The sequence below is a fragment of the Pedobacter sp. Bi27 genome (assembly GCF_918698255.1).
Classification (GTDB): Bacteria; Bacteroidota; Bacteroidia; order Sphingobacteriales; family Sphingobacteriaceae; genus Pedobacter.
The window spans coordinates 1-461,373 of the sequence record NZ_CAKKMW010000004.1; the positions used below are offsets into that span (position 1 = coordinate 1).

Annotated in this window: 376 protein-coding genes, 3 tRNA genes, 1 other RNA gene and 2 riboswitches; of the genes, 216 read left to right on the forward strand and 164 right to left on the reverse strand. The window is 38.4% G+C overall.

Annotated features, from left to right (window positions below):
* The first annotated feature begins 419 nt into the window (after nt 1-419).
* The 6 genes from LQ227_RS13930 (at nt 420) to LQ227_RS13955 (ending at nt 3,561) form a co-directional block, all read left to right on the forward strand.
* Nucleotides 420-1,145: a 1-acyl-sn-glycerol-3-phosphate acyltransferase gene (locus tag LQ227_RS13930; protein ID WP_230149692.1), complete on the forward strand. Its 726-nt coding sequence runs from the start codon at nt 420-422 to the stop codon at nt 1,143-1,145.
* Nucleotide 1,146: 1 nt separating this feature from the next.
* Nucleotides 1,147-1,437: an Asp-tRNA(Asn)/Glu-tRNA(Gln) amidotransferase subunit GatC gene (gene gatC / locus LQ227_RS13935; protein WP_116250954.1), complete on the forward strand. Its 291-nt coding sequence runs from the start codon at nt 1,147-1,149 to the stop codon at nt 1,435-1,437.
* Nucleotides 1,438-1,550: 113 nt separating this feature from the next.
* Nucleotides 1,551-2,309 carry an ABC transporter ATP-binding protein gene (locus tag LQ227_RS13940; protein ID WP_057934548.1) on the forward strand — a complete coding sequence of 253 codons (759 nt, stop codon included), beginning with the start codon at nt 1,551-1,553 and terminating at the stop codon, nt 2,307-2,309.
* Nucleotides 2,310-2,381: 72 nt separating this feature from the next.
* Nucleotides 2,382-2,930: a cob(I)yrinic acid a,c-diamide adenosyltransferase gene (locus LQ227_RS13945; protein ID WP_230140438.1), complete on the forward strand. Its 549-nt coding sequence runs from the start codon at nt 2,382-2,384 to the stop codon at nt 2,928-2,930.
* Nucleotides 2,931-3,015: 85 nt separating this feature from the next.
* Nucleotides 3,016-3,237: a DUF2795 domain-containing protein gene (locus LQ227_RS13950; RefSeq protein WP_010603503.1), complete on the forward strand. Its 222-nt coding sequence runs from the start codon at nt 3,016-3,018 to the stop codon at nt 3,235-3,237.
* 165 nt (nt 3,238-3,402) lie between these two features.
* On the forward strand, nt 3,403-3,561 hold the full coding sequence (locus LQ227_RS13955; RefSeq protein WP_109924584.1) for a lmo0937 family membrane protein: 159 nt from the start codon (nt 3,403-3,405) through the stop codon (nt 3,559-3,561).
* A gap of 101 nt (nt 3,562-3,662) precedes the next feature.
* On the opposite strand, the gene LQ227_RS13960 is transcribed toward LQ227_RS13955, so the two are convergent.
* Both LQ227_RS13960 and queA read right to left on the reverse strand, forming a co-directional pair.
* On the reverse strand, nt 3,663-4,328 hold the full coding sequence (locus LQ227_RS13960; RefSeq protein ID WP_230140440.1) for a 2-C-methyl-D-erythritol 4-phosphate cytidylyltransferase: 666 nt from the start codon (nt 4,326-4,328) through the stop codon (nt 3,663-3,665).
* Between the two features lie 58 nt (nt 4,329-4,386).
* Nucleotides 4,387-5,436, reverse strand: coding sequence for a tRNA preQ1(34) S-adenosylmethionine ribosyltransferase-isomerase QueA (gene queA / locus LQ227_RS13965; protein WP_029278727.1), 1,050 nt, complete (start codon nt 5,434-5,436; stop codon nt 4,387-4,389).
* A 200-nt stretch (nt 5,437-5,636) separates the two neighbouring features.
* Between queA and LQ227_RS13970 the strand changes: the two genes are divergently transcribed.
* Complete coding sequence (locus LQ227_RS13970; RefSeq protein WP_230149694.1) at nt 5,637-6,881, forward strand: ABC transporter permease; 1,245 nt, start codon at nt 5,637-5,639, stop codon at nt 6,879-6,881.
* A 379-nt stretch (nt 6,882-7,260) separates the two neighbouring features.
* Here LQ227_RS13970 and LQ227_RS13975 read toward each other — a convergent pair whose 3' ends face one another.
* Complete coding sequence (locus LQ227_RS13975) at nt 7,261-8,457, reverse strand: pyridoxal phosphate-dependent aminotransferase (RefSeq protein ID WP_209435043.1); 1,197 nt, start codon at nt 8,455-8,457, stop codon at nt 7,261-7,263.
* A gap of 113 nt (nt 8,458-8,570) precedes the next feature.
* Between LQ227_RS13975 and LQ227_RS13980 the strand changes: the two genes are divergently transcribed.
* From LQ227_RS13980 to bioA, 3 genes are read left to right on the forward strand one after another with little or no spacing between them, the layout of a single operon-like run.
* Complete coding sequence (locus LQ227_RS13980) at nt 8,571-9,557, forward strand: cation diffusion facilitator family transporter (RefSeq protein WP_131031170.1); 987 nt, start codon at nt 8,571-8,573, stop codon at nt 9,555-9,557.
* Nucleotides 9,544-9,996 (forward strand): NUDIX domain-containing protein, encoded by a 453-nt coding sequence (locus LQ227_RS13985; RefSeq protein ID WP_230140442.1) that lies wholly within the window; start codon nt 9,544-9,546, stop codon nt 9,994-9,996. The genes LQ227_RS13980 and LQ227_RS13985 overlap by 14 nt, the downstream gene beginning before the upstream one ends.
* A gap of 2 nt (nt 9,997-9,998) precedes the next feature.
* Nucleotides 9,999-11,303, forward strand: a complete 1,305-nt coding sequence (gene bioA / locus LQ227_RS13990; RefSeq protein ID WP_230149696.1) for an adenosylmethionine--8-amino-7-oxononanoate transaminase — start codon at nt 9,999-10,001, stop codon at nt 11,301-11,303.
* A 473-nt stretch (nt 11,304-11,776) separates the two neighbouring features.
* Here bioA and LQ227_RS13995 read toward each other — a convergent pair whose 3' ends face one another.
* The 10 genes from LQ227_RS13995 to LQ227_RS14040 form a co-directional block, all read right to left on the reverse strand.
* Nucleotides 11,777-12,211, reverse strand: a complete 435-nt coding sequence (locus LQ227_RS13995; RefSeq protein WP_230149698.1) for an SRPBCC domain-containing protein — start codon at nt 12,209-12,211, stop codon at nt 11,777-11,779.
* Between the two features lie 2 nt (nt 12,212-12,213).
* Nucleotides 12,214-12,531 (reverse strand): helix-turn-helix transcriptional regulator, encoded by a 318-nt coding sequence (locus tag LQ227_RS14000; RefSeq protein ID WP_029278720.1) that lies wholly within the window; start codon nt 12,529-12,531, stop codon nt 12,214-12,216.
* Nucleotides 12,532-12,614: 83 nt separating this feature from the next.
* A complete protein-coding gene (locus LQ227_RS14005; RefSeq protein WP_230140454.1) occupies nt 12,615-13,031 on the reverse strand; it encodes a VOC family protein in 417 nt (138 codons plus the stop codon).
* A gap of 265 nt (nt 13,032-13,296) precedes the next feature.
* A complete protein-coding gene (locus tag LQ227_RS14010) occupies nt 13,297-13,632 on the reverse strand; it encodes an MmcQ/YjbR family DNA-binding protein (RefSeq protein ID WP_230149701.1) in 336 nt (111 codons plus the stop codon).
* Between the two features lie 16 nt (nt 13,633-13,648).
* On the reverse strand, nt 13,649-15,022 hold the full coding sequence (locus LQ227_RS14015; RefSeq protein WP_230149703.1) for an exonuclease domain-containing protein: 1,374 nt from the start codon (nt 15,020-15,022) through the stop codon (nt 13,649-13,651).
* A gap of 126 nt (nt 15,023-15,148) precedes the next feature.
* A complete protein-coding gene (locus LQ227_RS14020; RefSeq protein ID WP_230149705.1) occupies nt 15,149-15,775 on the reverse strand; it encodes a hypothetical protein in 627 nt (208 codons plus the stop codon).
* Between the two features lie 10 nt (nt 15,776-15,785).
* On the reverse strand, nt 15,786-16,139 hold the full coding sequence (locus tag LQ227_RS14025; RefSeq protein WP_230141996.1) for a two-component system response regulator: 354 nt from the start codon (nt 16,137-16,139) through the stop codon (nt 15,786-15,788).
* Between the two features lie 121 nt (nt 16,140-16,260).
* A complete protein-coding gene (locus tag LQ227_RS14030; RefSeq protein ID WP_230140469.1) occupies nt 16,261-17,019 on the reverse strand; it encodes a LytTR family DNA-binding domain-containing protein in 759 nt (252 codons plus the stop codon).
* 163 nt (nt 17,020-17,182) lie between these two features.
* A complete protein-coding gene (locus tag LQ227_RS14035) occupies nt 17,183-18,265 on the reverse strand; it encodes a sensor histidine kinase (protein WP_230149707.1) in 1,083 nt (360 codons plus the stop codon).
* A 91-nt stretch (nt 18,266-18,356) separates the two neighbouring features.
* A complete protein-coding gene (locus tag LQ227_RS14040) occupies nt 18,357-19,097 on the reverse strand; it encodes a LytTR family DNA-binding domain-containing protein (protein WP_230140473.1) in 741 nt (246 codons plus the stop codon).
* A gap of 288 nt (nt 19,098-19,385) precedes the next feature.
* Between LQ227_RS14040 and LQ227_RS14045 the strand changes: the two genes are divergently transcribed.
* The 4 genes from LQ227_RS14045 to idi all read left to right on the forward strand — a co-directional run bounded on the left by LQ227_RS14045 (nt 19,386) and on the right by idi (nt 22,102).
* Nucleotides 19,386-19,661 carry a hypothetical protein gene (locus LQ227_RS14045; protein WP_230140474.1) on the forward strand — a complete coding sequence of 92 codons (276 nt, stop codon included), beginning with the start codon at nt 19,386-19,388 and terminating at the stop codon, nt 19,659-19,661.
* Nucleotides 19,662-19,836: 175 nt separating this feature from the next.
* A complete protein-coding gene (locus LQ227_RS14050) occupies nt 19,837-20,739 on the forward strand; it encodes a MerR family transcriptional regulator (RefSeq protein WP_230140476.1) in 903 nt (300 codons plus the stop codon).
* Nucleotides 20,723-21,559 carry a phytoene/squalene synthase family protein gene (locus LQ227_RS14055; protein ID WP_230140478.1) on the forward strand — a complete coding sequence of 279 codons (837 nt, stop codon included), beginning with the start codon at nt 20,723-20,725 and terminating at the stop codon, nt 21,557-21,559. Before LQ227_RS14050 ends, LQ227_RS14055 begins: the two co-directional genes overlap by 17 nt.
* A complete protein-coding gene (gene idi, locus LQ227_RS14060) occupies nt 21,560-22,102 on the forward strand; it encodes an isopentenyl-diphosphate Delta-isomerase (protein ID WP_230140479.1) in 543 nt (180 codons plus the stop codon).
* Between the two features lie 194 nt (nt 22,103-22,296).
* Here the strand turns inward: idi and LQ227_RS14065 are convergent, their stop codons facing one another.
* Genes LQ227_RS14065 through LQ227_RS14075 form a run of 3 tightly spaced genes read right to left on the reverse strand, consistent with a single transcriptional unit; the run spans nt 22,297 to nt 23,664 of the window.
* Complete coding sequence (locus tag LQ227_RS14065) at nt 22,297-23,034, reverse strand: DNA-formamidopyrimidine glycosylase family protein (protein ID WP_230149710.1); 738 nt, start codon at nt 23,032-23,034, stop codon at nt 22,297-22,299.
* A 1-nt stretch (nt 23,035) separates the two neighbouring features.
* Nucleotides 23,036-23,239, reverse strand: coding sequence for a KTSC domain-containing protein (locus LQ227_RS14070; protein ID WP_230140483.1), 204 nt, complete (start codon nt 23,237-23,239; stop codon nt 23,036-23,038).
* Nucleotides 23,240-23,283: 44 nt separating this feature from the next.
* Complete coding sequence (locus LQ227_RS14075; RefSeq protein ID WP_230149712.1) at nt 23,284-23,664, reverse strand: hypothetical protein; 381 nt, start codon at nt 23,662-23,664, stop codon at nt 23,284-23,286.
* A 111-nt stretch (nt 23,665-23,775) separates the two neighbouring features.
* On the opposite strand from LQ227_RS14075, the gene LQ227_RS14080 reads away from it, so the two are divergent.
* The 4 genes from LQ227_RS14080 (at nt 23,776) to LQ227_RS14095 (ending at nt 27,743) form a co-directional block, all read left to right on the forward strand.
* On the forward strand, nt 23,776-23,964 hold the full coding sequence (locus LQ227_RS14080) for a hypothetical protein (RefSeq protein WP_029277933.1): 189 nt from the start codon (nt 23,776-23,778) through the stop codon (nt 23,962-23,964).
* Nucleotides 23,965-24,478: 514 nt separating this feature from the next.
* Entirely contained in the window at nt 24,479-25,270 is a 792-nt protein-coding gene (locus tag LQ227_RS14085; protein WP_230149713.1) for a HipA family kinase, read from the forward strand.
* On the forward strand, nt 25,248-25,631 hold the full coding sequence (locus LQ227_RS14090; RefSeq protein ID WP_230149715.1) for a DUF3037 domain-containing protein: 384 nt from the start codon (nt 25,248-25,250) through the stop codon (nt 25,629-25,631). Before LQ227_RS14085 ends, LQ227_RS14090 begins: the two co-directional genes overlap by 23 nt.
* Nucleotides 25,632-25,829: 198 nt before the next feature.
* Nucleotides 25,830-27,743, forward strand: coding sequence for an AAA domain-containing protein (locus tag LQ227_RS14095; RefSeq protein ID WP_230149717.1), 1,914 nt, complete (start codon nt 25,830-25,832; stop codon nt 27,741-27,743).
* Between the two features lie 54 nt (nt 27,744-27,797).
* Here LQ227_RS14095 and LQ227_RS14100 read toward each other — a convergent pair whose 3' ends face one another.
* The gene (locus LQ227_RS14100; RefSeq protein ID WP_230149719.1) at nt 27,798-29,651 is read right to left on the reverse strand and encodes a DNA topoisomerase 3; all 1,854 of its coding nucleotides are present in this window, start codon (nt 29,649-29,651) and stop codon (nt 27,798-27,800) included.
* A gap of 202 nt (nt 29,652-29,853) precedes the next feature.
* Here LQ227_RS14100 and LQ227_RS14105 point away from each other — a divergent pair, with 202 nt between their 5' ends.
* Entirely contained in the window at nt 29,854-30,297 is a 444-nt protein-coding gene (locus tag LQ227_RS14105) for a hypothetical protein (protein WP_230149721.1), read from the forward strand.
* Here LQ227_RS14105 and LQ227_RS14110 read toward each other — a convergent pair.
* Nucleotides 30,294-31,079 (reverse strand): murein L,D-transpeptidase catalytic domain family protein, encoded by a 786-nt coding sequence (locus LQ227_RS14110; RefSeq protein WP_230140503.1) that lies wholly within the window; start codon nt 31,077-31,079, stop codon nt 30,294-30,296. The genes LQ227_RS14105 and LQ227_RS14110 overlap by 4 nt on opposite strands.
* Nucleotides 31,080-31,415: 336 nt before the next feature.
* On the opposite strand from LQ227_RS14110, the gene LQ227_RS25585 reads away from it, so the two are divergent.
* Nucleotides 31,416-31,538, forward strand: coding sequence for a hypothetical protein (locus LQ227_RS25585; protein WP_255512125.1), 123 nt, complete (start codon nt 31,416-31,418; stop codon nt 31,536-31,538).
* Here LQ227_RS25585 and LQ227_RS14115 read toward each other — a convergent pair.
* Nucleotides 31,522-33,429 (reverse strand): DUF3857 domain-containing transglutaminase family protein, encoded by a 1,908-nt coding sequence (locus tag LQ227_RS14115; protein ID WP_230140504.1) that lies wholly within the window; start codon nt 33,427-33,429, stop codon nt 31,522-31,524. The genes LQ227_RS25585 and LQ227_RS14115 overlap by 17 nt on opposite strands.
* Complete coding sequence (locus LQ227_RS14120; RefSeq protein WP_230140506.1) at nt 33,430-35,403, reverse strand: DUF3857 domain-containing protein; 1,974 nt, start codon at nt 35,401-35,403, stop codon at nt 33,430-33,432.
* 184 nt (nt 35,404-35,587) lie between these two features.
* Here LQ227_RS14120 and LQ227_RS14125 point away from each other — a divergent pair, with 184 nt between their 5' ends.
* Together LQ227_RS14125 and LQ227_RS14130 are read left to right on the forward strand one after the other, a co-directional pair.
* The gene (locus LQ227_RS14125) at nt 35,588-36,541 is read left to right on the forward strand and encodes a 3'-5' exonuclease (RefSeq protein WP_230140508.1); all 954 of its coding nucleotides are present in this window, start codon (nt 35,588-35,590) and stop codon (nt 36,539-36,541) included.
* Between the two features lie 103 nt (nt 36,542-36,644).
* Nucleotides 36,645-38,504, forward strand: coding sequence for a M1 family metallopeptidase (locus LQ227_RS14130; protein WP_230140509.1), 1,860 nt, complete (start codon nt 36,645-36,647; stop codon nt 38,502-38,504).
* 249 nt (nt 38,505-38,753) lie between these two features.
* On the opposite strand, the gene queG is transcribed toward LQ227_RS14130, so the two are convergent.
* Nucleotides 38,754-39,689, reverse strand: a complete 936-nt coding sequence (gene queG / locus LQ227_RS14135; protein WP_230141998.1) for a tRNA epoxyqueuosine(34) reductase QueG — start codon at nt 39,687-39,689, stop codon at nt 38,754-38,756.
* Nucleotides 39,690-39,827: 138 nt separating this feature from the next.
* On the opposite strand from queG, the gene LQ227_RS14140 reads away from it, so the two are divergent.
* On the forward strand, nt 39,828-40,034 hold the full coding sequence (locus tag LQ227_RS14140) for a hypothetical protein (RefSeq protein ID WP_131031142.1): 207 nt from the start codon (nt 39,828-39,830) through the stop codon (nt 40,032-40,034).
* 62 nt (nt 40,035-40,096) lie between these two features.
* Here the strand turns inward: LQ227_RS14140 and LQ227_RS14145 are convergent, their stop codons facing one another.
* The 4 genes from LQ227_RS14145 to pdxH form a co-directional block, all read right to left on the reverse strand.
* Nucleotides 40,097-41,605 carry a bifunctional GNAT family N-acetyltransferase/carbon-nitrogen hydrolase family protein gene (locus LQ227_RS14145; protein ID WP_230140511.1) on the reverse strand — a complete coding sequence of 503 codons (1,509 nt, stop codon included), beginning with the start codon at nt 41,603-41,605 and terminating at the stop codon, nt 40,097-40,099.
* 266 nt (nt 41,606-41,871) lie between these two features.
* On the reverse strand, nt 41,872-42,894 hold the full coding sequence (gene ruvB / locus LQ227_RS14150; protein WP_029277907.1) for a Holliday junction branch migration DNA helicase RuvB: 1,023 nt from the start codon (nt 42,892-42,894) through the stop codon (nt 41,872-41,874).
* A gap of 31 nt (nt 42,895-42,925) precedes the next feature.
* Nucleotides 42,926-43,819 carry a 3-hydroxyacyl-CoA dehydrogenase family protein gene (locus tag LQ227_RS14155; protein WP_230149723.1) on the reverse strand — a complete coding sequence of 298 codons (894 nt, stop codon included), beginning with the start codon at nt 43,817-43,819 and terminating at the stop codon, nt 42,926-42,928.
* Nucleotides 43,820-43,911: 92 nt separating this feature from the next.
* Nucleotides 43,912-44,562: a pyridoxamine 5'-phosphate oxidase gene (gene pdxH / locus LQ227_RS14160; RefSeq protein WP_230140514.1), complete on the reverse strand. Its 651-nt coding sequence runs from the start codon at nt 44,560-44,562 to the stop codon at nt 43,912-43,914.
* A 46-nt stretch (nt 44,563-44,608) separates the two neighbouring features.
* On the opposite strand from pdxH, the gene LQ227_RS14165 reads away from it, so the two are divergent.
* Nucleotides 44,609-45,172: a YqgE/AlgH family protein gene (locus LQ227_RS14165; protein ID WP_230140516.1), complete on the forward strand. Its 564-nt coding sequence runs from the start codon at nt 44,609-44,611 to the stop codon at nt 45,170-45,172.
* Nucleotides 45,173-45,335: 163 nt separating this feature from the next.
* On the opposite strand, the gene purE is transcribed toward LQ227_RS14165, so the two are convergent.
* Together purE and LQ227_RS14175 are read right to left on the reverse strand one after the other, a co-directional pair.
* On the reverse strand, nt 45,336-45,842 hold the full coding sequence (gene purE / locus LQ227_RS14170) for a 5-(carboxyamino)imidazole ribonucleotide mutase (protein ID WP_230149725.1): 507 nt from the start codon (nt 45,840-45,842) through the stop codon (nt 45,336-45,338).
* 84 nt (nt 45,843-45,926) lie between these two features.
* The gene (locus LQ227_RS14175) at nt 45,927-47,066 is read right to left on the reverse strand and encodes a 5-(carboxyamino)imidazole ribonucleotide synthase (RefSeq protein ID WP_230149727.1); all 1,140 of its coding nucleotides are present in this window, start codon (nt 47,064-47,066) and stop codon (nt 45,927-45,929) included.
* Between the two features lie 54 nt (nt 47,067-47,120).
* Here LQ227_RS14175 and LQ227_RS14180 point away from each other — a divergent pair, with 54 nt between their 5' ends.
* Nucleotides 47,121-48,311, forward strand: coding sequence for an NAD(P)/FAD-dependent oxidoreductase (locus tag LQ227_RS14180; protein ID WP_230140528.1), 1,191 nt, complete (start codon nt 47,121-47,123; stop codon nt 48,309-48,311).
* A gap of 248 nt (nt 48,312-48,559) precedes the next feature.
* Here the strand turns inward: LQ227_RS14180 and LQ227_RS14185 are convergent, their stop codons facing one another.
* Entirely contained in the window at nt 48,560-49,276 is a 717-nt protein-coding gene (locus LQ227_RS14185; RefSeq protein WP_230140530.1) for a hypothetical protein, read from the reverse strand.
* Between the two features lie 203 nt (nt 49,277-49,479).
* Between LQ227_RS14185 and LQ227_RS14190 the strand changes: the two genes are divergently transcribed.
* Nucleotides 49,480-51,696, forward strand: coding sequence for a radical SAM protein (locus LQ227_RS14190; protein ID WP_230149729.1), 2,217 nt, complete (start codon nt 49,480-49,482; stop codon nt 51,694-51,696).
* 100 nt (nt 51,697-51,796) lie between these two features.
* On the opposite strand, the gene LQ227_RS14195 is transcribed toward LQ227_RS14190, so the two are convergent.
* The 3 genes from LQ227_RS14195 to LQ227_RS14205 all read right to left on the reverse strand — a co-directional run bounded on the left by LQ227_RS14195 (nt 51,797) and on the right by LQ227_RS14205 (nt 56,336).
* Nucleotides 51,797-52,060: a hypothetical protein gene (locus LQ227_RS14195; RefSeq protein WP_230140534.1), complete on the reverse strand. Its 264-nt coding sequence runs from the start codon at nt 52,058-52,060 to the stop codon at nt 51,797-51,799.
* A 65-nt stretch (nt 52,061-52,125) separates the two neighbouring features.
* Nucleotides 52,126-55,353: an amidohydrolase family protein gene (locus LQ227_RS14200; RefSeq protein ID WP_230149731.1), complete on the reverse strand. Its 3,228-nt coding sequence runs from the start codon at nt 55,351-55,353 to the stop codon at nt 52,126-52,128.
* Nucleotides 55,354-55,367: 14 nt separating this feature from the next.
* Nucleotides 55,368-56,336: a YhcG family protein gene (locus tag LQ227_RS14205; protein WP_230140543.1), complete on the reverse strand. Its 969-nt coding sequence runs from the start codon at nt 56,334-56,336 to the stop codon at nt 55,368-55,370.
* Between the two features lie 115 nt (nt 56,337-56,451).
* Here LQ227_RS14205 and LQ227_RS14210 point away from each other — a divergent pair, with 115 nt between their 5' ends.
* The 9 genes from LQ227_RS14210 (at nt 56,452) to rplT (ending at nt 66,677) form a co-directional block, all read left to right on the forward strand.
* Complete coding sequence (locus tag LQ227_RS14210) at nt 56,452-58,344, forward strand: ATP-dependent DNA helicase RecQ (protein ID WP_230140545.1); 1,893 nt, start codon at nt 56,452-56,454, stop codon at nt 58,342-58,344.
* A gap of 173 nt (nt 58,345-58,517) precedes the next feature.
* Nucleotides 58,518-59,825: an MFS transporter gene (locus LQ227_RS14215; RefSeq protein ID WP_230140547.1), complete on the forward strand. Its 1,308-nt coding sequence runs from the start codon at nt 58,518-58,520 to the stop codon at nt 59,823-59,825.
* A 22-nt stretch (nt 59,826-59,847) separates the two neighbouring features.
* Complete coding sequence (locus LQ227_RS14220; protein ID WP_029279118.1) at nt 59,848-60,585, forward strand: (Fe-S)-binding protein; 738 nt, start codon at nt 59,848-59,850, stop codon at nt 60,583-60,585.
* A gap of 476 nt (nt 60,586-61,061) precedes the next feature.
* A complete protein-coding gene (locus tag LQ227_RS14225; RefSeq protein ID WP_230140548.1) occupies nt 61,062-61,958 on the forward strand; it encodes a hypothetical protein in 897 nt (298 codons plus the stop codon).
* Between the two features lie 190 nt (nt 61,959-62,148).
* On the forward strand, nt 62,149-63,234 hold the full coding sequence (locus tag LQ227_RS14230) for an acyltransferase (RefSeq protein WP_230140550.1): 1,086 nt from the start codon (nt 62,149-62,151) through the stop codon (nt 63,232-63,234).
* A 281-nt stretch (nt 63,235-63,515) separates the two neighbouring features.
* Entirely contained in the window at nt 63,516-65,441 is a 1,926-nt protein-coding gene (gene thrS, locus LQ227_RS14235) for a threonine--tRNA ligase (protein ID WP_057934170.1), read from the forward strand.
* A gap of 16 nt (nt 65,442-65,457) precedes the next feature.
* Complete coding sequence (gene infC, locus LQ227_RS14240) at nt 65,458-66,027, forward strand: translation initiation factor IF-3 (RefSeq protein ID WP_051691975.1); 570 nt, start codon at nt 65,458-65,460, stop codon at nt 66,025-66,027.
* Between the two features lie 29 nt (nt 66,028-66,056).
* The gene (gene rpmI, locus LQ227_RS14245; RefSeq protein ID WP_029279105.1) at nt 66,057-66,257 is read left to right on the forward strand and encodes a 50S ribosomal protein L35; all 201 of its coding nucleotides are present in this window, start codon (nt 66,057-66,059) and stop codon (nt 66,255-66,257) included.
* 75 nt (nt 66,258-66,332) lie between these two features.
* Nucleotides 66,333-66,677, forward strand: a complete 345-nt coding sequence (gene rplT, locus LQ227_RS14250; RefSeq protein WP_025144714.1) for a 50S ribosomal protein L20 — start codon at nt 66,333-66,335, stop codon at nt 66,675-66,677.
* 86 nt (nt 66,678-66,763) lie between these two features.
* Here rplT and LQ227_RS14255 read toward each other — a convergent pair whose 3' ends face one another.
* The 4 genes from LQ227_RS14255 to LQ227_RS14270 form a co-directional block, all read right to left on the reverse strand.
* Complete coding sequence (locus LQ227_RS14255; RefSeq protein WP_230140567.1) at nt 66,764-68,377, reverse strand: discoidin domain-containing protein; 1,614 nt, start codon at nt 68,375-68,377, stop codon at nt 66,764-66,766.
* Nucleotides 68,378-68,955: 578 nt separating this feature from the next.
* Complete coding sequence (locus tag LQ227_RS14260) at nt 68,956-69,285, reverse strand: YegP family protein (RefSeq protein ID WP_230140575.1); 330 nt, start codon at nt 69,283-69,285, stop codon at nt 68,956-68,958.
* A 122-nt stretch (nt 69,286-69,407) separates the two neighbouring features.
* Nucleotides 69,408-70,859 (reverse strand): DUF294 nucleotidyltransferase-like domain-containing protein, encoded by a 1,452-nt coding sequence (locus tag LQ227_RS14265; protein WP_230140578.1) that lies wholly within the window; start codon nt 70,857-70,859, stop codon nt 69,408-69,410.
* Nucleotides 70,849-71,526, reverse strand: coding sequence for a 3'-5' exonuclease (locus LQ227_RS14270; RefSeq protein WP_230140580.1), 678 nt, complete (start codon nt 71,524-71,526; stop codon nt 70,849-70,851). Before LQ227_RS14270 ends, LQ227_RS14265 begins: the two co-directional genes overlap by 11 nt.
* Before the next feature lie 245 nt (nt 71,527-71,771).
* Here LQ227_RS14270 and LQ227_RS14275 point away from each other — a divergent pair, with 245 nt between their 5' ends.
* Both LQ227_RS14275 and LQ227_RS14280 read left to right on the forward strand, forming a co-directional pair.
* Nucleotides 71,772-73,061: a pitrilysin family protein gene (locus tag LQ227_RS14275; protein WP_230146615.1), complete on the forward strand. Its 1,290-nt coding sequence runs from the start codon at nt 71,772-71,774 to the stop codon at nt 73,059-73,061.
* A gap of 11 nt (nt 73,062-73,072) precedes the next feature.
* Nucleotides 73,073-74,356: a pitrilysin family protein gene (locus LQ227_RS14280; protein ID WP_230140584.1), complete on the forward strand. Its 1,284-nt coding sequence runs from the start codon at nt 73,073-73,075 to the stop codon at nt 74,354-74,356.
* A 157-nt stretch (nt 74,357-74,513) separates the two neighbouring features.
* Here the strand turns inward: LQ227_RS14280 and LQ227_RS14285 are convergent, their stop codons facing one another.
* The 3 genes from LQ227_RS14285 to LQ227_RS14295 are packed head-to-tail and all read right to left on the reverse strand — an operon-like array spanning nt 74,514 to nt 78,383.
* Complete coding sequence (locus tag LQ227_RS14285; RefSeq protein ID WP_230140586.1) at nt 74,514-75,251, reverse strand: MIP/aquaporin family protein; 738 nt, start codon at nt 75,249-75,251, stop codon at nt 74,514-74,516.
* 34 nt (nt 75,252-75,285) lie between these two features.
* Nucleotides 75,286-76,776, reverse strand: coding sequence for a glycerol kinase GlpK (gene glpK, locus LQ227_RS14290; RefSeq protein ID WP_230140595.1), 1,491 nt, complete (start codon nt 76,774-76,776; stop codon nt 75,286-75,288).
* 14 nt (nt 76,777-76,790) lie between these two features.
* Nucleotides 76,791-78,383, reverse strand: a complete 1,593-nt coding sequence (locus LQ227_RS14295; RefSeq protein WP_230149734.1) for a glycerol-3-phosphate dehydrogenase/oxidase — start codon at nt 78,381-78,383, stop codon at nt 76,791-76,793.
* Between the two features lie 158 nt (nt 78,384-78,541).
* Between LQ227_RS14295 and LQ227_RS14300 the strand changes: the two genes are divergently transcribed.
* Nucleotides 78,542-79,306: a DeoR/GlpR family DNA-binding transcription regulator gene (locus LQ227_RS14300; RefSeq protein ID WP_131029794.1), complete on the forward strand. Its 765-nt coding sequence runs from the start codon at nt 78,542-78,544 to the stop codon at nt 79,304-79,306.
* Nucleotides 79,307-79,350: 44 nt separating this feature from the next.
* On the forward strand, nt 79,351-79,740 hold the full coding sequence (locus LQ227_RS14305; RefSeq protein ID WP_215127449.1) for a response regulator transcription factor: 390 nt from the start codon (nt 79,351-79,353) through the stop codon (nt 79,738-79,740).
* 62 nt (nt 79,741-79,802) lie between these two features.
* Here LQ227_RS14305 and LQ227_RS14310 read toward each other — a convergent pair whose 3' ends face one another.
* Nucleotides 79,803-80,480, reverse strand: coding sequence for an acetyltransferase (locus LQ227_RS14310; RefSeq protein ID WP_230149736.1), 678 nt, complete (start codon nt 80,478-80,480; stop codon nt 79,803-79,805).
* Nucleotides 80,481-81,196: 716 nt separating this feature from the next.
* Here LQ227_RS14310 and LQ227_RS14315 point away from each other — a divergent pair.
* The 27 genes from LQ227_RS14315 to LQ227_RS14445 all read left to right on the forward strand — a co-directional run bounded on the left by LQ227_RS14315 (nt 81,197) and on the right by LQ227_RS14445 (nt 111,209).
* Nucleotides 81,197-81,955, forward strand: coding sequence for a polysaccharide biosynthesis/export family protein (locus LQ227_RS14315; RefSeq protein WP_230140601.1), 759 nt, complete (start codon nt 81,197-81,199; stop codon nt 81,953-81,955).
* A 22-nt stretch (nt 81,956-81,977) separates the two neighbouring features.
* A complete protein-coding gene (locus tag LQ227_RS14320; protein ID WP_230140603.1) occupies nt 81,978-84,266 on the forward strand; it encodes a polysaccharide biosynthesis tyrosine autokinase in 2,289 nt (762 codons plus the stop codon).
* Between the two features lie 338 nt (nt 84,267-84,604).
* On the forward strand, nt 84,605-85,153 hold the full coding sequence (locus LQ227_RS14325) for a UpxY family transcription antiterminator (RefSeq protein ID WP_230140605.1): 549 nt from the start codon (nt 84,605-84,607) through the stop codon (nt 85,151-85,153).
* Nucleotides 85,146-86,444, forward strand: coding sequence for a nucleotide sugar dehydrogenase (locus LQ227_RS14330; RefSeq protein WP_230149737.1), 1,299 nt, complete (start codon nt 85,146-85,148; stop codon nt 86,442-86,444). Before LQ227_RS14325 ends, LQ227_RS14330 begins: the two co-directional genes overlap by 8 nt.
* Nucleotides 86,445-86,448: 4 nt before the next feature.
* Nucleotides 86,449-87,891: a lipopolysaccharide biosynthesis protein gene (locus LQ227_RS14335; protein ID WP_230149738.1), complete on the forward strand. Its 1,443-nt coding sequence runs from the start codon at nt 86,449-86,451 to the stop codon at nt 87,889-87,891.
* On the forward strand, nt 87,888-89,045 hold the full coding sequence (locus LQ227_RS14340; RefSeq protein ID WP_230149739.1) for a DegT/DnrJ/EryC1/StrS aminotransferase family protein: 1,158 nt from the start codon (nt 87,888-87,890) through the stop codon (nt 89,043-89,045). Before LQ227_RS14335 ends, LQ227_RS14340 begins: the two co-directional genes overlap by 4 nt.
* A gap of 14 nt (nt 89,046-89,059) precedes the next feature.
* Nucleotides 89,060-89,929, forward strand: a complete 870-nt coding sequence (locus LQ227_RS14345; RefSeq protein WP_230149740.1) for a glycosyltransferase — start codon at nt 89,060-89,062, stop codon at nt 89,927-89,929.
* A 6-nt stretch (nt 89,930-89,935) separates the two neighbouring features.
* Complete coding sequence (locus LQ227_RS14350) at nt 89,936-91,030, forward strand: glycosyltransferase family 4 protein (protein WP_230149741.1); 1,095 nt, start codon at nt 89,936-89,938, stop codon at nt 91,028-91,030.
* Nucleotides 91,027-92,244, forward strand: a complete 1,218-nt coding sequence (locus tag LQ227_RS14355) for an O-antigen ligase family protein (RefSeq protein WP_230146616.1) — start codon at nt 91,027-91,029, stop codon at nt 92,242-92,244. Before LQ227_RS14350 ends, LQ227_RS14355 begins: the two co-directional genes overlap by 4 nt.
* Before the next feature lie 19 nt (nt 92,245-92,263).
* Nucleotides 92,264-93,538, forward strand: a complete 1,275-nt coding sequence (locus LQ227_RS14360; protein ID WP_230149743.1) for a DegT/DnrJ/EryC1/StrS aminotransferase family protein — start codon at nt 92,264-92,266, stop codon at nt 93,536-93,538.
* On the forward strand, nt 93,535-94,137 hold the full coding sequence (locus LQ227_RS14365; RefSeq protein WP_230140627.1) for a sugar transferase: 603 nt from the start codon (nt 93,535-93,537) through the stop codon (nt 94,135-94,137). The genes LQ227_RS14360 and LQ227_RS14365 overlap by 4 nt, the downstream gene beginning before the upstream one ends.
* Nucleotides 94,138-94,143: 6 nt before the next feature.
* A complete protein-coding gene (locus LQ227_RS14370) occupies nt 94,144-95,244 on the forward strand; it encodes a glycosyltransferase (protein WP_230149745.1) in 1,101 nt (366 codons plus the stop codon).
* Nucleotides 95,245-95,264: 20 nt separating this feature from the next.
* Nucleotides 95,265-97,106, forward strand: coding sequence for an asparagine synthase (glutamine-hydrolyzing) (gene asnB / locus LQ227_RS14375; protein ID WP_230149747.1), 1,842 nt, complete (start codon nt 95,265-95,267; stop codon nt 97,104-97,106).
* Between the two features lie 4 nt (nt 97,107-97,110).
* Nucleotides 97,111-98,004, forward strand: a complete 894-nt coding sequence (locus LQ227_RS14380; protein ID WP_230140640.1) for a hypothetical protein — start codon at nt 97,111-97,113, stop codon at nt 98,002-98,004.
* Between the two features lie 13 nt (nt 98,005-98,017).
* Nucleotides 98,018-99,100, forward strand: a complete 1,083-nt coding sequence (locus LQ227_RS14385) for a glycosyltransferase (RefSeq protein WP_230149750.1) — start codon at nt 98,018-98,020, stop codon at nt 99,098-99,100.
* Nucleotides 99,101-99,220: 120 nt separating this feature from the next.
* A complete protein-coding gene (locus LQ227_RS14390) occupies nt 99,221-100,312 on the forward strand; it encodes an NAD-dependent epimerase (protein ID WP_230149752.1) in 1,092 nt (363 codons plus the stop codon).
* A gap of 211 nt (nt 100,313-100,523) precedes the next feature.
* On the forward strand, nt 100,524-101,924 hold the full coding sequence (locus LQ227_RS14395; RefSeq protein WP_230149754.1) for a polysaccharide lyase family 1 protein: 1,401 nt from the start codon (nt 100,524-100,526) through the stop codon (nt 101,922-101,924).
* Between the two features lie 78 nt (nt 101,925-102,002).
* The gene (locus LQ227_RS14400) at nt 102,003-103,157 is read left to right on the forward strand and encodes a glycosyltransferase family 4 protein (protein ID WP_230140648.1); all 1,155 of its coding nucleotides are present in this window, start codon (nt 102,003-102,005) and stop codon (nt 103,155-103,157) included.
* A gap of 53 nt (nt 103,158-103,210) precedes the next feature.
* Nucleotides 103,211-104,014 (forward strand): phytanoyl-CoA dioxygenase family protein, encoded by an 804-nt coding sequence (locus tag LQ227_RS14405; protein ID WP_230140653.1) that lies wholly within the window; start codon nt 103,211-103,213, stop codon nt 104,012-104,014.
* 11 nt (nt 104,015-104,025) lie between these two features.
* Nucleotides 104,026-104,997, forward strand: coding sequence for a hypothetical protein (locus tag LQ227_RS14410; RefSeq protein ID WP_230140655.1), 972 nt, complete (start codon nt 104,026-104,028; stop codon nt 104,995-104,997).
* Nucleotides 104,994-105,482 (forward strand): GNAT family N-acetyltransferase, encoded by a 489-nt coding sequence (locus LQ227_RS14415; RefSeq protein ID WP_230140656.1) that lies wholly within the window; start codon nt 104,994-104,996, stop codon nt 105,480-105,482. Before LQ227_RS14410 ends, LQ227_RS14415 begins: the two co-directional genes overlap by 4 nt.
* A gap of 46 nt (nt 105,483-105,528) precedes the next feature.
* Nucleotides 105,529-106,566 (forward strand): GNAT family N-acetyltransferase, encoded by a 1,038-nt coding sequence (locus LQ227_RS14420; protein WP_230140658.1) that lies wholly within the window; start codon nt 105,529-105,531, stop codon nt 106,564-106,566.
* Between the two features lie 30 nt (nt 106,567-106,596).
* Nucleotides 106,597-107,655, forward strand: coding sequence for a GNAT family N-acetyltransferase (locus tag LQ227_RS14425; RefSeq protein WP_230140660.1), 1,059 nt, complete (start codon nt 106,597-106,599; stop codon nt 107,653-107,655).
* A gap of 31 nt (nt 107,656-107,686) precedes the next feature.
* Entirely contained in the window at nt 107,687-109,615 is a 1,929-nt protein-coding gene (locus LQ227_RS14430; RefSeq protein ID WP_230140662.1) for a nucleoside-diphosphate sugar epimerase/dehydratase, read from the forward strand.
* A 134-nt stretch (nt 109,616-109,749) separates the two neighbouring features.
* Nucleotides 109,750-110,166: a helix-turn-helix domain-containing protein gene (locus LQ227_RS14435; protein WP_230140664.1), complete on the forward strand. Its 417-nt coding sequence runs from the start codon at nt 109,750-109,752 to the stop codon at nt 110,164-110,166.
* A gap of 144 nt (nt 110,167-110,310) precedes the next feature.
* Nucleotides 110,311-110,868, forward strand: a complete 558-nt coding sequence (locus tag LQ227_RS14440; protein ID WP_230149756.1) for a hypothetical protein — start codon at nt 110,311-110,313, stop codon at nt 110,866-110,868.
* A gap of 41 nt (nt 110,869-110,909) precedes the next feature.
* Nucleotides 110,910-111,209: a hypothetical protein gene (locus LQ227_RS14445; protein ID WP_029276618.1), complete on the forward strand. Its 300-nt coding sequence runs from the start codon at nt 110,910-110,912 to the stop codon at nt 111,207-111,209.
* Between the two features lie 459 nt (nt 111,210-111,668).
* Here LQ227_RS14445 and LQ227_RS14450 read toward each other — a convergent pair whose 3' ends face one another.
* Nucleotides 111,669-112,682: a zinc-binding alcohol dehydrogenase family protein gene (locus LQ227_RS14450; protein ID WP_230149758.1), complete on the reverse strand. Its 1,014-nt coding sequence runs from the start codon at nt 112,680-112,682 to the stop codon at nt 111,669-111,671.
* A 122-nt stretch (nt 112,683-112,804) separates the two neighbouring features.
* Here LQ227_RS14450 and LQ227_RS14455 point away from each other — a divergent pair, with 122 nt between their 5' ends.
* Nucleotides 112,805-113,644: an AraC family transcriptional regulator gene (locus LQ227_RS14455; RefSeq protein ID WP_230149761.1), complete on the forward strand. Its 840-nt coding sequence runs from the start codon at nt 112,805-112,807 to the stop codon at nt 113,642-113,644.
* 132 nt (nt 113,645-113,776) lie between these two features.
* Nucleotides 113,777-114,691 carry a pentapeptide repeat-containing protein gene (locus LQ227_RS14460; protein ID WP_230149763.1) on the forward strand — a complete coding sequence of 305 codons (915 nt, stop codon included), beginning with the start codon at nt 113,777-113,779 and terminating at the stop codon, nt 114,689-114,691.
* Nucleotides 114,692-115,344: 653 nt separating this feature from the next.
* On the opposite strand, the gene LQ227_RS14465 is transcribed toward LQ227_RS14460, so the two are convergent.
* Nucleotides 115,345-115,659, reverse strand: coding sequence for a helix-turn-helix domain-containing protein (locus LQ227_RS14465; protein WP_230140682.1), 315 nt, complete (start codon nt 115,657-115,659; stop codon nt 115,345-115,347).
* A gap of 124 nt (nt 115,660-115,783) precedes the next feature.
* Here LQ227_RS14465 and LQ227_RS14470 point away from each other — a divergent pair, with 124 nt between their 5' ends.
* The 5 genes from LQ227_RS14470 (at nt 115,784) to LQ227_RS14490 (ending at nt 120,156) form a co-directional block, all read left to right on the forward strand.
* Nucleotides 115,784-116,653, forward strand: a complete 870-nt coding sequence (locus LQ227_RS14470) for an SDR family oxidoreductase (RefSeq protein ID WP_230140684.1) — start codon at nt 115,784-115,786, stop codon at nt 116,651-116,653.
* Between the two features lie 111 nt (nt 116,654-116,764).
* Nucleotides 116,765-117,286, forward strand: a complete 522-nt coding sequence (locus tag LQ227_RS14475; RefSeq protein WP_230140686.1) for a Crp/Fnr family transcriptional regulator — start codon at nt 116,765-116,767, stop codon at nt 117,284-117,286.
* A gap of 82 nt (nt 117,287-117,368) precedes the next feature.
* Entirely contained in the window at nt 117,369-117,959 is a 591-nt protein-coding gene (locus LQ227_RS14480; protein WP_230140689.1) for an NAD(P)H-dependent oxidoreductase, read from the forward strand.
* Nucleotides 117,960-118,648: 689 nt separating this feature from the next.
* Nucleotides 118,649-119,218, forward strand: coding sequence for a Crp/Fnr family transcriptional regulator (locus tag LQ227_RS14485; RefSeq protein ID WP_230140690.1), 570 nt, complete (start codon nt 118,649-118,651; stop codon nt 119,216-119,218).
* A gap of 77 nt (nt 119,219-119,295) precedes the next feature.
* Nucleotides 119,296-120,156: an SDR family oxidoreductase gene (locus tag LQ227_RS14490; RefSeq protein ID WP_230149765.1), complete on the forward strand. Its 861-nt coding sequence runs from the start codon at nt 119,296-119,298 to the stop codon at nt 120,154-120,156.
* 705 nt (nt 120,157-120,861) lie between these two features.
* Here LQ227_RS14490 and LQ227_RS14495 read toward each other — a convergent pair.
* From LQ227_RS14495 to LQ227_RS14515, 5 genes are all read right to left on the reverse strand, one after another.
* A tRNA-Ser gene (locus LQ227_RS14495) sits at nt 120,862-120,946 on the reverse strand.
* Nucleotides 120,947-121,041: 95 nt separating this feature from the next.
* Nucleotides 121,042-122,031 carry a YihY/virulence factor BrkB family protein gene (locus LQ227_RS14500; RefSeq protein WP_131029826.1) on the reverse strand — a complete coding sequence of 330 codons (990 nt, stop codon included), beginning with the start codon at nt 122,029-122,031 and terminating at the stop codon, nt 121,042-121,044.
* Nucleotides 122,032-122,038: 7 nt separating this feature from the next.
* Entirely contained in the window at nt 122,039-122,446 is a 408-nt protein-coding gene (locus tag LQ227_RS14505; RefSeq protein ID WP_230149767.1) for a thioesterase family protein, read from the reverse strand.
* Entirely contained in the window at nt 122,446-123,501 is a 1,056-nt protein-coding gene (mltG, locus tag LQ227_RS14510; RefSeq protein ID WP_230149768.1) for an endolytic transglycosylase MltG, read from the reverse strand. The genes LQ227_RS14505 and mltG overlap by 1 nt, the downstream gene beginning before the upstream one ends.
* Nucleotides 123,502-123,520: 19 nt before the next feature.
* Entirely contained in the window at nt 123,521-124,291 is a 771-nt protein-coding gene (locus LQ227_RS14515; protein ID WP_230140703.1) for a PASTA domain-containing protein, read from the reverse strand.
* Between the two features lie 188 nt (nt 124,292-124,479).
* Between LQ227_RS14515 and LQ227_RS14520 the strand changes: the two genes are divergently transcribed.
* From LQ227_RS14520 to LQ227_RS14530, 3 genes are all read left to right on the forward strand, one after another.
* Nucleotides 124,480-125,466: a D-alanine--D-alanine ligase gene (locus LQ227_RS14520; protein WP_230140704.1), complete on the forward strand. Its 987-nt coding sequence runs from the start codon at nt 124,480-124,482 to the stop codon at nt 125,464-125,466.
* A 218-nt stretch (nt 125,467-125,684) separates the two neighbouring features.
* Nucleotides 125,685-126,269: a Crp/Fnr family transcriptional regulator gene (locus LQ227_RS14525; protein ID WP_230149770.1), complete on the forward strand. Its 585-nt coding sequence runs from the start codon at nt 125,685-125,687 to the stop codon at nt 126,267-126,269.
* A 145-nt stretch (nt 126,270-126,414) separates the two neighbouring features.
* Nucleotides 126,415-126,810, forward strand: coding sequence for a DUF983 domain-containing protein (locus LQ227_RS14530; RefSeq protein ID WP_230149772.1), 396 nt, complete (start codon nt 126,415-126,417; stop codon nt 126,808-126,810).
* Between the two features lie 578 nt (nt 126,811-127,388).
* On the opposite strand, the gene LQ227_RS14535 is transcribed toward LQ227_RS14530, so the two are convergent.
* The 6 genes from LQ227_RS14535 to LQ227_RS14560 form a co-directional block, all read right to left on the reverse strand.
* A complete protein-coding gene (locus LQ227_RS14535; protein WP_230149774.1) occupies nt 127,389-127,916 on the reverse strand; it encodes a hypothetical protein in 528 nt (175 codons plus the stop codon).
* 524 nt (nt 127,917-128,440) lie between these two features.
* A complete protein-coding gene (locus LQ227_RS14540) occupies nt 128,441-129,202 on the reverse strand; it encodes a copper homeostasis protein CutC (RefSeq protein ID WP_230140713.1) in 762 nt (253 codons plus the stop codon).
* A 23-nt stretch (nt 129,203-129,225) separates the two neighbouring features.
* Entirely contained in the window at nt 129,226-130,104 is an 879-nt protein-coding gene (locus LQ227_RS14545; protein WP_230149776.1) for a YegJ family protein, read from the reverse strand.
* A gap of 43 nt (nt 130,105-130,147) precedes the next feature.
* A complete protein-coding gene (locus LQ227_RS14550) occupies nt 130,148-131,182 on the reverse strand; it encodes a N(4)-(beta-N-acetylglucosaminyl)-L-asparaginase (RefSeq protein ID WP_230140716.1) in 1,035 nt (344 codons plus the stop codon).
* A gap of 147 nt (nt 131,183-131,329) precedes the next feature.
* Entirely contained in the window at nt 131,330-132,133 is an 804-nt protein-coding gene (locus LQ227_RS14555) for a nitrilase family protein (RefSeq protein ID WP_230140720.1), read from the reverse strand.
* Nucleotides 132,134-132,153: 20 nt separating this feature from the next.
* A complete protein-coding gene (locus tag LQ227_RS14560) occupies nt 132,154-133,299 on the reverse strand; it encodes a methionine aminotransferase (protein ID WP_230149778.1) in 1,146 nt (381 codons plus the stop codon).
* A 281-nt stretch (nt 133,300-133,580) separates the two neighbouring features.
* Here LQ227_RS14560 and LQ227_RS14565 point away from each other — a divergent pair, with 281 nt between their 5' ends.
* Nucleotides 133,581-135,113, forward strand: a complete 1,533-nt coding sequence (locus tag LQ227_RS14565; protein WP_230149780.1) for a DUF2271 domain-containing protein — start codon at nt 133,581-133,583, stop codon at nt 135,111-135,113.
* Nucleotides 135,079-135,768, forward strand: a complete 690-nt coding sequence (locus LQ227_RS14570) for a PepSY-associated TM helix domain-containing protein (protein ID WP_230140727.1) — start codon at nt 135,079-135,081, stop codon at nt 135,766-135,768. The genes LQ227_RS14565 and LQ227_RS14570 overlap by 35 nt, the downstream gene beginning before the upstream one ends.
* A gap of 72 nt (nt 135,769-135,840) precedes the next feature.
* Here the strand turns inward: LQ227_RS14570 and LQ227_RS14575 are convergent, their stop codons facing one another.
* The gene (locus LQ227_RS14575) at nt 135,841-137,067 is read right to left on the reverse strand and encodes a multidrug effflux MFS transporter (protein ID WP_230140729.1); all 1,227 of its coding nucleotides are present in this window, start codon (nt 137,065-137,067) and stop codon (nt 135,841-135,843) included.
* A 197-nt stretch (nt 137,068-137,264) separates the two neighbouring features.
* Here LQ227_RS14575 and LQ227_RS14580 point away from each other — a divergent pair, with 197 nt between their 5' ends.
* Both LQ227_RS14580 and LQ227_RS14585 read left to right on the forward strand, forming a co-directional pair.
* Nucleotides 137,265-138,035 carry a queuosine precursor transporter gene (locus LQ227_RS14580; protein WP_230140731.1) on the forward strand — a complete coding sequence of 257 codons (771 nt, stop codon included), beginning with the start codon at nt 137,265-137,267 and terminating at the stop codon, nt 138,033-138,035.
* Nucleotides 138,036-138,076: 41 nt separating this feature from the next.
* A complete protein-coding gene (locus LQ227_RS14585) occupies nt 138,077-138,526 on the forward strand; it encodes a hypothetical protein (RefSeq protein ID WP_230140733.1) in 450 nt (149 codons plus the stop codon).
* 78 nt (nt 138,527-138,604) lie between these two features.
* On the opposite strand, the gene LQ227_RS14590 is transcribed toward LQ227_RS14585, so the two are convergent.
* The 3 genes from LQ227_RS14590 to LQ227_RS14600 form a co-directional block, all read right to left on the reverse strand.
* Nucleotides 138,605-139,849, reverse strand: a complete 1,245-nt coding sequence (locus tag LQ227_RS14590; protein ID WP_230149782.1) for a homoserine dehydrogenase — start codon at nt 139,847-139,849, stop codon at nt 138,605-138,607.
* A 131-nt stretch (nt 139,850-139,980) separates the two neighbouring features.
* Nucleotides 139,981-141,078: a homoserine O-acetyltransferase gene (gene metX / locus LQ227_RS14595; RefSeq protein ID WP_230140737.1), complete on the reverse strand. Its 1,098-nt coding sequence runs from the start codon at nt 141,076-141,078 to the stop codon at nt 139,981-139,983.
* Between the two features lie 38 nt (nt 141,079-141,116).
* Nucleotides 141,117-142,448, reverse strand: coding sequence for an O-acetylhomoserine aminocarboxypropyltransferase/cysteine synthase family protein (locus LQ227_RS14600; RefSeq protein WP_230149784.1), 1,332 nt, complete (start codon nt 142,446-142,448; stop codon nt 141,117-141,119).
* Between the two features lie 261 nt (nt 142,449-142,709).
* Nucleotides 142,710-142,820: riboswitch (SAM riboswitch) on the reverse strand.
* 211 nt (nt 142,821-143,031) lie between these two features.
* Here LQ227_RS14600 and LQ227_RS14605 point away from each other — a divergent pair.
* A complete protein-coding gene (locus LQ227_RS14605) occupies nt 143,032-144,045 on the forward strand; it encodes a hypothetical protein (protein ID WP_230140748.1) in 1,014 nt (337 codons plus the stop codon).
* Between the two features lie 124 nt (nt 144,046-144,169).
* On the opposite strand, the gene LQ227_RS14610 is transcribed toward LQ227_RS14605, so the two are convergent.
* Nucleotides 144,170-145,285 carry a PLP-dependent aspartate aminotransferase family protein gene (locus LQ227_RS14610; RefSeq protein WP_230140751.1) on the reverse strand — a complete coding sequence of 372 codons (1,116 nt, stop codon included), beginning with the start codon at nt 145,283-145,285 and terminating at the stop codon, nt 144,170-144,172.
* 122 nt (nt 145,286-145,407) lie between these two features.
* Here LQ227_RS14610 and LQ227_RS14615 point away from each other — a divergent pair, with 122 nt between their 5' ends.
* The 4 genes from LQ227_RS14615 (at nt 145,408) to LQ227_RS14630 (ending at nt 149,064) form a co-directional block, all read left to right on the forward strand.
* Nucleotides 145,408-145,902, forward strand: coding sequence for a hypothetical protein (locus LQ227_RS14615; RefSeq protein WP_055907819.1), 495 nt, complete (start codon nt 145,408-145,410; stop codon nt 145,900-145,902).
* A 438-nt stretch (nt 145,903-146,340) separates the two neighbouring features.
* Complete coding sequence (gene mqnE / locus LQ227_RS14620) at nt 146,341-147,534, forward strand: aminofutalosine synthase MqnE (RefSeq protein ID WP_230140753.1); 1,194 nt, start codon at nt 146,341-146,343, stop codon at nt 147,532-147,534.
* Between the two features lie 126 nt (nt 147,535-147,660).
* On the forward strand, nt 147,661-148,284 hold the full coding sequence (locus LQ227_RS14625) for a histidine phosphatase family protein (RefSeq protein WP_230140755.1): 624 nt from the start codon (nt 147,661-147,663) through the stop codon (nt 148,282-148,284).
* A 39-nt stretch (nt 148,285-148,323) separates the two neighbouring features.
* Complete coding sequence (locus LQ227_RS14630) at nt 148,324-149,064, forward strand: menaquinone biosynthetic enzyme MqnA/MqnD family protein (protein ID WP_230140756.1); 741 nt, start codon at nt 148,324-148,326, stop codon at nt 149,062-149,064.
* Between the two features lie 124 nt (nt 149,065-149,188).
* Here LQ227_RS14630 and LQ227_RS14635 read toward each other — a convergent pair whose 3' ends face one another.
* Entirely contained in the window at nt 149,189-149,503 is a 315-nt protein-coding gene (locus LQ227_RS14635; protein ID WP_057935301.1) for an HPF/RaiA family ribosome-associated protein, read from the reverse strand.
* Between the two features lie 580 nt (nt 149,504-150,083).
* Between LQ227_RS14635 and mutS the strand changes: the two genes are divergently transcribed.
* From mutS to LQ227_RS14655, 4 genes are all read left to right on the forward strand, one after another.
* Nucleotides 150,084-152,696, forward strand: a complete 2,613-nt coding sequence (mutS, locus tag LQ227_RS14640; RefSeq protein ID WP_230149786.1) for a DNA mismatch repair protein MutS — start codon at nt 150,084-150,086, stop codon at nt 152,694-152,696.
* An 86-nt stretch (nt 152,697-152,782) separates the two neighbouring features.
* Entirely contained in the window at nt 152,783-153,280 is a 498-nt protein-coding gene (locus LQ227_RS14645) for a C40 family peptidase (RefSeq protein ID WP_230140760.1), read from the forward strand.
* Nucleotides 153,281-153,403: 123 nt separating this feature from the next.
* Nucleotides 153,404-153,871 (forward strand): TlpA disulfide reductase family protein, encoded by a 468-nt coding sequence (locus LQ227_RS14650; protein ID WP_230140762.1) that lies wholly within the window; start codon nt 153,404-153,406, stop codon nt 153,869-153,871.
* A 6-nt stretch (nt 153,872-153,877) separates the two neighbouring features.
* A complete protein-coding gene (locus LQ227_RS14655; protein WP_230140764.1) occupies nt 153,878-154,483 on the forward strand; it encodes a thioredoxin family protein in 606 nt (201 codons plus the stop codon).
* An 865-nt stretch (nt 154,484-155,348) separates the two neighbouring features.
* On the opposite strand, the gene LQ227_RS14660 is transcribed toward LQ227_RS14655, so the two are convergent.
* Complete coding sequence (locus tag LQ227_RS14660; protein WP_230149787.1) at nt 155,349-156,536, reverse strand: DUF1624 domain-containing protein; 1,188 nt, start codon at nt 156,534-156,536, stop codon at nt 155,349-155,351.
* Between the two features lie 288 nt (nt 156,537-156,824).
* On the opposite strand from LQ227_RS14660, the gene LQ227_RS14665 reads away from it, so the two are divergent.
* Both LQ227_RS14665 and LQ227_RS14670 read left to right on the forward strand, forming a co-directional pair.
* The gene (locus LQ227_RS14665) at nt 156,825-158,249 is read left to right on the forward strand and encodes a glycoside hydrolase family 125 protein (protein WP_230140767.1); all 1,425 of its coding nucleotides are present in this window, start codon (nt 156,825-156,827) and stop codon (nt 158,247-158,249) included.
* 184 nt (nt 158,250-158,433) lie between these two features.
* Nucleotides 158,434-158,628: a hypothetical protein gene (locus LQ227_RS14670; RefSeq protein ID WP_230140769.1), complete on the forward strand. Its 195-nt coding sequence runs from the start codon at nt 158,434-158,436 to the stop codon at nt 158,626-158,628.
* On the opposite strand, the gene LQ227_RS14675 is transcribed toward LQ227_RS14670, so the two are convergent.
* On the reverse strand, nt 158,629-158,982 hold the full coding sequence (locus LQ227_RS14675) for a nuclear transport factor 2 family protein (RefSeq protein WP_230140771.1): 354 nt from the start codon (nt 158,980-158,982) through the stop codon (nt 158,629-158,631).
* Nucleotides 158,983-159,129: 147 nt separating this feature from the next.
* A complete protein-coding gene (locus LQ227_RS14680) occupies nt 159,130-161,397 on the reverse strand; it encodes a glycoside hydrolase N-terminal domain-containing protein (RefSeq protein WP_230149788.1) in 2,268 nt (755 codons plus the stop codon).
* 223 nt (nt 161,398-161,620) lie between these two features.
* On the opposite strand from LQ227_RS14680, the gene LQ227_RS14685 reads away from it, so the two are divergent.
* On the forward strand, nt 161,621-163,774 hold the full coding sequence (locus LQ227_RS14685; protein WP_230149789.1) for a GH92 family glycosyl hydrolase: 2,154 nt from the start codon (nt 161,621-161,623) through the stop codon (nt 163,772-163,774).
* 617 nt (nt 163,775-164,391) lie between these two features.
* Here the strand turns inward: LQ227_RS14685 and LQ227_RS14690 are convergent.
* Complete coding sequence (locus LQ227_RS14690; RefSeq protein ID WP_057935120.1) at nt 164,392-164,745, reverse strand: helix-turn-helix domain-containing protein; 354 nt, start codon at nt 164,743-164,745, stop codon at nt 164,392-164,394.
* Between the two features lie 98 nt (nt 164,746-164,843).
* Between LQ227_RS14690 and LQ227_RS14695 the strand changes: the two genes are divergently transcribed.
* Nucleotides 164,844-165,734, forward strand: coding sequence for a PhzF family phenazine biosynthesis protein (locus LQ227_RS14695; RefSeq protein WP_230149790.1), 891 nt, complete (start codon nt 164,844-164,846; stop codon nt 165,732-165,734).
* A 117-nt stretch (nt 165,735-165,851) separates the two neighbouring features.
* Here LQ227_RS14695 and LQ227_RS14700 read toward each other — a convergent pair.
* The 3 genes from LQ227_RS14700 to LQ227_RS14710 all read right to left on the reverse strand — a co-directional run bounded on the left by LQ227_RS14700 (nt 165,852) and on the right by LQ227_RS14710 (nt 167,487).
* Nucleotides 165,852-165,924: transfer RNA gene (locus tag LQ227_RS14700), tRNA-Lys, on the reverse strand.
* A gap of 191 nt (nt 165,925-166,115) precedes the next feature.
* Nucleotides 166,116-166,814: an NUDIX domain-containing protein gene (locus LQ227_RS14705; RefSeq protein ID WP_131029862.1), complete on the reverse strand. Its 699-nt coding sequence runs from the start codon at nt 166,812-166,814 to the stop codon at nt 166,116-166,118.
* A 1-nt stretch (nt 166,815) separates the two neighbouring features.
* The gene (locus LQ227_RS14710; protein ID WP_230149791.1) at nt 166,816-167,487 is read right to left on the reverse strand and encodes an HAD family phosphatase; all 672 of its coding nucleotides are present in this window, start codon (nt 167,485-167,487) and stop codon (nt 166,816-166,818) included.
* 188 nt (nt 167,488-167,675) lie between these two features.
* Between LQ227_RS14710 and LQ227_RS14715 the strand changes: the two genes are divergently transcribed.
* Nucleotides 167,676-168,827: an aldose epimerase family protein gene (locus LQ227_RS14715; protein WP_230140789.1), complete on the forward strand. Its 1,152-nt coding sequence runs from the start codon at nt 167,676-167,678 to the stop codon at nt 168,825-168,827.
* 102 nt (nt 168,828-168,929) lie between these two features.
* Here the strand turns inward: LQ227_RS14715 and LQ227_RS14720 are convergent, their stop codons facing one another.
* The 5 genes from LQ227_RS14720 to LQ227_RS14740 form a co-directional block, all read right to left on the reverse strand.
* Nucleotides 168,930-170,099: an alpha-hydroxy acid oxidase gene (locus LQ227_RS14720; protein WP_230149792.1), complete on the reverse strand. Its 1,170-nt coding sequence runs from the start codon at nt 170,097-170,099 to the stop codon at nt 168,930-168,932.
* A gap of 223 nt (nt 170,100-170,322) precedes the next feature.
* Nucleotides 170,323-171,144 (reverse strand): amidohydrolase, encoded by an 822-nt coding sequence (locus tag LQ227_RS14725; protein WP_230149793.1) that lies wholly within the window; start codon nt 171,142-171,144, stop codon nt 170,323-170,325.
* 10 nt (nt 171,145-171,154) lie between these two features.
* Nucleotides 171,155-171,484 (reverse strand): L-rhamnose mutarotase, encoded by a 330-nt coding sequence (locus tag LQ227_RS14730; RefSeq protein ID WP_230149795.1) that lies wholly within the window; start codon nt 171,482-171,484, stop codon nt 171,155-171,157.
* 1 nt (nt 171,485) lies between these two features.
* On the reverse strand, nt 171,486-172,340 hold the full coding sequence (locus tag LQ227_RS14735; RefSeq protein WP_230140798.1) for a fumarylacetoacetate hydrolase family protein: 855 nt from the start codon (nt 172,338-172,340) through the stop codon (nt 171,486-171,488).
* Nucleotides 172,341-172,373: 33 nt separating this feature from the next.
* On the reverse strand, nt 172,374-173,138 hold the full coding sequence (locus LQ227_RS14740; protein ID WP_230140800.1) for an SDR family NAD(P)-dependent oxidoreductase: 765 nt from the start codon (nt 173,136-173,138) through the stop codon (nt 172,374-172,376).
* Nucleotides 173,139-173,409: 271 nt separating this feature from the next.
* Here LQ227_RS14740 and LQ227_RS14745 point away from each other — a divergent pair, with 271 nt between their 5' ends.
* From LQ227_RS14745 to LQ227_RS14775, 7 genes are all read left to right on the forward strand, one after another.
* Nucleotides 173,410-176,145: a hypothetical protein gene (locus tag LQ227_RS14745; RefSeq protein WP_230149796.1), complete on the forward strand. Its 2,736-nt coding sequence runs from the start codon at nt 173,410-173,412 to the stop codon at nt 176,143-176,145.
* Nucleotides 176,145-177,698, forward strand: coding sequence for a glycosyl hydrolase family 65 protein (locus tag LQ227_RS14750; protein ID WP_230140803.1), 1,554 nt, complete (start codon nt 176,145-176,147; stop codon nt 177,696-177,698). The genes LQ227_RS14745 and LQ227_RS14750 overlap by 1 nt, the downstream gene beginning before the upstream one ends.
* Nucleotides 177,699-177,871: 173 nt before the next feature.
* Nucleotides 177,872-179,458, forward strand: coding sequence for a glycoside hydrolase family 28 protein (locus LQ227_RS14755; protein WP_230149798.1), 1,587 nt, complete (start codon nt 177,872-177,874; stop codon nt 179,456-179,458).
* Between the two features lies 1 nt (nt 179,459).
* Complete coding sequence (locus tag LQ227_RS14760; protein WP_230149800.1) at nt 179,460-182,276, forward strand: glycoside hydrolase N-terminal domain-containing protein; 2,817 nt, start codon at nt 179,460-179,462, stop codon at nt 182,274-182,276.
* Between the two features lie 197 nt (nt 182,277-182,473).
* Entirely contained in the window at nt 182,474-185,935 is a 3,462-nt protein-coding gene (locus LQ227_RS14765; protein ID WP_230149801.1) for a malectin domain-containing carbohydrate-binding protein, read from the forward strand.
* A gap of 98 nt (nt 185,936-186,033) precedes the next feature.
* The gene (locus LQ227_RS14770; RefSeq protein WP_230140812.1) at nt 186,034-187,602 is read left to right on the forward strand and encodes a sodium:solute symporter; all 1,569 of its coding nucleotides are present in this window, start codon (nt 186,034-186,036) and stop codon (nt 187,600-187,602) included.
* Between the two features lie 57 nt (nt 187,603-187,659).
* Nucleotides 187,660-188,592, forward strand: coding sequence for a dihydrodipicolinate synthase family protein (locus tag LQ227_RS14775; RefSeq protein WP_230140815.1), 933 nt, complete (start codon nt 187,660-187,662; stop codon nt 188,590-188,592).
* Between the two features lie 274 nt (nt 188,593-188,866).
* Here LQ227_RS14775 and LQ227_RS14780 read toward each other — a convergent pair whose 3' ends face one another.
* Entirely contained in the window at nt 188,867-189,736 is an 870-nt protein-coding gene (locus LQ227_RS14780) for an AraC family transcriptional regulator (RefSeq protein ID WP_230140817.1), read from the reverse strand.
* Between the two features lie 224 nt (nt 189,737-189,960).
* Here LQ227_RS14780 and LQ227_RS14785 point away from each other — a divergent pair, with 224 nt between their 5' ends.
* From LQ227_RS14785 to LQ227_RS14900, 24 genes are all read left to right on the forward strand, one after another.
* Nucleotides 189,961-191,595, forward strand: a complete 1,635-nt coding sequence (locus LQ227_RS14785) for a fucose isomerase (protein ID WP_230140819.1) — start codon at nt 189,961-189,963, stop codon at nt 191,593-191,595.
* A gap of 10 nt (nt 191,596-191,605) precedes the next feature.
* Nucleotides 191,606-192,274 (forward strand): DUF3826 domain-containing protein, encoded by a 669-nt coding sequence (locus LQ227_RS14790; protein ID WP_230140821.1) that lies wholly within the window; start codon nt 191,606-191,608, stop codon nt 192,272-192,274.
* Between the two features lie 506 nt (nt 192,275-192,780).
* A complete protein-coding gene (locus LQ227_RS14795) occupies nt 192,781-195,918 on the forward strand; it encodes a TonB-dependent receptor (RefSeq protein ID WP_230140823.1) in 3,138 nt (1,045 codons plus the stop codon).
* 24 nt (nt 195,919-195,942) lie between these two features.
* Nucleotides 195,943-197,781 carry a RagB/SusD family nutrient uptake outer membrane protein gene (locus LQ227_RS14800; RefSeq protein ID WP_230149802.1) on the forward strand — a complete coding sequence of 613 codons (1,839 nt, stop codon included), beginning with the start codon at nt 195,943-195,945 and terminating at the stop codon, nt 197,779-197,781.
* Between the two features lie 23 nt (nt 197,782-197,804).
* Nucleotides 197,805-198,734 carry a hypothetical protein gene (locus LQ227_RS14805; protein WP_230140834.1) on the forward strand — a complete coding sequence of 310 codons (930 nt, stop codon included), beginning with the start codon at nt 197,805-197,807 and terminating at the stop codon, nt 198,732-198,734.
* A 548-nt stretch (nt 198,735-199,282) separates the two neighbouring features.
* Nucleotides 199,283-202,519: a TonB-dependent receptor gene (locus LQ227_RS14810; protein WP_230140836.1), complete on the forward strand. Its 3,237-nt coding sequence runs from the start codon at nt 199,283-199,285 to the stop codon at nt 202,517-202,519.
* A gap of 37 nt (nt 202,520-202,556) precedes the next feature.
* Complete coding sequence (locus LQ227_RS14815; RefSeq protein ID WP_230140837.1) at nt 202,557-204,572, forward strand: RagB/SusD family nutrient uptake outer membrane protein; 2,016 nt, start codon at nt 202,557-202,559, stop codon at nt 204,570-204,572.
* Between the two features lie 395 nt (nt 204,573-204,967).
* On the forward strand, nt 204,968-206,623 hold the full coding sequence (locus tag LQ227_RS14820; RefSeq protein WP_230140838.1) for a polysaccharide lyase family 1 protein: 1,656 nt from the start codon (nt 204,968-204,970) through the stop codon (nt 206,621-206,623).
* 1 nt (nt 206,624) lies between these two features.
* Nucleotides 206,625-208,256, forward strand: coding sequence for a polysaccharide lyase family 1 protein (locus tag LQ227_RS14825; RefSeq protein ID WP_230140840.1), 1,632 nt, complete (start codon nt 206,625-206,627; stop codon nt 208,254-208,256).
* Between the two features lie 188 nt (nt 208,257-208,444).
* Entirely contained in the window at nt 208,445-211,606 is a 3,162-nt protein-coding gene (locus LQ227_RS14830; protein ID WP_230149803.1) for a DUF6298 domain-containing protein, read from the forward strand.
* A 1-nt stretch (nt 211,607) separates the two neighbouring features.
* Nucleotides 211,608-213,008 (forward strand): glycoside hydrolase family 140 protein, encoded by a 1,401-nt coding sequence (locus tag LQ227_RS14835; RefSeq protein WP_230140845.1) that lies wholly within the window; start codon nt 211,608-211,610, stop codon nt 213,006-213,008.
* Between the two features lie 265 nt (nt 213,009-213,273).
* Complete coding sequence (locus tag LQ227_RS14840; RefSeq protein WP_230149804.1) at nt 213,274-214,200, forward strand: glycoside hydrolase family 43 protein; 927 nt, start codon at nt 213,274-213,276, stop codon at nt 214,198-214,200.
* A 100-nt stretch (nt 214,201-214,300) separates the two neighbouring features.
* Nucleotides 214,301-216,133, forward strand: coding sequence for an exo-alpha-sialidase (locus LQ227_RS14845; protein ID WP_230149805.1), 1,833 nt, complete (start codon nt 214,301-214,303; stop codon nt 216,131-216,133).
* 194 nt (nt 216,134-216,327) lie between these two features.
* Nucleotides 216,328-217,662 carry a sialate O-acetylesterase gene (locus LQ227_RS14850; RefSeq protein ID WP_230149806.1) on the forward strand — a complete coding sequence of 445 codons (1,335 nt, stop codon included), beginning with the start codon at nt 216,328-216,330 and terminating at the stop codon, nt 217,660-217,662.
* Nucleotides 217,662-220,436, forward strand: a complete 2,775-nt coding sequence (locus LQ227_RS14855; RefSeq protein ID WP_230149808.1) for a glycoside hydrolase family 2 TIM barrel-domain containing protein — start codon at nt 217,662-217,664, stop codon at nt 220,434-220,436. Before LQ227_RS14850 ends, LQ227_RS14855 begins: the two co-directional genes overlap by 1 nt.
* A 230-nt stretch (nt 220,437-220,666) precedes the next feature.
* Nucleotides 220,667-223,405, forward strand: coding sequence for an alpha-L-rhamnosidase (locus LQ227_RS14860; protein ID WP_230149810.1), 2,739 nt, complete (start codon nt 220,667-220,669; stop codon nt 223,403-223,405).
* A gap of 101 nt (nt 223,406-223,506) precedes the next feature.
* Nucleotides 223,507-224,172 carry a DUF3826 domain-containing protein gene (locus LQ227_RS14865; RefSeq protein ID WP_230140858.1) on the forward strand — a complete coding sequence of 222 codons (666 nt, stop codon included), beginning with the start codon at nt 223,507-223,509 and terminating at the stop codon, nt 224,170-224,172.
* Nucleotides 224,173-224,267: 95 nt separating this feature from the next.
* Nucleotides 224,268-225,404, forward strand: coding sequence for an exo-alpha-sialidase (locus tag LQ227_RS14870; RefSeq protein WP_230149812.1), 1,137 nt, complete (start codon nt 224,268-224,270; stop codon nt 225,402-225,404).
* 235 nt (nt 225,405-225,639) lie between these two features.
* Nucleotides 225,640-226,932 (forward strand): acetylxylan esterase, encoded by a 1,293-nt coding sequence (locus LQ227_RS14875; RefSeq protein WP_230149814.1) that lies wholly within the window; start codon nt 225,640-225,642, stop codon nt 226,930-226,932.
* Between the two features lie 5 nt (nt 226,933-226,937).
* Nucleotides 226,938-227,867, forward strand: coding sequence for a sugar phosphate isomerase/epimerase (locus LQ227_RS14880; protein WP_230140870.1), 930 nt, complete (start codon nt 226,938-226,940; stop codon nt 227,865-227,867).
* A gap of 117 nt (nt 227,868-227,984) precedes the next feature.
* Nucleotides 227,985-230,453, forward strand: coding sequence for an L-rhamnose mutarotase (locus tag LQ227_RS14885; RefSeq protein WP_230149816.1), 2,469 nt, complete (start codon nt 227,985-227,987; stop codon nt 230,451-230,453).
* 66 nt (nt 230,454-230,519) lie between these two features.
* Nucleotides 230,520-231,605 carry a Gfo/Idh/MocA family protein gene (locus tag LQ227_RS14890; RefSeq protein WP_230149818.1) on the forward strand — a complete coding sequence of 362 codons (1,086 nt, stop codon included), beginning with the start codon at nt 230,520-230,522 and terminating at the stop codon, nt 231,603-231,605.
* 147 nt (nt 231,606-231,752) lie between these two features.
* On the forward strand, nt 231,753-233,339 hold the full coding sequence (locus LQ227_RS14895) for a sodium/solute symporter (protein ID WP_230149820.1): 1,587 nt from the start codon (nt 231,753-231,755) through the stop codon (nt 233,337-233,339).
* A gap of 120 nt (nt 233,340-233,459) precedes the next feature.
* Entirely contained in the window at nt 233,460-235,625 is a 2,166-nt protein-coding gene (locus tag LQ227_RS14900) for an amylo-alpha-1,6-glucosidase (protein ID WP_230149822.1), read from the forward strand.
* Nucleotides 235,626-236,462: 837 nt separating this feature from the next.
* Here the strand turns inward: LQ227_RS14900 and LQ227_RS14905 are convergent.
* Nucleotides 236,463-237,236, reverse strand: a complete 774-nt coding sequence (locus LQ227_RS14905; RefSeq protein ID WP_230140880.1) for an IclR family transcriptional regulator — start codon at nt 237,234-237,236, stop codon at nt 236,463-236,465.
* Between the two features lie 275 nt (nt 237,237-237,511).
* Between LQ227_RS14905 and LQ227_RS14910 the strand changes: the two genes are divergently transcribed.
* The 17 genes from LQ227_RS14910 to LQ227_RS14990 all read left to right on the forward strand — a co-directional run bounded on the left by LQ227_RS14910 (nt 237,512) and on the right by LQ227_RS14990 (nt 264,677).
* Nucleotides 237,512-240,271, forward strand: a complete 2,760-nt coding sequence (locus LQ227_RS14910; protein WP_230149824.1) for a family 78 glycoside hydrolase catalytic domain — start codon at nt 237,512-237,514, stop codon at nt 240,269-240,271.
* Complete coding sequence (locus tag LQ227_RS14915) at nt 240,268-241,380, forward strand: glycosylase (protein WP_230149825.1); 1,113 nt, start codon at nt 240,268-240,270, stop codon at nt 241,378-241,380. The genes LQ227_RS14910 and LQ227_RS14915 overlap by 4 nt, the downstream gene beginning before the upstream one ends.
* Before the next feature lies 1 nt (nt 241,381).
* Nucleotides 241,382-243,943 (forward strand): glycoside hydrolase family 2 TIM barrel-domain containing protein, encoded by a 2,562-nt coding sequence (locus LQ227_RS14920; RefSeq protein WP_230149827.1) that lies wholly within the window; start codon nt 241,382-241,384, stop codon nt 243,941-243,943.
* A 252-nt stretch (nt 243,944-244,195) separates the two neighbouring features.
* Nucleotides 244,196-245,356: an ABC transporter substrate-binding protein gene (locus LQ227_RS14925; protein WP_230149829.1), complete on the forward strand. Its 1,161-nt coding sequence runs from the start codon at nt 244,196-244,198 to the stop codon at nt 245,354-245,356.
* Complete coding sequence (locus tag LQ227_RS14930; protein ID WP_230149830.1) at nt 245,353-246,504, forward strand: CaiB/BaiF CoA-transferase family protein; 1,152 nt, start codon at nt 245,353-245,355, stop codon at nt 246,502-246,504. The genes LQ227_RS14925 and LQ227_RS14930 overlap by 4 nt, the downstream gene beginning before the upstream one ends.
* Nucleotides 246,505-246,662: 158 nt before the next feature.
* Nucleotides 246,663-247,826 (forward strand): CaiB/BaiF CoA-transferase family protein, encoded by a 1,164-nt coding sequence (locus LQ227_RS14935; RefSeq protein WP_230140921.1) that lies wholly within the window; start codon nt 246,663-246,665, stop codon nt 247,824-247,826.
* Nucleotides 247,819-249,057: an extracellular solute-binding protein gene (locus LQ227_RS14940; RefSeq protein ID WP_230149831.1), complete on the forward strand. Its 1,239-nt coding sequence runs from the start codon at nt 247,819-247,821 to the stop codon at nt 249,055-249,057. The genes LQ227_RS14935 and LQ227_RS14940 overlap by 8 nt, the downstream gene beginning before the upstream one ends.
* Nucleotides 249,054-250,136 (forward strand): Gfo/Idh/MocA family protein, encoded by a 1,083-nt coding sequence (locus tag LQ227_RS14945; protein ID WP_230149832.1) that lies wholly within the window; start codon nt 249,054-249,056, stop codon nt 250,134-250,136. Before LQ227_RS14940 ends, LQ227_RS14945 begins: the two co-directional genes overlap by 4 nt.
* Before the next feature lie 124 nt (nt 250,137-250,260).
* Complete coding sequence (locus LQ227_RS14950) at nt 250,261-250,704, forward strand: MaoC/PaaZ C-terminal domain-containing protein (RefSeq protein ID WP_230140927.1); 444 nt, start codon at nt 250,261-250,263, stop codon at nt 250,702-250,704.
* Between the two features lie 156 nt (nt 250,705-250,860).
* Nucleotides 250,861-252,162 carry an L-fucose:H+ symporter permease gene (gene fucP, locus LQ227_RS14955; protein ID WP_230149833.1) on the forward strand — a complete coding sequence of 434 codons (1,302 nt, stop codon included), beginning with the start codon at nt 250,861-250,863 and terminating at the stop codon, nt 252,160-252,162.
* Between the two features lie 120 nt (nt 252,163-252,282).
* On the forward strand, nt 252,283-255,702 hold the full coding sequence (locus LQ227_RS14960; RefSeq protein ID WP_230149834.1) for a glycosyl hydrolase: 3,420 nt from the start codon (nt 252,283-252,285) through the stop codon (nt 255,700-255,702).
* A 25-nt stretch (nt 255,703-255,727) separates the two neighbouring features.
* Nucleotides 255,728-256,318 (forward strand): hypothetical protein, encoded by a 591-nt coding sequence (locus tag LQ227_RS14965; protein ID WP_230149835.1) that lies wholly within the window; start codon nt 255,728-255,730, stop codon nt 256,316-256,318.
* 46 nt (nt 256,319-256,364) lie between these two features.
* Nucleotides 256,365-258,428 (forward strand): glycoside hydrolase family 127 protein, encoded by a 2,064-nt coding sequence (locus LQ227_RS14970; RefSeq protein ID WP_230149837.1) that lies wholly within the window; start codon nt 256,365-256,367, stop codon nt 258,426-258,428.
* A gap of 146 nt (nt 258,429-258,574) precedes the next feature.
* The gene (locus LQ227_RS14975) at nt 258,575-260,002 is read left to right on the forward strand and encodes a sialate O-acetylesterase (RefSeq protein ID WP_230140939.1); all 1,428 of its coding nucleotides are present in this window, start codon (nt 258,575-258,577) and stop codon (nt 260,000-260,002) included.
* A gap of 400 nt (nt 260,003-260,402) precedes the next feature.
* The gene (locus LQ227_RS14980) at nt 260,403-262,655 is read left to right on the forward strand and encodes a DUF5703 domain-containing protein (protein ID WP_230149839.1); all 2,253 of its coding nucleotides are present in this window, start codon (nt 260,403-260,405) and stop codon (nt 262,653-262,655) included.
* A gap of 93 nt (nt 262,656-262,748) precedes the next feature.
* Nucleotides 262,749-263,537, forward strand: coding sequence for an SDR family oxidoreductase (locus tag LQ227_RS14985; RefSeq protein ID WP_230149842.1), 789 nt, complete (start codon nt 262,749-262,751; stop codon nt 263,535-263,537).
* Nucleotides 263,538-263,657: 120 nt separating this feature from the next.
* Nucleotides 263,658-264,677: a zinc-binding alcohol dehydrogenase family protein gene (locus LQ227_RS14990; protein WP_230140947.1), complete on the forward strand. Its 1,020-nt coding sequence runs from the start codon at nt 263,658-263,660 to the stop codon at nt 264,675-264,677.
* 390 nt (nt 264,678-265,067) lie between these two features.
* On the opposite strand, the gene araA is transcribed toward LQ227_RS14990, so the two are convergent.
* The 5 genes from araA to LQ227_RS15015 form a co-directional block, all read right to left on the reverse strand.
* A complete protein-coding gene (gene araA / locus LQ227_RS14995; protein ID WP_230140955.1) occupies nt 265,068-266,558 on the reverse strand; it encodes an L-arabinose isomerase in 1,491 nt (496 codons plus the stop codon).
* A 411-nt stretch (nt 266,559-266,969) separates the two neighbouring features.
* Nucleotides 266,970-267,671, reverse strand: a complete 702-nt coding sequence (locus LQ227_RS15000) for an L-ribulose-5-phosphate 4-epimerase (protein WP_230140964.1) — start codon at nt 267,669-267,671, stop codon at nt 266,970-266,972.
* Nucleotides 267,668-269,368 (reverse strand): ribulokinase, encoded by a 1,701-nt coding sequence (locus LQ227_RS15005; RefSeq protein ID WP_230140966.1) that lies wholly within the window; start codon nt 269,366-269,368, stop codon nt 267,668-267,670. Before LQ227_RS15005 ends, LQ227_RS15000 begins: the two co-directional genes overlap by 4 nt.
* Nucleotides 269,369-269,517: 149 nt before the next feature.
* Nucleotides 269,518-270,390 (reverse strand): alpha/beta hydrolase, encoded by an 873-nt coding sequence (locus LQ227_RS15010; protein WP_230140969.1) that lies wholly within the window; start codon nt 270,388-270,390, stop codon nt 269,518-269,520.
* A gap of 212 nt (nt 270,391-270,602) precedes the next feature.
* Nucleotides 270,603-270,986 carry a helix-turn-helix domain-containing protein gene (locus LQ227_RS15015; RefSeq protein WP_230140970.1) on the reverse strand — a complete coding sequence of 128 codons (384 nt, stop codon included), beginning with the start codon at nt 270,984-270,986 and terminating at the stop codon, nt 270,603-270,605.
* Between the two features lie 82 nt (nt 270,987-271,068).
* Between LQ227_RS15015 and LQ227_RS15020 the strand changes: the two genes are divergently transcribed.
* Both LQ227_RS15020 and LQ227_RS15025 read left to right on the forward strand, forming a co-directional pair.
* Entirely contained in the window at nt 271,069-271,815 is a 747-nt protein-coding gene (locus tag LQ227_RS15020; protein ID WP_230140972.1) for an SDR family oxidoreductase, read from the forward strand.
* Between the two features lie 128 nt (nt 271,816-271,943).
* Nucleotides 271,944-272,300, forward strand: coding sequence for a VOC family protein (locus LQ227_RS15025; protein WP_230140980.1), 357 nt, complete (start codon nt 271,944-271,946; stop codon nt 272,298-272,300).
* A 52-nt stretch (nt 272,301-272,352) separates the two neighbouring features.
* Here LQ227_RS15025 and LQ227_RS15030 read toward each other — a convergent pair whose 3' ends face one another.
* Nucleotides 272,353-272,805, reverse strand: a complete 453-nt coding sequence (locus LQ227_RS15030; RefSeq protein ID WP_230140982.1) for a VOC family protein — start codon at nt 272,803-272,805, stop codon at nt 272,353-272,355.
* A 205-nt stretch (nt 272,806-273,010) separates the two neighbouring features.
* On the opposite strand from LQ227_RS15030, the gene LQ227_RS15035 reads away from it, so the two are divergent.
* On the forward strand, nt 273,011-273,361 hold the full coding sequence (locus tag LQ227_RS15035; protein ID WP_230140984.1) for a cupin domain-containing protein: 351 nt from the start codon (nt 273,011-273,013) through the stop codon (nt 273,359-273,361).
* 398 nt (nt 273,362-273,759) lie between these two features.
* Here LQ227_RS15035 and LQ227_RS15040 read toward each other — a convergent pair whose 3' ends face one another.
* Both LQ227_RS15040 and LQ227_RS15045 read right to left on the reverse strand, forming a co-directional pair.
* Nucleotides 273,760-276,882, reverse strand: a complete 3,123-nt coding sequence (locus LQ227_RS15040; protein ID WP_230149844.1) for a TIR domain-containing protein — start codon at nt 276,880-276,882, stop codon at nt 273,760-273,762.
* Nucleotides 276,883-276,991: 109 nt separating this feature from the next.
* Nucleotides 276,992-278,968, reverse strand: a complete 1,977-nt coding sequence (locus LQ227_RS15045) for an HNH endonuclease (RefSeq protein ID WP_230149847.1) — start codon at nt 278,966-278,968, stop codon at nt 276,992-276,994.
* Between the two features lie 585 nt (nt 278,969-279,553).
* Between LQ227_RS15045 and LQ227_RS15050 the strand changes: the two genes are divergently transcribed.
* The 3 genes from LQ227_RS15050 to LQ227_RS15060 all read left to right on the forward strand — a co-directional run bounded on the left by LQ227_RS15050 (nt 279,554) and on the right by LQ227_RS15060 (nt 288,469).
* Nucleotides 279,554-281,140, forward strand: coding sequence for a hypothetical protein (locus LQ227_RS15050; protein WP_230149848.1), 1,587 nt, complete (start codon nt 279,554-279,556; stop codon nt 281,138-281,140).
* Complete coding sequence (locus LQ227_RS15055; RefSeq protein WP_230140994.1) at nt 281,130-283,742, forward strand: hypothetical protein; 2,613 nt, start codon at nt 281,130-281,132, stop codon at nt 283,740-283,742. Before LQ227_RS15050 ends, LQ227_RS15055 begins: the two co-directional genes overlap by 11 nt.
* A 170-nt stretch (nt 283,743-283,912) precedes the next feature.
* Nucleotides 283,913-288,469 (forward strand): DUF3883 domain-containing protein, encoded by a 4,557-nt coding sequence (locus tag LQ227_RS15060; RefSeq protein WP_230149850.1) that lies wholly within the window; start codon nt 283,913-283,915, stop codon nt 288,467-288,469.
* Between the two features lie 122 nt (nt 288,470-288,591).
* On the opposite strand, the gene LQ227_RS15065 is transcribed toward LQ227_RS15060, so the two are convergent.
* The 5 genes from LQ227_RS15065 to LQ227_RS15085 form a co-directional block, all read right to left on the reverse strand.
* On the reverse strand, nt 288,592-289,752 hold the full coding sequence (locus tag LQ227_RS15065; protein WP_230149852.1) for a hypothetical protein: 1,161 nt from the start codon (nt 289,750-289,752) through the stop codon (nt 288,592-288,594).
* Entirely contained in the window at nt 289,749-291,338 is a 1,590-nt protein-coding gene (locus LQ227_RS15070) for a hypothetical protein (protein WP_230141000.1), read from the reverse strand. The genes LQ227_RS15065 and LQ227_RS15070 overlap by 4 nt, the downstream gene beginning before the upstream one ends.
* A gap of 836 nt (nt 291,339-292,174) precedes the next feature.
* Nucleotides 292,175-293,761: an ATP-binding protein gene (locus LQ227_RS15075; protein WP_230141008.1), complete on the reverse strand. Its 1,587-nt coding sequence runs from the start codon at nt 293,759-293,761 to the stop codon at nt 292,175-292,177.
* Between the two features lie 12 nt (nt 293,762-293,773).
* Complete coding sequence (locus tag LQ227_RS15080) at nt 293,774-294,220, reverse strand: response regulator (RefSeq protein WP_230141009.1); 447 nt, start codon at nt 294,218-294,220, stop codon at nt 293,774-293,776.
* Nucleotides 294,221-294,228: 8 nt separating this feature from the next.
* Nucleotides 294,229-295,479 (reverse strand): ATP-binding protein, encoded by a 1,251-nt coding sequence (locus LQ227_RS15085; RefSeq protein WP_230141011.1) that lies wholly within the window; start codon nt 295,477-295,479, stop codon nt 294,229-294,231.
* Between the two features lie 615 nt (nt 295,480-296,094).
* Here LQ227_RS15085 and LQ227_RS15090 point away from each other — a divergent pair.
* From LQ227_RS15090 to LQ227_RS15105, 4 genes are read left to right on the forward strand one after another with little or no spacing between them, the layout of a single operon-like run.
* A complete protein-coding gene (locus tag LQ227_RS15090) occupies nt 296,095-297,411 on the forward strand; it encodes a gluconate:H+ symporter (protein ID WP_230141014.1) in 1,317 nt (438 codons plus the stop codon).
* Between the two features lie 17 nt (nt 297,412-297,428).
* Complete coding sequence (locus tag LQ227_RS15095; RefSeq protein ID WP_230141016.1) at nt 297,429-297,899, forward strand: RidA family protein; 471 nt, start codon at nt 297,429-297,431, stop codon at nt 297,897-297,899.
* The gene (locus LQ227_RS15100; protein ID WP_230149853.1) at nt 297,899-299,002 is read left to right on the forward strand and encodes a D-TA family PLP-dependent enzyme; all 1,104 of its coding nucleotides are present in this window, start codon (nt 297,899-297,901) and stop codon (nt 299,000-299,002) included. Before LQ227_RS15095 ends, LQ227_RS15100 begins: the two co-directional genes overlap by 1 nt.
* 8 nt (nt 299,003-299,010) lie before the next feature.
* A complete protein-coding gene (locus tag LQ227_RS15105; protein ID WP_230141021.1) occupies nt 299,011-300,081 on the forward strand; it encodes a dipeptidase in 1,071 nt (356 codons plus the stop codon).
* Between the two features lie 678 nt (nt 300,082-300,759).
* Here LQ227_RS15105 and LQ227_RS15110 read toward each other — a convergent pair.
* A complete protein-coding gene (locus LQ227_RS15110) occupies nt 300,760-301,662 on the reverse strand; it encodes an AraC family transcriptional regulator (RefSeq protein ID WP_230149854.1) in 903 nt (300 codons plus the stop codon).
* 21 nt (nt 301,663-301,683) lie between these two features.
* Nucleotides 301,684-302,613: an alpha/beta fold hydrolase gene (locus tag LQ227_RS15115; RefSeq protein ID WP_230149855.1), complete on the reverse strand. Its 930-nt coding sequence runs from the start codon at nt 302,611-302,613 to the stop codon at nt 301,684-301,686.
* 388 nt (nt 302,614-303,001) lie between these two features.
* Here LQ227_RS15115 and LQ227_RS25645 point away from each other — a divergent pair, with 388 nt between their 5' ends.
* The 6 genes from LQ227_RS25645 to LQ227_RS15140 all read left to right on the forward strand — a co-directional run bounded on the left by LQ227_RS25645 (nt 303,002) and on the right by LQ227_RS15140 (nt 306,263).
* Nucleotides 303,002-303,190, forward strand: coding sequence for a helix-turn-helix domain-containing protein (locus LQ227_RS25645; RefSeq protein ID WP_371823043.1), 189 nt, complete (start codon nt 303,002-303,004; stop codon nt 303,188-303,190).
* Nucleotides 303,190-303,657, forward strand: coding sequence for a macro domain-containing protein (locus LQ227_RS15120; RefSeq protein WP_230149856.1), 468 nt, complete (start codon nt 303,190-303,192; stop codon nt 303,655-303,657). Before LQ227_RS25645 ends, LQ227_RS15120 begins: the two co-directional genes overlap by 1 nt.
* Nucleotide 303,658: 1 nt before the next feature.
* A complete protein-coding gene (locus LQ227_RS15125) occupies nt 303,659-303,994 on the forward strand; it encodes a hypothetical protein (RefSeq protein ID WP_230149857.1) in 336 nt (111 codons plus the stop codon).
* A gap of 22 nt (nt 303,995-304,016) precedes the next feature.
* Nucleotides 304,017-304,505 (forward strand): DUF695 domain-containing protein, encoded by a 489-nt coding sequence (locus LQ227_RS15130; RefSeq protein ID WP_230141030.1) that lies wholly within the window; start codon nt 304,017-304,019, stop codon nt 304,503-304,505.
* A 126-nt stretch (nt 304,506-304,631) separates the two neighbouring features.
* The gene (locus tag LQ227_RS15135; protein WP_230141032.1) at nt 304,632-305,342 is read left to right on the forward strand and encodes a hypothetical protein; all 711 of its coding nucleotides are present in this window, start codon (nt 304,632-304,634) and stop codon (nt 305,340-305,342) included.
* Nucleotides 305,343-305,537: 195 nt separating this feature from the next.
* A complete protein-coding gene (locus LQ227_RS15140; protein ID WP_230141034.1) occupies nt 305,538-306,263 on the forward strand; it encodes a hypothetical protein in 726 nt (241 codons plus the stop codon).
* A 137-nt stretch (nt 306,264-306,400) separates the two neighbouring features.
* On the opposite strand, the gene LQ227_RS15145 is transcribed toward LQ227_RS15140, so the two are convergent.
* The 3 genes from LQ227_RS15145 to LQ227_RS15155 all read right to left on the reverse strand — a co-directional run bounded on the left by LQ227_RS15145 (nt 306,401) and on the right by LQ227_RS15155 (nt 312,579).
* Nucleotides 306,401-307,732 (reverse strand): Gfo/Idh/MocA family protein, encoded by a 1,332-nt coding sequence (locus LQ227_RS15145; RefSeq protein ID WP_230149858.1) that lies wholly within the window; start codon nt 307,730-307,732, stop codon nt 306,401-306,403.
* A 112-nt stretch (nt 307,733-307,844) separates the two neighbouring features.
* Complete coding sequence (locus LQ227_RS15150; protein ID WP_230149861.1) at nt 307,845-309,395, reverse strand: SusD/RagB family nutrient-binding outer membrane lipoprotein; 1,551 nt, start codon at nt 309,393-309,395, stop codon at nt 307,845-307,847.
* Between the two features lie 13 nt (nt 309,396-309,408).
* Nucleotides 309,409-312,579, reverse strand: a complete 3,171-nt coding sequence (locus LQ227_RS15155; protein WP_230149862.1) for a SusC/RagA family TonB-linked outer membrane protein — start codon at nt 312,577-312,579, stop codon at nt 309,409-309,411.
* Between the two features lie 548 nt (nt 312,580-313,127).
* On the opposite strand from LQ227_RS15155, the gene LQ227_RS15160 reads away from it, so the two are divergent.
* From LQ227_RS15160 to LQ227_RS15185, 6 genes are all read left to right on the forward strand, one after another.
* The gene (locus tag LQ227_RS15160) at nt 313,128-314,015 is read left to right on the forward strand and encodes an AraC family transcriptional regulator (protein ID WP_230141043.1); all 888 of its coding nucleotides are present in this window, start codon (nt 313,128-313,130) and stop codon (nt 314,013-314,015) included.
* A 984-nt stretch (nt 314,016-314,999) separates the two neighbouring features.
* Nucleotides 315,000-315,836 (forward strand): fumarylacetoacetate hydrolase family protein, encoded by an 837-nt coding sequence (locus tag LQ227_RS15165; RefSeq protein ID WP_230149864.1) that lies wholly within the window; start codon nt 315,000-315,002, stop codon nt 315,834-315,836.
* 135 nt (nt 315,837-315,971) lie between these two features.
* On the forward strand, nt 315,972-317,687 hold the full coding sequence (locus LQ227_RS15170; RefSeq protein ID WP_230141055.1) for an IlvD/Edd family dehydratase: 1,716 nt from the start codon (nt 315,972-315,974) through the stop codon (nt 317,685-317,687).
* A gap of 9 nt (nt 317,688-317,696) precedes the next feature.
* Nucleotides 317,697-319,016, forward strand: coding sequence for a gluconate:H+ symporter (locus tag LQ227_RS15175; RefSeq protein WP_230149866.1), 1,320 nt, complete (start codon nt 317,697-317,699; stop codon nt 319,014-319,016).
* Nucleotides 319,017-319,359: 343 nt separating this feature from the next.
* On the forward strand, nt 319,360-320,094 hold the full coding sequence (locus tag LQ227_RS15180) for a helix-turn-helix transcriptional regulator (protein ID WP_230149868.1): 735 nt from the start codon (nt 319,360-319,362) through the stop codon (nt 320,092-320,094).
* A 72-nt stretch (nt 320,095-320,166) separates the two neighbouring features.
* A complete protein-coding gene (locus LQ227_RS15185; protein ID WP_230141060.1) occupies nt 320,167-320,700 on the forward strand; it encodes a dihydrofolate reductase family protein in 534 nt (177 codons plus the stop codon).
* A gap of 384 nt (nt 320,701-321,084) precedes the next feature.
* Here the strand turns inward: LQ227_RS15185 and LQ227_RS15190 are convergent, their stop codons facing one another.
* The 4 genes from LQ227_RS15190 to LQ227_RS15205 form a co-directional block, all read right to left on the reverse strand.
* A complete protein-coding gene (locus tag LQ227_RS15190) occupies nt 321,085-323,307 on the reverse strand; it encodes a S41 family peptidase (protein ID WP_230149870.1) in 2,223 nt (740 codons plus the stop codon).
* A gap of 817 nt (nt 323,308-324,124) precedes the next feature.
* Nucleotides 324,125-324,493, reverse strand: coding sequence for a DoxX family protein (locus tag LQ227_RS15195; protein WP_230141072.1), 369 nt, complete (start codon nt 324,491-324,493; stop codon nt 324,125-324,127).
* A 14-nt stretch (nt 324,494-324,507) separates the two neighbouring features.
* On the reverse strand, nt 324,508-324,948 hold the full coding sequence (locus LQ227_RS15200; RefSeq protein ID WP_230141074.1) for a nuclear transport factor 2 family protein: 441 nt from the start codon (nt 324,946-324,948) through the stop codon (nt 324,508-324,510).
* A gap of 68 nt (nt 324,949-325,016) precedes the next feature.
* Nucleotides 325,017-325,517: a hypothetical protein gene (locus LQ227_RS15205; protein WP_230149872.1), complete on the reverse strand. Its 501-nt coding sequence runs from the start codon at nt 325,515-325,517 to the stop codon at nt 325,017-325,019.
* Nucleotides 325,518-325,628: 111 nt separating this feature from the next.
* Here LQ227_RS15205 and LQ227_RS15210 point away from each other — a divergent pair, with 111 nt between their 5' ends.
* The gene (locus LQ227_RS15210) at nt 325,629-326,045 is read left to right on the forward strand and encodes a helix-turn-helix domain-containing protein (RefSeq protein ID WP_230149874.1); all 417 of its coding nucleotides are present in this window, start codon (nt 325,629-325,631) and stop codon (nt 326,043-326,045) included.
* 571 nt (nt 326,046-326,616) lie between these two features.
* Here LQ227_RS15210 and LQ227_RS15215 read toward each other — a convergent pair.
* Nucleotides 326,617-327,609: an NADP-dependent oxidoreductase gene (locus LQ227_RS15215; RefSeq protein ID WP_230149876.1), complete on the reverse strand. Its 993-nt coding sequence runs from the start codon at nt 327,607-327,609 to the stop codon at nt 326,617-326,619.
* Between the two features lie 255 nt (nt 327,610-327,864).
* Between LQ227_RS15215 and LQ227_RS15220 the strand changes: the two genes are divergently transcribed.
* Nucleotides 327,865-328,236: a hypothetical protein gene (locus LQ227_RS15220; protein ID WP_230141082.1), complete on the forward strand. Its 372-nt coding sequence runs from the start codon at nt 327,865-327,867 to the stop codon at nt 328,234-328,236.
* Nucleotides 328,237-328,380: 144 nt separating this feature from the next.
* Here LQ227_RS15220 and LQ227_RS15225 read toward each other — a convergent pair whose 3' ends face one another.
* From LQ227_RS15225 to LQ227_RS15265, 9 genes are all read right to left on the reverse strand, one after another.
* Nucleotides 328,381-329,196, reverse strand: coding sequence for an AraC family transcriptional regulator (locus LQ227_RS15225; RefSeq protein ID WP_230141084.1), 816 nt, complete (start codon nt 329,194-329,196; stop codon nt 328,381-328,383).
* A gap of 59 nt (nt 329,197-329,255) precedes the next feature.
* Nucleotides 329,256-330,260, reverse strand: a complete 1,005-nt coding sequence (locus tag LQ227_RS15230) for a hypothetical protein (protein ID WP_230149878.1) — start codon at nt 330,258-330,260, stop codon at nt 329,256-329,258.
* A gap of 113 nt (nt 330,261-330,373) precedes the next feature.
* Nucleotides 330,374-331,348 (reverse strand): NADP-dependent oxidoreductase, encoded by a 975-nt coding sequence (locus LQ227_RS15235; RefSeq protein WP_230149880.1) that lies wholly within the window; start codon nt 331,346-331,348, stop codon nt 330,374-330,376.
* 503 nt (nt 331,349-331,851) lie between these two features.
* On the reverse strand, nt 331,852-332,919 hold the full coding sequence (locus LQ227_RS15240; protein WP_230149882.1) for an alpha/beta hydrolase: 1,068 nt from the start codon (nt 332,917-332,919) through the stop codon (nt 331,852-331,854).
* A complete protein-coding gene (locus LQ227_RS15245) occupies nt 332,916-333,395 on the reverse strand; it encodes a cupin domain-containing protein (protein ID WP_230149884.1) in 480 nt (159 codons plus the stop codon). The genes LQ227_RS15240 and LQ227_RS15245 overlap by 4 nt, the downstream gene beginning before the upstream one ends.
* A gap of 36 nt (nt 333,396-333,431) precedes the next feature.
* A complete protein-coding gene (locus LQ227_RS15250; RefSeq protein WP_230149885.1) occupies nt 333,432-334,619 on the reverse strand; it encodes an MFS transporter in 1,188 nt (395 codons plus the stop codon).
* A gap of 80 nt (nt 334,620-334,699) precedes the next feature.
* A complete protein-coding gene (locus tag LQ227_RS15255; protein WP_230149886.1) occupies nt 334,700-335,578 on the reverse strand; it encodes an AraC family transcriptional regulator in 879 nt (292 codons plus the stop codon).
* Nucleotides 335,579-336,365: 787 nt separating this feature from the next.
* Entirely contained in the window at nt 336,366-336,755 is a 390-nt protein-coding gene (locus tag LQ227_RS15260; RefSeq protein WP_230149887.1) for an Arm DNA-binding domain-containing protein, read from the reverse strand.
* Nucleotides 336,756-336,983: 228 nt separating this feature from the next.
* Nucleotides 336,984-337,056, reverse strand: a tRNA-Lys gene (locus LQ227_RS15265).
* Between the two features lie 182 nt (nt 337,057-337,238).
* On the opposite strand from LQ227_RS15265, the gene LQ227_RS15270 reads away from it, so the two are divergent.
* From LQ227_RS15270 to LQ227_RS15280, 3 genes are all read left to right on the forward strand, one after another.
* Nucleotides 337,239-338,360 (forward strand): formylglycine-generating enzyme family protein, encoded by a 1,122-nt coding sequence (locus LQ227_RS15270; RefSeq protein WP_230149888.1) that lies wholly within the window; start codon nt 337,239-337,241, stop codon nt 338,358-338,360.
* A 104-nt stretch (nt 338,361-338,464) separates the two neighbouring features.
* On the forward strand, nt 338,465-339,751 hold the full coding sequence (locus LQ227_RS15275) for a sugar MFS transporter (protein WP_230149889.1): 1,287 nt from the start codon (nt 338,465-338,467) through the stop codon (nt 339,749-339,751).
* Nucleotides 339,752-339,899: 148 nt separating this feature from the next.
* Complete coding sequence (locus LQ227_RS15280; RefSeq protein WP_029274403.1) at nt 339,900-340,406, forward strand: HAD-IIIA family hydrolase; 507 nt, start codon at nt 339,900-339,902, stop codon at nt 340,404-340,406.
* A gap of 645 nt (nt 340,407-341,051) precedes the next feature.
* On the opposite strand, the gene fsa is transcribed toward LQ227_RS15280, so the two are convergent.
* Together fsa and ffs are read right to left on the reverse strand one after the other, a co-directional pair.
* On the reverse strand, nt 341,052-341,711 hold the full coding sequence (gene fsa / locus LQ227_RS15285) for a fructose-6-phosphate aldolase (RefSeq protein WP_131032427.1): 660 nt from the start codon (nt 341,709-341,711) through the stop codon (nt 341,052-341,054).
* An 87-nt stretch (nt 341,712-341,798) separates the two neighbouring features.
* Nucleotides 341,799-341,898: signal recognition particle sRNA small type (ffs, locus tag LQ227_RS15290), an RNA gene on the reverse strand.
* Nucleotides 341,899-342,319: 421 nt separating this feature from the next.
* On the opposite strand from ffs, the gene gltB reads away from it, so the two are divergent.
* Both gltB and LQ227_RS15300 read left to right on the forward strand, forming a co-directional pair.
* On the forward strand, nt 342,320-346,819 hold the full coding sequence (gltB, locus tag LQ227_RS15295) for a glutamate synthase large subunit (protein WP_230141102.1): 4,500 nt from the start codon (nt 342,320-342,322) through the stop codon (nt 346,817-346,819).
* Nucleotides 346,820-346,822: 3 nt separating this feature from the next.
* Nucleotides 346,823-348,289 carry a glutamate synthase subunit beta gene (locus LQ227_RS15300; RefSeq protein WP_230141104.1) on the forward strand — a complete coding sequence of 489 codons (1,467 nt, stop codon included), beginning with the start codon at nt 346,823-346,825 and terminating at the stop codon, nt 348,287-348,289.
* A gap of 432 nt (nt 348,290-348,721) precedes the next feature.
* Here the strand turns inward: LQ227_RS15300 and LQ227_RS15305 are convergent, their stop codons facing one another.
* The 4 genes from LQ227_RS15305 to LQ227_RS15320 form a co-directional block, all read right to left on the reverse strand.
* Entirely contained in the window at nt 348,722-349,999 is a 1,278-nt protein-coding gene (locus LQ227_RS15305; protein ID WP_230141106.1) for an OmpA family protein, read from the reverse strand.
* Nucleotides 350,000-350,236: 237 nt separating this feature from the next.
* On the reverse strand, nt 350,237-350,899 hold the full coding sequence (locus LQ227_RS15310; RefSeq protein WP_230141108.1) for a YdeI/OmpD-associated family protein: 663 nt from the start codon (nt 350,897-350,899) through the stop codon (nt 350,237-350,239).
* 73 nt (nt 350,900-350,972) lie between these two features.
* A complete protein-coding gene (locus tag LQ227_RS15315; protein ID WP_230149891.1) occupies nt 350,973-351,503 on the reverse strand; it encodes an RNA methyltransferase in 531 nt (176 codons plus the stop codon).
* A 63-nt stretch (nt 351,504-351,566) separates the two neighbouring features.
* Nucleotides 351,567-352,733, reverse strand: a complete 1,167-nt coding sequence (locus LQ227_RS15320) for a galactokinase (RefSeq protein ID WP_230141112.1) — start codon at nt 352,731-352,733, stop codon at nt 351,567-351,569.
* A gap of 76 nt (nt 352,734-352,809) precedes the next feature.
* Between LQ227_RS15320 and LQ227_RS15325 the strand changes: the two genes are divergently transcribed.
* On the forward strand, nt 352,810-353,859 hold the full coding sequence (locus tag LQ227_RS15325; RefSeq protein ID WP_230141114.1) for an aldose epimerase family protein: 1,050 nt from the start codon (nt 352,810-352,812) through the stop codon (nt 353,857-353,859).
* 2 nt (nt 353,860-353,861) lie between these two features.
* Nucleotides 353,862-354,257, forward strand: a complete 396-nt coding sequence (locus LQ227_RS15330) for a DUF1398 domain-containing protein (protein WP_230141116.1) — start codon at nt 353,862-353,864, stop codon at nt 354,255-354,257.
* A 188-nt stretch (nt 354,258-354,445) separates the two neighbouring features.
* Here the strand turns inward: LQ227_RS15330 and LQ227_RS15335 are convergent, their stop codons facing one another.
* The 4 genes from LQ227_RS15335 to ribD all read right to left on the reverse strand — a co-directional run bounded on the left by LQ227_RS15335 (nt 354,446) and on the right by ribD (nt 357,906).
* Nucleotides 354,446-355,306 (reverse strand): nucleoside phosphorylase, encoded by an 861-nt coding sequence (locus tag LQ227_RS15335; RefSeq protein WP_230141118.1) that lies wholly within the window; start codon nt 355,304-355,306, stop codon nt 354,446-354,448.
* 76 nt (nt 355,307-355,382) lie between these two features.
* Nucleotides 355,383-355,997: a YigZ family protein gene (locus LQ227_RS15340; protein WP_230141119.1), complete on the reverse strand. Its 615-nt coding sequence runs from the start codon at nt 355,995-355,997 to the stop codon at nt 355,383-355,385.
* Nucleotides 355,984-356,853 carry a DMT family transporter gene (locus LQ227_RS15345; RefSeq protein WP_230149893.1) on the reverse strand — a complete coding sequence of 290 codons (870 nt, stop codon included), beginning with the start codon at nt 356,851-356,853 and terminating at the stop codon, nt 355,984-355,986. Before LQ227_RS15345 ends, LQ227_RS15340 begins: the two co-directional genes overlap by 14 nt.
* Nucleotides 356,854-357,906, reverse strand: coding sequence for a bifunctional diaminohydroxyphosphoribosylaminopyrimidine deaminase/5-amino-6-(5-phosphoribosylamino)uracil reductase RibD (ribD, locus tag LQ227_RS15350; RefSeq protein WP_230149895.1), 1,053 nt, complete (start codon nt 357,904-357,906; stop codon nt 356,854-356,856).
* An 80-nt stretch (nt 357,907-357,986) separates the two neighbouring features.
* On the opposite strand from ribD, the gene prmC reads away from it, so the two are divergent.
* Complete coding sequence (prmC, locus tag LQ227_RS15355) at nt 357,987-358,847, forward strand: peptide chain release factor N(5)-glutamine methyltransferase (protein ID WP_230149897.1); 861 nt, start codon at nt 357,987-357,989, stop codon at nt 358,845-358,847.
* Between the two features lie 127 nt (nt 358,848-358,974).
* On the opposite strand, the gene xerD is transcribed toward prmC, so the two are convergent.
* Nucleotides 358,975-359,874, reverse strand: coding sequence for a site-specific tyrosine recombinase XerD (gene xerD, locus LQ227_RS15360; RefSeq protein ID WP_230149898.1), 900 nt, complete (start codon nt 359,872-359,874; stop codon nt 358,975-358,977).
* Nucleotides 359,875-359,923: 49 nt separating this feature from the next.
* On the opposite strand from xerD, the gene aroQ reads away from it, so the two are divergent.
* On the forward strand, nt 359,924-360,340 hold the full coding sequence (gene aroQ, locus LQ227_RS15365; RefSeq protein WP_230149900.1) for a type II 3-dehydroquinate dehydratase: 417 nt from the start codon (nt 359,924-359,926) through the stop codon (nt 360,338-360,340).
* A 196-nt stretch (nt 360,341-360,536) separates the two neighbouring features.
* On the opposite strand, the gene LQ227_RS15370 is transcribed toward aroQ, so the two are convergent.
* Together LQ227_RS15370 and LQ227_RS15375 are read right to left on the reverse strand one after the other, a co-directional pair.
* On the reverse strand, nt 360,537-361,550 hold the full coding sequence (locus LQ227_RS15370; RefSeq protein WP_230149902.1) for a glycosyltransferase family 2 protein: 1,014 nt from the start codon (nt 361,548-361,550) through the stop codon (nt 360,537-360,539).
* Between the two features lie 5 nt (nt 361,551-361,555).
* Nucleotides 361,556-362,428, reverse strand: coding sequence for a lysophospholipid acyltransferase family protein (locus LQ227_RS15375; protein ID WP_230141139.1), 873 nt, complete (start codon nt 362,426-362,428; stop codon nt 361,556-361,558).
* A gap of 39 nt (nt 362,429-362,467) precedes the next feature.
* Here LQ227_RS15375 and LQ227_RS15380 point away from each other — a divergent pair, with 39 nt between their 5' ends.
* The 5 genes from LQ227_RS15380 (at nt 362,468) to bioB (ending at nt 367,284) form a co-directional block, all read left to right on the forward strand.
* A complete protein-coding gene (locus LQ227_RS15380; RefSeq protein ID WP_230141140.1) occupies nt 362,468-363,079 on the forward strand; it encodes a WbqC family protein in 612 nt (203 codons plus the stop codon).
* Nucleotides 363,080-363,082: 3 nt separating this feature from the next.
* Nucleotides 363,083-364,204 (forward strand): magnesium/cobalt transporter CorA, encoded by a 1,122-nt coding sequence (corA, locus tag LQ227_RS15385; protein WP_230149904.1) that lies wholly within the window; start codon nt 363,083-363,085, stop codon nt 364,202-364,204.
* Between the two features lie 268 nt (nt 364,205-364,472).
* Nucleotides 364,473-364,727, forward strand: coding sequence for a type II toxin-antitoxin system ParD family antitoxin (locus LQ227_RS15390; protein WP_230149906.1), 255 nt, complete (start codon nt 364,473-364,475; stop codon nt 364,725-364,727).
* A 94-nt stretch (nt 364,728-364,821) separates the two neighbouring features.
* A complete protein-coding gene (gene mgtE / locus LQ227_RS15395) occupies nt 364,822-366,171 on the forward strand; it encodes a magnesium transporter (RefSeq protein WP_230141146.1) in 1,350 nt (449 codons plus the stop codon).
* Nucleotides 366,172-366,282: 111 nt separating this feature from the next.
* Nucleotides 366,283-367,284: a biotin synthase BioB gene (gene bioB, locus LQ227_RS15400; protein ID WP_230149908.1), complete on the forward strand. Its 1,002-nt coding sequence runs from the start codon at nt 366,283-366,285 to the stop codon at nt 367,282-367,284.
* Between the two features lie 246 nt (nt 367,285-367,530).
* On the opposite strand, the gene LQ227_RS15405 is transcribed toward bioB, so the two are convergent.
* Together LQ227_RS15405 and LQ227_RS15410 are read right to left on the reverse strand one after the other, a co-directional pair.
* A complete protein-coding gene (locus LQ227_RS15405) occupies nt 367,531-367,941 on the reverse strand; it encodes an organic hydroperoxide resistance protein (RefSeq protein ID WP_230141155.1) in 411 nt (136 codons plus the stop codon).
* A 119-nt stretch (nt 367,942-368,060) separates the two neighbouring features.
* Nucleotides 368,061-370,220 carry an FUSC family membrane protein gene (locus LQ227_RS15410; protein ID WP_230149910.1) on the reverse strand — a complete coding sequence of 720 codons (2,160 nt, stop codon included), beginning with the start codon at nt 370,218-370,220 and terminating at the stop codon, nt 368,061-368,063.
* 753 nt (nt 370,221-370,973) lie between these two features.
* On the opposite strand from LQ227_RS15410, the gene LQ227_RS15415 reads away from it, so the two are divergent.
* Complete coding sequence (locus tag LQ227_RS15415) at nt 370,974-372,326, forward strand: PhoH family protein (protein WP_230149912.1); 1,353 nt, start codon at nt 370,974-370,976, stop codon at nt 372,324-372,326.
* 5 nt (nt 372,327-372,331) lie between these two features.
* Here the strand turns inward: LQ227_RS15415 and LQ227_RS15420 are convergent, their stop codons facing one another.
* The gene (locus LQ227_RS15420; protein WP_230149915.1) at nt 372,332-373,543 is read right to left on the reverse strand and encodes a TCR/Tet family MFS transporter; all 1,212 of its coding nucleotides are present in this window, start codon (nt 373,541-373,543) and stop codon (nt 372,332-372,334) included.
* Between the two features lie 446 nt (nt 373,544-373,989).
* Between LQ227_RS15420 and gyrA the strand changes: the two genes are divergently transcribed.
* The 5 genes from gyrA (at nt 373,990) to LQ227_RS25650 (ending at nt 380,007) form a co-directional block, all read left to right on the forward strand.
* The gene (gyrA, locus tag LQ227_RS15425; RefSeq protein WP_230141169.1) at nt 373,990-376,569 is read left to right on the forward strand and encodes a DNA gyrase subunit A; all 2,580 of its coding nucleotides are present in this window, start codon (nt 373,990-373,992) and stop codon (nt 376,567-376,569) included.
* A 26-nt stretch (nt 376,570-376,595) separates the two neighbouring features.
* Nucleotides 376,596-377,684: a tetratricopeptide repeat protein gene (locus LQ227_RS15430; protein ID WP_230141171.1), complete on the forward strand. Its 1,089-nt coding sequence runs from the start codon at nt 376,596-376,598 to the stop codon at nt 377,682-377,684.
* Nucleotides 377,685-377,783: 99 nt separating this feature from the next.
* Nucleotides 377,784-378,929 (forward strand): lipopolysaccharide assembly protein LapB, encoded by a 1,146-nt coding sequence (locus LQ227_RS15435; protein ID WP_230141173.1) that lies wholly within the window; start codon nt 377,784-377,786, stop codon nt 378,927-378,929.
* 158 nt (nt 378,930-379,087) lie between these two features.
* On the forward strand, nt 379,088-379,789 hold the full coding sequence (locus LQ227_RS15440) for an endonuclease V (RefSeq protein WP_230141175.1): 702 nt from the start codon (nt 379,088-379,090) through the stop codon (nt 379,787-379,789).
* Between the two features lie 62 nt (nt 379,790-379,851).
* Nucleotides 379,852-380,007: a PLD nuclease N-terminal domain-containing protein gene (locus LQ227_RS25650; protein ID WP_167343635.1), complete on the forward strand. Its 156-nt coding sequence runs from the start codon at nt 379,852-379,854 to the stop codon at nt 380,005-380,007.
* A 7-nt stretch (nt 380,008-380,014) separates the two neighbouring features.
* On the opposite strand, the gene LQ227_RS15445 is transcribed toward LQ227_RS25650, so the two are convergent.
* The 5 genes from LQ227_RS15445 to LQ227_RS15465 all read right to left on the reverse strand — a co-directional run bounded on the left by LQ227_RS15445 (nt 380,015) and on the right by LQ227_RS15465 (nt 383,197).
* A complete protein-coding gene (locus LQ227_RS15445) occupies nt 380,015-380,359 on the reverse strand; it encodes a hypothetical protein (protein ID WP_230141178.1) in 345 nt (114 codons plus the stop codon).
* Nucleotides 380,360-381,253, reverse strand: coding sequence for an oxygen-dependent coproporphyrinogen oxidase (gene hemF / locus LQ227_RS15450; protein ID WP_230141180.1), 894 nt, complete (start codon nt 381,251-381,253; stop codon nt 380,360-380,362).
* 113 nt (nt 381,254-381,366) lie between these two features.
* Nucleotides 381,367-382,599 (reverse strand): MFS transporter, encoded by a 1,233-nt coding sequence (locus LQ227_RS15455; RefSeq protein WP_230141182.1) that lies wholly within the window; start codon nt 382,597-382,599, stop codon nt 381,367-381,369.
* A gap of 102 nt (nt 382,600-382,701) precedes the next feature.
* Nucleotides 382,702-382,923 carry a coproporphyrinogen III oxidase gene (locus LQ227_RS15460; protein WP_215128697.1) on the reverse strand — a complete coding sequence of 74 codons (222 nt, stop codon included), beginning with the start codon at nt 382,921-382,923 and terminating at the stop codon, nt 382,702-382,704.
* 127 nt (nt 382,924-383,050) lie between these two features.
* Entirely contained in the window at nt 383,051-383,197 is a 147-nt protein-coding gene (locus LQ227_RS15465) for a hypothetical protein (RefSeq protein WP_230149918.1), read from the reverse strand.
* A gap of 112 nt (nt 383,198-383,309) precedes the next feature.
* On the opposite strand from LQ227_RS15465, the gene LQ227_RS15470 reads away from it, so the two are divergent.
* From LQ227_RS15470 to LQ227_RS15480, 3 genes are all read left to right on the forward strand, one after another.
* Nucleotides 383,310-383,795 carry a DUF4442 domain-containing protein gene (locus LQ227_RS15470; RefSeq protein WP_230141186.1) on the forward strand — a complete coding sequence of 162 codons (486 nt, stop codon included), beginning with the start codon at nt 383,310-383,312 and terminating at the stop codon, nt 383,793-383,795.
* A gap of 11 nt (nt 383,796-383,806) precedes the next feature.
* Nucleotides 383,807-384,436, forward strand: a complete 630-nt coding sequence (locus LQ227_RS15475; RefSeq protein WP_230141197.1) for a helix-turn-helix domain-containing protein — start codon at nt 383,807-383,809, stop codon at nt 384,434-384,436.
* A 237-nt stretch (nt 384,437-384,673) separates the two neighbouring features.
* On the forward strand, nt 384,674-386,044 hold the full coding sequence (locus tag LQ227_RS15480; RefSeq protein WP_230149921.1) for an MATE family efflux transporter: 1,371 nt from the start codon (nt 384,674-384,676) through the stop codon (nt 386,042-386,044).
* Nucleotides 386,045-386,191: 147 nt separating this feature from the next.
* Here the strand turns inward: LQ227_RS15480 and LQ227_RS15485 are convergent, their stop codons facing one another.
* From LQ227_RS15485 to LQ227_RS15515, 7 genes are all read right to left on the reverse strand, one after another.
* Nucleotides 386,192-386,926 carry a hypothetical protein gene (locus tag LQ227_RS15485; protein WP_057934679.1) on the reverse strand — a complete coding sequence of 245 codons (735 nt, stop codon included), beginning with the start codon at nt 386,924-386,926 and terminating at the stop codon, nt 386,192-386,194.
* A 38-nt stretch (nt 386,927-386,964) separates the two neighbouring features.
* Nucleotides 386,965-387,648, reverse strand: a complete 684-nt coding sequence (locus LQ227_RS15490; RefSeq protein ID WP_230149922.1) for a pseudouridine synthase — start codon at nt 387,646-387,648, stop codon at nt 386,965-386,967.
* 41 nt (nt 387,649-387,689) lie between these two features.
* The gene (locus LQ227_RS15495) at nt 387,690-388,592 is read right to left on the reverse strand and encodes a histone deacetylase (protein ID WP_230149924.1); all 903 of its coding nucleotides are present in this window, start codon (nt 388,590-388,592) and stop codon (nt 387,690-387,692) included.
* Entirely contained in the window at nt 388,592-389,452 is an 861-nt protein-coding gene (locus tag LQ227_RS15500) for a bestrophin family protein (RefSeq protein WP_230141205.1), read from the reverse strand. The genes LQ227_RS15495 and LQ227_RS15500 overlap by 1 nt, the downstream gene beginning before the upstream one ends.
* A 37-nt stretch (nt 389,453-389,489) precedes the next feature.
* The gene (kynU, locus tag LQ227_RS15505; RefSeq protein ID WP_230149926.1) at nt 389,490-390,779 is read right to left on the reverse strand and encodes a kynureninase; all 1,290 of its coding nucleotides are present in this window, start codon (nt 390,777-390,779) and stop codon (nt 389,490-389,492) included.
* A gap of 65 nt (nt 390,780-390,844) precedes the next feature.
* On the reverse strand, nt 390,845-391,450 hold the full coding sequence (locus LQ227_RS15510) for a DNA-3-methyladenine glycosylase (protein WP_230141209.1): 606 nt from the start codon (nt 391,448-391,450) through the stop codon (nt 390,845-390,847).
* 12 nt (nt 391,451-391,462) lie between these two features.
* The gene (locus LQ227_RS15515; RefSeq protein WP_230141212.1) at nt 391,463-391,942 is read right to left on the reverse strand and encodes a GAF domain-containing protein; all 480 of its coding nucleotides are present in this window, start codon (nt 391,940-391,942) and stop codon (nt 391,463-391,465) included.
* Nucleotides 391,943-392,073: 131 nt separating this feature from the next.
* On the opposite strand from LQ227_RS15515, the gene LQ227_RS15520 reads away from it, so the two are divergent.
* Entirely contained in the window at nt 392,074-392,763 is a 690-nt protein-coding gene (locus LQ227_RS15520; protein ID WP_230149928.1) for a DUF3291 domain-containing protein, read from the forward strand.
* A gap of 17 nt (nt 392,764-392,780) precedes the next feature.
* Nucleotides 392,781-393,032 (forward strand): hypothetical protein, encoded by a 252-nt coding sequence (locus tag LQ227_RS15525; protein ID WP_230141216.1) that lies wholly within the window; start codon nt 392,781-392,783, stop codon nt 393,030-393,032.
* Nucleotides 393,033-393,543: 511 nt separating this feature from the next.
* Here the strand turns inward: LQ227_RS15525 and LQ227_RS15530 are convergent.
* The 7 genes from LQ227_RS15530 to LQ227_RS15560 all read right to left on the reverse strand — a co-directional run bounded on the left by LQ227_RS15530 (nt 393,544) and on the right by LQ227_RS15560 (nt 399,567).
* Nucleotides 393,544-393,909, reverse strand: coding sequence for a Dabb family protein (locus tag LQ227_RS15530; RefSeq protein WP_230146626.1), 366 nt, complete (start codon nt 393,907-393,909; stop codon nt 393,544-393,546).
* A gap of 63 nt (nt 393,910-393,972) precedes the next feature.
* Complete coding sequence (locus LQ227_RS15535; protein WP_230149930.1) at nt 393,973-394,467, reverse strand: YMGG-like glycine zipper-containing protein; 495 nt, start codon at nt 394,465-394,467, stop codon at nt 393,973-393,975.
* Nucleotides 394,468-394,595: 128 nt separating this feature from the next.
* On the reverse strand, nt 394,596-395,321 hold the full coding sequence (locus tag LQ227_RS15540; RefSeq protein WP_230141228.1) for a diphthine--ammonia ligase: 726 nt from the start codon (nt 395,319-395,321) through the stop codon (nt 394,596-394,598).
* A complete protein-coding gene (locus tag LQ227_RS15545) occupies nt 395,311-395,997 on the reverse strand; it encodes a Sir2 family NAD-dependent protein deacetylase (RefSeq protein ID WP_230149932.1) in 687 nt (228 codons plus the stop codon). Before LQ227_RS15545 ends, LQ227_RS15540 begins: the two co-directional genes overlap by 11 nt.
* Nucleotides 395,998-396,003: 6 nt before the next feature.
* Nucleotides 396,004-396,945, reverse strand: a complete 942-nt coding sequence (locus tag LQ227_RS15550; protein WP_230149933.1) for an ABC transporter substrate-binding protein — start codon at nt 396,943-396,945, stop codon at nt 396,004-396,006.
* Nucleotides 396,946-397,071: 126 nt separating this feature from the next.
* Nucleotides 397,072-397,659 (reverse strand): DUF6580 family putative transport protein, encoded by a 588-nt coding sequence (locus LQ227_RS15555; protein WP_230149935.1) that lies wholly within the window; start codon nt 397,657-397,659, stop codon nt 397,072-397,074.
* Between the two features lie 39 nt (nt 397,660-397,698).
* Entirely contained in the window at nt 397,699-399,567 is a 1,869-nt protein-coding gene (locus LQ227_RS15560; protein ID WP_230149937.1) for a TonB-dependent siderophore receptor, read from the reverse strand.
* Nucleotides 399,568-399,663: 96 nt separating this feature from the next.
* Nucleotides 399,664-399,859, reverse strand: a riboswitch (cobalamin riboswitch).
* An 84-nt stretch (nt 399,860-399,943) separates the two neighbouring features.
* On the opposite strand from LQ227_RS15560, the gene LQ227_RS15565 reads away from it, so the two are divergent.
* Nucleotides 399,944-401,191 (forward strand): serine hydrolase, encoded by a 1,248-nt coding sequence (locus LQ227_RS15565; protein WP_230141239.1) that lies wholly within the window; start codon nt 399,944-399,946, stop codon nt 401,189-401,191.
* Nucleotides 401,192-401,297: 106 nt separating this feature from the next.
* The gene (locus tag LQ227_RS15570) at nt 401,298-402,701 is read left to right on the forward strand and encodes a sigma-54 dependent transcriptional regulator (RefSeq protein WP_230141241.1); all 1,404 of its coding nucleotides are present in this window, start codon (nt 401,298-401,300) and stop codon (nt 402,699-402,701) included.
* A gap of 162 nt (nt 402,702-402,863) precedes the next feature.
* Here the strand turns inward: LQ227_RS15570 and LQ227_RS15575 are convergent, their stop codons facing one another.
* The 5 genes from LQ227_RS15575 to gatB all read right to left on the reverse strand — a co-directional run bounded on the left by LQ227_RS15575 (nt 402,864) and on the right by gatB (nt 409,043).
* Nucleotides 402,864-404,654, reverse strand: a complete 1,791-nt coding sequence (locus tag LQ227_RS15575; protein ID WP_230141243.1) for a chloride channel protein — start codon at nt 404,652-404,654, stop codon at nt 402,864-402,866.
* 74 nt (nt 404,655-404,728) lie between these two features.
* Nucleotides 404,729-405,451, reverse strand: a complete 723-nt coding sequence (locus LQ227_RS15580; RefSeq protein WP_230141245.1) for an RluA family pseudouridine synthase — start codon at nt 405,449-405,451, stop codon at nt 404,729-404,731.
* A 229-nt stretch (nt 405,452-405,680) separates the two neighbouring features.
* Nucleotides 405,681-406,370 carry a response regulator transcription factor gene (locus LQ227_RS15585; protein ID WP_029274338.1) on the reverse strand — a complete coding sequence of 230 codons (690 nt, stop codon included), beginning with the start codon at nt 406,368-406,370 and terminating at the stop codon, nt 405,681-405,683.
* A 103-nt stretch (nt 406,371-406,473) separates the two neighbouring features.
* Nucleotides 406,474-407,586, reverse strand: coding sequence for a TlpA disulfide reductase family protein (locus tag LQ227_RS15590; protein WP_230141247.1), 1,113 nt, complete (start codon nt 407,584-407,586; stop codon nt 406,474-406,476).
* Nucleotides 407,586-409,043, reverse strand: a complete 1,458-nt coding sequence (gatB, locus tag LQ227_RS15595) for an Asp-tRNA(Asn)/Glu-tRNA(Gln) amidotransferase subunit GatB (protein ID WP_230141249.1) — start codon at nt 409,041-409,043, stop codon at nt 407,586-407,588. The genes LQ227_RS15590 and gatB overlap by 1 nt, the downstream gene beginning before the upstream one ends.
* 141 nt (nt 409,044-409,184) lie before the next feature.
* On the opposite strand from gatB, the gene LQ227_RS15600 reads away from it, so the two are divergent.
* From LQ227_RS15600 to LQ227_RS15610, 3 genes are all read left to right on the forward strand, one after another.
* The gene (locus LQ227_RS15600; protein WP_230141250.1) at nt 409,185-409,787 is read left to right on the forward strand and encodes a hypothetical protein; all 603 of its coding nucleotides are present in this window, start codon (nt 409,185-409,187) and stop codon (nt 409,785-409,787) included.
* 110 nt (nt 409,788-409,897) lie between these two features.
* Nucleotides 409,898-410,404 carry a hypothetical protein gene (locus LQ227_RS15605; RefSeq protein ID WP_230141253.1) on the forward strand — a complete coding sequence of 169 codons (507 nt, stop codon included), beginning with the start codon at nt 409,898-409,900 and terminating at the stop codon, nt 410,402-410,404.
* Between the two features lie 125 nt (nt 410,405-410,529).
* Nucleotides 410,530-411,033 carry a hypothetical protein gene (locus tag LQ227_RS15610; protein ID WP_230141255.1) on the forward strand — a complete coding sequence of 168 codons (504 nt, stop codon included), beginning with the start codon at nt 410,530-410,532 and terminating at the stop codon, nt 411,031-411,033.
* 84 nt (nt 411,034-411,117) lie between these two features.
* On the opposite strand, the gene alaS is transcribed toward LQ227_RS15610, so the two are convergent.
* A complete protein-coding gene (gene alaS, locus LQ227_RS15615) occupies nt 411,118-413,736 on the reverse strand; it encodes an alanine--tRNA ligase (protein WP_230141257.1) in 2,619 nt (872 codons plus the stop codon).
* 116 nt (nt 413,737-413,852) lie between these two features.
* Here alaS and LQ227_RS15620 point away from each other — a divergent pair, with 116 nt between their 5' ends.
* From LQ227_RS15620 to LQ227_RS15645, 6 genes are all read left to right on the forward strand, one after another.
* Nucleotides 413,853-414,188: a MerR family transcriptional regulator gene (locus LQ227_RS15620; protein ID WP_029274329.1), complete on the forward strand. Its 336-nt coding sequence runs from the start codon at nt 413,853-413,855 to the stop codon at nt 414,186-414,188.
* 329 nt (nt 414,189-414,517) lie between these two features.
* Nucleotides 414,518-416,548, forward strand: a complete 2,031-nt coding sequence (locus LQ227_RS15625; protein ID WP_230141259.1) for a helix-hairpin-helix domain-containing protein — start codon at nt 414,518-414,520, stop codon at nt 416,546-416,548.
* Nucleotides 416,549-416,551: 3 nt separating this feature from the next.
* Entirely contained in the window at nt 416,552-418,639 is a 2,088-nt protein-coding gene (locus LQ227_RS15630; RefSeq protein WP_230141260.1) for a ComEC/Rec2 family competence protein, read from the forward strand.
* 1 nt (nt 418,640) lies between these two features.
* A complete protein-coding gene (locus tag LQ227_RS15635; RefSeq protein ID WP_230141262.1) occupies nt 418,641-419,417 on the forward strand; it encodes an enoyl-CoA hydratase/isomerase family protein in 777 nt (258 codons plus the stop codon).
* A 22-nt stretch (nt 419,418-419,439) separates the two neighbouring features.
* Nucleotides 419,440-420,087 (forward strand): DUF4412 domain-containing protein, encoded by a 648-nt coding sequence (locus LQ227_RS15640; RefSeq protein ID WP_215128762.1) that lies wholly within the window; start codon nt 419,440-419,442, stop codon nt 420,085-420,087.
* Between the two features lie 98 nt (nt 420,088-420,185).
* A complete protein-coding gene (locus LQ227_RS15645) occupies nt 420,186-422,354 on the forward strand; it encodes a S9 family peptidase (protein ID WP_230141263.1) in 2,169 nt (722 codons plus the stop codon).
* 33 nt (nt 422,355-422,387) lie between these two features.
* Here LQ227_RS15645 and LQ227_RS15650 read toward each other — a convergent pair whose 3' ends face one another.
* On the reverse strand, nt 422,388-423,098 hold the full coding sequence (locus LQ227_RS15650) for a DUF3307 domain-containing protein (protein ID WP_230141264.1): 711 nt from the start codon (nt 423,096-423,098) through the stop codon (nt 422,388-422,390).
* A complete protein-coding gene (locus LQ227_RS15655; protein WP_230141265.1) occupies nt 423,098-423,709 on the reverse strand; it encodes a SatD family protein in 612 nt (203 codons plus the stop codon). Before LQ227_RS15655 ends, LQ227_RS15650 begins: the two co-directional genes overlap by 1 nt.
* Before the next feature lie 183 nt (nt 423,710-423,892).
* On the opposite strand from LQ227_RS15655, the gene LQ227_RS15660 reads away from it, so the two are divergent.
* From LQ227_RS15660 to pdeM, 4 genes are all read left to right on the forward strand, one after another.
* On the forward strand, nt 423,893-424,921 hold the full coding sequence (locus tag LQ227_RS15660; protein ID WP_230141266.1) for a ligase-associated DNA damage response exonuclease: 1,029 nt from the start codon (nt 423,893-423,895) through the stop codon (nt 424,919-424,921).
* Between the two features lie 2 nt (nt 424,922-424,923).
* Nucleotides 424,924-426,513 (forward strand): ATP-dependent DNA ligase, encoded by a 1,590-nt coding sequence (locus tag LQ227_RS15665; RefSeq protein ID WP_230149939.1) that lies wholly within the window; start codon nt 424,924-424,926, stop codon nt 426,511-426,513.
* A 279-nt stretch (nt 426,514-426,792) separates the two neighbouring features.
* On the forward strand, nt 426,793-429,270 hold the full coding sequence (locus LQ227_RS15670; protein WP_230150113.1) for a ligase-associated DNA damage response DEXH box helicase: 2,478 nt from the start codon (nt 426,793-426,795) through the stop codon (nt 429,268-429,270).
* Nucleotides 429,271-429,340: 70 nt separating this feature from the next.
* Entirely contained in the window at nt 429,341-429,979 is a 639-nt protein-coding gene (gene pdeM, locus LQ227_RS15675) for a ligase-associated DNA damage response endonuclease PdeM (RefSeq protein ID WP_230149941.1), read from the forward strand.
* Here pdeM and trxA read toward each other — a convergent pair.
* The 5 genes from trxA to LQ227_RS15700 all read right to left on the reverse strand — a co-directional run bounded on the left by trxA (nt 429,976) and on the right by LQ227_RS15700 (nt 436,296).
* Nucleotides 429,976-430,272 (reverse strand): thioredoxin, encoded by a 297-nt coding sequence (gene trxA, locus LQ227_RS15680; protein WP_230141269.1) that lies wholly within the window; start codon nt 430,270-430,272, stop codon nt 429,976-429,978. The two genes, pdeM and trxA, sit on opposite strands and share 4 nt — an antisense overlap.
* A gap of 113 nt (nt 430,273-430,385) precedes the next feature.
* Complete coding sequence (locus LQ227_RS15685) at nt 430,386-431,000, reverse strand: hypothetical protein (protein WP_029280147.1); 615 nt, start codon at nt 430,998-431,000, stop codon at nt 430,386-430,388.
* 71 nt (nt 431,001-431,071) lie between these two features.
* Nucleotides 431,072-432,421 (reverse strand): dihydrolipoamide acetyltransferase family protein, encoded by a 1,350-nt coding sequence (locus tag LQ227_RS15690; RefSeq protein ID WP_230141272.1) that lies wholly within the window; start codon nt 432,419-432,421, stop codon nt 431,072-431,074.
* A gap of 56 nt (nt 432,422-432,477) precedes the next feature.
* Nucleotides 432,478-433,722 (reverse strand): competence/damage-inducible protein A, encoded by a 1,245-nt coding sequence (locus LQ227_RS15695; RefSeq protein ID WP_230149944.1) that lies wholly within the window; start codon nt 433,720-433,722, stop codon nt 432,478-432,480.
* Nucleotides 433,723-433,725: 3 nt separating this feature from the next.
* Entirely contained in the window at nt 433,726-436,296 is a 2,571-nt protein-coding gene (locus LQ227_RS15700; protein WP_230141275.1) for a putative LPS assembly protein LptD, read from the reverse strand.
* A 164-nt stretch (nt 436,297-436,460) separates the two neighbouring features.
* Here LQ227_RS15700 and LQ227_RS15705 point away from each other — a divergent pair, with 164 nt between their 5' ends.
* The 3 genes from LQ227_RS15705 to LQ227_RS15715 all read left to right on the forward strand — a co-directional run bounded on the left by LQ227_RS15705 (nt 436,461) and on the right by LQ227_RS15715 (nt 439,235).
* Nucleotides 436,461-437,324, forward strand: coding sequence for an N-acetylmuramoyl-L-alanine amidase (locus LQ227_RS15705; protein ID WP_230142000.1), 864 nt, complete (start codon nt 436,461-436,463; stop codon nt 437,322-437,324).
* A gap of 12 nt (nt 437,325-437,336) precedes the next feature.
* Nucleotides 437,337-438,113: an N-acetylmuramoyl-L-alanine amidase gene (locus tag LQ227_RS15710; RefSeq protein WP_230141276.1), complete on the forward strand. Its 777-nt coding sequence runs from the start codon at nt 437,337-437,339 to the stop codon at nt 438,111-438,113.
* Nucleotides 438,114-438,281: 168 nt separating this feature from the next.
* Entirely contained in the window at nt 438,282-439,235 is a 954-nt protein-coding gene (locus tag LQ227_RS15715; RefSeq protein ID WP_230141278.1) for an MlaD family protein, read from the forward strand.
* 700 nt (nt 439,236-439,935) lie between these two features.
* Here LQ227_RS15715 and LQ227_RS15720 read toward each other — a convergent pair.
* From LQ227_RS15720 to LQ227_RS15735, 4 genes are all read right to left on the reverse strand, one after another.
* A complete protein-coding gene (locus tag LQ227_RS15720; RefSeq protein ID WP_230141280.1) occupies nt 439,936-440,841 on the reverse strand; it encodes a ribonuclease Z in 906 nt (301 codons plus the stop codon).
* A gap of 69 nt (nt 440,842-440,910) precedes the next feature.
* Entirely contained in the window at nt 440,911-441,288 is a 378-nt protein-coding gene (locus tag LQ227_RS15725) for an STAS domain-containing protein (protein WP_131031946.1), read from the reverse strand.
* A 43-nt stretch (nt 441,289-441,331) separates the two neighbouring features.
* The gene (locus tag LQ227_RS15730) at nt 441,332-442,276 is read right to left on the reverse strand and encodes a phosphoribosylaminoimidazolesuccinocarboxamide synthase (RefSeq protein ID WP_230141282.1); all 945 of its coding nucleotides are present in this window, start codon (nt 442,274-442,276) and stop codon (nt 441,332-441,334) included.
* Between the two features lie 104 nt (nt 442,277-442,380).
* Nucleotides 442,381-443,340: a PhoH family protein gene (locus LQ227_RS15735; RefSeq protein ID WP_029275135.1), complete on the reverse strand. Its 960-nt coding sequence runs from the start codon at nt 443,338-443,340 to the stop codon at nt 442,381-442,383.
* Between the two features lie 103 nt (nt 443,341-443,443).
* On the opposite strand from LQ227_RS15735, the gene LQ227_RS15740 reads away from it, so the two are divergent.
* The 3 genes from LQ227_RS15740 (at nt 443,444) to LQ227_RS15750 (ending at nt 445,132) form a co-directional block, all read left to right on the forward strand.
* Nucleotides 443,444-444,223, forward strand: coding sequence for an S-adenosyl-l-methionine hydroxide adenosyltransferase family protein (locus tag LQ227_RS15740; RefSeq protein WP_230149947.1), 780 nt, complete (start codon nt 443,444-443,446; stop codon nt 444,221-444,223).
* A 184-nt stretch (nt 444,224-444,407) separates the two neighbouring features.
* Nucleotides 444,408-444,932, forward strand: a complete 525-nt coding sequence (locus LQ227_RS15745; protein WP_230141284.1) for a hypothetical protein — start codon at nt 444,408-444,410, stop codon at nt 444,930-444,932.
* A 53-nt stretch (nt 444,933-444,985) separates the two neighbouring features.
* A complete protein-coding gene (locus LQ227_RS15750; RefSeq protein ID WP_215128796.1) occupies nt 444,986-445,132 on the forward strand; it encodes a hypothetical protein in 147 nt (48 codons plus the stop codon).
* A gap of 45 nt (nt 445,133-445,177) precedes the next feature.
* On the opposite strand, the gene LQ227_RS15755 is transcribed toward LQ227_RS15750, so the two are convergent.
* From LQ227_RS15755 to rpsO, 6 genes are all read right to left on the reverse strand, one after another.
* On the reverse strand, nt 445,178-446,128 hold the full coding sequence (locus LQ227_RS15755) for a D-2-hydroxyacid dehydrogenase (RefSeq protein ID WP_230141288.1): 951 nt from the start codon (nt 446,126-446,128) through the stop codon (nt 445,178-445,180).
* A gap of 78 nt (nt 446,129-446,206) precedes the next feature.
* A complete protein-coding gene (gene serC / locus LQ227_RS15760) occupies nt 446,207-447,280 on the reverse strand; it encodes a 3-phosphoserine/phosphohydroxythreonine transaminase (protein WP_230149948.1) in 1,074 nt (357 codons plus the stop codon).
* A 184-nt stretch (nt 447,281-447,464) separates the two neighbouring features.
* The gene (locus LQ227_RS15765; protein ID WP_230149949.1) at nt 447,465-449,891 is read right to left on the reverse strand and encodes a TonB-dependent receptor; all 2,427 of its coding nucleotides are present in this window, start codon (nt 449,889-449,891) and stop codon (nt 447,465-447,467) included.
* 83 nt (nt 449,892-449,974) lie between these two features.
* A complete protein-coding gene (rpe, locus tag LQ227_RS15770; RefSeq protein ID WP_230149950.1) occupies nt 449,975-450,646 on the reverse strand; it encodes a ribulose-phosphate 3-epimerase in 672 nt (223 codons plus the stop codon).
* A gap of 294 nt (nt 450,647-450,940) precedes the next feature.
* Entirely contained in the window at nt 450,941-453,076 is a 2,136-nt protein-coding gene (gene pnp / locus LQ227_RS15775) for a polyribonucleotide nucleotidyltransferase (protein WP_029275142.1), read from the reverse strand.
* Nucleotides 453,077-453,253: 177 nt separating this feature from the next.
* Nucleotides 453,254-453,538: a 30S ribosomal protein S15 gene (gene rpsO, locus LQ227_RS15780; protein WP_029275143.1), complete on the reverse strand. Its 285-nt coding sequence runs from the start codon at nt 453,536-453,538 to the stop codon at nt 453,254-453,256.
* Between the two features lie 651 nt (nt 453,539-454,189).
* Here rpsO and LQ227_RS15785 point away from each other — a divergent pair.
* Together LQ227_RS15785 and LQ227_RS15790 are read left to right on the forward strand one after the other, a co-directional pair.
* Entirely contained in the window at nt 454,190-454,609 is a 420-nt protein-coding gene (locus tag LQ227_RS15785) for a thioesterase family protein (RefSeq protein ID WP_230141295.1), read from the forward strand.
* A gap of 330 nt (nt 454,610-454,939) precedes the next feature.
* Nucleotides 454,940-456,364, forward strand: coding sequence for an MATE family efflux transporter (locus LQ227_RS15790; protein WP_230141297.1), 1,425 nt, complete (start codon nt 454,940-454,942; stop codon nt 456,362-456,364).
* Between the two features lie 92 nt (nt 456,365-456,456).
* Here LQ227_RS15790 and LQ227_RS15795 read toward each other — a convergent pair whose 3' ends face one another.
* Both LQ227_RS15795 and LQ227_RS15800 read right to left on the reverse strand, forming a co-directional pair.
* A complete protein-coding gene (locus LQ227_RS15795) occupies nt 456,457-457,554 on the reverse strand; it encodes a hypothetical protein (RefSeq protein ID WP_230141300.1) in 1,098 nt (365 codons plus the stop codon).
* Nucleotides 457,554-458,180: an ABC transporter ATP-binding protein gene (locus tag LQ227_RS15800; protein WP_230141302.1), complete on the reverse strand. Its 627-nt coding sequence runs from the start codon at nt 458,178-458,180 to the stop codon at nt 457,554-457,556. The genes LQ227_RS15795 and LQ227_RS15800 overlap by 1 nt, the downstream gene beginning before the upstream one ends.
* Nucleotides 458,181-458,440: 260 nt before the next feature.
* Between LQ227_RS15800 and lepA the strand changes: the two genes are divergently transcribed.
* Together lepA and LQ227_RS15810 are read left to right on the forward strand one after the other, a co-directional pair.
* Nucleotides 458,441-460,228: a translation elongation factor 4 gene (lepA, locus tag LQ227_RS15805; protein ID WP_230149951.1), complete on the forward strand. Its 1,788-nt coding sequence runs from the start codon at nt 458,441-458,443 to the stop codon at nt 460,226-460,228.
* A 115-nt stretch (nt 460,229-460,343) separates the two neighbouring features.
* Nucleotides 460,344-461,225, forward strand: a complete 882-nt coding sequence (locus LQ227_RS15810; protein WP_230149952.1) for a bifunctional 5,10-methylenetetrahydrofolate dehydrogenase/5,10-methenyltetrahydrofolate cyclohydrolase — start codon at nt 460,344-460,346, stop codon at nt 461,223-461,225.
* Nucleotides 461,226-461,373: the final 148 nt, after the last annotated feature.

Sequence of the window (461,373 nt, forward strand, 5' to 3'; positions counted from 1 at the left end):
AAAGTATATTGTATATTATAACTGGGAAAGACCACACCAAGGAATTAATGGTAAAAAGCCTGTGGAAATGGTCAATATAAATAACAAAAAATAAACTAGTTCATTACCGAATTACTAAACCTTTACAGCAACGACCACAGAACAATATAACCATAATTGGAAATGAATTCAGCATTTCACAGGAGGCCTAGTCTTTTTTCCGTTATATCCCTTGCTGCGCTGTGAGGCTTTCAATCAATAAGGTTTATAAACAGCGGTTTTTGCAACCGTGGAGAAGTGCTTTTCCGATCGTTATCTCAACTGTATTGGAGGGATCTTTTGACCGGGTTTCGCCAGTGATTGGTATAATGCAACCATAATCTTAGCCCAATGCAATCAGTTGTTTGAAATATCAAACTATTTTATATTTTTGGTTATCTATGATTTATCTTCTAAGACAAGTACACCGGATATGGTTTCTATTCTGGATACTGTTTTTTTTCGCTCTGTTCTACCCAATATATTACATTACCTCACGTAATGAGAAGTATTATAGTACGCTCAATTTTTTCAGAAAAGCCAACAGTTTTTTGTGCAGTCTATTTTCAGGTGTTTTTTTTCGTTATCAGTATGAAGAAAAGCTAAATCCGAAACAAACTTACATCTATTGCGCAAACCACACCTCTAACCTGGATATTATGATTTTTTGTATCCTGGGACATGGTAAATTCCACTTTATGGGAAAGGACGAACTGTTGAATAATCCCGTATTGGGCATTTTTTTTAAAACCATCGATATTTCTGTGAACCGCGACAGTAAGATTTCGGCTTTTAAAGCATTTAAAAAGGCTGGCGAAAACCTAGAAAAGGGGATGAGCCTGATTATTTTTCCGGAAGGTAAAATAGACGACCATTACCCACCAAAGTTGGGTGAGTTTAAAAATGGTCCGTTTCGATTGGCTATCGATAAAAATATACCGCTTGTACCTGTGAGTATTACCAATGTTTGGAAAATTAATTGGGATGATGGAGCAAAGTATGGAAGTAAGCCAGGAATTTGCGATATTTACGTCCACAAACCCATTAATACATCAACTTTGGCAGATGTTGATTCTGATGTATTGAAAGAAAAGGTTTACAGATTGATTGATAGTAAGTTAGTATAATATGAATTTAGACGCAAAAACCATCCATAAAATAGCCGATCTGGCCAGAATTCATATTGATGAAAAACAGGTGGATACACTGATTCCTGAAATGAACAAAATTTTGTCATTCATGGAAAAGTTAAATGAACTGGATACTTCAAACGTGAAACCATTGGTTTATATGAACGAATCGGTTAATGTTTGGAGGGAAGATGTGGTTAAGCAGGAAATAACTACAGCTGATGGTTTGAAAAATGCAGCAAAACATACCGACCAATTTTTTATGGTACCAAAAATTATTGAAAAATAATGGTGTAATCGTCATGCTGATTAATTCGGCAGCTTTAAGATTAACATTTGTGCAGTAATTTTTATCCCTCTTGTAACATCTTACCCTTTACGCTTGTCTAAAAAAGAAAAAACATGGAGAAACCACTCATCACTATAAAAGAAATTGGCCGTAAATATGTTATTGGATCTGAAGTGATTCACGCTTTAAAATCAGTTTCTTTAGATATTAATAAAGGCGAATTCGTAGCATTGATGGGCCCGTCTGGTTCCGGTAAATCAACCCTGATGAATATTTTAGGCTGTTTGGATACACCGTCAAGCGGAACCTATGTTTTAAATGGAACCAATGTGAGTCACATGAGTGATGATGCCCTGGCAGAAGTGCGCAACCAGGAAATCGGTTTCGTGTTTCAAACCTTTAATTTATTGCCGCGTTCAACATCTTTAGACAATGTTGCCTTACCTTTAATTTACGCGGGAACAAGTAAAAAGGATAGAGATGCAAGAGCAGCTAAAGCGTTAGAAAATGTAGGTTTGGGCAATCGTATGGATCACAAGCCAAATGAGCTATCGGGCGGTCAACGTCAACGTGTGGCCGTAGCCAGGGCTTTGATCAATAATCCATCTATTATTTTGGCCGATGAGCCAACGGGTAACTTAGATACCAAAACATCAATTGAAATAATGGGCCTGCTTGAAGAAATCCACAGTAAAGGAAACACCATTATTCTGGTTACGCACGAGGAAGATATTGCGCAGCATGCTCACCGTATTGTACGTATGCGTGATGGTTTGATTGAAAACGATTATTTAAATACAGATATAAAAAATGTATCTCCACGTTTGCAGGCTTTGAAAGATACGGGCAGCGATTGGGAGAAAATTAATTAAGGCGTACTGTATAGGGTTTAAGGCGTAAGGTTTTACCCTAAACCTTCTATCTTCTACCTTCAACCTTTCTAAATGAAAATCTACACTAAAACTGGCGATAAGGGCCAAACATCACTTATTGGTGGTACCCGAGTACCTAAATATCATTTACGTATCGAAACCTATGGAACTGTTGACGAGTTAAATTCGTACATAGGTTTAATTATGTGCCAGGATATTGAGGCGCACGAACAGAAACTATTAAAAGAAATTCAGGATAGGTTATTTACTGTTGGTTCATCGCTCGCGGCAGACCCAGAAGCATCTAAGATGAAGATCCCCGATCTGCACGATACTGATATTACCTTGTTGGAAAATGAGATGGATCTGATGAACGAAAAACTGCCTGCTTTAAAACATTTTGTTTTACCTGGCGGAAATACTGTCGTTTCTTACTGCCATATTGCTAGATGTGTTTGTAGAAGGGCAGAACGACTCACAGTTGAACTTGCAGAAAATAGCTTTGTAGATGAGCGTGTAACAGTTTATTTGAATCGTTTAAGCGATTATTTATTCGTTTTGGCACGAAAACTGACCGTGTATTTTAAGACGGAAGAAAACATTTGGATTCCGCGGGTTTAATAGTGGAAAAATAAGTTTGTTTTGCTCAAAAAATTTAATATACTTTGCGCAATAATAAGAACAAGAATTTAATTGAATTGACGATATGTATTGGACATTAGAATTAGCATCGCACTTGGAAGACGCACCATGGCCTGCAACTAAAGACGAATTAATTGATTATGGTATCCGCTCTGGTGCCCCAGTAGAAGTAATTGAAAACTTACAGGCATTAGAAGATGACGGCGAACCTTATGAAACCATTGAGGAAATTTGGCCAGATTACCCAACTAAAGAAGATTTTTTCTTTAATGAGGACGAATACTAAACATTAGAAACTATAAAAACCTTCCAGCTAAACTGGGAGGTTTTTTTTTGATTTCATTTCCGAGATTATTCGTCATAACAATAAAATAATTACATTTTTTAAACAAAAGTGAAAAGCCGAATGTTAATACATCAATAATTATAACATTGCTAAAAAATTAACACTATGGGAAATTTATTGTATTTAGTCGCAGTAGTATTGGTAATACTATGGGTAATAGGATTTGTATTTCACGGCTTCGGAGACGTTGGCGGTATAATCCACGTTTTATTGGTAATCGCAGTTATTGCAATTCTGCTTAAAGTAATTGGCCGGGCAGCGTAAAAAAATATATCGCACCGATATCCATTGGTTTAGAAGTAGGGAACACTTTGAAATGGATGGATTAAAAAAGGAGTTTCAAAAATGAAACTCCTTTTTATGTTTTAATTTTTTAACAACAATTCGGCAAGCTCAAGATCGATTGGATAAGTGATTTTAATATTCCCTCTTTCTCCTTCAATGATATTAATCTCATAACCGATAGATTCTACCACGCTTGCGTCATCTGTAAAATGAGTATTGAATTCTTGGTTGTAAGCTTCTTTAAGAATGTTAAGGCTAAAAGTTTGCGGCGTTTGTACTAAATAGATCTCATCGCGTTTTAATGCCGTTGTTTTACCGTCTCTAAGCGAGCGTACGCTATCGCTTGATTGTACGGCTGCAATAACGTTTCCCTGTAGCTCAGCTTCATTAAAACAGTTGTCGATAAGAGATTTGGAAACGAGCGGACGAACGGCATCGTGAATGGCAACATAACTTTCTTCTTCGATAGCATGGATTGCATTTTTCACAGAGTGAAAACGCTCCGTGCCGCCATCGATAACCTGGTGTGGTACATGAAAATTAAATTCCTCACATAACCGGGTCCAGTAAGCTTGTTGATCTTTGTTTAGAACCAGTAAAATTTTTGGTTGGGTATCACTTTGTGCAAAAGCTTTTATGGTATGCATCAAAACCGGAAGGTTTTTGAGCAGTAGAAATTGTTTTGGGGTTTCCGTTTGCATCCGATTGCCAGAACCGCCTGCTACAATTATAGCGTAGTATTTCATAGTTGAGCGTTTAGGGCGTGGCGTTTAGCGCTAAACCGCCAAACGCCAACCGCAAAACTTATATAATTAGCATGGCATCGCCATAGCTGTAAAATTTATACTTTTCTTTTACCGCAACTTCGTAAGCATTCATTACGTTCTCATATCCGCCAAATGCACTTACCATCATCAATAAAGTAGATTCTGGCGTGTGGAAATTGGTAATCATTGAGTTTGCAATACTGAAATCGTAGGGAGGGAAGATAAACTTACTGGTCCAATCGTTGGCCGATTTTAATGTTCTGTTAGCAGAAACAGCCGATTCGATAGCACGCATTGAAGTAGTACCTACCGCGCAGATTTTTCTTTTTTCCTCTAAAGCTTTGTTTACAATGTTTGCATCTTTTTGCTCGATAATAAATTGCTCAGAGTCCATTTTGTGTTTGGTTAAGTCTTCAACCTCAACAGTTCTGAAAGTTCCTAAACCAACGTGTAACGTTACTTCTGCAAATTCTATACCTTTAAGCTCAAGACGTTTCATCAACTCACGACTAAAGTGTAAACCTGCAGTTGGAGCAGCTACGGCACCTTCGTGCTTAGCAAAAATGGTTTGATAACGTTCTTTATCTTCAGCAGTGGCTTTACGTTTAATATATTTAGGAAGTGGAGTTTCACCTAAAATTTCAACGTTTTTTCTAAATTCTTCGTCAGTACCTTCAAACAGGAAACGGATGGTACGGCCACGTGATGTGGTGTTATCCACAACCTCAGCAACCAATAAATCGTCGTCGCCAAAATATAATTTATTACCTACGCGGATTTTACGTGCCGGATCTACCAAAACATCCCATAAACGTAATTCCTTGTTTAATTCACGTAGTAAGAAAACCTCGATGGTTGCACCGGTTTTCTCTTTATTGCCATATAAACGGGCAGGGAAAACCTTAGTGTTATTTAATATCATTACGTCTTTGTCATCGAAATAACCTAAAACGTCTTTAAAAATTTTATGTTCAATTTTACCGCTGTCTTTGTGTAAAACCATTAGGCGAGCTTCGTCGCGTTGTTCTGCCGGATTGTTGGCTACTAATGATTCTGGTAAGTTGAATTTGAATTGTGATAATTTCATTCTTGATGAATTTTTTGAGGTGCAAAAATACGAATTTAATTTTTCTTTTCCGTATTTTATCAAACGCAATTTATGTATATTATGTTTTAATCAATTTAAATCAAATAATACAGGGCGATTAATGCATTGTAGACATAAAATTAATTAGTTTTGAAGATAAGCTGTAACCTTTTGAAAAGCTTTGCATCTAACCTTTAATTATGATAATCTTTAGGCTAATAGGCGAGAGTTTCCGTTTTGCATTTGATGCATTGCGCCAGAATAAATTACGCACCATGTTATCGCTTTTGGCTATAACAATCGGTATTTTTACCATTATTGCTGTATTTTCTGCAGTAGATACCTTTCGCGGTAAATTGCAGTCCAGTGTAGATAAACTGGGTTCCAATACTATTTATATTCAAAAATGGCCTTGGAGTTTTGGCGATAATTACCCTTGGTGGAAATATATGAACCGCCCTCAGCCTTCATTGCGCGATTTTGAAGCCCTCCGCGAAAGAATTGAAAATGCACAAGGCGTTACATTCGAAATATCGACTAACGATAGGACGATCAAATACAGAAGTAACTCAGTAGAAGGGATTTCGGTATGGGCAGCATCGCATGATTTTAATAAAACCTGGAATTTCGAGCTTCAGGACGGCCGGTATTTTACCGAAAATGAGAGTAAAAACGGCTCACCTGTTTGTATTTTAGGTTCTGATATAGCCGACGGACTTTTTGATGGCGGTGCGCCAGTGGGTAAACAGGTCCAGATTTTAGGAAGAAGATTAACTGTTGTTGGTGTTTTCAAAAAAGAAGGAGAAGATATGTTGGGTACCTCTCTTGATAAAAACGTAAATATTCCGATTGCTTTTGCAAAAGGTGTTTTAGACATCCAAAGTGAGCGTTATGGTCCACAGATCACAGTTCGTGGTAAGGATAATGTGAATTTAGAAGAGGTAGAAAGCGAATTGAAAGGTTTAATGCGCTCCATCCACAGAATCAGACCTGGCCAGGAAGAAGATTTTGCACTAAATAAAACCACCATTATTTCTAACCAGTTAGATTCGATGTTTAAAATGGTAAATATTGCTGGTTGGGTAATTGGTGGGTTTTCGATCCTGGTTGGTGGTTTCAGTATTGCCAATATCATGTTCGTATCGGTTAAGGAACGGACCAATATTATCGGCATCCAAAAATCGTTGGGGGCAAAAAACTATTTTATCCTGCTTCAATTCATATTCGAATCAATTTCGCTTTGTATTTTAGGTGGTTTGCTGGGTTTATTACTGGTCTTTCTGCTCACCTTGGGCATTGGTGCGGCCACAGATTTTCATATTATACTGGGCTTGAACAATATTGCCTTAGGTATCGGCATATCAATAATCATCGGCACTATCTCTGGTTTTTGGCCAGCATATTCAGCATCAAGATTGGATCCGGTAGAGGCCATTAGAAGTTAATTTGCAGTTAACGGTTTCTGGTTTTCAGTTGCAATGCCCTTAGTTGATAAACCTTATTGCAGTGGAAAACCCACAGCGTAGCGAGGATTTGTAACGGAAAGAAGGACTGGATTCTCCGATGAAATGCTTGCTTTCATTTTCTGAAAAAATAGAAGACTACATAACTCACTATATCGTCATTTCGAGCGGAGTGAAACGGAGTCGAGAAATCTGTTGCAATAGATCTCTCTCCCGAAAATTCGGGACTGGGCTTCAGTCGAGAAGACGAACCTTTTTCTTGAGATAACGGTGATATAAATAAAAAAAAACCATGTTAAACTTAATTAACATGGGTTTTTATGATGATGTTGCTAACTGCAAGCGGTTGACTTCAAACTAACTAAGCTAATTTACCTAAAGCTTCTTTAATTCTTCTTAATGCTTCAACCAAACTCTCGTCAGATGCTGCGTACGATAAACGGATGTAGTTGTTGTTACCAAACGAATCGCCACCAACGGTTGCTACGTGACCAACGTTTAATAAATATAAAGCCAGGTCTGAAGAATCTTTAATTACATTTCCGTCAGCATCTTTTTTACCGAAGAACGAACTGATTTCTGGGAAAAAGTAGAAGGCACCATCAGGAAGATTTGTTTTTACACCAGGGATTTCGTTTAATAAATTGTAAACCAATTCTCTACGGCGTAAAAATGCTTCTTTCATTTCTAAAACACTGGCTAAACCTTGCTCGTAAGCAACAATTCCTGCTCTTTGTGCAATAGAACAGGTTCCTGAAGTAGTTTGTCCCTGTAATTTATCGTTAGCTGCTGCAATTTCTTTATTAGCGGCAATATAACCTAATCTCCAGCCTGTCATGGCGAAAGCCTTAGAGAAACCGTTAACAATGATTACACGGTCTTTAATACTATCGAATTGAGCAATAGACTCATGTTTATCAACAAAGTTAATATGCTCATAAATCTCATCAGATAAGATGTAGATATTAGGGTGTTTTTCGAAAACAGCAACCAGCGCTGCTAATTCTTCTTTGCTGTAAACCGAACCTGTTGGGTTACATGGCGAAGAAAACATAAATAATTTCGATTTCGGCGTAATGGCTGCTTCTAACTGTGCAGGAGTGATTTTGAAATCACTTTCTATGTCGGTATCAATAAAAACAGATTTTCCTTCTGCAAGGGTTACCATTTCTGAATAAGAAACCCAGTAAGGCGTTGGGATGATTACCTCATCATCCGGATCAATCAAAGTTAAAATAACATTCGATAAAGATTGTTTTGCACCTGTTGAAACCACGATCTGAGAAATATCATAATCCAGGTTGTTTTCTGTTTTTAGCTTGTTTACGATGGCCTGGCGCAGGTCCGGATAGCCCGGTACCGGCGAATAACGTGTGTAATTTTCGTCTAATGCCTTTTTAGCTGCGTTTTTTACGTGATCGGGTGTATTGAAATCGGGTTCACCAACGCTTAAACTAATGATGTTAATACCCTTAGACGCTAATTCGCGGCCAAGTTTGGTCATTTTAAGGGTTGCAGATTCAGATAGACTGTTGATTCTTTTGGATAAGGTGCTCATGGTTAATTACTTTGAGCGCAAATATATAAACCAAATATTATTCTGCACTAAAAAAGACATAGTTTTTCTCATTTAATTTATTCGATAAGCGTATTTTTGAAAAAAATATCCTGGTGTCGGTAAAAAAGAAAGCTATAATAATTTCTCTGGTGGTGAGTGTGGTGCTGATGTTGGCCAAGTTTGTTGCGTATTTTATTACGGGATCGAATGCCATCTTAACAGATGCAGCAGAGAGTATTGTAAATGTAATAGCAGGGAGTTTTGCCTTTTATAGCATTTACCTAAGCACACAACCCCGCGACGAAAATCATCCTTATGGACATGGAAAAGTTGAGTTTTTCTCGGCTTTTGTTGAAGGGATATTGATTCTGATTGCAGGAGTTGTTATCATTTTCAAATCTTCGTACAACCTTATTTATCCTCATTTGGTAGGAGAACTATTGACAGGAACGCTGATTATTGGTATCACGGGCTTGATTAATCTGATTGTGGGCCTATACCTCATCAATGTAGGTAAAGATGAACATTCTGTTACATTGCAGGCTGATGGTAAACATTTATTAACTGATACGTACACCAGTGCGGCGATTGTTGTCGGCTTAATCTTAATTCAGCTAACAAATATTATTTGGCTAGATAGCTTGCTTTCTTTTTTGGTAGGCTTTTATATTGTTTATTCTGGTTATAAACTTACCCGTGGTTCGGTGGGTGGATTAATGGATGAAAGTGACTTTACACTTGTTGAAGAAGTGGTAGATGTTTTACAAAAGAACAGGCACAACCCGTGGATTGATGTGCACAACCTGCGTACCCAGCAATATGGTCCTGAATTTCATATCGATTGCCATGTAACATTGCCATATTATTTTGACTTAAATAAAGTTCACCGCGAAATCTCACAGATTGATGAACTGATCAATAAAAACGGCTTCCGCAAAGCAGAACTCTTCATTCATGCAGATCCATGCTTGCCTGAGTGTTGCCATTATTGCCATATGAGTGAATGCCCGGTGAGGGCAGAGGCCTTTAAAAAGGAAATTGTATGGACACCAGAAATAGTAATTAAAAATAAAAAGCATTTCGAAAATGAGCTACTTTAATGTTAGGGTCTATGGATTGTTAATTAACCAAAATAATGAGGTTTTGGTAAGTGATGAGGAAGAATATGGCTTTCGTTTCAGTAAGTTTCCAGGTGGCGGTTTAGAACTTGGCGAAGGATTAATCGATGGATTAAAACGTGAGTTTGTGGAAGAGTGCGATGCTGAAATTGAAGTATTATCTCATTTTTATACTACAGATTTTTTTGAAAAATCATCATTTAACGATAGCCAGGTAATTAGTGTGTATTATATCGTTAAAGAAAAAGCGCCTTTGCACCTGGCCTTTAAAGATGTTATTTACGATTTCGATGGAGAAGGTGAAATTCTTCAGGTTTTCAGGTGGGTGAAAATTGAAGATTTAAATATTGATGATATTACCTTTAAAACAGATAAAACCGTAGGCCAGCTTTTAAAAAATCAATATTCAGTTAAATTATAATCATGATGCCCGATTCGCCCAAACGCCATACTCCAGATTCCCAGCTCAATTTAACTGAACGCGATCAAAAGGTAATCTGGCATCCCTATACCCAAATGAAGAATGCACTGCCCCACATCCCGATTGTTAAGGGAGAAGGGGTGTACGTTTTTGATGAGGGTGGTAAACGGTATATCGATGCGGTTTCATCCTGGTGGGTAAATATTCATGGTCATTCGCACCCTTATATTGCACAAAAAGTAGCAGAACAGCTCAATGTGCTTGAACACGTGATTTTTGCAGGTTTTACGCACGAGCCCGCTGTACTACTTGCAGAAAGGCTTTTGCCCATATTGCCTGGCAAACAGGATAAAGTTTTTTATACCGATAACGGATCAACTGCAGTAGAGGTAGCCTTAAAAATGTGCCTGCAGTACTGGGACAATAAGGCCACACCAAAAACGAAGATTTTAGCCTTTAAAAATGCCTATCATGGCGATACTTTTGGCGCCATGTCTGTTAGCGGCCGCAGTATTTTTACCGATGCTTTTAACAGTCTACTGTTCGATGTCGAATTTATCGATCTACCAAATGAGGGTAATATCTCACATCTCGCATCTCATATCTCGAATCTTAAAGATACCGCTTGTTTTATCTTCGAACCACTCATTCTAGGATCGGGCGGGATGTTAATGTACGAATCTAAATATTTGGATCAACTTTTATCTGCCTGTAAAGACGCCGCAATTTTAACCATTGCTGATGAAGTGATGACGGGTTTCGGTAGAACAGGAACTTACTTCGCTTGCGAGAAATTAACTAACAAGCCTGATATTATTTGTTTAAGCAAAGGTTTAACTGGTGGAACAATGCCATTAGGGGTAACGACCTGTACAAAAGAGATTTTTGAAGCATTCTTAAGCGACGATAAATTAAAAACACTTTACCACGGACACTCTTTTACAGCGAATCCGATTGCTTGTGTGGCTTCTTTAGCGAGTTTGGATATTCTGTTAAAAAGTGAAACACTTCTTAATATTAAGCGGGTAGAGGCCAAACATGCTGTTTTTCTTGAAGAAATTAAAACGCATCCTAAAGTTAAAGCAATTAGGCAAACGGGAACAATTATTGCAATAGAGTGGGAGACTGGCAATGAAACCTCTTATTTAAGTAATCTGCGTAATTTATTGTATGCGTACTTTTTAGAGAAGGGAATTATATTAAGGCCATTAGGCAATATTATCTATATCCTCCCGCCGTATGTAATCAGCGATGAAGATCTCGATTATATTTATGCAGCCATAAAATCGGCTTTAGAAGAGGTATAGGTGCTTTTGTGGTGGCAGGAGGCTACAGCCAGTAATTATAACATAGCTTAAAACGCTTGTCAGTCTGAGCGGAGTCGAAGACCTTTATAAGTTAAAAATCAAAAAAGATTGTCCTTCGACTACGCTACCATTGACGTTATTCTATAAACAACTATTAATCAATATTTTAGTCACCATCGAATTTCCATCCAGCTAGGCCATAGCACGGTATCCCCGTTCTACTTAAATCCGGCCTAACAAATTTTTCGGGCTCCACCGACCCAGCCTACCCACTAGCTTTGAAAGAAAAATTTTCAGCCGGTGTTTTTTGTTTCTTTTTGACAGCAAAAAGAAAGAGCCCCATCGGCGGCGGCGAGCCGAGGCAAGGATGAGCCTCTGGGCAAAAAAAAGATATGCGTCATTCATATTGATTTTTATACAATAAATTATCCCTCAGGATGACAATCTTTTTTGATTCATCGAAGAACTTAATGTTAAGATTTAGGCTCTAAATAATTTTTAAGCGCATCATTAACAAAATAAGTCCAGCCGCCATTGAAACTTGTTTTGGCAAAGTCAGGGCCGTTCTCAGCAAAGCTTTCTATACCACTATGTGTTAATTTCAGCCTTGTTTGCTCGCCTTGCTCAAATAACTCCCAACTTACCACCGAATCGCCTGGATAACCATCATATCGCCAGGTGTAGGCTAGTTTCCTGCCCTCAACAATTTCTGTTATTTCGCAGAGATGTAAATATTGAGGACCATCATCCGGTCCACCAGAAAACTCAAACTTAAAGCCTACTTCAGGTTTAAAGTTTTCCAATTGAAAATACCACTGTTTAATTTCATTGTTGTCGGTTAAAGCTTTCCAAACTTTTTCGATAGGCGCATTATACACCCGTTCTACAATAACTGGTTCGTTTTTCATCTTTATTTTGATTTAGTGTCTTTTGATAAGTGTATTTCTAAAGCATCTAATTTGCTTGTCCAAAAAATACGGTATTGTTCTACCCATTTAGATACTTCTGCTAATTTTTGAAATTGTATGTTACAGTACCGGTCACGGCCTTGTTGGGTAATTTCTACTAAACCGCATTCTGTTAAAACTTTAATGTGCTGTGAAATGGCAGGCCGGCTCATGTCGAAATTTTCGGCAATTGCATTTAGATTTAAGGTGTTATGCGCAATCAGATTAATGATTTCTCTTCGGGTAGGATCGGCAATGGCTTGAAATACATCTCTTCTCATAAAATTAATTGCGTAAGTAATTGCTTACAAATATAAGCGTAATTAATCGCTTACGCAAATTTTAGTTTATTTTTAATGAGGAATTAACCCAAGGGCATTTTATTCATATCCATGTAAAGAATACTCCATCTTTGGCCATCCAGGTCAACAAAACCACAGCCATACATCCAGCCATCTTTGTAGCCTGGCTCGCCATAAAGTGTACCACCGGCAGCTACTACTTTTTGAGCCAGATCATCTACTTCTTCTGGACTTTCTGCGTCAAAGGAGAATAATACTTCGCCGCCATTGCGTTTATCGGCAATACTGGTTCCTGCAAAACCTTCGTACAAAGTTTCTTCAAAAAGCATAATCGCTAAATTACTTTCTCCCACTAAAAAGCACGCGGAATCTTCGCGGGTGCCATACTGAAGATTAAGCGTAAAACCGAGCTGCGAGAAGAATGTTTTTGACTTGTTAATGTCCTTTACCGGAAGGTTTATCCAAAGTGATTTTATCATAACGTTTTATATTTGATGTAAGTAAAGATAGGTAAGCAGCTATAGAGTTGCCCTTGCTAAAAAAGAAAATTAACAGGGCTGTTTGAGACAATTTAGGTTATCGTGATTAGCTTATATTTTCTTTTATTCGTTATATGGTTAAAGCATTGCGGCAATATTGCGTCTTGTAAAGCATAGTACTTTATTAGTCTACGTTTTATAATCTTTTAGGCTTAACTGGTTGGCGAAGTTATTGTGCTAATTATTACCATGTTAGGGATTGTCTTTAAGTTTTGTACTTTTCTGAAAGCTTCTTTGAGGCTACATTGCAATAAGAAAGTGTAAGTGCATCGATAAGCATTTCGTCTGTTAATGCTGTTAGGTCAAAAATTGTCCAGCCTTGTTTGCCCCAGGCTCCGGTAGCCGGCCATATGCTGTTGCGATCAAAATCACAGAAAACAGACTGATCAATTGCCGATAATTTAAATGTTGCCTCCCTTTTCTGAATATTTAGCGTAGCAAAGATCTTTTTATTTACCCGGAAGGAAGTTTTTTCGAAATGTGGCAATTCAATAACTTCATCAAAAGATAGGCAATGAGCTATAAATATTGATGAATCCATGGCGTGTAGTTAAACGTTACAATTTATACAATTTCTGTGGGTGTTGTTCTGCGTAATTCAGAATTAAATTTAAGATATAACTGTTGGACTGATAGATAGAAAGATCATTTTTGATTGGCGCCAGACCATCAGCAAGATAGTTCTTATCGGTGAAGTAGCCCATTCCATAAAATTTTCCATTCTCTACAACCAAACAGCTAAACTCATTGTCTTTTCTGCCTTCATCCACCAGTGCGAAACTTGGTTGTTGTTTCTGGATATCGGCCAATGCCGTATTTAATTTTTTATTATAAACACTAACAGTTTCTATTCCGCTACATGCGCCAAAACACTGCCCATTTTCATGTGCATAACATTTAGTGGCCGTTTTTTGCAGGTAACAGAGCTTTGCACAAAGCTGGTATTTATCAACCAGTTGGTTTAAGAAATTATAACCTTCCAATAAACTGTTAAAACTCTGGAAGGAGTTGTTGTTTTTTTTATGTTTATCTATCGCTAAGCGCAAATAGCCGTTTTGATCTTCGAAAATATATAAATCATATTTATGCTCATAACGCTTCATTGCCCGGTTGTTTTCAGGCCAAAGGCGTTTTATTTCATTGGCTTCTAAAATGAGCGCCATTAATTCGGTACCACAAATTACATGGTCTACATCATGAATCGTGCGTAAAAAATCCTGGCGTTGCCGGTTAGGTGTATTGCCTGTAAAGTGACTGGTTACGCGTTTCTTAAGGTCTTTAGCTTTTCCAACATAAATAATCTTGCCCTTACTATCTTTAAAATAATATACACCTGGTTGATGAGGTAACCTCAGGATAGAAGCTTTATCTAAGTGCGGCGGTAAAACCTGCTCTTTTGATGTTTTCTTCAGCATTTCCGCAATTATGCCTTCCTGATCGTATTCTAGCAATAAATTGAATAGGATACTGGTCGCATCTGCATCTCCCGCTGCCCGGTGTCGGTTTTGAATCGGGATCTGCAAGGCTGTACAAAGTTTTCCTAAACTATAGGAAGATTTGCCAGGAATTAGTTTTCTGCTCAATCTTACCGTACACAGCTTTTTGCATTGTAAATCATATCCCGCAGCTGCCAAATGATGCTTCAAAAAGGAATAATCGAAGTTTACATTGTGCGCCACAAAAATCTTATCGTTTAATAACTGATAAATCTGTAAAGCAACATCATCAAAGGTTGGGGCATCCAATAACATGTTATCATCAATACCTGTGAGCGCCGTAATGTAGACGGGTATAGGCTGTTTCGGATTAATTAGGGTAGTGTAAGATTCAACTATTTCATTGCCATCATGGATGTTAATGGCAACCTCGGTAATACCATTTGCTGAGGCATGACCGCCAGTGGTTTCGATATCTACAACTGCGTATAACATTAAATTAATTTGAAATACAAATCTATGCTAAAATAATTAGTATGAAAATAATTTTGATTATTTCTTTAGCATAAAAAAAGCGGTTATGTATTTAACGTAACCGCCCTGGTATTTTGTATGTAAATATTAAAGTTTACTTAACAGCTTGCTTAAATTAGGTTTAATGCCTATAGAAATTGGTACAGTGTTAAAAGCCCTGTTCTGGATTTTACTAAAGCCATACATGTAACTGACCTCTACAAATAAATTGGCACCTCCAATATTATATTCAATACCTGCCCCACCTTCGGCAATACCCAAACCATTGGATTTATTATCTTGGGTAACCTGCAGGGTTGTGGTATTCACGCTAGCCCGAGGCGTAAGAATAAAACCACCACCAGCACCTGCAAAACCATAAAAAGCCCATTTGTTTACAATTTTACGGTACCCTAAAGCAACATTTAGCAAATAAGTGGTTGCCCTGCCTTTTTGTAAGGTATAGGTGTAGCCCGCATCTGGCGTTATCTGGTTAAAAGTAAAAGCATGTAAACTTGCTTTTGGGTATAAGAACAAACCGCCTTTGCCCAAACCCAGGTTTAAACCTAATGATGTTGAAAATTTTGGCTTAAAATAATCCGAAGTTTCGCCCATTGGGAACGCAAAGCCAATTCCACTCATGGAATAGAGTTTATCTGGTCTGCTTTGTGCTTTTACTTTGATTGATACTGTTGCGCATAACAACAGAAGAGATAGTAGTAATTTTAATTTCATATCTGATTTTTTAATTTTCGGTTAAAGCACTTACTTTTTGGAGCAAATCTGCCATATTAAAGGGTTTTTCTAAATAATCGTCGGGATGGTATTGTTGCGATGTAATATAATTTTCATCGTACCTGGCCGATGCCATAATAATAGGGATGCTCGCTGTTTCAGGATTTAACCTTAACTTTTTAAACACAGCACGCCCATCCATCCCATTTAACATAATGTCTAGAATAATCAGATCGGGACTGAAATCTCTTATTGTTTTAAAAATATGCCGTGGCGATAGTAGTGGATAAACTTTATAATGTTCGGTTTCTAATACATCCTGGAAAACTTCTAATACATCTGGATCATCATCCACGACCAACACTCTTTTCAAAACAGATAAATCAATTAATAATAAAATAGATTATCCTAATACAAAGTTTTTGACTTAATGTTTTGATTATGCCTTAAAAATTGATCCGATGCTGATGTTCGAGTATTAAAGACTACATTATGGTGCCAGGACGGGGTTTTTCCTGAAGCAAATTGTTCTTGATAAAATTTGCAAAAAGCTCTATGTATGTGCCCGAAACAGTAAATGATGTTTCGCCAGAAAGCAGTATTTTATTGCCGAGTACACTTTTGATATGCTGTTTTGCAATAACAACAGAAGGGTTAATCTGGATAAATGCTGAATGCTTTTTTAACATTTTCAAAGTCTTGGTAAAATTAGATTTTGAACTTAGAAAAGCATTTTTTGTAGTTTTAAATTGAATATCTTCCCCCATTTCTTCTATGGCAATCAATTCATTCAGCTCTATTCTTACCAAATCAGCATTTTCTCCTTGTAAGGGGATGTAAAAAAAATGATCGTCGAAAATGGAAAAAGGATGTTGTGCTTTTTTTCCAGTCGGATAGAGGTTGTTTATTGTTTTCGTAAAATGTAAAATAGAATAGGGTTTAAGCAAATAAGCATCCGCATCAACTTTAAAAGCATCAATGGCATACCGTGGGTGCGCCGTAGTGAAAACCAGGTGTTTTGTTTTTTGCCTTAATAGGGTTGCCAGTTCGATTCCGGAAAGTGAAGGCATTTCGACATCCATAAAAATAATATCGACAGGATTAGATACCGATATTTCTGCCAGGGCTTGGAGCGGTTCAGTAAAAGTTTGGATAAGCTTTAAATCAGGCAGTTTCTCCATATATGCTATTAAACTCTCTAGGGAATGAGGGTCGTCATCAATAGCGATACAACTTATTGACATTTTTTATAGGTTTAGTTGATGCAAATTACAATTTCAACCATTAAAATGAAAAAAAAACACATTCGAAACGGATTTTTATGTATTCGGCAAGGAAAATCAGCTTTTCTTTTGAGATTATTGTGTAATTTGAAATTTTAAACTAAAGTTATTAAAGCAGGTTTTCTTATTTGATTTTAATAACCAGCATTACTTTGAAAAACTGGTCTGAATCAGTAAAGTAGCTGAATTCAGCATTTTTGCCATAACTGTAAGCTAAGCGCTTCTTTATGTTTTCCAATCCAGAACTTAAGCCTGAGTTATCTTTAATTGCTTTTATTAAGTTTGAAGTTTCTATTATAAGTCGATGATCTTTGATGCTCAAACTCACTTTGGCAGGATGTAATGGCGTAAGCAGTTCGCCATGTTTAAACATGTTTTCTACCAAAGTGGTTAATACTAAAGGAATGATTTTAGTATTACGTATCTCGTCATCATACCAGAAACGGAGCTGTACCTGGTGATCTTTACGGAGCTGGTGCAGGTTGATGAGGTTTTCTACCTGGTTAATCTCCTCATCAAGCAAAATAAATTCTTTATCCTGATTGCTGTCAACCGAATAGCGCATCATCTCTGCAAGAGAATGAATAGCTTCTGCGGCAACCGGAGAAGAATCTTTCGCGTTCTGATAAATAAAATCTAAAGTATTAAATAACAGATGAGGCTGTATCTGTGCCTTTAAAAAGGCATTTTCCGATTTAGCTATCTGGATAATGTTATTTAACCGTTGTTTTTCCAGGTCTTCAATCTTTTTCCGTTCTTCGAGAAAATTAAGGAGAAAATAATAACTGGTAGCGAAGCACATAAAGTATATGGCCCGGTAAATCGGCGCAGCAAAAAAAGCTGCATTAAATATCAGTTTAATAGGACCATTATAATCTGTATAATTAATTACGATATAATCTAAACAAACCGTTAGTATTAAATAAGCACCTAGTTCGAGTAAAGTAAACAGAGGTAATTTCCACCATCTTTCATTAATCTTTTTCAGGGCCGAAGCCAAAACTACATGCGCGTGGAAATAAAATGTAGCGATGTTTAAGCTATAAAAAATAACATAAGTGCTCAGTGTAGAGAATCTGCCAACAAAGATGCCAATGATTATGGCCTCGTAAAATATGAATATGGTCCAACCTAAAATATGAAGTTTTTTGTCAGAAAACCAGGCTGAAATTTTGTGTAATTTGTTTTTTTTAGCGATAAGCGTCATTGGCTAGTTGATTGAGGAACGGCTATATATGCTAAACAATAAAACCATAAGCGTTTAATTGTTTAGATAACGAAAATACTAAAAAATTAGTTTAAGAGCGGTTAGTTTTAATCGTTTTCTCTTTTATGTAATCCTGTATGTTCTCCCGGTAACTATTTCCAATGTTGATGGTTAAATCATTAATCATTTTTAGTGTACCGCCCTCTACTTTCTCAATGTAGTTTTTAGCAATAATAAATGAGCGGTGTGCCTGGGCAAAATTCTGATAGTCTTTTAAAATAATCTTAATCTCTGATAGTGCAATGTATGACACAATGGTTTCGTTTAGGGTGAAAATCCTGACATAGTTTTGCAGGCTTTCTATCGCAACGATATCCGTATACCTTACCTTAATCAAATTGTTCTTCTCATTTTTATTTCTTACAAAGAAATAATCATCCTCTTTTTTAATACCAACATTCGGTAAGCTGGGGCTAAGGGGAAATAATCTGTTTATGGTCTCCGCAAAACGGGCAAAGGTATATGGTTTTAATAAATAAGCGCTTGCATTCATTTCAAAAGCTTCATAGGCATATTTAGAATGCGAAGTGGTAAAAATTAACTTGTCTGTTTTATGCCTAATTGCTTTTGATAATTCTAATCCAGAGATCATAGGCATATCAACATCTATAAAAATAATGTCAACCTGATCTCCTGCGGTAATTTCGTTTAATGCCTGTAATGGATCTGTATACGAGTTTATTAAATGAATGTTTGCGAGATGACTGATATATGATTTTATACCGTTGACGGCGTGAATGTCGTCATCAATTACGATACATGTTAATTTCATTAGGTATGTTTTAAGGTTAAACGAAATTATAGGTTGCTTTTTAAATAAAGAAATTATTTTAGGTCTGCAACGATGTTTAGTTGGTTTTTGTAGTAAATATGATACGTATATGTTTTTTTATGCAAGAAACATGATCAGCGAAAACCGACGATGAAAGGCTTTTATAAAAAGAATAAAACAATTTTATTTAATTACTTGTATAACAATATATTGCATTTTGAATCGTAGTTATTAATAGATATATTTAATAACCCAATAATCATCCCTAATTACCTAAAACAATATCCCATGAAAAATAGAACCCGCACCGCCAATAGATTAAACGTGTCTATTACCAAAAAGGTTATTGAACTGCAGGAGCAAGGTTACGACTGTGATTTTCTGCTACTGGCTAATGGTAGTTTACATTGCATGCAAACCAACTTAAGCTATCCGCTAAGTACGGTTGCTATTAAACAAAGGGAACATGGCTACGATTTCTTTAGCCATTCTTATAAAAATGTGCATACCATCGAAACAGGTAACGGCGAAAGAGGTGTATTGCTTACCGAAAAGGTGTTTTAACCGGTTACTTTATGCCTTTAATCAGTAGTTAAAATTTACTGCGTTTAGCAGGTATTTCATGCGAACTTAATGATTACGATGCATACAATATCAGACGATATATTTAGGGCATTTTAGTAAAAACTTTTTTTTCTTCTTTTTGTTTAAATTTTATTGAATATATTTAAACAAAATAATGACTTATTCTATTTCAGATCTTGAACAGCTTTCGGGCATCCATTCTCATACCATCAGGATCTGGGAACAGCGGTACAATGCACTGAGTCCGATGCGATCTCAAGGGAATACGCGTTTATATGATGATAAGCAGCTCCGAAGACTATTAAACATCGTAAGCTTAAATAAAAGCGGTTTAAAAATTTCTAAAATCTGCAGCCTTTCTGATGAAGCGATTGATAAATTGCTCGACCAACAGTTCTCATATCCTACTGATGATGAGCAGGCAGATTATGTTTCGCAACTTATTAGGCATGGTTTGGCTTTTGATGAGCACTCATTTAATCATTTAATTGATCAAAGCATTGATCAGTTGGGACTTTCAGATTGCTACCGGAAAATAATGTATCCATTGTTGGTCCGTTTGGGCTTAATGTGGCGAAAAGACGATATTTGCCCTGCACACGAGCATTTTTTATCAAACATTATCCGTCAAAAAATATTTACTCATATCAATAATCTTCCTTTAACAAGGCATGCTGGCGAAAGCTGGCTTCTTTTTTTACCGGAAGACGAGGATCATGATATTGGGCTGCTTTTTGCCAGTTATATGCTGAGGATGCACCATCATCAAGTTATTTTCTTAGGAAGCAAAGTTCCGTTGGATTCAATTAAGCGGATATTTTCCACATTAAATGTAGGCCATGTTTTGCTTTTTATGATAAAGTCAAGATCAGAACCTAGCGCGCAAAAATACGTAGATGAATTGTCTGAAATATGCTCATCCGCTAAGATCCATCTTGCCGGAAATAGTGAGGTAATCAGTAAACTAAACAATATCGAGCACATCAACTGGTTTAAAACGCTCGATGAATTTGAAAAAACAATACAATACCCTGTTTTACATGAAAGAAATTTTTGATCAACTATCTGCCAATTGTAGCCGGCTTACCACTAAGTTGTATAGTACCAGCTTTTCTTATGGTATTTATTTTCTTGGTAAAGAACTGCGTCAACCCATACACTCCATTTATGGCTTTGTACGTTTAGCAGATGAAATTGTAGATAGTTTCCATCAGTATGACAAGAATTTTTTATTAGAAAAATTTAAGAACGATACTTTCGAAGCCATTAGCCTGGGTATTAGTTTAAACCCCATTTTAAATTCATTCCAAAGGGTTGTAAATCAATATCAGATAGATCAGGAGCTGATTGTTCTTTTTCTGAGGAGTATGGAGATGGATCTTTCTACGCAAGAATATACACCAGAACTTTACAACGAATATATTTTAGGCTCCGCAGAAGTGGTGGGTTTGATGTGTTTAAAGGTTTTTACCAATGGCAATATTGCAGATTACGAACAATTGAAACCTTACGCCATGAAATTGGGCTCTGCATTTCAGAAGGTTAATTTTTTGAGGGATGTGAAAGCTGATCATCAAACACTTAGTCGAAATTATTTTCCCAATGTTAATTTAGCCCTATTCTGCGATCGTCAAAAAAAAGAAATCGAAGAAGAAATTGAAGCCGAATTTGCAATGGCCTTAACTGGTATTAAGCAGTTGCCTACAGCATCCAGAAATGGCGTATATTTGTCCTATATCTATTACAAAAAGTTATTTGCTAAGATAAAGCGCTTAAGTGCTGAAAAAGTCATGACTGAAAGGATAAGAATTTCGAACACGCGTAAAGTTGGTTTGATGTTTGGTTCTATTATCCGTAATAAGTTAAATGTAATTTAAATGGAAGAACAAGTTATTCTGGTTGATGAGGAGGATGTGCCAAAAGGACAGATGGATAAAATGGAAGCGCACGAGAAAGGTGTATTGCACCGTGCCTTTTCTGTTTTTATTTTTAATTCTAAACGCGAATTATTACTGCAGCAGAGAGCAATAAGCAAATATCATTCTGCAGGTTTATGGACAAATACCTGTTGCAGTCATCCTCGGATTGGAGAAAGTAATATCCATGCTGCAAAAAGGAGATTGATGGAAGAAATGGGGATGGACTGTGAATTGAACTATCTATTTAAATTTACCTACAAGGCAATATTTGAAGATGGATTAACGGAACACGAGGTTGATCATGTTTTTTTTGGCATGAGTGATGAACTACCGGTTATAAATCCCGATGAAGTAGAAGCCTTTAAGTATATGGATTTGCATACGCTAACACAGGATATTGTGGTTAATCCGAGTGCCTATACGCCGTGGTTAAGAATCTGCTTGGATAAAGTTGTAGCGCACGTATCAACGGCTAAAACAAAAAACGGGCATACAGCCTAAGCCATATACCCGTATCTAAATTAACGCTCTCGAGGACAAATATAGGACTAGTTTAGAAAATTCCTAAAAGATTAACATTTCTTTTACTTTAAGATTATAGTTTGTTGTTTTGATAAAAGATGTGCAATAATTTAAATGCTTAACATTTAGTGGTTTATATTTCTGAGTGGAAATTTTAAGCCGAAAAAATATTTCTAGCTAGCGTATAGTTTTTGGCATTTTTTACAGAAATAAGTTTGCCGGTGTGTTTTTCCGATTTCCTTTTTCTCGATTTTATGTTTAAGTGGGCACTCTTTCTTACTATATACTTCCCAATGCTTACCTAATGTATTTTCCTTTTTCCACTTTAAAAAATCAAAACTATAATTTCTGGCTTCCTTAACCAGTGCCTTTAATTTTGCAGGTGGCAAATTTTCAATTTTGGTTAAGGGATGTATACGGGTACGGTATAAGACCTCGTTTTTAATAATATTACCCACTCCACTAAAAATCTGCTGATCCAGCAATACATCGCAAACCAATGCCTGGGGTTTTTCTTTTAACTTTTTAATAGCTGCATTGCTGTCCCACTCATCAGCCATTACGTCGTTTTCCCAGTGGTAATGTTTTTTAACGTTTCCTTCCAGGAGGTCAACTTTGCAGGTATAAAAGTTTAACTCATCTTTTTTAAAGATGAGTCCCAATTTTAATGGCGCTTTTTTACGCTCATTAATTAAATAACTTCCAAATAACATAAAATGAATACGGATTGTGAAATCGTTAAAACAGATCAGGAAATGTTTACCCCAACTCTTAAAATCCTGGATCTTTTCATGAAGCAATCTATCCTTGTCGAAATTTGCATTGCCTGCTACTTCCAGTACCTCCGGTTTACCCAAATGGAGCGCTTTGATTAAATCTTTTAGTATTACTATTGATGGACCTTCGGGCATATCATTCTTCTTCTAGTTTCTGGAATTTAAATTTATCCTTAATGTGACGGTTAAAATATCTTCCTTTCGATCCGGAAGCCTTTAACATCTTGTAAATTTTTTCTGGGACCTCTTTATATTGATAAATCATATCGGTTACAAAGATGATTTTCAATGTTTCTGTAGCTGCATCATAACTAAAATATTTGATTACTGATGATGGCATAATATTAAATTATACCTTAAAAACAGCTACTGTTACAAATGGTTTCAATCGTTTTTGAGTGCTGATTCTTCCCGTTGAGCTTTAATCTTTTCCTTTTTCAGATCGATACGGATAATATTATATAAACTCATATAAACATTTGCTACCCATATTATCGAAAAGAAAGAAATAAGGTAACCACGCCAATCAGGGTAAAGTAAGGTGAATTTGGTAATAAAAAGCAGTATCGCGGTTACATAATGACTGAAGCAATATTCGCAGGTAAAAACATAAAAAAACTTTCTTTTTGCCAGTTGATCGCAGTTTTTAGAACGGTTTACACAGAACTCACGCGCTTCTTTGAAAATTTCTTCTTTTGTAACCGTCCAGGCGATGCAAGCTACAGGTAAAGCCATAATGAAGAGATAATAGATGTGTGCTTCCATAGTAATTAAATCAGGGTATAAATACAACCTTAAACTCTTGAAAATGTTTATTAAGCGATAAACATTTTGATTATATTTATGTTAATTAAAATATATCTAATTATTTGTTTTATGGAAAGATCAGAAATCATATCTCTACTTGAGGTAATCAATCAGCAGGTTAGTTCTTCGGTTTTAGGTGGGATGGAAGAAGAATATGAAGAATTAGAAAGCATGGGCCTGATTAAAATTAACCGCGATTCGGTACAATGGTCGTCTGCTATGACGCCTGCAGGAAATGCATATTTAGGACACGATTAGTTGGGTTAGCGTTGACACAGGAAATGGCTAAGTTCTCATGACTTGGAAAGCAGTTGGAGTGGTTCTTCGTTTATGTAGTCCCGCCCCCGTTTCTGCCCCGATGAAGAATCTTGGCATTCACTATGGTCGGGTTTAGCTTACTTTGGTCCCTGCTCATAGCTTCGTTTTTCCTGCTGTAGCCAATTTACTTAACACTCCTGACTTTGAACTAAAATACTGTTTAAGCCATATAGCCCTGATGGAAATGGAAATCCCTTTTGGGCCTCGTTGAATTGTTTATATCGGTTTTTAACCAAAAGGATTGGAATGGACAGCAGGACTGAACCCTCCCTAATGGCTACTGGCCTTGCGCTTCAAAAAAAATAACTGTTTATTTTTAACGATTGATCAGCAGACTTCCCATCAGGATCTTTACGACTAAACTTTGACCAATTTATTGTTGGAATTCTGCTAAATTTGCAGCAAGTTTAGAATTGTGCCCTAAATAAAATAAAAGGCCATTCTATCTGCAGATATGAACGATTTACAACTTAGAACGGTAAATGTAACCAGATACGTTACGCCTTTGCGCGAGGGTGGCTCTATGCCTGCCATTGCGGAAGCTGATGATAACTTTTTATATGTACTTAAATTTAGGGGGGCAGGACAGGGCACCCGGGCTTTAATTGCCGAACTAATTGGTGGCGAAATAGCCCGCTATTTAGGTTTGCGTGTACCGGAATTGGTTTTTGCCAATTTAGATGAGGCTTTTGGGAGAACAGAACCCGACGAAGAAATACAGGATCTGCTAAAAGCCAGCGTGGGTTTAAATTTGGCACTACACTATTTATCTGGCGCAATAACATTCGACCCGACTGTAACTACTGTTGATGCTAAACTTGCTTCACAGATTGTATGGCTAGATTGTTTTTTAACCAACATGGACCGTACCTGCAGAAACACCAATATGTTGCTGTGGCATAAGGAGCTTTGGCTAATCGACCATGGTGCTGCATTATATTTTCATCATTCTTGGCAGAATTGGGAAGAGCAGGCTATTAAACCTTTCTTTTTGGTAAAAGACCACGTATTGTTGCCATGGGCTACTGAACTGGAGAGTGTAAATGACGAATTTAGTAAACTACTTAGCCCTGAAAAGATAGAATCTGTTATTAATTTAATTCCTGATGATTGGTTGGAAGGCGAAACGAACTTCGAAAGCAAAGCAGCGCACCGTAATGCCTATACGCATTTCCTTACTACCAGGTTAACCCATTCAACTATATTTTTAAAAGAAGCACAGCATGCAAGGGAAATTCTTATTTGAGTATGCTGTGATTCGCGTAATGCCAAGGGTAGAACGTGAAGAATTTATTAATGTGGGCATTATTTTGTTTTGTGCCAAGCAAAAATTTCTAAAAAGTGTTTTTTCCCTGGATGAGAAAAGAGTAAAGGCTTTTTCTGCAGAGATAGATTTAGAAGAGCTAAAAGAGAACTTATGTGCTTTTGAAAGAATAAGTACATCTGCAAAAGGATCAGGTCCAATTGGTCAATATGACCAGGCTTCTCGTTTTAGGTGGCTCACGGCAACCAGAAGTACCGTAGTGCAGTGCTCAAAAGTGCACCCTGGTTTTTGCGATGATGCTGAAGAGACTTTGTTAAGGCTGCATAACGAGCTTGTTTTATAGCGCTATGTGCATGGCGCTTGGCGTTAAGCGTTTGATTTACCTTTAAGAACAAATATTTTCAGCTCTTGAACAGTACATCAAGCTAACAATCAGGTAATTAAGCGATTATTTGGTTTGCGATTGGCAGTTTTTAGTTGACAATCAAGCAATCTAACAATTAAGCAATACAACAATTTATACAGTTAACCACCCTTTCCCTTGCCAAAAGAATATTTCAAAAAACTCCAGGATCTGCTCGATACCGAACGCAACGAAGATTTACAATCGTATTTAAAACTTACTGAAAATACTTCGGCCGCCGATAGGAGGGCCTTGGGTTTAACCTGGTACCCTATTGCAATCAGGAATACCGAAATAGGCCGTGGCGATTATTTAACTGTAGAGTTGGAACGGACTACCCATCAGGATTTTTCTCATCAGTTCCGTTTTGGTTCGTCGGTGGTATTATTTTCTAATCACGATGCCAAAGAAGACCGGATAGAGGGGATTATAAATCACCAAAGTGGCAGCAGGATGAAAATCAGCTTCCGTGTTGATGAATTACCAGACTGGACCAGAGATGGCAAACTCGGTGTAGACTTACTTTTTGATAATAACAGTTACGACGAAATGCAGGGTGCCCTTAAACAGGCTACGCATTTGGCAGAAAATGAATCGGAAAATAAACTGATCCGTATTTTAACGAAAGGAGAAAAACCTTCATTTCGGGGCGAAGAGAAATTTATCATTCCAAATACGTTAAACGACTCGCAGCAATTAGCGGTGAATAAAATTATTGCAGCCGATCATTTGGCTGTGGTTCATGGTCCACCAGGCACTGGAAAAACGACAACACTTGTGCACGCTATAAAATCGTTGGTTAAACACAGCGATCAAAAAATTTTGGTGGTAGCACCAAGTAATACTGCTGTTGATTTACTTACTGAAAAATTAGCGGCTGAGGGGCTAAAAGTAATCCGTGTAGGGAATCCGGCAAGGGTTTCAGAAAGATTGCTTGCGGCTACGCTTGATCATCAAATGGCCGATCACGCGGAGATGAAAACGATTAAGGCTTTAAAAAAGCAAGCCAGTGAGTATAAAAACATGGCCCATAAATATAAGCGGAGCTTCGGCAAAGCAGAACGGGAGCAACGTAAGGCCTTGTTTGATGAAGCGCATAAAATTGGAAAGGAAGTGGAAAAAACGGAGCAGTACATTATGGATAATCTGTTTACTAAAGCACAGATTATTACCGCTACCCTGGTGGGAGCCAACCATTATACTGTTCGGAATTTAAAGTATAATACCATTGTAATTGATGAGGCTGGCCAGGCTTTGGAACCTGCTTGTTGGATACCGATTTTAAAAGCACAGAAAGTAATATTAGCTGGTGATCATTTTCAGCTTTCTCCAACTATAAAATCAAATGAAGCAGCCAGAAACGGTTTAAGTAATACTTTACTCGAAAAAGCAGTAAACCTTCATCCAGAGTCGGTTGTGTTGTTAAAAGAACAATACAGAATGAACAAAGATATTATGGGTTATTCATCTCAGGTATTTTACAAAAATGAGTTGATAGCGCATCAATCTGTTGCCGATCATTTATTGTTTACCGGCGATCAAGCGATTCAATTTATCGATACTGCAGGCTGTAGTTTTGACGAAAAATTAGATGGAACAAGTACAACCAATCCTGATGAAGCTGCATTTTTGGTCAAACATTTAACGAATTTGGTTGCTAGTTTGACAGATAAAACCTTAACTGATAGTTTTCCGTCTGTTGCCATTGTTTCGCCTTATAAACAGCAGGTTCAGATTTTAAATGCATTGGTTCAGGAAAATGAAATTTTAAATCCATATCGCAATAAAATTGCAGTTAACACCATTGATAGCTTTCAGGGGCAGGAACGTGATGTGGTTTATATTAGCCTTACCAGGAGTAATGGCGATGGAAGCATTGGGTTTTTATCAGATACCAGGAGAATGAATGTTGCCATGACAAGGGCAAGGAAAAAGCTGGTTGTTATTGGCGATAGTTCTACTTTATCGAAATCTAATTTTTATGCTGAATTTATCCAGTATGTTGAGCAATTGAACGCATACCACAGCGCCTGGGAATTTATGGAGCTATAACCGTAAAATTGTTGCTTTTTGCAACTGCTTCGCATGATGTGACGCAAGTTGATGCTAAGCCTTTTCCAGTTTCTTTTCTTCTGCGAGTTTGGCCGATATACTGGCCCCTGCAATTAACAGTTCGTGCGTAATGGTTTTGGTATATTCTGTGATTTCTGATTTAAAATCTTTTACTGATGAGCCTGAACGTATTTCTTCCAATCTTTTTTCCCACTGTCCGGTAAGTTCAGCCTGCGCTATCTGTTTATCTTTAACCACTTCGTAAACAGCGAGACCTTTATTGGTAGGTACAAGATTTCGCTTTTCCCTGGTAATATATTCTCTGGTGATTAACGTTTCGATAATGGATGCACGCGTTGCCGGCGTACCTAAACCACTATCTTTCATGGCATAACGTAATTCTTCATCTTCAATCTCCTTGCCGCATGTTTCGAGCGCTTTTAATAACGAAGCCTCGTTGTACATTGGCTTTGGTTTAGTCTGCTTTTCTAAAAGAGATTTTTCTGTTATAGGCAATAGTTCTCCAACAGCAACCTTTGGTAAAGCTGCATTGTCTTCATCTTTTTTATCATCTTCAGGGTCATTAAAAACAGCTCGCCAGCCCGCAGAGCGGATTACCGTTCCATTGGCCACAAAAGTAACTCCTGATTGAATGGTTATTTTGGTTAATTCTTTAAGACATTCCTGGTGAAAAGCCTCAATCATACGACCAACAACCATATCGTATACAGCTTGTTTATCTGCACTTAGTCCATAAGCCTGCTCGCCTGTTGGTAAAACAGCATGGTGATCGGTTACTTTTTTAGCGTTAACACTTCGCTTATTTAAAGTAATGGTTTGCAAAAATTGTGCTTGTTTTCCAAAATCAGCATGATCGGTAAATTTTGCAATCAAATCTGGAACGCCTGCAAAAACGTCATCACCAATGTAGCGCGATCCGGTACGGGGGTAGGAAACCAATTTGCTCTCGTACAGGTTTTGCAAAATATTAAGTGTTTGATCAGCAGTATATCCCTTTTTCTTATTGGCTTCTTGCTGTAAACTACTTAAGTCGTGCAATAACGGAGGTGGTTCTTTTCTTGGCTTTGCTTCTACAGCCGTAATGTTTCCTCCTGCAGGAAAGCCAGAAGCCACATCCTCTACAAGCGCAAATAACTTTTCTACTTCTTCCTTTTCCTTATAATTCGAAGTTGATATAGCCTTAAATGTCTGCTCATCCTTGGTCAGCAAAATACTGATCTGATAATAGGTTTGAGGAACGAAATTTTTAATCTCCAAAAAACGAGCACAGATCATGGCCAGGGTAGGCGTTTGTACCCGCCCCAATGAAAGAACTGTTCTGTTACCTGCCGAAATACTTAGCGCCTGTGTGGCGTTCATTCCCACCAGCCAGTCTGATTCTGAGCGGCAATGAGCCGAATTAAACAGGGTATCGTAATCGGTTCCCGGTTTTAAGTTTCTGAATCCATCTTTTATTGCTTCATCTGTTTGCGAAGAGATCCAAAGGCGTTTGAAAGGTTTTTTGCATTTCAGGTAATAATAAATGTACCTGAAAATTAATTCACCCTCACGCCCCGCATCCGTTGCCACAATAATTTCACTCGCCTCATCAAAAAGTTTTTTTATGGTGTCTAATTGTTTTCGCACTGCCGGATCTTCTACAAAACCATCTTTTGTTTTAATCTTTCTAATGGCAAGTTTAAACTTTTGCGGAAGCATAGGTAAATGTTGCTTCCTCCAGCCAATAAAACCATAATCTTGAGGGGGAGCCAATTGTAACAAATGCCCGAATGCCCAGGTAAAAGAATATCCTTTACCTTCAATGTATCCATCTTTTCTGGTGGTTGCTCCGAAAACTTTAGCAAGTTCACGACCAACAGAGGGCTTTTCTGCAATTACAATCTTCATGAATGGGCTTATCTTTTCAACCCCAAAGATGATTAAAATATTGGCAACCGATTAAAAAAATTACTCACAATGCTAATAACATTCCTTTGGGCAAACAATTATCAGATAACTTTGTCCATCATTAGTGTCAGAATTTTTTATATCGGATTGATTAACAATTTGGTAATATCGTTATCTAACAGCTACAATTGATTTTTAATGAATGGATAAAATTTATGAACTGGCAGACAATAAAATTAAAGTAGGGCTCGAACCGCAATTAATCCGCGTGTATAGTAATGCTCAACTTTGGGCTTATCTTGATGGAAAAGCAGATTCAAGGTTTGAACTTTTGATAAAAACAATTAAAGCCGATTATGAACAGCATTTCGGTAAAGCACTGGCTATTTCTAACGCTTCGCTTATTGTAGAAATCCTGGTACATGTGTATTGCGATTATCTGGGATTGTCTTTTAACCGCATAGTACGGATAAAATGGATGCAGGCTTTAGTTAAAAAACTGCTCAAACGTGCTGAAGTTGTAGACTGCGGCGAAAAGGAGGTAGACAGTAACCGTTGGGTTTGGGATTTATTGGCCAGCAGCAAATCTATCTTTACCTGGATCTTGCCTAAAAACCTGAACGCCAAAAATATTAAACAATATTAATCCATTTGGGCTGCTAAAATCTGTTCCTGATTTAATACAACACTTGCTGCCAGTGTTTCATTTAAAAATGATGAATTGTATTGTTGTTCTGAATTATTGATAAACAGTACCGTTCGGTCTGAAATGGTATTGATCACCTGATCGGCCAACTTAGCCGGGACAGCAGGACAACCCTGACTTCTGCCCAGTCTGCCTAATTGATCGATGCTTTTTTGACTTACATAACTGGCACCATGAACCACAATAGACCTCTCTCTCGCATTGCTGTTAAAACCTTGGTCCATGCCATCCAGTTTAAGCGAACGGCCATGTTTTCCGTAGTAGACTTCACCGGTTAAATAAAAACCTAAGCTACTCTGGTTCGAATTGATATTGTTGGAAAAATAGGCTGGCTTATCGCCACCACTGTTTTGCCCATGGGCTACCCAAGTATTTAATACTAATTTTTTGCTCGCAAGATCGATAATATACAGGCGTTTTTTAGAACTTTCCTGATCAAAATCGGCAATGGTTAAAACAGATTTGGTATGTAAAAGGCCAGAATGTTTTAAGTTATAAAAACCGGTTAGCGCTTTTTCAAAAACCTGTTCACTTAATCCGGCAGAATCTAAATGAACCTGATGGTAAATATTTGAGATATATTGATTGTATAAGCTATCTGTAGCTATGTGCTTAACAACTTCTTGTTGTGTATGGGGAAGCTCCGCTGCTTTCCAACTTGTTCCGACAATGCTCATACCCATCAAAAAAATCGTAGCAATGTCCAGGATGTATTTCTTCATTCAGTATGGTTTAGTTTGATATTGAGCTATTTATACGGTTGTTTTGCTCAAATGTTGCCCAAATCAATTCTGTAGCGTTTCAAATACAAATGGTTTTACATTTTCGTGACTTAAAACGGAATAATATAGCTTTTAGGAATGTGAAGCAGCAAGCTATATTAGATCTATTGTTCCCGTTGAATTGCAGAGGACGCAGATTTGAGTGGCTTATCATTCCCAATGGAAATGATCCTTTCTAATTAAATTATTATCTGTGTTAATCGCCATAATCTGGGGAGAAACTTAGTAATTTTTCTTTAAATCTATTTTCCTATTTTTGCTGCATAAAAATGTAAAATGCCAAACGAAGAAAATGATTACTCTTTCTGGACCAAATACAAAAGATTTGCTTCAACAGAAATTTTAATGTACCTGATCATGATTATTGGTATTGGCCTCGGGATTATTTTTTTAAGCTAAGTGCTAATTTTAAATAATCTGCAGCATTTACATCATTAATGAATTTCGAAAACTCATTATACTGCGCTGCAGGAAATGTACCATCGTTTAGTATAAATTTCCGGTAATAGGTTAGTTTGTTGCCTACTAAGCTGGCCTTACATACATATTCCCCGAAAGGGCTTTTAAAAGCTTTATCTTGTCCAATAATCAATTCTGTAATTACATTATCTGGCAAGGTATAAACAATGCTATCTTCGTCTGTATATCCGCGGTTAATGTAAACAGGAAGTGTTCTGTTCTTTATTTCAGGAATCGACCGCCTCAGGTTAAAGGCATTGAGCTGTAAAAACATTTTGTTTCCATTAACAGGCGCATAATTTCTGATATTAATGCTTACTTCTTCCGTTAATTTGGGCGATATATCTTTTTTCTGCGCAAAGGAAACTGCTTCGAAATCAATATTGTCAATGTTATAAGCTTCTTTTAGTAGTTTATGCTGTTCGGTTATTGATTTACCGATCAGCGATTCCTGATTTTCGTATTGTGAGCCAGCATAAACGGTATTCATTTTTCCAGATACACTACCATCTAACTGAACAGTTAAGTTGGCTTTACGTATCTGCAAGTTCTCAGCAGTGGTTAGTTTTGGCGTATGCAATAGTTTGCCTCCCTCGGTAGTACAGGCAAGCACCAATCTATCATCCGTAAAATCGCTTAAAAAGCCGAAGGGGATTTTTTGGCTGGTGCATTCTAACCAGGTTGTGTCACCCTTTAAGGGCATACATAGAATAATATGATTGCCTTGTACCATACTGGCATAGTTCGGGTCCATACTTTTCTTTTCAGAACCAGCCGATACTACGCAGTAATAAGAATCAATATTTACTGCACTGAGCAGGCTTTGCATATAATTTACCAAAGCTTTACAATCACCATAGCCTAACCGGTCTACTTCACTGGCAGCAATCGGCTGAAAACCACCAATACCAATCTGTACGCTAATGTACCTTGTTTTGTCTTGTAAATACTGATAAATTTTACGTGCCTTATCTTTGTCTGTTTTTTCGTTTTTTACAAGGTCTTTTACCATTTCAATGGTGGCAGGTGGCAGGACTTTGCGTGCTGCTAACAAATCGTCATAAATCCATTTGCCTAGCTCTTTCCAGTTGGTATAGCTGCCTTTATGGTTGTAATAATAAAACGCTTGAGGGGCAATCTGGATGTTGGTTACATAAGTTTCGTGTGCCGGGCTATAGGGTTCAGTTCTAACCGCCAGGATATTATTTGCCTTCCAAATTGTTTTTTTCTGCTTCTCATCAGTTAGTACTTCTGGTGTTCCGTTATAATTCTGGGTTTTTATTCTTATCTCATCTGTTGGCTTACAAATAAACGTGTAAGTGCTTTTCTCTACTGAAACATCATCTGCTGGTTTCGGGCTCCAATCGGGTATAATCAGATTTTGCTTATTTCTAATTTCATAATTGTAAACCAGGGTGTAAGGATATTGGTTTACCGATGGTAGATAGTGTTTTACGCGGCTATCAACAAATAAGGAGAATCCATCGGCCGCGCTCATATCGGCAAAATCGTTTTGAGAAAACTTGTTGGTGAGCTTGCCAACGCTGTTGTAAACTTCTCCTTTTATCCCTTTAATTGAAATGTTTTTATCGTAATAGAGTACCAAGCGTGCTTCGTCCTCTCCATTTTGGTTAAATACCGTAATGGCCTTTTTTACATTGAGCATTACGTTATCAGGCGAGCGCATATCGATGGTTGTTTCTTCATTCCTGATACAGGCATTGGCCCGGTTGCGCAGGTTAGCGGGAATTAAATCAACATCATAATTGTCTTGCGCAAAGCCAATAACAGAAACTAAAAGCAAGGAAAATACGGTAAATAAGAATCTCATTTAATTTGCCTTTTTTAATAAAAATTCTGTTTTCTGGTTCTGGATGATCTTGCTATAGAATTCTTTTAAGAAAAGATATTCTTCTGGCTGATAAATAGCATTGTTAAACTGTAAAATCTGACTCATTGAAATGGTGTTTCCATCTAAAGCCGTTTGCAATAAATACTTTCCACCAGCATTGGGTAAAGCTATTGCCATATCTTTCGGTTTTTCTATCAATTGGTATTTTTCTGGTAAAAGCACACTGATGATAATGCGCTCGTCAGAAGCTGCACCCAAATCAACTGGGTAGGTGCGTTCGTTTAAATTAAATGGATTTTTCGAAATGGTATTGATAAAAAATGGGCTAAAATAGAACTGATCTTTATTGGTGCCATCGTTTATGGTAAACTCTACTTCGTATTTTTCGATTAAAGAATTTTCCACACTATCCAGGTTCGAAATTTGATGATCCAGTATCTTAATTCTGGTTAAACGTTCATCAAGCTTCTCGACATATTCATCCGGCGAATTGTATCGTAGAATATCTTTACGTTTGTTATATGCCGCGTAACCAATGGTATGGGTAGTTAAGGTGCCAATAATTTTTCCTTCAGTAGTCATTTTTCCCGTTAGGATATAACTGGTAGTTGTTTTCTGGCTGGCCTTTAAATCTATCCAGTAAGATGGTTTCTTTAAATTGATTACCCTGCCCTGGTCGTTAATACACCGAAGTGGTAACAATCCGAAGGGTAGAAGTGGTTCTGTAGCATCCAGTAAATAACTTTTATCGGCAAGATTTACTTTAGCAACCAGGTAATTAAAATCGCTCATTACCGGATAAAGTTTGTTTACAGTTCCATTATCACGGGTAGAAAGGATAACAGCCTCTGCATCTAAACCAGCTGCAGAAAGTGCCGCAATTAGGCTCAGGTTAATATCTGCTACATTGCCCGATCTGTTTTCTAGTACTTTTTTAATGTTATCTTCCGCGTATTTTCCGTAGTAATTATTCCACTTGATCTGTTTTTTGATGTAATTATAAACGGCTTTTGCTTTATCTAAATCAGTAGTACTTCCTTTTGTAATTTCTGGAATGAGGTCTTTAAAAACATCTTTCCTTTTCATCTGATCGCCCAGGGTTTTATATGATGACAGTTCATAATCAACATCTTTCCAAGTTTTAGTATAGGAAGTTTTTGCTCCATTCAAATTCTGTACATCCGAAAGCTCAAAATAAATAGCCGATTTAAAGTTACTGGGCGCGGTCATGTTATCTTCTTCAATAAATGCCGGAATGTTTTTCATCATGTAGTTGATTTTTGAGCAATCGATAGCTACGCCTGAAAGCCTTAAACATTCTTTGCTCAACTCTACTTTTTGATCCGTCAGTTTTTGAAATCCGCGTAAGGAAACATTGTAGTTGTAAATGCCTGGGATGTAAACCAAATATTCGCTAATCACCTTTGGAATGTTGCTTTGAAATTCCCATGTTTTGAAATTAAATAAGTTGGGCGATTTTAACCTATAACTATATTCAATTATAGCGCCTTCTTTGAGGTTTGGAAGCGTAAACTTGGTTAGTCTGGTGTATTTTGACCGGTTTTCAGTGAAAACAGCCTTTCTGTCCATTACGGTTTCTACAAAATTATTATTTACATAATTAAAAGTAGAGGCTTTTAAATCACTGATCGTTTCTTCGCGAGATTCGTCTTTATAGGTCGGAATAACAATATTAGCTTCCTTAAAGCCTTCTTTATTGTAGATTTTGATTTTTACATGGTGCTCAAAAATCAGTTCTAAACTGCCAGTATTATCATCCCGTTGGATAGATGCTGTACCAAACTCTTTTAAAACAATAGCGTTGGCATTACTGTCTAATTTTTTTCTGTCGAATTCGTAATCGTCATAGGTGATTGCACCAAAGTTAAAGTTTTGAGCATGAGTAGTTAATGATAAAAATAGGAGGGATAGTATGGCTAATGTCTTATTCATTTGAGCGTATATAAATTGTCGCAATTTAATCCTACAAACTAACATTCTGAAATAATTTGACAATTAAATTTATAAATTAATAAAGCTGTTTTACAGAACTAATGAAACCTTTTTAGCACTTTTGAAAAAAAAGAATTTGACATTCCGATTCAAATCTAATGTCGCCAATCTCACATCATAAGAAATGAAATTAAATTTAAAGCGCCCTTTAGCATTTTTTGATTTAGAAGCTACTGGAATTAATGTTGGAGCTGACAGAATCGTTGAAATAGCGATTTTAAAAGCCATGCCAGATGGTTCTGAACTGGTTAAAACCTGGCGTGTAAATCCAGAAATGCCGATTCCTTTGCAAACCTCGTTAATACATGGTATTTATGATGAAGACATTGCAAACGAGCCTACCTTTAAAACTTTGGCAGCCGAAATTGCCGAATTCATTGGCGAAAGTGACCTGGCAGGATACAATTCGAATAAATTTGATATCCCGATGCTTTTAGAAGAATTTTTAAGAGCTGAAGTGGATTTTGATATGAACAACCGCAAGTTTGTTGATGTACAGAATATATTCCACCAAATGGAGCAGCGTACTTTAAAAGCAGCTTATAAATTCTATTGTCAGGAAGATTTAATTAATGCACACGCTGCAGAAGCGGATGTTATTGCCACTTACAAGGTTTTACTCGGCCAGTTAGAAATGTACAAGGAAACCGAGTTTGAAAGCAAACAAGGTGTAAAAAGCATTCCCGTTGTAAATGATGTAGATGCATTGCATATTTTTACCAATATTAATAAACCTGTAGATTTTGCTGGCCGTTTGGTTTACAATGATGACAATGAGGTATGCTTTAACTTTGGTAAACATAAAGGTAAAACTACTGCTCAGGTATTTTCGGTAGAGCCTAGCTATTATGCCTGGATGAAGAATGGCGATTTCCCTTTGTACACAAAGAAGAAATTAGATGAGGAGTGGGCAAAATTCAATGCCAAGAAAAATGAAAACAAGGCAGCAAGACCTCAAAATAATACACCAACAAATAAGCCTCAATATCAACAAAAGCCTCAGCCTAAGCAAGAAAAACCGGCACAACCAATTAATACAGATATGTTGGAGCAGTTGAAAATGAAGTTTGGTAAGTAGATTTTGGTTAATCGGTTAATTGTGTAAACTTGGTAATCTGTTAACTGGTTATTAAAAGATAACATTACGCTATGCGCAAAGCGCTTTGCCCTAAACTCAAAAAATGAAATCTATAAAAATATTTAGCCTTTTATTGTGTACAACATTTTACGCTAACGCGCAGACTACTTTACCAATAGCGCCTGAATTTCAAAAAACCTATCAAAAGGAAACCAGAAATGCGAATGGGAAACCCGGTAAGAATTATTGGCAAAATACTTCCAAATACGATTTGAATGTAGATTTTAATCCTACTAGCAGGTTATTAAAGGGAAAAGTTCAGGTAATTTATACCAATAACAGTCCTGATACGCTGAAGGAAATCTGGTTTAAAATTTATCCAAATCTGTACAAAAAAGGAACACCAAGAAAATCAAAATTGGCAGAGTCTGACCTGGGTAATGGGGTTGCTATTGAAAAACTGGCAGCAAACGGAAAGTCAATCACTGATTTTAAAATTGATGGAACCAATATGACTGTTAGTGTTCCTGCGGTTGTTCCTGGCAAAACGATTAGCTTTTCTATTGATTATAGCTATACTTTAAATAAGGGATCGCATATGCGTACAGGTCAGGTAGATGAGGGATCTCATTTCGTGGCTTACTTTTTTCCGCGTATTGCGGTTTATGATGATGTAGACGGATGGAATAAATTCCCTTACACAGGAGCTGAGGAGTTTTATAATGACTTTGACCAATTCAATGCTTCAATTACTGTTCCAGGTGGTTATGGAGTTTGGGCAACCGGCGACCTGAGAAACCCTTCAGAAGTTTTCCAGAAAGATATCGTTTCCAGAATGTTATTTGCCGAAAAAAATGATGCCGTAATTGATGTGATTACCGACAAAGATTTAGCTGATAAAAAAGTAACGCAACCGAATGCTTTTAATACCTTTAAATTCGAGGCTAAAAACGTTACTGATTTTGTATTTGCGCTAAGCGATCATTACCTGTGGAAATCGAGCAGTTTAGTCGTTGATCCTAAAACAAAAAGAAGAACCCGTGTAGATGCTGTTTTTAATCCAAAACATAAAGATTATTACGAAGTGATTGATTTTGCCCGTAAAACGGTTGAAGCCATGAGTTATACTTTTCCTAAATGGCCTTTTCCATACAATCATGAAACGATATTCGATGGTTTAGACCAAATGGAATACCCAATGATGGTGAACGATAACCCGGTTGATAACCGCACAGATGCCATTACCCTAACTGACCATGAAATTTTTCATACGATGTTTCCTTTTTACATGGGCATAAATGAGACAAAATATGGTTGGATGGACGAAGGTTGGGCCACAATAGGTGAGTGGTTGATTTCTCCGATGATTGATTCTACAATTGTTGATGAATACGGCGTACAACCTACGGCTTCCTCATCTGGTGGTAAAGATGATACTCCAATAATGACTTTAACCCCAGATTTAAAAGGATCAGGATCTTTTACCAATTCGTACCCTAAACCAGGTTTGGCTTATTTGTTTGTTAAAGATTACCTTGGAGATGAACTGTTTACCAAAGCTTTGCATACTTATATTAAAAACTGGAATGGTAAACACCCGATGCCACACGATTTCTTTAATAGCATGAATGAGGGAAGCGGTAAAAATTTAAACTGGTTCTGGAAAGCCTGGTTTTTTGAAGATGGCGTTACCGATATGGCTATAAAGGCTGTAGACAAAACATCAAGTGGATATACGATTACCATTGAGAACAAAAGCGTTAAGCCTTTACCAATCGATTTATCTCTGACTTATGACGATGGCTCTGTTGAAAATAACCATAGCACCATTGGTGTTTGGGAAAAAGGGGATAAGCAAGTGAAAGTAACAATCAAAACAAGCAAGAAATTATCAAAAGTGGTGATGGGAAACCCGCATACGCCTGATAAAGTGAAAAGTGACAACAGTTTTTCGTTGAATTAGATGAATACGGAGGATTCAGGTTTTTCTGGGCGATCTGTTTAGTTAAACTTGATCTTGCTAATAAATTTGCCTGATATATAGTTATCGCTCTGAATCGTCATCTCGACTGGAGCGAAGCGGAATGGAGAGATCTTTAAACGGTATTAGGGTCTTCGAATCCGCTCAGACTGACATATTGATATAGATTTAGTTTCGCTGAGCCTTCGGGTTCTCGACTCCGTTGCGCTTCGCTCGAAATGAAGATAAACATTATTCAGGTTTCAGAAAATCGATATTCCTTTTCAGTCCGGAAAATTTAGTGCGTTTAACGGCCGACCCTTTAAAAACCTTTTTAAAAACATCATCTGTAATTTCAGTCAGGTCTTTTGCGTTCAAATCCAGTAGGCCGTTCTCTGGCTTAAAAGCTTCTTCATTGTGTGCTTTAGAGAAACGGTTCCATGGGCAAACATCCTGACAGATATCACAACCGAACATCCAGTTGTTCATTTTATCTTTAAACTCATTGGGAATTTCATTTTTCAGCTCAATAGTGAGGTAGGAGATGCATTTGGTTCCATCTACAACCTGTGGTGCAATAATGGCATCAGTTGGGCAGGCGTCTAAACAACGTGTACAGCTTCCGCAATAATCAGCTTGATATGGGTGATCGTAATCTAGCTCTAGATCAACAATCAATTCTGCAAGAAAGAAAAAGGAACCATCAGTTTTACTGATCAGGTTAGAATTTTTACCAATCCAGCCAATGCCCGATTTTTTTGCCCAGGCACGATCTAAAACCGGAGCAGAATCTACAAACGCTCTTCCCGAAACTTCGCCAATATTTTCTTCAATAAAATGAGTTAGTTCTTTTAATTTATCTTTTATTACGGTATGGTAATCTTGTCCGTACGCATACTTGGAAATTTTTGGCGCATCAGGATCTGATTGTTTTTCTTCTGTGTAATAGTTTAAGGATAAGGAAATTACTGATTTTGCGTCCTCTACTAAAAGCCTGGGGTCGAGGCGTTTATCGAAATAATTTTCCATATATTTCATTTCACCATGGCGGTTTTGATTCAGCCATTTTTCTAACCTTGGGGCCTCTTCTTCAAGAAATTCAGCTTTTGAAATGCCACAGGCCATAAAACCCAAACGCAGGGCTTCATCTTTGATGAGTTGGCTATATTTTGCAGAATTGTTGTACACCGATCTGCAAAGATAAGGCTTAGGATTTAAAACATTTTCATTAATCACTTGTTCTAAATACAGAAACTAAATTAATTAATTATGGTTCATCCTGATTGAAATCACACTAGGAAAGGAAGAACTTTTAGAGTATTAGCTATGGAAAATATAGATCCACAACATACGGAATCAGGAGCAGCTCCTAAACCGATCGAAAAAGATTACGAAAGTCATAAAGAAGATCCGGGGCCAGCAAAGCCAGCGGTAACGGAGAAAGATGAAAACGGAGCAGGGCAAGCCTTGAAATGGGTGCTACCTCTGGCTGTGATTATTGGTCTGATTATATGGTTTGTGATGAGAAAATAATTAGCTTTAGATTATAATGAAAATGCCGGCTCATTTATTTGACCGGCATTTTTTATGGATTATTATTTCAAAAGTTTAACCTGATAAAGGTCTTTTCTTCTGTCTTTTAGTACTTTTACTGTTCCATAGTGGTGCAGTTCGTCTAGTAAATGTAGGTCAACATCGACTACTAAAACCATCTCTGTATTTGGTGTAGCTTCTGCTTTTATGGCATTGGTTGGGAAAGCGAAATCAGAAGGTGTAAAAACCGCCGATTGCGCGAACTGGATGTCCATGTTGTTTACCTTCGGTAAATTGCCCACGCAGCCTGCAATGGCCACATAACATTCGTTTTCTATCGCCCGTGCCTGAGCACAATGCCGAACGCGTGTATAACCATTCTGTGTATCCGTTAAGAATGGCACAAACAAAATCTGCATGCCCTGATCGGCGTAAATACGGCTCAATTCAGGAAATTCTACATCGTAACAGATCAAAATGCCTACTTTACCGCAATCAGTATCAAAAACCTGTACTTTATCACCGCCAATCATACCATAATATTTCTGCTCATTTGGTGTAATGTGGATTTTTCTATACTCATCTATTTTACCGGTACGGTGACAAAGGTAAGTGGCATTATAGAGTTTACCATCCTCAATAAGTGGCATACTGCCTGTAATGATGTTAGTATTGTAGCTCAACGAGTACTCGTGCATTCTTTGTACAATCTCTTCCGTTTTTTCGGCGAGTTTGCGCATGGCCTCAATTTCTGGCAAATGATTATAAGGTTGCAGTAAGGGCGTGTTAAATAGTTCAGGAAACATCACGAAATCTGATTTGTAACCACTTAACGCATCAACAAAAAATTCTACCTGCTCATAAAATGCGTCCATATTGGGGAATAAACGCATTTCCCATTGCACCAAACCCAAACGGATGGTCATTGCCGAACGGGCTGAAGCATCAATGCCCTGGTAATAAATGTTATTCCACTCAATTAAGGTGGCATATTCTTTTGATTCTTTATCGCCCGGCAAGTAATTCTTTAATACTTTTCTTACGTGAAAATCATTAGAGATCTGGAAAGTAAGCGTAGGATCGTAAATTTCTTTTGCTTTTACCTTGTCAATATACTGCCTTGGGCTAAGCTGTTCAGCATATTGATGATAACCCGGAATTCTGCCACCTGCAATAATACTTTTTAGGTTTAGGCTTTCACAGAGTTCTTTACGTGCCTCATATAACCTTCTTCCCAAGCGCAAACCACGGAAGTCAGGGTGCACGAAAATTTCGATTCCGTATAGCGTGTCGCCGTTTGGATCGTGTGTTGTAAAAGAATAATCGCCAGTAATCAACTTGTAGGTATGCCGATCGCCATATTCGTCGTACTCTACAATAATGGCTAATGAGCAGGCTACAACCTTATCATCAACAGCGATACAGAGCTGCCCCTCGGGGAAAATATTTAAAAGTTTTGCAATACTTGATTTTGGCCAGATGGAACCGCCCATACTGTCGTAGGCCTGGAGCATCGATTCTTTAAGATCTTCGTAATCTTCGAGCGTTAGTTTACGTAATTCAATATTCATAATGTTTGATTTCTATTTTATGAACACCAAAAGGGCTTAAATGTTCAGATGGATTGTATATTTCTATTAAGATTCCGAAACAAGTTTAGGAGGACGAACAAAAAGATTGCTTCGTTCCTCGCAATGACGGAAATAAGTGTGTCATCTCGACCGCAGTGTTCCTAAGGAGCTCCTTTGGAGGAGAGATCTTTAATACTACGATACCAGATTTCTCCGTTCCGCTTTGCTCCAGTCGAAATGACGACCGACTATGGAGTGTGGCGATATTAAAACAACTTTCCGGTTTGGCCGGGATAATTTTTCTTTAAGTGCTTGTAAGCCGCTTCGGTAACTTCTCTACCCCGTGAAGTACGCATAATATAACCCTCTTGAATCAAAAATGGCTCATAAACCTCCTCAATAGTGCCTTCATCTTCTCCAACAGCTGTTGCAATGGTTTTTAAACCTACCGGACCGCCTTTAAATTTATCGATGATGGTAACCAGGATCCTGTTGTCCATTTCATCCAAGCCATGTTCATCTACATTTAATGCATTGAGGGCATAGCGGGCAATTTCAGTATCGATATTTCCGTTTCCTTTAATCTGCGCAAAATCTCTTGTTCTCCGTAAAAGTGCATTGGCGATACGGGGTGTGCCGCGACTACGGCGGGCAATTTCGTAGGCACCTTCATCACTGATCGGTGTTTTTAATATATCAGAAGAGCGTAGCACAATTGTGGTTAGCAATTTAGCATCGTAGTAAGCCAGGCGGGCATTGATGCCAAAGCGTGCCCTTAACGGAGCAGTCAGCAATCCGGAACGGGTGGTAGCACCTACTAAAGTAAAAGGATTAAGCGATATCTGTACAGAACGGGCATTCGGGCCAGTTTCGAGCATAATATCAATTTTAAAATCCTCCATGGCAGAGTATAGGTATTCTTCTACAAGGGGAGATAAACGATGGATCTCATCAATAAAAAGAATATCGCCTTCATCTAAGCCGGTTAATAAACCAGCTAAATCACCAGGTTTGTCTAATACTGGACCAGAGGTTACCTTAATGCCAGTAGCCATTTCATTGGCAATGATATGAGAAAGTGTGGTTTTGCCTAATCCGGGAGGACCATGCAAAAGAACATGATCTAAAGCCTCACCGCGGAGTTTCGCCGCCTGAACAAAAATCTTTAGATTTTCCATCACTTTTTCCTGCCCAGTAAAATCTTCAAAAGCCTGTGGCCTTAAGACCCTTTCAATATCGCGATCGGTAGGGCTTAGGTTGCTTGCTTCAGGATCCAGATTCTCATTCATACAGCAAATATAAAATTAAATGCTAAAAAAATTAGGATTTTTTAAATTTATCAGAAACGACAAGATCTTTTGATCCGGCAGTATACTTATAAAAACCTTCGCCAGTTTTAATACCTTTTTTACCTGCAGCAACCATATTTACTAATAAAGGGCAAGGCGCATATTTAGGATTTCCAAATCCATCGTTCAATACTTTTAATATCGCCAAACAAACATCCAGACCAATAAAATCTGCTAATTGCAAGGGCCCCATCGGGTGCGCCATTCCAAGTTTCATTACCGTATCGATTTCGTAAACACCTGCTACGCCTTCATATAGGGTATAAATGGCCTCGTTAATCATTGGCATTAAAATGCGGTTAGCCACAAAACCCGGATAATCATTTACCTCAACAGGAACTTTCTCCAAACTTTGCGATAGCGACATAATAGTACTGGTTGTTTCATCACTTGTGGCATAACCTCTTATTACTTCTACTAACTTCATTACCGGAACAGGGTTCATAAAGTGCATCCCGATCACCTTATCACCTCTACCGGTTACGGCAGCAATCTGCGTAATGGAAATAGAAGACGTATTAGAAGCCAGAATAGCATGTGCAGGTGCGTACTCATCTAAATCCTTAAAGATCTTCAGTTTTAAGTCCACATTTTCGGTAGCGGCTTCTACAATTAAATCGGAGCTTTGAACGCCATCCTTTGTTGAGGTATATGTGGTGATGTTATTAAGAGTTGCCGCTTTCTGATCTTCTGTTAATGTGCCTTTGGCAAGCTGTCTGTCTAAATTTTTGGTAATGGTTTGTATGGCCCTATCCAATGCAGCTTGATTAATATCAATCAGGTTGACTTGATAATTGAATTGTGCAAAGGTATGAGCGATGCCATTTCCCATCGTGCCGGATCCTATAACTGCGATTTGTTTCATCTTTAAGAGATTAAAAAAAGAGAATTTAATAGTAAACGATTAGTTAAATAGAGATCTTGCCGGATAGCCCGATCTCTATTTATTATATTAGGTTATGGTGCCAATCTTGTTTTAGTCCAGATTCCCTTAACCTTTTCGAAATTTATCCTGTCATGCAGCCTGCTGCTTCTTCCTTGCCAAAACTCTATCCTTGTAGGTTTTACAATATAACCGCCCCAGTGCGCAGGTTTTGCAATACCTTTATCGGTACTTTTAGCCTTTAATTCTTCAAATTTTTCTTCTAAAAATGCCCTATTTGGAATAACCTGGCTCTGTGGAGAGGCTACTGCTCCAATCTGACTGCCAATTGGCCTGGTATTGAAATATTCTTCGGAAGTTTCCTTATCTAGTTTTTCTACCGTTCCTTCGATCCTCACTTGTCTTTCCAATTCAGGCCAGAAAAATACTAAAGCCGCATATGGATTACGTTTAAGCTCTTTTCCTTTGGCACTTAGGTAATTTGTAAAGAATCTAAATCCATCTGTATCAACGCCTTTAAGTAAAACAATACGGGCATCGGGTCTGCCAGCTTTATCGGCTGTAGCCAAAGTCATTACATTGGGTTCGTATATCTGGGCATCAACAGCATGTTGAAACCATTTTTTAAACTGAATAATTGGGTCTTGATCAACGTCAGATTCATCCAGCGAAGCGCTTTTGTAATCTTGGCGCAGGTTTTGTAGAAATTCATTTGTAACTTGCATTTAACAAAAATAGACATCTTTTACGGTGTAACAAATGATTATCATCATGCTGAACAATATAAAACCTAAAACAGGCCGCTTGCTTATCTCAGAGCCATTTATGGCCGATCCTAATTTTAAAAGATCTGTTGTGCTATTAACAGAGCATGGTGATGATGGCACCGTGGGTTATATCCTGAACCAGGTAGGGAATCTGATGTTGAACGATGTGATCCAGGATTTGTGGGATGCAAAAAACTACATTTATTTTGGCGGACCAGTTGCAGCAGATACCTTACATTTCATTCATCGTAGTTATGATAAACTACAGAGTGGTGAGCCTATTGGGAATGGACTGTATTGGGGTGGAAATTTTGAAACACTTAAAATCCTTTTAAATACCAATGCCATAAGCGCTGAGGAAATAAAATTTTTTATGGGCTACTCTGGCTGGGGCCATGGACAGCTCGATCGCGAAATAGAGCAGAATGCCTGGATGGTGAGTGATACCTTTAATCCTGATCTCATTTTTAGTAACGATGACGAAAAACTTTGGCGGGATGTGATCGTAAACTTAGGACCAAAATATGCCCATATCAGTAATTTTCCGGTAGACCCGAGTTTAAATTAGGGAGTTTTTTTGAGAAGTTTTTATAAAGTAGTCGTCATCTCGACTGAAGCACAGCGGAATGGAGAGATCTATAGAGATAGATTTAGCTTCGCTGAGCCTTCGGGTTCTCGGCTGCGTTGCACTCCGCTCGAAATGACGATACCTTGCAGTCAGTCACCGCTACTTAAGACTCAAGACTATCAGCGCTTTCTTCAACCTTTCTTCTCAGTTCATCTTTGTAAGCTTGCATTTTAACTGTTAAAGAATCATCAGCTGTAGCTAAAATCTGAGTGGCCAATAAACCTGCATTTTTAGCCGCGTTTAATGCTACTGTAGCCACTGGGATACCATTTGGCATTTGTAAAATAGATAAAATACTATCCCAGCCATCGATAGAGTTTGATGATTTAACCGGAACACCGATTACTGGCAATGTGGTAATAGAAGCCACCATTCCAGGTAAGTGGGCAGCACCACCAGCACCGGCAATAATCACTTTTAAACCACGGCCTTGCGCTTCTTTAGCATAATTAAACATCCGTTCCGGTGTTCTGTGGGCAGATACAACGGTAATTTCATAGTTTATTCCAAATTCTTTTAATACATCAGCGGCATCTTGCATAACAGGTAAATCTGATTTGCTACCCATAATAATTCCAACTAATGCCGAATTTGAATTTCCTTGACTCATATCTATTTTATTTCTTTTTTAATTTCTTTTAAACTTTTTGTATTTCCACCTGGTTTTTAGTTTCCTTTTAGGGACCGAGGGTGTTTATGCCACTACTTTTAGTGTTTTTTGTACAAAGCGTGCTTTTTCGATGGCTTTTTCTCTATCGATATCTACAATGGTTACATGGCCCATCTTGCGGAAAGGTTTTGTGTATTTCTTACCATATAGGTGAACAAAAACACCGTCAATCGCTAATATTTTTTCCAGATTTTCATATTTAGCTACACCTTCGAAGCCTTTTTCGCCAAGTAGATTAATCATAATGGCATTGGTAATACTTGTGGTATCGCCAAGTGGCAAATTATAAATAGAACGTAAATGTTGTTCGAACTGAGAAACATAATTGCCTTCAATAGTTTGGTGACCGCTATTATGCGGACGAGGGGCCACCTCGTTAACCAGCAACTCTCCATCTTTGCAAATAAACATTTCTACCGCTAAAATCCCGGTGATGTTCATTGCTGAGGCAATATTTTTAGCAATGTTTTCTGCTTTTTGTTGTAAGCTTTCGGCAAAAGTAGATGGAGAAATTAAAAACTCAACCAAATTGGCCTCTGGATTAAATTCCATTTCTACCATCGGGAAAGTTTTCATATCGCCATTGGCATTACGGGCAACAATTACGGCAACTTCTTTTTCAAAATCGACCAGTTTTTCAATAATACAAGGTGCATCGAAAGCTTTGGCCAGATCGGCTGCACTATTGATTTTCATCACACCTTTGCCATCATAACCATCTTTACGCAGTTTTAAAATATATGGAAAAGGGATAGCACTATTCTCTATATCTTCCTTCGTATTTACAATCTGGAAAGGAGAGGTTGGGATATCATTTTCTTTAAAAAACTGTTTTTGTACACCTTTATCTTGAATTAAACGGATCACCCTCGATTGTGGAAAAACCTTTTTGCCTTCTTTTTCAAGCTGCTCAAGGGCGTCGATATTTACTTTTTCAATTTCAATGGTAATGATATCGGCTTTCTTTCCAAAAGCGTAAACGGTGTCAAAATCGGTAATTGAGCCATTTTCGAAGTAATTAGAGATGTGCTTACAAGGGGCATCAGGATCTGGGTCTAAAACTAATGTGGTTACATTGTAATTGATTGCTTGTTGAATGAGCATTCTGCCCAATTGTCCGCCACCTAAAATACCTAATTTTAATTCGCTAATCTGTTTTGCCATGCGCTTGAAAATAATGCTACTTTTGTGCAAAAGTAACCATAATAAATTTTATTGATGAATGCTGATGCAATAATTATTGGTGCAGGTGCCTGCGGATTGATGTGTGCGGTGCAGGCAGGCTATCTGGGTAAAAAAGTGATTGTGCTCGAAAAAAATGAAAAACCCGGTGCCAAAATTTTAATTTCAGGTGGTGGTCGCTGTAATTATACGAATCAATTTGCATCAGCTGAGCAGTTTATATCAGCAAACCCACATTTTATCAAATCTGCTTTCACGCAGTGGACGGTTGACGATACCATTGGCTTTTTTGAAACTTATGGTATAACAGGTAAAGAAAAAACTTTAGGCCAATTATTTCCTGATGATAAAAATGCGAAAGATGTTGTTGAGGTTTTTACATCCATTTGCAAAGATTTCGGGCAAGAAATTAGGTGTAACGCAGATGTAAAGGATATTGAAATATTGCCAGAAGGCTTTAAAGTAAGTTATGAGAAAAATGGTAAAACGGTAGTTTTAACTGCGGACAAGCTAGTGATTACCACCGGAGGTTTACCCATCCCAAAAATGGGTGCTACCGATTTTGCCTTACGCTTTGCGAGAAAACATGACTTAAAAATTATTGAAACGGCTCCTGCTTTGGTTCCATTAACCATTACTGGTAAGGATGAAGAATGGTTTGCGCAGCTTTCGGGAAATTCTGTTTTTTGCGAAGTAAGCAATGATGAGATTTCGTTCGAAGAAAATATCCTTTTTACCCATTGGGGATTAAGCGGGCCTGCCATTTTGCAGATTTCTTCTTTTTGGAGAAGAGGTGAAACAGTTAACCTGAATCTGTTGCCTCATCAGGATATCGTAGCATTATTGGATGAAGAAAGAAAAACGAATGGCAAAACTTTATTGTCGACGCTTTTAAACCGGATTTATACCAGGAAGTTTACCGATGCATTAGGTAAGTTTTTACCTTTAAGCAAACCTGTTGCGGCATTAACAAAATCAGAAATCGATTTAATTGAACAAACCATTCATCACTTTAAGGTTAAACCCGCGGGTGATAAAGGCTATGACAAAGCCGAAGTAATGCGTGGTGGAATCGATACCAACGAAATATCTTCTAAAACTCTGGAATGTAAAAAGATCCCGAACTTGTTTTTTGGTGGCGAATGTTTAGATGTTACAGGTTGGCTGGGCGGCTATAATTTTCAATGGGCATGGGCAAGCGGTTTTGTTATTGCGCAACATATTTAAGATTATAAGCCTGTAAGGTTATACTACCTGCTACTTAAATGTGCTCAGGTGACTAAGGTGGTCAATATTATCCTGAAAATGAGCGGCTGTAATACTTCGGAAGGTGCAGCCCTGCTATCCCTCCAAGTCCTCACTCATGCTTCGCTCCGGGCTTTTCGTTCTATCAGGTTTATTTAACCTAAAACAGCGGTTCTTAGGGGGCAAGCTAAATAAACCTACCAGGTTTCTAAAACCTGATAGGTTTGGATCTACAAATAAACATTTGGCATAATCTCCCATGCCCATGGCTTTTTAAAGGTTTTGAACGTTCTGAGCTGCGAAAAATATAAAACCTCACTTGTTTTTCGGTTTGCAATATCCCTTCGGTGTAGATTACCAACAGTAGTAAATAATTCGCGGGTTTTAAAATCGTAAACCCTTTCGGTCATATCGCCACTGTTCTGGTTAAAATAAAGATTTATCGCACTGGTTAAAAACCAGTCTTTATTCTCAAATTTAAAGGTATAACCCAGTTCCCAGCGCCATTCCGAGCCACCCTGGAAGCGGAGATAGAGTTGTTGATCTTTAATCGCAATCTGTTGTAACGGATCACCCAGTTTACCACCTTCTTCGGAACGTAGAATGAAATCATTATTTTGGGTTGATAAGCTAAAAGCCCCAGTTGATTTATCTTTAAAAAAGATAGCCAATATTCTTGGTTTCTGGGTTTCTTTAATGATATCTGTATTGTTGTCTCCATAAACACGGGTTTCATCAATCGATCTGTTAAACTCAAAAACTACCGCCAGATCGTCTGAGGCATCGTTGTTTAAGTCGCCATAAACATGATCGATAACGGTCCAGTTGGGTGGAGTAATTTGCTCAATGGAAGATCCTTGTGTTTTAATTTTAGGAAATACAAATGCTTTTTGTGCAAAGCTGATTTGCACACTGAGCATCAGGATGTAGAAACAAAAAACTTTCATTTAGGTAGAAAACGTGTTGATGTAGGGGTAAAACGTGTAAATTGGTGTTTTAGTTTAAATTAATTGCATATCCAGGTATATTCGTCATGCTGTCCCGAATTTTCGAGATCAGCAGCTTATAGGCCCTGACCCCGATGTAAAATCGGGACAGGGTAACGACGCTATTAAAAAATCCCGTACTTTTGCAGAAAAAACAATTCCCTTTGAAAACCGAAATATTTGCCATTACGCCGCCATTTACCCAACTGAATACCCCATATCCAGCAACGGCGTATATAAAAGGTTTTCTGAACACTAAAAATATCAGCGCTACACAGGCCGATCTAGGCATTGAGGTGATTTTGGAATTGTTCTCTAAAAAAGGATTGCAAGATCTGTTCAATCACACTGAGCGAAGTTTTTGCATTGATAGTGAAAATCCAAGAAGCGATAATGCTAAACGTATTTTCGCTTTAAAAGATGAATATTTAAAAACCATCGATGCGGTAATTGCATTTTTACAAGGCAAAAATCCAACTTTGGCATTGCAGATCTGTAGTGATGATTTTCTGCCCCAAGCTTCGCGTTTTGCAGCTTTAGAAGAGTTGGATTGGGCTTTTGGGGCAATGGGTACGCAAGATAAAGCGAAACATTTGGCTACACTTTTTCTTGAAGACATATCGGATTACATAGTAGAGTGTGTTGATGAAAATTTTGGTTTTAGCCGTTATGCAGAACGTTTAGGCAGAAGTGCTAATTCCTTTGATGAACTGTACGATGCTTTGCATAAAGAACCAACCTACATAGATGAGATCCTGATTTCGGTTTTAAAAGAGAAAATTGAAACTGTTCAGCCTAAATTGTTCCTGATTTCTGTTCCTTTTCCGGGCAATTTGTATAGTGCTTTCCGTTGTGCACAATGGGTCAAGGCCAATTACCCAGAAATCAAAATTTCTATGGGCGGTGGTTTCCCGAATACAGAATTAAGATCATTATCGGATGCAAGGGTTTTTGAATTCTTCGATTACATTACCTTAGATGACGGCGAATTACCAATTGAACTCTTACATCAAAATATTACACATCCTATTCCAGCTGAAGCCCATTTTTATAAAAGGACTTTCCTGCTAGAAAAGGGCAAGGTGGTTTACCGTAACGATGCCTTCAGAAATGATTATAAGCAGGCTGATGTAGGTACGCCAGATTATACAGGGTTATTATTGGATAAATATATTTCGGTAATTGAAATCGTAAACCCCATGCACCGCATGTGGAGTGATGGGCGATGGAACAAACTCACCATGGCCCACGGTTGTTACTGGGGCAAATGTACGTTCTGCGATATTTCGCTCGATTATATCAAAGTTTACGAACCGGTTGCCGCCAAATTGATTGTGGATCGGATTGAGGATCTATATGAAAAGACCGGGCAAAATGGCTTTCACTTTGTTGATGAGGCTGCACCACCGGCTTTAATGCGAGAGGTTGCCTTAGAAATCATCAGAAGGAAATTAGCGGTTACTTGGTGGACAAACATCCGTTTTGAAAAAAGCTTTACTCAAGATTTATGTTTATTGTTAAAGGCTTCGGGTTGTATTGCCGTTTCGGGTGGACTGGAAGTTGCCTCAGATCGTTTGTTAAAGCTGATCGATAAAGGCGTAACGGTAGAACAAGTGGCTAAGGTTACCCGTAATTTTACCGAAGCTGGAATCATGGTTCATGCTTATTTGATGTATGGCTACCCCACACAAACAGTACAGGAAACGATCGACAGTTTGGAGATGGTACGCCAGTTGTTTGAAGTTGGGATATTACAATCAGGCTTTTGGCACCAATTTGCCATGACGGCACATAGTCCGGTAGGCATGTACCCGGAAAAATTTGGGGTGGTAAAAGACACTGAAGTGATCGGGACTTTTGCCAATAACGATATCAATTATACCGATAAAACGGGCATCGACCATAATAAATTCAGTTTCGGGTTGAAAAAATCACTTTTCAATTTTATGCATGGCATTTGTTTTGATTATGAACTGCAGGATTGGTTTGATTTTAAAATTCCTAGGACGAAAATCCCTTCAGATTTTATTGAAAAGGCTTTAAATGATGAGGATTATTTTAATACAAAACCTACCGCAAAAGTAGTTTGGATAGGAGGAAAGCCTTCTGCCGAGTATTTTACCAAATCGAAAAAGGGTAATACTTGGGAAATGGCATCATTAACTTTTCACGATAAAAAAGAGACTTTTACTGTGCAAACCAATAAAAAGGAAGGAGTCTGGCTGAACAGTATTTTAAATAAAATCTCGATCTCCAATGAAAAAGTCTTCACTTTTCAGGAGGTTAAAACCGATTTTGAACAAGAAATGGAAAACTTTGAGCTGTTCTGGTATTCTAAACCGATCAATACGCTTAGGGAATACGGTTTGTTGGTTTTGTAAATTTTGCTTAGGCTCGTTTCCAACGAACGTAAAATATTTAGACGATTAAATCGTCATTCTATCGCTGCACTCGTTAGAAACGAGCGCAAACATTATTTTACTACATCTTCATTTTAAAATGCGTCAGGAAATAGATGATGCAGATTAATATAATCGAATTTAAGATCAGTAATAACCAAGAAATAATAGATTTCCGGTCTTTCATTACTGCTATAAAAGATGTGATGTAAGCCATTGCAATTAACGCCAGGAATAAGTTTACAGTCTGGATACCCAAAATATAATATCCGTCGTATGAAAAAACGAGTGCACTGAGTGCTAAGAATACAACTGAGGCGGTAGTGTAGCGTTTATTCGGTTTCATGTTGATTTAATTTACCATGTAAAGAGCATTCAATCGCACCCTTTACATGGCTCAAAATTTATAGTTTAATCACAATGCGGAACAGTAAAAGTCCAGGTTTCTGATTCTCCGTTTGGAATAATATAGCCATTTCCTCTGATATTCTCGAACCATAATTTACCTCTAAGTTTTTCTCTGGTTCCTACTTCATTTAAGGTCGCACTATCATAAAGTCTGCCGTTAATCATCACATATTTAATTTTTTCCGAATTGCGGATATCATCTAATGGATTGGCATCCATAATCACCATATCAGCTAGTTTCCCAACTTCTAGTGAACCGATTTCTTTGTTCATCCCTAAATAACTTGCGCCGTTTAACGTTGCGGCCCTGATGGCTTGCATTGGCGTAAAGCCACCCTGAACAAACATCCAAAGTTCCCAATGTGCACCTAAACCCTGGATTTGTCCATGGGCACCAAGATTAATCTTTGTACCACCGTCAGCAATTTGTTTAGCAGCTTTGGCAATGTCGATATGGTTATAGTCGCTGTACTCAGAAGTTGTTCTCCGTCTGGCTCTCGCATCAATAATCGAACGCGGCGTATAGGTCATTAATTTTTCGTTCTCCCAAACATTGGTTCTGTCGTACCAGTAATTTTCGCCCCATTGTCCCCCGTAAGCCACAATTAAAGTAGGTGTATAAGCTACATCGGTATTGTTCCAAAGCGTGGTAACATCTTTATAAACCGGTATAACAGGAATACTATGTTCTATTCCGGTATGCCCATCGGCAACCATATTCATGTTGGTGAAAAAAGTAGAGCCACCTTCAGGTACAACCTCCATATTTAACTGTCGTGCTGCTTCTAAAATCTGTTGACGCTGCTCTCTACGCGGTTGATTATACGACTTTACTGAAAATGCGCCAACTGCCTTTAGCCTGCGCAGATTAGCCAAGGCATCATCTAAGCTATTAATCACCACTTTAAAATCGCCATCAGCACCATATAAAATAGATCCTGTTGAATAAACCCTCGGGCCAACCATTCTGCCTGCTTTAAGCATTTCGCTCTGGCTAAAAACCATTTCGGTATTGCTTGACGGATCGTGCGAAGTGGTTACACCAAAAGCCAGATTGGCCATATAACTCCAATCGCTCTGTGGTGTTATTCCATCAGGACTGGTGCGCAAGTGCGCGTGAACATCAACAATGCCTGGCATAATGGTTTTGCCATTAACATCAATTACTTTGGCGTTGGCCGGAATGCTTACTTCATCTGTTTTTCCTATCGCAGTAATTTTATTTCCATCGGTAATAATGGTACCATTTTCAATAACTTCGTCACCTTTCATCGAGATAATCCTTGCGCCTTTCAACGCCACTATTCCGGTAGGGATATCAGATTTTAAAACCAAATTGATGTCTATAGAAGATGCTTCGGTTTTGGGGGTAGCTCCATCAAAGTTGAAAGCATTATTTACATCAACGGTAAAATATTTAGGACCCAACGTCCAATGCAGACTTTTACTATCGGCGCTCCATTGAATATATGTTCCGCCATCGGTAGTCACTTTTGTAACCGGAATGGCTTTATTGCCTGCTGATGCATCCTGTGCCGTACCAATATTGATCATTGGTGTGATGTAAACGTTAAACAATTCGTTAAATGCCACCCATTTATTATCCGGACTGATAACAAACTGATTTGCATATTGAGAAGTAAAGTGTGTTCTTTCGTTCGCTCCGTTTAAATCGATACTTTTTAATGCTTTTTTGCCATCAGCATAACTCTGGAAATAAATGCGGGTATCGGTATTGTTAAACTGTGGACGGATTCCATTATCTAAAATCAAAGTTTTAGCACCACCATTGGCTGGCATCATAAAAATACCTGTTCCGCGACCATAGTTATAGCCTAAAACATCGTTGCCACTTCCTTTTCTAAAAACGATTTTATCGCCTTTTGTTGAGTATTGAGGGGAATAATAAAAACCTTTTTCATCAGTTAGCATAATGGTTTTTCCTGACTTTACATCTGTACGCTTTATTGCGCCACGTAATTCATCGCTCCAGGTGGTATAAACAACATATTTTCCATCGGGACTAAAAGCAGGTTCAAATTCGAAATCCAATCCATTGGTTAACCTTTCTGGTGTTCCTGCTGGTAATTCTTGTTTGTATAAGTATCCTGCAGCATTAAAGACAATTATTTTTCCATCAGGCGAAGTGGTTAATTGTCTTAACATTTTGGCTGAAAATTCATTGCTGAAAACCTGCTGTTCAAAATGTAATGCTTTTTGTACGGTTTGAATCGTATTCGCCTGAAAAGGAATAGTACTGTTGATCAATGTACCAATTTCTGTTTTTCTGATTTTTCCTTTTGCATAGAAAACAATGCTTTTGCTATCTGGAGTCCAGGCAAAATTTGGATAAACGCCAAAAATAGCCCAGGTTTCCTGCTGATCATGAGATAAATCTTCGTTAACCGGCCATTCTTCGCCAGTCTTCAGATTCTGGACATATAAAGTAGATTTTAACCTTACGCGTTTTACAAAAGCTATTAAATTTCCATCCGGAGAAACTTGCGGGCGACAGGCACCACCTTGTTCATTAATCAAAGTGGTTAATTTTCCTGTCGTTAAATCCAGTTGACGGATGGCATAAATAGTCCCGTTAGGATCTTTACTATATTCAAAATTAGGGCCCGGACTTACATCTTCACTAAAGTAAACATATTTGCCATCTGGCGAAACGTTAGGTTCACCTGCATCCTGTTGATCGTTTTTACGTTTGGTTAACTGTACACCGTCGCCACCGTTTATGCTATACATCCACATTTCGCCAGCGCCTAACGATCGGCTTGCGGTAAAGTGTTTTCTGGCCACTAGGTATTCGCTATTTGGCATCCAGGTGGCATTATTCAATAACCTGAAACTCTCTTTGGTAACCTGTTTTTTGCCAGAACCATCACGGTTCATAATCCATATGTTATCTCCACCGCTTTTATCGCTGGTGTAAGAAATGTATTTTCCGTTAGGGCTAAAGCGCGGCTGAACATCCCAGGCAATGCCACCACTAATTAGTTTTGCAACTCCTCCGCTAATTGGCATCACGTAAATGTCGCCAAGTAAATCAAAGGCAATTTCCTGTCCATCAGCACTTACATCAAGGTTCATCCAGGTACCTTCATCTGTATTTAAAGTGAAGTTTTTTGTGGTGCCCTGGTATTTTTCGATATCCCATTTTTTCTCTTGGGCGTTCGAACTGAAAAATAATAGGGAAAGAGCGGATAGAAAATAGAGGTGTTTCATTATATTTTGGATGGTTATTTAAATAATTCATGTATTTTTCTCTGGAGTAATTTTTTGTCAGGTAACTGGGTTTTATACTCAGCTACCAAAGTAGGAGAAAGGCTTCTGCTTAATGCATATTCTACTACTTCGTTATCTTTATCTTTGCAAAGCAGAATGCCAATACTTGGATTTTCGTTTGATTTTTTAACATCCCTATCTAAAGCTTCTAAATAGAAGTTTAATTGGCCTAAATGTTCGGGCTTGAATTTGTCTACTTTTAATTCAAATGCGACTAAACATTGTAAGCCACGGTGATAAAAAAGCAAATCGATATAAAAATCGCTGTTACCGACCTGTATTTTGTATTCTTCACTGATAAACAAAAAGTCTTTTCCCAGTTCAAGGATGAAACTTCGCATTTCTTGAACTAAACTTTTTTGTAAATCACTTTCGGTGTGAGGTTCTGAGAGATTAAGAAATTCAAATACGTAGCTATCTTTAAAACTGTTTTCTAGGTCGTCGTGTAATTCTCTCAACACCGTTGAGAGTTTTGCGTTGCCAATAATCGATCTTTCAAAAAAGCCAGCCGAGATTTGACGATCGAGTTCTCTAAAAGAATAATTTTCTTTTTTTGATAATTTAAGATAAAATTCACGTGCTTCAGGATTACTGCATCGAGAAAAGATAGCCAAATTGTGCGACCAGCTTATTTCTCTCACCAGTGGTGAGAGTTTTGGATATTCGCAGTAGCTCTCGTAAAACTGTTTCATCCGCCAAAGATTTTTATCCGAAAAACCTTTCAAACCAGGTTCGTTTTTTGATAAAAATTCGGCTAATTGTTTTACAACCGATTGTCCCCATTCGGCTTTTTTAACCTTGTTATGGATATACTCGCCGATATTCCAATACAGATTAATTAGTGTAGAATTTACAGTCTTTAACGCAGCCGTTCGGGCATTTTTAATTAAGCTAATAATATCTGCAAACTGCGTTTCTATCATGTAATCTGTCTTAATGAGCAAAGTTAATAATCTTTTCTAAAGATGATTTTTTGAATTTCTATCAATAATAAGTAGTGATTTTAGATTAAATGTATAGTTTTGATACCGCCGATTTATGACAGCAATAGAGATTTTACAAAAATATTGGGGACATCAAGCTTTTAGGCCTTTACAGGAAGATATTATTTCTTCGGTTCTGGAAGGAAAGGATAGTTTAGCATTATTGCCTACAGGTGGGGGTAAATCGATCTGTTTTCAGGTTCCTGCTTTGGTTAAAGAGGGGATTTGCATTGTAGTTTCGCCTTTAATTGCCTTGATGAAAGATCAGGTAGAGAACCTGAAATCTAAAGGGATTGAAGCCATTGCCATTTATGCTGGCATGGGTAAACGAGAAATCGATATCTTGCTGGATAACTGTATTTACGGAAAAATCAAATTCCTTTATTTATCTCCTGAACGTTTATTGTCTGATTTAGTACGGGTTCGCATTTCGTACATGAATGTAAATTTAATTGCTGTAGATGAAGCACATTGCATTTCGCAGTGGGGTTATGATTTTCGTCCGCCATACCAAAAGATCGCCAAACTCCGCGAAATCCTTCCTAATGTGCCTGTTTTGGCACTTACCGCGACTGCTACTGAGTTTGTGCGGAAAGATATTGTAGAGAAGCTTGAAATGAAAGACCCACAGGTTTTTGTTAAAAGTTTTGCCAGAGATAACTTAAGCTACGTGGTTTTCGGCCAAGAAGATAAGTATAAAAAACTAATTGATATTTGCCAAAAAGTAAAAGGTACAGGTTTGGTTTATGTACGTAACCGCAGGGAAACCGCCGAGGTTGCTAATTTTATCAATAGGAATCAGATTAAGGCCGATTTTTACCATGCCGGATTAGAGCGTGATGTACGTTTTTTAAAACAAGAAGAATGGAAAAATAACAAAACCCGGATTATGGTGGCTACAAATGCTTTCGGGATGGGAATTGATAAGGCAGATGTTCGTTTTGTGGTGCATTTAGATTTACCAGAAAGTTTAGAAGCCTATTACCAGGAAGCTGGTAGGGCAGGGCGCGACGAAAAACGAAGCTACGCTGTTCTGTTAGCTAATCAATCCGATGTTGTGGGCTTAGAATCCAGGTATTTAGATAGTTTTCCTACTCCAGATGAGATCAGAAAAACCTATCACTACCTCGGTAATTATTTTCAATTGGCATTTGGTGCAGGCGAAGGTTTAACTTTTACTTTTGATGTAGCTGATTTCTGTAAAAGATTTAATATTAGTGTTTTAAAAACAATTTCTGCTTTGAAGTTTTTAGAACACGATGGCTACATCACCTTATCTGAAAGTGTTTTTCTACCATCAAGAATGATGTTTATTGCCAGTCATGAAGACATTTACCGTTTTCAGATTGAAAATAAAGCTTACGATGGCATTATAAAAACCATTCTGCGTTCGCACGGTGGTGCTTTCGACGGTTTTGTTAAGATTAATGAAGCCGATTTAGCCAAGAAAACAGGATTGTCGTATAAAGAAATTATCGCATTGCTTAATAAATTGCAGGCCATCGAGTTACTTACTTATACGCAGCAAACCGATCAGCCGCAATTGCAATACATTAGGCCGAGAGTAGATATGGACCATTTCGATCTCGACGTGAAATACCTCGAACTGAGAAAGGAAATCCTACATAAACAGATTAACGCAGTGGTAGCTTACGCTTCATCAAATTTGTGCAGGAGTATTCAGCTGCTTCATTATTTCGACGAAGATCATGCTGCAAAATGTGGGGTATGCGATGTTTGCCTGGCTGAGAAAAGAGCCGAAAATCAGAGCCAGATGGGAGAGGAAATTGAATTTGAGATTGTTTCTTTACTGCAACAACAACCTTTAAGTCTTGACGATCTGGTTACAAGTATTAAAAATGGTGCCGAAGCTGAAAGGATCGATACCATTAGAGAATTATTAGATGCAGGTAAGATAAAAACTGATGGGAAGAAGTATTATCTTTAGATGTGAGATGTGAGATGTGAGATGTGAGATGTGAGATGTGAGATGTGAGATGTGAGATGTGAGATGTGAGAAAAATGCCAATCAAGTTACCAATAAAATATTAGTTTTGTAATGAACTATTTAATCTGTATAATCAAACAATCAGTATAATCTTCCGCGAAGCGAAAAAACAAATGATAACAAAAAACAATAAGAAAACCATCCGTTCGTGGGCATTCTTCGATTGGGCAAACTCTGCCTATAACTTAGTCATCACTTCTACTATTTTTCCGGCTTATTATACCATTATTACCACCACTAAAGAACATGGTGATAAAGTGGAGTTCTTTGGCCGGACCTTTGTAAATACCTCGCTTTCCAATTATGCCTTGTCGTTTGCTTATTTGATTATGGCTTTTGCTTTGCCAATACTTTCATCCATTGCCGATAGAAGAGGGAATAAAAAGTCATTTATGAAATTCTTTACCTATGTGGGTGGAGCCGCCTGTATCGGTTTATATTTCTTTAAACTGGATACGCTCGAAATGAGCATCATTTTGTTTGCAATAGCTGCAATGGGATATATTGGAGGGGTATTATTCAGCAACTCTTATTTGCCTGAAATTGCAACCGAAGAACATCAGGATCGTGTGAGTGCACAAGGTTTTTCGTATGGTTACATCGGCTCAGTTTTACTTCAACTGATTTGTTTCCTATTTGTGTTAAAGCCAGGATGGTTTGGTATTACAGATCTCTCATTTCCACCAAGGTTATCATTTTTATTAGTTGGTATATGGTGGATCGGTTTCTCTCAGATTCCTTTTTCAGCACTTCCGAACGGAACACCTCAGCACGATAAAGTAAAAACGAATATCCTTAAAGATGGCTTTAGCGAATTATCGAAAGTTTGGGCGCAGGTTAAACAAATGAGGGTTTTAAAAGGATTTTTAGTTTCTTTCTTTTTCTACTCTATGGGTGTACAAACCATTATGCTTGCTGCTGCTGGTTTTGCTGAAAAAACATTAAAATTAGGAACGGCAAAATTGATTGCAGTAATATTGATCATTCAACTTGTTGCCATCCCCGGTGCCATGCTCATGTCGTATTTAGCTAAAAAAATAGGGAATATAAATGTGTTAATTATGGTAGTTGTAGTATGGATAGGCTGTTGTGTTTTTGGTTATTACATCACTGGCGAGTATCAATTTTACTCATTGGCCGCAATTGTAGGCTTAATTATGGGCGGAATCCAATCTTTATCGCGCTCTACCTATTCTAAATATTTACCGGTTGATACAAAAGATAGCACTTCATTCTTCAGCTTTTACGATGTAACGGAGAAATTGGCGATTGTAATTGGCCTTTTCAGTTTTGCTTACATTGAAGATTTAACCGGAAATATTCGCTACTCAATTATCGCTTTGGCATCATTTTTTATTGTTGGATTAGTTCTTTTAGTACTTCTAAGAAAAAACGAACATAAAGAATCGCTAAAATTGTAAGTTTGCAGTCGTTAAGAATATTATGAAAGTAGAATTATTTGTGCCTTGTTTTGTAGATCAGCTCTATCCTGAAACCGCTTTTAATACTTTAAGGTTATTAGAAAAATCGGGGTGTGATGTAACCTACAATTCAAAACAAACCTGTTGTGGGCAACCTGCATACAATGCGGGTTATTGGGATGAGGCTAAAGAAGTGGGTACAAAATTCTTAAACGATTTTACCGAAAATACCTATGTCGTAGCGCCGTCAGCATCGTGTGTAGGCATGGTGAAAGGTGGATTTAACGATCTGTTTACCAATACCATTGTACACAACAAATGCCGGAGTTTGCAATCGAATATATGGGAGCTTTCTGATTTTCTGGTAAACGTAGCCAAAAGAGATTATTTCGGTGCTGAATTGGAAGGAAAAGCCGTTTACCATGATTCGTGCAGCGCATTGCGTGAGTGCAAAATCAAAGATGAACCCCGCCAGTTGCTTTCTAAAGTACACGGTTTAGAAATGATCGAAATGGAAGATACCGATATGTGCTGTGGTTTCGGCGGAACATTTGCGGTTAAATTCGATGCCATTTCATCTGCAATGGCCGAGCAGAAAGTTAATCATGCGCTCGCACAGCAGGCAGATTACATCATTTCGACCGATTTATCTTGCCTTTTACATCTTCAGGGGTATATTGAGAAAAATAATCTTGCGATTAAAACCATGCACATTGCCGATGTATTGTGTAATGGCTGGCTGGAAAGTACAGAATACTAGCCACCAAGCTTTAGCTTTTGTGGAAGTAACGCTGAAGATGATTAAATCTCTAATTTATTTTGGAAAGCAGTTGCAGAAGCCAATGGGATAGAGCAGTCCCGCTCTCGCTTCTGCTCCGATGAAAAATCGGGAGCATCTCGCTTTGATCGGGTTTAGTTGGCGTAAATAGTACTGTTATCAAGAGTAAAATAAACCCGACCGACAGCGTTATCCCGATTTAGGATCAATTTAATTTAAGATAATTTCAATCGGGATTAAGCAAAGGGCGGGACTATCGGTACAGAAGCACTACAGGTACTGCTTTTCTAATAAAGGATTAGGCATTGTAATATTTAAATTACTTTCAGCCTAAATCTATCCTTAAACGATCTAAACGTAATCTTTAACACAATTTAACACGTTTTATATTACAAACTACAATACCTTTGTTAAACCTTTTTAAGGCTTTTGTATCTAACAAACAAAACAAAATCGTAATGAAAAAAATAATCTTCGCTTTACTGGGCGTTTTATCAATTGCATCAATTGCAGATGCGCAGCAGAAAAAAACTTCAGGAGCCATACAATTTGAAAATATTATCGATCCGGCAGCTATGGCCTCGGCGAGCGGTATCCAGCTAACCGATCAGATGAAAGCCAGAATGCCCTCATCAAGCAAAAGCAACTTCGAGTTGTTGTTTACGGCTACAAATGCCAGTTATATGCCAGTTGAAGAAACTGAGGATAGTAATGGAGCAGGTGGTGGCGGTGGCGGCATGGGCCGTATGATGATGCGTTTTGGTGGTGGCGGTGGTAACAGAGAATACTATTATACCTTTGCAGATAAAGGACTTACAGAGGTTTTTGATCTGAACGATACCACATATTACATGCCGAGTAAATTAACTTTATCTACTTCTGGTCCGATTGGCTCAATGAGAATGGGCGGTAGAAATCCTAATGATACCACTGCAGCAAAACCAGCTCCGGCACCAACCATAGAAGTGATTAAAACAGATTCTACTAAACAGATTATCGGTTTTACCTGTCACCAGGCGATTATAAGATCTACAAGGGCGATAAAAATCCTGGATATGGATAAAAACGTAGTAGAAGAAACCAAAATCTGGTACACAAAAGATTTAGGCTTCGACTTTTCTCCGAACCCAAATATGTGGACTGAAGGTGCAGTTTTAGCGATCGAAGGCAGAGGTAACAGCTCAATTGCCAAAAGCATCGAATATAGAAATGTAAGTACAAAAGATGTAACCGCACCTAAAAAAGCAAAATTGATCACTGCTGAAGAGTATAAAACTAAAATGGAGAACATGATGAAACGTTTTAGACAGAACAGACCAGGTGGTGGCCAGGTAAGATCATTTGGTATGAATTAATTCATTCTGCGAGACTTCCGAAGTTTGTGCTTTAGGCCAGCCACAGGCGAACTTCTGAAGTCTTATAATAAAGCCCTGAAGGTATAAGCTTTCAGGGCTTTTTTTGTATCATTTTTGAAAGGGTTGGCTTTAGTTTTTGCATCTAAACTGAGAATAACTATTATTGGAGTTGAATATAACCTAGCCAAAAGTGATTACAGCCGAGAACAAAACAAATTTATTAGCAACCAAGCAGCATTTCGAAATTTTAGATGGATTAAGGGGCGTAGCGGCCATTGTGGTGGTTATTTATCACTTTATGGAAATCGCTATTACCAATTATAACAAGAATTTTCTTTCGCATGGTTTCCTCGCTGTCGATTTCTTTTTCTGTTTATCCGGTTTTGTAATTGCCTATGCTTACGATAGCCGTGCACCACATATGGGGATTACACAGTTCTTTAAATTAAGGCTTATCCGTTTGCACCCGCTGGTGGTTATTGGTTCCGTTTTAGGACTGATTACTTTTCTGATCGACCCATACAGCGATCTTTATGAGGTTTATGGATTCGGGAAAACCTTTCTTTTATTTTTATCCTCAGCTTTTTTAATCCCTTATCCGGCCATGCCCGAGCGTTATACCAACTTATTCTGCTTAAATGCACCAGCCTGGTCGTTATTCTGGGAATATATTGCCAATATCTTTTACATTTTTATACTTTACCGCCTGGGTAAAAAAACACTGCTCGTTTTGGTTGTTATAGGAGCGGTATGCCTTTGTTATGTAGCTGTTCGCGCTACTAACGTAGGTGGCGGCTGGGGAGGGCAGAATTTCTGGGACGGTGGGGCACGCGTGCTGTATTCTTTTACAGCCGGTATGCTGGTTTACCGTTTAAATTGGGTGATCAAAAATAAACTTGGCTTTTTAGGCATGATCGTGCCTTTGCTCGCAGCCTTTTTAGTTCCTTTTAATGATAAATACAATTGGATTACCGAGCCGATACTTGTGCTGTTTTATTTTCCACTTTTAGTGGCACTAGGAGCAGGTACAGTATTAAATCCATCGCTTAAAAAGATCTGTAATCTTTCAGGCGAAATATCATATCCGCTTTATATGGTACATTATCCATTTGTCTGGATATTTTTAACCTATGTAGCCGAAGTTCAGCCACCAGCATCCTTACTTTGGGTGGTGATACCGGTTTCTGTACTGCTTTTAACCGTTTTCGCTTATGTGGTAATGAAATTCGTCGATATTCCATTGCGTAAATATTTGAAGGTTAAATTTTTAAGCTAATCGAGTGTGGTTAGTGGAGACACGAACCATGGCTTCACATAAGATCTTAATTTATTAACGGAATTGATTAGTAAAGGAGATAAACACAAAGAAAGATTCGTCATTGCAAACTGAAGCCATGGTAATTGCGTTGGAGTGAAGCAATCTTTCTAATTTAATCCCACTGGTTTTATGCTTTACCTTGCTTTTTAGCCGAAAAATGCATACATTTGCACAAAATAAAATCACATTGTAAGTGATCTTTAAAACTTTTTTATTTAAAAATTAAATCATAGTTGTAGATGATTAACATTACTTTACCTGACGGTTCTGTCCGTCAGTATGAAAAGGGCACTTCTGCCCACCAAATTGCATTGTCAATTTCTGAGGGTTTAGCCCGTAACGTATTAGCCGCTGAGGTTAATGGCGAAGTTTGGGATTCAACAAGGCCGATCGAATCTGATTCATCAGTAAAATTATTGACCTGGAATGATACTGCCGGAAAATCGACTTTTTGGCATTCATCAGCTCACTTAATGGCTGAGGCTTTAGAAGCACTTTATCCGGGTACTAAATTCGGTATCGGCCCGGCTATCGAAACTGGTTTTTATTATGATGTAGACTTTGGTGACCGTGAATTTTCTTCGGACGATTTCAAGGCCATCGAAACCAAAATGATCGAACTGGCTAAGCAAAAGGAAACTTTTGTACGCGAAAGTGTAAGCAAAGCTGATGCGGTAAAATATTTTACCGAAAAAGGCGATGAGTATAAACTGGATTTAATTGACGGCCTGGAAGATGGTAAAATTACTTTCTATACCCAAGGTTCATTTACCGATTTATGTCGTGGTCCACATATTCCGAATACTGGTTTTGTGAAAGCAGTAAAACTGATGAATGTAGCTGGTGCTTACTGGCGTGGCGACGAAACCAAAAAACAGTTAACCCGTATTTATGGGGTAACTTTTCCTAAGGCGAGCGAGCTTACTGAATATCTTTTAATGATTGAGGAGGCAAAAAAACGCGATCACCGTAAACTAGGGAAAGAACTGGAGCTGTTTGCTTTCTCAGAAAAAGTAGGCATGGGCTTGCCTTTATGGCTGCCTAAAGGAACTGCTTTGCGCGAGCGTTTGGTGAACTTTTTAACTAAAGCACAAGCTAAAGCAGGTTACGAGCAAGTAGTAACACCGCATATCGGACACAAAAATTTATATGTAACCTCAGGTCACTGGGAGAAATACGGTAAAGATTCGTTCCAACCAATTAAAACACCACAAGAAGGAGAGGAGTTTTTCTTAAAACCGATGAACTGCCCTCACCACTGTGAGATTTACAAAACAAAACCACGTTCTTATAAAGATCTTCCGGTTCGTTTTGCCGAGTTTGGTACGGTTTACCGTTACGAACAAAGTGGCGAATTACATGGGTTAACCCGTGTACGTGGCTTTACTCAAGATGATGCACACTTATTCTGCATGCCAGAACAGGTGAAAGAAGAGTTTAAAAAAGTAATCGACTTGGTGCTTTATGTATTTAAATCATTAGGTTTTGATAACTATACTGCTCAAGTTTCATTAAGAGACCCGGAGAACAAATCGAAATATATTGGTTCTGACGAGAATTGGAGACTATCTGAAAATGCCATTATCGAAGCAGCTGCAGAAAAAGGCTTAAATACTGTCGTAGAATATGGCGAAGCCGCCTTCTATGGCCCTAAGCTCGATTTTATGGTGAAAGATGCTTTAGGTAGAAAATGGCAGTTAGGTACTATCCAGGTTGATTATAATCTACCAGAGCGTTTCGAATTGGAATACACCGGTAGCGATAACCAGAAGCACAGACCAGTAATGATTCACCGTGCACCATTCGGTTCATTAGAAAGATTTATTGCTGTTTTGATTGAGCATTGTGCCGGAAACTTCCCGTTATGGTTAAGTCCGGAGCAATTTATTGTTCTTCCTATTTCAGAAAAATATGAAGAATATGCAAAAAAAGTTTTAGATGAACTAAATAATTCCGATATTCGCGGGCTGATTGACTTTCGTGATGAGAAAATCGGTCGCAAAATACGCGATTCGGAAGTTAAAAAGATCCCATACATGCTCATTATCGGTGATAAGGAAATGGCAGAAGGAAAAGTTTCTGTCCGCAAACATGGTGAGGGAGATTTAGGTGAAATGACGTTGGAAGAGTTCAACAATTTATTAAGAAAAGAAATAACAGTTTAAATTAAATAGTACAAATTTGGCATTAGGAAGACCAGGATTTAACAGGGGACCACGTCCACCTTTTAAGAAAAAAGAAGCAGAGCATAACATTAATCAGTATATTAAATCGCCCGAAGTGCGTTTAGCTGGCGATAATGTTGAACCGGGGATTTATCCTTTGGCAAAAGCTTTGGCACTTGCTGATGAACTGGAATTGGATTTGGTAGAAATATCTCCAAATGCCGTACCACCAGTTTGTAGAATTATTGATTACAGTAAATTTGTTTATGAGCAAAAGAAAAAGCAGAAAGAAATTAAAGCTAATGCGAAACAAACTGTAATTAAGGAGATCCGTTTTGGTCCTAATACCAACGATCACGATTTCCAGTTTAAATTGAAGCATGCAGTAAGCTTTTTAGAGAACGGTGAGAAAGTTAGAGCTTATGTGCATTTTAAAGGTAGAGCAATTGTTTACAAAGAGCAGGGAGAAATTTTATTGTTAAAATTCGCTCAGGCTTTAGAAGATGTAGGAAAAGTAGAGTTGTTACCTAAGTTAGAAGGTAAACGTATGTTCCTAACAGTTGCGCCTAAAGTAGCAAAAAAATAAAAATAGGTTTATAAATTAAAAAACAGGTTATGCCAAAAATGAAAACCAATTCCAGTGCTAAAAAGCGTTTTTCGCTTACTGGAACAGGTAAAATCAAAAGAAACAACGCATACAAAAGTCACATCTTAACAAAGATGAGCACTAAACGTAAACGTGCCTTAGGTCAAGCAAGTATCGTATCTGATGCTGATATGGGTAACGTTAAACGTATGCTTTGTATCGGAAAGTAATTTATTAATTCACCAGGTATCAGGCTTTAAGTTTCCGGTTAAACGGAACGCCGCTTGCCAAAAAACAACAACAACATGCCACGTTCGGTAAACGCAGTAGCTTCGAGAAGAAGAAGAAAAAAAATCCTTAATCTAGCCAAAGGCTATTGGGGAGCAAGAAGTAAGGTTTATACTGTTGCTAAAAACACAGTAGAAAAAGGTTTGCAATATGCATACCGTGACCGTAAAGTTAAGAAAAGAGAATTCCGCGGATTATGGATCCAACGTATTAATGCAGGTGCTCGTCAGCACGGTATTTCTTACTCTCAATTAATTGGTAAACTAGCTTCTAAAGAAATCGGTTTAAACCGTAAAGTATTGGCTGATTTAGCAATGAATCACCCAGAAGCTTTCAAAGCTGTAATTGATGCAGTAAAATAGAAATTTTCGCTTAGGCGATAATCATATTTAAAAAGGTCCCGATGTAAATCGGGACCTTTTTTGTTGTTTGGTTTGGTTCTGAAAATCTAATATAATCCCAATTCTGCAAGACTGGCAAACTGTAGACCATCCTGTGCTGAATTTAAAATAACTTTAAAATACTGGAATGTTTTGGCGCTTCCAAAATCAAAGTACTGCGCACCATTTACATTTTGGGCCACATAGTTATTAACTGAAGTAAAGTTTATGCCATCTGTGCTGGTGAGCAGTTCAAAGTTTTTTACAGCCCTGCTCAAACCACTTCTTTGTGTTAAACTTAAACCATTTGCCGTTTTTGAAGCGCCCAAATTGATCACTATAGTATGTGGATAGCTTGTTGCCGAGCTGCTCCATCTCGAATGCCAGTAAGTACTTGCACTATTATCAATCAACCTTGCCGCTCTACCATTTGTAGCACCTTCTCCACTGGTTTCTTCCGAACTAAACGAAGCAATACTCCAGCCTGTTTTGCTTAACTCATTTTTCGTTGAGAAATTTAATACTGGTAAGCCTCCTGAAAAAGTATAAGCATAAATCTGCTCGGTTACGGTTCCATTGTCGTGTACCAGTTTAACTTTTAGTTCATATGGAATACCATCAGCTTTTTCCTGCAAATCCGCAATTGGCATTACAACTCTAAAACTATCTGTACCTATCTTTTTCGATTCCCACGTAATGGCGTTATAATCCTTATTTACACCAGTACCCTCATTGCTTACATTAGGGTCGTTGTAATACAGAATACTGGTTACGTTGCCAGTAGATGTAAATTTTCCAGATACCACTATGGAAGCCAAAGTGCTGGAGTAGCTGGCGTATATTTTATTAATACTGCTGGTTACCGAACCGTAATAGGTGCTAGCGTTATTATTGAAAACCTGATTGGCATTTAAAATAGCCGCGTCTGCAGCGGTTAAAAATGTAGGGCTTTTTCCTAAGGTTCCATTACCGCCCCACATTAATGCCATGCCCAGAGTTGAGTTCTCAGAAACTTTCTGTCTGTTGTGCGGTAAATTTAATCCATGACCAAGTTCATGTACCATACCTCCAAACCAAACACTGAAGCGATTGCCAACGGTAGTGCTTAAGCCCAGATTTGCAATGTCCATTTCTTCATAATCCAGCGCATAACACCATCTGCCGGTACCATAAAACGGACCCCCGCTTGGTGTTCCATTCGAACCGATAGAATACCTTGGAATAATGATCAAGGTATGATCGCTGGTTTTATCTGCCGGGTGCGCAGCAAAATAAGCGTTTACTTCGCTTGCAACTGCACCGCTACCTCCAGAGTATGGGTAACTCGCTTTTGGCAATGTTCCTCTAATGGTTAGGATTTTTACATTTCCTGCGCCATCATCAGCAAGGCCAAATGTTTTATTGCCATAACCATTGCGGTTCATTTCTTGTTTGTACCAATCTTGTGTCCATAATAAAAGATCGCTCAATCTTTTTCTATAACCCGCAAGGGTATCGAGGTCGTTAGGTACAAAATACACAATATTTACATTGCGGCTTTGGGTAATAATGTTGGTTGTAGCCAGTTTTTTGTTAATAGAGAAGGTTTTTTCCTCTTGTTGTAATACTTCGGTCTTTTTACAAGATAGGGCGAACAAGCAGGTACAGAATAGCCCTGTTAAAAGTAAACTGTTTTTTTTCATACGATAATTTTAGGTTTAGGTTGATAATATTTGGAATTGGTTGTTGTTGCTTTTTTATATGCTGCACTCAGCCCCTTTACCTAATCTTGTCGATTTCAATACCAAGATTATACCACCATAATTTGCCAGTCTTGGCCACTGTTCCAAACCTTAAAAAGAGCGTATCGTAAATAGATTTTTACCTTATCTGGATTTAAGTTACAAACAAACTTATACAGTAGGCTGAATTAAAACAGCGCAAACGTTTGTGTGGGATGAAATGTAATAAGCTTGAATGATGTAGTAGAATTGCCGTTTGAGCAGGTTCTAAGGCTATTTGATTAGTTATTAAAATGACCTTAAAATTTATTACGCGCAAACGTTTGATCGGCTTGTATTGAGCAACAGATGCTTGAGTAAGTTTAGGTTTACAGCTGGCAAATATGAGGGATAGCTTTAAGAGTAGATCAGCTGTAGCCAATTACTGTAGATTAATGTAAGTCTTATAGAACAATTTTTAATCTAAGCTGTAGAGGGGGAGTGTATGGAGGGTATGAAAAGCGACCTGATGTGAAATCTCGAGTCGCTTTATGTTTTTTTTAACTTTGGTCATCAGTTTCTGCGTCTGGTGCATTCTTTTTAACCGATTCGATACCATTATCTCTGGCCGAGGTACTTTCGTACATTTCGCTGGAGCCAATAATCTGGCCATTTGTAGCCTTTAAACTGAAATGGTATTTGCCGTTAGACGATGTCTTTTTCTCAAATTTTGAATCATCCTGTGCATTTTTTTTAACAGATTCGATTCCATTCTCGCAGCTTGATTTGGCCGAATAGCCTTCGCTGGTTAAAATGGTTTGGCCATTGCTCGCTTTAAGATTAAACTGAAATTCTCCGTTCGATCTTTTGGTAATTACAAATTTTCCCATGGGTCTGATTTTGGATTATTTACTTTGGTTAGTATTTTACCTTATTAATAAGTAGACGGTATTCCTAAAGTTACTAAAGTTTGATTCAATTACAATGAGCAAACAAGAGAATTAATGATAATTTAACCCAGGCTATTGGTAAACTTCATGCGGATGCCGCTCTGAAAGTTCTGGATAATTTTAAAAATTTCGATCAAGGTTACTTTTTCGATTTTGGTTAAACTATCAATTTCGATAAAGTTATTGGGTGCCGCCAGGTCATTGATAATCAGATTGGCCTGATGTTTCAATCTCAGGCCCATCAAATAATAATAAGACTGCGAAAGTTCGTTAAACTGCTCTTCACTAAAAACACCAAGTTCTCTTAAGGCCTTTAAACGTTCGCCTGTATTTTCTTTTTGGAAAATCCTGTTCTGTAAGGCATAAACCCTTGCCAGATCTACAATAGGAGTCATGGCTGTTTTAATATCGAATACTTCTTTTTTATGGATTTTTTGCGTTCTTATATTCCTAAAATAGGTGAGCGGTGGCTCATAGAGTAAGGCATTTTTGGCCAGGTATACGTAGAATTTTTCGATGGGTTTCTGCAGCTCTTCATCAACAAAAGCACGTAAGCTTTCCATAATGGTTAAATCGCCGTAAATGGCCCTGCAATCAAAAAATGCAGCAAATTTTACGGCAGCTTCGGGTAAAGCTTCTTCTATCCAGTTTTTATAATTGTATTTCCAGTGTGATAGCGAATGCGTCCAGTTTGGGTTAGTGGCCATATAATCGCCATCGCAGTATACAAAACCAACAAAATTTAATTTATCCGAAACCTGGGTAGCCATGTCCAGAAAATAAGAACGTACAGCCGCTCTTTTATCTTCTCCGGTATCTTCATAAATAATGGCATTGTCCTGATCGGTTTTTAAGCTAAGCTCTTTTCTGCCTTCGCTACCCAAAACCATAAATACAAATTTTGCAGGTGGCGGACCAAGTTTAGCAATCACCTCTTCAATAATTTTAAAGGAAATGGTATCGGCAATAGTAGTTACCACCTCATTTACAATTTTCGAATGTACACCTCTAGCCAGTAACTGAGACACAATGCCTGGCACTTTTTGCCATTTTAATTTTAGATCGCTTGTATTTACAGCAGATTTTACTGATTGGATAAAAACCAATGGAGATTCGGCCTGCTCGCTTAAAAGGCGGTTTCTGCTTAAAAAGCCAACGTAATTACCATTGTCGTTTACCAATAAATAGCGCGACTTCTTACTGAACATCATCAATATCGCCTCATATACATAAGCATCTGGAGTTATGGTAACAATATGGGTATCCATAACTTCGTCAATCGGCAAATTTGAATTTAGTTGTTTGGCAATTACATTATCCCTTAAAGTAATATCGGTTACGAAGCCCAGATAAACATCCTGATCATTTTTAATAAAGAGGCAACTGGTTTTCTGTTCTGACATTTTAATTGCAGCTTCAAAAATAGGTGTGCCCGGGCTGCAACTTACTATCTTTTTAAAAGTAATGTCTCCAATACGAGCGGTATAAATTTGATCGGCTAGTTTATCTTCCATTAAAAAATCCCTGTAAAATTCTCTTAAACGAAAAATCTTTTGTCTTTTTCTTTTCCAGGTTAAAAGTATGTTCCTGATGGTAGGCTGAAGTTAAGCTAATTTTACCTGTTTTTAAAAGATGAAAGAAAATCTTTGCCGTGTTTAGTGTATCAGATAAAGCATTGTGCGTATTTTCGGGTGCTTCATTAAATAAAATGGTATAAAATTTATCCAGCTTTAAATGACTGATTACTGTATTGGTGATGTAAGGTGCGCTTGCCTTCATCGTACAAAAAAAAGCCAGGTTTTTAAAAATGTTTTCCTTTCCGATTCGGTATAATTCAACATTCACCATATGATAATCGAGCTCAATAAAATGACCGATAACCAAAGGCTGATATTTTTCGATGTCTTCGGAAAACTGCAACATCACTTTTTCTTTGTTTTCGCCATGTGTATGCAGATATTCAGGGGTAATTTTGTGGATTTTTAATGCAGCATTATCAATAGTGAAATCGGTATTTTTGATATAATGATTTTCCCGCTTAATTTCCTGATAAGATTGATCATAAATAATCCAGGCAATTTGGACAATATGAGGCCAGTTCTTTTCTTTAGAATAAGGCGCCGTCCAATTTTTAGGCAGACCTGAAGTTTCGGTATCAACAACGAGGAAGTATTCTTGCAATTTTAAAGTGGTTAGAAGATTGAACTATTCAAAGGTAATTATTTAACAATATAAACTGTAATTATTCATATATCCTTTAATAAAGACGATTGTTAAATAAAGCGTTTTTTTATTTGTTAAAGTGAAAGATTAACGCTTAATTGGTGTTCAAATTTAATTAAAATATGCGCTCTCTATTATTTAGCTCCTTAGCCTGTTTATTGTGCCTTGGCTCTGCTTTTGCTCAGGAAAAGCTCGGAGAAAACATGCATTTCAAAAAACTTGATAACGGTTTAGAAGTGCTGGTTGTTGTAGACCGGACGGTGCCACTGGTTACCATCGAAATGGCCTGCAGAAATGGTTCTTTTACTGAAACCGACGAATTTAACGGCTTAAGTCATCTTTACGAGCATTTATTCTTTAAGGCGAACAAAGATTATCCCGATTTCGAACGTTTAAATTCGAGAATGAACGATCTGGATATCAATTCGAATGCCACTACGCGGGAAGAAGTGGTAAATTATTTTTTTACGCTTCCTGCTGCTAATTTAAAACCCGGATTAAGCTTGATGAATTCATCCATCCGTTATCCAAAATTCATAAAAGAAGATATGGCTTTGGAAAATGAAGTGGTAAATGCCGAATTTACAAGGCACGAATCTAGTCCGATATTTGCTTTGATAGAGGCCAATTCGCGGCATATGTGGGGAGCAAATTATTCCCGTAAAAATGTAATCGGTAGCCATGAGGTAATTTTATCAGCTACTCCATCAAAAATGGATTCCATTAAAAATAAATATTACTGGCCAAATAATTCAGTTCTGGTAATTGCCGGTGATGTTAAAGTTGATGAAGCTTTTAGTTATGTAAGTTCTGTTTTTGGAAACTGGAAACGATCGCCGGTTGATCCTTTTGTGAAATGGCCAATCCCTGAGTTTAAACCGCTTCAAAAAAACGATTATTATTTTGTAGAATCGAATAAAAGCCCTGTTCCGTTTATGCTTTTTAGCTGGCATGGTCCAGATACCAGAAACGATATTCCGGCCACTTACGCAGCTGATGTTTTTTCTTTCATCGTGAATCAAAACGGTTCTAAAATGAAACAGGCGCTTATTAATTCAGGATTAGCCCAACAGGCTGATGTGAATTATTATACGCAAAAATATACCGGGCCAATTAGTTTGATGGTGAGTCCTAATCCGGCAAAAATAAATGAATGTTACCAGGAGGTGCTGAAGCAAATTTCGCTTTGGGCCAATGAAGATTATTTATCTGATCTGCAGATTGAAAGAGCCAAAAGACTATTATCTATAGAACAGGTAGAAAGGAGAGAGGTTACTTCCGATTATGCACATTTACTTTCCTTCTGGTGGGCTTCAGCATCGATTGATTATTATACCCATTATGAAGAAAATGTAAATAAAGTAACAAGAAAGGATTTACTCGATTATGTACGCAAGTATATTAAAGATAAACCTTATTGCGCTGGCCTGATGATGGATAAAGCAGGTATGAATGAAGTGAAGCCGGAAACATTTTTTAAATCACCCAAATAACCTAACGCTCGATGAAAATATTCATATTTTTTATAAACTTTATCTTAGTTTTTCATATTGCCAACGCACAAACCAAAGCCATTTCATTTGATGTAAACGGTTTAAAGGTGATTTTAAAACCTACCCAGAAAGAAACAGTTAGTATGAGCATGTTTTTTAAAGGTGGTGTAATGAATTATGATGCCGAAAGGGCAGGAATTGAAAATCTGGCTTTGGCATCTGCGGCAACCTGTGGCACTAAAAATTACAGCGTTGTCGATTATCAGGAGTTGGCTGATGAATATGGTATTGATATTTCTGGTTCATCTACAACTGATTATGGTACCATTAGTATGGATTGCATTTCTAAGTATCTTGACCAAGGTTGGAAGCTTTTTTCGGATGCTGTAATTAATCCTGCTTTTGATAAAACAGAGTTTCAAACCACTAAAGAACGGATGATTACGGGTATTTATCATAGTCAATCTGATCCTGAAACAAGGATTGAGCAGTTGAGCATGGAAAGCATGTTTAAAGATTCGCCTTATAGCACTAATCCTTTGGGCACAAGCAAAACTGTTGGAGGTTTTACTGCCGAAATGGTTAGTAATTATTACCATAACGAATTGTTGAATAAGAATAAAATGTTTTTGGTGGTAGCTGGGAACATCACAAAAGAAGAACTTGAAAAGAAAATTCAAGCTTCTTTCAGCGCGCTCAAAGGAAAAGTTTACACGCCACCAGTTTACGATCGTAAAACTTTAACAGGGGAGCATCTGGTAATCGAACAAAGAGATATTGCCACGAATTACATGAGTTGTATTATGAATGCCCCAACCATGACAAATGCTGATTATTATGCTTTTGTATTAACCATTAACGCATTAAGTGGTAGTATGAATTATGAATTGAGAACTAAACTTGGGTTATCGTATGCGCCAGGAGCAACCGTTAAATTACAACAGATTCCATATACCTCTATGTTTGTAAGTACCACTCAACCTAAAAAAGCTTTTAAAGCGATGATTACGGTATACAATAACATTAAAGAAGGAAAGTACGGTGAACGTTATCTTGAGGCATTAAAAAAAGAACATCGGGATAGATACTACAGGCACCAGGAAAGTGCAAGTTCGATTGTGAAAGATTTGGGTGAAGCTGAAGTGCTTGGCGATTATAGTATTACCGAGAATATGGTAGCCAATTTTAACAAGGTAAGCCTGCAGGACATGAAAGATTCTTTCGGAAAATATTTAAAAGGTGCCATTTGGATATACCTAGGCGATGAACAGGTAGGCAGAGCAGCTTTTCAGTAACTCTTCAGGGGCGTCATTTCGAGCGAAGAGCAACGCAGTCGAGAAATCTTTCTATATAGATCTCTCCATTTCGCTGCGCTTCAGTCGAGATGACGTTTTCCTATTTTATTGTACTAGTACTTGCGATGTCTTTAATGTCGTATCGAGAGACAATTCATTACTTACCAATCAATAAAAAGGCCACAGCAGCTAATACCGAGCCGATTATGGGGCCAACAATAGGTACCCAGGCATAACTCCAGTCGCTACTTCCTTTTCCTTTCATTGGGATTAAAAAGTGAATAATCCGCGGGCCCAAATCTCTTGCCGGATTAATAGCATATCCGGTTGTTCCACCTAAAGCCAAACCAATTACCCACACCAAAAACGCTACCGGGATTGCACCCATTGAGCCTAATCCAATAGGGGTAACCGTTTCTTTAGTGCCCATACTCGCATCAGTAAAATAAAAGATTACAAATATTAAAACGAAAGTGCCTATAATTTCTGATACCAAATTAGACGACATATTTCTGATGGCTGGCGCGGTTGCAAAAGGAGCAGCCTTTAAACCTTGGTCATCTGTAGCATCGAAATGATCTTTGTAAATAAGCCAAACCAGGAAAGACCCTGTCATGGCACCAGCCAGTTGTGCAATAATATAAAATGGCACCAATGCCCAGCTGAAGCCTTTTCCGATGGCAAGTCCGAGGGTTACAATCGGATTTAAGTGCGCCCCACTGTACGGGCCGGCAACAACAACCCCTACAAATACGGCAAGTGCCCAGGCGGTTGTAATTACAATCCAACCACTATCGTTGCCTTTAGTACCTTTAAGTACTACGTTAGCCACTACACCATTTCCTAAAAGAATCATTAGTGCAGTACCAATAAATTCTGCGAGATATACATTCATATAATTAAATTCTTATCCGATTAAAATTGTTCAATTAGTCTTCTGCATTTACCCTGGCTGCTTTTATTGCTCTGTTCCAGCCCTTTATTCTTTCCGTATTATCAATTCCTTCCTCAGCAACAAAAGTTCTGTTGATTTTCCATTGCGAGCGGATCTGATCTATACTTTTCCAGAAACCAGTGGCTAATCCGGCCAGGTATGCAGCACCAATAGCAGTAACTTCGGTTACATCGGGTCTGATTACTTTACAGTTTAACAGATCGGCCTGAAACTGCATCAATAAATCGTTAGCTGTAGCACCACCATCTACCCTTAATTCGGCAATATTTACGCCTGCATCTGCTTCCATAGCTTTCAAAACATCCATGGTTTGGTAGGCAATACTTTCTAAGGCTGCCCTTGCAATATGCGATTTGTTTGTACCGCGGGTTAATCCTGTTATGGTACCACGGGCATGTTGGTCCCAGTGTGGAGCACCTAAGCCTGCAAAAGCAGGAACAACATAAACCCCATCGGTATCTTTTACTTTTTTAGCTAATGTTTCTACATCTGCCGATTTAGAAATGAGCCCCATTTCATCGCGAAGCCACTGTACCACCGCACCACCAATAAAAATACTCCCTTCTAAAGCGTAAATTACCTCACCATTAATTTGCCAGGCAATAGTGGTTAATAGATTATTGGCTGATATTTTTGGCTTCGACCCAATATTCATCAGCATAAAACAGCCAGTACCATAAGTGTTTTTTACCATCCCTATTTCGGTGCACATTTGCCCGAACAAAGCAGATTGCTGATCGCCGGCTATCCCTGCAATAGGAATTTTTGCAGCCAATATGCGTCCTGCGGTTTCACCATAAACTTCACTTGATGATTTTACTTCGGGGAGCATCGCTCTTGGTATCGAAAAAAGCTCAAGCAATTCGTCGTCCCAGCTTAAAGTGTGGATGTTGTAAAGCATCGTTCGTGATGCATTACTGACATCGGTTACATGTTTTTCGCCTGCTGTTAATTTCCAGATTAACCAGGTATCTATGGTTCCGAAAGCAAGTTTTCCAGCTTCAGCTTTCTCTCTTGCGCCGACAACATTTTCTAAGATCCACCTGGCCTTAGTAGCCGAGAAATAAGAATCTATGATCAGGCCTGTTTTTTCCTGTATTTTACTGGCCAGTCCTTGTGCTTTAATTTCATCACAATAGGCAGAAGTACGCCTGTCTTGCCAAACAATGGCATTGTAAATTGGTTGTCCGGTTTCTTTATCCCAAACCACAGTGGTTTCGCGCTGATTGGTAATGCCAATAGAATCGATATCGCCTACGGTTAAACCTGCTTTAACGATCACTTCTGTTACAACCGCCAACTGTGTCGACCAAATTTCCATTGGATCGTGCTCTACCCAACCGGCTTTGGGATAAATCTGTGTGAATTCTCGTTGTGCAATGGCAACAATTTCGCCATTGTGATTAAAAATAATTGCTCTCGAACTTGTGGTTCCCTGATCGATAGACAAGATGTATTTACTCATAATTAGGAATTTGGTTAATTGGCTAAAGCCGATTCGGTTATTTTAGGTGTTGAATGATAAATATAACCATCGGCTAATTTATTAAAAGTTTCGATTTGCTTAGTTTCCCAGTTTTTATCAGCAGATAATTCTTTGGCCAGGAGCGAAGCTACTCTAGGTGCCATATCTTTGGCTGCTTGTGCATTAATAAACAGTATTCTTAATCTCCTGCTTAAAATATCCTCTACGGTTTCGGCCATTTCGTTTCGTGCAGACCAAAGCACTTCGGCTTCTGTATAAGGGAATGCAGGATGTAATTTATTGCCGAAACCTGGATCTTGCGCAATTAATGCTTCAATTTTACTGCGATCCGATCCATAGATAGCCAAATGACTATCTGTGGTAGTGGTTAAGCTACCATGTATGCTTAAATTTTGGGTTACGCATGCTTTCGATTCTAAACCAGCATGAGTAATGGCTAAATCAACCGTTTCTTCTGCCATTCGGCGATAGGTGGTCCATTTACCACCAGTAATGGTAATTAATCCCTTTGCAGAAACAATAAGTTTATGGTCTCTGCTAATTTCTTTTGTACTATTTCCATCTCCGTTTGTAGGAGCAGCCAGTGGGCGCAGACCTGAGAATACGCTTAATATATCTTTTTCCATGGGCTTGCGGTTAAAATAACTCGCCGCTGTACTCATAATAAAATCTACCTCCTCTTTTAATGCCCTGGGTTCTAAACTATGGTCGTTTAAAGGGGTGTCTGTTGTACCCACCAGTAAATGTTCATGCCATGGAACGGCAAATAGAACACGCCCATCAGAGGTTTTTGGTATCATTAACGCCGATTCACTGTTTAAAAAACTTTTGTCTAGCACCACATGTACACCTTGGCTAGGGCGTACCATTTTTTTTGAATTCGGGTTATTCATTTGCAGGATGTCATCCACAAACACGCCTGTTGCATTAATTACTATTTTGCCGATATACTTAGCTGTTATGCCAGTTATAGTGTCTTCTGTTTCAATGCCTGTAACCACATCGCCACTTTTTAACAGGCCGGTTACCTTTGTATAGTTCAATAATGAAGCGCCGTTTTCAACAGCGGTTTGTGCAATGTTTATCGCTAAACGGGCATCATCAAACTTTCCATCGTAATACCTGATGCTTCCTTTTAATCCCTTTTCCTTAATGCCTGGCATTATGGTTAAGGTTTCTTTTTTAGAGAAAAACTTAGATTTGCCGAAGCTATATTTGCCTGCTAACCAATCGTAAAGTGTAAGTCCGGTTAAATATTTTACAACAGAGAACCAATCGTAACAGGGGATCAGAAATTCTTCTTTATTTACCAGGTGCTTTGCGTTTTGTTGCAATAAACCACGTTCTTTTAAGGCATGTTTAACTAAACCGATATCGCCCTGTGCAAGATAGCGAACACCACCATGTACCAGCTTAGTACTCCGGCTGGATGTTCCTTTTGCAAAATCAGATTGTTCTACCAATAAAGTTTTAAAGCCCCTGCTCGCAGCATCCAATGCAGTACCCAAACCTGTGGCACCTCCGCCAATAATAATGAAGTCCCAATTTATGTTTTCTGTTAGGTGATGCGGGTGTAATCTTTCCATTTAGATTTATAAAAATAATAAAACGAAACAATACGCAATTATAAGAAATCATAATCGAAATAATATAATATGTGTGTTAAAAATTTATTAAATATTTGTGCAAAATATTTTAAAGAATGTTTTTATTGCTAATTTGCAGCACGCTAATTAAATATACTATGATGAATTTGGCTGAGAGGCACCAGTTTATATTAAGTCGCCTGCAACGTGATCAATACATAAATGTAGTCGATTTATGTAAGGAGTTGAAAGTTTCGTCTGTAACAATAAGAAAGGACTTAAAACTACTTGAAGATAAGAGCCTATTGTTTAGGACTCATGGTGGGGCTACTGTAAACAATCCATATACGGTAGACCGTCCGGTTAATGAGAAAGAGAAAATACAATCTACAGAAAAGAACAAAATAGGTATTGCGGCTGCTGCATTGTTAAATGACAATGATTCTATCGTTATTGCATCAGGCACTACAGTGCTTTATTTTGCCAAGAATATTGCGCCAGCAACAAATTTAACCGTTGTAACTTCGGCATTAAATGTAGCGCTCGAATTAATGCGCGAACCTAGTATTGAAGTGATACAATTAGGTGGATTGCTTAGGAAAAGTTCTTCATCGGTAATGGGTGCTTATGCGGAACAGGTTTTGCAGGATTTTTATTTTAATAAGCTATTTCTAGGTGTTGATGGGATTGATCTTGATTTTGGAATAACCACTACAAACGCCATGGAAGCACATTTAAACCGCAAAATGATTGGTGCGTCACAAAAAACGATTGTTCTTGCCGATTCTACTAAATTTGGGAAAAGAGGCTTTGGAAAGATATGTGGATTAGAAGAAATTGATCATATTATTACCGATAAAGGAATTTCTGAACAAATTGTTAAACATTTAGAGAGTTTAGGTGTTACTGTTACTATCGTATAGCGCATTCCACGCGAACGGTATAATCCAAACATTATAATTTGAACATGGAAAGAAAACGAATACACATTTTAGAGGATGATCAGGAGATCAGAAACGTTATTGAAATTCTATTAAAAGATGAGGGTTTCGAATTGCAGCTTTCATCATCATTTGCTGAGTTAAAGAAAAATATCCAGGATGCAATGCCTGATCTTTTTTTACTTGATGTAATGTTACCAGATGGAAACGGAGCAGAAATTTGTGAAGATTTAAAAACCGATATTTTTACCAAACACATCCCAATTATCGTAATGTCTGCACAGAATAATAGCGAACAGAAAGCTATTGATGCATTTGCTGATGATTATATCAGTAAACCTTTTGATATTTATGATGTTTTGGAGCGTATTAATGCGCAGCTGAAACGAAGCGCTGAAAATAAAACAAAAGTTTAATTAAAAATTAAGCATAAAAAAGGGAAACATTAGCGTTTCCCTTTTTTTATGGATAGCGTTTATTAGGTCTGTTTTACATCTTGTGCTTTGTTAAACATTACAAAACGTTTAGAATCGCCGACGCGTTGAGGTACTGTTGCATTTGAAACAATGGCGTAATCTTCAGTATTCTTGTTTATAAAAACGCCTGCGCCAATAATGTTGTGGGTACCAATGGTTATATCTTCTTTGACTGCAGAATTTATGCCTAAAAAAGAGTTGCGGCCAATAGTTACATTACCAGCTAGTATATTACCAGACAATAAAACATTGTTTTCTATCGTAGAGTGATGACCAATCCGTGCGCCAATAAGCATGCAATTATTACCAATGCTTACAAAAGGTTGTATATCGCAACACTGATCTATAAAAGTATTGTGTCCGAATACCAAATCGGGCCACACGTTGGCTTTAGATGAAATATAATTTGCAAAACTATAGCCAGATTCGCTTACCCTGTTGTACACGCTTTCCCTGGCGCTGTTTCTACCAATGGCAATGTGCATTTTATGGCTTTCTGGGGGGAAATCTTTAATCACCTGGGTGAGACTTAAAATGGGAAATCCTAATAGCATACTTCCTGCAGGAGGTACATACGCATCATCAACACAAAAGGCAACAACATTATAGTCACTGTCATTCATAAAGGAGTAACAGATAAACTCAGCCATTTTTCCAGTTCCATAAATAATAACTTTCATATTTAATTCTTGTTTTTAGGTTTCTAACGAATTTATGCATAAAACAGGCTTTTAAACCTTTTTAAAGCATACTGTACATATTTTGCTAATTCCTGTTTACAGCTTTCACAGTTGCGCATTTTTTTTCTTTTTGCGCTGCTTTAAAGGGATATTGCTTTTATGTTAATCGTTTTATCTGATTTGATCGCCAATAACATACCGCTATTAAGGAAAACTCAATTGTGTTGAGCAGAATGTATTTTTTAATAATTAGATACGTGTTGTAAAACAGCATGCACAGAATATGCGAGGTATGGCTTGATCATGGCCTGGTTAGAAAAAAATAATCAGTTGAGCAGTAAATCCACCCTTGGTAATTGGCAGCTTTTCTTTAAAATTTTATAAAAATCATTTTATACCCCTAATAAATTGTAGTATTAAATAGCTTTTTTAAATGTTAAAACATTTTCTGATGTTTTTTGAGCTTTACCGATTAAGATCTCACTAAAAAACAGACTTTTTTGAGCAAAAATATAGGCCGGATATTATACAAGTTACGCGTTGTAAAATTTACAAATGATGTGCAATTTATGAGCACAGTATTTAAAATGCTGTGCATGCTGGTCATATTTTATACAATTTAAATACAACCCCAGTCTACCTATAAAACATTGACGCTTAATTGCATAGCTTAGTTCTCAATAAATCGAAACAAAAAACTAAACATTACTTAAGCTATGAAGAAAGTAATCTTATTTATCGCAATATATACAAGCATTATCACCGGATGCGCTCCCAGAAGAGATCTTGTATACTTTAGTAACCTGGCCAAACAAACCAGCGAAGTTAAGCTTCAAGGTCAGGAAGTTAAAATTCAGCAAAACGACCTTTTAAGCGTAAGCATAAACAGCTTAAATCAGGAGTCGAACGTTTTATTTGCTGTTAATACCAAAAATGCAGGCGCTGAAAACAATTATAAAGTAGAAGGTTACCGGGTAAGTAAGGATGGAATGATTAACCTGCCCGTTGTAGGTAACGTTCGCCTGGAAGGTTTAACCATTGAGCAGGCACAAGCTGCCATATCGAAAGAATTGGATAAATATGTTAAAAAACCGGTAGTTGACGTTCAGTTGGTCAATTTTAAAGTAACAGTAATTGGCGAAGTAAACCGACCATCAACCTTTACTGTACAGGGAGATAATATTAACCTCTTAGAAGCATTAGGAATGGCGGGCGATATGACCGTTTATGGCAAAAGGGAAAATATTTTAGTGATCAGACAACAGGATGGTCAAAGGGTGATGAAAAGACTTAACCTGAACAATCAGGATGTGATGGATTCTCCATTCTTTTACCTGAAACAAAATGATGTGGTATATGTGGAGCCTGATAAATCAAAAGCGATTGAATACAGTCCCAATACACGTATTATGCCAGTGGTAATTGCTTCTATATCAGCAGTTGCAGTATTAATCACAGCTGTTCTTCGTCGATAAACGTCTCTTAAAACATTATATCATGCTTAAACAAAGTACAAATAGTGGCGCAAAAGATTTTGCAGAAACTATGACAAGATTTGCCAGAAACTGGCACTATTTCTTAATCAGTATCATTATTTCTATAGCTGCTGTATATGCTTTTCTATACATTACTCCACCAAAATATAAAGTGAGCAGTACACTTTTAATCTCTGATGATAAAAATGGTGCAGCAATGTCTAATAGTACCGCTTTTAGTGATCTTAATATGTTTCAAACGGTTAAAACGGTTGATAATGAAATTGAGATCTTAAGGTCGAGAGATCTGATTTTTAAAGTATTGAAAAAACTAAATCTAGAAACGGCTTACTTTAAAAAAGAGGGGATTAGAGAAAAAGAGCTTTATGGCAAAACGTCCCCACTTGTAGTTACTGCTATCAGTTTAAAAAATGGTGCTTACGCAAGAAAAATTAACATTTCTTATCTGGATGAAATCTCTTACATCATTCAGGATAGCCTAAAAACAAATATTGTAAAGTATGGCGATACCATTAATACTAAAAACTACGCAATTAAAATAGATAAGGGACCAGCATATAAAACCGAATTTGGTAAAATTAGACTTCAGTTTAAAAACTTATATAAAATGACCGAGGCTTATAACCTGGTTTCATTAAAAATAGTTCCGGTTGTTAAAGATGCCAATACCATTACCATTAGTTTGAACGATGTGGTTCCTCAGCGGGGAATTGATATTCTTAACGATCTGATCGAAACTTACAACATCAATAACGTCAACAATAAAAATACCATTGCCCGTAATACCATTAAATTTATCGATAACCGCCTAAAATACCTGGTTGCAGATCTAACAGGTACTGAAGAGGACGTAGAAAACTACAAGCAACAAAACCGTGTTACCGATGTTAATATGGATGCGCAGATGAATGCTGCACGTTCAGGAGAGTATAATCAGTTACTTGAAACATCATCAGTGCAGCTAAGGATATTACGGTCAATCGAAAATTATTTCAGAGGCAAACAAAGTCAATATAACCTTGCTCCAAGTGCAATGGGCTTAAAAGACCCGATTCTGAATTCATTGATTTCAAAATTTAACGATCTTCAATTGGAAAGAAATAGGATGTTACGTACCGCTAATGCAGAAAATCCTTTGGTGCTAAACCTTAATGAGCAGATAGCAACCTTAAAAACCAATATCTTAGAAAACTTATCTAGTATTAAACAAGGTTTCGTTATTGAAAGAAACAACCTGAGCGCCAACTACTCTCAATTCGATAATAAAATTAAATCTGTACCTACTATAGAGCGGGGTTTATTAGAAAGAAGCCGTGAACAAAGTGTAAAATCGGGTTTATATAAATATTTACTGCAAAAAAGAGAGGAAACTGCATTATCACTTTCTGCAACCGTTCCAACTTCACAGGTGGTAGATAAACCGGCTTACAATACTATTCCTAATAGCCCTAAACAACCACTTTTATATCTGTGTGGATTCATTTTTGGTTTTTTTGTTCCAGCTGGAGTAATTTACGCCAAAGGATTTTTCAATAACAAGGTACAGGATGCCAGTACTATTGAGTTAACCGGTGCCAAAATGCTTGGTGAACTTTCTCATAACCTGGATAAAAGCACCATCGTTTTTCAAAAAGACAACCGTTCTACCATATCAGAGTTGTTTAGGTACATCAGAATGAATTTAGGACTGATGTCTAACAATATCGAGAATAAGGTAATGTTGGTTACCTCGAGTATGAAAGGAGAGGGTAAAACATTCTTTAGCGTAAATCTGGCTACTACATTAGGCATGCTTGATAAAAAAGTTGTTGTACTGGAGTTCGATCTAAGAAAACCTGACCTCTTGAATAAAGTTGGTTTAAAGCAAACTAACGGGTTAACCGATTATTTAATTGGCGAGTCTGTATTAGATGATATTATTAAACCTACCAGTGTTTCAGATAATATATGGGTTATTGGATGCGGTCAATCGCCTGAAAATCCTGCCGAAGTAATGATGAGCCCTAAAATGGATTTATTGTTTGATGAACTGAAAGAAAGGTTCGATTACATCATTATCGATACTTCGCCCGTTGGCCAGGTGGCTGATGCCTTTAGTTTGGCCGAATATGCCGATGTAAGCATTTACCTGGTGCGGTATAATTATACCAATAAATACCAGCTCGCCATATTGAAAGATATTTGCGAAAACAATAAGCTTAAAAATCCAATGGTTGTTTTTAACGATGCCAAAAGGGAGAAAAGCCAGAAATACAGCTACGGTGGTTATGGATATGCCATGGCAAACTAAAGCTACCTTGTTTTAAAAGAGAATACCTTACCCTTTACCAAATAAACGTCCCCAAACGATTTAATTCTGTTTACAAACAATAAGGCCGCGATGCTTAAACTGCGCATCGATTAAAGTCATTAGCTGTTTGCAAACAACTCTTAATTAGATTACCTATTTGCCCCAAAAAGCAAAATAAGATTTAAAAATAAAAATTGTCATGTAAGTGATATAGCGAAGCTGTATCCGGCCGACTGAATAAAGCCTTTAGCTGAAAAAAACAGATACCTATCATGTAAGTGATATAGCGAAGCTGTATCAAATTGCCTAAAAAATAAAACTATAACCTCATCAAAAAAATGGAATCTACAATTAACATCAAGCCCTCGTTCGCAAAAAAATGGTTTGTGATCTATACACGCCCGCGTTGGGAGAAAAAAGTTGACCGTTTGCTGCAAGAGCAAGGTTTCGAATCTTTTTGCCCTGTTCGTCATGTAGAAAATCAATGGGCCGATAGAAAGAAAATAGTTAGCCTTCCGCTTTTTACAGGATATGTTTTTGTGAAAATTGATGAGCGTGAAGGTTACAAAATCAGGTATACACTCGGTGTTTTAAACTTTATTAATTACATGGGTAAACCTGCAGTAGTTCGGGATAGTGAGATTGAAAAGTTGAAACACATTATGGATACCTACAATGATGTAGATGTAGTGAGCTTAACCGGTGTTTCCAAAGGAGACCGTGTTCGGATCAGTAATGGTCTCTTTCATAATCAGGAAGGAGAGGTGATCCAGATTCAAGGTAAGCATGTTTTAATGTCATTCGATCATTTAGATTGTGCTTTAGTTACCAGAGTGCCAATAAGCAACTTAACATTAACCGTAAATACGCAACAACATTATGTATAACGCTGAAGATAATCTGAAAATGACGGTAATTGGCCTTGGCTACGTTGGCTTACCGTTGGCAGTAGAATTTGCAAAAAAATACAAGGTATTTGGCTTTGATATTAACCAGAGCAGAATAGCAGAGTTAAAAGCTGGATACGACAATACACTAGAAGTTAATGAATCAGAATTGAATGAGGTTTTAACCTTCGAATGCACAACTTTAAAAGGCCTGTACTGTACCAATGAAATCGAAAAATTACGCAGCTCATCGGTTTACATTGTTACAGTGCCAACGCCTGTTGATAAAAATAACAGGCCAGATTTAACACCTTTAATTAAAGCGAGCTTAGTTGTGGCTAAGGTTTTAAAGAAGGGAGACATAGTGGTTTACGAATCAACCGTATATCCCGGTGTAACTGAAGACGAATGTGTACCCGTTTTAGAAAAAGGATCTGGTTTGGTTTTTAATAAAGATTTTTTTGCTGGTTATTCTCCAGAACGCATTAATCCTGGAGATAAACAACACACTGTTGCCAACATCTTAAAAATCACTTCAGGTTCTACTCCCGAAGCTGCAGAAAAAATAGATGCGCTGTACCGTTCGGTAATTACTGCCGGAACTTATAAAGCTTCGTCTATTAAAGTAGCGGAAGCAGCAAAAGTTATTGAAAACGCCCAGCGCGATATCAATATTGCTTTTGTAAATGAACTAGCCATGATTTTTAACCAGATCGGTATCGATACTTCAGAGGTTTTAGCGGCAGCCGGAACCAAATGGAATTTCCTGAATTTTAAGCCGGGTTTGGTTGGTGGACATTGTATTGGCGTAGATCCATATTATTTGGCTCAAAAAGCACAGGAAGCTGGCTATCACCCTGAAATTATTTTAGCCGGGCGACGTGTAAACGACGGAATGGGTAAATATGTGGCTGATCAGATCATCAAAAAAATGATCGCTAAAAACATCCATATTGTGGGAGCAGAAGTGCTGGTGTTGGGTTTTACCTTTAAAGAAAACTGTCCTGATGTACGCAATACCAAAGTAATTGATATTGTAAGGCGGTTGGAAGAATATAAAGTTAAAGTAACCATTCACGATCCCTGGGCAAATGCCGATCAGGCCAAGCATAACTACGGTATTATTTGCGAAAATGGTTCATCAAAAACCAGAAAATACGATGGGATTATACTGGCAGTAGCGCACGAAGCTTTTAACAATTTAAATATCAAGGCATTGCGTAAACCGGAATGTGTGGTGTACGATATAAAAGCAGTATTGCCACAATCATTAGAAACGGTTCGATTGTAAGGCCATGAATTTAACATATAAAGCGCGATCGGGCATTATATGGTCGATTGGACAGCAGTTTAGTGTTAAATTCATAAACCTGTTCGTTACCGTCATATTGGCCCGCTTATTAAGTCCTGCAGAATTTGGCTTAATCGCAATGCTCTCTATTTTTATCGCTGTCGGTAATTCCTTAATGGATAGTGGCTTAACATCGTCACTGATCCGCACAAGGATGGCAGGACAAAAGGATTTTTCTACTATATTTTTTTTTAACCTGTTTGGAAGCATCATTGTATATGGGGTTTTGTTCTTTGCAGCACCGCTAATAGCTGGTTTTTACAGGCAGCCAACACTTACCGATATTGTTCGGGTTTATGGATTAACCTTTTTAATCAATGCCTTTTTTAGTATTCAGAGTACTTTATTAACTAAGGAAATGAAATTTAAACTGCAAACGGTAATTCAAATACCTGCAGTGGTACTAGGCGGCTGTTTAGGTATTTACCTGGCAAAAAATGGTTATGGAACCTGGAGTTTAGTTTGGATGAGTTTATTGAGTGCGAGTGTTTCTACTGTTTTACATTGGTTTTATTCAGACTGGCGACCACGACTGATTTTTAATAAAAAAAGCTTCAGAAAGCACTTTCATTTTGGTTACAAAATGACACTTTCCGGCCTGTTGGACACCATTTATCAAAATTTATACACCGTTATTATAGGTCGCTTTTACGCGGCAGCCCAATTGGGCTTTTATGCCAGGGCAGATAGTTTAAGTCAGTTGCCGATTGGGATTATTTCTACGGCAATTGGTAAAGTAACCTATCCTATGTTTTCGAACATCAGCGATGACGATGTAAAGCTTAAAATGGTTTACCGCAGGTTAATGCAGCAGGTGTTATTCTGGAATGCACCCATCCTGATTTTTTTAGCACTTATTGCTCAACCTTTAATCTCTTTGCTTTTAACCGATAAATGGCTGCCATCTGTACCTTATTTTCAGATTTTATGTATTGCGGGTATTCTATATCCAGTACACGCATATAACCTGAATATTTTAAAAGTTAAAGGGCATAGCGGGCAGTTCTTGAAATTAGAAATTATAAAAAAGGTGCTAAGTGTAATCGGAATTATCTGTGTAATTCCATTTGGCATCATGGGGCTTCTATATTTTCAGCTCTTCTTTACTGTTTTCGCCTATTATATCAATTCAACATATAGTGGCAAATTAATCAATTACCCAATTAAAGAACAGCTTCATGATATAGTCCCTATTTTAATGTTATCCAGCCTGTTAGGTGTTGCTTGTTATTGTCTCGATACCTGGTGTTTAACACATTATCACATCAACAATATTTTGCGCATTGCTGGCTTAAGCATCATTTATGGCAGTTTTTACCTCGGCATAAGTAGCAGCATCAAACTCGCTGCGCTCCTTGATTTTAAACAATTAATCCTCAAACAATGATACCTGTAACTAAACCCTTTTTGCCAAAACAGGCAGATTTTAAAAGCTATGTAAGTAGCATTTGGGCCAGACAGTGGCTCACGAATAATGGTCCGTTAGTAAATGAATTGGAGTTGAAGTTGCAACAATACTTAGAACTACCTCATTTATTATACGTAACCAATGGTACTATCGCATTACAGCTGGCCATACAGGCATTAGAAGTAAAAGGTGAAATTATTACCACACCGTTTTCTTTTGTTGCTACCACCAGCAGTATTGTTTGGCAAGGTTGCAAACCTGTTTTTGTTGATATAGATGAAGATACCCTTAACATAGATCCCAATAAAATTGAAGCGGCCATTACGCCTAATACCTCGGCTATTTTGGCTACACATGTTTTTGGAAATCCTTGTGATATTGAAGCGATAGACCGCATTGCAAAAAAACATGGACTAAAGGTAATTTATGATGCCGCCCATTGTTTTGGCACAAAATATAAAGGTAAATCGATCTTCGCTTATGGCGATGTAAGTACAACCAGCTTCCATGCAACTAAACTGTTTCATACCATTGAAGGTGGGGCTGTTTTTACTCAAAATCCTGATATTTTAAAGAGAATGGCGCTGATGCGTAATTTCGGTTATAGTGGGGTAGATACCTTTTCAGAGATCGGAACCAATGCTAAAAACTCCGAATTTCATGCTGCAATGGGGCTTTGTAACCTAAAACATATTGATCAGATTTTAAGTAAACGCAAAGAGCTGTCACAGCATTACGAAATGCGCCTGAATAAAATTGAAGCGCAGTTTCAGGTTATTCAAGCCGATACGGAATTTAATTACGCATATTATCCCGTAATATTCCGATCGGAAGAAGTTATGCTCGATTGCATGAAACAGTTAGAACTGGTTCAGGTGTATTGTAGGCGGTACTTTTACCCATCGTTATCGGCCTTACCATACATTGCTAAGGTAAATATGCCGATCTGTGATTCTATTTCCAAACGCATTATGTGTTTGCCACTTTACCATACGTTAACCAGTGCCGATCAGGATTTAGTAGTCAGGATTATTTTGAGAACTCAGAATTACCGCAAAAAACAAGTGCTTAAACTCGCCGATTACAACACATTGGTTAATGGCAGTATTGGCATGGCGGTTAACGGCAATTAATAGCAGCTTCTATTATGAAACAAGACGATACAGGTGTAATGGTTAGCATTTTTTGCATCACTTATAACCACAGTAAATTTATTGCGAAAGCACTGGATGGATTTCTGATGCAGAAATGCAATTTTAATACAGAAATTATTATTGGCGACGATTGTTCTACAGATGGAACCACAGAGATTATTGATGAATATGTTGCCAAACATCCTGATAAAATTAAGCGTTTAAAAGCACCAAAGAATATCGGTGCTACCCAAAACGTAATTCGGGTTGCGCTAGAAACTAAAGGTAAATACGTAGCCACATGTGATGGTGATGATTATTGGTTAGACCAATATAAACTGCAGAAGCAGGTAGATTTTTTAGAAAATAACCCTGAATATGTAATGTGCTGCCATTATACACGCGAAATAAATTTTGATGATACTGAGCTGTTTTACATGGATTTTAACCCTGTCCCATTACAGTATAGCTTTAGTGATCTGATTGTAAACAGGCAAGTAGAAACCTGTACTGCATCTATTGTTTACCGCAACATTGAAGCCATTAGAAATCTTTATAAAAACGATTGGTTTTTAAAATGCAATGCCTGTGATAAACTGTTGAAACTCTATTGTACCTGGGTAACGGGTAAAAAAATATACGTTTTACCTGAAGTAATGAGTTGTTACAGGCGTCACCCGGGAGGTATTTGGAGCCCGGTTGCTTATATTCCATTAAAGAAGATGCAACTGAGTGATTTTTATATCATCATTAAAATCTTCACCTATACCGGCTTACAGAAAGTTAAACTTTTGAACTTTTACCTCAGAAAATACTTCCTCTTTGAAGTGAAATATAAAACCTTTGGAAACGCTTTCCAGACCATTAAAACAATTGTAAATTAATTCGTAATGACTACTAAATTATGCTTCGTAATCAACAGTTTGGAAGGTGGCGGAGCTGAAAGGGTAATTAGCAACCTTGCTAATCATTTTAGTGACAAAAATTGCAGTGTTACAATGATTTGCCTTAATACAGCTCAAGTTAAATATCAGATAAATAAACAGGTTAAAATTGTAAATCTTGTAGAAAGAAAAGAAAGTGAAAATCTCTTAAACAGGATTAGATATGCTTACTTAACTTTTTACAGATTACTGTCTCTATTAAAGAAAGAAAAACCAGATTGTACCATTTGTTTTATGACATCGGCGAACATTTGGGCAGGTTTGTGTTGTATGATCTTAGGTTTGCCTTATCTGGTTTCGGAAAGAACGGCCCTAAATAGCACCATACAACAATACAACAAATTACTGCAGTGGTTTATATTTCATATTTATAGAAAATCAAAAGCCATTGTGCTACCAGCTTTTGGAATGTTTAAGGGATTTAAAAGGATTAAGCAATTCGAAAAACTGAATAATTTTGAGACCATCCACAATCCAATCAATCAGTTTGTAAAACCAAATAAAGATACCGTAAACGATAAAGCATTTATACTTTCCGTTGGAAGATTATGTCGCGAAAAAGGCTTCGATCTGCTTATTGATGCTTATAGCCGCTTGCAGCTATCCGATGTTGATCTTTTAATCTCTGGTGAAGGGCCTGAAAGAGGAAACCTCGAAAAGCAGATTACGGATTTAAGTTTAACAGATAAAGTTAAATTGATCGGCTTTAAATCGAACCTGCAGGATTATTATGCGCAGGCAGAGGTTTTTGTGCTCTCTTCCAGGAATGAGGGCTATCCAAATGTACTGGTAGAAGCGATGGGAATGGGCTGTGCCTGTGTAGCAATGGACTGCGAGTTTGGCCCTTCAGAGATTATCGAACATGGAATTAACGGACTTCTGGTTGCTAAAGAAGATATAGTAGGACTTTCATTGTCTATTGATAAGATACTTAATAACAGTAGTTTAAGAAATAAATTTTCAGCAAAAGCAAAATCGATCAACAAAACAAATTCTATCGAACTCATTTCTGCCAACTGGGAGCAACTCATCATGTCATGATTAAAAAAATAATGTTTCTCTTTTTGTTGTTTGTCTATGTTTATGCAACAACATTCAATATCTTCATGACTGGGGTTTTTAGAATTCCGGCACCAATAGTTTTCCTGGCGCCGTTAATTTATTTCTACCGGACAGAAGAAACAGGGTTTCTATATGGCAAAGAATTATTTATTTTCTTTATTGCCGCCCTGTTTTTTTATCTCATAGGTCAGGCAGATGTTACTGGTTTTTTTGCCTTATTAATTGTTGCTGCGTGCTTTGCCTTGTTGTTCAACTATGTTATCGGTACGAATTTAAAACGGATGAACATCGCAGTCGGATTTTTCTTCGGTGTATTGCTGCTTTCCGGAATCATCATGTTTATCGATCACCAGTACAATATGGCAGCTATCCGTTCGCTTTTGGTGCAGGAAGACGTATTGCAGGCACCAGCAGGTATATCGACCACTATTTTTACTTTCGGCTACCAGATGGCTGCTTTAACGCCATTTTTAGTTATTAATGCTATACTGTTTAAACGAAGCTGGCTAATTAACCTTCTCTTGTTTGGGTTATCGCTCTCTCTTATTTTCTTCGGTATGCAACGGTCGGTTTTGGTCGCTTTTGCAGTTGTAACCGGATTATTTTTTTTAAGCTATTATAAAGCCAAATCCATTTTAATATTCGGTGTGTTTTGCGCCATATTTTTTATCGCGCAAAGTTCAATTGAACAATTTTCTGAGGGGAAAAAACAACAGAATATTTTAAATAAAAGTGCCGAAAATGCGAAAGGTAAAGAAGAGCGCGGCGATTTAATGGGAGAGAACATCCAAATTATAACGGAATATCCTTTTGGGCTATTGTTTTATGGAAAAACCTGGAACGATGTAGTGCAACACAATTTTGTTTATAAAAAAGGGCCTATCGTAATTACATCCCATAATGCCTATTTAATGTTTATTACTTATTTGGGGCCTTTGCTGGGCTTTATTTTACTCATTTTATTATATCGAAAAGTAGGGAAGATCATTTTTTATGCTTTTCTGCACATCAAAGATAAGAAAAATGCGCTCCTGGTCTGTTTGAGTTGTTCTTTTTTGGCAATATCCATCAACTCATTTTTTCATAACGAATGGCTTCTGGCAACGAGCGGACCAACATTGTTCCTATACTTTGCCATTCTACAACTCTCCAAAATCAAAATGGAAGATCCCATTTTGGTTGAATACAATTAACACAATTAAATTGACGAATATGAATATCCCATTCTCTCCGCCCTTTATCGATCAAACTGTGGTTGATCAGGTATTGGAAACCCTTAACGATAAATGGATTACCACAGGGCCAAAAGTAAAAGCCCTTGAATATGAAATTAAATCGATGACTGGAACTGATGAGGTGATCTGTGTAAACTCCTGGACATCGGGTGCCATTTTAATGTTAAAGTGGTTTGGCGTTAAAGCTGGCGACGAAGTAATTGTACCGGCATATACCTATAGTGCCACAGCATTAGCTGTGCTTCATTGCGGTGCAACTCCGGTTATGGTTGATGTGCTTGATGATTTTAATGTAGATCCAGAAAAGGTTCAGGCGGCAATTACCTCAAAAACCAAAGCTATAATTGCAGTAGATATTGCCGGTTGGCCGTGTGATTATACTACTCTAAAAGAATTGATTAACCATATTGATATTAAGAAAAAATTTAAATGTCAGTCGGATAAACAATCCGTGCTTAAAAGGATATTACTGATTTCGGATGCTGCACATTCAATAGGCAGTTTATATTACGATAAACCAGCTGCACAGATGTGCGATGTAACAATATTTTCGTTTCATGCCGTTAAAAATATTACCACAGCCGAAGGAGGCGCGATCTGTTTAAATCTCCCATCTGCATTTGATCCTCAGGAAGAATACAACTACTTAAAAATGTACACGCTTAATGGTCAGAACAAAGATGCGCTTTCTAAATCAAGAGGTGCTGGCTGGCGGTACGATATCCTGTTTCAGGGACTAAAGATCAATATGCCTGATATCTGCGCTGCAATTGGTTTAGCACAGATCAGGAAATATAATCTAGATCTTTTACCTCAGCGTAAGAAAATTGCGCAGCATTACTGTGATGGCTTTCAGCACGAAGATTGGTTTATTGCGCCACCTTTAGTGAGTACGCAACGAGAATCCTGTTACCATCTTTTCCCCTTGAGGGTTAAAGGTTTAACCGAGATACAGCGAGATCAGATCATTGATGACCTGGCATCTTTGGGGATTGCGAGCAATGTGCATTTTATCCCGATGCCAATGCTTACGCTCTTTAAAAACCTGGGTTATAAAATTGAAGATTATCCAATGGCCTATCAGAATTATGCCTGTGAGATCTCTCTACCCATTTATCCGCAATTAACAGATACAGAAGTAGAATTTATCATCACTTCGGTAATCAGCTGTGTGCATATTCAATTAAATAGCCATTCAGAAATTGAAGAAAGTGGCTTTTCAGGACATAAACAAATGGCAGTAGCATCATGAAAATAAATAAGAAAAGAATATTCGATGTGGTTTTTGCAATCCTGTGTTTAGTGTTGTTCAGTCCGCTTTTAATCTTGATTGCCATCCTAATCAAGCTCGACTCAAAAGGTCCTGTTATTTTTAAACAGATCAGGGTTGGACGGAATATGAAAGATTTTCATTTGGCAAAGTTTCGAACCATGTATGTGATACAGGGCAACAATAGTTTACTCACTATCGGGAACAGAGATAACCGCATTACAAGGATAGGCTACTGGTTGCGGAAATACAAGTTAGATGAATTGCCCCAGCTATTGAATGTTTTAAAAGGGCAGATGAGTTTTGTTGGACCAAGACCAGAAGTTAGAAAATACGTGAATCTTTACAATGAAGAACAACGTTACGTTTTATCCGTTAAACCGGGTATTACTGATTGGGCATCGGTTGAGTTCTGCAATGAAAATGAGCTGCTAAAACATGCCGAAGATCCTGAGACTTATTACATCGAAAGGATTATCCCCGCAAAAATTAAACAGAACATGAGGTATATCAAACACAATGATATCCTAACCGATTTTAAAATTATTTGGTTAACGATTAATAGGATTGTCATCAACTAAAATGATATGTACGCTCCACAAAAAACTATTAAAGAAGAAGTTAAGCTTAAAAAGAAAGTATTCTTTGTACTCAGTTCATTAACTTCGGGCGGCTCAGAACGGGTGTTCTGGAATTTGGCCCAGGGATTTAACAAAGATAAGTTTGACGTGACCATTGTGATTTTAGATTCGACCGTGAATTGTTTTTCGATGGATCTGGAAGGTGTCCGTTTTATCGATTTAAAAACCAAAAAAGCATCTAAATCTTTTTTTGCGCTTTATAACTTGCTAAAGAAAGAAGAACCTTATGCGGTTTTTTCCACTACCGATCACATCAATATTTTAGTCTCACTCGTTGGTCGGTTTTTAAAAATTCCGATGCTTATTGCCAGGGCTTCTAATATTCCGCACGAACAAAGATTATTTGAAGGATTTAAGTCGAGGTTTTACGAGCTTTTTGCCAGCGCAAGTTATCGGGGTTACAAACAGATCGTTTGCCAATCAGAAGAAATGAAGCAATCATTGATTGAAACTTACAATGTCAATCAGGAGCTGATCAGGGTAATTGCCAATCCAGTATTGAAAACTAATAAGTTAAAGGAAGCAAAAACACCTGATAAAATTTATAAATTATTAGTTGTGGCCCGTTTTGCACTGGAAAAAGGCTTAGAACGGCTGGTTGATATTATGGCGCATTTGCCCGAAAATTATCATCTCGATTTCGTGGGAACAGGCATATTAAAAGATCAGATTGACACCAAAATTAAGGACCTGCAGCTCGATCACAGACTTAAAATTTTAGGAGAGATTAAAAATATCCACGAGGTAATGGTTCAGCACGATTTAATGGTGCTGAGTTCTTATACAGAAGGTTTCCCGAATGTGGTTTTAGAAGCGCTTACCGTAGGCCTACCAGTAGTAACCTTCAGAGTAAGCGGCATTCCAGGATTAATTATCGATGGCTTTAACGGTTTTGTTTTAGAACAGGATGATCTGGCAGGCTTTAGGCGGCGAATTATCCAGGCCTGCACTCAGGGCCAATGGAACCCAGCTGAGATTAGGAGAAATGTATATCAGAAATGTGCGCTTGATAAAATCAGCGCTCAATATGAAGAATTAATTAGTTAACAATCTAAAATATTATCACTATGTGTGGAATATACGGCACAACCATACCTTACTCAAACGGAACTATCCGTGAGAAAATGGCAAGAATCAGTTTTCGGGGTCCGGATTATACAGGGGTCCAACGTTACGATCAGGTTATTTTTGCACACAATAGATTGGCCATCATCGATCTTGATGCCCGCTCCAATCAACCCTTTTCGTATATGCATCTCCATATTGTTTTTAACGGAGAAATATACAACTACAAAGACATTAGAAGAGATCTGGAACAGAAAAACTATCAGTTTAACACCAGTTCCGATACCGAAGTAATATGCGCAGCTTATTTAGAATATGGAGCCGATTGCTTAAACCGCTTTAACGGGATGTTTGCTTTTGTGATTTATGATACCCATAAAAACGAACTGTTTGGTGCCAGAGACCGTTTTGGCAAAAAACCTTTTTATTATGCACACGATCACCGGTCGTTCGAATTTGCAAGTCAACCCTCACAAATCAATATAGACAGGAATCTAAGTGTTAACGAAGAAGCCATTAATCAATATTTAATTTGGGGTTATGTGCCAGAGCCTCAGTCTATTTATGCAGAGGTGAAACAGTTGCCTGCAGCCAACTATTTTAAATACGATCTTAAATCGCATAAGCTTAAAATTACAGAATACTGGACTTTGGATTATGGCTGGAAGAACAAATTTGAGGGAAGTTATGAAGAAGCTAAAGAAGCTTTAGCGCATATTTTGGCCGATGCGGTTAAAATCAGGATGAATGCTGATGTACCATTGGGTGTGTTTTTATCTGGCGGTATAGATTCATCACTAATTGCAGCTATGGCCACAAAAGAAATCGACCATGTTAAAACATTTTCTATAAAATTTAATGAAAAAGGTTTCGATGAAAGTGCTTATGCCAATCAGGTTGCTAAACACCTTGGCACCGACCATTATACCATTGAGTGTAATTATAATGATGGCATTGACTTAATTGAAAACTTTAACCGTTTTTATGACGAGCCTTTTGCCGATTCGAGTGCTATACCTACCATGTTGCTCAGTAAAAATACCAGGAAGCATGTAACCGTTGCCTTAAGTGGTGATGCTGGCGATGAAGCTTTTTTAGGCTACCATCGCTATAAATGGATAAAACAGGTTAACAGCCTGTTTTATGCGCCACACAGCATTAGAAAAGCATTGGCAGGCTTAATTAGCCAATTGCCGAGCTACCGCCATAAATTAATTGCCATGGGCATTTCTATGGAAGATATAGAAAAACTGTATGTAAAAATGTTTGGCAATATGGAAAATTCGTGGGTAAAACAACCCGATCTGGCCAAGTATAACCCATTGATGCATATTTTAACCAATCCATCTAAACCTTTGTTAGAACGGATTTCTGATTTTGATATTAAAACCTATTTAAACGGAGATATCAACACCAAAGTAGATCGTGCTTCAATGGCCTTTTCGCTTGAATCGCGATCTCCTTTAATGGATTACAGAGTGATAGAGTTTTCTAGAAGCCTACCCACAGCATTTAAATACACCAATGGAAACCAGAAACGGATATTAAAAGATTTATTGTTCGATCGTGTTCCTGCACATATGTTCGATAGGCCAAAGGCTGGCTTTACCATGCCGTTCCAGCATTGGTTCAGAAATGAATTAAAAGATTATGTGATGGATAATTTATCAGTCGATAATTTGAAGAACATTCCAGGCATTCATTTGAAAAGAACCCAAGAAATTATCAATGAGCATATGACCGGGAAGTGGAACAGATATCCGCAGATCTGGAAATTGCTGGTACTCTCTCAATGGTTAATTAAAAATAAATCAACCGCAGATAAAGTTTCTTTAGTAGCATAATAAGATGAATGCAACTGTTAACCTCTTTAATAAAATATTCGCAGCTGATAAATGGAACATTGGTTTTATTTATCAAACACCTGAAGAGCTGATCAGCACAAAAAAGCTGAATGCGGGGATAAACTGGCTGCAAGAAGATAGCATCGATTATGCCGCTGATCCTTTTGTGGTGAGTGTAAATAATGCACCAAGGATTTATTACGAAGAACTGGATTTTTGGAAAGGGAAGGGCGAGATTATGATGATTGATGGATTCGACTTCAAAAACAAGAAGAAAGTGCAGGGCATCAAACCAGATGCGATCCATTTATCTTATCCCTATCTGATAGAAGAAAATGGTTGTTTATACTGCATTCCCGAAACGTCAGAAGCGAAAGAAATAGCACTCTATCAGGTTGATCAGGAGAATCCTAGCCAGTTAACCAAAATAAAAGTGCTGGTTAGTGGAAAAGCTTTTGTAGATAGCTCGATTATTTATCATGAAAATAAATATTGGCTTTTTACCAGTGTATCCGGAGATCATCATCACCTGTACATTTATCATTCTAAAACTTTAAACGGTCAGTACACAGGGCATTATCAGAACCCAATTCCAGTAGAAAAAGAATTTTGCAGGGCTGCAGGGAGTTTGTTTAAAGTTGGCAAATCGCTGTACCGCCCAACGCAAAACCCAATTAACCGTTACGGCGGTTCAATTATCATTAACGAAATTGAAATACTGAGCGAAGAAGCGTTTTCAACCATCAATAAATTCGAAATATTACCAGATAAACCTTATAACAAAGGGCTCCATAACATCAGTTTCGCCAACAACATTATTGTAATAGACGGCAAGCGGAAAGTAATGAGTTTGATGATGCCGTTCAAAAAAATTGTTCGAAACCTTAAAAGGAAATAAATCGCCATTCGAAATGACAACACCAGAAAAAAGAATGATTTTTATTTCGTTAACCGATGCCCCCAATGGTGCTGAAAATGTGTTGTTGATGATGGCTACCGCTGTTAACGGCGAAATGTACTTTTTAAAGCAACATGCTTTTACAGGGCTTAAAATTTCTGAAGGTGTTTCCAAAAGATACTTATCTAAAAAAACAATTTTTTGGGGTTTTGTAAAACTGATACCAATACTCCGAAAATATAAAAAGGATGATGTGTTAATGAGCACACATCCATATTTAAATGCTTTTTTAGGCTTTTTAAAACGTATAGGTTATCTCAGGTCCAAATTAATTGTACGCGAATGCACTTCTGTTTTTACCCGTTTCACCGGAATTAAAAAACGCATTTATCAAATCATTTACCGCATGGGTTATCCGGCTGTAGATTTAGTAGTTTGCCAAACTACATTAATGAAAATGCAACTGCTTGATCATAATAGCTTTTTATCGAAGCACAAAATATTGGTTCAACCCAATCCCATCGATTTTAATAAAATCATTGCTAAATCTGATCAGCCTTTAATTAATGGCGATGCTAAACTTGATTTTATCTGCTCTGCAGGAAGGTTGATCCCCGAAAAAGGATTTCCGATTTTGATCAAAGCTTTTAAACTGATTCAACAGGAGCACCCTAAACTTAAATTACTCGTACTGGGAGAGGGAAAAGAAAGAGCATCATTAATCAATATTATTCAGGAGAATAACTTAAGCGATTCGGTTTTTTTAAAAGGACAGATCGATAATCCGGCTCCTTATTTTAAACAGGCAAAACTTTGTGTGGTAGCTTCCATAAAAGAAGGTTTTCCGAATGTACTGTTAGAAATGATGTCGGTAAACAGCGCAGTCGTATCTACACTTTGTGCAGGAGGCATCAGCGAAATTCCTGCTATTGCCAAAGTTGAAGTAAACAATGTGGAAGCCCTCGCCAAAGCGATGGCCGAAAAATTGAAACATAACCAAAATCCGGATGCTGAAACGGCGTTGCAGTATTTGTACGGCCGTAGACCAGAAATATTTGCTCAATCTATTTTAAACGCATTGCAGCAACATAACTAAATCCAAAATATTAAACTAACCATTACCGCATTTTCTGATGGGATGCTTTGCTGTATCCTAAAAACTAATAATTAAGCCTTCTGTGAGGCCATTCTTAACTGTTTCTCAAACTTAAATTTTATGAAAATTCTAATTACCGGTACAGCCGGATTTATTGGCTTCCATTTGGCAAAACGCTTATTGGAAAGAGGGGACGTTGTTGTGGGCATTGATAACATCAACGATTATTATGATGTAAACCTTAAACATGCCCGCTTGGCTCAAACTGGTATTAACCATACCGATTTGGTTTATGGTATTCCTCAGGTGAGTGATAGATACGAAAATTATACTTTCATAAAGTTGGATATCTGCGATAAAGAAAGTTTAGAAAATTGTTTTAAAACCTATCAGTTCGATGCGGTTTGTAATTTGGCCGCCCAGGCAGGTGTACGGTATAGTTTAACCAATCCGGATGCTTACATAGAAGCCAATATTAAAGGTTTTTTAAATATCCTGGAGTGTAGCCGTCATTTTAAAATTGGCCATTTATTGTACGCCAGCTCTTCAAGTGTTTATGGATTAAATAAAAAAATGCCATTTTCTGCTCATGATAATGTTGATCACCCGGTTTCATTATACGCAGCTTCTAAAAAAAGCAACGAATTAATGGCACATGCTTATAGCCACTTATTTAATCTACCAACCACTGGTTTACGTTTCTTTACAGTTTACGGTCCTTGGGGCCGCCCGGATATGGCTTTGTTCTTGTTTACAAAAGCAATTTTGGAAGGAAAGCCCATCGAAGTTTTCAATAACGGGGAAATGAAAAGAGATTTTACTTATGTGGATGATATTATTGAAGGCATTGTGAGGGTTTTTGATCAACCGGCACAGGCAAATCCAAACTGGAACAACCAAAACCCTGATCCAGCTACATCAGCAGCGCCTTTTGCCGTATTTAATATTGGGCGGGGGGCACCGGTTAACTTATTGGATTTTGTTGAAGAAATTGAAAAAGAGACCGGATTAACCGCACAAAAAATATTTATGCCCATGCAAGATGGCGATGTGGCAGAAACATCAGCAGATATTGATGATTTAAGAAAATTATTAAATTATGAACCATCTGTTTCTGTGCACAAAGGTGTAAAGAATTTTGTGAACTGGTTTACAACTTTTTATCACCCAAATTTACAGTTGGAACCTAAAACAAGCGTTGTTGTAATTTAGTTTGTCATGACTGTGTAAACTAGATGTATAATAAATTTTATAAAACTGAATTATTAAACTGTCATTTTACTATCTGTAAGCAATTGGTTTACAGTATAAGTAATGCCGAATATTAAGCCTATTATTTAATTATCAGCGTTTTAACTGCATTTTATTAAATGTACTCATTTATCGCATATAGCGTTAAGTTGTAAATTTAAAAAAATAAAAAATGCAGAGAAAGACAAAATTGTTTAAAAAAGTGAGTTTAATTGGTTTAATGTTAACGACAATTATCTTCTTTAGTAATTGTAAAAAAAGTGTGAATGCCGATGATAAATTGGCCGACAGTACAGAATTGTTTTCAAGCGATTCATCATCAGTATTAGCCGCTATTAGTGGTAGTACAGGTAAATTAAGCCTTATAGGAGTAAAGTCTGAAGGAGGTTATGCATATAAAATTTCACAATCCATTTCAGGAGGCGACAATGCTACTTCAAAAGAACAATCAATTTTAAGGTTATTTGAAAACGGAGTAGAACTTGGTCCTGCCCATAGTATACACGATGACATTAGGAATTTAGGTAAAGGAAGGTTTAGCCATTGGGGTACTACAGTAATATTTTCAGCCTCTGACAATACCGATCCAAGAACTAACGGCCGTTCTTATACTTATGTAATGGGTGCTACAAGTGCTCTTTTACCTCCAACAGAAACGGTAACTCCGCCTGCAAATACAACTATAAATGCAGCGTTAGTAGGTTATGCTTTGGTAAATGGTAAAACAACAGGTGGCCAGGGTGGTGTGGAAACTACGGTAACCACACTTGATCAATTAAAAGCAGCTGTTGGTGATAACATTACACGTACTATTTATGTAAGTGGCACCATTAAAGGCGCTGGTAAGGATATTGTTTATGTAAAATCAAACAAATCTATTATTGGTAGATCTGGAGCTGTTATTGAGGGTGTGAATCTGTTTATTTATACAGTAAGTAACATTATAATTCAGAACATCACTTTTAAAAATTACGTAGAACAGGCAGCAGTACAAATTAAAGAGGCTGCTCACCATGTTTGGGTAGATCATTGCGATTTCTCTACAGATCGTACTCATGGCTGGGAATATTGGGGTAAAGACATTACCATTACTAGGGAATCTGATTATGTAACGGTTTCCTGGAGTAAATTCCATGATACCAACCTATCAGTACTAATTAGTGGCGGTATCGAAGGCCACGAAGCAGATAGAGGTAAATTGCACGTAACTATGCACCACAACATGTGGTATAATGTTACCGAAAGGGAGCCATCAATGAACTATGGCAGTGTACACATGTTTAACAACTATCACCTTAACAACTCAGGTTACTCAATTGGTACAAGAGCAGGTGGTATAGTAAGAACAGATAATGAGTATTTCTCAAATTGTGCTAAACCATTAACTACAAAAGTGGCAAGTGATCCGGAAGGATATTTTAGCGGTATTACCACCAATATTTACGATAAATGTGGTGCAAACAATATAACGACGGCAGTTTCTACCTGGGTTCCAGAGTATGAGTACAAATCATTCCTTAACGATGCGGCGAGTGTGCCTGCAATCGTAACGGCGAATGCTGGTGCCAAGTAGGTAAAGCAAAACCTTCATATTTTTTCTGCAATAAGCCACCTGGATAGGTGGCTTTGCAGTTTAAATTAAAATTTTGACATGATGAATATAACTAGTAAGAAGATTTTTATCGTTTGCGACTCTTCCAGATCCCTGCTCGATTTTAGAGGGAAGCTGATCGAAAAAATGCAGCAACATAACCAGGTTTTTGTGTTTACACCAAAAATTGAACAAGAATCTGTTCGGAGTAAACTGAAAGCACTGAATGTAATTACCTACGAGAGTAAATTAGATGGTAGTAATGTTTCTATCCTATCCGATTTAAGGTTTATCTTTTCGCTATATAAACTCATCAGGCAAATAAAGCCTGATATTTTTTTTCCTTACACCTTTAAACCTGTCATTTACGGCTCTTTTTTAGCTAAAATATGCAAGGTTAAACTAATTGCCCCCATGCTTACTGGCTTGGGTTATAACTTTACCGATAATTCTTCCGGTAATAAACTAATTGTTAAAATAACAAGGTTATTACTAAAACTAAGTCTGAAACCCAATCCACGTTTAAATATTATTTTTCAGAACAAAGACGATTCTCAACGCTTAATCGATCTCAAGATCCTAAATAAAAAACACCAGGTTTATGTAGTTAACGGATCGGGGGTAGATTTAAGTCATTATCACTATTCTAAACCAAGCACCTCGCCCATAACCTTTTTAATGGTATCTCGGCTCATTAATGCAAAAGGCATTAAAGAATATTACGATGCCGCTAAATTAGTTAAGCAACGGTTTCCGCAAGCCGTTTTTAAATTGATTGGACCATACGATCCGAATATTGACGCCATTGCACCCGAGCTGTACCAAAAAATTGCGAGTGGAGATACGATTCAATACATCGGACAGGTTGATGATGTGCGCCCAGATATTGAGCGTTCTTCGGTAATGGTGCACCCTTCTTATTATGGGGAAGGCGTTCCACGCTGTGTGCTCGAAGGAATGGCAATAGGTAGGGCAGTAATTACCTGCGACTCTGTAGGGTGCCGTGAAACCGTTAATAACGACCTTAAGCAGGCCAATGGATTTCTTATCCCGATTAAAGACGCCAGTGCGCTAGCCAATAAAATGGAATATTTTATTAATAACAGTAATGATATTATTGCTTTTGGGAACAAAGGACATGAATTTGCAAAAACAAAATTTGATGTGAATATCGTTAATGCACAACTCTTTAAGATTATGCATTTACAGGCTTAACCAACCTTTTACACATTAATAACTAACCAAATAAATAAACTAAACCTAAAATTGTGAACAATACATTTATTTACAAACGAGCCACTTTAGCCGACTTTAGGGAAGCTATTGATGAGTATGGATGGGTTGTATATGAAAAGGCAATCAATCAGAAATTAATTTCAGAAATAACAACAGGTTTCGAAACTTCTTATCTCTTAAGGAGAGAAATACAGGTTTTAAATGGAATTGAAGAAAATATGGAGGGAACACTACATCATTTGCTTGAGAAAGATAATTTCGCTATTGAGCTTTTGAGTAAATTGTTCTGCCACAGAGAAATCCGTGATTTTTTGGGCGGAAACTACATTCTTAATGGGATAAATGGAGTAATTAACACCAAAAAGAGCAAATCCTATATCCAAAATATCCACCGTGATGTACGTACATTTTCGTCTGAATCTAAGTTTATGATCCAGATGATTATTGTGCTCGATGATTTTACCATATTTAATGGCGCTACGCACTTTTTGTCGGGTTCTCATAAATTAGATATTAAACCTGAAGAAAAACACTTTAAAGCTTTCGCTAAACAAGCTATTGCCAAGAAAGGAAGCATTATATTATTCGATTCTAATATCTGGCATGCAGGGGGGATCAATTTCACTCGCAAACAGCGTAGAGCTTTAACCTTGGGTTTTACCAAACCTTACATTAAACAGCAATTCGATTATCCCAGATTTTTGGGATATGAATTTGGCGAAAAAATAGATAGCGATTTAAGGCAGATTATTGGTTACAATGCAAGGGTACCCGCCAGTTTACAGGAATATTACAGACCAGTAGAGAGCAGAATGTACAAAGCAGACCAAGGGTAGAGGATAAAACAATGGAAACAGAAACGCACTCACCCAAAACAATTGGTGGCTACATCCCGTTGGAATTATCAAAAGGGGAGCTTTATTATCCTGATTTAATTGCACTTAATACAGGCAGAAATGCACTGGAGTATGTGTTAAGGACAAGAAAATACTCCACCATATATCTTCCATACTATACCTGCGAGGTTTTGCTAGAACCGCTACAAAAGCTAAATGTACAGTATCACTTTTATCATATAGACGAAGATTTAGATCCGGTAATAGATTTTGAAATAGGCGAACATTGTTGCTTCCTTTACACCAATTACTTCGGACTTAAAACGGAAACCGTTAAAATGCTAGCTAAAAAAATCAAGAACCTGATTATAGACAATGCCCAGGCATTTTTTTCTAAGCCGGTAAACAATTGCGATACCTTCTACTCATGCCGCAAGTTTTTCGGTGTACCCGATGGTGCCTATCTTAATATCTCTAAAACATTGGGTTTAAATTTAAAACAAGATCAATCAACAGACCGGTTTGCTCACCTGATTAAAAGTATCGATATCAATATTGAAGAAGGGTATGCCGATTATATAGAAAACAACAAGCAGCTGTGCAATAACGAAATCAAAAAGATGTCGGTATTAACAAAAACCATTCTTTCCAGCATCGATTACGATAAGTGTGCCGATATCAGAAGAAAGAACTTTGCTTATCTGGATGAGCACCTGGGAAAGGAAAATATTTTGAGGCTAAATTTTTCTGAAGAGGATGTGCCGATGGTTTACCCACTTCTGGGAGAAAATCCCTCTATTAAACAGCAGCTCATCAATCAAAAAATATTTGTAGCCACCTATTGGCCAAATGTTTATGAATGGGCACATGTTGATAGTTATGAATACTTTTTGGCTAAACATCTTATTTCGTTACCAATTGATCACCGCTACAGCATAGCGGATATGAAAGTCATTGTTAAAGCTTTAAAACCGCTCATATGAACACTCAGATTTACTTAAGGCCATTAGCGTTAAAAGATGCTGACGTGTCGTACAAGTGGAGAAACGATCCTGAAGTGTGGTCGTACACCAAATTTGTGTTAAAAGATCCAATTAGTGCCGAAGTTGAAAAACAATGGCTATTAAATAAACTAAATCTGACCAACGAAAAACGTTTTGCCATCTGTGTAAAAAATACAAATGAATACATTGGCAATATTCAGTTGCTCGATATCGAAAACGATAGTGCAGAATTTCACCTATTTATCGGCGAAAAGAAATACTGGGGGAAGGGCATAGGTTATAACGCCTCTTTAATGTTGTTAAAATATGCCTTTTATAACCTTAACCTTAAATACATTTTCTTAGAAGTACATTCAGATAACCTGGCTGCTTATTCTATTTATAAAAAAGTAGGCTTTCAACCTGTTTCACAGCAGGAAGATTTCATAAAAATGGTAATTAATTCTTCTGTTTTACTTGCTTAAAACTGAACTATTTACTTTAAATCTACCCTAATTTAATAGCTCAAAAATGAGAAAGATTATTACAATTGATGATAAACAAGAATGGTCTGCATATGTAAAGCGTGCTTTGCATTACGATTTTTATCACACCTGGTATTATCACTCTTTAGATAAAAGTGGTTTACCTATACTGTTTGTGTATGAGGAAGGCGAAAATTACATTGCCTTCCCACTTTTGAAGAGAAACATCCCTGGTTCCGATTTTTTTGATTTTACATCGGTTTATGGATATACAGGGCCTATTTCAAACATGGACTTCAATACTTTGAACGATGATTTTATGGAACGCTTTAAAAATACATTCATAGCGTATCTCGAAACTGGTCAAAATGTAACCGTTTTTTCCAGATTGCACCCGTTTTTTAATCAGGAAAGGTTAATGGAGAAGTTTTCTGGCGTATATGCCAATGGAAAAACAGTGGCGATCGATTTAACCACAACCATTGAAAGTCAACGGGCGGGTTATCGAAAAAGCGTAAAAGAAAAAATCAGACGATTGCGAAAGCGCGATTATGAAGTCAGAATTTCTACCGATATTAATGATGCGGGTATATTTTCTGAAATATATACCGAAAATATGATTCGAATAGGTGCAAAAGATCATTACCTTTTTAATAATGCCTATTTCGTTGCACTACTTTCTTCTGATGAATTTGATAGCAAGCTTTTTTTGGTGTATAAAGATGGGATAGCCATATCAGGCGCCATTGTAGTTTGTACCAAAGAAATTATGCAGGTGCACCTTTTGGCTACCAGAACCGCTTACCTGTTCGAATCGCCAGCTAAATTATTAACTGACGAAATTACCGTAATTGGCAGGCAATTGGGTTATAAATATTTTAACCTGGGAGGCGGTGTTAATTTTAAAGAAGACAACCTTTTTGGTTGGAAGATGGGTTTCTCTAATTTATGTTTCGAATTTAATAGTTGGCGGTATATTGCCAATAATGAATTATACAATACACTTTTAAACGAAAGATCCCTTGATCCTTTTTCGACTGTTGATTTTTTTCCACTCTACCGTAGTCCTGTAGTTGCTTCGTAATTAATTATTATTTCTTTTAATAAAATGGATATGCTGATTGAAAATAATGCTACGGGCACTACTTTGCAATTAACTTTAGCACAAAAAGACGATTGGGTAAAGTATATTAGCTTGGCTGCCGATTATGATTTTTATCATACCTGGCACTACCATGCTATGGCAACCAACGGAAGACCCATTTTATTTGTGTATTGCGAAGCCAATAGTTTTATCGCTATGCCTTTATTGGAACGTGCAATACAGGATACACCATATTACGATCTGCATTGCGTTTACGGATATTCAGGCCCTGTTTCTAACCTGAAATTTACCGATATGAGCGATGTTTTGAAAGGAAATTTTTTAAATGCTTTTTCAGCATTCTTATGTAAAGGCAGCTACGTTTCTGTTTTCTCCAGGCTTCACCCTTTTTTTGATCAAAATATACTGTTACAAAAAACGGATAGCATATATGAAAATGGAAAAACAGTTGCCATTAACTTACAACAAAGTACAGAAGAGCAACGCAAACAGTATAGGCAAACAACAAGAGATAGCATTAAAAAATGTAGAAGGTTTGGTTATGTTGCTGTAGAGGCTACTACTCAGGAAGATATCGCTGCTTTCACAAAACTCTATCAATCTAATATGAACCGTATTAATGCTGCTGATTTTTATCTTTTTACTGAAGAATACTTTACCAAACTTGTTCAGGCTAAAGAATTCGACTGTAAGTTAATCCTGGTTTATGCAAACGATGATTTAGTTTGTGGCAGTATAATTATGTGTACCAAAGGCATTATAGAGGGCCACTTAATTGCCACAAATGTTAATTATCTTAAAAATTCTCCTGCTAAATTTTTGGTCGATGAAATTAGTGAGTTAGGCCGTAAGTGGAAGATGAAATACTACCATTTAGGTGGCGGACTTGGTTATAAAGAAGATTCGCTCTTTGAATGGAAACTGGGTTTTTCAAATATGGTTTTAGATTATTGCAGTTGGCGTTTTATTGCCAATAAAGCTGTTTATAATCAACTAGTAGAAAAATCGGGTAACCAGATACATACAGATGTAGACTTTTTCCCCCTCTATAGAATGATACCTCAATAAATTTTAAACAAATATTTAATGATTCTCAATTATGAAAAATTTCTTCTTTCCAGACAGAGCACACTCAAGGTGGTTAATTTTATTGATTGATCAGATGATCGTTGTATGGACATTATTTATATCCATTGTATTAACCAATACATTAAGCTACACCGACGTTTTTAACTCAGGCAACGCTGTTTATGTGGCACTTTATTGTTCCATCGCTGCAGGTGTTTTCATTTCACTAAGAATACACACCGGTATTATCCGTTATTCCAATACCGAAGATATTTTGAGGGTTTTTCTTGCGGTTTTTGTAACCAGTTTACTCTTTGTTTGTGTAAATAAAATACTTTCGCAACGTTTTCAATTGCTTTGGCATCAAATGGATAAGGCATTGATATTGAACTTTTTTATCTCCTCATCGCTGCTTATTCTCATGCGTATTTTGGTAAAAGGAGTGTTTTTATTTTTCAAAGAACTCAAATCAGAAACCAAAGAGAATATTCTGATTTATGGATCGGAAAAAAAAGCGATCCTCATCAAAAAAGCAATAGAACAGAACGGAGATTCTAACCTGAACATCATTGGCTTTGTTGATGATAACAGAGATCGGGTTGATAAATATCTCGAGCAGAAAAAGGTATACCACTCTTGTTCAGTAGCATTATTAAAAGAAAAACACAATATAAAAAAGATACTTTTTGCAGAAGATGCATTAAATACTTTAAACAAAAAGAAAATTATCGATATCTGTGTTAACGAGGGTATGAAAGTAATTATGGTGCCACCATCAGATAAATGGTTGTATGGCAAGTTGGATTCGCACCAATTACGCGACCTGAAAATTGAAGATCTGCTGGAACGTGAACCGATTAAGCTCAATAAAAAGAATATTCTGAAAGATTTAAGCGGTAAATGTATTTTAGTTACAGGCGCTGCGGGTTCTATCGGATCGGAGATTGTTCGGCAGGCCTTACAGTACAATCCTAAATCTGTAATTCTCTGCGACCAGGCAGAAACACCGCTTCACGATTTAAAACTCGAACTGGAAGATAACTTCCAGGAGGCGAACGTGAAGATATTTATGGCCAATGTGCAGAATTTAAACCGGATCAGAACATTGTTCGAACTCTACAAACCTGAAATTGTTTTCCATGCTGCGGCTTATAAACATGTTCCCATGATGGAAAATAATCCGGCCGAGGCCATTTTAACCAATGTACTGGGCACTAAAAACATGGCCGATATATCAATGGAATTTGGCGTAGAGAAGTTTGTAATGATTTCTACCGATAAAGCCGTTAAGCCTACTAATGTAATGGGGGCATCTAAACGTTTGGCCGAAATTTATATTCAGTCACTAAACAGTCCTGAGATTATTTCAACTGGCGAAATTACCACACAAGCTTCGCGCACCCGCTTTGTAACTACCCGTTTCGGAAATGTTTTGGGCTCAAATGGCTCTGTTATTCCAAGGTTTAAAAGCCAGATAGAAAAAAGAGGCCCTATAACGGTAACCGATCCGGAAATTACCCGCTACTTTATGACAATTCCGGAAGCCGTTCAATTGGTAATGGAAGCTGGAGCAATGGGTAAAGGAGGAGAGATATACCTTTTCGATATGGGTAAGCCAGTTAAGATTGTCGATTTGGCTGTAAATATGATCAAATTAGCGGGCTTAACACCTTATGTGGATGTCGATATCGTGTTTACAGGCTTAAGGCCGGGAGAGAAGCTCTATGAAGAGCTTTTGCTTATTGATGAAGAAATTATACCTACCCATCATCCGAAAATTAAAATATCACAGAAAGTAGCTTACAATTATTTGTACGTTAATCAGATTATTAAAGATCTGATCGTGCTGAATAACGATGGCAACGATTTGAATATGGTGAAGAAAATGAAAGAAATTATACCCGATTACATCAGTAATAATTCAAGATTTGAAGAATTAGACCTGTTGGTAGCCAATTGATTACCGTAAAAATACCCTAATGTAATTATTTTACTTTTGTTCATGAAATAATTATTAAATTGCACTAAATAGTAATAGTCGTCCCAGATTGTTGATAGAATTTAAATGTTTTATTTTAAATTAAATTAACTGCTATGAGTTTAAATGTAGGCCAAGTTCTTGAGCGTGTTGTACGCAGAGATAGAATGGGGATAAGTGAATTATCCCGGAAATTAAATGTAAGTAGAAGAACTATTTATAATTGGTTTGATCAGAAAAGTCTAAACCCTGAAATTATTTGGAAAGTGGGTACCGTAATCGGTCATGATTTTTCTGTTGAGCTACCCGAAACTTTTGCTAAAAACAGTAACTATATCCATGAAGCTTTTGATACACATACAGGGGATCAAACCAAAGGTGATGCGAATTCTGTATACTTCTGGATGAATAAATACATCAAGTTACTTGAAAAATACAACGAAATATTAAGCAATAACAACATAGATAAGGGTGTTTCAGAAACGGTTGCACATCATACTATGCCAAGAAATAACAATCGATCTATTTCTTAAGCCATCGTTGGTATTTTAAACCCATATCTTCTTAGGGTTTACCATTCCCGGTGAACTCTCCCTTTTTTTATAGTATCTCTCTAAATAATTCACCATAAGCACGCTTTATGGTGATGGATTTCTATTCACTAAAATTTCGAAATCATGAAAAAAATTAACGCACTAACTCTACTGTTATCATTGTTTGCTTTTCAAGGCGCCAAAGCACAATCGCAGGTTTATGGTGGTACAGGTATCCGGTATTCTGTTGGTATTGAAACAGGTTTGGCTACTGGCTATTTGGCCAAAAAGTACGAGGCACCGCTTGGCGTTTCCGTTCAGGCAGAATTTCCCATTACCGAAAGCATTTTATATGCCTCGGTAAATACCGGATTCAATAACATTTTTGTATCGGGCAATTATTCCCGTCTGGTAGATGATTTACAGCTTGTACCAGTTAAAGCAGGCTTAAAATATTTCTACAGAAGTAATCTTTATCTGCAGTCGGAAATAGGTTTTTCCTTCCTTTTAAATAAAACAAATTGTGTTGAGGGCAAAAAAGCAGCATTTATATATGCGCCACAGGCAGGAATGATATTTTATCTGCACAACAATAATTATATCGATGCCGGATTACGCTATGAAAGCAATGGCAAATTCTATCACTGCGACCATACGAACAACTTTGTAGGCTTCAGAATCGCCTGGGGCTTCAGTTTATAAAACGGGTATTCCTTAGTAATCATCTTTAATAAGCTTCATAAATGAAAGCAAGTATACAATACAATACGATGAACGGATTGTGGATCCTTTTTATTGATTGCAAATATGAGGATTCTCCGAAATACATCAGGATGATTACGAAAATTATAATCAAAATGTTATCAGGAACAGTCATTCCCGGCAATAGGCGAAGGGTTAGATCTGGCAGGCATTACCTGATCCATGAGCATGTGATAGAATTGCACACAGACGAATGGTTTCCATTGGTGCTGGCAAGCGAGAGCAAAGAGCTTTTGGAAGGGATCAAATCCATCTTTATGGATATGAGTGGGAAAAAATAACCCGCCCAATTTATTTTATCGATCAAAAATACGGGAAGGTTGCTCCGAAAGGAGTAGCCTTTTCTTGTTTCCATGCTATCGTAAGCAATAAAGACAGTAACATAATTTAAAATCTGTCCGAATCAGTCACGATGAGCCTTCCGATGAAAATCCTATCGTGTGGAACGATTAATTAAGTATTTAAATTGTCTTTCTACAAGCTACCATAAACAGATTCTGAAAATCGGTCGTCTTTCCCGCGCAGGCGGGAATCTTAATGCAACCGACAAGGCCCTGCCAAGGCATTATGATTATTCATAAGCTTTCTTCTCTTCAAAGGCATTCATGAGCACTACGTGGCTCCCAATCAAGTTGGGAATGACGATACCCGTATCCTATATCGTCAATCCATTGTTTTCTAAAAACTGATTTATCAGAATTACAATCCGATAGTTATGGTACCGCCTATATCTTTAATTCCTAATATTCGATTACAACCTTACCAATTGTTTTTCCGCTTTCCAATAAGCAATGAGCTTCTTTTAGATTTTGTACTGTAAATCCTTTCATTGTGGTGTTTAAAGTGGTTTTAAGCGTGCCATTGTCAAAAAGTTCGGCAAGTTTGTTTAAAATATGGTGTTGCTCTTCCATATCGCCGGTTTGATACATCGAACGGGTGTACATCAATTCCCATGAAAAAGTAACACTTTTGTTTTTTAACTTATTCAGCGCAATAGGAGTGGCTGAACCGGTAATGGAAACAATGTGTCCCTGAGGTTTGATCAATTCTACTATGGCATCCCAATAGCTATTTAAATCAACAAAATCTAGTACAAAGTCTACTTCTTGGTAACCTGCTGCATGTATTTCTTCAACCAGGTTTTTATGGTCTACCACCAAATCGGCTCCCATAGCCAGGCACCATTCTTTCGTTTCTGTACGGGAAGCTGTGGTGATTACCTTTAGTCCGCTTATTTTTTTTGCGAACTGTATGGCAATTGAACCTACACCACCGGCGCCTCCAATAATGAGTATACTTTTTCCTTTATCTTTTTGTTCGCTGATGCGGATACGATCGTATAACGATTCCCATGCGGTAAGCGCAGTTAGGGGCATGGCAGCAGCCTCGGCATTGCTGAGTGTACTTGGCTTTAAACCCACAATCCGTTCATCTATCAATTGATATTCTGCATTACTGCCACTTCGTGTAAGGTCGCCTGCATAATAAACCGCATCGCCAGGCTTAAAAAAAGTAACCGCTTCTCCAACAGCTTCTACCGTTCCGGTAGCATCCCAGCCAATCACCTTCGGCGTTTCCAGTACAGTATCTTTAGCACTGTTCTGGCGTATCTTATAATCTACCGGATTTACACTGATTGCATTTATCTTAACCAGTATATCGCGTCCGCTGGGATGTGGAACAGCTGTTTCAAATTCGATAAAACTTTCTTCTGCCGAAATGGGTAGTGAGGTTTTAAATCCTATAGCTTTCATGGTGTCTTTATATTAATATCAATTTTTATGATTTCTGTAAGGCAAATATAAACTGATATTGCGTTATAATTCAGTAAAAATTAGCTTTTAATTGGTAAATTTGCGCTATGGTTTAATACAAAATGAACAAAGAAACCCTATACGAACCTTTTGAAATCGTTTATAAAAAGCTTGATGAATGTCCGAAAGAAGGACATAAACATTTATTTTTCGAACTGGTATACATTTTATCAGGTACGGGAAAACAATGTATCAATAACAATAAATTTGATTACTCTGCCGGCCATATGTTTCTCATTACGCCAGAAGATTGCCATTCGTTTGATATAGAAACCACTACCGAATTTTTCTTTCTCCGTTTTGGAAATGTATATATCCGATCGAAGGATTTTCGTACCGATGATGTACAGCGGATGGAATATATTCTGCAGAATGCCAGTCATCAACCAGGCTGTATCTTAAAAAACTTCTCAGATAAACCTTTTATTCGGTCGCTTATTGATGCAATGATGGCTGAATATGTAAACCGCGATCTGTATAACAAAGAGTTAATTGCGAAAATGGTAGATACGATGATTGTTGTGGTAGCCCGGAATATTGCCAAATACCTGCCTGCTGCCATTAAAGAAGATGCCGAAGAGAAAACCTTGGCCTTACTAAACTATATTCAGGCTAATATTTATAATCCAGAGAAATTAAGGGCCGAAAAACTGAGTACCCAGTTTGGTATTTCTGAGAATTATTTTGGTAAATATTTCAAGAAACATACCAACGAAACACTTCAGCAATATATTGCCAATTTAAGGATTAAACTGGTTGAGGCACGCTTGCGTTTCAGTAACATGCGGATCAATGAAATTGCATATGAGTTGGGGTTTACGGACGAAAGCCATTTGAATAAATTCTTCAAATCACAAAGGGGATTAAGCCTTAAGGCTTTTAGAAACTCACTTGTAGCCTAAATACAACTTACAGTTGCTAAAAAGCAACGAAAAGTAGCATAATTACAACTATAATGATCGGTTGATTTGCTGAATCTGGCTAACAGGCCGGCTACATTTGCAATGTCGAAAGATTAAAAAAAGACAGTACATATGGATGCAAAAATGATCGGCAACAAAATTGCCGGAGCACGAAAAAAAATAAACATGTCTCAGGCCGGACTTGCCGGACATGTATTTGTAAGCCCACAGGCCGTTGGAAAATGGGAGCGGGGAGAATCAATGCCAGATATTATTACCTTAAACCAACTCACCAAGATTCTTGATGTAGACCTCAATTATTTTTCAGAAAACCACTCTTCTGCAAATGCCATCAGTGCGGTTGAAGAGACAATACCAGTGGTAAGCAGTTTAACAGATTTACATCAGCCTCAGCTATTGACCAATTTTAGCGGGAACGATCTGGCCATGACCGATTTTGCTGGTGTTATTGCACATAAGCTGAAATTTAACGGGAGTAATTTACGCGGCTCAGATTTCACTGGTGCTGACCTGACTGGGAGTTCGTTTCTGGGTAGTGATGCACGTGAGGCCAATTTTCAAGCTGCAAACCTCACCGATTGCAGCTTGTCGGCTACTGATCTAACAGCCACTAATTTTGATCAGGCCATTTTGGTGCGTACAAAATTCTATGCTTTAGAACTGGCTGGGGCGAAAATCAGTAATACCAAACTCATTGAGGTAAAACTGAGCAAGACCGATTTAAGGAAAACGGTTTTTGAAAACTGTTTGTTTGAGGGGGTAGACTTTGACTATTCCGATCTGCGTGGACTGCGTTTGGATGGGCAGACTTTTATAGGGGTGCTGTTTCACAACGCAGCACTTAACGAAACTACATTTAAAGGTGCAACCCTTAAAAATGTCTCTTTCCGCTCTACATTCGCCCTGACGAACAAATATTACAAAGCCATTAAAACGATCTGCTTCGAAGGGGCAACGATGGATAAGCTAACCTATGCTTCACTCAAAGGTTTAGGTGCCGATTTATCGAAGGTTAACCTGATGTAATATAGGCATATCTATGCCTCTTAAAAAAGGAGGTGAGCTGATCAGTATAGATGGATCGTCATTGCGAGGCCGATTTTTTATCGGATGAAGCAATTTTATCGCACCAGGAAAGGTTGCTTCCCCGAAAGCCGGGATAGGCTTTTGTTCCTCACCGCATTGGCGCCCCATTTTCTAAGCTGCCAATCATAAACGAATTAACCTTCAGGTATTTCTGGCTCTACCAATTTAATCAGTTTTTCTAACGATTCCTGCCAACTTTGATTTGGAAATCCATAAGAGATAATTTATTATATAATTCTGTTTAGCGTGATGTATTATTGGTAATTCCCATCATTCATTATTGGCTGCATAAAAAAGGTTGGTTAGCTCAGATATCAAGCACACATTAGCCGATAAAATACTTTTTTTGCATCATGGATTGCAGTGGCATCCGCCCAATCTGGGAGATACAGCGGAAAGCCCGGCCGATAGGGATGCCATAAATTTATCTCAAAAAGATCACCTGAAAGTTTTTCAATGCACCTGAAGCAGTCTCGAACCTACAAGGGAAAGGTTTTCTTCCTCCTAGACAATCTCAATAGTAAAAAATCTGATCACTGAAACCGCTGTTGTGCATTTAATCTAAGATTGCTATAGAAGACCCAGCTATCATCTTAAACTTTTTCATTGTTCCATGCCGATATATAGGCTAACAATGGACAAAGGCTTTCTCCATATGCTGTGAGTGCGTACTCTACCCTCGGTGGAAGTTCTTTGTATTCTTTCCTGCTGATCAAGCCATCGGTTTCAAGTTCTCTCAATTGTTCAGTTAATACTTTTCTTGATATAGCGGGTATCCGAACATTAATTTCCCCAAAACGCCTGGCACCTTTGGAAAGCACATGCAAAATAATGACTTTCCAACGTCCTCCGAGCAGTGCTATCGTCTCTATAGCAGGACAGTAAGCATGATTTAAGTTGTTTTCCATTTGTTACGTTAAGGTTACCACTTTTTATTCTGTTAACGACGAGGTAGGGTGGTTTATCGTATCGATTTCAGTTTCTTTGCCTGGACAAAAGTAATTGATTCTTATTTATCTTAAAACAAAAACTATGATTTTAGTAACAGGTGCAACTGGTAATTTAGGCAAGGCCACCATTAATTCTTTATTAAATAAAGGCATATCCAAAGACAATATTGCCGCATTGGTAAGGGACGAATCCAAATCGGCAGATTTTAAGTCAAAAGGCATCCAAGTAAGGATTGGTGACTATCAGGATTTTGACTCTTTGAAAAGTGCCTTCCGGGATGTGGACAAATTACTGTTGATATCATCTTCATCGGAAATAGCTCAAAGGTTTGAACAGCATAAAAACGTAATTAATGCTGCAAAGGAAACTGGGGTTAGTCATATTATCTATACCAGTTTTGATATGAAAGATCTGCGTCAAAGTATAATGGCTGGAGATGTTCAGTACCATGCAGACACCAGTGATTATCTAAAACAGGCAGCCGTACCCTATACTTTGATGGATAATACACTTTATGCTGACCTGATCCCCATTATTTCCGGAAATAATATATTGGATGAAGGTATTTCCATCCCTGCCGGAAAGGGAAAGACACCTTTTTTGCCGATACCAGAAATGGCTGAAGCTATAGCTGTGGTACTGACTACCTCTGGGCATGAGAACAAAGAATATGTGCTCGCTGCAGAGACCGCTTTTTCCTTCGCTGAAATTGCTGATCTAATATCAGAAATCACAGAGACAAGGATAGCTTATAACCAAACTGATATACCGTCATATATCGCCCAGCTTAGGCAGCAGGGGGTTCCTGAAGATGATGCAGCGTATCTGTCAAGGTTCGCTGGCGCGATAGCCAAAGGAGAGTTCGAAACCAACAAAAGTGATGTCGAACAATTACTAGGCAGAAGTCCGATTTCTTTAAAAGATTTTTTAATGAGCATATACGGTAAATAAATCAAAGCAGCTTAGATGCCCAAATATGGTTTCTAGGCTTCTTAAACGTAAATTTTGTAATTTGTAACATTTATAAACAAATTAGTAGCAATCCTAAATCAACTGTACACAATGACAAACGAGTGGGACACTTTCAAACATTTTTTTAAACGGCAGGAAGTCCCTGCCAAAACGATTCTTTTACGTGAGGGACAAATTTCCAGGACAATGTTCTTTATTGAAAAAGGCTGTCTTCGGACCTGGGTCAATAATGACGGCAGAGAAATTACTACTCAGTTTTTCTTTGAGGGCGGCAAGATTTCTTCCATTGAAAGTTTCATGGCAAATCAGCCAAGCTTGTATAGCATTGAAAGCATAGAGCCTTGTATCTTACAGACGATTACACAACAAGAATTTCTAAACACTTTGGAAAATTCGCCTCAATTGAAAGAGAAAATGCAGGAGCATTTATTCAAACGCCTTTTGCAATCTCAGAAAACTTTCTATTCCTATCTTAAAAATAACCCCCAGCAACGCTACAAAGAGCTTGCTGAAGAACACCCCCATATTATCCAGCGCATCCCACAACATTATATCGCATCCTATTTAGGCATTACTTCTGTTTCATTAAGTAGGATACGAAACAGACGATAAAATACTGATTTCTTTACAATTGTTATCGTTCAGGTATTTACTACTTCTCAATTTTGCAGTATAAAAATAAGCAAAGCAGAGAATGAAAGTAGTAATAGTATTTAACCATCCCTATGAGGGTAGCTTTGGTAATGCAATTTTAAATGCTGTAACCAGCGGTCTTAAAGATGCAAATCATGAAGTTGACCTGATGCATCTTGATAATGATAGATTTAATCCGGTAATGTCAAAGGCAGATTTAAAGGCCTTTGTGGAACACAAGCCTGTTGACCCACAGGTAATAGCCTATAACGAACGTTTGGAAAAGGCAGACCACCTGATTTTCATTTTCCCGATCTGGTGGGATTTGATGCCTGCAATGACTAAAGGATTCGTTGACAGGGTACTCACCCCCGGAGTTGTCTATGACCATCATCCCAGAGGTTTTGGATTAATACCACTTTTAAAAAATCTTAAAGGTGTAACTGTCATCACTACGATGAACAAGCCCAAAATCATGTATTCCTTAATCATTGGAAATTTAATTAAGAAAGCAATGATAAAAAGTGTCTTCAAAACTATGGGTTACAAAAATCTTAAATGGATAAGCTATAATATGGTAAAAGCAGTCAGTCAGGAAAAAAGAGTGAAATGGATAACAGATATTGAAAACAGGTTTTCAAAATTTAGCTAGATAAAACTTGATATTATGAAATCGAAAAACCGTAGCGCAAGCCAAACTTTATTGATAATAGCTAATAAATATAACTTACCAACTGTCACGATACGGGTATACAATAACAGAAATCACTTACTTTTTCCGGTTACAGATATAGCGCAATCGCAGCCGTAGGTTAATATTATTTAGGCAAGTGTGCTATCAACTCAACTTCCAATTTTGCCTTTGCCATATACAATCTCTGTATCTGCAACCAGGTAGCAGCAGGAAAGTCATTATAATAAAACTTTTTCCTGACATAGTTGAGCTTTTTCATTTCTTCAATATCAGTTGTTACGGCGCCCGAAATATATAGGACATTATCTACTTTTAGAACCTGACAATAACCTGCAATTGTATCTTGTTTTATTTTGTTGTTATTCCAATGCCACTTTTCTTTTTTAATATGTTTCTCTTGCGAAAAAAAAGTAGTAGAAGTGGGAGATGATAATATATTTCATTTTATATGTTTTAGCTTAATTACTGCAAAAACTCTAATCCAAAATAACGAAATATTTTCAAAGAGATTTTGCTTGAAAAGCCCAAACTGTCAATCAGGCGGTGCAGGAAAACCTGCTCTAATGACTTATTCGATTTGACCGGCCCATCTCATTTTTTTACCAAATGGTAATTTACTGCTTTACGCTATACACTATCTTTACATCATGGAAGCGATGATTAATCTTATCCTGCAATTTGGTGACCTGAACAAACAGCAGATCGAATTTTTGCTGAGCAAGGTTGAAATGCTGGAATTCAAAAAACACGAATACCTGTCGGAAGCCGGAAAAATCCCCCGTTATGTGGCCTTTGTGGTGGAAGGTGTGTTCCGCTTTTGTTATTATAACAACAAGAGCGAAGAGATCACCAATTATTTTGTGGACGAAGGCAATTTTGTAGTCGATAACGAAAAGTTCGAATCGCAGATGGCGGCCTCGGAATATGTACAGGCTGTTACCGACTGCAAAGTGCTTGTTTTTAATAAAAAGGATTGGGATGAGATATCCAATACCATTGTGGGATGGGAAATGATGAAGGCAAAGATGGTGAAAAAATGCCTTACGCTGGCCATGGAGCGGCGCAGTCCGCTGATATCAGAAGACGCTACTACGCGTTACCTATCCTTCATTAAAGCTTTCCCGAACCTCATTAACCGCATTCCGCTTTCCTATGTGGCCTCTTACCTGGGCGTTACCCAGCAATCGTTAAGCCGTATACGCCGTAGTATCCATTAAAGGCATTTTTTACCATTTGGTAAATGTTTTTGTGTTACTGTTTTCAATATTTGCATAGTCATTAAATAATAATAAAGATGAGCAAAAAAATTGTACTGATAACTGGAACAAATACTGGTTTTGGCTGGCTTACCGCCCACAGCGTAGCTGCTTTAGGATACAAGGTATACGCCACGATGCGCGATACCCAAGGCCGTAATGCCGATAAAGCGGCTGCACTTGCGGCCGTAGAGAATTTAACCGTTTTAGATGTTACCTTAACTGACGACCAGAGCGTGAAGCAGGCCGTTGACACCATTCTAGCCAAAGAAGGCACTATTGATGTGCTGGTGAACAACGCCGGTTACAGCATGAATGGTGTAGCCGAGAGCTTTACTACGGCCGACGTGCACACTACATTTGATATCAACGTTTATGCCCCCTGGCGACTGATCAAACAGGTGCTGCCCGCCATGCGTAAGCAGGCCGACGGACTGATCATTAATGTGACCAGCGGTTTTGGACGGGTGTCGTTCCCGTTTGCTACCATGTATGCAGCCTCGAAATTTGCACTAGAGGGAATAAGTGAAGGCCTCCACTACGAGGTCAAGCGTTTAGGCATTGATGTGGCTATTGTTGAGCCGGGCGCTTTTCCTACCGAAATGCAGCAAAAGAACAACCCCGCATCTGACCAGGGTGTATTTGAAGGGTACGGCGACATTGCCGATATTCCCAACAAAATGGTAGCCACACTGGGCGGAGAGATGCAAGCGAAGACCCCTAACCCGCAGGACGTTGCTGACGCCATCGTAAAACTGATCGGTACTCCGAAAGGCACCCGGCCATTACGTACGGTCGTCGACCCCATCACAGGCCAGTATATTGAAGCCGCTAATCAGGCTGTAGCCGAACAGTTTGCCAAAGGATTGACGGTCTTCGGAATGGGTGATTTATTGTAAGCAGAATTGAATTAATAGCGGCGGCAGTGGTGTAATGCTACTGCCGTTTTTGTTTGTAGTTATGACAATGATGAATTTCTTGAACCAGCAATCAACAAAGTCGATGAGCTTTTCAAAAAGTATTGAATAAGATTAATCAGTAGTTATCCATAAAATTTATTACATTTTAATCTTGTTGTAGTTGATGCGGCCGCTTGTTTTTTACTTCAACTTCAAGGCGTGTGGTTGTAAACATCCGCTTCAGGATATCTCTTACTTTAGAAGACAAAAGGAATTCCGTAGGACTGTCGACTATTTTATGCTCAATTATCAGTAGCATTTCGCCTGGTAAAAATTTATATACCTGTTTTTCATTGTGTTTTGTGACTTATACGCGGTAAAAATCAGAATCATTATCAATTTCCAGCACTTGCCCTAACTTGATAAGATAATTTCCAGCCTTAAGGTCTTTAGTTGTAATCTATTTTTGAATCTTCAGTCATGGTTATAATTCTTAGTTACTACCATTGTAGGCTTTATAAGCTTTTCCGCACTAAGAAGAGATCTTCTTTTTTGTTTTTGCAGAGAGGAAGGGAATCGAACCCAATCTTCCATTATGCTTTAAAGCCTGCTTTTATGTCTCTCGACATTAAAATAGCCATGAATTAGCCATTTTTTTTGGACATAAAAAAAATGGGCCTTAATAAGACCCATTTTTCTTTTCGGCGGAAAGCGAGGGATTCGAACCCCCGGACCTGTTACAGTCAACAGTTTTCAAGACTGCCGCATTCGACCACTCTGCCAGCTTTCCGGAGGCAAAAGTACGAACTCCGGTTAAATCTGCAAACTATGAATGCTTTTTTTTTATATAAACTTGATAATTACTTAACACAGAGGGAGAAAAAATTATTTCTTCTGTATATTTTCTTCAATTGGCTCCGATTTTTTGAACAAATTAAAGGTTGGACGGATGATCTTCACACTTCTTTTGCTTACATCAACACTCGCATTCAGTTCAAAACCGATCAATAAAATCAAAGAATTAAGGTAAAGCCAGATCATGACTACGATTAATGTTCCGATAGAGCCATAGACTTTGTTGTATGAAGCAAAATGGTTAATGTAGAAAGAAAAACCCCAAATGGTAAGGAAAGCTAAAATGGTAGCCAGCCAAGAACCTGCACTAAAGAAACGCCATTTTTTAGAATGTGCTGGCCCGTATCGATATAAGATAGATACCGTTAAAAAATATAAAATAGCCAGTAGTGCCCACTGGGTAAACTGTACGGCAAAGGCCAGGAAACTACCTTTGATGTGGAGTTCGTTTGTGATCTTATTCAGTAAAACTTCTCCCAGAGTCATGGCGCTGATGCAGATGATAATGGAAAAACAAATAATCGTAGTTAATACCAGTGCAATTAAGCGTTGTTTTAACCAACCCCTGGTTTCGATAATCAATGATGATTTATTAAAAGCCTTCATTAAGTTTTTAACTCCATTGGTGGCAAAAAATATGGCCGATAAAAAACCGAAAGATAATAAGCCCCTGTTCTGGTTTTTTATGATGTCTTTCAATGTGGTTTCAAAAGCATCAAAAGCATTGTGTGGGAGTACAAGCTGTATTAAGTTTAACAGCTGATCCTGGAAGCCTTTAATCGGTATAAAAGGAATTAACGTAAATAAGAAGATAATGCCTGGGAAGATAGCCAGCATGAAACTATAAGCTAATGATGATGATTTGTTTACCAAAGCATCTTTGCCAATTTCACGAAAGAAAAATGTAGCTACAGTATACAATGGAAGTGGGCTAAAACCAGGCAAAACACATCCCTTAGTCCATTCGATAAATCTAGAATAGAGTTTAAGATGTAATAATTGCCTATGTAACCATTCCATTGTATTATTAATTAAAAAACACCGATAGTTTTTTCATAAAATTTTCGGGTGGATTTGTAGGTTTATTTTTCTTCATATCAACGAAAACCAGCGTAGTGGCCCCAATGTTGATCAGCTCTTCTTTTTCGTTATACAACTCGTACTCGAAAAAGATCCTGATGCCCGGTAAGGTTTTGATGATTGTTTTTACCGTAATTTCCTGATCATATAGGGCAGGTTTAATATATTTGCATTTTAACTCCAAAACAGGCATCATAATCCCATCAGCTTCCATCGAGCTATAGCTCATGCCCAAACTGCGTAACATTTCTACCCTGCCTACTTCGTAGTACTGTGCATAATTGCCGTAATACATATAACCCATCTGATCGGTTTCGCCATATCGAACCCTGATTTTTGTACTGTGGCTATACATTATTTAAAAATGTTTCTTTTGTTTAAAGCTTCACGATATTTCTTTGCATTGATTTCGTGCTGTGCTTTATTTTCAGCAAAGTTGTGGTAGCCGGAAAAATCTTCTTTGGCACACATGTAAATGTAATTGTTGTTATCGCGGTTTAGTACAGCATCAATTGCATTAATACTTGGCATCATAATGGGGCCTGGAGGCAAGCCAGCATATTTATAAGTATTGTAAAGCGATTGTACCTGTAATAATTTTCCGGTTACTCTTTTAACGGTAAAGTCGTTGTTTGCAAAAATCACCGTTGGATCGGCCTGTAACAATATGCCTTTGTTTAAACGGTTTAAGTACAAGCCTGCTATAATGGGCATTTCTTTATCGTAAAGCGCCTCTGCATCCACTATAGAAGCCAGGGTATATACCTGTACCGGAGTCAGGTTTAAACTTGCTGCTTTTTGCTTGCGGTCGGCTGTCCAGAATTTATCATATTCCTTATGCATGCGCTCAAAAAAATCAACCGGCGAAATATTCCAGTACATTTCGTAAGTGTTCGGAATAAACATGGCATACACATTATCCTGGTTAAAACCATATTTGCTAATCAGCGCCGTAGAATCTAAAACATTGATAAAGCTTAACGAATCGGCTTCCAGATTGCTGGCCAGATATGCAGCGAAGTTTTCTTTCTTGCGGATATTATGGAATTTCAATTTAACCGGATCTTGATTTCCGGCTTTAATTAAGTTAATTAAACTGCGGTTGGTCATTCCTTTGGTTAAACGGTAACGTCCGGGTTTAACGCTTGTAGCTAAATTCATTTTTCCGGCAGCTGCAGTAAAAGATGAGATACTCTTTACCAGATCTTTCTTTTTAATTTCTGCGATCAGATCATCGTAGCTGCTTCCGGTTTTGATGTATAGATATTTTTGATTTTCGGTAACGTTGGGGGCAAAGTAAAGCCTGTAAATATTTAATGCAAAGTAACCAGCAATTAAAATAACAACAAGCGCAATCACGATTGCCACTTTTTTGCCTGTACTCATGTTCTTTTTTTCTACTTCAGTCATCTGTAAATATGATACGTGTTTATTGTTGTTTGTTAGATAGGGTAATGTTAATCTTTGTGCCTATAGCCACTTTGGTTAACGAATCAACCAACATAGGATCCTGTTTAATAATAATGGCAGCAGCACTATCGGTAATAGGGCCATCGTAAATAATAGTACCTAAACTCAGGTTCGAACCTCTCAGGCTAAATTTCGCTTCATCCATCGTTAATCCCATGAGTTGTGGAATATCTACTTCTTCGTTTCCACGTCCATCGCCCAATACCAGGTTAATCCTGGAGCCAACAGGCACAACCTGTCCGACTGCTATTGGCTGGCCGCCAAATGAAGCTTCTAAAACCACATCGCGGCTTACATCTGGCTTATAGGTTGTATCGCCGAGTTTTAATCTCGAGCTTTCAATTATAGCCTGTGCTTCTCTTAAGGTCTTAAACGCTATATCAGGGAATTTTGTATTCGGTGTTTTACCTGCGTTAATGGTTAAGTATATGGTACGGTTATCTTTTACAAAAGTATTGGGATCAGGATCCTGATCAATTACAATTCCTGCAGGTTGATCCATAATAAAAACAGAATCTACTTCATATTTTAATCCGGCATCTTCGAGTTTCTTAACTGCCTGTTCAAAAGATAAGCCTTTTACCATGGGTACATTTAAGCCCTGTCCGTGTTTGGTATAATATCTTAAACTAAAAAAAGCAACCAGTAGAAGCACAACAACAGTTATTATTGCAGCTAAAATATTGTTTCTAAACGATTTGGTTTTTAAATAATCTATAAATTTAGACATGAATCTTAATTTGGGTTATGCGTACAAGCTCAAATGTAACTATTTTAATGATTGATTGAATTATAGAATCCATTTCCTCATTCAATCATTCAATAAATTCTCTCCTTCATTGTTACTAAAGCACAAAGATATTTATATTTTTGAGGATATATTTATATTCAATTTCTATTTATAAAAGGATTTTTAACATGAAGAAAACGATAGCATTGTTAACAGGCGGTACCACAGGCGAATGGGTTGTTTCGGTGAAAAGCGCAGCCACTATTGCTCAAAATATCGACCCCGATTTATACGATGTGTATAAGATTATGCTGAACGAAAAGGGCTGGTTTTATGAGCCTGCTGATTCTGTTAAAATTGAAATTGATAAAAATGATTTTTCCTTAACGCTTGAAGGAAGAAAAATTAAGTTCGACGGCGTTTTTATTGCTATTCATGGTTCGCCTGGCGAGGATGGGAAATTACAGGGCTATTTTGATATGTTAGGTATCCGATACACGGCCTGCGATGCACTAACTTCGTCAATTACGATGAATAAAGGTTATACCAAAGCGGTTGTAGAAGGCATTGATAACCTGTACACCGCAAAATCTGTTCAGATATTTAAAGGTGGCAACTATAATTTAAATCAAATTAAGCAAGATCTAAGATTGCCTTATTTTGTTAAACCAAATAGTGGGGGCAGTAGCATTGGTATGAGTAAGGTAAAACATGCCGATGACTTGGAAAGTGCTTTAGAAAAGGCTTTTAAAGAAGATGATCAGATTTTAATTGAGGAGTTTGTTAGTGGTAGAGAGTTTTCGATAGGCATTTTTGGCGCTGAAGGAAAAATTATTGTTTTGCCAACCACAGAAGTGATTCCGGCAAATGAATTTTTTGATTTCGAAGCCAAATACACGCCAGGTGCAACTGAAGAAATTACACCAGGAAGAATGAATGAAGAAGAGGTAAGTCGCGTACAACAGGTGGTAAAGGATGTATATAAGAAATTAAATTGCAGGGGAGTGGTACGTGTTGATTATTTCCTGGAAGAAGGAACTGGTAAATTTTATTTTATCGAAATCAATACCATTCCTGGGCAAACAGCAACCAGTTTTATCCCACAACAGGTAGCGGCAATGGGTATTACACTGAAAGAGTTTTACACCCGTTTAATGAAGGAGACTTTAGGGTAGTCTTCGTCAATTTTGTCATTCTGAATGCAATGAAGAATCTGTAAGATATTAAAGATGCTTTTATGATCTATTGACTTTGTTAGCTAGGTAACTTTAGGTTAGGTGTTTTATTGGCTAGGATTCTTCACTTCGTTCAGAATGACAAGTGACATATAATTATATCGAAAATAATCTTTAAGATCTTTACAGACCTCCTTAAGTACTTATTGGCCTAGGTTATGATGAACTTCCAAAAACTGATTGATAAAGGTTTAAAACTCAAAAGCTACCCGGAAGATTCGGTTGTTTACGAGCCCGGTATGCATCCACGCTATGTGTATTTTATCAAATCAGGTGAGGTAAGAATGGTTACCGTTAGCGATGAAGGAAAGGAATTTATTCAAGGGGTTTTTAAATCAGGGCAGTATTTTGGCGAACCTGCATTATTGATCGACCGGCCTTATTTAGCTTTTACCATCACCAATAAAGATTCGCAGATTATTGCTGTAAATAAAGAAGATTTCTTTGATTTGATCAAAAACGAACCCGATTTTAGCATGGACCTGATCCGTACGTTAAGTAACCGCCTTTTTTATAAATCGATGATGCTGGAAGAATTGGCGAGCGAAAAAGCAGAGCATCGATTGTTAACGATTATCAATTACCTTCTCGGCGATATTGCTGTGGGTGAAAATTTAAAGGTAACGCGGCAAGAATTAGCCGATATGACTGGTTTAAGGGTAGAAACAGTTATTCGTGGCACTAAAATACTAGCCGAAAAAAGCCTGATCAAAACCATTAAAGGGAAAATAGTAAAGGTTTAGAATTATTAAGAAAGCATTAATGAGCAAGGTGCAGTGACCAATGAACAAATGACTAATGAACTAACAAACCAATCGTCAAACATGATGTAGATCATAATTAGTATTTAATTTTGGACTTATCTTTGTGGTGTTAAATTAGAAGATTATGGCTGAGTTATCCAAATTTCAAGCTTTTGTACAGTGTAAGTGCCCACGTTGCCGCAAAGGAGATATCTTTACGGGGAGCGCTTATTCTTTCAGATTACAAAAAACGAATATTAACTGTCCGCATTGCAACTTAAAATTTGAGCGCGAGCCGGGCTTTTTCTATGTGGCAATGTTTGTAAGTTATGCTATGAACGTTGCAGAAATCATTACCATTGGTGTAGCATCTTATGTCTTGGGTCTAGCCTTGATTTACGAAAACCTGTGGTATTATGTAGGTTTAATCTTAACAGGTGTTTTATTATTATCTCCAATTAATTACCGCTATTCGAGGGTTATTTTGCTTCATTACCTTACACCAGGTTTGCATTATGTTCCTGGAAGTGGGGATAAATAAGCTATAGAGAAAAAGCGGTGGTATCATAAAAGTAATTTTTCTTCAGGTTGTCTTATGTTGAGCTTCCCGATGAATTGGGCAAGTAGTCGAAACACCCTGCCAAGGCTATTTAATCTAGTCTTTCGACTGGCTACCATTGACAGATTCCAAAAATGCCGTCATTGCGAGGAGGAACGACGAAGCAATCTTTCATGCTATTGATCCTGCCATAAAGACTGCTTCGTCGGCTGAAAGAGCCTTCTCGCAATGACGATAGCCCGAGGTTATTCATTCTCTTAAAACCGTCTCAATTATATTGATTCTTTTGCAATAAATTATCCCTACAAATGACAGGTTCCAAAGAATGGTCGTCATCCCGACTGTAGCGCAGCGAAATGGGGAGATCTTTGTACCAAGTTATTGAAATGAAATTTAAAAGATTTCTCCTCCGAAGGAGTTCCTTTGGAACACTGCGGTCAAATGACGATACTTTAAACCATACACCTACTTTATCCGTCTGTCATTTATATTGATTCTTTTGCAACAAACTATCCTTCAGGATGATAATCAATATTTATGATAAAGCTTCTTTTTTTAAGCTACTTCTTCATTGGATGCTGAACATATTCAGACAGTCTTACCACCTTTCCGTTTTTCAATTTAATATCATTAAATAAAGCTACTGTATCGGTTTTACCTTCTTTCGTTGTAGAAACCTGGTTGTACCACAGGCTTACCCATTCTTCGCTTTTATCTTTATTAACAACCGATTCCATGTCTTGCATGTCGATTTTAAAGCCTTTCATTTTGTCGAATTCGCCCTGTAATTCTTTCATGAGCTGGGTTTTTGTCCCTTTAAATTTGTAACCATCCAGATCTAAGGCCACACTGTCGGCAAGCACCTTGCTCATACTGGCTGTATCTAAACTTTCGAATGTTTTAATAAGGGTCATTGCGGTTACGGCATTTTTTGTATCTGGGTTCATTTCCCAGTTTTGCACCTGCTTAATCGTATACGGATACTTGGTACTATCTGCTGCTACTGCCATATCAGTAGTTTTAGCTTTCTTATTTTCACATGCTGCAAAAAGTAAGGTCGCCATAATCAGGGATGATAATTTTTTCATGATAATTAGTTTATTGGTTTGATTAAATATAAACTAATTACTTGAATATTAATGGAATGTATACAGTTTTTGTTCCTGGGTTTACATACTGAAATACGAACAACTAGATAAAATGGATAATAAAATGTAAACGCAGTTCAAAGTATTGAATGGTACATAAGTATTTTACGATTAGGTTTTTTTAGAAAATGAGTGTTCAGTAATGCTTCGGGAACAGCAGTCCCGTTATTCGCTATAGCTCCGATAAAGGATCGGAGGCTGCCGCTTTTACCGGGTTTATGGAACAGAGGCTTGTATAAAGCCACTTGCAGTCTCCGTTATAAATAAAGACGCTATTAAGTTTAAAAATTGGGCGTCATTGCGAGGAGGAACGACGAAGCAATCTTATCGCAGCAAGAAAGATTGCTTCATCCGATGAAAAATCGGCTTCGCAATGACGATACCTCGCAGCCTGTAATTTCAGGTATTTCGCTACTGATATGAAATCAGTACAGCTTGTGCTTTAAATAGACGATGGTTTGAAATTAATGATTTATAAAACTATTTATACCATCTACCAAAGCCCTTACTTTTATTTCGGAAGTGAGTTCGTATCGATATTCGTCCTCAATACTGCCCATTTTGGTTTCCGTATTTCTGTATTCCATTTTACTTGGCACAAATTCCTTTGCTGAAGCATGAAATTGCGTGGCACCTGTTTGATTAATCAGGTTTTTGATATTGTTTTCATTTATACCTGCACCAGGCATGATGGTAATCCGGCCATTGGCATTTTCTACAAGCTGTGCCAGTTTTTCTGCCCCCAGAATTGCAGAAGAAGCACCTCCAGAGGTAAGTACCCTTTTTATTTTGAGTGCGATTAAATCTTCCAATGCCTGATCCATATCGTTGCTCATATCAAATGCCCTGTGGAAAGCTACCTCCATAGGTTTGGCCAACTCAATCAGTTCAGCGCATCTTTCTTTATCGATAGTGCCATCTGCTTTAAGTATTCCGGTAACTATACCTTCACAATTTAATGATCTGCAGATTTTTATATCTTCTTTCATTAACTCAAATTCAATTTCGGAATATAGAAAATCGCCTCCGCGCGGACGGATAATTGGCCAAACTTCGATGGATAGGTTTTTCTTAGCCAGGGCAATTTGAGCATAACTTGGTGTGGTACCACCTTCTGCCAGGTTATCACAAAGCTCCACTCTTTTTGCTCCACCATTTTGCGCAGCCAATGCCGATTGATAGGAATTAGCACATACTTCTAAGCAACCAATTGCCACTTCACTCATGATATTAGATTTATTAATTTAAATTATTCCTGTGGCCCTGCTGGCCCTAAAACCACCCATCCCTTTGGCGATTTGTAGGTGTTAAGTAACTGCACTGATTTTCCGCCATCCGGATACCAGCATACCTCTGTAATTACCCAGTGGGTTTCGTCAACTTTTTTACGTTCCGGAAAAGCATTTTGGATCGTGGAAAAATCAGGAAAACCATGTTCTTCTATATTGTTGATAAAAGATAGTTTAAGCACCTCGGCTGTTTCGTTGATGATATTCTGATCAATCTCCATTGTCATCACAGAAAGTAAGGATTTAGCTTCTTCAAAAAAATCTTTACAGGCTATGGCAGCATCAATATCTTTATTGTTGTAGGCTTTTTCAATAGCCAGAATCGCACCTTCCGGTGTTTCGAGATTGGCTTTAAAATGATCAACGCCCTCATCAATATATAAACCTATGCTATTGTCAAATGCTGCTTTCTCTTTTTCTGCAACGCCATCCCTAATGGCCCGTATGGTATAACCGCCAATTAACCTCCCGTTTTCAATAATCATCCAATCAGAGATTAAATCGCGCTTTATGCCGATTTTTTGATTAAATTTTACGGAACGAATATTTACCGGTTCGTTTCCAACGGTACCAAATAAGTTTCCTTCATCGTCAAAATTTGGGTCTGTTAACCAAATATGTTCGCCTTCATCACCATCGGTAATGAGCACTTTAATAGAAAAATAGTTTTGGTAAGGTTGTTTGTTTTTTAAACTTTCTTCGAAATAGCAAAGGGTTAAATTGGCTTTTTCGATCGCCCAGTTCATGCGTTCATCTTCGCTCGGCACATAAACCATATCTGGCTCACCCTCGCGCTCGGCAACATTTTTCTTTCCGAAAATTTTAGATAATAATCCCATTTACCGTTTCATTTTTGTTAATCGTTTGGGAAAATTCAACATATTAATAATAGCTTTTGCCTTTGATTAAAAGATCTTGTTTTTCTGCATTGCAAACGGCATAGCTAAAACCTTTTTGGATGGCATAAGCACCATACTCGCCTTTTTTGTTGATCGCTAAAAACCCTACCTGTATGTTTTTGGCAGTTTCAGGTTTCTTTTTAATGATACGCATTACCGCTTCTTTACAGGCGGCTTCGGGAGCATAGCCCTGACGCATTAATTCTACCACCAAGAAAGATCCAACGTTTCTGACCACCTCTTCACCTACACCTGTTGAAGTTGCACCACCAACTTCATTGTCTACGTAAAGGCCGGCGCCTATAATCGGACTATCACCAATTCTTCCATGTAATTTATAGGCCATGCCACTGGTTGTACAGGCACCAGAAATGTTTCCTTTAGCATCAATGGCGAGCATGCCAATGGTATCATGATTATATTGGTTTCCCGGAAGTTTTTGCGGGGCAGCTTTCTGGTAGAGCTTATTTTCGATGTTCATTACAGGTGCATATTTCGCCGTTTTTAACCATTCTTTCCAGGCTTTTTCGCTGGCAGGAGTAAGTAAGTTTTCTTTTTTAAAACCCTGTTCCAAGGCAAACTGCAAAGCACCATCGCCAGCCAACATTACGTGCGGCGTTTTTTCCATCACTTTACGCGCAACCGAGATAGGGTGTTTAATATGTTCGAGTGCTAAAACGGCGCCACAGTTACCGAGTTCATCCATAATACAGGCATCGAGGGTAACATGTCCATCGCGATCTGGCAAACCACCATAGCCAACAGATTGGTTGTTCTCATCAGCCTCGGGTACCCAAACGCCTTGCTCTACAGCATCTAAGGCACGTCCACCGGTTGATAATACCTTCCATGCATCAGCATTAGCCGCAATTCCAAAATCCCAGGTAGAAATTACAATCGGGAAATTTTCTGCTTTTGTTTCTTTATGCGGAATTACATTAGCAATACTACTTTTATCAATGGCCAGCAATCCAGCCGACAGGGCAGATGCTTTTATAAATTTGCGGCGGTTAAACATGTGTGTGGTTATTGTTTGTGATGGTTAATTGTTTAAATCGTTTAGATGTATCGATCACTATTTGTCAATTGCTACATTGTTGTGACTGCTAAATTGTTGAACCGATCGCTCCAGTTTGATTATTGTATTGGAATATTTATTCTTGATTTAACTAATGGTAAACCGATCTGCATCCTTTAAAAATGGAAATTGCCTTCTAATTTTAACCAGTTCTTCGTAATTGATACTGAATGTATATAAATCTTCGTCTTCCGGCTTATAATAAACGGTATTACCATAAGGATCTAAGCACATGGATAATCCACTGTGGTAAATCTGATTTCCATCATGCCCAACGCGGTTTACGGCAATAACATAACTTTGGTTTTCTATTGCCCTGGCCGGAATTAATGCTTTCCAATGTGCCGATCGTTTATCAGGCCAGTTGGCAACTAAGAGTAAGATATCGTATTCCTGATCTACATTGCGTAACCAAACCGGAAAACGCAAATCGTAACAAATGGCTAATCTGATTTTCCATCCTTTAAGTTCGACAATAAGTTTTTCTTTACCCGGACTAAAGTGGTGATCTTCATCACCCATGCCAAACAAATGGCGCTTATCGTAATGCTGGTTTTTGCCATCTGGTTCCATCCAGATCAAGCGGTTAAAATATTGATTGTTTTCTTTTATAATGATGCTTCCTGTAACTACGCAGTTGTACTGATATGCCATTTTTTGCATCCACTGCATTGTTTTCCCACCCATTTCTTCGGCTAAGGCTTCAGAATTCATGCTAAAACCTGTGTTAAACATTTCGGGTAAAATAATAATATCGGTTTTCTCCCTTACACCCATCGATAATCTAAGTGCCAGATTCAAAAGGTTTTTCTCAATGTTTTCCCAAAAAAGATAGGCCTGAAAGACAGTTACTTTCAGATTTTCTATTTGAGTGTACACAGGTGTTTCCATTGTATATAGGTTTAGTCTGGTTAAACGTTTTTTAATTTCTCTGCCGCTAAGGCAAGTGTTGCGTTTTCTTTAGCGAAGCAAAACCTGATAATTTTATGATCGGTTGCTTTTTGGTAAAATGCAGAAACCGGAATGGTGGCCACGCCAAATTCCTTGATCAGCCTCATGCTAAAATCGGTGTCTTTTTCATCGCTGATACCGCTGTAGCTTGCGCATTGAAAATACGAACCGTTGCAAGGTAAAAGCTTAAAACGGCTTTCAGCTAAAAGACTTCTGAAATAATCTCTTTTTTGTTGAAAGAATGTACCTATTTCAGTATAATTTTTTGGTTCTTTAATATAATCGGCAATAGCTTGCTGCATGGGACTATTAACGCTGAAAACATTAAATTGGTGTACCTTCCTAAATTCTTTGGTTAGTTTCTCTGGTGCCAAACAGTAACCCAGTTTCCAGCCAGTAGCATGTAAGAGCTTACCAAAGGAGGCTACAATAAAACTTCTTTGCTTTAATTCAGGATAAAGCATTACACTTTGGTGTTTTTGTTCATCGTAAATTAGATGTTCATAAACTTCGTCACTCAAGATTAAAATATCGGTTCCTGTAATCAGTTTAATAAGCGATTTCATATCATCTGAAGATAAAATACTACCCGTTGGGTTTTGTGGTGTATTTAAGATGATCATTCTGGTTTTGGCCGTAAACAATTTCTTAACCATATCCCAGTCAATGGCATAACTCGGCGGGGCAAGCTCGTAGGTTTTAACCAGGCCTCCTAAAAGTTTAATGGTAGGTGCATAACTATCATAGGCTGGCTCGAAAATGATAACTTCATCACCCGCATTGATAATGGCGGCCAATGCTGTAAAAATAGCTTGCGTTCCACCTGCTGTAACCGTAATTTCCGTTTCAGGATTATATTTTATGTTATATAGTTTTTCTACTTTTTCTGCTATGGTTTCTTTTAAAAAAGTAGAACCAGGCATCGGAGCATATTGATTATAACCATCTTGCATGGCTTTGTTTACCAATTCAACTAGTTTTGGATCGCAGGCATAGTCAGGAAATCCCTGAGAAAGATTAATGGCATTGTGTTCTGCGGCAAGTTTACTCATCACCGAAAAAATGGTGGTACTTACGCCAGGAAGTTTAGATTGTATATTAAGCATCTTATAAGCGAAAATAGGAAAAAAAAGCTTAAAGCGTAAAACCCCATGCCAAAAGCCCCGCTACTTGATTGTGCGATTGCAATTCTGCGTAAAGAGAAAATTTTAAGAATCATTAAACCCTAGTGTTAAATTAACGTCAATAACCAGCGTATTAAACAGACGGTTGTCGATGAATTTTAGTCCCGAAATTTTGTATTATTTCAAATATATTTCTGCTTATTTAAAATTAATCCAGATAAACCCCTTTCTTTGCATCTTAAAATCTCAATTATTCATTAAATATGAAGTTTAAACACTTAACCGCTGCCTTTTTACTGCTAATAAGTGCATCTGCATTTGTTAGCCCGAAAAAAGCTTTAAGAACTTTTGTTTCCAACTACGAAAATGTATTGGGCACATCGTTAGAATTAAAATTTAAAACAACCAATCAGGCCGATGCAGATTTAGCCGAAGCGCGTGCATTAAACGAAATAGATAGGTTAGATGATATTTTAAGTGCTTATAAAGCTGACAGCGAGTTTAGTAAATGGAGGAACAACGGTAAACAAACCACCAAAGTTTCGGCAGATTTGTTCGAAGTTTTAAAACAGTTTGAAAATTATAAAGTATTAACCAATGGCGCGCTTGATGCATCAGCTAAACTAATAGGTGATGTTTGGAAAAAAGCAGCTGCCGAAGATCGTTTACCATCGGCTGAAGCATTGGCGCATGCAGTTACTTTGGTTAAACAAAAACACTACATTTTAAACGAACAGGATAAAACGGTTACCCGTTTAGATGATGCACCATTGGCATTAAATTCTTTTGCAAAAAGTTATATCATTAATAAAGCTGCTGAGAAAGCGCTTCAAAGCCCGGGAATTGAAAACGTGGTTGTGAATATCGGTGGCGATATGGTAATTAAAGGAAATCAGCCAGAAGCTATCGAAATAGCAAACCCTAAAGCTGATGCCGAAAACGATGCCGCACTAACAACAATTAAAGTATCTAATATGGCCGTGGCAACCAGTGGTAATTACCGCAGGGGTTTTAATGTAAATGGAAAATGGTATTCGCATATTGTTGATCCACGTACTGGAAAACCTGCTTCAGAAATAATCAGTGCAACGGTTATTGGCCCTGATGCGAGTGAAGCAGGTGCTTTGGCTACTTCTTTTAATGTGCTTTCTATTGCTGAGATTGAGGCATTGACTGCGACTAGGAATGACATCGCCTACTTGTTAATCACTAAAGATGGCAAAGAAATTAGAAGCAAAGAATGGGCTAATTACGAACTTGCTTTAAATAAGCCGGCTATTGTTTTAGATAAAGCAAGTAAAGCGGATAAACTTTGGAATACTAAATATGAATTAGTAGTAAACTTAGAAATTGCCAATATAGAATCTACAGATGGTAAACGTGTCCGTCGCCCATTTGTAGCAATATGGATTGAAGATGCAGCTAAAACACCTGTACGTAATCTGGCTATTTGGTATAACAAACCACGTTGGTTGCCAGATTTAAAATCGTGGAGCCGTGCCAATGGCGATGAGTTTAAAAAAGGAGCAGAAGGAAAATTGAGTTCAACAAGCTCTGCAACACGCGGACCAGGTAAATACAGCTTATCATGGGATGGAAAAGACAATACTGGTAAATTGGTAAAAGCAGGAACTTACACCGTTTTTATTGAAGTAGCCCGTGAACATGGAACTTATCAGGTGATTGCAAAAGAAATGAAATTTACCGGCTCAGCAAAAAAAATAGAATTAACGCCAAATACAGAACTAACATCAGCATCTCTTGACTACAGAAAAATCGGAACCGCAAAAAAATAAGATAACGGTTGCACCTAGCGGCCTGGGCAAAAAACAGGTTAAAAAAGATAACGGAAAAGGTAAGGGTAAAAAGCGTTTAGCCGGTTTATCACGCTGGTTGCATATTTATTTATCGATGGTGAGTTTTACGATTCTGCTATTCTTTGCTGTATCGGGTTTAACCTTAAATCATGCTGATTGGTTTACTTCCGGTAAGGAAGTGGTTACTAAAGATTCTGGATCAGTAAGTTTAAAATGGGTAAACCAACCAGATACCAATAAGATCAACAAGTTACAAATTGTTGAGTTTTTTAGAGGTAAACATGAGGTTAAAGGCGCATTGAGCGATTTTAGAATCGATGATAGAGAACTGAGCTTAACCTTTAACGGCCCAGGCTACCTGGCCGATTCCTTTATAGACCGTGAAACCGGAAAATATGAATTAACCACTACCAGATTTGGTGCTGTGGCTGTGATTAACGACTTGCACAAAGGAAGAGATTCTGGTAAGGCCTGGTCGTGGATTATCGACATTTCTGCCGTGCTGATGACGTTGGTATCTATTTCAGGAATTATCTTAATCTGTTTTATTAAAAAGAAACGATTAAGCGGCTTCATCATCGCGGCAGTAGGTACAGTTATTTGCTATTTGATTTACAAGTTATTTGTACCATAAGTTAACCACAAAGACACTAAGGCCATTGAGATTATCTCTTTGTGTTCTTGGTGTCTTTGTGGTATAATGATATTAATGCGCTGCAACAGCCGCATCAGGCGATGCCTCCACTTCAGTGGTGATAAACCTTCTACCGATTAACAAACAGCCTAAAGCAATAAATGCAGCTGCTGTCATTACCAAAGGCATAGGCACAACCGAGTGTTCGCTAAATAAACTTACCATTACCGAGGCCAGCGCGCCCAATCCCATTTGTAAGGCACCCATTAAGGCCGATGCACTACCTGCATTCTTGGTAAATGGAGCGAGCGACAAGGCAGCTGCATTTGGGTTAATTAAACCTAAGCAGGCCAAAAATAAGGCGATAAAGCCAATGGTAGAATATAAATTTAACCAGTTATTTAAGGCGAAAACCAAAAAGATTAAACTAAAAATACATTGTGCAATAAGTGCGTAGGTTACAATATTTTTGCTGGTAAACCATTTTAGTATCAAGCTGTTCACTTGGCTCGATCCAATAAATGATACGGAAAGCAGTGCAAAGATCCAGCCGTAGCCTGTTTTACTTACCTCATATATTTTCATAAATACCTGCGGCGACGAAGATACATAGGCGAATAATCCCGAAAAAGTAATCGAGCTGATCAGCGCATAGGTGTAAAATTGAGGCTCTTTTAAAACGGTAAAGAAATTGGTTAAAATAGGCTTTGGTTTTAAAGAGTAATTCGGATCGGGTTTATAACTCTCCGGTAGCTTGAAAATTGAAGCCAGGAGCATTAAAACGGCCATCAATCCTAAAAATACAAACACATATTTCCAGCCCAGGGCAGAAATTAAGTAGCCGCCCGCGGTTGGGGCAAGCATAGGCGAAACCGCGATCACCAACATTAAGGAAGCAAATACTTTTGGGCTTTCTTCCACCGAAAAAAGATCCCGTACCATGGCAACAGACGCTACAGCAGTGGCACAACTTCCAATGGCCTGCACAAAACGTAAAACAATTAATTGGTTAACATCAGTTACAGCCAAACAAAGAAAAGAGGCAAGGATATAAAGCGCTAGGCCAAAATATAACGGTTTCTTTCTCCCAAATTTATCTAAGAGTGGACCATACAATAACTGACCGGCAGAAATCCCGATAAAAAAGCTTGATAATGATAGGGCTACAGTTGATTCATTACTTCTTAGATCTTTTGCAATATCAACAAAACCAGGTAGGTACATATCAATAGAGAAGGGACCAAGTGCCGCCAACGAACCTAAAATAAGTATGAGATAGAAGTGTTGTTTTTTAGCCATGAAGATTACCAGATTTTGTTAGCGCAAAGATTGGGAGATTTAATTTGTTAACCTATTTTTACCGTCGAACGATTGTAAAAATCATATTTTATTATTGAACGATTAAAGCGGGTGGCTGCGTAATCTTTGTGTTATCTCAGTTAAAAATACGATGATTGTTATACTAAATCTGCTATTTATTTCTAGATTTATAGTCTATGACTTTTAAGACAAAAGAAAGCCGTTTACTGCTCATTCTGGGTAGCTTTTTTGTAGCAAACGCTATATTATCAGAGTTTATTGGAGTTAAATTGTTCAGTGTTGAAGAAACGCTGGGCTTTAAAAAGTTCGATATAAATTTATTGGGTGTTCCGCATCTGTCCTTTGTAATGTCGGCAGGAGTATTAACCTGGCCGATTATTTTCATCATGACGGATATTATAAATGAATATTTTGGTGTTAAACAAGTTCGGTTCTTGTCTATTCTTACCGCCATATTAATTGCATTTGCCTTTCTGGTGGTTTGGGGATCGATGCATTTAACTGCCGCTGATTTCTGGGTGCATCAAAATATAAACGGAGAAGACCTCAATATGAATAATGCATTTGCAGGGATATTCGGGCAAGGGATGTGGATCATTGTAGGTTCGATCACGGCCTTTATTATCGGGCAAATGGTTGATGTATTGATCTTCCATAAGATAAAAAAAATAACAGGAGAGCGGGCACTTTGGTTACGCGCTACAGGTTCTACTTTAGTCTCTCAGTTTATTGATAGTTTTGTGGTGATTTTTATTGCATTTTATATAAATCCTCAATACCATTATAGCTGGCAACAAGTTTTTGCCATTGGCTTAGTAGGATATACCTATAAATTTATTGTGGCTATTTTAATGACCCCGATTTTATATATCGTACATGCCATAATTGATGGTTACTTAGGGAAAGACCTCGCACACAAGCTGATCAAAATGGCTGGCAGGGGATAAATATTTAAAACAAATAATAACCAAATTAATACATCCCATTTATGAGAAACATTTTAATGCTATTGGCAGTATTTTCATTATTTTCTTGTGTTAACAAAGATGCAGGCAAAAAAGGTTCAGACCTTGATATTCAGGGTACCTGGCAATTATTATCGGCTACAACCATCGAAAATGGAACTAGCCAAACAACGGATTATTCCGGCAAGCTGAAAATGATCAAGATGTTTAACGATACACATTTTGCATTTTTAAAACATAGCCTTAATCCTAAAGATACCAGCAGTTTTGATGCTGGTGGAGGAAGTTATGTATTGGATAAAGATGATTATACCGAGCATTTAGAATACTATAAAAACAAAGACTGGGAAGGCAAAACTTTTAAGTTTAAACTCGCTATCCATAAAGATACTTTGATTCAGAAAGGCATTGAGAAGGTAGAAAAAGCAGGGGTAGACCGGGTGATTATCGAAAAATACATTAAGGTAAAGTAATTAACGCAAAAGGTCGGACTCGCTCCGACCTTTGTGCTTAACAACAAAACAAATAAAAAAATTAACCTTAAAAATAAATTATAGGCTTGCCAATTCCTGGGCAAATACATTTTCACTCAATTGCTCCTGTTTGTATATCTGTCTGCCTGTGTAAGCCACAAAAACAGATTCATCCAAAAGCAAGTCGCGGTTCTTAATTAAACTTTCTAGCTTAACTGTTCCAACCACATATTTATAGCTGTTTGCAGCATAACGTTCGCTGATGTTGTCAAATTCCAACAGTGTAATCAGATCTTCATCTGCATAACGCAGGTAAATCTCCAATAAAATTTCTTCCGTATGTTTTACACCATTTTCTGAGTGGTATTTTTTGTACTCGTAACGGTAATCGTAACGCAAGGCCGCAATATCAGAAAGTACAGCAGCACCCGTAGGGTGGCCTCCAGCACCTTTACCATAGAAAAACTGTTTATCAGCAAAAGCCGCCTGAACTGCAACTGCATTGTATTCATTTTCTACGTTGTAAAGGAAATCATCTTTAGCTACCAGTTTTGGCAGTACATAAGTTACAATATCTTTTGTATTCACTTTACGTGCCGTAGGAACCAATTTAATTTTAAAGTTTTTCTCACGCGCATATTTAATGTCGTGCTTAGAAAGGTTCTGTATGCCAATGTTTAAAATGGCATCTGGATTTACAAATAAACCATATGCGTGTGCTGTAGCAATAGCCAGTTTATATTTTGGATCGTAGCCTCCCACATCCAAAATCGGGTCGGTTTCTGCGAAACCTAAATCTTGTGCTTCTTTTAAAGCCGAGTCGTAACTTTGGTTCTCATTAAATATTTTCGACAAAATGTAATTAGATGAGCCATTAAAAATTCCACTCAAAGCATGGAATAATTCATTGTCGTAATACTCTTCCAGGTTACGGATAATTGGAATACTGCCGCAAACGGCTCCTTCGTACAATAAAGAAGTACCATGTTCTTGTTGTAAATCTACCAGCTCTTTTAAGTGCGTGGCGATCATTTTTTTATTGGCAGATACTACATTTTTACCGTTTTTTAATGCAGTGGTTACAATTTCGTAAGCAGCATCAGCATCATTAATTAATTCTACAATTGTATTGATCTCTGTATTGTTCAGTATTTCGTTGCGATCAGTGGTAAACAGATCTTTATTAAGGGTACGCTTCTTTCTTGGGTCTTTTATTGCAATTTTAATGATCTCCAGATTCAGGTTCTGGCTTTGGATAATATCCAATAAACCTTGTCCTACAACACCGAAACCAAATAAACCGATTTTTAAATTCTTACTCATTTTTTTTAAGTGATTACACAGATAAATGGATTACACCGATATAGCTGTTCTTATTTTGTGATTTATTTTAAATTTTATTATGGTATCCGGTTTTTCACCTTCAACCTTTACACCCTCTACCTTCTACCTTTCTAAGCGGTATGCTGTAGTTTGATTATTTTTTTATTCCGGCTTTCCTTGATGAAGTTTCCAATTACCTTAGTCAAGGCATCTGTTTCGATTAAAAATCCATCGTGACCATAATCTGAGTGTAAGGCACTAAATTCCGCGCCTAGGATATGATCGGCCAGGTATTTTTGCTCCGATAAAGGAAACAAAACGTCATTTTCTATCCCGATTACCAAAGTATTTGCCGTAATTAATTTTAGTGCATCAGAAATGCTTTTGCGGTTACGGCCAACATTGTGGCTGTCCATGGCTTTGGTTAAATAATAATAACTGTAAGCGTTAAAGCGATTAATCAGTTTTTCTCCCTGATAGTTCTGATAAGAAGAGGATCTGAAATTGTCGGTTTTATCGTTTACGCTTTCTACCTGTGTACTGCCGTAAGCACTATAGGTTCTATAACTTAAAAGTGCAATGCTACGGGCTGTTTTTAAACCTTTGCTGCCACCGTTGGGCTGGTTGGCATAAAAAGTTCTATCGGTAGTAATGGCCAAACGCTGACTTTCGTTAAATGCAATTCCCCATGGAGAATGTGTTGCATTAGTGGCAATCAGGATCAGGTTTTCGATTTTATTCGGCTCCGAAATGCTCCACTCAACAGCCTGTTGTCCGCCTAAAGAACCTCCAATTAATAATTTAATATAATCAATGCCTAAATGCGAAGCCAATAATTGGTGTGCTGATACTAAATCGCGGATGGTAAACTGTGGAAACGAAAGGTAATAAGGTAAGCCTGTTACGGGGTTAGTACTTAATGGGTTTGTGCTACCGTAATGCGAGCCTAAAACATTAGCGCAAACGATATAATGCTCTTCAGGATTGAACAAAGCATTTTCACCGAACAAACCTTCCCACCATTCAAAAACATCAGCATTGGCGGTAAGTGCATGACAAACCCAAATCACATTATCTTTATTCGCATTTAATTTGCCATAAGTTTGATAAGCAACTTGCAGGTTACGGATCTTTTTTCCGCTCTCTAATTTAAACTGTTTGTTATAACTATATGTTGATGCAAAATTCCCTGAAGTGGATTTTACATTATCGTTTTTACTGTTATGCATTTTGTAATGTTGTTGTTGTTAAAAAGCCCCTAAGGGGTTTAGGCTTGTAAATTCTCTGCCGGAACTGTAGCATTAATGGTTGCAAATGCCTGTTCGAAATCGGCTTTGATATCATCAATATGCTCAATGCCTACTGAAACCCTCAGCGCGTTCGGTTTAACACCGGCAGCTAATTGTTCTGTTTCGCTCAATTGCTGGTGTGTTGTGGCAGAAGGCTGAATGATCAGCGTTTTTGCATCACCCACATTGGCCAGGTGCGATACCAGTTTTAAGTTATCAATTACCTGTGTTGCGTTTTCTTTGCTTCCAGCCAATTCGAAAGATAAAACCGCACCAAAACCATTGCTTAAATATTTTTTAGCCAGGTTGTTATATTTACTGCTGGCTAAGCCAGGGTACTGAACTTCTTTAACTAATGGATGGTTTTCTAACCAGGTTGCTAATTCTAGAGCATTATCTACATGGCGTTGAACGCGGAGTGATAAAGTTTCCAATCCTTGTAATAATAGAAAAGAATTGAAAGGCGATAGGGCAGGTCCCAGATCTCTTAATCCTTCTACACGGGCACGGATAATAAACTGGATATTGCCAAATGGTCCGCCGATACCAAAAACATCGCTGAAAACCAAACCATGATAACCTTCTGAAGGCTCAGAGAATTGAGGGAATTTCCCATTGCCCCAGTTGTAATTTCCACCGTCAACGATAACGCCCCCAATACTTGTGCCATGGCCACCGATCCATTTCGTTGCAGATTCTACAACAATGTTAGCGCCATGCTCCAATGGTTTAAACAAATAACCCCCAGCGCCAAAAGTATTGTCGACCACTAAAGGTAGATCGTATTTTTTTGCAATTGCGGCAATTTTTTCGAAATCAGGCACACTAAATGCAGGATTACCGATGGTTTCCAAAAAGATTGCTTTGGTTTTATCGGTAATTTTGCTTTCAAATTCTTCAGGTATATCTGGATTGGCAAAATCGACATGAATACCCAAGCGCTTAAAAGCTACTTTGAATTGATTATAGGTTCCTCCGTAAATGTGAGATGAAGAAACGATGCTATCACCAGCCTCCAATATGTTATTTAACGCTATAAATTGAGCGGCTTGCCCCGATGCGACTGCCAAAGCAGCTACACCACCTTCTAAAGCGGCAATACGTTTTTCGAAAACATCGTTGGTAGGATTCATGATCCTGGTGTAGATATTGCCAAACTCTTTTAATGCAAATAAGTTAGCCCCATGTTCGGCATTTTTAAATCCATAAGAAGTGGTTTGGTAAATGGGAACAGCCCTTGAGCCTGTTGTTGGATCTATTTCCTGACCAGCGTGTAATTGTAAAGTTTCAAATTTATATGATGTTGACATAATTTCTATTTTTTAGTTGATGTGATTAGATAACAGAATTAGGATCATCCTAAAACCTAGCAGGGCGTATCCCGGTTTCCCGGGACCTTCCAATTTGAAAGAAACAAAAAAGGAAGATTTTTAAATTACTGTATGCAACAGCACATACAAGTAAACGCACGCATATCACAACTAATAAAAAAAATAGAAGTTTGTTCTACCTTTTTAAGGTTTGCACTGGGCTCGCTTAGCGATTGAAGATTTAATGTTTTCATCAGTTCTAATTTATATCTCCAAATAACACCATGTTATCCGGTCAGGAATTGGCACCTTCTCTTTCTGAGGGTTGCCAGTGGGTCATCGAGCCAGTCTCTCGCCACTTCTTTATAAATCAACCCGTGAAGATTGACTTTTATTTAGCTATCTGCCAAATAATATTCCAAATGTCTGAATTTAATTTTAATCCACAAAATAAAATTTTGAAATTACATTAACTCGCTGAAAATGAATTGCGTATTTTTATGATGCAATGACAATCTGAAACTTTAATACTGAATTAACGCTTAAAATTCTAAGTTTGTGGTACCTATCTAAATTAATTATGATGAAAAATACAAAATCCCTATGTTTAGGCCTGTTGTTTACTATCGCAGGTTTAAATAATGTAAACGCTCAATTTGGAGGCTTAAAAGATAAATTATTAAAAGTGGGCACTGCCCAGGGCGCGAAAGCTTTAGGCGTAGACAAATTTTTAAAACAACCTGCTGCTATTACCACTAATTTTGAAGACGTAAATAGAGAGGGCGAAAAGCTGCCTGATTTTATTAATTCATTAAATTTAAAAGCCCAGCCCTTGTATTTACTGCCTAAAAATCCAGATGGTGGTTTTGTGCTTTGCGAGGGGCTTTATGAAATGACCAATAAAAGTTATTGTCTAAAAGCCGGAACTTTCGCCCCATCAAAGGGTGATGGTTACATGTTTGCACCCGTTTTAGGCCCTAAAGAAGAAATTGTGGTTGCTATACTGAAAAGCGCTGAGAAACATCCTGATGTAGATCAACACGATATTCAGGCATTATTATGGACTATTATTGCAAGAACAAAATTTGCTGATTTTAATGGACAGGTTAAAGTAACTGCCATTAAATTGTTAACGCCAAAACAACTTACACAATTAGAAGGTGGTGCTTTAGGTGTTTTGCCTTTCGATGTAATGGAGAAGGCTAAAGACCAGCTGCCGTCAGGGGTGAGAGCTGTTTTTGAAGCAGAAAATAATATCCGTCAACTGGTGTCGTCTGGAAATTATACTTATGCCGATATGGAAAAATATGCAATTATAGCGGGTATGGCGCCACCAAGAAGCGATGTGCCAAGTGGTATCTGGACCAAACACCCTGATGGTTATTATGTGCGTTATTTTCCTTCTGGTTATTCGATTACAAAGGTACAGGTTTATGTACCTAAAGAATTATTAGCCGGTGGTACAAAATTAATATATGATGCTGCTGGTGACATTGCCTGCCCGGCTAATACAGGTTCGCAACGTCTGGCACAAACAAATGAGCCATTAGAAGCAAATTATTCACTTAAATTGACTACGATTTGTAATCCGAAATAGATTTCAAAACAAATATTCGTCATTGCGAGAAGGAACGACGAAGCAATCTTAAAGCGCACGATAGTAGCGATCGTTGTAAGATTGCTTCGTCGGCTGAAAAAGCCTTCTCGCAATGACGATTTTTTTAACCCAGTGCCTGCGCCAAATCGGCTATAATATCGTCTACATGCTCTAAGCCTACAGAAATACGGAGTAAATTTTTTGGTGTTTTACTATCGGGGCCTTCTACCGAATAACGATGTTCGATTAAACTCTCTACACCTCCTAAACTGGTCGCTTGTGCAAATAACTGAACCTTATTTGCCACTTTGTGAGCCGCTTCAACATCTCCCTTAACCAGGAACGACATCATTCCACCAAAATCTTTCATTTGTTTCTTTGCAATTTCGTGCTGAGGGTGACTTTCCAAACCCGGATAAAAAACAGCTTCAACATTCTGATGTTTGTTTAAATAGTCGGCTATGATTTTTCCATTTTCACAGTGGCCTTTCATGCGATAAGCCAGTGTTTTAATGCTTCTGGTTAACAGAAAACAATCAAAGGGAGAAGGCACCGCTCCACCCGTTTGCTGAATGTTTTTGATTTTCTCCCACAACTCATCTTTTTTCGCCGTTACCAGAATCCCGCCAAGTACATCGCTATGGCCACCCAGGTATTTGGTACTGCTATGCATCACAATATCAGCACCCAGTAAAATCGGGTTTTGTAAAATAGGCGAAGCAAAGGTGCTGTCGCAGGCCATTGTAATGTTTTTAGCTTTAGCTATTTTGGCAATTTGTTCGATATCGGTAATCTTTAATAATGGATTGGATGGGGTTTCGGTCCAGATCAATTTGGTGTTAGGTTTGATGCTCGATTTTATCAGATTTAAATCAGTCTGATCAATAAAATCAAATTCCAAACTATCGTTAAAAATCGTAAGAAGCTGTTTTTTAATACCCCAATACATATCATCAGGCGCAATAATGTGGCTGCCAGGTTTCAAAGCCTGAAACAAAACCATACCACAGGTATTGCCCGAAGAAAAAGCAGCAGCATCTTCGCCATATTCTAATTTGGCTACAGTGTTTTCTAAAGCAGACCGGTTTGGATTGCTTACCCTGCTATACATATGCCCTCCGGGATAACCTCCATCTTCGTCGCGAAAAAAAGTTGTCGATAGATTAATAGGTAGGGTAACATCGCCGGTAATGCTTTTTACAAGATTAGAAGCGTGAATAGCAAGGGTTTCGGGTTTCATGATAATTGATTTTGATCGAAGTGATATGGTGATGCAATTTAATAATTTGGCGCTAATTTAAGGTTCGTAATGGTTTTGGCAAGATTTATGTAACAAGTTTGACGAAATTAAATTAAACAAAAATGAAAAGATTATTTATAGCTATCGCAATAGCATGTTCTACTTTAGTAATGTTACAAAGTTGTAATACTGCAAAAAGAGTAACTGCAGGTGTAACAGGTAGCAGAGGTACAGTTGTGCGCGAATGGGTAGTGAGTAATGTAGCTTTAGAAGGATTACCTGATGGCGCTGTTCAAGGTTTATTTGGAGAGAAATCTTACAAATGTTTTCAGGGAAGTACATGGAACTTAACCAATAGCGGTAATGGTTCTTACACGTTACCAGCATCAAGTGCTTGTGGTTCGGTAATGCAGACTATTTTCTGGTCGGCAGCACCTAAAGATCAAACCTTTCAGTTTAAGAAAATATTTGAAGGGGATAAAGCTAAAAACGTAACAGAAGGTTACCGTTTAGTATTAACTGATCTTTCCAGCACACAAATGATCTTGAAATCGCCGATTGAATTTGGTGGTAAAACTGCAAACATCGTTTTAACGTTTGTACCTGCAGCAAGATAGTTAGCTAAAAAATATCAACCTGTGAAAAACATATAAAGCACTTCTGAAAAGAGGTGCTTTTTTTGTTTGCCATCTTTTAGGATTGCCACGGAAACACGGATTTACACGGAGTTTCTTAGACTCTTTTATAGTAGGTTTTAACCACAGATAACACAGATATAAATTAGAATCAGGTTTTGTCTTACATATCTGGCCGTCAAGCGGGGTAACATCAGTTTATACGGAAGTTTGACAGTTATTTTTCCGTGACTTCCGTGTTTCCGTGGCTAATATTAACGCCTACAGCTAAGCTCACTTAAAAAAGCAATCAATATCTGTATTTATCTGTGTTCATTTGTGGTTAATAATCAAGGACAACATTCAAAAATCGCGGTTTGTTACAAGAAAATGATTTTCAAATCGCCTCATTATTGTATTTTTGTTCAAAATAAATCAGGAATGAACACAACTGAGCAAGTTGAAAAAATATTAGCTGATACCAATTTATCAACTGAATTACAAAACATAGCACACAAAGTCCTTCATGGAGAACGTATTACCTTTGATGAAGGCGTTTATTTGTACGAACATGCAGAACTGGGTTACCTTGGTGTTCTGGCAAATTTTATCCGCGAACAAAAACACGGTGATAAAACTTATTTCAACCGGAACTTCCATTTAGAACCTACCAATCTATGCGTTTACGACTGCAAATTTTGCTCGTACTCCCGTTTAATTAAACAAAAAGAAGAAGGCTGGGCCTTAACGATGGAGCAGATGCTCGATATCGTTAAAAAATATGATGGCGAACCTGTAACAGAAGTGCATATTGTAGGTGGGGTACTTCCTCAATACGATGTGGCCTTTTATTCTGCTTTATTTACCGCTATTAAACAGCACCGCCCTGATTTGCACGTGAAGGCATTAACGCCTGTGGAGTACCATTATATCTTTAAGAAAGCCAAAATCGACTACGCAACGGGTATGCGTTTGATGAAAGAGGCCGGACTAGAATCAATACCAGGTGGAGGGGCAGAGATTTTTCACCCTGAAATCAGAGAGCAGATTGCTAAAGATAAATGTACTGGTCAGCAATGGCTTGATATTCACGAAGAATGGCACAAACTTGGTATGCGTAGTAATGCGACCATGCTTTATGGTCATATCGAAAAATATTGGCACCGGGTAGATCATATGGAGAAATTACGTGAATTGCAGGATCGCACAGGTGGTTTTCAGACTTTTATTCCGCTAAAATTCAGAAATCAACATAATCAGATGAGCAATGTGCCTGAAACTTCAGTGATTGAAGACTTAAGGAATTATGCCATCGCCCGTATTTACATGGACAATTTCGATCATATTAAAGCCTATTGGGCAATGATCAGTCGTGAAACAGCTCAGTTATCCTTAAATTATGGTGTTGATGATATAGACGGAACCTTGGATGATACCACAAAAATATATTCAATGGCCGGAGCCGAAGAGCAAACACCCGCAATGAGCACCAAAGAGCTGGTGAATCTGATTAAACAAGTGGGCAGAAAAGCAATAGAACGCGATACTTTATATAATGTGGTTACCGATTTCGAGCACGTCGTTTTCGAAGAAGAAAAGAAACCTCAATATTATAAGCTGCCCGTTGTTAATTAATAATCGAATGAAAGAATGAGAGATTGAGTGAATGTGATAGGCAACTCGGTATTTGATCATTCAAAACTCAATCATTCAATAATTAAACAATCAATAACTCAATCATTCAAAATTCAATCATTATTGATGAAGGAAATATACATTATACGCCACGGCGAAACGGAACTTAACAGACAAGGCATAGTACAGGGCAGAGGTATAAATTCTGACTTAAATGATTTAGGTAGGGCGCAGGCAGAAGCTTTTTACCAAACCTATAAAAATGTACCTTTTGATAAGATTTATACTTCGGATTTAAAACGTACCTGGCAAACCGTCCAGAAGTTTATTGATTTGGGATTACCCTGGGAAAAACTTTCGGGCTTAGACGAATTGGCCTGGGGCGTTTGGGAAGGAAAACCGAATACAGAAGATGCACGTGATGCATTCCGTGAGATGCTGCAGAGCTGGCAGGATGGTGATTATACAGCACATTTCGAGGGTGGCGAGAGCGTTCAGGATGTTTACGAACGCTTAAAACAGCCGATGGAAGTTTTGATGAGCAGACCTGAAGAAAAAACAGTTTTACTTTGCATGCATGGTAGAGCGATGCGCGTTTTCTTGTGTTTATTGTTAGGCAAACCGCTGAGCGAAATGACTGAGTTTCCACATCAAAATACGGTGCTTTACAAAATGGGATTCGAAGATGGAAAATTTACGGTTCTTGAGTTTAACAGTGCCCTTCATTTAGACGGTTTAGTAATTGAATAATTCGCTTAACGCCAAACGTGAAGCGCAAAACATAACACCTTGAATAAGATTAAAATATCGGCCGTTGCCTATACCAATACCAAAGCTTTTATATACGGATTAGAACATTCGGACATTATAAATAAAATTGATTTAAGTTTAGATATTCCTTCAGATTGCGCAGCTAAAGTAATTAACGGTCAGGTTGATATCGGTTTAATGCCTGTAGCAGCTATCCCCTTGGTTCCAAATGCCAATATTGTTGCCGATTATTGTATTGGAAGTGATGGTAGTGTAAATTCTGTATTCATTTTTAGTGAAGTTCCTGCCCATGAAATTAAAACGGTAAGACTGGATACCCACTCGCGCACCTCAAACAATTTAGCCAAAGTATTGCTTAAGTTCCATTGGAAAAAAGAAGTGGAGTTTACTACAGATCCTGCTGCAAAAACCGATGCTTTTGTTTTAATAGGCGATAGAACCTTTGGAAAAAAAGAAGACTTTGCCTACGCTTATGATATGGGTGAGGAGTGGAAAAACTTTACCGGATTACCCTTTATGTATGCTGCCTGGGTAGCAAATAAAGAAGTCTCACAAGAATTTAAGGCTGAATTTAATGCCGCTTTAAAATTTGGTTTAGCGCATAGAAAAGAAGTTTTACAGGAATTACCTGAAGTGCCGAATTTCGACCTGGAAGATTACCTGTACCACAAACTTCAATTTGATGTTACCGATGATAGAAAGAAAGCTTTAAATCTGTTTTTGGGATATATTGAAGAACTGAAAAAAGTAAGTATATAAATTAAATCGTCATTCCCAACCTGATTGGGAATCTTAATGCATTGCTACGACTGCTTTAAGATTAGCTTCGCTGAGCACTGCGTGGTTCCCGCCTACGCGGGAATGACGCCCACGCTAAATAAATTTAATGCGCTTTCATCTTTCCAGCCACTTTTTCGAGTGTACTTTTTAATTTTGTTAAAGCACCTGTAATAGCCAAATCGTAGGTATTACCCATATTGGTAACGGCTATAGGGTCTTTTCCAGTTATTCTGGCCTCTAATAAACATCTTTTGTCATCTAAGCCATCTTTACTGCCGTTTTCATCAGATAGATGAACTTCTAAGCGCGTAATTAGATCGCTGTATCTGCTCAAACCTTCATTTAACTGTGTCTGGATTTTTTCGTCGTATTCTTGGTGTATGGTTAAATTTTTGTCGGTATTCAATTGGATCGTCATAATTAAAAATATTAGTTATTAATTTATATTAATGTAACACACAACTGTGAGAAACGTTTTTGAATAATGGTTAATTGTTGAAACTGTTTAAATCGGTTAACTGTTGAAGAAAGAAAACTATGATGCAAAGGGTTAAAACAGACCGTTGTAACTAAATCTGTTAGGAGCGAACACGAGTGTAACGATTAAAGCGGATAACAGGACCTGCACAACCCGAAATGCACAGAACCCTTGTTTAATTGTATAAAACGGTTAACTGTTGAAGAAAGAAAACTATGATGCAAAGGGTTAAAACAGACCATGGTACCTAAACCTGATTGACGCGGTAGCTCCCGATTGAAAAGAGGGACTACAAGCAAAAAGCAGGGCCACAGCCCCCCCCAAACGTACAGAACCCTTAATTTTCAAATGGTGGGGAATCGTTTAAATTGTATAAACTGGTTAACTGGCATACCTTCCAAATAGCAGATTTAAATTTTTAAGCGGTTAAACAAACTAACAATCTTTTAACTTTTCAACAAAACAGCTGTAAAATGCTTATTCGTGTTATCTTTATGGCTTTTGTAAATTAATTTCAGTTTTGGCTAAAGACACGAATAAAGAAACCCCGTTAATGCAGCAGTACAACGCAATTAAAGCGAAGTATCCGGGCGCACTTTTACTATTTAGGGTTGGCGATTTTTATGAAACCTTTGGCGAAGATGCCATTAAAACGGCACAGATATTAGGCATCGTATTAACCAGAAGAGGTACCGGACCCAATGGCGGTGCTTTAGAACTGGCTGGTTTTCCGCATCACTCGTTAGATAATTATTTATCCAAACTGGTGCGGGCAGGACAACGGGTAGCCATTTGCGATCAGCTGGAAGACCCTAAAACCACAAAAACCATTGTTAAACGTGGTGTAACAGAATTGGTTACGCCTGGAGTAGCTTACGGTGATAATATTGTAAACCAAAAATCGAACAATTTCCTGGCCTGTGTTTTCTTTGATAAGACACAACTGGGCGTTTCATTTTTAGATATATCGACAGGTGAATTCTTAATTGCGCAGGGCAACAGCGATTATATTGACAAACTTTTGCAAGGCTTTAAGCCAACAGAAGTTATTTTTCAGAAATCGAAACGACAGGCATTTACAGAGCACTTCGGCGACCGTTTTTACACTTTTGGTTTAGACGAATGGCCTTTTACCACTGATTTTGGGAACGAAACCCTGATGAAACACTTTGAAGTTTCTTCGTTAAAAGGTTTTGGTGTTGAGCGTTTGCAGAGCGGAATTGTTGCTGCTGGTGTAATTCTACACTATTTGGGCGAAACTGAGCATCGTAATTTACAGCACATCAGCTCGATCGGCCGCATTGAGGAAGACCGTTACATGTGGTTAGACCGTTTCACCATCCGTAACCTCGAATTGGTGAATTCGCCTAATGACAATGCCGTAACCTTGTTCGATATTCTGGATCATACTTGTACGCCAATGGGCGCACGTTTGTTGCAAAAGTGGATCATTATGCCATTAAAAGAATTGAAGCCAATCCAGGAACGACTTGGAATGGTGGAGTATTTTGTAAAACATGAAGAATTACAAGGCGAATTTTTAAATAACATTAAACAGATTGGTGATTTAGAAAGACTCATTTCTAAAGTAGGCCTTCAACGTGTTGGTCCGAGAGAATTGGTTGCTTTAAAACGTGCGCTTTACCATATTGAGGCGGTTAAAAAACTAGCTGCCGAGTCTAAAAATCCATTCCTGATTAAAATAGCAGATCAGTTAAATCCGTGTTTGACCATTAGGGAGAGAATTGAAAGGGAATTACAGCCCGAACCACCAGCTTTGCTGATTAAAGGAAATGTAATTGCAGACGGAATTGATGAAGATTTAGACCGCTTGCGTAAAATTGCTTTTGGTGGTAAAGATTATCTGGTTCAGATACAAAAACGTGAAGCAGAAGCAACGGGTATCCCATCGTTAAAAATTGCCTTTAATAATGTTTTCGGCTATTATTTAGAAGTTACCCATACCCATAAAGATAAAGTACCAGCGGGCTGGATCCGTAAACAAACACTGGTAAATGCAGAACGTTACATTACACCGGAGCTTAAAGAATACGAAGATCAGATTTTGGGGGCGGAAGAGAAGATACAGGCTATCGAAATCCGTTTGTACAACGAACTGATGTACGAAACAGCCAGTTACATCAAACCGATCCAACTCGATTCGTTTTTAATTGCACAGCTTGATTGTTTATTGTGTTTCGCACAGTTAGCGGCTAAAAACCATTATAACAAGCCAAAAGTTACCGAGAATAAAGTGCTTGATATTAAAGGTGGCCGTCACCCGGTAATTGAAAAACAACTGCCTGTTGGAGAAGAATACATTACCAATGATGTATATCTCGACACGGAAAGTCAGCAGATTATTATGATTACCGGCCCCAACATGGCGGGTAAGTCGGCCATTTTAAGGCAAACGGCACTGATTGTACTGATGGCGCAAATGGGTTCTTTTGTTCCCGCTAAAGATGCTGAAGTTGGTATTGTAGATAAGATTTTTACCCGGGTAGGTGCATCTGATAATATTTCTTCAGGAGAAAGTACGTTTATGGTCGAAATGAATGAAACGGCCAGTATCCTGAACAACATTTCGGACGACAGTTTAATCTTACTCGATGAGATTGGGCGCGGAACAAGTACCTACGATGGTATTTCAATCGCCTGGGCCATAGCCGAGTTTTTGCATCAGCATCCAACTGCCAGACCAAAAACCTTATTTGCTACGCATTACCATGAGTTAAATGAATTGGCCAATACCATGCCGCGCATTAAAAACTTTAATGTATCGGTAAAAGAAATGACCAATAAGGTAATCTTTTTACGGAAACTCGTTCCCGGTGGTAGCGAACATAGTTTTGGTATACACGTTGCGAAAATGGCCGGTATGCCAACAAAACTAATTGGCCGTGCGAATGAGATATTGAAAAAACTGGAAATAGATCGTACAGAAGGGCAAAGTATAAAAGACAGCATTAAAAAAGTGCAGAACCAGGCTTATCAGCTACAGATGTTTGCCATCGATGATCCTGTTCTGGTTAAAATCCGCGATACATTGAATAATTTGGATGTAAACGCATTAACACCTGTTGAAGCTTTATTGAAACTGGACGAAATACAACGATTAATCAAGAATTAGGACATTAACCACAGATAAAAAGGATGAACACAGATGTTGGTATTGTAAATATCTAAATGAATGTGTAGTCAAAGGAATTAAAAGTTATGATAAAAACTAAATATGCTTTTTCTTTAATTTTGGTTCTCTCTATCCTTATAACTTCATGCGGTACCCGTAAGTATACTGTTAAAAGTGATACAAAGGCTTCGAAAGCCGCAGATGCAATGGCAAATTTACAAAGCAAACCGCTTTATCGTTTCATTACCGACTGGACAGGTGTAAAATATCGTTTTGGAGGTTTAGATAAAGGCGGTATCGATTGTTCTGGTTTTGCTTTTTTATTGGAGAAAGAAATTTATGGGGTTACACTTCCGCGTATTTCACGCGAGCAAGCCAATGTGGTGAAGCGTAAAAATATCGATAATTTAAAGGAAGGAGATCTGGTATTTTTCTCTTTTGGCGGCAACGATGTAGATCATGTAGGGGTATACCTCAACAATGGTTTTTTTGTGCACGCAAGCACTACCAGAGGCGTAATTGTTGATGATTTAACACTTCCAGCTTATCAACGTGTATTGGTTAAATTGGGATCGGTGAATTAGTTTCTTACTGTCATTCTGAACGCAGTGAAGAATCTTTAATTTAAAGTGAAGAAAAGATTCTTCGCTTTGCTCAGGATGACAAACAATGATAAAACAATCCCCATTAAATTTCGTTATTCATTTATGCGTATATTTTTCATAATCTGCTTATCTTTAATTACTTATTGTGCTACAGCACAGGTAACATTGCTCAAACTGGATGAGTTGGATAAACGCATTGCCAATGGAAAAGATACAACTTATGTAATCAATTTCTGGGCTACCTGGTGTTTACCATGTGTGGCTGAGTTGCCGAATTTCGAGAAATTACGTTTAGCCAATTTAAAAAAGCCCGTTAAGGTGCTTTTAGTGAGTTTAGATTTCAAGTCAAAACTACAAAAGGAAGTGATTCCATTTGTGTTGAACAATAAAATTAATGCTGAGGTATTTCTTTTAAACGAGCCCGATCAGCAAGCGTATATTGAACGGGTAGACAAAAAATGGTCGGGTGCTATTCCTGCTACATTATTTGTAAACAAGAAAGCAAGACGCTTTTACGAAAAAGAATTTACAGAAACTGAACTGAAAAATACTTTGTTAAACTTTAAATAGATCGTTATGAAAAGATTGATTTTAATGGCTTTTATGCTGATTTCAGGAGTCGCATTTGCCCAGACTGAAGGTTATAAAGTGGGCGATGTAGTAAAAGATTTCTCGCTGAAAAACGTAAATAACAAAATGGTTGCCTTGGCCGATTATAAGGATGCAAAGGGCTATATTGTAATTTTCACCTGTAATACCTGCCCAGTGGCAAAAGCTTATCAGGAGCGTATCTCGGCCTTAAATGCAACTTATGCCGCAAAAGGTTATCCTGTTGTGGCCATTAATCCAAACGATGCTGGAGCCGTTCCAGATGAAAGTTTCCAAAAAATGCAAGCGCTGGCTTCAGAGAAGAAATTCAATTTCCCTTATCTGTTAGATCCTGACCATGTGGTAACCAAACAGTTTGGCGCTACCAGAACACCCCATGTGTTTGTGCTGAACAAAACCGGTAAAGGAAATGTGGTTGAGTACATTGGTGCCATAGATAACGATCCTGAAGAAGCAAACAGTACAAAAGTGGAGTATGTTAAAAATGCAGTTAACGAATTATCTATCGGTAAAAAGCCTGCAATTGCATCAACTAAAGCTGTTGGCTGTGGAATAAAATGGAAAAAAGGCTAAACAAAAAGGTTGTATCAAATATAGATTTGTTATCCTGAGAGGCCAGTTTTTCAGCAAAAAACAAAGTTGTGAGGTTACAGGTAAGAAAATCGTCATCTCGACCGCAGTGGAGAGATCTTTTAACATAGTCCAAAGATCACTCCTTCCAAGGAATCGAAGTGCAAGCGCTTTAAGATTCTCGCGTATGCCTATCGTGTGGACACATCTTCTGTTAACTCTATATATGTTTTTTTAGTACATTTCATTGAGGTGGTCATCATGCCGTCCCGAATGTCCGGGATCAGCATCTTTCCAGCTATAAAGGGGCATTTATTTCGAAAAAACATTAAACTAAGCAAACATAGTCTTTTCCGCTCTTTGCCGCGGGGCATGGTACTTTGGAGCGCCAAAGTACCCAAAGCGCTTTGTCAATCCGGCAATGTGGCTCCTCACCCCCCAAGCTCATCAAAAAACAGCGGCACTTCGTTTTGTGTTTCAATATTCTTAAAACTTTAAATTAGCTTTATAAACACAAAACCACTGCGTTTTAGGTTTGGTAGTGCTATTTTGTTCTATTCTGCACCTGTTTTTTGATTTCCTGCCACTTGGGATTGACAGACGTTCTTCTGTAAAACCTGTGTATTATTAAAGAAGGCCAGCATAACGTCGAAAAACCCACACATATAAAGATGTGTCCACACTATAGCCCTGCGCGGGAAAGACGACCACGCTGTTACGACTGTCATTGATAACCTGTTGAAAGGCCATTACAATATGCTTTGAGGTGTTTCGACGACTTGTCCCGATTTTCATCGGGAGGCGCTCCGTAGGAGTACTTTGTAGAACACGATAGCATCTGAGGTGAATTCGCCTTTATGATATACTCTTAAACATACCTTAACCACCATTGCTGGTGTGTTTCCTTATATCGTTTAAACCACCTGCAAGGAAGATACAAAGCGGCTACTACACAAAACCAGATTAGATATACTATTGGCAAATTAAACCCAAACGTTGCAGGCCTAAACCAAAATGGTACCTGCACAATTTCTTTGGTAGTATGTCCTGTGGCAAAAAACACCACAATTAAAAGGGTGTGCAATAGATAAAAGTGCAGTACATAATAGAAGAAGGGGACAGCACCATATACAGAAGCTATTCTGGTAAACCGGTTGCTCAGGTTTTCAGTAAAAGCCAGAAATAGCATGGCCGGACCTAAAGTCATCGCGATATACTGTAAAGATGGCGGATATTTGTTTACATTAAAAAAAGCAAGTAGGTTCTTAAAGAAATCGTGATGTTCTTTCCGCGGAACGGGATCGCCATATATATTGATCAATCTCAAAGAGATAAACACAAAGATAGTGAGCAAACCTACAATTAATAAATTGCGTTGCCGGCGATCGGCAGCATAATCTTTTTTATACCAGGCGCCAACGCCATAACCCACAAACATTACACCCGTCCATGGGAGGATGGCATAAAATACACCAACCAAATGATTGGCAGAAAGCGGCACAACGGTTCCTGATGCCGTGAAAAATATTTTTAAGATCAAATCGCCATTTGAATCTGCCGGAGCAGGGAATAAATTGAAGAGATTATGCCCAAAAACCAGTATCAGGCCCGTTATCAGCACAGTTTTATAAGAAATGCGGCTGGCCAATCCAAGGAATATCATACTGCTTCCTATAGCCCAGATCACCTGAAGAATAATAAAATTATAGGTTGGATTAAAGGTTAACCCGAATGTGATGACAACAATTTCGATCAGTATTAACCATAAACCCCGTTTTAATAAAAATGAACTCGCCTGAGCAGCTGTTTTGTTCTGTGCCGATAAATAAGCAGATAATCCTGATAAGAAAACAAAGGTTGGTGCACAGAAATGCGTAATCCAACGGGTAAAAAATAACATTCCTGTAGTGGTATCCGGATTTAGCGGATCGCCGGTCATGGCACCAATATGAAAGAAATCTCTGGTATGGTCCAGCGCCATAATGATCATCACTAATCCGCGGAGTATATCAATAGATAAAATGCGTTTAGATAGCGTACTGTTATCAGCATTCATAGGAATAGGTTTGGTTATTTAAATATAGGCATTCAAAATTATTTTTACCGGCATAATTATTACCTTTAGGTCCGTCAAAGATGTGATCTGAATCTATTTCTGTATGATGCATAAGAAAATCGATTTAGGAATAGTTTAATTGACTATAATGATTTTGATGTTCGAAAAATTATCATAATATTTGTTAAGCGCTAACCGAATAATATCTTACCATTATTACTTATCATAATCGATAATGTATAGATTTCGTTTAGTAGAAATTAAAACAAAATATCATAACACATCATAATGAAAAGAAGAACATTTATACAAAACACAGGCTTGTTAGGGGCAGGAGTTGTCGCATCGAAATTTTCTTTTGCCGCTAATCTTGCACCAGAATTTCCTGTGGTACGTGTAGCTGCCGCAAAACGACACTTTCAAAGTAAAGCTGTAGATGCCGCAATTAAAACTTTCCAGGCAAACGTTAAAAACCCCGAATTGGCCTGGCTGTTCGAAAACTGTTTCCCCAATACTTTAGATACTACGGTTTATCATTCAGAAAAAGATGGCAGACCGGATACTTATGTAATTACCGGTGATATTGATGCGATGTGGTTGCGCGATAGTTCAGCACAGGTTTGGCCATATCTTCAGTTCGTAAACGAAGATGAAGCACTTAAAAAATTGATAGCTGGCGTAATTATCCACCAAACAAAATGTGTTTTAAAAGATCCTTATGCAAATGCTTTTTATGGCGATGCCACAAAGGTAGGTGAATGGAAAACCGATAAAACGGCCATGCAGCCTGGTGTACACGAGCGTAAATGGGAAATAGATTCTTTATGTTATCCAATCCGCCTGGCTTACCATTACTGGAAAAAAACAGGCGATAAAACACCTTTTGATACCAATTGGAAAAAAGGAATTGAAGCTACTTTACAAACATTTAAAGAACAACAGCGAAAAACGGATAAAGGACCATATCATTTTCAACGCGAAACTACCCAACCTACCGATTCATTACCGATGGCGGGTTATGGTTTTCCGGTAAATCCGGTTGGATTAATCTGTTCGGCATTCCGTCCGAGTGATGATGCTACCATTTTCCCATTCCTGGTTCCTTCTAACTTTTTTGCGGTATCGAGCTTAAAGCAGGCAGCAGAAATGATTAAAGCTTTACAGCACGACCAGGCTTTGGAAAGCGGTTTGTTAAACCTGGCTGATGAAGTGAGTGCAGCGCTACAAAGACACGCTATCGTTAATCATCCAAAATATGGCAAAATTTACGCCTTTGAGGTAGATGGTTTTGGAAGTTCGTATCTGATGGACGATTCTAATGTGCCAAGCTTGTTGGGCTTACCTTATTTAGGTGCAATGAAAATTGAAGATCCGATCTATCAAAACACAAGAAAATTCGCTCTTTCTAAAGACAATCCATATTTCTTTAAAGGTACAGCTGCCGAGGGAATTGGTGGGCCACACGCTGGTCAGGATATGATCTGGCCAATGAGTATCACCATGCGTGCCTTAACCTCAAAAGATGATGCCGAGATTAAAGCCTGTATTGAAATGTTACGCAAAACACACGCTGGTAAAGGTTTTATGCATGAGTCTTTCAATAAAGATAACCCTGCAAACTTTACAAGGGCTTGGTTTGCCTGGTCTAACACTTTGTTTGGTGAGTTACTTTGGAGAACCTATCATGAAAAACCAGCTTTATTAAAAGCTTAATATAAACGACCGTATTGATTGTTGTTAATGACTGATTTTGACATCAGTTCTATTCCCAATCAATACGGTTTTGTTTTATCTTTCCATACGTTGTATCAGAAATTGCCAATGTCCATAGTAGAACAATAAGGTATCTTCAACAGTTTTAAAAAAAAATGTTCACGTTGTACTTAACTTTAACAGAATGACAATAATAAATGATCATTTGCCTACTTCTACACTTTTAGAAATTAAGGTAGGAGAGGTTATAACAGATGGAAAGGGCCAATCTGGTACCGTTAAAAGTATTGAAATCAGTGAAACGGATGAGTTTTTAATGTTTCTTTTTCAATTGGAAAAACATCACATTATAGTGAAGAAGCTCAAACAGGTGTGCTAATTATAAAATTGGCCTCGGATCGAATATCACCTGGAATGATTTAATCTTTTCGTCTTCCAGTTTGTACCAGCCGCTTGAAAAGATTGTTTTTTCTCCCATATTGATATCGTACCAAAGACAAACTTCTTCCTGATCTACAAAAACTTTTTTAACATCGTATTTGAATTTCATTTTCTTCATGTCTTCAATATAAACATCGGCGCCATTTCTTTCACCCATAACACCTTTAAAAGTCATATCGTCATGCAGTTGTGCTCTGGCCGTTTCAAAGTTTTCGGTGTTTAAGGCATTGATAAAGTCAAGTACAACAACTTTAGCATTATGTTCGGTTAATAGTTTATCGGATGTGCTCATAAAAAAAAATATTTACTATTAAACGAAAATTAGAAGAGAAATGTTTGGAAGTGAATAATTGAATGAGTGAATGACGGAAGGGTTAAACAGGTTACTCCAACATTCAATCATTCAAAACTCAATCATTCAATAATTCTCTCATTTGCTTTAGCCTTCAAAACTATATACTTTCCCCACCTGTGTTTTAAAACTGTATTTAAAGTCATTTCCGGATTTTTCTTCATTGGTGCCTTTAAGCTTAGGTTTTAACGCATTAGGAGATCTCACCATACAATCTTCGCCTGATAACGATTTGACCGACAGCTTTATAACTTTACCATCTTTCCATTGCAGATCGGTAATTTCGAAGTTACCTCTTGCTCTTAAACCCTGAACACTTCCTGTTGACCACTGATCGGGCAGGGCAGGTAAAAATTGCAATTCACCAGCCTGGCTTTGTAAAAGCATTTCTGAAACGCCGGCAGTGTAACCAAAATTTCCATCAATCTGGAAGGGCGGATGTGCACAGAAAAGATTCGAATAAATCCCGCCACCTTTGTTGTAATCGGTACCTGAGCCACCTACTGGCGTAATGAAGTTCTGTAATATTTTGTATGCATGATTTCCATCCTGTAGTCTGGCCCAAAAGTTGATTTTCCAGGCCATAGACCATCCTGTCGATTCGTCGCCACGGGCCGTTAAAGTTACCCTTGCAGCTTTGGCCAGTTCTGGTGTTTTAATGGTGCTGATTTCTCTCCCTGGATACAGGCCAAAAAGATGAGAAATGTGTCTATGTTGATCTTTTGGATCATCACGGTCGGTTTCCCATTCCTGTAATTGGCCCCATTTGCCAATTTTTGGTTTTAATAAATGTGCTTTAAGGTCTGCAATGTGTTTTTTGTAATCACTATCAATGCCTAAAATTTCGGCAGCTTCTATATAATTGGTGAATAAATCGTACACAATTTGCTGATCGTGGGTTACGCCATCTTCAGTTGGCCCATGTTCTGGCGACCAGCCCAATGGCGATACCAAAGTACCATCTGGTCTTCTTTTCAAGTGGTCATCCCAAAACTCCGATATTTCTTTGATAATCGGGTAAGCAAAATTCTTTAGATAATCCTTGTCTTTTGTAAAAGCGTAATGCTCCCACAGTGCTTGTGCATACCACGCGCTACCGGGCGTGTTCCATAAAAAACTCATTCCGCCAAAAATATTATTTTCTGTTTTTACGGTCCAGCCGCGGGTATTCGGATATTGTTTGCGTGTGGCTATAGCACTCACTTCCCGCATGCTGTTAATATAATCCAGGTATGGGAGCTGACATTCAGAAAGATTGGTCGGCTCAGCCAGCCAATAATTCATCTGGATATTGATGTTAGAATGATAATCGCTGCCCCAAGGTGGAGTATTGCTTTCGTTCCAAAGACCTTGCAGGTTGGCCGGTAAACCGCCCTGTCTTGATGAACTGATCAAAAGGTATCTTCCGTATTGAAAAATTAATGCTTCTAAGGCTGGATCAGGAGTCTTTTTATAATTGATTAGCCTTTGATAAGTTGGTAAACTGTTGTTTTTAATGTCATGCTCACCTAAATTAATAGCCAGACGGTTAAATAATTGCTGGTAATCCTGAACGTGTGCTTTTAAAAGACTTGAGTATGATTTTGTAGCTGCTTGTTTTAGGATACGGTCTATCTTGGAAGCAGGTTCTTCGCCTTTCCAATTCTGACTACGTTTGTTGCTATAATTAGTAGCAGCGGTAAAGAGGATGGTTATGGCATCGGCATTTTCGATTTTTAATCCTTCTCCGTCATCATTTTTAACTGAATGGCTGCTGCCGTTTTCGATTTTAATCAAAGCATTTGCCTGATAAGGCATTCCATTTGATAATTTGCCTACAAATCGGATGGTATTTCCACGAACAGTTATGACACCCTGATGTGCGTTTTTAAGCCTAACCGTTCCTGAGTATGATTTTTTTTGATCAGAAGTTAACCTTAAAACCATTACTTTATCCGGAAAGCTGCAGAAATATTCACGTTTATAACTGGTTCCATTTTGAGTGTAACTGATGGAGTGAACTGCATCAGCTAGATTTAATTTCCGTGTATAATTGCTGAAATTTTGTTCTTTATTGTCGAAATCAATAAATATATCTCCAAAAGCCTGGTACATACCGCGATCATTTTCATCTCCGGTCCAGAGTGTATTATCATTAAACTGAATATGTTCCTGATTTACATCACCGAAAATCATACCACCAATGCGACCGTTACCAATGGGGTAGGCTTCGGTCATCCAGGTCTTTGCAGGTTTATCGTCCCAAAGCAATAAAGATGGTTTTTCTTTCTGTTGAGCGAAAACTGGCGTGAAAAAACTAAAGGCTAAAAATGAGAGTAGCGTGCAGAGAATAGCTTGCTTGCAATTAAAAAACATGTAGGTTATTTGATTAGTGTGTAATCAAATATATAGATAATCAAACGATTGTGCTGCCCGCTAAGTAGATGAATACATGTCGATTATTGGCATACTATTCAGTTATTTAAGCATCCGATAATTGGCACAACAAAATTTTACTTGGTAACTATTATGATATTTTAGATCGGATTTTAATAGATTTTATATATTTGAAGCAACACACTAAAACGTTTTATGTAAAATGAAATCGCTAACCAAATTGCTAACCTTAATCTTGTTTTTGAACCTTGCGAGCATATATACCGCTCAAAGTCAATCGAAAACATCTTTTACCAAGTATGTAAACACTTTTATCGGTACAGCACCCTTAACCGACCCTAAAATTTTAGGTTATGAGCTGCCGCAGGGTTGGCGATCGTGGGCGGGTTTAACTTTTCCAGGTAGCTCATTGCCTAATGCAATGGTACAGTTAAGTCCGATTACCGAATTTGGATCTGGAGCAGGCTACGAATATGAAGATGATACTATTTATGGCTTTGCACACACCAATAAAGGGCACTGGAACCTGTGCAATATTCCAATTCTACCATTATCTAATGCTAACGGTAGGTTTGGATCTAAATTTTCGCACAAAAATGAAAGTTCGGCACCAGGTTTTTACCAGGTTTATCTTGAAGACCATAAGGTAAATGTAAAGCTTACTTCAACTTTGAGGTGTGGATTTCATCAATATGACTATAAGAATCCTACTAACAGACAGATTCTTTTCGACATGGGAAAGGCCAATAGCAGGGTTTCTACATGGAACATCGAACAAGTTGGTGCTTCTGCCATACAGGGATTCCAAGGTGGCGAAAATGTATATTTCTATGCAACGGTAAATGCCAAGATCGAAAAACTTGACCAGACAGATGTAGGTAAACGCTCAGGCTATGCGATTATACACTTGGCAGATGGCAGTACAGCACCTGTGGAACTTAAAATCGGCTTATCGTTTGTAAGTACGGCTAATGCCAAAGAAAACTTGGAACAAGAAATTGGTAACAAGACTTTTCCGGAGATCCGTAGTGAAGCTACAGCAAAATGGGAAACGCTTTTATCTACCATACAAGTAAAAGGTGGTACCGAAAAACAGAAGCAAATGTTATATTCTTGTTTGTACCGGTCTTTTTTATGGCCAGCTTTACGGAGTGATATAAACGGGGAGTTTAAAGATGCTAAGCATAACGTAGTAAAAGGTAATTTCAACTATTATACCGAACCTTCTCTTTGGGATACTTATCGCAACAAGGATGTACTGCTGGGTTTAATTACGCCTAAGGTTACCCTGGATGTAATTAAATCGATGAAAGAGGTTGGCGATAAAACCGGTTTCATTCCGACGTTTTTTCATGGCGACCATGGTGCATCTTCTATTGCTGGCGCTTATTTGAGGGGAATAGATGATTTCGATATCAAGGGTACTTATCAAATTTTATTACGAAATGCCAATGTAGATGGTGGTGCCCGTCCATTTGTGAAAGAATATATAGAGAAGGGTTATATCTCGGATCCCGATGTTAAAAATCCACATGTAGAAACTAAAGCCAAGGCAGGCGTTTCTAAAACACTGGAGTACGCTTACGATGATTACTCGCTGGCCCAGATCGCTAAAAAACTGGGCGATAGCAGCAATTACCGCACCTTGATGGCTAGATCGAAAAACTATAAAAATATGTTCGATCCGGGAACACGTTTTATGAGGGGCAGATTAGAGAATGGCGATTGGATTAAACCTTTTAATCCACAATACCCTTATTACGAATACATGTACAGGGAAGCCAACGCCTGGCAGGTTTCGTTTTATGCGCCTCATGATATGACAGGTTTAATCGAACTGTATGGGGGTGCAAAAGGCTTCGAATCTAAATTAGATTCCCTGTTCACTGTGCCTTGGAACCCGAAATATATCGCAAGAAATGTAGAAACCATGATTGGTCAATACTGCCAGGGAAATCAGCCCGATCATGAAGCGCCTTTTGCTTATACGTTTATCGGGAAACCAGAGAAATCGCAAAAAATAATCGACAAAATTTTAAATGAGCTGTATGGTATAGGTAGCGATGGTTTGGCGCTTTCGGGAATGGATGATGCCGGTGAAATGTCTGCCTGGTATGTATTCAGTTCTTTAGGTTTGTATCCATTCTCCGCAACAGATGCCGAATATTTGGTTACTGCCCCACTTTTTGATGAGGTTAAATGGAAAACCAGTACAGGCAAATTGTTAACGATAACTAAACCTGGGAAGGGAAGGGGTATCGCCAACATTAAAGTTAACGGGAAAGCAAATAACGGATATTTCATCTCCCACGATCTGTTTAAAAACGGCGGTAAGGTAGAAATTGGTACTAAATAAGTTCAAAACTTAATTCCACGTTTGTAAAAAAACAAGATTCCGTTTGCCCGTTAATTTGATGATCCATTCCAAACAGCCATAATTTTAGTATATTAGGATAACCAAAAGAGATGTATCCCAAATCAATCCATCTGATTAAAAATCCAAAAAAAAAATATTCTAAAGTCCACCTTTATGCCACCTTTACCCCACGTTTAGGCCACCTTCCGGCTAGGCCTGCTGGGTACTTGCTTGCATAATGCTTCGCACTTGCTTTGGTTGAGTTATGGTCCTGGTGTAGATCAGGTAGATCAAAGATTTACGTCACTTTAGGTCAGCGTGTTAACAATCGCTAAATAAAAGGTAAAGAGAAAGTTGTCCTAAGGTATCGTTGGTCTATACTTGTGTCAGAGCAGCCTGGACAAAGGGGCAATAAACGGCTTTGGGATTATTCAAATTATTGAGGTATTTGATGATCCTCCCGTCATTATCCCGAATACTTCTGTATTCGATTTTATCAGTTGCCTGCTGTATCTATTAACCCGATCGCGAGCAGCATTGTTTTTTACAATGTAATGTATTAAAGGCTAGCCCTTTCTTAATATTGAATTGGGACTGTGGTATAATGCTTTTGAATGCTACTTTATTTTTTCTCGGTGGTTTAATCCCCAATCAACCAATGTTTCGGTGACCGGGAAAACACTTAGCCCATATTCTGTCATCGCATAATTCACGGTAACAGGCCTGGTTTCCATAACCGTTCGGGTAACGAGGAGGTTTATTTCAAGTTCCCTCAACTCTTTGGAAAGCATTTTTGCAGATATACCCTCGACCTCACGCTGGATCTTCTTAAAAGTGTTTTTTTCATCTATATGATTGTTAAGATATCGCATAATCCGTAGCTTCCACTTGCCGCCAAGTATTTCCAGACTATCCCGGATAGCCGCCAGCTCCTGCTCGCAGGTCGCTTCCCGTTTGATTGGTGTTTCCATAAGTTGATAGTTAACAGAAGGTAACCGGTAACCATTGGTTAACCGATAACAAACTTAAAGTTTTGTGTGTTAATTTTGAAATCATAAAAATGAAAATAATGAAAAAGAAAGTTGACTATTACGTATTGGATGTTTTTACGGATCAAAAATTTAAGGGAAATCAGTTGTCTGTAGTTTATACTGAAGAACAATTGGAATTGGAACAATATTACGACATCGCTAGGGAGTTTGGATATTCAGAAACTTCTTTTGTAAATTATTCGGCAGCTGAAAAAGTGTTTAGCGTAAGGTCATTTACGCCAGCGAATTTTGAGATTACCGGAGCTGGACATAATCTTTTGGGTGCAGTATGCTTGGCTATCTTAAAAAAATGGGATATTTTCCGCGAACAACATGGACACACTTGGGTGTTAATGGCGGGTGAAAAGATCCCCCTTAAGATCACTGAGAAGGATGGAATTCCGTATGTTGGCATGAAACAGAGACCTGCTGAAATCATGCTAACGGTACCTGCCAGCGTAATTGCCGAAGCCATTGGACTAAGTGCTGAAGATCTTACCCTCAACGATTGGAATATCAATATTGTAAAAACAGAAGTGGGACACCTGATGGTTCCCATAAAGAATTCGGAATTCTTAAGCAAAGCAGTATTAAATAAAAGCCTTTTGAAAGAAGCTTCCTCCAAATTCGGATTTGAAGGTTGCTATCTTTTTACTACTGAACATGGCAAAAGTGAATTTCTTGCAGAAACACGTTTTTTTAACCCCAGTATTGGTATTGATGAAGATCCTGCTACCGGAACTGCAGCGGGGCCTTTAACCGGTTACCTTGAGAATCTTGGATATGTAGAAAGAAACCAAAGTTATCGCATCTTACAAGGAGCTCATGTTAGGAGGCCCTCTGTTATTGAGACAGAAGTAGTGGACGATGGAATTTGGATAAGCGGATCTTCTATAATCGTAATGGAAGGCGTAATGTATATAGATTGATTCGGAACCGGGGAGTTTTTCGGCACTGATTTTCCTCTAAGTTTTATAGATTACAAATTTTCGGAAAAAAAATAAGAATAAAAACAAAAAAACCTCACATTTCTGTGAGGTTTTCTGTGATCCCGCTGGGATTCGAACCCAGGACCACTACATTAAAAGTGTAATGCTCTACCAGCTGAGCTACGGAATCATTTCCTTTTGTTTAAGGAGGTGCAAATATAGGGATTTATCCTTTTCTTGCAAACATTTTTTGAAAATGTTTTTATTGTTTTTTAGTTCATGTAAAATTGGCGCTTCTAACTGGTTGATTTTAAATTTTGTAAACCCAAAAACAATTGTAAAATTTATTTTTAAATAGGTAACATTTTTTCAAATCATTGCCTATTCACTCGCTTTTGGGATAAAATTGAGAAAAGACTGAAACTGTGCCTTGTGTTTGTTTTTATCCAGTTTAAAATAAAAGGCCCCACGGCGCGAACTAGATTTGTCCTTGTCGGCTTGTTTAATTAACAATCCGCTGGCTGTAATCTTACGGATAAAGTTTCGGTTATCTATCGGCGAATCGTAAACCTGCTCATATAAAGCTTGCAATTGCGGTATGGTAAACCGTTTTGGTAAAAGCTCAAATAAAATAGGATGGAGGGCTGCCTGATAACGGATTTTATCCATAGCGGCCTTAACCATCATATCGTGGTCGAAAATTAATTCGGGAACTTCTTTTAGCTTAAACCACTCGGCATGGTACTGGTCATTGATCTGTTTACTGTATTTATTAATATCGATCAGCGCAAAGTAAACTACCGAAACCGTACGTTCGATAGGATCCCGATCAGGACTACCATAAGCATGAAGTTGCTCCAGGTAAACATCGTGTAATCCTGTTAATTCCAATAAAATCCTTTTGGCGGCACCATCAAGATCTTCATGTTCACCGATAAAACCACCCATTAAACTCCATTTATCTTTTACAGGTTCTATTGCTCTTTTTATTACCAAAAGCTTTAGCTGATCGCCGTCATAACCAAAAATAATGCAGTCTACTGCAACAAGAACAGGTTTTTGATTTAAATATTTTCCCATGTTAAAATAGCGTATTTAATTTAGCATCGTTATAATCTGTAATATAACCCAAGATATTCGGATAACCTTCAAATTCCTCGATAGTATGTGTTGTGGTTAATACAATACAAGGCATACCTGCATTTAAAGCCGATTCTACACCCTTTGGTGCGTCTTCGAAAACCAGGCAATCTTCCGGTGTTATATTTAATGCTGCCGCTGCCTTTAAAAAAGTTTCGGGATCTGGTTTGCTCGTTTTTACATCATCCGCACTCACAATTGCATCCAAATAACGACGGATATTCAATCCATCTACCACAAAATCTATATTAAAAGGTATCGCAGCAGATCCGATCGCCATTGGAATGTTAGCCTCTTTTGTGCGTTCCAAAAAATCATCCAGTCCTTCAATCAGCGCTAAATGCGGCATGTAACCTTCCTGATACCGTTTTTCTTTATCAATAGAAAGGCGTTCTATTTCTTCGGCGTTAAATTTATCTTTTCCGAAAACGCGTTCTAAAACTTCGTGGTTTTTACCATACATTTCCTTTTTTACGTTTTCGTAATCAAGTTTGGCGCCTAAATCTTCTGTCATGATGCTATACCAGGCCAAGGTATGGTATTCCATATCGTTAATCATAGTGCCGTTCAAATCAAAAAGAAAAGCTTTTGGCTTGAAATTTAAATTATGCATATGGCTGCTAAATTATGTGATTTTTTTTACTGTTGAGAATCCTCACCGATATTATGAAAAAATAAGTATAATCGTTACTTTAACGTTAATAATTTTTTCCTACATTAGCCTTAACCAAAAATAAATCAATATGAAGCCGTTTCTGATTTTGTGCGCAATTGCAGGTCTGCTTCCTCAAATTTTAATCCATGAAAAAAATATTTCTTAAGGCTTTGCCCTTCGCTACATTGTGTTTAGCTGTAGCTTTTACTTCTTGTAACCAAAAATCAGATAAAGGGACACAAACAACTGAGCAAACTGATTCGTCAAAATACACCACTACCATTGATGGGAAAAGTGTGAAACTTTATACTTTAAAAAATAAACAGGGTGCTTCAGTTTCCATTACCAATTACGGAGGTAGGGTAGTATCGCTTTTAGTTCCAGATAAAAACAACAAGTTAACCGATGTAGTTTTAGGCTATGATAGTGTGGGGTCTTATCGCAAAAAAGGTGAGCCATTTTTTGGTGCCTTAATTGGCAGATACGGAAACCGTATTGGGAAAGGTAAATTTACCCTGGATGGGAAAGAATATGCTTTACAGCTTAACGATGGTGTTAATACCTTACATGGTGGTACGGATGGCTTTTTTTCGAAAGTTTGGGATGCTAAACAATTAGATGGACAAAAATTAGAGTTGAGTTATGTTTCAAATGATGGCGAAGCAGGTTATCCAGGAAAATTAGATGTGAAGGTAACTTATACCTTAACTGATGATAATGCTTTACAGATTGATTATTTAGCTACTACTGATAAAACTACTGTTGTAAATTTAACCAATCATGCTTATTTCAATCTAAATGGTGAGGGAAACAATACGATTTTGGACCATGAACTAACTATTGATGCTAATGCCTACACACCAGTGGATTCTACCCTTATTCCAACAGGTAAATTGCAGCCTGTAGCTGGAACAGCATTTGATTTTAACAAAGCGAAAACCATTGGAAAATCGATCGAAGAAAATGATCAGCAGTTAAAGTTCGGCAAAGGTTACGATCATAATTTTGTATTAACTCACCATGATGGCAAAACGGCTATTGCAACCGTTAAAAGTCCGGTTACAGGAATAACAATGGAAGTTTATACGGTTGAGCCAGGCCTACAGTTTTATAGCGGCAATTTCTTAACAGGAGCCGATAAAGACGGTAAAGGTGGTAAATCATATCCTCACCGTTCAGCTTTCTGCTTAGAAACACAACATTTTCCTGATGCACCAAATCATGCAAATTTTGCATCAACAGTGCTTAAACCAGGTGGAACGTATAAAACAAGTACTACTTATAAGTTTTTGAAATAACAATACTTAAGAAAATTGACTAAGATCATTGGTCAATTTTCATGCAAAAAAGCAAGACTTCAAGTCTTGCTTTTTTCGTTTATTTTATCTGCAAATTCCGCTTTAAGGGTTTAACAACCGATCAGGAAATTGGGTAATTTTCTCAATGGTTAATTGTTGCATGATCTGGTATAAGTGAGTTTTGAACATATTGATGGTATGATCGCCTCCTTCATTACCTAAAGCGCCAACTCCATACATAAAAGGCCGGCCCATAAAGTTGAATTCTGATCCAACGGCATGTGCTCTTGCTAAATCAACACCTGAACGGATACCACCATCTAACATGATCTTCAATTTTGATTTGTATAGTGGATTGTTCGCCAATTTGATCAGCGAATTGATTGAGGATTCGCCTGCATCAATTTGTCTGCCGCCATGATTGGAAACAATCACACCATCGGCACCAATTTTGATAGCAGCCTGCATATCTTCATCAGTCGCGATTCCCTTTAGTACTAAAGGTCCTTTCCAAAGATCACGGATGGCAGAAACCTTTTCAATATCAACCTTACCGGTAAATGTTTTGTTCATGAACTGCCCAAGTTGCGACATGTCCATTCCTTTTTCCATGTAAGGCTTTAAGGTAGCAAACGATGGAATTCCATGTTGTAGGGTTTTAATTCCCCACAGCGGACGGGCAAAAGCCTGTAAGATATTATTGATTGACATTTTTGGTGGAATGGATAAACCACTCTTGATTTCTTTATATCGTAAACCAAATGCAGGCACATCTACCAGAACAACTAATACCGGGCATTCAACGGCCTTTAAGCGATTTAAGATATCATCCCTCAGGCTATTCTCCGTAGGATGGTACAATTGAAACCATGCTTTTCCTTCAGACACTTCGGCAATTCGTTCGATACTACTGGTGGATACGGTGCTTAATGTATAAGGAATATCGGCTTTAGCGGCAGCCTTAGCTAAAATTTCGGGTGCATTAGGCCACATCAAACCTTGCAAACCAATCGGAGATATCCCAAATGGAGCACTGTAACGACGGCCAAATAATTCAACCGACATGTCGATGTCTCCACCAACACGTAAGTAATTCGGTTTAAGGTAAATATTATCGAAGTCGCTCTCGTTTCGCGATAAATTAAGTCCCTCATTACAACCACCCTCCAGGTAGTCAAAAGCAAATTTAGGAATCCTTGATTTTGCCTTTTTTCTTAAGTCAGCTACAGAAGGAAATTGAGGATTGTAAGGGAATGTAATCTTTTTACTCATATTTAATATTGTATTGGTCAGATCTATTTCAAAAAGCGAAAACTAATATTTTATATTATATTTTCCATCCTGCTCTATCTGCTATTTTTTAATTATCGTTTTTATGTTGGAATTTGTTTGAGCTCGTTTCCAAAAGAGTGCATAGATAGGAAAACGATTATATCGTTCTAAACGATAAAATATTCAACGCTCGTTGGAAACGAGCGTTAGCGCGTATATAAAACTATACCTTGTAAAACGCCTTCGCATTATCGGTGAAAATTAATTTCTTTTCAGCTACAGAGAATTGCTCAGCGTACTTAGCAACTAAATTAAACCAATCCTGATAAGGTCTGCTGAGCAGCATTACCGGCCAATCGCTACCATACATTACCCTTTCAGTACCAAAATGTTCGAATACCACATCAAAGCAATTAAAAAGCTCTTTCTCTGTCCAGTTTTTCCAGTCTGCTTCAGTAAGTAAACCGGATACTTTGCAAAGTACATTTGGATTTGAAGCCAATACTTTAATATTTTCAGACCAAGATTTTATCTCCTGACTTTTAACATCCGGTTTGCCACAATGATCCAATACAAATGGTTGATCGGGGATTTGATCAACCATTTGTATGATAGCTGCTAATTGATCGTGATAGCACAATAAATCGTAAGTGTAATTGTATTTTTTTAAAAGATTAACGCCAGCAATAAACTTTCTATTCAGGATAAAATCTGCGTTTTCAGCTTGTAAAATATGTCGCCAGCCCTTAATCTTCTTAAAATTACTCCAGTAAGTTAAACGTTCGTCTAAATTCGGATCGAGTAAATCTACCCATCCAACAATCCCTTTTACAATATCATTTTGCGCTGCCAGCGATAACAAAAACTGGTTTTCCTCTTCCGATTGGCTGGCTTGCACAGCTATACATCCCGTGATTTGAAGATCGCTATAAACCGCTGTAAGATCTTTTGGAGAAAAATCATTGCGGATGGCCGTCATTTCTTCATTTATCCAGCTGTCTCTAACCGGATCAAAATTCCAAAAATGTACATGAGTATCAATCATAAAAAAGCGTTTAAAGTTTAAAAATCTGATCCATTAAGATCCATTTTTCTCCAGGTTTAGAACCTGGTAGTGATTGCTGGAATTTCCACATCAAATTTTCCCATTCCTGCACTTTTGGATTGGCTAAATCGGCTTTTCCTTTTTCCTCAAAAGAAAAGCTTTCATTCACTTCCATAATCATAAACAGCCTGTTTCCTAACAAATAGATCTCCAGATCATCAATGCCAGAAGAAGTAATACTCTCTTTAATTTCGGGCCAAACCGATTGATGATACTGCTTATACTCTTCTATTAGCTTTTCATCATTTACAAGATCGAGTGTTAAACAGTATCTTTTCATATTAGCTTCCACTGTAGGCTTTAACAGTTTGCTTGCTCGAGCCTAAGCCATCAATACCCAGTTCTACCACATCGCCAGCTTTTAAATACCAAGGTTCAGGTTTTTGACCTAAGCCTACGCCAGCAGGTGTTCCAGTCGTAATTACATCTCCTGGTAAAAGCGTCATAAACTGACTGATGTAAGCAATCATAAACGGGACATTAAAAATCAGATTTGAGGTATTACCATCCTGTAAGGTTTTTCCGTTTACTGTTAACCAAAGGCGAAGATTGTGCACATCAGCTATTTCATCCTGAGTAGCAATAAATGGTCCGATAGGTGCGAAGGTATCACAGCTTTTTCCTTTTACCCATTGTCCGTTTCTTTCGATCTGGAACTCGCGCTCACTATAATCGTTGTGTAAAACATAACCAGCAATGTGGTCTAAAGCATTTTCTTCGGCAACATAACTCGCTTTTTTACCAATCACAATCGCTAATTCAACTTCCCAGTCGGTTTTTTTACTGTTTTTTGGAATGATCAGATCATCGTTAGGTCCAACAATCGCTGAAGTAGCTTTAAAGAACAAAATGGGCTCTGATGGGATAGGAGCATTGGTTTCTGCCGCATGGTCTTTATAGTTTAAGCCCACACAGATAATTTTTGAAGGACGGGCCAAAGCAGGACCAAGGCGCACACCTTTATCAACCTGAGGTAAATCAGCAGATTGAATAGCAGCCTTTAATTGCGCTAAACCATCACCACCAAAAAATTCTTCATTATAATCTTTAACCAATGCAGAAACATCGAAATAATTATCGTTTATAATTACCCCAGGTTTTTCAGCTCCGGCTTCGCCAAATCGTATTAATTTCATTATAAAATGCTTTATTGTGTTTGAAAATATTTGTTAATTGTTTAAGGTAGTAAATCCACCGTCAATTGGGTAATCGCAGCCTGTAATAAATGAGGCTTCATCGCTACACAGGTATAAAGCCAAGGCGCCAACTTCTTCTGGTTTGGCCATTCTGCCGATAGGTTGTGTTTTAGAAAGTTTTTCGAACATTTCAGGGATGTTATCCGGATAATTTTTCTGTAAAAAGCCGTCAACAAATGGCGTATGAACCCTTGCTGGCGAAATTGAATTACACCTGATGTTTTCGCCAATATAATCTTTCGCTACACTCATGGTAATTGCTTTTACCGCACCTTTAGCCGCACTATAAACAAAACGATCTGGAAGACCAATTAGCGCAGCAATTGAGGCCATATTGATAATTACACCTCCGCCAGCTAAACGGATCTGTGGAATGGCTGCATGCAAACAGTTATAAACGCCTTTCACATTTACGCGCATTACACGGTCAAAATCAGCTTCTTCTGTAGTGTCAGCCTTTCCGATATGTGCAATACCTGCGTTGTTGATCAGGATATTGATATTTCCGATCTGCTTAAAAACCTCATGAACCGCATTATGGTCTGAAACATCACAGCCATAACTGAATGCTGATCCACCATTTGTTTTAATTTCGTCTAAAGTATCCTGGGCGTGTTCTGTTCCCAGTTCGATGATGTGCACCTCAGCACCCTGTTTAGCTAAAATGGTTGCAATAGCTTTTCCTATGCCGCTTCCCCCGCCTGTAACTACGGCTTTTTTGTTTTTTAGTGAAAACATGTATATGGTTATAAAATTATAATTGATTAGAATACGAATACAAATAAAATAAATATTCTTGATTAAAAATTTTATCTTCTTGCCTAAATATTAACAGATATTGTCATATGTCATTCTGTATATTCTAATAGCCTTACCTTGCATAAATTTTACAAAGCCATTCGGTATTATTACTTATATTTGAATAATATCTTTATATTTAAATATAGTATTAACCAAATATCACATAAAAAACCTGTTAAAATAGGTTTTGTTATTAGAGCCAATTTGAATGAGAAATTTTCTGATTTTTATTTCCTGTTATTTTTTAGCTGTACCATTTTCTAACGCTGCTGAGCGCGTGCAAAAAACAATTGTAATTTCTACAGAAAATCATGTTCGGGTGCGTTTTGGTGCAGAAAAGTTATCAAAAGCCTTAGTTAAGTTAAATTATTCGACCAAAATCGAACAAAAGGATAGACTTGCTTCAAATAACAATGTTATTGCGATTGGTGTGTTTTCTGATAAACTTTTTGTCAATAACCTTCCAGCAGCGATTAAAAATAAGATTTCAACGACCAAAAAAGAGGGCTTTCATATTTATACCGGGAAAAACGGGGTGCTTTATGTAATCGGCAATGATGCATCCGGTGCTTTATATGGCTGTATAGAACTGGCAGATCAAATCAAGAGTAGCGGTAAATTACCTACGCAGCTGGCACTTTCCGATCAACCTGAAATGGTGCTGAGAGGTACCTGTATCGGTCTACAGAAACCAGATTACCTGCCCGGACATGATGTTTACGAATATCCTTACACCCCTGAAACTTTCCCTTGGCTTTATGATAAAACTCTATGGATTAAGTACCTGGATATGATGGTCGAAAACCGCTATAATTCGCTTTATTTATGGAACGGACATCCTTTTTCGTCGCTGCTGCGCTTAAAAGATTATCCTTATGCAGTAGAGGTTGATGATGCTACTTTAAAAAAGAATGAAGAAATCTTCCAGTTTTTAACGAAAGAAGCTGATAAACGTGGCATTTGGGTGATCCAGATGTTTTACAATATTATTATTCCTAAACCATTTGCCGATAAACATGGCCTGAAAACACAAGATCGGAACCGCCCGATTATTCCTTTAATTGCCGATTATACCCGAAAATCGATTTCGTCTTTTGTAGAGAAGTACCCAAACGTTGGTTTAATGGTGGCTTTAGGTGAAGCAATGGAGGGCGTTGGTCAGGATGATATTGATTGGTTCACCAAAACAATTATCCCCGGAGTAAAAGATGGATTAAAAGCCGCTGGGATAAAGGAAGAACCTCCGATTGTATTGCGTGCACATGATACCGACGCACCAAGCGTGATGAAAGCCGCTTTACCGTTATATAAAAATCTATATACCGAAAATAAGTTTAATGGTGAGGCTTTAACTACTTATACCCCTCGTGGGGCATGGGCCGATTTAAACAGGAAATTAGCCGCTATTGGAACGATCAATATCTCTAACGTGCATATTTTAGCTAATCTAGAGCCCTTTCGCTACGGATCGGCAGACTTTATCCAGAAATCAGTTCAGGCGATGAACAAGATTTATGGTGCAAAAGGCTTGCATTTATATCCTCAAGCGAGTTATTGGGATTGGCCGTATTCGGCTGATGAGGTAAAAGGAAGGTTATTGGAAGTAGAGCGCGATTGGATCTGGTACAAGGAATGGGCAAGATATTCGTGGAATTCGCAAAGGGATCGTAGTGAAGAAATTAAGTATTGGGGAAATGAGCTGGCCAATAAATATGGTGCTAATTTAACTGGAGGTAAAGCCATTCTCAATGCCTATGAAGAATCGGGTGAGATATCACCCAAACTTTTGCGCAGGTATGGCATTACCGATGGCAACCGACAAACACTGACCCTGGGCATGCTGATGACGCAGCTCATTAATCCGTTCCGTTATGGGTTGTTTACCTTAATGTACGAATCGGAAGCCCCAGAAGGCGAAATGATTATCGAATACGCCGAAAAAGAGTGGAAGAAACAAGGCCATATTGGTGAAACCCCAATTCAGGTGGCACGCGAAGTGGTTGAACATGGCAAAAAAGCCATTCAATTTATTAATGAGGCTGCACCTAGTATAACGAAAGATACCGCAGAATTTAAGCGACTTAGAAATGATATCTACTGTTATGATGAAATGGCTAATTTTTATGCTGAAAAAGTTAAGGCAGCCCTGTGGATACTGCGATATAAAAATTCGAATCAGGTAGCCGATTTAGAGCAGGCATTGCCTTTTCTCCAAAAAAGCGTAGATCATTATGCTAAACTGGTTAAATTGACTAAACACAGTTACCTGTATGCCAATAGCATGCAAACCAAACAGCGTAAAATCCCGATGCGTGGTGTGGATAAAACTTTTATCCACTGGAAAGAGATGCTACCGGTTTTCACCAAAGAGCTTAATCATTTTAAAAGAAGTATCGATTCTCTGAAATCAATAAAACAGGGAACGGTAACTGCAATTGTGCCTTACAAAAGTGCTGATGTTAAAGTCTTAAACGAAACAGAAAGTTATGTGATAGCCAAAGATGCACTGCTTTTTCCAGATACTGCAATTAAGATTAAAGAAGTTGCAGCGCAATTAGTGGGTTTAAAGGGGATTAAACTTGCAAAAGAAAAGCAGATTAAAATTGGAACCGAAATTAAATTCAGCACCAAAGCACCTGTAAAGTTGCTGATAGGCTTTTTTAATCAGAAAGATCCGCAATATCTTGCCCCTCCACAACTGGAAACAGATGCGAGTGCCAATAACTATGGTCAGTCTGAAATCAAGATATCGAATGCATTGGTTCCTTATGGTTTTCCACCGGTAAATGTTCATGCTTATTCTTTCCCTGCAGGAACACATACTTTAAATTTAGGTAAAGGGGCCTGTCTGGTTTTAGGGTTTATAGATGACAAACAGGAACTGCGGATTTTTAATGCAGGTTTGGATGGTAGAGGAAAAGATATCGATTGGTTATTTGAATAATGATGAATACAAGAAATTTAATTGCAACAGCAGCATTGTCGGTACTGACAATTACAGGCTTTGCACAGCAGAAATCAATTCTGGGGACCGAAAAGCTGAAGAAATATGTTACTTATTTCAATTCTATCGACACCGAGGCGGTTAAAAACCATGTGCCCAATGCCGAGGCCTTTACATGGTTAGCTGAACAGGCACCTTTATTCGAATGCCCCGATTCGGTATTGGAACAAAACTATTATTACCGCTGGTGGACTTACCGCAAACACCTGGTTAAAACGCCTGAAGGATTCATTTTTACCGAATTTATCGAGCCAGTTAAACATGCGGGGAAATATAATTCCATTAGCTGCGCATTAGGTCACCATATTTACGAGGGCAGATGGTTAAAGGATAATAGCTATTTAAAAGATTACATCAAATTCTGGCTTTACCATGCCGATGTTGGCCAAACGAAACAACGTTTCCATCAATTTAGCAGCTGGGTTGATGATGCCGTTTATCAGAATTATCTGGTACAGCCTGATCAGGGATTTTTGAAGGAAATTTTGCCTGCATTGGATAAAGATTATGGCAAATGGGAAGCTGAAAGACAACTTAAAAACGGCCTCTTCTGGCAACATGATGTTAAGGATGGCATGGAAGAATCGATCAGTGGTTCGCGAAAAGACCAGAACCAGCGACCAACCATAAACAGTTATATGTATGGTAATGCCATGGCTTTGGATAAAATTGCGGTTTTGTTGGGTGAAAAAACCTTGGCCGACAAATACAAAAACAAAGCAATTGTGCTTAAAAAATTGGTTCAGGATAGTTTGTGGAATGCTGCTTCCTCGTTTTTCGAAACAAGAAAAGCCAAAGGAGGTTCATCGGATGTTAGAGAAGCTATCGGTTTTACACCATGGGATTTCAATTTACCTGATGATCAATCGAAATATGCAAAGGCCTGGGATCAGTTATTGGATACTGCAGGATTTAAAGCGCCCTGGGGTTTAACAACTGCCGAAAGAAGAAACCCAACCTTTAGAACAAGAGGTACCGGACATAGCTGCGAATGGGATGGAGCACTTTGGCCTTTTGCCAGTTCGCAAACTTTGAAAGGATTGGCAAATCTGCTCACGAATTATAAAAAACATGGTAAAATGAACGCCAAAGTCTTCTATCAGGAGTTACACCAGTACGCTGCTTCTCATGTCAAAAATGGAAAACCTTACATCGGTGAGTATCAGGATGAGAAAACAGGAGAATGGTTAAAGGGTGATAATCCAAGGAGTAGTTTCTATAACCATTCCACCTTTAATGATCTAATCATCAATGATCTGGTTGGCATAAAGCCACGTCAGGATAATGTGCTCGAAATTTCGCCATTAATCCCTAAAAATCAGTGGGATTGGTTCATGTTAGATCAAGTTTCGTATCACCATAAAACGTTGACTATTCTGTGGGATAAAACTGGGAAAAAATATAATAAGGGCATAGGATTAGTGGTATTTGTAGATGGTAAAGAGATTTATAAAGGGAAGGATTTAAAGCCTTTAAAAGTGCAGATGAATTAACGATAAAATCGTAATGCTATTTTGCACTCGTTCGGAAACGAGCGCAAGCATGACTAAATAGATCGTCATTGCGAGGCACGAAGCAATCCTAAAGCGTTAGTGATTATGCCTAGCGATAGTAGTAAGATTGCTTCGTGCCTCGCAATGACGAAAAAACAATAAAATATAACCAAATGAAACATTCCATCAATATTATTAAGGCTTTAATTTTTATCCTTGCTTTTGGCATCGGCTTAACTGCGAAAGCCCAGTCTTATTACAACGTAATTAAATACGGCGCAAAAAACGACAGCAGTAAACTGGCTACAACAGCAATCAGAAATGCGATAGAAGCGGCATCAAAAGCGGGTGGCGGAACCGTTTATTTTCCTGCTGGTAAGTATTTAACAGGCGCGATCCATTTAAAAAGTAACATTACCATACTGATTGATGCCGGTGCCGAATTGCATTTCAGCGATAATTTTGATGATTATTTACCCATGGTGAAAAGCCGTTACGAAGGTGTGGACGTAACCAGTTTTTCGCCTTTGTTTTATGCCTATAAAGTGGAAAATATCTCGATTATTGGTAGGGGGGTAATTGATGGGCATGGAAAAAAATGGTGGGATTTTGTAGAAGGTTATAAGGAAGGGCAAGCACGTTCTAAATGGCAAACTACTTTTGATGGCTTAAACAAGGATATTATTTTGCCAGATGATCCTAAGCAGATGAAACGCGGTTTTCTTCGTCCACCGTTTATACAACCGATGTTCTGTAAAAATGTGCTGATCGATGGGATAACCATCCGCAATTCGCCTTTTTGGACCATCAATCCAGAATTTTGCGAAAACGTTAAGGTTCATGCTGTTACCATCAACAATCCCCATTCGCCGAATACTGACGGCATTAATCCTGAATCTTGTAAAAATGTGCACATTTCAGATTGCCACATCAGTGTGGGCGATGATTGCATCACCATCAAATCTGGCAAAGATGCGCCTGGACGAAAAATGGCTGTTCCTGCAGAAAATTATGTGATTACAAATTGTACTATGTTATCAGGTCATGGTGGAGTAGTTATCGGCAGTGAAATGTCGGGCGATGTACGTAAGATAGCCATCTCGAACTGTGTCTTCGATGGAACAGATAGGGGGATCCGCATTAAAACAGCCCGTGGCAGGGGCGGTGTTGTTGAAGAAATTAGGGTGAGCAACATCATCATGAAAAACATTAAAGATCAGGCGATTGTACTCGATATGCAATACGCCAAAACAAATGTAGAACCCGTTTCCGAACGTACACCGATTTTTAGGAATATCCATTTCAGCAATATCACCGGTCAGGTTAACCAGGCAGGTTATTTAAATGGTTTAGAAGAAATGCCTATCGATAATATTACCTTCAATGATATTAATATGGATGCCAAAACTGGTTTTTCTATTCAAAATTCCAGTAATATTGAGTTTCATAACGTAACGGTAAATACCGAATTAGGTGCATCGATAAAGGCATTAAAGGTGAATAATTTAATTGTTGATGGTTTAAAAAGTATTAAACCTCATGCCAATGTGGCTGTAATTGATATCACCAATGTATCTGATCTGTTCCTGTATAATGCTTTTCCGGTTAAAGAAACTGTTACCTATTTGAAATTAAACGGGGCCGAAACTAAAAATATATTCCTAGGAAACAATAATTTTAGACGAGTGAAAGAGGCCGTTAAAAAAGAAAAAGAAGTAAGCAGTAACATCGAAATTATTTCAGGCGATAAAGGACAATAATATGAGGTTTAAACTTTTATTAAGTACATCATTTTTAATATTGGCGGCTCATTTTGGTAGCTTTGCACAAGAAAACAACCATACTTTATGGTACAATAAGGCGGCAGAAAAGTGGACGGATGCCTTGCCCATCGGAAACGGTAGATTGGGGGCCATGATTTTCGCCGGAGCGGCTGTAGATCATATCCAGTTCAATGAAGAAACCGTTTGGACAGGCAAACCAAGGGATTACAACCGAAAGGGAGCTTCCCAATACCTGCCTGAGATCAGGAAATTACTTTTTGAAGGAAAACAGGCAGCAGCAGAAGCTTTAGCCCAAGAACATTTTATGGGCTTGCAAAGTACATCGGGCGACAGAAAAACTTGGGTAAATGAAATGAAAGCTGGCAAGGGCATTCAGGGCAATCCTGCACTCGCAAATTTTGATGATCAGCTTTGGAAAACGATTAAAGTGCCTTCGTACGAAGGTTGGGAAACTGTAGGCTTAGCCAATTTAGACGGTGCCGTTTGGTTCAGAACCACTTTTGATGTGCCCGAAAACTGGGCTGGAAAAGATCTTGTACTCGATCTTAATCGCATCCGTGATCAGGATTTTACTTATATAAACGGTCAATTGGTTGGCAATACTGATAATACGGATCCAAGAAAATATACTATTCCTGCAAAACTGATTAAAAAGGGTAAAAATGTAATTGCAATTCAGGTACTCAACTACTTTGATAAAGGCGGACTGGCTGGCTATAAAGATACTTCAAAAAAAATTGGCATTTATCCGATTGGAAGCAGTGTAGAGCAGGGCATCTCATTAGTTAAAGCGTGGAAATATAAAATTCAGGATGAAGATCCACCGGCCGTTCCACAATACCAGGGCAGTTATCAGCCTTTTGGTGATTTGAATCTATATTTCAAACAGACCAAATCGATTGTATCTAATTACAAAAGATCCTTAGATATCAGCACAGCCGTTGCAAAAACAACTTATACTTTAAATGGTGTAAACTATGTTCGTGAATATTTTGCCAGCCAGCCGAATCAAGCTATTGTAATCCATTTAACTGCAAATAAAAAGGCATCTATCAGTTTCGATGCTCAACTTTCTAGCGCGCACCGAAAATCTTCCGTAAAAGCTTTAGGGAATAATGTGATTTCTTTATCTGTTCAGGTAAAAGATGGTGCGATTAAGGGGGAAAGCCGATTAACGGCTTTAATCAAAAACGGCTCTGTGAAGGCGATGAATGGCAAAATTAGTATCAATCAGGCAGATGAAGTAACACTTTATTTAACAGCTGGAACCAATTTTATCAATGCGCAGGATGTTTCTGGGAATCCGATAGCTGCTAACATTAAGGCAATCAATAGTTTAAAAGGTAAAACTTACGCCGAAATAAAACAGAAGCACATTAAAGAATATCAAAGCTATTACAACACTTTTAGTGTCGATTTTGGCCGATCGGCTAATGAAAACCTTCCCACAGACGAAAGACTAGCAAAATTTGCAACGGCTAACGATCCTGCTTTTGCTGCTTTATATATGCAGTATGGAAGATATTTGTTGATTTCCAGTTCTAGGCCGGGTACTCAGCCAGCCAACCTGCAAGGGATTTGGAACGATTTGCTTACTCCACCATGGGGAAGCAAGTACACCACCAATATTAACCTCGAAATGAACTACTGGCCAACTGAAATCCTTAATTTATCAGCCTTAAATGAGCCGCTTTTCAACAAAATCAAAGGACTGGCGAAAACCGGAGCTGAAACGGCAAAAGCATATTACAATGCCCGTGGTTGGGTTTTACACCACAATACCGATTTATGGAACGGTACAGCACCAATTAATGCCTCCAATCATGGTATTTGGGTGAGTGGGGGCGGTTGGTTAAGTGATCATTTATGGGCGCATTATCAATTTAGTAAAGACCGTAGGTTTCTGGAAAGTGAAGCCTATCCTTTAATGAAACAAGCTGCTTTATTTTATGAAGATTTTTTAGTGAAAGACCCAAAAACTGGCTGGCTAATTAGTACGCCATCCAACTCACCAGAAAATGGTGGTTTAGTGGCTGGTCCAACAATGGACCAACAGATTATCAGATCGCTTTTCAGAAATTGTATAACAGCAGCCGAAACGCTAAATGTAGATGCCGAATTTAGAAAATCGCTAGCTGAAAAAGTTAAACAGCTGGCACCAAATCAGATAGGCAAATACGGACAGTTGCAAGAATGGTTAACCGATGTAGATGATACCGCAAGTAAACATCGCCATGTTTCTCATTTGTGGGGTGTGTATCCAGGAAATGATATTACCTGGGATGGTAACGAGAAGATGATGCAGGCGGCAAAACAATCTTTGTTGTACCGCGGAGATGACGCTACAGGTTGGAGTTTGGCCTGGAAGATCAATTTCTGGGCGAGGTTTAAAGATGGCGATCATGCCATGAAACTGGTGAAAATGTTAATGAAACCAGCCAATAATGGCGCAGGTTCTTATGTGAATCTTTTTGATGCACATCCTCCTTTCCAGATAGATGGAAACTTTGGTGGTGCAGCCGGAATTGCCGAAATGATTGTGCAAAGTCACCAGGGTTATTTAGATGTTTTACCCGCATTGCCAACGGCAATTCCAAACGGAGAAATTAAAGGACTTCTGGCCCGAGGAGGTTTCGAACTGGATTTAATCTGGGATAAAGGTGCACTAACCTCCCTTACTGTAAAATCTAAAACAGGAGGGAACTGTAAAATCCGTTACAAAAACCATAACGCAACGTTCGAAACTAAAGCTGGTGAAAGCCATAAACTGAATGGAGATCTGAAAGCGCGATGAATCAACTTACAAAATCTAAAAGGACTGAGCGGGAGAAGATTTCGTCAGATTTAGGCTGGATTGACACCCGCCAGATTTACCTGTACACATCCCTGCGAAATTTTCCTAAGAGGTTCGTGTGGACACGTACCTTGGTTAGGTGCCTTGGTTCGTGTCCACACGAACCAAAAAGAATTCAATTTAAACAGTTGTGTTTATTGCTGTTATGCTTTATAAATTTTTATGGAGGGGGTTCACTTTATGCACAAAACCAAACCAGGAAAGATATATTATTAAATTCCAATTGGCTCAGCATTGCGGATGAAAAAAACAGCAATACTTTTGACGGTTTTCAGTTAACCAACTACAAAACCTTAAACTGGAAAAAAGTAAATGTTCCGCACAACTGGGATCAGTACGAAGGGTATCAACGTAAACTTCATGGCAATAAACATGGCTATGCCTGGTACCGTAGAACATTTAAAACCAACGAAAATAACGGAAAACGGTTTTTTCTATATTTCGAAGGCGTGGGTTCGTATGCAACAGTTTGGTTAAACGGTAAAAAAATGGGGTACCACGCTGGTGGGAGGACAACTTTCACTTTGGATGTTACTTCAGCCATCAAATTAAATAACCAGGAAAATGTGCTGGCGGTAAGAGCAGATCACCCTGCAAATATCCAGGATTTACCTTGGGTTGACGGCGGTTGTTCTACAGAACGCGGTTTTTCAGAAGGTTCGCAGCCGATGGGCATTTTCCGTCCGGTTCATTTGATTGTAACCAATGAAGTTCGGGTAGAACCTTTTGGTATCCACATCTGGAACGACAATAAAATCTCAGAAAAGGCGGCCATTCTGAATCTGAGTACTATAGTTAAAAATTATAGTTTAAAGCCTAAAAATATAAGCGTTGTAAACAGATTGCTGGATCGGAACGGAAAACAGATCAAAGAACTGAAAAAATCTGTTGTTGTTCCTGTCGGAAAAGAAATTCAGATCGATCAGCAGACCGACAAGATCATCAATCCAAAACTTTGGTCGTTGGAAAATCCATATCTCTATACTTTACAAACCACTATCATAGAAAATGGAAAGGTTGTAGATGAACTGAAAACGCCTTACGGAATCAGATGGATCAGCTGGCCCATTGGCGAACAAGTGAACCAGAAACAGTTTTTATTAAATGGAAAACCTGTTTTTATTAACGGGATTGCCGAATATGAACATTTAATCGGGCAGAGCCATGCTTTTAGCAACGAACAGATCAGTTCAAGAGTACGACAAATTAAAGCTGCAGGTTTTAATGCTTTCCGCGATGCACATCAACCACATAACTTATTGTATTCTGATTATTGGGATAAAGAAGGCATTTTATGCTGGACCCAAATGGCTGCTCATATCTGGTATGATACCCCTGAATTTCGGAAGAATTTTAAATCACTTTTAACAGACTGGGTAAAAGAGCGCAGAAACAGCCCGGCAGTTGTTTTATGGGGTTTGGAAAACGAGAGCACTTTGCCTGAAGATTTCGCAAAAGAATGTACAGAACTGATTAGAAAACTCGATCCGACAGCTTCATCACAAAGAAAAGTAACCACTTGTAACGGTGGAAAAGGAACGGATTGGGATGTTCCCCAAAACTGGACCGGTACCTATGGTGGTAATCCGTTAACTTATGGAGAAGATCTCCAGCGGCAGGTTTTGGTTGGCGAATATGGCGCCTGGAGAACAATTGATCTTCACACGCCTGATGCCAATGGAAAAGGTTACACCGAAAACAAAATGACCGATTTAATGGAAACCAAGGTGCGCTTGGCCGAATCGGTAAAAGATAAAACGGCTGGTCATTTTTTCTGGTTGTATAGCTCACATGATAATCCGGGCAGGGTGCAAGGGGGAGAAGGATTAAGAGATCTGGATCGGGTAGGCCCGGTAAATTACAAGGGCATGTTTACACCTTGGGAAGAACCTACTGATGTATTTTATATGTTCAGGGCAAATTATGCGCCAAAACAAACTGAACCTATGGTGTATATTGTTTCGCATACCTGGCCTAACCGCTGGAACAAACCGGGTATAAAAGACAGTATTGTGGTTTATTCCAACTGCGATGAAGTAGAGCTTTTTAATGATGTAAACGGCAAATCTTTAGGCAGAAGAAAACGCGGTACAATCGGCACACATTTCCAATGGAACAAGCCTGATATCCAGTATAATGTATTGTATGCCATGGGGTATGTAAATGGAAAAGCAGTCGCCAAAGATAAAATCGTGCTGCAGAATTTACCCCAAAGTCCAAATTTTAATGCTTTAATAAGTGATAAACAGTTAACCGTTCCGGCGCAGGGATATAACTATGTGTACCGCGTAAATTGTGGTGGTGGAGATTATATTGATACTAATGGCAATAAATGGTCTGCCGATCGAAATTTAAGTGCTCCTGATCACTTTGGCTCAACCTCATGGACCTCGGATTTTACCGGTGTTCCAACATTTTTTGCTAGTCAGCGCCGTACTTTTCAACCTATAGAGGGGACTAAAGATGGGAAGCTTTTTCAAACTTTTAGATATGGCAGAGATCGGTTGAAATATCATTTTCCGCTTCCGGACGGTGAATATCAGGTTGAACTTTATTTTATAGAACCTTGGCTGGGTATTGGCGGAGGTTTTGATGCCAAAGCCATGCGTTTATTTGATGTGGCATTTAATGGCCAAACTGTAATTAAAGATTTAGATATCTGGAATGAAGCAAGAAGTAATACTTTGCTAAAGAAAACGATTAAAACGACTGTTAAGGGTGGCTTTTTGGACATTAATTTCCCAGAAGTAAAAGTAGGTCAGGCCGTGATTTCGGCCATTGCCATTTCAGGTCTAAATCAAAACATCCAAGCTGCATCATCAAGTAAATCACTTTCGACCAAAATTAAAAATGCAGCACTGTGCGATTGGTTGGATATTGGAGAAGAACAGTTTAAAGGTGAAAATTCAACTTTTACTGATCTGCCATCGAATTTATACGGCGCCGAGTGGTTAAAAGCATCACGCGGGCAGGAAAGTATCGAATTTACCGCAACTGATACTGTAGATACGTTTGTGGCACTGAATATCAATAGTAGCGTGCCTCAGGGATTCGAAGGTACCAAAACTTCACTAACCAATAGTAAGGATGAGATATTTGGTCTTTATCGGAAAAGACTTATTCCGAATGAGCGCATAATTTTTGACAGTAGAACTGCAACCGTTTTTGTATTACCAGTTACCCATTTACAGCCCGCTTACGATTTAAAAACCACGACTACATATAAAGCTACTGATGGTGTTTTAGAAGGCAAGGAGGTTGTGAAAGCAATTTTAATGGATAAACAACGCGTAATTTTTAATGCAGCCAACCAAGGGAGTTTAACCTGGCAGTTATCAGTTGGCGTTGCCGATACCTATTCCTTAACTCTAAAATACCATAACCCCTCAGCGCAGCTTTTGAAAGGTAAACTCGAGTTTTTATCGGCAGATGGAACATTAATGAAAACAGAAATGGTTGAATTTGCACCAACTAAAACCGGAAAATGGAATTACCTCAGTACCAATACCGGGAGTATGATTAATGCTGGGACTTATAAACTCAAATTGATTGCTACAGAAGCTAAAGGACTAGCAGTTGATGCTTTAGATGTTCAATAAGATAAGATGGTACAATATGTGGCCAAAATCTTATATTAATACTGATATTTAGACATGCATATTTGTTTTAACCAAATTAATAAACGAGCCAACAAATAATGAAAGGACTTCCTGTAGTCGATCTTGCAATAATCTTCATTTATCTTGTTGGAATGATATTAGTTGGGGTTTATTTTTCGAGGAAAAATAAAAACTCCGAGCAATTTACAAAAGCTTCGGGCCTGATCCCCGGATGGGCGATAGGTTTATCAATTTATGCAACATTTTTAAGTAGCAATACCTTTTTAGGGGTGCCCGGAAAGGCCTTCGGAAGCAATTGGAATGCATTTGTATTTAGCATTTCGATGCCGTTGGCCGCTTGGATCGCTTCAAAATATTTTGTTCCTTTTTACCGGAGTACCGGAGAAATATCAGCCTATACCCATTTAGAAAAACGTTTTGGTGCATGGGCAAGGGTATATGCGGTGGTATGTTTCTTGTTAACGCAACTGGCCAGAATGGGATCGATATTTTTTGGGATTGCCTTAAGCTTGCAAGCATTAACTGGCTATTCCATGCAGATAATTATGATCGTAATGGGCATTTGTATCATTGTTTATACCGTTTTAGGAGGAATTGAAGCGGTAATATGGACAGAAGTGGTACAAGCGGTAGTGAAAACTTTTGGTGCCTTACTCATTCTGTATTTAATCATTTCGAATATGCCGGGAGGAGTTTCGAAGATTGTAGAGATCGGACAATCGGCCAATAAATTTAGTTTGGGTAGTTTTAAGCTAGATTTTGTAGGCTCATCGTTTTGGGTCGTTCTGCTTTATGGTTTTTTTATCAACCTGAATAACTTCGGAATGGACCAAAACTATATACAGCGTTACCATACGGCATCCTCTAGCAAAGCAGCTTCGAAATCGATCTGGCTGTGTGTTTGGTTGTATATTCCCGCATCACTGCTCTTTTTTATTATAGGATCTTGCTTGTATGCCTATTATGAAATCAATCCAGATCTGGTGCAGTCGATTAAACACCAGGTGGCTATAGAGCGTTTGCCTTTGCATGCTTCGGCAGCAGAGGTGTTGAAGGTACAAAACGCATTACAGCCATCAGATTATGGCGACAAAATTATGCCACATTTTATGGTGACTAAAATCCCCATCGGTTTGGTTGGCTTAATTGTTTCGGCCATCTTATCTGCGGCAATGAGTACCATAAGTTCTGGAATGAATGCTTCGGCAACCGTGTTTTCTGTAGATATTTACAAAAGGTATTTTAAGCCTGATGTAACCGAAAAGCAGAATTTATCACTGTTACACTTAGCCACTATTGGCTTTGGTTTATTGGGTATGATTGCTGGTATTGCCATGATTGGCGTAAAAAGTATTTTAGATGTTTGGTGGGAATTATCAGGAATTTTTGCGGCAGGAATGTTAGGGCTCTTCCTGTTGGGGATCATCAGTAGGCAAACTAAAAACCATGAAGCCATAACAGCAACAATAATCGGCATTGCCGTAATTATATGGATGACATTTTCTTCACTTCTTCCTCCAGAATATGAAGTTTTTAGAAATCCTTTGCATAAAAACATGATTATCGTAATCGGTACTTTAACCATTTTTTTAGCAGGACTTTTCCTGACAAAAATTAAAAATAGAAAAACTAAAACAGCCCATTAAAAACCATTCTGGTTTTATCAGGCAATTAAATAGAACAATTTACCATATCAGAATATAATGGAAAACTCACAAAAAGGGTTCATCCCGGTAATGCTCACGCCTTTTTTAAGCAATGGGAACATCGATTACCCAGCCCTTACGCAGCTCACTGAGATTTATTTACAGGCCGGATCATCAGGCTTATTTGCCAATTGTCTGTCGAGCGAAATGTTTGAATTGACTGGTAAAGAACGAATTCAGGCCATAAAACATGTGATTAAAGTTGTTAATGGCGCTGTGCCAGTGGTAGCCACCGGAACTTTTGGTGGCGCGATTTCAGAACAGGCCGATTTTGTAAAAGAAGTGAGCGATACAGGAGTAGAAGCGGTGATTGCGATTACCAGTTTACTTGCAGAAGAAAATGAAACTGATGAGGTTTTTAACGAAAGAGTATTCAATCTTTTAGAACAGACAGATAAAATTCCGTTGGGATTTTACGAATGCCCTGTGCCTTATAAAAGAGTATTGAAACCGCAACAATTGGCCGATTTTGTGTCAACAGGAAGAGTGATTTACCATAAAGATACCTGCCTGGATCTTGGTCAGATTAAAGAAAAACTAAAACTGACTGAAGGCAGGGCTTTTGGGTTGTATGATGCCTATATCGTGCATGCGGTAGAATCATTAAAAGCTGGAGCTTCGGGATTATCTTGTATTCAAGGTAATTATTTCCCTGAATTGATTGTTTGGCTTTGCGACCATTATAATGATGAAGCTTTTAAAGATGAAGTACAAGTGGTACAACAGTTTTTAATCGATAACATGGACGTAATGCATAATGTTTATCCGGTGGTATCCAAGTATTTCCTGCAAAAGCGAGGGCTTAATATCTCGACTTTTACCCGCAGAAATGTGGGCTCATTTACGCCAAGCGTAGTTAAAGAAGTAGAAACATTGTTTGATGATTACACTTTGCTTCGCAACAATTTAAATATAAAGGTTTTTATATAGTGGCGCAGTCGTCATCCTGATGGGCAATTTATTGAATAAAATCAATATAAATGACGCGATCTTAAGGATGAATAACTTCGATATATCGTCATTGCGAGAAGGCTTTTTCAGCCGACGAAGCAATCTTACAACGATCGCTATTAGCGTGTGCATTAAGATTGCTTCGTTCCTCGCAATGACGAATTTCTGTCTGAATCTATCATTGGTAACTTGTTTCAGGATCTATTTTGCTAGACCTTATAGGTTTTAAAAACCTATAAGGTCTGAATTATACTTAACTCAAATACTTCCTTTTATAGTCCAAAGGCGTCATCCCTGTAACCTTTTTAAAGTGCCTGTAGAAATTAGACACATTATTAAAACCGCAATCAAAACAGATCATCTCGGTAGGAAGCTTGTTTTCAATTAAAAAACGGCAGGCGTGACTCACCCTGATTTCAATCAGGAAATCATAAAAGGTCTTTTTCGTCATCAGTTTAAAATACCTGCAGAAAGAAGTTACGCTTAAATTACTTAATGAAGCCACTTCTTCCAATGTAATATCCTTTTTATAATTGCTCAGGGTATAATTACATATTTTATTGATCCGGAGCGTTTCAGACTCGTTGCTTTGATAAAATGTATTTTTGCTCGTTACAATTGTCGAAAATTCATCCGTCTCGGCCAATGTTTTTAAGATAGACAAGAGGATAATGATCCGATCCAAATTGGTTGCATCAACTGCAGCCCGCATTAAATCAACCAGTTTATCTTTAGCTTTCCCTTTAATTACCATTCCGCTTTTTGCTTTTTCGAATAATTTAGGGATCAGGTAAGCTTCAGGTAAAGTAAGCATGTATTTACCCAAACAATCGGGCAAGAAATGAATCACCATGGCTTCGGTTGTAAGATCGGGGTTATTCTGGAAGTATTCATCTTTACAGCGCCAGGTATGAGGCAGATTTTCGCCTAAAAGCACCATCTCATCTGGCACAAAATTACTGATGTTATCGCCAATAAAACGAACGCCTTCTCCTTTGATTACATAATGCAGTTCTAGCTCGGGATGATAATGCCAGATATTCCCAAAATCGGGTTTGATATCATGACGGATACTAAAGGAACTTTGTAAGGTAATTGGAACTTTATGAAAATGAGGTTTCATATAACTAATAAATATTTGGTTAGGGCTGTAATACAATATTCTACAAATTATACCACAGCGGTCTAAAGTTAACGAGTTTAATGATAACATCCTATATTAATTTGATAAAAACCATCAGAAAATAGTGTTTTTCATTGTTGAGTTTTGTATATAGCCGTAAAGGCATAATCCAAATATAAGCTGACAAATTGTTTTTATATAAATTATTTGTTCATTAATAAATTATGAGACAAAGTAAACAAGGAGAAATTCTACTGGTTTCAAGTGGCGATTTAAGGCTTTCAGCAAATCAAAATTGTTGGGCTGCTCAAGTCGAAATGGAGCGAAAATTAACTTTAGCCATCGAACAATTCGGCTGGAAAGTTAAACGTGCCCATTCATACAATTCAACAAAAAAACACGGCTTTATCGATTCACAAAGAATGGGTATGGATATCTTTAGAAATATTGATCCCAACCAACCTATAATTGTTGCAGAAAGTGTTTGGCAATACTCACATCATGTACTTGCAGGGCTTACCACACATCGTGGCCCGATACTAACCGTAGCCAACTGGAGCGGACAATGGCCTGGTTTGGTAGGCATGTTAAATCTGAACGGTTGCTTAACCAAAGCGGCAATTCCATATAGTACTCTATGGAGTGAAAATTTTACGGATGATTTTTTTACAGATGGCCTGCAAGAATGGCTCACAACCGGCAAGGTCAGTTACGATCAAAGTCATGTAAAAAGTTTTGCTTTAAGTAAGATCCCCTTAAGCGACGACAAGAAAGGAAGAACTTTTGCCAAAAGCTTAAAAGAGCGAAAAGTGATCATGGGTGTGTTTGACGAAGGCTGTATGGGTATGTACAATGCTATCATTCCCGACGAACTGCTGCACAAAACCGGTTTCTTTAAAGAGCGTCTAAGTCAATCGGCGCTATATGCAGGTATGCTGCAGGTTACCAATAGCGAAGCAGAGGCTGTTTTAGAATGGCTTTTGCAAAAAGGAATGACCTTTAACTGGGGAACTGAAGAGGAGACGCAATTAACTAAAAACCAAACCCTTGAGCAGTGCAAAATGTATATCTCCGCCCTGAGGATTGCTGATCATTTTAGCTGCGATACCATTGGAATCCAGTATCAGCAAGGATTGAAAGACTTAACTGTAGCCAGCGATTTAGTAGAGGGTTTATTAAATAACGAAGACCGTCCGCCGGCATTTTCTGTAGATGGTAAAGAACTTTACCCAAAACGTGCTTTACCACATTTTAACGAGGTAGACGAATGTGCTGGTTTAGATGCCCTGGTAACCTACAATCTTTGGAAAGAATTAGGAATGACTGGAGAAAACACGCTTCACGACATCCGTTGGGGCGAATATTACAAAAATGATGATGTAGACGGTTTTGTTTGGCTGTTTTTAATCTCTGGAGCAGCACCACCTGCACATTTTATTGGTGGTTATGCCGGAGCAAGCAGCGATAGGCAGCCAGCTATGTATTTCCGTTTAGGTGGTGGATCGTTAAAAGGCATCAGTAAACCGGGTTTCATTGTTTGGAGCCGGGTTTATGTAATGGATAACGAATTACATTGCGATTTGGGGGTTGGAGAAGTAGTAGCTTTGCCTGAGGCTGAAACCAAAAGACGTTGGGACGGAACAACACCCGAATGGCCAATTATGCATGCCATTTTAAAAGGCGTGAGCCGCGATCAGTTAATGGCCAGACATAAAGCCAACCACATTCAGGTAGTTTATACCAATTATGAAGCCGGTGCACACGAAGCTTGCCGCATTAAAGCAGCTGCAATGGATGAACTTGGCTTAAAAGTGCATTTTTGCGGAGATGTGAACCTAAAAAAAATAAATACAATTTAAATATAAAGACATGAAATCATCAATTTTAGCCTTATTGTTAACCCTCTCGAGCATTACAGCAATTTTTGCTCAGAACAATCCTGTGAACGATAAAGAAGCCTATGTGAAAATGATTACCGAGCGTTCGGCTAAAATTGTTACCAATCTTGGAATTACAGATGCGAAGAAAACGGAAAAAGTGATGGTAATCATCAGAGATCAATATAGCAATTTAAACGACATCTATGCCGCACGCGACATTCGTGTTAAAGCAATTAAAGAAAAAAACAAAGACAATAAAGTAGAACGCGATTCGGCCCTCGCTAAAGATAGCCGTGTGGTTGAAGCTTCATTAGCTAAACTGCATAAAAAATACATCAGCAAACTTTCTGCGCAATTAACCAATGAACAGGTTGACCTGGTTAAAAACGGCATGACCTATAATGTATTGCCAATTACCTATAAAGCCTACCAGGAAGAGATTTTAACATTGACGGATGAGCAGAAAAAACAAATTTTAGTTTGGCTTACCGAAGCACGTGAACATGCGATGGATGCAGAATCGTCAGATAAAAAACATGCATGGTTTGGTAAATATAAAGGCAGAATAAATAATTACTTATCAGCTGCCGGATACGATTTAAAGAAAGAGGGAATAGAGTGGGAGAAGCGCAGAAAAGCAAAAGCGCAAACAAACTAGCATGGCTTATGGAGCGTATTTAAACGCTTCATTATTTTTTATTTAAGAATATTTCATTTATATATGAATTTATACTTATATTGTATTGTGGATAAAATCACTAAATAGCTTATAGCGAGAAGGTTATTTTGTACTGATAAAATTGTATAATAACCGACGCTATTTAGCTAAAAAAATGGGTTTTACTTCATTAATTTAAAGGTATAATATACTTTCTAACCAATAATTATTTAATCCAAAAACAGAAATATGAGCCATCACAAAGACAATTAGTGTTAGACAGATAATTTAAAATAACGCGATCTAATTCTTTTGCCTAACTAGCAAGCTGTAAAAAGCAAAACAAACAAACAAACAACAAACACATCCTTAACCGGAAACACTAATATAAACTGTATAAGGCAATTGCCATTACAGCTTATGTATGCTAAATGAAATTGATCAAGCGCAAGGCCTGATTGATGTCGTATTAGCTGTATTAGTAAAAAACTAACCAAATAACAAATATGAACTCAAAACTTTTACGAAAAACCTCATGGGTTTTAGTGCTCATGCTATTTGCATTTACCACTGTTTTTGCGCAACAAAAGCAGATCACTGGTAAAGTGGTAGATAAAAAAGACGGGCAACCCATTCCCGGTGTTACTGTCGGGATACGCGGCAAAACCAATAATGTAAGTACCAATGATAAAGGAGAATTTGCACTGATTGCTGATCCGGCAACAGATGCATTGGTTTTTTCTTATGTTGGCTTTATCAGGCAAACTATTCCTTTGGCTGGAAAAACCAGTTTAACGGTAAATTTTGTAGAAGATAGTCAGAGTTTAGATCAGGATGCTGTTGTGGTTATCGGTTACGGAACAAAGAAACGCAGTGAGATTTTAGGTTCGGTAGCCAATATCAGGGCTGAAGAAATTCAGGACTTACCAGTCCCAAATATTGCCGCCGCACTTCGGAACAAAATTGCAGGTGTAGGCGTTAATTCTGTTTCAGGCAAACCAGGCTCCTCGGTTACCATTAATATCAGAGGAGTAACAAGATCGGAGTCATCTGCTTCACTTGGAGCCACAACAGAACCATTATACGTAATTGACGGGATTACGGTTACGCGTGACGATTTTGATAATTTAGATTTAACTATGGTTGAAGACATCTCTTTCCTCAAAGACGCTTCAGCCGCTATTTATGGCGCATCAGGCGCAAAGGGAGTAGTTTTAATTACCACTAAAAAAGGAAAAAGAGGAAAACCGCAAATCAGCTATACTGGTTTTTTAGGATTTTCAGACAATGCAGCAAATGTAGATATGCTCTCTGCATACGAGCATGCGCAACTGTTAAATGATGGTTACCGTATTGCAAATTCGCCGACTTCGTCTATGTTTTCCGCCGCAGATTTAGAACAGCTAAAAAATAGCAATATTAAAGGTTGGTTTGACGAGTTATGGAAGGTTTCGAAGGTAAACAGGCATAACATGAATGTTTCTGGCGGTTCTGAAGCGATCACCTTTTTCGCCGGTGGAAATTATTATGATGAATCAGGCAACTATGGTGGTATCAACTACAGTAAGTATGCTTTCAGATCGGGCATGAATGCTAAAATTATGGATGGCTTAACAGCCACCGTTACCTTAAGCGCAGATTTTTCGAAAAAGACTAGTGATACCTATAAAAATGGAGGAGAAAACGATCAGGCATTTTTCCAACAGCTGATTACAACGCCTAAATGGGTGCCGATTCAGATCGATGGCAAACCAATTAATTACAATAGCAATACGAATCCGCTTGCTGTTGTAAATTCAGGAAATAATATCTTTGATAAATCTCAAGGACTGGCGCTAAATGCTTCTGTTGATTATAAACCAAAATTTATACCTGGTTTAACTGGGCGTGTTCAATTTGGTAAAAATAACCGAAGCGGCACAAGTGGCCAATACGTGCCACCATACACCGTTTATAATTTCAAAACAACCGGGCAAAACAATTTACTTTACACCAACGAGGTTGTAAGTACAATTACAGCAGTAGGTGCTGCAAATACGCAGCTCTCTTCAGGCACGAACTCATCTTCAAGCTATCAGGCTATTGCATCACTCAGTTACGACAGGACATTTGGAAAACATAGCCTGAATGTGTTAGCTGCTTTCGATCAGTCAGAAGGCGTAAATGAGCAATTGAACGTATACTGGCGAAACCAGGTGTTACCAGGTATTGACGAGTATTGGGGTTTCGATCGCTCAACTTTCACATTACAAAACAAAAGCATTTTCGAATCGGTTCAGCGTTCTTACATCGGCAGGTTAAATTACGATTATGGCAAAAAATATTTTATTGAGGCGATTGCCCGTATGGATGCATCTTCAAATTTTGCGCCAGGCAACCGATGGGGTTTATTTCCAAGTGTGGGTTTAGGATGGGCGATAAGTGAAGAAGATTTCTTTAAAGACAACATCAAATTTGTAGATCGCTTAAAAGTGAGAGCCAATTATGGTTTGGTGGGGGAAAGCAGGATTAATGCGCGGTTGTGGCAATCGAGGTATACCGTTGATCCGGCAGGATACCTGTATAATGAAACATTAACTGGTGGACTTAATCCAGAGATCATGCCCAATCCTGACATTTCATGGGAAAAAGCCCGTACTTTCAACTTAGGTTTAGACGCCTCTTTCTTGAAAAACAAAATCAATTTTACCTACGAATTTTACCATAGGTATTCTTACGATATCTTTGATAAAGGGAACAATGAAAATTTCCCAATGTACGCCGGCTTTGAGGCACCACTGCTAAATTACCAGCAACGTACTAACTGGGGGCATGAATTTTCGATTGGTTACAAAGCAAAAATTGATAAAAACTGGGGTGTAAATACCGATATTTTGTTTGGTTTTGCCAATAGCCGGATAGATCAGATGTTTTATAATGAATTTCAGTTGTGGGACATCACCTATCCTGATTTAAAATACCAGTTCGGAACGGACCCCAATAAATATAACAGCGGCAACTATGGTTTGATTTCCAAAGGAATGCTGAGAACGCAAGCGGATGTAGATGCACTTCTCAATCAATACCCAACATATACCATTAATAACAGGGTGCCACAAGTTGGCTGGCTGTATTATGAAGATACTAATGGCGACGGAAAAATTACCGAAAAAGACCAGGTTCCGATGTTCGAGTCTACCAATTCTTTTGGTATTGGCTTTAATGTGGCTATTTCTTACAAAACGTTAAGCTTAAGTACAAACTTCGTAACCAGGTTCGGCGGAAAAGTATTTTTCGATAGCAAGTCTAAAGCACCTGCAAGTGCAACGGTTAATGTTCCGGCATATTGGCGCGATCACTGGACACCAGAAACCCCAAATGCAGCGTTCCCAAGGTTTGATGATGCAGGTATAGCAGCCGGTTGGAATTCGACTTTTTGGGCCAGAAGCGGCACAATGATCAGGATAAATAACATGACCTTAACCTATAAAATGCCAAAGAGCTTGCTTAGCAGAATCGGTATAGCTGATTCACGATTAGTTTTAACAGGAAACAACCTATGGACTATCGTAAATCCGCTTAAATACAAAGATCCTTACTCTTCTACAATTTATGACTACCCAACTTTGAGGACAATTTCCTTAGGCTTGAATGTAAGTTTATAATGGTTATTACTTAAAATCTGAACAATGAAATTTAAATATAAAAACACTTTAGCAATAGGTATTTTAGCCGTGCTAATGGCATCTTTTTCGGGATGTAAGAAAGATTTCTTCGATGTAAAAGACAGGAATGGGATCGACTCGAGGATATGGGACAATGAGGGAGCCATACAGTTTCTTTTAAATGACACCTATGATGTTGTTATGCCGGATTTCCCTTACGAATTTGCCGCAAACAATGTAATATATGCAAGTGATGAAGACCGTTTTTCTTCATCAGAGAGCATTATGCGCAAAGCAATTGGCGTAAATGGTACACTAACATCTAATGATGTGAAATTTATTGCTACGAAATACCAGGGCACTAAAGGCGATAACAGGTATTTCGACATTGCACGCTGTAATGTTGCCATAAAGGAGATTCCGGGAGGCAACCTGGCACAAGATTCGAAAAATAAACTGCGTGGACAATTTTTTGCATTGAGGGCTTTATCATACTTTGAATTAACACGTTTATATGGTGGTGTTCCATTGGTACTTACTCCACAAAACCCTGATAATGTAGAGTTGAGTGGAAGAGCGAGCGCAGCAGCATGTTTTAAATCTATTGTGAGCGATTTGGATTCTGCAATGATTCTATTGAACAATGTAACCTGGAATGATGGAAATGAGCGTGGTAAATTTACCCGGAAAGCAGCGGCCGCACTAAAAGGACGGGTATTGTTATACTGGGCAAGTCCACAGTTTAATCCTTTAAATGACCCAGCACACCCCTTCGATCAAAGCAGGTGGACTACTGCATATCAAGCCTGTAAAGAAGCTTATGATATATGCAAAGCTTCAGGTAACAGTTTATTACCGAACTATGGAGATATTTTTTTAAAGGAAGGAACCAGTAACACAGAGGCTATAATTGTGCGTTCTTATTCTAATAAAGTCGAAAAAAGAGGTCAGAATATAGAAGCCAAAGCAAGGCCCACAGAAGAGGGTGGTGGTGCATCGGCATTTATTCCGACCCTAAATCTTGTTAATACCTACACCATGAAGGATGGTGTTCCCGTTGGGCAGGCCAGCTCGTTCACTTACGATCCGGTTCTGTTTTGGGTAAACCGCGATCCAAGGTTGGATGCAACGATAGCCTACAATGGAAGCAGCTGGAAATTAAGCGGTGCAAGCAGCAGGAGACAATGGAATTATGTTTCGAACATTACTGAACCATCGCCACAGGGCTTTTATATGAAACGATTTTGCGACCCCGAACTCGCAAAAGGCGCCGTGGCTTATGCCAACGATTTTGGAGGAAATGGTTTAGACTGGATAGAGCTACGTTATGCTGAAGTAATTATGAACCTGGCAGAATGTGCCAATGAAATCGGTAACCTTACAGAAGCACAAAATTTAGTAAAAGAAATTCGGATCCGCGCTGGAATTCAGGCCGGAACTAAAAATTATGGACTGGATCTGGCTTCATCTAAATTGCTAATGCGCGATTTAATATTGAAAGAGAGAATGGTAGAATTTGCCTTTGAAGGAAAACGTGCCTTCGATTTAAGGCGTACCAGGAATTACCATCTTTTACAAGGCTCAATGCAAACCATACAGTGGGAAACAAAATCTACGGCACTAAAGACTGAACTTGAAGTAGTTACAGCGAATGGAACAAGGTTTAGAGAAGGCGTTAATATCAATGATAAAACATCATTTGAAAAATATTTTAAAACATCCATAATAAATCAGGGTGTTACCGGCTTCAGTATACCAGACACCTATTATTTCTATGCATTGCCATCAACATTTATGAACTCCAGCCCATTATTAGAACAAACAATTGGCTGGGATGGCGGCACTTTTGATCCTTTGAAATAATTCTTAATTAAACAGATAAAATCATGAAAAGAATTTTAAAATATTTAGGCGTTATAGCTATGGGAGCAGTGGTGTTTTCTTCATGTAAAAAGGAAGGAGAAAATATATTCAATATGTTTGATGATGTAACTGTAACCTATCATTCAACAAGCCCGTATGCGGTAACCGATTATAAAGAAGTAAATGCAGGTGATAGCGTGTATCTGGATTACACTATAAGTTCTGCAAAGGAAGATATGTATGCTGTCTGTATTTTCGAAACATCAGCGGCGATACCTTCTAAAATAATACTTAACGATAATCAAAGAAGAAATTATTCGGGAGTTGTAAAACTGAAAATGAATACACGCGTTGGCAAAACATCCTATCGCATTTGGGCTTTAGATAAAGCAGGTGTCTATTTGGGAGATGGTTATAAAACGGTTACAATAGAAGTAAGGTCAGATTATAAGTACTGGTCTTCAAGAGAATTGTATATTCCTGATACATTAGGAAAAGTGAAGAACTGTTATATGTCACTTTCAACCGGAGAGCTATTCAATTACAGTAACGGTGCGGCCAGTTCAGATAAAATAGATCTGGGATTGTATAGGTCGCCGGTAACCGGAACACCAAATTCATATTTTTACAATGTTTATGCTTTAAATTCGAGCCCGATTCCTTTTACTCCATACGACATTAGTACGTGGACCAAGAAGGCAACGTTGTTTGCCGCACCAAAAACCGCACAGTCTGCAGCCTTTTTAAATCTTCGCACAGGCGATCAGATTATTACGGCAGGTAAAAGTGCAAAGCCCACACTTAAAGGTATATCTACCGGGCTAATTGCAGGAAGTTTGTTTTATTTTTTAACTGCTGAAGGAAAATATGGCGCTTTTTATGTGAACTCTGTTTCGAGTAACAACGCTTCGGGGGGGGTATTCTTAAATGTTGATGTAAAAATTCAGAATTAATATTATCATTTGTGGGAGCTCAATAATATGAGCCTTAATTTATCCAAAACGAGGCAAAATTTTGTCTCGTTTTTTTTTGTTTATTTTTATTTAAGAATGTTACATTTATATATGAATATATTTCTATATCTTAGATCATCAAATTCAAATCAAGAGAAGAACGATATAGATTTGATTTAGTTACGTTAATATCCTATAGTATGTAGCCAAAATCATATAGTAAATAGCCAATTATTGATTGCAATTTTGAAATATAATATACTTTCTAACCAGAATAAATATCAAGATCAAAGTAAAAAATGAGCCAATACACCCCATATTATCATCGATTTTTTTTATTAGGAACCTTGGTTGATTCTTTTATTATAAAATAATTTTTTACGTCTATTTCTCTGCTCTCTTAATACGCTCCATTTATAAAAGTTAAAACGATACTATAATTGCTCAGTGGATTAAAGATTAGAAACTTTTGATCATTGAAGAGATAACAACACTAAAAGCAGGCGGTAAATTGTCTAAATAGAATTAAAAACTAACCAAATAATAAGATGAACTTAAAATTTTTACGCAAAATTTCTTTGTCCTTGCTATTTATGCTACTGGCAAGCACAATCCTTTTTGCACAAGAGCGAAAGATTACGGGTAAAGTTGTCGATCAGGCTGATGGGCAGGGAATCCCGGGGGTAAACGTAAGTTTAAAAGGTGTTCCCAGCAATGTGAGTACCAATTCTGACGGTGTTTACACTATTCAGGTAAAATCTGATGCAGATGTGCTTGTATTCTCATTTATAGGATATGTAAGGCAACAGGTAACAGTAGGTAAACAAACCAATATTGTTGTACGTTTAGTTCCTGAAAATAAAAGCCTCGAAGATGTGGTTGTTGTTGGTTATGGCACGCAAAAGAGAAGTCATTTAACAGGTGCTGTTGTAGATATAAAGGCAACTGAAGTGGAAGACTTACCTGCAAGTAATATAGGTGCTGCACTGGCGGGAAAAATATTGGGTGTTGGGGTGAGCGGAGGTATTTCAAGACCTGGTTCTACAGCAAAGTTGACCATCAGAAACCCAAACACTATTTTCTCGAAAGATGGCGGTTCTACCGACCCGCTATATGTAATAGATGACGTAATTCAGATCAATCCTCAAAACGGACAACCTGATGCTACGCTCTTTAATAACCTTGATCCTTCTGAAATAGAAAGTTTATCTTTCCTAAAAGATGCGTCTGCAGCTATTTATGGTACAAGGGCAGGTAATGGAGTAGTATTAGTAAAAACTAAACGTGGCAAAATCGGACCTCCACGTATCAGTTATAGCGGCTCGTATGCCTTTAATGATGAAGCTTACCGAACTAAAATGATGAGTGCCTATCAGTTTGGGATGTATTATAACATTATGAACGGGCCCAATGGAGCTAATGTAAATCCAACAGGTGCTTCAGCAGCTGATAGTTTTTTTAGTCAGGACGAATTAGAGCATTTTAAAAACATTAATTATGATTGGTTAGAAGATGCATGGAAATCATCCTATAACATGAAACACACTTTAAGTATCTCGGGAGGTACAGACCGTGCAACCTATTTTGGTGATGTTGCTTATTACAAGCAAGATGGAAACCTTTCGAGCCTTGATTTTAAACGTTGGAATTTTAGATCAGGAGCCGATATTAAGGTGGCAACCAATCTCAAGGTTGGTTTGCAGGTTTCGGGAAACAATAGTGAGCTCATTAAAACCTTTAATAAAATTGGTAGTGAGTTAGACGACAATGATTATCGTAACCTCATTCTTGCGCCTCGTTACGTGCCGATGTACATTAATGGATACCCTGTAAAACTACCAGGAACCACTAATGATTTTTCTACCTATCATTTCTACGAAATCGAGAAATTAGGCAATCTGGCGAACACCAGAAATACCAACTTTACGATAAATTTAAATGCTCAATATGATATTCCGTTTGTTAAAGGTCTAAGTGCAAGAGCTGCATATTCTAGAAATATGGGTAGCAGCAACGGATCACAGATCGGAACAAAATATAATGTTTATACCTTTAAAAAATTAGGTACTAATGAACATATTTACGACGGGGCGACATTACCAACAGCTCTTGTTGCTTCTAATGGTAATCGATTATACTATTCCAATACGACACAAAGTTCAACTCAATCAAACTTTGTGCTAACCTACAACAGGTCGTTCGGAAAACATACGATAGGTGCTTTAGCTACGGTAGAAAGATCTGAGCAAGCCTTTAATAATGAGGTTGTATTTAAAGCAGATCCGATCCAACAAACAAATGGCCAGTTTAACTCGGCAACCGGCGCGATAGATGGAAGTACTACAAAATCAGAAGGAGGATCACTATCATATGTTGCAAGAGCAAACTATAGCTACGCAGATAAGTACCTTGCAGAATTTATGTTTAGAAGCGATGCTTCTACCAAATTTGCACCGGGTAACTATTGGGGTAATTTCTATTCAGGCTCATTGGGCTGGGTAATTTCAGAAGAAGATTTTTTTAAAGTACCTGGTATTGACTTCTTAAAACTAAGATACTCGATAGGTTTATTAGGGAACGACCAAACTAAGGCTTGGTTATGGAGACAGCGTTATACCTTCCAGGATGGTAAAGGAGCAGTATTTGGTGGAGATGGAAATGCAACAGCAGGTTATAAAATGGAAGCATCTCCAAACCCTGATGCAACCTGGAGCGACGAACTTAAAAATAACGTAGGTATTGATGCTAAATTTTTAAAAAACCGACTTACATTATCTTTGGATGGTTATTATAATCATGCAACAAATATTTTAACAGAAGTAACATCTAATATTCCAATCACGATTGGTGGTTCAGTAGCCTCACAAAATTATGCTACAGCAGATTACTTTGGCTACGAACTGGGAATTGGCTGGAACGATAAAATCGGAAAGGATTTTAGTTATGGCGTAGATTTCAGGTTTGCTTGGTCAGATAATAAAGTAATCAAAGCAGATTACAACGCAAATGATGTTCTATATCCTTGGAATCCACGCAATGGAACTTCATCTGATGTGGGCAAATGGGGTTACGATTATTTAGGCATGTTTAAAGATCAACAAGAAATCGATGCTTATGTAAGTCAGTACAAAATTACCTCCGTAAATCCAGGTGCTGCCGGTAGCGGATCAGCAGTGTTGGCCAAAGATTTAAAACCAGGCATGCTCTATTATAGAGATGTTAGAGGACCTTTACAACCTGATGGATCTTTTGCGGCCCCAGACGGTATAATTGACTTTAATGATCAGGTACAGTTATCAAAAAAAGCCACTAATCATTATGGCTACGGAACAACATTAAAAGCAAATTATAAAGGAATAGGAATAGAGGCGGTAATTTCAGGTTCCTTTGGTGGATGGTCGGAAATCGATGCCCGTAAAAAAATGAACAATTCTATTTCACGTACTTTTGCAAGTGTGCCTGAGATCTGGGGCGATATTTATGATCCCATCCTAAACCCAACAGGTACTATGCCAAACCCAAATTGGGAAGCAACAAGTTTAAGTCCAACATCAAATTTCTGGAAAGTTTCTTCTTTTAGAATGCGTTTGGCAAGCATACAGTTAAATTATTCCCTTCCTAAGCGCTGGCTCGAACAAGTTAAAGTAAGTAATGTGCGTGTTTACGCAAGCGCGTTAAACCCTTATAATTTCTATAACCCATATTCTTATAGGGATAGTGATACAGCATACGACGTTTTTCCGAATCTGAAAACTTTTTCTTTTGGATTAAACGTAACTTTTTAACAAATAAAAAATAGTTGTACTATTAGATTTTAGAGACATGAAAAAGATTAATAAAATATATGTTTTGGTTTCGCTGGTTATATTAATGGCGAGCTGCAAAGACAGTTTTTTAGAAGAGAAAAAAGATTATGCAGGCTTTAATGAGCAGGTTTTTCAAGAAGCCCCACTGGCTCAGGGCTATGTAGATTATGTTTACGGGTTGTTTTTACCAGCAAACAATGGTACGCCTAATGTGCAGGTGCAGAGTGCTACAGATAACGGCGCTTACAGTTCGGCATTTACACAAACTACCGATGAGCTGGCAGGTGAAACAGATTGGAATAAAGAGTGGGCCCAAATTTCATATGTAAATACAAATGCATTAAAATACTTTGGACAACGTTTGCCAAATAGTGTAGCCAATAATACCTGGACACGTATGAAAGAGATCAACCTTTTTCTACAGGAAATCGATAAACATGGTTTAACAACAGATATAACCAATAAGTTTAAAGGACAGATGTACTTTTGGAGAGCCTGGCAATATTTCGAACTGGTAAAGTTATATGGCGGGGTACCGCTGGTTTTAACGCCTCAAGATCCCATTGTTTCTTCCGGACCTGCGAATGAGATACAAAGAAGCTCATCTTCTGCCTGTATAGAACAGATTGTTAAAGATCTGGATATGGCCATCTCCCTTCTGCCCGGAAAATGGACAGGAGTAGATAATGGTAGAATTACATCGGGAGCTGCTGCTGCACTAAAAGGCAGGGTACTCTTAACATGGGCAAGCCCGCTTTTTAACCGCACTGATGACAGGGCACGTTGGGATAGAGCCTACCAGGCAAATTTAGCAGCCAAAACTTTATTAGAAGCTAATGGCTTTGGCTTATATAAAGTAGGAGGAACAGCAAATGGAGTGGCATGGGGAAATATGTTTATAGCTGATAACAGTATCGAATCTGTATTCGCTTTTGGCTTTAATGCGTTAACAACCGGAAATCCACAAAAAAACAATGGTTGGGAGCAGGCTACACGTTCACGTGAAATTAATGGCGCCGGATCAATATCGCCAACCAAGCAGATTGTGGATGCCTTTCCAATGAGAGATGGCAAGCCGATTACCGCCTCATCATCAACATATCCTTATTCTGACGCTAAATTCTACAAAAATAGAGATCCTAGGTTTTATAAAACATTTGTATATAATGGAGCCATCTGGCCGTATTCGGGTGCAACTAATTATAAGCAATGGACATATGTTTGGAAAAAAACGGCAACAGCTGGCTATAATGGCACTACTGAAACAAAAGGAGCCAATGCTAGCGGTATATATTTATGTAAAGCAAATAATCCAAACGCAAACAATACAATTGGTAACTTTAGCAATAGTCCGACCGATTATATGGAAATAAGATTTGCAGAAGTTGTACTAAATCTTGCTGAATCAGCTATTGGTGCAGATAAACTTAGCGAAGGTTTTGAAGGCATTAAATCTATTAGAGATAGGGCAGGTATTTTAGCCGGTACTGATGGATCTTATGGTTTGGGTGTTGGTTTAAGCCGCGACCAATTATTTGCAGCTGCTTTAAACGAAAGAAAAGTGGAATTCGCCTATGAAAGCAAACGCTTCTGGGATCTAAGAAGATGGATGCTTTTTGAATCTGGCCCTACCGCCACAAGGTTAGGTTTTACACCTTTAAATGGTACGCGTAGAACAGGGTTTTATATTGGAGTTAAAACACTTGCAGGTGCTGATTATGTTGGTGCAAATGATCCTTTGTTAAAACCGGCCTCAGGGACGGCTCCACTTATCGATAGAGATCCTGCAACTTATCCTGCCGGAATTACCACCTACGATCAATACGTAGATTACCTTTACGATAACTATTTCAAGATCAGTGTAAGAGACGATCTTGATAAGACAAGTCCGGCTAACTGGAAATTTACATGGTATCCACAATATTATTTCTTCGGCATCAATCAAACGGTATTGTCAGCAAGTCCATATCTACAACAAACAACAGGTTGGGATAGCATGAATGGTGCTGGTACCTTCGATCCATTAAAGTAATTACAGAAGATCTTCGGGGCGGTTTGCTCACTGCCCTGGTTTTTTTATATTTGGTTTGGAAAAAGGGGACATTAATTTGTCTCCTTTTTTTTTATTTAAGAATGTTACATTTATATATGAATTTTATTCCTATCTTGTAACATGGCTGCGAGAATGAATTTAATTTGTTACAGGCATTTTTGCCAATTGATAAGATGGTACAATAGCTAGCCAAAATTATACATTAAACAGCTGCTTTTTGCATGCAAATTTGAAAGATAATATACTTTCTAACCAAAATTACTTACAAGGATAGACAAAGAAATGAGCCACGATTTTCAATATCAGCGATTAGATTTTTTTCTGCTAGTCAAAAATATTTCGTAATTTCTTTCTCTTCCCAACGAACAACACAAATGAAAAAGAACATTTTAAATCTGTTGCTAACAACAGCATTAATACTCTCCGCAAATTATACGTTTGCCCAATATCCAAACATTCCTGCCGATATTAAAAAATCATCTGATTCGATGATGAAAGAAGCCTATCACCAATCTGATATTGCCTGGGAGAAAGCAAAGCCTATTATTGCAAAAGAGGCCGCTCAGGGCAAGCCATATATTCCTTGGGCGGGTAGACCGACTGATTTGCCACAATCAGATTTATTGGCTTTTCCAGGTGCAGAAGGTGGAGGCGCTTATAGTTTTGGTGGCCATGGCGGTAGGGTTATTGTAGTTAAAAACCTAAACGATAAGGGACCTGGTTCTTTGCGTGATGCCTGTGAACAAGGTGGTGCAAGGATTGTGGTTTTCAATGTTTCAGGGATTATCAGATTAAAAACCCCGCTTATTATCCGTGCACCTTATATCACTATTGCTGGCCAAACCGCACCTGGTGATGGTGTTTGCGTGGCCGGCGAGTCGGTTTGGTTAAATACACATGATGTAATTATACGTTTTATGCGTTTTAGAAGGGGAGAAACCTTTGTTGGCCGTCGCGATGATGCCATTGGAGGTAATCCAGTAGGTAACATTATGATCGATCACGTTTCGGCGAGCTGGGGATTGGATGAAAACATGTCGATGTACCGCCACATGTACAATGATAGTACTGGCAAAGCAGAAGAGAAATTGGGGACGGTAAATATTACGATACAAAACTCTATTTTCTCAGAGGCACTAGATTATTGGAACCATGCTTTCGGTAGCACCTTAGGTGGAGAAAACTGTGCCTTTGTACGTAACCTTTGGGCAGATAATGGTGCCCGTAACCCATCAATTGGCTGGAACGGAATTTTTAATTTTGCTAACAATGTGGTTTTTAACTGGAACAACCGCTCAACTGATGGCGGCGATTATACCGCACAATATAACATCATTAATAACTTTTATAAACCAGGTCCGGTTACCGAACTGAAAGATCCGATTAGTTACCGCATTTTAAAACCAGAATCTGGACGCAGTAAATTACCCTATGTTGTTTTTGGCAGGGCTTATGTAGCTGGAAATATAATTGACGGTAATGAAAAAGTAACCAAAAATAACTGGGATGGAGGGGTTCAATTGGAAGATAAAAAAGGAAATTTAATGTCTTTCGATGAAGCAAGTAAATATTTCGCAGCGATGAAAGCTAAGAGTCCGTTTCCAATGCCTAAGATCAGTATTATCCCTACTTTAAAAGCTAAAGAATATGTATTGGCAAATGCCGGTGCAACTTTACCGAAAAGAGATCCGGTTGATACCCGTGTAGTTAAACAGGTTGCCACAGGTAAAATCGAAGTACATCCTGATGCTAAACCATCTGCTTTTCAGTTTGAACACCGCAGATTACCAGGCGATTCTTACAAGCAAGGCATCATTACAGAAGTTTCTCAGGTTGGAGGTTACCCAGAATATAGAGGCACACCATATAAAGACAGTGATGATGATGGTATGCCAGATGCTTACGAGCTTAAAAATGGTTTAAACCCTAAGGATGCAGCTGATGCTGCTAAAACTACAAAAAGTGGTTATGCAAACATCGAAGTATATTTAAATAGTGTTGTTCCGGTTTCAATTGTTAAGCCCAACTAATATGCGTACCTGGAAATTAATTTTTAGCATAATAGCGCTGTTTGGTATTGGAAATGTAGCTTTTGCACAATATCCGGTAATCCCAGAGGCAATGGAAAAGAAAGCCGATTCGCTTTTAAAAAGCATTGAAGAAAAATCTGAACTGCAATTTTTAAAAGTAAAACATATTGTAGATGAAGAGGCAAAACAGGGTAAACCTTATATTCCATGGGCAGCAAAACCAGGTGATTTACCACAAGCTAAAACAGTGGCCTTTCCGGGCGCTGAAGGTGGTGGTGCTTATTCTTTTGGCGGCCGTGGTGGAAAAGTTTACGTAGTAACCAGTCTTGAAGATTCGGGCAGCGGAACTTTACGTGAGGCCTGCGAGCAAGGCGGTGCGCGAATCATTGTTTTTAACGTTTCGGGGATTATCAAATTAAAAACACCACTGATTATCCGTGCACCTTATATTACCATTGCCGGTCAAAGTGCACCTGGCGATGGGATCTGCGTGGCTGGCGAATCAGTTTGGATCAATACCCATGATGTAGTGATCCGCTATATGCGTTTCCGTCGGGGAGCAACAGATGTTACCCGTAGAGATGACGCCATCGGCGGAAATCCTGTTGGAAACATCATCATCGATCACGTTTCGGCAAGTTGGGGATTAGATGAGAATATGTCGATTTACCGCCATGTTTACGATCCAAAAGACGGTTCTAAACCTATAAAACTACCCACTGTAAACGTTACCATCCAGAATTCGATCTTTTCAGAGGCTTTAGATACCTATAACCATGCCTTCGGAAGTACAATTGGCGGTTTGAACAGTACTTTTATGCGTAATCTTTGGGCATCAAATATCAGCCGGAATCCTTCTGTTGGCATGTATGGCGATTTTGGTTTTGCCAATAATGTGATTTTTAACTGGTGGAACAGAAGTGCCGATGGTGGCGATAATGCTTCATTTTATAGTTTTATTAACAATTATTATAAACCAGGACCCATTACTCCGACAGGAGAACCGATTTCTTATCGTATCTTAAAACCTGAATCGGGCAGAGATAAAAAGTTTGCCAACGAATTTGGTAAAGCTTATGTAACCGGTAATATTATAGAAGGAAACGAAAAGGTAACCAAAAATAATTGGGATGGTGGTGTTCAACCTGAAAGCAAAAGAGATAAACAAAAGTTGTTAGATTCGATGAAAGTGGATAAACCTTTGCCAATGGCTAAAATTTCCATCATCGATACCAAAAAAGCTTATGATTATGTTCTGGCCAATGCCGGTGCATCTCTTCCTGTTAGAGACGCTGTTGATCAACGCATCATCAGGCAGGTAAGCACTGGTAAAATTGATCATGTTGAGGATGGGAAACTTCCAGCTCAACAAAGTTATGTAAAACGCCGTTTGCCTGCTGATTCATACAAAAAAGGCATTATTTCCGACATTGCACAAGTTGGGGGGTATCCTGAATATAAAGGAAAACCTTATGTAGATACAGATCATGATGGAATACCGGATGCCTGGGAAACAAAAAACGGACTAAACCCAAAAGATGCTAAGGATGCCTCAAAAATTTCGAAATCAGGTTATGCCAATATCGAAGTTTATTTGAATAGTTTGGTAGATATCAATAAAGTGAGACCGTAGAAAGATTAAAGAAAAAAGACTAAAGCTGAAAGGCTGATAATCTTAAGAAGAATCGTCATCTCGACTGAAGCGAAGCGGAATGGAGAGATCTATCCAAATAGATTTCTCGACTGCGTTTGCACTCTGCTCGAAATGACGATCAAGAGAGAAAGAAATCCTCAATGCCTTTGTGGTTAAAAAAATAAAATATGCCAAAAACTAACCATATATTAAAAGCTATGCAACTAAAAACCTTACCGTTTTTGGTAATGGCGCTTTTGGCGACTAACTTTTCATTTGCCCAAAAAACAAAGCCGGTAGAGCCACCAAAACCTATCTTTAAAGGGAAGGATGGCAAGATGGCTTATACACCGGATGCAGATGGAAACCGGATTCCCGATTTTTCCTATGCTGGTTACATGGCAGGAGAAAAAGCCATTCCTAATGCAACAATTAAGGTAGTTGTTCCTGTTTCAAAGGGCGATGCCACCTTAAGGATTCAATCAGCCATTAATTATGTTTCGAAATTACCCCTAGGTAAAGATGGATTACGTGGCGCCGTTTTATTAGAAAAAGGAACTTACGAAGTTGCCGGAACATTAAGGTTGTCAGCTTCTGGAGTAGTGCTCCGAGGAAGTGGAATGGGCGAAAACGGTACAAAGATTTTTGCTACGGGTTTAGACCGGATTGGCGTAATCAGGATTATAGGTCATAAAAATAGGATAGAAGAACAGGCAATCGCAGTTACCGATACTTATGTGCCCGTTAATGCAAATAAAATTACACTGTCTAATGCCAATGGATTTAAAATAGGTGATCAGATCATCATTAACAGACCTTCAACTAAAGAGTGGATCGAGATTCTCAAAACGGTCGAGTTTGGTGGTGGAGAAAGTGCTTTGGGATGGAAACCAGGGACAAGAGATATTCATTGGGATAGAAAAATTATCGCCATTAATGGCAATACAATAACTTTCGATGCGCCAATTACAACAGCTTTAGATGCTAAATATGGTGGCGCAACGGTTTCGAAATATAAATGGGATGGAAGAATTGCACAATCTGGCGTTGAAAACCTGAAAATCGAATCAGATTATCATAAAGAAAATATTAAAGACGAATACCACCGTTGGACAGCTATCTGTTTAGAAAACGTACAAGATGCCTGGGTTCGTCAGGTGGTTTTTGAGCATTTTGCAGGTTCTGCAGTAAATGTTTTGGAAACTTCAAAAAGGATTACTGTTGAAGATTGTAAATCGTTAGCTCCAATTTCCGAAATCGGTGGCGAGCGCCGTTTTACTTTTTTAACAACTGGTCAGCAAACACTTTTCCAAAGGTTGTACTCAGAATATGGTTATCATGATTTTACTGTTGGCTTTTGCGCGCCAGGCCCCAATGTTTTTGTGCAGTGTCAGTCTTATTTGCCTTTCAGTTTTAGTGGCGCAATTGATAGTTGGTCATCAGGCGTTTTATTCGATATCGTAAATATCGACGGACAGGCTTTAAGTTATTTAAACCGCGGACAGGATGGGCAAGGTGCTGGCTGGAGTGCTGCAAATAGTGTTTTTTGGCAATGTAGTGCCGCAAGGGTTGATAATTTTCAGCCGCCAACAGCTCAAAACTGGGCTTTTGGAACCTGGTCTCAATTTGCTGGAAATGGCTATTGGGATATGTCGAACGAACAGATCCAGCCACGAAGTTTATATTATGCCCAACTAAAGGATAGATTAGGAAGTGAGGCGGATAGCAGGAATTTTGTGCTCCCTGTTGAAACAGAAGCATCAAGCAGTCCGCCTGTAGATGTTGCGCTAAAACTGACAAAATTAGCCTACAAACCTGCTTTAACCGTTGCAGAATATATTGATGCAGCACCTGACAGGAATAAAATCCCGACGGATGCCGGCTCGGCAAAAAACATTGATAAGATCGGCTTAGATAAAGTTATCCAAACTCCACTTGCAGGCGCAATGAGCATCAAAAATGGCTGGTTAGTCCGTGGCAGCGAAATCGTTCTCGGCGGTCGTCAGGATGTGCCTTGGTGGAACGGAAGCGCCCGTCCGTATGGATTAAAAAATGCCAAGTTTCATATCACACGTTTCGTTCCTGGTCGTTCAGGTAATGGCTTAACAGACGATCTTGATTCGATGACCGATGCCATGAAAAACGGTCAGGTTAAAGTGCTAGATCATAATTATGGCCTTTGGTACGACAGAAGAAGAGATGACCATGAGCGCATCCGCCGTATGGATGGCGAGGTTTGGGCACCTTTTTATGAATTGCCTTTTGCTCGTAGCGGACAGGATAAAGCCTGGGATGGTTTGAGCAAATATGATATTACCAAATACAACCTTTGGTATTGGGATAGGTTAAAGCAATTTGCTAATCTGGCTGATCAAAAAGGCCTGGTTTTAATCCACGAAAACTATTTTCAACACAACATTATCGAGGCCGGGGCGCATTATGCCGATTTTCCCTGGCGTACTGCAAACAATATCAACAACACGGGTTTCCCCGAACCTGTACCGTATGCTGGCGACAAACGCATTTTTATGGCTGAGCAGTTTTACGATATCAGCAACGAACACCGCAAGGCAATCCATAAAGCTTACATCAGAAAATGTTTAGCGAATTTTGATGGAAACACAGGCGTTATCCAGTTAATTGGTGCCGAATTTACCGGTCCGCTGCACTTTGTTCAGTTCTGGATCGATACCATTAACGAATGGGAAAAAGAAACAGGTAAACATCCGATTATCGGATTAAGCGTAACCAAAGATGTTCAGGATGCGATTTTGGCTGATCCAAAGCGTGCCAGAGTGGTAGACCTGATCGATATCCGTTATTGGCATTACCAGGCCGATGGAACGGCTTACGCGCCACAAGGTGGCTTAAGTTTGGCGCCACGGCAGCATGCACGTTTGTTAAAACCTAAAAAAACATCTTTCGAAGAAGTTTATCACGCCGTTTCAGAATATAAGAATAAGTTCCCAGAAAAGGCTGTGATGTATTCGGGCGATAGCTTTGACAGTTTCGGTTGGGCAATTTTAATGGCAGGAGGTTCGCTCTCTAACGTCAATGGAATTGATGATTCAATTTTAACTGCAGCATCTTCGATGAAACCATATTGTTTTGCAGATAAATCTGCAAAACAATATGGTTTAGAAAACCCTGGCAAAGCTTATATTTTGTATAACGCTTCTGCAAATGCCATCAATCTTGATTTGAGCAAAATATCTGGAGAATTCAACGTAAAAGTGCTGAACACGAGAACAGGGAAGCTGCTTAAAGAAGAGAAAATTAATGCTGGCGCTATTGCTAAGTTAGAGAAGGTTGGATCAGGAGACGAAGTTATCATCATCAATAAAATTTAACATGAACATTAAATCTAAAATATTTCTGCTTGTTGTGGTTTCTTGCTTAGCTTTTGGCTGTAAGAAAAAACCACACTTTGGCGATAAAAGTCTCTTGGTTTCAGAGAATGGAAGATATTTAACCACTGGTGATGGCAAACCATTCTTCTGGCTTGGCGATACGGGCTGGTTGTTGTTTGGCAGGTTAACAAGAGAAGAAGCAAATACTTACCTCGAAGACCGCAAACAAAAAGGTTTCAATGTCATCCAGGTAATGTTATTACATGATGTTCCATCTAGAAATGTGTATCTGGATTCCTCAGTTGTTCATGCCGATGTTTCAAAGCCGATGCTTACACCGGGCAATAATCCAAAAGATTCTTTGGCTTATGATTATTGGGATCATGTAGATTATATCGTTGATCAGGCAGCAGAAAAAGGCCTTTACATGGCACTAGTGCCTGTTTGGGGTACAAATGTTAAAGCTGGAAAAGTTAAAAAGGAACAGGCAAAAGCTTATTCTGAGTTTTTGGCGAAACGCTATAAAGAGAAATGGAATATCATCTGGCTCAATGGTGGCGATATTAAAGGCAGCGATAAAAAAGAAGTTTGGAATACCATTGGCGAAACTTTAAGGGCAAATGATCCCAATCACCTCATTACTTTCCACCCGAGGGGAAGAACTGCCTCATCGCAATGGTTTCAGAATGCAAAATGGTGCGATTTTGATATGGTTCAATCTGGTCACCGCCGATATGATCAGGATACCTCTAAAAATGAGAAATTACATTATGGAGAAGATAACTGGAAATACATTGAAGCCGATTATAAACTGAAACCAACGAAGCCGACAATTGATGGTGAGCCTTCTTATGAGGATATTCCACAAGGTTTGCACGATACGCTCCAACCACGCTGGACAGATAGTGATGTAAGAAGATACGGTTACTGGTCGGTTTTTGCAGGTGCCTTTGGCTATACCTATGGTCATAATTCGGTGATGCAGATGTATAAAAAAACAGATTTAAAACCTGCTTATGGCCCTAAAGACCAATGGATAACGGCTATAAATGCACCAGGCGCTAAACAGATGCAGTATTTGAAAGATTTAATGTTATCTCATTCTTATTTCGATCGTGTGCCTGATCAGACTTTGGTAGCTGGAAAGAACGGCGAAAAATATGAACGGGTTATAGCCACAAGAGGCGAAGAATTTGCGATGTTGTACAACTATACAGGAAGAAATTTCAGTGTACAAATGGGTAAAATTGATGGTGACGAAGTAAAAGCATCATGGTTTGATCCAAGAACAGGGAAAATGATCCCAATTGGAGAATTTGAAAATAAAGGAATAAAAGAGTTTAACCCACCAGGTGAGCCTGCAAATGGCAACGATTGGGTATTGGTGTTGGAAGAGATATAGAAGAGTAGCGATAGGCATAAGGCGTTGATTCTGTGTAAGATCGTCATTGCGAGAAGGAACGACGAAGCAATCTTTTTTGTTCGCCATCCTCGCGCAAAATCGTCATTTCGACTGGAGTGCAACGGAATGGAGAAATCTATCGCGACAGTTAAAAAAATGTCATCCTGAGCGTAGTCGAAGGACAATCTTTTTAACAAATTACAGAAAAGGTCTTCGACTACGCTCAGACTGACAATTGCAAAAAAGAAATAATTAAAGAAAAACAGTGTTTAAACCCAATTCCATATTATCATTTCGCATAGCCATTATTGGCCTGCTTTTGTGCGGATTAAGTTCCTGTTCAAAACAAGCTTATTTATTTACCTCCTTCCACGAGCCAGCCAACGAAGGCTTGAGGCTTTTGTACAGTTATGATGCTTACCATTGGGCAGATTTAAATAAAACCTTCTTGAAACCCGAAGTAGGAACACAAAAAGTTTTACGCGATCCATCAATCGTTCAAGGCCCGGATGGAACCTTTCATTTGGTTTGGACCTGCAGCTGGAAAGGCGATAAAGGTTTCGGCTACGCAAGTTCTAAAGACCTGATCAACTGGAGTGCACAAAAATTTCTTCCAGTAATGGAAAGTGAGCCAAAAACCGTAAATGTGTGGGCACCGGAAATATTTTACGATAATGAGAAAAAAGAATATGTAATCATCTGGGCTTCAACCATACCGTTCCGCTTTGCTAAAGGAATAGAGGAAGAAGAAAATAACCACCGGATGTATAGTATTACAACTAGAGATTTTGAGACTTTCTCAAAACCAAAACTGTTTCTCGATCCCGGTTTTAGTGTGATTGATGCGGTTATTGTGAAACGGGCAACCAAAGATTATGTGTTGGTTTTAAAAGATAATACCCGCCCGAACAGGAATTTAAAAGTTGCTTTTGCAAAGGATGCTTTAGGTCCTTATGAAAATATTTCTGAAACTTTTAGTCCGAAATTAACGGAGGGACCAACGGTTGTTAAAGTTGGAAAGGATTGGCTGATTTATTTCGATGCCTACGGACAAAAGATTTATTCAGCTTATAGAACAGCCGATTTTAAGTCTTTTAAAGATGTAACTGCGGAGATTTCAATCCCCGAAGGACATAAACATGGAACAATTATAAAAGTGAAAAGAAGAGTTATTAAGGATTTATTGAAATAGTAACCACCAAGACACAAAGAAAAAAACGTCATTACGAGAAGGAACGACGAACGAATACAAGACTTCGTGCCTTAGTGTCTTGGTGGTAAAAAATATAAACATGAAAATATTTAAAATACCTTGTTTAAGCTTACTATTTGCATTTGCGATACAAAACTCGCAGGCGCAGGATACGGTGCGTTATACAGGTAAAACCTTAGTTAATGCAGATTATCATCATGGGCAACTTTCGCCGGTGATGGGTGTACACAGTATCCAAACTTTTAGGGCAAACAGGGAACATCCAGAACTGGCCGAAAACTTTGGCTGGACCTACAACCATGCGCCGATGTTGGCTTATTGGAATAACAAATTTTACATCGAATATTTGAGCGATAAAATTGGAGAAAGTATCCCGCCAGGACAAACATTATTACAGTCCTCAAAAGATGGCTACACCTGGACTAAGCCAGATGTTGTTTTTCCGATTTACAGGATTCCTGATGGAACCACAAAGGCGGGTAGAACTGATGTAGCTAAAGATTTAGATGCCGTGATGCACCAACGCATGGGCTTTTATGTTTCTACTAAAAACGTGTTCCTTGTTTTGGGTTTTTATGCCATCAGTTTTGATGCAAAAGATGACCCAAACGATGGTCATGGAATTGGCAGGGCAGTAAGAGAAATTCAGCCAGATGGAAAATACGGGCCAATTTATTTCATCCATTACAATCCAGGTTATTCGGAGAAAAACACCAAATATCCATTGTATACCAGAAGTAAAAGTAAAGCTTTTATTGAGGCTTGTAACGAGTTATTAGCTAATAAATTAATGACACAGCAATGGAATGAAGAGGCAGATAGAAAAGACCCTTTAATTACTTTACAAAAACAGTATAAGGCATTCAGTTATTACCACTTGCCTGATGGAAGAGTAGTTGGTTTATGGAAAAATGCTTTAACAGCAATCAGCAATGATAACGGTAAAAGCTGGCCTGAAAACGCGTCGCGTGCACCAGGTTTTGTAAACAGTAATGCCAAAATATGGGGACAAAAAACTGCTGATGGTAACTACGCAACGGTTTATAATCCATCTGAGTACAGGTGGCCTTTAGCCATTTCAACAAGCAAAAACGGACTCGATTATCCCAATCTTTTGCTGGTGCATGGTGAAATTACGCCAATGCGTTACGGAGGTAATTACAAATCTTACGGTCCGCAGTATGTTCGCGGTATTGAAGAAGGGAACGGAAAACCTGCCGATGGAAAATTATGGTTAACCTACAGCATGAATAAAGAAGATATCTGGGTTTCTTCAGTTCCGGTACCCGTTAATGATAAGGCTACACAACACGTAAATGATGATTTCGGTAAAATACCAGCTGATAAAGCGCTCGAAATGTGGAACATATACAGTCCGCTTTGGGCGCCTGTTAAAGTCGATAACGGTGCTTTGGTTTTAAAAGATAAAGATCCCTTCGACTATGCGAAAGCCGAAAGATTGTTTCCTGCATCCAGAAAAATTATTGCTTCGTTTTCGGTTACGCCAAAGCAAAATGATTTTGGTTTGTTGGAAATCGAATTGCAGGATGCAAAAGGAATGGCAACTGTACGCCTGACATTTGATACTGCAGGAACTTTAAGCGCAAAAGCTGGTGCACGGTATAAAAATTTCATGAAATATGAGGCAGGGAAAAGTTATGATATCAAGTTGAAATTAGATGCGTTTACCCGATTTTACACCATCACTGTTAATGGGAAAGATGCATTAACAAGTTTGGCTTTTCAGCCAGTTGCCGATGTTTCCAGAATTGTTTTCCGCACCGGCGATGTTCGCCGTTTTCCTGATGTAGATACACCTGCCGATCAAACCTATGATTTGAAAAATGCAGGGGAATCAGAGAAAAAAGAAGCTGTTTATTCGATTAAATACTTAAAAACGGAGGGATTTTGAGGCAGTTGGCAGTTTTCAGTTCGAGATTTTCAGTTTTTACCTCGTTGCGTGCTAAAGCGTTCGTCATTCCGATCGCCTCATCGTCATTGCGAGGAGGCACGACGTGGCAATCTTTCTTACTCGTAGCCATTCTTGCTTTGTTCTCCTTCTCCGCTAATGCAAAAATTCTTTTGCCTCAGATCTTATCGAGCAATATGGTTTTACAACGGGATAAACCCATCAATATCTGGGGTTTTGCTTCAGTTGGCGAAAAGGTAGAAGTAACGTTTGCAGGTCAGAGAAAAGAAGCTGTTACCGATAAAGAAGGAAAATGGCTAGTTGTTTTAGCGCCGCTTAAAACATCAGCAAAGCCGCAAACGATGTCTATCACTGGCTCAAATAAAATTATATTAACCAATATTCTAGTTGGCGAAGTTTGGGTGTGTTCAGGTCAATCCAATATGGAGTACGCCATGCGCAAACTGGCTAAAATTCCGAAACCGAAAAATGAAAAGTTGGGTTTCCCTGCTGATGAGGTTGCGAAAGCAAAGAACAATCAGATCAGGATTTTTCTGGTGAACCGTAAAACATTAAACAAACCCGATTCGATCCACAAAAGCTGGTCTGTAGCCCAAGATTCCGCTTTACGTGCTTTCTCGGCCGTAGGTTATTTCTTTGCGAAAGAAATTCAGGAAAAATTAGGTATTCCCGTAGGCATGATCTCTTCGGCCATTCCAGGCAGCGCCATTGAACCGTGGATAGCAGAAAATGCGTTTGCGCAGGAAGATTACTTCAAAAACCAAAAAGTGGGTAATGATCCGGGTAAATTTTATCCGACAATGATCGAACCTTTAACGCAGTTTAAAATCCGCGGCTTTCTTTGGTATCAGGGCGAAACCAATTGTTTTCTGAATGAGAAAATCAGCTACGCCTATAAAATGAAAGTATTGATCAATAGCTGGCGAAAAGCGTGGAAGGAAAACGATCTGCCCTTTTATTATGTTCAGATTGCACCTTTCAATTATTCTAAAACCAAAGGCAAAGTACCTGTTGATGAAAATACCGAACCTGAATTCTGGGAAGCACAGACTCAGCTGTTGAGATTACCGAATACAGGTATGGTTTCTACCAATGATTTAACTGATTCGAACGAAGATCTGCATCCAACATACAAATGGGAGGTGGGCAGAAGATTGGCGCTTTGGGCTTTAGCAAACACTTACAATCAAAAAAATGATTTTTCAGGTCCGGTTTATAAAAGTGTATCATTTAAAAACGGAAAAGCTTTGCTTGACTTTGATTATTTAAAATCGAATGTATCAAATCTACTGAATGGCTTTACCATAGCTGGAAAAGACGGAAAGTTTATCGATGCAGGCGCTTTTGTTAAAGACGGAAAAGTTATTGTTTCAGCAAAAGAAATTACCGAACCAGTTGCCGTTCGCTATAACTGGACAGAAAGTCCATCAGGAAATTTTTACAGTAATGCTTTACCTGCATTGCCTTTTAGAACCGATAATCCCTTAACTAAAACTTTTAAAACCAATTAATGAAACGCAGATTTATACTTTTCTTGTGTTTAACAACCATGTTTTGCTCCCTAAAAGCACAGCAAACGGAGAAATTATACCTATCAGGAACAGGAAACGACAATACCGTTAACTGGGATTTCTTCTGTACGGCTGGTGCAAATTCGGGCAAATGGACCACCATTCCCGTGCCATCAAACTGGGAATTGCAAGGTTTTGGAAAATATAACTACGGTTTCAACAAAGAGGAAAACAAAGGCAAAGAACAAGGACTTTATCAGTATAAATTTAAGGTTCCTACAAATTGGAAAAACAGAAAAATCAATATTGTTTTCGAGGGATCGATGACGGATACCGAGGTTAAAATCAACGGAAAATCTGCAGGAGAAATACATCAGGGTTCGTTTTATGTGTTTAAATATGATATTTCTAAATTGGCAAAATTTGATAGCGATAATTTACTTGAAGTAAAAGTATCTAAACATTCAGCTAATCAATCAGTTAATGAAGCCGAACGGAAAGCAGATTTCTGGATTTTTGGAGGTATTTTCAGACCAGTTTACCTTGAATCTTTGCCTTTAACACATATCGATCGAATTCAGATTGATGCCAAAGCTAACGGAAATTTCGATGCCAAACTTGCTTACACAGGTGATGCCGATAAAGTTGAAGTAGAAGTTTTTACGAAAGATGGTAAACGTTTTGGAGATCGATTTACCACTTCAATAAAGAAAGGAACACAAAGTATAACGCTTAGCCATCAGTTTTCCAATCCGCAATTGTGGTCGACAGAATTTCCAAATCTATACACTGCAACATTCACTTTAGTTAAAAATGGCAAAGAAATCCAACAGCTTTGTAAAAAGATAGGTTTCAGAACGGTAGAAGTAAAAGAACGTGATGGTGTATATGTAAATGGGGTGAAAATGAAATTTAAAGGTGTAAACCGTCACTCTTTTTATCCATCCTCAGGCAGAACAACAAGTAAAAAAATCAGCATTGCTGATGTGCTGTTAATGAAAGAAATGAACATGAATGCCGTTCGGATGTCGCATTATCCACCAGACGGACATTTCTTAGACGTTTGTGATTCGCTCGGTTTATTCGTAATGGATGAATTAGCGGGCTGGCACGGCACTTATGATACGCCTACGGGAACAAAATTGATGAAAGAAATGATGTTGAATGATGAAAACCATCCATCAATCATCTTTTGGGCAAATGGAAATGAAGGCGGACATAACCGCGAACTTGATCATCTTTTTGCAGAAGAAGATATTCAAAAACGTCCGTTAATCCACCCTTGGGAAGTTTTTGGAGGTTTCGAAACCACTCATTACCGCGAATTTAACTACGGGATTGGAAATTACGATCATGGTCATAACATTTTAATGCCTACTGAATTTCTGCATGGCATGTGGGATGGCGGTCATGGTGCGGGCATTGAAGATTACTGGAATGCCATGTGGAACAATCCACTTTCGGCTGGTGGTTTCCTTTGGGATTTTGCCGATCAGGCTGTAGTGCGTACCGATAAAAATGGAGAATTAGATACGGATGGAAACCATGGCCCTGACGGGATTGTTGGACCTTACCACGAAAAAGAAGGTAGTTTTTTTACCATTAAAGAAGTCTGGAGCCCTGTTTTTGTAGAGAAAAGAGAAATGACAGCTGGTTTTGATGGTTCGTTCTTGCTAGAAAACCGCTATGCATTTACCAATCTCAATCAGTGTACTTTCAACTGGAAATTAAAGAAATTAAAAGCAGGAACTGATGCAGCATTCAAATCTGGAAAAGCAGATGTACCAAATATCAAACCTTTCGAAAAAGGAAAATTACAAGTTAATCTTCCAAGCGACTGGAAAAGCTTTGATGCATTTTATCTCACCGCTAATGCACCAGACGGTAAGGAATTATTCACCTGGAGTTTTCCGATAACGCTGCCTAGAGATGATGCAGAGAAAATTGTTGTACAAACAGGTCCTTCAAAGGTAAATCTTAAAGAGGATGCGAAAGTTTATCAGGTTTCTGCCAACGGCATCAATTTAACATTCGATAAAACAACAGGTTTGCTGCAACAGGTTCAGAATGCCAAAGGTGTAGTTCCGTTTTCAAATGGCCCCATTTTACAGGAGGGTGTAAATAATTTTAAAAACTTCACTCAAAAAATAGATGGTGAAAATTTAGTGATTTCATCAAAATTTGATAAAAAAGAAAGTTGGAATACTTTAGAATGGACGATTTATCCATCAGGCTGGTTAAAAATGGAAGTGAAATATTTTCCATCAGATTACTTTACCACTTTCGTAGGACTGAACTTCTCTTATCCTGAATCAGAAATTAAAGCAGTTGAATATAAGGGAAACGGACCATACCGCGTTTGGAAAAACCGAATGAAAGGCACCCAATTTGGCATCTGGAAAAAAGATTATAATAATTCAGCAACTGGTGAAGCACCTTGGCAATACCCTGAATTTAAAGGTTATTATTCAAACATGTATTGGTGTGAGTTTATTGGTAAAAAACAATCTTTTAAAGTGATTACAGATAGGGAAGATGTGTTTTTAAGGTTGTTTACACCGAAAAAATCAAAAGATACAGAATATGATAACATGAGTCCGACATTTCCTAATGGTGATATTTCATTTATGAACGCAATTTCGGCAATTGGCACAAAAACACAAAAACCAGAAACTACAGGGCCCATGGGAATGAAGAATATTTATTACGATTTTGATAAAGCCCCAAGTAGGGCACTAAATATGACCCTATATTTTGATTTTTCAGGTAGATAGGTTTAACCGCAAAGAACGCTAAGTTTTTCGCAAAGCAAAAGAATAGCCCGCAGATAACGCGGATTTACACAGATGAGAAAATTATTGGTCTGCGTAAATCTTCGAAATCAGCGGAGCAAATAAATGTTTAACAGCAAAGCAAAGAAGAAACAATAATTAAAAAAAGTAAAAAATCAGTGTAATCAATTAATCAGTGCAATCCAACAATCTGTGTAATCATATACGAAGTAATGAACATTAAAATCTACATAGCGATCATCAGCATTTGGTTCCTATCCTTTTCAAAAGTGATAGCAGAGGTGTCGTTGCAAAATACCACCTGCGAAATGCTCGAGAATCCTTTGGGTATTGATGTTTTGAAACCCCGGTTGGCCTGGCATATCATCTCAAATGAAAGAAATGTAATGCAAACGGCTTACCAGATTTTGGTGTCTTCTTCGCCAGAGAAATTAAATGCTAATGATGGGGATTTATGGGATTCAGGAAAGATTAACTCACCAGAATCTATTCATATAGCTTACAACGGAAAAGTGCTTAAAAGCCGGATGAAAGTCTATTGGAAAGTTAAAGTGTGGACTAATGTTGGGCAAAGCGAATGGTCTGCTAACAACTATTTTTCAATGGGTTTGCTGTACTACAAAGATTGGCCGAAAGGCTGGATTGGTTTCGACAGGGCATTCGCCTGGGATAACATTAAAACTGATTCGCGTTTATCAGCCAGGTATTTCAGAAAAGAGTTTCAGAGCACGAAAGAAATCAAGTCTGCTACGGCATCAATCGTTGGTTTAGGTTTGTATGAACTCTACATCAACGGCAAAAAAGTGGGGAATGATGTTTTATCACCATCGCCTACAGATTATACCAAAAATGTAAAATATAATACATACGATGTAACCAGTTACCTTAAGAATGGTAAAAATGCAGTTGGCACGGTACTCGGAAATGGCCGTTTCTTCGCGATGCGCCAAAATGAAAAACCTTATAAAATTAAAACATTTGGTTTTCCGAAAATGCTAATGAACATCAACATCGTTTACAGCGATGGAACAACAGCAAATATTGATACCGACGATAGCTGGAAAGGCACAACGGATGGACCGATCAGAACCAATAACGAATACGATGGGGAAGAATACGATGCTACAAAAGAAGCTCCAGGCTGGAATAAGGTAGGTTTTGACGATAGCAAATGGGCAAAAGCAGAATTTGTACAAGAACCAGCAGGAACCATTGAAGCCCAGATGAATGAAAACATGAAAGTGATGAATACAATAAAGCCTGTTTCAATTACTAAACTTTCTGGTGGCCGGTATATTTTGGATATGGGTCAAAACATGGTCGGTTGGCTGCAGATCAAGGTAAAAGGCATAAAGGGCAAACAAATCAAAATGCGTTTTGCAGAATCACTTCAAAATAGTGGCGAACTTTTTACAGCTAATCTTCGCAATGCGAAATGTACCGATTTATACGTTTTAAAAGGGGGCGAATTAGAAACCTGGGAGCCTACCTTTGCTTACCGCGGATTTAGATACGTAGAGCTTTCGGGATATACTTACCAACCATCAGTGAATGATTTTCTAGGCAAAATGATTTATGATAACATTAAAACGGTCGGAACCTTCGAAACTTCAGATGCTTTAACCAATCAGATCTTCAAAAATGCCTGGTGGGGAATTGCCGGAAGTTATAAGGGGATTCCGGTTGATTGCCCTCAACGCAACGAGCGGATGCCTTGGCTTGGCGATAGGGGCGCTGTAGCTTACGGAGAAAGTTTTCTTTTTGATAACGGACGCTTTTATACCAAATGGTTGCAGGATATAAGAAACTCGCAGAAAGAAGACGGCGCCATTCCTGATGTTGCACCTGCTTTCTGGAGGTATTACAGCGATAACATGACCTGGCCGGGTGCAATGCTTTTGGTGACCGAAATGTTATACAAACAAACAGGCGATGTTTCAGCCGTTCGGGATAATTATCCAGCGATGAAAAAGTGGTTGGCCTACATGCAAGATCGCTACATGAAAGATTACATTTTGACCAAAGATAGTTATGGCGATTGGTGTATGCCACCCATTACCATCGAGTTTGGTCGGGGTAAAAGTGCAGACAAGAAATATCCTTCCGAATTAATCTCAACGGCATATTATTATCATTTCACGCAGTTGATGATACAATTCGCTAAGGTAAGCGGTAACGATGAAGATGTAAAAACATATGAGCTTTTAGGGAACAAAGTCAAAGATGCTTTTAATCAAAAATATTATAACGATAAAGGTTATTATGCTTCTAATGCCTTAACGGATAACATCATTCCACTTTATTTCGGAATGGTTCCACAAAATAAAATAGATCAGGTTTTTAAGAATGTCACTTATACTGTTGAAGTGACAAATAAAGGCCATTTAAGTAATGGTCTGGTCGGAATCCAATGGTTAATGCGCTGTTTAAACGATTATGGCCGACCAGATTTAGCTTATACAGTTGCAACACAGAAAACCTACCCAAGTTGGGGTTACATGGTTGATAATGGTGCAACAACCATTTGGGAATTATGGAATGGCAATACGGCTGATCCGAAAATGAATTCACAGAACCACGTGATGATGCTAGGCGATCTGCTGATCTGGTATTACGAAAACCTGGCAGGTATAAAATCTGAAGAGGCTGCTTTTAAAAAGATTATCATGAAACCTGAAATGATCAATGGTTTAAACTCGGTAAATGCCAGTTACAATTCGGTTTACGGGTTAATCAAAAGCAGTTATAGCAAAACCGCTAACGAGTTTAACTGGAACATTACCATCCCAGCAAATACAACGGCGTTGATTTATATTCCTGCAAATAATAAAAATGAAGTTTCAGAAAAAAATAAGTCAATAAAGGATTTAAAATTTGTAAAAATGGAGCATAATAGCGCTGTTTATGAACTTGGTTCTGGCGATTATGCTTTTGTGGTGGAGCGGAAATAAAATAATGGTTCGTGGTGACACGTACCATGGCGAGAAAAGATTACTGTATATAAGCCTCGGTTTGTGCCTTCACGAACCGAAACAATAATTAAAACACAATTATGAGAAAGTTTTTTAAACCATTTATGCTGATAACCTTACTGATCGCCTCAGTAAATGCATTCAGCCAAACCAAAGATATTGCTGTACCAGAAGAAATCCTGGCAAAGGCAAAAGAATGGACTTTTGCATTAAATTTAACCGACGCAGCAAAAAAATCTGCTGTCGAAAATGTAATTGCGGTTCATTTAACCACCATTAGAGATTGGCATAACGACCACCCATCATCAACTGTTCCTGACGGAATAAACCCGGCTACCGGCAATAAACTAAGTGATTTAGATAAACAGATTATTGCCGATTCTGCTATGCCGTCAACCGTTCATCAATCGCTTATGGATGGATTGAAGAAGAATTTAACACCAGAGCAGGTAGAAATCATTTTAGACAAATACACTATTGGAAAAGTTGATTTCACGATGAAAGGTTACAAAGCAATTGTTCCTGATTTAACTGCCGATGAGGAAGCAAAGATTTTGGCTTTTTTGAAACAAGCCCGAGAACAAGCTGTCGATTACAAAAACATGAAACAGATTTCGGCCATTTTCGAGATTTACAAAACGAAATCAGAGCAGATGTTAAATAATAACGGTCGCAGTTGGAGAGCACTTTACAGTGCTTACACTAAAAAAATAAAAGAAGAGAAAGCAGCCAAACAAAAGCAGTAGGCAGTTCGCCGTTTGAAGTTTTCAGTTTTGAATGTAAAAATCAAATCGGTGAAATCCAATGATCTGTGTAATCACCTCGAAGAGAAAAAAGAATTATGATATCAAAAAAAATATATATCGCCATCAATCTAATTTTTGCGTCCACCATTTGTGCCAACGCCCAGGTTGAAAAATGGCAAAGCGGCATCGTAAAACAAGAATTCCTATACGACAAAGCACCATTCCCATCCTGTCACTCTGCAACAATCGCAGAAACGCCAACGGGTTTGGTGGCCTCATTTTTTGGAGGAACAAAAGAACGGAATCCTGATGTAGAAATCTACATCAGTCGCTTTGTAGATGGCAAATGGTTAGCGCCGTTTTCGGTTGCAAATGGTATCCAGCCTGATGGTAAAAGATTACCTACATGGAATCCGATTTTATATCAGGTTTCCGGTGGAGATTTACTGTTGTTTTATAAAATCGGTCCAAAACCATCAGAATGGTGGGGCATGATGAGAACCTCAAAAGATGGCGGTAAAACCTGGTCGGATGCTACAAAATTGCCCGATGGTTATATCGGCCCTGTAAAAAACAAACCAGTTTTGCTAAGCAATGGAAATCTTTTTGCACCATCAAGCAAAGAAGGCGACGGCTGGAAAATCCACTTCGAGGTAACCAAGGATAACGGTAAAACCTGGAGAACCGTAGGACCATTGCCTGAAAATGGAATTAAAGCCATTCAACCAAGCATTTTGCAACATGGAAATGGGAAATTGCAGCTATTGGCCAGAACAGCAAATCGTGCCATTGTAGAATCCTGGTCTGATGATAACGGCGAAACCTGGTCGGCATTAACCAAAACTTCATTACCCAATAACAACTCCGGTACAGATGCGGTAACCATGAAAGATGGTCGCCATGTATTGGTTTACAACCATGTTTTGCCACCAGGAGATTTAGCCAAAGGACCGCGTACCCCATTAAATGTTTCGGTTTCAAAAGACGGAAATAAATGGTCGGCCGCATTGATTTTAGAAGATTCACCCATCAGTCAGTATTCTTATCCTGCGGTGATTCAAACTTCTGATGGCATGTTACATTTCATTTATACCTGGAGAAGAGAGAAAATTAAACATGTTGTGGTTGATCCTTCGAAGCTAAAATTAAAGAAAATCAAAAATGGCATTTGGCCGAAATTAAAAGGTTATACAGCTCCGGTAATTACCGAAACTAAAAATGAGGAGGGTTAAGATGGTAAATTTAACTAGACACGCCATTTCGAGATTTTGGCAATCGTCATTGCGAGGAGACACACACTGTAGCCGAGAAATCTTAAGTAAGGGAACTCGTCCCCCTTTGGAGGGGGCAGGGGGAGGAATTTTGAGAAGTGGGTATTTACTAGCCATTTTTTTATTTGCATTTAATAATCTCTCCGCCCAAATCCAAAACAGCGATAACCTCTATAAAAAGCCGCTTGTAGAAGTTTTGAAAGAGATCCAAGCACGCTTCAGGGTACAGATCAAATATTCAGAACCACAGGTAAAAGATAAATGGGTGAACTATGCAGAATGGCGCTTTCGTGCAAACGTTGATGAAACGCTTGCAAACGTGCTTGCCCCTTTGGATATGAAAGTAAACAAAGAGAAACCTGGTGTTTACAAGTTGAAAGAATACGAATATTACCGTTGGGAGGTTCAAGATGGATGGGCCTATCTGGATAGTTTGGCAACAAAATACCACGACCAGGCCAGTTGGGAAAAACGTAAGGCACAAATAAAGCCCGAATTATACCAAGCCTTATTGTTATCGCCATTGCCTGCCAAACCAAATTCAAAACCGATTATCACGGCGAAAAGAATTTTTGACGGGTATTCGGTAGAAAACATTGCACTGGAGATTTTACCTGGGGTTTGGATTAACGGTTCACTATATAAACCGTTAAATTTTAAAGGGAAAATCCCATTGGTTTTAAGTCCTGACGGACACTGGGAAAAACAACGTTTTAGACCTGATTGCCAGATCCGCTGTGCAATGATTGCCAGAATGGGTGCTATGGCTTTTAGCTACGACTTATTTGCCTGGGGCGAATCGATGCTCCAGTTTAAATACGAAGATCACCGCAAAAGCTTGGCACAAACCGTTCAGGCTTTGGGCGGAATCAGGATTTTAGACTACTTCAGTGCGCTAAAAGAAACCGATACAGCCAGAATTGGTATCAGTGGAGGTTCGGGTGCAGGAAGTCATTCCATTTTAATGACTGCCATGGATGACAGGATTAAACTAAGTGCTCCTGTAGTGGCGATGTCGTCTTACTTTTATGGTGGCTGCCCTTGTGAAAGCGGAATGCCAATCCATCAATGTGGCGGCGGAACTGATAACGTTGAATTGGCTGCAATGGCAGCACCTCGTCCCCAGTTATTGGTGTCAGATGGTAGCGATTGGACGGCACACACACCCGAACACGATTTTCCTTATCTACAAAAAATGTACAGTTACTATGGTGTAAAAGATAAAGTCGAAAATGTTCACCTCCCGGATGAAAAACATGATTTTGGCATTAATAAGCGCATTGCACTTTACGATTTCCTAATCAAAAACTTCAAACTAAATGGTACTGCAGTTAAAGATAAAGCTGGTAAATACAATGAAAGTAAAGTAACCATCGAAAAGGAAAATGCCCTTTATGTTTTTGGTGATAAAGGTGAAAAACTCCCTAAAAATGCAGTAACGGGATTTGAAAATCTGGAAAAATTATTCCCGTTAAGCACAAGTAAATAGTGGATATGGAGCATCAAAACAGAAGGTCTTTTATTGGTCATGTAGCGCTGCTAACAGGCGCTTTAATGATCCCAAATCAATTGCTTTTGGCAGTGGAGAAAAAGAACAATTATAAAGTTGCCGTGATTGATTTAATGATTTTAAAACGTCAGAAAATCAGCGCTTTGCCACTCGCAAAAGAAATCGGTGCTGACGGATTGGAAATTGACATGGGCGGCCTGGGTGATCGCGTAACATTTGATAACAAATTAGCCGATCCAAAAATCAGGCAGGAGTATCTGGATAAAGCAAAAGAGCTGAACCTCGAAATCTGCTCGCTGGCGATGACCGGATTTTATGCGCAATCATTTGCCAAGCGACCAACTTATCAGAAAATGATCCAGGATTGTTTGGATACTGCCAAAGCAATGCATATTAAAGTAGTTTTTCTGCCTTTGGGCATTCAAGGTGATTTGGTTAAAAACCCTGAACTGCGCGAACCTATTGTTGAACGGTTAAAAGTTGCTGGAAAGATGGCCGCCAAAGCGGGAATTACAATTGGAATTGAAAGTGCTTTAGATGCAAAAGGAGAATTACAATTGTTAAAAGATATTGATTGCAAGCATGTTAAAAGTTATTTCAATTTCTCTAATGCCATTAAGAATGGAAGAGATTTACACCAAGAGCTGAGAATTTTAGGCAGGAAGAACATCGTTCAAATCCATGCCACTAATGAAGATGGTGTTTGGTTACAGAACGATCCAAAGATCGACCTCAATAAAGTAAAAGAAACACTTGATGATATGGGTTGGAAAGGATGGCTGGTTGTAGAAAGAAGTCGGGATGCCAAACAGCCCACCAATGTAAAATATAATTTCAGCGCTAATACCAGCTACCTGAAATCTGTGTTTCAAAGTGAGGGTCCGTCATTGCGAGGCACGAAGCAATCTCAATAGCAAAATTATAAAATGGTTTTAACTACAATAATCCAAACAATACAGCTGCCTTGGTTCGTGTCTCCACGAACCAAACAAACTAAACCATTTTTTAGTCTGCTGTTTTTTTTATCATTATTGTGTTTTAAAGTTAATGCAGCAGATATTTACGTATCCATAAATGGCAATGATACTAATGTAGGAACCAAGGAAAAGCCCTTGGCAACGCTACATTCTGCCATCAGAAAAGCCCGCGAATTGAGGCGTTTGAATGATGCTTCTACTAAGGATGGAATCCGGATTATAATCGGCAAAGGGTTTTATCAATTGCACGAACCCGTAGTTCTTCGCCCTGAAGACTCTGGCACAAAAGATAGTCCGACAACAATTACTTGCGCACCTAACGAAAAAGTTATTTTGAGTGGAGGCATTCAGATAAAAAACTGGAAAAAGTTGAATCACACCATTGCTGGTCTGCCAAAAGAATCTGTTGGGAAGGTTTGGGTAGCTGATATTCCAAATTTAGATGGGGGCGACCTACAGTTCAGACAGCTATGGGTAAATGGCAATAAGGCCGTTCGTGCAAAAAACTATAATGGAGAAGAAATGGGAAGGATTTTATCATGGGATAGCGAAAAGCAAACCTGTAAAATTCCACTTCAAAAGAATATCAGTTTAGCCAGTATCAAAGGAATGGAAATGCTGATCCACCAATGGTGGGCCATTGCAAATCTTCGTGTAAAGTCTGTTAAAATTGTAGGTAATGCTGCTGAACTTTCTTTTATGCAGCCCGAAAGCAGGATTCAATCCGAGCATCCCTGGCCAGCACCATGGATGTCAGACAAAACAGGGAATTCTGCTTTTTACCTTACAAATGCCATTCAGTTCTTGAACGAACCTGGTGAATGGTTTGAAGATTTACAGTACCACAAGCTTTATTATTGGCCTAAAGCATCAGAAAATATGCTAAATGCCGAGGTTATTGCTCCGGCTTTAGAAAACTTGGTTAAAATAGAGGGAACAATTGATCAACCGGTTTCTTACGTGAATTTCAAGGGTATTTCATTTCAGCACTCCACCTGGTTGAGACCATCAAAACAAGGTCATGTTCCTCATCAGGCCGGCATGTACATGCTTGATGCCTATAAACTCGAAAAAGCCGGGACACCAGACAAACCTACGCTAGAAAATCAGGCCTGGGTTGGTCGTCCGGCTGCTGCAGTCGAAGTGAGTTATGCAAACAACACAACCTTTCAATCTTGCCGGTTCGAACACCTGGCATCAACAGGTTTGGATTATAAAAAAGGAACTGCAGATAATGCAATCAATGGCAACTTATTTAAGGATATTGGTGGTTCAGCCATTCTAATCGGAACCTTCTCTGATGAAGCGACCGAAGTACATTTGCCTTACAATCCCACAGATCAAAGAGAAATTTCGACGAACAATAAAATTGAGAACAACCTGATTACCGATGTAACCAACGAAGATTGGGGCGCTGTTGGTATAGGCGCAGGATATGTTCGGGGCATTAAAATTCTGCATAACGAAATCAATGATGTGTCTTATTCCGGCATCAGCGTGGGTTGGGGATGGACGAAAATCCGAAATGCGATGGAAAACAATACCATCAGCGGCAATAAGATTCATCACTACGGAAAACACATGTACGATGTAGCCGGAATTTATACACTATCTGCTCAGCCCGGATCATTCATTACCGAAAATGTAGTCGATAGCATTTACAAAGCGCCATATTCGCATCTGCCTGATCATTGGTTTTATCTTTATACCGATGAAGGTTCTTCGTATTTTACCATCAAAAACAATTGGACGCCAACTGAAAAGTACCTTCAGAATGCCAACGGGCCAGACAATTTATGGGAAAGTAACGGACCAAAAGTTTCCGATCATATCAAACAAAGTGCGGGTTTAGAAAAGCCTTTCCAATATTTATTAAAAGACAAAGCCAATTATTCAAAAAGAGGCATCAATCAGGCTGTAGATCAATCTGTTGTATTCGAATTGGTTTTTAAAACGGGTAATCTGCCAGGTAACAATGCCTTAAAAACTTTCGCTAAAGAAAATAACCTCCTGCCAGGTTCAATCTATAAATGGAACAACCGATTGGTAATTTATACTTTAAGTTTAAAGGGGGAGAGCTTGCAGCAAACTTTAAAACGTTTAAATGCGACAGAAATTAAATTGTACGACAATCTGTTTTACGACTTTAACAGAGAAAAGAATTGTGGCGATAAACCAGTAGCAGAATGGGATAACATCATTTTATCAGCCAATTTGGTGAAAGATGAAAAACTCCAGAAAGAATATCTGGCTTACCATAAAACACAGTTCGAAAAATGGCCAGAAATTTCAAAAGGATTTTGTAAGGCCGAGTTTCAGCGGTTGGCCATCTTTAAAAACGATAGACAGTTAATGCTGATCATTAGTATTCCCAAAGGAAAAAGTTTAGATGAATTGAATCCAAAAACCACTGAGAACAATCCAAAAGTAAACGAATGGAATGCAATAATGAAAAAATACCAGGAAGGAATTGAAGGAACAAAGCCAGAAGAGGTTTGGGTTTTCTTTAAACCGATAGAATAGAAGACTTATTGTCCCCCTTTGGAGGGGGCAGGGGGAGGAAAACAATAACGCTTAAAAAATAATATCATGTTAAGATTAGGGATTTTAGGTTTAGGAGAAGGCAGAAGCACCATTTCTGCATCATTGGCAAGCAAAAAGTTTAAGCTTATCCAGATTTGCGATGCCAATAAAAAGCTTTGCGAAGAACGGGCTTTAGAATTTGATTTTCAAAACTGGACAACCAATTACGAGGATATGTTAACCAGCGACAAAATCGATATGATTGCGATTTACACACCAGATCATCTACATTTTGAGCACATTAAACTGGCGCTTGAACATGGGAAGCATGTGGTGTGTACCAAACCATTTATCGATGATTTAGCTCAGGCCAATGAGCTGTTGGAGTTAGCAAAGAAATCAAGAAAAAAGATTTTCGTAGGGCAAAGCTCCCGTTTTTTTGAGCCTGCCATGCGCCAGAAAAAAGATTTTGATAAGGGCTTAATCGGAGAACTGATCACTATCGAAAGTCATTACCACGCCGATCATCGCTGGTTTCTGGAAAAAGGCTGGTCGTTAAAACAATCATTTAAATGGTTGTATGGCGGTTTAAGTCACCCCGTTGATTTTATCAGGTGGTACATGCCAGATATTGAAGAAGTTATGGGTTATGGCATGTTGAGTAGCAACGGTTTAAAAGCCGGACTGAAAAATCAGGATACCATGCACTTTATTTTTAAAGCAAAAGATGGCAGAATTGCGCGGGTTAGCGGTGCTTATACTGGCCCAACACAGCCTGCAAGTCGCGATAGTGGCATGAGCTGTATCCTGCGCGGAACGGAAGGTGCTAGTCAGGCCGATTACCATGAACTGCGTTATTCTGTTACAACCAAAACCGGCGAAGAAAAGATCATCACCTGGGGCGATTCTACTTTAAAGCACTATTTCCGTTTCGAAGGACAAAGCCATCACGCCGGAGAATACCAGAATTATTTAGAATATTTTGCAGATAGCATCAACAATAATTTTACCGCATACCCTGATTTAAAAGAAGGCATCGGAACCGTTGCGCTATTACAAGCGATGGATCAATCGCTAGCAACAGGCTTGCCAGTAAAAGTTGATGAAATTTTGAAAGCAAATCACATTACCAGGGAATCGATAGGATTGTAATTGTTTGCCACGGAGACACAGAAAACACGGAACATAATGCGCCGTGGTTCGTGTCTCCACGAACCACTCGTGACAAATCATGAAGATCTGTGTCCATCTGTGGCTAAAAACTATCAAATAATACAACCGAACTAACCAAATAAACCAATGGGAAACATTGTAGAACGTTTAACCAATTTAGATTACATCATTGTCATCGCATACCTCGTTATCCTGATCATCATTGGTTATCGGGCCAGTTTTTCTAAAAAGAAAAACGACGATGAGACCTTATTTTTGGCCAATAAATCCTTAAACTGGAGCAGCATCGGTTTCAATATGTGGGGTACCAATGTTGGTCCGTCGATGTTATTGGCTTTTGCAAGTATTGGCTATAGTACCGGTATCGTAGCGGTTAATTTCGATTGGTATGCCTTTATCTTTTTATTCTTACTGGCCATTGTTTTCGCACCTAAATACCTTGCCGCCAAGGTAAGTACCATGCCTGAATTTATGGGCAACCGTTATGGCGATTCCACTCAAAACATCCTCGCCTGGTATGCGCTGGTTAAGATTTTAATCTCCTGGTTATCGCTCGGTTTGTTTGCCGGGGGCTTTTTGGTCCGCCAGATTTTGGGCATACCCATGTGGCAATCGGTTACCGTATTGGTCGCTTTTGCGGGACTGTTTACCTTTTTCGGTGGTTTAAAAGCCATTGCTAAAGTAAATGTTTTCCAAATGATTTTATTGATTGCCGTTTCATTATCGCTCATGCTTTTGGGACTGAATAAAGTTGGTGGACTTTCTGCTTTATATCAAAAAACACCACATCATTTCTGGAATTTAATCCAACCCGCCAGCGATCCAAAATATCCATGGTATGCCATTTTATTGGGTTATCCGGTTGCAGCTGTGGCCTTTTTCTGTACCGATCAATCGATGGTTCAATCTGTTCTGGGTGCTAAGAACTTAAAACAAGGGCAATTGGGCGTGAGTTTTATTGGCTGGCTAAAAATACTCTCATTACCGTTGTTTATCGGAACAGGAATCCTTTGTTATGTGTTATTTCCTGGCTTAAAAGATCCGAACGAAGCTTATATGACCATGGTAACCAATTTATTTCCTCCCGGTATGAATGGCCTGGTAATCGTTGTGCTGATTGCGGTTTTAGTAGGTACAATTGGCTCTTCTTTAAACTCTTTAAGTACCGTTTTTACGATGGATATTTATGTAAAGAAAATAAACCCACAGGCGAGTAATAAACAAATTATCCGCATTGGCCGCTGGGCAGTTGTTGCAGGATGTATTTTTGCGGTTGTAGTGGTTTTGGCCATCGATAACATTAAAGGATTGAATTTATTCGATGTTTTTCAATCGGTTTTGGGCTTTATTGCGCCGCCGCTGTCGGTCGTGTTTTTACTCACCGTTTTCTGGAAAAGAACCACAAGAAAAGCGGTGAATTTTACACTATCCATTGGCTCAATTTTAAGCTTGGGCGTTGGGGTAACTTATCTCTGGATTTTGCCATCAGATAAATATATCTGGCCACATTACCTGATGTTATCATTTTTCATTTTCGCAGGACTAATGATCATCGCGATTTTGATTTCTTTACTGGATAAATCACCAAGTATTTACACCGTTAATGAAGAACACCAGGCCAATATAGAAAAACCAGCAAGAACAGTTTGGATTTCGTGGATAGCGCTCGCAATCGTAATGGTTGCACTTTACATTTTCTTTAATGGGCATTAAAAAATAGAAGAATCGTCATTTCGACTGAAGTGTAACGGAATGGAGAAATCTATGAAGTTGTAATTGCTAAAGATTTCTCCACTACGGTCGAAATGACGATAAATATAAAAACTAAACGACATGAAAAACTTTCAAAAACTTATCCTCATTGCCATTTTTACCTGCTCGGCAGTACAGCTTTTCGCACAAAAAGCCTCCTGGATCTGGTATCCGGGCGATTTAGATATTTACATGAGCAATGTGATGCAGAACCGCAGAACCGAAAGAGGATCTTTTTTCCCCGTCTTCTGGAAAATGGATAGCCATTATGTTTTGGTAGATTTTCACAAAGAATTTAATCTTGCTCAATCTGAAGAGGTTAAATTGTTTGTAGAAGGTACTTACAATGTTAAAATCGATGGTCAAGCCATTACAGGTTTTCCAAAAAGCATTCAAATTCCGGCAGGAAAACACAAATTGAGTTTGAAGGTGTATAGCCAGGCACATGTTCCGGCAATTTTTGTTCAGGGTAAAACGGTAGTTTCTGATGATACCTGGCTCGCTACTTTCGAGGATAAAGAATGGATCGATGCGAGTGGAAAAACCTCTGATAAATCGGGAACTACCTTTGTTTCAGCAGGCTCATGGAATTTAACCGATCCAACTCAATTGCCATCGCAGTTTAAATTGCCTGTTGTTGCACAATCGGCTCTTAAAACAGAAAAAGTAAACAATGGTGCAGTTTCTGATTTCGGAAAGGAAACCTTTGGTTTTATAAAAGTACATGGTTTAAAAGGAAAAGGAAGGCTGAGTATCTATTACGGAGAATCGAAAGAAGAGGCCTTATCAACCGATAAATGTGAAACCTTAGATTATCTTGACATTGACCGTTCTCAGAAAAAAGATTCAATTATGCCACTTTCAAAGGCCTTCAGATATGTAAATTATCAATCTGAAGGTGCAGTATCTGTCGATTCTGTTTCTATGTTGTACGAATATGCACCTGTAACAGAAAGAGGGAGTTTTAAATCTTCGGACACTGAGCTAAACAAAATCTACGATGTAGCCAAATATACCTTTCATTTAAACACCCGCGAGTTCTTTATCGATGGGATAAAACGCGATCGGTGGGTATGGAGCGGCGATGCTTATCAAAGTTATTTGATGAACTATTATTCATTTTTTGATGCACCTACTGTAAAACGGACTTTATTGGCTCAGCGTGGAAAAGATCCTGTAACGGCGCACATCAATACCATTATGGATTACTCTTTTTATTGGTTTTTAGGGATTTATGATTACTATAAATTTACCGGCGACCAGAAGTTCGTACAGGATATTTACCCGCGGATGCAGTCGCTAATGACTTATATCGATGGAAGAAAGAATAAAAACGGCCTGTTAGAGTGGATGCCTGGTGACTGGATTTTTATCGATTGGGCAGATAAACTGAGTAAAGATGGTGAAGTAAGTTTCGAACAGTTGTTATATGCCAGGAGTTTAGAAACAATGGCTTTATGTGCCAAATTAGCCAATGACACAGAAGGCATTGCCAAATACGACAAACAGGCTAAAGAACTGAAAAACAAGATTTTTGAACTTTATTGGAATGAGCAAAAAAGTGCTTTAGTGCATAGCCGGATTGACGATAAACAAACGGATAATGTAACCCGTTATGCCAACATGTTCGGGATTTTCTTTGATTATTTTAGCCCGGAGCAAAAGCTAGCCGTTAAGAAAAATGTACTCTTAAACGATAAAATAGCCAAAATTACCACACCTTATATGCGTTTTTACGAGCTCGAAGCATTATGTGCCATGGGCGAACAACCTTATGTATTAAAGGAAATGAAAAATTATTGGGGTGGCATGTTAAAACTGGGTGCAACTTCTTTTTGGGAGGAATACAACCCGGATAAAAAGGGAACCGAACACTTGGCGATGTACGGCCGCCCGTTTGGAAAAAGCCTTTGCCACGCCTGGGGTGCAAGTCCGATTTATTTATTGGGAAAATATTATTTAGGTGTACAACCTACAACACCTGGTTATGAAACGTACACCATTGAACCTAATTTAGGTGGTTTGGAATGGATGGAAGGTAAAGTCCCAACAGCAAATGGTGATATTTCAGTGTTTTGTAGTAAAAAAGAAATCAAAGTTTCTTCTCCAACAGGTGCAGGTAAACTAAAGGTAAAAAGCAAAACCAAACCTGTTGTAAAAGGTGCTGAAGTTAAAGAATTATCGAAGGGGATTTATGAAGTAACAATCGAAAAAGGTAAGGATTATAACGTGAAGTATTCTGGTTAGTTTGGGCTAACGCTCGTTTCTAACGAGCGTTGAATAGCTTTTCGTTTACAAACGATAAAATCGTAAAGTTATTTATGCACTCGTTGGGAAACGAGCGCAAGCCATGCTGTACTGGGGGTGGTCAATATCATTTAGAAAAGCGGGGTTCGGTGCTTTTAGGTTATGAAAGCCCTGCTCTCCCTCCAAGTCCTCACTCATTCTTCGCTCCGGGCTTTCCGTTCTATCAGGTTTATTTAACCAAACTCAGTTGTTCTTGGCTACACATCAACCTGTCTATAGCTTATTGCCATAGATACCGCATTGGGGATTGCAAGGGTTCTGGGCTAACGCTCGTTTCTAACGAGCGTTGAATAGCTTTTCATTTACAAACGATAAAATCGTTTATCTATTTACGCACTCGTTGGGAAACGAGCGCAAGCCATGCTGTACTGGGGGTGGTCAATATCATTTAGAAAAGCGGGGTTCGGTGCTTTTAGGTTATGAAAGCCCTGCTCTCCCTCCAAGTCCTCACTCATTCTTCGCTCCGGGCTTTCCGTTCTATCAGGTTTATTTAACCAAACTCAGTTGTTCTTGGCTACACATCAACCTGTCTATGGCTTATTGCCATAGATACCGCATTGGGGATTGCAAGGGTTCTGGGCTAACGCTCGTTTCTAACGAGCGTTGAATAGCTCGTCGTTTACAAACGATAAAATCGTAAAGTTATTTATGCACTTGTTGAGAAACGAGCGCAAGCAATTAAGAGAAATGTCATAATAGAGGGTAGTTTACGCTCATATCAGTTAGCAGTTATATCAGCGATTAGAAAGTCAAAGCCCCCTTTTTGGAGGTTGGGGGTTAAACCCCAATCCGCTGTTCTATTTTTTTAACACATTTATAGGCCTCGGCAAGGATCACATCATTTTCAATCGCTTGATCTACATTTATCGCATTTAACATCGAAATGGTTAAACAGGCGATAATTCCATTATTGCCATTAATACCAATTGGTACCGAAAGATCGGTTACACCAGAAACAGAATCACTATTTTTGAAATAAGAGCCTGTTTGCTGAATATCTTCCAATGAAGTCAAAAAATCTTCTTGCTGGGCTTTAGCATATTTCTTAAAAATGGAATTGTTTTTTAATGTTGTGCTACGCTCAGCCTCAGGCATGTAAGCCAATAAAACCTTACCCGATGCGGTTAGTGGCAAAGGAAACAAATTTCCCTCTTCAATAGAAAGCGCAATCGGCCCAGGACTTTTCGCATGAATAATCACCATTACCTGGTTCATGTACAAAATACTCAAGTGGCAAGATTGACGGATACTGTTTGCCAGTTCCTCTAATGGAAACTGGGCAGCTTTACGCAGCTCATCAATAGGCGAGTGCCGGTGTGAGAGGTAAAAAAGCTTTAACGACAGCCTATACTTACCAGAAACTTCATCACGTAAAATATAACCACGACTTTCCAGACTCATCAACATCCTGTAAATTTCGTTTGGCGTTTTCTCAATACCAATAGCAATTTCAGTTTGAGACAATGGGATAGATTGTGCTGATAAATACTCCAATATATCAAGTCCTTTATCCAAAGCAGGGGCTTGGTACTTCGATTCTTTTTCGTTCATGCGGGTTTAAATTTGGCTGTATCGTATTTTTTACAATTTCAAACATACAAAATGCTTTCTTATTTATCCAAGAGAAGATTTTGTATAATTTAAATACGAATATATGTTTTCATATTTAAAAAAAACATTTATATTTGAATTAGAGATAGTATTTTAAAGTTACGGAATTTAAAAGGCTTAATTCTATAGAATTGAGAATTTATTTCTGAAAAAATTTATCACTGATGACCATTTATAAACCTAACCAAAACATCCGAAACGGTGTGCAATAGTGAATGAGCAAACTTGTAATATTTTCTTGGCTTTATCTGTTAAGCATTCCGCTTTTTGCGCAAGATATTAAGGTTGCTCAATTGAATTGTGCGTATCGTAATAATCCTATTGGCATTGATGTTCTTTCGCCGGCTTTGAGCTGGAAACTGCAATCTGCTAAACACAATATCATGCAAACAAGCTATCAAATCGTAGTTTCTAGCAGTTTAAGCAATTTAAATAAAAATATTGGGGATGTTTGGGATACTCAAAAAGTAAACTCAGGCCAATCATTACAGATTAAATATCAAGGTAAAAAGTTATTATCAAGTAAAACCTATTATTGGAAAGTCCGTGTTTGGGATAATTTCGGGCATGAATCTGGCTGGAGCGCTTCGGCCTTTTGGCAAATGGGATTGCTCAACACAGTCGATTGGAAAGGCGCAAAATGGATTGCCTACGAAAAGCTGGCGGATTCTAACGTAAATAGCCTGCCAACGGATGGTAAAAAAGACAAATACATAGGCAATAACATCTTGCCAATGTTCCGCAAAGGTTTTACGGTAACGAAGACAATTAAAAAAGCTACAGCTTTTATTTCTGGTTTAGGCCATTTTGAAATGAGTTTAAACGGAGCGAAAGTTGGCGATGACTTTTTAGCACCCGGCTGGACGAAGTATGATAAAGAGGTCTTGTACCTGACTTATGATTTAACTAAACTGCTTAAGAGAGGTGAAAATGCAATAGGAGTGATGCTGGGCAATGGTTTTTATTATATTCCTCCTGTTAAAGAAAGGTATAGAAAATTAAAGGTAGCCTATGGTTATCCGAAAATGATCTGCAGGTTGTTGATCGAATATACGGACGAAACTTCAGCGAATATCATCAGTAACCAAAGTTGGAAAACCGCACCATCGCCCATAACTTTTTCAAGCATTTATGGCGGTGAAGATTACAATGCCAACCTTGAGCAAAAAGGATGGAATTTAGCAGGTTTTAACGATAACAAATGGAAATCATCGTTATTGGTTGATGGTCCGAAGCTAAATGCACAGAAAGAAGAACCTGTAAAGATTTTCGAAAATTTTTCACCTCAAAATATTAATCCGGTTGCCAATGGCGAATGGGTTTATGATATGGGCCAGAACGCTTCTGCAATTATCGAATTGAAAGTACGGGGTAAAAAAGGAGATACTATCCGCATTACCCCAGCCGAATTATTAAAAGCAGATGGTTCGGTAACACAAAAGAATATCGGCAGCCCATCTTATTTTACCTACATTTTAAAAGGAGATGGTTTGGAAATCTGGCGACCTAAATTCTTTTATACAGGCTTTCGTTACCTCCAGGTTAAAGGAGCAGTTCCGAGTGGCAAAGAAAATCCATCTAACAAATCGGTAGTAGAAGATTTAAAAGCTTTACATATCCGAAATGCTGCTGAGCAGGTAGGTAAGTTCTCATCGTCTAACGAGTTGTTCAATAAAACTTTCAGCCTGATCGATTGGGCGGTTAAAAGCAACATGGTGAGTGTTTTTACCGATTGTCCACACCGTGAAAAATTGGGCTGGTTAGAGGAACTGCACTTAATGGGCAGCTCTGTACGTTATAATTACAATGCTGCACCGCTTTTCAAAAAAGCCTTGCAAGACATGAAAAACTCGCAACTGGCCAGTGGTTTAATTCCTGAAATTGCACCTGAATATGTAAAATTTGAATGGGGTGGCGATATGTTCCGCGATTCGCCTGAATGGGGCAGCAGTGGCATTTTAATGCCATGGTATTTATATCAATGGTATGGGGATAAACAAGCTATGACTGATTATTACCCGATGATGCAACGCTACATCAATTATTTGGGCACTAAAGCAAATAACCACATTTTATCGCAAGGTTTAGGCGATTGGTATGATATTGGGCCAAAACCTCCCGGCGTTTCTCAGTTAACCCCAATGGGCATTACGGGTACAGCCATTTATTATTATGATTTAAAAATTTTAGAAAAAACGGCTACGCTGCTAGGCAAAAAAGCTGATGCAATGGCCTATGCAAAACTTGCCCTTGAAGTGAAAGATGCTTTCAACCATAAATTCTTTGATGCAAAAAGCAAACAATATGCAACGGGATCTCAAACTGCAAATGCAATGGCGGTTTATATGGAACTGGTTGAAGAAAAGCATAAAAACGCAGTGATCGAGAATTTGGTTAAAGATATCAGAGATCGCAAAAACAGTTTAACAGCAGGTGATATAGGTTATCGTTATGTGTTGCGTGTTTTAGAAGATGCCGACAAATCGGACGTGATTTTTGATATGAACAGCCGTTCGGATGTACCTGGTTATGGCATGCAGCTGGCCAAAGGCGCAACGGCTTTAACCGAATCGTGGGCCGCTTTGCCAACCGTATCCAACAATCATTTTATGCTCGGGCACTTAATGGAATGGCTGTATAGTGGTGTTGGCGGCATCCGTCAGGCAGAAAATTCAATCGCTTTTAACCATATTAAAATCGAACCGGAAGTGGTGGGCGATTTAACCTCAGCTGATGTGCATTACAATTCTCCTTATGGCAAAATTTCTAGCAAATGGAAAAAAACAGACCAAACTTTTACACTGGAGGTGAATATCCCGGTAAATACAAAAGCAACAATTTATTTTCCGGTTTTGCCGAAATATGAAATCTCCGAAGAAAACAATTCGACATTTACGGATGCAGGAATAGCAGACGGGAAAGCTAAGGTTGTTATAGGATCAGGTTATTATAAGTTTAATTTAAAGTACAAATGAAAAAGATAATCCTCGCATTTTTCCTTTTTGTAAGTGCATTAAAATTGAATGCGCAAACCATTAATCCTGTTTCAGCCGAAACCATGGAAAAGATTTATCAGGAAGTAAAAACGCCTTATAAATATGGCTTGGTAATGGTTCCTGAAGATAATCAACATAAAATGGATTGCCCAACAGTTTTCCGTAAGGGAAAGTTTTGGTACATGACCTATCTTATTTTTAGTGGTCGTGGTTACGAAACCTGGCTGGCAAAAAGTAAAGATTTATTGCACTGGGAAAATCAGGGCAAATTGATGTCGTTTGGCGATGCTGGCCATTGGGACGATAACCAAAAGGCAGGTTATAATGCCTTATTGGATACCAAATGGGGCGGAAGTTATACCGCAAATCAGTTCGATGGTAAATATTGGATGTCGTATTTCGGTGGTAAAGAAAAAGGTTACGAAGTAGAGCCTTTATCCATCGGGATAGCTTATACCACAAAAGATCCATCAATAGTTCAGGAATGGAATAGGCTCGATAAACCTGTTCTGGCTTCGGGTGATGCAGATGTACGTTGGTGGGAAAACCGGAACAAACTTTTTAAAAGTACAGTAATTGAAGATAAACAAAAATTAACCGGACATCGGTTTGTAATGTACTACAATGCTGTCGGCGATTCTTTAGCAAACAATAAAAAAACACGCTGGTACGAACGGATCGGCATGGCAGTTTCTGATGACATGGTTCATTGGCAGCGGTTCAATAAAAATCCAGTTGTTCATCACCCCGTGGGCATTACTGGAGATGCTGTAATTCAAAACATTAATGGAACCTGGGTAATGTTTTACTTTGGTGCTTTCTGGCAAGATCGAAAAGGTTCATTTAACCGCTTTGCCGCCTCAAATGACCTGGTAAACTGGACCGATTGGACAGGCAATAACTTAATAGAATCGTCAGAGAAATACGATGAATTATACGCGCATAAATCTTTCGTACTGAAATATAAAGGCACGGTGTACCATTTTTATTGTGCAGTAAATAAACTAGATCAGCGCGGCATTGCTGTGGCTACATCGAAAGATTTGGGTAAGAGTAAAGTGAATTTTGTAAGCGAAACAAAGAAATAACATGAGAAGGCTACCTAATTTTAAAGTTGTAATTTTTCTGACATTCGGTTTGTGGGCGTCCCATCATTGCGAGGCACGAAGCAATCCTAATGCGAAAGAACAGCCAACCCATAGTAGTAAGATTGCTTCGTGCCTCGCAATGACGACCAATCGAGATAAGATTAGGCCAGAACCCCGCACCAGAACCAGCTTTAACAAAGATTGGAAATTCTTTTTAGGGTACGAAGCAAATGCAAAATCTCCAGCATACAACGATCTTAAATGGAGAAAACTCACTTTACCGCATGATTGGAGTATTGAAGGCAAATTCGACGAGAAAAATCCTGCAAAACCTGAAGGTGGTGGTTTGCCTACAGGTATAGGCTGGTACAGAAAAGAATTTACAGCTCCTGCCAATTTTAAGGATAGATTAATCACCATCGAATTCGACGGCGTCTATAAAAATAGTGAGGTTTGGATCAATAGTCAATACCTGGGCAAAAGGCCTTACGGCTACAGCTCTTTTTCTTACGAGATCAGCAAATTCTTAAAAGCTGGGAAAAATATCATTGCAGTTAAAGTTGATAATTCAGCACAGCCTGATTCGCGTTGGTATTCTGGTTCAGGGATTTACAGAAATGTGTGGCTTACATCTGCAGCAAAAGTTTCAATCAAGCGCAATGGCACTTTTGTAAAAACCTTTATACTCAGTGGCGATAAAGGTCAGAGCAACGAAAGCAGAAAATTAAAACCCGGTGAAAGTATTGCTTCAGTAAATGCAGAAATCGAGATTGAAAATAAATTCAGCACAAAAGGTGCTTATAAAATGCTAACAACCATTTTGGATGATAAAAATATCCAACTGCAAAAAAAAGAATGGCCACTCAATACCAGCGAAAATTCTACAACAATGTCGATTAATGGTCTTGGAATAGCTAACCCCAAACTATGGTCTGTTGATCATCCGACCATGTACAAGTTGGTGGTAGAAATTGCACAAGCTGATGGAAAGATCATTGATCAATATGTAACACCTTTTGGCGTTCGTGAATTCAATTTCGATGCAGCTAAAGGCTTTTCATTAAACGGAAAACCTATGAAAATTTTAGGCGTTTGTTTGCATCACGATTTAGGTGCCCTGGGTGCTGCTGTGAATGTGAGGGCAATGGAACGCCAACTGGAAATAATGAAAGTAATGGGCGTGAACGCCATCCGTACAGCCCATAACCCACCTGCTCCTGAGTTTTTAGATCTATGTGATAAAATGGGCTTCTTGGTTATGGATGAGGCTTTCGATATGTGGGTGAAAAAGAAAACCAAAAACGATTACCACCTCGATTTTCCAGTCTGGCACAAAAGAGATTTGGAAGATATGATTAAACGCGATCGTAACCACCCATCCATTATCCTTTGGAGCATTGGCAACGAAATCCGCGAGCAGTTTGACAGTACAGGCATTGCTCTTACCAAAGAATTGGTTGGCATCGTTAAAAACTTAGATAAAACCCGGCCCGTAATCTCTGCTTTAACAGAAACAAAAGCCGAAAAAAACTTTATCTACCAAGCCAATGCATTAGATGTTTATGGATTAAACTACAACCACAAACTGTATAAAGATTTCCCTAAAAATTATCCTGGCGTTAAGTTTCTGGCTACAGAAACCACTTCCGCTTTAGAAACCAGGGGTTTTTACGACACAGCCGATACCATCCGTCGTTGGCCAAAAGATGGAAAAACGAAGTTTACGGAAGGAAATAATGAGTGGTCGGCATCGGCTTACGATAATGTTTCAGCTTATTGGGGTTCTACACACGAAGAAACCTGGGCAGCAGCAAAAAAATATGATCATGTTTCAGGTTTATTTGTTTGGACAGGTTTCGATTACCTGGGGGAGCCTTTACCTTATCCTTGGCCAGCAAGAAGCTCATACTTTGGAATTGTTGATTTGGCAGGTTTCCCGAAAGATTCGTATTACATGTACCAAAGCGAGTGGACAAATAAACCTGTGTTACACCTACTGCCGCATTGGAACTGGAAACAAGGAAAACCGGTAGAAGTTTGGGCGTATTACAACAATGCTGATGAAGTAGAATTGTACCTGAACGGAAAATCTTTAGGAAAAAAATCAAAACAGGGCGATGATTTACATGTGCTTTGGAATGTGTCTTTTGAACCTGGAACTTTAAAAGCAGTATCCCGTAAAAGTGGCAAAGATGTTTTAGTACGTGAAGTTAAAACCGCAGGAGATCCGGCAAAGATTGAATTAATCGCAGATAGAAAAAATATTAAAGCTGATGGTAAGGATTTATCGTTTGTAACCGTTCGCGTTTTAGACGCTGCTGGCAATGTAGTTCCCAATGCAGATAATCTGATTGATTTTCAGGTTGAAGGTGTTGGTTCTATAGCAGGTGTTGATAATGGGTTTCAGGCAAGTTTAGAGCCTTTTAAAGCCAATTACCGTAAAGCTTTCCATGGTTTATGTTTAGCCATTCTTCAATCAACAGAAAAAACCGGAACCATAAAATTAACAGCTTCATCAGCTGGTTTAACATCATCATCGATAATTATAAAAACGGGAAAATAGAATACAGAAATGAATCTTTGGCCGTGGTTCGTGTCATCAAGAACCACAAATTTAAAACCTATCGGTTGATGGCTCACCAACCGAAATAAGTAAAATAAGAACATTGGTCGGTGGAGACACCAACCATTAGAGAAACAGGTAAATAGAGTAAAAAGAAATGAATCTATCGGTTGGTGTCTCACCAACCGAAAAAATTAAAATAAAAACATGGTAGGTGGAGACAACAACCATTAGCTAAAAAGAAGAAATACAGTGGAGAAGACGATAAATTTAAAAGGAATAACCTGGAACCATAGCCGCGGGCTTTTGCCGATGGTGGCTACGGCACAGCGATTTTCTGAATTGTACCCAAATGTAAACATCACCTGGGAGAAAAGAAGCTTGCAGCAATTTGCCGATTTTTCAATCCAGGAGCTGGCAGAACGATTTGATCTGTTGGTAATCGATCATCCCTGGGCAGGTTTTGCCGCAAAAACAAAATCAATAGTACCCTTGGATCTTTATCTTTCTAAAGAATATTTGAAAGATCAGGAGGAAAATTCTGTTGGCCAATCATACGAGAGTTATTTTTATAATGAACACTTATGGGCTTTACCGATAGATGCGGCAACTCCTGTAGCAGCTTCAAGACCAGATTTATTTGCTCAAAAGGATTTGCAATTGCCTAAATCTTTTGAAGATCTATTGGCACTTGCCAATAAAGGTTTAGTTGCCTTTGCAGGTATTCCCATCGATGTTTTAATGAATTTTTATACCCTTTGCTGCTCTTTAGGGGAAGATCCTTGTCAAGGTGATGAGCAGGTGGTTTCTAAGGAAATTGGTGTTCGGGCATTGCAAATGTACCGGGAACTGGCTTCCAAAATAGATAAGGCAAACTTCGGTCGAAACCCGATCCAGGTATATGAAGCAATGACTTTAACAGACGAAATTGCGTATTGCCCGTTTGCTTATGGCTACTCAAACTATTCGCGTAATGGTTATGCCCGCAAAACCCTGCATTTTCACGATATGATTGCTTTAGATGGTAAAACCAATCTGAGAAGCACATTGGGTGGAACAGGTTTAGCCATTTCTGCCAAATGCAAACAATTGGAAATTGCCGCTAAATATGTAGAATTCGTAGGTTCACCGGCTTGTCAGTCTACTTTGTTTTTTGAGAGTGGTGGTCAGCCAGGGCATTTGGCGGCATGGAAAAATGAAGAAGTCAACCGCCAGAGCCAGCATTATTTCCTGAATACTTTACCGGCCTTGCAAAGAGCTTTTCTCCGTCCACGTTACCATGGTTCGATGTATTTTCAAGACCATGCAGGCGATGTGGTGCGCGATTATTTAATGAATGGAGGCGATGAAATCCAGGTTTTATCGGCTATGAACAAATTATATCAGCAATCTAAAAGTTTAGTGTTATCATGAACAGACCGCTTGAAGGACTTTTGGTTTTAGAGTTTTGTCAATTTTTGGCAGGACCATCGGCTGGTTTGAAACTGGCCGATTTAGGTGCCCGTGTGATTAAAATCGAACGACCAAAAACAGGCGATGCTTGCAGGTCTTTATCCATTAAGAATCTTTTTGTCGATGAAGACAGCCTGCTTTTTTATACCATCAACCGGAATAAAGAAAGTTATACCGCAGATTTAAAAAATCCAGAAGATTTAGAACGACTTAAAAAATTAATCAGCAAGGCGGATGTGATGACACATAATTTTAGACCAGGAGTAATGGAAAAAATTGGTCTGGATTATGAAAACGTTCAAAAAGTCAATCCAAAAATTGTTTACGGAATGGTAACCGGCTATGGGAGTGAAGGCCCTTGGAAAAACAAGCCAGGTCAGGATTTATTGGTACAATCCGTTTCTGGATTAACATTTTTATCGGGTGTTGATGTAGACGGACCAGTTCCTTTCGGACTTTCCGTTTCGGATATTATGTGCGGAAACCATTTGGCACAAGGTATTATGGCCGCTTTAATCAAAAAGGCAAAAACCAATAAAAGTGTTTTGGTTGAGGTGAGCTTGCTCGAATCCATTTTAGATGTACAGTTTGAAGTATTAACCACTTACTTAAACGATGGTGGTAAATTGCCCGATAGAAGCGGAGCAAAAGGCAGTGCACACGCTTATTTAAGCGCTCCTTACGGCATGTACCAAACCAACGATGGTTATATCGCCATGGCCATGGGCAACCTGCCAAATATCTGTACGATCATCAATTGCGATATTACCGATCTGTATGTGGAGGCAGGTTCAGCATTCGAAAACCGCGATAAATTAATTGTCCGCCTCGCCGAAACCTTTAAAAAAGAAGATACAAAACATTGGGTTGATCTTTTGGAAGGCCATGGTATTTGGTGTGCAGAAGTATTAAATTATCAAACGGCTACAGCATTGAATACCTATAAAAGCCTACAGATAGAACAGGAATTGGATTTAGATGAAGGTAAAAAAATAAAGACAACAGTAAGCCCGATTAGATTGGATAATGAAAAGTTATTTGCCAGTAAAGCAGCACCAAAACTTGGTTTTGATACAGCTGAGATTAATAAAGAGTTTGAATTAAGTTAATAAAATTGGTCGTCATTCCCGCGCAGGCGGGAATCTTAAAGCGCATTGCATTACGATTCCCAATCGACTCGATAGCTATCGGGTTGGGAATGACGACCCATAAAAGATTGTTTCGTGCCTCGCAATAACGTAGTACGAAATTAAAAATAAACAAAATTATGCTACCGCTTGAAGATTATTTAGTTATCGATTTCAGCCAGTTCCTATCGGGGCCATCAGCAAGCTTGCGCCTGGCCGATATGGGTGCGCGTGTAATCAAAATTGAGCGTTTGGGTGTAGGCGATATTTGCCGTACGCTTTATACCTCAAATCTGATTATGAACGGCGAATCATCTGTTTTTCATGCCATCAACCGGAATAAAGAAAGCTTTGAAGTTGATTTAAAACGCGAAGAAGATTGTGAAATGGTACGCGAACTGCTTAAAAAAGCAGATGTAATGATCCATAATTTCCGACCAGGGGTAATGGAGCGTTTAGGTTTCGATTATCAATCCGTTACCGCTTTAAATCCAACCCTAATTTATGGCGAAATTTCAGGCTATGGCAACAACACGGAATGGAAAAACAAACCCGGACAGGATTTACTTTTACAATCGGTTACCGGCCTAACCGCTTTAACCGGAAATGCCGGTAGTGGCCCTGTAGCCATGGGTTTATCCATTGTAGATATGTTGGCAGGCGCCCACTTGGCGCAGGGAATCCTGGCCTGTTTGTATAGAAAAGCGCTAAAAAACGTAGGTGGTTTTGTGCAGATCAGCATGATGGAATCCGCTTACGATTTCCAGTTTGAAACCATCACCACTTTTATGAATGATGGCGGATCTTTGCCCCAACGTTCTAAAAAGAACAATGCAAATGCATATTTAGGCGCTCCTTATGGGATTTATCAAACAGAAAACGGATATTTAGCCCTGGCGATGGGTTCAATTCCACAGTTGGGAAATTTACTTGGCTGCGAGAAATTGGAAGAATATGTGGAAGTGAGCGAAGCATTCGATAAACGTGATGAGATTAAGGCCATTTTGGCCGATCATCTTTTATCGGCGACTACCGAAAAATGGCTTTCCATTTTAGAACCTGCCGATATTTGGTGTGCCGATGTATTAAACTGGAATGCTTTAATGGCCCATGAGGGTTTTAAGGTGTTGAAGATGGTTCAGGAAGTGGAAATGATTGATGGGTATAAATATGAAACCACCAGATGCCCGATCCGCATTGATGGCGAATTATTGACTTCAGCAATTGGTTCGCCAAAATTAGGACAGGATAATGAAAAAATTATCAAAGAATTTATAACACAGCATAGCACTACAAATGCATAACCAAGTAGAAACTTTCAGGATAGCCGTTCGTAAATTTGCGCCATTTGAAGCTGCCATGCAGAAATTCTGGGAACAATATTGTACAAGTTCGGGCTGTACACTAAAGTTGGATATGGTGGTAATGGACCTGCACGAACTTTACGACAGCACCATCACTCAAAAAGGTTTGGCAAAAGGCGATTTTGATCTAGCGCACATCAGTACCGATTGGGTTTTAGAAGGCTATTCAGACAATGATTTCGAAGTATTAAATCCCTACATCAACAAAAACAAACCCGACGATTTCCCGAGGGGATGGAGCAAATCGCTTTTAGGGCTGCAGCGCTTCGGCTGGGAAGTGGTTGGCTTGCCATTTCATGATGGACCAGAATGTTTTATTTATAGAAGAGACTTATTCGAAAGTGAAACCGAAAAGGCTCAATATTTTGCTCAATTCGGCAAAACCTTAACTGCACCCAAAACCTGGGAAGATTTTCATCAGATTGCCCGTTTTTTTAACCGTCCTGAACAAAATTTATATGGCAGTATTTTCGCCTGTTATCCCGATGGCCACAATACCGTTTTTGATTTTGCTTTGCAATTATGGACGAGGGGCGGAACACTGGTCGATAAAAATGGTTTTATCCAGATTAATACCCAGGCAGCCGTTGATGGTTTAAACTTTTACCGTAAAATTGTTAACGATAGAACTGCTGTTCATCCAAAATCTGCAGCATTCGAATCTGTAGCTGCCGGAATAGCCTTTTCGCAAGGTGAAGCCGCCATGATGATCAATTGGTTCGGTTTTGCGGCCATGTGCGAAGTAGATTCGGACTCTAAAGTAAAAGGAAAAATTGATGTTGAACGATTGCCATGCGCTCCAGGTAAAAACTCAGCTTCGCTAAATGTTTATTGGCTTTACACCATTGCAAAGGGCAGTAAAAATAAAGACATCGCCTACGATTTTCTTCGCTTTGCACTGGCTGCAGAACAGGATAAACAGCTCACGTTAGCAGGAGGGATCGGCTGCAGGATTTCGACCTGGAAAGATGAAGAGATCAACCAGGCTATTCCTTATTATCATAAACTAGAACAGTTGCACGAGGTGGCCAATATGTTGCCACAGAAACAAAATTGGGCTGCTATTGCCGCTATCATCGACCAAATGGTTCTACAGGCCATCAATACGGATGATGCTACCGAAGCGCTTATCCAGCGTGCACAGAACCAGATTAATGAAATTGACAAATGAGTATTGATATCAAATATAAACCCGAACTACCACAGACCAAACAGCCCATCATTATTATTGGTGCGGGGGGAATAGTGTCAGATGCGCATCTACCAGCGTATAAAATGGCTGGTTTTGAAGTACATGGCATTGTTAACCGGACGAAAGAGCGGGCACAGAAATTGGCTGATGCTTTTGGAATTCCAAACGTATACAATTCAGTGGCCGAAGCAGTAAAATTGGCACCAACCAATGCAGTTTACGATTTAACCATCATGCCAGAACAGTATATTGAAACGCTACAACAGTTACCTGATGGAAGTGCTGTGCTGATTCAAAAACCGATGGGCGATGATTTTACACAGGCAAAAGAAATCCTCGAACTCTGCAGAACCAAGAATTTAAAAGCGGCTATAAACTTTCAGTTGCGTTTTGCGCCATTTGTAAGTGCAGCAAAATACATCATCGATAAAGGTTTAATCGGCCAATTATACGATATGGAAGTCCGCGTAACGATTAAAACGCCATGGGAGATTTTTCCGCATGTAATTATTCATCCACGTTTAGAAATTCAATACCACAGCATTCATTATGTTGATTTGATCCGTTCATTTTTGGGTAATCCTGAGAGTATTTTAGCAAAAACATTAAAACATCCGGCGAAAAGTTTGTCATCATCTCGTTCTACGATTTTATTCGATTATGGAGATACGATGCATGCAGTAATTAACACCAATCACGACCACGATTTCGGACCAAATCACCAGGAAAGTTATATTAAATGGGAGGGAACCAAAGGCGCAATAGTAGCTAAAATTGGCCTATTGATGGATTATCCCCATGGTGTACCTGATGTTTTTGAATACTGTATTGTAGAGGATGGAAAATCACCAGAATGGCAAACCGTTAAATTGGAGGGCTCTTGGTTTCCAGAGGCTTTTATTGGTACAATGGCCAATTTAATGCGTTATAATGAAGGTTCAAGCGATGTTTTATATACCAGTGTCGAGGATGTAATCCAAACCATGGCCGTGGTAGAAAGTGCCTACCAATCGAGTGATGTTGGTGGGGTAAAGATTAAAGAACAATTAAAAGGGTAAATTATTAATAAAATCGTCATTGCGAGGAGGCACGACAAAGCAATCTTTTTAAAAAGAAAGATTGCTTCGCCTCGATGAAAAAATCTAAGGCTCACAATGACGGAAACAGTATAAAAAGAGCAAAATGTATTTCAAATCAACATTTTTTGAAGATTATCAATTACAGGATAAACGTGTAACGCTAGGTCGTACCATAACAGAAACCGATTTTGTAGTTCATGCTGGCCATACAGGCGATTTTTTTCCGCACCATATGGATGCCGAATGGTGCGCAACACAACCGTTCAAACAACGAATAGCTCACGGAACCATGATTTTTAGCATTGGGATCGGTTTAACAGCTTCAGAAATCAATCCAGAAGCCATGAGCAAAGGATATGATAAATTGCGGTTCGTAAAACCTGTTTTTATTGGCGACACCATTCACTCCGAAATAACTATTTCTGAAAAAGGGGAAAGCAAAAGGCCAGAATATGGCACCGTAACCGAACATGTAGAAATCATCAACCAACACGGAGAAGTTGTTCTAGTCTGCGACCATCTTTTGGTGGTGAAAAAGGTTCATTAGTTCAATGGTCAGTAGTTCATTGGTATGGGCGCGTATAGCGACAGTTTACCAGACATGATTACAGCACCAATGAACCGCTGGCTAATGAACCAGTGACAAATAAACTAGTCAACTATCGAACCAAACAAATGAACCAATAACCTAACCAGTGAACCAATGACTAATGAACCAAAAACCACACAGCCAGAAATTGTAACTGAGGGCGATCCGTCATCAGGAAAGAAGTATTTATTACCTTTTATACTCGTAATCAGCTTGTTTTTCCTTTGGGGAATGGCACATAACCTCGATTCAATCCTAATTCCGCACCTAAAGAAAGCATGTAACCTCAATAACAGACAATCTACATTGATTGATACATCTGTTTTCTTTGCTTATTTTTTAATGGCTATTCCTGCCGGAATGATTTTGAAAAAGTGGGGCTATAAAGCAACCATGATCTCAGGTTTACTAGCTTTTGCTTTCGGTGCGTTTTTATTTGTGCCAGCTGCCAATAACCTGTCGTACATTACATTTTTGATTGCACTTTTTATTATCGGTTGTGGTTTAACCATGCTCGAAACTTCTGCTAATCCTTATGCTGCTGTATTGGGCGATCCTGCAAAAGCGACAAGCAGATTAAACCTTGCTGCATCTTTCAACGGACTGGCTGCTATGGTGGCACCCATGATTGGCGGATTGTTTATTCTTTCAGGCAAATCGCACAGCAAAGAAGAATTGGCAGCCATGACGGAGGCAGGTAGAAACAATTATTTCTTAGAAGAGGCAGCATCAGTTAAAACACCATACATTTCCCTTGGCATTGTTTTATTGATAATAGCCGCTGTATTTTACTTTATTCACCTTCCTGAAATTAAAACCAAAAGTATTGATGGTGAGGCTAAGGGAAGTTTTTTTTGCGCATTACGTCACAAACATTTAAAGTGGGCGGTTGTTGCTCAGTTCTTTTATGTTGGTGCGCAGGTTTGTGTAACCAGTTTTTTTATTAGAATGGCCCAACAAGGCGGAGGATTTGATGAAAAAACAGCCGCATCTTACTTAGCTATTTATGGCTTTTTATTTACGGTAGGCCGTTTCGCAGGAACTGCGATTTTACAGTTTGTATCATCGAATAAACTGCTCGCTATTTATGCGGTAATCTCTATTTTATTGTGCTTAGTTGCCATTTTAGGTAAAGGTTCGTATGTGGTTTATGCATTAGGTGCTGTCGGATTCTTTATGTCAATTATGTTTCCAACCATTTTTGCCCTGGGAATTGATGGCATAGGTGATGATACAAAACCAGGCTCTTCATGGTTGATCATGTCGATTGTGGGTGGCGCAATTTTACCATTCGGCATGGGTAGTTTAATCGATATGTATGGCGACAATATCCAAATTGGTTATAGTATCCCTTTGGTTTGTTTTGTTTTCGTCCTTTATTTCGGCTTGAGAGGTTATAAAATCGCACGCAAATAAAATTTAACGTCATCCGATAGCTATCGGATGCGAGGAGGAACGAGGTGGTAATCTATTCTTAAATAAAGATTGTTTCGCGGGTTGAAATCCACCTTTGATATTTATAAGAAAATAAAAAAAATGAAATTTAGGTTTAGCAAGATTTTAATATTCATGCTGTTGTTATGCTTTGGCTTTTCAACAAGCCTTTTTGCGCAACAGAACGAAAGTGCAAAACCTTGGGTATTTTGGTATTGGGTTAAAGGTGCGGTTTCAAAAGCTGGCATCACAGCCGATCTGGAAGCAATGAAATCAAACGGCATCGCGGGTGCTTATTTAATGAGCATCCAGGGCCCTGATAAAATGCCTGTTTATTCGCCGCCCGCCGTACAACTCACACCCGAATGGTGGAAAATGGTTGAGTTTGCCATGAGTGAGGCGAAACGGTTGGATCTGAAATTAGGCATGCATGTGAGCGATGGTTTCGCGCTGGCAGGTGGCCCATGGATAACCCCTGAATTATCGATGCAGAAAGTAGTTTGGTCTAAAATAAATATCAGTAATTCAGCTACAAAGATCAATTTACCTCAACCAGAATCAAAAGAAAATTATTATAAAGATATTGCCGTTTACGCTTACCCTTCACCAATTGGTGAAGGCATTTCAACAAGAACCCTTATCCCCAAAATTAAGGCAAGCAATGGTGCTGATGCTACCGGTTTAGTGCAACCAGAGAATAAGAAAAACTTTGCTTCAAATGAACCATGTTATATCCAATACGAATTTGAAAAACCTTTCACCTGCAGAACGATAACCATTAAAGTAAGTGGAAATAACTATCAGGCACAACGTTTGGCTATCGAGGTAAGTGATGATGGGAAAAATTTCCGATCAATAGGTAGATTGGAAGCGCCCCGTCATGGCTGGCAGGATACCGATGAAGATGTTACCCATTCCATTGTACCTACCACCGCTAAGTTTTTCAGGTTTATTTATGATAAAAAGGGATCCGAACCAGGTTCAGAAGATTTAGATGCAGCCAAATGGAAGCCATCATTAAAGCTCGTAAACCTCGAATTATCTTCAGAAGCACAGCTCAATCAGTCCGAAGGCAAAAATGGTTCAGTTTGGCGGATCAGTAAGAGAAGCACAGAAACAGAAATCGCCAAAAACCTGTGTGTGCCCTTGAATAAGATCATTAACCTAACGGATAAGTTAACTCCAGATGGAACCTTAAACTGGAAAGCGCCGAAGGGTAATTGGACAATCTTAAGAATTGGCCATACTTCTACAGGACATACCAATGCAACTGGTGGCGGTGGAAAAGGATTGGAATGTGATAAATTTAATCCCGAAGCGGTAAAACTACAATTCAACAATTGGTATGGCGAAGCTTTAAAACATGGCGGACCAGAGATAGCCAAAAAAGTATTAAGCATTTTCCATGTAGACAGTTGGGAATGTGGCAGCCAGAATTGGTCGCCGGTATTTAAAGCAGAATTTTTAAAGCGGAGAGGTTATGATTTAACGCCATATTTACCTATCATGACCGGATTACCTGTAGAGAATGTATCGGTGTCCGAAAATTTCCTTTACGATGTTAGAAAAACGATTTCGGAATTGGTTGTAGATCAGTTTTATAAAACGCTTGCAAAACTGGCAAAGGATCAGGGCGTAACTTTTACGGCAGAAAGTATTGCACCAACGATGATGAGTGACGGATTGATGCATTACAAAACGGTTGACATCCCCATGGGCGAGTTTTGGTTAAACAGCCCGACACACGATAAACCGAACGATATGTTGGATGCCATTTCGGGCGCTCATATTTATGGTAAAAACATCATCCAGGCCGAGGCTTTTACCACCGTTCGTATGGACTGGAACGAAAGTCCGGCCAATATGAAAACCCTACAGGATCGTAATTATGCTTTAGGGATTAATAAATTGGTGTATCACGTCTTTACACACAACCCCTGGACAGATCGGAAGCCTGGAATGACCTTAGATGGTGTTGGCCTATATTTCCAACGCGATCAAACCTGGTGGAAGGCTGGTAAAGTATGGATAGATTATGCAGAAAGAACGCAAAACCTGTTACAACAAGGAAAACCTGTTGTAGATATTGCCGTTTTTACCGGTGAAGAATTACCACGCCGTTCTGTTTTACCAGATAGGCTGGTCGAAACCTTGCCAGGTATTTTTGGTGCTGATGTTGTGGAGGCTGAAAGGAAACGCCTCGCAAATGTTGGTGAACCTTTAAGGCAAATGCCAGCCGGCGTAACACATTCAGCAAATATGGCCGATCCCGAAAATTGGGTAAATCCTTTACGCGGATATGCTTATGATAGTTTTAATCCCGATGTATTGCGTACAGCAACTGTTAAAGATGGCAATGTTGTTTTCGAAAGTGGGGCAACTTATAAAATTTTGGTAATACCGGGTAACATGAATATGAACCCGAATTATCAGTATATGAGTTATACAACTGTAAAAAAAATATTTGAGTTAATTATAGCGGGAGCTAATGTGATTGTAGCAAACAAACCTTTGTATCAAAATGGTTTACAACAAGTTAGTAAATCTGCGTTTAGCGCTGCAGTGGACGAAATTTGGAAGAATAATTTTCATGAGATAAATAATAATCATCATCCTGTTCTAATGAAAGTAATGGATAAAGGCAATCTGTTTAAAGCTCCTTTTAATGCCGATAATTTTAAACTTGTAGGAATTGAACCAGATCTTTATGTAACAGAAGCTAATCCGAACAATAAACCAATTGGTTATGCCAAAAAAGTTGCTTATAATCATAGGAAAACTGACAAAAAGGATATCTATTTTATTTCTAATCAAGAGGCTAAAGAAAGAAATTTTTGGTTTTCATTTCGTGTAACCAATAAAATGCCACAAGTTTATGATGCTGTTGCCGATAAGTTAACTGACATTAATAATTGGTCTAGTGAAGGGGGGCGAACAGGTTTTACTTATAAAATCGCTCCTAATCAAAGTTTGTTTTTTCTCTTCGAAAAGGAAACTCCTAAAACTCAATTTAATAGTGGCAACAACTGGTCTAACTTCAAAACCATCCAGGATATTTCCAAATCATGGCAAGCAAAATTTGATCCCACTTATGGAGGTCTATCAAAACCCATAATCTTTAACGATTTAACCGATTGGACACAAAACACAGATAGTTTGGTTAAATATTATTCAGGAACTGCAGTTTATACCAAAACCTTCAATTTTAACGAAAATATAAAGGGTAAAACATGGATTGATTTAGGCGAATTTTCGAGTATTGCCGAAGTAAAAATTAATGGAATAAACTGCGGCACTTTATGGACTGCTCCGCACCGTTTAGAAATCAGTAAAGCCATTAAAAACGGCGAGAACCAAATTACCATCGAAGTGACAAATACCTGGGCTAACCGTTTAATTGGCGATAGCAAAATACCAGAAAATAAGAGAATTACCAAAACAACTGCGCCTTTCCGATTGGAAGGTAAAGCTTTAAATCCTGCAGGATTATTAGGGCCAGTGGTGATACAAGTGGAAGAGTAAATGAGCGTTTAATATTTCAAAATATATGAAAAAAATAATTGTATTAATCCTGGCTTTTACCCAAACTATTGTTTACGCTCAACAAAAGAAGGTGAAGGATAATTTTAATGTCCAGATCAGATTAGAAAAGGGCGATTTAAATAAAGATGGTTTGATCGACAAAACCGTAATTATGATGGATACGACCGATACAGCGGTTCCATTACGGTTACAAATATTTTTTTTACAGCCAAATAAGAAATTTAAATTAGTTTTCTCTTCAACTGACCTAATTGAACCCCAATATGTAAACGGTGTACATACTAAAAATCAAATCCCTTATTTTTTTATTGAAAACGGATTTCTATTAATGAACACTGAAAAAAATGATGTTCGCTATGAGTATAAATTCATCTACAAAAATGGAGTTTTTCAATTGATTAAAGTCTCTAGCATAGTTTATGATGGGCGAAATGCGACAACAGAGACTACATTTAATCTTTTAACAGGAGTGAGAACAGAAACTACAACGTTATTGGGTTCCGAAAAAATCTTAAAGAAAAATACAAAGAAGATAATGATCAGGCCATTACCTACACTTCAGAATCTAAGGACTTTTGGCAATAAATTAGATTAATAACAACAAAACCCGAGACATTTTCAGGTTAAAAATTAAAAAAATAATGAAAAAGCTACCCCATATAACCAAAAATTTTGTCTTGCAGACTTTACGACTTCTGGTAATTGTTTGTGTAACGCTTTTTCTGACGTTAAGCGCTAAAGCACAAGACAAAGCTTTGGTTAATACGTCAAATTCGCCTTACGCGAAATTGCACAGTATCAATATGTCGGATGTAACCTGGACAAAAGGATTTTGGGCCGATCGGTTTAAAGTAGCTACCGAAACCATGGTACCTAACATGTGGGCCATTTATAACGATCCGAAGATCAGTCATGCTTTTGAAAATTTCAAAATTGCAGCAGGTTTAGATACGGGCTCGCATGCTGGTCCATCTTTCCATGATGGCGATTATTACAAAACGTTGGAGGCTGTAGCTGTTTTATACGCTTCAACCAAAAACCCAAAACTGAACGAAATGATGGATAAAGCCATTGTGGTAATCGGTAAATCACAACGCGATGATGGCTACATCTATACCAAAGCAATGATTGAGCAGCGCAAAACAGGCGCTAAAAACCAGTTTCAAGATCGGTTAAGCTTCGAATCGTACAATATTGGCCATTTAATGACGGCTGGCTGCATTCATTACCGTGCAACCGGAAAAACTACTTTGCTCAACATTGCTAAAAAAGCGACAGATTACCTGTACAATTTCTATAAATCTGCTTCACCGACATTGGCACGAAACGCCATTTGTCCTTCACATTACATGGGCGTGGTAGAAATGTACCGCACCACAAAAGATCCCCGGTATTTAGAACTGGCCCAACATTTAATCGCCATCAAAGGTAAAATTGATGACGGCACAGATGATAACCAGGATCGCATTCCTTTTTTACAGCAAACCAAAGCCATGGGCCACGCCGTTCGTGCCAACTACCTGTACGCAGGAGTAGCGGATTTATATGCCGAAACAGGTAAAGATTCGCTTTTAAAAACATTGAATTTAATGTGGGATGATGTCAATCAGCACAAAATGTACATCACGGGTGGCTGTGGCTCGCTTTACGATGGAACTTCGCCAGATGGCACTTCCTATAATCCGGCCGATGTGCAGAAAATCCACCAGGCTTTTGGTCGCGATTTTCAATTACCCAATTTTACCGCACATAACGAAACCTGTGCCAACATTGGTAACGTACTTTGGAACTGGCGCATGTTGCAGATTACAGGCGATGCAAAATATGCTGATGTAATGGAACTGGCCTTACACAATAGCGTTCTGTCTGGAATTAGTTTGGATGGAAAAAACTTTTTATACACCAATCCTTTGGCGCAATCTGATGATTTACCTTTTAAACAACGTTGGTCGAAAGATAGGGTACCTTATATCACATTATCCAATTGCTGCCCCCCAAACGTAGTCAGAACGATTGCAGAAGTTAGCGATTATGCCTACAGTACTTCAGATAAAGGCCTATGGTTTAATTTATATGGTGGCAATAACCTAAATACTACATTAACGAATGGTCAGAAAATTTCTTTATCTCAAGAAACCAATTATCCCTGGGATGGGAAAATCAAAATCAGCATTAAAGAAATAGGGACTAAAGTTTATTCCTTATTTTTGAGAATCCCGTCGTGGACACATAATGCACAGATCACAATCAATGGGAAAACTGAAAATCTTAAAGCCATTTCCGGAACTTATGCAGAAATCAGCCGCGTTTGGAAAAAGAGTGATGTAATAGAATTAAATCTCCCTATGGATGCCACTTTGATTGAAGCTAATCCTTTGGTCGAAGAAAACAGGAACCAGGTAGCTGTTAAACGCGGACCAATTGTTTACTGCCTGGAATCGACAGATTTATCTGGTAAAAGTATTTTTAATGCTATTATTCCGGCTTCAACCAAATTTGAGGTCAAACCCATTAATATCGATGGTGCTGCGATGATGAGTTTAGTAGGAAATGCAAAAATGGTAGTGCCAAACAACTGGGAAAATGTGTTGTACAGGCCGATTGAAGATAAAAACACAACAACAGAAATTAAACTGGTGCCATACTTTGCCTGGGGAAACCGCGGTCATTCAGAAATGTCGGTATGGCTGCCGGTGAGTAGATAATATGCGGTCGTCATTTCGAGCGGAGTGCAGCGCAGTCGAGAAATCTAACTAAATAGATCTCTCCACTTCGCGTTGCTCCGGTCGAGATGACGACTCTTTTACAAGATTCTATCAATTGATTGGATCAAATATTTAATGTTAAAAAAATGAAACTAAAACTCTTCATATTCTTAAACCTCACTTGTTGCCTCATTGCATCAGCCACCGTAAAACCTGCATCGATTTTTACCGATCACATGGTGTTACAACAACAAAGCAATGTTGCCATATGGGGCTGGGCCAAACCCGCTACCAGGGTAAAAATCAATACCTCCTGGAACAAACAGCAATACACCGTTATTACTGATCAGGCAGGTAAATGGAAAATAAAAGTTGCGACTCCATCAGCCGGTGGTCCATACAATATTGAATTAAATGATGGTGAAAAACTTGTCCTGACCGATATTCTAATTGGTGAAGTTTGGTTCTGTGGTGGCCAATCAAACATGGAAATGCCCATGAAAGGTTTTAAAAGTCAGCCGATAATTGGTTCCAATGAGGCCATTCTAAAATCTACCAATAAAAACATCAGGCTTTATACTGTTCCGCGTTCTTCCATCACCGAACGACAAGAAAACAGCAAAGCTTCGCAATGGAAATTAGCTGCCCCAGAAACCGTTGCCAATTTTAGCGCAACCGCTTACTACTTTGGTTCCTTATTAAGCGAAATGTTAAATGTTCCTATCGGGATCATCAACGATAGTTATGGTGGTTCTACAATTGAGGCCTGGATGTCGCCCGAGGATTTAAAAGCATTCCCCGAGGTTAAAATCCCCTCAAAAACCGACAGTATAAAAGAAGTAAGTAGAACGCCCACAACTTTATACAATGGCATGCTTTATCCTGTAATCGGATATGGCATAAAAGGCGCTATCTGGTATCAGGGCGAATCGAATTATGAACGTCCAGACCGCTACGAAGACTTATTCCCGGCGATGGTTTCTTCCTGGAGAAAAAATTGGGATAATGGTGATTTTCCTTTCTATTACGCGCAAATCGCGCCCTACAATTATGCCCAATTGCCGCCTTATCATGTTGGTGAGAAATTTAACTCGGCCTTTTTACGCGATGCACAACGTAAATCCCTTACTAAAATTCCAAATTCGGGGATGGCAGTTTTAATGGATATCGGCGAGGAAAAATCCATCCATCCCGCAAACAAAAAACAGGGTGGAACCCGTTTGGCTTACCTGGCCTTGTCTCAAACTTATGGTATAAAAGGTTTTGGTGCATTAAGTCCGAATTATGAATCATTTAATGTCGAAAAGAATACCGCTGTAATCAAGTTTCAAAATGTACCAAACGGGTTAACTGCTTTTGGTAAAGAACTTTCTTTATTCGAAATTGCAGGCGCCGATAAAAAATTTTATCCAGCAAAAGCAAGCATAAAAGGAAGTAGCATAACGGTTTCGGCTCCCGAAGTTAAAGCACCTATAGCTGTTCGCTACGCCTTCAAAGATTTTGTAACCGGCGATTTATTTGGGAACGATGGTTTGCCCGTTTCTTCATTCCGTACTGATGATTGGGAGAATTAGTAATATTAAAATGAATTTAACCACGAAGACACTAAAAGTACAAAGTATCTTATTTAGGAACTTAAATGCCCTGAAATGCCTTATATGGTTTAAATTTTTGAACCACGCCTCAGGTGTTCTCAGCTGTCTTAGGTGGTTCAATACCACAGGCCAAAAAACATTAACCACGAAGACACAAAGCACACCAAGTATTTCATTTGGGAACTTAAATGTTCTTATATGGTCAAAATTTTTGAACCATGCCTCAGGTGTTCTCAGGTGCCTTAGATGGTCAAATACCATATGCAAAAAAACATTAACCACAAAGACACCAAGCACGCTAGGTATTCCCTTTAGAACCTTAAATGCTCTTATATGTCTTATATGGTCAAAAAGAACCAACCTTTTCTTGGTGTGCTCCGTGTCTTTCTGCTTCCTCACCTCAAATGCTTTTTCGCAAGAAAAAGCCCCCAATAACGTGGTTTGGAATACCCAAAGCCTCAATTCATCAGCATCCATGCCCGTAGGTGGCGGCGATATCGGCCTTAACCTCTGGGTAGAAAATGGCAATGTTTACCTCTATCTATCCAAAAGCGGCACCTTCGATGAGAATAATACCTTACTCAAGCTTGGTCGTGTAAAACTCAAATTATCCCCAAACCCTTTCGAGGGGAAATCATTTGAACAAGAACTGATCTTAAAAGATGGTTATGCCCAGATTTCAGGTTCAAACGGTAAATTAAATATAAAAATAAATGTTTGGGTAGATGTTTTTAATCCGGTTATTCATTTAGACATTAAATCAAGCCAAAATACCACAACAGAAGCCAGTTACGAAAGCTGGCGCTTTGAAGACCGCATTACAAAAGGCAAAGAGAACAACCAAAATTCGTATAAATGGGCACCTCAGGGCATTGTAAAAACCCTTAAAGATGAAATTGCTTTTAAAAACAATACCATTCAATTTTACCATCAAAATAAACCTGAAACGGTATTTGATATTACAGTAAAACAGCAAGGCCTTGATGATAGAAAGGCCGAGTTGTTCAATCCGCTAAAAAAACTGATTTTTGGTGGCTCTATGCAGGGAGATAACCTAATTCCGGCAGGGAATGATGAAGGTATTTATTTAAGTACACCTTTTAAAGCCTGGATATTGAAAAGTAAAAAACCTTCGCGTTCAAACCACATTACCATTGCTTTACATACAGTTAAAACTGAATCAGTTTCTGATTGGGAAAAACAGTTAACTTCATTAAAAATCAATAACAGTCATAAATCCAGTATAAAATGGTGGAATGATTACTTTGAAAAGAGTTTCATTTATATCAATTCGAAAGATGAATCAGCCAATCAGTCGGCTAAAAATTATCAGTTATTCAGGTATATGTTGGGTTGCAATGCCTTTGGCAAATACCCCACAAAATTTAATGGCGGTTTATTTACCTTCGATCCACAACTTACTGATACCGCGCTGAAATACACACCCGATTTCAGGAATTGGGGAGGAGGTACCCACACCGCACAAAACCAACGTTTAGTCTATTGGCCGATGTTAAAAAGCGGTGATTTTGAAATGATGAAGCCTCAATTCGATTTCTATCTGAATTTGTTGAAAAATGCTGAAATCAGAACGCAGTCTGCCTGGGGACATAATGGCGCCAGTTTTACAGAGCAATTGGAAAATTTTGGATTACCAAACCCAGCAGAATACGGCTGGAAACGTCCTGCCGATTTTAACAAAGGCATGGAATACAATGCCTGGTTAGAACACCAGTGGGATACAGTTTTGGAATTCTGCATGATGATTTTGGAAACAGAAAGGTATAATGGCAATAACATCGAAAAGTATCTTCCATTGATTGAAAGTTCACTTAGCTTTTTCAAAGCGCACTACACTTATTTAGCCAAACAGCGCGGAGCAAAAGCTTTGGATGCCGATGGACATTTGGTTTTGTACCCTGGCTCTGGTGCTGAAACCTATAAAATGGCCTATAACTCCACCTCAACCATTGCTGCGCTAAAAACCGTTTTAGAACGACTTCTGGAGCGTCCCAATTTATCCGAAAAGCAAAAGTCGGAATGGACGGCCATGCTAAAAACCATTCCACCCATCAGTTTTAGAACATTTGACGGTCATACCACAATTGCTCCGGCAAAACTTTGGGAGCGCATTAACAATACCGAAAGTCCGCAGTTGTATCCCGTTTATCCCTGGGGCATTTATGGAATTGGTAAACCTGGTTTAGACACCGCCATCAATACTTTTAAATACGATACAGATGTGCTGAAATTCCGCAGTTTTGTAGGCTGGAAACAGGACAATATTTTTGCTGCCAGATTAGGTTTAACTGAAGATGCTGCAAAATTAACCACCGCAAAGTTAAAAGACTCGGGAAGGAGATTCCCGGCATTCTGGGGACCTGGCTTCGACTGGACACCAGACCATAATTGGGGCGGCTCTGGTATGATCGGTTTACAGGAAATGCTGATGCAGGTAGACGGAAAAAAGATTTATCTTTACCCTGCATGGCCTAAAGAGTGGGATGTACATTTCAAGCTCTATGCGCCTTACCAAACCACCGTTGAAGGGCAGTTAAAGAATGGAAAATTAATAGATTTAAAAGTATCGCCTGAATCAAGGAGATCGGATATAATTAATATGATTAACTAATCGGTATCGTCATCCTGAACTTGTTTCAGGATCTAATCAGTACTAAAGACCCTGAAATGAATTCAGGGGGACGCTACAAAAAAAATAAAAAACATGGATTTACAATTAAAAGAAAAAGTTATTATCATTACCGGTGCTGCTAAAGGCATTGGAAGAAGCATTGCAGAAGTATTTGCTAAAGAAAATGCAATTGCCGTAATCGTAGGTAGAAAAGCAGCAGATAACCAAAAAGTAGTTGATGAAATTATTGCTCAAGGCAAACAAGCGGAACAATTTGTTGCAGAACTTTCCAATCCGGATGATTGCGAAAAAGTAGTTAAAGAAATTGTCGCTAAATTTGGAAGGATTGATGGTTTAGTGAATAACGCCGGCGTTAACGATGGGGTGGGTTTAGAAAGTGGAAATTATAAAGACTTTATGGCTTCATTACATAAAAATGTAGTGCATTATTATTTGATGGCACACCATGCCTTGCCAGAATTAATTAAAAGCAAAGGTGCAATTGTAAACATCACTTCAAAAACGGCTGAAACGGGGCAAGGAAATACTTCAGCCTATGCTGCCGCAAATGGTGGTAGAAATGCATTAACCCGCGAGTGGGCTGTTGAATTACTAAAATACGACATCCGAGTAAATGCAGTAGTGGTTGCCGAATGCTGGACACCTGCTTACGAAACCTGGATAGAGACTTTGGATAATGCGGAAGAAAAACTAAAAGAAATCACTTCAAAAATTCCATTGGAAAACAGAATGACAACTGCAGAAGAAATTGCAAACATGACAGCCTTTTTAATGTCTAACAAATCAAGCCATACCACCGGACAGATTATCCATGTTGATGGCGGTTATGTTCATTTAGACAGAGCTTTGGCGAACGCTTAATCCACCGACGTCATTTCGAGCGGAGTGCAACGCAGCCGAGAAATCTATCTAAGCAGATCTCTCCATTCCACTGCGCTTCAGTCGAGATGACGATTTTTCTTATTCAATCATTAAATTACAATGAAAACCCTTACCTGTACTACACCTGGAACTTTCGAATATTCAGAAACAGAAAAACCTGAGCTTAAAAAAGACCATGCCATTATAAAAATTAAAAGAATCGGTATCTGCGGGACCGATTTACATGCCTTTGAAGGTACCCAACCTTTCTTTAATTACCCAAGAGTTTTAGGTCACGAGTTATCAGGCGAATTGGTTGAAGCCGATGGAGTCGATAACTTCAAAATAGGAGAGGCTGTTACTTTTATCCCATATTTTAATTGTGGCGAATGCATTGCCTGCCGAACGAACAAACCAAACTGCTGTGTTAAAATGCAGGTTTGTGGTGTACATGTTGATGGTGGTATGCGCGAATATTTGCAGGTTCCATCGAGGACACTTTTACATGGCGAGGGATTGAGTTATGATGAGCTCGCTTTAGTTGAACCTTTAGCTATAGGCGCGCACGGTGTTCGCAGGGCAGCTGTTCAGCCTGGAGAATTTGTCCTGGTTATTGGTGCCGGGCCAATTGGTTTAGGCACAATGGAATTCGCCAGAATTGCCGGGGCCAACGTAATCGCCTTAGATATTAATGAAGACCGCCTGGCTTTCTGTAAAGATAAATTAAAGGTAGCGCATGTAGTTAATGCGCTTTCGCCTGATGTTGCGCAACAATTGAGCGATATAACCAATGGTGATATGCCAACGGTTGTAATCGATGCAACGGGGAATCAGAAGGCCATTAACAACGCCATAAACTATATGGCACATGGCGCAAGGTTCGTTTTAATAGGGCTGCAAAAAGGAGATTTAATTTTTAACCACCCTGAGTTTCACAAGCGCGAATCGACATTAATGAGCAGCAGAAATGCCACCATTGAAGATTTTGAGCATGTAATCAAATCAATGAAAGCTGGTTTGGTTAATCCTACCAACTATATTACGCATCAGGTTAAATTTGAGGAAGTAAAAGATGAGTTTGAAAACTGGTTAGATCCAAAGAACGGGGTGATTAAAGCAATGGTTAGTGTAGGATTGTAGGTGGTATTTAAGTTACGCGTCCTCCTAAACTTGTTTCAGGATCTATCCTGCTTAGCGTTCCTAAAAAGATCCTGAACTAAATCTACTCAATTATCGTCATTGCGAGAAGGCTTTTTAAGCCGACGAAGCAATCTTACTCGCAGGAATAGCTATATATAAAAAGATTGCTTCGTCATTCCTCCTCGCAATGACGATTTTTTTATTGGAACCTCTCAATCGCACTTGTTTCAGGATCTATCCCGCTAGGCGCTCCTAAAAAGATCCTGAAACAAGTTCAGGAGGACGATCACGGGATGCGTTTACAGGAGGTGAAAATCACAAAATGAAAATCACATAAAAAAGCCGATAACCATAAGATTATCGGCTTTTATTGTACAGTGCTTTATTAAATTATTTATAAAAAACCTCATTCCAATGCAATTCATTTCTGAATTGATTGATTTTGGTATCGGCACCAATATTTACATATTCTAAGCCGGCAATATTCGCAAAATCCAATAAATGCTCGGTAGTTAAATTCTGACTATAAGCGGTATGGTGGGCACCACCAGCATAAATCCATGCTGCACAACCTGTTTTCATATCAGGCAATGGTTTCCAGAGTACACGGGCTACCGGTAAGTTTGGTAAATCATGTTCAGCTTCAACAGCTTTTACTTCGTTCACCAATAAACGGAAACGGTTGCCCATATCGATTAAAGATGCATTTAAAGCATCGCCACCAGCAACGTTAAAAACCAAACGCGCAGGATCTGCTTTGCCGCCAATACCCAGTGGATGAACTTCTAAACTAGCTTTACCACTTGCCAATGAAGCATCAACCTCGAGCATGTGCGAGCCTAAAACCATCGAGTTTGCCGGATCGAAATGATAGGTATAATCTTCCATAAATGCGTTTCCACCAGCTAAACCAGCACCCATTACTTTACAGGCACGTACCAATGCAGCCGTTTTCCAATCACCTTCACCCGCGAAACCGTAACCATCGGACATTAAACGTTGTGCTGCAATTCCTGGTAGCTGGATCATACCATGTAGATCTTCAAAAGTATCTGAGAAACCTTTAAAACCTCCATCTTCCAGGAATTTTCTTAAACCCAGTTCAATTTTAGCTGCTTCATAAACGGACGAATGCCTTGCACCGCCTACTTTTAAATCAGCAGTCATCTCGTAAGTCGATTCGTATTCTTTTAATAACGCCTGAATTGACTCCTCACTTATTCCATTAATTACCGCTACTAAATCACCTATACCATAGGTATTTACCGCGAAACCAAATTTCATTTCAGCTTCTACCTTATCGCCATCGGTAACCGCAACATAACGCATATTATCGCCAAAACGCGCAAATTTAGCACCTTGCCAATCGTGCCATCCGGCAGCAGCCCTGCACCAGGTATCAATCTGTTTAGCTACTTCTTCATCCTGCCAGTGCCCAACAACTACTTTACGGTCTTTGCGCATGCGTGATACCATAAAACCAAATTCACGGTCGCCATGCGCACTTTGATTCAGGTTCATGAAATCCATATCAATGGTATTCCATGGAATATCGCGGTTAAACTGCGTATGTAAGTGCAATAATGGTTTCTGCAAAACATTTAAGCCCCTGATCCACATTTTAGCAGGAGAGAAGGTATGCATCCAGGTAATTACGCCGATACAGTTCTCATCAATATTGGCTTGTTGCAAGGTTTCGAAAATCTCCTCTGTAGTTTTCACAATCGGCTTGTACACTACCGAAACAGAAATACTTCCGTTCTGGTTTAACGAATCGGCCACTTGTTGAGCGTGCTCCGCTACTTGTTTTAAGGTTTCTTCACCGTACAAATGTTGCGTACCCGTAATAAACCAAACTTGTAATTTTTTTAAATCAATCATTACTATTTATGTTATTTTTAATTTATTCAATGCCATGGTCTGTGTCCTCACAGACCATTATGTATCTCTTTTTTAAAGCGTACCACTCTTCATCGGTCTGTATCTTCACGGAACATTATCCCTAGTCTTTTTTTTGAAAAGCAAGGTTCCGTATTTCATCGGTTAGGGTAGTCCTGCTTTCCGTTTTATTCACCCACCTGCGCGGTTGCGTTCATGCTCACTCCAATCAGGTTTAAGTTACTTAGGTAGACCTTACCATGTTAAACCCGACCGTAGCGAGATGCCGATTTTTTCAATCGGCAGAAGCGGGGGCGGGGCTTTCGTTCCCCAAGCACCACTGCAATTGCTTTCCATAACCCTTAATTCACTTTATGAAACCAAACTCAAAACTCCGAACTCCCAACTCTAAACTCACTTCTGTCCATAATAGGCACCATCACCATGTTTCCGCTCATAATGCTTTTCAATCAGCGAATCTTTCAGCTTCGGTGCCTGCGGATTGATCTGTTCGGTTAACAAAGCCATTTGCGCCACAGTTTCTAAAACCGCACTGTTATAAACGGCTTTCTCGGCTGTTTTTCCCCAGGTAAAAGGAGCGTGGTTGCCCACCAAAATCATCTCAACTTCTTTATAACTTAGGCCTAAACTTTCAAAATGATTCATGATCTGAAACCCTGTTTCGTACTCATAATTTCCTTTGATCATTTCATCAGCCATTGGTGGGGCACATGGAATATCTACTGTTAAATGGTCGGCATGGGTAGTTCCGAAAATTGGAATTGCCCTTTGCGCCTGCGCCCAAGCCGTGCCATAAGTAGAATGGGTATGTACAATCCCGCCAATTTCTGCCCAGTGTTTATATAAAACCGCATGGGTTTTGGTATCTGATGAGGGACGTAAACTTCCTTCAACAGTATTTCCGTCAAAATCTACAATCACCATTTTCTCCGGCGACAGATCCTCGTAAGGCACGCCGCTTGGTTTAATGGCAAAAACACCTTTCGACCGATCTGCAGCACTCACATTGCCGAAGGTAAAAAGTACCAGTCCCAATTTGGGCAACTGCATGTTGGCCTGGTAAGCCTGCTCTTTTATATCTTGATAGTTGCTCATGATAAGTAAGGTTTTACATCTTTTTTATTGTATTTTTCCAGGTACCTACCTAATCCCAAATATTGTTGGTAATGCTGGCGGTAAAGTTTTTGTTTCTTAATATTCGGCTTGTATTCTTTCTCAAAGCCTGTTCCCATGGCCGCCATTGCTGCTTCGATATTTGGATAAATACCAGCTGCTACAGCAGCGAACATTGCTGCACCTAATGCACAGGTATGCTCAAAACGATGGATTCTAATGGGCATTTCCAATACATCTGCCATCATTTGCATAATATAGGCTGATTTTTTTGCTACACCGCCAATACCGATAATTCCTTTTACCGGAACACCCTGTTCTTTAAAGCGGTCTACAATAGCTTTCGCACCAAAACAGGTTGCTGCAGCTAAGGCACGGAAAAACCGTGGTGCATCGGTTCCTAAACCTAAACCCGTTATGGCACCTTTAAGTTCCTGATTTGCATCTGGCGTTCTACGGCCGTTCAACCAGTCTATTGCGAGTTCTGCATAATCTCCGTCTGGTAAAGCTGCAGCTTCGTTACTTAACTTAGCAATTATTTTCCCTTCAAGCTCCGCCTTTAATGCAGTAGCTGTAGCTTCATCAATTACATCAGATTCAGTAAGTAAATGGTTTAATGGCCAGCTGATTAAATTCTTGAACCAGGCATAAACATCTCCGAAAGCAGATTGACCGGCCTCTAAACCTGCCATACCCGGAATTACCGAGCCATTAACCTGTCCACAGATCCCGTTGATCAATTTTCCATGTAAATCCTGATTGGGTGCAACCAAAATATCGCAGGTACTCGTACCCATTACTTTACTCAGGTAGTAAGGTTCAATCTGTCCGCCAACCGCACCCATGTGCGCATCAAATGCGCCAACACCAACTACTACATCTGTACTTAAGCCCAGTTTAGTTGCCCATTCTTCACTCAATGTTCCCGCAGAAATATCAGAAGTATAGGTATCGGTGAATAATTTATCTCTAAAACCTGCTAAAAGCGGATCAAGACTACTAAAGAAATCTTCAGGAGGTAAACCGTTAAACTCTTCTGCCCAAAGTGCTTTATGCCCGGCGGCACAACGGCTACGTTTCATTGTTGTAATGTCGTTACCGCCACAAAGCAAAAACGGAACCCAGTCGCAATGTTCTACCCATGACGCAGCACCTTTTTTAATAGTCGAATCGACCCTTAATATGTGTAATAATTTAGACCAGAACCATTCTGATGAATAAATGCCACCTACATATTTGAGGTAATTGGTGCTAAATTTAGTAGCATGTTCATTAATTTCTGCGGCTTCTTTAACTGAGGTATGGTCTTTCCAAAGCACAAACATGGCATTTGGATTTTCTTCAAAACCTTTGGTCAGGGCAAGGGGCGTACCTGTCGCATCAACAGCCACCGGACTTGATCCCGTTGTATCAACCGAAATTCCCTTAACCAGGTGTGCAATATCGGCACCACCTGCTTTTGTTAAACAATCTTTTATAGTGTGTGTTAAACCTTCAATATAATCTAACGGATGCTGGCGGAACTGATTAACAGCCGGTTTACAATATAAACCTTTCTGCCATCTTGGGTAAAGAAAAACAGACGATGCTATTTCCTTTCCGTTTGCGGTATCAACTAGAACTGACCGGACAGAATCTGTCCCGTAATCCACTCCAATTACATAGTTTGCTGTGCTCATAACAATAAATAAATGTCTAATTAACGTTTATTTTTTTGAATTAAAAAATTTTATTGCTTTTTTAATCAAAAACCTTCATTTTAACGTTTTAGTAGCATGAATTTGTATATCATTATTTGTATCCACTAGTGTTGGATATTTTTTAAACCCTATTCTTTTTTCACTACCGGGTATAGGAATTTAAAAGAATTGGACACCGCCTGGTGCATTATCGTTGCATGGTTCTCCTGTGGCAAAAAATCAAAATATACTTTTACATTTTTGTTTTTGAACCCTTTTATTTTTTCGGTCAATAAATTTGCATCCACTTCCATCACCCTGGGTATTTCGGTTGGCGTAAGGCCTTCTTTACCTACACCAATGTAAACATCAGTTTGTTGCTTAAACATATTTTCCTTTATTTCGGAATCCTGATTTAACAACGAGCCATTATCCCACCATAAACTCGGACTAATAATAATGTATTTATTAAAAAGCGTAGGTTTTTTAATCAGGATTTCTGTAGCCAGCAAGCCGCCTAAAGATTGACCAATAAGGGTTTTGTTCTCGTTCGTTTTGTATTTCGACTGAATATAGGGTTGAAGCTCTTTTTCAATGAACGAAATAAATTGATCAGAATGGCCTGTTGTAGGATATTTTTTCTTGTCGCCCTCGATGGAGGTAGGGAAAGTAAAATCCCGTTTCCGATCTACAGTAGCAATGCCCACCACAATTGATTTAGGCACCTGATTTACCCATTCGAAACTGTTAAACTGTACTAGCCCTACAATATGGATGAAATCTTCATCTGCAGAACCATCGAGTAAATAAATTATCGGATATTTTGTGGTATCGTTTTGTGTATAACCTTCGGGAAGGTAAATGTTCAGGATTCTTTTCTCGGCCAGTTCTTTTGATTGGATTTCGTCTATTCGCCCCAAAACAAAGGGTTTACTTTTGTCGCTTTCATTTGGCCTGTTTTTTTGTCCAAAAACTACTGCTGTAAAAAAAGTTAAAAGAAGAATTAGAAATGTTTTGTTCATATGGTGCTTATAGGATGTTTGGTGCATTAAGCTGTGCTTAATTTATCTGCCGTTTTTTTGGAAAAATACAATTTTCATTTGGCCCGATAAAATTGGTCTCAATAAGATGATTTTCTCTTGGTCAATTTAGCTAAGACAAAGATAGATTTGCTTAGTCCCGTTCTTTTAAGATCATGAAACTTTGCACCGATAAAAATTGTTAGCCATTTAACCTAATCAGCAGCTCCCTTCAAGCGTTGCCTGTGGCTTTTGCCCCACCTGATCATTTCCAGAATGATACCACCAAAAGACTGGCAGTATTCAGTAGAAGTATATTCAATACTTACAGGAGTATCGTCTATCACTGTTCTTTTGATCAGCTGGTTTGCCGTCATTTCCTTTAATTCCTTACTTAGCATCCGCGTGGTAATTCCCGGAATGCTTCTTTCAATATCCCGGAATCTTTTATTGCCGTTACAGATGGAATTGATGATCGGCAGTTTCCATTTGCCCCCGAGCACATAGAGCGTATCCTGTAAAGCCTGCACCTCTTCTTTTTGGTTGCGCGGATTGGACAGCACCTCTGTCGCAATCTGGATTGTTTTTTCTGTTTCCATAACTGGTATACTCTGTTATACTGACTACAAAAGTATACCAATACAGCCGTATTTTTGGAGGTATAAAATTTATTTTTTTATCATGAACAATTTAACAGGAAAAAAAGCGCTGATAACCGGCGGAAATAGCGGCATCGGTTATGCCACGGCAAAAGAATTAAAAGCATTGGGTGCAGAGGTGATTATTACCGGAAGGAGAAAAGATGCCGTTGAAAAGGCTGCTTCAGACCTTGGCGCGATAGGATTGGTGGCAGATCAGAGCCAGATCACCGCAATTGAAGGGTTGGCGAGTGAGGTAGGAACAATCTTTGGTAAAATCGACATCCTGTTTATTAATGCGGGTGTAGTGGAGCAGAGCAGCATTGCGGATGCCACTGAAAAAAGTTTTGATAACATTTTTGGTGTTAATTTTAAAGGCGCTTATTTTACCTTGAGCAAATTTATCCCATTGCTGAATGATGGTGGTTCTGTGGTATTCCTTTCTTCGAATACGGCACATATGGACGGGGCAAACAGCTCAATTTACGCTTCAAGCAAAGCAGCACTGAACTCGGTGATGCGTATTGCAGCTGTAGAGCTTGCACCGCGCCAGATCCGGGTGAACAGTGTGAGTCCAGGCCCTATTGCTACAGAAATTATGAACAAAATAGGACTGAGCGAAGAACAATTAGCAGGCATTAACCAGTGGTTGATCGGCCGTATTCCGCTCGGCAAAATCGGAAAATCTGAGGATGTGGCCAAAATGGTTACCTTCTTTTGTGGTGATGACGCCACTTATATTACAGGGGCAGAAATCGTAATGGACGGGGGCATGAGCCTGAAAGCCTAAGACGGGATGGTTAAAGGTACAGGCGAAGGCTGTCTGTACCAGTGACTAGGAAAGCATCTTGAAACCAAAACAATATTTTTGGGAGGCAAGCCCATTTTAGGTATTTTTGCTTATCAAGCAAAAAAATTATGAGCAATACGCCGCAGAAGTTAAAGCACCAGCAGGTACAGTACCTTGAATTTCTTTCACGCGACCTTGAAAAGGTCAAAGCATTTTATACAGCGGCCTTTGGATGGGTTTTTACCGATTACGGGCCTGAATATACCGCTTTTGAAGGGGATTTTGTAGATGGAGGTTTTACCATCGGAGCGCCATTGAAAGGAAGCATCCTGGTTGTACTTTATTCGCAGGATTTAGAAGGGACAAGAACAAATGTGATTAATGCAGGTGGTGTGATTTCAAAAGAAATCTTCGCTTTCCCGGGCGGGCGTAGATTCCAGTTCCTTGATCCGGATGGATATGAACTTGCCGTGTGGTCGCTGTAAGGATGGACCCGATGCGCTTTCCTTTTAAAGAGGCCATGGGTTATCAATTTCGTCATTTTTTGTGAAGCTCCTGCGCAAGCCCGATTAAGAGACCTTCTGATCCCCTGATGTAGCAAAGTTTGTAAACGTCTTCATATTCAACAACTTCACCAACCAGTATGGCACCATGTTTTTCCAGCCTTGGCAACAACTCGTCGATATCTGAAACCGTAAACATTACACGCAGGTAGCCGAGGGAATTAACCGGTGCTTCGCGGTGGTCTGAAATGGTAAGCGGACTAAGAAACTGTGAAATTTCAAGGCGGCTATGGCCGTCGGGGGTAACCATCATAGCCACTTCCACGTGCTGGTTACCCAGCCCCGTAACCTTACCTGCCCATTCTCCCTCGATTGTTGCCCGGCCTTCAAGTTTCAGTCCGATTTCGCTGAAAAAAGAGATTGCATGGTCAAGCGATGCCACAACAATGCCCATGTTATCCATTCTGATCAATTGGTTCTGTTCCATAAGAATTTGCTTATAATTTAAAATTAAGGAATTTCACAAAGTTAACCGATGCTTTATAGAATAAATTGTATAAATCGGAACAGAAAGTATGATATTCATTATGGGCGCCAGGGGTCCCACCACCTTTCAGTCAGCGATGACTCGGGTACTAAAGATGTAATCACCTATTAATATGGTTTGAATTAGAAAATATGTAATTTTAAAAATGATCAGGACCATACCTCAGCTTATTGTGATTGATATTGAGCAGGAAACCGCCGGCGTAAGCAGCTACAAAAATATTCCGCTTTCGCTCTTTAATGACCATGTTGTAAGAGTTGGAGTAATGACAGAGCCCTTTTACTGGCACTACCATCCAAATAGTGATGAAACCTTTATGGGCATTGAAGGTACTTTATTAATTGATCTTGAGAACCGTACGGTTGAGTTGAAACCGGGACAGCTGTTCACCATTCCTGCAATGGTTAAGCACCGTACCAGACCGCTTGATGGACGTTCGGTGAACCTTACCTTCGAACTTGCTGAAATGGAAACGGTGAGATGCGATGCAGGTTGATCATTGTATTTTGGTTTATGCCAGCCTGATAAACATAGTAGCAAATAAAAGGCAACTTCCGATGATGAAGATGGTCCGCTACATTTTAACCTTACTTCAATCAATGAAGCGGAAGCATCTAGACGAGTGGGTAAAGATCCTTTAAGGTACAGTAAAAAGTCCGACGGAACCCAGTTCTCTGAAGCAGCTGCATTGGTCAGAACAATGGCGATGTTGAAGTTGGAACTTTGGGACAAGGCTGCTTTCCGCGTTAAAGATAATAAAGCGTATCTTGTGGCTAGGGCTATACCGAGTGCAAAGATCTTACTTAGCAGTAAACCCTAGGTTTGTTTTAAATAAAGCACAATGGATATTGGCTATTAATAGCCAATATCCATTGTGCGACAAAAATTTGCTAGTTAAATGTCGAATATATAATCCGCTTCTAGGTTAATGGTGATCCGTATAAAGTCATCATTATCGGATAGCCCGTACAATTGACCGATTAACTTCATAAGATCAACGAAATAACTTTCTTCACGAGTGAAATCGACGTAAACGACATCCTGAAGAAAAGGGGTAAAGGATTCGGCCTGTGTACCTTCTATCAATACAGGGATAACGGTATTCCCATGCACGGACTTTCGTCTTAGCCTTGTATTAATCAACAGTTGTTCTTGCTTGACCACAGAATCCAGTGTTGTAGACTCGTATTTTTTTGAAAGTAGCTTAGATCCAACGGGAATAACAAAATCGCTGGACATAATCTCATCGACATATTGGGAAATACTTGAACCTGGGAGATTGTTCCAACGGTCGAGTAGCACGTTGACTCCTGCACTTTTCAAATCCTTAGCAAAGCGCAGAACCCATGCTTCATGTTCCTTATTACCCCATGCATAACAGATAAAGCACTTCGGGGAGTTAATATTATTTTCGGTTTTAAGCAGGCTTTTTAATTTGATTAGAGAGGTTTCAAACAAAGTCCGCCTATCCGCAATACGTTTTTGATCATCTACCTTTTCATCAAATTCTTGTAACGTTAGGTTTTCTAATGCATTTTTTAATGAAATTTCCGTACCGCATTCATGACAAAATGTAGATTTTTTATCCTTGTTTACCCGGTCGATCACAACGGGTCTTTGGATTTGCTCTTGGCATTTTTGACAGACTACCGGCAGGTAACGTTTTATGGTAATGTTCCTTCGGATCAGAAACCTTTCAAATAGACTCTGAAAGAGCTGTTTAGTATGGGAAGGGATATCGTCAATGTGATAAAGCGTAAACTCAACTTCTGCCTCTTTATCATTGCGTTGGATAAAACCACAGACTTCGTTATCGGCGATCTGGTATTCAGCCTGGTTCTGCCACTGGTTATGTCTGATAAATGTATTGGTATATCCCAGAAGTACCACAAGTGAGGGATAGACATTTTCAATTGCCCCTCTTACAATATAGGAAGCACCTTCAATAACAGATTCTTGTGGCTTACTCGGCTTTTTCTCGTTAATAAGAGAGGGGAATACGAAAAAGTTTGATCCATTAAAGTTTTCCCTGAAACAGATTGCTTTTTTGAGGAAAAGCGAAACAGTGGCATCGATAATAATTTTTCGTTCGGTTACAGAGAGCGCGTCAAGTTCAGGAAAGGCATATTTGTCGTCCAACAGTCTGTTTTCTTCCAATACGCCTAGTCCTTTCGGATTTTTGCGGGCTTCCAAAATGACAGAAGATGCCAGGTTGATGATCAGGTCTGGAAAAAGCAGTATAAAATCTTCCCTTCGTGAATTTTGAATTACAGAAACATAACCATGGTTTTCCAGGTGCCTCACTACTGATACAAATTCATCCTGCTCAAACATCATTTCTGGTTTCGCTTTAAGGATGGCCCTTTCCAAATCCTCGTATGTGACTAGAACAGATTGCTGGCTAGTATTTTCTTTAAGGGCCAAAATGTACTCTTTGATTATCTTAAACGTCACGGTGGTAATGGTCATCGAAAAACTGTTCCATGGGATAAGTGACCTAATCTTGGTCATCAGATCATCAAGACCTTCGTTGGTACTCGCACTGGTGGGAAGGTAGCCGCCTGTAAAGCCCTTGTTTTTCGCAAAGTCAGAAAGTTCTGATTGGGTCAGCGTCGAGGTACCGCGGTCAACACGTGAGCCGACCAGTATCGCCGGACATTGACTTTCCCTATTCATCTGAAGTTGATTAAGCCAAAAAATGGCACTTGATAAAGGATTTTCTCTAATTGTAGGGTCAAACAGGATCAGCGCGAGATCGACTTTGTCCAAAAAGAGCGAATGGACCAATCGATAGTCCGGCTGCCCGGCAAGGTCCCAAAGCACAGCTTCGCACTCGGTTCCGTCTGTACGCGTTAGCGCAAGATCATCTACGACCCAAAACTGTTGCCCATGAGTAGATTCATGTTCCTTAAAATGTCCCTGTGAAATCCGCCAGCCAAGTCCTGTTTTTCCCACTCCGGAATCGCCTACCAAAACGATTTTCGCGGTTGTATAACGTACCTGTTTAACCCTTTTTTTGTTAAGTAAAAGTTGATTAAGGTCTATTTTCCAAATCCTCAGCGCAGTATCTTTGTGTGACCTGGTCACTAGATATTCTCCATCAAAAGAGAACTCAATATTTACAGGTATTATGTCGGCGGAAGTTTCCTTTATGGTTAATATGCATTGCCATTCTTCAGTCTCCCAAAATTTTACCGTTCCATCGAGTGATTTAGAGATTAAAAAACGTCCATCTGGACTAAAGGTCATGCCGTTTATTATATTGGTGTGGGCATGGATTTCAATCTCAACGTTATCCGAAAGGGCTTCATGGTTGATCAATATTTTGTCATCGCTAGCAATCGCGAAATGATTCTTGGAACGCGATAAACTAAACTGCGAATCCCGGATATGGTCATATATAAACCTTTCAACCTCTCCTCTTTCTTTAAGGTTATAATGAACGATTTCGTTTTGGTGGGATGCGATAGACAGTATGTTTTTATCGGGGGCAAGGGCAAGACTTATTATTATGCCATTACATTCGGTTAAAATTCTTCCTACATTTTTACTTTCTAAATCCCACAATCTCACTGTCCTGTCGGCCGAGCCGCTGATAAGGGTTTTGTTGTCCGGAAGATATAGTAATTCATTGATCCAGGATTTGTGACCAGTAAGATGTTCAATGACATGGCCGCTTGCTAGTTCAATAATTACAATAATTTTGCCATCGGCAATGGCGAGAAACTGATCATCTTTTGACCACTCGAGCGTTTTTACCCGATCTCTTCCTGAATATAAGCGCACTGGTCTTTCTAAGCCTATTCGAAAAATCCAAACGTCTTTTCCTGAGATGTAGGCAATACTATAGCCTTTGTTAGCATATTTTGCGCAAGAGATGAGTTCGTTTTCGGTATCTAATACACTAAATAGCCTTAAACCAGGATTTACATCTGATCCAACTGCTAAAAAATCATAGTTGATGGTCTTATTTTTTTTTGTTGTGTTTTTTTTGGCGAGAGTCTTCTTGGTATTCATTATTGCAATATCTATCTTTTTTTTAAACCCAGTACTTTGTTAAATTAATTGCTGCCAGTTGCAGTGTCTTGGTGAAAATATCAGTGTCCCAAAACAATCTAATGTTTGTTTAAGTCAATACCTTATCGGATATATAGAGATCAATTTCATGTAAAGTCCCGTTCAGCAAAAAACGTAAATGTTTGGAGGAACGTTCGATGATCTTTAGGTCACCAAAATCAAATGTTTTATGGCAATTTGGGCACAGTATAATGATGTTTTTCAGGCTCTCCTCACCATTGAACTTTTTAGCGGTAATATGGGCAGCCTCAATATAAAAAGAGCCATCTTTCTTGATGATCTGGCTCGGGCAAATCTGGCACTGATAACCCCTTAATTTCTTGATGAGCAGGATTATATATGCGTTCCTGCTATAAGCACTGTGCTTGAATTCGATTTTTTTGGCTTTATTTTCTTCAATATTGGCTAAAGCAACCCTGATATCAGCGTCACTCATGTCGATTACTAATTTTGATATTGACTCCTGTTCTTGCAACTCTTGGGAGCTTTCGATTCGCAGTTCGAGCGTTTCATAAACCTTTCCACCCAATTGTGGTTCAATAGCTATGGGTGGTTCAACACTGATTCTGCGTTGTTTTTCGGTTCTATGGTCGTCCCATGTGTTTACGACAAGTTCTCCTTGATCTCCAATTTCTATGTGTCCGTTGGCCAATTTCTCCCTTAACACAGCCGCTATTTGGGGGATATTCTTAGGATGAAGGGCCAGTTTTTTCTTGAATTCTTCAAATGGCAGGTTCTCAGAAGCCTTCATGCTTGACCAGGTAAAGCTGACAGATGGTACAGTTTCATAATCTTCCCAGTCTGATGGATATTCTTTACCATTTAAACCCCAATAGCCACCTTTGAATTCCTGAAACCGGTCATTTTTTCTCGATTCAAGATTGCTGTTCAGTGTTGTGATATCTGTGTCCCGAAAGGGTTGAATGTAATCAGCCAACTCCAGTTTATGGACGGGTGTTTGTTTGCTCCCCAGATATTCAATTACCATTTCCTGGATAGTACCGCCCTTGACTTTTCCGGTCTCTTCCCATTCTTTTAGACCAAAGCAACTGGTTTTGCCAAAATGGATAAAAAGTGGGTGTTTCATTGCCGACTGTAAAGAGGCAACGGTATAGTTCATACCTGGATATTGTTCTACAGCTTTTTTATAGATATCCTCTACCGGGTGACCTAATCTTTCTATTGGCATAGCCCGTAATGCATCTTCAACGTATTCCCATACCTGCATTTTTTTTGTTCTCGGGAAGATGACATTTCCTGAAATAAACCTGTTCGGCCCAAGCTCATGTGCCATCAGTTTTTCGCAGATTTGAATAACCCTATCTTGATAAGGGCTTAAATTTCCAATACTGAATTCGAAAAAAAAATCATTAAAGCTGATCTCGGTCCTTTTGGTTACGACTTTGCTGTTTTCCCTGATAAAATCGATGCATTCTTGGAATTTAAAGCGCTCGCTTAGTTCATTTTTGATAAGGTAAAGATTATTCCACCTCTTATTGCCAGGATAGGATTCTTCACCGATTAATTTATGGCTTTCTTTGAGTAAAAGAGCGGCGATTTTAGTAATAAAGATACCCGTAAATCTTGTGGCTGCCTGGCCGTTGATTATATGTATTTCGTCTGCGTTGTATTCCAAAAAGTCTGCTCGGGGGTTAGGTTCAAATTCATCATTGAGGTGAAGCAACCGTGTAAAGGCGAAATGGGAATTGAAATCCTGAAGGTTTATCTCGCGTAATTGTCGAAAACGTTCTCTATCACGCCCGAATTTGTCCTGGAGCTGTTTTAAGGTCATTAATATATTGCCCTCAAAATAGTTAAAATGATTTTCGTAAAGGACCGAACGGAACTCCTTTTTTATAGTTTCCTTGGTAATCAGGATATCCAGGAATCGGAATAGCGAGATTTTTCCGTCAGTTGAAGTCTCAAAAAGGGACTCAATGTGAAAGGGAGATAATTTAGGGTTTAGCTCTCTCCGGTTGAAGTCTTCTGCAAGTGATCTAGAAGGCATTGTTTCATTGGTTTTCATTGAGGTCGTTTTTTATCGTAGAGTGCACCGTGTTTCAGATCCAGGTTAGTCAGCCATTAACTCTGCGTTCTCCTAATTTATGGGCTCAGATGTATTTATCAATATAGTGTTTGCGAGTTCCTTATTGGCCGATAGTATTATCTTAAATAGTTTCGGGTATCAGGTCAATGGTTGATTTGGCTTTTCGCCTGCCAGAGGCTGGCTCAAGAGAGGATTTATTAGTCATATTAAGAGAAATGTTTAGATAGACCAAAATACGTTTTTATTTGCATCTGCAAGTACTCCCGGTTCTTCTTCGGTCAAAATTGTCGGTATTTTTTATTCTTGGATTGATCATAATGATTTATGTCAACATGATTGGCCATGATAATCTGCTAATGCCTAGGTAATATTACACTGGCAACGCTTTTTTTTCTATTTTAGGTTCAAAATAACGCTCATGATCAATATCAAATTTATCCCGGCCCCAACCCATGAAATTCTTCTCTTTTATCGCAGATACTGTCAAATGGTTGGAATGCAAATCAATTCAAAATCATCAGGTTTCTCATGTAAGGCAAGCTTTAATCCTAATAGAAAAGACATATGAAACTCAATAAAGGTTCTGCATTGGCGCCGTTTTGGGGAAGGCCGGTAAACCTGATCACAGGCCTGGATCCACTCGGACTTCAGACTACATCTGAGGCGCTATATACCTGGTTATTACCGGGAGTGACCAACCTGACTAACAGGGCAAGGTATTATGGTTTTTATTGCTGGCTGATTGATCTTTATCACAAAAGGGAAAAGACAGGTAACTCATTCCATCAACGTGCTTTTATGCGAAGGGCAGAGCTGCTGGTTGCCATCATCATGCAGGATAATTATCCAGAGGTTCAACAGATCACTGGCAGCACTTTTGCTTCCGGGATGATCGAGTCTAATGAAGAAGGATTCTATGATCTTAAACTTGGGGCTGATCAGGACAAATCTGATTCGACCTACTGGAAATTTCACACAGGTGCCTTTGGGCAGTATTATTTTGGAGCAATGCGTGCGCTTGGTTTGGTTCAGAGGGCCAGTAATGCAGAAGGAGACACAATCTTTCGGCTGACAGAAAGGGAGGAGGGGACTTGTGGACAGCAATATGCGCGGTGTTTTGATATCGAACTTGACGATGCCTTTAGGAATCTATTTTATGAATCGGTAAAGAACGGAAGGTTATATAAAAAAGATATTGATGTTTTTATCCGTTTTCTGGCCATCTCTACGGTTGACAGTGATACGCTAGAATGGGGTGCCTATAGGACTGCTTTTCTTGGCCCCGATGATCCCTTTGGTGAAAATGAAGAGCTGGGCTACCATAGAAGGGATACGATTCTTTCCCTGATCCAATTAGCTAGGCAGCAAGAGGGCAAATTCGATCCGGCCTTGCTTTTATCTGCATGTTATGCTGGTAAGCTTTCTGAGGACGAGACAGCAATGGGATGGTATTGTTACCAGATCAATGAATATTGGCAGTTTGCTTGTGGACTTATCTTTTGGTCTATTTTACAGGACCTGGCCAATCGCTCCGTTGAACAGTATTTATCGTTCTATATCAAGGATATGTCCGATGATATTGCTGCTGAGATTTGTAAATTGTTGGATATTGGATATTCTGAAGCTGTATTATTGCAGGATATCCTGGATTTGATAGACGGCGAAGGATTGAGCGAAAACGGCTTGCTTTTTAGCTTCCCAGCAAAGGAGGGGACATCGACGGTATTGGCGGCAAGGGATGCTTTTCTGTCACTGATGGTTACCTTGAAGCACAACCGGAATGAACTTGATGAGCTGTACAATTTTATACAGGTGCGTAAATTGATCCGGGATGGGGATTTTCATCAGGGACTCAGCTACCTGTTGCGGTTTTCTGGAAAATCTTTAGCTGCTTTTATTGAACTTTTTCTGAACAACAAGATCATCAACCGCCATCAGTTTGTTGCACTGAGGAAAATGGGGAACGGACAACAGTCCACCCAGAAGTTCATTATAGATGAGGGATATATTAGGCTCGTGGAAATCTATCCCCCAAACTTTACTTCCCCGAGATTTACCGCAATCAGAAATATATTGGCTGATATGCAGGTGATTGACGCAAACAATGAATTAACCCAATTGTCTCATCAATTTTTTGGCGATGATCAATAAAGAAAGTGTGTTGGACCTTATTGGTTCGGGACGGTACCATTCCTGTATATTAACTACCTTTAGTTTTGACTTTTATTTTTTTGAGTCCAAGGTGCTAAGGACATTGCGCTCAGCCAGCATACGTAATATAAATGTACTCATCGATGGCAGGTATTATACAGATTTACTCGAACAGACACGTGATATCAACTTATCCCTGAACAGTGGTTATTCTTTACACCCTATTTTCGGCAAGGGGATATTTCATCCAAAGATTTGGATGCTAATGGGGGATAAAGAGGGGCTACTGTTAGTGGGGTCGGGAAACTTGACCAGTTCTGGGAACGGGAATAATGAAGAACTTTGGTCGGCTTTTCATTATGCTGCTGACCATCCTCAAAATGGTTCGCTGTTTGCCAGTGCATGGGAATATCTCAGCGGCATTGTGGCAGGGGAACGTGGAATCCTGAAAGAAAAATCGTTGGACTGGGTTAATCGTTATGCCTCATGGGTAGCTGGCCTGAATGGGGATAGACATGGAATGCTTTTACCGACAAGTTTAAATTATCAAGCAGCATTGCTGGTTAACCGACAAGACCGATCAATCTGGCAACAGCTTTTAACTATTCTTTCTGGACAAGAGATTTCCGAAATCCTGGCCTGCTCTCCGTATTATGACCAGCGCGGCTGTGTTGTCAGTGCATTGGGAGAGGAATTCCCCCGAGCAGCGATCCGGGTAGTGATTGATGAGAAAGGGGCTGTACCAGCAAAACTAAAAGCTACTAAAAATATAAGTTTTTACCATTGGAAAGATGTGAATGGTAATATTACCGGCAAAAGCGAGCGTGAGAAAAAACGGTTGCATGCCAAGTTATTGATATTCCGTGCAAAAACGGGAGGTGAATATGTCCTTATGGGGAGTGCGAACCTTACGCCGGAGGGAATGGGCCTTGATATCGGTGGCAGGACGAATCAGGAAGCCTCGATTATCCTGTTCGCTGAAAATGGCGGGATTGCAAAAGAAATCGGGATTTTTCCAAAAGCCAGCATGGCGGTGCCACTTGCGGCTTTTAAAACAGGACCTAGGGAACCGATATCAGAAATGCTGATCCATAAGGCTCATCCTATCAAGTTATCTTCGGCTGAGCTAAGTCATGGAACGCTTGAGGTATTTTTAAAGGGTGCGGAGGAAGGTCAGGAGCTTGTAATAGGTTTTTTGGACGCCGAACATGAACCGGTTTTTTCTACAGCGGGAGAGGTTTCTGGGGATAGGGTTATTACATCAAACCTGCCGCAGGTATTTTTTAAATTTATCCAGCTTTGTAACCAAGATAACGAACCTTTATCCAATAAAGTGCTTTTGAGCGATACCACCTTGCTCTCTAAAGGGAATCCAAATCCGATACACAAACGTATCGAACAAATATATGACCAGATGCAGGGTGGCGATTTCAGCAGGGTGTTCGATTTATTAAACTATGCGATGAATGAAGAGGCTGAAATGCCTATTAAAATAGCCAATGCAGCAAGGAATGATAAACCGGTACTTGAAAAGAACAATATCAAAGAGCGTTATGAATTGAGCTCTTATACCATAGTTCAGGCCGATAAGGCGGCTCAGCAGTTACTTTTAAATTCAAGCTCATTGCGCATACTGGAATTCCTGAAATTCTCAAAACCTAAGGGTGAAGCGGATTCGGATATCGATGTCAGTGAACAACTGGGGCCGGAACCCGATGGAGGAGATGTGACTGAATTGCCGCGGAAGATACGGCCTTGGTCGGCAATCGAACGTGAAAGGAGAAAATTGATCAGGTATCTGGATAAAGTTTCTGGCCAGTTATTCGTCCTACTTGAGGCCAGGAGAAATGGCGAAGACTGTCTAATGTCCATTCAGGATTTTAGCAGGTACCTGATTGCCCTTGAACTGTTGCAGGACTACGGTGGAAAGGTTGAAGATTTTTCAGGCAATGAAAGCGATGGTTTATTTGAATACCTGCCACTGGATAGCAAGAATAAAGTAAACAGTGTAAAGAATTATCTCATCGAAATTGTCGGACAATTTATCCTGTTGCTCGAGGCGGGAACCAAGCAGTACGACAATGCGGTCTTAGCTAAAAAATATGATGCGTTGAGGGAGGAGGCAATGATCGGGGGACTCGCATTGCTCATCAACACCTACTGGATTGGTAATAATTGGCATTATGGTGATGTTATGATACTCAATACTTTAAGGCTGCTTATTCCGAAGGACTTATATGAGTTGGAGGAGATACCTGGAGAAATTCTAACTAAACTTGATGTCAAGCTGTCCAGGATAGTAAAACCCGTATTAAAGCAACGTGAGCACTTGCTGCATTTTATGAAAACGCTATTCCCGGCACATCAACAGACAATGAAAAATGTGGTTAAGGGCAATCATCAAAGCCAGGCACAAAGGGGGAATGTGATTTACAGATCGCCTTTTGGATATTGTTATGTTGCAGGGGTAAGTAAAGAAAACTATAGGCTGGTAAGGCCGGGTTTCAAATGGGATGCGATACAAAAAGACCTTATCGGTTATTGCACCGGGAATGAATATCCTTTGCTACCTATTAAGACGCTTTTTATAGTGGAAAGTTAAATGGCCAGGAATAGCTGACTATCAATTTTGCTGTTGACATGAATCATTATTTTGATTATGGCATAGCGTTTTTGCTTCCAAATCTAGCTACATTAGAAATCAACGGTAACGCCCAATCAATATTACCAGGGCATACTCTGAATTAAATAATTATCGCTTAATATAAATTAATGACTCAAAATTTCAAACAAGAAATCCTTGACCTGATCGAGGTCTCCAGGAATACTTATGCCGGAATGCCTTTAAGGATTACCGCAGATTATGATAATGAAAAAGGCCTGATAAGCGCATATAACGGTAGGCAAATTTTAGAAATGCTCCAGAATGCGGATGATGCTGGTGCCAATAAGGTTCAGATCAAATTGGATATTGAAAAGACCGAACTGACCATATCAAATTCAGGAGAACCCTTTAACAAAGGTGGCGTTCAGTCGCTGATGCTTGCAGGGGCAAGCAAAAAAACAAAAAAGAGCTATATCGGAAACAAGGGACTGGGCTTCCGATCGGTACTCAACTGGTCGGACCTTGTAGAAATCGATACCAATGGCTGTGTTTTGAGCTTTTCCCAGGAAATCGCGAAAGAAGCATACCAAGCCTTGCCATTAACCGACAAGCAGTGGCAGGAACTCCGTACCGGTTGGAAATACCGCGATACCACAATTCCGTTTGCTATACTGGCCATACCAGATGTCAAGGATTCGAAAGCCACCGACCATACTTGGGCAACATCGATAAAGATTACCTACGGCAAATACTTTGAAAAAGACATTATAAAACAGATGGAACTGATCGGTGAAGAATGTCTATTGTTTTTGAACCATATAGAAGAGCTAAGTATCTTAGGTCTTGAATCGGGCGACCGGGTATTCAAAAAAGACAAACTGGAGAACGACCGTTCAGATCAGATCACCGTAAACGGCAAGCAATGGGAGGTGTACAAGGTTGAGGGGATGTATGAGGATGGCAAGGATAAAGGAGATCAGTACGAAGATGAATATTACTCGATCAAAGTGGCGGTCAACGAAAAACTCTCTGACGATATCGGTACATTATTCTCTTTCTTCCCTACGTTGGTGTCTTTTCCATTGCCTTGCGTGGTTCATGCCACTTTTGAGCTAGACCCATCTAGGAACGCAATTGTAAAAAGCGACAAAAATGTGTTCTTGCTTGATGAACTTAAAAAACTATTGATCTCAATCACTGAGGACATGGCAGCAGGTAAACACAAATGGAATGCATACCGACTGCTCACGCCTTTGAATGAAAACTCGGATAACCCGCAGGTAAAAACCTTCTATCAGGAGCTTAAATCAGCCAGAGATGCTGCACAAATCTTCCCAACAATTGGAGGAGGAATGCGCCTATTAAATCAAATCCGTTATTACGGGAATGATTTTACCCAATTTATACAAGGGCTAGAAACAGAATACTTTGATGAGCTATTGTGGCCATTTGATGAACGTGTGTCGTCCATACAGTTCAATGGCAAAAGGTATTCAGATTTCGAGCTTATGCAGCGTGTCAATCTGGTCAGCCCAGCTCTAAACATTGTCAACCGGGCATTGATGATCAAATTCTTAAGCAGTTACGAGTTCAATAACCATAAGCAGCAATATGCGCTTTTGGTAGATAAGGACGGGAATATCATACCTGTTGGCCATACCTGTTATACACCGATATTGGCCGATGGTGCAGAGTATGAATTGCCCAGCTTTTTGGAAATCGCTTTTATGAACACCAAACTCTATCTGGAGTTAACGGAATTATTTACAAAAAGAGAACTGCCGGCCTCATCAAGGGAGCTGCAGATCGAGATCAAGGAAGTAGTCAACGTGCAGCCGTATGATTCCAATCTGGTGACTGAAAGGATAATCAACCGGGCAAATGCGCTTATACTAAATAAATCCAATGAAGAAAAAAGGGCTGTAGTTTTTGAAATGGTACGGGCATTATGGTCTAATTTTAGCACCTCCCCCAAAAGTGGAAGGTATGGAGGCCCTGTGCCACTTGTGAACTTAAGCCTTGGGGTAAATTTATCTAATACCTTACTATATTCCCTAAGTTATCCGAAAGGGAAATTGATTGCCGATATCTATGGCGAGACATTGCAGGATTACCAGTATGTAGCACCCTTATCATTTTACTCGCTTAAGACCGCGCCGGAAGCTGGGCAGCACGATATTTTGGTGCAGGACTTTTTCAGGTGGCTGGGTGTGAATGATCTAAGCATTATTGAATCCCGAGACACCGTAGTCTCATCTGATCACGATTACTACCGATATGTAGACAAGAATCATGCTGGATTTGTGTGGGGTAGCAAGCTCCAGATCATTGACAGCGAAATCATGAACTTCGACAATATCCAACGTAAGATGAGCTTAGAACAGCTTATCCTATGGGCAATCAAGTGTGAACGCGTACAACAGGCACTTAAATCGAGTGCTAGTGATGTCCTCATCACTAAAAACAATAAAGCCGAACACTATCGTGAACTTCGAAGCTATATCCATCATCAGTTCCTTTACTCCGGAAAGATCAAAAACTACATAATAGAAAATTATGGTATCCCCAGCGTAAACAGGAACATGATCGACTATAAGAGTGAGCTTTTTACTACCTACGGTATCAGTAAACCAGATATTGATAGTACCTTGCTAAAACTCGGCGCTGTTGAAACCTTTGAGCAACTCAGCGCCGAGCGGGTATTTGAACTGCTATCGCTTTCCAAGAATGATGATCCTGAAGGCAGGTATACGCAGCGTCTTTATAAACTTGCGCTTAAATGGTATGATGATTTTCATGGTGAGCTACCAGGAAGGCCCTATATTGCATATTTTGCAAAGAAAGGAGATGAACAGGGCTATGGTTTGGGTAAGGTTTATTATTCTGATAACCAGGCATTGCCCAAGCATATTCTTAAGGATTTTGCTATACTGGACCTACCTAAGCGATCAGGGGAAGACAAGGTTGCGAAATTATTCCAGATCAGTAATTTCAAAGATATTTCCCTGTCAATCATCCCCGGAAGTATTTCGAGACACCCTCATGAACAAAAATTTCAGGCTTATTGGCTACAGATCAGGGATATGGTACTCGCATACAGGATAGAAAAACTTAATGCATCGGGCGAGAGAAGGGCAGCGGCCAGTCAGATCAAACAGTTTAAGATCAATCTGGTTTCTGCAGGCAGCTTCGATTTCGATGGCCAAAGGATGGAGATGCAAGAAAATAACATGATCAATATTGGCAATCAATTCTACCTGCAGGTGGGCGGCACTACAGGAGATTTGGGCCAATTGAAGAAAAGTCCCGAGTTCTGCGATGCTTTTGCTGAAAGCCTGTGTATATTATTTAAGGTTACCGAACAAAAGAATGATTTTAGAAGACTCTTTAAAAACGATATTGCGGACTCCCGTCACCTCATTACCCAAGATTTGGGCAACGGTACATGGGCAGATGCAAAGGTACTGTTAGGGGTATCTGACCTGGAGCAGCTTTTTTGGAAAAGGATATTCTCTTTAAAGGGAATTGACGTGGAAGGGGCCATGCTTGAAGAAGGGATTACAGATGAGGCTTTGATTGATATTTTCGGTGGGGGTAGCTTTGGTTATTTGCCCGGTCTAATGGACAACCTTTCCGCGCAGAAGACATTTGAGTTTTTAAAAGCCCTATGTACACGGTTGGAGCTTAATTTGAAAGTGTTGATTCAGGACCTGGATATTGGGGACGGGTTTAGGACGATTCATCTGGATAGAATTGAGGTTTTATTAAAGGACCTAAAACAGGATGTCAAAAAATCGCTCTGGAAAAAGCTTTCGAAAGGTACGCTCGAGGAAAAAATGCTTTATAAACATTGGTTTAAGCAATACCAGTATTTGAGGGAGAAATTAGTGCCCCTTGTTTCTGCCTATGACTATTCATTTGAGCTGCCGTATCGATCGGAAGTGCTAAAGTGTATTTTTAATGTTTTTTCAATTGATAACCTGGAAGGCTTGCATGATATCGACCCTGATAACCTGTACCCAGATTTATACAATGACCTCCAAGGCATTTCACTCTCGGATGAGCTACAGAGCTTGTTTTATTTTGCAGATATGGCACAAGAGATTCAAAATAGGGCGCCAAATAGAGATAGTGGCCCAGAGGATATTCTTCTGGATGCCGATCCTTCAGACTACCATTTGGAAATTCTGAATGGTTCGGACTTTTCTGCAGGAACATTTCTCGGCGACAGTGGAACTGAAGCAAAGAGAGCTTGGGTCGCCGATCCCGGTATAGATAATGCCAAACGGAATGCTGGTAAACGGTCGGAGGAAGCAGTTTTCAACCACCTCGTGAAGATATATGGAAAGGAAAACGTTGACTGGCGTTCAGGATATTCGCATGTTTTAGATAGGGATGACAGCATTCATTATGATATTGAGTACCGCAATGAGGAAGCGGTATGGAAGATGCTTGAAGTTAAAACTTTAAATATCAATACCTTTATAATAACTAGAAAAGAGGTTGAAAAAGGTTGCAAGCATTGGAAGGATTATGAACTTGCATTGGTAAGCCATGGCAAGATCAGTATTATAAAAGACTTTTTTAAAGATGCCGATCCTAGCCAATTTGATGGGAATAACAGTTATCTGGTAACGCCAAGAGACTATTATGTAACAATTAATCGAAAACAAAGCGAGGCGAAATCTACTGCTTTCAATGAGGTTCAGGATAAAGAAGATTAATTATCGAACAACCAAAAGCCGCACCTAGTGCGGCTTTTGGTTTTGTATTGTAGTAATGATTTACTTTATAACGAATTTAGCTTTCAGATGGTTAAAAAAGCCATATTAATACTGGCAACATACTAGTTTATTTTTATTTGGGACCGGTTTATATTTTGCTTGATTTTTTCAGACTCCGTTTTCTGTTTGAACTTTTCCGATTCCAGTTTTTGCTTGATTTTTTCCGATTCCAGTTTTTGCATGGCGTTACCATTATCCAATAGCAATTGTAGCCGTTCAAGATTTACCAGACTATTTTTATTGAGCTCTATAGCCTTACGTTGACTCTGAATAGCTTCAGTGAGATTTCCCAGATTCTGATCGGCAATAGATTTGTATTCCCATAGCTGAGCCTTGTCAGAGAAATCAGGATTCAATAACTGTTCGCTTGCGATCTGTTTTGCCTCATCGAACTGCCCCATGGACAGTTTGAAGTCGATCACATGGTAAATAGAGGACCTACCGTTCCTTTTCATCTGTACTTTGGCAACACTATCGATTTTTTTGAACATAGCTATAGTCAAAGGGTCTTTAGGATTTTTTGCAGCCTTAAAGCCTTCCTTTACTGCTGCGATGCGGTTCTGCAGGGTTGGATAAATGTTGAATTTTTCTTCTGCCTCATTCCGCGGCCGGTATGTTGCGGGGTCAAGTGTGAGAATTCCCTCAATAGCGTCCTGTTCTGTTGCCCCAGGAAAGCGACTGATGACGAATCCTGTAAAGAAGTCAGCCCGCCGTTCCCGCTTTCTCCGAATATTGCTATCCGCTCCAAATGCTGATGGAAGGGTATGCCCCATGAAATGATGACCGATCTCATGAGCAATGATGCAGCGCACTGCCCAGCGGACCTTTGTGTCCGATCCTTTGATCTTGTCCAAAAATGCCTGATTGTAATAGATCACCTCCCTAGAAGTCTGATCGAGGGTACTGGCCGCATTGCAGGTGGCCTCACATTGCCTGAATGTATAGCTCAACGGAAAGCTGTTAATAGCATCTTTTTTCAAGGTCGCAATAATCCCGTCGAATTCCGTGAATGGGTTGATGCTAATCAACGGATCAATTGCTATCTTACCTACAAGCGCCGGACTGCATCTTTTTTGAAGCTCCTGATAGGTATTGCTGCAATTGAATGAACAGACCATCGGTTCCTGTTTTTTTTGCACAGACCAGACTAGCTGAGCCATTGCGTCTGAAACAAGGCTTGATGCGAGAGCCGTTGTTCCAATAAAGATGATTAGTTTTTTCATTTTGCGCTTAGGTTATAGGTGAAGGCCCCAAAGAAACCGAATCGGCTGAAGGATGCTGTTGGAATCGCTTCTGGTGCACCGGCTTTATCGATCACCTGTCCGTCTTGATATTTATCTGTTATCAGTGTAGCCTTGGTCAACGTTGCACCTGCACTTAAGATGAAACGTTTGCTGGTTCCAAAGATCAGTGAGGCACCTGCATGGTAGTTGATCCGCTCCAGGTCACGGGTTGAAAGGCCAAAGGCGCCTGCTAGTTTGACATCACTGGCCGTGCGTCTGTAGATGTGCATTAATGCACCGACAGAAGGGAAGATCGCATTCTTCGAATCGTTTTTCACGATTTTTTGCTGGGTGGTATTGCCCTCAATGGGATCATAACGATATGTCTGGTCCTTGAAGTCATTTCCGCCATAGTTGATAAAGAGCCCAGTGCTGAAATCGATTTTCAGACCGCCTTTTGGACGTACCTTATAGATATAGCTTCTCATAAGCTGTGAGCAGGCAACGGCTTCTTTTGCTTTTATGTTTACGGTGATGACCGTTAGGTCGTCCTCGATAGGCTGAGGGTCTACTATGTAGGTCCAGTTACCTTCGTTGAAATATTTAAAATCATTAATCACATCGAATCTTGCGGTTGCATTGAAAGCTTCCATGTCGCTGTTGAGCTTGGGAATATCTGTTTTGTTATAGTTTTCCATGTTATCCTTATACAGTTGGGAAAGTTTGGAATCATCCCTTTGATCTTTAAGTGTTTTCAAGATGACTTTTGCAGTATCCGTAACTTTTTTTTCCTTTTCAATCAGACCAATAAGTTCAATGATGAGCGCATTGGCCTTTGTCACATTTTTACCAAGCTGGTCGCGTTTACTGAGTGCGAACGCAATAGTGAGCTCTTTGTATGGGATTCTCACATTAGTCTCGATGATTTTGTCGAAATACCGCTCCAACACTCCTGGTATAATAACATAATCAGGTGCGTCCAGTAGTAATCTGTCCTCAGGTGCCATGGTCGAGTTCGTGAAAGCATTTTTCGTTTCCTCAAATACTCTGCTGCGAATTTCTGTGAAAGGCCTATCGCAGTCATTCTGGAGGTCCTTCAATATCATCTGATAACGGAGGATGTTTTTGACCTCTTTATAGGTATTACCAAATTCGGTCAGCCTATTCTCGTTTTCAATCAAAGTATCTGCGGTATTAAAATAAAGATCGTTGAGATTGGAAAGTTTCTTGGTAACTGATGCCGGCAATTTAGCATCGGCGATCTGAGTGGCGGTGAAAAGTTTAAAGTCATCAGGGGTAAACCCGGCTGATTCCGCACTTGCCCCTGGGAGTTTAGCTTTACTGAATAATTCGAACAGGGCAGGTGCAGTTTCATTATAACTGGTTTGGGTAACAATATTGTCGATGGTATAGAGTTTTTTGTTGATGTTACTGATCTTAAGTCCCAGTCTTGAGCCAGTTTTGATCTTTAAAGTGTTGATCTGACTGGTATCTTTTTTGAAATCGATCAGTTTGTATTCTACACTTTGGGCCGCGGCAGAAAATACGGCAAGGCACAGTGTGCCCAATAAGATTAGGTGTTTCATGAATTGGAGATAATTTAAGATGATTGGTTTGGTCTATTAAATTTATTCTTAATGGTCGTGGTAATCAATACTGAGTATTGGGTATTTTACCTATTGTCGGTTTTGTAGGTTTCAGTAGTATGTTTGCAGGGTTTTTGTAAGGTTTGGCAAGACGGTTTGTACTCCTGTAATGGGGAATAAGCCGTTCTCTAGGTTCCAGGAGTTGACACTGAATTTGAGGTGTAATCTGGGCATTTCTATGTTTAATAGCGGCGCCATGAGGAGTCCTTTATGTGACTGGAATCACTTTTTAACTTCTGAACAACTAAACAATTGAGAGCCTCAAGGTCTATCGAGAGATAGGAGGCGATGATTCGCTGTGTCGTTTGTTGAGTGATTTCAGGGTGGCTGTGCTGTAGGCTGTCATAACACTCCATCGGAGTTTTGGAGCGCAGGAATATTGAGCGTTCTTCGCTCATCATGAAGTATTTTTCCATCATCACGCGGCCAATATGATTGCCTTTGCGGAAGTCGGCATAATAGCGCTGGAGTTGCAGGTAGGAAATGGACTTTAGGGGGCAGTCCTGGATTACTTCGATGTATTCGAAAGAAAGTTTTTGAGATAAACAAATCCAGATGCGATATGAAGCCGTGTCTTCAGCGCTCTATACAGCGATCAATAATGCCACTATTGCTGTAGTCAACTCTTAAAAAAAAGGACCAGAACCGAATTACATCAGCAGCTAACGGCCCAGGAATAGGGCGGAGCGTTGGAAAAATTCCTAGAATATTCCAGGGAAGAAATACCTCTAAAAACCAGCTTGTTTAAGACTACTATCTTTCATGATATCGTAATTTTATACAAGGGGCAGCATAAACCAAAATGTACTTCCTTTACCCACTACACTGTCTACACCAATTTTTCCATTGTGCTTTTTAATAATCTCTGCACAGATATATAACCCAAGCCCTAAACCGTTATAATTAGTTTCTCTGTCTTCTGCTCTAAAATAACGATCGAAAAGGTAAGGCATTTTTTCTTTTGCAATTCCTGCGCCCTGGTCAATAACCGAAACCTTAGCCATAACACCCTGCTTTTCAATTGAGATTGTGATGTGCTTTGAGTTTGATGCATATTTAATGGCATTATTTACAAAATTGACAATGATCTGTTCAATTCTAACGGGGTCTGCACTAACTTTTAAACTTAAATCGCCTATGGTAATAAGGTTATATTCTGCCTGTACACGTATATCTTGACATGATTCAGTAATTACATCAGCCAATAGAAATTGCTGTTGGTTAATGTGAAGCTGACCATTATTTGCCATGCTGGCATTTAATAAATCATCTATTAAAACATTTACTTTTTCCATGCTTTTATTAGCCTGTACTATTAATTTAGCCAACATTGGTGATGCTGATTTATCTTTTAAACGATCTAAAAGTTGTAGTGATGCTTTTAAGGAGGTAATTGGTGTTTTTAGTTCATGGCTGGCGATGTTAATAAAGTCATCTTTTTGTTGTTGTAAAATTCGCAGCTCTTCTATGTCGGTTGCGGTACCAATCCATAAATGCATCTCGCCACTTTCATCTATAATTGGCATTAAACGGACCAAATGCCACCTGTACAATCCATCAGCACCTTTGCCTCTGGTTTGAAACTCACCACCTTTTTTTGTCTTTAGTACTGCGCTAAATGAAACGATACTATTTTGAAGATCATCCGGATGGATTACGAAATTAAAACCTGCTAATTGTGTTTGTTTATTGTTTAAACCGGTATAATCGTACCAACGCTGATTATAAAAGATAACTTTTCCCTTTATTGTATTAGTCCAGGCAATCTGGGGAATGGTTTCAATCATGTTGCGAAACCTATATTCACTTTCGGCCAAGGCTTTGGTTCTATTGGTTACCCGTTCTTCCAGTTCGAGATTTAATTTAGAAAGTTCGAGGTTAATTGCTTTAACTTTGGCTTTTTGTTGAATTAATAATCCATTAGACTTTAATAATTCTTGTTGCTGAATTTTTAAATTACCATCAATTATATTTTTTTCATTTCTTATCGCCGTATCACTCAGTGCTCTATTAATTTTAGTAGATACTGTAAATAACTTAGTTTTAGAAACGTAGTCAGTAACACCATCCTTAATTAGTTCTACCGCATTTTCTTCGCCGATAATGCCAGAAACAATTATAAAAGGAATGTGCATATTTTTGTTCTGCTTAATTCTAAAAGCAGTTACTGCATCAAAAGATGGAAGTGAATAATCTGATAAAATTAGATCCGGATTAAAATTAACTAAGGCATGCTCAAAACTTACACGTGTTTGAACAATTTCAGTAATAAAATCCAATCCCGCTTTCTTTAGTTCACGTTTCAGTAAATCGGCATCACTTTGATTATCTTCAACAATAAGAATTTTAAGCTTAGTTAACATTTTAAGCAACTGTTAATTTGGTGATTGACTTGTTACCATCCAGTATAAGCCAATTTCTTTAATGGCCTTAAAAAAATTATCACTATCCACAGGCTTAACAATGTAACTGTTTACACCTAGTGAAAAGCATTTTTCAATATCAGGCCCTTCATTAGAAGAAGTGAGCATTACTATTGGAATTGACTTTGTTTCCGGGTCAGATTTAAGCTTTTCCAGTACCTGTATTCCTGATATCTTTGGCATTTTAAGATCCAATAGTATTAATTTTGGAAACTCTTTTGGTTTGCGGTTTTCAAAATCACCCCTACAATAAATAAAATCTAATGCAGCTGCACCATCTTTAACATGATAAAGTTTGTTGGTAGAACCACTTTTATTTAATGCCCTTATGGTTAATGCGGCATCATCTATACTGTCTTCTACAAATAAAATTTCAACGTTATCGTAATCGTAATCCATATTTTTATTTAATTGGTGGTATGATTTAAACTGAAGTAAAAACAACTGCCTATATTTAGTGTTGATTCTGCCCAAACGGTACCATTATGTTTGTTGATAATCTTTTGAACAATAGCTAAGCCTATTCCGGTACCTTCAAATTCTTCTTGAGAATGTAACCGCTGAAAAACACCAAAAAGCTTATCATAATATTGCATATCAAATCCAGCCCCCTCGTCTTTTACATAATAAACATTCAGCTTATCTTTTGTGTAGGAGTCTATAGTTATTGTTGTGTTTTTTTTATGGCTAGCGTATTTAATGGCATTAGAAATAAGGTTAACCCAAACTTGTTTAATTAATGATTTATCTCCTTTGGCAGCCGGTAAGGCAGCAATTTTAAAATCAGGAATATTTCCATCACCTTCAAATAATAGCTCTTCCCTTACGGTAGCAACTAGCTCAACCATATCTATATCGGCAAAAGCCACAGATTTTCTTCCCAGTTTTGAAAAAGCAAGCAGGTCGTCAATCAATTCGCCCATTTTTTTGGAGTTGTTCATTACCGATTGGAGAATTTTTATGCCATCGGCATCAAATTTATCACCATAATCTTCGGCTATTATTTTAGTGTAACCATTAATTGCCCTAATTGGTGCACGTAAATCATGAGATACAGAGTAGGAGAAAGATTCCAGTTCTTTATTAACCGCTTCTAATTGGGCAGTACGTTCAATTACCTTTTGCTCCAATTCATCATTAAGCTTACGGATATTATCTTGTGCAACTTTAAGCGCGCTATTAGCAATAAGTAACTCGTTTGCCCGTTTCTCTTTTTCTCTGTTCTGAAATGCCAATTCCTTATTGGCAATATTTAATTCTTCTGCTCTTTTGCCCTTTTCTTCGTTTTGAAAGGCAAGCTCTTTGTTTGCAATAATTAACTCACTGGCTCTTTTTTCTTTCTCCTCATTTTGAAAGATAAGTTCTTTGTTGGCAATAATCAGTTCAGCTGCTCTATGCGCTCTCTCCTCATTTTGAAAGGCAAGTTCTTTATTGGCAATAATCAGTTCAGCTGCTCGATTTTCTTTCTCTTCATTCTGAAAAATAAGTTCTTTGTTGGCTATGATCAATTCAGCAGCACGATTTTCTTTCTCTTCATTCCGAAAATCAAGTTCCTTATTGGCGATAACTAATTCGGCGGCAAGTGTTTCGTTTTCATTAAACTGAGAAGCACCTTCTTTATTTGCAATAATCAATTTGGCAGAATCTTCCTTTTTCATATACTTAAATGCATTATTTTAAATAGAATTAAGTATAAGCTTACTTTTTATAAGATTGAGTAATACCCGGTAGCAAGTTGCTAAAGCTAAGGTATTAAAAGCAGCAAAGCCCGATTTATAATTTTATTTTTAAAAATAGGTATAAGTGAATGGTATGAATTAGTGTTTTTATATATTTAACCAGCTGTTTTCTCTTTTACTACCCGCAAAATAACCGAATGGTGCAGCAGTAAAAACATAATTAGTCCATATACCGCAGGTAGTATTATTATAGCACTGTTGCCTATTACGCTTAATGCGATATAGATGGCAAGCATGTTATTATGAATGCCTGTCTCCATGCCAATAGCTATTATCGGATCAGAAAATCTGAGTGAATTAAATCTAATGTTTTATCGAAGGCGAAAATAAAATTTTAAACTTACCTTAGTGTTATTTTGATTGCACTGATGATGAAATACTCCTCTTTATTTACCTTGATTAAATCAGCGAAGTTGTTTTGCCTGATGGCTTTACAATTTATGGTCATGAATGGTTTTAGTCAGTTGGTGGGAACAGGAATTATTCCGAGGCACAAAAGCCTGGTTAATGGTTGATGAAATTATCGTAAATTAAATGACTATACTCATTGTTTTTATTTGCATTGCCTTATTAATCGTACTGATTTCTGTATTTAAGATTAATGCTTTTTTAGCCTTTTTAGCGGTATCTTTTATTGCGGGCCTGGCTTTAGGCTTGCCACCTTCAAAAATCCCATCGAGTATCGAAAAAGGCATGGGCGATGTTTTAGGCTCCTTAGCCATTATCATTACGGCAGGGGCAATGCTTGGTAAACTGGTGGCCGAAAGTGGTGCAGCGCAAAAAATCGCCCAGGTAAGCATGAGCATTTTCGGTGAAAAATATATTCAATGGGCTATGGTTTTAACCGGCTTTTTAATTGGCATTCCCCTGTATTACGGTATAGGTTTTGTGCTGATGGTTCCCTTAATATTCTCCGTGGTTTACCGTTATAAATTGCCTGCCTTGTATATTGGCTTACCCATGTTAGCCGCCTTATCCGTAACACATGGATTCTTGCCTCCGCATCCTTCTCCAGCGGCATTAGTGATTCAATTCCAGGCCGATATGGGTTTGACACTATTTTATGGTTTAGCTGTTGCCATTCCTGCAATCATATTAGGTGGTCCCATCTTCGCCCGTACGCTCAAAGCCATTCCTGCAAATCCATTGGCTTCTTTCAGCCCAAAAGAGTTAACTGAAGAACAACTTCCGGGTGGATTTAAAAGCTTTTTTACGGCTTTACTTCCTGTATTGTTACTTGCAGTTGCTTCCTTCGTTCCCATGCTTTTAAAGCCAGATGCTGTGATACTGCCCTACATTTTATTTGCCGGAAATCCATCTGTTGTGATGCTTATTGTATTGATTGTTGCCACATGGTTATTGGGCATAACACAGGGAAAAAAAATTACGGAGATCATGCATATTTATGGAGATGCCATTAAAGATATCGCCTTAATTCTTTTGATCATTGCGGGTTCAGGAGCTTTAAAGCAGGTTTTAACAGAGAGCGGTGTAAGCAATCAAATCGCAGCTTATTTGCAACATGTTAAAGCTGAACCATTGTTTCTGGCCTGGATGATTGCCGCAATCATCCGGTTTTGTGTGGGTTCGGCAACAGTTGCCGGTTTAACCACGGCGGGCATCATTGTTCCTTTAATGGAGCATACGCACACCAATCCCAACCTGATGGTTTTAGCGGTTGGTGCAGGGAGTTTAATGTTTTCTCATGTTAACGACGCCGGATTCTGGATGTTTAAAGAATATTTCGGTTTAACTTTGAATGATACCTTCAAATCCTGGGCATTAATGGAATCTATTGTTGGCATTGCAGGCCTTTTGGGTGTACTTTTGCTTAAAATAATCATCGCATAAAATAACAAATACATCATATGGAAAATTTAACTCCCGACGAACGCTTCGAACAACTGAAACTTAATTTACCGCCCGCACCTGCGCCACTTGGCGTTTACAAACCTTGTTTAGTTGATGGAAAATACCTTTACCTAAGCGGCCATGGCCCGGTTCAGGATGATAAATCATTAATCATTGGACGGATCGGTGCTGATTTATCTCAGGAAGAAGGTAAGACTGCTGCTTTGCAGGTGGGCTTAACCATGCTTTCTACTATAAAAACAAACATCGGTAGTTTAAACAAAGTTAAACGGGTAATTAAGGTTTTAGGCATGGTAAATTGTACGCCTGAGTTTGAAAAGCATCCTTATATCATTAACGGTTGCAGTGAGCTTTTTGCAAAAGTTTGGGGCGAGGAAAATGGCATTGGGGTAAGAAGCGCCGTTGGCTTTGGCTCTTTGCCAGATAATATTCCGGTAGAAATTGAAGCATTGTTCGAACTTTTTTAATGATGCAGCAAGACTGGTACATAATCCCGAATGAGGAGACGCTGGAAACACCTGCGCTTGTTTTTTACGAAACAAGAATCCGAGAAAACATTGGCATACTGAAAGGCATGATTAAGGATGTCGGCAGACTTCGGCCGCATGTTAAAACGCATAAATGTTTGGAAATTACCCACATGCTAATCGATGCGGGAATCAATAAATTCAAATGCGCCACCATCGCCGAAGCTGAAATGCTTGGCCTAGCTAAGGCCAAAGACGTTTTATTGGCTTACCAGCCGGTTGGCGAAAACATTAACCGTTTCTTTAAACTCATAGATCAATATTCAGGCACCAGTTTCAGCTGTTTGCTCGATAATATTGAAACCGCAAGCGCAATCTCTGATATGGCGGTTTCGAAAAATAAAGTTATTGAGGTATATATCGATTTAAACGTAGGGATGAATAGGACAGGAATTTTGCCTGAACTAGCTTTTGGTTTAGTTAAAGCATTACTTAACCTTCCTCACATTATTATCAAAGGCTTACATGCTTATGATGGCCACATTCATGATTCATCCATTGATGTTCGCTCCCAAAAAGCAGAACCTATTATTGCTCAGCTTCATCATTTAAAAGAAACTTTAGGGATTGAGCATTTAGCAGTTATCGCCGGTGGAACACCAACTTTTCCGGTATATGCCAAACATACAGATTTTGACTGCAGCCCCGGCACTTTTATTTTATGGGACAAAGGTTATCAGGATGCTTTTGCCGAACAGCAATTTAATACGGCTGCACTCGTGATCAGCCGCATCGTATCTAAACCTACAGAAGATTTAATCTGTACCGATTTGGGGCATAAAGCCGTTGCTGCCGAAAAGGACTTGAAAAACCGGGTATTCTTCCTGAATGCGCCGCAGTTCGACGTTCAAAGTCAGAGCGAAGAACATTTGGTTTTAAAAGCAGAAAATCCCGGAAACTATAAGGTGGGCGACATGCTTTACGGCTTGCCTTATCACATTTGCCCCACAGTTGCCCTGTATGAAAAAGCGCTTTGTGTGGGAGATAATCAATCACTAAAATACTGGGATATCATCTCCAGGAAAAGAAAAATCACCATTTAATCATAACCATGTTTATCATAGATGCCCATTTAGATTTAAGTATGAATGCCCTAGAGTGGAATCGCGATCTCACCAAAAATATCGCCGATATCAATAAAAGGGAGGTTGGCTTAACAGATAAGCCCGATCGCAGTAACGGAACAGTTTCACTCCCCGAATTGCGTAAGGGTAATATTGGTTTGGTTGTGGCTACGCAGATAGCCCGTTATGTTGCGCCTGATAATCACTTACCGGGCTGGCATTCGCCTGAACAAGCCTGGGCGCAAACGCAGGGGCAGCTGGCTTGGTATAAAGCGATGGAAAATGCCGGTGAAATGTTCCAGGTGAACAATCTGGAAAGCCTCGAGCAACACCTCGAATTATGGAGTGATGGACGTGTTAACGATAAAAAGCCTGTGGGTTATATTTTGAGTTTAGAAGGGGCTGATTCTCTTATAACGGTTGGCCATTTAGAAAAAGCCTGGCAAAATGGCCTGAGGGCCGTTGGTCCGGCGCATTACGGACCCGGACGTTATGCGCAGGGTACCAATGCAACAGGCAAAATGACTGCGATTGGTCGCGAATTATTGAAAGAAATGGAACGGTTAAATGTGATTCTCGATGCCACACACCTTTGCGATGACAGTTTTTGGGATGCATTGAGCCGCTTCGGTGGCCCTGTCTGGGCTTCGCATAACAACTGCCGGAGCCTGGTGAACCATAACCGCCAGTACAGTGATGAGCAGATAAAAGAACTGATCAAAAGAGACGCCGTAATTGGTGGCGCGCTGGATGCCTGGATGATGGTTCCGGGTTGGCAGCGGGGGATCTCCAAACCTGAAGCAATGAACTGTAACCTGGAGGTGATGATCGACCATATAGACCATATTTGCCAGCTGGCCGGAAATACCAAACATGTCGGAATCGGTTCTGATTTAGATGGTGCTTTTGGAAAAGAGCAATGTCCTTACGACCTGGAAACCATTGCAGACTTACAAAAAATACCGGCTTTATTTAAGAAAAGGGGCTATACCGATGCTGATGTGGAGGACATGATGCATGGCAACTGGCTACGTTTTTTAAGAAAAGCCTGGGCATAGATACAAAAAAATAAGGGATAAATTATAAAAGATGTCACCCTGAACGTTAATTAATTGTTTAAAATCAACATGAGTGACTTACAATTGTTTTCTCTTATCCTACGGCGCAGTCTTGCCTCGGCTCACCGCCGCCGAAGGGCTCTTTCTTTTTGGCATCAAAAAGAAGCAAAAAATGCCGGCTGAAAATTTTTCTTTCGAAGCTAGCAGGTAGGCTTGGGCAGTGCAGCCCGAAAAATTTGTTAGGCCGGATTTAAGTAGAACGGGGATACCGTGCCATGGCCTAGCTGGATGGAAATGCTAAAGCAATTAAATGTTGATTAATATTGATTTGCAAAATAAGGTCAATGATAGCTTGTCGAAGGACTTGGTTAAATACACTTTAAGGTGTTTCGACGACCTGTCCCGATTCATCGGGAAGTTCAACATCACAGCATCTGGGCTGAAATCGCCTTTAGGATACAACCTCTTTCTGTGAACCCTTTAGCACAAACCCGAAACATTTGATACAAGATTCAGCGTTGCTTGCGGGATTCAAAGCTGAGATGCATGGCTAAAATACTCGTTAAAGTAGTCATTATCAATTAACCTTTTCCATCCAATCGAGTATGAGATTAATAGAATAAATACGATGAGTCCTTATCAGCCTTAAGGATAACGGTACACTTTATCCGAATATGCTTAATTGAAAGAACGTCTGAAATCCAAGGGCGACATACTGGTTTTGAGCTTAAATAGTTTACTAAAGGATGGGGGATGTTCAAATCCCAATTCATAGGCGATCTCGCTGATCGAAGCCTGACTTGTCGATAATTGTTCCTTTGCTTTTTCGATCAGGTGATTATGAATGTGCTGTTGTGCATTTTGCCCGGTAAGTGATCGCAGCATATCACTTAAATAACTGGCACTGACGTTTAATTGCGCAGAAAGAAATTGAACAGTTGGAAGTCCTTGCTTTTGTGCCTGTGGCGACTGGAAGTAGGCGAGTAAAGTGTCTTCTACTCTTTGAAGCAAATCGTTGCTTACCGCCTTCCGGGTGATAAATTGCCGGCTATAGAACCGATTCGCATAATTCAGCAGCAATTCGATCTGAGAAATCACAACATCCTGGCTGAAATTATCAATTCTGCCTTTTAACTCTTCTTCGATACTTTCGAACACGGCGATAATCGTGGTTTTTTCTTTCTCTGATAGGTGCAACGCTTCATTGATCGAATAGGAAAAAAATCCATACGTCTTAATTTTTTTGGCGAGTTCGTAACCCTGTAAAAAATCGGGGTGGAAAAGTAAAGTATAACCAGATTGATCGCTTAATGGCGCGTGGCCTCCTGTGATTTGATTCGGTGAAACAAAAAACATTCCCCCTTCGTCAAAATCGTAGTAATGCTGTCCATATCTGAACTTTCCCTGGAAGTTCATCTTGTAAGAGATCTTGTAAAAACTTAAGATGTGCGGACTGGGAAGCTTTTCCAGGGGAATGGCGCCTTCGGCATTATTTATTAAACTTACCAATGGGTGCATAGGCGCCGGCATGTCCAGCGCCTTGTGCAACCTTGATAAAGAATTGAATCTGTGGTTAGACATTTCTTCCTTCATATTGTCTGTTTACGATTTGCTTTCAATACTGCCTAACGCACCTTGTACGCCGTTAAGGCTTTTCTTTGCTTGTTCCCAACTTGGATCGGTTGGATCGAATGCACTTCGAATGTACGCAAGAATACTTTCACATACAAAAGCAACACGCTCCGGATTTTCATCACTTGTTTCGCGGGCATCATATCCTGATATGCCACCAAAAATGTGTTCAGCGCCAAACACAGTCAGCAGGTCCTTCGGGCCAGGACTTTGATAATAAGCATCCGCACGCCAATCGTCAACATCAGAGAACATGAGGTTTTTGTCCTGGTCTCCATTTACAATAAGTGCTGGCAAAGTCATGGTGCTGAAATTGCCGGCCGCCAATACAGGATAGTGCTGTCTGGCGGCTCCGTTAAATCCTTCGGGTCCACCAGAAGCACCAATTAGCACCCGGGCTTTTAATCTTGGTTCTGCGGCATTCACTATTTTACCTGTTGCCGGGTCGGTTACTTCCATGCCAGCCAGCATGGCTAAGGTGTGGCCGCCCATCGAATGGCCGATAGCAGCAACTTTTGCTTTATCGACTCTTCCGGTTAAGCCAGGTACTGTGGCAATAATTTCGTCCAGGTGATCCATGATAAATTTCATATCCGCTGGCCGCGAACTCCAAAACAAGGGTGCTTCCGGAAGGGATGAGGAAAGTCCGAGCGCTTTGGAATTTTGATGAGTAGGTTGAATGATAACAAAGCCTTCTGCGGAAAAAAAATCTGCCATGGGGCCATATCCTTTGTACGAAGAAAGAAAGTTAGAGGGGCCATGTCCATGCGAAAGAAGAATAACCGGCAGGTTGTTTCCGCTCGCGGGAGCAGAAACTTTTATTTCCAGGTCTACGTGACGGCCCGCAACTGGTAACACAACCGGACTAAAGCTGATAATAGGTGTTTTTGACTGTTTCATTTTATTTTGATTTTGATACAGGCAAAGTTCATCAGCATTCAGCTCTCCGGCGTAGCCAAAACGGGGCATTGCATAGCCAAACTCAGGAAAAGGTACCCATCGCTTGATCAAGGAGTTAGCGGATAGTAAAGCGCATGACAAGACTAAAAAAAAGCGTGACACATTCTTTTAAAGAATTGTATCACGTTTCGTTATCGCGTCGGGATTTGCACCTAGCGTTAAAATCAGTGTTTGAATAGAATTTGAAGCTTTTTTGTAGTTCTACTCATTGAATTACTCACTAATTTTTTAATACGTTTTAGCTGCAATTGCGGCATCTAAATTTACGTGAAATAACTACTTTTGGCAAAAAAAACTAATATGTCATTTTTAATTTTTACGAATTTTTATTAATTATCGTACTAGTCCAGATAAGTTTTCCTATGAGCACAACTTAAACCGTTCTCAGTATGGTAAATATGAGGCAGGTAATACCAATATCACAATTGGCACATTGATCAACATCTTAAATTGTTTTGGCGTGAGTTTGAGCGACTTTTTTAATGAGGACTATGATGGAATTGAACAATCAAAATAATGGAGATAAATTATTTAAAAGGTGACGCTACTAATCCCACATCTAGTGGTAACAAGATAATTGTACACGTCTGCAATGATATCGGCGGTTGGGGAAAAGGTTTTGTGATGGCAATCTCAAAACGCTGGAAAGAACCAGAGCAGAGATATCGGGAGTGGTTCAAATCAAAGACTGGTTTCTCCCTTGGTGAGGTCCAGTTCGTGAAAGTTGAAGACGATCTTTGGATTGCGAACCTGATTGGCCAACATAAAATTAACAAAGACGAAATGGGAAATGCACCAATTCGATATGAGGCAATATCAAAGGGTCTAGAAAAAGTTGCCCAGTTTGCATCTGAAAATGATGCAACCGTGCACATGCCTAGGATTGGATGCGGCCTGGCTGGTGGTACATGGGATAAAATCGAGCCATTGATCAAATCGGCTTTGACTGAAAAAAATATTGAAGTAACAGTTTACGACTTTTAGCATGTGGACACCAATTTCATTAGCTGAATTAGAAAAATTGATCTCAAGGGGAGAATCAAAACTCGAAGGTGAGCCATTGAACTTTTGGAACCTGATTAAAATTGTGCCCCAGAAATGGCAGGAAACCGAATATGGAGACGAGGGCGGAGGATTTTGGGTGGTCGCAATTTTTGGTAATGCAGTAGTTTATTACAACGACATTGAGGAAGGCTTCAACGTCTCAACATACCAGACTTACGGACATATTAGTGAATATTGGTGTGAGCAGAGCGAACTTGATTGCATGGTTAAACTGCTTTACAGGAGGATCAAGGAGGAAAAGCAAAAGACCCCGTAACTAACAATAAAAACCTAATACGTTGAGTTTTTTAAACAAGTTTTTTGGAAACAAACCTCCTGTGGTTGACTGGGAGATGGTAAAATATTCGGATCAGATATATCCGAAACATTCTTTTACCCTCTTAAAGCTAACCATGCAAAATGGCAAGCTAGGCACTGGCTGGGTTGATAAATCATATAGAAAGTACGAGTTCAAAGAATTTTGCCCTTATCATATCGGGATAAGCATTGATCTCACTGATAAAGTTGCCGAGAATAATCCCGACTTGGATATGGGCACAATTGAGGATTTCTTTTCAGATGAATTGAAGAGGATATGCATTTGCCACTTTGTTTCCAGGCTGGTATCAGATAAAGGAATGGAAATCCAATGTTATTCAGAAGAGAATGAACCTATCGAGCAATTTTTAAGAAAAGTTAGTCTGGCAGAAAACAGATTGGTATCTTTCACTTACGAAATTAATTACGATCCAAAATGGCAGCGAGTAAATCGGTTGTTAAGTTTATAATGGATTATATTATGTTTCGCCGAATTAAATATCCTTATTTTCACACTAATGCGAAACAAAGTAACATGCCTTTTATTTGTGAATGAATGAAGTTAATTTTCCGACCATAACCGTGAACAGAAAAAAATGAGAATAGAAATTTTGATAATACTTTTTACTTTAAACATTCTAGGACATAAGGGCGAGATTAAATTTGAGAATCCAAATTTCGAAAGAATAGTATTAACCAAATATCCAGAAATTGACTTAAACAGTAACGGAAGGATTGAGGCAAATGAAGCTGATCAAATAAAAACGCTTGACCTAATGGGACAAAATCTTGTAAATGTTAATGACGTAAAATATTTCAAGAACTTAGAACAACTATTAATAACAAATAATAAAATTAGTGGATTGAAACTTGATAGTTTAAAGTTCCTGACAGACATCTATTGTGCTAAAAATGCTTTAAATGTATTTGAAATTTCAAATATGCCAGCTCTAAAACAAATTAGTTGTGGCTTAAATCAGCTAACTAACGTGAATATAAAAAATTGTCCAAATTTAGAGTCATTGAATATGATGGACAACCAACTTAATAAAATCGACCTAAGTCAATTTTATAGGCTTAAGTACTTGGTATTAGACAACAATAAATTGAAGACTCTTGAATTATCGAATAACCCCGAATTAATTCAAATAACAGTTAATGGAAATGGTATTAAAGTAATTGATATTACAAAAAACCAAAACCTTAAAATGAATATAATTTATGTTGACGAAGGTGTAAACATTGTTGGTACTGAAAGCCAAATGAAAAATTATAAGAAAGTTCCAACAATTATTCAAAGTCAGTAAATCCCCCTTTGTCCGTAGAGTTAAGCGCAGCGTCTCTACAGATATAAGAATAAAATTGAACTTATAAACTCAAATAAAAGCGTATCACAGACTCTTTTCTATTTACTATTCCGTAGATCCCTGCGGAAACTCTACGGACAGACATGAAATAGAATTGAAGGAGGAAATTATAAATTTAAGTATGCAAAATTTATTATGAATTTGGAAGATAACCTATTACCCGACTGGATAAAACGACAAGCATCAATGGGCCCAAATGTGGAAGTTGATGGCAATCGAACTCAAGAAAACTCCTTTTGGTACTATCTTACACTTTGTTGTCCGCTTATTTTCGATAGTTATGCTATAATGCTACATCCGTTTTGGATCGACGCAGATCAAAAAAAACTTGCAGACAGTGATGCAAGTCATGACGCTATAAACGCTAATAAAAGCCTGCAGCCCATTTCATGGTCTTCCTTTTTCGATCTATTCGGTGAAAAGTTTGATATCTCGACCGCTAATGAAATTCAGGACAAAATTAGAATGGGGCTCTTACCAAATTGGCCTGTGTACATTGGCTTACCCGAAGAAGGAGATTGTGGTGATGAGCAATTAGATTTTGTGCTCCAGAAGATAAAGCAGAAGTATGGCAACGAAATAGTTAACTACTATTACTGCCTTCTCAAAACTACAAGTTGGAATGAAGAGAAATTGTTTAAATCAAAGTTATCAGATAGTGAAACAATAAGGTCAAAAGATGAGATCAGGAATAATCCTACGGCAATATTTCCTGACAACAAAAGTTGGTGTATCGTAACGGATTACGACTTACAATTTACTTTTATAGGCGGATCTGCCAAGTTAATCGAAGAAATTACAGATAACGAAAACTTTGGTATCTATAATCTCTTGCCAGTATTTAAGGAAAAAAATATTTGATAATAGCTTCTCAACGATTTGGCAATCCTAAAGTAAAAGCCCTGCAATCGTGCGATTGCAAGGCTTTATATATTTTGATAGTCTTTGATGTGATCCCGGAGGGAAATGTACACATCTGATCTGTTTAAACTGTAGCGTTAAACTTTGGGTAAGCTGTAACCGTTGTGATACTGAGCCAACAGGTATTTATCGTTTAACTTCTGGTCTGTAAACTGATGTTTGGCATGGTCCCATGATAATTTTTGTCCGCTTCTGAAGGCAAGATTTCCCATTTGGGCAACGGTAGCTACATGCGCAGCATCTTGTATAGAACAATTCAGTTCTTCTTTTTTTCTGGACCTGATCACACTAAAGAAATTGACCATATGATTGTCCAGTCCATTATCTGAGGATTTAACAAAGGGCTTGCTCACTTTATTGCCGCTTACCTTTTCTTCAATAACTTCCCAGCCTTGCCTGTTGAGGATCAGTGTGCCGTTGTTACCGATATAGGCAATGCCATGGTTGCGGTTATAAGAGCCGTTATCGATGCCCATGGCAGAATCCCATACCATGTTGAACTTGTCAAACTCATATAGGGTAGTCAGCGTATCAGGCGTTTCTTCATACAGATCGGGATAGGCGAAGCGGCCACCTAATGCAGATATGGTTTTTGGTACAGGTGAATTCATACCCAGCAAGCCATAATCCAATAAATGCACGCCCCAGTCGGTCATTAAGCCACCGGCATAATCCCAGAACCAGCGGAAATTGAAGTGATATCTGCTGGCATTGAATGCTCTTTTGTTCGCAGGCCCAAGCCACATGGCATAATCAACGCCTGCAGGGGGTAGGGTATCAGGCACTATGGGAGCAGGTTTCATCCAGCCCTGGTAACACCATACTTTTACCGTTCTGATATTTCCTAGCTGGCCGCTCTTTACAAAATCGACAGCATCTTTAAAATGTTGCTGACTGCGCTGCCATTGACCTGCCTGCACCACCTTATTGTGTTTTTCCTGCGCTTTAACCATGGTACTGCATTCGACAATAGAGTTGCCGACTGGCTTTTCGACATATACATCTTTACCTGCCTGTACGGCATGGATCATCATCAGAGCATGCCAGTGATCGGGTGTGCCGATAATTACGGCGTCGACATCTTTATTATCGAGCAGCGCACGATAATCTTTATATCTTTTTACTTTTGCGGCATCAACATTCATCGACTTTAATTCGGCCATCCTTTCATCAAGCACATTGGCATCACTGTCGCACAGGGCCATCAGGTTTACGCCCGGTACTTTGAGGGCCGCTTTGAGGTCGGACCATCCCATGCCTTTGATTCCTATTACACCAATATTGATCTGGTCATTTGCGCCAATAGTCTTACTGAAAAGGGCATAGGCAGGATTGTCTAAGGCAGAAAGCAGGGCAGTGGTTCCTACTGCAGTTGCAGCGTAGTTGAGGAAATTTCTACGGTTTAACATTTAATTTAGGTTAGATTTATACTGAAAGTAAATTACAAAATAATTAGTAGAGCATGCAGGATATGGGTAAAATTAATAAGAATGTTACCCATATCTGTCGCCGGCATTTTTTCTATTTATCCCAAAAAATACGTGTGTCCATATTATCTGGCCCGCCATTGTCTGCAACCGCTGCCTGGTAATTCGTTGCATTTGCAGAAAGCTCAAGCGTTGGATAAACAAAGCGGCGAACAAAACCACCGGTTATATTTTGTCCTGCGATGGTATTGGGCGATAAGGCTGGGAAACCGCTCCTCCTGAAGTTAGCAAATGCCTCGGTACCATTGCCCCAGGAAGCCACCCAATATTGCGTATTAATCAGGTTGAGTGCATTTGCCGCTGTATAAGCATTAACAGGATTATTGATAAATGCATTTTGCGTAGCTAAAGGAATAATGGCTCCCGCGTTATAGGTTGTCCATTGGTCCATTGCCGCGCGGATACCATTAGCATAATAAACATCAGGTGTACTGCCACCAGTTATCCAGCCTCTAAAAGCGGCCTCTGCCAGCAGCAATTGCGTTTGAGCGTGAGTGATAAAAAATTGCGGAGCGGTTAAACTACCGAAAATACTATAATTAACCTGCGAATAATTAAAACCCGAGCCGTTAGCACCTCTAAATCCCGGAGCAGTTGATAAAGTAGCACTGCTATAGCCTATAGGGAGTCCGAACTGATTTGCAGATATGGTATCTGGTACGCTTGTAGGTGCCGCTAAAGGATTTGCGTATTTGCCGGATATAAACTTCAATCGCGGATCGCCACTGTTTTTGAGTTGATCTACAAAGGGAGCCGCTAAATAATAAGTATTCGCTATTGCAGTAATCGTCTGGCTCACGGGATTCACGTAAGTGGTATTGTATTTCAGGTAACAGTTGTCGGCATTTGATGTCATTACACCACCCGCTACTGCAGCTTGCACAATAGCTTGCGCTTTTCCCGGATCTAGTTTACTATACCTCATGCCCAATCGAAGTAATAAGGAATAACCCAATCTTTTCCATTGGGCGATATTGCCACCGTAAAACACATCAGCCTTTACAATATCCTTTGCCGGATCTAAAGCTGCCGTTGCCTCAGTAACTTCTTTAATCAGGTCGGTGTAAATCGCTGCCTGATTATCGTATTTAGGGGTAAGCACATTCGATAAATAGGCTTGTCCGGCTTCACTATAGGGTACGTTTCCATAACTGTCTACCAGCATCATAAATTGGTAGGCTTTCCAGATTCTGGCTTCGTTATATAAATTTGTTCTTGCTGCATTGCCTTTGAGCTGGCTTAAGATCTGGACCAGTAATTGAACAGGGCCTGAAGAGCTTGTTGCGCCACTATTTGTTCCTGTATATTCTGCATTCCAATTTTGCGAAGTATAGGTTTGATTCAGCTGATTAAAATTAAATGCCGAGGTGATTCCCGAAAACGGATTTACAAATTGTTGTACAATTGTTGGCTCAGTTTCCATCGTCGCTCCATGTGTTCCAAATTGCGCACTCGTAAACAAGAATGCCGCATCGAGTTCTGTCGGATTATTTGGATTAATATTCAATTTATCAAACCCTTTATTGCAACTGGAAATTACTGGAATCCAGATTGCGATGGCTATAATTCTGATTAAACTTTTCATATTGTATATAGAGTTAGAATTTTACGTTTAAGTTAAATCCGTAAGTACGTGTTGTTGGCAGTGATGCCTGCTCATAACCGGTTAGGTTATCTCCGCTTGAGGCTATTGCTTCGGGATCAATGTTGGGCGTGTATTTTTTGATGATCAATACATTGCGACATACCGCAGAAAGCACTAAGCCTTTCACATATTTTTTATTGATAAATTTAGACAGGTCGTACCCCAACGAAAGGCTTCTTAATTTAACAAAGCTCGAGCTGTAAATAAATGGATCCAGGATATTCGTCGAACGATAATTTGCGTAAAAATCTTCTGCATTTACAGCGGTGGTGTTTGGCAATCCGTCAGTAGCGTTTACGCCAGGAAAAATTACGCCACCCACACGGCCAGGTAAAGACTCTTTTGATAAACCTTCTCTTAATAAATTTAAACTTGTGCTCGATAGTACTTTACCACCTGCTTTATAATCAATATGGGCAATAAAGGTAAAGCCTTTGTAATTGAACGTATTTAGCCAGCCTCCTGTTGCTTTAGGAAGACCACTACCGAAATTTACCGGTTTATCACTTGCTACGGGTTTGCCTCCCGATAATACGATATTTCCGGAAGCATCGCGTTTGTAAGTTGAACCTACAATTTGGTTAAGGGGTAAACCTACTACGTGAACAATAGACCCAAAAAACTCAGGACTGCCTACTACAAGTTGCGATTGGTTATTAGCTAACGACAATACTTTTGAAGAGTTGAAAGCAGAATTAAAAGTTGTTTTCCAGGTAAAGTTCTTGTTTTGGATAGGTATTAATTCCAGGTTAAATTCTAATCCTTTATTGTTTAAACCACCTAAGTTAACCAGCGTGGTGCTGTATCCGCTTGCTGCAGAAAGGCTTATTGGAACGGCTTGATTAGTCGTTTTTTTATCGTAAGCAGCTACATCCAGGTTTACTCTGTTGTTGAACATGCGTAACTCGATACCGATTTCTTTTTCATTTACGCCAAAAGGCTTAATCTGGGTATTTGGTGAAGCTGTCCCGTTTATACTTCCTAAGGGAAGCCCGTTGAATGAATTTTGAGCAAGCGCAAATGTTAATGCATTGTAGGGCGCAACCCCCTGGGCGCTTCCCGTTTCTGCAACAGCAACTCTGATCTTTCCAAAATTTAACCATTTTGTTTTTGGAAGTAATTCCGAAAAAACGAAACTTCCGCTAATTGAAGGATAGAAATAATGATCGATATCTCTGGCCAGTACCGAATACCAGTCTGTACGGCCGGTAAGATTGAGGTACAATAAATTTTTGTAGGACAATTCTGCTGTACCATACAATGAATTTACGGTTTGTTTAGTCTGGTTGTAACTAGAATTTGCCGTAACACCGTTTCCAATTGTATATAAACCTCTGATGTAAAAGTTGGTTACCGCTTCACTGAATGTAGAAGTAGTTAAGGGAAAGTTATTACCGCCTACCGTTGCATTAAATGAAAAATCTTTCCACTTATGCCCACCGCCCAGCAAGAAGTCAAAATTATTTTGGCGGGTACTTGCTGTATTTATCCCATAGCTACCGTTGTACAGCCCTGCCGGTGCTGCAGATACAGCCAGTGTACCTGTCGGCGTGTTTGATTCATAGGTAGATTGCAAAAGGTCCATATTTGCCCTGCCCTGAAAATATAGCCAATCGAAAAACTGATAGCGTACCACAGCAGTACCTAACAAATGATCTTTTGTTTGTCGTTGAAATTGGTGCGCCAATATCCAGTAGGGGTTGGTAACGGTAGCAAACCTCGAAGTAGGTGTTTCATTTCCGTTGACATCTGTTGCGGCTGCCTCGAGTACATCAAAAGAAATGGAGTTAGCCAGCCTGTAAATTGATGTAGGAATTGCATTTCCCTGTACGCCGACAAGTGGCGGATTGTTATTAAATTGATGATCATAGTTAACGTAAAATTGTGCAGATAATTTATCGGTAAGTTTATAGTTAATGCCAACGTTAAAAATCTTTTTATGATAATCGTTGTTTGGTATGATGCCCTGAGCGTCTTGATTAGAAAGAGACACCCGAAAACTTCCTTTATCGTTACCGCCAGAAAGTGCAACGGTATTGCTCCATGATGGTGCAAGTCTAAAGAATGTACTGATCCGGTCTCTAACAGGCGCATAAGGACGCTGAACACCGTCGAATTGATACGTTGGTACATTATCAAATGGCACACCAAAACTCCAGGCCCCAGAACTCTGCGCAGTTCCTTGTGATGAGGGACGGATATTATTTTCACCTTGCCCGTACTCATATTGAAAATCTGTATAATCCAGCGCTTGGTTTATTGTAAAATTAGAGTTGAACTCAATACCTAATCCACTATTTTTGGATCCCGACTTTGTTGTAATAATGATTGCACCGTTAACGGCACGCGAGCCATACAAGGCTGCAGCGGTAGATCCTTTTAGCACAGTCATCGATTCGATGTCGTCCTGATTGATGCCTTGCAGATTATCTCCCTGGTCGACATTTTGTGTATAACCATTACTACTGCTTGCACCCTGCGACATTGGCAAGCCATTGATTACGATCAGCGGCGAATTGTCTGCGGTGAAAGAAGATTGTCCACGCAAACGGATCTTTGTACTTCCGCCTGGCCCTGCGGCGGGTGGAGAAACGTCCAATCCGGAGATTTGGCCCTCAAGCGCATTGGCAAGGTTAGTGGTGCGGTTAGTTTGTAATGCCTCTACATCGGCTTTTTGAGCCGAGTAGCCCAGGCTTTTGGCCTCCCGCTTTATACCGAGGGCAGTTACGATAACCTCATTCAAAGCATTCGTAACCGTTAGCATAGTAACATTGACAACGGTTTTTGTATTTATTGTTATCTCTACGGGCTTATAGCCAATGGATGTGAACACCAACACCGCATTGGTATTGGCAACATTTATAGTATAACTGCCAGATGAATTGGTTATAGTAGCGTTCCGTGTTCCCTTTTCAGCAACGCTAACGCCGGGTAAACCAACACCCTGTTCATCGGTAACTTTACCTGTAATTCCTATCGGCGCTAATTTTAACTTTTTGGTTGTTAAAGATTTGCTAAATATTACGGTTGTTAGCCCACCAGCTGATGCGCTTGCAGACTCGAAAAGCATGAATACCGTTAACACAGTACAAATAAATACTGGTGGAAGTAATTTTTTTTTCATAATTGTTGTTTGGTTAGAATTGTTTTTTTGTAATAAACCGCAGAAGGGGCGGCGCTGTCAGTTCGGAGCATACGCAGCGTTTAGCGCTTAAGTATTGTGGTCGAATGTTAAGTAAGTCTATCTCATATGATTATATTGGTTTGCTGGTTAATCAATCCCTGTTCTAATAACCTAAGGCTAAATGGTTTATTTGAAGAAAGCAGCTGCGAAGAATAGCAGCATCCACTTTCCTTTTATATTTGGTTTCGAAACAGTTATGTTACACAAGCAAATAAAGACAACTTTAATGAAAAGCAATTTCAGTATTACAGCAAAAAATTGTAACATATTAACATAGCTATTTCTTTGTGGTAGGAGTTACTGTCTGATAAAACATATAAAATATGTCTGTTTATCAATTACTTACAATTTTTATTCAACATGAAGCCAATCTGTTCCGCAAATCATAAAACCTGGCGTTGTTAATATAACTACCATTAATAGGTAATAGATATGCATTATATCGTACATAATTTATAAATTCATGCTATAGTTAACCAATTATAAACATGAAGGCTACTTTAAAAAAGGCTACTCCAAACCCGGAGCATTCCTTTAATATCCATAAGGATATAGGGCATGCGATATTAAGTGCATGGCACTATCATCCCGAATGCGAATTATTGGTAGTTAAAAGAACCTACGGTACCTGCCTGATAGGCGATCATGTTGGTCCTTTTAAAAATGGTGATGTATTTTTATTTGGATCAAACCTGCCACATACTTTCCGGTGTGAACAAAAATATCTGGAGAGCGATACCGAAAAAGTTGGAGAAACAATTGTGATTCTTTTTCAAAACAACATCTGGGGTGATGCATTTTTAAATCTTCCTGAAATTAGTCCGATTGTTAAACTGCTGAACACAAGTAAGCTGGGTTTGCGTTTAAAAGGCGTAACCAGACGAAAGGTTGGCAAAATAGCGGAGGAAATGCTCAACGAATCGCCTGCCCGTAAGTTGATCAATTTATTGTCTGCTTTAGAAATAATAGCTGCTTCGAAAGAATATGAAATTATATCATCCAATGGCTTTAACCCGGAAGTGAATAGCATCGATCAAAGCCGCATCAACACCATATTCGAATACACGTTTAATAATTACCACAAAAAAGTAGGGCTGGAAGATGTGGCTGCATTAATTAACATGGGGAAACACTCTTTTTGCAGGTACTTTAAATCCAAAACAAAGAAAACATATATCCAGTTTTTAATGGAAGTGAGAATTGGAAATGCATGCAGATTGTTATTAGAAGAAGAATTTAATATGACTGAGGTAGGCTATGCCTGTGGCTACAACAATATTTCTCACTTCTATCATCAATTTAAAGCGCTAACAAAAAAAAATCCAATGGACTACAGATACAATTATCTTAAAACCGAAGAGAGAAAATTTGCCTAGTAACCTCAGTTTGATTATTAATCTTCCTTTAAAGGTCTGCTACAGACATTTTTCGTTCATAGCCGTCCATTGACAGACTCCAATAGAAAAATCGTCATTGCGAGGAACGAAGCAATCTTAATGCGCACGCTAGTAGCGATCGTTGTAAGATTGCTTCGTCGGCTGAAAAAGCCTTCTCGCAATGACGATTCCTCACAGCCTACAGCTCGTTAAAAATTCTCCTGTCCATTCATATTGTTTTATACTATAAATTACCCCCAGGGTGACGGGTTAATTAATTGTTAGAATCAACATGAATGACAAATTTTTTAGAGTTATAAGCTTTGAGAGGAATCGTCATTCCCAACTTGATTGGGAACCACGGAGTGCTCATGAATGCCTATAAATAAAAGGAAAAACTTATGAATAATCGTAATGCAAGCGCTTTAAGATTCCCGCCTGCGCGAGAATGACGGCCGTACTGAGAGATTCTGTCAATGGTAGCTTATTTTACTGCGTAGCTTTCCCCTTTGCTACAGGTCAGGGTTCATTTAGCAGTAAAGATGCTGACCAGTTAGTAGTTACAAGACAATTGAAAAGACAATTTCTACTTTGCAAAATAAATCCGATAGCTATCCGATCAACATGATGATCGCGGTGGTTTCAGGGATTTAAAATTAGTCAGTGTAAATAAATATTAGTCGAACTGAGGTTTTACCAGGTTTTGACTTGCTTTTAAATGGGGTATTTCGTTTAAGATCTCGCCAGGTGATTTGCCTGATGTAAGCTCAAATCAAAAAGTATCTTAATTAATAATGATCAAATCCTGATCAAATTAGGCAACGCAAACCAGTAATTTTAGTATTGAAGCATTTTATTGTATTATATTAACATTATGCTGTAAATGTGCGCTAAAACGACTTATTTGGCTTTAGATTTTACCGCCTGGATACTTAAATAAAGTTCAAACTTAATTTAGTATCCAAAAAACTAAACCAAATAATTATGAGAATTTATAACACTTCTAGCGGGATTATTATACACCACAATAACCAATATTTTTTAACAGAAGAAAAAAGCTGGGATAGGTTCGTAAACAGGAGCAACCTCTTTAAATTGATCAGTAGCGAGCTGCAACATCTCCAACCTAACGAAGATTTACAAGCGCTTACCCATTCAGCTGTTTTAACGCCTATAGGCAGCCAGGAAGTATGGGCATCTGGCGTAACTTATTTTCGTAGCAGGGAAGCCAGAATAGAGGAATCAAAAGAAGCAAAAGGAGGGGATTTTTATGCCAGGGTATATGATGCAGACCGGCCAGAACTTTTTTTTAAGTCGCCGCCTTATCGCACAGTAGGTTCCGGAGGAAACATACGGATCAGGGCAGATTCTAAATGGAACGTGCCTGAACCGGAATTGACCTTATTTATCTGCTCAGAAGGCACTATTGAAGGTTATACAATAGGTAATGATGTATCTTCGAGAGATATCGAGGGCGAAAATCCGCTTTACCTCCCGCAGGCCAAATCATACAATGGTGCTAGCGCTTTAGGTCCCTGCCTTTTAGTTACCGACGGACCAATAGATCCGGATACCAATATCAGCATCGAAATATCCAGAGATTCTGAGGTCCTTTTTAAGGGGAAAATATCCATTAACCAAATGAAACGTAAGCACAAGGATCTAGTGGCCTACTTGTTCCGGGAATTGGATTTCCCTCATGGAACCTATTTAATGACAGGTACAGGAATAATCCCTGCCGATGATTTCACTTTACACAGCGGAGACATTGTAAAAATAACCATTTCAGCGATTGGTTCCCTTATCAATATCGTAGCATGATAACCATTGGCAAACAAATTATAGGTTTCGAAACCGCTGCCGAAACAAGTGAAACGATTTTTCGATAAACAGGTCCGCTGGCGAAAAATCTAAATAAGGAAGTAAAAAAATATAGCAACATAGTATATTCTAGATATGAAATCATATAGAAGTTCGACCTGGTTTGGGAAAAAAGATAAAATGGGCCTCATCTATCGCAGTTGGATGAAAAACCAAGGCATGCCCGAAGACATGTTTGACGGCAGACCGGTAATAGGCATTTGTAATACATGGTCTGAACTTACACCTTGCAATGCCCACCTGCGTGATATTGCCGAAAGTGTTCGTCGCGGGGTATTGGAGGCTGGTGGCTTTCCGCTGGAATTTCCCATCATGTCATTAGGTGAAACGCTCATGAAACCTACCGCCATGTTGTTCCGTAATCTCGCCAGTATGGATGCAGAGGAATCGATAAGAGGCAACCCTATTGATGGTGTAGTACTACTTACGGGCTGCGATAAAACTACGCCTTCTACGCTAATGGGAGCGGCAAGTGTAGATCTGCCAACCATTGTGGTTCCTGGCGGACCAATGTTAAACGGAAAATATCACGGACACGACATCGGCTCAGGAACAAGTGTATGGAAGCTGACAGAGGAATTAAAGAAAGGCGAAATTACTTATGATGAATATGCAGAAGTAGAAAGTTGCATGTCCCGTAGTCCGGGCCACTGTATGACAATGGGAACGGCTTCTACTATGGCTTGCATGGTAGAAGCGTTGGGCATGAGCCTTTCCGGCGGTGCAGCTATACCTGCCGTTGATTCCCGGCGGAAAAGGCTTGCTCAGCTATCCGGAAGGAGAATAGTTGAAATGGTTAAAGAAGACCTGAAAATTTCTAAAATACTAACACGCAATGCTTTTGAAAATGCAATTAAGGTAAATGCTGCAGTAGGAGGTTCCTCAAACTTTATTATTCACCTTACCGCTATTGCAGGGCGTATGGGTGTAGCGCTAAACTTAGACGATTTTGATGATATTGGCAGTAAAATGCCGCTTCTGGTAAATCTTATGCCTTCAGGGAAATTTTTGATGGAGGATTTTTACTATGCTGGTGGTGTACCCGCTGTTTTAAAACAAATGCAATCTGTTTTAAAAATGGATACCCTAACGGTAAGCGGGAAAACGCATGCCGAAAACATTGCTGTTACAGGAATAAATTACAATAAGGAAGTTATCTATGAATTTGAGCAGCCAATTATTCAGGAAGCCGGAATTACGGTACTAAAAGGTAATCTTGCAGTTAACGGAGCGGTTATAAAGCCATCGGCAGCTACGCCCAGTTTGATGCAGCACCGAGGTAGGGCAGTAGTGTTTGAAGACATTGAAGATTACCATGCGAGAGTAGATGATCCCGATTTGGATATCGATGAAACTTGTGTAATGGTCTTGAAAACGGTTGGTCCGGTCGGCTATCCGGGTATGCCTGAGGTAGGTAACATGACTTTGCCGAAAAAGCTACTTGACAAAGGCGTAACAGATATGGTAAGGATATCGGATGGCAGGATGAGCGGTACGGCATATGGTACAGTTATACTGCATGTATCGCCAGAGTCTGCTATTGGTGGAAATTTAGCGCTGGTAGAAAACGGCGACATGATTGAGTTGGATGTAGCCAATAAACGTATCCACCTTGAAGTGAGTGATGAAGTGTTAGCCCTGAGGCGAAGCAATTGGGTACCGTCAATTCCTGCTGCAACACGTGGTTATGTAAACTTATATGTCAACCATGTTCAGCAGGCAGATAAAGGTGCTGATCTGGACTTTTTAGTAGGCGGTTCAGGTTCAACAGTAACCAGAGACTCTCATTAAAGTAGGAACATGGATGTACTGATTCTTTTTGGCTGCATAGTTTTACTTGTATTATTAATTGCATGGGCGAAGGTTAATACCTTTCTTGCATTTTTAATCGTATCTGTAGGGGCAGCCTTATTGTTAGGTATGCCTGTCGCCAGTATTCCGCAAACTATTAATAAAGGATTAGGAGATACATTGGGATCACTGGCAATTATCATCGTTTTGGGCGCCATGCTCGGAAAACTCGTCGCTTCCAGTGGTGCCGCTCAAAAAATAGCCACGGTATTAAAAAAGACATTCGGCGCTAAATACGTCACCTGGGCCATGTCTTTAACAGGCTTTATAGTGGGCATTCCATTATTTTATAATGTTGGGTTTGTATTGCTTATTCCAATTATTTTTTCGGTAGCCTACAACTATAAGTTACCTCTGGTATATGTAGGCTTGCCTATGCTTGCATCGCTGTCCGTAATGCATGGTTTTTTGCCACCTCATCCATCGCCCATGGCTTTAGTTACTCAATTTCATGCAGATTTGGTTAAAACCTTTATTTATGGTTTAATCGTGGCCATACCCGCTATAATTATTGCAGGTCCTCTTTTCGCAAGAATATTAATAAATATGCAATCTAGCCCAACAGTTACCCTGCAGGCTGATGAACTGCCCGATAATGAATTGCCAGGGATAACAAATAGTGTGGTTTCTGCCTTGTTACCCGTACTTATAATTTTATCTACCACACTGATAACCAGGATATGTAGCGACAATATGGCTGTCGTAAATCTTGTCAGATTTATCGGTGACCCCACTATTGCCATGATATTAACCATTTGTATTACAACATTTACTCTTGGGATTAGGTCAGGTAAAAAGCTGATTGACATTATGGTAATTTTTGTTGATGCGACAAAAGATATAGCGATGATCCTTTTAATCATCGGTAGCGCAGGTATTTTGAAACAGGTATTTGTAGAAACAGGGGTGAGCAACAGCCTTGCCGCAATATTGAAAGGATTAACCCTGCCACCTTTATTATTGGCCTGGTTAATAACGGCCGTGCTAAGGCTTTGCCTGGGTTCGGCTACCATAGCTGGCCTCACCGCTGCTGGTATCGTTTATCCGCTTGTTGGGCCTCATGGTGCCGATCCAAATTTAATGGTGCTCGCGGTTGGATCAGGGAGCCTATTTTGTTCTCACGTAAATGACTCCTCTTTCTGGCTATTCAAAGAGTATTTAGGATTATCTATAAAACAAACATTTTTGTCCTGGTCGCTGATGGAAACGCTGGTATCGGTTATCGGACTTATCGGAATACTGATCATGAACCAGGTACTGTTTAAATAGGTAATCGTCAGCCAAGATAATAACGTAATCGAGCATGAAGAAAATGGTTGGTTTATTTATCACGCTGGCAAGTTTTACAGTGTCAGCACAGCAATCGAATTTTGAGTAGGATGCACGGCAATTGGGGTGCTTGATAAATATCAAACAGTTCCCAAACCATACAGTTCACAAGTTCGATAAACCATTTAAAATCAATAAATAAGCCTGATAATTTTTTTCATATATTAGCAATATAAAGCCAGCAATCTATGGCTCCAATACAAACTTATGCTTCATTGGGGATTGTTTATGGCTGGTATAAGAAAGTTAGCGATCATTGTAACAAACGACACTGCAGAAGCCAATGAATTACAACAAAGTAAAACCTTGCAAAGAATTAGAGCCTTTTATTCATTTTTATTGGGAACTTAAAGGAAACGAGCAAGAAAGACAGTTGGAACGAGTTTTTCCGGATGGCTGTGCTGGTATAATAATGAATTTGGGAGACACTTGTTTGACTGATAACGGCTCAGTTTTAATAGAGTTTGAGAAAACTTACGTAGTTGGTGCAATGACTTCATATAAAGACAGCTTTATTGAAACCGATACACATTTAATAGGTGCGTGCCTAAAACCTGCAACTTTTGCAAATTTCTATAAATATGATTCACAAAATGAGTTGATTAATGACACTGTTGAATTTGAAAAATCCAATTCATTTAATGTTGATAGAACATTTGTCAATCCATTCAATTATTTTGACCATTTCTTTTTAGAGAGAATGAAAAGTAAAAACAATCCGCTACAATCAGTTATAATCGATATACACTCAACAAACGGGCAAATGAGCATTTCCGAGATATCAAAACGAAATTTTACTACGATAAGACAGTTGGAGCGAAATTTTAAAAAGTTGATTGGACTATCACCAAAAGAATATTCAAATATTATTCGTTTTCAGAATGCTTTAAATTTAATCAAAAATTCAAATCAAAACCGGAGCTTATTAGATATTGCATTTGAATGTGGTTATTATGATCACGCTCACCTTAGCAATGAAATTAAACAAAAAACTGGACTTTCACCTTCACTACTTTAATTTGTCGCATTTTTACAAAGTACAAATGGTTATCGAAAAGTAATTTTGTAGAAACATTTAAATTCAAAAAAAATGCGAAAAATATCACTTTTCATTGCAACAAGTTTAGACGGCTACATTGCAAAACCTAATGACGACCTTAGTTTCTTAAAACTCGTTGAAAAGGAAGGCGAAGACTATGGTTATGCAGAATTTACAAACACAATTGACACATTAATTGTTGGCAGAAAGACCTATGATTATGTACTTAAAGAAATCGGACCATCTCATTACGATAACGGACAACGAGATGTTTATGTCATAACAACAACTGAAAGACCTCAAGTTGGCAGAACAATATTCTATACAGGAGAAATAGCCCAATTAGTCGAACGACTAAAGTCTGAAAAAGGAAAAAACATTTATTGTGACGGTGGTGCAGAAGTGATAAATGAACTATTGAAGTACGAATTGATAGATGAGCTTATAATTTCGGTTATACCTGTTTTATTAGGCAGTGGGACACAGCTTTTTAAAGAGGGAAGACCTGAACAAGTACTTGAATTTATCGCAGTAAAAGCATTTGAAACAGGATTGGTACAACTGCATTACAACCGGAAAAAATAAACAACGAAATCAGCTGTTCGAGATGCTCTGTCTCCAAAGCACTGCTTTGAGTAAAGGCATCGGGATAAACTTCTCATCCCGCCGGGATTGGCTCAGCCCCACAAAATCCCGAACATTGCCCTGAGTCTTTTACAAATCGAACCCCGGCCGGTGCTTCTGTTCGAATCCCAACGGGAATAAAACAAAAAAACCTCACATTTCTGTGAGGTTTTCTGTGAACTTCACTGACATATTCTCGAACCACTTTTTGTCAGATTTAAAACGTATAATTAATTGGCGGGTAAATTAGAAGGGGGACAATGAGAATTTACTAGCAGCGTTTTTTGTGATTTCACTACTAGGGTAAAATTATTTAAATCAATATGTTGACTGGATAAACAAGATTTATTTAAGTATCTCTAATGCCTTTTCGAGGTACTCATCTCTACCTGCACTTACTCCAGAGATGGTTTGGTTTACGAACACATCTGGTTGTATACCAAGACTAAACATTTGTCCTCCATCATGCAGTTTTACCTTCATCCCTGTAAATCGTATGCTATAGTTTCCTGGCAAGGTAAAAGGGTTTACATTACCATTGGCACCTGCTGTGGGTTGGCCTACAATAGTGGCCAGTTTATAGTGTTTGATGAAACCCATGTAGCTTTCGGCGTAACTTATTGCGCCGCCTCCGGTGAGGAAGATTACTTTGGCCGAGATATGCGGGGTTTTAGGTTTCATTTCCCAACCCAAGCCTGTGTAACTAACATTTTCATAGTCTGGAGCGATAATTTTAGGCACAAACATCCATTTATCGTTGTCCTCTTTAGTTAATAGATGGGAGATTAAATCGTGATTACCTCGTGGATAACCTCTTAAGTCACAAATAATAGCTTTGGCAGTATTGATTTCGGGCATCATAGCAGTAATATCCTTCATCTCGGTGTTTCCAATATTGATGTAATATACACCGTCCTCTAGCTTTTTAATCTTAGGTTGTTCGGGTGTTTTTCTATAGTCAGTTCGAGTAAAACGGAATTCTTGTTCCTTCCCATCACGAGTTACCTTTAATAGCAATTCCGTGTCTTTGTAACCTTCTAGAAATTGCCTGGTTGCATTACTGTTTTTCCACTGATCTGATCCTGAAATTTCGCTTTTAATACTACTAAAATGCTCAAGAGCTGGTATGCCATTGATTGAGGTGATGATATCGCCCACTTTTAAGGGAAGCGAGTCGACTTTGCTAATTAACAGCTTACCCTCAACGTAGGCAATATCTGCCTGAATAGAGAAATAGTTTTGCTCTCCGAAAGATACGCTTACGTGTCCATCCTTTAATTTCTCTGTCATTACCCGCAATACCTTCCCAAATTCTTGACTAGTTTTAGCTTGATAAGCTGCATTTAGCGCTAAAGTAAGTTCTTTTTCCCACTCCAGTTTAATCTCCTCTTTATAAGGGAAAAAGTGTTGGAATACATTCCAAGCAATATTTATCGAAGTTAATCGCACATATACATCGCTTGCATTAAATAACTCGGGAGTTGTCTCGCCTATTCTTTTTTGCAGTGCTTTTAACTGAGTGGGATTAGCTGCAGGATATGTTTCTTGATCACTACCTAAGAGCACCTGGGGAATAATGCATTTAAGTCCGTTACCTATGTCTTTTGAAAAGTATGCGCCAAATTCAGGCTTTTCATCAAAAATACATTTGACCAACTGATCAGTGGAATTGTCAGAGATAAGCAATGCTTGTTGCCCGTCAACATTAGCATCCTTTACGTTAACATAGTTATAGCCTGCAGACTTTGTATACCATCCAAGGGTATCGGCTTGTTCAAAAGAGCTGTTTTGTAAAGGTATTTTCTTCCAAATACCGTTGTCTTCTATTTCCAGTATAAAGTTATCAATCCAAATTTTTCCTTCACCAAGTAGAAAAGCACCAAAAAACAAGTTACTAGCATCAATATCAATTGTTCCGGTTATTTCGTATGCTTTCCATTCCTTGGATTTTATAGGCCTGTCATCCATATTATTGAAGAAGCCATAATTCTTTCCTTCACGATCAACCCTGACCCAAAACTGGCCTTGGCCATTTGTTAAATCAGTCCTCATCCAACCTTTTAACCTAAATTTTTTCCCTCTATAGGCTTCGACATTAATATTACTAGTTGCTCCTCCGAATTCAGCCCGATTTGGATCTTTAATCTTGATTTTTCGATTCGTTCTCGCACTTTTATACAAGCCACCATTATTACCTAAGCCATAATGTTGCCAGGTAATTTCTTTCATGCCTACTTTGTTTGAAGGGGTGATTGACTTTACATCAAACGCCTTCGTATAGTTATCCTGAACAATCTGCACTGAAGGTGCAATAGGATTGAATAAGCCTTTAAGTTTTTCGGTGAGCTCTTTTTGGTTACCTGCATTCTCCACTTCTTTACTTCCATAGTAAATAAATTTTTCCCAGTTGAGGCTAGCTGCTTCATCAGAAGGGTGGAAATATCTAACATACCCACAAAGTTTGGTAAAAGTTTCAAGGTTGGAAACTTTTTGTCTTTGCGGAATTCCTTGAGCATTTGCTGTTAAAATAGAGATTAAACAAAACAGGGTTAAGAGCGGTTTCTTCATGGATGAATTGATTTAGGTTTATAGTAAAACTAAAGTAATCATAAAATCCAGTCCCTGATCATGGGTTTTATTAGATTAACAACTTTTAACATTGATTATGGCTATGAATGCGAAAATTATTATCCCCATCAGGTTGGCCTTACCGACATCGAATCTAAAATCTTCGTTTAATTAGTTTTTAAGCAACATTGTAAGTACCTTAAAAAACAAAAAACCATCTTTACGTTAAATAAAGATGGTTTTGTATTTCTGTAATCCCGCTGGGATTGGCTCAGCCCCGCAAAATCCCAAACTCGGCCCTGAACCTTTTATAAATCGAACCCATGCCGGCGCTTCTGTCCGAATCCCATTAGGACTAAAACAAAAAAACCTCACATTTCTGTGAGGTTTTCTGTGATCCCGCTGGGATAATGACTTATTAATCCAAACGGTACTAAATGAGCAAGTTGTGAAAATTATATCATCATCGTTTCAATGTGGGCACCAAATTGGGCACCAGTTATTTTGATATGAATTGACTAGTTTTGAAAGAACAATTTGTTATTTAATGCAATATACTGATTATTTTATTGTTAAAATTTATTTAAAAATAATATCAATAATAATAAGTTAGTTAGCCCATTAAGGATATGGTGAACAAGATACACCCCGCTATATAATTGGTTAGATAAAGGAACCCTCGGAGAGAAACTAAGTTGATCTAAATTGGTTCATGTTTTTACAAAACAAAATCTCCACAACTAACGACCTCACTCATATTAGCAAACTATTCACTGCCTATTGTTGATCTGTTATTTCGTGCCGTATCCATTATGAATTAAGCTACCTCTGTATTTGGTGTGCCAAGGAATAGGGCAGGGTCACGCAAAAAGGCTGTAATCCAAACCAGTGCCAATGGAATTCCTGGGTTTAGCATGGAACCGTCATGAGACAACTCTGTTGCCATGGCTCCTGCAAAATAGCAGCATAACAATATAAAACCGATGCGCATTGATCTGTTGAAAGCGAATAGTACTACAAATGCCATCTCCATCAGACCCAATACGGTTGCCGAGTTGGGCAGGTTGAATTTAACCAGTCCTTCCACCGACCAGGGCAAATGGAGCGCCTTCATTAGTCCGCTTGTGAAGACCATTATCACTACCAGGGTTGTGAGTGAAATCGTGATGATTTTTTTTATTTTCATGTTTTTTAACGCATTTAGTTATTGAATGGTCTTGCCTCCACGATTATGAAATGGCCAGTACGTTTCTTTATCAGCCATTTGCCATTTTGAAACACATATTTGTCATCATATCTTACACTGTAATCGGTAATGTTATCCTTTCCTTCAGCTTCCCTTACCATTTTAATCTGGGTAAATGAAATACCTGTTGCGGTGTCACCATCGATATTTACCGTGTGTTGGCCATTTAATGTGAAGTAGGTCTTAACCAGGGAGGCATGTCCGGTAAATTCCTTTTCTAGGTTTTCCGTTCCCGAGACGTTTGCCACGAGGTTTCCGCCCATGTAAACCTGATATATGGCATCAGTGGTAAATATCTCCATTTGTTCCGAAATTTTCTTTTCATCTCCCAAAGAGGCATACGCGTCTATAAGGCTTCTTAATTCTTCTTTGATTGTCAAATGTTCAAGTGTCATGATTTTTTATTTAAGTATTTGAAATGTTATCCTATATGTTATTTAATTAAAAGCAATGTCTAGGTTAGCTAGTAATCAGCTGCCAAAAATGATGGATCCAGATTGTAGATATCGAATAATTGGAACGTTGCCAGCTCTTTATTTTCGAAGCCCATATGCTTGTCCAATATGGAATGGTCAGTATCAATGGGTACCAGTTGCAGTCCCTTGTTTAATGCGGTCTTTATGACAAGTCCGATAGCCATACTTGTAATCCTATCGGTCCAATCCTGTAGGGTCTGCTCACTTTCTGCCAAATTGTTGTATTTATCCAGGAATTCCAATCTGAGCTGCGCTGGTATGGTTTGATATTCCTTAGATTTCATCGCGTAATCTATAAGATCCCCTCCATTAAAGTCTGTTCTTTTGAGCACCAGCAACTGGGAAGAGGCGAACACGGTTTTCTCCATTTTAAGCCCTATTAGTTCGTTGCGTTCTATGCTGGTCATCGTGAATGGCCAAGAACCAGATGAAGGCATAACTGGAAAGATATCCAATATTAATGAATCTATAGTTTGATCTAGTTTCATATGATGGTGATTTACTAATCTCATTTTTTTATTTGTTTTTCTGTTCAGCAAAATTAATGTATATTTGCTTACAATTTATTAGTGGTTACTTAAAGGTTAGTAGGTTATCGTATGGAGGATATTGAAACAAAGAAACTGATACCCGGAGAAGGTAAGGGGTTTACCGAAGAATGTACAAAGGTTTTGCTTGCGGTGAGCGATGCACTTTATGTAATCGGTGGAAAATGGAAGCTGATGATCATTATCGCCATGGCCCGTGGCAATAGTAGGTTTACCGAACTCCAGAAGCAGGTTACCGGCATTTCGGCCAGGGTTCTTTCCAGTGAACTGAAAGATCTGGAAGCCGATGGATTTATCATCAAAAGAGTAACAGCTGGATATCCTGTTACCATCGAGTACGAGCTTTTACCCTATAGCCAAACACTGGAAGAACTTGTTGAGGCAATGACCAGATGGGGCATGCAACACAGGGAGAAAATCAAGAAAGAAAGATCTATCAACAATTCATTACAAGATACATCGGTATAATATCCAAATCTCTGAATGATTATCTTTACCACAGATTAGCAATTATTATATCGTTTCATAGTATCCAAGAATTTATTCCTATCTAACAGGTATTTCTGTTATTTAACATTAGTAAAACTTGCATTTCTATTGAATTTGACAATAGCACACCAACATACACAGATTATAAACTATAACATGTTAGCTAGTAATGTACTGGTAAAGCAAGTTAGGATTTGCACAGGTTTTGCACAGCATCGGTACTAAAAGGGGATAGAACTAAAATCGTCCTTTATTCGCACTATGCAACGATTAGAAATAAAACAAAAATGCCCTTCAAGATATCGTGAAGGGCATTGGCTCACGATCCAATGTACTTTTCAAGAAATCCACTTGATGACCTTATCAAAAATTGCAAGATTTGATGCATATTCTTTAGAATAAGATATAGATTTATAATGCTTTAGGGTTGTTTCAAATTACATCGTAAATTTCATCCTTTTGCGAATAAAATTTGATGAATTGCAGCAGTAAAAGCCCCTCCGCGAGATATTTTTATTGGGATATTATCAAGCATACCACTGCTGTAAAACTAAGGAATCAATATGATTTTTCCAACTGCGTTTTTAGTCTGGATAATTCCATGCGCTTTTGCCATCTCCCCAAGGGGCAATAATTCAGAGATATGCGTTTTAATCTCACCAGCAGACAATAAACGAGCTATATTCTCCATATCTTGCAAATAATTCGGGTTTGGCTTTACACTTACCCTGCTAACCGTTATATTCCTTTCCGATTTAGCCTTATCGATAAAATGCTGATCTGGATAGACCACGATACTCGATAATATCCCTCCATCTTTGAGGGTTTTCAATGATCTGGCCAAATGGGTATCTTCTGTACTGCTTACCTCAACTTCAACCCAGACCGCATCATGCACAATATCAGCATCATTTATGATCTCTTCTACTGCTTGGGTTTGGTAGTCGAAAAATTCGTCCGCGCCCAGGCCAAGAACAAAATCCCTGTTAGCACCAGAAGCAACAGCAATCACATATGCACCGAAATGCTTGGCTAATTGTACTGCATAATGTCCAACGCCACCAGAGGCACCATATATAATCACTTTGTCTCCTTTTTTCACCTTGGCGAAATTTACCACAGATGCCCATGCTGTCAAGGCTGCCATGGTTGCGCCCGCCGCTTCTTCAAAGCTTACGTTAGCTGGCTTGATCACCATTTCGGATTCAGGCGCAGCCACGAATTCAGCGTAGGCATTTGCCTGTCCGATAAAGTTGAAGTTTCCAAAAACCTCATCACCAACCTTGAATTTTGTAACCCCTTTACCTGTTTCTACGACAATCCCTGCCACGTCCCACCCAAGGATAATATTCTTTTCATCCCCTTTACGGGCATAGATAATATCTAATGCCGCCTGGTTTCTACGCACGAACGCATCAACAGGATTAATGCTTACTGCCTTTACCTGAACCAAAATTTCTGTATCCGTGATTGATGGGACTGGAACTTCTGAGAGAACCAGGTTTTCAGGTCCACCAATTTCTTTTAATGTTATTGCTTTCATTATTATGATATTTTTATCAAAGGTAATTCCGATTTCAAATGTCTGTTTTGTTTAAAATGTCAATTTAACTTTGCTGAAAGTGTCATTTTTTCCTTCGGTATACATTAATTTATAGGCCATGACATTTTAAACAACTAAGAATTGACATTTTAAACAAAACATTTTACCTAGTTGGGCTTTAACTTTGACCATATATCTAAGGCTGTTGAAAGTACGGTCCCGATGTAATTAACGAATTTTTAAAATATACTTGCAATGTCAGAACATTCAACTTTGCGGCTTACGATGTCCGCCACTTTGGATCCCAATGAATGGGAAAAACTTGAACAACTAATGGCCGAAGCAAAAATCTTTGTGCCAACGGAAGGACCTGGGGTACTTATCCATGAGGGTCATTACGATCCTGAGACACACAATGTTTTGTTTTTGGAATCATACGCCGACGAACATGCACTGCTCAAACATGCCGAAGTCTTTGGACAGATAATGAACAAATACAAAGTGGACTGGAAAATAAAGAGAATAGATTTACTTGGAAATTACTCACCCGAGATTTTTGCGATGTTGAAAGGAATGGCCAATGGTGCGGAAGTCAACCTTTATAACCATGTATTTAAAAATAAATAGTTATTGCTGAAATGCATTCAATAGCTGCATTCCAAGGGAAAAAAAACATAGCTCAATAATTTACGGAAGCTCATTTTACAGACTATGTAAAATGAGCTATGGTTTTAACACTTCGATTTTAACAACTTGACCTTCGCGAATTAGCTAAGTAAGTTTTCCTAGAATTTCAGAAGGAGGATATCCAAAATGTTTCTTAAATGCAAAGGAAAAATGCGAAAGGTTCTCAAAACCCGTTTCCAGATAAATTTCTGTTGCCTTCTTCTCTTTCTTCGACAGTTGAAAATGCGCCAGTTCCAAACGCTTTATGGTCAGCCAACGCTGGGGTGTAATCTTGAAGGCCTTTTTAAAATCTCTGATAAAAGTGGAAAGACTACGTCCGGTTAGGTAAGCAAATTTTTCAAGTGGCATATTGAACTTAAAATGTTTCTCCATAAAATCAACCAGATTGATCTTTCCCGGTTCCGAGAAATCGGACAGCACACTATCGATATCTGGCTCGATAGATCTAAGGATAGATATTGCCTCATATAGCTTGAGCTCGGCAATTTTTTCCGGAAGAGGCTGTTCAAGGTTAAGATATGGAATTACCGAAGCAAAGAAACTCTCCAGTAATGGCTGTTTATTCAAGATCCTTACCGAACTATCGGGAGGCGCCGTCAGGTTGGGTCTTTCATTGGCATAGAATGCTTTCAGTTTATCGACGGTAAGACCAAAAACTACAGCTTGGTAGGGCAGGTTGTTCATTGGTTGTTTGATCACTGTCGAAATCTGGTTTCTTGGAAAAAGCAGCATGCTATCCGCTCCGAAGATATAAGTACGCTCTGCCTGTATGACCTTCATCTCACCAGAAATGATCAGTACAAAGGAGTGAAACTCAAAGCTGAGATCATCTTTGAAAATGCCTTCTTCCGTAACGGTCCATACAAGGTCGGTAAATCTGCTGTAGTTTCGTTTCGCCATTGCTAATCAATTCATATAACCTAGAAAATATGGATTATGTTAATAGTTCCGTACAATGCCTATCTGGCTTCCGATAATATTTCTTGGAGTTTCTTTGCTTGTGCATCCATTGCCTGCGGACCATTTCCAGTCAACAACTTGAACTTTGGATCGTACACTACCTGGATTGCAAGTGGATTAAATTTGGTTTCAACTTGGTAGTCTCCATTTCTGAGTGCGTCTTCAACAATAAATTCCAACCTGGTTTTCCTACCGGGTATTTTTGGATAAGCCATTCTCACTGCAATCATTTCAGCGAGCTTCGAAGATACGGTTATTTTGGCACCTTTGAAATTATGGTTATCCGTAGTAGATATCTTTCCATTAACTGAAACCCTGTATTTTGTTGATGTCAATGCCACCGGCGCATGGCAGATCAATGAAATTAAAGCTCCGTTTTCGCGGAGGATATTAAGAAGTTCCCCCAGATAAGGATTCTCATAAAAGTCTACCATAGGTCCATGCCCACCGGGCAAATGGACAAAGTCAAAGTCTTTCAGTTTTAAGGTATTTTCTGGATCACGATCTTTTTCCAATAGTTGATTGATAGAAAAGAACTTGTTTTCCAGTAACTTACCCATGCTTTTCAAAAGTTCTGGATAAAGAACCTTTACCTCTTTGTCTGTGTTAGGCAACAAGTCGGAGATCGGGATTTTGCCCAGATACTTATAAGCAGTGCTCAATTCTCCATCTCTTCTTGCCACCAGTTTCGTCCTTTTCTTGCGAAAGTTATCAGCATTAAAATTGAATAGCTGATCGACCATCGTACTTCCCATCTCAGCGCCCATTTTATCCATCGCATGGAGACTTAGTGACAGCCCATTGATGTCCAACTGTGGGGCCATACCGTCCGGGGTAGCAAATACAAATTCATGGGTATCGGCAAAAGTTTGTAATACCCTTGCCAATTCGATGAGGAAAAATCCGGTTGATAGTCCGATATGACTTTTTGGCTCGGCAAGGGGCAATATTCTTGCTGAAGAAATTATGATGAGCGCTTTGCGTCTTTTATGATGGATAGTCATTTATTATAATTATGGTATCGTAAAAATCTTATTCTAAGTCCAAAAGCGCAGTTAAAAATTAGGAAAAAACAGGCTTAGGAATGGAAAAGGCACAGTCCATCTACACGGTAAAACTATAGCTTGATTACTATCTTGCCCTTAGTGGAATGCGTTTCTATCTGCTGGTGCGCCTTGTAAGTATCTTCGATAGTGAATGTTTGTGAGATGTAGGATTTTATCGCTCCAGATTCCAATAGTGACCTGATGGCCTCTATGTCCCCGACATGGTCCTTCGTATCGGTGACATTCATCCTGGTAACGGTCACATCTTTCTCTTTTTTGGCATTTTCAATAAATTCAGCACTTGGATATACCATCACACTCAAAAGTGTTCCCCCTGGCTTTATTGCTAACAATGAACGGGCTATATGCGATTCGTCATTTTTCCACACTGCATCATGTACCATATCTGCATCTTTCACCAATTCCTCAAAATTTTGCGTTGAATAATCTACAAACTCATCGGCACCCAACCCGAGTACAAATTCTCTATTTGCCTCTGATGCAACCCCTATCACATATGCCCCAAAATACTTAGCGATCTGCACCGCATAGTGTCCAACACCGCCCGATGCCCCTGTAACGACAATTTTATCACCTTTTTTGATCTTGCCATAACCTACAAGTGAAACATAGGCTGTTTGTGCAGCCATTGTTGCGCCAGCAGCCTCTTCAAAACTTATGTTTGAAGGTTTCATTGCAAGGTCTACTTCAGGGGCACTCACATATTCTGCATACCCAGCGCCCAATCCAAGGAAATTGATCATTCCAAAAACTTCGTCCCCCTTTTTAAAATTGACAACATTTTGTCCAACTTCGGTAATGACACCAGCGATATCCCAGCCCAATATAACGTAAGGGGCCGCTGGCGTATTCAAACTTACCAGACTCCACCAATCTTTTACCTCACGAACATGTGCTTCCACAGGATTAACACTAAACGCCTTAACTTGCACCATTACTTCATTATCTCCGATTGAAGGTAGAGGAACCTCTTCCACGTAAAGGTTTTCTGCCGCACCAAACTCTTTTAAAACAACTGCTTTCATATTTTCTGTCATACTTAGGAAGCAAAGTTATTTGATAACGCTAAACCTAGTTTTGCTGAAAATGTCAATTTTAGTTTGTTCAAACTGTCAAAACCTTGTGGCGAACGCTTGGTTACGAACCAAAAAAACAAAAAGATTAGCTATCATAAAACAAGCATTTAAGAAAGGATAGGGCTAAATATCCTCCACTGATACCATTATCAATCCTCCTTATACCGGCTTCCATTCTCAAATCAGGGTGGACTTTTCATCGAGTATAAAACAAAAAAGACCTGCAACTTGCGTTGTAGGTCTTGCTCCAGAGGCTTTTTGCTTCTCCATAAAGCTAATTGATGACCTTAAGAGAGTTGGCCATATAGAAGAGAGAGATTCGACTAACACAATAAATTATATACAAAAATTAAGACATTAACAATTAACTAAAGATTTGTCATACCAATTGCCCACTCTCTTTTATACCCAATATCCAAACTGTGAATGTAAAATAACTTGATGCCAATTGGCTATTTAAGATTTTGCGTAAAGAATGATTCCAATCTGTCAAACGGAATCATATCCAGTTTATCATACAGGTCAACGTGCACACCATTTGGAATAATCATCAACTCTTTAGGTTCAGCGGCTGCCTTATAAATATCTTCACTGAAATAACGTGAATGTGCATTTTCTCCTGCGATCAAAAGCATAGGTCTTGGAGAGATTTCCTTCACGTACGTCAATATTGGCATATTCATAAATGACAACGGATTTGTGATCAACCAAGCTCCGTTTGAATTCACTGAATTCGGATGAAAACCGCGAGACGTTCTATAATAGTCAAAATATTCTTTTACAAATTGGGGTTCATCACCTTTTAGAGTTTCTGGCAGGTTTCTTGGACCATCTGCAGGTTTTCCATTTTCTGCATCTTTCCAACGTTGCAGGCTCAAACCCTCTAACGTTTTTGTACGTTGTTCAGGAGTTACAGAATCGTTGTATCCTTTCGAAATTACCCTTGTCATATCGTACATACTTGTCGTTGCAACGGCTTTTACCCTTTTGTCGACAGCAGTCGCATTCAGGGCAAAACCTCCAAAACCGCAAATCCCGATGATTCCGATTTTATCCCTGTCCACATTTTTTTGTAGTCCCAAAAAATCTATCGCTGCACTGAAATCTTCGGTATTGATCTCCGGGGAGGCAACATTTCTGGGTTCGCCACCACTTTCGCCTGTATAGGAAGGGTCTAATGCAATTACCACAAAACCACGTTCTGCCATCTGGTTGGCATACAATCCAGAAGATTGCTGCTTCACCGCACCAAAAGGTCCGCTTACTGCCAATGAAGCCAATTTTTCATTTCCTGCATTTTTTGGAATATACAGATCTCCGGATAAAGTAATACCGTAACGGTTTTTAAAAGTTACTTTTTCACGGGTTACTTTATCGCTCAATTTAAAAGTATAATGTGCTGCTTGCTCTGTTGTATTCATTTTTTTTGAATTTTTAGTTAATGATTGCTGTTTCTTCTGTGCTGATAACTGCCCTAAGGACAATAACGACACAGTGATAATTAATGTTAGTTTTTTCATTTTTGATTATTTACCTGATCAAATTCTTCATCTGTTACCGGTTTCAGCCAAGTTACCTGCACATCTTCCTTAAAATTTGTAATGGCAATATGCGTCATGGAAGTTTTGTTTGAAGCCCCGTGCCAATGCTCAATATTTTCAGGAATATTTACCACATCGCCCTTGTTGATGGCTTGGGCTGGCTTTCCTTTTTCCTGATAAAATCCCGAACCTTTCGTTACAATTAAAACCTGTCCTTTCGGATGTGTATGCCAATTGGTCCTGGCACCAATTTCAAACGTAACGGCTCCCGCAGAAAATTCGTTGTTTTTATCCTTTGCGACCAAAGGCGATAAAAAAGCTTCGCCGGTAAACCAATCATTGGGTAATCTGTCTCCTTTAGGGAAAAGAGATGTTGTGTTTTCATTTTCCATTTTTCCTGATTTTTTATTATCGTGACAGCTCACCAGTATTAAACCTATAAAAGCTATTGCCATTATTTTATTCCTATTCCCCTTCATATAAATTCTATTTCAAGGCATGTGATTTTGCAACTTATATTGTCTATCCAAAATAGCTCTCATTACCATTGTAATTATTGCGATTATTCCAAAACCAGCCCCAACCCAGGGAAGACCATCAATTCCTCTATTAGAAATAAACCATCCTCCGACAATAGTACCGACAGAGACACCCAGGTTACCGAAAGAAGACTGCAGGCTATTAGCAAATTCAGGAGCCTCCGGTGCAGCATCGATCATATATGAGATAGCTGTTAAAAAGGCCGGCCCATACATCATTCCCCAAAAACACACTACTAAGATCTGCACGTGGAAGTTGCTGCCGGAAAACTCCAAAATAACAGGCAATAATATCGTTCCCGTTAAGAAAAATGCTGTTGTCAGCACAACATTCCTGGATAATAACCTTCCGGCTATCCAATTGGCAATAACGCCCATTATCCCAAAGAGAAGCAGCATAGAACTTATCTCCTGTCCGGTCATCATTTTTACCTTTCCCAGATAATCGGCAATATAGCTGTAGGTTGAAAACCAGGCAGAGATCAGAAATATATTAAAGGCTACACTGATGATAAAGCGTGGTTTTTTCAGTATCTGCAACTGGCTTCCATATGATAGTTTTTCCTTTACGGGCATATCAGGGATAAAGGTCAAAATGCCTGCTAGAGCGACCAGGGTGATGACACCCTGTATCATAAAGCTGATTTGCCATCCAAACATACTGGACATATAAGTAGTTAACGGAATAATGGTTACCTGGGCCAAAGCAATACCGCCTATGACAATTCCCATCAATTTGTGCTGTTCATCTTTTGCCGCCGTTCTTATGATCGTTCCTACTGCCGCTGAAAAGAATACAGGTTGCAGAATGGCGGGAATAATCCTGAAAAGAACCAGAAGCCAAAAAGGTGGAGCGAATGCAGAAACAATATTAGAGGCCAAAAAAAGTGATAATGCCCATAACATCATCTTTTTTCTGTTAATGCCTGAGGTAAAAAGCACAAGAAATGGTCCAATAAGGAAAATAGTCAATGCGAACGCACTCAGCAATAATCCCGCTTTATCAATTCCGATATCATAATGGGAAGCTACCTGTGGAAGTACGCCTATTATCCCAAATTCAGTACTGATAATACCGACTGCCCCAAGACAACCTGCATAAGCTATCTTCTTTATACCGCCTTCTCCAATATGTTTCATCTAATCCATTAATTGAAACACAAAGGTAAGCCGGCGTCAGGCTTGGCTGCTAAAGATTATCAAACCAATGATTAAGAATTTCAAACCATAGTCTCTCGGAATGACGTTGGGGTGGTATCTGTCATCCTCTTAAAAAAGTTATTGAAATAGGTGGGATATTCAAAACCCAGGGCGTAGGCGATTTCAGCAACATTCCACGTAGTGTGTTGTAATAAAGCTTTTGCCTCGGTAATGATACGCTCTGTGATATGGGCGGTGGTAGGCTTGCCAGTATTTTCCTTTACTGCTCTATTAAGGTAATTCGCATGTACGTTCAACGCGACTGCATAATCCTGTGCGGTTCTAAACTGCAGGGGCCTTTCCACGGTCTCTACCGGGAATTGCCTTTCAAGTAATTCAAGAAATACAGCCGTAAGTCTGCCTGTGGCATTTTTATGCTGTTCGAAGGTTTCCGCTGGCTGTATCTTAAGTGCCTCGTGAATGATCAGGTTGATATAGTTCCTTATCAGGTCCCCCTTATAGGCATAATCACTTTTTTGTTCCTCGATCATTTTGATGAACATGGTGTTTAAAAAATCTCTCTTTGCCTCGTCAATCTTAAGTATTGGCGTGCCTCCTATCTTAAATAACGGGGAATGCTGCAGGCTCTCACTACGTTCCGAGGCACTAAAAAAATCTTCTGAAAAAAGCACTGTATAGCCTACATAAGTCGTAGAAAGTGTTTCCCAGGAATACGGAACATGGGGATTGCCGAAGAACAAGATCGTACCTTCATGTTCAAAACTCCTATCGGCATAATGAACAATGCTTTTACCTGTAGTTAGACAGATCTTATAAAAATCCTTTCGGTTGTATATCCGTGTAGCTTGGCTATCAGCCTCCAGCTGCCATACGTTAAAACCTTTAAGCTTAAGTTCACTGTTGAATTCAGATACCGGACGTTCGATTTTTTGAATCATCCCGCAAAGTTAATAAATTCAAAACAAATACAGGAAGGCTCGAAGCTACATACATATTTGGCCATAATTTATTTTTCATACAATGTATCAATTTCACCATAATGGAAAATCCGGTAACAAGATCTATTACCATTCAAAAGGTGATTGTAGACTTCAAAGCCCAGATATCCCTTCCATCATAACCGCAAGATTGACAGATTTAATCTAATGTGTCCCAATTCTTCTCGCGAAAAAGATAGGCAAGCAAATACCAATCGCTCAAATTCGTTCCCGCTACAATCCTCGAAATGGGTAGGGTGGACAGACTTTTCCATTTTGTGTGCACTCATTCTTCCTGAGCCAAGGACCTATGTTTTCGGTGAAGAAAGCATGCCGCTTCTTCTGTATATTTCGGTGAAAGTGACCCCTCTGTTTCGGGCCAAACTGGCCACCAATTTGATTACCGGATGATGCACATCTAAGTTCCTTTCCCTCTGAACAAATATACACTTCGGATCCAAATCCATTTTCCTCAGGACTTTTCGGTTTAATCTATCTTACTGCCGGATTTATCCTCAATTCAGACCTTTCTAGCGATCAAAATCCATTCGCAGGTAATGGAACGCGTAAAAAAACGTCATACCCCCTTCAAAACAGCGAAGCGACCGTAGTCCATCCCGAATAGTAGATATGCTCCCAGAAGCCTTTATTTTATGCAGAAATTGAAAAATTATTCCCGAAAGCCAGTTGCGAAAAAAGCTGATCAAAAGATCAGAACGGCCAGTTTGCCCCGAAACAGGTGGTCACTTTAAAGCGAAATGGGGTGACAGTTTAAATGCGGAACGGCTGGCCATTTTTGCCGAAATGCCCAATTATCGTTTTCCATTGGAAAATTCTGGAACACATTTTTCAGCATTATCGGTGTGACATCATCAAATTTGGTTTTGAGTACCGTAAAATTAATTTCCAAGGAACTCTCGATGTGATTGAGTGCTGAATTGATTTTTTTTGAATTGACAGATCCTATGACCTTTTTGGTTTTAACGTCCCATTCCGATAGATGTACTTTTTGTGAGGTAGAAAACTCTGCATCTTTTCCATCTATAGAAATTCTACAGATAATAGGTGCAAAGCCTTTTGAATCGGCCTTTGATTTACGGTGCCAGAAAAGGATTTTAAGGGTTTGGTTACTTTTCATTTCTCAATCTTTTGGTAAAACATTTTGTTTGTTTTCAGATTGTTTTTCAGTACTTTAGATCAATTCGATCAGGTATGATTGGTGCCCAAATTTACCAACTAAAATTGGGCACCAGTTAGGGCACCAGTTGTAGTGGTTTAAGATGGTTTGAAATGACTTATAATTTTTTCAGAATTGCGGTTTAAAATATCTTTTAAACAGAAAAGGCGCAATCTCTTGCGCCTTTCGTGATCCCGCTGGGATTCGAACCCAGGACCACTACATTAAAAGTGTAATGCTCTACCAGCTGAGCTACGGAATCTACTTTACTTAAAACGTTATCCGTTTCCTTTAAAGTGGTGCAAATATAGGGTTATGAAGCATTTCCTGCAAATAAAAAATTGCCAAATGCGTTAGTGTATTGATTTATAGGCGAATTAATTATTTAGCTTCTCTTTTTTAAACTTAATTGATATTTTTATCGCTCCAAATTTAATATCAATCATGCATAGATTTCTTTCTGCTTTGTTTTTTTTGCCGCTGCTCTTTATACTTTCTTGTCAATCTAACCAGGCTAAAGAAGAAGAACGAGCTAAACACAAGCAAGATTCTTTAGCCTCATGCGAAAAAAATATGCCAAGCCGTTTTGGTGCGGTGAAAGATGCCTCAAGTTTTGCTTCCAACAATAAAGTAAGCCATGAAGGCATGGTTTTAATTCCAGCAGGCGAGTTCGCCATGGGCGCTTCTGATAAAGAGGGTAGAGATGACGAATACCCGCAACATCGGGTTAAAGTCTCTTCTTTCTGGATAGATGCTACCGAAGTAACCAATGCCAGTTTTAAAAAGTTTGTAGATGCTACCGGGTATCTTACTACGGCCGAGCGTAAACCAGATTGGGAAGAAATGAAAAAACAACTTCCGGCAGGTACGCCAAAACCGCCCGACAGTGTTTTTGTTGCTGCATCTTTGGTCTTTTATCAGCCTAAAAGTGTTACCTCTTTAAACGATGCCTCGCAATGGTGGCGTTGGGTTAAAGGCGCCAATTGGAAACATCCTCACGGTCCCAACAGCAATATTAAAGGAAAAGAAAATTTTCCGGTGGTACATGTATCCTGGGATGATGCCATGGCCTATTGTAAATGGGCGGGTAAACGTTTACCAACAGAGGCAGAGTGGGAGTATGCCGCAAGAGGTGCTTTGAAAAATGAAAAATATCCCTGGGGAAATGAAGATATAGAAAAAGGTAAGGTAAAAGCCAACACCTGGCAGGGGAGCTTCCCAGTTAAAAACACCAATTGGGATGGTTTTAATGGTTTAGCTGCAGTGAAAAAATTTAAGCCGAATGGTTATGGACTTTATGATATGGCGGGCAACGTATGGGAGTGGTGCAGCGATTGGTACCGGCCTGATTATTATAGCAAGCTTTCAGCGTTGAGCACCAATCCTAAAGGTCCTTCAGACAGTTACGATCCTATGGAGCCGACTATACCTAAAAGAGTGGTAAGGGGTGGTTCTTTTATGTGCAACGCCTCTTATTGCAAAGGTTACCGGGTAACATCGAGAATGAAAACTTCTGTTGATACAGGCTTAGAGCATACCGGTTTTAGGTGCGTGAGCACTAACTAAAGCCCTTTTCTGTTTAAGTTAAAATTACGCAAACGTTTGATCCTTATTTTATTAAATATTATTGTTTAGTTTGGCCCAAACAAATTAAACCGAACCAAAACTTTATGCAACAAACAACTAAATCAGGTCAAACGCAAGGGCCAAAACCACTTATTATCATTTGTGCCCTATTCTTTATTTTTGGCTTTGTAACCTGGGCAAACGGAACATTAATTCCTTTCTTTAAATTATCTTTCGGATTATCAAACTTACAGGCATTCTTCGTAACCTTTGCATCGTACATGGCTTACTTCTTTTTAGCGCTGCCATCATCGTGGATACTTAAAAAAGTTGGCTTTAAAAATGGAATTGTTTTAGGCTTGGTTATTTTAGGCCTTGGTTCTTTGATATTTATACCTGCGGCACAAACCAGAACGTTTGGTTTGTTTTTAACTGGGATTTTTGTTCAGGGTGCAGCATTAGCTTTGTTGCAAACCGCATCAAACCCGTATTTAACCATTATCGGCCCTATTGAAAGTGCTGCAAAACGGATCAGTATTGCAGGCATCTGTAATAAATTTGCCGGAATGATTGTGCCTTTGATTATGGGCAGTCTGTTTTTGAAAAATGCCTCAGAGGTGGAGAAACAGATCAAAGCGGCTACCGGCGCTGTGCACGAGCAGTTATTGAACGATGTTTTAGGCCGTGTAAATATGCCTTATATTGTTTTGGCAATCGTTTTCTGTCTTTTTGCGGTTTTTATTAAATTCACCGACCTTCCAGAAGTTGAAGTAGAAGAAGATGTGATCGACGAAAGCAAAGGAGAAGTGGTAAAACATACCAGCATTTTTCAGTTCCCACACTTATTCCTGGGCGCACTTTGTATTTTTGTATATGTAGGCGCAGAGGTTATGGCTGGCGATATTATCGGTATTTACGGTCGCGAGTTAGGCATTAGTGCTGAAATTAGCGGAAAGTTAACCTCTATTACGCTTTTTAGTATGTTAATCGGTTATATTATTGGTATCGTTACCATTCCAAAATACATCTCTCAGCAAAAAGCCCTTAGAATCTGTGCTATTTTAGGCATCATATTTACCATTTTATCTTTTGCAATTTCCAGCTGGTTTGCCGTAATTTTTGTAGCCTTATTGGGTTTAGCCAATTCATTAATGTGGCCGGCAATTTTCCCGCTGGGCATTAGCCACTTGGGTAAATTTACAAAAATCGGTTCGGCGATTATGATTATGGGTATTGCAGGCGGTGCTTTAATGCCATTATTATATGCTTTCTTAAATGAAAAATTACATGTTAACTTTCAACTGGCCTATCTTTTAACTGTATTACCATGTTACTTATACATTCTGTATTTTGCTATAAAAGGTCATAAAGTAGGATTAAATTTAAAATAACCAAAACCAAATAAATTTTATGATTAAGCCCGATCTTTAATTAGATTGGGCTTTCTTTTGTCCTTAATTTTCAGTTATTTTGGCGAATTATAAACGAGGCCTGAATCTCAAATCTCCAATCACAATACTCATATCTCAAATCACAATAATGAATAAAGCTATTTTTCTCGACCGTGATGGTGTACTCAATCACGAAATATATGATTACATCTGCCGTGTTGAAGATTTTAAAATCCTGGATTACCAGATTCCAGTATTAAAAAAACTATTTGATGAAGGTTATCTTTTAATTGTAATTACCAATCAGGGCGGTATTGCTTTAAAACGTTATACCGAGCAAGAGCTGGCCATTATGCACCAAATGCTCCGAAATGCTTTTATAGCTCAGGGAGCCGATATTGCAGGTTTTTATTATTGTCCGCATCATCCAACTGTCGGTGGCGAATGCAAGTGCAGAAAACCTGCTTCGGGAATGATTTTAGATGCAATTGATATGTACAATATCGACCCGGCACAATCTATTATGATCGGCGATAAGCCAAGAGATGTTGAAGCTGCAAACGGGGCAGGAGTAAAGGGCATTCTAATCGAACCTGATGAGCAGATTAGTTATGAGAAAATAAAGGAAGTCCTTAGTCGGGAGTCTTTAGTCTAGGCGCGACTTACGAAGTTTAGGAGGGAAGGAGCGGTGAGTAACTTCGTAAGTCAGAAGCTTCAGAATTATATTACGATTTTCCCTGCCCATACTTACGAAATCCTTCTGTGCTTGTGCCCTTTAAGATTTCGTAAGATGTCTATAAATATCATTTGGGCGTTTTAACACGCTGTACACTGTATCTTTTTGGCTGTCCTTCCGGTAACGCCAGGGGCAATATTATTAAGTTAAGCAACGCGGCTGTCAGTCTGAGCGTAGTCGAAGACTTCTTGAGATAGATAAAACGCAAATAAATGCCCTTCGACTACGCTCTCCGTAGGAGTCCTTTGGACAGGGTGACATCTTTTTGCGGTTTATCCTTAACTCAATGACATTATCCTTCAAAAATGCCAGTCCAAAAGGACGCCGCTTCCATCGTTAACACATTATAAATCAATGACTTACGAAGTTTACAGAGGAAATTGCACGGGAAAGTTTCTTCAGTCAGAAGCCTGCAGATTTCTACTAATCTTTGATATACTTACGAAATCCTTCCACGCGCTGCCCATTGAGATTTCGTAAGATGCCATAAAACAAAAAATCCTAAGTCTTAAACCGGAAATCCGACTCAAGACTTAGGACTAAAGACTTTCGACTTTATAATTCTTATTTCCCAGCAGCTTTAGCGTGGTCAGCTAAAAATGTAGCTAAACCGCTATCTGTTAGTGGGTGTTTTAATAAACCAGCAATAGCAGCCAATGGTGCAGTAATTACATCAGCACCTAATTTAGCACAGTTAACGATGTGTAATGGTCCGCGGATTGATGCAGCTAAAATCTGAGTTTCGTAACCGTAGTTATCAAAAATAGTTCTGATATCTTCAATTAAAACCAAACCATCGCTAGAAATATCATCTAAACGGCCTAAGAACGGAGAAACATAAGTAGCTCCGGCTTTAGCAGCTAATAATGCCTGTCCGGCAGAAAAAATTAAAGTACAGTTGGTTTTAATTCCTTTTGACGAGAAATATTTAATGGCTTTAACACCATCTTTAATCATTGGTACTTTTACTACAATTTTCGGGTTTAAAGCGGCTAAAGCTTCACCTTCTTTAACAATCTCATCGAAAGTAGTAGCAATAACTTCTGCACTTACGTTATCATCAACAATATCGCAGATCGCTTTATAATGGTTAATTACATTTTGTTCGCCAGTAATACCTTCTTTCGCCATTAAGCTAGGGTTGGTGGTTACGCCATCTAAAATGCCAAGATCTTGCGCTTCTTTGATTTGATCAAGATTTGCTGTGTCAATAAAAAATTTCATGTTTATAAATTCTTAAATATTTGAGTTTCTATGATTGAACCCTGAAGAATTTAGTTCCCCCTTCAGGGGATTAAGGGAAAAGAAAAAAAAGGGCAAGCACCTTCTATCGCACCGCTACAACCTTCTACCCTTGCTGTGTTCCCACCCTGGGGGAGTTCAAAGGGAGCTGGTCGTAAAAGACTTGCCCGCCACAAAGGTAGAAAAAGATGTTGTTTCACAAAATGCATTTTTCTAATTTTTTAGTCATTTACGCTATGTAGCTGATTAGTAAATTAATAAAATTAAAATGTGTATTTTTAAACAAGCAAAATAAATAGCGAAACAAGAGGCTATCATATTATATATTCATTTGTAAATGATTTTTTTATATATAAATACGCAATTAAAACGTTTTAGCCTTATTTTTTACAGAAAAACAGGAATTATTGTACAATATTATCATTATAAATGTTGCAATTATAAAGCTTAATTATTATCAATATTTTAATTTTAAAGCCTTAAATTACTTAAGGACTAAAATTATTCAAAAAATCGTGTCAACTCTGTAATTTAAGATTTGTTTTTCGTATCTTAGTGTTTCCTATACACTAACAACTAACGAGCAAAGAATGGAACCAAACAGTGGATTGTACGATGCGCAATTTGAACACGATGCCTGCGGTATTGGGTTCGTTGCGCATGTGAAAGGGCGAAAATCGCATCAAATCATCTCTGATGCACTTACTATTTTAGAGAATCTAGATCATAGAGGGGCATGTGGAGCAGAACCAAATACAGGCGATGGTGCAGGTATTATGATTCAGATTCCTCACGAATTTTTTTACGACGAATGTTTAAAAGCTGGCTTTAGCCTACCAGAAACCAATAATTATGGTGTAGGTATGTTATTTATGCCAAAAGATATCAGATCGAGAGAAGAGTGCAGAGAATTGATTTACCGTGCCGCCGAAAAATTAGGCCTGGAAATTTTAGGCTTTAGAAAAGTTGATGTTGATACAACAGATATTGGCAATATGGCCCTTTCTGTTGAACCAGAAATTGAGCAGGTATTTATTGCCCGTCCTTATGCAGTAGCACCAGGGGCAGATTTCGAGCGTAAACTTTATATTTTTAAAAATTACCTGATTAAACTGATCGTAAACACCGTTCATGGTGGTAAAGATTTTTATATTGTTTCGCTTTCTGCACAAACCATTATATATAAAGGTCAGCTTACTTCTTTACAGGTACGTACATATTTTACCGATCTAACCGATAAGCGCATGGTTTCTGCTTTAGGTTTAGTTCACTCACGTTTTGCAACCAATACTTTCCCTTCATGGAGGTTGGCCCAGCCGTTCCGCTTTATTGCACATAATGGTGAAATCAATACTTTACAGGGAAATTTAAACTGGTTTAGAGCGGGCGTTAAGTCTTTTGCTTCTGCTTACTTTACGCCGGAAGAATTAGATATGTTACTACCTGTAATTGATGAAACGAATTCAGATTCAGGCTGTTTAGATAATGTTATTGAACTGTTGCTTCACTCTGGAAGAACCCTGCCTCATGTATTAATGATGTTGGTGCCGGAAGCCTGGGATGGTAACGAAGATATGGATCCTGTTAAAAGGGCATTTTACGAATTCCATGCTACTTTAATGGAGCCATGGGACGGACCTGCAGCCATTGCTTTTACCGATGGTAAATTAATCGGTGCTACTTTAGACCGTAATGGTCTTCGTCCTTCCCGTTATGCCATTACTTCTGATGACCGCGTAATTATGGGTTCTGAGGCCGGCGCATTAGCCATCGACCAAAGTACCGTAATTGAAAAAGGCCGTTTAACGCCAGGCAAAATGTTTGTGGTGGATATGGAGCAGGGTAGGATTATCAGCGATAACGAAATTAAAGAAGAAGTTTGTGGTAAAAGCCCTTATGCCGATTGGATTAATCAATACCAGATCCGTTTAGAGGAATTACCTGAGCCACGTGTAATGTTCACAGGCTTATCTACAGAATCTATTTTTAAATATCAACAGGTTTTTGGTTACAGCAGGGAAGATGTAGATCTTTTGCTTAAACCAATGGCCATTGAAGGTAAAGAACCAATCGGTTCGATGGGTACCGATACACCACTGGCTATTTTATCAAAACGTCCTCAGCATTTATCTTCTTATTTTAAGCAGTTATTTGCTCAGGTAACCAATCCGCCAATTGATCCGATCAGGGAGAAAGTGGTAATGAGTTTGGCCAGTTTTATGGGTAGCATGGGTAACTTATTGGAAGAAACTCCAAAACAAGCGCACTGTGTAGCCATTAAACACCCAATCTTGACCAATCAGGAATTAGAGAAGTTAAGAAGTATTGATACAGGTGTTTTCCAGGCGAAAACTTTACAGACTTATTTCAGGGCCGATGGTAAGCCGGGTGCTATGGCAAAAGCCTTAGACCGTTTATGCCGGTATGCGGTTGACGCGGTTGAAGATGGTTTCCAGGTAATTGTACTAACCGATAGGGCTATTGACTCTGAGCATGCTGCAATGCCTTCTTTATTGGCAGTTTCTGCTGTACACCATCACTTGATCCGCAAAGGATACCGTGGTGCTGTAGGTATTGTGATAGAGGCCGGCGATATTTGGGAAGTACATCATTTCGCCACCTTACTAGGCTTTGGTGTTACGGCGATTAACCCTTACCTGGCTTTAGAAACCATTAACGAGTTTAAAGCAGAATCGGGTTTATCAACAGAGCAGCTTACCAAAAACTATATCTACGCGGTAAATAGCGGTTTACTTAAAATTTTCTCTAAAATGGGAATCTCAACCTTACAATCATACCAGGGTGCGCAGATTTTCGAGATTTTAGGTTTAAATAAACAAGTAGTGAATACTTATTTCACCGGTGCAGTTTCACGTATTGGTGGTTTAGGGCTTGATGAAATTGCAAAAGAAACGTTAATTAAACATCACCGCAGTTTTGGTCCGTTAACAGAAACCGAAAACCTGTTACCAGCAGGTGGAACTTATAAATTCCGCCGTAAAGGTGAAGCGCATTTGTTTAACCCGCAAACCATTCACTTGTTGCAAAACGCAACCCGTAAAAACGATTACAATATTTTCAAACAGTACTCTAAACTGGTGAATGAGCAAACACAACAAGCTTATACCATCCGTGGATTGTTCGAATTTAATTATAGCCGCCCATCGGTGCCTTTAAATGAGGTAGAATCTACTGAAGCAATTTTAAAAAGATTTGCAACAGGGGCAATGTCCTTCGGTTCAATTTCTCATGAGGCGCACTCTACTTTAGCCATTGCCATGAACCGTATCGGTGGAAAGAGCAATACCGGAGAGGGTGGTGAAGATGAAATGCGCTATACTAAATTACCAAATGGCGATAGCATGCGTTCGGCAATTAAACAGGTTGCCTCTGCACGTTTTGGTGTAACCAGTTACTATTTAACCAATGCTGATGAGTTACAGATTAAAATGGCTCAGGGTGCTAAACCAGGAGAAGGTGGTCAATTACCAGGACACAAAGTAGATGACTGGATTGCAAAAGTTCGTCACTCTACACCAGGCGTTGGTTTAATTTCACCTCCACCTCACCACGATATTTATTCGATCGAAGATTTAGCACAGTTAATTTTTGATCTGAAAAATGCTAACCGTGCAGCAAGGATCAATGTGAAACTGGTTTCGAAAGCTGGCGTAGGTACTATTGCAGCGGGTGTTGCTAAAGCACATGCTGATGTGATTCTGGTATCTGGTTTTGATGGTGGAACGGGAGCATCTCCTTTAACTTCAATCCAACATGCTGGTTTACCATGGGAGTTAGGTTTAGCAGAAGCACACCAAACTTTGGTAAAAAACAAATTGCGTAACCGTATCGTGCTACAAACAGATGGTCAGCTTAAAACGGGTAGAGATATCGCTATCGCTGCATTATTAGGTGCCGAAGAATGGGGTGTTGCAACAGCAGCCTTGGTTACTTCGGGATGTATTATGATGCGTAAATGCCATTTAAATACTTGTCCGGTTGGCGTGGCAACACAAGATCCGGAATTAAGAAAATTATTTACCGGTGATGCTGATCATGTAGTGAACTTATTTTATTTCCTTGCGGAAGAGTTACGTGAGATTATGGCTGAATTAGGTTTCAGAACCATCCACGAAATGATCGGTCAGGCTGATATTTTAAAAGTACGCGAATTGCCTGCTGAAGACTGGAAATTGAAACACCTTGATTTATCAGCTATATTGTATAAAGCTGAAGAAAATGGTTTGCCTTTATTTAATACCGAAGGTCAGGATCATGGTTTAGATCATGTTTTAGATCATAAATTAATTGCCGCTGCACAACCTGCCATTGACCATAACGAACCTGTTTTTGCCAGTTTCGATGTAAAAAATACTGACCGTGCATTGGGTACCATGTTATCAAATGAAATTTCGAAAGTTCATTTAGGTGCTGGTTTACCTCCAGATACGATCAACTTTAAATTTGTTGGTTCGGCCGGACAGAGTTTCGGTGCTTTCAATACCCGTGGTGTAACCTTATCATTAGAAGGTGAAGCAAACGATTACGTGGGTAAAGGATTATCGGGCGCAAGATTGGCCATTTATCCTTTCTCAAACTCAACTTTTATCCCTGAGCAAAATATCATTATCGGTAACGTAGCCCTTTATGGTGCAACTTCTGGTGAGTTATTTGCCCGTGGTAAAGCAGGTGAGCGTTTCGCCGTACGTAACTCTGGTGCAACAGCTGTTGTTGAAGGAGTGGGCGATCACGGTTGTGAATACATGACAGGTGGTGAAGTGCTTATTCTTGGTGATACCGGAAGCAATTTCGCTGCTGGTATGAGTGGTGGTGTGGCCTGGATTTATGATGCCAACGGAACTTTTGCACGCAAATGCAATAAAGAAATGGTTGATCTTGATCCATTACAAGCTGAAGATGAAGAACGTATTTTAGCTTTACTTAAAACGCATATCCGCTTAACGGATAGTAGAGTAGCGGAGTTTATCTTAAGCGACTGGAAAACTCAATCTGCTCATTTCGTAAAAGTATTCCCTAAAGAATACAAAGCAGTTTTAAGCAAACGTAATCAACAAGTAAAAACACACTAGGCCATGGGAAAAGTAACAGGATTTCAAGAATACGATAGAGTTGCGCCCACCAGAGAAGAGGCTGCAACACGTGTAAAACACTATGGGGAATTTTTAAATGAATTACCCTCAAAAGAATTAAATAATCAAGCTGCCCGTTGTATGGATTGCGGCGTGCCTTTCTGCCAATCAGGCTGCCCATTGGGTAACGTAATACCAGAATTTAACGACGCTGTTTATCAAGGTAAATGGGAATTAGCTGCAAATATTTTATTAAGCACCAATAATTTCCCTGAGTTTACAGGTAGAATTTGCCCTGCACCATGCGAATCTGCATGTGTATTAGGCATTAACCGCCCGCCGGTTTCTATCGAGGAAATTGAAAAACACATCATCGAAATTGCTTTCGAAAAAGGATTTATCAAAGCAAAAGCACCATTAATCAGAACTGGTAAAAAAGTTGCTGTAATTGGTTCAGGTCCTGCGGGCTTAGCTGCTGCCGCTCAGTTAAATAAAGTTGGACATGAAGTTACCGTTTTCGAACGTGATGATGCTCCAGGTGGTTTATTGAGGTACGGTATTCCTGATTTTAAACTACAGAAAAATGTAGTAGATCGCCGTATCGATTTAATGAAGGAAGAAGGCATCATTTTTAAATGTAATGCCAATGTAGGCGAAAATGTTGAAATAGGTACTTTGTTACGCGATTTCAGCGCGATTGTATTGGCTGGTGGTTCAACTATTCCACGCGATTTACCAATTGACGGCCGTTCTGCCAAAGGGGTTCACTTTGCAATGGATTTCTTGAAACAACAAAATAAACGTGTAGCGAGCAGAGCCGTTGAAGCGGAAGATATTATGGCTACCGGTAAAAATGTAATCGTAATTGGTGGTGGCGATACCGGATCTGACTGTATTGGTACTTCAAACCGTCATGGTGCGAAATCGGTTACGCAATTCGAGATTATGCCGATGCCACCACAGGCACGTAACGAGCATATGCCTTGGCCAAATTACCCAATGTTGCTAAAAAACACCTCTTCTCACGAAGAAGGTGCACAAAGGGCCTGGTCGGTAAATACTAAAAACTTTATTGCTGATGAAAAAGGAAACCTTAAAGCATTAAAAGTAGTTGATGTAGAATGGGAAATTGATGCAAACGGACGTCCGGTTACTTTTAAAGAAGTGGCTGGTACCGAAAGAGATCTTCCATGCGAACTGGTGCTTTTGGCAATGGGCTTCTTACATCCTCAAAAAGAAGGTTTAATTGAGAAATTAGGTGTGGAATTGGATAACCGTGGAAACGTAAAAGCATCTGAACACACTTACCAAACCAATATTGCTAAGATTTTTGCCGCAGGTGATGTTCGCCGGGGACAATCATTAGTAGTTTGGGCCATTTCAGAAGGTAGAGAGGCTGCCCGTAAGGTAGACGAATACTTAATGGGAACAACTAAACTGGCATCGAAAGACGCAGTTGCATACGCATAGTAGGTTTTAAATTCTATATTTTTAGGGGTCGTGGTGCAAACCACGACCTTTTTTGTTTTTATGCGGTCAGCCATACTGACCTTGTTTCATAACGAGCTTTTGTATAAAGGGTATGAGCATCTTTTACCAGACAGCCGGTTAAAACAATATGATAAACTGTTCATTGTGGATTCTTTGATCATCACACTTTTTCAACGGATACCGCTTAGCCCAGCCGGCAAGATAAACGGCGAAACAAGAGTGAGATCAAGAACGGGAGTGCCTTGGAAATAGATTTTAAAACATAAACAAATTAGTTAGCTAATAAGTCTATTTATTTCTAAATCAATTTCAACCAGACAATAGTGAAATAAATTCAGCATGAAGCAACGTATATAGAAAAAGCTCCTCAGAAATTAATCTGAGGAGCTTTCTGTTAACCTTTATTTACCATTAATATAAAGTAAACTCTACACGACGGTTTTGTTGACGGCCAGCTGCAGTTTTGTTTGTTGCAATTGGTTGGTCAGGTCCGTAACCTGTAGCTTCAATTCTTGATGCATTTGCACCTTGCGATACTAAATAAGCTTTTACCGATTCTGCTCTGTCTTTAGATAAACGTAAGTTTAATTCTCTACCGCCGGTATTATCAGTATGACCAGCTAATTTTAAGCTGAAGTTTTTCTCAACCAATAAACCAGCAACACGGTTTAAAGTAGCAAATGATTTAGAACGGATAGTTGATTTACCTAAATCGAACTCTAAGTTAGAAATCGCATCTTTAACAACTTTACGGTCAGCTTCAGTAATTACTTTAGTTTCTTTAATTACTTCACGTTGAACTTTGATCGGACAACCAGAACCATCAACAACAGTACCTGATGCGGTACCTGGACATTTATCGAATTTGTTTGCTACACCATCATTATCATCATCACCTAAATCTTTAGCATACTGCTCTCTATCGCGTTGTGCATTTTGCTCTGCGGTTGATAATGCTCTTCTTAATTCAGCACTTTCCTCAGCACTTTCTTTACGTAAGTTTGCTAACGAACTGTAATTTTGCAACTGAGGTTTGTCTTTACTACCTAATGCAAACTCTACACCAGCGTGTGCATAAGCGAATCTGCTTTTCGGTAAAGATTCTGGAGATTTAATAAAATTAACATCATAACCTAAATCAATATTGATTCCTTTTGCAACACCTAGTTTAACACCGGCACCTACTGGGATAAACCAGCCTTCTCTGTTATTGCTTTCGCTTACTACAGCACCACTCGTACTGTAATCAGACGACATATAACCAGCACCACCTTTTAAATAGGGGATTAAAACTGCATTTTCTTGATTAATGTTGATATTGGCAACGTTAAAAACAGCGGTTAATGCGCCAGACCATTCAACGCTTTGTTGAAAATCAGTAGTTCCGTTTGTCGATTTGATATCGCCTCTTAAAAAATCAGCCTGCAACCCTAAAGATGGTAAAATTTGCTTTCTAACATTTACGCCGTAACCGATACTTTTAAATTCTTTTGCGGTAACACTTCCCGAACCGAAAATAGTATTAGGAGAAAGTATGCCTCCATGTACACCTACGCTCCAGGTACGAAAAGATTTTTCTCCAAACCTAGAACCTGTTGTAGTGGTAGTTGGCGTTTCCTGTGCAAATAATTGTGATGATAAACCTAATAAAGCAATCAACATTGTTGATTTAGTAATTCTTGTATTCATGTTTTTCTATTTTGTAAATATTAGTCTCTTAACAGTTTTTACATCATACTGTTTTGCATGGACTAAGAAAAAACCCTGCCAAAAGCATTATTTTTCTTACAAATAGCATGTTATCAGAAGATTAGGAGGGTAAATAAATTTCGCAAAAATGTTACTACGTAACTGAAATCATGTTTATTTTTGTATAGTATTCTATACAAAAAATTAAAAAGAACCTTTAATGTAGTAGTTTAAATTCTACTTGTCTGACGGATTTTTCTTATTGTTCAGTAACATCTCCAGCGTTTTTTCGAGCCTGTTTGTACGCGTCTTTTCCTGTTTCGCAGATAAAAGCCAAAGTACGTATTCTTTCCGGTGGGAGTAAGCGAGCTGGTTAAAGTAATCTAATGCTTTAGGATGACTTTCTAAAAGGCTTTTTAAATCTTCTGGGAGTGTAACGGTTTTATTCACTGGATCTATATATCCGCCAAATTCATTGGTCTTAATATGATCATTTCTCAAGCCTGATGGCTTTACCTCAGTGATGAATTTTAAACGCAGGGCAGTCCATGTTTCATTTACTGCAACTGAAGCACAGGGTGTTAAACCAAACTTTTTAAGCTCTTCCCAGCTTTTCATCAGATCAAGATCAGATTTGATTTTTGAAGATTTTTTGGGATAGAACACCCAAAAAATAGTTTTTGCATCAATATGGCAAATATTACTTTCAATTTGCTGGTTAAGTTGATCTGTGCTTGTGGTAAAAATGATTAATACATTAAAATAAACTTCTTCAGTATATTTTATAGCAATATATGGATCGACCTCGCCAAAAATGGTAACCGCATCCTGGGGTGCATTTATTACCCTAACCGTGTAGTTAGGTTTAACCTGAAGTTTTTTTAATAATAAATTTTCCATTTTATAAGTCTGATCAACACTGTGTTCTTTGCGCCCTTTCTCTGTGTGCTTTGTGGTTAAAAAAATAGATGAATTACAGTCTCAATTTAGCGAAGAAATCCCAAAAAACAATACCGGCAGAGATTACGATGTTAAAGGAATGTTTGGTTCCAAATTGAGGAATTTCGATACATTCATCAATTTTTGCCATCACTTCTTCGCTCACACCATCAACCTCGTTTCCAAAAATCAGTGCATATTTTTTGCCCTGATCGGGCTGGAAAGTGTTCAGCATGGTACTGTTTTCGGCTTGTTCTATTGCAATGATCTCATAACCTAAGGCCCTTAAGGCATCAACTGCCTGTAAGGTATCGGTATAATGAATCCAATCTACAGATTGCGTAGCGCCTAGCGCTGTTTTCTCAATTTCGCGGTGTGGCGGTTGAGCCGTTATGCCACAAAGGATAACTTTTTCCAATGCAAATCCATCGGCTGTGCGGAATATCGAACCTACATTGTGCATGCTGCGCACATTATCCAACACCACCACAACAGGTAATTTTTCCTGCGCTTTAAACGCTACAATATCCGGACGATTAAGCTCGTCTAATTTTAATTTTCTCATTATTTTAATTGATTACACAGATTGAGGGATTACATCGATTGGATATAATTTCGGAAACTGTGCTTATTCATAGGTATCTGTTGTTAAATGTGGGCCATTGCCAATTTCGCTAATATAAATTGCGGCAGGGTAGCCAATCTTGTCTACGTAATAATCGGTTAAATGTTTGGCAAAGTCTTCTTCAAAGCCTTTCTCTAACAAAGCTATTGCGCATCCACCAAATCCGGCACCGGTCATTCGGGCACCAATAACTTGCTCATAGTCTATGCAAAAATCTACAACTGTATCCAATTCTTTTCCGCTTACTTCATATAATGTTTTTAATGACTCGTGCGAGGCATACATCAAGCGGCCAAATTCTTCCAGGTTTCCGCCGTTTAAGGCTTTAGCCGCTAAATGAACCCGATCATTTTCTTTAACCACATGTGTTGCACGGTTTAAAATAGTTTCATCTGTTATTAAATGGCTGTGTAATGCAAATTTCTCGGCAGTTAATTCGCAAAGATAATGAAGTGTTATTTCCTGGTTCAGCAATTTCACTGCGGTTTGGCATTCTGCTACACGTTCGTTGTATTTCGAATCTGCTAATTCTCTTGGTTTATTGGTATTGATGATGGCCAAAACATATTTGCCCAGGTCAACATCAACCATTTTGTATTTTAAAGTCTCACAGTCTAAAACAATCGCTTTGTTTTTTTCGCCAAAAGCAACTGCAAACTGATCCATAATACCAGAATTTAAGCCTATAAAATCATTTTCAACACGCTTGGCGATTTTAACCAGTTCCAGTTGATCATAACCAAGATTAAAATAAGTATTTAAAGCATAAGCAGTGGCAATTTCTATAGAAGCTGAAGAGGAGAGCCCTGATCCGATCGGAATATTTCCATAAAACAGAAAATCTACGCCATTAATTTCTTTTCCATCCTTAATAAATTCGTTGATCACACCTATAGGGTAATTGGCCCATAAGCTGCCATCTTTATCGTTTGTGGTATTACTTGTTACCTCAGTTTGAACTTCAAAGTTTAAGCTTTTAAACCTGAATTTATGATCATTATTTGAGGCAATGGCTACCCAGGTTCCCAGGGTAATGGCACAGGGCATAACCAAACCGCCATTATAATCGATGTGTTCGCCGATCAGGTTAACACGCCCGGGAGTAAAATAAACGGCATCAGCTTTTTTATGGTATTGCTCGGCAAATTTTTCCTCAAGGTTAATGTTCATTTGGCTAAAATATATTTATAAAAAGCATTAATAATAGTATGTTTGTTTAGGAAACAAAAGCCCTAAGTTACAATTTATGAGCGTTCAGCAAATACCTACCGGAAAAATTATTGATGGCGAAGAAGTTATCACAATCGAACTAACCAACAGTAAAGGCACTTATGTGAAAATATTCAATTATGGTGCGATTATTAACAAATTTGTAGTTAAAAACGCTAAAGGCGAAAAGCAGGATATCGTTCTTGGTTTCGACACTTTTGATGAATATCTTGATCCGGCTTATCTGGCAAATGGTGCCTATTTGGGCGCTGTAGTTGGCCGCTACGCAAACCGCATTAAAAATGGCAGGTTCACCATAGACGAAGAAACGTACCAATTGGCACAAAATGCAGGTACCGATACCTTACATGGCGGTATTGTGGGATTTGATAAAAAAGTTTGGGATGTCATTGAGCTAAGTGATGGACCACAATCGTCGGTTACGTTACAATATGAAAGTGTAGATGGCGAAGAAAATTTTCCAGGAAACCTGATCGTTGATTTAACTTTCGAGCTTACCGAAAATGATGAGTTGATTTTAAGCTATGAAGCGGAGACCGACAAAGCTACTGCAATTAATTTAACACACCATGGCTATTTTAATCTGGCTCCTGACGGCGGCAATATTAAACACCATAAACAGCAGATTTTTGCTTCGAATTACCTTGAGCAGGACAGCAACTATTCTGTAACGGGCAAATTGATTCCTGTTGAAGGTACACCTTTAGATTTTACCAAATCTAAAGAAATAGGGCAGGATTGGGATGAGGAAGAAGGGTATGACCAAACTTTCGTTCTGGATAAAATCTACGGCGATTTATCGTTAGCAAGTAAAACAATTGAAGAAGAAAGTGGTTTAGTTTTAAGCGTATATACCACGGAGCCGGTAGCGCATCTGTATACTGCAAAATATTTAGATGTTAAAAATGGCAAAGGTGGAAAAGATTATGGAAGTTACGGGGCATTTTGTGTAGAAACGCAACATCATCCAAATGCAGTTAATATTCCAGCGTTCCCGAGTACTATTTTGAGGCCAGAGGATCTGTATACACAAACAACGATTTACAAAGTTTCACTAATCAAATAATTATGTTCACCATCGAAGACATCCGGGCAGCAGAATCAAAAATTAAAACTGGTGCAGATTTCCCTCAGTTTATTAAAGAAATTAAGGAAATGGGTGTTAAGCGAAACGATGTATATGTATCCAACGGCCTGTCAATTTATTTCGATGATGAAGATAATGTACAGCAGATCAGTCCTGATGAATATCCGACTTTGACTATAAATGATGAACCCTCTGCTGGTAAGTTAAGCCATGCTTTGAAAGTACATCAGCAAGGAGAAACCGACTATATTACCTTTTGCAAGCAAGCCGCAGATGCAGGCGTAGAGAAATGGGTAACCGACCTCGAAGAAATGACATGTACTTATTTAGATGCTGAAGGCAATGAACTCGTAAAAGAAACAATACCTACAGTATAAAATATTAAGAAAAAAGGCCCGAAATTTCGGGCCTTTTTGTTCTTTTCGTGGTGTCAGATGTTGCCATCTGACACTTCTAGTTTTTTGCATGGATGCATGTTTAGAGGTTTGTGTGTGCGTTAGGCTTGTTTTTTACCATCTGAGACATCTTAGAACACTTAAGTTAATTAGTGATGACTCCGCCATAACTAAATCCTTTCAAGCACCATTTTTATCGCTTGCGCTACAATTTTATTTGGTTCTTTGCTAAATTCAAAGTTTACACGACTGGCTAAAATGGCATTTACTGAAATTGCGTTGTGACCTAAAACTTTGGCTAATGCATAAATCCCTGCGGTTTCCATTTCCAGATTGGTAATGCGGTGCTGATTGCTTTTAAAACTGTTAATCAAGCCAATAAAATCGGGAACCGCGTTTTTAGCACGTACAATTCTACCCTGTGGAGCATAAAAGCCAGGCGCTGTAATGGTTATGCCTTTCGCCATATCTTTTCCAATCGTATTCAATAATGTTTCACTCGCTGCCGTTAAATAAGGATTGATATTTTTAAGATGCCCAAAGTGTGTTTTGATATCATCCATTAAAATCTGTTCATCACCAGATAATTTTTGAAGGTAATAATTCATTAAGGCATCCATCCCTAGGCCGTAAGAGGAAGCTAAAATTGTTCCCATCGGAATATCCGGTTGAACAGCGCCAGAGGTACCTACTCTGATAATATTTAATGAAGTAAGCTCTTTTTTAATTTCACGGGTTTCAAAATCAACATTAACCAGGGCATCCAACTCATTAAAAACAATATCAATGTTATCCGTGCCAATGCCTGTTGAGAGTACAGTAATGCGCTTTTTGCCCAAATACCCAGTATGGGTGATAAATTCGCGTTTACCTTTTTTAAATTCTATTTTGTCGAAATATTTGCTTACCTCGCCAACGCGGTCGGGATCGCCAACGGTAATTACAGTATCAGCAATATCACCAGGTAAAAGGTTTAGGTGGTATATGCTGCCATCAGGATTGATGATTAAGTCGCTTTCGGATATTTTCATATTTGGTTTATTTTGCCCGCTGATTTCAATGATTCACGTAAATTTTATCTATGTTCACTATTTTAATATGTGGTTATTAAACGGTTTGCAGGTATTTTAACTTAACACCTTCAATTTTATCAAATTTACTTAAAACCTGATTGAGTTGTGCTTTTCTGACTTCAAATTTCAATATACAATTGGTATCAAACTGTTGCGCCAAAATCTGTAAGTTCTCCTCTTTGCTCAACTTCATTACATCGTTCATCTGAAGGTAATCGAAATGCGCTTCGTAAACATCATTCACGGTTTTACTGATAACCGAAGCTGCTTTAATTGCCTCAACACTAGCCGTTTTGTATGCATTAATTAAACCTGGAACACCCAGCAAGGTTCCACCGAAATAACGTACAACAACGATTAGAATATTAGTCAGGTCTTCCGATAATAAACAGTTCAGGATTGGCCTGCCTGCGGTGCCCGAAGGTTCGCCATCATCATTCATTCGATAAACAGATCGATCTGGTGTTAAACGATATGCATAACAAAAATGATTGGCCTTAACATGTTCTGCGCGAAGTTTGGTGATAACCGGCTTTAATTCTACTTCACTACGGATAGGATAGGCGTATGCAATAAATTTGCTCCCTTTATCTCGAAAGATACCCTCTGAGGCACTTTCGATGGTTTTATAAGAATCATCGAACAGCATTTTGCGATAGTGTAATGAAAATAATAGCAGCAATAGCGAAGATGATGCCTGCGTAATTTAACTTGCTCAGCTTTTCTTTAAAAGCAATAACACCAATTAAGGTACCTACTATGATTACGCCTAAATTCATCGCTGCAAAAACGGTAGATGGATTTTCTGCCAGCGCTTTATGGGCTTTCATGTAAAAAAGGATATTCCCAAAATTGAAGAAGCCTAAAATAAATCCACAAAGCACATTTACCAGTTGTATTTTTATTTTGCCAGCCACTACCATCGAAATTACAATAAGCAATGAAACCATAAATGCCAGGCAAAAAACAGTAAAAAGCGAGGTGGTATAGGGCAATTCTTTATATAATGCGATTTGTTTAAAAAGTACGTCGATTACCCCAAAACCGACGAAAACCATAATGGGGTAGAGCAGGCTTCCTTTATTGCCTTCTTCCTGATCAGATTTTCGAAGAAAAGTTAAGAAAATAGCCACAAAACCAATCACCAGGCTGATAATTCTCAGGTTATTAAAATCTTCTTTAAAGATAAAATAAGCCGCCAGTATTGGGATAAATAGCGATAAACGTTGTGCTATATCTGTTTTAACAATGCCAAGGTTCTTTACCGATGCTGCAAGGAATAAAAATATCGACGGCAATAGAATTGCCAGGGCAATATAAATAGGCCATGGTGCGGTAGGGGTGATCAGTTTAACATCGGGCTTAAAAAAAAGAAAACATAAGCTTAATGCAGTAAAATAATTAATAGTAACGGCTTGAATAATACTGATTTGGTACCGTTTTGCCAGCTTTAATAAAACGGCTACGGTGACACTACAGCAAATGCTTAAAATAATGTAAATCATTTATTTGATGTCGTTTAGATAGATAGAGAGTTTGTCATTTCCGATTTGTACTGTTTCCTGCAGATTTCCATTAATGTTTGGAGATGAAGCCCCATCACTCCAGCTGGCAGATGAAGTAAAAATACGTGCTTCATCCCATAGGTTGGTATTTAAAAATTGACTTAAAATATTGGCGCCGCCTTCAATAATTACCGATTGTATATCCATCAGGTAAAGTTGAAAGGTGATTTTTTGCGCTAAATAAAAGTGCATATCTTCCATCTGGATATAATGGATATTTTCAATTACATCAGTTTTAACCTCATTAAAGATGATGGTTTTGGCTGCTGTATTGAAGATATGGTTCGTTATTGGCACCTGAAGACTCTTGTCGATTACCAAACGGATAGGGTTTTTGCCAGGCCATTCACGAGAAGTTAACTGCGGATTATCCATAATGGCGGTTTGTTTGCCGATCAGGATTGCATCTTCTTCGCTACGCCATTGATGCGCCAAACGTTTGGCCAAAGTTCCACTGATCCATTTCTGGTGACCATCCTTCGTTGCAAAATAACCATTTGCGGTTTCGGCCCATTTTAAAATGATGTAGGGTCTTTGCTTTTCTATCCTGGTAAAAAATCTTCTATTGAAATAGCGGCATTTATCATCCAAAATCCCACTCACCACTTCAATTCCTGCATTTCTGAGTTTTTCGATGCCTTTACCATCAACACCTGAAAAAGGGTCTCTATTGCCAATCACCACTTTCTTTAGCTGATGTTTTACTAATAAATCAGCACAGGGAGGCGTTTTGCCAAAATGCGCACAGGGCTCTAGGTTAACGTATGCAGTAGCTTGTTTCAATAGATTTTCAGCCTCATCACCGTGTTTATCAAAAACAGCTTTAACGGCATTAGGTTCGGCGTGCGATTTTCCATATTCCTGATGATATCCTTCTCCAATAATTTTGCCGTCTACAACGATAACACAACCAACCATTGGGTTCGGACTAACATTCCCTAAAGCTATCGCTGCCAGGTCAAGACAACGCTTTATATAAAATTCATCGCTCATTATGGCAAAAGTAGTAAAAAAAGAGTCATGGCCTTATCAAAAGAGAGCTGTTATCATCCCAATTAAGTAATTTCGTAAATATGAAGATAAGAGAATTAGCGGCGCACTACGAACTCGAACTTGAGCCTTTATACGATAGTAATGAAGCAAAAGCATTATTTAGTGTTGCTGCCGAGCAAGTTTTGGCTTTATCTTCAGCTAAACTGATCATGCAAAAAGATATCGATATCAGCTTTATCCATATGCAGAAACTTTTGAGCATCCTTAACGATTTGCAGATCGGAAAACCCATTCAACATATTTTGGAAGAAGCCCATTTTTACGGTGCTGTGTTTAAAGTTAATGAACAGGTACTTATTCCGAGGCCAGAAACAGAAGAACTGGTAGATTGGATCATTTCAGATAACAGTTCGCAATTTTCAATTAATACTAACCATAAAATCAGTATTCTTGATATTGGAACCGGATCTGGATGCATTCCCATCACACTTAAAAAACATTTGTCAAAAGCTGAAGTATCAACACTGGATGTTTCTGCTAATGCCATCGCTGTAGCCAAAGAAAATGCGGAACAGATCAATGTAAGGATCAAATTTATTGAAGCAGACATTTTGACTTTCAAATCTGAAGAAAAATTTGATATCATCGTAAGTAATCCGCCCTATATAAGAGATTTAGAGAAAGCGGATATGCATAATAACGTGTTGGTGTACGAACCACATTTAGCATTATTTGTTCGTGACGAAAACCCCTTAATATTTTATAAAGCTATTGCTGATTTTGCAAGAACAAACTTAAAACCCAACGGGCAACTTTATTTCGAAATTAACGAATATTTAGGCAACGAAACGATTGAAATGCTAGCAGATAAAGGCTTTATTAATATTGAGTTAAGACAAGATATGCAAGGTAAAGACAGGATGGTGAGGGCAGGGATTTAAGCTATTTGAGGTCAGAGGCAGGAAGTTAGAAGATTTGTTGCTGAGGACTAAAATCCCTCGGCGTTCGTCCTCCTGAACTTGTTTCAGGATCTATAATTAAAGGTGCTTTAGTCTTTCTGCTCTTCAATTAAGCCCTCGGATGAAACTGTGTAATTACCTCTCTTAAATAATCTCTATCAATGTGCGTATAAATTTCTGTAGTGGTAATACTCGAATGGCCAAGCATTTCTTGTACGGCACGCAAATCGGCACCACCTTCAATTAAATGTGTGGCGAAAGAATGCCTTAACGTATGTGGACTGATTGTTTTCTTTAGTCCGGTAGATATAGCCAGGCTCTTAATTAGGTTAAAAATCGAAATACGCGAAAGTTTAGCGCCAAAACGGTTTAAAAAGATGAAATCTTCATGCCCCTTTTTAATATTAGCATGCACACGTACTTCGTTAATGTAAATATCGAGCAGTTTTAAGGCTACGCTTCCGATGGGCACTAAACGTTCTTTATTTCCTTTTCCAATTACTTTTATAAATTCGATCTGTGGGAACAGATTTGAGATCCTTAATTCGGTTAATTCAGTTACACGCAAGCCGCAGCCATATAACACTTCCATAATGACTTTATTGCGTATGCCCTCAGGCTTTGAAGCATCTATGGCAGAAATAAGTTCGTTAATCTCGTAAATGTTCAATGTATCGGGTAATTTTCTGCTGAGTTTTGGCGCCTCAAGCAATGCCGTAGGATCATTTGAAATTATATCTTCGAGCATTAAATAGGCAAAGAAAGCTTTTAATCCCGATATTACCCGGGCTTGTGTACTGGCTTGCATACCCAGTTCATTTAACCAAGAGATAAATGATTTTAGATGAATGATGGTAATATCAGTTAGTTTAGGCTCTTCGTTTAATGATTGAAAATACTGGATCAATTTATCAATATCACTCATGTAGGCATCAACAGAATTACCAGATAACGACCGTTCTAACTTTAAATACGATTTAAATCCTTTAATATATGATGGCCAAAGCATGCTTTTATTTGAGATTTTTTATAACATTGCAACGTTACAACATTATATTATGAAAATACAAATTATTAACGGCCCAAACTTAAACTTATTAGGTGTACGTGAGCCATCTATTTACGGAAACACCAGTATTGAAGATTATATTAAAGAATTAAAAACGGTTTATCCGGATATAGAAATTGAATACTACCAGAGTAATGTTGAGGGCGAAATTATTAATAAATTGCATGAAGTTGGTTTTAGTTATGATGGGGTAGTGCTTAATGCAGGAGGTTACACCCATACTTCCGTTGCTATTGCTGATGCGATTGCAGCTATTAAAACCCCTGTGGTTGAGGTGCACATATCTAATATTTATGCCCGCGAAGAATATCGTCATGTCTCTTTAACCGGTAAAAACTGTCAAGGTGTTTTAACTGGCTTTGGCATAAAAGGTTATCGTTTAGCTATTGAAAGTTTGTTGATTTAATCTATCATATTACTTCTGTCAGATGGCAACATCTGACAGCACTCCAATTAAAGTTTAAAAAGATTGATCGTCATTCCCGTGAAGACGGGAATCTTAAAGCGCATGCAATACGATTATTCATAAGTTTTCTTTTTTTTTAAGGCATTCATGAGCACTACGTGGTTCCCAATCGGGTTGGGAATGACGATTCGCAATTTTACTTCAAGTTTGAAAAATATTTAATTTTCTTAATAAAAAACGCCCAAACAACGCTATTGTTATATACTCCAGCATGTTGACTATATGCTTTTTGAACGGCCTTCCGCTTTTTATTCGTTTTTGAAAGCGATTTAAGAAAATGCCAATGGCCTTTGGTAACTGCGATTGTAAATTTAGGTTTTCCGGTTAGCAAAAAGTGCCACCATGCAATAAAATCTATAAACATCCTTATTGTTATTCTGAAAACGGCATCACTGGCAGGTAGGTTCTTCTGCATAATGATGAGGTTGTTTCTGAAATTGAGATAAGTTTTAAAAGGATTCTCCGTCTGCAAAGTCCCACCGCCTACATGGTAAACTTCGGCATCCGGACAGTATATTATTTTATAATTCAGGTTCTTTAAACGCCAGCACAGATCTATCTCCTCCATATGAGCAAAAAGATCAGCATCTAAACCGCCCGCTTCCTGCCAGCATTTACTTTTAATAAAAAATGCAGCTCCACTGGCCCAAAAAACTTCTGCTTTGTCATTGTACTGACCATTATCTAGCTCATAAACATTAAATAGCCTTCCTCGGCAGAAAGGGAAAGAATAGATATCCAGATACCCCCCAGCAGCGCCTGCATATTCAAACTGTTCTTTATTTAGCTGCCATTTAATTTTAGGCTGTGCTGCCGCAATCTGTGCATCGCTTTCCATTAAATCAATTACCGGCTTTATCCAATTGGGAGTTACCTCTACATCCGAATTGAGTAGGATAAAATAATCGGCCTCAACACGTTCTAAAACCTTGTTATAGCCTGCAGCAAAACCGTAATTCTGGTCGTTCTGGATTATTTTAACGCTGGGAAAATTTTCTTGTAAAAACAAAACTGAATCATCGGTGGAAGCATTATCGCCCACAACAATTTGCAGATTATCATATTCAGAAAGCAAAATTCCAGGTAAAAACTGCTGTAAATATGCTTTTCCATTCCAGTTTAAAATTACAACGGCTACTGATGGGTTCATTCTTCTTATTCGGGTTTAAATTTCCAGCGTTTATGGCTCCAAAGCCAATATTGAGGCTGTTCTTTGATAATATTTTCTAAAAACTTAAAGTGCAGATCAGTAATCCCGAATTCGTGCATTCGTTCCGGGTCGAGGCACATGGGCAAAACTTCTATATGGTAATAGCCTTTTTTAACTACGCTAACTTTAAAATAGTATATTGGTCTTTTAGTAGATTTTGCAATTTTTTCTACACCTAAAAGTGCGGCAGTGGGCTGGTGAAGAAAATCTACATAATATTTGGTTTCCTCTCTGGTTGGCGATTGGTCACTTGCAAAACATAAAAGTGTGGGTTCGTTTTTATAAGCGGCTATCCCACGCAAAGTTTGCCGCATGGCGATAAAAACATTCCCATATTTTGTTCTCGCACAATCAAACCACTTTCCAAAAACCTTATTGCCAATGGGTTTATAAATTACCATCGTTTTGGCAGAGATATTTAAACCTAAGGCTAACGTGCCCAATTCCCAGTTACCATAATGGCCTGTACAAGCCAGCACACTTTCTCCAGCCTTAAAATGAGTTTCTACTTGTTCCAAACCAGTAAATTTTACCCGTTTTAAAGTTTCAGCTCTTGAAATACTGGCCATTTTAATAATTTCGAAAATAAGTTCAGCCAAATAGAGGAAGAATTTTTTCTCAATAGCCTTAATTTCAGCTAAAGGTTTTTCGGGAAAAGAGTGGGTTAAATTCTGCCTGACAACTTTTTTTCTATAGCCTATTACGTAATAAAGCAGATAATATAGTAATCTTGCAAAAAAAAAGAGCAAAGATAAAGGCAGCAGCGATAACAGGTATAAAAAAAATACGCCAACGTGCGCAATCCCTCTTTTAATCATTATTTTTAAAACGTTTCAACTACAAACATAAATTTTCAAATGCAGAATACAGCTATACTTCCATTATTTTATCTTCCACCAGTAGGCTATTTTAGTTTATTACAAAAGCTAGAGGTAGATTTTTTAATCGAAAAACATGAACATTTAGCGAAGCAAACTTACCGCAACAGGGCCAGTATTTATTCTCCGAACGGAAAACTCGATATTACCGTTCCTGTGGTTAAAGGTTCAAAAACACACACGCAAATGAAAGATGTGCGGATTAGTTATGACTTTAAATGGCAACGTTTACATTGGTTGAGCTTAGAAAGTTGCTATAGAAGTTCAGCCTATTTTGAGTTTTATGAAGATGAGCTTTCACGGTTTTATAATCAAAAATTTGAATTTCTTTTCGATTATAACCTCGAATTGGTAGAATGGCTCTCCAAAAAGTTAAAGCTCAATAAAAGCTTCGAAGTTACTACCGAATATTTTGATAATATTGCTCCTGAGCTGGATTTTCGTACCATTATGAATCCTAAAAAGGAGGACGATATTGTAAAAAACAAGCCATATTATCAGGTTTTTGAAGATAGACATCAATTTTTGCCCAACTTAAGTATTGTTGATTTGTTGTTTAACCAGGGCCCGCAAGCCCGGCTATATTTATAAAGTATGGGAAAAAACAAGCCGCGTAACCGCCATAAGCACTATAAAGTTCCAACCCCAGGTACCAGCCCGGGTTTATACACTATTGATGAAGACGCATTAAAGCCAGTTATTGTACTTCATATTTATAACGATAAAAGTTATAAAAAAGTGGAATTGGAGAATATCAATAATATTGATAAACTGATTGAAAATAAAGATTTCTGCTATTGGTTTGACATTAAAGGATTAGCAGATCCCAATATATTCGAAACACTTTATTCAAAGTTGGGTATCAGCAGGCTTGTATTAGAAGATATTACCAGTTCTTACCAGCGCCCCAAGCTGGATGAATATGATAATGATAAGTACATTTTTGCAGTGAGCAGGCATCTGTTTTTAAATGAGGAGAATGTTTTAAATAATGATCAGGTTTCTTTTATCCTGTCAGAACGTACCTTGATTACCTTTCAGGAAACTTATTGCGATTGTTTTGAGCCCGTAAGAAAACGTTTGGAAATAGGGAAGGGAAACATTCGTATAGGTGGCATTAGCTACCTGATGTATGCCATTATGGATGTGATAGTGGATAATTATTTTTCCTTGTTAAATTTCTGGGGCGAAGAGCTGGATGCTATTGAAGACCGTTTATATGATCATCCTGACCGGAGAATCATGTACGATACACAGGCGATTAAAAGGTCGTTGATCATGATCCGAAAAGTAGCCTGGCCGGAGCGGGATAAACTGAATGATATTATCCGTACCGATAGTCCATTAATATCAGATCTCACTAAAACCTACATGAAGGATGCCTACGATCATTGTATCCAGATCATTGATTTTATCGAGTCATTAAAAGAGATCGCTTCAGCCAATATTGATATGAATTTATCCATTATCAGCAACCGGATGAACGAAATCATGAAGGTTTTGACCATCATTTCGTCCATATTTATTCCATTAACCTTTATTGCAGGGATTTACGGGATGAACTTTAGTAGGGAAGACCCTGCAACCGGAAAGATATTAGAAGACAATATGCCTGAATTATACGCCGAACATGGTTATTTGTACACCTGGATTGTAATGGCTGTGATTGCGATTTTGCAGGTAATTTACTTTTGGCGTAAAGGTTGGTTTAAATAGTGTTAACATTCAGACTAATACTGCCTTTAAGATAAAGAGAAGATTTTAATTTATAATCGTCACCCTGACCTGTAGCAAAGCGGAAAGCTCCGAAGTAAATTTATTTCAGGGTCTATTTTGTAAGAAAGATGCTGAAACAAGTTTAGCATGACGATCCCATCAAGAAAAGAGTTTATTTTTATTGGATTAAACGTCAGTTTAAACGGGATTTTACTTTTAGAATGTACCAATTTTTGGTAACTTTAAGAGTTAGATTAAAATTGATACAATGGGAAGAAATACATCTGTTGTTTTGGGACATCATTTTGAAAAATTTGTTGGCAAAAAGATATCTGAAGGAAGGTTTAAAAATGCAAGCGAAGTTATCCGTGCAGGATTAAGATTGTTGGAAGATGAAGAAAATAAAATCGAAATTTTGAGAGAGGCACTTAAAGTTGGAATTGATGGTGGGATGGTTGAAGACTTTGATCCAAAAAAACACCTTGAAATGTTGAAGAAAAAAAATACAGTCAACAACGACTAAATTCTACTAATAAGTTTGAAAAGATTAGACAGAATTTTAATAAAAATCAATTTTTAATATTTGTAGCTTTAGGGCGTTTTTGGTTAGGTTATAGATGCAGTCATTCGAAATAGATAAAAGCGACGTACTCAAGGTTAAAAATGCAATTTTAGCTGGTGATGAAACTTTAAAAGTAGTTTTAGAGGAGTATCATGCCTCAGAAATCGCGATTTTGTTTGAGCGTTTAGATAAATCTGAGCAGCGGCACATTATCAACCTGCTTCCCGCAGAAATAGCTTCTGAGATTATTTCTGAGATGGATGAAGAATCCCATCCGGAAGATTTACTTTTTGAGCTCCATCCCGATAAACGTACAGAGATTGTTGAAGAACTGGATTATGATGATGCGACCGACATCATTTCGCAACTGGAGGATCATGAGCAGAAAGAGATTTTAGAAGACCTTACCGAAGATCACGCCACAGAAATCCGGAATCTTTTAACTTACGACGAAAAAACTGCGGGTGGTTTGATGAATACGGAGCTGATCTGTGTAAACATCAACCTTACTAAAAAAGATGCAATTGACGAGATCATCCGGCAGAGTGAAGAAATGGAGGAGTTTTACACCATTTATGTGGTGGATGATGAGGAGATTTTTAAAGGTATTGTTTCTTTAAAAGACATTATTAAAGCAAAACACAATGCCAAAATAACTGAATTGGTTAAAATAGACGCAGTTTATGTGCACCCCGATACCGATCAGGAAGAAGTGGCGAACCTAATTTCTCAATATAACTTAACCAGTATTCCAGTAATAGATGATCACCAGAAATTACTCGGTAGGGTAACATTCGATGATGTGATCGATGTAATGGAGGCTGAAAGTACCGAAGATATCTTGAAAATCTCGGGGGTATCAGAAGATGAAGAATTGAGCGGTAACTGGGTAGAAGCGGTAAAATCACGTTTGCCATGGTTAATTATCAACCTTGGTACAGCATTTTTAGCTTCATCTGTAGTACGTTATTTCGATCCAACCATTAAGTTAATTCCTTCCTTAGCGGCCTACATGACCATTATTGCTGGGATGGGTGGAAATGCAGCTACCCAGGCACTTGCCGTAACCGTAAGGCGTATTTCACTTTATGACTTGACTGATAAACAGGCCTATCGTACGGTTTTAAAAGAATTTACCGTAGGTTTAATAAATGGTGCATCCAATGGATTAATCGTATTTATTTTTGCTTACTTTTTTGATGGAAACCCAATGCTTGGATTGGTTATCTTCTTGGCTATGACGGGCAACCTGATAATTGCAGGCATTACTGGCGCTGGTATTCCGTTAATTTTAAAACGGGTTGGTATCGATCCCGCCATTGCATCATCTATAATTATTACTACTTTTACCGACGTTTTTGGTTTCCTATTAATTTTAGGATTGGCCAGCAAACTTTTACTATAATCAGGATTTACTTGATTTTAGGATTTCAAGATTTAAAGCTTGCAAAACTAAATTGAGCGCCTGTTAATTTAACTTAGACTACAAACTTTAAATCTATAAAATCTGATCCCGATGCAAAAAACAAGACACGATTGGACAAAAGAAGAAATATACGAAATTTATAACAGACCATTTTTAGATCTGGTTTACGAAGCCGCAAGCATCCATAGAGAAAATAAAGATTACAATGAAGTTCAGGTAAGTTCATTAATCTCGATCAAAACTGGAGGTTGTGCTGAAGACTGTTCATATTGCCCACAGGCAGCCCGCTACCATACCGAATTAGAAGTTCAGCCATTGATGCAGGTTAGCCAGGTGGTTAGCGCCGCAGTTAAGGCAAAAGAGGGGGGCGCATCACGTTTGTGTATGGGCGCAGCATGGCGCGAAGTACGCGATAACCGCGATTTTGACCGTGTGATTGAAATGGTGAAAGCCGTGAATGATATGGATATGGAAGTTTGCTGTACTTTAGGCATGCTTACCGAAAACCAGGCACAACGTTTAGCTGATGCTGGTTTATATGCATATAACCATAATATCGATACTTCTGAAGATGATTACAAACGTATTATCTCGACCAGAACTTACGATGATCGCTTAAATACCATAAAAAATGTTCGTAAAGCCAAATTAACGGTATGTAGTGGTGGTATTATCGGTTTAGGTGAAACGGTAGAAGACCGTGTTTCAATGTTGCAGACTTTATCGAACATGGAAAAACATCCTGAATCAGTTCCTGTTAATGCTTTAGTACCCGTAAAAGGTACTCCTTTGGAAAATCAGCCACGTGTTCCAATCTGGGATATGGTAAGAATGATTGCTACGGCACGTATCGTAATGCCAAACTCTGTGGTGCGTTTATCAGCTGGTAGAAACGAAATGAGCACTTTAGAACAGGCTTTTTGCTTTATGGCTGGTGCAAGTTCTATTTTTGCAGGCGATAAATTATTAACTACGCCAAATCCTGCATTTGTTGATGATATGGCCATGTTTGAATTGCTGGGACTAAAAACCCGCGACGCCTTTAAAAATGGCAGACCAGCAAATACAAGAATTGAACAGGAAGCGGTTTAATCAAAAAATATAAACTGATATCTTTGTGTCAGTTGTTTCCAACAGACACAAAGATAGATTTCAACTCATAAATACTGTAAATGAAAAAGTCCCGACTAAAATCGGGACTTTTTGTTTTAGGGTAATTTCGATGTTGGATGTGGTGGTGGCAGATATCCGTGGTGTCGGTTGTTTCCAACTGACACTAAGTTCAATCTTATTTTGTAATTCTGCTTAAACAGTCAGATGGTAACATCTGACTTCACTTTACACAGCCGTTACCCTTACCTCAATATTTCCTCTGGTTGCTTTAGAATACGGACATGCCCTATGCGCTTTATCAGCGAGGGCCTGTGCTTCTTCATGCGAAATCCCTGGAATGTGTACATCAAGGTCTGCAGAGAGCGCAAATGCATTACCATCTTTATTAAATGAAACCAATACTTTCACATTTGCTTCACTTATATCAACACCTTCTCGCTCCGCTACACCACCTAAGGCTCCCAAATAACATGGCCCCCAGGCAGCAGCAAATAATTCTTCTGGGTTTGTGGCACCTCCTTGCCCGCCAAGCTCTTTTGGCTTTCTTAAATCGAAATCTAAAATTCCATCGCTCGATTTGATATGTCCGTCTCGTCCTCCAGTAGCTGTAACTTCAGCCGTATATAGCTTTTCCATAATGTTTTCTTAATATGGATACTTAACAATTTTTAATAGCCTTTGTTTTTAATACAAGGTATTTGATAATTTAAATCTTGAACCAATGCAGCATGATTACTTGCGTAATAAAATTCGATTTAAATCTTGATTTTCACTGATAGCTTATAAATATCGTAAGCTACCTTCTGGATAAGGTCGAATTGCTCAGGAACCAAATCTTCTCCTTTTTTAATAGCTAAACCGTTATCATTTAGTCTGATTAGCGGTACATTCTCAATTGTGCTGGCGCCTTTCTCCAGATTTTCAATAGACGTATCCAATAAATAATTGGTATTGTTGGCAATAGGCTTCAAGGAATCGAAACTTTCGAAGGTAAATTGATGTTCCTTATTGTAGAGCGAAAGTGTTGCAACATAAGAAGACAATAAATGGCTGAGCGCTGTAAACTGATGTACCTCTTTAATAAACAACTGTTTGCTTTTTGGTTCAGAAAACATTCTTTGAAACAGGGAGGCCAAGTTTGCCGTACTTACATAAACTTCTTTCCGAGCCAGTTTATATTCCGTTCTATTGTAATTTTTCTCAAAATACAATTTAATCACCTGTCCATAATAAGCCTTATTAGCCCTTAAAATATCGAGCATGGCCTCTTTGAGTTTTTCATGCTCCCAAGTCGGGAATAAAGAATAACTGGCCAATAGCGCAATACCAGAGCCTATAAAAGTATCATAAATCCTTTCACGCGCCAACGCTATCGATCCCATACCCAGAAAATCGAATAGGATTAAGATATATGGCGTCATAAAAAGTACACTCACTACGTAATTTTTCCTTTGGAAACTGTAACAGCCAATCATGCAGATTAATAGGATCACAAATAAAGTATTCCGATCGTGGATATAAGTAATCACCCCCATACCAATAAACGCCCCAATCGTGGTGCCGATTAAGCGTTGATAATTACGTTCTTTGGTTAAACTAAATCCCGGTTTCGAAATTACCAGAATGGTGAGGAGAATCCAGTAGCTATGTGAGAAATTGAGAATCTGCGCCACGATAAAACCCAAAAGCATCACCACAGTAACCCGTAACGAATGCCTGAAAGTAGAAGAAGTATAGGTCAAATTCTCTGTAAACAGTTTAAAATCGAATTTTTGCCTGGTGATAAATTTCTCTGTGTCTACCTCAGCTTGTCTGATATCTTTGCTGTTTCTGATTTTAAAATAACTAAAAATAGTTTTAACCCTTGATAGTATATTTTCGATGTTCACCTCAATATTTTTCAGGGCAATTATGCCTAAGGTATTGTATTCCTGATTTTGATTGTTCTTTTCCAGATCGTTGATTTTGATCTTTAACCTTTCAATCTCGATCAATAAACGTTTTGAAACAACGGGTATTCCACCACTTTTTAAGGCAAAAGCAATATCATCAAGGGCATACGAAATCCGCTTAATGGCCATTTCATAATCTGATAATATGCCTGCTTTATCAAACTGATAATGCAGCTGCTGATAATTATAATAGGTAGACATTACCTGCTCGAACAGATCGACCATATCTACAAATACCAATAACAAAAATCTGCCCTCAGGAGTAGAATCTCTTACAATTTCGCGGGTTCTAAAAAGTAATTCTCTTACCGCATCCTGTTTTTCATGAACAGAAACCTGAAGCTGCAACAGATCTGAATAGGTTTTATCGTAATTGTTATTTTGATGGTAAAACTTGGCTTTTTCGCGTAGAAACTCTGCAACTTCCAGGATAGAATCGCTTAACGATTGCTGCACCAAACGGAAGGGGCGTAAGCGGTACACAAAATAACTTAAGCCAGTATACCAAAGGCTACCTATCAGGATCATAACCGCATGTAGCAATACTTCTTGCCATGGGCGTACATCATCAATGCTTAATACCATAATCAGTAAAACCGCAGTACCAACCGATGCAGCTCTAATACCGTAGATGTAAAACATTGAAAATACAAAACTGGATACAGCCAATAAAAAGCCGATAAAATAATGGTTCTTGTTGGTTAACCCCGTTAGGATAGAGAAGGTAAAGATAAGTGCAGTGGTAATCAGCATTGCATTTCTTCGGTGTACCATTGGCCCCGGACTATCTACCACACTTACACATAAAGCGCCTAGCGATAAAGTCATACCGTACTTTAACATGCCAAACTGGGCAAGAATTAAAGAGGGGAGCAGTACACCAATGGTGATGCGAAGACCGTCGGCAAAATACGTACTCAATAAAAAGTCTTGTATATTTCTAATGGGTTGCCTAATCTGCATGATACAAAAATAACATAATAGCGAAGTTTTTTGTTGCGATTAAAATTAAGTTTTTTGCTTTTTTTAAACTTTTAAGCAGAAAATAGATAATAGATTGATTAACAAAATATTACGAATTGTTTATAAGTGTGTTTTTTAGAAATGTTAATAAACTAAGCGAAGCTTACAGAAAGCGCTCAAAAACGATATTTTTAGAATATTAAGTTGTTGATAACCAGCAAATTTAAGTGGATAACTTTGTTTATAAAAACACTCATTTTTCTCTTGACAAATATGTGTTTTCCTACTAAATTAGATGATATCAAATACGAAGTACTTTGAATTCTGATAAAACAATCCAAAAGAGATAAAGAACCGAAAGGGGAATTGTTTCGGAGTGTTTACAGGGAAAACGATTAATTTCTGAAAGGGTTAAACCGAGTAAGGATATATATAACCATCGTAAGATTGGATCATAAGAAAATCGCACAGGCCCAAACAGAGATTATTGAAAACTAGGAAGTTTACGGACAGAGGAGTTGGAAATAAATTTTCACGAATCGCAAAAGTTGCAAAACCTAACGATAACGGAAAAATCAAAGTAACAAGAATTAGATGCTTTAAAATGCGACTACGGTTGTTTTTAGAGTTAAAACGGGGAACTGAATCGAAAGAAGAAGAACCCCGTTTTTATTTTGCCTTAAATTTTGATCTTTCGATCAAAAAAAGAGCGAATCTTTCAGCATATTATCCCTAAAATATTAAATTTACCAAATGGCCAAAAAAGGTAAATCAATCTCCAATCCGTCAAAAAAGATATTCGTTTTAGATACCTCGGTTATTTTGTACGACCATGATGCGATAAATAACTTCCACGAGCACGATGTAGCTATCCCCATTCAGGTTTTAGAAGAGCTCGATAATTTTAAAAGCGGTAACGATACCCGGAATTTTGAGGCCAGAAGTTTTATCCGCCTTATTGATGAAACTTCAAAACAAAAACTTATCAGCGATTGGATTTCGTTAAAAAGCCCTGATTCAGGAAAATTTAAGGTGGTTTTAAATGAAAAGCCTTTAACTATAAATGCAGAAGAAGTGTATGGAAAAGGCAAAACAGACCATAAGATTTTAAATGCAGCATTAAGTTTAAAAGAAGAATATCCCGATAAGAAAGTAGTACTGGTATCGAAAGACATCTGCCTGAGGTTAAAAGCAAAAGCTCTGGATTTAAATGCAGAAGATTACGAAACTGGTAAAATTAAAAATGTAGATGAGCTTTATGCCGGAAAGACGGAAATAGCCAACTTTCCGGTGGAAATTATAGATGAAATAAAAAAACAACCTTTTATTGATGCGAATGAAGTAGAACTGCCACCTAAAAATGGTAATCACTTTTATATTTTAAGGAACAAGAGAAAAACAGCTAATGTATTTTATAACAACAGTTTAAAAACAATTTCAGCAGTTTCTACTGATCCTATATTTAAAATCAAACCTAAAAATATTGAACAGGCATTTGCCATTCATGCGCTTTTAGATCCAGAAATTAGGCTGGTGAGCATACAAGGGAATGCCGGAACAGGTAAAACACTATTGGCTTTGGCAAGCGCTTTAGAACAGCGTAAAAACTTTAGACAGATTTATGTTACGCGACCGATCGTTTCCCTGAGCAATAAAGACATCGGTTTCTTGCCAGGCGATGCAAAATCGAAAACTGATCCTTTTATGGCGCCAATTTGGGATAATCTGCGGTTTATTAAAGAGCAGTTTATCGGCGATGATAAAATGTCGGAAAAGATTGATGAACTGATTGCTACCGAAAAAATAGCGATTGCGCCATTGGCTTTTATCCGGGGAAGAACCCTCACTAAAATTTTCTTTATTATTGATGAGGCACAAAATCTAACGCCGCATGAAGTGAAAACGATAATTTCGAGGGCGGGCGAACATACCAAAATAGTTTTTACCGGCGATATTTACCAAATTGATACGCCATACCTAGATTCTGAAAGTAACGGACTTTCGTATCTGATAGAAAATGCTAAGAACCATCCGCTTTACGCACATATTACCTTACATAAAGGCGAGCGGAGCGAGTTGGCTAATTTGGCTAATGAGTTGCTTTAGACGTCCTAATGATATTTCTTCAAACTTCTTAAGCAAATAAACAACCCAATCAATGTTAACACCGCGCTCAATATAAACGGTGCCCCTGGAAAATAAACCGGAGCCTTGCCTTCGATAAAATAAGCAAAAATATGTGTCATTACCCAAGGAGCAAATATGGCCGCTAAACTTTGTAAACCGGTTAAAACACCCTGCATTTCGCCCTGTGCATTCGAAGGTACCTGATTCGAAATCAATCCTTGCATGGCCGGCCCGCAGATTCCGGCTAAACCATAAGGAAGCATAAAGGCAAACATCATCCAGCCCTTGCTTGCAAAAGCAAAAGCTATGAAGCCTATGATGTATAAAATGAGACCAAAGTAAACCGCTTTCTTTTCTCCGATTTTGGGAAGGATCACCCTTATTAAACCACCTTGAACAAGGCCCACAACCAAACCCACAAAACCTAACGAATAGCCTACCCATGCAGCATCCCATTTAAATTTCTCCATGGTATAAAATGTCCAGTTGGATTGAACTGCGTGACTGGCAAAATATAGTAAGAATAAGGTAGCCATTAAGCCCAATAATGCAGGGTATTTGCCAATGCTTAACAACGAGCCGATTGGATTTGCCCTTTTCCAGTCAAAAGCCCTCCGTTTTTCAACAGGTAAAGATTCTGGCAGTATAAAATAACCGTAAAGCCAGTTAATTAAAGATAAACCTGCAGCAATCATGAAAGGGACCCGCGTACCAAAATGGCTAAAAGCGCCACCTAAAACCGGACCTAAGATAAATCCAACACCAAATGCTGCACCAACCAGGCCAAAATTTTGCGCTCTTTTTTCTGGAGGCGAAACATCAGCGATATATGCCTGTGCGGTTGTAAAACTTGCACCTGTTATTCCTGCAATAATCCTTCCTACAAATAACCAAACAATAGAAGGGGCGAAAGCTAAAAAGATGTAATCGATACCTAAACCAAACAAAGAGCTTAATAACACGGGCCTTCGTCCGTACCGATCGCTCATTGCTCCGATAATTGGCGAAAATATAAATTGTACTGATGCATATGCAAGGGTGAGCCAGCCGCCATATTCTGCAGCTAAACCGAAGCCACCGCCAGTGAAATCCTGAATAAGTTTTGGTAAAACCGGAATGATCAGCCCAAAACCTGTAAAATCGATCAGGAGGGTAACCATAATAAAACTCATTGCAGATTTCTTTCCGTTTGCCATTATATGTAATTTGAAACGCAAAAGTATCAGAATTAGTTAAGATTGTAAATTTTAGTTCTCTACAAACTCAATTACAAACCTCGTATGTTTTTGAAACCTGCGAGGTTTAGATCCAAATATGAAATACTGTCCTTTGTTTATAAACCTGATATAGCGAATAGCCCACAATGAGGTACGAATGAGGACTTGTAGCGATAGCAGGACTGCAGACCGCCACTGAAACAGAACCTCACATTTACAAAAAAAACTCACAACCCATTTTTTTGTAAATGCTGTAAACTCGTTAAACTGGCCCTCAATAAATTAAAATCCCGTCGGGAATAAAAAACCTATAACAAAGGTCAAAACTTTTCAACAATGCCTTAATTCGGCTAAATTTTGTTAAATTCGCAAGGTTATAGTAATACCCTTTTTAATATCGTTTTAAGTAGCGAGAATAATAATTTATGGCAGAAGATTTAGAAAATCAGCAGAACGACAAAATCATTCAAATTAATATAGAGGAGCAGATGAAATCGGCCTACATTGATTACTCAATGTCGGTAATCGTATCGAGGGCTTTGCCTGATGTACGTGATGGATTGAAACCGGTACACCGCCGTGTTTTATATGGTATGCTCGATCTTGGTGTAACCAGTAATAAACCACATAAAAAATCTGCCCGTATTGTAGGGGAGGTTTTAGGTAAGTATCACCCACATGGTGATGCATCTGTATACTTTACTATGGTTCGTATGGCTCAGGATTGGAGCTTACGTTATCCAATGGTTGATGGACAAGGAAACTTTGGTCACATTGATGGTGACTCTCCGGCTGCAATGCGTTATACCGAGGCACGTTTTTCGAAAATAGCCGAAGAAATGCTTGCCGATATCAATAAAGATACTGTAGATTTTCAGTTAAACTTTGATGATACCTTACAAGAACCAACCGTTTTACCTGCAAAAATCCCGAACTTATTGGTTAACGGATCTTCTGGTATTGCGGTAGGTATGGCCACCAATATGGCACCTCACAACTTAACCGAAGTAATTGATGGTGTGGTAAGCTATATCGATAATAGAGATATTACGATCGAGGAATTGATGAAGTTTGTAAAAGCTCCAGATTTCCCTACCGGTGGTATTATTTATGGTTATACGGGGGTAAAAGAAGCTTTCGAAACAGGTCGTGGCCGTATTGTAATGCGTGCAAAAGCCGAAATCGAGAACATTAAAGACCGCGAGGTAATTATTGTTACCGAAATTCCTTACCAGGTTAACAAAGCACAGATGATTGAGCGTACTGCTGAATTGGTTGGCGAGAAAAAACTTGAAGGTATTTCGAACATTAAAGACGAATCGAACAAAGATGGTATCCGCATCGTTTACGAAATTAAACGTGATGCAAATGCTTCTATTGTTTTAAACAACTTATATAAGTATACCGCATTACAAACTTCTTTCAGTGTAAATAACATTGCATTGGTAAAAGGCCGTCCACAAATGTTAAATCTTAAAGATTTAATTGTGCATTTTGTGGATCACCGCCATGATGTAATTGTTCGCCGTACCCGTTACGAATTGGCAGAAGCCGAAAAACGTGCACACATTTTAGAAGGTTATTTAATTGCTTTAGATCATTTAGATGAGGTAATTAAATTAATCCGTGCTTCCGAAACCCCTGAAGATGCCCGTTTAGGCTTGATGGAAAAATTCGGACTTAGCGATCTTCAGGCACGTGCGATTTTGGATATGACGCTTCGTCGTTTAACAGGACTAGAGCGCGATAAGATCAAAGAAGAGTATGCAGAGTTAATGAAAACCATCGAGCATTTAAAATCTATCTTAGCAGATGAAGGTTTGCGTATGCAGATCATCAAAGATGAGTTAGCAGAAATCCGTCAGAAATTTGGTGATGAGCGTAGAACAACTATCGTTCACTCAGCCGAAGACATGAGCATGGAAGATTTCATCGATGATGAAGAAGTGGTAATCACTATCTCTCACGAAGGTTACGTAAAACGTACACCGGCAACCGAATTTAGAGCACAGGGTAGAGGCGGAAAAGGATCTAAAGGCAGTAACTCACGAAATGAAGATTTTATTGAGCACATGCTTGTGGCCACAAACCACAATTATATGCTGTTCTTTACCGAAGCCGGAAGGTGCTTCTGGTTGAGGGTTTACGAAATTCCAGAAGGTTCACGAACCAGTAAAGGAAGAGCGATCCAGAATATTATCAATATCCCGAAAGAGGAAAAAATTAAAGCCTACATTAAGGTTAAAAACCTGAAAGATCAGGAATATTTAGAGAACAATTTCATTATTATGTGTACTAAAAAAGGTACCATTAAGAAAACTTCTCTTGAAGCCTATTCACGTCCACGTGTAAATGGTATTAATGCCATCAATATTAATGATGGTGATGTATTACTGGAAGCTTGTTTAACTAACGGACAAAGCGAAATTGTAATGGCATTGCGTTCTGGTAGAGCGATCCGTTTCAACGAAAGTACGGTTCGTCCGATGGGTAGAACAGCTACCGGCGTACGCGGTGTTAGGCTTGCACACGATCAGGATGAAGTTGTTGGCATGATTGCTGTTAACAATCCTGAAGTTACAGTGTTAGTAGTGTCAGAAAAAGGATACGGTAAACGCACAGATATTGAAGATTACCGTGTAACTAACCGTGGTGGTAAAGGGGTAAAAACAATTAATGTTACTGAAAAAACTGGACAATTAGTTTCAATAAAAGACGTTACAGATAGCGAAGATTTGATGATCATTAACCGTTCAGGTATTGTAATCAGAATTCCGGTATCAGCATTAAGGGTAATGGGCCGTGCCACACAAGGGGTTCGTTTGATATCATTAAAAGGTGATGACGAAATTGCGTCGGTTACTAAAATTGATCACGAAGAAGATGAAGAAGAAACAGTAGATTTAACAGATGTTGTAGTTACTGACGGTGAAGAAGTGGAAGCAGATACTACTCCCGAGGCTGATGATACTGAAGAAGAAGGCGAAGCGGAAGAAGAAAATTAACTAAAAATAAGATTAGAATAAAAATTATGAAAAGAGTATTTCTAAGTATAGTTCTAGCAGGTGCGGTAAGCTCTGCATTTGCTCAGAAAAGTGAAGTAACCGCGGCAAAAAACGACTGGGGTTTATTCCAGCTAACTTCTTCAAGTGCATCAACGCCATTGGCAAAAAAGCTTGAAGCGTTAGCAAAAGGCTTGGCCCATACCGACAAAGCAATTGCTGATGAAAAATCTAAAGTAATGCCTGAAGCATGGTCGTACCGCGCTTTATTCGCTTCTTCTGCAGCTATTCTGGATTCAACAAGCACTGCAAATGCCGATGCAAACCTAAAAATTGCTCAGGATGCAGTTGTTGAAGCCAAGAAATTGGATACAAAAGGAAGTGAAAAAGATAATATTAATTTAGCTGAAACCAATATTAGCAACGCAGTTAGAAATGGTGGTGTAATTGCATACAATAAGAAAGATTACAAAACTGCGTATCAAAAATTCGTGGCAGCAACAGTAATCAATCCAAACGACACCGCTATGTATCTGAATGCGGGTATTGCGGCCAGACTTAGTGAGGATTATCCAAACATGATTAGCCAATTCAAAAAAGTAATCTCTTTGAATTCTCCACAGTCTAAAGATTTATATTCTGAGATTATCTCAACCACATTAGCAAAACAAAAAGATACAACAGCTGCTTTGGCTGTTATTAAAGAAGCTTCTGCTAAATTTCCTGAAAATACCGACTGGATTAAAACCGAAACCCAGATTTATATTGATAGGGGTGATGCTGCCAAATCTGAGCAAATGCTGGTTGCTTTAGCTGCAAAAGAACCTAACAACCCTAACTATCAGGTTCTTTTGGGCAACATCTATTTCAGTCAGGCTTTAAAATTACAAGCCGATAGAAATAAAATCGATCCTAAAAAAGTGAAAGAGTTTAACGAAGTAACAGGTAAAATGAATGCGCTGTTAGATAAATCTCTTCCTTTTTATAAAAAAGCACTTGAGGTTGATGCCAAAAATCAAGGTGCATTAGAGACCTTGAAAACGATCTATGCTTTTAGAAATGATACTAAAAATTACGAAGATATCAAGAAACGTTTAGACGCATTGCCTAAACAATAATTTATTGACCGATCCAAAAAAAGAGCTCTGAAATTTCGGGGCTCTTTTTTTTATGTTTATTTTTATGGTTTATTACGGTTTTACCACATTATTTATATTATGCAGAATTGCCTTAAAATATCATTAACCGCTTTAATTTTCGTTTCTTTTAATGCTGTAGCGCAAAAAAGTCAAATTCTTATCGCCAGAAATGCTGTCGGTAAACTACAAGCTTCAATTGCCAATAAAGAAGATGAAAAAAAACAGTTATCGATTATTACAGAAGGCTTAAAATCAATAGAATCAGCTGAGAAAGATAACAAAACTAAAAACTGGAGTGAAACCTGGTCTATTAAATCCTATCTTACTTCTTTCGCTTCAATAATTGATACAGATCCCAATAATGCGAATAAATTTTATGATTCAGCTGTTGAAGCTGTAGCCAAAGCCAAATCTTTAGATCGTTATGATGATAATGGCGGCCTTATTAAAGCCTCTAATCATAATATCCTCATCAAAAAACAGGAAAAAGGTAATGAAGCTTTTTTTAATAACGATTTTAAAGAAGCATTTGCTGATTTGAAAGAAGTATGTGATAATTTCCCTGCAGATACCACATTGGCGTTAAATACAGCAATTTGCGCATTAAATATCCAGTCTTACGACGAATCTTTAACCTATTTTAAACGTGCAAAAGAAAACGGAATCAGAAATCCATCGGTTTTTCAGAAAATGGCGCAGATGTATGTGGTGAAATCAGAAAATGAAACCGCTATCAAAACTTTGGAGGATGGACTTGTGCTTAATCCGTTCAATCGCTTTTTAACAAATGATTATATCAATCTATTACTTGATACCGAGAATTATAGTAAAGCTCAGGGATTAATCGAAAACAATTTAAAAGTAGAAAAAGGGAACAAGCTACTTTATTTTCTTTACGGTTATCTGCAACAGGTTGCTGGAAATAACGCCACCGCAATTTTGGCTTATGATAAAGCTTTGTCTACAGATCAAAATTATTTTGATGCATTATACCAGCTCAGTTTGGCTTACATCAATACAGCCAATGAAACCCTGAGCAAAAATGATGCTGATAAAACAGAAAAATATAAAGGCCTGATCAATCGTGCACAGTTTGCTTTGCAGCGCGCAAATGAAATTAACCCGAACGATAAAAAAACAGTACAGTTGCTGATCGATATCTACACTAAAAAGGGAGTAACGAACAAAGTACAAGAGCTTAACCGTAAACTTCAAGAACTATAATTTTATTAAGTAATTTATAAGAATAGGGTAGTATTAGGAAAACAAACTTAACATAATATTAATTATAAGACATAATATAAAAATGACTTATATGATAACGATTAATTAATATAATACAATAATAAAACAATAATCATTAAGCGTTTGTAATAATAACCATGTACGATCATTACAGCTTCGAAGATGCTACCGCTTACCAAATTGAATTAGCCAAACAGTTAAATTTTCAGTCACTCAACAAAATTGAAACTATTGCTGGCGCAGATATTTCATTTAATAAAAACAGTACAACCATGTACGCAGGAATTGCAATCTTAACTTATCCTGAAATGGTTTTAAAATCATTTGCATTAGAAACTTACGAAACCAGTTTTCCTTATAAAGCAGGGTTTTTAGGCTTTAAAGAAGTTCCGGCATTATTGAAAGTTTGGGAACTGATACCCAATAAACCGGATGTTGTAGTGCTTGATGGAAACGGAATTTTGCATCCACGCCGTATGGGTGTTGCTTCGCATTTTGGAATTCTCGCTAACCAAACCACAATTGGCTGTGCTAAGAGTCTTTTACATGGACAAAATCACCAGCCTCAAAATGTCAAATTTAGTACTGCAGAAATTAAAAATAATGCTGGCGAAATGCTTGGTTTTGCATTGAGAACAAAGCGCAATTGCGCACCTGTCTACGTTTCTGCCGGTCACTTAATTACGCAAGAAGAAAGTTTAAATACAATTAAAAAATCTGTTGGAAATTATCGTATCCCCGAACCAACACGCCTGGCTCATAACCTGGTAAACGATTTCAGGCTTGGCAAACTAGAAGCTGGCTTTCATGAGGTGGCGCCATCTTTAACATTGTTTTAAAATGACTATATTTACGTATGAACGCTTATTTTATAATTCTCGCTATTGTTGTAATGCTTATCATGTTGATAAACATTTACGTTATTTTAGACATTTCGAAATTTCCATACAATAAAAGACGACAAAAGTGGATGTGGACCAATGTTGTATTGTTCTTGCCTCTTTTTGGGTCTTTAATTTATTTTTTGGTTGGTAAAAAAATACTTGGCGAAAATTAACCCCGAATTAATTCAAACTACAATTCTCCAAATCACCGTTCCAATTTTCTTTTTCATTGGTTAAAATTTCTAGAGAATCTATTTTACAGTTCGTAACATCCAAACAATAAGTTAATTCATTTTTCAGGTTCGGAGCAGTTAGTTTTACTTCAGCACTGAGTAAACCGTTTTCAAATTTTTCTTCTTGAAATTCCTTTAGGTAGACAAAATTTATGTAAAGACCTGTACCGGTTATTTTAGTCGTGTCGATCCTTATAAAATCTAAGTGCCCAGACAAATAGCCGAATTTCTCTAAATTATCTTTTATTATTGTTTTAAGTAGCAGGAGCTCAAATTCTTTTAATTCGGTCATTTAGATCCAGTTAATTCCTTTTTTAAGCAGTTGTACCGTTTTGTATTCTTCAGAATTAATTTCCGGCTGAACATTATAGCCCCAGTTAGCCTGTGGTGGTAAACTCATTAAAATAGATTCTATCCGTCCGTTGGTTTCCAAGCCGAATTTTGTTCCAGAGTCGTAAACTAAATTAAACTCTACATAACGACTACGGCGCTGATATTGCCATTGTTTCTGGGCTTCGGTATATTCTTTATCGCGGTTACGATCAATCAGTTCAGTATAAATTGGCAAAAATGTTTCACCAATATTAATAGAGAAATCTAAGATCTGCTCCCATGATAAATTCGTGTTTTCAGGCTTTAGTCTATCATAAAAAATACCGCCAATACCACGGGTTTCTTCACGGTGTTTAATGAAGAAATAATCATCGGCATGTGCTTTAAATTTGGGATAAAACTCAGCGCTGAAGTCTTCGCAAGCCTGTTTTAATTTATGATGAAAAAAACGGGCATCGTTTTCGAACACGTAATGTGGTGTTAAATCTATACCACCGCCAAACCATCGCGTTTCTTCATTGAGTTCAAAGTAACGGATATTCATATGGATAATCGGAACCAGCGGATGATTTGGGTGAATCACAATTGAAACACCTGTGGCAAAAAAATCATCTTCGGTTACATTAAAGGCTTTTTTTACGGCTTCGGGCAATTTACCGTGTACCGCAGAGAAATTTACGCCACCTTTTTCGATAATTGCACCATTTTGCATAATCCGGGTACGTCCGCCTCCCCCACCGTTTCGCTCCCAGCGTTCTTCTTCAAATTTTCCTTTGCCATCGGCAATCTCTAATCCCCTGCAAATTTCATCCTGTATTTGCTTATACCGTTCTGCTACTTCTTCTTTAAACATGATGATTTTTTTCTATTTCCATACAAATTTAAAGGTATTCAAGCAGCTATATTGATTTATGTTTAGATAGTACATTTTATTGACATTGTTTTTAGTCAGAAGCCAGGAGATTATTACTCTTCTAAATAATCCAAATCTTTGTTGAAACTTTCTTTTAATTGGCTCAAACCAAACATCGCAATCAGGGTTAAGATCCCCATCACTAAATATCCGGCCGTAATTAATCCGTATTTATGGGTTAAAAATTCGAATAAGAATGTAATAGGGATTAATGCACCCCTTACAAAATTAGGTGCAGTTGTAGTTACAGTAGCCCTTATGTTTGTGCCGAATTGTTCTGATGCAATGGTAACAAATGTAGCCCAATAACCTACAGAAAAGCCCATAAATAGACAGATCCAGATGAAATTGCTACCCGTTAAGCCGAAACTGGTTAAATAAACAACCACACTCGCAACAGAAAGCAAGTGGAAAATAAAGACTGTTTTTTTTCTCGACTTTAATACCTGAGAGAGTAAACCTGTAACCACATCGCCTATTGCAATTCCAAAATAGGTAAACATAATGCCGGTACCAGCTTTTAGTGGTTCTGTCGCACCTAAAGCTTTACCAAATTCTGGCGCTAAGGTAACCAGGATTCCCACCACAAACCATAACGGAATACCGATTAAGATACAATAGAGATATTTCGAAAAACGTTTCCAGTTGTTAAACAGCATTAAGATATTTCCTTTTGATACTTCTGTTTGGTTAGCGGCGTGTTTAAACATGCCCGATTCGAAAGTGCCAACACGTAATAAAAGCAGTACCAAGCCCATTCCGCCGCCTACAAAGTAGGAGGTTTGCCAGGTAAATTCGGCAGCTACAGTTGCCGCAACAGCAGCACCTAATAAACCCACTGCACCAACAATCATGGTTCCATAACCGCGTTTTTCTTTATCCATGGTTTCAGCAACCAAAGTAATCCCTGCACCAAGCTCTCCAGCTAAACCTATACCGGCAATAAACCTGATGATGGCATAACTGTTAACCGATGTAACAAAACCATTGGCAATATTGGCCAATGAATATAAAAGGATTGAACCAAAAAGAACTTTGATCCTTCCCAGTTTATCGCCCAGTATGCCCCATAAAATTCCGCCTAAAAGTAGACCGAACATTTGAGAATTGATGATCAAAAAGCCATCAGATTGCATATTTACCTGAGAAACACCAATTTCAGTTAAACTTTGAACACGAACAACAGAGAATAAAACAAGATCGTAAATGTCTACGAAGTAACCCAGAGCAGCTACAATAACTAAGAAAATTACATTGCGGTTGTTTGCTTTTGCTTGAAGATCCATTTAATTATTTGGTTTAAACGCTGAAAGTACGCAATAACACAAATATTTAAAATAGATTTTTAAAATAAAAGCCACTCTTGTTTTAGAGTGGCTTTTATTTTCCTACATCGGAGGATTTTTTTTTGTAGTATCAGGTGGCATTTTAGTCGTGTCAGGCATTTTTTTAGAGGTTGTGTCTGGCATCTTTTTAGTCGTATCCATCATTTTTGTAGAATCCGTCGCAGTACTGTCTGAAGAACCAGCCATATTTTTAGACGAATTGCATGCTGATGTGGCTATCATAAGAGAACCCGCAAAAGCAAGACTTAAGATTATTTTTTTCATAGTTTTTATTGTTATCTATCAACCTAACAACCTTATAATCATTTGGTTTTATTTTTTTTTATTTCTTATTGCTTATTTTTCACCCATCGCATTGATTATTAATGTATTGTGAAACAAAATAAATGCATTATTCAGGGTGGATCTTTAACTTATTCAGCAATTCTGGCGATATGTTTTCAGCATATACACCATAACCATTTACCAAAACCCTTTTTAAATTTCCCGCATATGATGAAATGATATAAACAACCAAGCTATCAGCCGGGTCGGTCATTCCTTCGAAACGGTATTACTTATTTCAAATTCTTCAGGCTTCAGGAATAATATTACTAAAACAAGATCTTCAAAACTTTAAAAGGTGATAAAACTTTCTGATATTAGTGAATATGATTATTTCTCAAAACACCCTGAAATGGGTAATGCGTTTTTACCCACCCCTATTTTTTCAACGCATTTGGGTTCAGAAATTTGAAAATGAATTTAGAAGCTGTACGGTTAAGCTGAGCAAGAGTTTTTTGAATAAAAATTATAACGGTTCTATTTTTGGTGGTACTATTTATGCAGCTACAGATCCGTTTTATGCTTTATTGTTCGATCAGTTAATGCAGCGCAGAGGCTTTAAAGTCCGTGTTTGGCTAAAAAGTGCTTCTATACAATATTTAAAGCCTGGTCGTTCTACATTATACTTTACCATAACTGTAACTAACGAGATGTTGAACGAAGCAGAGCACGCACTAAAAACCGTTGGAAAGTTTGTAAAAGCCTACCCGATGGAAATTACCAATAAGGATGGCGAGCTGTGCGCTACCGTGATGAATGAAGTATATATCCGAAACCTGCATCAGGGCGAAACCCCTAGAGTTGCTTACTAATTTTTTAGATTATGCCGAGTATTAAGAGTTTAATTTTGCAGGGCGAAGGCGTTATGCTCGATTTTAAGAAAACCATTACCAATACCGAGAAAATTGCCAAGAGTCTGGTTGCTTTTGCCAATAACAAAGGGGGGAAACTATTGATTGGTGTTGCTGATGATGGATCTATTAAAGGGGTAAAATCAGAAGAAGAAGAAAAGTACATGATTTTAACTGCAGCGCATCAGTTCTGCAAACCGGCAATTGAGCCTTACTTCGAAGAAATTTATGTTGATGATAAATTGGTATTGGTAGTTAATATCCCTGAAAGTGATACGAAGCCACATTATGCACTCGATGATCAAAAAAAATGGTGGGCTTATATCCGTATAGATGATAAAAGCGTTCTAGCCAGTCGCATTATTCTTGAAGTGTTGAAACAGGAATATAAAAACAATGGTGTACTCATTTCCTATTCTGAAAATGAAAAAAAGCTGCTCGAATACTTGGAAGAGAACGAAAAGATTACGCTGAAAGAGTTTAGTAAATTGTTGCGCAGTTCTTACCGCAAGGCACAAAAAGTTTTGGTTAATTTAATTTTAACCAATGTAATCAAATCGCATACTTCAGAAAAAGAAGAATATTTTACGGCGGTGAGATAAGGTGCTTTTTCTCGATGGTCGTCATCCTGAACTTGTTTCAGGATCTATTTTACGCGGGTTTTAATTATGTAAAAACTAACAAGAAAGATGCTGACCACGTAGTAGCTGCAAGGCAATTGAAAACACTAAACCTACTTGTAAAATAAATTAAGCATGACGATCGCCTTTTTAAAATCGAACATTAACTTTTCTACACACCTACTTTTTGAGCTTTAAATACGCGACCTTTGTAACCCTATGTTTTCTAAAATTTACACCAAATATAAAGCCTATTACAAAGAAAATCTTCGTCTGGCACTGCCAATTGTAGGTTCTCAGGTTGGTCATACTTTGGTACACATGGCCGATAGTATTATTGTAGGTCATTTTACTGATACCATTCAATTGGCGGCTGTTTCGTTAGTGAACAGTATATTTATGCTTATCCTGGTAATTGGTTTGGGTATTTCGTATGGTTTAACGCCGCTTATCGCACAGGAAAACGGCCGTCAGAATTATGATGAATGTGGAAAGCTTTTATCAAACAGTTTAATTATTAATATCTGCGTGGGTATATTTTTATATATACTGGTTCAATTGGGGATTTTGTTTGTGATCGACCACCTCGAGCAAACACCCGAAGTAGTGCGTTATGCAAAACCTTATCTGAACCTTTTATCTGTTTCAATTATACCTTTACTGATTTTCCAGACTTTTAAACAGTTTGCTGAAGGTTTAGGATTTACCAAACAGGCCATGTTTGTTTCTATCTGGGGAAATGCGATCAACATCATTTTAGGAATCATTTTCGTAAAAGGCATGTTCGGTATTAAATCGATGGGTGTTAGTGGTGTGGGTTTAAGTACTTTAATCGACAGGATTTTAATGGCTACCGTAATGTGTTTTTATGTATTGCGTTCTCAGCATTTCAAAAAATACCTGATCAGTTTTAAAGCCACGTTTTTTGATAAAATAAGGGCGATTAAGATTGCTAAAATCGGGATGCCAGTTGCCATGCAATATTCATTCGAAATCAGTGCTTTTAGCGGCGCTGCAGTGCTTATCGGCACAATTGGAGCGGTAGAGCAAGCTGCGCATCAAATTGCAATTAGTTTAGCCGCCATGACCTATATGATTGCCAGCGGCGTAGCTTCGGCAGCTACTATTAAAACGGGAAATAACTTTGGTAAGAAAAATTTCGACGATTTACGTAAATCTGCCATAGCCAGCTACCATGTTATTTTGTTGTTTATGTCTGTTACCGCAGTGATTTTTGTTTTGGCAAATGACATCATGCCCTTCATTTATACGGAAGATGCTGCTGTTATTCCTATTGCAGCCCAATTATTGATTATCGCTGGCTTTTTTCAGCTGTTTGATGGCACACAGGTGGTTGGCCTAGGTGTTTTACGTGGTATTGGCGATGTTAATATTCCAACTTTTATTACCTTTTTAGCCTATTGGGTAGTTGGTATTCCAATTGGTTATGTTTTAGGATTTCATTTTAACTTAGGTGTTAATGGCATCTGGTATGGATTAACCCTGGGTTTATTAACGGCTTCTATTCTGTTGTTTCTAAGGTTTCAAAATAAAACTAAGGCTTTGAAGGTGGAGCAGATGCATCCTTAGATAAATTCGTCATTTCGACCGCAGTGGAGAAATCTATCGAACGGAATTTCTTATGGATAGATTTCTCCATTTCGCTTCGTTCCAGTCGAAATGACGCGACTAAGTAATAAAACGAGAAATTTGAAGATTATTTAATGACAGCAGGAATTACTTCCCCCCAACATTAACCACAACACCAATAGTGAAGATAGAATTGCCCGCAGACATATATTTACGGTTTTTTAAGCCAATATTACTACTGGTGGTATATTGTAGCTGAAAAGTTTTGCTGAGCGCCATACGCGTAAAGAAAACCGGTTCAAAGAAAATATTATCTTCTTTCGGCTGCACAATACCGTTTAAAAAGAACCTATCCATTTTAATATGGCTAATCCTTAATGCTGTACCGTAGTTAATTGGGAAATCTGTTCCGAATAGACGCAGGTTATTTTTCTTTTTAGAACTATAATTAACCTGTAAGAAGGTTTTGCGGTAATCAACTTCCTGCAATTCGCTACTAATAAGGATGTCGTTTTTATAATCGCGGAAGGTAATATCACTCCAACCTTTCCCTACACCTGCATAAACCTCAATAATCCGGTTGTTATCCGGGCCAAAAGTATCAAAGTATCCTCCTCCAATTTCAATAAGTTTATGCCCGAAATCTTTGCTTTTTCTTTCACTATTCATTCTCGAACCACTAAAAAGTACACCAATGTGATCAGAAACGGCATAAGCACCATTAACACTGGCATTGCCTTTTAATGAGATGTGCGCGCCGCCACTAAATTCACCCTGTTTACTTAACATGGGGGTATTTGGTACGTTTGGCATATAAACTGAAGAACAACTGGCTGCGAAAAGCGCTAAAACTGGAAGTGTAAAACGTAAGTATTTAATCATAGATGTTATATAAACAGATTTTGATGGCAAAAATTGTGCTAAGGTTCCATTTTCATAAAATCCATCACTCTTTTAAACTCATCGTGTAAACCGGCTTTTAAATGGATTTTTTCTTTTGTAATGGGATGAGTGAATGCTAACTCCGAGGCATGGAGCAACATGGTTGTCATATCCCATTGCGCTTTAAAGAATTTGTTTTGTTTGTTGCAACCATGTGTCCTATCGCCAATAATTGGATGTAGGATATGGCTAAAGTGTCTTCTCAATTGATGCATCCTCCCAGTTTTGGGTGTGGCCTCTACCAATGAATACCGTGAGGTTGGATGTTTACCGAAAGCTACGGCTACCTCTGCCCTTTGCAGTGTTCTAAACGAAGTGAAAGCATCTTGCATCGTTCCGTTTTCTTTGGCCAGAGGATAATCAATGTCCATTGTATCGGGTGTAAAACCACGCAAAATAGCCAGGTATTTTTTATCGGTTTCTGCATTCATAAATTGCTGATGCATAGCAATTTCAGATAATTTATCGAAAGCAAACAATAAGATTCCGCTTGTCTTCCTATCTAGCCTATGTACTGGACTAACATGTTTGCCAACCTGGTCTCTTAGCAACTGAAGCGCGAACTCCGTGGCATCTCTTGCAATGGAAGATTGATGCACCAATAACCCATGGGGTTTGTTAATTGCAATTAGATTTTCGTCCTGATAAATAATCTCCAACATATGGCCGCGAAGATAAGGATATTATGGTTTTGTGGATGAGCTTATCCAAATAAATCAAAAGCCAGGCGGTAGGTGTTGCAGTGCGCATCTACAATATCTCTGATATCAATGGAGTAGCCACCGCCCATACTCACCTGCACCGGCAGATTTTTATCTTTACAGGCCTGCAGCACCATTCTGTCGCGTTCTTTACATGCAGCCTTGCTTAATGCCAGTTTGCCGAGTTTGTCGGTAGAAAGCACATCAACCCCCGATAAATAAAATACAAAATCAGGTCTGGCCCTTTCGAATGCCTTTTTTAAATTGGCATTTAATGTTGACAGATATTCTTCATCCTGCACACCATCAGCTAAAGGAACATCCAGACTTGATATTTCTTTTCTAAAAGGAAAATTTTTATCACCATGCATCGAAAAAGTGAACACTCTTGGCTCCTTTTGAAAAATTTCTGCCGTGCCATTTCCCTGATGTACATCTAAATCGATAATTAAGATCCGCTTAGCTAAATTTTTATTTAACAAGTAATTAGCTGCAACAGCCTGATCGTTCAATAAACAAAAACCTTCGCCCCAATTGCTGCCTGCATGATGGGTGCCACCTGCTACATTAAAGGCAATTCCGTTACTCATTGCAAAACGGGCTGCATCGATTGTACCTTGAGTAATTCGCAGCTCGCGTTCTAATAGCTGCGCGTTTAATGGGAAACCTATTCTTCTTTGGTCTTTCGCTGAAAGTGTTAAATCTCTAAGCTGTTCCCAATATGTTTTTTCGTGAGTCAGGAGTATAATATCTTCCGAAACTGGTTCTGGGCTAAATAAATTCTGCTGTGCTATAGTCCCTTCATGCAAAAGTTGTTCGGGTATCAACTCATATTTCAGCATCGGAAAACGATGCCCTTCGGGTAAAGGATGCGCGTAAAGGGGATGCCAGGCAATCTTAATCATCAGCCTAAAATTTCCTCCACGTGTTTTTCAATGTTCGTGCAGATCTGATCCACAGGAAGATCATTCGCATCTTCTCCAAATGGGTTTTCTATTTCTTCAGCTATCAACTCCAAACTCGCTAATACATAGAGGATAAAGGGAACAATTGGCACCACAAAATAACCTAAACTGAATACCCACCCAAAAGGTAAAGTAATTACGTAAATAAAGATAAACTTCTTGATAAAAGCGCTGTAAGAATATGGGATCGGTGTGTTTTTAATACGCTCGCAAGCACCACAGATATCGGTAAATTGATTAAAATCGCCAGAAAGGACAATAAATTGTTCCTGCGAAATAGCGCCTTTTTCGAGTAGTTCGTATAACCTGTTAATTAAGCTTCCTGCAATCTGGTTTGGCACGTGCTTACCTTCTTCAACCTCTATTAAAAGACTATTTTTGCCAAAATACATTCTTTCACGTAAATGTTCTTTCAAGGCAAAAGCATATTTAGGAATACCGTATTCAAAAAAACGGACATCTTCCTCTGTCAATTTAAGTGCTTTTATTTTCAAGGCCAGGTTGCGGCTCACGTTGGTTAAAGATCCCAGAAGCTTTCTTCCTTCCCACCACCTGTCGTACGCTGTATTTGTTCTGAAAACCAGCAGCATGGACAAAACAAAGCCCAATAAGCTGTGCATCATGCCTATATTGGTCACATAGCTGCTTTTAGAAAGTTGAAAAAAATTGAGCTCGGCAAATGCAACCAGACCCGAAAAAACAGCTACTGCAAGCATTAATGGCCACAATTTTCTGAAAGTATCACTTTTGTGGATGTGAAAAATGAAAGTACTCCAGTCTTTAGGGTTGTAATTGATCATTTTCTTGCTTTTTTATTTGATGAGCCTTTGCTCTTCTTTATCGTAAAACCGCTTTACTTACTTTTAAAAGTGCTTGTCCGGCCAAATAAACATCTTCGAAAGAGTTATAAAGAGGGACTGCGCTTAAGCGGATCACATCAGGTTCGCGCCAATCGCCAAGTATGTGGTTAGCCATTAAGCCATCAAAAATCTGTTTACCATTACGTTGCGCGATAATGGATAGTTGCGCCCCTCTGTCTTTAGCTACTTTAGGTGTAATGATTTTATATTGCATTATACCTAGTTCCTTATTTACTTCATTTATAATAAATTCAAGATATGCAGTTAAACTAATACTTTTATTTCTTAACGGTTCAATGAAACCTGCTTCTTCAAAAATCTGAAGCGAAGCGTGGTATAAAGCCATTGGCATTACTTGTGTGCAGCTTACCTGCCAGCCGTCTGCCCCAGCTTCTGGAATAAAGCCTTTTTCCATTTTAAAACGTTTGCTTTCCTGATAACCCCACCATCCTGCAAAGCGGTTCAATTGGGTGTTTCTGAAATGTTTTTCGTGAACAAAGATTCCGCTTATCCCTCCCGGACCTGAATTTTGATATTTGTATGAGCACCAGCAGGCAAAATCAACATCCCAATCGTGAAGCTTTACGGGAACATTACCTGCGGCATGCGCCAGATCCCAGCCTACAATTGCACCGATTTCATGCCCTGCCTCTGTAATGGTTTCCATATCGTACCATTGACCGGTGTAATAGTTTATTCCACCAAATAAAACCAAAGCAATCTCATCTGCATTTTCTTTGATTTTAGCTAAGATATCTTCAGTATGGAGTATTTCTTCGCCTTCGTTGGGAAAAACCTCTATAATCGCTTCTTTTGGGTCGAAACCATGAAATCTTACCTGACTTTCTATTGCGTATTGATCAGATGGGAATGCGCCGCCCTCCATGATGATCTTAAATCGTTTACCTTTAGGCTGATAAAAGCTAACCATTAAGAAATGGAGGTTTACAGTTAAGGTATTCATCGGACAAACTTCCGATGGTAATGCGCCAACAATCGGGGCCATTAACTTTTTGAGAGCCTTGTGGTAGAACATCCAGGGTTCGTTTCCATCAAACCAGCCCTCTACTGCATAGTTGGCCCAGTTGTTAAGCTGGCCTTTTAAAACTTCGCTGGAAACTTTAGGTTGAAGCCCTAATGAGTTGCCACACAGGTAAATAAAATCTTTCCCTTTGTGGTTTGGAAATAAGAACTGAGACCTGAAATCATGCAGCTGATCGGCTTCGTCTTGTGTTTGCGCAAATAATAAGTTGTTTTCAAAATTCATTGCCTCAATAATACAAAAAAAGCAGATATTGTTTCCAAACCTGCATTTCAATTTATGTTATTTTATCAAACTTTGTTTGGCTTGCTCACATATTTATTGCCTTTAACAAAGAACCGCCATGGTAATAAAGCATGCTCTTTTGCGTATGCAATGCCTACGCGAGGTGTGGCGGCAATATCTTCATCTAAGTAGCGGATAGCATGATCCTCGATCCAGATCTCATCTCCGGTTAGATTTTTGGCGTTAAAAGTTTTATCTATTCCCAGTGCTTTTGCGGCAGAGCCTGGGCCAGCCGAAATAGCACCCTTTGTATGCGGCATATTTCTACGCTGCTCAATAATGTCGATCCCAACCAAAGGTTCTATCCCCCTGATTAAAACAGCATGCGGGTCGTTTTCTTTCGAACTTACAATATTGAAGAGGTTGTGCATGCCATAACAAAGATATACATAGGCAATGCCTCCATTGCTATACATCGTTTCTGTTCGGTTGGTTCTGCGGCCGCCGTAAGCATGCGAAGCTTTATCCTTTACACCAAAATAAGCTTCGGTTTCGACGATGATGCCTGCGGTGATTTCGTCGTCAATTTTGGTATAGAGTATTTTGCCTAACAGATCTTTAGCCAGGCTAACCACGTCTTCATTTAGATAATATTCTTCTTTTAGTTTCAATATCTTAATTAACTATCTGTTTAATATAATTGATATAACTTGCTCTAAATAAGTTTTATCTGTTTCATCAAATTTATTTAACACTTCGCTGTCTACATCTAAAACGCCTATCACTTCACCATTAACAATTAATGGCAAGACAATTTCTGATTTAGAAGCAGATGCACAGGCAATGTGACCAGGAAATTCTTCAACATCTGGAACGATAATGGTTTCTGCCTGTTGCCAAGAGGCCCCACATACTCCTTTTCCTTTTTTAATCCGCGTACAGGCTACCGGCCCTTGAAATGGGCCCAATACCAGTTCACCTTGCTTTACCAGATAGAAACCTACCCAAAACCAGTTAAACTGTTCTTTAAGTGCTGCTGCAACATTCGCCAAGTTTGCGATGAAATCGGTTTCGCCGTAAAGTAAAGCTTCTATCTGAGGGATAATCGATTGATATTGCTCTTCCTTTGATGTATTTCTGGTGATGGTTAAATCTTCTGCCATTTTTTTTATTTCTATAATCAAAGTTAATTATGATTTGTGAGATGTAAGGCAATAGTGAATTTTAATGACGAAAATTTGAATGACAACCTATCCTTAAAATCCTTAGTTTTGGCATCAATAACCGTGAGTTTATGATTGTAGCCTTAACCATTACCAAATTCCGTGGCCTTACCGTTCCTTTTGCATTTGTAGGGATGGCTATTTTACGGTTACCATTGTGGTTAAATAAAAGATGCAGGTTCTGGAAGTTAATGGGGAGCGGAAAAGATGCTCAGGTAGATTTAGTTCCTGATTATAAACATTGGGCCGTGCTTACCACCTGGGATAACCGGAGCGATTGTGATGTTTTTTATCGTAATTCTTTTGTGCTGAAATGGTTTGGTTTCTTTGGGATTGAAAGTTTTACCATCTTATTAAACCCTTTATCCAGTCATGGCTTATGGTCAGCAGTAGAGCCATTTAAGACTGATAAAATAGGCAATACCCATACAGGTAAGATTGCCGTAATTACAAGGGCGGCGATTAAATTTAATAAGTTAAAAGAATTTAGGCAGAATATTAAAAGAGCAGCTGATGCTATGCGAACTGCCCCAGGTTTTATCTTGTCGGCAGGTATTGGCGAAAATCCATTTTTCGATCAGGCTACCTTTTCGATCTGGGCCGATGCGGATAGTATGAAAAACTATGCTTATAAATCTTTTGATCATTCGGATGTAATTAAACTTACCAGGGAGCGCGAATGGTACAAGGAAGAGTTGTTTGCCCGGTTCTCGATTATAGATAGCTGGGGCACGCTTAATGGCGTATCTGTTGAATTATAAATAAAAATATAAAATAAATGAGAGTAGTAGCAGAACTTCCGCATCCGGAATGTAAGATTACCATTTTTTCGATGAATCAAAAATACATTGTAAAGTTTGAGCAGGGTACCTTTGAGCAAAGTTATAAACTTGCAGAGCTTGACCTGAGTGGAGGTGGTGTTAACGATGTGTTTGAAATTATTGATGAAGAATTTATCCAAGCCGTAGTGGCGCGATTCAAGCTAATGCGTTCTGATTTTACCGCTGCATATAACAGGCATCAGTATTAATAACTTAACCTATGTAAGTTGCTGATTACTAGTTAATTTAATAGTTTATCGAAATTATATTTTGATTTTAAAGCCACTATTCACTACTAGCAACGTACTTAATATCAGTTTTTATTTAAGTGATTTAAGATAACTTACTGATATACTTGTTGTTAAATTTATAAACAAAATATAATTCTGAGTACTTATTTTACCAAATAAATGGGAGGTTTGAACTTTATTCATCATATAATGAACAATATCTATTGTTTTGTAACCCTAAAATAAATTCATGGTGACAAACCTCTTTCTAGGCTACTTAACTTAAAATAGATTGCTCGGCTGCGCTCGAAATGACGGATCATGGGATTGATCCTTTCGTAAATGAATCTTTAATAAAAATGCGCATAAATGAAATAATATATTCATCTGTGCGCACTTATTGCTTAAGGGTGGAAAAATCCTGAAACATGTTCAGGATGACGAGTTATGGAACGTTCCGTGTATTCCGTGTTTCAGTGGCTAAAACTTATTAAGAAATCACTGTATCGTGTACCACCACCCGGTACCAGTTATTAGAGAATTTTTCTACAGCATCTAAATGTACTTTATCTTCCTGGTAGGCATTATGGTCTGCAATGTTGGCAAAGGTAATGGTTAACGAATAGGTAAAGGAGTTATCGGTAACAGGACGCACAGGCGTACCTGCTGCTAAGCCGTAACTTAATGTTTTAATATATTTTATAGGTTTTAAACTTTCGAAGAAGTTAGTGAAATCTGCGATCTCGGTTTTGGTTAGTTGAGGTTTTAACCAGAACATTACGAAGTGTTGGATCTGTCCTTTATCTACGGTTTGGGTTTCTATCATGGTTCTTTTTTCGTTAAATATATAAATCATTTTTTTTTGCACAAAAAAAGCCCCGATGTAAATCGGGACTTTAAATATCTTTAAAAACCTTTTTTAGTTTTTAGGCTGTACACGGCCAGATTTTCTGTCTTCACCTCTACCGATTAAATAACCACCACCAGCTCCAACTAATCCACCAATAATGGCACCTCTTCCTTTTTTCTTATCAATTAAAGCACCACCAACCGCTCCGGCCGCACCACCAATAACTGCCCCTTTGGCTGCATCGCTCCAACCTTTTTTCTTAGCTGTTGGTTGCGCGCCACCATAAGCACCGCTAGAACTACCGCCTGAGCTAGCATATGATCTAGATGAGCTTGCTCTTCTTGCTGCAGCTAATTCTGCCTGGTGTTTAGCTTCTTTTTCCTGCTCCGCTTTTGCAACCTCGGCTTTTTTAAAGCTATCTAACCTTAAACTATCTTTAACTGCCTTAATAGCCAGTTGTTTTTCAGCTTGTTGTTGTTTTAATGCCGCTTCTTCTTTTGCCTTGTTATTACAAGCAAATAAAACTGAAGAACTTAATGCGATTACTACCAATATCTTTTTCATAACTCTTAATTTAATATGACGCTTGTTTAGCTACCTAACCTCGCTAAACAGGTTTCAATGGATTGTGTGATTTAGTTAATTACCAATACTAAAGAAAAAATGATGCCAAAATGTTTTAATTGGATAAATTATTCTAATAAATCTATATACCAGAAGCCAGAAAGCGCTGTGGTTGAACAAGGTGAATCCTCATTAGCAGTTGTTTTACTTGGTGCGTTATAAGTTCTGAATACCTTCTCTCCAGTAGTGAAAGTGATTTTATTCCTGAAAATTGGTCCTTCAAATGCGAAGGTATGAAACTCTCCGTTTTCGCCGCAGGGATCAATATTTGCAGGTAATTGATCAATTAAATCATGACTAATTACTTTTCCACAGAAATTTTCGAGAATTTGCTGCGTACAAACAATGATGGTTTTATAGTTCAGGTTTAGGAATTCTTCAATTAAATGTTGTGTATCTTTTTTCCAAAGCGGAAAAATAGCCTTAAGCCCAATTTCTGCTAATTTATTTTCACGATAATTACGTAAGTCCTCTAAAAAAATATCACCAAAAATAGAATGGGTAATACCCTCCTCCTTAAATTTAGAAAGATGATGCTTCATAGTACTGTCGTAGGTTTCCATATCGGGCATTTCGCCCAAACGGATCTGATACAGTGGGATACCAATGCTTTCGGCCTGTTTAATCAGTAAAGCTTCTCTAACGCCATGCATCGAAACACGGTTGTATTTTTCGGTAACTGTAGTAATCAGGTAACGAATTTCGATAGTAGGATCTTGTAAGGCATAGTGTAAGGCCAATGTACTGTCTTTACCACCGCTCCAATTAAAAATGCAAAGCTTTTTATCTGGCATTGGCTAATATTTCTTTTAATTCCGTAATGCCTTCTACAGCGTTTTTCTCAATGTTGATCACGTTTTTATAACGTTTTACATCGGGCGTTCTTGGATCGATAATGTATTTGTCGACAAAGGAAGGCACAAAATCGATTAAGCCTGCCGCCGGATAAACGGCCAATGAAGTTCCGATCAGTACAAACAAGTCTGCCTGTTTGCAAAGTTTAGCGGCTACCTCTATCATGGGTACAGCTTCGCCAAACCAAACTACATGCGGCCGAAGTTGAGAGCCCAGCTCACAAAGCTCGCCCATTTTGATTTCCGAACCAACGATTGGATAAGTTAAATCAGCTTTTCTATCTGATTGAGACTTGGTAATAACGCCATGAAGATGGGTAACTTTGGTAGAACCTGCTCTTTCATGTAAATCATCAATGTTTTGGGTAATAATTTCAATGTCGAAGTCTTTTTCCAGCTCGGCAAGCACCTGATGAGCCAGATTGGGTTTTGCGGCTAAAACCTGCCTTCTTCTTTCATTATAAAATTCTTGTACCAATTCGGGATTTCTCTCCCAAGCCTCGGGGGTAGCTACATCATAAACATTATAGCCCTCCCATAATCCATCAGAATCCCTAAATGTTTTTAACCCACTTTCGGCACTGATCCCTGCTCCTGTTAAAACAACTAATTTCATATGTGATTACACAGATTTAAATGATTTCACCGATTGACTGTGGTTGATGAATTTTTTGGCTATGTTTTCGTCTGCCTTAAATATTTCCGGATGGAACATACAGGCTAAAGCTTCTATACCTTCAACCAGCGTACCTACGCTCGGTTGGGTGAACATATCAAAATCGGCAATATAAACCTGATTATTTTGTACTGCCTCAAGATTGATCCAGCCTGATTTTGACGTTAACAGCTCCATTTCTTCCATGCTTCGTTTCATATCAAAACCACACGGTGCAATAACCAAAACCTCTGGGTTATATTTCAGGATTTTATCCCACTGTGTTACAATAGAGTCGCCACCAGGATTAGACAACATATCAACGCCACCGGCTGCTGCAATCTGAAAAGGAATCCAATGTCCGCAATTGTATATCGGTTCGATCCATTCCATTAGCATAATCCTTTTTAACGGTGCACGGTTTGCCCTAAGCTGATCTAAAATATGATCCGTTTTCTTTTGCAGCCCTGCCAGATAGTTTAACGCTACCTCTTCCTTTCCCAAAGCCCTGGCAATAGTAATGGCGCAATCGAAAACATCCTGTAAGTTATTTGGCGATAAAGGTACCAGCGTTGGCTGTTTGCTAAGCTTCATTACTGCTGTTTCGGTACAAACAGTATCGATGTTGCACACCTCGCATATATCTTGTGTGAAAACCACATCGGGTGCGATGCTTTCCAACAGTGCATCATCTACCCAATACAAACTTTTGCCTTGCGCTTTTGATGCCGAAAAGATCCGGTCTATTTCGATACTCGAATAGTTTTTGCCTTCTAATATGCAACGTACAACTTTTGGTTGATCTGCGGCCTCTTTAGGGCATTCGAATGTTACGCCATGCAGGTATTCTTGCAGGCCCATATCGTAAATCATTTTAGTGGCAGCAGGTAAAAAGGAAACAACTTTCATTAGGATGTAAAAGGTAAAATGGAATTGATGTTCTAAGTTAAAAAAAAATCCTCTTTTGAATCGAATCAAAAGAGGATTTCTATCTTGTTTTTACTTGAGTGGTGTTATACCAAACAATGGATCTTTCTACAACTCTTGTGTTTGCAGTTTTAATACCGGATATTTTGCTTTTAAGATTTCAAAAGCGCCAAAAAGCAAAGCACCATAGATTATTGTTCCTTCTAAGAATCTGATCTCGAATGGAATGGCTTTTATTAAGCAATCTATAAAACCATTTAAGTTTTGCGTATACAATGGGTTTTTATACCATGAACCGATATCACTTACAATCCAATGGATGAATACAATTACGATTGTAGATAGGAATAAGCTGGCAATATTTACCTTCTTTAATAAGAAACGACCTGCTAAAACCATTAATGCAATTGCAAGGTATGTCCAAAGTTCTTGAACTAAAAACATATCTACATACTGTTTATAGATGGTTGTATAAAGTACTAAATCGCTTAAAAACAAACTCAATAGCGGAAAAGCGAATGCTTTAAGGTGATCTTTAAAATATGTTCCTCCAAATAAAGCTACTGCTCCTATTGATGAAAAATTAGCAAACTTTAATTCATCTGAGTTGAATGTTACCAGCAAACGTAAAGCCGTTATTGCCAATATCATTAACAGCAAAATTAAAGTGCGTGGATTAAATTTTAAATGAGACATGCTATTTCTGGTTAATATTTAAACAAAGTTAAATTTTTATTAGCGGATATTAAAACTTACACCTGTATTAAAGTTGAAGCCCAAACTATTGTAACCAATAATTTCGCTGTATCTTTCGTTCAGGATGTTTTTTGCATCAAAAAATATCTTTACGCGTTTTTTTGCCAATGCATATTCGGCATAAGCATTTAACAATTTATAAGCAGGTAGATTGTCGACTGTATACGTGTTAAAATTACCATCGGTACGTTTACCGAAATAACGGTAATTTGCACTTACATATAAATTGCTCGTAGCCTGTGCACCTGCAGTAATGCCAAATGTATGTTTTGGTCTGCGGAAAAGATAGTTGGCAACGGCATTATCAACAAAGTTGAACTCATTGCCTTCAACATAAGCGTAATAGCCATTAATGTTAAACGCACTGAATTTAACTGCTGGTTCAATTTCGAAACCTTTGGTTTTCTGACTTACCTGGTTAATATATCCGTTAGGGTAAGCATAAATAATGGCGTCAGTTAAATCGCGTTTGTAACCTGCTAAACGTAAGCTAAATTTGTCGCCAGCAAAGCTAAAATTAACACCAGCTTCGTAATTCTTCGATTTTTCCGGCTTTAAATCCAAATTAGCACCAAACTGACCAAAAAGCATGTTTAAGGTAGGAACTTTAAATGCTGTTGAAACAGTTCCAAATAATTTTATCTCTTTAATGACATTGATGCTTGGGGTAATTGAGTAGGTATAGTTTTCGCCATATTGTTCATGTTTATTGTAACGTCCGCCTACTTCAAGGTTAAACACACTTAAATCGTGTAAGAATAATGATCCGTAAGCGGCAAAAATGTTGGTTTCCGGTTTATTTGTTGCTGATGATAATTTCATCACACGGTTATCGATACCCACCAATAAATCGAGTTTGTTACCCAATTTTTGGTTGTAGAATAAATCCAATAGTGATACCCTTCCTTCGTTAATGCTTGGGTACTGGCTATGCGCATCGTTTCTGGTACTTTCGAAACTATAGTTTAACGTTACTTTACCGGTTGCAAATTCGTATTTGGCATTGGTACCTGCAGCAAAGTTTTTTAGGATAGAATAATTGTTTGCATCGGTAAAAGCGCCACCATCAAACTTGTAATTACCATAATAGTACCGTACAAATGGATTTACAGAGAAATGATTATCCAGTTTGATTCCGAAATTCGCATTTAAGGCATCAGTTTTAAAGCCGTCTTTATCAAATATGGCTGTACTTCCCACTGGTGTTGCCGCTTCTGAAATTCCATCGGTTTTGGTGTGGGTATAGTTAATATTATAAGAAAAACCTTCAACACCACCGTTTAAACCAATGGTTCCTTTGTAAGTTTCGTAACTGCCTGCACTGGCCACACCATAAATGGTATTGCCTTTTGGGCCACCTTTTTTAGTGATGATATTGATTACTCCTGCAACGGCATCAGAACCATAAATGGTAGACTGACCGCCTCTTAAAATTTCGATATGATCGATCTGATCGATAGAAATCAACCTTAAATCGAATGCACCTCCGTTTCCTGATGGATCGTTTTGCACAATACCATCAATTAAAACCACGGCATAAGCACTTCCTGCACCTCTAAAAAATACCGATTTGTTTAATCCCGGATTGCTGCTTGAACCTGCTACAATAATCCCTGCCTGCTCGCTAATAAGTTCTGGCAATGATTTCCCGTTACTGCGCTCCAATACTTCACGACTGATGATCGTAACCACTTTACCTGTCTGTGATTGTTTCTGGTCATTTTTTGTTGCAGAAATTACAACATCTTTGAGCTGCAAACTGTCTTGAGTTTGAGCATTAGCCACCTGGCTAATCATTAACTGCGCTAGCCCTAAACCGGCTACAGTTAGCATTCTTTTTTTGTTCATTTGATTGTGGTTTTGCCCACAGCCAACAGATAGAAAAGGAAATGAAAATACGAAAAACGTTAAGTATCTCAATCCTAGCTTCAATCCCCGAAAGCTATGAAATTAAACGCTAAAGGCAGGTCTTCTGACTTACTCCCGGGTTTCAGGCCTTCCCATCCCGACAAGTCGGAACAGTGGCAGATTGATTGGAAATCCGTTATAGAGCTTACAGCTGCGGGACAGTTACAGATTTACACTGTATTCCCTTTTAATTCCGGGTGTAAAGCCGGAAACCAAAAGCGCTGCAAAAGTAACAAAATTAAACAACATGTAAAATGCATGATGGAAAATGGTGGTTTTAATAGAAAAAGCTAAATTAGGAATCAAATTTTTATCCATGAAAAGAATATTAATTATTACATTTTCATTAATAAGCCTATCTGTTATGGCGCAAAAAACCGATACTGTTTTTTTGAAGAAACTGATGGAATCTAGGCCTGAGCTTTTTTCTGCTGTACTTCATCATCCTGATCAAAATCAGATCCAGATTCTCTATACCCAGGTTAACCGTGATGCGAAGAATAAACCCACTTTTAAAACCTCTAGCTACAATTTAGACCCCCACCATTATTTTTATCCTGCCAGTACAGTTAAACTAGCCGCTGTAATTTTTGCCCTGGAAAAAGTAAACCGCTTAAAAAACACAGGCTTAACGGCTAAGAGCACCATGATTACTGATAGTGCCTATAGAGGGCAAACAAAGGTTTTAACAGATACAAGTGCTAAAAATGGGCTTCCATCAATAGAACATTACGTTAAAAAGATTTTGCTTACCAGTGATAATGATGCTTTTAACCGTTTATTCGAGTTTATTGGTCGTGCCGAAATTAATGAAAAACTGAAAGCTAACGGCCTACACGATAGCCGCATTTTAAACCGCCTGGCTATTGGCGATGCAGGAGAATCGGCAAAACATACCAATCCCATCAAATTTTACAATGGCGAACAATTGGTGTATGATCAACCTGCACAGTATGATTCAAAAGAATATGAATTAAAATTAAGCAATTTGGTAATGGGTACTGGATACATGGATAGTACCGACAAGCTGGTAAAAAAACCTTTCAGTTTAGCGGGGAAAAACGCTTTTGCCATTAACGATCAACAGAAATTGATGCAGAAACTGATTTTTCCTGAGGCTTTTCCGGTTAAAGAACGGTTTAACCTTACTAAAGAGGATTATAAACTCATTTATACTTATATGAGTAAGTATCCATCCGAAAGCGATTTTCCTAAATACGATCCGAAAGAATTTTGGCCAACCTATGCCAAGATGTTGTATTATGGAAGAGAACAGGTAACACCAGATCCAAATATCCGCATCTTCAATAAATATGGCGATAGCTATGGCTACATCATTGATAACGCTTATTTCGTCGATTTTAAAAATGGAATTGAATATTTCCTAACCGCGGTTGTTCATAGTAATGAGGATGGCATATTTAACGATAATAAATACGAGTATGATGCAGTTTGTTTCCCTTTCATGAAAAATCTGGGCAGAACCATTTACGAATTGGAACTAAAAAGAGCTAAAAAACATAAGCCCGATTTAAGTAAGTTTAAAATGGATTACACTTATTAAAACCTTTCTCATCTTTTAAGGTTTATTGCGTATTAATTGTATAAAAAACTATACATTAATTAAAAAATAATATATTCGCATTTCAAAATTAAAGGATACATCTCTAATGGCTAAACTATTAATAATTGATGATGAGCGTGCGATAAGGAGTACCTTACGCGAAATTCTGGAGTACGAAAATTACGATGTTGAAGATATCGATAACGGTATTGATGGCCTCGAAATGATCAAAAAAGGAAATTTCGACCTGGTACTTTGCGATATCAAGATGAATAAGATGGATGGTATGGAAGTGCTGGAACAGGCACAGATCATTAAACCCGATTTACCATTCATTATGATATCTGGTCATGGAACAGTTGAAACTGCCATTGAAGCCAGTAAAAAAGGAGCTTTTGATTTTATTTCGAAACCACCTGACTTAAACAGGTTATTAATTACGGTCCGCAATGGTTTAGACCGTGGAACTTTAGTTACCGAAACCAAGGTTTTAAAACGTAAAGCAAGTAAAACCCGAGAGATTTTAGGCGAATCGGAAAGTATTTCTAAAATTAAGGAAACCATAGAACGTGTGGCTCCTACTGAAGCCCGTGTATTAATTACGGGTGCAAATGGTAGTGGTAAAGAATTGGTAGCGCGTTGGTTACATGAAAAATCGAACCGTGCCGACAGCCCTCTAATTGAGGTCAATTGTGCTGCTATCCCATCAGAACTGATTGAAAGTGAGTTGTTTGGCCACGAGAAAGGTTCATTTACCTCTGCTGTTAAACAACGTATTGGTAAATTTGAACTGGCTAATGGTGGTACGCTATTTTTGGATGAGATTGGCGATATGAGCCTTTCTGCCCAGGCAAAAGTTTTACGTGCCTTACAAGAGCATAAAATTTCGCGTGTAGGTGGCGAAAAGGAAATTGAAGTAAATGTTCGTGTTTTAGCGGCAACCAATAAAGATTTAATGAAAGAAATCGAAGATGGTAACTTCCGTATGGATTTATACCACCGGTTAAATGTAATCAATATCCATGTTCCGCATTTAACGGAGCGTACAGATGATATTCCGGTTATTGCGCAAAACTTTTTGGAAAATATTTGCAGCGATTATGGAATGCCTGTGAAGAAAATAAATGAAGCAGGTATGGCTGCTTTAAAGGCTTTACCGTGGACAGGTAACGTACGTGAATTACATAACATGATTGAGCGATTGATTATTTTGAGTGATAAGGTAATTACAGAAAATGATGTACGTGCATTCGCTAATCCAGGCGGCGGTACAAACATTGGTGCCGCAACCAGTGCACAGATTGCCGGTGCTGGCGGTTCGAGTCTGGCTTTTTCTTTCGATTCGTTCAATAACTTTCAGGATTATAAAGATCACGCAGAGCGCGAATTTATCAAATTCAAATTGGAGAAAAACAACTGGAATGTCTCAAAAACGGCCGATGAGATCGATATCCAAAGAAGTCATTTGTATAGTAAAATTGAGAAATTCGGCTTAAAAAGAGCTGAGTAACCCCCAGCCCCTAAAGGGAGATCGACTATACTTTTTGTTATAATTTAAAGTTGAAATGAGCAGATTATCTTAATCATTTCAACTTTTTTTATTAAAGATAATTATGTTGAACTAAATGATGTACGGATGGGAGTTTGAAGTCCCCTCAAGGGGATTTAGGAGTTAGCCCATGTAATCATTCTGCCTCATCAGCAACGCCCGGTATTTATTAAAAATAGCGGTTTTAGAAACGAAACCCAAATATTGGTTCTGCGCAGTTAATACGGGTAAAATCCATACATTATCTTGCTCCATCTTCTCTAATACCATTTTCAGATCATCATTTTCAGTGATGGCGTTCGGTGCAGGTTGTACCAAATAAGAAGCTAGCAAATTTTCCTTATCAGGGTGACTAATCATTTCGTTAAATAGCTCTTCTATATAAATGATGCCCTTAAAATCGCCCAGTTCGTCTGTTACAGCGCAAATGTTTTTATGGGATTGCATAATCTCGTTCATCTTGACTGAAATCAGATCATTCATATATAATTGAGGATAAGTTTTCTCGATCAAGTACTTTAGTTTCATCTGGTTTAAAACCGTTGTATCCTTATCCTCATGAGATAATAACTCACCCTTATCGGCAAGTGCTTTAGTATAAATAGAATGTTTTTGCGAGCTGCGGTTAATGGCATAAGAAATGGCAGTGGTAATCATTAACGGTACCATTAAGATATATCCACCAGTGATTTCGGCAATCAGGAAGATCCCAGTTAAGGGAGCGTGCATAATAGAGCCTAAAGCAGCCGCCATACCGGCCACAATAAAATTAGATACGTTTAATTGCGCCAAACCAGATAGATTTACTACATAGGCAAAGATAAACCCGATTAAACCGCCCATAATTAAACTGGGTGCAAACGTACCACCATTTCCACCAGCGCCCAAGGTAACCAAAGTCGCTATCGATTTCATGAAAATAGTTACTACTGTAAACAACACCACTAAAGCCGGAATGGTATTGTAATCGGCGAAAATACTATTATTGATTACTGTTTGGTAATCGCCTTTTAGTAAGCCCTTTATTGTGATATAACCTTCGCCGTAAAGCGTTGGGAATAGAAATACCAAAGCCCCAAGCATTAAACCACCTACAATAACTTTGGTATAAGGATGTTTTATTTTATAGAATAAGCCTTTTACAGCGTAATTGGCTTTTGTAAAATAAATGGAGAATAAGCCGATGAAACAAGCCAGTACCACATAATAAAACAATGCGTTCACCTTCCATCCTTCTGTAACCAAAAAGAAAAGTTGCTGTGTGTAGAATAATCTTGCTACTACTGCTGCTGTTGCAGCCGATAATAAAAGCGGGATAAACGCAGGAATGGTAAACTCTGGTAATAAAATTTCGATGGCGAAGACAATCCCAGCTACTGGGCTATTAAATGCTCCTGCAATACCTGCTGCTGCGCCACAGGCCACTAACATGGTAATTTCGCGATAAGATAAACCAAGTAAACGGCCAAGATTTGAGCCTATTGCAGACCCACTTGTAACAATTGGTGCTTCCAAACCTGTTGAACCACCAAAACCTACCGTAACGGCTGCGGTAATAATCTGCGAATAAATATTGTGTGCTTCTACCTTGCTCGATTTTTTCGAAATGGCATAAAGCAATGGGGTTAAACCCGTCTCGAATTTAGTTTTACGGATAAAATACTTGATGTATAGAACTGTTAAGAAAATACCGATCATCGGAAAAACAAAATACAGATAGTATTTATATTTCCAGTGCCAATCTGATTGAAGAAATTCTTCGATATGATGTGTTAGACTCTTTAGAACCGCGGCGGCTAATCCTGCTAAAACCCCAACAATTACAGCGAGGATAATTAAGAAATTACGGTTTGATATTTTAGATTTTCGGTACCGATTAACTTGATCAAGGTAATTTACAAATCTGATATACATCCTATTGTTTTTTAATAGAGGGCGAATGCCCAAAAGTAACAAAAACAACTGAGAAGCCAATTTAAAGACTTCCTTTATGCATCAAATTTATCCAATAACTTAATTAAGGTTGCGAAATCTTTTGGGTATGGTGCATCGATCACAATATCTTTGTCGTCTAATCCTTTAAAAACCAGATGCTTGGCGTGTAATGCGAAACGTTTCATAATGGGTTGCTCCTCTTCGCCTTTGGTTAATTTATAACCTCTCTTAATTGACGAAAGAAAAACAGGCTTCCCTTTGTACATATCATCGCCAACAATGGCGGCCCTTTGTGTTGCTAAATGAATACGGATCTGGTGCATACGGCCAGTTATTGGCTTGCACTCAACCAATGTATAATGTTTGTAGTATTTTAACGAATCGAAAATGGTTTCTGCTCTTTTGCCTTCTGCCCTATCAATGGTTACATTTTTATTGCCATCATTCAAGATCGGAAGATCAACGGTTAACTGGTCGAAAATGACATGCCCATCTACTACAGCATGATAGGTTTTATTCACCTTTCTTCTTTCAAACTGCATAGAAGCATGACGGTAACCTTCAGGATTTTTTGCGATAATTAAAGCGCCGGAAGTTTCTTTATCCAAACGGTGACAAACCTGTGCATCATCGCTATACTGTTTGGCCAGGCGTAACACATTGGTTTCTCCAGATCCACCACGTTCATCGAGCGAGGCTAAAAATGGAGGTTTATTGATAACAATAAAATCGTTGTCTTCGAAAAGAATAAGGTCTTTAAAATTTGGAAACTTCAAACTGTGCTGTAATTAATGAAGCGCAAAAATACGATTTTATTTTTATTGCTTGAGGAATTAACCACAGATAAAAAGGATGAACACAGATAAAGCGATAAAGAAAACGATAATTATTTACAAGGACGTCATCCTGAACTTGTTTCAGGATCTATTAACCATGCATAAAAAAACACAGATTAATCATCAGAAAAAATCTGTGCTAATCTGTGTCTATCTATGGTAAAGCTATTTAAGAAAGCTCAAACTTATAACCTACTCCTTTTACGGTTGATACATAAGTTTCGCCTAATTTTTCTCTTAGTTTGCGGATGTGAACATCAATAGTTCTATTGGTTACTACTACCGAATCCTCCCAGATATTTTTAAGGATCGATTCGCGGGTATAAACTTTTCCTGGTTTTGATGCCAACAAGTATAAAAGCTCAAATTCTTTTTTCGCCAATACCACTTTGTTACCGCCTTGAAAAACCAAATAAGCTTCACGATCGATTACTAAATCGCCAATTTCCAATTTGTTCTCAGATACTTCTTCTGTTCCTGTATTTCGTCTTAAAATCGCATTAATGCGGCTAACTAAAGCACGTGGTTTAATCGGTTTTGCAATATAATCATCAGCACCCACATTAAAACCTGCTATTTCTGAATACTCTTCACTTCTGGCGGTTAAAAAAACCATAAATGTATTCTTGAATTCGGGTATTGCACGCATTAAACGGCAAGCCTCAATTCCATCCATTTTAGGCATCATAATATCCAGAATAATCAAATCCGGATGTACCTTTTTCGCAACAGTAATTCCTTCTTGGCCATTGGTAGCTGTGAAAACCTGATAACCCTCTTTCTTAAGGTTATATTCAATAAGTTCCAGAATATCTGGTTCATCATCAACAATTAATATTTTCTGACCTGCGTTGTTCATAGTTAAATATTTGTTACGAAAGTAGTGTCTATGATGCAATATTTAGTTAAGCCTAAGTTAAGAAATTGTTAATTACTTAAATTAGTTTAACATGGATTTTGTTTTAAAGTAACGTTTTAGCTAAAAACGTCTCTAATTCGTCGCCACGCAGGTTTTTAGCGATTATTTTTCCAGAAGGATCAACTAAGTAAGAAGTTGGTATAGCCTGTACCTGGTATTTTTTTACCGTTGCACCATTAAAATCCTTTAATTCGGAAACGTGTGTCCAGGTTAATCCATCTGCTTTCACTGCACCTAACCATGCTGCCTTGTCGGTATCCAGCGAAATACCTATGATATCGAAGTTCTTATTTTTATATTTATTATAAACCTTAACCACGTTCGGATTTTCCTGGCGGCAAGGCTGGCACCATGATGCCCAAAAATCAATCAGTACGTATTTTCCTTTATAGTCTGATAAACTTACAGGTTTATCGTCAGCTGTATTAATGGTGAATGCCGGAGCAACCTGCCCTACCTGAACCGCTTTTAAAAGTGCCATCTGTTTGACAAAAGTATCAACTGTGGCATTGCCTTTAATTTCTTCTTTCACCTCATCCGCAAATTGTACCAGTTCTGCTTCAAATTCCTGCGGACTCAAAGTATTCATGGCATAAAAACTGGCAAGCGTACCTTTATTATCTTTAGCAAATTTTATAATCTGCGTGTTTAATTGATTGATATACGATTCGTACTGAGGTTTCATTGCTTCTAGCACAGCTGCCCTGTTTTGAGGTTGTGTTGCTACTTTTGCCTCGAAATCGGCCTGTAGTTTTTCTACCTGTTTGGCAAAATTGTTTCTAATCGTATTTAGTTCTGATAATTTTTCTACCTCATTTGCCCCTGAAATTTTATATGCCATTGTTTTATCAGCCAAATCAGCTTCTAATTTAATGTCATCGCCATTTTTTGCAATTAACATAAACTCATGGTTACCTACAGATACCCTAAAGAAATCAACCGATGGGGTTTTGCGGATGAATTTAAATTCACCTTTTTCTGATAGATTGGTAGAATCGATTGCAACCATATTGCTATTTTGCATCCCGTATAAAAATACTTTCTTCTCCGTGCCTGGGTTTTGGAAAGTTCCGTCAATCGTAAAGCTATCTTTTGGTTTACATGCAGTGAAGGCAATCGCGATCAGCATAATCAGGCTCAATTGTTTTAATTTCATTATTTCAGTTTTTCAAGTATTAATTCATTTAATTTTTTAGCATCGGCTTTTCCTTTGGCTAATTTCATTACATCACCAACAAACAAACCTAAAACGCCCTTTTTGCCTTTCTTGTACGCTTCTACCTGTTGCGGATATTTATTTAACACTTCATCAATAAAACTACTTAATTCGTCTCCGTTTTCAGAGATCAGTAAGTTTAATGACTGTGCCAAATCATTAACTTTTGCATTTTCTTCCAGCTCAACAGCTGGTAATAATTGTTGAATGGCAATTTGCTGTGTGATTTTTTTATCATCAACCAGATTGATAGCTTCTGCCAGTTGTTCCGGATTGACTTTAAAATCAGAGATCGTAATTCCTTTTTCATTTAAAACAGCTCTAATAGGGCCAATTAACCAATTAATTAAGCTTTTTTTATTGTGAACGGATGATTGTGCCTTGTTAAAGTAGTTCAACAGGTCTAAATCTTCGGCAAAAAGAGCTGCATCAGCTTTACTGATCCCAAAGTCAGTAACCATCTGCTGAGAAATTTCATTTGGTAAAGCCGGCATTAAAGATTTAATCTCTGCTAACCAATCATCAGAAATATAAATGGGTTGCAGATCAGGATCTGAAAAATAACGATAATCATTTGCCTCCTCTTTAGTGCGCATCGGTGATGTAGTGCCTTTATCAGCATCAAAATTCAATGTGCTCTGAATAATTCTTCCTCCATTGCTAATCACTTCTACCTGACGGCCAAATTCGAAATCCATTGCTCTACGTACGTTACGCATCGAGTTTAGGTTTTTTACTTCGCAACGTGTTCCAAATTCGGTAGTGCCCTGTGGACGTATAGAAATATTGGCATCGCAACGCAAACTACCTTCTTCCATATTGCCATCGCTTACATTTAAATGCCTCACCAGTTTCCTGATTTCGCTTAATAAAACAGATGCTTCTTCCGAACTGCGGATATCGGGTTCAGTTACAATCTCGATTAAAGGTACACCCGCACGGTTCAAATCAACCAGCGAATAGTTATCATCCTGATCATGGATACTTTTTCCGGCATCTTCTTCCAGGTGAATGCGATTGATTCCGATTTTCTTCGTAGGGCCATCAGCCAGTTGCAATTCCAGAAAACCATTTACACAGATGGGTTGATTATCCTGCGTAATCTGATAACCTTTTGGCAAGTCGGCATAGAAATAATTTTTCCTATCAAAATGGTTGGTCTGGTTAATGGTACAGTTTAAAGCCAGACCGATACGGATGGCTTTTGCTACTACCTCTTTATTTAACTTCGGTAGGGCTCCAGGCAATGCCAGCGAAACCGTAGATATATTTTGATTGGGTAAAGCCCCGAAAGATGCACTGTCAGCAGAAAATATTTTAGTGTTGGTGTTTAACTGAACGTGGATTTCTAGTCCTGAAACGAGTTCGTAATTGTTTTCGGATGTTCCTAAACTCATATTAAAATGATCCCTTTAAATGTATTATGGAGGCAAATATAGTTAAAGAATGTTAAATGAAATTGCTTTAATTAAACTACCGTGCTCAGCTATTGTCTATCTCAGCAAACACATAAAAGAAACCTTTAATTTAAAAACATTATGAAAAAGTTAGTTTTATTTGCTGCAGTTCTGATGGTTTCATTATTCAGCATAAACAATGCAAAAGCGCAGGTTAGCTTAAATATCAATATCGGCTCTCAACCAGTTTGGGGCCCGACAGGATACAATCATGTAGATTATTATTATTTTCCTGATATAGATGCCTATTATAATGTACCGTCTGCACAATACATTTACTCAAATGGCGGACGTTGGGTTTGGGTAAGCAGTTTGCCTGCCCGATACAGGAACTTTGATTTATACCGCGCCTATAAAGTCGTAATCAATGAGCCAAAACCGTATTTAAGAAACAGTATCTATGTAACCAAATACAGTAAATATAAAAATTATGGTGGTCGCCAAGGTATTATAAGAGATAGTCGTGAAACCAAATATTATATAGTAAAAGGACATCCAAACTATAATGGGAACAAAACTGTAGTGATTAATAATAACCGCCCTGTACGTAGGGAGAAAACTGTTGTAAGGGTAAATCAAAATTCAAGGTCTGCACGCAACAATGAACACAAAACCAATAACAGAGGAGGGAATGACCGTCCTGAAAGAAATAACAGTCAAGGCCATGGTAATGAGCGCCATTAATATTAATATTTAGTTGTAAATAAAGGAGCTTCGAAAGAGGCTCCTTTATTTGTTTACCTACTTTTGGCACGTGGTTTGGCTATAAATAGAAAACACTAAATGAATTGATTATGAAAAGATTATTTTTAGTTGCTGTAGCGATAATGGTTTCATTGTTCAGCATCCCCGCGAAAGCACAGTTAAATGTGAATGTTAACATTGGTTCGCAACCACTTTGGGGACCAACAGGCTATGACCATGTAGATTATTACTATCTCCCTGACGTAGAAAGTTATTATTATGTTCCACAAAAACAGTTTGTTTACTTAAATGGAAACGATTGGGTTTTTGCAAATTCTTTACCTGCAAGATATGGTAATTACAATTTATACAACGGTTATAAAGTTGTGATCAATTCGCCCAAGCCCTATTTGAATTTCAGGAATGATAAGGTAAAGTATGCAAAATATAAAGGTAATAAAGGCCAGCTGGTAATAAGAGATAGCCGCGATAGCAAATATTATGTTGTAAAGGGACATCCTCATGGTATGCCTCCAGGACAGGCTAAAAAGATTTATGGAAAACAGAATAATGGAAATAAGGGAAAGGGCCATGGAAATGGTAAAGGAAAACACTAATCTATAACCTCTACTGCTTTATTAAGGAGTTTCGAAAGAGACTCCTTTTTTTATATATCTGTTACAATAGAAGTTTTGGCACAGCGTTTGAATTATTGAAATACACACAAATAAAATGGATTATTATGAAAAAGTTATTTATCATCTCCGCGATTTTAGGTATCGTGGCTTTAACATCTAATCAATCTAACGCTCAGGTAAGTATTAATGTAAATATTGGCGCTCAACCTACCTGGGTTCCTGCTGGTTATCAAAGCGTTGATTATTACTACCTTCCTGAAGTTCAATCTTACTATTACGTTCCGCAAAGACAATTTGTTTATTTAAGCGGGAACAGATGGACCAGATCTAGGTATTTGCCTGCAAGATATAGGGGTTATAATTTGCACCATGGCAGAAAAGTGGTGGTTTATGGCAATACTCCATTTCGTAGTTACAACACGCACAGGGTAAGATATTCAAATCATGATAATTATTACCGTTCATCTTACGGTGGTGGAAACAGGGTACGTTATAGTTCGCCAAGAAATAATTACAGATCTTATCGTGGAGATAACAGATATCATGATAGAAATGTAAATTCAAGCTTATTCTCTAGAGGACACAGAGAAAAACATGGAAGACATTAAAATAAAAAAGAGGCTTTAGGGCCTCTTTTTTATTTTACATAGCGTCACCCTGAATTTATTTCAGGGTCTATTTTATTATTTCAATCAATGATGAGGAATAAAACTTTCTGCTTTTTCCAAAACAACTTTTAATCCCGATGGGTTTTTACCACCTGCGGTAGCATAAAACGGTTGTCCACCACCGCCACCTTGGATTTCTTTACCCAGCTCACGAACAATATTAGAAGCATTTAATCCTTTTTTCACCAGGTGATCAGAAAGCATTACGGTTATTCCCGGTTTGCCATCAATTTCCGTAGTAAAAACTAGAAACAGGTTATCAACCATATCTTTCAAAGAGAAAGCCAGGTTTTTAACTGCGTCAGCACTCTGCAGATCAATGTGTTTAGCAATCAGGTTAATACCGTTAATTCCTCTTACATGATGAACAATTTCATGTTTTAGGGTATTTACACGTTCTATTGTCGACTTTTCAATTTCCTTTTTCAGTTTTGCATTTTCATCCAATAAGGCTTGAACGGATGCCGATAGATCTTTACTTCCGTTCAATAATGCTTTTAAATGACCAAGTTCTTTTCTTTGGTCCAAGAAATATTGTTCAGCTTTATCAGCAGTGATAGCCTCGATACGGCGAACCCCAGCTGCTACAGCACTTTCAGAAACAATTTTGAATGAACCGATCTGCCCTGTTGCTTTTACGTGTGTACCACCGCAAAGTTCTTTAGAGAAATGGTCGTCAAAAGTAATCATGCGAACAAAATCGCCGTATTTTTCGCCAAATAAAGCCGTTACACCACTTTCAATGGCATCTTGATAGGGAACGTTGCGTTGCTCCTTTAACTTAATGTTCTGGCGGATTTTCTGATTCACAATTACCTCAATCTGTGCTAATTCCTCGTCAGTAACCTTAGCGAAGTGAGAAAAATCGAAACGTAAGTAGTCTGCATTCACCAACGAACCTTTCTGGTTAACATGTTTACCTAAAACTTGTTTTAAGGCCGCATGCAGTAAGTGTGTGGCAGAGTGATTATCTTCAGTTAAAACACGTTTATCTTCATCTACAACAGCCCAAAATTTACCTTCTAAATTATCTGGCAAAATATCGGTAAAATGAACGGTTAAGCCATTTTCTTTTTTAGTATCGGTAATGTCTACCCAAAACTGGCGACTGTGGTCTTCTAAACGGCCGGTATCTCCTACCTGACCACCACTTTCGGCGTAGAAAGGTGTTTGGCGAAGCACAATTTGATATTGCTCTTTACCCTTAGCCTTTACTTTACGGTATTTTAAAATTTCTGTTTCGATTTCTAAATCATCATAGCCTACAAATTCGCTTTGTTCTTCAGTGTTTACGACAATCCAATCGCCTGTATCAATGGCTGTTGCGGCACGACTATCGTCTTTTTGCTTTTTCAAAGCCTGTTCGTATCCAACTAGATCAACGCTCCAACCCTTTTCTCGGGCCATTAATTCCGTTAAATCGATCGGAAAACCAAATGTATCTGATAATTCGAAAGCGAAATTACCCTCTACTACATCATTTGATGCCTGATATTTTTCGAAACGTTGAATTCCTGTTGATAAAGTTCTCAAGAAAGAAACTTCTTCTTCCAGCACTACTTTCTGAACGAAATCCTGTTGCGAAATCAGTTCATCAAATACACCTTTAAATTGCTCAGCCAATAAAGGAACCAATTGATTTAGGAAAGGCTCTTTAAAGTTTAAGAAAGTATAAGCATAACGTACTGCACGGCGTAAAATCCTGCGGATTACATAACCTGCTTTATTATTAGAAGGTAACTGGCCATCGGCAATAACAAAGGAAATGGCACGGATGTGATCGGCCATAACACGCATGGCGATATCGGTTTTCTCGTCAGCACCATATTTAATACCAGATTTTTCTGCAATAAACTGAATCATCGGCTGGAAAACATCGGTATCGTAGTTAGAGGTTTTTTCCTGTAAAACACGTACCAAACGCTCAAAGCCCATTCCTGTATCAACGTGTTTAGCTGGCAAACTTTGCAATGAACCATTTTTTAAACGGTTAAACTGCATAAATACATTATTCCAGATCTCGATAACCTGGGGATGATCCGCATTTACTAAAGTAGCACCATCAACTAAAGCTTTTTCTTCATCAGTACGGCAATCTACATGGATTTCAGAACATGGCCCGCATGGCCCAGTATCGCCCATTTCCCAGAAGTTGTCTTTTTTATTTCCAGGTAAAATGTGGCTTTCATCAACATATTGTTTCCAAAGATCGTAAGCTTCCTGATCTTTTTCCAGACCTTCTTTTTTATCGCCTTCAAAGTAGGTGACATATAATTTTTCTTTCGGGATTTTGTAAACTTCTGTCAATAGTTCCCAACTCCAGGCAATGGCTTCTTTTTTGAAATAATCGCCAAAACTCCAGTTACCCAACATTTCGAACATGGTGTGGTGGTAAGTATCAATACCTACTTCTTCAAGATCGTTATGTTTGCCCGAAACACGTAAACAACGTTGTGTGTCAGCAACACGAGAATATTTTATGGCTGCCTCTCCTAAAAACAGATCCTTAAACTGGTTCATACCCGCATTTGTAAACATTAAAGTGGGGTCGTTTTTAACCACAATCGGTGCGGAAGGAACAACATGATGTTGTTTCGATTCAAAAAAACTAAGGAATGCCTGTCTAATCTCTTTTGCTGTCATTTCAATATTATTGGAGGGAACAAAATTAAAATTTTATTGCGTTATTAAGGAAAAATCGAGCTACATTTGAATACTTTAATTAATCGATATAAGACACTCATAATCAAGCACAAAATATGCCGTATAAAGAAAGAGACATTAATAAAATGTATTATACCATGGGCGAAGTGACTGAAATGTTTAATGTTAACGCATCACAGATCCGTTTTTACGAGAAGGAATTCGATATCCTACAGCCCAAGAAAAATAAAAAAGGCAACCGTCTTTTTACTCCAGAAGACATCGAAAACCTAAAGATCATCTTCAATCTTGTTGATGAGAAAGGATTTACATTAAAAGGTGCCAAAGACTATTTAAAGAATAACAAAACAGGTGTTAGAGAGAATCAAAAGATTATCGATTCGTTAGAAAAACTGAAAGGCTTTTTGGTAAATCTGGCAGAAGAACTGTAGAAACTTTTTTCCCTTTATAATTGTCGACTTTCTTTGTATTACTCTTCTGTAATTTGAAAAATACATTTTTTGTAGTTTTTTTTTAATTATTTTCCTATATTAGCAAAACCAAAACATCAATCACCCCTATTTTTTTTAACTGGTATAACCCCTGCTTATGAAAATATGGTATGTATTGTTGCTTGTCTTTTTCCCCTATTTTTTATTTTCCCAAAACCATCTGGGTAGTCATTTATCTGCAAAAGTTAATCATTTCTTTCTGCGAGAAATTCCTTTTGGAATTACATTGCTATTTAACCTTTATGATATATTTCTAAATGGAGGTGGCTATGCGGTTTAAGTACTTAGTCGTTGCATTTGTAATGATTGGATTCACGGCGAATGCTCAAATCAATGCTGGGGAAACAGATACACGAGATATTTTGGAGAGTATGGCCGAAAACCTCCCCGATGATTACGATATGACCGAGCTGATTGATGTATTGGAAAAATATCGTAAACATCCAATTAATCTGAACCGTACTTCAGTTGAAGAATTAAAGACCTTGGTTTTCCTATCTCCCTTGCAGATCGCTAATTTCTTTACACATCTAAAGGAAAATGGTCAGCTTACAGATGTGCTGGAATTACAAAGTATTAACGGTTTTGATATTAAAACCGTGCATAACCTCCTCCCATTTGTAACATTGACCAATATCGCTGAATACCAGCAGCTCAATTTTAAAAGCATTATACGTACTGGTGAAAATGATTTGATGATGCGCTTTGCACAGACCTTACAAGAACAAAGAGGTTATACAGATTTACCCGGGAACCGATATTTAGGTTCTGCGGAAAGATTTCAAATGCGCTACAGATATCATTATAGTTCAATTCTATCAGCAGCCATTACCTTAGACAAAGATGCTGGTGAAAAATTTATAGGTAAACCTTTCGATTTTTATTCTGGCAATATCGCTCTATTTAAATTGGGTAAGCTAAAAAAACTGGTGGTTGGCGATTATACATTGCAATTTGGGCAGGGCTTAACATTATGGTCGGGTTTTTCTTTTGGCAAAGGCCCTGATGTAACCAGTGTAGCTAAAAAAGATTTAGGTTTAAGACCTTATAACTCTACGAATGAGTATTCTTTTTTCAGAGGAGGCGCTGCAACGATTAACTTATTTAAAAATGTAGACATTACTGCTTTTGTTTCGTTCCGAAATCTAGATGCTAGCCAAAAACTAGATTCAGCAGAAAATTTAGTTCAGTCCACCATTAATCAAACTGGTTTACATAGAACCCCTACTGAGATTAAGAATAAAGGCGTTTTAGCGCAAAGCGTATTTGGTACCACAGTTCAATATACCAAAAACGAATTTGCTGTTGGTGCAATTGCTTATCATACTCATTATAAGAACCGTTTTGTTACGCAAACAGCAGCTTACGATCGATATAGTTTCACAGGTACAGTATTAACCAATCTGGGGTTATTTTACAATTATACTTATAAAAATATGTACCTCTATGGCGAGGCAGCCAAAGGCTTAGGTGGTGGTATTGCCTATATTAACGGTATCCTCATTAGTTTGTCTCCAACCGTTTCTGCAGCCTTAACTTATCGCGATTATGCTAAAGATTATCATAGTTTCTTTAATCAGGCAGTATCCGAATCAAGCGAAGCGGTAAATGAAAAAGGATTGTATGCAGGCTTAAATATTAATCCCAATAAACATTGGGCCTTTTCTTTCTATGGCGATTATTTTCGGTTCCCGTGGTTAAAATACCGTGTTGATGAACCATCAAAAGGTTATGAGATTTTAACCCAGGCCGTTTATACACCTAGCAAAACCTTTAAAGTTTTAGTCCGATTTAAAACAGAATATAAACAACAAAATACGGATTTGGATGTGCCTGTTAACTTTTTAGACCATGTAAAAAGAGAAGGTTATCGGGCAGAGGCAAGCTGGCAATTGAATAATAATTGGCGCTTCCAAAACAGGCTAGAGATTTCTCAATATAAAAAAGGTAGTGCCAATAGAGAATTTGGTTATCTCGTTTATCAGGATGTAGACTATTCCCCAATGTTCGCTAAGCTGACAGGAAATGTAAGATTTGCCTATTTCAATACCCCAAGTTATAACAGCAGAATTTATGCCTATGAAGATGATGTTTTGTACAGTTTTGCTTTTGGAATGTATAATGGAAGAGGTTTTAGGACTTATTTTAACCTGAAATACAGTATAGTCAAGAAGCTAAATGTTTGGGTTCGATATGGGTTGTTTGTTTATAAGGACGTAGAAACAGTAGGTACTTACCTGGATGAAATTAAAGGCAATAAAAAATCGGAAGTTAAAGTTCAGGTACGCTATCAATTTTAAACAATGTTTAAGTCCGAATATGTTTTTGTCAGGATCCTGTTTCCTTTTCTTTTAGGTATCTGTATTTTTTATTTTTTTCCAAAAAGCATAGGAGTTCAATGGTGGGCCTCAGTCCTGCTTGTTGTTTTACTGTGCATTTTATTGTTGAATATTACTTATAAAAGATTAAATGTGTACCGTTACAAGGGTACTGTTGGTATTTTAATTTTTATACTTTTCTTCAGCCTTGGCGGTTTACTTTGCCTGAACCATAACGAAAGTTTAAACCAAAATTACTTTGCAAAAACGCAGTGCAGCTATTTAAAAGTTTGGGTAAACAATGAACCTCAGCAAAGTAGCAACATCGTACGTTTTAAAGCAAAGGTAGTATCGGGATATCAAAAAGACAAACAGATCAGATTGTCGGGGCAGATGCTTCTTGCCATAAAATTAGATAGTTTAAAACCTATTAAATTAAAGTATGGTGACGAAATCATAATCCCAGCTACATATGCCGAAATAGAACCTTCATATAATCCTGCAGAATTTGATTTTAAAGCCTGGTTAGGCAGTCAGAATATTTATCATCAGGCTTTTATAGATCAGGATCATATCGCTAGCAACAAAAATAACATTGGTAATCCCATTATAAAGATGGCTTTAAACTTAAGAGAAAAGCAGGTAGCAAAATACCGAAGCCTGATTAAAAGTGATGAAGCTTTTGCAGTGGCCTCTACCCTTATTTTAGGTTACCGTGCTGATTTAAGCAAAGAAACTCTATCGGCCTATTCCAAAACCGGAACCATTCATGCTTTATCTGTATCAGGAGCACATGTAGCCATTATTTATGTCGTTTTAGATTTTTTGTTCCTCTTCTTGAACAAGAATCGGGCGCTAAGGATTCTGAAACTGTTGTTAATCTGTACTTTGATTTGGGGATATGCTTTGTTAACAGGATTATCACCTTCTGTGGTTCGCTCGGCTATAATGATCAGCATTTTAATTACGGCTAAAGTTTTATCGAAGCAAACCAACAGTTATAATATTTTGGCATTTTCGGCATTTTGTCAGCTTGTTTATAATCCGTTTTTAATTTTAGATGTTGGGTTTCAGCTTTCCTATCTGGCCGTATTTGGACTAATTTATCTTCAGCCTAAAATTTATAACCTTCTGTATACTGAACGTGTTTGGCTAGATAAGTTATGGAATTTCACAGCTATGTCTTTAGCCGCACAAGTGGTTACGTTTCCGTTAAGCATTTATTATTTTCATCAATTCCCACTTTACTTTCTTTTTGCGAATCTTTTTATCACAATCCCATTGGCGTTAATGATGTATTTAGGAATTGCAGTATTAATTCCGGCATTCGAGTTTTTAGCGGCGATTTTCGAATGGGTAATAAATTTTACAAATGCCGTATTAAATTGGATTGCCAATTTACCATATGCTAGCTTTTCATCAATATGGATTAATTTGCCTGAATTTGCATTGTTGAGCCTATCGCTCGGGTTATTTATTTATGCCTTGGCGAAATTAAACAAACAACTTTTGTTCTCTTCTTTAATACTATTTGTTTGCTATCAACTTTTGATTGTACACGATGATCTAAACGCCTTTCATCAAAGGAAAATTATTTTCTTTTCTCTGAGAAAAAACTATGCTACTGCTTTTATTAATGGAAAGGAAGCTGTTTTGGTTTCAGATTTAAGTGCTGAAGATAAAAATTATAATTTTTCTATTGTGCCGGCACTAACGCAATTGCAGGTAAACAAAATACGTTTTATTAGTTTTAACAAAGATACCGTTTTAGGGCAGTTCGTATTAAAGAACAATCAAATTGCCTTTTTTAATTATAAGATGCTGTTGATCGATGAAAACCTGAATGGTAAAAATATAAACGGAAATGCTGCTTTTTCAAGTATCTGGTTAAGTGGAAATACTAAATTTAATTTAGCCAAAATGAACCTTGATATAAAATATAAAACTGCAATAATCGATGCTACCAATAAAGATTATAAAATTCAGATCTTAAGGAAGTATATGGATAATAATGATATAGATGTACATGTTTTAAAGAAAAATAAAGCATATTTGGTGCAACTAACCCAATAACATGGAAAATCTGGTTTTATATCAGGTTGCTGAAAGAATAGCAACGATAACTATCAATAGACCCGAAAAAAGGAATGCGCTAAACCCTAAACTTATTGCTGAATTAACTTCTGCATTTATAAAAGCATCTGAAGATGACCTTGTAAAAGTGGTCATATTGAATGCAAATGGCGATACTTTTAGTGCTGGTGCCGATTTAGCCTATCTTCAGCAATTGCAGCACAATACATTTGAAGAAAATGTGGCTGATTCCAATCATTTAAAAAAACTCTTTACAACCATTTATTATTTACCAAAAGTCGTTATTGCACAGGTAGAAGGTCATGCCATTGCCGGCGGCTGTGGTTTGGCCACGATATGTGATATTGTTTTTGCTACCCCTGAAAGTAATTTTGGGTATACTGAAGTGAAAATTGGTTTTGTACCAGCTATTGTTTCTTGTTTTTTAAAACAAAAGGTAAGCGAATCCATCGTAAAAGAAATTTTACTGACTGGAAAAATCTTTTCTGCTGAGCAGGCATTGAAATATAATTTGATAAATTTTGTAACAAATTCATCCGATATTCATCAAATAGTAAGAGAATTTGCATTAAGTTTGTGCAGCGGGAGTTCTGGTAATTCGTTAATGGTTACTAAACAATTGATTACGCAAACAACCAATCCCCTATTGGAAAAATGCTTGGAAACTGCGGTACAGATAAATGCCCGTATAAGAGAGAGTGAAGATTTTAAAAAAGGAATCTCTTCATTTTTAAACAAAGAAAAAATAAATTGGTAAAAAACTAAACTGAAATAAAAACATGTTCAAATCAATCAAAACTAGTGTTATAGCTTTAATCTTAGTAAGTACTGCTATAATTGCTCATGCACAAAAGAAAATTGCTGAAGGTACTTTGGTATTTGCAGTAACTGCTAACGGTACAACAACCGATGTTAAAACTAAATTTAATGGGAACTTAACCAAAATAGAAATTGAAAATGGCCCTGCAATGGTTAACATCATTTCAAATACAGCAGATAAAACCGGATTATTATTAATTGATGTTCCTGTAGCTCAAAAACAGTTTGCAGTAAAGGTGAGCAAAGCAGAAACAGAGGCACAAGAAGCTTTATTGCCAAAATATTCTGATTATAAAGCAACTGGTGAAAAACAGACAATTGCTGGATTTAGTGCTGAAAAATATACCTACAAAGATGACAAAGGTGGAGCGCATGAATTATGGGCAACAAAAGATGTTGATATTGCTTCAATTACCAATGGTGGTTTCTTTAAAGGTTTAGGTGCACTTCCTGTAAAATACTCGGCAGTAATTAATGGCGTAAATTCAGATCTGGTTCTAAAATCTCTTTCTGAAGCTAAAGTAGGTGCGATTAGCACTGAGATTCCTACGGGTTACGATATAGTAACGATGGAAGAATTGAAAGCCATGCAAGGTGGTGGTGAATAATTAATCAATTCCAGATAATTTACAGCTTTTTAACTGCAGGCTTTTTATTTAAATTAGCCCGAAAGTTGAAAGGCTTTTTTTATGTCCAAAAACTATATATGATTAAAAAATTTTTATTAAGATTATCAATTGCTTGTATAGCATTATGCACGCTAATTGATGCCAAAGCTCAAAATATCAATTGGGCAAAAGACGGCAACTCCTATTATCAGAATATTAGTGGCGAAATCGTTTCAATAACACTTCCTAAAAATGATCGTAAAACCGTTATATCAAGGGGATTATTAACGCCAGCCGGAAAAAATGATGCTATTACAGTAAGAAGTTTCCAGTTATCAGATGATGGTTCGAAAGCACTAATCTACACCAATAGTAAAAAAGTTTGGCGTTACGATACACGTGGAGATTATTGGTTGGCCGATTTAACTTCCAATAAAATCACTCAAATTGGAAAAGATAGACCAGCTTCATCACTAATGTTTGCTAAGTTATCGCCCGATGGCAGTAAGGTTGCTTATGTAAGCAAACATAACCTATATGTAGAAAACATTGATGGAACTGGTGCAAAAGCCTTAACCACAGATGGTACTGACCGAATGATTAACGGTACTTTCGATTGGGTTTATGAGGAAGAATTTGATTGCCGCGATGGTTTTAGATGGAGTCCGGATGGCAAATCTATTGCTTATTGGCAGCTTGATGCAACGAAGATCAAAAATTTCTTAATGATCAATAATACAGATTCCATTTATCCGTATACCATTCCTGTAGAATATCCAAAGGTGGGTGAAAATCCGTCGGCCTGTAAAGTTGGTGTGGTTGATATTGCAACTGCCAAAACTAACTGGTTAAACGTTCCTGGAGACAATATTCAGCACTATATTCCACGCATGCAGTGGGTACCTAACAGTAATGACATTATTTTACAACAGCTTAACCGCGAGCAGAACGAAAGTATCGTATTCGTTTGTAATGCAGGTACAGGATCGGCAAAAGCAGTTTATACCGAAAAAGCTAAAGCCTGGATTGATGCACAGGATGAGTGGAAATGGCTAAATGATAATAAAGAGTTTACCATTGTATCTGAAAAGGATGGTTGGAACCACCTGTATAGAATCAGTTTGGATGGAAAAAAAGAAACATTGGTTACGAAAGGCAATTATGATGTGATTGATGTAAAATTGATCGATGTAAAAAATAACATGGTCTATTTTCTGGCATCACCAATAAATGCCACTCAGAAATATCTTTTTAAAACCAAATTGGATGGAAAAGGAAAATTAGAACAGGTTACACCTTCGGTTTTACCAGGAACACACAATTACGATATTTCTCCAAATGCTGCTTTTGCGCGCCATTCATATAACAGTTCGCTTGTTGAACCAATTACAGAGTGGATGAACTTTACTACAGGGAATCCATTTACAATGGATGGGAGCATTACTACACAATTAGCCAAACAGGCGGCGACTAAAAACAAAGTTGAGTTTTTTAAAGTAACTACTGAAGATGGTATTGAAATGGACGGTTGGATGAAAAAACCTGATAATTTTAATCCAGATAAGAAATACCCGGTAGTATTTTATGTTTATGGTGAGCCTGCTTCGGCTACAGCATTAGATACTTATGGTGCAGGGAGAAACCGTTTATATGCCGGTGATATGGCCAAAGATGGTTATATCTATATTTCAATGGATAATAGAGGTGCCCCTCTTCCAAAAGGCAGTACATGGCGCAAAAGTATTTATAAAAACATTGGTGTAATCAATATCCGCGACCAGGCGATGGCCGCTAAAAAATTATTGGCTACTAATGCTTTTATGGATAAAGACCGTGTTGCCGTTTGGGGCTGGAGCGGAGGTGGTTCTTCTACGTTAAACCTGATGTTCCAATATCCTGAAATTTATAAAACAGGTATTGCAATTGCAGCGGTTGGTAATCAATTAACCTACGATAATGTTTATCAGGAGCGTTATATGGGCACTCCTTTCCCAAGTAAAGAGGCCTATATTAAGGGTTCTCCAATTACTTATGCTAAAAACTTAAAAGGCAATTTATTGTATATCCACGGTACAGGCGACGATAATGTACATTATCAGAATGCCGAAATGCTGATTAATGAGTTAATTAAAAACGGAAAGGTTTTTCAATTGATGAGTTATCCAAACCGCACCCACAGTATCTCTGAGGGCGAAGGAACTGGCAAACATTTATCCTTAACTTACACTAAGTTTTTAAAAGAAAACTGCCCTCCGGGAGCAAGATAGAAAAATTAAAAAGCAGCTTTCGGGCTGCTTTTTTTATGCAATAAACATTTGAATAAGCATAGCCGTTACAATGGCTATGCCAAAGCTTAACAAAGTTCCAATCAATACGTATTCAGTTAATTTAAGGTCGTGTGCTTCTTTCAAATCGCCAAACCGAAATATAGATTTGGCTGCAAGTAAAAAGCCAACAGCTTCGAAATGATTGGTTAAGATAAACAAGAAGATCAGCACTCTTTCCAGTATTCCGATATACTTACCTGCATTTTGTAATGACTGCGGGCTGTCTGGTTGGTTATCTGGAAGCCATTTGGCAATAATTACCCGCATTACAATAGATGTAGGCATTGTTAGAAATAAAGCTCCTGCAATTAAAACCCAGGTTTTGGTTTCATTAAAAAAACTGATGTTTAAACTTCCCTTATAAAAAAAGTGCCACACCACTACTATCGAAGTAAAATGTAACACCTGATCAACAAAAAACAGTATCCGTGCATTTTTTTTGGTCTGAAAAATCGCTTTTAAAGCGTCAATCACAAAATGAAGTACTCCTATTGACAGTGCTACCTTCCAAACGCCAAAGTTTAAGAAAATAAGAAATATCAAAGCGATGTGGATGGCCACATGCAAATAGAGCTTTATTGATCTTAATTTTTTCCTTTCTTTATCTTTTACCCAGGCATTTGGTTGTAAAAAGAAATCTCCAATTAAATGGACAAGGATAAGCTTGATTAAATAGATATCCATTATTTTAAAATCATTTGGTTCAATTTTTTACGGTAAAGCCTGTCCATTTCCATAATTTCTGTATAATGTGCACGCTTTAAAGCTTCGCTTACTGATGATTGCGTTCGGCCCGAAATAGCCGCCAGTTCGCTTTGTAACAGGTTATTGTTCTCTAAGGCAAGTTTTACCATTTCGGCAGCTACAACTCCCCAGCTATCCATTGATATTAGCGAAAGCTTTATTAAGACATTAATTTCATCATCAAAATCAGCTGAATCAGTTTTAATGGCTAAATTAACCTTAGCCTGTTTTAAACTGTCAAATGCCGCTCCTGAATTTACAAAAGCATCTCCGCTGGATTCTGAAAGTTTTTTCCGCTTGTTTTTGATATTTCCAATTCCAATGCCCATCCTTACATCTGCAGGTTTATTTACCCTGATAGATGCTTTTAAATAAGCAGCAGCCCTGATGGCATTTTCTGGCTCAACTTCTACCTGAAAACTATCCCCCCGGTAAATCTCCCACTTATTATTCTGATCGGAAACTACTTTTAAAGCAGTTTTCAAGCTTAATAACCAGCTATCTTTAATCTTTCTTGAGCCTACAATATCACCCGTTATAATGCAAATCATACTACAATATCGAACTTATTATTCATATTTCAAAACTAATATCGGGTAATTAGCCGATATTTCCATTTATCGGGTAATTAGCCGATATTTTAAATTATCGGGTATTTAGCCGATATTTTAAATTATCGGGTATTTAGCCGATATTGATCTAAAACTAATCAATAAATTTATTGTTTAGTAGCTATGGCATTAATAGAATTTACCAAAAGAGGAATTTACTGTAAGCAGGGCGATTTTTATATAGACCCTTGGTGGCCTGTAGATTATGCGGTTACAACGCATGGACATAGCGATCATGTGCGTTTTGGAAATAAATACTATCTCTGCCATACCTTAACCAAGCCCATTATCAAACGCAGGATCAGCGAAGATTTGAACGTAGAAACATTGGAATATGGAGAAAGCATTATCCGCAATGGAGTGAATATTTCATTTTTTCCTGCCGGACATATTATCGGATCTGCGCAGGTACGTTTAGCTTATAAAGGTGAAATTTGTGTAATCTCTGGTGATTATAAAATTGAAGATGATGGCATTACCACACCCTTCGAGCCTATTAAGTGCCATTCTTTTGTTTCTGAGAGTACTTTTGGTTTACCTATTTACAAATGGCAAAAACAGGAAGTTGTTTTTAATGGCATCAAGAGTTGGGTAAGCGATAATATTTTACAGCAAAAAACAAGTGTATTAATTGCCTATAGTTTGGGTAAAGCACAACGTTTAATTAAAAATTTGGCTGGTGATACTCCTATTTATGTGCATAACAGTATTGCTAATCTGAATGAAGTGATTATTGACGCAGGTGTAAAACTTCCAAAAACCATCAGAATTACTCCTGAAACCACTAAAGATGAATTGCAGAAAGGTATTGTAATTGTGCCACCAGCCATGAGGGATAGCCGCTGGATCAAAAATTTAGCTCAGCCCGTAACAGGTATTTGTTCTGGTTGGATGCAGGTGCGGGCACATCGCCGGTGGCAAAGTGCCGATGCAGGCTTTGCGCTGAGTGATCATGCTGATTGGCCCGGCTTAATGGAAGCTATTACTGCAACCGGAGCGGAAAAAGTATATGTTACGCATGGTTTTACGGCTGCCTTTAGTCGGTTTTTAAATGATGCAGGCATAGAAGCTGCTGAAGTATTAACAAAATTTGGGCAAGAAGATGATGAAGAAAATAAAGTAGATCTGGTTGATCAAAACGAAAATAAATAACGATGAAACGTTTTGCCCAATTGATCCAACAGCTTGAACTGAGCAATAAAACCAACGATAAAATCGCGGCATTGGTTAATTACTTTAACCATGCTGATGATAAAGACAAGGTGTGGGTTATCGCATTGTTTACAGGTAAAAAACCTAAAAGACCAATTAAATCAGCCCTGCTTAAATACTGGGCCATAAACATTACTGAAACGCCAGAATGGTTATTTGCCGAAAGTTATGCCAATGTTGGCGATTTAAGCGAAACCATCGCTTTGTTGTTGCCACCCGCCGAAAACACCTCAGATTTTCAATTGCATAAATGGGTTGAAGATTTGCACGATCTGGAAGGTAAAGATGATGAAACTAAAAAAGAATTTATTTTAAATGCATGGAATAAACTCGAAACACAGGAACGTTTTATTTTTAACAAATTGATTTCTGGAAATTTCAGGATTGGGGTTTCCAATAAAATGCTGGTGAATGCGCTGGCTAAACAAAGCAGTTTAGATAGCGCCCAGATTATGCATAGCATAATGGGGAAATGGAATCCTTATGAAATTACTTTTCACGAACTGATAAATGGTATCCACGTGAATACCGATAATTCCTGGCCTTACCCCTTTTGCCTCGCCTATGCCTTAGAGCAAGAACCAGAGAAATTGGGTGATATTTCAGAATGGCAGGCTGAATGGAAATGGGATGGTATCCGTGGGCAGATTGTAAAACGGAATGGAGAACTCTTTATTTGGAGCCGAGGCGAAGAATTGGTTACAGAACAGTTCCCCGAATTGCATTTTATGATTGATGTTTTACCTGATGGTGTGGTTTTAGATGGCGAAATACTGGCTGTGCAAGATAAACAGGTTTTATCATTTAGTACGCTGCAACAACGTTTAAACCGCAAAACGATTAGTAAAAAACAATTGGAAGATGCACCCATTGGCTTTTTTGTTTATGATATTTTAGAATATGAAGCCAAGGATTTTAGAGAAGAACCTCTAAGTATAAGACGAAAAACACTCGAAGGATTGATTGGTGGTTTAGCAGAAAGTCCGGTGATGATTTCTCCTGTAATCAATTGCCATTCGTGGGAAGATTTAGCCAAATTAAGACAAACATCCCGATCGATTAACAGCGAGGGAATTATGTTAAAGAAGTTAAGCTCTCATTATCATAGTGGACGAAAAAGGGGCGATTGGTGGAAATGGAAAATCAATCCGTATACGGTTGATGCGGTAATGATTTATGCGCAAAAAGGAAGTGGTAGAAGGACTAATTTCTTTACCGATTATACCTTTGCAGTTCGTGATGGAGAAAATTTAGTCACGATTGCAAAAGCCTATTCGGGTTTAACAGACAAAGAAATTAAAGAAGTGAATGCCTTTGTAACCCGTAATGCAATTGAGAAATTTGGCCCAGTACGTACCGTAAAACCTGAACTGGTTTTCGAAATTGCATTTGAGGGAATTGCTGAAAGTAAACGGCATAAAGCAGGTTTAGCGTTGCGTTTTCCACGTATATTGCGGTGGCGAAAAGGTAAAAAAGCCGATGAAATTAATACTTTGGAAGATTTGAGGCAGCTATTGCAATCGACTTTGTAATGAGATTCCATGGTCTGTGTCCCCACAGACCATGGCGATCATAATTCGAAAATTTCGGTCTGTGAGGACACAGACAGAGGAAATAGGTTTAGCTTAAGGGTTTGCCTCACTATTTTAAACCCGACAGCAGCGATACCCTTTTTTGTTATGGATAAATTAACATTTAACGGTAATTACAAAAAAGGTAAAGCGAATGGCAGCACTGCTCTAACCGAAGCATTACTGTTATTTGCTTTTCAAAAAAAATTAGAAAATCATCAAAAGCAGCGATATTTAAGCATGGACCAAACCAAAACCAAAGGTTATAAAAAGATAAAAGCCTGGCTAAAGGCCAATAAGCGCAAGCCTTTCCAGTTTCAGGAAGATGCCTGGCAGTATTATCTGGATGGTTACAGCGGTTTGGTAAATGCGCCTACAGGTTTCGGAAAAACATTTTCTTTATTTTTAGCCGTAGTGATTGAGGCCTTAAACGCAACTGAAGTCAACAATAAAAAAGCAAAAGACCGTTTACAGTTAATCTGGATTACGCCACTCCGCTCCTTAGCAAAAGATATTGCAAGGGCCATGCGCGAAACCTTATTGGAGCTGGAATTGGATTGGCACGTTGGTGTGCGTAATGGTGATACCTCTCAGGCAGAGAAATTGCAGCAGAAAAAATCAATGCCCGAAATTTTGTTGATTACGCCAGAAAGCCTGCACTTGTTACTGGCGCAAAAAGGTGCTTCAACTTTGTTCAAAAATCTTAAATGCATTGTTGCTGATGAATGGCATGAGCTTTTAGGAAGTAAGCGTGGCGTGTTGGTGGAGTTGGCGGTATCGCGCATTAAGGGTTTACAAAAGTTAGAGAAAAACCAGTTTTTAAGAATTTGGGCAATTTCTGCCACCATTGGTAATATTGAAGAGGCGTTAGATGTACTCGAACCCAATATGGAGGCCAAACGGATTATTGTTAAAGCCGATTTAGAAAAGAAAATTCTCATCAAATCAATTTTACCCGATGATATCGAAACATTGCCCTGGGCTGGGCACTTGGGTTTAAAACTTGCCTATAAACTTTTACCGATCATTGAAAAAAGTAAAACCACTTTAATTTTTATCAATACCCGCGGACAATCGGAAATGTGGTATCAGCATTTATTGAATATCGAACCCGAACTGGCTGGGCGGATTGCCATACATCACGGATCGATAGATTTCGAACTCCGTAACTGGATTGAAGATGCCTTGCATACCGGACAGCTTAAGGCAGTTATTGCCACCTCATCGTTAGATTTGGGGGTAGATTTCAAACCTGTTGATACCGTTGTCCAGGTAGGCTCGCCAAAGGGTGTTGCTAGGTTTTTGCAAAGGGCGGGCCGCTCGGGCCACTCCCCTCACGAAATCTCTAAAATATATTTTTTACCTACGCATGCATTAGAATTGGTAGAAGCAGCAGCAATTAAAGAAGCAGCCAAAACAAACAATATAGAGAGCCGTGAGCCCTTTATTATGGTATTTGATACCTTGGTTCAATATTTGGTTACACTGGCCATAGGCGACGGATTTGATGATAAAATCATTTACGAAGAGATTAAGAATACCCATGCTTTTAAGCTTATCCTTCCTGAAGAATGGACCTGGGTAATGCAATTTATTACCTCAGGTGGAGATAGTTTAAGTGCCTACACCGAATTTAAGAAAGTGGTTAAGGACGAAGATGGGCTTTGGAGAGTAAAGAGCAGACAATTAGCCATGCGACACCGCTTGCATATTGGAACAATTGTAAGTGATGCCATGTTAAAAGTTAAATTCCTCTCTGGTGGTTACATCGGCATGGTTGAAGAATATTTTGTTACCCGTTTAAAAGCTGGCGATAATTTCCGTTTGGCTGGCAGGGTGTTAGAATTTATTCAGGTGAAAGATATGACTGTTGTGGTGAGGGTAAGTAAACAAAAAAATGCGATCTCTCCGAGCTGGAATGGAGGCCGCTTACCTCTTTCTTCCAATTTGGGATCGGTTTTACGGAAAAAATACAATGAAGCATTGGATAAAACACATCAGGATGAAGAATTAGATGCCGTGTATCCGCTGTTTCTATTGCAGGAAAAACGTTCTCATGTACCCAAAAATGATGAATTACTGATCGAACTCATTAATAATAAAGAAGGTTTTCATCTCTTTGCCTATCCATTTGAAGGGCGTTTGGTACATGAGGTTTTAGCTGCCCTGGTTGCCTATCGTTTAAGTAAATTGTTGCCCATCAGCTTTTCTATTGCCATGAACGATTATGGTTTTGAACTTTTGAGTGAAACAGAAATTCCTATGGACGAATCGATTGCCTACGAGGTTTTTTCACCTGTAAATTTAACTGAAGACATTACGCTGAGTATCAATTCAACTGAAATGGCAAGACGGAAATTTAGGGATATTGCCTGCATTTCAGGGCTCGTTTTTCAGGGCTACCCTGGTAAATATGTAGCCAATAAGCACCTCCAGTCATCTGCTGGTTTGTTTTTTAATGTTTTTAGCGATTATGACAAACATAATTTACTTTTGCGACAGGCATACGATGAAGTTTTTTACCAACAACTGGAAGAGCCAAGGTTGGCGGCAGCATTGGATCGAATCCAGCATGGGGCAATTGTAATCACCAATCCTAAAAGTTTTACACCGCTGTCTTTCCCGATTAAGGTAGATAGCCTGCGTGAAAATATGAGCTCAGAAGAATTGGAGCAACGGATTATACGGATGAAAGCGGAATCAGAGAAAATTAAATAATGTATCTTCTTGGATCTGTCGGAATTTAAAGATGCTTTGACAGGTTCAGGATGACAATAAAGCGAAATAAATGAACATTACAAGCCAAGGTGAAGAAGTGATTTTAGATAAAGAAAGGGCTTTGTTTTTACCTAAACATCAGCTTTTAGCCATAAGCGATCTGCATCTGGGTAAATCTGCGCACTTCCGTCAGGCCGGTTTGCAAGTACCTTCTACCATTGCCCAAACAGATCTTCAACGATTGAGTTTGTTGATCAAACAATACAATCCTAAAACACTGCTGATTAATGGGGATATGTTTCATCATGGTTTAAATACCGATATTGATGAATTTTCAGTATGGAGAAAACAATACCAAGAGCTTAATTTTCTATTGGTAAAGGGGAACCACGATAGGCTTTCAGACGCCAATTATGCTGCAATGAATATCGAAATACATGAACCCAGTTTTTGCCTGGGGCCGTTTTGCTTTATTCACGATGCCCCAAATGGTATGGAAGAAGAATTATACCCCATCAGTGGCCATATCCATCCAGGTGTAACCATTGTGGGCAAAGCCAAACAAAGATTAAAATTTCCATGCTTCTATTTTGGTAAAGACTACGCCGTTTTGCCCGCTTTTAGTTTATTTACCGGACTTTATACGGTCTATCCGAAAGCAAACGAACGTATTTTTGCAGTAACGCCTAAAAGTGTAGTAGAAGTTTAGGCGTGAGCATCAATTACTTGTTTCAACTGCGATGCCTGTAAAACACCACTTTGTCTCCAAACCTGTTTTCCGTTTTTAAAGAGAATTAAAGTAGGTACACCTTGAATATTAAAAGAAGTAGCAGCTGGTTGATTTTTATCGATATCTACTTTAATGATAGAAACAGCATCGCCAACCTGAGATTTTAACTGCTCTAAAATCGGCTTCATCATTTTACAAGGACCGCACCACTCGGCAAAAAAATCAACAAGAACAGGTTTATCACCGTTAATTAAATCTGAAAACTTAGCCATGATATTTGTGTTTATTTAGAAACAACGATGAAACACTTTGGTTTTAAATGAAAGAAGTCAAGTTTAAAAACTTGACTTCTTAGTATATTTTCGCCATGACGATTAGCGATTATTTAAGCACTTATCGGCAGTTCTGCGGCTAAGGCAGCAACCCAATTTTCAAATAAAGCTTTTTCGATTTTGATTACCTCAGCTGCATGATTTTCCCAGTCATCAGAAAAACTAACCAATTGGTTCATCATTTCTTCTAAGTGGCCTTCTTCTTCTAAAATAATCGATTTTACGTTTACTTTGCTTTTAGCTTCATCTAAAACCGCTTGATAAATTGGATACAATTCATCGGCACGCACTTCAATCGCGTAGGTAACAAATAAATAGGCAGCGAATTTTAAATCGTAACCGGAAAGGTTGAATACAGCTTTTAAATAACGACAAACCGCAATATCTAAAGCATGCAAATAGTACTTTGTATGATTTGGAGATAACAACTCGGCATTGGTGTAAGTTTTACAAAGTGCCTCGTCGATCTTCGAAATCTGCTTTTTTAAATAATAAGCATGGCGGTGCTCTTCTGCAGCGTGTTTAAGAATAATCAGGTTTACATTTTCTTTATGCTCTGAAGCTGAAATCTTCTTTGCACCTGCATTTTCCATATAAGATAACGTATTTAACCATTTGGCATGCAATACGTTATCCGAAACTATCGATTTTAAATTTGAAGCTAACATTCTTGATTGTTAAACTGTAAATTGTTTAATTGTTGACCTTACATCAACTGAAAAAGTTAATTGTAAACTGACTAAATTTCTCTGTTCAGGTCCCAGCTTTCTAAATAATCTGCTACTCTACGTACAAACATACCGCCTAATGATCCATCTACAACCCTGTGGTCGTAAGATAAAGACAAGAACATCATGTGTCTGATCGCAATTACATCACCATGTTCGGTTTCTAAAACAGCTGGTTTCTTTTTAATGGCACCTACGGCTAAAATAGCCACCTGAGGCTGGTTAATAATTGGTGTACCCATTACATTGCCGAAGCTACCTACATTGGTTAAAGTAAAGGTGCCGCCTTGCGTTTCATCAGGTTTTAATTTAGAGTTTCTCGCTCTTGCAGCTAAATCATTAACTGCTTTTGTTAAGCCAACCAAATTTAACTGATCGGCATTTCTAATTACAGGAACGATTAGGTTTCCACTTGGTAAAGCGGCAGCCATACCAATATTGATATCACGTTTTTTGATAATCTGCGTGCCGTTAACCGAAACATTGATCATCGGGAAATCTTTTATGGCTTTAGCAACTGCCTCTACAAATATTGGTGTAAAGGTTATCTTTTCATTTTCACGCTTTTCGAAGCTGTTTTTTACTTTATTGCGCCATAAAACCATATTGGTTACGTCGGCTTCAACAAACGAAGTTACATGCGGTGAAGTTGTTTTGCTCATTACCATATGATCGGCAATCAGTTTACGCATTCTATCCATCTCTATAATTTCGTCGCCACCACTAACACTGGTTGTTGATGTTTTATTTACAACTGGTGCTGAACTTGTTTTATTTTCAACCGTTTGGTTTGTTGGAGGAATAGGCGCTGTTATACTAACTGTCTTAGTTAAGATTGGCCCTGCACCATTTTTATTGGCAATATAATCTAATAGATCATCTTTATTTAACCGTCCATCAGCACCGGAGCCTTTAATCGCATCAAGCTCGGCTAACGAAATATTTTCTTGCGCAGCAATACTTTTAACCAGAGGCGAATAAAAGCGGTCAGACGAACTGAAATCAGTTGCTACAGTAGTATTCTCTGATGGCAGTTGTGCAATTCCAGGAATAGTTTCAATTTTTTCTTCAGCTATTGGCTTTTCTGTCACTGGAGTTTCTGTTATAGCGGTTTCTCCACCTTCAGTTTCAATAATGGCAATTACATCGCCCACCTGGGCAACTTCATCTGCAGCAAATAACTGTTTTACCAATTTACCGGCAACCGGAGAAGGAACTTCAGAGTCTACCTTATCAGTAGCGATTTCCAGAATGGTATCATCTAAATCAATAGAATCACCTGGTTGTTTTACCCATTTAATCACCGTTGCTTCCGCAACACTTTCACCCATTTTTGGTAACAATAGTTCGTATTGAGCCATATTAAATTACAGTATTTTATATTGGTAATGCTACAAAAATACAGTTTTTATTCTTTCTAAACTGTTTCTTTAAGGAGATTTAATAACATAGCCAATGCCGATGCTGCAGAACGTTCGATGTTTTGAATGCGTTTGTTACTGAAATTAAACAACTTAGCTACAGTTTTGTGTTTTGAAGAAATTGCAATCCATACCGTACCAACTGGTTTGTCTTCTGTTCCACCATCTGGACCGGCAATGCCACTAACCGCAATAGCATAATCTGTTTTGAAATGTTTAATTGCACCTTCAGCCATTTCTGCAACGGTTTGTTCACTCACGGCGCCAAAGGTATTTAAAGTACTTTCTTTTACGCCAAGAATAGATTCTTTAAGTTCGTAGGCATAGGCTACTGCCCCGCCCCAATAAACCGAAGAAGAACCTGGGTGCTGCGTAATCAGGTGTGCTATGTATCCTCCGGTACAGCTTTCTGCTGTAGATAAAGTTAAACCCTTGCTCTTCATGAGATTCAGGATCGCTTTTTCCAAGGGAATATCTTCATCTGTTACGACAAACTTATTTACTTTTGAAATGATCTGTTTGGCGTAAAGCTCAACTTCTTTTTGTAACGCTGTTTCGTTATCGCCTTTGGCCGATAAGCGCAAACGTACTTGTCCTAATTTTGGCAGATAAGCCAATTTAATGTGTGCTGGCAAGCTGTCTTCAATTTCCTCGATCTCTTTGGCTAGGAATGATTCGCCTATATTTGCCGTAAGAATAGTTTTATGTACAATAAACGGCAGCTTAAATCTGCTCGTAATTCTCGGTAGAATTTCGTCATCCATCAGGTACATCATTTCGTAAGGCACACCTGGCATCGATACAAAAATGGTGTCATTTTGTTCAAACCACATGCAAGGCGCAGTACCATTTTTGTTTACAATAACCTCACAACCATCAGGAACATCAGCTTGTTGAATATTGATATCCAATAAAGGGCGTTTGTATTTTTCGAAAATCTGACGAACCATTTCCAATGCTCCGGGATCATTGCGAAAGCCCATATTGAAATACTTTGCCAAGGTTTTCTTGGTAATATCATCTTTGGTCGGGCCTAACCCACCAGTAATTAAAACAATATCTGCACGTTTTTCTGCAAGTCCGAGGGCTTCAATAATATGTTGTTCATCATCAGAAACTGAAGTAATCTGCTTAACGGAAACACCAATTAAATTTAACTGTTTAGCCATCCAGGCAGAATTGGTATCAACGATTTGGCCAATGAGAATCTCATCACCTATGGTAATAATTTCGGCTAGCATAATTTATTGGTATGTGCTGTAAAAACCTTGTCTTTTGCTCAATTTCAAATCCTGTAGTATTGATGCCTTAACTTTTATGGTAACAGAATAACTTTTGTAAGCACCGTATGGAACCCAGTTTACACTCATATCCCAGCAATGTAAATCGCGGTAAATAGCTAAATTCATTGGGGTTAAGCCATTGTTCTTAAAATCGTAACCTGAGTTAAAAGTAACTTTCCACTTTGGTGTTAAGTTAACATCTCCATTAAAGTTTAGTGTATTCGAAATTGTATTGTTGTTTCCGTCATTCGAATATTGAAAACTGTAAGAGAAAGAGAAATTCCAGGGAATGTTAAAATCAACAAAAGCATTTGGATCACGACTTATAGCGGCCAATTGTTCTGACTGTATATCGGTTAATCCTTTTTTATTGGCTGCTTCACCTAATTTATCATTAGCCTCGTTCTTACGCTTTAATGCCTCTGGATTTAAACTATAATCGAATGAGAAACCAAAGTTAGTTAAACGGGGTAAAAATTTACCTTTTTGAAAAAATAAACGATCCTCTCTTATTTTAGTGATCTGGCCGTTTACCGTTGTGTCTTTTAAAGCATATGGATCTAATGTTCCATTATAATTTATCCCCAATTTATCGGTAAACTGCGACCGGCCACTAAAACCAATAGTTGATAACTTATAAGAAGGGGCTAGGAAATTATATGAACCACTAAAACTCAAACCTTGAATAATCGGGATCTTTTTTGAGCCTGTTCCGGTCGTATCGTTTTTATTCCTCACCTTCAGTTCCACGGTATTGTCCAAACCGAAACCAATGGAAGCATTAGGGCCGCCAAAAGAGCCCGGCTGTGCCATACCATCAAAAATGGAATATTTTAAAGGTTGCCCACTGGTATAAATTTGATTACCATGCTGATCAATTGCAGGTCTAAAAGGCCCTGCTCCTGCTTTTGTGAAATCCGGAGAATAAGAGAAGGAAACATTTGGAGTCATTACATGCCTCAACGCCTGGATTTTGCCTGCTGGATTAAAATCTCTTCTTCCATAAATTTTAGTCGACATGCTGGTTGATAGGCTATAGCTGCCCGCTCTTTTAAACCCACTGAGGGTATCTTCTCTAAAAGTATAAGTATTATCGGCAAACTGGGTATATCTTCTATTTACACTCTGGAAATTCCAAACCTCATTGTAGGTGCCACCCAAACTAAAGTTTAAATATTTTAAGGCAGTAAAAGACATGTTTACCGGAATACTATGCGAAAATCCACTTCTTAATCGTTTTAAACCATCATTTTGAAACAATAAACTATCAAAAGTATCAATTCTGTTGGTTCCCTGTAGGCTGTAGCCAACCGTTATTTTTTCATACCATTTTTGTTCGCCGACTGCGTCTTTAGGTCGAAATGGGTTAAATGTAGGTACGTTGAATGTCATTTCTGGCAATCTTAACGATATCGCTCTTGTACTTAAAGTCTGATCACTTGATGCGGCCAAAGAGAAGTTCATCCCGTTCGAATAAGCCTTCGCATAACTGATACTACTACTTGTTGAGTTGGTTGCGATAGTGTTAATGTCGTAAGTAGTACCTGCTGCAGTATTTTTATAGTATCCTCTTTTTCCTGTCGATACCAATCTCACGCTGGCACTAAATGTGGTACCTGGATTGGCGTTGGCATTTTGACTATGGCTCCAATTGATACTAAAGTTTTTGGTCGGGTTTTTAAAAGCTTCAGTGCCTTCTAAACCATCTTTAAAACTAGAGTAAGCTAAGTTAATGTTACCGTTGTATTTATATCTTTTGGTGTAATTACTCAGTAAACTTGTTTCATAAGAGCCATTGGTATAAATAGATCCTAAAAGTTTGGCATCCCAGTAATCGTTCAATCCGAGGTAATAACCACCGTTTTGCAAGAAAAAGCCCCTGGTTGCATCCTCGCCCGGTGTGGGAAGGATCACACCCGATGTTCGTTTGTTAGGTTTTGGAAAAAAAGCAAAAGGTAGCCCCAGAAAAGTGGGGATATCTTCGATAATCATGTAAACCGGCCCGGTAATAATCTGTTTCTCTGTTACCACTCCTTTAGAAATCATTAATCCAAAATGCGGGTGTGGAAGATTACAGGTACTATACATTACATTTTTAATGTGCAGCTCATCATCTATCTGCTTTTTACTCTGCCCACCAGAGAAGAAACCTCCCTCTTGTTCAGAAAAAACACCATATACTTTGGCCCGGGTTGTTTCTGAATTGTAAAAAATAGAATCGGCTATGGCTGTTCCATCGGCACCCGATTTAAAGATTGGTTTTCCGGTATATCTACCAGTTTTCGGATCTTTAATACCTCGTGCAAATATGGAATTTTGCTTTTTATCGTATTTGATATAAGCCGCATCTAGCTCAAAATCACCATATACCACCCTTGCGTTACCGTATAAATACACAATGCTTTTATCGGCACTCATTTTTACCGAATCCTCTGCTTTGTATTCTACTTTCTGGTCGATACTGCTGTTATTTTTACCTGTCTTTTTAGTCGTATCCTTTTTGGTTGTGTCTTGCTGGATGATTTGTTGCAATGAAAAATGAGAAAATGCGTTAGCTTTACCAACAACAAGTGTTAATAAAATGACAGATATTAGTAAAATAGAGCTCTTAAGAAGTTTCAAATTCGTATTTGAATGTTATTTTTGCACAAATGTTTAATCAAAAACGTTCAAAATTAGTGAAAAATATACCATTGATGTATCTTAAATCCATTTTAACAATTATTATTTATTTAGTGTTATCAAATTCAATTGATAATCAGGTGTTTGCGCAAGAATATAAAATTAAAACAATTGTGATCGATGCCGGTCATGGTGGTAAAGATGGTGCAACCCACGGTGTGTACTCGAAGGAAAAAGATGTGGCGCTTAAAACGGCATTGAACCTTGGCCGCGCGCTTCAAGATAGTTTGAAAGATATCAAAGTTATTTATACCCGCGAGTCGGATGTATTTATTCCTTTATATGAGCGTATCAACATTGCAAATAATGCAAAGGCCGATTTATTTATTTCTATCCACTTAAATGATATGCCAGTTAGGGTATCGAGAGTGGTAGATTATTATAAAAAAGTAAGGGGCAGAAAAGTACCTGTTTATAGAACCGTTACTTCTAAAAGCACTTCAACGAGGGGAACAGAAACCTTCGTGTCGGGAACTCGCCGTTTAGGTGAGCAGGATGAGGTGATCAAACGAGAAAATGCATCGATGTTTTTGGAAGAAAATTATCAGAAAAACTATGAGGGATTTATTGCGAATACCCCTGAAAGTGACATCATGTTATCTTTAATGAAACAAACCAATAGAGATAGGAGTTTAAAGTTTGCTTCAATGCTTCAACAAGAATATGTTAATGCAGGCCGAATAAACAGAGGCGTTCAAGAGAAAAGCCTTGCGGTATTGGCCCGTGCAGCTATGCCTGCTGTGTTAACTGAAATTGGTTTTGTGAGTAATCCAGATGAAGAAGATTATATGAATTCTCCTGAAGGACAAAATGAAATTGTAAGTGGAATTATTAAAGCAATTAAAAATTATAAACATATAGCTGAAACATCATTTTAATATCCCTCCTGCATGAAGATTAAACTTCTGGTTACAATACTTTTATTTTCATTACTAGTTGCTGAAAAAGCACCTGCTCAGGGTTATAAGATCAAAACAATTGTTATTGATCCTGGTCATGGTGGCAGAAAACCCGGAGCCTCTGGTAATTTTTCGAAAGAAAAAGATGTTGCGTTGAAGGTTGCATTAAAATTGGGTGCCTTATTAAAGGAGGAAATGCCGGATATTAAAATAATTTTCACACGTAAAACAGATATAGATGTTGATTTATACAGACGGGCAGAAATAGCGAACGAAGCTAATGCAGATCTTTTTATATCGGTACACTGTAATTCGATGCCACCAGGTAATAAGCATATCAAAGGAGTAGAAACATTGGTTGCTGGATCGCACCGGTTAAAAGAACAGGATGCTGCCATACGTGAGAACGCCGATATTAAATTGGAAAAGAATTACAAAAGTAAATACGACGGGTATGATCCAAGTAACCCGAGTAGTTTCATTCTTTTATCGCTTTTAAAAAATGCCTTTCGGGACAAAAGCATTAATTTTGCTAAATTAATACAAAACAGTTATATCAAGCGGGATAAGCGATTAAGCCGTGGTGTTAAAGAACAGGGCGTTTTGGTATTGCAGCGCTGTGGTATGCCGGCCGTTTTAACAGAAGTAGGTTTTATCTCGAATACAGAGGAAGAAAAATATATTAATTCCCAAAATGGACAGAATGAAATTGCCAATTCTATTTTGGAAGCAATAAAAACATACAAAAAAAATATTGAGGTTAAATAAGTGGCATTATAAATGATGTTTATTTTACCTTTGGAAAAAATATAAAACAGATACCAAACAAATAGTGCAGCCTTTGTGTATTTATAGGGTTTAGCACAAGAATTAATTACGCTCTAACAAGTGAAGAAAAGATACCTTCAGCGCTTGTAGCCATTAAATAAAACACTCATGAAGATTAAGAACGAAACCAAAGTAGGTATTTTAGCTGCATTTGCCATTGCTTTATTAATAATTGGATATAATTTTTTAAAAGGAAATTCAATTTTCTCAAATGAAACTACATTATATGCAAAATATACAAGGGTTGATGGTTTAAGTGTTTCAAAACCTATCCTGATTAATGGTTATCAGATTGGCCGGGTGGCCAAATTGGAGTTACAGCCAGACGGTAGTATTATTGCAACCTTAAGTGTAAACAGCAAATATGAAATTCCCGAAAATAGTATTGCCCGCTTAGAAGGTACAGATCTTTTAGGCAGTAAGGCCATTGTAATGTCGTTAGGTAATTCAAAAAAGATGGCCGAAGATGGTTACACCTTAAACGCTAATGTAGAAAAGGGCTTAATGGAACAGGTACAACCGGTTCAAAAGAAAGCGGAATTAATTATCAGTAAAATGGATTCTATTCTGAGTAGTGTGAACTCTATTCTGAACCCTAACTTCCAGAAAAACGTTGATAAAAGCTTTAACAGTATTGCTGGTACATTGGCTTCGTTAGAAAACACATCGAAAAAAGTTGATGGTTTAGTAGGTTCAGAAAGCGCACGTATTGAAGCGATTTTTAAAAATGTTGAAGGGATAACGGCCAACCTTAATAATAATAATCAAAAAATCAGCGATATCTTAACTAACATTAATACCGTTACCGATAAGTTTGCAGCAGCTAACTTTAAACAAACTTTAGATAATGCAAACAATGCTATTGCTGATTTACAAAGTGTAATTTCAGGAATTAAAGATGGAAAAGGCAGTTTAGGATTATTGTTAAACGATGATAAAATGTATCAGAATTTAAATAATGCTTCAAAAAATCTTGATGAATTAATGATCGATCTGAAAGCTAATCCTAAACGTTATGTACACTTCTCGGTATTTGGAGGTGGCAACAAAAAAGACAAGTAATTAATTTTATAAAATCGAAAGCCTTACAGTTTTAAATTGTAAGGCTTTTTTTATGGTCATAGTTCTAATATGCCTATTTTTTTTGCCACGGAAGCACAAAAGGCACGGAAATTTGAATGGCTTATTCTTTTGTCATCCTAAATGCAATGAAAGATCTTTAAATGAGGTAAAATGGGTGGAATTAATTCTGCGATAATCTGCGTTATCAGTGGGAAAATTTCTGCTGGGGTTCCCGCAGATTTAGAAGATAGACGCAGATTCTATTTAACATTTGCTTTGCACCCAACGCTGCGAATCTTTGTGTATTCCTCTGTGTGTTCTGCGGTAAAAATGAAAAATGTAAGGCCGATAATGGAATTAGATCCGCGGTGATTTGCGTAATCCGCAGGAAAAACTTCTGCTATAGTTTCCGCAGATTTAAGAAGATAGACGCAGATTGTATTTAACATTTGCTTTGCGCCGACGCTGCAAATCTTTGTGTATTCCTCTGTGTACTCTTCGGTAAAAAATGAAAAATGTAAGCCCGATAATGGAATTAGATCCGCGGTGATTTGCGTAATCCGCGGGAAAAACTTCTGCTACAGGTTCCTACAGATTTAAGAGGATAGACGCAGATTGTATTTAACTTTTTCTTTGCCCCCAACGCTGCGATTCTTTGCGTATTCCAATGCGTGTTCGGCGGTAAAAAAGATAAAAATCCCTAAAGATGAAAAGTTCTCCCCTCTACAGCCAGCTCCGTATTTTCAAAAACAGATTGTGCTTCTTCTAAAAGCATTTGTAAAGTTTTGTAGCGCGAAGAAAAATGGCCGATAAGTAATTTCTTTACACCATTGATTTTGGCCACTTCTGCTGCCTGTAAAGCGGTTGTGTGATGTGTTTCTTTAGCCCTATCCAATAAATCGTGCATAAAGGTAGCTTCGTGGTATAAGGTATCACAACCTTTTATGGTAGCAAAGTAACGCTCATCAAACAAGGTATCAGAGCAATAGGCGTAACATCTTGGTGCATCTGCCTCGGTGGTATAATCTTCACTGCGTAAAATATCGCCATTTGGCAGTTCTACATCAATTCCTTTTTTTAAGGCCGTATAATATGCCATAGGCACTTCATCAGTCTTATCTTTAATGAGTTTCCGTTGTCGTTTCTTCTGCTGAAAAACAAAGCCCGTTGTAGGGATACGGTGATTTAAAACAATAGTTTTAACTGTTAAATCACTATTCTCGAATATCTGTCTAGACTCATCGGCTTCAATCGGAAAAAACTCAATCGGATATCTCAATACGGTATCAGAATATTTGAACTGAATCTCTAAAATTTCCAATAAAGCTTTGGGGCCAAATATCTGCATGGGTTTTATCCTGCCGTTTAAATGCAAACTGGAAAGCAAGCCTATTAAACCGAAATAATGATCGCCATGTAAGTGGCTGATAAAGATATAATCGATGCGGGCGGCTTTAAGGTTGTACTTGGTCAATTGTTGTTGTGTGCCTTCACCACAATCGATGAGGTAATATTTTTCATTACAATTTAAAAGCTGTGCCGATGGGTTCCTGTTAAATACAGGAGTTGCAGAACTGCTTCCTAAAATTGTAACTTCAAATTTCATCATGATAAGATATAAAAAGCCTCGTAGATTTTTAGAAACTACGAGGCCGGAATGTTATTTAAATATTTGTTATTTAGCGCCTCTAAATTCTTTCTCCAACTCATCCATGAAGATAAAATCGGTTGCTTCCTCTATTGTATTAACAAACGTTACAGATTGGAATATGTTTGATAATTCGATAATCGATGCCAATTCATCATTAATTCCGGTTACAATAAATAACCCACCTGCCGATTTGCAAAGCCTATCACCAACCAATAAGCAGCTTAAGTCCTGCGCATCGCTACACTCTGTAACATGACTTAAATCAACAATTATATTTTGAAATCCCTCTGCGTTGAGCAAATAGAACTCTGATTTCAACCCCGGAGCATTATCGTTTGTAAACTTAGGCTCTTCTAACTTTAAGGTTACATATTTATCGTGTTTATCTACTGAAAATTTCATCTCTCTAATCTTTATTTTACTAATGTATAAATTTCTTTCGAATTTAAAGTGTTTCTAAAGCCTTTAAAACATTGGTTTCAATGCGGCTAGAAATTGCATCAGCATCAGCTTTTATAAAGGTCTCTCCTACAATTTGTTCGTAAAGTTCGATGTAACGTTCTGAAATTGAATTTACAATTTCAGGTGTCATTTCTGGCACAACCTGTCCATCTTTTCCCTGAAAACCATTTTCGATTAACCATTTCCTTACAAATTCTTTTGAAAGTTGCTTTTGTGGCTCATCATTATTCTGGCGGTCCTGATATCCTTCTGCATAAAAATAGCGTGAAGAATCTGGCGTGTGTATTTCGTCGATCAAATAAATTACGCCATCAGCAGTGCCGAACTCGTATTTCGTATCCACTAAAATCAACCCGCTTTTTGCAGCAATCTCAGTTCCGCGTTGGTATAGTGCGTAAGTATATTCTTCTAATTTTTCGTAGTCTGTTATAGAAACAATGCCTTTTGCTAAAATATCTTCTTTTGAAATGTCTTCATCATGCCCTACTGAAGCTTTTGTGGTTGGAGTAATAATGGGCTGAGGTAGTTTATCGTTTTCTTTTAATCCATCAGGTAGAGAAACACCACACACCGAACGTTTTCCTGCGCTATATTCGCGCCATGCATGACCGGCCAAATAACCTCTAATTACCATTTCAACCTTAAAAGGCTCACAGATACGGCCAATCGTAACCATTGGATCTGGCACATCTAAAACCCAGTTAGGAACGATATCCTGAGTAGCTGCTAAAAATTTAGCTGCAATTTGATTTAATACCTGTCCTTTAAATGGAATAGCTTCAGGTAATACTACATCAAAAGCAGAGATACGGTCTGATACCACCATCACCATAAACTGGTCAGCTATAGTGTATACATCGCGAACTTTACCTTTGTAAAAATTACTTTGATTTGGAAAATTGAAATGAGTTTCTTTTAGTGCTTTCATGAGGGGATAAAAATAGGAAAAAAGTTGGGAAGTCAGAAAGTCTTTAGTCCATAGTCCATAGTCGATTTAGACTCAAGACTATAGACTACCGACTCAGGACTCAACTATTGAATATCGCCGTAAGCTTTCAGGATATCTTTCACCAATTTATGCCTTACCACATCTTCACCGCTTAAGTAAATAATATCGATACCTTTAATATCTTCTAAAATCCTTAAGCCGTTAAATAAACCAGACATCTGTTTTTTAGGCAAATCGATCTGTGTAACATCGCCAGTGACAATAAATTTAGCTGTTGGCCCCATACGGGTTAAAAACATTTTTAACTGCATATCGGTGGCGTTTTGCGCCTCATCTAAAATCACAAAACAGTTATCTAAAGTACGTCCGCGCATAAATGCCAGTGGCGCAATTTCTATCGTACGGTTTTCGATGTAGAATTTCAATTTCTCTGCAGGAATCATGTCATCCAAGGCATCGTAAAGTGGACGTAAATATGGATCGATTTTTTCCTTTAAATCGCCAGGTAAGAAACCAAGGTTCTCCCCTGCTTCGACCGCCGGGCGGGTTAAAATAATCCGTTTAATTTCTTTATTTTTTAATGCCCTAACAGCCAAAGCAACGGCGGTATATGTTTTTCCTGTTCCGGCGGGGCCAATGGCAAATAGGATGTCATTTTTAGCAATGCTGCTTACCATTTTGCGTTGATTAGCGGTTCTTGCCTTAACCAAAAGGCCGTTTGTGCCAAAAACAATTACCTCTCCACCGCCTCCGGTAGGTTGTTCTACATCTTTTTTTACTACACCGGCTGCTTTTGCACCCAGTATAGATTCTACGTCGTTATTGGTAAGTGAGCTATATTTCTCGAGGTGTGCAATAAGCTGGTTAAACTTATCCTCGAAAGCCTTAAGTTCCTGTTCATCACCGAGAACCTTAACATCACTACCTCTCGCTACCAGTTTCAACTTTGCGAAAGCACCTTTAATCATTTCGTAATTCTCGTTATTCGGCCCCCAAAAGTGAGCAGGATTTACGGTATCCAGAGTTAATTTTAATTCGTTCAAACTGTAGTATTTTAAAAAGTTATCGGGGTATATTAATTAAAATTTGAATATTTGCAGACGCTTAGGCCCGTACACAAGAATAAGCAATAATAATGAATTTTTAATGGGGATAATTACTTTAACAACAGATTTAGGTTCAAAAGATTTTTACCAGAGCGCCCTTAAAGGTAGTCTGTTGAGTCTTATGCCTAATGTTAATTTAGTTGATATTACCCACGAGGTTCCATCATTCAATATTTCGTACGCAGCCTTCGTGCTAAAAAACGCTTATCCTTACTTTCCGAAGAATACGGTGCACTTAATTGGCATCGATTCTGTATATAGTGAAAATACCAAATATATTGCTGTAAAGCACCGTGACCACTTTTTTGTAGGGGCTGATAATGGTATTTTTTCCCTTCTTTTTGATGATGTTCCGGAAGATGTGGTAGAGCTGAACATTATGCAGGATTTGAAATATCTACACTTTCCCCTGGTTGATATTTTTGTTAAAGCAGCGACGCATTTAGCCAAAGGTGGCAAACTGAAAGACATCGGTTTACCTGTAGCAGAAATTGAACAGAAGATGCTTTTACATCCTGTGATTGAACGAGATGTGATCCGTGGTAGTGTGGTGTATATTGATACTTTTTGCAATGTAATCACCAACATTACTAAAGATCTTTTCACCAGAATACAGAAGAACAGAGACTTTACTTTATACTTTAGAAAAAGCGAAACCATTACGCAATTGAGTTGGCATTATAATGAAGTACAGGAAGGTGAAAAACTTTGCCTGTTCGGGATTAGTAACCACTTGGAAATTGCGATTAATAAAGGTAAAGCAAGTGGTTTATTAGGTTTGCATTTAGGTGATATTGTACGGGTGGAGTTTCATCCTTAAGAAAGTTCAGTAGTTCATTGGCTCAATGGTTCATTTGGCATGTTGCCTAAACAAACTAATTGCAAACTATTTTTTTGTGCTCGCAACGATGAAACAGAATAACCACTTTGCTAACCAATGAACTAATGGCCAATGAACCAATAAACCAGCCAAAACAACTTTCACCTTTCCACGTTTATATCGCATGAAGAAATATTTTTATCTGTTCTCTTTTTTAATGCTGAACCTGCATGCCTTTGCACTGCAAGATACCACTGCCTATGCTGCTCAGCGTACTAAAGTAAATTCGTTACTTGTAGAAAGAAGTAGCAAGTTTGGTCAGTATGATGAAAGTTTAAATCAACGAACTGGAATATTCGGATGGCAAACCAAACGTGATATTAAAAATTCCAATGAAATTCTTCGCCAGGTAGTTTTAACCGACAACAATATTTTCAAAGAGCTGAAAGTATTAATGGATTATAAAGATTTGCAGAACCAGCAGAAAATCGCTGTGGCGGATAATTCTCAGGAGCGCATAGAAGGTTATATGCAAACCATTAAAAAACTACAGGATCAGAATGCGCAGCTCAAAGAAGATTTAGAGAAAAAGAATAAAGGAGGTTTATCAACCTACATCATCGCCTTTTTAATTCTAGTAATGGCAGGTGGATTTTATTTCTTTAGTAAAAAACTTCAGGGGTATAAAACTGCTAAAATTAGCTCTTAAAAGTACAATCGGATATTAGCAGCTTTGTAACCAGAAAAAGCAATAAACAAATTATGAAAAAAGGACTGTTTAAAATCTTGGTGAAGATAAATAAGGCGCTTTTACCAAGTTTGTATAAAAAAGATCCGAATAAGCTTACTACTTTTCAGAAGGCGATTTTGGGTTACCGCTATTGGGTGCTAACGAATGCGTTAGATTAATATAAAGACCTTACAGGTTTTAAAAACCTGTAAGGTCTTTATAAATTATTTCTTAAAATGCTCAATAATCAACGTAGCCAGTTCCGTACCAATACGTTCTTGTGCTTCGTTGGTTGATGCACCAATATGTGGTGTTAAAGAGATTTTTGGGTGGGTTAAAATTTCTGCCAATGGTGTAGGCTCGTTATCGAAAACATCCAAACCAGCGAAAGAAACTTTACCAGAATTTAATGCTTCAATTAAAGCTGGCTCATCAATTGTTCCACCGCGTGAACAGTTTACAATACCTACCCCGTCTTTCATTTTAGCAAACTCTTCTGCACCTAAAATAGGTTTATCTGCAAATGGAGTGTGTAAACTAAAGAAATCACTGCCTGTAATTACCTCGTCTAAAGAAACCGTTTTAATTGGAATACTTACTGATTTTCCGCCTTGGAATTCTAAAGTGATTTCAGATTCTGAAGGATATAAATCGTAAGCCAAAACATTCATACCTAAGCCTAAAGCCACTTTTGCAGTAGCGCGACCGATACGACCGAAACCGATAATGCCGATGGTTTTACCGCTTAATTCAGTTCCTTTAGCATAAGCTTTTTTCAAGTTATTGAATTGAGTAGAACCTTCTACAGGCATTTTACGGTTAGCATCCTGTAAAAACCTGATACCTGTAAATAAGTGAGAAAATACCAATTCAGCAACTGATAATGAAGATGCAGCTGGCGTGTTTACCACGTTAACACCTTGGCTACGTGCGTATTCAACATCGATATTATCCATGCCCACTCCACCTCTACCAATTAATTTGATATTGGGTACAGCATCAATTAATTCTTTTCTAACTTTTGTTGCACTACGTACAGTAATGGCATCATAGTTTTTTAATGCTTCAGCTAATTTATCCTGAGGAACGGTTTCAGTATCAACCTGGAAACCTGCTTTTTCTAATAATTCTTTTCCGATCGGATCAATCCCATCGTTTGCTAATATTTTAATCATTGTTATATATGATTGCACAGATTTAATTGATTACACCGATTAAATAATTGCAGTAATCATCTGTGGTTAAAATTTAAATTAATTTGCTTTTGCTTGTTGTTCTTCAAATACCTGCATGGCATCTACCAAGGCATGTACACTTGTAATTGGCAATGCATTATACATCGATGCACGGAAACCACCAACGCTTCTGTGCCCTTTAATACCCACAATACCTTGCTCTTCAGCGTATTTCAAGAATGGTTTTTCCAATTCTGGGCTTTCCATTACGAAACAGATGTTCATTCTAGAACGGTCTTCAACTGCACAAGTTCCTTTAAATAATGGATTACGGTCGATTTCTCTGTAAAGTGCCTCAGCTTTTTGTTTGTTTTCTTTTTCAATCTCAGCAACACCACCTTTCGATTTTAACCAACGTAGATTTAATAAAGCTACATAGATTGAGAAAACCGGAGGTGTATTGTACATCGAATCGTTATCAATATGCGATTGATAGTTCAACATAGATGGAATTTTACGGTCGATTTTGCCTAAAATTTCATTCTTAACAATAGCGATGGTTAAACCAGCAGGGCCTACATTTTTTTGAGCTCCGGCATAAATTAAATCGAATTTAGAAACATCGATTACACGGCTCATAATATCAGAAGACATATCGCAAACAACCGGAATGTTTGTTTTAGGTACTTCGAAAAGCTCAGTTCCGTAAATGGTATTGTTTGAAGTATAGTGGAAATAAGCACTATCAGCAGGAATTTCAAAATCCTTTGGAATGAAAGTATAGTTCGCATCTTTAGATGAGGCAACTACATTCACATTACCGATAAATTTAGCTTCTTTTAATGCTTTGGTTGCCCAAACACCAGTGTCTAAATAACTTGCTGTTTGTCCATCGCCCAATAAATTCATCGGAACCATTGCAAACTGTAAACTTGCACCACCTTGTAAAAATAAAACGGAATAACCCGACGGCACATTTAATAATTCCTTTACCAACTTATCAGCTTCAGCAACAACTGCCTCAAATTCGGTTGTTCTGTGCGAAATTTCTAAAATTGATAATCCATCGTTAAAATCTAAAACAGCCTGAGCTGCTTGTTTAAACACTTCTTGAGGTAAAATACAAGGGCCTGCGCCAAAATTATGCTTCATCTTATTATATAATGTTTTATGGGCGTAAATGTAAAATTTTTAAAGCAGTTATGCCCATAAAATCGTATCATAAAAAATTAAATTTTGTTAAAAATTTTAACAAAAATGAGCGTTTTGTTGCAGTTTTTGCAAAGAATTCGTTATTCAGATAGACGAAAAGATTAACGCCGATAGATTTAGTAGTTTATGGCTTATTCTTCAACTTCACAATCAATTTCAGGTTAAACTGCCTGCCTGTTAAATAATTTGGAATGGCATATTGCACATTATCTACATCCTTAAGCCATAGGTAGGAAACTGTATTGTCGATATTCAGCATATTAAAAACTTCAAAGAACAAAATAACCGAACTGAAATTTTTGTCCAAAAATTTAGGTTTGTGCAAAGCAGCATCATCAAGGAAATCTTTAGAGAAACCGATATCTACCCGCTTGTATGATGGGATAAAAAATTGATCTAAATACCGTGGTGTTTGTGATGGACCAATCGGTAGCCTTGAGCCATAAAGCGCGTTTAAGTGTACTTTATAAGTTGGACTATTTAATAATTTATCCTGGAAAAATATAGAGAAATTCAAACGCTGATCAGTTGGCCTTTTTAGATAACCAGGATAAATTGTAGTTCCATTCTGAATATAACTATCTCCGATAATATCTTCATTGGCATGCATAACCGACATTCTGAAATAAGAAACCAGGTCTTTAACAAATTCGCCGCCTATACTAAAATCGGCCCCATAAGCATAACCGCGCGAGACTTCATTCGCCAGGTATTTAATTCTCAGGTTATCTATTTTATACGGAATTAATCGGTCAGAATATTTAAAATAGGCCTCAGAAGTAAACTTTAGCCGTGTTCCAAAAGCATCAAAAGCGTATTCATAACCTAGAGAAGTGTTATAAGAACTCTGTGCCTTTTGATCAATATTTAATACTCCTGAAAAATCACGAATGGTCCTGTATGAGGGTGGCTGCTTATAAACACCAGCAGAAAACCTTAAAATTTTATTGTTTGAATTGGGCCTATAAGCAATCAACATCCTCGGACTGATTAATAGCTGTTTGCTTAATGAACTATATGTGGCGCGTGCTCCTAATTGTAACTCTGCAGAATTGGAAAGCGAATAGCTATCCTGAATATAAGTACTGTAGTTTTTAATATCGATATTGTTCTGTATGTTGATTACATTTTGTAACGTGATATTTTTCGAATTGTTTGGCAATATAAACCCGGCAGAATCGGTATAATTATACTCGTTCAATTGGTCGTTATATTTCGAATTGTCGAATTTTATCCCCCAGGAAAAAACATGATTATTAAAATTCTGATCTACTTTTATTTCAGAAGCGAAAATCTGGGTATTTAAACTATTTCTTCCATAATTATAATAACTGCCGATGCCTCTATTTTTATTGATCATCCCAAAATTTTCACCTGAAAAGTTATTATCCACCTCATCAAAAATATAGCTGCCATTAATATCGAAACGCTCTCTCTCAACCGTACTAAAATAACTGTTAATAAACTTGATGACCAGGTTTGGTTTGGGCGAATAAGTAGCAGTAACGGCGCTTCCAAAAGTTTGGTAATCGTCTATTTCTTGTCCTGTATAATCCACATTCAGCCTTAATGTAGTGCTCAACGTTCCGAATTGGGTTTCTCTATTGGTGGGCACCAATTTAAACTGACCGAGGTTAAAGCTCCCCAAAAAACTGATATTGAATTTTGATGAAAAATCATATTGATACAGCAATTGAGCATCGGCAAAATTTGGACTATAACTCCCCTTTTCATCTTGTTTAATCAGTACACTAGAGTTGTTTTTATAGCGTAAACCAGCCAAAAGGAAGCTGTTTTTGAATATCTTTTTGGTTGTTAATGAGGTGTTTAAAAGGCTGGTACTAAAAATAGTTTGATTACTGTCTGGTTTATCGTATCTAATATCTAAAATTGAAGATAGTTTGTCGCCATATTTTGCTTCAAAGCCACCCGCAGAGAATTTTGCTTTACTCACCAAATCTGAATTGATAAAACTTAGTCCCTCCTGTTGCCCATTGCGGATTAATACTGGCCGGTTAATTTCCACATCATTGATGTAAATCAGATTTTCGTCGAAGTTACCTCCTCTAACGCTATATTGGGCACTTAATTCGTTGTTTGTAGATACACCTGGCAGGGTTTTGAGCATGGTTTCAAAATTACCAGAAACCAATGGCATTGAAGAAACATCGGCAATATTAATAGTAGTGGTGTTACTTAACTGGTTCTGTTTGTTGGTTATATTAACCTGCTCTAATTCATTGATATTGGCAATTAAATTTATCTGTTTGATAATCCGAGCTCCCGAGCGCTCACTAAATTTTACGGTTTGTGGCTGATAGCCCAAAAGCGAATATTTAATGCTAAACGTTTTTGATTTTGAATAAATGGTATATACGCCAAATTCATCCGTAACTGTTGATTGTGCCTGCCCTAAAACGATTACCGTAACCTGTGCCAAGGGTAACTTTTCATCGCTATAAACTATCCCTGAAACCCTAACTAAAGGCTGTGCCACAGCAAAACCGCAACCAGCAATTAAAAGGAGAAGGATTAGCCGAAATTTGAGCATTTTTAGTATCAAGACAAAAGTATCAGGGATTAAGACTGTATGCGCCTTATCCTAAACAATTTAGCAATAAAACATTTAACAATTTAAATATTTATCGCGCTAGTTGTCAAGCTTTTCATTTTAGAAATGGTTTCCGTTGGATTATCTGTTGCGAAAATTGCATTTCCGGCCACAAAGGCATTGGCACCTGCAGATACTAATGTAGCAATATTCTGCAAACCAACACCACCATCGATTTCAATTATTAAGTCTTCATTTACACCTTGAATCAAGGCCTTTAAATCCTGTATTTTCTTGTAGGTATTATGGATAAAAGCTTGTCCACCGAAACCGGGATTAACCGACATAATGAGCACGAGATCAAGATCTTCAATTACATCCTGCAACAAGGTTACCGGAGTATGCGGGTTCAAAGCCACACCAGCCTTGCAGCCTGATGCTTTGATTAACTGAATGGTTCTATGCAGATGTGTGCAGGCTTCGTAATGTACCGTGATTCTATCCGCTCCTGCTTTGGCAAAATCCTGAACATATTTATCAGGCTCAACAATCATTAAATGTACATCTAAAGGTTTAGTAGCATATTTTTTTACAGCGGCCATGATGGGAAAACCAAAAGAAATATTTGGAACGAAAACACCATCCATCACATCAACGTGGAACCAATCGGCCTCGCTGTGGTTAATCATTTCAATATCTCGCTGTAAATTGCCGAAATCGGCAGAAAGTATGGATGGGGCAATAATGTATTTCATTTAATTTTTCTTGATTATTTAAGTCCAAATTTTGCTTTCGTTATTATATGCATTATAAATGAACGGCCGTCACCCTGAATTCATCTCAGGGTCTTAATACCAGAAAGATGCTGAAATAAATTCAGCATGACGAAATCGCTAGACCTTGCATAAACCAATTATCTTAGCTTAGATAGTGGCAATGCAAGTTACAAAATCATTTCAAACTTAATTATATCTCAACAAAAAACCCTTCCAGTAAAACTGAAAGGGTTGCTATATCTCCCGACTTCGGACTTCCGACCCCGGACTTTTTTACGCTTGTGGCGCTGCTGGTTTTTCTGGTCTTGGCAATAAAACTTTGCGAGAAAGTTTCATTTTACCTTGTTTATCGATGTCTAATAATTTAACCTCGATTTTATCACCTTCTTTTAATACACCATCCATGGTTTCTAAACGTTCCCATGAAATTTCAGAGATGTGCAATAAACCGTCTTTACCTGGCATCACCTCAACAAATGCACCGAATGGCATAATTGATTTTACTTTACCTTGGTAAACTTCACCGATTTCTGGCTTAGCTACGATATTACGGATACGGGTAACCGCTGCATCGATAGCTGCTTTGTTATCTGCAAATACTTCTACAATACCTTTGCCATCAACTTCTTCGATAGAGATTGAAGCACCGGTTTCGCGTTGCATTTCCTGGATAATTTTACCTCCAGGGCCGATAATTGCACCGATAAATTCTTTATCAATAGTTAAAGAAACAATACGTGGTGCGTGTGGTTTATAATCTTCGTTAGGTGAGCTGATGGTTTTCTTCATCTCGTTTAAGATGTGTAAACGACCTTCTTTAGCCTGTAACAAAGCTTTTGTTAAAACTTCGTAAGATAAACCATTGATTTTTAAGTCCATTTGACAAGCAACAATACCGTGTTCAGTACCAGTTACTTTAAAGTCCATATCACCTAAGTGATCTTCATCACCTAAAATATCAGAAAGGATTGCATATTTACCGGTTTTCTCATCGGTAATTAAACCCATTGCGATACCTGAAACTGGAGATTTGATTTTAATACCTGCATCCATTAATGCTAATGTACCAGCACAAACAGTTGCCATTGATGACGAACCATTAGATTCTAAGATATCAGAAACAATACGGATGGTATAAGGATTTGCTTCACCTTGAGGCAATACTTTTTTCAATGAACGTTGTGCTAAAGCACCGTGACCAATTTCGCGACGGCCAGCGCCTCTGTTTGGTCTAACCTCTCCGGTTGAGAAACCAGGGAAATTATAGTGCAATAAGAATTTGTTGTAACCATTAAAGAAAGCGCCATCAATCATTTGCTCATCATCTTTACTACCTAAAGTAACTGAAGTTAATGATTGTGTTTCGCCACGTGTAAATACAGCCGAACCGTGAGCAGCAGGTAAATAACCAACTTCACTCCAGATAGGACGAATTTCTGTAGTCTTACGCCCATCTAAACGGATACCTTCATCTAACAATAAGTTTCTGATTGCATCGTACTGAACATCATGATAATAATGTTTAGCCATTGCTTTAGTTAAATCTGCAGTATCTTCCGGCATTGCCTCGAAGAATTCGTTAATGATCGCAGTGAAACCTTCTTTACGGACATCTTTATTGCCACCAGCTTTTGCTACAGCATAAACTTTATCGTAAGTATCAGCATAAACCTTAGCTTTTAAATCAGCATCATGGTCTTCGTGGCTGTATTCGCGTTTAACGGTTTTGCCAGTAGCCTCAGTTAATTCAACCTGAATAGCGCATTGAACTTTAATTGCATCGTGTGCAAATTTTAAAGCCTCAACCATTTCGTCTTCCTGAATTTCATCACACTCACCTTCAACCATGCCTATATCGTTAGCCGAACCAGCTACCATAAACTCTAAAGTTGCACGCTCTAATTGGCTGGCTAATGGATTGATTACCAATTTACCATCAATTTTAGCAACACGTACTTCAGAAATCGGACCGTTGAAAGGAATATCAGATACTGATAATGCAGCTGATGCTGCTAAACCTGCCAAACAATCTGGCATAATATCTTTATCTGCAGAAATTAAAGAAATCATCACCTGTGTATCAGAGTGATAATCACTTGGGAACATTGGGCGTAAAGCTCTGTCAACCAAACGAGAGATTAAAACCTCGTAATCAGATAATCTTGCCTCACGACGTAAAAAGCCTCCTGGAATACGGCCTGTAGCCGCATATTTTTCCTGATAATCAACCGATAATGGTAAAAAATCAGTACCTGGTTTAGCACCAACAGTTGATACTACAGTTGCTAACAACATGGTATCGCCCATTTTTACTACAACCGAACCATCAGCTTGTTTAGCCAATTTACCAGTTTCAATTTCTACAATTCTGCCATCGCCCAAATCGAACGATTTTTTTATTACATTCATTTAAATAGAATTATGGTGTGTTTTCCTCTTTCTACACACCGTTGTTTATATATGTATTTGTTTTTGCAAACGAAGATAGGATTAAAAAAGCCTATCTATAATAAAACCCGTTAAAAAAATTAACAGGGAATTAAAAAGCCATTCCCTAAAGAATGGCTTTTATTGATAAACTTGCGCTTATTTTTGTTTGATGATATCACGAAGCGATAAAGCTTTGATGATAGCACGATAGCGCTCAATATCTTTTTTGTATAGGTAAGCCAAAATACCGCGGCGTTTACCTACCAATTTTTGAAGTGACAACTGAGTAGAGAAATCTTTACGATTTTTCTTTAAGTGTTCTGTTAAGTGCGCAATACGGTATGTAAATAACGCTACTTGACCTTCTGCAGAACCAGTGTTGGTTTCTACTTTGCCGTGTTCTTTAAAGATTACAGCTTTTTTCTCTGGACTTAAATACATTCTTGAATAATATTAAAGCAATAAAAAATTAATTAATTGTGGCGCAAAGCTAAAGTTATTTTTGCTTAAAAGCAAGAGGTGTTTTTTATTAACTTGAATTAGATAAGTCTGTCGAAAAGTCGTCATCTCGACTGAAGCGTAGTGAAATGGAGAGATCTATCTTGACAGATTTCTCGACTGCGTTGCACTCCGCTCGAAATGACGACTTGAGACTTATAATCTCTGATATTTAATGCTTTTGACTAAAACGCTAATCTCACTATATGACGATCGCACCAGGAAAGATTAAAATTAAATTATCAGAATAAAGATTAAACCGTTACTTCTTTATCAAAAGACTTAAAGCAATTATATGGCTGGCTTATGGATAAATAATACCCTTCCCTTGTGGCGATTTAAGGGGGCTGGCCCTCAGTCATTGTAACCGAGATATGGTTAAGCAAAACACCAAAGAAGTGCTGCTCTGGAGTATGCTTTAAATAAACATTTCACGCTCTTCTGCTATTGCTTCGCGTGGAATTTTAAATATCATATAAAGTAAGCTTTCCCATTTCATATCATAAATATGGAAAAAGATGACATATATTTACATCAAGACGTCTTTACATCATATATCAAAAGCTATTTATACTTTTGCAAAAACATTTACCCTTGGAAAAGAATCAATACAGCATTTTCGAAAGTGAATTACGTGTCCGCCCGGATGATATAGATATGTTTAACCATGTGCATAATAGTAAATACCTTGATTATGTACTGGCAGCTCGTTATGAGCAAATGGAAAAATTCTACGGTATGCCTTGGGAACATTTTACCAAACAGGGTCTGGGCTGGGTTGTAAGCCATGTTGATATTAATTTTAAACGGCCATTGTTGATGAATGACTTAATGCTGATCAGAACTGGAATCTTAACCATGAATGATAAAGGCTGCTCTGTTCAATTCGAAATCGTTAATCAAAAAACTGGCAAAGTAGCTTCAGATGGCATTTTTGATTACGTATTGATTGATTTAACTACTGGTCGTGGAACAAAGGTCTCAGAAGAAATGATTAAAGCCTACAGTATATAGCAGGTGATTACACCGATTTAAGGGATTATAGATCCCTGAGTTCCGTGTCTCCGTGAAAAAAACACTCGTAAATCCAACCTGAATGGTCTGTGAGACATAGATCATAGATCAACAATAAAAAACTAATCACTTCGATAAAAATTAGTCATCTAAATTTGACAATTCGAAATTTTATCTATCTTTGTTGCATCAAAAAGACCAGAGCCATGATAGTATCTGCAATCCGTTTGAGGTTCTAAATAACCGAGGATTCCCTCCCTTACAATTTTTAGATATGTACGCTTAAAGGCGTATCATTGGTTTATACATTACACTTTACTTTATTATTATATGTCACAGTCAACAAAGACACAGGGCAAACTTTCGTCTTTTTTCGATATCCTCGTTCAATCTTTAAAAGGTCATGAGGTTGATTTAACTTCAATTAGCATTAAACGCGCAATTATTTTATTGGCCATTCCGATGATGCTGGAAATGGCTATGGAGTCGGTTTTTGCCTTAGTCGATCTATATTTTGTTGGCCACTTAGAAAATAGTAGCCATGCTATACAAACCGTTGGTTTAACAGAATCGGTGTTAACCATTATTTACTCATTGGCCATTGGGTTGAGTATGGCTGCAACCGCGGTGGTTGCCAGGAGAATTGGCGAGAAAAATCCAGAAGCGGCATCAAAAGCCGGTATGCAGACGATTGTAATTGCGGTTTTCGTTAACATTATAATCAGTATCCTCGGGTTAATTTACGCCAGAGATATTCTATTGCTGATGGGTGCTTCAACTGAAACAGCTGATCAAGGCGTTCCATTTGTTCGGATTATGATGGGTGGAAGTATCATTATTGTACTCTTATTCTTAATCAATGGGATTTTTCGTGGTGCGGGTAATGCAGCAATCGCAATGCGGAGTTTGTGGATCGCCAATATTGCGAACATCATCCTCTGCCCTATTTTTATTAATGGGTTTGGGCCAGTACCGGCATTTGGTTTAACAGGTGCTGCAATTGCCACAACAATTGGTCGTGGTTTGGGCGTTACTTATCAGGTTTACAATTTGTTTAGTGGTAAAAATATATTAAAAATACGCATTAGTCACTTCTTGCCTGATTTTACCCAGATTAAAGCTATCGTTAAGATTGCTGCTCCGGCTATTTTCCAATTCGTAATTGCAAGTTGTAGCTGGGTATTTTTAGCAGAACTTGTTGCCACAACTGGTGGTGATACTGGGTCGGCAGGTTACCAAACAGCACTGCGACTGATGATGTTTTTTATGTTACCCGCCTGGGGACTAAGCAATGCAGCCGCTACTTTGGTTGGTCAGAATTTGGGCGCAGGCCATATAGATCGCGCTGAAAAATCAGTATTCCAGACCCTGAAATACATTATTATTTTCATGGCCATAGTAAGTGTACTGTTCTTAACCTGCGGGCATTTGTTCGCGGCATTTTTTACATCAGATGAAAATGTGATTGCCGTTGCAAGCGAAGCTTTAAAAATTCTAAGCATTGGTTTTGTGATTTATGGAGCTGCTATGGTATTCAGCAGTGCATTTAATGGTGCTGGCGATACCTGGACGCCTACCAAAATTAATGTTTTTGCCTTTTGGTTGTTCCAGATTCCTTTTGCTTACTTTTTAGCCAAATTTTTAGAAATGGGCCCAACTGGTGTTTTTATTGCCATCCCAACAGCCGAAGCAGGTATTGCGATAGCAGCCTATATCTTGTTTAAAAAGGGGAACTGGAAAAAAACGATGGTTTAGGTTAACCTGAAAACAGAATTTAACCCCAGGTCAATGATGAGCACAGATGAATTTATATTTGTATGTTCTCTGGGCATCTGTGGTTAAAATTCTTATTCTTCTATCCCCTTCAGATCGACTTTATTAAACATAAGCAAGTAGTATAAAATACAACTGACTAACAACACTAAACTGAACAAAAGATAATATTGCGCGAGGATTAACCACATGGCAATAAAAAAGAAAAACAGCAACCATTTGAGGTAATTGTCCATATTTAACCGAACGATATACACTAACGCCAATAGGAAAAATAGCCCGGATAAACTAAACAGAAGCCCATTGGCTATAGCATAGAGATTAAAGTGAGCGGCTGAAATCAAAAATATCCATTCGGGGATTAATATGATGGCGAAAATTAATAACCAATTGAATATTCTTTTATAGGTTGATAGCTGTAGACTCTTGCTGAAATTCATGTATTCAGTTTCAAACTTTAGCAAAGTAAAAACCAAAACTGCATGGCACAAAACAGACGCCAATAAAGCAACTAATAATATACGTATATCGTAGCCAACATCGGCAAACATCCACAGCATTGCTTTAAAGAAAACAAATGACAATAGCTTACACATCAATAACATTAAGGGTTGTTCTTTGAGTAAATGGAATAACGGCCAGCTGAAGAATGGTTTTTTAAATTTTATTCCAAAACGAACCGGTTCCCTTTCATTAATTAAAAAACTTAATGTTACCGATTGATAAGTTAGCCACGATAAGCCAAAAATTAAAGCCGAAAAAACAATCAGGATGCAAATGGCACTAATAAAAAGACTGTAATTGATGCTTAAACCGATGAGCAGAAAAACATAAATAATAACCGGTATGAGAATGGTAAAATATAATCTTAGCCACAATTTTAGCTGCATATTTTTTTTCAGAGCAGCTGTTTCTTTAATAAAATTATACTTGGTTGATGCTAATTTTTGTTTAATAAAGAAATGAACTTTTGTAGCGTATAAAAACCATGAAACAAATACAATAGCAATTCCAACAGGCGATGAAATACCTGCTAATAACAAGGCTTTTTGGTAGCCAATTAATTGCGAAGGCTCTACCACACCGAATAAAATATAAATGCCTACCAGAAAAAATCCTGCGTGTTGCTGGTAAAATTCTTTGGCTAAGCTATTGATCAGTAACTTCAGCATTATAGTTGAATGATTTGTTTGTCAACGATCTGAAATACGGTATCCAATTTTAGTTTATCTGTACTAACTTCCTGGTGCGATGATAAAAGAAAACTCCTTCCCTGTACTGCTTTTTCCTTGATCAATTGATACAATTTATCTGCCGAAGCCACATCAATGGTAATCAACGGTTCGTCTAAAATATACAAATCAGGGTTGCCAATAAATGCACAGATCAAAGAAAGCTTTTTGAGCATCCCACTCGAATAACCACCAATTTTATTGTCAAGAAAGGCTGCCATTTCGAAATAAGCTGCAAGGTCTTCGGCTTGTTTACCCTCTACTTTTCTTGTTTCAACATAAAAATTGATCAGTTCCTGCCCTGTTACAAATAATGGGTACTGTGGTTCGGCTTCGGCAAAACTAATTTTCGAACGGAATTTTATGGGTTCATTTTTAAGGTTTATTTCATTAAGTGTTACTTCACCTTTGAATGGAATCTGTCCTGATATAATCCGAAATAAGGTCGATTTACCGGTTCCGTTCCCTCCTTTTAACCAATGGATTCCGTTATCGATTTTCCATTCGCCAAAGTTTAATACTTCATGGCTGCCATATTTTTTATTGATGTTGGTTAAGCTGAGCAAGATGTTTGATTTTAGTTTTGTTTTAGATTTCGTTATGCCTGATTTGTTACTTGCTAAGGCACCTTGCCGGAAAAGTAACAAAAGCAAACCATCTCTGATAAAATAAACCTGATTGGAACGTACACAGAGTGCAACGGAGTAAAGTAGAAAGCAGGATTGCAGCAACAGAAAAGTCACTGTATTTGCTTTTCAAATCAATTGCTTGAAGTAGATATTTTCTAGATTAAAAATTACCTTAAAAAGCATATCTTTGCGCAAAGATGAAGCATATACGTAATTTTTGCATTATTGCACATATCGACCATGGTAAAAGTACTTTGGCTGATAGGTTATTAGAATACACCGAGACGATTTCTAAGCGTGAAGCGCAGGCACAATTGCTCGATAACATGGATTTAGAGCGTGAGAGAGGCATAACAATTAAAAGTCATGCCATACAAATGAACTACAAAGTTGGTGATATTGAATATAATTTCAACCTGATTGATACACCTGGACACGTAGATTTTTCGTACGAAGTTTCGCGTTCCATTGCTGCATGCGAGGGTGCATTGCTTATTGTTGATGCTTCGCAAGGTATTCAGGCACAGACCATTTCTAACTTATATTTAGCACTTGAACACGACCTTGAAATTATTCCGATTTTAAATAAAATGGATTTACCTGGGGCAATGCCTGAGGAAGTAAAAGACCAGATTATTGATTTAATCGGATGTAAACGAGAAGATATTATTCCTGCATCGGGTAAAACCGGTATGGGTATTCCTGATATTATCCAGGCCATTGTTGACCGTGTTCCTGCTCCGGTTGGTGATCCGGAAGCACCTTTGCAAGCTTTGATTTTCGACTCTGTTTTTAACTCATTCAGGGGAATTATTGCTTATTATAAAGTAGTAAACGGCGAAATTAAAAAAGGCGACAAAGTAAAGTTCATTAATACTGGCAAAGAATACCTGGCTGATGAGGTTGGGATTCTGAAACTGGATATGTCACCACGTAATGTGGTAAAAACCGGAGATGTGGGATACATTATTTCCGGTATTAAAGAAGCCAGAGAGGTGAAAGTTGGTGATACAATTACGACTACTGCAAGACCATCTTTAGATTCGATTCAAGGTTTTGAAGAGGTTAAACCAATGGTTTTTGCAGGTATTTATCCTGTTGATACGGAAGAGTTTGAAGAACTTCGCGAAGCCATGCACAAGTTGCAACTCAATGATGCATCTATTGTTTTCGAACCGGAAAGCTCTGCGGCATTAGGCTTTGGTTTCCGTTGTGGATTCCTTGGTATGTTGCACATGGAGATTATCCAGGAGCGTTTGGAGCGTGAATTCGACATGACGGTTATCACAACCGTTCCCAACGTATCTTACATTGCCCACACTACTAAAGGGGATGAAATTTTTGTAAATAATCCATCCGATTTGCCAGATCCAAGTAAATTGGATTCAGTTGAAGAACCGTTTATTAAAGCAAACATCATTACCAAAGCTGATTTTGTTGGTCCTGTAATGTCACTTTGTATTCAGAAAAGAGGAACAATTGTAAATCAATCGTATTTAACATCTGATCGTGTTGAGCTGGTTTTTGAAATGCCAATGGGCGAAATTGTATTTGATTTTTATGATAAATTGAAAACGATCTCAAAAGGCTACGCATCTTTCGACTATCATCAGATTGGTTATCGTAAATCCGATTTGGTTCGTTTAGATATGTTAATAAACGATGAGCCCGTTGATGCATTATCATCTTTAATCCATAGAAGCAATGCTTACGATTTTGGAAAGAAAATCTGTGAGAAATTAAGAGAGTTAATCCCTCGTCAACAATTCGAGATTAAAATACAAGCTTCTATCGGTGCTAAAGTTATTGCCCGCGAAACACTGAGTGCTTTACGTAAAGATGTAACGGCTAAATGTTACGGTGGTGATATTTCCCGTAAACGTAAGTTATTGGAAAAGCAGAAAAAAGGTAAAAAACGTATGCGTCAGGTTGGAAACGTAGAAATTCCACAAAGTGCATTTATGGCGGTTTTGAAATTAGATTAATATAGTATCAAGATACCAGTATTAGGTATTAAGATAAAAATATAGTTAAAGCACAGTGATGATTGAGTTGACCATTGGTCTTGATACCTGATTCTCACTACTCGATACTTTTAGAATGAAATTATTAGACGGTAAATACGTATCAGAAAAAGTTAAAATTCAAATTGCAGAAGAAGCTGCCGAATTTTTAAATAAAAGTGGTCGCAAGCCACACCTAGTTGCTATTTTAGTTGGTAACGATGGAGGAAGCGAAACCTATGTGGCCAGTAAGATGAAAAACTGCGAAAAAGTTGGTTTTAAATCGTCACTGCATAGATATGATAATTCAGTAACTGAAGCTGAATTATTGGCGAAAATTGAAGAAATTAACCAGGATGATGATGTAGACGGATTAATTGTTCAATTGCCTTTGCCAAAACATATTGATCCGGAGAAAGTTACCGAAGAGATCGATCACCGTAAAGATGTGGATGGTTTCCACCCGGTAAATTTGGGTAGAATGATGCGCAACCTGCCTTGCTTTATCCCGGCTACACCTTATGGTATTTTATTGATGCTGCAGGAATATAATATCGATACTACCGGAATGCACTGTGTGGTTGTTGGTCGTAGTAACATTGTAGGTAGCCCAATGAGTATTTTAATGGCCCGCAATGCCAACCCTGGTAATTGTACGGTAACACTTACCCATTCTCGTACTAAAGATTTAAAAGAACAGGTTCTTCAAGCTGATATTGTGATTGCCGCTATTGGTAAAAAGAATTTTGTTACTGCCGATATGGTTAAACCTGGTGCCATTATTATCGATGTAGGTATTAACCGCGAAACTTCTGCTGAAACCAAATCCGGTTTTAAGCTATATGGTGATGTAGATTTCGAAAACGTAGCACCCAAAGCTTCTTACATTACGCCTGTTCCTGGTGGTGTGGGTTTAATGACTATTGTTGGTTTATTAAAAAACACGTTAGCATCAGCTAGAAAAGAGATATATTCTTAAGCCTAAAGGTGAAAGATTAAAGACTAAAGAAGGAAAAGCGGTTCAAGAAGATTGAATCGCTTTTTTTGTTAATTGAAAAGCGGTTAGCCAATACCCAGTTTACAATAGGCAATCTGCTTTACCAATGAACTAATGACTAATGAACCAG

Bases quoted from the DNA above. Each gene is read 5' to 3' on its own strand.
- LQ227_RS14725 (WP_230149793.1), bottom strand. From the start codon at position 171,144: ATGATTGATACTCATGTACATTTTTGGAATTTTGATCCGGTTAGAGAC.
- LQ227_RS13975 (WP_209435043.1), bottom strand. From the start codon at position 8,457: ATGAGCACCTTATCCAAAAGAATCAACAGTCTATCTGAATCTGCAACC.
- LQ227_RS15250 (WP_230149885.1), bottom strand. From the start codon at position 334,619: ATGAAACATATTGGAGAAGGCGGTATAAAGAAGATAGCTTATGCAGGT.
- LQ227_RS14680 (WP_230149788.1), bottom strand. From the start codon at position 161,397: ATGTTTTTTAATTGCAAGCAAGCTATTCTCTGCACGCTACTCTCATTT.
- LQ227_RS14105 (WP_230149721.1), top strand. From the start codon at position 29,854: ATGGATAAAATTTATGAACTGGCAGACAATAAAATTAAAGTAGGGCTC.
- LQ227_RS15380 (WP_230141140.1), top strand. From the start codon at position 362,468: ATGCAGAATACAGCTATACTTCCATTATTTTATCTTCCACCAGTAGGC.
- LQ227_RS14575 (WP_230140729.1), bottom strand. From the start codon at position 137,067: ATGGCTAAAAAACAACACTTCTATCTCATACTTATTTTAGGTTCGTTG.
- LQ227_RS14255 (WP_230140567.1), bottom strand. From the start codon at position 68,377: ATGAAAAAAAACAGTTTACTTTTAACAGGGCTATTCTGTACCTGCTTG.
- LQ227_RS15085 (WP_230141011.1), bottom strand. From the start codon at position 295,479: ATGAAAAAGGAAGATTCTGCCAAATTGATTATTGCAAATAAAGAAGGT.
- LQ227_RS14675 (WP_230140771.1), bottom strand. From the start codon at position 158,982: ATGAGCACATCCGATAAACTATTAACCGAACATAATGCTAAAGTTGTT.
- LQ227_RS15695 (WP_230149944.1), bottom strand. From the start codon at position 433,722: ATGCTAGCCGAAATTATTACCATAGGTGATGAGATTCTCATTGGCCAA.
- LQ227_RS14345 (WP_230149740.1), top strand. From the start codon at position 89,060: ATGAAACAAGACGATACAGGTGTAATGGTTAGCATTTTTTGCATCACT.
- LQ227_RS15415 (WP_230149912.1), top strand. From the start codon at position 370,974: ATGGCCAAAAAAGGTAAATCAATCTCCAATCCGTCAAAAAAGATATTC.
- LQ227_RS15590 (WP_230141247.1), bottom strand. From the start codon at position 407,586: ATGAAATTAAAACAATTGAGCCTGATTATGCTGATCGCGATTGCCTTC.
- LQ227_RS14145 (WP_230140511.1), bottom strand. From the start codon at position 41,605: ATGAATATTGAATTACGTAAACTAACGCTCGAAGATTACGAAGATCTT.
- LQ227_RS15210 (WP_230149874.1), top strand. From the start codon at position 325,629: ATGGAGGATATTGAAACAAAGAAACTGATACCCGGAGAAGGTAAGGGG.
- LQ227_RS15460 (WP_215128697.1), bottom strand. From the start codon at position 382,923: ATGAAAAAAATAATCTTAAGTCTTGCTTTTGCGGGTTCTCTTATGATA.
- LQ227_RS15125 (WP_230149857.1), top strand. From the start codon at position 303,659: ATGTGGACACCAATTTCATTAGCTGAATTAGAAAAATTGATCTCAAGG.
- LQ227_RS15550 (WP_230149933.1), bottom strand. From the start codon at position 396,945: ATGAAAGTTGTTTCCTTTTTACCTGCTGCCACTAAAATGATTTACGAT.
- LQ227_RS15105 (WP_230141021.1), top strand. From the start codon at position 299,011: ATGTTTATCATAGATGCCCATTTAGATTTAAGTATGAATGCCCTAGAG.
- fucP (WP_230149833.1), top strand. From the start codon at position 250,861: ATGACTAATGAACCAAAAACCACACAGCCAGAAATTGTAACTGAGGGC.
- LQ227_RS15175 (WP_230149866.1), top strand. From the start codon at position 317,697: ATGGATGTACTGATTCTTTTTGGCTGCATAGTTTTACTTGTATTATTA.
- LQ227_RS14480 (WP_230140689.1), top strand. From the start codon at position 117,369: ATGAAAGTAGTAATAGTATTTAACCATCCCTATGAGGGTAGCTTTGGT.
- LQ227_RS14285 (WP_230140586.1), bottom strand. From the start codon at position 75,251: ATGAATGTATATCTCGCAGAATTTATTGGTACTGCACTAATGATTCTT.
- LQ227_RS15470 (WP_230141186.1), top strand. From the start codon at position 383,310: ATGATTATTTCTCAAAACACCCTGAAATGGGTAATGCGTTTTTACCCA.
- LQ227_RS14305 (WP_215127449.1), top strand. From the start codon at position 79,351: ATGGAAAGAAAACGAATACACATTTTAGAGGATGATCAGGAGATCAGA.
- LQ227_RS14670 (WP_230140769.1), top strand. From the start codon at position 158,434: ATGACAATAATAAATGATCATTTGCCTACTTCTACACTTTTAGAAATT.
- LQ227_RS15000 (WP_230140964.1), bottom strand. From the start codon at position 267,671: ATGAGCAACTATCAAGATATAAAAGAGCAGGCTTACCAGGCCAACATG.
- LQ227_RS14415 (WP_230140656.1), top strand. From the start codon at position 104,994: ATGAACACTCAGATTTACTTAAGGCCATTAGCGTTAAAAGATGCTGAC.
- LQ227_RS14915 (WP_230149825.1), top strand. From the start codon at position 240,268: ATGAAAAAGATAATCCTCGCATTTTTCCTTTTTGTAAGTGCATTAAAA.
- LQ227_RS15310 (WP_230141108.1), bottom strand. From the start codon at position 350,899: ATGGAAAATTTATTATTAAAAAAACTTCAGGTTAAACCTAACTACACG.
- LQ227_RS14585 (WP_230140733.1), top strand. From the start codon at position 138,077: ATGAGAAACATTTTAATGCTATTGGCAGTATTTTCATTATTTTCTTGT.
- LQ227_RS14315 (WP_230140601.1), top strand. From the start codon at position 81,197: ATGAAGAAAGTAATCTTATTTATCGCAATATATACAAGCATTATCACC.
- serC (WP_230149948.1), bottom strand. From the start codon at position 447,280: ATGAAGCATAATTTTGGCGCAGGCCCTTGTATTTTACCTCAAGAAGTG.
- LQ227_RS15490 (WP_230149922.1), bottom strand. From the start codon at position 387,648: ATGTTGGAGATTATTTATCAGGACGAAAATCTAATTGCAATTAACAAA.
- LQ227_RS15190 (WP_230149870.1), bottom strand. From the start codon at position 323,307: ATGAAGAAACCGCTCTTAACCCTGTTTTGTTTAATCTCTATTTTAACA.
- LQ227_RS14755 (WP_230149798.1), top strand. From the start codon at position 177,872: ATGAAACATTCCATCAATATTATTAAGGCTTTAATTTTTATCCTTGCT.
- LQ227_RS15275 (WP_230149889.1), top strand. From the start codon at position 338,465: ATGCAACAAACAACTAAATCAGGTCAAACGCAAGGGCCAAAACCACTT.
- LQ227_RS14535 (WP_230149774.1), bottom strand. From the start codon at position 127,916: ATGAAAAAATTATCATCCCTGATTATGGCGACCTTACTTTTTGCAGCA.
- ribD (WP_230149895.1), bottom strand. From the start codon at position 357,906: ATGAGCGATGAATTTTATATAAAGCGTTGTCTTGACCTGGCAGCGATA.
- LQ227_RS14795 (WP_230140823.1), top strand. From the start codon at position 192,781: ATGAACTCAAAACTTTTACGAAAAACCTCATGGGTTTTAGTGCTCATG.
- LQ227_RS14410 (WP_230140655.1), top strand. From the start codon at position 104,026: ATGGAAACAGAAACGCACTCACCCAAAACAATTGGTGGCTACATCCCG.
- LQ227_RS14930 (WP_230149830.1), top strand. From the start codon at position 245,353: ATGAACAGACCGCTTGAAGGACTTTTGGTTTTAGAGTTTTGTCAATTT.
- kynU (WP_230149926.1), bottom strand. From the start codon at position 390,779: ATGAATTTTGAAAACAACTTATTATTTGCGCAAACACAAGACGAAGCC.
- LQ227_RS14205 (WP_230140543.1), bottom strand. From the start codon at position 56,336: ATGATAGAAACGCAGTTTGCAGATATTATTAGCTTAATTAAAAATGCC.
- LQ227_RS15300 (WP_230141104.1), top strand. From the start codon at position 346,823: ATGGGAAAAGTAACAGGATTTCAAGAATACGATAGAGTTGCGCCCACC.
- LQ227_RS14880 (WP_230140870.1), top strand. From the start codon at position 226,938: ATGGAGCATCAAAACAGAAGGTCTTTTATTGGTCATGTAGCGCTGCTA.
- LQ227_RS14560 (WP_230149778.1), bottom strand. From the start codon at position 133,299: ATGCTTAATATACAATCTAAACTTCCTGGCGTAAGTACCACCATTTTT.
- LQ227_RS14860 (WP_230149810.1), top strand. From the start codon at position 220,667: ATGAACATTAAAATCTACATAGCGATCATCAGCATTTGGTTCCTATCC.
- LQ227_RS15420 (WP_230149915.1), bottom strand. From the start codon at position 373,543: ATGGCAAACGGAAAGAAATCTGCAATGAGTTTTATTATGGTTACCCTC.
- LQ227_RS14140 (WP_131031142.1), top strand. From the start codon at position 39,828: ATGGAAAATATAGATCCACAACATACGGAATCAGGAGCAGCTCCTAAA.
- LQ227_RS15230 (WP_230149878.1), bottom strand. From the start codon at position 330,260: ATGACTATCCATCATAAAAGACGCAAAGCGCTCATCATAATTTCTTCA.
- aroQ (WP_230149900.1), top strand. From the start codon at position 359,924: ATGAAAATACAAATTATTAACGGCCCAAACTTAAACTTATTAGGTGTA.
- LQ227_RS14050 (WP_230140476.1), top strand. From the start codon at position 19,837: ATGACTTATTCTATTTCAGATCTTGAACAGCTTTCGGGCATCCATTCT.
- LQ227_RS14355 (WP_230146616.1), top strand. From the start codon at position 91,027: ATGATTAAAAAAATAATGTTTCTCTTTTTGTTGTTTGTCTATGTTTAT.
- LQ227_RS15185 (WP_230141060.1), top strand. From the start codon at position 320,167: ATGCGAAAAATATCACTTTTCATTGCAACAAGTTTAGACGGCTACATT.
- LQ227_RS14020 (WP_230149705.1), bottom strand. From the start codon at position 15,775: ATGAAATTAAAATTACTACTATCTCTTCTGTTGTTATGCGCAACAGTA.
- LQ227_RS14770 (WP_230140812.1), top strand. From the start codon at position 186,034: ATGAAAGGACTTCCTGTAGTCGATCTTGCAATAATCTTCATTTATCTT.
- LQ227_RS15575 (WP_230141243.1), bottom strand. From the start codon at position 404,654: ATGTATATCAGATTTGTAAATTACCTTGATCAAGTTAATCGGTACCGA.
- LQ227_RS13940 (WP_057934548.1), top strand. From the start codon at position 1,551: ATGGAGAAACCACTCATCACTATAAAAGAAATTGGCCGTAAATATGTT.
- LQ227_RS14400 (WP_230140648.1), top strand. From the start codon at position 102,003: ATGATGAATATAACTAGTAAGAAGATTTTTATCGTTTGCGACTCTTCC.
- LQ227_RS14015 (WP_230149703.1), bottom strand. From the start codon at position 15,022: ATGTTATACGCAGTTGTAGATATCGAAACCACTGGCGGTCATGCCTCA.
- LQ227_RS15110 (WP_230149854.1), bottom strand. From the start codon at position 301,662: ATGTCTAACCACAGATTCAATTCTTTATCAAGGTTGCACAAGGCGCTG.
- LQ227_RS15440 (WP_230141175.1), top strand. From the start codon at position 379,088: ATGTACGATCATTACAGCTTCGAAGATGCTACCGCTTACCAAATTGAA.
- LQ227_RS15320 (WP_230141112.1), bottom strand. From the start codon at position 352,733: ATGAACATTAACCTTGAGGAAAAATTTGCCGAGCAATACCATAAAAAA.
- LQ227_RS14080 (WP_029277933.1), top strand. From the start codon at position 23,776: ATGGAAAGATCAGAAATCATATCTCTACTTGAGGTAATCAATCAGCAG.
- LQ227_RS14540 (WP_230140713.1), bottom strand. From the start codon at position 129,202: ATGAGTGAAGTGGCAATTGGTTGCTTAGAAGTATGTGCTAATTCCTAT.
- LQ227_RS15750 (WP_215128796.1), top strand. From the start codon at position 444,986: ATGAAAAAAGGACTGTTTAAAATCTTGGTGAAGATAAATAAGGCGCTT.
- LQ227_RS14505 (WP_230149767.1), bottom strand. From the start codon at position 122,446: ATGTATAGCCACAGTACAAAAATCAGGGTTCGATATGGCGAAACCGAT.
- bioB (WP_230149908.1), top strand. From the start codon at position 366,283: ATGCAAAAAACAAGACACGATTGGACAAAAGAAGAAATATACGAAATT.
- LQ227_RS15720 (WP_230141280.1), bottom strand. From the start codon at position 440,841: ATGAAATTTGAAGTTACAATTTTAGGAAGCAGTTCTGCAACTCCTGTA.
- LQ227_RS14900 (WP_230149822.1), top strand. From the start codon at position 233,460: ATGAAAAACTTTCAAAAACTTATCCTCATTGCCATTTTTACCTGCTCG.
- LQ227_RS15135 (WP_230141032.1), top strand. From the start codon at position 304,632: ATGAGAATAGAAATTTTGATAATACTTTTTACTTTAAACATTCTAGGA.
- LQ227_RS14695 (WP_230149790.1), top strand. From the start codon at position 164,844: ATGAAAAAGAAAGTTGACTATTACGTATTGGATGTTTTTACGGATCAA.
- LQ227_RS15485 (WP_057934679.1), bottom strand. From the start codon at position 386,926: ATGATTAAATACTTACGTTTTACACTTCCAGTTTTAGCGCTTTTCGCA.
- LQ227_RS14730 (WP_230149795.1), bottom strand. From the start codon at position 171,484: ATGAAAAGATACTGTTTAACACTCGATCTTGTAAATGATGAAAAGCTA.
- LQ227_RS15245 (WP_230149884.1), bottom strand. From the start codon at position 333,395: ATGGCAATAGCTTTTATAGGTTTAATACTGGTGAGCTGTCACGATAAT.
- LQ227_RS14800 (WP_230149802.1), top strand. From the start codon at position 195,943: ATGAAATTTAAATATAAAAACACTTTAGCAATAGGTATTTTAGCCGTG.
- LQ227_RS14665 (WP_230140767.1), top strand. From the start codon at position 156,825: ATGAAAAGAAGAACATTTATACAAAACACAGGCTTGTTAGGGGCAGGA.
- LQ227_RS15140 (WP_230141034.1), top strand. From the start codon at position 305,538: ATGAATTTGGAAGATAACCTATTACCCGACTGGATAAAACGACAAGCA.
- LQ227_RS15655 (WP_230141265.1), bottom strand. From the start codon at position 423,709: ATGATTTGCATTATAACGGGTGATATTGTAGGCTCAAGAAAGATTAAA.
- LQ227_RS14460 (WP_230149763.1), top strand. From the start codon at position 113,777: ATGGATGCAAAAATGATCGGCAACAAAATTGCCGGAGCACGAAAAAAA.
- LQ227_RS14615 (WP_055907819.1), top strand. From the start codon at position 145,408: ATGAAAAGATTATTTATAGCTATCGCAATAGCATGTTCTACTTTAGTA.
- LQ227_RS15155 (WP_230149862.1), bottom strand. From the start codon at position 312,579: ATGAAAAAAAAATTACTTCCACCAGTATTTATTTGTACTGTGTTAACG.
- LQ227_RS14780 (WP_230140817.1), bottom strand. From the start codon at position 189,736: ATGAAACCTCATTTTCATAAAGTTCCAATTACCTTACAAAGTTCCTTT.
- metX (WP_230140737.1), bottom strand. From the start codon at position 141,078: ATGCATAACAGTAAAAACGATAATGTAAAATCCACTTCAGGGAATTTT.
- LQ227_RS15040 (WP_230149844.1), bottom strand. From the start codon at position 276,882: ATGAATACCAAGAAGACTCTCGCCAAAAAAAACACAACAAAAAAAAAT.
- LQ227_RS15640 (WP_215128762.1), top strand. From the start codon at position 419,440: ATGTTCAAATCAATCAAAACTAGTGTTATAGCTTTAATCTTAGTAAGT.
- LQ227_RS15650 (WP_230141264.1), bottom strand. From the start codon at position 423,098: ATGGATATCTATTTAATCAAGCTTATCCTTGTCCATTTAATTGGAGAT.
- LQ227_RS14260 (WP_230140575.1), bottom strand. From the start codon at position 69,285: ATGGGAAAATTTGTAATTACCAAAAGATCGAACGGAGAATTTCAGTTT.
- LQ227_RS15795 (WP_230141300.1), bottom strand. From the start codon at position 457,554: ATGCTGAAGTTACTGATCAATAGCTTAGCCAAAGAATTTTACCAGCAA.
- LQ227_RS15710 (WP_230141276.1), top strand. From the start codon at position 437,337: ATGAAGATTAAACTTCTGGTTACAATACTTTTATTTTCATTACTAGTT.
- LQ227_RS14030 (WP_230140469.1), bottom strand. From the start codon at position 17,019: ATGTCAATAAGTTGTATCGCTATTGATGACGACCCTCATTCCCTAGAG.
- LQ227_RS15240 (WP_230149882.1), bottom strand. From the start codon at position 332,919: ATGAAAAAACTAACATTAATTATCACTGTGTCGTTATTGTCCTTAGGG.
- LQ227_RS15540 (WP_230141228.1), bottom strand. From the start codon at position 395,321: ATGCCAGATAAAAAGCTTTGCATTTTTAATTGGAGCGGTGGTAAAGAC.
- LQ227_RS14805 (WP_230140834.1), top strand. From the start codon at position 197,805: ATGAAAAGAATTTTAAAATATTTAGGCGTTATAGCTATGGGAGCAGTG.
- LQ227_RS15160 (WP_230141043.1), top strand. From the start codon at position 313,128: ATGAAGGCTACTTTAAAAAAGGCTACTCCAAACCCGGAGCATTCCTTT.
- LQ227_RS15475 (WP_230141197.1), top strand. From the start codon at position 383,807: ATGCCGAGTATTAAGAGTTTAATTTTGCAGGGCGAAGGCGTTATGCTC.
- LQ227_RS25650 (WP_167343635.1), top strand. From the start codon at position 379,852: ATGTTGATAAACATTTACGTTATTTTAGACATTTCGAAATTTCCATAC.
- LQ227_RS15500 (WP_230141205.1), bottom strand. From the start codon at position 389,452: ATGATCAATTACAACCCTAAAGACTGGAGTACTTTCATTTTTCACATC.
- LQ227_RS14810 (WP_230140836.1), top strand. From the start codon at position 199,283: ATGAACTTAAAATTTTTACGCAAAATTTCTTTGTCCTTGCTATTTATG.
- LQ227_RS15740 (WP_230149947.1), top strand. From the start codon at position 443,444: ATGGGGATAATTACTTTAACAACAGATTTAGGTTCAAAAGATTTTTAC.
- gatB (WP_230141249.1), bottom strand. From the start codon at position 409,043: ATGAGTTTAGGAACATCCGAAAACAATTACGAACTCGTTTCAGGACTA.
- LQ227_RS15765 (WP_230149949.1), bottom strand. From the start codon at position 449,891: ATGCTCAAATTTCGGCTAATCCTTCTCCTTTTAATTGCTGGTTGCGGT.
- LQ227_RS15405 (WP_230141155.1), bottom strand. From the start codon at position 367,941: ATGGAAAAGCTATATACGGCTGAAGTTACAGCTACTGGAGGACGAGAC.
- LQ227_RS15755 (WP_230141288.1), bottom strand. From the start codon at position 446,128: ATGATTAAAATATTAGCAAACGATGGGATTGATCCGATCGGAAAAGAA.
- LQ227_RS14845 (WP_230149805.1), top strand. From the start codon at position 214,301: ATGAAAATATTTAAAATACCTTGTTTAAGCTTACTATTTGCATTTGCG.
- mqnE (WP_230140753.1), top strand. From the start codon at position 146,341: ATGAACACAACTGAGCAAGTTGAAAAAATATTAGCTGATACCAATTTA.
- LQ227_RS15535 (WP_230149930.1), bottom strand. From the start codon at position 394,467: ATGAAAAAGATATTGGTAGTAATCGCATTAAGTTCTTCAGTTTTATTT.
- LQ227_RS15115 (WP_230149855.1), bottom strand. From the start codon at position 302,613: ATGAAACAGTCAAAAACACCTATTATCAGCTTTAGTCCGGTTGTGTTA.
- LQ227_RS15495 (WP_230149924.1), bottom strand. From the start codon at position 388,592: ATGATTAAGATTGCCTGGCATCCCCTTTACGCGCATCCTTTACCCGAA.
- LQ227_RS14000 (WP_029278720.1), bottom strand. From the start codon at position 12,531: ATGAGAAGAGATGTATTTCAAGCCATTGCCGATCCTACCCGAAGAGAA.
- LQ227_RS14085 (WP_230149713.1), top strand. From the start codon at position 24,479: ATGAACGATTTACAACTTAGAACGGTAAATGTAACCAGATACGTTACG.
- LQ227_RS14685 (WP_230149789.1), top strand. From the start codon at position 161,621: ATGAAATCGCTAACCAAATTGCTAACCTTAATCTTGTTTTTGAACCTT.
- LQ227_RS14455 (WP_230149761.1), top strand. From the start codon at position 112,805: ATGAACAAAGAAACCCTATACGAACCTTTTGAAATCGTTTATAAAAAG.
- LQ227_RS15645 (WP_230141263.1), top strand. From the start codon at position 420,186: ATGATTAAAAAATTTTTATTAAGATTATCAATTGCTTGTATAGCATTA.
- LQ227_RS15810 (WP_230149952.1), top strand. From the start codon at position 460,344: ATGAAATTATTAGACGGTAAATACGTATCAGAAAAAGTTAAAATTCAA.
- rpsO (WP_029275143.1), bottom strand. From the start codon at position 453,538: ATGTATTTAAGTCCAGAGAAAAAAGCTGTAATCTTTAAAGAACACGGC.
- LQ227_RS14605 (WP_230140748.1), top strand. From the start codon at position 143,032: ATGAAAAATACAAAATCCCTATGTTTAGGCCTGTTGTTTACTATCGCA.
- prmC (WP_230149897.1), top strand. From the start codon at position 357,987: ATGAAGATAAGAGAATTAGCGGCGCACTACGAACTCGAACTTGAGCCT.
- pdeM (WP_230149941.1), top strand. From the start codon at position 429,341: ATGAACATTACAAGCCAAGGTGAAGAAGTGATTTTAGATAAAGAAAGG.
- LQ227_RS14370 (WP_230149745.1), top strand. From the start codon at position 94,144: ATGTACGCTCCACAAAAAACTATTAAAGAAGAAGTTAAGCTTAAAAAG.
- LQ227_RS13960 (WP_230140440.1), bottom strand. From the start codon at position 4,328: ATGAAATACTACGCTATAATTGTAGCAGGCGGTTCTGGCAATCGGATG.
- LQ227_RS14340 (WP_230149739.1), top strand. From the start codon at position 87,888: ATGATACCTGTAACTAAACCCTTTTTGCCAAAACAGGCAGATTTTAAA.
- LQ227_RS15100 (WP_230149853.1), top strand. From the start codon at position 297,899: ATGATGCAGCAAGACTGGTACATAATCCCGAATGAGGAGACGCTGGAA.
- LQ227_RS15545 (WP_230149932.1), bottom strand. From the start codon at position 395,997: ATGAAATTAGTTGTTTTAACAGGAGCAGGGATCAGTGCCGAAAGTGGG.
- LQ227_RS14525 (WP_230149770.1), top strand. From the start codon at position 125,685: ATGATGAACTTCCAAAAACTGATTGATAAAGGTTTAAAACTCAAAAGC.
- LQ227_RS14655 (WP_230140764.1), top strand. From the start codon at position 153,878: ATGAAAAGATTGATTTTAATGGCTTTTATGCTGATTTCAGGAGTCGCA.
- LQ227_RS14100 (WP_230149719.1), bottom strand. From the start codon at position 29,651: ATGAAGATTGTAATTGCAGAAAAGCCCTCTGTTGGTCGTGAACTTGCT.
- LQ227_RS14275 (WP_230146615.1), top strand. From the start codon at position 71,772: ATGCATTTCAAAAAACTTGATAACGGTTTAGAAGTGCTGGTTGTTGTA.
- LQ227_RS15305 (WP_230141106.1), bottom strand. From the start codon at position 349,999: ATGAATACAAGAATTACTAAATCAACAATGTTGATTGCTTTATTAGGT.
- LQ227_RS15330 (WP_230141116.1), top strand. From the start codon at position 353,862: ATGTTCACCATCGAAGACATCCGGGCAGCAGAATCAAAAATTAAAACT.
- xerD (WP_230149898.1), bottom strand. From the start codon at position 359,874: ATGCTTTGGCCATCATATATTAAAGGATTTAAATCGTATTTAAAGTTA.
- LQ227_RS14125 (WP_230140508.1), top strand. From the start codon at position 35,588: ATGAAATTAAATTTAAAGCGCCCTTTAGCATTTTTTGATTTAGAAGCT.
- LQ227_RS14975 (WP_230140939.1), top strand. From the start codon at position 258,575: ATGAAACTAAAACTCTTCATATTCTTAAACCTCACTTGTTGCCTCATT.
- LQ227_RS15705 (WP_230142000.1), top strand. From the start codon at position 436,461: ATGTATCTTAAATCCATTTTAACAATTATTATTTATTTAGTGTTATCA.
- LQ227_RS14175 (WP_230149727.1), bottom strand. From the start codon at position 47,066: ATGGCAAAACAGATTAGCGAATTAAAATTAGGTATTTTAGGTGGCGGA.
- LQ227_RS15610 (WP_230141255.1), top strand. From the start codon at position 410,530: ATGAAAAAGTTATTTATCATCTCCGCGATTTTAGGTATCGTGGCTTTA.
- LQ227_RS15005 (WP_230140966.1), bottom strand. From the start codon at position 269,368: ATGAGCACAGCAAACTATGTAATTGGAGTGGATTACGGGACAGATTCT.
- LQ227_RS15565 (WP_230141239.1), top strand. From the start codon at position 399,944: ATGAAAAGAATATTAATTATTACATTTTCATTAATAAGCCTATCTGTT.
- LQ227_RS15075 (WP_230141008.1), bottom strand. From the start codon at position 293,761: ATGTTAACTAAGCTTAAAATTCTTATTGTTGAAGATAATCAAAGTGAT.
- LQ227_RS14820 (WP_230140838.1), top strand. From the start codon at position 204,968: ATGAAAAAGAACATTTTAAATCTGTTGCTAACAACAGCATTAATACTC.
- LQ227_RS14530 (WP_230149772.1), top strand. From the start codon at position 126,415: ATGGCTGAGTTATCCAAATTTCAAGCTTTTGTACAGTGTAAGTGCCCA.
- LQ227_RS14475 (WP_230140686.1), top strand. From the start codon at position 116,765: ATGACAAACGAGTGGGACACTTTCAAACATTTTTTTAAACGGCAGGAA.
- LQ227_RS15010 (WP_230140969.1), bottom strand. From the start codon at position 270,390: ATGAACAAAACATTTCTAATTCTTCTTTTAACTTTTTTTACAGCAGTA.
- hemF (WP_230141180.1), bottom strand. From the start codon at position 381,253: ATGTTTAAAGAAGAAGTAGCAGAACGGTATAAGCAAATACAGGATGAA.
- LQ227_RS14735 (WP_230140798.1), bottom strand. From the start codon at position 172,340: ATGAAATTAATACGATTTGGCGAAGCCGGAGCTGAAAAACCTGGGGTA.
- LQ227_RS14635 (WP_057935301.1), bottom strand. From the start codon at position 149,503: ATGACGATCCAATTGAATACCGACAAAAATTTAACCATACACCAAGAA.
- idi (WP_230140479.1), top strand. From the start codon at position 21,560: ATGGAAGAACAAGTTATTCTGGTTGATGAGGAGGATGTGCCAAAAGGA.
- LQ227_RS14500 (WP_131029826.1), bottom strand. From the start codon at position 122,031: ATGGAATGGTTACATAGGCAATTATTACATCTTAAACTCTATTCTAGA.
- LQ227_RS14040 (WP_230140473.1), bottom strand. From the start codon at position 19,097: ATGAAATTAACATGTATCGTAATTGATGACGACATTCACGCCGTCAAC.
- gatC (WP_116250954.1), top strand. From the start codon at position 1,147: ATGAATTTAGACGCAAAAACCATCCATAAAATAGCCGATCTGGCCAGA.
- LQ227_RS14745 (WP_230149796.1), top strand. From the start codon at position 173,410: ATGAGAAATTTTCTGATTTTTATTTCCTGTTATTTTTTAGCTGTACCA.
- LQ227_RS14010 (WP_230149701.1), bottom strand. From the start codon at position 13,632: ATGGATTCATCAATATTTATAGCTCATTGCCTATCTTTTGATGAAGTT.
- pnp (WP_029275142.1), bottom strand. From the start codon at position 453,076: ATGAATGTAATAAAAAAATCGTTCGATTTGGGCGATGGCAGAATTGTA.
- bioA (WP_230149696.1), top strand. From the start codon at position 9,999: ATGATGCCCGATTCGCCCAAACGCCATACTCCAGATTCCCAGCTCAAT.
- LQ227_RS14785 (WP_230140819.1), top strand. From the start codon at position 189,961: ATGAGACAAAGTAAACAAGGAGAAATTCTACTGGTTTCAAGTGGCGAT.
- LQ227_RS14580 (WP_230140731.1), top strand. From the start codon at position 137,265: ATGACTTTTAAGACAAAAGAAAGCCGTTTACTGCTCATTCTGGGTAGC.
- LQ227_RS14895 (WP_230149820.1), top strand. From the start codon at position 231,753: ATGGGAAACATTGTAGAACGTTTAACCAATTTAGATTACATCATTGTC.
- LQ227_RS14940 (WP_230149831.1), top strand. From the start codon at position 247,819: ATGCATAACCAAGTAGAAACTTTCAGGATAGCCGTTCGTAAATTTGCG.
- LQ227_RS15530 (WP_230146626.1), bottom strand. From the start codon at position 393,909: ATGATTTATATATTTAACGAAAAAAGAACCATGATAGAAACCCAAACC.
- LQ227_RS15195 (WP_230141072.1), bottom strand. From the start codon at position 324,493: ATGAAAATAAAAAAAATCATCACGATTTCACTCACAACCCTGGTAGTG.
- LQ227_RS15340 (WP_230141119.1), bottom strand. From the start codon at position 355,997: ATGCTGTTCGATGATTCTTATAAAACCATCGAAAGTGCCTCAGAGGGT.
- LQ227_RS15315 (WP_230149891.1), bottom strand. From the start codon at position 351,503: ATGAGAAAATTAAAATTAGACGAGCTTAATCGTCCGGATATTGTAGCG.
- LQ227_RS14380 (WP_230140640.1), top strand. From the start codon at position 97,111: ATGAATGCAACTGTTAACCTCTTTAATAAAATATTCGCAGCTGATAAA.
- LQ227_RS14310 (WP_230149736.1), bottom strand. From the start codon at position 80,480: ATGAAAGTTATTATTTATGGAACTGGAAAAATGGCTGAGTTTATCTGT.
- LQ227_RS15090 (WP_230141014.1), top strand. From the start codon at position 296,095: ATGACTATACTCATTGTTTTTATTTGCATTGCCTTATTAATCGTACTG.
- LQ227_RS15660 (WP_230141266.1), top strand. From the start codon at position 423,893: ATGGCATTAATAGAATTTACCAAAAGAGGAATTTACTGTAAGCAGGGC.
- LQ227_RS15445 (WP_230141178.1), bottom strand. From the start codon at position 380,359: ATGACCGAATTAAAAGAATTTGAGCTCCTGCTACTTAAAACAATAATA.
- LQ227_RS14910 (WP_230149824.1), top strand. From the start codon at position 237,512: ATGAGCAAACTTGTAATATTTTCTTGGCTTTATCTGTTAAGCATTCCG.
- LQ227_RS14960 (WP_230149834.1), top strand. From the start codon at position 252,283: ATGAAATTTAGGTTTAGCAAGATTTTAATATTCATGCTGTTGTTATGC.
- LQ227_RS14950 (WP_230140927.1), top strand. From the start codon at position 250,261: ATGTATTTCAAATCAACATTTTTTGAAGATTATCAATTACAGGATAAA.
- LQ227_RS14855 (WP_230149808.1), top strand. From the start codon at position 217,662: ATGAAACGCAGATTTATACTTTTCTTGTGTTTAACAACCATGTTTTGC.
- LQ227_RS14815 (WP_230140837.1), top strand. From the start codon at position 202,557: ATGAAAAAGATTAATAAAATATATGTTTTGGTTTCGCTGGTTATATTA.
- LQ227_RS14450 (WP_230149758.1), bottom strand. From the start codon at position 112,682: ATGAAAGCTATAGGATTTAAAACCTCACTACCCATTTCGGCAGAAGAA.
- LQ227_RS14360 (WP_230149743.1), top strand. From the start codon at position 92,264: ATGAATATCCCATTCTCTCCGCCCTTTATCGATCAAACTGTGGTTGAT.
- LQ227_RS14165 (WP_230140516.1), top strand. From the start codon at position 44,609: ATGCTGAACAATATAAAACCTAAAACAGGCCGCTTGCTTATCTCAGAG.
- LQ227_RS15080 (WP_230141009.1), bottom strand. From the start codon at position 294,220: ATGGATTACGATTACGATAACGTTGAAATTTTATTTGTAGAAGACAGT.
- LQ227_RS14720 (WP_230149792.1), bottom strand. From the start codon at position 170,099: ATGAGTAAAAAGATTACATTCCCTTACAATCCTCAATTTCCTTCTGTA.
- LQ227_RS15260 (WP_230149887.1), bottom strand. From the start codon at position 336,755: ATGAAAAGTAACCAAACCCTTAAAATCCTTTTCTGGCACCGTAAATCA.
- LQ227_RS14740 (WP_230140800.1), bottom strand. From the start codon at position 173,138: ATGTTTTCACTAAAAAACAAAAAAGCCGTAGTTACAGGCGGGGGAAGC.
- LQ227_RS14775 (WP_230140815.1), top strand. From the start codon at position 187,660: ATGGAAAACTCACAAAAAGGGTTCATCCCGGTAATGCTCACGCCTTTT.
- LQ227_RS15065 (WP_230149852.1), bottom strand. From the start codon at position 289,752: ATGAAAAAACTAATCATCTTTATTGGAACAACGGCTCTCGCATCAAGC.
- LQ227_RS14155 (WP_230149723.1), bottom strand. From the start codon at position 43,819: ATGAAACAAATCGCAGTTATAGGATCCGGCACGATGGGAAATGGCATC.
- mltG (WP_230149768.1), bottom strand. From the start codon at position 123,501: ATGACTGAAGTAGAAAAAAAGAACATGAGTACAGGCAAAAAAGTGGCA.
- LQ227_RS15015 (WP_230140970.1), bottom strand. From the start codon at position 270,986: ATGGAAACAGAAAAAACAATCCAGATTGCGACAGAGGTGCTGTCCAAT.
- LQ227_RS15555 (WP_230149935.1), bottom strand. From the start codon at position 397,659: ATGTCTCATTTAAAATTTAATCCACGCACTTTAATTTTGCTGTTAATG.
- LQ227_RS15325 (WP_230141114.1), top strand. From the start codon at position 352,810: ATGAGCGTTCAGCAAATACCTACCGGAAAAATTATTGATGGCGAAGAA.
- thrS (WP_057934170.1), top strand. From the start codon at position 63,516: ATGATTAACATTACTTTACCTGACGGTTCTGTCCGTCAGTATGAAAAG.
- LQ227_RS15525 (WP_230141216.1), top strand. From the start codon at position 392,781: ATGAGAGTAGTAGCAGAACTTCCGCATCCGGAATGTAAGATTACCATT.
- LQ227_RS15585 (WP_029274338.1), bottom strand. From the start codon at position 406,370: ATGAACAACGCAGGTCAGAAAATATTAATTGTTGATGATGAACCAGAT.
- gltB (WP_230141102.1), top strand. From the start codon at position 342,320: ATGGAACCAAACAGTGGATTGTACGATGCGCAATTTGAACACGATGCC.
- LQ227_RS14465 (WP_230140682.1), bottom strand. From the start codon at position 115,659: ATGGAAAACAACTTAAATCATGCTTACTGTCCTGCTATAGAGACGATA.
- LQ227_RS15665 (WP_230149939.1), top strand. From the start codon at position 424,924: ATGAAACGTTTTGCCCAATTGATCCAACAGCTTGAACTGAGCAATAAA.
- LQ227_RS15055 (WP_230140994.1), top strand. From the start codon at position 281,130: ATGATCAATAAAGAAAGTGTGTTGGACCTTATTGGTTCGGGACGGTAC.
- LQ227_RS14835 (WP_230140845.1), top strand. From the start codon at position 211,608: ATGAACATTAAATCTAAAATATTTCTGCTTGTTGTGGTTTCTTGCTTA.
- LQ227_RS14590 (WP_230149782.1), bottom strand. From the start codon at position 139,849: ATGAGTAAGAATTTAAAAATCGGTTTATTTGGTTTCGGTGTTGTAGGA.
- LQ227_RS14330 (WP_230149737.1), top strand. From the start codon at position 85,146: ATGTATAACGCTGAAGATAATCTGAAAATGACGGTAATTGGCCTTGGC.
- LQ227_RS15095 (WP_230141016.1), top strand. From the start codon at position 297,429: ATGGAAAATTTAACTCCCGACGAACGCTTCGAACAACTGAAACTTAAT.
- LQ227_RS14485 (WP_230140690.1), top strand. From the start codon at position 118,649: ATGGAAGCGATGATTAATCTTATCCTGCAATTTGGTGACCTGAACAAA.
- LQ227_RS14035 (WP_230149707.1), bottom strand. From the start codon at position 18,265: ATGACGCTTATCGCTAAAAAAAACAAATTACACAAAATTTCAGCCTGG.
- LQ227_RS15205 (WP_230149872.1), bottom strand. From the start codon at position 325,517: ATGAAACTAGATCAAACTATAGATTCATTAATATTGGATATCTTTCCA.
- LQ227_RS15455 (WP_230141182.1), bottom strand. From the start codon at position 382,599: ATGGATCTTCAAGCAAAAGCAAACAACCGCAATGTAATTTTCTTAGTT.
- LQ227_RS15625 (WP_230141259.1), top strand. From the start codon at position 414,518: ATGCGGTTTAAGTACTTAGTCGTTGCATTTGTAATGATTGGATTCACG.
- LQ227_RS14865 (WP_230140858.1), top strand. From the start codon at position 223,507: ATGAGAAAGTTTTTTAAACCATTTATGCTGATAACCTTACTGATCGCC.
- LQ227_RS15180 (WP_230149868.1), top strand. From the start codon at position 319,360: ATGAATTACAACAAAGTAAAACCTTGCAAAGAATTAGAGCCTTTTATT.
- LQ227_RS15200 (WP_230141074.1), bottom strand. From the start codon at position 324,948: ATGACACTTGAACATTTGACAATCAAAGAAGAATTAAGAAGCCTTATA.
- LQ227_RS14225 (WP_230140548.1), top strand. From the start codon at position 61,062: ATGAAAAAAATAATCTTCGCTTTACTGGGCGTTTTATCAATTGCATCA.
- LQ227_RS15235 (WP_230149880.1), bottom strand. From the start codon at position 331,348: ATGAAAGCAGTTGTTTTAAAAGAGTTTGGTGCGGCAGAAAACCTTTAC.
- LQ227_RS15715 (WP_230141278.1), top strand. From the start codon at position 438,282: ATGAAGATTAAGAACGAAACCAAAGTAGGTATTTTAGCTGCATTTGCC.
- LQ227_RS13985 (WP_230140442.1), top strand. From the start codon at position 9,544: ATGAGCTACTTTAATGTTAGGGTCTATGGATTGTTAATTAACCAAAAT.
- LQ227_RS15270 (WP_230149888.1), top strand. From the start codon at position 337,239: ATGCATAGATTTCTTTCTGCTTTGTTTTTTTTGCCGCTGCTCTTTATA.
- LQ227_RS14790 (WP_230140821.1), top strand. From the start codon at position 191,606: ATGAAATCATCAATTTTAGCCTTATTGTTAACCCTCTCGAGCATTACA.
- LQ227_RS14350 (WP_230149741.1), top strand. From the start codon at position 89,936: ATGACTACTAAATTATGCTTCGTAATCAACAGTTTGGAAGGTGGCGGA.
- fsa (WP_131032427.1), bottom strand. From the start codon at position 341,711: ATGAAATTTTTTATTGACACAGCAAATCTTGATCAAATCAAAGAAGCG.
- LQ227_RS15370 (WP_230149902.1), bottom strand. From the start codon at position 361,550: ATGAACCCATCAGTAGCCGTTGTAATTTTAAACTGGAATGGAAAAGCA.
- LQ227_RS14965 (WP_230149835.1), top strand. From the start codon at position 255,728: ATGAAAAAAATAATTGTATTAATCCTGGCTTTTACCCAAACTATTGTT.
- LQ227_RS15730 (WP_230141282.1), bottom strand. From the start codon at position 442,276: ATGAAAGCACTAAAAGAAACTCATTTCAATTTTCCAAATCAAAGTAAT.
- LQ227_RS15790 (WP_230141297.1), top strand. From the start codon at position 454,940: ATGTCACAGTCAACAAAGACACAGGGCAAACTTTCGTCTTTTTTCGAT.
- LQ227_RS14830 (WP_230149803.1), top strand. From the start codon at position 208,445: ATGCCAAAAACTAACCATATATTAAAAGCTATGCAACTAAAAACCTTA.
- LQ227_RS15255 (WP_230149886.1), bottom strand. From the start codon at position 335,578: ATGATTCAAAAAATCGAACGTCCGGTATCTGAATTCAACAGTGAACTT.
- LQ227_RS14215 (WP_230140547.1), top strand. From the start codon at position 58,518: ATGATAACAAAAAACAATAAGAAAACCATCCGTTCGTGGGCATTCTTC.
- LQ227_RS14295 (WP_230149734.1), bottom strand. From the start codon at position 78,383: ATGGAAAGATTACACCCGCATCACCTAACAGAAAACATAAATTGGGAC.
- LQ227_RS14280 (WP_230140584.1), top strand. From the start codon at position 73,073: ATGAAAATATTCATATTTTTTATAAACTTTATCTTAGTTTTTCATATT.
- LQ227_RS15025 (WP_230140980.1), top strand. From the start codon at position 271,944: ATGAGCAATACGCCGCAGAAGTTAAAGCACCAGCAGGTACAGTACCTT.
- LQ227_RS14715 (WP_230140789.1), top strand. From the start codon at position 167,676: ATGAAAAAAATATTTCTTAAGGCTTTGCCCTTCGCTACATTGTGTTTA.
- LQ227_RS15030 (WP_230140982.1), bottom strand. From the start codon at position 272,805: ATGGAACAGAACCAATTGATCAGAATGGATAACATGGGCATTGTTGTG.
- LQ227_RS14395 (WP_230149754.1), top strand. From the start codon at position 100,524: ATGCAGAGAAAGACAAAATTGTTTAAAAAAGTGAGTTTAATTGGTTTA.
- LQ227_RS14985 (WP_230149842.1), top strand. From the start codon at position 262,749: ATGGATTTACAATTAAAAGAAAAAGTTATTATCATTACCGGTGCTGCT.
- LQ227_RS14130 (WP_230140509.1), top strand. From the start codon at position 36,645: ATGAAATCTATAAAAATATTTAGCCTTTTATTGTGTACAACATTTTAC.
- LQ227_RS14490 (WP_230149765.1), top strand. From the start codon at position 119,296: ATGAGCAAAAAAATTGTACTGATAACTGGAACAAATACTGGTTTTGGC.
- LQ227_RS14690 (WP_057935120.1), bottom strand. From the start codon at position 164,745: ATGGAAACACCAATCAAACGGGAAGCGACCTGCGAGCAGGAGCTGGCG.
- LQ227_RS14065 (WP_230149710.1), bottom strand. From the start codon at position 23,034: ATGCCCGAAGGTCCATCAATAGTAATACTAAAAGATTTAATCAAAGCG.
- LQ227_RS15670 (WP_230150113.1), top strand. From the start codon at position 426,793: ATGGACCAAACCAAAACCAAAGGTTATAAAAAGATAAAAGCCTGGCTA.
- araA (WP_230140955.1), bottom strand. From the start codon at position 266,558: ATGATTGATTTAAAAAAATTACAAGTTTGGTTTATTACGGGTACGCAA.
- LQ227_RS14445 (WP_029276618.1), top strand. From the start codon at position 110,910: ATGAAAGCAAGTATACAATACAATACGATGAACGGATTGTGGATCCTT.
- LQ227_RS14660 (WP_230149787.1), bottom strand. From the start codon at position 156,536: ATGAATGCTGATAACAGTACGCTATCTAAACGCATTTTATCTATTGAT.
- LQ227_RS15630 (WP_230141260.1), top strand. From the start codon at position 416,552: ATGTTTAAGTCCGAATATGTTTTTGTCAGGATCCTGTTTCCTTTTCTT.
- LQ227_RS14645 (WP_230140760.1), top strand. From the start codon at position 152,783: ATGATAAAAACTAAATATGCTTTTTCTTTAATTTTGGTTCTCTCTATC.
- LQ227_RS15725 (WP_131031946.1), bottom strand. From the start codon at position 441,288: ATGAAATTTTCAGTAGATAAACACGATAAATATGTAACCTTAAAGTTA.
- LQ227_RS14185 (WP_230140530.1), bottom strand. From the start codon at position 49,276: ATGAAAGTTTTTTGTTTCTACATCCTGATGCTCAGTGTGCAAATCAGC.
- LQ227_RS15690 (WP_230141272.1), bottom strand. From the start codon at position 432,421: ATGGCTCAATACGAACTATTGTTACCAAAAATGGGTGAAAGTGTTGCG.
- LQ227_RS14430 (WP_230140662.1), top strand. From the start codon at position 107,687: ATGAAAAATTTCTTCTTTCCAGACAGAGCACACTCAAGGTGGTTAATT.
- LQ227_RS14005 (WP_230140454.1), bottom strand. From the start codon at position 13,031: ATGATAAAATCACTTTGGATAAACCTTCCGGTAAAGGACATTAACAAG.
- LQ227_RS15480 (WP_230149921.1), top strand. From the start codon at position 384,674: ATGTTTTCTAAAATTTACACCAAATATAAAGCCTATTACAAAGAAAAT.
- LQ227_RS14710 (WP_230149791.1), bottom strand. From the start codon at position 167,487: ATGCATAATTTAAATTTCAAGCCAAAAGCTTTTCTTTTTGATTTGAAC.
- LQ227_RS15150 (WP_230149861.1), bottom strand. From the start codon at position 309,395: ATGAAAAGTTTAATCAGAATTATAGCCATCGCAATCTGGATTCCAGTA.
- LQ227_RS14870 (WP_230149812.1), top strand. From the start codon at position 224,268: ATGATATCAAAAAAAATATATATCGCCATCAATCTAATTTTTGCGTCC.
- rpmI (WP_029279105.1), top strand. From the start codon at position 66,057: ATGCCAAAAATGAAAACCAATTCCAGTGCTAAAAAGCGTTTTTCGCTT.
- LQ227_RS15430 (WP_230141171.1), top strand. From the start codon at position 376,596: ATGAAAAGAGTATTTCTAAGTATAGTTCTAGCAGGTGCGGTAAGCTCT.
- LQ227_RS14045 (WP_230140474.1), top strand. From the start codon at position 19,386: ATGAAAAATAGAACCCGCACCGCCAATAGATTAAACGTGTCTATTACC.
- LQ227_RS15600 (WP_230141250.1), top strand. From the start codon at position 409,185: ATGAAAAAGTTAGTTTTATTTGCTGCAGTTCTGATGGTTTCATTATTC.
- mgtE (WP_230141146.1), top strand. From the start codon at position 364,822: ATGCAGTCATTCGAAATAGATAAAAGCGACGTACTCAAGGTTAAAAAT.
- gyrA (WP_230141169.1), top strand. From the start codon at position 373,990: ATGGCAGAAGATTTAGAAAATCAGCAGAACGACAAAATCATTCAAATT.
- LQ227_RS15465 (WP_230149918.1), bottom strand. From the start codon at position 383,197: ATGACCGACCCGGCTGATAGCTTGGTTGTTTATATCATTTCATCATAT.
- LQ227_RS14110 (WP_230140503.1), bottom strand. From the start codon at position 31,079: ATGAAGAAATACATCCTGGACATTGCTACGATTTTTTTGATGGGTATG.
- LQ227_RS14600 (WP_230149784.1), bottom strand. From the start codon at position 142,448: ATGTCAACATCATATAAATTTGAAACTTTACAATTACACGCTGGTCAG.
- LQ227_RS14265 (WP_230140578.1), bottom strand. From the start codon at position 70,859: ATGGAAGATAAACTAGCCGATCAAATTTATACCGCTCGTATTGGAGAC.
- LQ227_RS15045 (WP_230149847.1), bottom strand. From the start codon at position 278,968: ATGAAAACCAATGAAACAATGCCTTCTAGATCACTTGCAGAAGACTTC.
- LQ227_RS14200 (WP_230149731.1), bottom strand. From the start codon at position 55,353: ATGAAACACCTCTATTTTCTATCCGCTCTTTCCCTATTATTTTTCAGT.
- LQ227_RS14365 (WP_230140627.1), top strand. From the start codon at position 93,535: ATGAAAATAAATAAGAAAAGAATATTCGATGTGGTTTTTGCAATCCTG.
- LQ227_RS14070 (WP_230140483.1), bottom strand. From the start codon at position 23,239: ATGCCATCATCAGTAATCAAATATTTTAGTTATGATGCAGCTACAGAA.
- LQ227_RS15390 (WP_230149906.1), top strand. From the start codon at position 364,473: ATGGGAAGAAATACATCTGTTGTTTTGGGACATCATTTTGAAAAATTT.
- LQ227_RS14935 (WP_230140921.1), top strand. From the start codon at position 246,663: ATGCTACCGCTTGAAGATTATTTAGTTATCGATTTCAGCCAGTTCCTA.
- LQ227_RS15050 (WP_230149848.1), top strand. From the start codon at position 279,554: ATGAAACTCAATAAAGGTTCTGCATTGGCGCCGTTTTGGGGAAGGCCG.
- LQ227_RS14075 (WP_230149712.1), bottom strand. From the start codon at position 23,664: ATGGAAGCACACATCTATTATCTCTTCATTATGGCTTTACCTGTAGCT.
- LQ227_RS14515 (WP_230140703.1), bottom strand. From the start codon at position 124,291: ATGTCTAAATTTATAGATTATTTAAAAACCAAATCGTTTAGAAACAAT.
- LQ227_RS15220 (WP_230141082.1), top strand. From the start codon at position 327,865: ATGTCAGAACATTCAACTTTGCGGCTTACGATGTCCGCCACTTTGGAT.
- LQ227_RS15435 (WP_230141173.1), top strand. From the start codon at position 377,784: ATGCAGAATTGCCTTAAAATATCATTAACCGCTTTAATTTTCGTTTCT.
- LQ227_RS15120 (WP_230149856.1), top strand. From the start codon at position 303,190: ATGGAGATAAATTATTTAAAAGGTGACGCTACTAATCCCACATCTAGT.
- LQ227_RS15515 (WP_230141212.1), bottom strand. From the start codon at position 391,942: ATGGCAGAAGATTTAACCATCACCAGAAATACATCAAAGGAAGAGCAA.
- LQ227_RS15620 (WP_029274329.1), top strand. From the start codon at position 413,853: ATGCCGTATAAAGAAAGAGACATTAATAAAATGTATTATACCATGGGC.
- LQ227_RS14990 (WP_230140947.1), top strand. From the start codon at position 263,658: ATGAAAACCCTTACCTGTACTACACCTGGAACTTTCGAATATTCAGAA.
- LQ227_RS15145 (WP_230149858.1), bottom strand. From the start codon at position 307,732: ATGTTAAACCGTAGAAATTTCCTCAACTACGCTGCAACTGCAGTAGGA.
- LQ227_RS15410 (WP_230149910.1), bottom strand. From the start codon at position 370,220: ATGCAGATTAGGCAACCCATTAGAAATATACAAGACTTTTTATTGAGT.
- LQ227_RS14055 (WP_230140478.1), top strand. From the start codon at position 20,723: ATGAAAGAAATTTTTGATCAACTATCTGCCAATTGTAGCCGGCTTACC.
- lepA (WP_230149951.1), top strand. From the start codon at position 458,441: ATGAAGCATATACGTAATTTTTGCATTATTGCACATATCGACCATGGT.
- LQ227_RS14565 (WP_230149780.1), top strand. From the start codon at position 133,581: ATGAAGTTTAAACACTTAACCGCTGCCTTTTTACTGCTAATAAGTGCA.
- LQ227_RS15225 (WP_230141084.1), bottom strand. From the start codon at position 329,196: ATGGCGAAACGAAACTACAGCAGATTTACCGACCTTGTATGGACCGTT.
- LQ227_RS15605 (WP_230141253.1), top strand. From the start codon at position 409,898: ATGAAAAGATTATTTTTAGTTGCTGTAGCGATAATGGTTTCATTGTTC.
- LQ227_RS14420 (WP_230140658.1), top strand. From the start codon at position 105,529: ATGAGAAAGATTATTACAATTGATGATAAACAAGAATGGTCTGCATAT.
- LQ227_RS15060 (WP_230149850.1), top strand. From the start codon at position 283,913: ATGACTCAAAATTTCAAACAAGAAATCCTTGACCTGATCGAGGTCTCC.
- LQ227_RS14550 (WP_230140716.1), bottom strand. From the start codon at position 131,182: ATGTTTAACCGCCGCAAATTTATAAAAGCATCTGCCCTGTCGGCTGGA.
- LQ227_RS14545 (WP_230149776.1), bottom strand. From the start codon at position 130,104: ATGGGATTATTATCTAAAATTTTCGGAAAGAAAAATGTTGCCGAGCGC.
- LQ227_RS15215 (WP_230149876.1), bottom strand. From the start codon at position 327,609: ATGAAAGCAATAACATTAAAAGAAATTGGTGGACCTGAAAACCTGGTT.
- LQ227_RS14090 (WP_230149715.1), top strand. From the start codon at position 25,248: ATGCAAGGGAAATTCTTATTTGAGTATGCTGTGATTCGCGTAATGCCA.
- LQ227_RS13955 (WP_109924584.1), top strand. From the start codon at position 3,403: ATGGGAAATTTATTGTATTTAGTCGCAGTAGTATTGGTAATACTATGG.
- LQ227_RS14760 (WP_230149800.1), top strand. From the start codon at position 179,460: ATGAGGTTTAAACTTTTATTAAGTACATCATTTTTAATATTGGCGGCT.
- LQ227_RS15280 (WP_029274403.1), top strand. From the start codon at position 339,900: ATGAATAAAGCTATTTTTCTCGACCGTGATGGTGTACTCAATCACGAA.
- LQ227_RS15635 (WP_230141262.1), top strand. From the start codon at position 418,641: ATGGAAAATCTGGTTTTATATCAGGTTGCTGAAAGAATAGCAACGATA.
- LQ227_RS14220 (WP_029279118.1), top strand. From the start codon at position 59,848: ATGAAAGTAGAATTATTTGTGCCTTGTTTTGTAGATCAGCTCTATCCT.
- LQ227_RS14625 (WP_230140755.1), top strand. From the start codon at position 147,661: ATGAAGGAAATATACATTATACGCCACGGCGAAACGGAACTTAACAGA.
- LQ227_RS14180 (WP_230140528.1), top strand. From the start codon at position 47,121: ATGAATGCTGATGCAATAATTATTGGTGCAGGTGCCTGCGGATTGATG.
- LQ227_RS15035 (WP_230140984.1), top strand. From the start codon at position 273,011: ATGATCAGGACCATACCTCAGCTTATTGTGATTGATATTGAGCAGGAA.
- LQ227_RS13950 (WP_010603503.1), top strand. From the start codon at position 3,016: ATGTATTGGACATTAGAATTAGCATCGCACTTGGAAGACGCACCATGG.
- LQ227_RS15345 (WP_230149893.1), bottom strand. From the start codon at position 356,853: ATGATTTACATTATTTTAAGCATTTGCTGTAGTGTCACCGTAGCCGTT.
- LQ227_RS15170 (WP_230141055.1), top strand. From the start codon at position 315,972: ATGAAATCATATAGAAGTTCGACCTGGTTTGGGAAAAAAGATAAAATG.
- LQ227_RS25585 (WP_255512125.1), top strand. From the start codon at position 31,416: ATGCCAAACGAAGAAAATGATTACTCTTTCTGGACCAAATACAAAAGA.
- LQ227_RS15375 (WP_230141139.1), bottom strand. From the start codon at position 362,428: ATGATTAAAAGAGGGATTGCGCACGTTGGCGTATTTTTTTTATACCTG.
- LQ227_RS14195 (WP_230140534.1), bottom strand. From the start codon at position 52,060: ATGAAACCGAATAAACGCTACACTACCGCCTCAGTTGTATTCTTAGCA.
- LQ227_RS14520 (WP_230140704.1), top strand. From the start codon at position 124,480: ATGAAGAAAACGATAGCATTGTTAACAGGCGGTACCACAGGCGAATGG.
- LQ227_RS14555 (WP_230140720.1), bottom strand. From the start codon at position 132,133: ATGGAAACACCTGTGTACACTCAAATAGAAAATCTGAAAGTAACTGTC.
- LQ227_RS15020 (WP_230140972.1), top strand. From the start codon at position 271,069: ATGAACAATTTAACAGGAAAAAAAGCGCTGATAACCGGCGGAAATAGC.
- LQ227_RS14335 (WP_230149738.1), top strand. From the start codon at position 86,449: ATGAATTTAACATATAAAGCGCGATCGGGCATTATATGGTCGATTGGA.
- LQ227_RS14905 (WP_230140880.1), bottom strand. From the start codon at position 237,236: ATGAACGAAAAAGAATCGAAGTACCAAGCCCCTGCTTTGGATAAAGGA.
- corA (WP_230149904.1), top strand. From the start codon at position 363,083: ATGGGAAAAAACAAGCCGCGTAACCGCCATAAGCACTATAAAGTTCCA.
- LQ227_RS14705 (WP_131029862.1), bottom strand. From the start codon at position 166,814: ATGGGAAAATATTTAAATCAAAAACCTGTTCTTGTTGCAGTAGACTGC.
- LQ227_RS15685 (WP_029280147.1), bottom strand. From the start codon at position 431,000: ATGTTAGCTTCAAATTTAAAATCGATAGTTTCGGATAACGTATTGCAT.
- LQ227_RS14300 (WP_131029794.1), top strand. From the start codon at position 78,542: ATGATGAATTTGGCTGAGAGGCACCAGTTTATATTAAGTCGCCTGCAA.
- LQ227_RS14850 (WP_230149806.1), top strand. From the start codon at position 216,328: ATGGTTTTACAACGGGATAAACCCATCAATATCTGGGGTTTTGCTTCA.
- rplT (WP_025144714.1), top strand. From the start codon at position 66,333: ATGCCACGTTCGGTAAACGCAGTAGCTTCGAGAAGAAGAAGAAAAAAA.
- LQ227_RS15070 (WP_230141000.1), bottom strand. From the start codon at position 291,338: ATGAAACACCTAATCTTATTGGGCACACTGTGCCTTGCCGTATTTTCT.
- LQ227_RS14440 (WP_230149756.1), top strand. From the start codon at position 110,311: ATGAAAAAAATTAACGCACTAACTCTACTGTTATCATTGTTTGCTTTT.
- LQ227_RS14920 (WP_230149827.1), top strand. From the start codon at position 241,382: ATGAGAAGGCTACCTAATTTTAAAGTTGTAATTTTTCTGACATTCGGT.
- LQ227_RS15165 (WP_230149864.1), top strand. From the start codon at position 315,000: ATGAGAATTTATAACACTTCTAGCGGGATTATTATACACCACAATAAC.
- LQ227_RS15560 (WP_230149937.1), bottom strand. From the start codon at position 399,567: ATGAACAAAAAAAGAATGCTAACTGTAGCCGGTTTAGGGCTAGCGCAG.
- trxA (WP_230141269.1), bottom strand. From the start codon at position 430,272: ATGGCTAAGTTTTCAGATTTAATTAACGGTGATAAACCTGTTCTTGTT.
- LQ227_RS14650 (WP_230140762.1), top strand. From the start codon at position 153,404: ATGCGTATATTTTTCATAATCTGCTTATCTTTAATTACTTATTGTGCT.
- LQ227_RS14325 (WP_230140605.1), top strand. From the start codon at position 84,605: ATGGAATCTACAATTAACATCAAGCCCTCGTTCGCAAAAAAATGGTTT.
- LQ227_RS14115 (WP_230140504.1), bottom strand. From the start codon at position 33,429: ATGAGATTCTTATTTACCGTATTTTCCTTGCTTTTAGTTTCTGTTATT.
- rpe (WP_230149950.1), bottom strand. From the start codon at position 450,646: ATGAAATACATTATTGCCCCATCCATACTTTCTGCCGATTTCGGCAAT.
- LQ227_RS14385 (WP_230149750.1), top strand. From the start codon at position 98,018: ATGACAACACCAGAAAAAAGAATGATTTTTATTTCGTTAACCGATGCC.
- ruvB (WP_029277907.1), bottom strand. From the start codon at position 42,894: ATGAATGAGAATCTGGATCCTGAAGCAAGCAACCTAAGCCCTACCGAT.
- LQ227_RS13930 (WP_230149692.1), top strand. From the start codon at position 420: ATGATTTATCTTCTAAGACAAGTACACCGGATATGGTTTCTATTCTGG.
- LQ227_RS14945 (WP_230149832.1), top strand. From the start codon at position 249,054: ATGAGTATTGATATCAAATATAAACCCGAACTACCACAGACCAAACAG.
- LQ227_RS13945 (WP_230140438.1), top strand. From the start codon at position 2,382: ATGAAAATCTACACTAAAACTGGCGATAAGGGCCAAACATCACTTATT.
- pdxH (WP_230140514.1), bottom strand. From the start codon at position 44,562: ATGCAAGTTACAAATGAATTTCTACAAAACCTGCGCCAAGATTACAAA.
- LQ227_RS14425 (WP_230140660.1), top strand. From the start codon at position 106,597: ATGCTGATTGAAAATAATGCTACGGGCACTACTTTGCAATTAACTTTA.
- alaS (WP_230141257.1), bottom strand. From the start codon at position 413,736: ATGACAGCAAAAGAGATTAGACAGGCATTCCTTAGTTTTTTTGAATCG.
- glpK (WP_230140595.1), bottom strand. From the start codon at position 76,776: ATGAGTAAATACATCTTGTCTATCGATCAGGGAACCACAAGTTCGAGA.
- LQ227_RS13995 (WP_230149698.1), bottom strand. From the start codon at position 12,211: ATGAAAAACGAACCAGTTATTGTAGAACGGGTGTATAATGCGCCTATC.
- LQ227_RS15335 (WP_230141118.1), bottom strand. From the start codon at position 355,306: ATGAAAATATCCGAAAGCGACTTAATCATCAATCCTGATGGCAGCATA.
- LQ227_RS14210 (WP_230140545.1), top strand. From the start codon at position 56,452: ATGACAGCAATAGAGATTTTACAAAAATATTGGGGACATCAAGCTTTT.
- LQ227_RS14435 (WP_230140664.1), top strand. From the start codon at position 109,750: ATGAGTTTAAATGTAGGCCAAGTTCTTGAGCGTGTTGTACGCAGAGAT.
- asnB (WP_230149747.1), top strand. From the start codon at position 95,265: ATGTGTGGAATATACGGCACAACCATACCTTACTCAAACGGAACTATC.
- LQ227_RS14610 (WP_230140751.1), bottom strand. From the start codon at position 145,285: ATGAAACCCGAAACCCTTGCTATTCACGCTTCTAATCTTGTAAAAAGC.
- LQ227_RS14120 (WP_230140506.1), bottom strand. From the start codon at position 35,403: ATGAATAAGACATTAGCCATACTATCCCTCCTATTTTTATCATTAACT.
- LQ227_RS15520 (WP_230149928.1), top strand. From the start codon at position 392,074: ATGATTGTAGCCTTAACCATTACCAAATTCCGTGGCCTTACCGTTCCT.
- LQ227_RS14825 (WP_230140840.1), top strand. From the start codon at position 206,625: ATGCGTACCTGGAAATTAATTTTTAGCATAATAGCGCTGTTTGGTATT.
- LQ227_RS15570 (WP_230141241.1), top strand. From the start codon at position 401,298: ATGGCTAAACTATTAATAATTGATGATGAGCGTGCGATAAGGAGTACC.
- LQ227_RS14890 (WP_230149818.1), top strand. From the start codon at position 230,520: ATGTTAAGATTAGGGATTTTAGGTTTAGGAGAAGGCAGAAGCACCATT.
- queA (WP_029278727.1), bottom strand. From the start codon at position 5,436: ATGAAATTATCACAATTCAAATTCAACTTACCAGAATCATTAGTAGCC.
- LQ227_RS14390 (WP_230149752.1), top strand. From the start codon at position 99,221: ATGAAAATTCTAATTACCGGTACAGCCGGATTTATTGGCTTCCATTTG.
- LQ227_RS14320 (WP_230140603.1), top strand. From the start codon at position 81,978: ATGCTTAAACAAAGTACAAATAGTGGCGCAAAAGATTTTGCAGAAACT.
- LQ227_RS14970 (WP_230149837.1), top strand. From the start codon at position 256,365: ATGAAAAAGCTACCCCATATAACCAAAAATTTTGTCTTGCAGACTTTA.
- purE (WP_230149725.1), bottom strand. From the start codon at position 45,842: ATGAGTCAAGGAAATTCAAATTCGGCATTAGTTGGAATTATTATGGGT.
- LQ227_RS15745 (WP_230141284.1), top strand. From the start codon at position 444,408: ATGAAGAAATATTTTTATCTGTTCTCTTTTTTAATGCTGAACCTGCAT.
- LQ227_RS13970 (WP_230149694.1), top strand. From the start codon at position 5,637: ATGATAATCTTTAGGCTAATAGGCGAGAGTTTCCGTTTTGCATTTGAT.
- LQ227_RS14470 (WP_230140684.1), top strand. From the start codon at position 115,784: ATGATTTTAGTAACAGGTGCAACTGGTAATTTAGGCAAGGCCACCATT.
- LQ227_RS14750 (WP_230140803.1), top strand. From the start codon at position 176,145: ATGATGAATACAAGAAATTTAATTGCAACAGCAGCATTGTCGGTACTG.